This window comes from Paraburkholderia adhaesiva, from assembly GCF_021390575.1.
In the GTDB taxonomy this organism is placed as follows: Bacteria; Pseudomonadota; Gammaproteobacteria; order Burkholderiales; family Burkholderiaceae; genus Paraburkholderia; species Paraburkholderia adhaesiva.
The window spans coordinates 283920-743114 of record NZ_JAJEJQ010000001.1; the positions used below are offsets into that span (position 1 = coordinate 283920).

At 63.4% G+C, this 459195-nt stretch carries 401 protein-coding genes, 1 tRNA gene, 1 other RNA gene and 3 pseudogenes (1 of these 406 cut by a window edge); 220 read left to right on the plus strand and 186 right to left on the minus strand.

What is annotated here, in order from left to right; all coding sequences use genetic code 11:
* Positions 1–36: 36 nt before the first annotated feature.
* Complete coding sequence (locus L0U80_RS01335; RefSeq protein ID WP_233862050.1) at positions 37–771, plus strand: hypothetical protein; 735 nt, start codon at positions 37–39, stop codon at positions 769–771.
* Between the two features lie 220 nt (positions 772–991).
* Entirely contained in the window at positions 992–1570 is a 579-nt protein-coding gene (locus L0U80_RS01340; RefSeq protein ID WP_233865561.1) for a flagellar basal body L-ring protein FlgH, read from the plus strand.
* Positions 1571–1641: 71 nt separating this feature from the next.
* Here L0U80_RS01340 and L0U80_RS01345 read toward each other — a convergent pair whose 3' ends face one another.
* On the minus strand, positions 1642–2394 hold the full coding sequence (locus L0U80_RS01345; RefSeq protein ID WP_233862052.1) for a response regulator: 753 nt from the start codon (positions 2392–2394) through the stop codon (positions 1642–1644).
* 82 nt (positions 2395–2476) lie between these two features.
* Positions 2477–3070, minus strand: coding sequence for a hypothetical protein (locus L0U80_RS01350; RefSeq protein WP_233862054.1), 594 nt, complete (start codon positions 3068–3070; stop codon positions 2477–2479).
* A gap of 397 nt (positions 3071–3467) precedes the next feature.
* Here L0U80_RS01350 and L0U80_RS01355 point away from each other — a divergent pair, with 397 nt between their 5' ends.
* The 3 genes from L0U80_RS01355 (at position 3468) to L0U80_RS01365 (ending at position 6560) form a co-directional block, all read left to right on the plus strand.
* Positions 3468–4457, plus strand: coding sequence for a lysozyme inhibitor LprI family protein (locus L0U80_RS01355; protein WP_233862056.1), 990 nt, complete (start codon positions 3468–3470; stop codon positions 4455–4457).
* Positions 4458–4535: 78 nt separating this feature from the next.
* A complete protein-coding gene (locus L0U80_RS01360) occupies positions 4536–5285 on the plus strand; it encodes a response regulator (RefSeq protein WP_233862058.1) in 750 nt (249 codons plus the stop codon).
* A gap of 12 nt (positions 5286–5297) precedes the next feature.
* The gene (locus L0U80_RS01365; RefSeq protein ID WP_233862059.1) at positions 5298–6560 is read left to right on the plus strand and encodes an ATP-binding protein; all 1263 of its coding nucleotides are present in this window, start codon (positions 5298–5300) and stop codon (positions 6558–6560) included.
* A 30-nt stretch (positions 6561–6590) separates the two neighbouring features.
* Here the strand turns inward: L0U80_RS01365 and L0U80_RS01370 are convergent, their stop codons facing one another.
* A complete protein-coding gene (locus L0U80_RS01370; protein ID WP_233862060.1) occupies positions 6591–7523 on the minus strand; it encodes a tyrosine-protein phosphatase in 933 nt (310 codons plus the stop codon).
* Between the two features lie 495 nt (positions 7524–8018).
* On the opposite strand from L0U80_RS01370, the gene flhC reads away from it, so the two are divergent.
* Positions 8019–8606 (plus strand): flagellar transcriptional regulator FlhC, encoded by a 588-nt coding sequence (gene flhC, locus L0U80_RS01375; RefSeq protein WP_233865563.1) that lies wholly within the window; start codon positions 8019–8021, stop codon positions 8604–8606.
* Between the two features lie 78 nt (positions 8607–8684).
* Here flhC and L0U80_RS01380 read toward each other — a convergent pair whose 3' ends face one another.
* Positions 8685–8984, minus strand: coding sequence for a phiTE_015 family protein (locus L0U80_RS01380; protein ID WP_233862061.1), 300 nt, complete (start codon positions 8982–8984; stop codon positions 8685–8687).
* A 268-nt stretch (positions 8985–9252) separates the two neighbouring features.
* Between L0U80_RS01380 and L0U80_RS01385 the strand changes: the two genes are divergently transcribed.
* Complete coding sequence (locus tag L0U80_RS01385; protein WP_233862062.1) at positions 9253–9897, plus strand: hypothetical protein; 645 nt, start codon at positions 9253–9255, stop codon at positions 9895–9897.
* Between the two features lie 516 nt (positions 9898–10413).
* Here the strand turns inward: L0U80_RS01385 and L0U80_RS01390 are convergent.
* On the minus strand, positions 10414–10959 hold the full coding sequence (locus L0U80_RS01390; RefSeq protein WP_124152311.1) for a redoxin family protein: 546 nt from the start codon (positions 10957–10959) through the stop codon (positions 10414–10416).
* Between the two features lie 139 nt (positions 10960–11098).
* On the opposite strand from L0U80_RS01390, the gene L0U80_RS01395 reads away from it, so the two are divergent.
* Positions 11099–11731, plus strand: coding sequence for a hypothetical protein (locus L0U80_RS01395; protein WP_233862063.1), 633 nt, complete (start codon positions 11099–11101; stop codon positions 11729–11731).
* A gap of 347 nt (positions 11732–12078) precedes the next feature.
* Here the strand turns inward: L0U80_RS01395 and L0U80_RS01400 are convergent, their stop codons facing one another.
* Both L0U80_RS01400 and L0U80_RS01405 read right to left on the minus strand, forming a co-directional pair.
* Positions 12079–13623: a YifB family Mg chelatase-like AAA ATPase gene (locus L0U80_RS01400; RefSeq protein WP_233862064.1), complete on the minus strand. Its 1545-nt coding sequence runs from the start codon at positions 13621–13623 to the stop codon at positions 12079–12081.
* A gap of 141 nt (positions 13624–13764) precedes the next feature.
* Complete coding sequence (locus tag L0U80_RS01405; protein ID WP_028227733.1) at positions 13765–14022, minus strand: accessory factor UbiK family protein; 258 nt, start codon at positions 14020–14022, stop codon at positions 13765–13767.
* A gap of 545 nt (positions 14023–14567) precedes the next feature.
* Between L0U80_RS01405 and L0U80_RS01410 the strand changes: the two genes are divergently transcribed.
* The 7 genes from L0U80_RS01410 (at position 14568) to ptsP (L0U80_RS01440) (ending at position 22369) form a co-directional block, all read left to right on the plus strand.
* Positions 14568–14906, plus strand: a complete 339-nt coding sequence (locus L0U80_RS01410; protein WP_124152309.1) for a P-II family nitrogen regulator — start codon at positions 14568–14570, stop codon at positions 14904–14906.
* Positions 14907–15040: 134 nt separating this feature from the next.
* Positions 15041–16504, plus strand: coding sequence for an ammonium transporter (locus L0U80_RS01415; RefSeq protein ID WP_233862065.1), 1464 nt, complete (start codon positions 15041–15043; stop codon positions 16502–16504).
* Between the two features lie 291 nt (positions 16505–16795).
* Entirely contained in the window at positions 16796–18085 is a 1290-nt protein-coding gene (gene gshA / locus L0U80_RS01420) for a glutamate--cysteine ligase (RefSeq protein WP_233862066.1), read from the plus strand.
* A gap of 109 nt (positions 18086–18194) precedes the next feature.
* On the plus strand, positions 18195–19148 hold the full coding sequence (gene gshB, locus L0U80_RS01425; RefSeq protein ID WP_233862067.1) for a glutathione synthase: 954 nt from the start codon (positions 18195–18197) through the stop codon (positions 19146–19148).
* 436 nt (positions 19149–19584) lie between these two features.
* Positions 19585–20058 (plus strand): PTS sugar transporter subunit IIA, encoded by a 474-nt coding sequence (locus tag L0U80_RS01430; protein WP_233862068.1) that lies wholly within the window; start codon positions 19585–19587, stop codon positions 20056–20058.
* A 78-nt stretch (positions 20059–20136) separates the two neighbouring features.
* Positions 20137–20406 (plus strand): HPr family phosphocarrier protein, encoded by a 270-nt coding sequence (locus tag L0U80_RS01435; protein WP_233862069.1) that lies wholly within the window; start codon positions 20137–20139, stop codon positions 20404–20406.
* Positions 20407–20629: 223 nt separating this feature from the next.
* Positions 20630–22369, plus strand: a complete 1740-nt coding sequence (gene ptsP, locus L0U80_RS01440; RefSeq protein ID WP_233862070.1) for a phosphoenolpyruvate--protein phosphotransferase — start codon at positions 20630–20632, stop codon at positions 22367–22369.
* A 100-nt stretch (positions 22370–22469) separates the two neighbouring features.
* Here the strand turns inward: ptsP (L0U80_RS01440) and L0U80_RS01445 are convergent, their stop codons facing one another.
* The 3 genes from L0U80_RS01445 to gpmA all read right to left on the minus strand — a co-directional run bounded on the left by L0U80_RS01445 (position 22470) and on the right by gpmA (position 26099).
* The gene (locus L0U80_RS01445; protein ID WP_233862071.1) at positions 22470–23225 is read right to left on the minus strand and encodes a HesA/MoeB/ThiF family protein; all 756 of its coding nucleotides are present in this window, start codon (positions 23223–23225) and stop codon (positions 22470–22472) included.
* A 163-nt stretch (positions 23226–23388) separates the two neighbouring features.
* Complete coding sequence (locus L0U80_RS01450; protein ID WP_233862072.1) at positions 23389–24954, minus strand: S41 family peptidase; 1566 nt, start codon at positions 24952–24954, stop codon at positions 23389–23391.
* A 398-nt stretch (positions 24955–25352) separates the two neighbouring features.
* On the minus strand, positions 25353–26099 hold the full coding sequence (gene gpmA / locus L0U80_RS01455; protein ID WP_233862073.1) for a 2,3-diphosphoglycerate-dependent phosphoglycerate mutase: 747 nt from the start codon (positions 26097–26099) through the stop codon (positions 25353–25355).
* 235 nt (positions 26100–26334) lie between these two features.
* Between gpmA and L0U80_RS01460 the strand changes: the two genes are divergently transcribed.
* The 5 genes from L0U80_RS01460 (at position 26335) to L0U80_RS01480 (ending at position 29310) form a co-directional block, all read left to right on the plus strand.
* Entirely contained in the window at positions 26335–26760 is a 426-nt protein-coding gene (locus L0U80_RS01460) for a rhodanese-like domain-containing protein (RefSeq protein ID WP_233862074.1), read from the plus strand.
* A complete protein-coding gene (gene grxC / locus L0U80_RS01465) occupies positions 26757–27020 on the plus strand; it encodes a glutaredoxin 3 (RefSeq protein ID WP_124152298.1) in 264 nt (87 codons plus the stop codon). The genes L0U80_RS01460 and grxC overlap by 4 nt, the downstream gene beginning before the upstream one ends.
* Positions 27021–27220: 200 nt before the next feature.
* Positions 27221–27691 (plus strand): protein-export chaperone SecB, encoded by a 471-nt coding sequence (secB, locus tag L0U80_RS01470; RefSeq protein ID WP_233862075.1) that lies wholly within the window; start codon positions 27221–27223, stop codon positions 27689–27691.
* Positions 27692–27717: 26 nt separating this feature from the next.
* On the plus strand, positions 27718–28719 hold the full coding sequence (locus tag L0U80_RS01475; RefSeq protein ID WP_233862076.1) for an NAD(P)H-dependent glycerol-3-phosphate dehydrogenase: 1002 nt from the start codon (positions 27718–27720) through the stop codon (positions 28717–28719).
* Positions 28720–28773: 54 nt separating this feature from the next.
* A complete protein-coding gene (locus L0U80_RS01480; protein ID WP_233862077.1) occupies positions 28774–29310 on the plus strand; it encodes an O-acetyl-ADP-ribose deacetylase in 537 nt (178 codons plus the stop codon).
* Between the two features lie 18 nt (positions 29311–29328).
* Here L0U80_RS01480 and trmL read toward each other — a convergent pair whose 3' ends face one another.
* Both trmL and L0U80_RS01490 read right to left on the minus strand, forming a co-directional pair.
* Positions 29329–29799, minus strand: a complete 471-nt coding sequence (trmL, locus tag L0U80_RS01485; RefSeq protein ID WP_233862078.1) for a tRNA (uridine(34)/cytosine(34)/5-carboxymethylaminomethyluridine(34)-2'-O)-methyltransferase TrmL — start codon at positions 29797–29799, stop codon at positions 29329–29331.
* 52 nt (positions 29800–29851) lie between these two features.
* Entirely contained in the window at positions 29852–30673 is an 822-nt protein-coding gene (locus L0U80_RS01490) for a ComF family protein (RefSeq protein ID WP_233862079.1), read from the minus strand.
* 85 nt (positions 30674–30758) lie between these two features.
* Here L0U80_RS01490 and L0U80_RS01495 point away from each other — a divergent pair, with 85 nt between their 5' ends.
* The 8 genes from L0U80_RS01495 (at position 30759) to L0U80_RS01530 (ending at position 38224) form a co-directional block, all read left to right on the plus strand.
* Positions 30759–31736, plus strand: coding sequence for a methyltransferase domain-containing protein (locus L0U80_RS01495; RefSeq protein ID WP_233862080.1), 978 nt, complete (start codon positions 30759–30761; stop codon positions 31734–31736).
* 281 nt (positions 31737–32017) lie between these two features.
* Positions 32018–32494: a DUF2244 domain-containing protein gene (locus L0U80_RS01500; RefSeq protein ID WP_233862081.1), complete on the plus strand. Its 477-nt coding sequence runs from the start codon at positions 32018–32020 to the stop codon at positions 32492–32494.
* An 83-nt stretch (positions 32495–32577) separates the two neighbouring features.
* Positions 32578–34173 (plus strand): cytochrome c oxidase subunit II, encoded by a 1596-nt coding sequence (gene coxB, locus L0U80_RS01505; RefSeq protein ID WP_233862082.1) that lies wholly within the window; start codon positions 32578–32580, stop codon positions 34171–34173.
* A gap of 325 nt (positions 34174–34498) precedes the next feature.
* A complete protein-coding gene (gene ctaD / locus L0U80_RS01510; protein WP_233862083.1) occupies positions 34499–36115 on the plus strand; it encodes a cytochrome c oxidase subunit I in 1617 nt (538 codons plus the stop codon).
* A 116-nt stretch (positions 36116–36231) separates the two neighbouring features.
* Positions 36232–36372 carry a cytochrome oxidase small assembly protein gene (locus tag L0U80_RS01515; RefSeq protein ID WP_233862084.1) on the plus strand — a complete coding sequence of 47 codons (141 nt, stop codon included), beginning with the start codon at positions 36232–36234 and terminating at the stop codon, positions 36370–36372.
* A gap of 45 nt (positions 36373–36417) precedes the next feature.
* Positions 36418–37005, plus strand: coding sequence for a cytochrome c oxidase assembly protein (locus L0U80_RS01520; protein ID WP_233862086.1), 588 nt, complete (start codon positions 36418–36420; stop codon positions 37003–37005).
* Positions 37006–37057: 52 nt separating this feature from the next.
* Positions 37058–37285 (plus strand): DUF2970 domain-containing protein, encoded by a 228-nt coding sequence (locus tag L0U80_RS01525; protein ID WP_233862088.1) that lies wholly within the window; start codon positions 37058–37060, stop codon positions 37283–37285.
* A gap of 81 nt (positions 37286–37366) precedes the next feature.
* Positions 37367–38224 (plus strand): cytochrome c oxidase subunit 3, encoded by an 858-nt coding sequence (locus L0U80_RS01530; protein WP_233862089.1) that lies wholly within the window; start codon positions 37367–37369, stop codon positions 38222–38224.
* Between the two features lie 133 nt (positions 38225–38357).
* Here L0U80_RS01530 and L0U80_RS01535 read toward each other — a convergent pair whose 3' ends face one another.
* Complete coding sequence (locus L0U80_RS01535) at positions 38358–38567, minus strand: twin transmembrane helix small protein (protein WP_124152412.1); 210 nt, start codon at positions 38565–38567, stop codon at positions 38358–38360.
* A 105-nt stretch (positions 38568–38672) separates the two neighbouring features.
* On the opposite strand from L0U80_RS01535, the gene L0U80_RS01540 reads away from it, so the two are divergent.
* From L0U80_RS01540 to L0U80_RS01595, 12 genes are all read left to right on the plus strand, one after another.
* Entirely contained in the window at positions 38673–39413 is a 741-nt protein-coding gene (locus L0U80_RS01540; protein ID WP_233862091.1) for an SURF1 family protein, read from the plus strand.
* Positions 39414–39529: 116 nt separating this feature from the next.
* The gene (locus L0U80_RS01545) at positions 39530–40207 is read left to right on the plus strand and encodes an SCO family protein (RefSeq protein ID WP_233862093.1); all 678 of its coding nucleotides are present in this window, start codon (positions 39530–39532) and stop codon (positions 40205–40207) included.
* 37 nt (positions 40208–40244) lie between these two features.
* Positions 40245–41354 carry a COX15/CtaA family protein gene (locus L0U80_RS01550; protein ID WP_233862094.1) on the plus strand — a complete coding sequence of 370 codons (1110 nt, stop codon included), beginning with the start codon at positions 40245–40247 and terminating at the stop codon, positions 41352–41354.
* A 10-nt stretch (positions 41355–41364) separates the two neighbouring features.
* Positions 41365–42270 (plus strand): heme o synthase, encoded by a 906-nt coding sequence (gene cyoE / locus L0U80_RS01555; RefSeq protein ID WP_233862097.1) that lies wholly within the window; start codon positions 41365–41367, stop codon positions 42268–42270.
* Between the two features lie 11 nt (positions 42271–42281).
* Positions 42282–42908, plus strand: a complete 627-nt coding sequence (locus L0U80_RS01560; RefSeq protein ID WP_233862098.1) for an SCO family protein — start codon at positions 42282–42284, stop codon at positions 42906–42908.
* Between the two features lie 143 nt (positions 42909–43051).
* Complete coding sequence (locus L0U80_RS01565; RefSeq protein ID WP_233862099.1) at positions 43052–43864, plus strand: MetQ/NlpA family ABC transporter substrate-binding protein; 813 nt, start codon at positions 43052–43054, stop codon at positions 43862–43864.
* 537 nt (positions 43865–44401) lie between these two features.
* Positions 44402–45136 carry a GntR family transcriptional regulator gene (locus L0U80_RS01570; protein ID WP_233862100.1) on the plus strand — a complete coding sequence of 245 codons (735 nt, stop codon included), beginning with the start codon at positions 44402–44404 and terminating at the stop codon, positions 45134–45136.
* A gap of 96 nt (positions 45137–45232) precedes the next feature.
* Positions 45233–46336: an N-acetylglucosamine-6-phosphate deacetylase gene (gene nagA, locus L0U80_RS01575; RefSeq protein ID WP_233862101.1), complete on the plus strand. Its 1104-nt coding sequence runs from the start codon at positions 45233–45235 to the stop codon at positions 46334–46336.
* A complete protein-coding gene (locus tag L0U80_RS01580) occupies positions 46329–47336 on the plus strand; it encodes an SIS domain-containing protein (RefSeq protein ID WP_233865565.1) in 1008 nt (335 codons plus the stop codon). The genes nagA and L0U80_RS01580 overlap by 8 nt, the downstream gene beginning before the upstream one ends.
* Before the next feature lie 38 nt (positions 47337–47374).
* The gene (gene ptsP / locus L0U80_RS01585; protein ID WP_233862102.1) at positions 47375–49969 is read left to right on the plus strand and encodes a phosphoenolpyruvate--protein phosphotransferase; all 2595 of its coding nucleotides are present in this window, start codon (positions 47375–47377) and stop codon (positions 49967–49969) included.
* A gap of 509 nt (positions 49970–50478) precedes the next feature.
* Positions 50479–51354, plus strand: a complete 876-nt coding sequence (locus tag L0U80_RS01590; RefSeq protein WP_233862103.1) for a sulfite exporter TauE/SafE family protein — start codon at positions 50479–50481, stop codon at positions 51352–51354.
* A gap of 338 nt (positions 51355–51692) precedes the next feature.
* On the plus strand, positions 51693–52910 hold the full coding sequence (locus L0U80_RS01595) for an NAD(P)/FAD-dependent oxidoreductase (RefSeq protein WP_233862104.1): 1218 nt from the start codon (positions 51693–51695) through the stop codon (positions 52908–52910).
* Between the two features lie 272 nt (positions 52911–53182).
* On the opposite strand, the gene rpoH is transcribed toward L0U80_RS01595, so the two are convergent.
* On the minus strand, positions 53183–54112 hold the full coding sequence (rpoH, locus tag L0U80_RS01600; protein ID WP_373322176.1) for an RNA polymerase sigma factor RpoH: 930 nt from the start codon (positions 54110–54112) through the stop codon (positions 53183–53185).
* Positions 54113–54706: 594 nt separating this feature from the next.
* Here rpoH and L0U80_RS01605 point away from each other — a divergent pair.
* Positions 54707–55090, plus strand: coding sequence for a nuclear transport factor 2 family protein (locus tag L0U80_RS01605; RefSeq protein ID WP_233862105.1), 384 nt, complete (start codon positions 54707–54709; stop codon positions 55088–55090).
* A gap of 171 nt (positions 55091–55261) precedes the next feature.
* Here the strand turns inward: L0U80_RS01605 and leuA are convergent, their stop codons facing one another.
* A complete protein-coding gene (leuA, locus tag L0U80_RS01610) occupies positions 55262–56908 on the minus strand; it encodes a 2-isopropylmalate synthase (protein WP_233862107.1) in 1647 nt (548 codons plus the stop codon).
* Positions 56909–57449: 541 nt separating this feature from the next.
* The gene (ybiB, locus tag L0U80_RS01615) at positions 57450–58412 is read right to left on the minus strand and encodes a DNA-binding protein YbiB (RefSeq protein ID WP_233862109.1); all 963 of its coding nucleotides are present in this window, start codon (positions 58410–58412) and stop codon (positions 57450–57452) included.
* Positions 58413–58768: 356 nt separating this feature from the next.
* Here ybiB and L0U80_RS01620 point away from each other — a divergent pair, with 356 nt between their 5' ends.
* Positions 58769–59467 (plus strand): fumarylacetoacetate hydrolase family protein, encoded by a 699-nt coding sequence (locus L0U80_RS01620; RefSeq protein WP_233862110.1) that lies wholly within the window; start codon positions 58769–58771, stop codon positions 59465–59467.
* A 37-nt stretch (positions 59468–59504) separates the two neighbouring features.
* The gene (maiA, locus tag L0U80_RS01625; protein ID WP_233862111.1) at positions 59505–60152 is read left to right on the plus strand and encodes a maleylacetoacetate isomerase; all 648 of its coding nucleotides are present in this window, start codon (positions 59505–59507) and stop codon (positions 60150–60152) included.
* Positions 60153–60238: 86 nt separating this feature from the next.
* Here the strand turns inward: maiA and ftsY are convergent, their stop codons facing one another.
* Positions 60239–61363 carry a signal recognition particle-docking protein FtsY gene (gene ftsY / locus L0U80_RS01630; RefSeq protein WP_233862112.1) on the minus strand — a complete coding sequence of 375 codons (1125 nt, stop codon included), beginning with the start codon at positions 61361–61363 and terminating at the stop codon, positions 60239–60241.
* 226 nt (positions 61364–61589) lie between these two features.
* Between ftsY and rsmD the strand changes: the two genes are divergently transcribed.
* The 3 genes from rsmD to L0U80_RS01645 all read left to right on the plus strand — a co-directional run bounded on the left by rsmD (position 61590) and on the right by L0U80_RS01645 (position 63216).
* Complete coding sequence (gene rsmD, locus L0U80_RS01635; protein ID WP_233862113.1) at positions 61590–62237, plus strand: 16S rRNA (guanine(966)-N(2))-methyltransferase RsmD; 648 nt, start codon at positions 61590–61592, stop codon at positions 62235–62237.
* A 137-nt stretch (positions 62238–62374) separates the two neighbouring features.
* Positions 62375–62869, plus strand: coding sequence for a pantetheine-phosphate adenylyltransferase (gene coaD / locus L0U80_RS01640; protein ID WP_233862114.1), 495 nt, complete (start codon positions 62375–62377; stop codon positions 62867–62869).
* A gap of 89 nt (positions 62870–62958) precedes the next feature.
* Positions 62959–63216: a YfhL family 4Fe-4S dicluster ferredoxin gene (locus tag L0U80_RS01645; protein ID WP_233862115.1), complete on the plus strand. Its 258-nt coding sequence runs from the start codon at positions 62959–62961 to the stop codon at positions 63214–63216.
* 77 nt (positions 63217–63293) lie between these two features.
* Here the strand turns inward: L0U80_RS01645 and hisC are convergent, their stop codons facing one another.
* From hisC to L0U80_RS01685, 8 genes are all read right to left on the minus strand, one after another.
* Positions 63294–64361 (minus strand): histidinol-phosphate transaminase, encoded by a 1068-nt coding sequence (gene hisC / locus L0U80_RS01650; RefSeq protein ID WP_233862116.1) that lies wholly within the window; start codon positions 64359–64361, stop codon positions 63294–63296.
* Positions 64362–64373: 12 nt separating this feature from the next.
* Positions 64374–64976, minus strand: a complete 603-nt coding sequence (gene pth / locus L0U80_RS01655; protein WP_233862117.1) for an aminoacyl-tRNA hydrolase — start codon at positions 64974–64976, stop codon at positions 64374–64376.
* Positions 64977–65133: 157 nt separating this feature from the next.
* The gene (locus L0U80_RS01660; protein ID WP_233862119.1) at positions 65134–65739 is read right to left on the minus strand and encodes a 50S ribosomal protein L25/general stress protein Ctc; all 606 of its coding nucleotides are present in this window, start codon (positions 65737–65739) and stop codon (positions 65134–65136) included.
* Positions 65740–65902: 163 nt separating this feature from the next.
* Positions 65903–66859 (minus strand): ribose-phosphate pyrophosphokinase, encoded by a 957-nt coding sequence (locus L0U80_RS01665; RefSeq protein ID WP_233865566.1) that lies wholly within the window; start codon positions 66857–66859, stop codon positions 65903–65905.
* 95 nt (positions 66860–66954) lie between these two features.
* Positions 66955–67031 (minus strand) — tRNA-Gln (locus tag L0U80_RS01670).
* Positions 67032–67084: 53 nt separating this feature from the next.
* Entirely contained in the window at positions 67085–67978 is an 894-nt protein-coding gene (gene ispE, locus L0U80_RS01675) for a 4-(cytidine 5'-diphospho)-2-C-methyl-D-erythritol kinase (RefSeq protein ID WP_233865572.1), read from the minus strand.
* A gap of 28 nt (positions 67979–68006) precedes the next feature.
* Positions 68007–68663 (minus strand): lipoprotein insertase outer membrane protein LolB, encoded by a 657-nt coding sequence (gene lolB, locus L0U80_RS01680; RefSeq protein WP_233862121.1) that lies wholly within the window; start codon positions 68661–68663, stop codon positions 68007–68009.
* 10 nt (positions 68664–68673) lie between these two features.
* On the minus strand, positions 68674–70518 hold the full coding sequence (locus L0U80_RS01685) for a tetratricopeptide repeat protein (RefSeq protein WP_233862123.1): 1845 nt from the start codon (positions 70516–70518) through the stop codon (positions 68674–68676).
* A 111-nt stretch (positions 70519–70629) separates the two neighbouring features.
* On the opposite strand from L0U80_RS01685, the gene mutM reads away from it, so the two are divergent.
* Both mutM and mutY read left to right on the plus strand, forming a co-directional pair.
* Positions 70630–71460: a bifunctional DNA-formamidopyrimidine glycosylase/DNA-(apurinic or apyrimidinic site) lyase gene (gene mutM / locus L0U80_RS01690; protein WP_233862125.1), complete on the plus strand. Its 831-nt coding sequence runs from the start codon at positions 70630–70632 to the stop codon at positions 71458–71460.
* A gap of 14 nt (positions 71461–71474) precedes the next feature.
* Positions 71475–72602, plus strand: a complete 1128-nt coding sequence (mutY, locus tag L0U80_RS01695) for an A/G-specific adenine glycosylase (RefSeq protein ID WP_233862126.1) — start codon at positions 71475–71477, stop codon at positions 72600–72602.
* Between the two features lie 19 nt (positions 72603–72621).
* Here mutY and L0U80_RS01700 read toward each other — a convergent pair whose 3' ends face one another.
* The 11 genes from L0U80_RS01700 to kdsD form a co-directional block, all read right to left on the minus strand.
* Positions 72622–73257 (minus strand): LON peptidase substrate-binding domain-containing protein, encoded by a 636-nt coding sequence (locus L0U80_RS01700; RefSeq protein ID WP_233862127.1) that lies wholly within the window; start codon positions 73255–73257, stop codon positions 72622–72624.
* 39 nt (positions 73258–73296) lie between these two features.
* Positions 73297–74190 (minus strand): RNase adapter RapZ, encoded by an 894-nt coding sequence (gene rapZ / locus L0U80_RS01705; protein ID WP_233862128.1) that lies wholly within the window; start codon positions 74188–74190, stop codon positions 73297–73299.
* A 167-nt stretch (positions 74191–74357) separates the two neighbouring features.
* Entirely contained in the window at positions 74358–75326 is a 969-nt protein-coding gene (gene hprK, locus L0U80_RS01710; protein WP_233862129.1) for an HPr(Ser) kinase/phosphatase, read from the minus strand.
* Between the two features lie 162 nt (positions 75327–75488).
* Positions 75489–75944 (minus strand): PTS IIA-like nitrogen regulatory protein PtsN, encoded by a 456-nt coding sequence (ptsN, locus tag L0U80_RS01715; RefSeq protein ID WP_233862130.1) that lies wholly within the window; start codon positions 75942–75944, stop codon positions 75489–75491.
* A gap of 344 nt (positions 75945–76288) precedes the next feature.
* Positions 76289–76648, minus strand: coding sequence for a ribosome hibernation-promoting factor, HPF/YfiA family (hpf, locus tag L0U80_RS01720; protein WP_233862131.1), 360 nt, complete (start codon positions 76646–76648; stop codon positions 76289–76291).
* Between the two features lie 175 nt (positions 76649–76823).
* Positions 76824–78344 (minus strand): RNA polymerase factor sigma-54, encoded by a 1521-nt coding sequence (locus L0U80_RS01725; protein WP_233862132.1) that lies wholly within the window; start codon positions 78342–78344, stop codon positions 76824–76826.
* A gap of 342 nt (positions 78345–78686) precedes the next feature.
* Entirely contained in the window at positions 78687–79478 is a 792-nt protein-coding gene (lptB, locus tag L0U80_RS01730) for an LPS export ABC transporter ATP-binding protein (protein WP_233862134.1), read from the minus strand.
* On the minus strand, positions 79475–80194 hold the full coding sequence (lptA, locus tag L0U80_RS01735; protein ID WP_233862136.1) for a lipopolysaccharide transport periplasmic protein LptA: 720 nt from the start codon (positions 80192–80194) through the stop codon (positions 79475–79477). Before lptA ends, lptB begins: the two co-directional genes overlap by 4 nt.
* Positions 80195–80228: 34 nt before the next feature.
* Complete coding sequence (gene lptC / locus L0U80_RS01740; RefSeq protein WP_233862138.1) at positions 80229–80828, minus strand: LPS export ABC transporter periplasmic protein LptC; 600 nt, start codon at positions 80826–80828, stop codon at positions 80229–80231.
* Positions 80828–81379: a KdsC family phosphatase gene (locus L0U80_RS01745; RefSeq protein WP_233862139.1), complete on the minus strand. Its 552-nt coding sequence runs from the start codon at positions 81377–81379 to the stop codon at positions 80828–80830. Before L0U80_RS01745 ends, lptC begins: the two co-directional genes overlap by 1 nt.
* A gap of 2 nt (positions 81380–81381) precedes the next feature.
* Positions 81382–82365, minus strand: coding sequence for an arabinose 5-phosphate isomerase KdsD (kdsD, locus tag L0U80_RS01750; protein ID WP_233862140.1), 984 nt, complete (start codon positions 82363–82365; stop codon positions 81382–81384).
* 275 nt (positions 82366–82640) lie between these two features.
* On the opposite strand from kdsD, the gene L0U80_RS01755 reads away from it, so the two are divergent.
* The 5 genes from L0U80_RS01755 to purU all read left to right on the plus strand — a co-directional run bounded on the left by L0U80_RS01755 (position 82641) and on the right by purU (position 87771).
* Positions 82641–84680, plus strand: coding sequence for a monovalent cation:proton antiporter family protein (locus L0U80_RS01755; protein WP_233862141.1), 2040 nt, complete (start codon positions 82641–82643; stop codon positions 84678–84680).
* Between the two features lie 77 nt (positions 84681–84757).
* A complete protein-coding gene (locus L0U80_RS01760; protein ID WP_233862142.1) occupies positions 84758–85324 on the plus strand; it encodes an adenine phosphoribosyltransferase in 567 nt (188 codons plus the stop codon).
* A 10-nt stretch (positions 85325–85334) separates the two neighbouring features.
* Positions 85335–85949, plus strand: coding sequence for a LysE family translocator (locus tag L0U80_RS01765; RefSeq protein ID WP_233862143.1), 615 nt, complete (start codon positions 85335–85337; stop codon positions 85947–85949).
* Between the two features lie 24 nt (positions 85950–85973).
* Positions 85974–86831 (plus strand): NUDIX hydrolase, encoded by an 858-nt coding sequence (locus L0U80_RS01770; RefSeq protein ID WP_233862144.1) that lies wholly within the window; start codon positions 85974–85976, stop codon positions 86829–86831.
* Positions 86832–86901: 70 nt separating this feature from the next.
* Positions 86902–87771 carry a formyltetrahydrofolate deformylase gene (gene purU / locus L0U80_RS01775; RefSeq protein ID WP_233862145.1) on the plus strand — a complete coding sequence of 290 codons (870 nt, stop codon included), beginning with the start codon at positions 86902–86904 and terminating at the stop codon, positions 87769–87771.
* An 80-nt stretch (positions 87772–87851) separates the two neighbouring features.
* Here purU and L0U80_RS01780 read toward each other — a convergent pair whose 3' ends face one another.
* Together L0U80_RS01780 and uvrA are read right to left on the minus strand one after the other, a co-directional pair.
* A complete protein-coding gene (locus L0U80_RS01780) occupies positions 87852–88937 on the minus strand; it encodes an AI-2E family transporter (protein ID WP_233862146.1) in 1086 nt (361 codons plus the stop codon).
* A 107-nt stretch (positions 88938–89044) separates the two neighbouring features.
* Complete coding sequence (gene uvrA / locus L0U80_RS01785; RefSeq protein ID WP_233862147.1) at positions 89045–91936, minus strand: excinuclease ABC subunit UvrA; 2892 nt, start codon at positions 91934–91936, stop codon at positions 89045–89047.
* A 470-nt stretch (positions 91937–92406) separates the two neighbouring features.
* On the opposite strand from uvrA, the gene L0U80_RS01790 reads away from it, so the two are divergent.
* Entirely contained in the window at positions 92407–93564 is a 1158-nt protein-coding gene (locus L0U80_RS01790) for an MFS transporter (protein ID WP_233865574.1), read from the plus strand.
* A 106-nt stretch (positions 93565–93670) separates the two neighbouring features.
* The gene (locus tag L0U80_RS01795) at positions 93671–94192 is read left to right on the plus strand and encodes a single-stranded DNA-binding protein (protein ID WP_233862148.1); all 522 of its coding nucleotides are present in this window, start codon (positions 93671–93673) and stop codon (positions 94190–94192) included.
* A 142-nt stretch (positions 94193–94334) separates the two neighbouring features.
* On the opposite strand, the gene L0U80_RS01800 is transcribed toward L0U80_RS01795, so the two are convergent.
* Together L0U80_RS01800 and L0U80_RS01805 are read right to left on the minus strand one after the other, a co-directional pair.
* The gene (locus L0U80_RS01800; RefSeq protein ID WP_233862150.1) at positions 94335–95705 is read right to left on the minus strand and encodes a methyl-accepting chemotaxis protein; all 1371 of its coding nucleotides are present in this window, start codon (positions 95703–95705) and stop codon (positions 94335–94337) included.
* A 676-nt stretch (positions 95706–96381) separates the two neighbouring features.
* Complete coding sequence (locus L0U80_RS01805) at positions 96382–96525, minus strand: hypothetical protein (protein ID WP_233862151.1); 144 nt, start codon at positions 96523–96525, stop codon at positions 96382–96384.
* A 24-nt stretch (positions 96526–96549) separates the two neighbouring features.
* Between L0U80_RS01805 and L0U80_RS01810 the strand changes: the two genes are divergently transcribed.
* The 6 genes from L0U80_RS01810 (at position 96550) to L0U80_RS01835 (ending at position 105724) form a co-directional block, all read left to right on the plus strand.
* Complete coding sequence (locus L0U80_RS01810) at positions 96550–97515, plus strand: threo-3-hydroxy-L-aspartate ammonia-lyase (RefSeq protein WP_233862152.1); 966 nt, start codon at positions 96550–96552, stop codon at positions 97513–97515.
* A gap of 517 nt (positions 97516–98032) precedes the next feature.
* The gene (locus L0U80_RS01815; RefSeq protein WP_233862154.1) at positions 98033–98680 is read left to right on the plus strand and encodes a response regulator; all 648 of its coding nucleotides are present in this window, start codon (positions 98033–98035) and stop codon (positions 98678–98680) included.
* A gap of 110 nt (positions 98681–98790) precedes the next feature.
* Entirely contained in the window at positions 98791–99471 is a 681-nt protein-coding gene (locus tag L0U80_RS01820; protein ID WP_233862155.1) for a response regulator, read from the plus strand.
* A 38-nt stretch (positions 99472–99509) separates the two neighbouring features.
* Positions 99510–100202, plus strand: coding sequence for a response regulator (locus tag L0U80_RS01825; protein ID WP_233862157.1), 693 nt, complete (start codon positions 99510–99512; stop codon positions 100200–100202).
* A gap of 243 nt (positions 100203–100445) precedes the next feature.
* Positions 100446–101183, plus strand: coding sequence for an aquaporin (locus L0U80_RS01830; RefSeq protein ID WP_233862159.1), 738 nt, complete (start codon positions 100446–100448; stop codon positions 101181–101183).
* 71 nt (positions 101184–101254) lie between these two features.
* Positions 101255–105724 carry an ATP-binding protein gene (locus L0U80_RS01835; protein WP_233862161.1) on the plus strand — a complete coding sequence of 1490 codons (4470 nt, stop codon included), beginning with the start codon at positions 101255–101257 and terminating at the stop codon, positions 105722–105724.
* Positions 105725–105901: 177 nt separating this feature from the next.
* On the opposite strand, the gene L0U80_RS01840 is transcribed toward L0U80_RS01835, so the two are convergent.
* Positions 105902–106843 (minus strand): LysR family transcriptional regulator, encoded by a 942-nt coding sequence (locus L0U80_RS01840; protein ID WP_233862163.1) that lies wholly within the window; start codon positions 106841–106843, stop codon positions 105902–105904.
* A 479-nt stretch (positions 106844–107322) separates the two neighbouring features.
* Between L0U80_RS01840 and L0U80_RS01845 the strand changes: the two genes are divergently transcribed.
* The 3 genes from L0U80_RS01845 to L0U80_RS01855 all read left to right on the plus strand — a co-directional run bounded on the left by L0U80_RS01845 (position 107323) and on the right by L0U80_RS01855 (position 110086).
* On the plus strand, positions 107323–108441 hold the full coding sequence (locus L0U80_RS01845; RefSeq protein WP_233862164.1) for a porin: 1119 nt from the start codon (positions 107323–107325) through the stop codon (positions 108439–108441).
* A 178-nt stretch (positions 108442–108619) separates the two neighbouring features.
* Complete coding sequence (locus tag L0U80_RS01850; RefSeq protein WP_233862165.1) at positions 108620–109057, plus strand: CHRD domain-containing protein; 438 nt, start codon at positions 108620–108622, stop codon at positions 109055–109057.
* 78 nt (positions 109058–109135) lie between these two features.
* Positions 109136–110086 carry an alpha/beta hydrolase gene (locus L0U80_RS01855; protein ID WP_233862166.1) on the plus strand — a complete coding sequence of 317 codons (951 nt, stop codon included), beginning with the start codon at positions 109136–109138 and terminating at the stop codon, positions 110084–110086.
* Here the strand turns inward: L0U80_RS01855 and L0U80_RS01860 are convergent.
* Complete coding sequence (locus L0U80_RS01860; RefSeq protein WP_233862167.1) at positions 110056–110928, minus strand: EcsC family protein; 873 nt, start codon at positions 110926–110928, stop codon at positions 110056–110058. The genes L0U80_RS01855 and L0U80_RS01860 overlap by 31 nt on opposite strands.
* A gap of 158 nt (positions 110929–111086) precedes the next feature.
* Here L0U80_RS01860 and L0U80_RS01865 point away from each other — a divergent pair, with 158 nt between their 5' ends.
* Together L0U80_RS01865 and L0U80_RS01870 are read left to right on the plus strand one after the other, a co-directional pair.
* Entirely contained in the window at positions 111087–112682 is a 1596-nt protein-coding gene (locus L0U80_RS01865; RefSeq protein WP_233862168.1) for an MDR family MFS transporter, read from the plus strand.
* Positions 112683–112733: 51 nt separating this feature from the next.
* Entirely contained in the window at positions 112734–113198 is a 465-nt protein-coding gene (locus tag L0U80_RS01870; RefSeq protein WP_233862169.1) for a MarR family winged helix-turn-helix transcriptional regulator, read from the plus strand.
* Positions 113199–113259: 61 nt separating this feature from the next.
* Here the strand turns inward: L0U80_RS01870 and L0U80_RS01875 are convergent, their stop codons facing one another.
* A complete protein-coding gene (locus tag L0U80_RS01875) occupies positions 113260–114552 on the minus strand; it encodes an amino acid deaminase (protein ID WP_233862170.1) in 1293 nt (430 codons plus the stop codon).
* Between the two features lie 163 nt (positions 114553–114715).
* Between L0U80_RS01875 and L0U80_RS01880 the strand changes: the two genes are divergently transcribed.
* The 14 genes from L0U80_RS01880 (at position 114716) to pyrF (ending at position 129919) form a co-directional block, all read left to right on the plus strand.
* The gene (locus L0U80_RS01880) at positions 114716–115666 is read left to right on the plus strand and encodes a MurR/RpiR family transcriptional regulator (RefSeq protein ID WP_233862171.1); all 951 of its coding nucleotides are present in this window, start codon (positions 114716–114718) and stop codon (positions 115664–115666) included.
* A 161-nt stretch (positions 115667–115827) separates the two neighbouring features.
* Positions 115828–117312: an N-acyl-D-amino-acid deacylase family protein gene (locus tag L0U80_RS01885; protein WP_233862173.1), complete on the plus strand. Its 1485-nt coding sequence runs from the start codon at positions 115828–115830 to the stop codon at positions 117310–117312.
* Between the two features lie 79 nt (positions 117313–117391).
* Positions 117392–117781, plus strand: a complete 390-nt coding sequence (locus L0U80_RS01890; protein WP_233862175.1) for a RidA family protein — start codon at positions 117392–117394, stop codon at positions 117779–117781.
* Positions 117782–118251: 470 nt separating this feature from the next.
* Positions 118252–119199, plus strand: coding sequence for an IclR family transcriptional regulator (locus L0U80_RS01895; protein WP_373322082.1), 948 nt, complete (start codon positions 118252–118254; stop codon positions 119197–119199).
* The gene (locus tag L0U80_RS01900) at positions 119196–120272 is read left to right on the plus strand and encodes a 2-dehydro-3-deoxygalactonokinase (RefSeq protein WP_233862179.1); all 1077 of its coding nucleotides are present in this window, start codon (positions 119196–119198) and stop codon (positions 120270–120272) included. The genes L0U80_RS01895 and L0U80_RS01900 overlap by 4 nt, the downstream gene beginning before the upstream one ends.
* Before the next feature lie 42 nt (positions 120273–120314).
* A complete protein-coding gene (locus L0U80_RS01905; protein WP_233862180.1) occupies positions 120315–121004 on the plus strand; it encodes a 2-dehydro-3-deoxy-6-phosphogalactonate aldolase in 690 nt (229 codons plus the stop codon).
* A complete protein-coding gene (locus L0U80_RS01910; protein WP_233862181.1) occupies positions 121001–121783 on the plus strand; it encodes an SDR family oxidoreductase in 783 nt (260 codons plus the stop codon). The genes L0U80_RS01905 and L0U80_RS01910 overlap by 4 nt, the downstream gene beginning before the upstream one ends.
* A 106-nt stretch (positions 121784–121889) precedes the next feature.
* On the plus strand, positions 121890–122897 hold the full coding sequence (locus L0U80_RS01915; protein ID WP_233862182.1) for an arabinose ABC transporter substrate-binding protein: 1008 nt from the start codon (positions 121890–121892) through the stop codon (positions 122895–122897).
* Between the two features lie 109 nt (positions 122898–123006).
* Positions 123007–124518 (plus strand): L-arabinose ABC transporter ATP-binding protein AraG, encoded by a 1512-nt coding sequence (araG, locus tag L0U80_RS01920; protein ID WP_233862183.1) that lies wholly within the window; start codon positions 123007–123009, stop codon positions 124516–124518.
* A 23-nt stretch (positions 124519–124541) separates the two neighbouring features.
* Positions 124542–125579: an L-arabinose ABC transporter permease AraH gene (gene araH / locus L0U80_RS01925; protein WP_233862184.1), complete on the plus strand. Its 1038-nt coding sequence runs from the start codon at positions 124542–124544 to the stop codon at positions 125577–125579.
* Positions 125580–125595: 16 nt separating this feature from the next.
* The gene (locus L0U80_RS01930) at positions 125596–126414 is read left to right on the plus strand and encodes an SDR family NAD(P)-dependent oxidoreductase (protein WP_373322083.1); all 819 of its coding nucleotides are present in this window, start codon (positions 125596–125598) and stop codon (positions 126412–126414) included.
* On the plus strand, positions 126411–127316 hold the full coding sequence (locus L0U80_RS01935; RefSeq protein WP_233862185.1) for an SMP-30/gluconolactonase/LRE family protein: 906 nt from the start codon (positions 126411–126413) through the stop codon (positions 127314–127316). Before L0U80_RS01930 ends, L0U80_RS01935 begins: the two co-directional genes overlap by 4 nt.
* A gap of 286 nt (positions 127317–127602) precedes the next feature.
* Positions 127603–128736, plus strand: a complete 1134-nt coding sequence (locus tag L0U80_RS01940) for an aldose 1-epimerase (RefSeq protein WP_233862186.1) — start codon at positions 127603–127605, stop codon at positions 128734–128736.
* A gap of 367 nt (positions 128737–129103) precedes the next feature.
* Complete coding sequence (pyrF, locus tag L0U80_RS01945) at positions 129104–129919, plus strand: orotidine-5'-phosphate decarboxylase (protein WP_233862187.1); 816 nt, start codon at positions 129104–129106, stop codon at positions 129917–129919.
* Between the two features lie 44 nt (positions 129920–129963).
* Here pyrF and L0U80_RS01950 read toward each other — a convergent pair whose 3' ends face one another.
* The 4 genes from L0U80_RS01950 to thiL all read right to left on the minus strand — a co-directional run bounded on the left by L0U80_RS01950 (position 129964) and on the right by thiL (position 132816).
* Positions 129964–130500 carry a cupin domain-containing protein gene (locus L0U80_RS01950; RefSeq protein WP_233862188.1) on the minus strand — a complete coding sequence of 179 codons (537 nt, stop codon included), beginning with the start codon at positions 130498–130500 and terminating at the stop codon, positions 129964–129966.
* Between the two features lie 186 nt (positions 130501–130686).
* Positions 130687–131187, minus strand: coding sequence for a CinA family protein (locus tag L0U80_RS01955; protein ID WP_233862189.1), 501 nt, complete (start codon positions 131185–131187; stop codon positions 130687–130689).
* 44 nt (positions 131188–131231) lie between these two features.
* A complete protein-coding gene (locus L0U80_RS01960) occupies positions 131232–131828 on the minus strand; it encodes a phosphatidylglycerophosphatase A family protein (protein WP_233862191.1) in 597 nt (198 codons plus the stop codon).
* Positions 131818–132816: a thiamine-phosphate kinase gene (gene thiL / locus L0U80_RS01965; protein WP_233862193.1), complete on the minus strand. Its 999-nt coding sequence runs from the start codon at positions 132814–132816 to the stop codon at positions 131818–131820. The genes L0U80_RS01960 and thiL overlap by 11 nt, the downstream gene beginning before the upstream one ends.
* Before the next feature lie 174 nt (positions 132817–132990).
* Here thiL and L0U80_RS01970 point away from each other — a divergent pair, with 174 nt between their 5' ends.
* The 3 genes from L0U80_RS01970 (at position 132991) to L0U80_RS01980 (ending at position 136778) form a co-directional block, all read left to right on the plus strand.
* On the plus strand, positions 132991–135285 hold the full coding sequence (locus tag L0U80_RS01970) for an NADP-dependent malic enzyme (protein ID WP_233862194.1): 2295 nt from the start codon (positions 132991–132993) through the stop codon (positions 135283–135285).
* Between the two features lie 529 nt (positions 135286–135814).
* Positions 135815–136204 (plus strand): ribonuclease, encoded by a 390-nt coding sequence (locus tag L0U80_RS01975; RefSeq protein WP_373322177.1) that lies wholly within the window; start codon positions 135815–135817, stop codon positions 136202–136204.
* Between the two features lie 16 nt (positions 136205–136220).
* Positions 136221–136778 (plus strand): barstar family protein, encoded by a 558-nt coding sequence (locus tag L0U80_RS01980; protein ID WP_233862195.1) that lies wholly within the window; start codon positions 136221–136223, stop codon positions 136776–136778.
* An 84-nt stretch (positions 136779–136862) separates the two neighbouring features.
* Here L0U80_RS01980 and L0U80_RS01985 read toward each other — a convergent pair whose 3' ends face one another.
* The 3 genes from L0U80_RS01985 to speE form a co-directional block, all read right to left on the minus strand.
* A complete protein-coding gene (locus L0U80_RS01985; protein WP_233865578.1) occupies positions 136863–137603 on the minus strand; it encodes a 16S rRNA (uracil(1498)-N(3))-methyltransferase in 741 nt (246 codons plus the stop codon).
* 22 nt (positions 137604–137625) lie between these two features.
* Positions 137626–138036: a VOC family protein gene (locus L0U80_RS01990; protein WP_233862196.1), complete on the minus strand. Its 411-nt coding sequence runs from the start codon at positions 138034–138036 to the stop codon at positions 137626–137628.
* Positions 138037–138141: 105 nt separating this feature from the next.
* Positions 138142–139005, minus strand: a complete 864-nt coding sequence (speE, locus tag L0U80_RS01995) for a polyamine aminopropyltransferase (protein WP_233862197.1) — start codon at positions 139003–139005, stop codon at positions 138142–138144.
* A gap of 524 nt (positions 139006–139529) precedes the next feature.
* Between speE and tkt the strand changes: the two genes are divergently transcribed.
* Both tkt and gap read left to right on the plus strand, forming a co-directional pair.
* Complete coding sequence (tkt, locus tag L0U80_RS02000; RefSeq protein WP_233862198.1) at positions 139530–141563, plus strand: transketolase; 2034 nt, start codon at positions 139530–139532, stop codon at positions 141561–141563.
* Positions 141564–141673: 110 nt separating this feature from the next.
* Positions 141674–142687 carry a type I glyceraldehyde-3-phosphate dehydrogenase gene (gene gap, locus L0U80_RS02005; RefSeq protein WP_233862199.1) on the plus strand — a complete coding sequence of 338 codons (1014 nt, stop codon included), beginning with the start codon at positions 141674–141676 and terminating at the stop codon, positions 142685–142687.
* Positions 142688–142832: 145 nt separating this feature from the next.
* Here the strand turns inward: gap and fur are convergent, their stop codons facing one another.
* Complete coding sequence (gene fur, locus L0U80_RS02010; RefSeq protein ID WP_124153704.1) at positions 142833–143261, minus strand: ferric iron uptake transcriptional regulator; 429 nt, start codon at positions 143259–143261, stop codon at positions 142833–142835.
* A 167-nt stretch (positions 143262–143428) separates the two neighbouring features.
* On the opposite strand from fur, the gene L0U80_RS02015 reads away from it, so the two are divergent.
* The 9 genes from L0U80_RS02015 (at position 143429) to L0U80_RS02055 (ending at position 153230) form a co-directional block, all read left to right on the plus strand.
* The gene (locus L0U80_RS02015; protein ID WP_233862200.1) at positions 143429–144331 is read left to right on the plus strand and encodes an outer membrane protein assembly factor BamE; all 903 of its coding nucleotides are present in this window, start codon (positions 143429–143431) and stop codon (positions 144329–144331) included.
* Between the two features lie 140 nt (positions 144332–144471).
* A complete protein-coding gene (gene dapB / locus L0U80_RS02020) occupies positions 144472–145269 on the plus strand; it encodes a 4-hydroxy-tetrahydrodipicolinate reductase (protein ID WP_233862201.1) in 798 nt (265 codons plus the stop codon).
* 78 nt (positions 145270–145347) lie between these two features.
* Positions 145348–146058 carry a MotA/TolQ/ExbB proton channel family protein gene (locus tag L0U80_RS02025; protein WP_233862203.1) on the plus strand — a complete coding sequence of 237 codons (711 nt, stop codon included), beginning with the start codon at positions 145348–145350 and terminating at the stop codon, positions 146056–146058.
* Between the two features lie 28 nt (positions 146059–146086).
* The gene (locus L0U80_RS02030; protein ID WP_233862204.1) at positions 146087–146521 is read left to right on the plus strand and encodes an ExbD/TolR family protein; all 435 of its coding nucleotides are present in this window, start codon (positions 146087–146089) and stop codon (positions 146519–146521) included.
* 263 nt (positions 146522–146784) lie between these two features.
* Complete coding sequence (gene leuS / locus L0U80_RS02035; protein ID WP_233862205.1) at positions 146785–149379, plus strand: leucine--tRNA ligase; 2595 nt, start codon at positions 146785–146787, stop codon at positions 149377–149379.
* Positions 149380–149461: 82 nt separating this feature from the next.
* A complete protein-coding gene (locus tag L0U80_RS02040; RefSeq protein ID WP_233862206.1) occupies positions 149462–150013 on the plus strand; it encodes an LPS-assembly lipoprotein LptE in 552 nt (183 codons plus the stop codon).
* A gap of 38 nt (positions 150014–150051) precedes the next feature.
* On the plus strand, positions 150052–151227 hold the full coding sequence (holA, locus tag L0U80_RS02045; protein ID WP_233862207.1) for a DNA polymerase III subunit delta: 1176 nt from the start codon (positions 150052–150054) through the stop codon (positions 151225–151227).
* Positions 151228–151424: 197 nt separating this feature from the next.
* Complete coding sequence (locus tag L0U80_RS02050) at positions 151425–152696, plus strand: glutamate-5-semialdehyde dehydrogenase (RefSeq protein WP_233862208.1); 1272 nt, start codon at positions 151425–151427, stop codon at positions 152694–152696.
* A gap of 117 nt (positions 152697–152813) precedes the next feature.
* Positions 152814–153230 (plus strand): CopD family protein, encoded by a 417-nt coding sequence (locus L0U80_RS02055; RefSeq protein ID WP_233862209.1) that lies wholly within the window; start codon positions 152814–152816, stop codon positions 153228–153230.
* 100 nt (positions 153231–153330) lie between these two features.
* Here the strand turns inward: L0U80_RS02055 and L0U80_RS02060 are convergent, their stop codons facing one another.
* Positions 153331–153693 carry a hypothetical protein gene (locus tag L0U80_RS02060; RefSeq protein ID WP_233862210.1) on the minus strand — a complete coding sequence of 121 codons (363 nt, stop codon included), beginning with the start codon at positions 153691–153693 and terminating at the stop codon, positions 153331–153333.
* Positions 153694–154479: 786 nt separating this feature from the next.
* On the opposite strand from L0U80_RS02060, the pseudogene L0U80_RS31775 reads away from it, so the two are divergent.
* Both L0U80_RS31775 and L0U80_RS02065 read left to right on the plus strand, forming a co-directional pair.
* Positions 154480–154608, plus strand: a pseudogene (locus tag L0U80_RS31775) (ESPR domain-containing protein); the annotation flags it as partial.
* Positions 154609–154767: 159 nt separating this feature from the next.
* Complete coding sequence (locus L0U80_RS02065; RefSeq protein WP_233862212.1) at positions 154768–161052, plus strand: YadA-like family protein; 6285 nt, start codon at positions 154768–154770, stop codon at positions 161050–161052.
* 576 nt (positions 161053–161628) lie between these two features.
* Here the strand turns inward: L0U80_RS02065 and L0U80_RS02070 are convergent.
* Together L0U80_RS02070 and L0U80_RS02075 are read right to left on the minus strand one after the other, a co-directional pair.
* Positions 161629–162012 (minus strand): GntR family transcriptional regulator, encoded by a 384-nt coding sequence (locus tag L0U80_RS02070; RefSeq protein ID WP_233862214.1) that lies wholly within the window; start codon positions 162010–162012, stop codon positions 161629–161631.
* Positions 162013–162658: 646 nt separating this feature from the next.
* Complete coding sequence (locus tag L0U80_RS02075; RefSeq protein WP_233862216.1) at positions 162659–163507, minus strand: MurR/RpiR family transcriptional regulator; 849 nt, start codon at positions 163505–163507, stop codon at positions 162659–162661.
* Positions 163508–163782: 275 nt separating this feature from the next.
* Here L0U80_RS02075 and edd point away from each other — a divergent pair, with 275 nt between their 5' ends.
* The 4 genes from edd (at position 163783) to L0U80_RS02095 (ending at position 168535) form a co-directional block, all read left to right on the plus strand.
* The gene (gene edd, locus L0U80_RS02080) at positions 163783–165690 is read left to right on the plus strand and encodes a phosphogluconate dehydratase (RefSeq protein WP_233862217.1); all 1908 of its coding nucleotides are present in this window, start codon (positions 163783–163785) and stop codon (positions 165688–165690) included.
* 2 nt (positions 165691–165692) lie between these two features.
* On the plus strand, positions 165693–166334 hold the full coding sequence (gene eda, locus L0U80_RS02085; protein WP_233862218.1) for a bifunctional 4-hydroxy-2-oxoglutarate aldolase/2-dehydro-3-deoxy-phosphogluconate aldolase: 642 nt from the start codon (positions 165693–165695) through the stop codon (positions 166332–166334).
* A 324-nt stretch (positions 166335–166658) separates the two neighbouring features.
* Complete coding sequence (locus tag L0U80_RS02090) at positions 166659–168017, plus strand: GntT/GntP/DsdX family permease (RefSeq protein WP_233862219.1); 1359 nt, start codon at positions 166659–166661, stop codon at positions 168015–168017.
* A gap of 14 nt (positions 168018–168031) precedes the next feature.
* The gene (locus L0U80_RS02095; RefSeq protein WP_233862220.1) at positions 168032–168535 is read left to right on the plus strand and encodes a gluconokinase; all 504 of its coding nucleotides are present in this window, start codon (positions 168032–168034) and stop codon (positions 168533–168535) included.
* A 182-nt stretch (positions 168536–168717) separates the two neighbouring features.
* Here the strand turns inward: L0U80_RS02095 and purB are convergent, their stop codons facing one another.
* Positions 168718–170106 carry an adenylosuccinate lyase gene (purB, locus tag L0U80_RS02100; RefSeq protein ID WP_233862221.1) on the minus strand — a complete coding sequence of 463 codons (1389 nt, stop codon included), beginning with the start codon at positions 170104–170106 and terminating at the stop codon, positions 168718–168720.
* A gap of 231 nt (positions 170107–170337) precedes the next feature.
* Between purB and L0U80_RS02105 the strand changes: the two genes are divergently transcribed.
* From L0U80_RS02105 to L0U80_RS02135, 7 genes are all read left to right on the plus strand, one after another.
* Entirely contained in the window at positions 170338–172131 is a 1794-nt protein-coding gene (locus L0U80_RS02105; RefSeq protein WP_233862222.1) for a tetratricopeptide repeat protein, read from the plus strand.
* A gap of 93 nt (positions 172132–172224) precedes the next feature.
* A complete protein-coding gene (locus tag L0U80_RS02110) occupies positions 172225–173181 on the plus strand; it encodes a LysR family transcriptional regulator (protein WP_233862223.1) in 957 nt (318 codons plus the stop codon).
* Between the two features lie 328 nt (positions 173182–173509).
* Positions 173510–174811: a Glu/Leu/Phe/Val family dehydrogenase gene (locus L0U80_RS02115; RefSeq protein WP_233862224.1), complete on the plus strand. Its 1302-nt coding sequence runs from the start codon at positions 173510–173512 to the stop codon at positions 174809–174811.
* Between the two features lie 237 nt (positions 174812–175048).
* On the plus strand, positions 175049–175942 hold the full coding sequence (locus L0U80_RS02120) for a glutamate/aspartate ABC transporter substrate-binding protein (protein ID WP_233862225.1): 894 nt from the start codon (positions 175049–175051) through the stop codon (positions 175940–175942).
* Between the two features lie 94 nt (positions 175943–176036).
* Positions 176037–176777 carry an amino acid ABC transporter permease gene (locus L0U80_RS02125; protein ID WP_233862226.1) on the plus strand — a complete coding sequence of 247 codons (741 nt, stop codon included), beginning with the start codon at positions 176037–176039 and terminating at the stop codon, positions 176775–176777.
* On the plus strand, positions 176777–177454 hold the full coding sequence (gltK, locus tag L0U80_RS02130; protein ID WP_233862227.1) for a glutamate/aspartate ABC transporter permease GltK: 678 nt from the start codon (positions 176777–176779) through the stop codon (positions 177452–177454). The genes L0U80_RS02125 and gltK overlap by 1 nt, the downstream gene beginning before the upstream one ends.
* Entirely contained in the window at positions 177451–178176 is a 726-nt protein-coding gene (locus L0U80_RS02135) for an amino acid ABC transporter ATP-binding protein (protein WP_124153681.1), read from the plus strand. The genes gltK and L0U80_RS02135 overlap by 4 nt, the downstream gene beginning before the upstream one ends.
* Positions 178177–178296: 120 nt before the next feature.
* Here the strand turns inward: L0U80_RS02135 and L0U80_RS02140 are convergent, their stop codons facing one another.
* Positions 178297–179208: a class II glutamine amidotransferase gene (locus tag L0U80_RS02140; RefSeq protein WP_233862228.1), complete on the minus strand. Its 912-nt coding sequence runs from the start codon at positions 179206–179208 to the stop codon at positions 178297–178299.
* 404 nt (positions 179209–179612) lie between these two features.
* Here L0U80_RS02140 and pyrC point away from each other — a divergent pair, with 404 nt between their 5' ends.
* The 3 genes from pyrC (at position 179613) to rnpB (ending at position 182072) form a co-directional block, all read left to right on the plus strand.
* Positions 179613–180674 carry a dihydroorotase gene (gene pyrC, locus L0U80_RS02145; protein ID WP_233862230.1) on the plus strand — a complete coding sequence of 354 codons (1062 nt, stop codon included), beginning with the start codon at positions 179613–179615 and terminating at the stop codon, positions 180672–180674.
* Positions 180671–181516 (plus strand): DUF3025 domain-containing protein, encoded by an 846-nt coding sequence (locus L0U80_RS02150; protein WP_233862231.1) that lies wholly within the window; start codon positions 180671–180673, stop codon positions 181514–181516. Before pyrC ends, L0U80_RS02150 begins: the two co-directional genes overlap by 4 nt.
* 143 nt (positions 181517–181659) lie before the next feature.
* An RNA gene (rnpB, locus tag L0U80_RS02155) (RNase P RNA component class A) lies at positions 181660–182072 on the plus strand.
* Between the two features lie 114 nt (positions 182073–182186).
* On the opposite strand, the gene L0U80_RS02160 is transcribed toward rnpB, so the two are convergent.
* Positions 182187–182609, minus strand: a complete 423-nt coding sequence (locus L0U80_RS02160) for an OsmC family protein (RefSeq protein WP_233862232.1) — start codon at positions 182607–182609, stop codon at positions 182187–182189.
* Between the two features lie 717 nt (positions 182610–183326).
* On the opposite strand from L0U80_RS02160, the gene rplM reads away from it, so the two are divergent.
* The 3 genes from rplM (at position 183327) to erpA (ending at position 184725) form a co-directional block, all read left to right on the plus strand.
* Positions 183327–183755: a 50S ribosomal protein L13 gene (gene rplM, locus L0U80_RS02165; protein ID WP_027795838.1), complete on the plus strand. Its 429-nt coding sequence runs from the start codon at positions 183327–183329 to the stop codon at positions 183753–183755.
* An 11-nt stretch (positions 183756–183766) separates the two neighbouring features.
* Positions 183767–184159, plus strand: a complete 393-nt coding sequence (gene rpsI / locus L0U80_RS02170) for a 30S ribosomal protein S9 (RefSeq protein ID WP_124153676.1) — start codon at positions 183767–183769, stop codon at positions 184157–184159.
* A 200-nt stretch (positions 184160–184359) separates the two neighbouring features.
* Positions 184360–184725, plus strand: coding sequence for an iron-sulfur cluster insertion protein ErpA (gene erpA, locus L0U80_RS02175; RefSeq protein ID WP_124153675.1), 366 nt, complete (start codon positions 184360–184362; stop codon positions 184723–184725).
* Positions 184726–184809: 84 nt separating this feature from the next.
* On the opposite strand, the gene L0U80_RS02180 is transcribed toward erpA, so the two are convergent.
* Complete coding sequence (locus tag L0U80_RS02180; protein ID WP_308444837.1) at positions 184810–185964, minus strand: anhydro-N-acetylmuramic acid kinase; 1155 nt, start codon at positions 185962–185964, stop codon at positions 184810–184812.
* A gap of 302 nt (positions 185965–186266) precedes the next feature.
* Here L0U80_RS02180 and L0U80_RS02185 point away from each other — a divergent pair, with 302 nt between their 5' ends.
* The 5 genes from L0U80_RS02185 (at position 186267) to L0U80_RS02205 (ending at position 189485) form a co-directional block, all read left to right on the plus strand.
* Entirely contained in the window at positions 186267–186545 is a 279-nt protein-coding gene (locus L0U80_RS02185) for a type II toxin-antitoxin system RelE/ParE family toxin (protein WP_233862233.1), read from the plus strand.
* Positions 186546–186566: 21 nt separating this feature from the next.
* Positions 186567–186869 carry a HigA family addiction module antitoxin gene (locus L0U80_RS02190; protein ID WP_233865590.1) on the plus strand — a complete coding sequence of 101 codons (303 nt, stop codon included), beginning with the start codon at positions 186567–186569 and terminating at the stop codon, positions 186867–186869.
* Between the two features lie 96 nt (positions 186870–186965).
* Positions 186966–188216 carry a tyrosine--tRNA ligase gene (tyrS, locus tag L0U80_RS02195; protein ID WP_233862234.1) on the plus strand — a complete coding sequence of 417 codons (1251 nt, stop codon included), beginning with the start codon at positions 186966–186968 and terminating at the stop codon, positions 188214–188216.
* Positions 188217–188268: 52 nt separating this feature from the next.
* Entirely contained in the window at positions 188269–188727 is a 459-nt protein-coding gene (dtd, locus tag L0U80_RS02200) for a D-aminoacyl-tRNA deacylase (protein ID WP_233862235.1), read from the plus strand.
* Positions 188728–188816: 89 nt separating this feature from the next.
* Positions 188817–189485: a histidine phosphatase family protein gene (locus tag L0U80_RS02205; RefSeq protein WP_233862236.1), complete on the plus strand. Its 669-nt coding sequence runs from the start codon at positions 188817–188819 to the stop codon at positions 189483–189485.
* A gap of 30 nt (positions 189486–189515) precedes the next feature.
* On the opposite strand, the gene L0U80_RS02210 is transcribed toward L0U80_RS02205, so the two are convergent.
* Positions 189516–189668 (minus strand): hypothetical protein, encoded by a 153-nt coding sequence (locus L0U80_RS02210; protein ID WP_233862237.1) that lies wholly within the window; start codon positions 189666–189668, stop codon positions 189516–189518.
* A gap of 133 nt (positions 189669–189801) precedes the next feature.
* Here L0U80_RS02210 and L0U80_RS02215 point away from each other — a divergent pair, with 133 nt between their 5' ends.
* The gene (locus L0U80_RS02215; RefSeq protein WP_233862238.1) at positions 189802–190947 is read left to right on the plus strand and encodes a branched-chain amino acid ABC transporter substrate-binding protein; all 1146 of its coding nucleotides are present in this window, start codon (positions 189802–189804) and stop codon (positions 190945–190947) included.
* Between the two features lie 97 nt (positions 190948–191044).
* Here the strand turns inward: L0U80_RS02215 and L0U80_RS02220 are convergent, their stop codons facing one another.
* The 9 genes from L0U80_RS02220 to L0U80_RS02260 form a co-directional block, all read right to left on the minus strand.
* Positions 191045–192004: an oxygenase MpaB family protein gene (locus L0U80_RS02220; RefSeq protein ID WP_373322085.1), complete on the minus strand. Its 960-nt coding sequence runs from the start codon at positions 192002–192004 to the stop codon at positions 191045–191047.
* A 28-nt stretch (positions 192005–192032) separates the two neighbouring features.
* A complete protein-coding gene (gene ruvB, locus L0U80_RS02225; protein WP_233862240.1) occupies positions 192033–193115 on the minus strand; it encodes a Holliday junction branch migration DNA helicase RuvB in 1083 nt (360 codons plus the stop codon).
* Between the two features lie 121 nt (positions 193116–193236).
* Positions 193237–193818 (minus strand): Holliday junction branch migration protein RuvA, encoded by a 582-nt coding sequence (ruvA, locus tag L0U80_RS02230; protein ID WP_233862241.1) that lies wholly within the window; start codon positions 193816–193818, stop codon positions 193237–193239.
* Between the two features lie 143 nt (positions 193819–193961).
* Entirely contained in the window at positions 193962–194504 is a 543-nt protein-coding gene (ruvC, locus tag L0U80_RS02235) for a crossover junction endodeoxyribonuclease RuvC (protein ID WP_233862242.1), read from the minus strand.
* A 166-nt stretch (positions 194505–194670) separates the two neighbouring features.
* Entirely contained in the window at positions 194671–196236 is a 1566-nt protein-coding gene (gene purH, locus L0U80_RS02240) for a bifunctional phosphoribosylaminoimidazolecarboxamide formyltransferase/IMP cyclohydrolase (protein WP_233862243.1), read from the minus strand.
* A 46-nt stretch (positions 196237–196282) separates the two neighbouring features.
* Positions 196283–196516: a Fis family transcriptional regulator gene (locus tag L0U80_RS02245; RefSeq protein WP_233862244.1), complete on the minus strand. Its 234-nt coding sequence runs from the start codon at positions 196514–196516 to the stop codon at positions 196283–196285.
* Positions 196513–197586: a tRNA dihydrouridine synthase DusB gene (dusB, locus tag L0U80_RS02250; RefSeq protein ID WP_233862245.1), complete on the minus strand. Its 1074-nt coding sequence runs from the start codon at positions 197584–197586 to the stop codon at positions 196513–196515. Before dusB ends, L0U80_RS02245 begins: the two co-directional genes overlap by 4 nt.
* Before the next feature lie 261 nt (positions 197587–197847).
* The gene (locus L0U80_RS02255) at positions 197848–199131 is read right to left on the minus strand and encodes a UbiH/UbiF/VisC/COQ6 family ubiquinone biosynthesis hydroxylase (RefSeq protein WP_233862246.1); all 1284 of its coding nucleotides are present in this window, start codon (positions 199129–199131) and stop codon (positions 197848–197850) included.
* 81 nt (positions 199132–199212) lie between these two features.
* Complete coding sequence (locus L0U80_RS02260) at positions 199213–200763, minus strand: aminopeptidase P N-terminal domain-containing protein (protein ID WP_373322086.1); 1551 nt, start codon at positions 200761–200763, stop codon at positions 199213–199215.
* 213 nt (positions 200764–200976) lie between these two features.
* Here L0U80_RS02260 and L0U80_RS02265 point away from each other — a divergent pair, with 213 nt between their 5' ends.
* Positions 200977–201588, plus strand: coding sequence for a glutathione S-transferase C-terminal domain-containing protein (locus L0U80_RS02265; RefSeq protein ID WP_233862248.1), 612 nt, complete (start codon positions 200977–200979; stop codon positions 201586–201588).
* A gap of 113 nt (positions 201589–201701) precedes the next feature.
* On the opposite strand, the gene L0U80_RS02270 is transcribed toward L0U80_RS02265, so the two are convergent.
* The 3 genes from L0U80_RS02270 to L0U80_RS02280 form a co-directional block, all read right to left on the minus strand.
* Positions 201702–203300 carry an FMN-binding glutamate synthase family protein gene (locus tag L0U80_RS02270; protein ID WP_233862250.1) on the minus strand — a complete coding sequence of 533 codons (1599 nt, stop codon included), beginning with the start codon at positions 203298–203300 and terminating at the stop codon, positions 201702–201704.
* Positions 203301–203478: 178 nt separating this feature from the next.
* Complete coding sequence (gene mnmA / locus L0U80_RS02275; RefSeq protein ID WP_233862252.1) at positions 203479–204678, minus strand: tRNA 2-thiouridine(34) synthase MnmA; 1200 nt, start codon at positions 204676–204678, stop codon at positions 203479–203481.
* Between the two features lie 13 nt (positions 204679–204691).
* On the minus strand, positions 204692–205195 hold the full coding sequence (locus L0U80_RS02280; protein ID WP_233862254.1) for an NUDIX hydrolase: 504 nt from the start codon (positions 205193–205195) through the stop codon (positions 204692–204694).
* 284 nt (positions 205196–205479) lie between these two features.
* Here L0U80_RS02280 and L0U80_RS02285 point away from each other — a divergent pair, with 284 nt between their 5' ends.
* From L0U80_RS02285 to L0U80_RS02295, 3 genes are read left to right on the plus strand one after another with little or no spacing between them, the layout of a single operon-like run.
* On the plus strand, positions 205480–206631 hold the full coding sequence (locus L0U80_RS02285) for a Re/Si-specific NAD(P)(+) transhydrogenase subunit alpha (protein ID WP_233862256.1): 1152 nt from the start codon (positions 205480–205482) through the stop codon (positions 206629–206631).
* 13 nt (positions 206632–206644) lie between these two features.
* Complete coding sequence (locus tag L0U80_RS02290; RefSeq protein WP_233862258.1) at positions 206645–206977, plus strand: NAD(P) transhydrogenase subunit alpha part 2; 333 nt, start codon at positions 206645–206647, stop codon at positions 206975–206977.
* The gene (locus tag L0U80_RS02295; RefSeq protein WP_233862260.1) at positions 206974–208428 is read left to right on the plus strand and encodes an NAD(P)(+) transhydrogenase (Re/Si-specific) subunit beta; all 1455 of its coding nucleotides are present in this window, start codon (positions 206974–206976) and stop codon (positions 208426–208428) included. Before L0U80_RS02290 ends, L0U80_RS02295 begins: the two co-directional genes overlap by 4 nt.
* 96 nt (positions 208429–208524) lie before the next feature.
* On the opposite strand, the gene L0U80_RS02300 is transcribed toward L0U80_RS02295, so the two are convergent.
* From L0U80_RS02300 to L0U80_RS02330, 7 genes are all read right to left on the minus strand, one after another.
* On the minus strand, positions 208525–209634 hold the full coding sequence (locus L0U80_RS02300) for a porin (protein ID WP_233862262.1): 1110 nt from the start codon (positions 209632–209634) through the stop codon (positions 208525–208527).
* A gap of 179 nt (positions 209635–209813) precedes the next feature.
* Complete coding sequence (gene dmpG / locus L0U80_RS02305) at positions 209814–210842, minus strand: 4-hydroxy-2-oxovalerate aldolase (protein WP_233862263.1); 1029 nt, start codon at positions 210840–210842, stop codon at positions 209814–209816.
* 23 nt (positions 210843–210865) lie between these two features.
* Positions 210866–211807, minus strand: coding sequence for an acetaldehyde dehydrogenase (acetylating) (locus L0U80_RS02310; protein WP_233862264.1), 942 nt, complete (start codon positions 211805–211807; stop codon positions 210866–210868).
* A gap of 13 nt (positions 211808–211820) precedes the next feature.
* Positions 211821–212609 (minus strand): 2-keto-4-pentenoate hydratase, encoded by a 789-nt coding sequence (mhpD, locus tag L0U80_RS02315; RefSeq protein ID WP_233862265.1) that lies wholly within the window; start codon positions 212607–212609, stop codon positions 211821–211823.
* A gap of 83 nt (positions 212610–212692) precedes the next feature.
* Positions 212693–213538 (minus strand): alpha/beta fold hydrolase, encoded by an 846-nt coding sequence (locus tag L0U80_RS02320; protein ID WP_233862266.1) that lies wholly within the window; start codon positions 213536–213538, stop codon positions 212693–212695.
* A 73-nt stretch (positions 213539–213611) separates the two neighbouring features.
* Positions 213612–214514, minus strand: coding sequence for a VOC family protein (locus L0U80_RS02325; protein ID WP_233862267.1), 903 nt, complete (start codon positions 214512–214514; stop codon positions 213612–213614).
* A 43-nt stretch (positions 214515–214557) separates the two neighbouring features.
* Complete coding sequence (locus tag L0U80_RS02330) at positions 214558–216096, minus strand: bifunctional 3-(3-hydroxy-phenyl)propionate/3-hydroxycinnamic acid hydroxylase (protein ID WP_233862268.1); 1539 nt, start codon at positions 216094–216096, stop codon at positions 214558–214560.
* A 175-nt stretch (positions 216097–216271) separates the two neighbouring features.
* On the opposite strand from L0U80_RS02330, the gene L0U80_RS02335 reads away from it, so the two are divergent.
* Positions 216272–216952, plus strand: coding sequence for a TetR/AcrR family transcriptional regulator (locus L0U80_RS02335; protein WP_233862269.1), 681 nt, complete (start codon positions 216272–216274; stop codon positions 216950–216952).
* 498 nt (positions 216953–217450) lie between these two features.
* Here the strand turns inward: L0U80_RS02335 and L0U80_RS02340 are convergent, their stop codons facing one another.
* The 7 genes from L0U80_RS02340 to L0U80_RS02370 all read right to left on the minus strand — a co-directional run bounded on the left by L0U80_RS02340 (position 217451) and on the right by L0U80_RS02370 (position 224521).
* Positions 217451–218137: a helix-turn-helix transcriptional regulator gene (locus tag L0U80_RS02340; RefSeq protein ID WP_124152688.1), complete on the minus strand. Its 687-nt coding sequence runs from the start codon at positions 218135–218137 to the stop codon at positions 217451–217453.
* A gap of 282 nt (positions 218138–218419) precedes the next feature.
* Entirely contained in the window at positions 218420–218809 is a 390-nt protein-coding gene (locus tag L0U80_RS02345; protein WP_233862271.1) for a VOC family protein, read from the minus strand.
* A 310-nt stretch (positions 218810–219119) separates the two neighbouring features.
* On the minus strand, positions 219120–220421 hold the full coding sequence (locus tag L0U80_RS02350; RefSeq protein ID WP_233862272.1) for a THUMP domain-containing class I SAM-dependent RNA methyltransferase: 1302 nt from the start codon (positions 220419–220421) through the stop codon (positions 219120–219122).
* Between the two features lie 140 nt (positions 220422–220561).
* A complete protein-coding gene (locus tag L0U80_RS02355; RefSeq protein ID WP_233862273.1) occupies positions 220562–221350 on the minus strand; it encodes a PqiC family protein in 789 nt (262 codons plus the stop codon).
* Positions 221347–222984 (minus strand): PqiB family protein, encoded by a 1638-nt coding sequence (locus L0U80_RS02360; RefSeq protein WP_233862274.1) that lies wholly within the window; start codon positions 222982–222984, stop codon positions 221347–221349. The genes L0U80_RS02355 and L0U80_RS02360 overlap by 4 nt, the downstream gene beginning before the upstream one ends.
* Entirely contained in the window at positions 222977–223639 is a 663-nt protein-coding gene (locus L0U80_RS02365) for a paraquat-inducible protein A (protein WP_233862275.1), read from the minus strand. Before L0U80_RS02365 ends, L0U80_RS02360 begins: the two co-directional genes overlap by 8 nt.
* Positions 223640–223648: 9 nt before the next feature.
* Positions 223649–224521 (minus strand): paraquat-inducible protein A, encoded by an 873-nt coding sequence (locus L0U80_RS02370; RefSeq protein WP_233862276.1) that lies wholly within the window; start codon positions 224519–224521, stop codon positions 223649–223651.
* Positions 224522–224898: 377 nt separating this feature from the next.
* Between L0U80_RS02370 and L0U80_RS02375 the strand changes: the two genes are divergently transcribed.
* From L0U80_RS02375 to L0U80_RS02390, 4 genes are all read left to right on the plus strand, one after another.
* Complete coding sequence (locus tag L0U80_RS02375; RefSeq protein WP_233862277.1) at positions 224899–225465, plus strand: cytochrome b; 567 nt, start codon at positions 224899–224901, stop codon at positions 225463–225465.
* Positions 225466–225503: 38 nt separating this feature from the next.
* Positions 225504–226049, plus strand: coding sequence for a YceI family protein (locus tag L0U80_RS02380; protein WP_233865600.1), 546 nt, complete (start codon positions 225504–225506; stop codon positions 226047–226049).
* A 78-nt stretch (positions 226050–226127) separates the two neighbouring features.
* A complete protein-coding gene (locus L0U80_RS02385) occupies positions 226128–226694 on the plus strand; it encodes a YceI family protein (protein ID WP_233865602.1) in 567 nt (188 codons plus the stop codon).
* 234 nt (positions 226695–226928) lie between these two features.
* Positions 226929–227096, plus strand: a complete 168-nt coding sequence (locus tag L0U80_RS02390) for a hypothetical protein (RefSeq protein WP_233862279.1) — start codon at positions 226929–226931, stop codon at positions 227094–227096.
* 134 nt (positions 227097–227230) lie between these two features.
* On the opposite strand, the gene secF is transcribed toward L0U80_RS02390, so the two are convergent.
* The 3 genes from secF to yajC form a co-directional block, all read right to left on the minus strand.
* Entirely contained in the window at positions 227231–228181 is a 951-nt protein-coding gene (gene secF / locus L0U80_RS02395) for a protein translocase subunit SecF (protein ID WP_233862280.1), read from the minus strand.
* 15 nt (positions 228182–228196) lie between these two features.
* Complete coding sequence (gene secD, locus L0U80_RS02400) at positions 228197–230263, minus strand: protein translocase subunit SecD (RefSeq protein ID WP_233862282.1); 2067 nt, start codon at positions 230261–230263, stop codon at positions 228197–228199.
* 143 nt (positions 230264–230406) lie between these two features.
* Complete coding sequence (gene yajC, locus L0U80_RS02405) at positions 230407–230736, minus strand: preprotein translocase subunit YajC (RefSeq protein WP_042262488.1); 330 nt, start codon at positions 230734–230736, stop codon at positions 230407–230409.
* 140 nt (positions 230737–230876) lie between these two features.
* On the opposite strand from yajC, the gene L0U80_RS02410 reads away from it, so the two are divergent.
* Positions 230877–231083 carry a hypothetical protein gene (locus tag L0U80_RS02410; protein WP_233862284.1) on the plus strand — a complete coding sequence of 69 codons (207 nt, stop codon included), beginning with the start codon at positions 230877–230879 and terminating at the stop codon, positions 231081–231083.
* 47 nt (positions 231084–231130) lie between these two features.
* On the opposite strand, the gene tgt is transcribed toward L0U80_RS02410, so the two are convergent.
* Together tgt and queA are read right to left on the minus strand one after the other, a co-directional pair.
* Entirely contained in the window at positions 231131–232333 is a 1203-nt protein-coding gene (tgt, locus tag L0U80_RS02415; protein WP_233862286.1) for a tRNA guanosine(34) transglycosylase Tgt, read from the minus strand.
* A 107-nt stretch (positions 232334–232440) separates the two neighbouring features.
* On the minus strand, positions 232441–233511 hold the full coding sequence (gene queA / locus L0U80_RS02420; RefSeq protein WP_233862287.1) for a tRNA preQ1(34) S-adenosylmethionine ribosyltransferase-isomerase QueA: 1071 nt from the start codon (positions 233509–233511) through the stop codon (positions 232441–232443).
* Between the two features lie 299 nt (positions 233512–233810).
* On the opposite strand from queA, the gene recG reads away from it, so the two are divergent.
* From recG to ubiA, 4 genes are all read left to right on the plus strand, one after another.
* Positions 233811–236255, plus strand: a complete 2445-nt coding sequence (recG, locus tag L0U80_RS02425) for an ATP-dependent DNA helicase RecG (RefSeq protein WP_233862288.1) — start codon at positions 233811–233813, stop codon at positions 236253–236255.
* A 155-nt stretch (positions 236256–236410) separates the two neighbouring features.
* Positions 236411–237370: a hydrogen peroxide-inducible genes activator gene (locus L0U80_RS02430; RefSeq protein ID WP_233862289.1), complete on the plus strand. Its 960-nt coding sequence runs from the start codon at positions 236411–236413 to the stop codon at positions 237368–237370.
* A 497-nt stretch (positions 237371–237867) separates the two neighbouring features.
* Complete coding sequence (locus L0U80_RS02435) at positions 237868–238356, plus strand: Dps family protein (RefSeq protein ID WP_124152674.1); 489 nt, start codon at positions 237868–237870, stop codon at positions 238354–238356.
* 198 nt (positions 238357–238554) lie between these two features.
* Positions 238555–239418, plus strand: a complete 864-nt coding sequence (ubiA, locus tag L0U80_RS02440; RefSeq protein ID WP_233862290.1) for a 4-hydroxybenzoate octaprenyltransferase — start codon at positions 238555–238557, stop codon at positions 239416–239418.
* A gap of 104 nt (positions 239419–239522) precedes the next feature.
* On the opposite strand, the gene proC is transcribed toward ubiA, so the two are convergent.
* From proC to L0U80_RS02470, 6 genes are all read right to left on the minus strand, one after another.
* The gene (gene proC / locus L0U80_RS02445; RefSeq protein ID WP_233862291.1) at positions 239523–240338 is read right to left on the minus strand and encodes a pyrroline-5-carboxylate reductase; all 816 of its coding nucleotides are present in this window, start codon (positions 240336–240338) and stop codon (positions 239523–239525) included.
* Between the two features lie 22 nt (positions 240339–240360).
* Positions 240361–241059, minus strand: coding sequence for a YggS family pyridoxal phosphate-dependent enzyme (locus L0U80_RS02450; RefSeq protein ID WP_233862292.1), 699 nt, complete (start codon positions 241057–241059; stop codon positions 240361–240363).
* Between the two features lie 166 nt (positions 241060–241225).
* A complete protein-coding gene (glcF, locus tag L0U80_RS02455; protein WP_233862293.1) occupies positions 241226–242455 on the minus strand; it encodes a glycolate oxidase subunit GlcF in 1230 nt (409 codons plus the stop codon).
* An 18-nt stretch (positions 242456–242473) separates the two neighbouring features.
* Positions 242474–243562: a glycolate oxidase subunit GlcE gene (glcE, locus tag L0U80_RS02460; RefSeq protein WP_233862294.1), complete on the minus strand. Its 1089-nt coding sequence runs from the start codon at positions 243560–243562 to the stop codon at positions 242474–242476.
* Between the two features lie 159 nt (positions 243563–243721).
* Positions 243722–245215 carry an FAD-linked oxidase C-terminal domain-containing protein gene (locus L0U80_RS02465; RefSeq protein ID WP_233862296.1) on the minus strand — a complete coding sequence of 498 codons (1494 nt, stop codon included), beginning with the start codon at positions 245213–245215 and terminating at the stop codon, positions 243722–243724.
* A 75-nt stretch (positions 245216–245290) separates the two neighbouring features.
* The gene (locus L0U80_RS02470) at positions 245291–246706 is read right to left on the minus strand and encodes an FAD-linked oxidase C-terminal domain-containing protein (protein ID WP_233862298.1); all 1416 of its coding nucleotides are present in this window, start codon (positions 246704–246706) and stop codon (positions 245291–245293) included.
* A 179-nt stretch (positions 246707–246885) separates the two neighbouring features.
* On the opposite strand from L0U80_RS02470, the gene L0U80_RS02475 reads away from it, so the two are divergent.
* Positions 246886–247461 carry a cob(I)yrinic acid a,c-diamide adenosyltransferase gene (locus tag L0U80_RS02475; protein WP_233862299.1) on the plus strand — a complete coding sequence of 192 codons (576 nt, stop codon included), beginning with the start codon at positions 246886–246888 and terminating at the stop codon, positions 247459–247461.
* 175 nt (positions 247462–247636) lie between these two features.
* A complete protein-coding gene (gene hmpA / locus L0U80_RS02480) occupies positions 247637–248842 on the plus strand; it encodes an NO-inducible flavohemoprotein (RefSeq protein ID WP_233862300.1) in 1206 nt (401 codons plus the stop codon).
* A 128-nt stretch (positions 248843–248970) separates the two neighbouring features.
* Here the strand turns inward: hmpA and aroG are convergent, their stop codons facing one another.
* The 4 genes from aroG to L0U80_RS02500 all read right to left on the minus strand — a co-directional run bounded on the left by aroG (position 248971) and on the right by L0U80_RS02500 (position 257634).
* On the minus strand, positions 248971–250044 hold the full coding sequence (aroG, locus tag L0U80_RS02485; protein WP_233862301.1) for a 3-deoxy-7-phosphoheptulonate synthase AroG: 1074 nt from the start codon (positions 250042–250044) through the stop codon (positions 248971–248973).
* A 403-nt stretch (positions 250045–250447) separates the two neighbouring features.
* Positions 250448–251914, minus strand: coding sequence for a metalloprotease TldD (tldD, locus tag L0U80_RS02490; RefSeq protein ID WP_233862302.1), 1467 nt, complete (start codon positions 251912–251914; stop codon positions 250448–250450).
* 108 nt (positions 251915–252022) lie between these two features.
* Positions 252023–252862 (minus strand): carbon-nitrogen hydrolase family protein, encoded by an 840-nt coding sequence (locus tag L0U80_RS02495; RefSeq protein WP_233862303.1) that lies wholly within the window; start codon positions 252860–252862, stop codon positions 252023–252025.
* A gap of 236 nt (positions 252863–253098) precedes the next feature.
* Positions 253099–257634, minus strand: a complete 4536-nt coding sequence (locus tag L0U80_RS02500; protein ID WP_233862304.1) for a YhdP family phospholipid transporter — start codon at positions 257632–257634, stop codon at positions 253099–253101.
* 243 nt (positions 257635–257877) lie between these two features.
* Here L0U80_RS02500 and glnE point away from each other — a divergent pair, with 243 nt between their 5' ends.
* Entirely contained in the window at positions 257878–260676 is a 2799-nt protein-coding gene (gene glnE / locus L0U80_RS02505) for a bifunctional [glutamate--ammonia ligase]-adenylyl-L-tyrosine phosphorylase/[glutamate--ammonia-ligase] adenylyltransferase (protein ID WP_233862306.1), read from the plus strand.
* Positions 260677–260719: 43 nt separating this feature from the next.
* On the opposite strand, the gene recN is transcribed toward glnE, so the two are convergent.
* Both recN and L0U80_RS02515 read right to left on the minus strand, forming a co-directional pair.
* Positions 260720–262396, minus strand: coding sequence for a DNA repair protein RecN (gene recN / locus L0U80_RS02510; protein WP_233862307.1), 1677 nt, complete (start codon positions 262394–262396; stop codon positions 260720–260722).
* 55 nt (positions 262397–262451) lie between these two features.
* Positions 262452–263363: an NAD kinase gene (locus L0U80_RS02515; RefSeq protein ID WP_233862308.1), complete on the minus strand. Its 912-nt coding sequence runs from the start codon at positions 263361–263363 to the stop codon at positions 262452–262454.
* Positions 263364–263575: 212 nt separating this feature from the next.
* On the opposite strand from L0U80_RS02515, the gene hrcA reads away from it, so the two are divergent.
* The 7 genes from hrcA to pabB all read left to right on the plus strand — a co-directional run bounded on the left by hrcA (position 263576) and on the right by pabB (position 272847).
* A complete protein-coding gene (gene hrcA, locus L0U80_RS02520) occupies positions 263576–264595 on the plus strand; it encodes a heat-inducible transcriptional repressor HrcA (protein ID WP_233862309.1) in 1020 nt (339 codons plus the stop codon).
* Positions 264596–264731: 136 nt separating this feature from the next.
* Positions 264732–265799: a ferrochelatase gene (hemH, locus tag L0U80_RS02525; RefSeq protein WP_233862310.1), complete on the plus strand. Its 1068-nt coding sequence runs from the start codon at positions 264732–264734 to the stop codon at positions 265797–265799.
* Positions 265800–265829: 30 nt separating this feature from the next.
* A complete protein-coding gene (locus L0U80_RS02530) occupies positions 265830–266237 on the plus strand; it encodes an RNA-binding S4 domain-containing protein (protein ID WP_233862311.1) in 408 nt (135 codons plus the stop codon).
* A gap of 486 nt (positions 266238–266723) precedes the next feature.
* Positions 266724–267308: a nucleotide exchange factor GrpE gene (grpE, locus tag L0U80_RS02535; protein WP_233862312.1), complete on the plus strand. Its 585-nt coding sequence runs from the start codon at positions 266724–266726 to the stop codon at positions 267306–267308.
* A gap of 214 nt (positions 267309–267522) precedes the next feature.
* Positions 267523–269466: a molecular chaperone DnaK gene (gene dnaK / locus L0U80_RS02540; protein WP_233862313.1), complete on the plus strand. Its 1944-nt coding sequence runs from the start codon at positions 267523–267525 to the stop codon at positions 269464–269466.
* Between the two features lie 317 nt (positions 269467–269783).
* The gene (gene dnaJ / locus L0U80_RS02545) at positions 269784–270917 is read left to right on the plus strand and encodes a molecular chaperone DnaJ (protein WP_233862315.1); all 1134 of its coding nucleotides are present in this window, start codon (positions 269784–269786) and stop codon (positions 270915–270917) included.
* A 58-nt stretch (positions 270918–270975) separates the two neighbouring features.
* On the plus strand, positions 270976–272847 hold the full coding sequence (gene pabB / locus L0U80_RS02550) for an aminodeoxychorismate synthase component I (protein ID WP_233862317.1): 1872 nt from the start codon (positions 270976–270978) through the stop codon (positions 272845–272847).
* A gap of 94 nt (positions 272848–272941) precedes the next feature.
* Here pabB and panB read toward each other — a convergent pair whose 3' ends face one another.
* From panB to L0U80_RS02585, 7 genes and pseudogenes are all read right to left on the minus strand, one after another.
* Positions 272942–273760: a 3-methyl-2-oxobutanoate hydroxymethyltransferase gene (gene panB / locus L0U80_RS02555; RefSeq protein ID WP_124152650.1), complete on the minus strand. Its 819-nt coding sequence runs from the start codon at positions 273758–273760 to the stop codon at positions 272942–272944.
* A gap of 49 nt (positions 273761–273809) precedes the next feature.
* On the minus strand, positions 273810–274496 hold the full coding sequence (locus tag L0U80_RS02560; protein ID WP_233862319.1) for a deoxynucleoside kinase: 687 nt from the start codon (positions 274494–274496) through the stop codon (positions 273810–273812).
* Complete coding sequence (folK, locus tag L0U80_RS02565; protein ID WP_233862320.1) at positions 274493–275047, minus strand: 2-amino-4-hydroxy-6-hydroxymethyldihydropteridine diphosphokinase; 555 nt, start codon at positions 275045–275047, stop codon at positions 274493–274495. Before folK ends, L0U80_RS02560 begins: the two co-directional genes overlap by 4 nt.
* Before the next feature lie 75 nt (positions 275048–275122).
* A complete protein-coding gene (gene pcnB, locus L0U80_RS02570) occupies positions 275123–276760 on the minus strand; it encodes a polynucleotide adenylyltransferase PcnB (RefSeq protein ID WP_233862321.1) in 1638 nt (545 codons plus the stop codon).
* Positions 276757–277443 carry a histidinol-phosphatase gene (locus tag L0U80_RS02575; protein WP_233862322.1) on the minus strand — a complete coding sequence of 229 codons (687 nt, stop codon included), beginning with the start codon at positions 277441–277443 and terminating at the stop codon, positions 276757–276759. The genes pcnB and L0U80_RS02575 overlap by 4 nt, the downstream gene beginning before the upstream one ends.
* Positions 277444–278012: 569 nt before the next feature.
* Positions 278013–278693 (minus strand): annotated as a pseudogene (gene hda / locus L0U80_RS02580) (DnaA regulatory inactivator Hda); the annotation flags it as partial.
* Positions 278694–278710: 17 nt separating this feature from the next.
* Complete coding sequence (locus L0U80_RS02585) at positions 278711–279787, minus strand: AI-2E family transporter (protein ID WP_233862323.1); 1077 nt, start codon at positions 279785–279787, stop codon at positions 278711–278713.
* Positions 279788–279968: 181 nt separating this feature from the next.
* On the opposite strand from L0U80_RS02585, the gene purM reads away from it, so the two are divergent.
* Positions 279969–281030 carry a phosphoribosylformylglycinamidine cyclo-ligase gene (gene purM / locus L0U80_RS02590; protein WP_233862324.1) on the plus strand — a complete coding sequence of 354 codons (1062 nt, stop codon included), beginning with the start codon at positions 279969–279971 and terminating at the stop codon, positions 281028–281030.
* Positions 281031–281143: 113 nt separating this feature from the next.
* Here the strand turns inward: purM and kynA are convergent, their stop codons facing one another.
* The 3 genes from kynA to kynB all read right to left on the minus strand — a co-directional run bounded on the left by kynA (position 281144) and on the right by kynB (position 284062).
* A complete protein-coding gene (gene kynA, locus L0U80_RS02595; protein WP_233862325.1) occupies positions 281144–282085 on the minus strand; it encodes a tryptophan 2,3-dioxygenase in 942 nt (313 codons plus the stop codon).
* Between the two features lie 24 nt (positions 282086–282109).
* Positions 282110–283360, minus strand: a complete 1251-nt coding sequence (gene kynU / locus L0U80_RS02600; protein WP_233862327.1) for a kynureninase — start codon at positions 283358–283360, stop codon at positions 282110–282112.
* Positions 283361–283423: 63 nt separating this feature from the next.
* On the minus strand, positions 283424–284062 hold the full coding sequence (gene kynB / locus L0U80_RS02605) for an arylformamidase (protein WP_233862329.1): 639 nt from the start codon (positions 284060–284062) through the stop codon (positions 283424–283426).
* Between the two features lie 132 nt (positions 284063–284194).
* On the opposite strand from kynB, the gene L0U80_RS02610 reads away from it, so the two are divergent.
* Positions 284195–284701, plus strand: coding sequence for an Lrp/AsnC family transcriptional regulator (locus L0U80_RS02610; RefSeq protein ID WP_233862331.1), 507 nt, complete (start codon positions 284195–284197; stop codon positions 284699–284701).
* A gap of 13 nt (positions 284702–284714) precedes the next feature.
* Here the strand turns inward: L0U80_RS02610 and L0U80_RS02615 are convergent, their stop codons facing one another.
* Positions 284715–285227 carry a flavin reductase family protein gene (locus tag L0U80_RS02615; RefSeq protein ID WP_233862333.1) on the minus strand — a complete coding sequence of 171 codons (513 nt, stop codon included), beginning with the start codon at positions 285225–285227 and terminating at the stop codon, positions 284715–284717.
* Between the two features lie 183 nt (positions 285228–285410).
* Here L0U80_RS02615 and msrA point away from each other — a divergent pair, with 183 nt between their 5' ends.
* A complete protein-coding gene (gene msrA / locus L0U80_RS02620) occupies positions 285411–285959 on the plus strand; it encodes a peptide-methionine (S)-S-oxide reductase MsrA (RefSeq protein ID WP_233862334.1) in 549 nt (182 codons plus the stop codon).
* A gap of 90 nt (positions 285960–286049) precedes the next feature.
* Here the strand turns inward: msrA and L0U80_RS02625 are convergent, their stop codons facing one another.
* The 3 genes from L0U80_RS02625 to pdxH form a co-directional block, all read right to left on the minus strand.
* The gene (locus tag L0U80_RS02625) at positions 286050–287345 is read right to left on the minus strand and encodes a DUF72 domain-containing protein (protein ID WP_233862335.1); all 1296 of its coding nucleotides are present in this window, start codon (positions 287343–287345) and stop codon (positions 286050–286052) included.
* A gap of 89 nt (positions 287346–287434) precedes the next feature.
* On the minus strand, positions 287435–288649 hold the full coding sequence (locus tag L0U80_RS02630) for a class I SAM-dependent methyltransferase (protein ID WP_233862336.1): 1215 nt from the start codon (positions 288647–288649) through the stop codon (positions 287435–287437).
* Between the two features lie 310 nt (positions 288650–288959).
* Entirely contained in the window at positions 288960–289595 is a 636-nt protein-coding gene (pdxH, locus tag L0U80_RS02635; RefSeq protein ID WP_233862337.1) for a pyridoxamine 5'-phosphate oxidase, read from the minus strand.
* 227 nt (positions 289596–289822) lie between these two features.
* Between pdxH and tcdA the strand changes: the two genes are divergently transcribed.
* On the plus strand, positions 289823–290698 hold the full coding sequence (tcdA, locus tag L0U80_RS02640; protein WP_233862338.1) for a tRNA cyclic N6-threonylcarbamoyladenosine(37) synthase TcdA: 876 nt from the start codon (positions 289823–289825) through the stop codon (positions 290696–290698).
* Between the two features lie 93 nt (positions 290699–290791).
* On the opposite strand, the gene trxA is transcribed toward tcdA, so the two are convergent.
* The gene (gene trxA / locus L0U80_RS02645) at positions 290792–291640 is read right to left on the minus strand and encodes a thioredoxin (protein WP_233862339.1); all 849 of its coding nucleotides are present in this window, start codon (positions 291638–291640) and stop codon (positions 290792–290794) included.
* Positions 291641–291753: 113 nt separating this feature from the next.
* On the minus strand, positions 291754–292635 hold the full coding sequence (locus L0U80_RS02650) for a pirin family protein (protein ID WP_233862341.1): 882 nt from the start codon (positions 292633–292635) through the stop codon (positions 291754–291756).
* A 231-nt stretch (positions 292636–292866) separates the two neighbouring features.
* On the opposite strand from L0U80_RS02650, the gene L0U80_RS02655 reads away from it, so the two are divergent.
* On the plus strand, positions 292867–293763 hold the full coding sequence (locus tag L0U80_RS02655; RefSeq protein WP_233862343.1) for an EamA family transporter: 897 nt from the start codon (positions 292867–292869) through the stop codon (positions 293761–293763).
* Positions 293764–293889: 126 nt separating this feature from the next.
* Here the strand turns inward: L0U80_RS02655 and L0U80_RS02660 are convergent, their stop codons facing one another.
* A complete protein-coding gene (locus L0U80_RS02660; RefSeq protein ID WP_233862344.1) occupies positions 293890–295458 on the minus strand; it encodes an N-acetylmuramoyl-L-alanine amidase in 1569 nt (522 codons plus the stop codon).
* Positions 295440–296009 carry a tRNA (adenosine(37)-N6)-threonylcarbamoyltransferase complex ATPase subunit type 1 TsaE gene (gene tsaE / locus L0U80_RS02665; protein WP_233865611.1) on the minus strand — a complete coding sequence of 190 codons (570 nt, stop codon included), beginning with the start codon at positions 296007–296009 and terminating at the stop codon, positions 295440–295442. The genes L0U80_RS02660 and tsaE overlap by 19 nt, the downstream gene beginning before the upstream one ends.
* Positions 296010–296062: 53 nt before the next feature.
* On the opposite strand from tsaE, the gene queG reads away from it, so the two are divergent.
* The 7 genes from queG (at position 296063) to L0U80_RS02700 (ending at position 301583) form a co-directional block, all read left to right on the plus strand.
* Positions 296063–297532: a tRNA epoxyqueuosine(34) reductase QueG gene (gene queG, locus L0U80_RS02670; protein ID WP_233862345.1), complete on the plus strand. Its 1470-nt coding sequence runs from the start codon at positions 296063–296065 to the stop codon at positions 297530–297532.
* A gap of 168 nt (positions 297533–297700) precedes the next feature.
* The gene (locus tag L0U80_RS02675; protein WP_233862346.1) at positions 297701–298174 is read left to right on the plus strand and encodes a methylated-DNA--[protein]-cysteine S-methyltransferase; all 474 of its coding nucleotides are present in this window, start codon (positions 297701–297703) and stop codon (positions 298172–298174) included.
* A gap of 74 nt (positions 298175–298248) precedes the next feature.
* Positions 298249–299193: a site-specific tyrosine recombinase XerD gene (xerD, locus tag L0U80_RS02680; protein ID WP_233865614.1), complete on the plus strand. Its 945-nt coding sequence runs from the start codon at positions 298249–298251 to the stop codon at positions 299191–299193.
* A gap of 71 nt (positions 299194–299264) precedes the next feature.
* Positions 299265–299756 carry a Cys-tRNA(Pro) deacylase gene (ybaK, locus tag L0U80_RS02685; protein ID WP_233862348.1) on the plus strand — a complete coding sequence of 164 codons (492 nt, stop codon included), beginning with the start codon at positions 299265–299267 and terminating at the stop codon, positions 299754–299756.
* Positions 299757–299913: 157 nt separating this feature from the next.
* Complete coding sequence (plsY, locus tag L0U80_RS02690; protein WP_233862350.1) at positions 299914–300537, plus strand: glycerol-3-phosphate 1-O-acyltransferase PlsY; 624 nt, start codon at positions 299914–299916, stop codon at positions 300535–300537.
* Between the two features lie 367 nt (positions 300538–300904).
* Positions 300905–301153, plus strand: a complete 249-nt coding sequence (locus L0U80_RS02695; RefSeq protein WP_233862352.1) for a DUF4160 domain-containing protein — start codon at positions 300905–300907, stop codon at positions 301151–301153.
* Entirely contained in the window at positions 301140–301583 is a 444-nt protein-coding gene (locus tag L0U80_RS02700) for a DUF2442 domain-containing protein (protein ID WP_233862354.1), read from the plus strand. Before L0U80_RS02695 ends, L0U80_RS02700 begins: the two co-directional genes overlap by 14 nt.
* Before the next feature lie 60 nt (positions 301584–301643).
* Here L0U80_RS02700 and L0U80_RS02705 read toward each other — a convergent pair whose 3' ends face one another.
* Positions 301644–302129 (minus strand): YajQ family cyclic di-GMP-binding protein, encoded by a 486-nt coding sequence (locus L0U80_RS02705; RefSeq protein WP_233862356.1) that lies wholly within the window; start codon positions 302127–302129, stop codon positions 301644–301646.
* A 348-nt stretch (positions 302130–302477) separates the two neighbouring features.
* Here L0U80_RS02705 and murB point away from each other — a divergent pair, with 348 nt between their 5' ends.
* A complete protein-coding gene (gene murB / locus L0U80_RS02710; RefSeq protein ID WP_233862357.1) occupies positions 302478–303536 on the plus strand; it encodes a UDP-N-acetylmuramate dehydrogenase in 1059 nt (352 codons plus the stop codon).
* Positions 303537–303597: 61 nt separating this feature from the next.
* Here the strand turns inward: murB and L0U80_RS02715 are convergent, their stop codons facing one another.
* Positions 303598–304440: an EAL domain-containing protein gene (locus tag L0U80_RS02715; RefSeq protein WP_233862359.1), complete on the minus strand. Its 843-nt coding sequence runs from the start codon at positions 304438–304440 to the stop codon at positions 303598–303600.
* A 273-nt stretch (positions 304441–304713) separates the two neighbouring features.
* Here L0U80_RS02715 and hmgA point away from each other — a divergent pair, with 273 nt between their 5' ends.
* Positions 304714–306072 (plus strand): homogentisate 1,2-dioxygenase, encoded by a 1359-nt coding sequence (gene hmgA, locus L0U80_RS02720; RefSeq protein ID WP_233862361.1) that lies wholly within the window; start codon positions 304714–304716, stop codon positions 306070–306072.
* Positions 306069–307385, plus strand: coding sequence for a fumarylacetoacetase (gene fahA, locus L0U80_RS02725; protein ID WP_373322090.1), 1317 nt, complete (start codon positions 306069–306071; stop codon positions 307383–307385). Before hmgA ends, fahA begins: the two co-directional genes overlap by 4 nt.
* A 96-nt stretch (positions 307386–307481) precedes the next feature.
* Here the strand turns inward: fahA and L0U80_RS02730 are convergent, their stop codons facing one another.
* Positions 307482–308645, minus strand: a complete 1164-nt coding sequence (locus tag L0U80_RS02730; protein WP_233862363.1) for an MFS transporter — start codon at positions 308643–308645, stop codon at positions 307482–307484.
* Positions 308646–308715: 70 nt separating this feature from the next.
* Positions 308716–309900: an MFS transporter gene (locus tag L0U80_RS02735; RefSeq protein ID WP_233862365.1), complete on the minus strand. Its 1185-nt coding sequence runs from the start codon at positions 309898–309900 to the stop codon at positions 308716–308718.
* 325 nt (positions 309901–310225) lie between these two features.
* On the opposite strand from L0U80_RS02735, the gene L0U80_RS02740 reads away from it, so the two are divergent.
* Positions 310226–310486 (plus strand): hypothetical protein, encoded by a 261-nt coding sequence (locus tag L0U80_RS02740; protein ID WP_233862367.1) that lies wholly within the window; start codon positions 310226–310228, stop codon positions 310484–310486.
* Here the strand turns inward: L0U80_RS02740 and L0U80_RS02745 are convergent, their stop codons facing one another.
* Entirely contained in the window at positions 310487–310789 is a 303-nt protein-coding gene (locus L0U80_RS02745) for a hypothetical protein (protein ID WP_233862369.1), read from the minus strand.
* Between the two features lie 225 nt (positions 310790–311014).
* Between L0U80_RS02745 and L0U80_RS02750 the strand changes: the two genes are divergently transcribed.
* Entirely contained in the window at positions 311015–311338 is a 324-nt protein-coding gene (locus L0U80_RS02750; RefSeq protein ID WP_233862371.1) for a hypothetical protein, read from the plus strand.
* Positions 311339–311397: 59 nt separating this feature from the next.
* Here L0U80_RS02750 and L0U80_RS02755 read toward each other — a convergent pair whose 3' ends face one another.
* Together L0U80_RS02755 and L0U80_RS02760 are read right to left on the minus strand one after the other, a co-directional pair.
* Positions 311398–313182: a winged helix-turn-helix domain-containing protein gene (locus L0U80_RS02755; RefSeq protein ID WP_233862373.1), complete on the minus strand. Its 1785-nt coding sequence runs from the start codon at positions 313180–313182 to the stop codon at positions 311398–311400.
* 156 nt (positions 313183–313338) lie between these two features.
* Entirely contained in the window at positions 313339–314157 is an 819-nt protein-coding gene (locus L0U80_RS02760; protein ID WP_233862375.1) for a crotonase/enoyl-CoA hydratase family protein, read from the minus strand.
* Positions 314158–314274: 117 nt separating this feature from the next.
* Here L0U80_RS02760 and L0U80_RS02765 point away from each other — a divergent pair, with 117 nt between their 5' ends.
* Positions 314275–314796 (plus strand): plasmid fertility inhibition factor family protein, encoded by a 522-nt coding sequence (locus L0U80_RS02765; protein WP_373322091.1) that lies wholly within the window; start codon positions 314275–314277, stop codon positions 314794–314796.
* Between the two features lie 67 nt (positions 314797–314863).
* Here the strand turns inward: L0U80_RS02765 and L0U80_RS02770 are convergent, their stop codons facing one another.
* The gene (locus tag L0U80_RS02770; protein ID WP_233862377.1) at positions 314864–315820 is read right to left on the minus strand and encodes a LysR family transcriptional regulator; all 957 of its coding nucleotides are present in this window, start codon (positions 315818–315820) and stop codon (positions 314864–314866) included.
* A gap of 250 nt (positions 315821–316070) precedes the next feature.
* Here L0U80_RS02770 and L0U80_RS02775 point away from each other — a divergent pair, with 250 nt between their 5' ends.
* A complete protein-coding gene (locus tag L0U80_RS02775; protein ID WP_233862378.1) occupies positions 316071–316310 on the plus strand; it encodes a hypothetical protein in 240 nt (79 codons plus the stop codon).
* A gap of 120 nt (positions 316311–316430) precedes the next feature.
* Here the strand turns inward: L0U80_RS02775 and L0U80_RS02780 are convergent, their stop codons facing one another.
* The 3 genes from L0U80_RS02780 to L0U80_RS02790 form a co-directional block, all read right to left on the minus strand.
* Positions 316431–317672, minus strand: coding sequence for an MFS transporter (locus L0U80_RS02780; RefSeq protein ID WP_233862379.1), 1242 nt, complete (start codon positions 317670–317672; stop codon positions 316431–316433).
* Positions 317673–317902: 230 nt separating this feature from the next.
* Positions 317903–318556, minus strand: a complete 654-nt coding sequence (locus L0U80_RS02785; protein WP_233862380.1) for a 2-hydroxychromene-2-carboxylate isomerase — start codon at positions 318554–318556, stop codon at positions 317903–317905.
* Positions 318557–318696: 140 nt separating this feature from the next.
* Positions 318697–320211 carry a TAXI family TRAP transporter solute-binding subunit gene (locus L0U80_RS02790; protein WP_233862381.1) on the minus strand — a complete coding sequence of 505 codons (1515 nt, stop codon included), beginning with the start codon at positions 320209–320211 and terminating at the stop codon, positions 318697–318699.
* A 555-nt stretch (positions 320212–320766) separates the two neighbouring features.
* Between L0U80_RS02790 and L0U80_RS02795 the strand changes: the two genes are divergently transcribed.
* Together L0U80_RS02795 and L0U80_RS02800 are read left to right on the plus strand one after the other, a co-directional pair.
* Positions 320767–321132: a BON domain-containing protein gene (locus L0U80_RS02795; protein WP_233862382.1), complete on the plus strand. Its 366-nt coding sequence runs from the start codon at positions 320767–320769 to the stop codon at positions 321130–321132.
* Positions 321133–321326: 194 nt separating this feature from the next.
* Complete coding sequence (locus tag L0U80_RS02800; protein WP_233862383.1) at positions 321327–321587, plus strand: hypothetical protein; 261 nt, start codon at positions 321327–321329, stop codon at positions 321585–321587.
* 19 nt (positions 321588–321606) lie between these two features.
* On the opposite strand, the gene L0U80_RS02805 is transcribed toward L0U80_RS02800, so the two are convergent.
* A complete protein-coding gene (locus L0U80_RS02805; RefSeq protein ID WP_233862384.1) occupies positions 321607–322395 on the minus strand; it encodes a sulfite exporter TauE/SafE family protein in 789 nt (262 codons plus the stop codon).
* 317 nt (positions 322396–322712) lie between these two features.
* On the opposite strand from L0U80_RS02805, the gene rarD reads away from it, so the two are divergent.
* Together rarD and L0U80_RS02815 are read left to right on the plus strand one after the other, a co-directional pair.
* Positions 322713–323621, plus strand: coding sequence for an EamA family transporter RarD (rarD, locus tag L0U80_RS02810; RefSeq protein WP_233862386.1), 909 nt, complete (start codon positions 322713–322715; stop codon positions 323619–323621).
* 200 nt (positions 323622–323821) lie between these two features.
* Positions 323822–324202, plus strand: a complete 381-nt coding sequence (locus L0U80_RS02815) for a DUF5594 family protein (protein ID WP_233862388.1) — start codon at positions 323822–323824, stop codon at positions 324200–324202.
* 72 nt (positions 324203–324274) lie between these two features.
* Here the strand turns inward: L0U80_RS02815 and L0U80_RS02820 are convergent, their stop codons facing one another.
* The 5 genes from L0U80_RS02820 to L0U80_RS02840 are packed head-to-tail and all read right to left on the minus strand — an operon-like array spanning position 324275 to position 327958.
* Positions 324275–325111: a sulfite exporter TauE/SafE family protein gene (locus L0U80_RS02820; protein WP_233862390.1), complete on the minus strand. Its 837-nt coding sequence runs from the start codon at positions 325109–325111 to the stop codon at positions 324275–324277.
* A gap of 15 nt (positions 325112–325126) precedes the next feature.
* Positions 325127–326731, minus strand: coding sequence for a bifunctional protein tyrosine phosphatase family protein/NAD(P)/FAD-dependent oxidoreductase (locus L0U80_RS02825; RefSeq protein WP_233862391.1), 1605 nt, complete (start codon positions 326729–326731; stop codon positions 325127–325129).
* Between the two features lie 18 nt (positions 326732–326749).
* Positions 326750–327193, minus strand: a complete 444-nt coding sequence (locus L0U80_RS02830; protein WP_233862393.1) for a YeeE/YedE family protein — start codon at positions 327191–327193, stop codon at positions 326750–326752.
* A 1-nt stretch (position 327194) separates the two neighbouring features.
* The gene (locus tag L0U80_RS02835; RefSeq protein WP_233862395.1) at positions 327195–327629 is read right to left on the minus strand and encodes a YeeE/YedE family protein; all 435 of its coding nucleotides are present in this window, start codon (positions 327627–327629) and stop codon (positions 327195–327197) included.
* Entirely contained in the window at positions 327626–327958 is a 333-nt protein-coding gene (locus tag L0U80_RS02840; protein WP_233862397.1) for an ArsR/SmtB family transcription factor, read from the minus strand. The genes L0U80_RS02835 and L0U80_RS02840 overlap by 4 nt, the downstream gene beginning before the upstream one ends.
* A gap of 120 nt (positions 327959–328078) precedes the next feature.
* On the opposite strand from L0U80_RS02840, the gene L0U80_RS02845 reads away from it, so the two are divergent.
* Both L0U80_RS02845 and L0U80_RS02850 read left to right on the plus strand, forming a co-directional pair.
* Positions 328079–328954, plus strand: coding sequence for an MBL fold metallo-hydrolase (locus L0U80_RS02845; protein WP_233862398.1), 876 nt, complete (start codon positions 328079–328081; stop codon positions 328952–328954).
* Between the two features lie 360 nt (positions 328955–329314).
* Positions 329315–330283, plus strand: a complete 969-nt coding sequence (locus L0U80_RS02850) for a quinone oxidoreductase family protein (protein ID WP_233862399.1) — start codon at positions 329315–329317, stop codon at positions 330281–330283.
* 12 nt (positions 330284–330295) lie between these two features.
* Here L0U80_RS02850 and L0U80_RS02855 read toward each other — a convergent pair whose 3' ends face one another.
* A complete protein-coding gene (locus tag L0U80_RS02855; protein ID WP_233862400.1) occupies positions 330296–330751 on the minus strand; it encodes a host attachment protein in 456 nt (151 codons plus the stop codon).
* Between the two features lie 266 nt (positions 330752–331017).
* Here L0U80_RS02855 and L0U80_RS02860 point away from each other — a divergent pair, with 266 nt between their 5' ends.
* Positions 331018–331683, plus strand: a complete 666-nt coding sequence (locus L0U80_RS02860; protein WP_233862401.1) for a pyridoxamine 5'-phosphate oxidase family protein — start codon at positions 331018–331020, stop codon at positions 331681–331683.
* A 128-nt stretch (positions 331684–331811) separates the two neighbouring features.
* Here the strand turns inward: L0U80_RS02860 and L0U80_RS02865 are convergent, their stop codons facing one another.
* Both L0U80_RS02865 and L0U80_RS02870 read right to left on the minus strand, forming a co-directional pair.
* Complete coding sequence (locus L0U80_RS02865; RefSeq protein WP_233862402.1) at positions 331812–331946, minus strand: entericidin A/B family lipoprotein; 135 nt, start codon at positions 331944–331946, stop codon at positions 331812–331814.
* Positions 331947–332091: 145 nt separating this feature from the next.
* Positions 332092–333210 (minus strand): MraY family glycosyltransferase, encoded by a 1119-nt coding sequence (locus tag L0U80_RS02870; RefSeq protein WP_233862403.1) that lies wholly within the window; start codon positions 333208–333210, stop codon positions 332092–332094.
* A 323-nt stretch (positions 333211–333533) separates the two neighbouring features.
* On the opposite strand from L0U80_RS02870, the gene L0U80_RS02875 reads away from it, so the two are divergent.
* The gene (locus tag L0U80_RS02875; protein ID WP_233862404.1) at positions 333534–334547 is read left to right on the plus strand and encodes a glycosyltransferase family 2 protein; all 1014 of its coding nucleotides are present in this window, start codon (positions 333534–333536) and stop codon (positions 334545–334547) included.
* Positions 334548–334555: 8 nt separating this feature from the next.
* On the opposite strand, the gene L0U80_RS02880 is transcribed toward L0U80_RS02875, so the two are convergent.
* Complete coding sequence (locus tag L0U80_RS02880; RefSeq protein WP_233862405.1) at positions 334556–335956, minus strand: glycoside hydrolase 5 family protein; 1401 nt, start codon at positions 335954–335956, stop codon at positions 334556–334558.
* Positions 335957–336524: 568 nt separating this feature from the next.
* On the opposite strand from L0U80_RS02880, the gene L0U80_RS02885 reads away from it, so the two are divergent.
* The 8 genes from L0U80_RS02885 (at position 336525) to L0U80_RS02920 (ending at position 347550) form a co-directional block, all read left to right on the plus strand.
* Positions 336525–337595 carry a sugar transferase gene (locus L0U80_RS02885; RefSeq protein ID WP_233862406.1) on the plus strand — a complete coding sequence of 357 codons (1071 nt, stop codon included), beginning with the start codon at positions 336525–336527 and terminating at the stop codon, positions 337593–337595.
* A 102-nt stretch (positions 337596–337697) separates the two neighbouring features.
* Complete coding sequence (locus L0U80_RS02890) at positions 337698–338954, plus strand: polysaccharide biosynthesis/export family protein (protein ID WP_233862407.1); 1257 nt, start codon at positions 337698–337700, stop codon at positions 338952–338954.
* A 35-nt stretch (positions 338955–338989) separates the two neighbouring features.
* Entirely contained in the window at positions 338990–341230 is a 2241-nt protein-coding gene (locus tag L0U80_RS02895) for a polysaccharide biosynthesis tyrosine autokinase (protein ID WP_233862408.1), read from the plus strand.
* Positions 341231–341479: 249 nt separating this feature from the next.
* Positions 341480–342589: a glycosyltransferase family 4 protein gene (locus L0U80_RS02900; protein WP_233862409.1), complete on the plus strand. Its 1110-nt coding sequence runs from the start codon at positions 341480–341482 to the stop codon at positions 342587–342589.
* Positions 342577–343794 carry a glycosyltransferase family 4 protein gene (locus tag L0U80_RS02905; RefSeq protein ID WP_233862410.1) on the plus strand — a complete coding sequence of 406 codons (1218 nt, stop codon included), beginning with the start codon at positions 342577–342579 and terminating at the stop codon, positions 343792–343794. The genes L0U80_RS02900 and L0U80_RS02905 overlap by 13 nt, the downstream gene beginning before the upstream one ends.
* A 75-nt stretch (positions 343795–343869) precedes the next feature.
* Positions 343870–345285 carry a hypothetical protein gene (locus L0U80_RS02910; RefSeq protein ID WP_233862411.1) on the plus strand — a complete coding sequence of 472 codons (1416 nt, stop codon included), beginning with the start codon at positions 343870–343872 and terminating at the stop codon, positions 345283–345285.
* A gap of 178 nt (positions 345286–345463) precedes the next feature.
* Entirely contained in the window at positions 345464–346402 is a 939-nt protein-coding gene (locus L0U80_RS02915) for a glycosyltransferase family 2 protein (RefSeq protein ID WP_233862412.1), read from the plus strand.
* Positions 346403–346452: 50 nt separating this feature from the next.
* Complete coding sequence (locus tag L0U80_RS02920; RefSeq protein ID WP_233862413.1) at positions 346453–347550, plus strand: glycosyltransferase family 4 protein; 1098 nt, start codon at positions 346453–346455, stop codon at positions 347548–347550.
* 45 nt (positions 347551–347595) lie between these two features.
* Here L0U80_RS02920 and L0U80_RS02925 read toward each other — a convergent pair whose 3' ends face one another.
* Positions 347596–349365: a GMC oxidoreductase gene (locus L0U80_RS02925; protein WP_233862414.1), complete on the minus strand. Its 1770-nt coding sequence runs from the start codon at positions 349363–349365 to the stop codon at positions 347596–347598.
* Positions 349366–349458: 93 nt separating this feature from the next.
* Entirely contained in the window at positions 349459–350748 is a 1290-nt protein-coding gene (locus L0U80_RS02930) for an oligosaccharide flippase family protein (RefSeq protein WP_233862415.1), read from the minus strand.
* A 655-nt stretch (positions 350749–351403) separates the two neighbouring features.
* On the opposite strand from L0U80_RS02930, the gene L0U80_RS02935 reads away from it, so the two are divergent.
* The 3 genes from L0U80_RS02935 to L0U80_RS02945 all read left to right on the plus strand — a co-directional run bounded on the left by L0U80_RS02935 (position 351404) and on the right by L0U80_RS02945 (position 355648).
* The gene (locus L0U80_RS02935; RefSeq protein WP_233862416.1) at positions 351404–352453 is read left to right on the plus strand and encodes an SGNH/GDSL hydrolase family protein; all 1050 of its coding nucleotides are present in this window, start codon (positions 351404–351406) and stop codon (positions 352451–352453) included.
* 175 nt (positions 352454–352628) lie between these two features.
* Positions 352629–354509 carry an HAD-IIIC family phosphatase gene (locus L0U80_RS02940; RefSeq protein WP_233862418.1) on the plus strand — a complete coding sequence of 627 codons (1881 nt, stop codon included), beginning with the start codon at positions 352629–352631 and terminating at the stop codon, positions 354507–354509.
* Between the two features lie 152 nt (positions 354510–354661).
* A complete protein-coding gene (locus L0U80_RS02945; protein WP_233862420.1) occupies positions 354662–355648 on the plus strand; it encodes a cupin-like domain-containing protein in 987 nt (328 codons plus the stop codon).
* Between the two features lie 48 nt (positions 355649–355696).
* Here L0U80_RS02945 and L0U80_RS02950 read toward each other — a convergent pair whose 3' ends face one another.
* The 3 genes from L0U80_RS02950 to L0U80_RS02960 all read right to left on the minus strand — a co-directional run bounded on the left by L0U80_RS02950 (position 355697) and on the right by L0U80_RS02960 (position 369144).
* The gene (locus L0U80_RS02950; RefSeq protein WP_233862421.1) at positions 355697–358015 is read right to left on the minus strand and encodes a condensation domain-containing protein; all 2319 of its coding nucleotides are present in this window, start codon (positions 358013–358015) and stop codon (positions 355697–355699) included.
* 3 nt (positions 358016–358018) lie between these two features.
* A complete protein-coding gene (locus L0U80_RS02955; RefSeq protein ID WP_233862423.1) occupies positions 358019–367936 on the minus strand; it encodes a non-ribosomal peptide synthetase/type I polyketide synthase in 9918 nt (3305 codons plus the stop codon).
* 497 nt (positions 367937–368433) lie between these two features.
* Positions 368434–369144: a 4'-phosphopantetheinyl transferase family protein gene (locus tag L0U80_RS02960; RefSeq protein ID WP_233862425.1), complete on the minus strand. Its 711-nt coding sequence runs from the start codon at positions 369142–369144 to the stop codon at positions 368434–368436.
* An 811-nt stretch (positions 369145–369955) separates the two neighbouring features.
* On the opposite strand from L0U80_RS02960, the gene L0U80_RS02965 reads away from it, so the two are divergent.
* The gene (locus tag L0U80_RS02965; protein WP_233862426.1) at positions 369956–370894 is read left to right on the plus strand and encodes a glycosyltransferase family 2 protein; all 939 of its coding nucleotides are present in this window, start codon (positions 369956–369958) and stop codon (positions 370892–370894) included.
* Positions 370895–371085: 191 nt separating this feature from the next.
* Here the strand turns inward: L0U80_RS02965 and L0U80_RS02970 are convergent, their stop codons facing one another.
* The 5 genes from L0U80_RS02970 to L0U80_RS02990 form a co-directional block, all read right to left on the minus strand.
* Positions 371086–371526, minus strand: a complete 441-nt coding sequence (locus L0U80_RS02970; RefSeq protein WP_233862428.1) for a putative zinc-binding protein — start codon at positions 371524–371526, stop codon at positions 371086–371088.
* A 64-nt stretch (positions 371527–371590) separates the two neighbouring features.
* The gene (ubiT, locus tag L0U80_RS02975) at positions 371591–372046 is read right to left on the minus strand and encodes a ubiquinone anaerobic biosynthesis accessory factor UbiT (RefSeq protein WP_233862429.1); all 456 of its coding nucleotides are present in this window, start codon (positions 372044–372046) and stop codon (positions 371591–371593) included.
* Positions 372047–372209: 163 nt separating this feature from the next.
* On the minus strand, positions 372210–373097 hold the full coding sequence (ubiV, locus tag L0U80_RS02980) for a ubiquinone anaerobic biosynthesis protein UbiV (protein ID WP_233862430.1): 888 nt from the start codon (positions 373095–373097) through the stop codon (positions 372210–372212).
* 40 nt (positions 373098–373137) lie between these two features.
* Complete coding sequence (gene ubiU, locus L0U80_RS02985) at positions 373138–374172, minus strand: ubiquinone anaerobic biosynthesis protein UbiU (protein WP_233862431.1); 1035 nt, start codon at positions 374170–374172, stop codon at positions 373138–373140.
* A 94-nt stretch (positions 374173–374266) separates the two neighbouring features.
* Positions 374267–374623, minus strand: a complete 357-nt coding sequence (locus L0U80_RS02990; RefSeq protein ID WP_233862432.1) for a hypothetical protein — start codon at positions 374621–374623, stop codon at positions 374267–374269.
* A gap of 525 nt (positions 374624–375148) precedes the next feature.
* Between L0U80_RS02990 and L0U80_RS02995 the strand changes: the two genes are divergently transcribed.
* Positions 375149–375517, plus strand: a complete 369-nt coding sequence (locus L0U80_RS02995; RefSeq protein ID WP_233862433.1) for an immunity protein Imm33 domain-containing protein — start codon at positions 375149–375151, stop codon at positions 375515–375517.
* A 997-nt stretch (positions 375518–376514) separates the two neighbouring features.
* Here the strand turns inward: L0U80_RS02995 and L0U80_RS03000 are convergent.
* Positions 376515–377495, minus strand: a complete 981-nt coding sequence (locus L0U80_RS03000) for a LysR family transcriptional regulator (protein WP_233862434.1) — start codon at positions 377493–377495, stop codon at positions 376515–376517.
* Between the two features lie 109 nt (positions 377496–377604).
* Between L0U80_RS03000 and L0U80_RS03005 the strand changes: the two genes are divergently transcribed.
* On the plus strand, positions 377605–378339 hold the full coding sequence (locus L0U80_RS03005; RefSeq protein ID WP_233862435.1) for an SDR family oxidoreductase: 735 nt from the start codon (positions 377605–377607) through the stop codon (positions 378337–378339).
* 193 nt (positions 378340–378532) lie between these two features.
* Here the strand turns inward: L0U80_RS03005 and L0U80_RS03010 are convergent, their stop codons facing one another.
* On the minus strand, positions 378533–380023 hold the full coding sequence (locus L0U80_RS03010; protein WP_233862436.1) for a Na+/H+ antiporter NhaC family protein: 1491 nt from the start codon (positions 380021–380023) through the stop codon (positions 378533–378535).
* Positions 380024–380734: 711 nt separating this feature from the next.
* On the opposite strand from L0U80_RS03010, the gene L0U80_RS03015 reads away from it, so the two are divergent.
* Complete coding sequence (locus L0U80_RS03015) at positions 380735–381403, plus strand: YqhA family protein (RefSeq protein ID WP_233862438.1); 669 nt, start codon at positions 380735–380737, stop codon at positions 381401–381403.
* An 808-nt stretch (positions 381404–382211) separates the two neighbouring features.
* Positions 382212–383345 carry an amidinotransferase gene (locus tag L0U80_RS03020; protein WP_233862440.1) on the plus strand — a complete coding sequence of 378 codons (1134 nt, stop codon included), beginning with the start codon at positions 382212–382214 and terminating at the stop codon, positions 383343–383345.
* A gap of 357 nt (positions 383346–383702) precedes the next feature.
* On the opposite strand, the gene L0U80_RS03025 is transcribed toward L0U80_RS03020, so the two are convergent.
* A complete protein-coding gene (locus tag L0U80_RS03025) occupies positions 383703–384011 on the minus strand; it encodes a DUF1330 domain-containing protein (RefSeq protein ID WP_233862441.1) in 309 nt (102 codons plus the stop codon).
* Positions 384012–384170: 159 nt separating this feature from the next.
* On the opposite strand from L0U80_RS03025, the gene L0U80_RS03030 reads away from it, so the two are divergent.
* On the plus strand, positions 384171–385070 hold the full coding sequence (locus L0U80_RS03030; RefSeq protein ID WP_233862442.1) for a LysR family transcriptional regulator: 900 nt from the start codon (positions 384171–384173) through the stop codon (positions 385068–385070).
* 526 nt (positions 385071–385596) lie between these two features.
* Here L0U80_RS03030 and L0U80_RS03035 read toward each other — a convergent pair.
* The 3 genes and pseudogenes from L0U80_RS03035 to L0U80_RS03045 all read right to left on the minus strand — a co-directional run bounded on the left by L0U80_RS03035 (position 385597) and on the right by L0U80_RS03045 (position 390603).
* A complete protein-coding gene (locus L0U80_RS03035; protein WP_233862443.1) occupies positions 385597–388599 on the minus strand; it encodes an autotransporter family protein in 3003 nt (1000 codons plus the stop codon).
* Positions 388600–389590: 991 nt separating this feature from the next.
* A complete protein-coding gene (locus L0U80_RS03040) occupies positions 389591–389872 on the minus strand; it encodes a hypothetical protein (RefSeq protein ID WP_233862444.1) in 282 nt (93 codons plus the stop codon).
* 137 nt (positions 389873–390009) lie between these two features.
* Positions 390010–390603, minus strand: a pseudogene (locus L0U80_RS03045) (tyrosine-type recombinase/integrase).
* Between the two features lie 626 nt (positions 390604–391229).
* On the opposite strand from L0U80_RS03045, the gene groES reads away from it, so the two are divergent.
* Positions 391230–391520 (plus strand): co-chaperone GroES, encoded by a 291-nt coding sequence (groES, locus tag L0U80_RS03050; protein WP_091996917.1) that lies wholly within the window; start codon positions 391230–391232, stop codon positions 391518–391520.
* 44 nt (positions 391521–391564) lie between these two features.
* Positions 391565–393211: a chaperonin GroEL gene (gene groL, locus L0U80_RS03055; RefSeq protein ID WP_233862445.1), complete on the plus strand. Its 1647-nt coding sequence runs from the start codon at positions 391565–391567 to the stop codon at positions 393209–393211.
* Between the two features lie 149 nt (positions 393212–393360).
* On the opposite strand, the gene L0U80_RS03060 is transcribed toward groL, so the two are convergent.
* Entirely contained in the window at positions 393361–394224 is an 864-nt protein-coding gene (locus L0U80_RS03060; RefSeq protein ID WP_233865617.1) for a hydroxymethylpyrimidine/phosphomethylpyrimidine kinase, read from the minus strand.
* Between the two features lie 282 nt (positions 394225–394506).
* On the opposite strand from L0U80_RS03060, the gene L0U80_RS03065 reads away from it, so the two are divergent.
* The 8 genes from L0U80_RS03065 (at position 394507) to L0U80_RS03100 (ending at position 401567) form a co-directional block, all read left to right on the plus strand.
* Positions 394507–394677, plus strand: coding sequence for a rubredoxin (locus L0U80_RS03065; protein ID WP_025527884.1), 171 nt, complete (start codon positions 394507–394509; stop codon positions 394675–394677).
* A gap of 260 nt (positions 394678–394937) precedes the next feature.
* Positions 394938–396455, plus strand: coding sequence for a hypothetical protein (locus L0U80_RS03070; protein ID WP_233862446.1), 1518 nt, complete (start codon positions 394938–394940; stop codon positions 396453–396455).
* A gap of 329 nt (positions 396456–396784) precedes the next feature.
* Positions 396785–397363 carry a YqgE/AlgH family protein gene (locus tag L0U80_RS03075; RefSeq protein ID WP_233862447.1) on the plus strand — a complete coding sequence of 193 codons (579 nt, stop codon included), beginning with the start codon at positions 396785–396787 and terminating at the stop codon, positions 397361–397363.
* Positions 397360–397803 (plus strand): Holliday junction resolvase RuvX, encoded by a 444-nt coding sequence (ruvX, locus tag L0U80_RS03080; protein WP_233862448.1) that lies wholly within the window; start codon positions 397360–397362, stop codon positions 397801–397803. The genes L0U80_RS03075 and ruvX overlap by 4 nt, the downstream gene beginning before the upstream one ends.
* Positions 397800–398330, plus strand: a complete 531-nt coding sequence (gene pyrR, locus L0U80_RS03085) for a bifunctional pyr operon transcriptional regulator/uracil phosphoribosyltransferase PyrR (RefSeq protein WP_233862449.1) — start codon at positions 397800–397802, stop codon at positions 398328–398330. The genes ruvX and pyrR overlap by 4 nt, the downstream gene beginning before the upstream one ends.
* A gap of 89 nt (positions 398331–398419) precedes the next feature.
* Positions 398420–399433, plus strand: a complete 1014-nt coding sequence (locus L0U80_RS03090; RefSeq protein ID WP_233862450.1) for an aspartate carbamoyltransferase catalytic subunit — start codon at positions 398420–398422, stop codon at positions 399431–399433.
* A gap of 25 nt (positions 399434–399458) precedes the next feature.
* Entirely contained in the window at positions 399459–400736 is a 1278-nt protein-coding gene (locus tag L0U80_RS03095; RefSeq protein WP_233862451.1) for a dihydroorotase, read from the plus strand.
* Between the two features lie 57 nt (positions 400737–400793).
* Positions 400794–401567, plus strand: a complete 774-nt coding sequence (locus tag L0U80_RS03100; RefSeq protein WP_233862452.1) for a lysophospholipid acyltransferase family protein — start codon at positions 400794–400796, stop codon at positions 401565–401567.
* 81 nt (positions 401568–401648) lie between these two features.
* On the opposite strand, the gene L0U80_RS03105 is transcribed toward L0U80_RS03100, so the two are convergent.
* Positions 401649–402500, minus strand: coding sequence for a symmetrical bis(5'-nucleosyl)-tetraphosphatase (locus L0U80_RS03105; RefSeq protein ID WP_233862453.1), 852 nt, complete (start codon positions 402498–402500; stop codon positions 401649–401651).
* A 343-nt stretch (positions 402501–402843) separates the two neighbouring features.
* On the opposite strand from L0U80_RS03105, the gene rfbB reads away from it, so the two are divergent.
* Genes rfbB through rfbD form a run of 4 tightly spaced genes read left to right on the plus strand, consistent with a single transcriptional unit; the run spans position 402844 to position 406261 of the window.
* Complete coding sequence (rfbB, locus tag L0U80_RS03110) at positions 402844–403905, plus strand: dTDP-glucose 4,6-dehydratase (protein ID WP_233865618.1); 1062 nt, start codon at positions 402844–402846, stop codon at positions 403903–403905.
* An 11-nt stretch (positions 403906–403916) separates the two neighbouring features.
* The gene (gene rfbA / locus L0U80_RS03115) at positions 403917–404798 is read left to right on the plus strand and encodes a glucose-1-phosphate thymidylyltransferase RfbA (protein WP_233862455.1); all 882 of its coding nucleotides are present in this window, start codon (positions 403917–403919) and stop codon (positions 404796–404798) included.
* Positions 404795–405346 carry a dTDP-4-dehydrorhamnose 3,5-epimerase gene (rfbC, locus tag L0U80_RS03120; RefSeq protein ID WP_233862456.1) on the plus strand — a complete coding sequence of 184 codons (552 nt, stop codon included), beginning with the start codon at positions 404795–404797 and terminating at the stop codon, positions 405344–405346. The genes rfbA and rfbC overlap by 4 nt, the downstream gene beginning before the upstream one ends.
* A gap of 21 nt (positions 405347–405367) precedes the next feature.
* The gene (gene rfbD, locus L0U80_RS03125) at positions 405368–406261 is read left to right on the plus strand and encodes a dTDP-4-dehydrorhamnose reductase (protein WP_233862457.1); all 894 of its coding nucleotides are present in this window, start codon (positions 405368–405370) and stop codon (positions 406259–406261) included.
* A gap of 29 nt (positions 406262–406290) precedes the next feature.
* Here the strand turns inward: rfbD and L0U80_RS03130 are convergent, their stop codons facing one another.
* The 17 genes from L0U80_RS03130 to L0U80_RS03210 form a co-directional block, all read right to left on the minus strand.
* Entirely contained in the window at positions 406291–407400 is a 1110-nt protein-coding gene (locus tag L0U80_RS03130; protein ID WP_233862458.1) for a glycosyltransferase family 4 protein, read from the minus strand.
* 1 nt (position 407401) lies between these two features.
* A complete protein-coding gene (locus L0U80_RS03135; RefSeq protein ID WP_233862459.1) occupies positions 407402–408151 on the minus strand; it encodes a glycosyltransferase family 2 protein in 750 nt (249 codons plus the stop codon).
* A gap of 169 nt (positions 408152–408320) precedes the next feature.
* Complete coding sequence (locus tag L0U80_RS03140; protein WP_233862460.1) at positions 408321–409295, minus strand: glycosyltransferase family 2 protein; 975 nt, start codon at positions 409293–409295, stop codon at positions 408321–408323.
* A gap of 4 nt (positions 409296–409299) precedes the next feature.
* Positions 409300–409701, minus strand: coding sequence for a GtrA family protein (locus L0U80_RS03145; protein ID WP_233862461.1), 402 nt, complete (start codon positions 409699–409701; stop codon positions 409300–409302).
* A complete protein-coding gene (locus L0U80_RS03150) occupies positions 409698–410390 on the minus strand; it encodes a class I SAM-dependent methyltransferase (RefSeq protein ID WP_233862462.1) in 693 nt (230 codons plus the stop codon). Before L0U80_RS03150 ends, L0U80_RS03145 begins: the two co-directional genes overlap by 4 nt.
* Before the next feature lie 452 nt (positions 410391–410842).
* Entirely contained in the window at positions 410843–412846 is a 2004-nt protein-coding gene (locus L0U80_RS03155; RefSeq protein WP_233862464.1) for an ArnT family glycosyltransferase, read from the minus strand.
* Positions 412847–413480: 634 nt separating this feature from the next.
* The gene (locus L0U80_RS03160; protein WP_233862466.1) at positions 413481–414368 is read right to left on the minus strand and encodes a glycosyltransferase family 2 protein; all 888 of its coding nucleotides are present in this window, start codon (positions 414366–414368) and stop codon (positions 413481–413483) included.
* Between the two features lie 22 nt (positions 414369–414390).
* Positions 414391–415707, minus strand: coding sequence for a glycosyltransferase family 4 protein (locus tag L0U80_RS03165; RefSeq protein ID WP_233862468.1), 1317 nt, complete (start codon positions 415705–415707; stop codon positions 414391–414393).
* An 8-nt stretch (positions 415708–415715) separates the two neighbouring features.
* Positions 415716–416606 (minus strand): class I SAM-dependent methyltransferase, encoded by an 891-nt coding sequence (locus tag L0U80_RS03170; protein ID WP_233862470.1) that lies wholly within the window; start codon positions 416604–416606, stop codon positions 415716–415718.
* A gap of 69 nt (positions 416607–416675) precedes the next feature.
* The gene (locus L0U80_RS03175; RefSeq protein WP_233862471.1) at positions 416676–418001 is read right to left on the minus strand and encodes a glycosyltransferase family 2 protein; all 1326 of its coding nucleotides are present in this window, start codon (positions 417999–418001) and stop codon (positions 416676–416678) included.
* Between the two features lie 3 nt (positions 418002–418004).
* Positions 418005–420491: a glycosyltransferase gene (locus tag L0U80_RS03180; protein WP_233862473.1), complete on the minus strand. Its 2487-nt coding sequence runs from the start codon at positions 420489–420491 to the stop codon at positions 418005–418007.
* Positions 420492–420493: 2 nt separating this feature from the next.
* Positions 420494–421801: a methyltransferase domain-containing protein gene (locus L0U80_RS03185; RefSeq protein WP_233862475.1), complete on the minus strand. Its 1308-nt coding sequence runs from the start codon at positions 421799–421801 to the stop codon at positions 420494–420496.
* A gap of 5 nt (positions 421802–421806) precedes the next feature.
* On the minus strand, positions 421807–422640 hold the full coding sequence (locus tag L0U80_RS03190) for a class I SAM-dependent methyltransferase (protein ID WP_233862477.1): 834 nt from the start codon (positions 422638–422640) through the stop codon (positions 421807–421809).
* Between the two features lie 273 nt (positions 422641–422913).
* Positions 422914–423615, minus strand: a complete 702-nt coding sequence (locus L0U80_RS03195; protein ID WP_233862478.1) for a sulfotransferase domain-containing protein — start codon at positions 423613–423615, stop codon at positions 422914–422916.
* A 55-nt stretch (positions 423616–423670) separates the two neighbouring features.
* Positions 423671–425146, minus strand: a complete 1476-nt coding sequence (locus L0U80_RS03200; protein WP_233862479.1) for an ABC transporter ATP-binding protein — start codon at positions 425144–425146, stop codon at positions 423671–423673.
* The gene (locus L0U80_RS03205) at positions 425136–425927 is read right to left on the minus strand and encodes an ABC transporter permease (protein ID WP_233862480.1); all 792 of its coding nucleotides are present in this window, start codon (positions 425925–425927) and stop codon (positions 425136–425138) included. Before L0U80_RS03205 ends, L0U80_RS03200 begins: the two co-directional genes overlap by 11 nt.
* Positions 425928–426048: 121 nt before the next feature.
* On the minus strand, positions 426049–427464 hold the full coding sequence (locus tag L0U80_RS03210; RefSeq protein ID WP_233862481.1) for a mannose-1-phosphate guanylyltransferase/mannose-6-phosphate isomerase: 1416 nt from the start codon (positions 427462–427464) through the stop codon (positions 426049–426051).
* A 1030-nt stretch (positions 427465–428494) separates the two neighbouring features.
* Here L0U80_RS03210 and L0U80_RS03215 point away from each other — a divergent pair.
* From L0U80_RS03215 to L0U80_RS03245, 7 genes are all read left to right on the plus strand, one after another.
* Positions 428495–429652 carry a glycosyltransferase family 4 protein gene (locus tag L0U80_RS03215; RefSeq protein ID WP_233865619.1) on the plus strand — a complete coding sequence of 386 codons (1158 nt, stop codon included), beginning with the start codon at positions 428495–428497 and terminating at the stop codon, positions 429650–429652.
* Positions 429649–430665, plus strand: a complete 1017-nt coding sequence (locus tag L0U80_RS03220; RefSeq protein WP_233862482.1) for a GDP-mannose 4,6-dehydratase — start codon at positions 429649–429651, stop codon at positions 430663–430665. Before L0U80_RS03215 ends, L0U80_RS03220 begins: the two co-directional genes overlap by 4 nt.
* 46 nt (positions 430666–430711) lie before the next feature.
* Complete coding sequence (gene gmd, locus L0U80_RS03225; protein WP_233865620.1) at positions 430712–431827, plus strand: GDP-mannose 4,6-dehydratase; 1116 nt, start codon at positions 430712–430714, stop codon at positions 431825–431827.
* Positions 431827–432768 carry a GDP-L-fucose synthase gene (gene fcl, locus L0U80_RS03230; protein ID WP_233865621.1) on the plus strand — a complete coding sequence of 314 codons (942 nt, stop codon included), beginning with the start codon at positions 431827–431829 and terminating at the stop codon, positions 432766–432768. The genes gmd and fcl overlap by 1 nt, the downstream gene beginning before the upstream one ends.
* A gap of 192 nt (positions 432769–432960) precedes the next feature.
* Complete coding sequence (locus L0U80_RS03235; protein ID WP_233862483.1) at positions 432961–433920, plus strand: UDP-glucose 4-epimerase family protein; 960 nt, start codon at positions 432961–432963, stop codon at positions 433918–433920.
* A gap of 7 nt (positions 433921–433927) precedes the next feature.
* Positions 433928–434968: an MraY family glycosyltransferase gene (locus tag L0U80_RS03240; RefSeq protein WP_233862484.1), complete on the plus strand. Its 1041-nt coding sequence runs from the start codon at positions 433928–433930 to the stop codon at positions 434966–434968.
* Complete coding sequence (locus tag L0U80_RS03245) at positions 434968–436851, plus strand: polysaccharide biosynthesis protein (protein ID WP_233862485.1); 1884 nt, start codon at positions 434968–434970, stop codon at positions 436849–436851. The genes L0U80_RS03240 and L0U80_RS03245 overlap by 1 nt, the downstream gene beginning before the upstream one ends.
* 155 nt (positions 436852–437006) lie before the next feature.
* Here L0U80_RS03245 and cysC read toward each other — a convergent pair whose 3' ends face one another.
* The 5 genes from cysC to L0U80_RS03270 form a co-directional block, all read right to left on the minus strand.
* Positions 437007–437621, minus strand: coding sequence for an adenylyl-sulfate kinase (gene cysC, locus L0U80_RS03250; protein ID WP_233862486.1), 615 nt, complete (start codon positions 437619–437621; stop codon positions 437007–437009).
* 191 nt (positions 437622–437812) lie between these two features.
* Positions 437813–438841 (minus strand): UDP-glucose 4-epimerase GalE, encoded by a 1029-nt coding sequence (galE, locus tag L0U80_RS03255; protein ID WP_233862488.1) that lies wholly within the window; start codon positions 438839–438841, stop codon positions 437813–437815.
* A gap of 36 nt (positions 438842–438877) precedes the next feature.
* On the minus strand, positions 438878–440038 hold the full coding sequence (locus tag L0U80_RS03260; RefSeq protein WP_233862490.1) for a glycosyltransferase family 4 protein: 1161 nt from the start codon (positions 440036–440038) through the stop codon (positions 438878–438880).
* A gap of 21 nt (positions 440039–440059) precedes the next feature.
* Positions 440060–440881 carry a glycosyltransferase gene (locus L0U80_RS03265; protein WP_233862492.1) on the minus strand — a complete coding sequence of 274 codons (822 nt, stop codon included), beginning with the start codon at positions 440879–440881 and terminating at the stop codon, positions 440060–440062.
* Positions 440878–442140: an oligosaccharide flippase family protein gene (locus L0U80_RS03270; RefSeq protein WP_233862494.1), complete on the minus strand. Its 1263-nt coding sequence runs from the start codon at positions 442138–442140 to the stop codon at positions 440878–440880. Before L0U80_RS03270 ends, L0U80_RS03265 begins: the two co-directional genes overlap by 4 nt.
* Before the next feature lie 248 nt (positions 442141–442388).
* Between L0U80_RS03270 and L0U80_RS03275 the strand changes: the two genes are divergently transcribed.
* From L0U80_RS03275 to L0U80_RS03285, 3 genes are all read left to right on the plus strand, one after another.
* Complete coding sequence (locus L0U80_RS03275) at positions 442389–443792, plus strand: phosphomannomutase/phosphoglucomutase (protein WP_233862495.1); 1404 nt, start codon at positions 442389–442391, stop codon at positions 443790–443792.
* Positions 443793–444034: 242 nt separating this feature from the next.
* Positions 444035–444394: a GtrA family protein gene (locus L0U80_RS03280; RefSeq protein ID WP_233862496.1), complete on the plus strand. Its 360-nt coding sequence runs from the start codon at positions 444035–444037 to the stop codon at positions 444392–444394.
* A 2-nt stretch (positions 444395–444396) separates the two neighbouring features.
* Complete coding sequence (locus L0U80_RS03285; protein WP_233862497.1) at positions 444397–445677, plus strand: glycosyltransferase family 87 protein; 1281 nt, start codon at positions 444397–444399, stop codon at positions 445675–445677.
* A gap of 20 nt (positions 445678–445697) precedes the next feature.
* On the opposite strand, the gene L0U80_RS03290 is transcribed toward L0U80_RS03285, so the two are convergent.
* The 5 genes from L0U80_RS03290 to L0U80_RS03310 all read right to left on the minus strand — a co-directional run bounded on the left by L0U80_RS03290 (position 445698) and on the right by L0U80_RS03310 (position 451085).
* Positions 445698–446936 (minus strand): glycosyltransferase family 87 protein, encoded by a 1239-nt coding sequence (locus L0U80_RS03290; RefSeq protein WP_233862498.1) that lies wholly within the window; start codon positions 446934–446936, stop codon positions 445698–445700.
* Positions 446937–447056: 120 nt separating this feature from the next.
* Complete coding sequence (locus tag L0U80_RS03295; protein ID WP_233862499.1) at positions 447057–448148, minus strand: glycosyltransferase family 2 protein; 1092 nt, start codon at positions 448146–448148, stop codon at positions 447057–447059.
* A gap of 8 nt (positions 448149–448156) precedes the next feature.
* Positions 448157–449434 (minus strand): glycosyltransferase family 87 protein, encoded by a 1278-nt coding sequence (locus L0U80_RS03300; RefSeq protein WP_233862500.1) that lies wholly within the window; start codon positions 449432–449434, stop codon positions 448157–448159.
* Positions 449431–450672, minus strand: coding sequence for a glycosyltransferase family 87 protein (locus L0U80_RS03305; RefSeq protein WP_233862501.1), 1242 nt, complete (start codon positions 450670–450672; stop codon positions 449431–449433). The genes L0U80_RS03300 and L0U80_RS03305 overlap by 4 nt, the downstream gene beginning before the upstream one ends.
* A 44-nt stretch (positions 450673–450716) precedes the next feature.
* Positions 450717–451085 carry a hypothetical protein gene (locus L0U80_RS03310; RefSeq protein WP_233862503.1) on the minus strand — a complete coding sequence of 123 codons (369 nt, stop codon included), beginning with the start codon at positions 451083–451085 and terminating at the stop codon, positions 450717–450719.
* Between the two features lie 120 nt (positions 451086–451205).
* On the opposite strand from L0U80_RS03310, the gene L0U80_RS03315 reads away from it, so the two are divergent.
* The 9 genes from L0U80_RS03315 to L0U80_RS03355 form a co-directional block, all read left to right on the plus strand.
* Positions 451206–451376, plus strand: a complete 171-nt coding sequence (locus L0U80_RS03315) for a Flp family type IVb pilin (RefSeq protein ID WP_233862504.1) — start codon at positions 451206–451208, stop codon at positions 451374–451376.
* Positions 451377–451566: 190 nt separating this feature from the next.
* A complete protein-coding gene (locus L0U80_RS03320) occupies positions 451567–451737 on the plus strand; it encodes a Flp family type IVb pilin (protein ID WP_233862506.1) in 171 nt (56 codons plus the stop codon).
* A gap of 215 nt (positions 451738–451952) precedes the next feature.
* Positions 451953–452504, plus strand: coding sequence for an A24 family peptidase (locus L0U80_RS03325; RefSeq protein ID WP_233862508.1), 552 nt, complete (start codon positions 451953–451955; stop codon positions 452502–452504).
* A gap of 48 nt (positions 452505–452552) precedes the next feature.
* The gene (gene cpaB / locus L0U80_RS03330) at positions 452553–453383 is read left to right on the plus strand and encodes a Flp pilus assembly protein CpaB (RefSeq protein WP_233862509.1); all 831 of its coding nucleotides are present in this window, start codon (positions 452553–452555) and stop codon (positions 453381–453383) included.
* A gap of 103 nt (positions 453384–453486) precedes the next feature.
* Entirely contained in the window at positions 453487–455595 is a 2109-nt protein-coding gene (locus L0U80_RS03335) for a type II and III secretion system protein family protein (RefSeq protein ID WP_233862510.1), read from the plus strand.
* Positions 455596–455614: 19 nt separating this feature from the next.
* A complete protein-coding gene (locus L0U80_RS03340; RefSeq protein WP_233862511.1) occupies positions 455615–455941 on the plus strand; it encodes a hypothetical protein in 327 nt (108 codons plus the stop codon).
* Positions 455942–456070: 129 nt separating this feature from the next.
* The gene (locus L0U80_RS03345; protein ID WP_233862512.1) at positions 456071–457309 is read left to right on the plus strand and encodes a CpaE/TadZ family protein; all 1239 of its coding nucleotides are present in this window, start codon (positions 456071–456073) and stop codon (positions 457307–457309) included.
* A complete protein-coding gene (locus tag L0U80_RS03350; RefSeq protein WP_233862513.1) occupies positions 457296–458672 on the plus strand; it encodes a TadA family conjugal transfer-associated ATPase in 1377 nt (458 codons plus the stop codon). Before L0U80_RS03345 ends, L0U80_RS03350 begins: the two co-directional genes overlap by 14 nt.
* Before the next feature lie 49 nt (positions 458673–458721).
* Positions 458722–459195 carry the 5' end (the start) of a type II secretion system F family protein gene (locus L0U80_RS03355; protein WP_233862514.1) on the plus strand. It continues 504 nt past the right edge of the window, so only the first 474 of its 978 coding nucleotides appear in the window; it begins with the start codon at positions 458722–458724; its stop codon lies off the right edge, out of view.

A 459195-nucleotide genomic window follows, 5' to 3' on the forward strand; every position in this document is an offset into this window, starting at 1 on the left:
GCTTCCGTTGTCTGTGCAGCGAGCATTGGTGCATCGATGTCGCCCGCGCACGCGGACACGCACTTCGAAGGGCACGTGCTGCCGGTCGCCGCGCCAAAAGTTGCCGCGTCCGTGGAAGGCGCGAGCGCGTCGCACCCGGCATCGTCGAGCAACACAACGCCGCAACAACGCGTGGCGCCCGTTGCATCGGTCACCAGCACGCACAAAGCCACACATGCCGACACACCCTTCGCGTTTCGCGGCATTCCACTTGGTATCACGTTGACTGCGCTGCGCGAGGCGAACATGGTGCGCGCCACGCCACACGAGAGCGAACTGCTCTGTGAAACCGACGTCGCGGGCGGCGACATCGGCATGACGATCAAGAGTGAGACGAGCCTTACGGTTGCGTGCCGCTGGGCACATCGAACCGCGCAGGGCTGGGCGCCATCGCACGCTGTGGTGGACGCGACACCTGCAGCCGATCATGTCCTGCGTTTTACGCACGCTTCTGCCGGCGATCCGCTGCGTCTCTATGAAATGTCGTTCATGGTGGACGACGAAACGGCCGTGGATCTTCGCAACATGCTCGCGGTGCACTATGGGCCGCCGCGCGTGCTCGGTACGCCGTCGCTGCCGTTGCTCGTGTGGGATAACGCGGCGAGCACGATCACGATCTGCATGCAGTCCGAAAGCCACAGCGCCACGCTCACCTATTTGCTCAAGCCTGCTGGCCCGCACGTCAAAGGTACCCAGAGGTCGCTGAAGATCAGCGAGTTCGACGCGGGTTGAACGCGGCACGCGCCAACCGATCCTCTCGAAGAACATCACGCATCCGATGAATCACTCAAGTGCCCGCTATGCCGTGAGATCTCCAGTTCAATCGAATTCCTGGAATTCCAGCATAGGGAGATCGATTCGTTTGAAGGTACTGCCACGCATACTATTTTGCACGTCGATCACAGTGACCGTCACTGCCTGTACGACACCCGATTCGATCGTCAACACGCCCATGACACCGCCGCTCGCGGAACCGCCGCTGAACGTCAACACCGGCGGCTCGATCTATCAGCCGGGCATGGCAATCGCATTCTACGAAACGCCACGCGCGCAGCGTATCGGCGACGTGCTGACGATTCGACTCGCCGAAGCCTATCGCGGCACAGACAGTTCAGGCGCCAACGCGAAGCGCGACAGCGCGATAACGGCCACTGCCGCCGATCAATCGACTGGCGCCGCAGCACGTCTCGCGCGACTCTTCAACATCGGATCGGCGTCTACGACGTTCGACGGTAACGGCAGCCATTCACTCGCAAGCGACATGACCGGCACGCTGGCCGTCACGATCATCAGCAAGACGCCCACCGGCAACCTTGTTGTGTCGGGAGAAAAGATCATTTCGATGAGCGGCGAGCATCAGCGCCTGCGTCTCTCGGGCATCGTCAACCCGAACGACGTGGAGGCGGACAACTACGTGGAATCGGGAAAGATAGCGAATGCCCGCATCGAGCACGTAGGCCACGGCATGCTCAACGATGCGACCACGGTCGGCTGGCTGCAGCGCATGTTTCTCAGCGTGCTGACGTTCTAACCGCGTTCGTTGTGCCCTAACGCACACAGGGTGCGTCAAGGGCCATTATTCGTCGTCACACCAGCTCGCGTTCAGTCTTCGACGCCGGCGGCTTCGCCGAATCGCTCTGCGTAACCCGCTTCGCCTTCCGGTACGAACACGTAGCCCTGTCGCCATACTGTCTGCAAATAGCGCGGCTCGGACGGATCGGTTTCAATCAACCGCCGCAGGCGCCAGATCGCGACGTCGAGGCTGCGATTGCGGCAGCGTCCCGCCTCGCCGTACACGTTGTCGATGATCGCCTCGCGCGAAAGAATCGTCATCGGGTGATTGACGAACAGCTTCAGGAACGCGAATTCACTCGAACGCAGCGCAATGCGTTCGCCATGGCGGCAAAGTTCGCGCGAGCGGAAATCGAGTTCGAAAGGACCAAAGCGAAACGAGGCGCGGCTTTCAGGCGCACCCGTCAAGTGTGTGGCGTTTCGGCGACGCATGACGGTGCGAATGCGCGCCGCAAGCTCACCCGGATCGAACGGCTTGCACACATAATCGTCCGCGCCGAATTCGAGGCCCAGCACGCGGTCGATCACGTCATTGCGCGCCGTAAGCAGAATGACCGGCAGGTCGTCGCCGTTTTCACGCAGCGCGCGCAGCGCACCGATGCCATCCAGCTCCGGCATCATGATATCGAGCACGACGGCTTGCGGCCGCTCGGAGCGAAGCTGCTGCTGCATGGCGCGCGCGGACGACAGCTTCGTGACGGAAAAGCCGCGCATTTCCAGATATTCGGCGGTGACGTCGCGCACGACCGGGTCGTCGTCAACGAGAAAAATATTATTTGCCATGCACAAATCGTAAGGGACAGAAACGCGCCGGCATAGGCTCGTCTCCTTTCCATTCCTTTCCTGAACCGCGGCCGTGCGAAAGTTATTGGGTGTTCAACGCGGATGCGAACCAGCCGCGCGATTGCGTCTGGTCGACCAGCATGTTTTCCACCAACCCTTTGAGTTTCACCTCTGCGCTCGAATAGCGGTCGGTGCCGAGGCCACGCACTTCGTAGCGTCCCGTCACGGCAATATGGTTTTGCTTGAGGATAGTCAGGTTGATCGTCGAGAGGTAGGCGCGGCTGTCGTCGCTGAACGTCGGCTTGCCGAAATCGATCGACGCGTTATAGACGAGACGCCCTTCGCAATTGACCGGCTCGGTGCCGGGACTGTAGACGTCCGAGCGTACGCCACGTCGTGCGAGCACGAGCTGCAGTGAGGGCACGAAATCGGCGGACGGGACCAGTGGATTGTTCTCGATGCAGATCGACGTGAGATTCACCGGCTGCCCCGTCACGAACTTCGGCGACGAGTAATTCGACGCAACCGCGTAACCCGCCTGAATGACGGAGCCGGTCGCGTCAGCCGCCGTGATCAGCGTCCACGCGCAGCCGTTGAGCGCGAGCACAGCGCCTAGCGTTGCGGCGATTTTCGTCGTACGCGCACGGGCGATGAGTGACACGATTTCGTGTTGCATGGAAGCGGATACCTGACGCGTTGATGGGCTGCGCGAAACACGACACGTGGCCGGCAGAACTCGTCATGCATCATCGTTTTAAAGCGCATCGAGCAATGACCGGGACATCGGCCAATGTTGAACACGACTTTCCGCTTCTTCTCAATTCTCTCGATTCGTAAGGTTCTGAACGCCGATAGTGTGCACATGACGTGAGATCGTCGCGCCGCAGGCAACGCGATCTTTATCGCGCACGGTTGCCATGAAATGCTTTGTAAGCGGCGCAGCATTGTGCCCTTTGTGCGCCATATCGTGCGCAAGTCGCTGCGCTATCGTTTTCACCACGACGCTTAGTGCCGTGGCAACGCTCAACAGGCCACCCGTCGCTTACTGCCAATTCAACAACATCGTGCCTGACATGAATCGAGAACAGAAAAAAAGTCGTGCCCATTTTCTCCGTCGCGGCGTGAACGCGGCTGCGATCGTGCTCGTCGCATGGGTCGCCAGTTCGCCGTTCGCCCACGCCGCGAGTTTCCGCTGCCCGCACAACGCGTCAGCGTCGGAGCGCCTCGTGTGCAGTGATCCCACGCTCTCGGCGCTCGACGACAAACTGGCCGCGCTCTATCGCAACGCGTTCAATACGGTCGCCGACGCCGATGCACTCAACGCCGACCGTGTGAGCCAGTGGCAATGGCGTCAGCACAACTGCCAGGAAAAGGAGTGCGTGACGGCCTGGTATAACCGGCGTATCGCCGAACTCGAGGGCGATCTCAAACACGGCAAGGAGACGACCGTTCAGCGCGTGAAGGAGGGTGTCGTGGACCAGCAACTGGCGCCTCCGGCACAAGACGCCGTGCTCGAAATGAATGGCATTGAACCGGCACAGACGGGCCAGAAAGCAGCACCCGCGTCTCCTGCCGACAACGCGAAGGACGCGACGAAAGCAGGCGCGAATGCCGAGTCGACCCGGGAGAACACAACACTGAAGCTCCAGAAAATGCAGAGCGGCGTTACGGCGGACGAGCGACAGAAGCGCCTCACCGAAGCATACGCGCATCACTTGCCAGCCGGCGACGCAGCGGCTTCCGCGCGAACCGACACCTCGGCGATGGCCGCGAAAATGGCAAACGCGAGCGCGGCATTGGCGCTAGCCGTGGGGATGGCGCCTCTCGATTCGCCAGTCGGTCAGTCCGCGAAAAATACCGGAAATGGCACGGCGAGCACCACTGAAAATAATCCTGCGAATAGCGCATCAGAAACGATGCAGGATCGTGCCGCCACGCAACGGTCCGTGCAAGCCAGTGCAAAATCGGGAGCGAACACAATCACGTGCTCTTCCGTGGCATCTCAGGAGCCTGTGCGCGCCGCGGAGGCGTCCAGCGAGTCAGGCGCCGTGGTCGTGAAGTAGGCGCGCGTGTAAGCATCGGCAAGAGTCACGAGCGTTCGCACTGTTCTGCGAGACGTCGCCATAAAATAAAATACGACGATGAGTCCACACGTTCTCATCGTCGACGACGATCCGGTCGTACGCGATTTCCTCTTCTCTTTCTTCCGGGACAACGGCTTCAAAGCCTCGGTTCTGAACGACGGTATGCATCTGGACCAGATGCTTGAACGCGAGCGGCCATCGGTCGTCGTGCTCGACGTCATGATGCCCCGTGCCGATGGCCTTCGCGCGCTCGCGGCGTTGCGAGCGAGGGGCGACGACACGCCGGTGATCTTCGCGTCCGCGCGCGGTGAGGTGGGCGACCGCATTGCGGGGCTCACGCTGGGCGCCGATGACTACGTCGCCAAGCCGTTCGATCCGCAAGAGCTACTGGTGCGTATCCAGACCGTGCTGCGCCGGCGCGGTGTCGTGCCGGTCGGCGTGCCTGAAGCGAGCGGACGCTACCGCTTCGGGCCTTTCGAGCTCGACTTCGACACGCGGCAGCTCATGCGCGACGGCGTGCGCGTACCCTTGCGTGGTGGCGAATTTGTACTGCTGCGAATATTTGCGCGGCATCCGTACCGTGTGCTCTCACGCGTGCTGATTCACGAACTGCTTCAAGCGGACGGCCTCGAATGTCATGAGCGCAGCATCGATGTTCCGATCTGGAGACTGCGCCGGGTGATCGAGGACAATCCATCGCAGCCACGCTTCGTGCAGACCGTCCGCGGCAAGGGCTATGTGTTCGTGCCGCAGCGCGCGGCCGGTGCCGAAAGCCAGGTTGCTGATGACGCGCTGTCCGCAGAATGATCGCCTGAACGCATGAGCAATCCATTGAATACGCTGTTTGGACGCATGGCGCTGATGTCGGCGCTGGTGCTGTTCACGATTCAGACCTGCTGGTTCGTATTGTTCGCGCCGCAGCCGCGCCGCCACGAAGTGGAGGGCTTCGAGCGCGGCCTGCTGCTCATGCTGTACGCGGCCACGAACGCACCGCCGAACGAAGTCGAACTGGCGCCGACGCTGCGCGTCCATCTCGTGCCAGCCTGGAACATGCCCGCTAACGTGCAGCTCGAAGTGCCCCGGCGCGAGCCGCTCGCCGACTTGCGCCAGCAACTCCTGCTCGATCTGCCTCCCGGCACCGAGATCCTCGCCGACACGCACCACGGCGAAGCGCTCTGGGTGCGTTTCGCGGGACGTCCCACGTGGATCGTCGCGCCCATCGATCTGCCTCCAGCGGGTAATCTGCTGCCGCAGTTCGGCTCGATGCTCGCGATCTCGTTGATACTCGCGTTGCTCGCGATGTGGCAAATGCAGCGGCCGCTTGCGCGCGTCGCCCAGGCGGCGCGCGCGTTCGGCACCGGCCATCGCCCCGCGCCCGTCGAAGCGCACGGGCCGCACGAATTGCGGGCATTGATTGGCGCGTTCAACGGCATGATGAAGCGGCTCAACGAAGCCGACGACGATCAGGCCGTTATGCTCGCCGGCGTCGCACACGACCTCCGATCCCCGCTCACGCGGCTCAAGCTGCATGCGAGCATGCTGGCTACGGAGCGCGAGCGTGAGCGGTTCATTCGCGAAGTCGATTCGCTGAATGACATCGTCCAGCAATTTCTGGAATTCGCGCGGCAGAGCCCGGAGGCGGGGCCCGAAGTGAATGTGGACGTGTTACTTCGAGAGCAGTTTTTCTCTGAAACCGCCGGTGGAGAAGACGCGATCTTCAATCTCGATCTGCGCGCGGGCCCGGCGTTTTGCTTGCCGCGCACGCTGCTCGACCGGCTCGTGTCGAATCTCGTCGATAACGCGCTCGAACACGGTGTGCCGCCGGTGGACCTCGCCACGCGCCGCGAAGGCGCGCAGTGGATTATCGAAGTGCGCGATCATGGTCCAGGCATCCCCGCAGAGCGCGTAGCCGCGGCGCTCAAGCCCTTCGTGCGCCTTGACGAGGCGCGTGGTGGCGAAGGCCATTGCGGGCTCGGGCTCGCGATCGTCACGCGACTCGTCCGCAATCAGGGCGGCCTCTGCGAATTGTCGAATCACCCCGAAGGCGGACTGCGCGTGCGTATTGCGTTTCCCGCTGGGTGACGTGCCTGATTTCCGCCCGTTACGTATCGTTCAGACCACGAGCCGGCCGCGCAGACGATCCAGCGTGTTAGACGCGAGTCCGAGTCCGGTGGTGAGATAACGGCTCAGATCGCCGTAATTGGTCTGCAGCGCGTCGAATGCAGCTTGAATGTAGCTCTGCTGCACGGGCGGCGTGGCATTGGCCGGATCCACACCGGTCGAGCGCCACGCATTCGTGAGAAGAAAATCCTGTACGACGATGTCGAGCGGCACGTTGGCGATCAGCAGCAACAGCGCGCTTGCCCAGCCCACGACGTCCACACCCGGCGCGCCGCAGATCAGATGAGGCCCCGGCGCATCCGCGATATGTTGTAGCAGCGCGCCGTATGCCGCGCATTGAGTGCGGCCAGTCACGAACTCGTTCCAGTACGTTTGCATCGCCGCGTCCAGTTCGGCCGCCTGCATGCCCGCAAACGACGGCGGCGCGAGTGTCCCAAGCACGTTGAGCGGGAGATAGTTCGCCGTGCCCGGCAGCGTGCCGGGCGCGATGCCGGCAACGGCTGGCGCGCGCAGATCGTAGACGTACGCGAGCGCCATGCGCTGGAGCGTGGCCACATCGGCAGCGTTCGGCGTGAGCGCATCGCAGCGGTAGACCCATGCGCGTCGTACATGGGCGCCGTCGCTCGTCGCGTAGCCCGGCGAGGCACCTGCCACATCGCGGAAATTCGCTATGGAATTGAGCACTGGCGCTAATTCAGCCGGTGACACACCGACTCCGGTGAAATCGCCGCCACACGCGCTCAGCAGCGTACTGGCGCAGCCTCCCAATGCGAGCACGCTCACGCTGCTTTTGAGCAGCGCGCGGCGTCGCAGGCTGGCGGGCGCAGCACCGCTTTGACGCGCGAAGTCGCTCGTTACGGACGCACGTAAAGGCTTGCCCGCTTGCGCGAGGGAAGATGGGTCGACGGGAAGAAGCGGATTCATCGATTGACAACTAATGTAGGGAGCTCGAACGCCAGGCGAGCCGTTGCGGCGCCGAAGTCTACCGCGCTCGAAAAGAACGAAGTTTAGCGGCAGACACCCCGTGAAAGGTTACAGCGCAATATTCCATAACAATTTGTAGTGGCATCACGATGCGTTGACAGGATCGGATGCGCCGCATTGTATGTTGCCGGGACACAGCAGTGCCATCTTGAACCGCCACAAAAGCGTTCGGTGCTGCGGTTATACAGCAAATCCCTGCCAGACCTTTCCAGTTTGCGAGAACGTGTAAGCATTACTGCAATATTCGATTATCTCGATCGCTCAATAACGAACAGGTGCGCGTAATTCAGTGGCATTTCCTTAATAAATATAACCAAACCTTTCCGAATATTATTCTTGACGCTAATTCCGGCGCCTCTATAATCGCCCGTGAATAGAGGCGATCATGCGTGGAGTTTGTTGGTTTACGCAATTGCCAATGAGGAGTGCTACGTTATGTACAAAGGCAGTGTAATTGACGAGGCTCACGAGATACGGCGCGCAATCGAGCTGATTCAGCTTGGCGCGCGCATGCCGGTGCTCGAAAAGGAACTGACGCTGTCGCGCGGTCGTTTGATTTGTCTCTATCGCGAACTCAAAAACGCTTCGCCACCCAAGGGGATGCTGCCGTTTTCGACGGACTGGTATTTCACGTGGCTGCCGAACATCCACTCATCGCTGTTCTACAACATCTACATGTTTCTCAAGGACGAAGCGAAATGTTCGCGTCTTGATGGACTCACCCGCGCGTATCGCCTCTATCTTGAACATTGTGAGTGCGCCGAAACCGAGCGCGTGCTGAGTTTTACGCGAGCCTGGACGCTGCTACGCTTTTTTGACGGCGGCCTGCTTACGATGACGCGCTGCAACGTCTGCTCCGGGCGTTTCGTGCGGCCCGTGCGCGATGCGAACAGGCCTTTGACCTGCTGCATGTGTGTGCCACCCTCGCGCGCAGGTACAGCGCGTAAAGTTCGCAGCCGTACGGGTGCTGAGTTTGGCGAGCTTCCCGAACCGATATACGGCTCGCTTGCCGACGTCCGTTGATCTGAAGCGCAGCGCGAGCTATACGCCTGTGCCACGCCCGAGTCGCCTGTAAATGACGTCGGGCGGCGTGCATTTTCGTTACTCGTTTTCGCCTGCCGCATCGGACAGCAAAGCACGAATATCGTGAGCGCAGAGACGGCAGATTGCTTTGCTATCCGGACTAATATATTTTCCTTGCCGATGCTCGCAAAGTTGAGCAGCGAGCGCAAGCGCGTGCGCATCAGCGGCCTGCCAGGTTTCCCATGCGATCTGTGTTCCACTCTGTACGTAGTCTCCGCTGTCGTCGCGGGCGAGCATATCGGGTAGGCGCGCATGGGCCTGCAGATATTGCGCGCGATAGTGCGCCTCGAACACTTTGCGCCGCGAGAGGCGCTTCAAGCTTGCCCCTTCGTGAGGTGGCGCGGGTCGGTGAGGCGTAGAAACTTCATCCACATGCGGCGTCGCGCGGGCTTCTTCTTGCAGGTCGAGGGAAATGTGCGGTCACCGTGCCGCGATTTGCGCACGACGTTCCGATGCAAACATTGTGACAGGCGCGACAAAAGGTAGGGTCGCCGAATATCGCGCATTTATTTGCGTTATTCGAGAGCCATTAAATAGCCGAAAGGGGCGAATATCGTAGGGCATTTAAAGTCGCAAGGAGTCGACCATGCAAATCGGGGGAGCGGGAAGTAACGCCTACGGCGACGCCGCTATGCGCACACTCAACGCGCGGATGGCGTCTGGACAGACCGCCCAGGAGGACCCACGCGCGAACGACGGCGTCACGGACCTCGATGCGCCGTCGCAGGACGACGCAGTGCGAATCTCGCCACAGGGCTATGTCACTGCGATGGCCGACAGCGTCGACGCTAACGACGATGTCACCACGATGCCGCTGGACCAGGTGGACCAGACGGACCAGACGGACCAGACGGACCAGACGGACCAGACGGACCAGACGGACCAGACGGACCAGACGGACCAGACGGACCAGACGGACCAGACGGACCAGACGGACCAGACGGACCAGACGGACCAGACGGACCAGACGGACCAGACGGACCAGGCGGACCAGGCGGACCAGGCGGACCAGGCGGACCAGACGGACCAGACGGACGACGCCCGAAGCGATCCCGTCGCGAACGGCGAGACTGCGGCCGAAGCCAACGCGCAGCCATTGAAATCGCTCGTCTGTGGTGCGCTCGGACTTGACCGTCCCGATCGGCCTGCCGACCCGAACGCCGCCTACACGGTGGGTCAATGGATTGCGGCGGGCATTACGCTGGGCGGGATCATTTCCCTTATGGTGTGAGCGCGAGACATCGTGCATTAGCGACAGGGGCCCTCGCGCGTCTACGCTCAGCGCGGTAATTGCGTCGCGTAGTGGTAGTGAGGAACTCGCTCAACACGCTGTTTGGCCGCATGTAGCCGCGCGCGAATCGAATCAATCCGTTCGCTTGCTATGTCGCGTGCCGATTGGCAGTGCCGGGGAGCGCTTGCTGCCGTCGTCAGGCGATTTGCTTTAGCGACGCGCTCGACAATATTTTGGAATCCTATTTGACAAAATAGAGCGCGCTCATAAGGCACAAATTTTTTGCCGCCTCGATCCTGCCGCACGACGCGACGCGGGAACGCGACATCGCCGAGCGCCCGTTCAGCGAGGCGCAGGCCGCCACACAGTTGCATGTGGCGAAGGTCACGCCCTACGAGAAGGTCCGCCGCGACGGCCTGGCGTCGGGCAGCAACCCGAAAACGCGCGACTTAAAACAAAAACGGCAGCGGAGGATCCGCTGCCGTTTGCACGACGTGAACCACTCATAAAGCGCGCTCAGGTAGCGAGCGCCTTCTGCAGCAACTGGTCGAGTTCGGAGAACTGCGGCTCGCCAACGTAGCGCTTGAGGATCTTGCCGTTGCGATCGATGACGAAGGTGGTCGGCGTGAGCTGCACATTGCCGAACTGCTTCGCCGCCGAGCCGTCGTCCATGGCGACCTTGAATGGCAGATTGCGCGTCTGCGCGTAGTTCGCAACGTACACGGGCGCATCGTAGTTCATCGCAACGGCGACGAATTCCAGCCCTTCGCCTTTGAAGCGGTTATAGGTCTGAACCATCTGCGGCATTTCGTGCATGCAGGTTTCGCAGCTCGTCGCCCAGAAGTTGACGAGATAGACCTTGCCCTTCAGGTCGGCGGTGGAAATTTTCTGGCCGGAGAGCAGGGTGAAGGTCGCGTCGGGCACACGCTGCTGGCTGCCGAAGAATGCGAAGTATCCGGCAATAGCGACTGCGCCGACGATCAGCACAGCGGCAATGCGGTAAATCGCGCTCATGCGGCGCGTATTCGGGGCGGACGGGGGAGTCGGGGAGGCAGCAGTCATGATTGGAATCTCGGGCACCGAAATGCAAGCCGAAACATTCTAGCGCCGATTTTCCCGGTATAGGGTTTGCCGGCTTCGATGCGTCGGGCGGGCAACGGATAATGTTCCGTACCTTTCACTGCCATGATCCTGACGCCTCATGTTGCTGACCGTCTTTCGCCGTGCCTGCGGCTTGTCGCTGAGTCCTGTCGGGCGCCGTCTCTACGCTTTTTCATGCGCGCGTCGTGCCTCCGGGGTCCGCGCCGCGGCACTCGCCCTGCGCCTCTGCGTCGCAGCGGGGGTACTGGCGGCCTGTTCACCGACCTACGACTGGCGAACCGTGTCGAACGACGCGAGCGGATACAGCGTGGACCTGCCCGCGAAGCCGAGGTCGGATCAGCGCGACGTCGAGATCGCTGGCACGCCGATGCACATGCGCATGCAGACGGCAGAGGTGAACGACGTGCTCTTCGTCGTTGGTACGGTGGCCCTGCCGGACGCCCGGTCCGAGACGCAGCAGCAGGCCCTCGCGTTCTTGCGGGACGGGCTGGCGCGTAACGTGGGCGTGGCGCCCGACGCTCGCGATGTTGCGGTGCCGGTGGCGACGGGTGGGGCAATCGGGGGCATCGAAATGCGGCTGACTGGCAAAGCGGGGGAGAAGGGAGAAACCCGCACGATCCACGCGCGCCTCGTGGCGAAGGGCACGCGGGTTTACGAGGTTGCCATCGTGGGCCGTGCCGAGCCGTCGGTCGAGCAGGTCGACCAGTTTTTTCGCTCGTTCAGGCTCCATTAATGGCAGACGACCACCGGCGCGAGTGAAAGTTTCATCGTAGCTCTTTGCGCTAGTGCCCGGATTTGATTGGGTGTTTACCGGTTACCCACAGATCTTGTGGATAACTTTGTGGAAAAGGTAAGCGAACTACCCGCAGAGGGCCGTCCTGCGGGCTTTTAGTTACTTTGCCCGGCTTCTCGGCAATTCTCAAAGTTCATTTAATTCAATGGGTTGCGGAGCATGGTTCGAGCGAATGAGCGTATTTCACAAATTAGTGACCGATATGACGCAATGTGCATAAGTCAAGTCTTGACACTGTTTTTTTGACGTTGTGATGACGCTCGTACTTTTTTGATGCCTTGCCCAGGCTAACGGTCGGCAAGGGCGCGGCGATACTGGATTGCTTCCGCGATGTGGACCGCGGTGGGCATCAAGGCGTCTGCAAGATCGGCAATCGTGCGCGACACCTTGAGCACGCGGTAATACGCGCGCGCCGACCAGCCGAACCGTTCGCCGGCCTCCCGCATCAGCAATTCCCCAGCGGCGTCGGGACGGCAGACCTCGTCGGCGTCGCGGCCGCTCAATTCCCGGTTGGTTTTCCCCTGACGCAGCAATTGGCGCTCGCGTGCCGCTTCCACGCGCGCTGCGATGACCGCACTCGGTTCGGCGGGCGTGTTCGCTCGGCCCGCGAGTTCGGCGGGCGGCAGCGCGGGAATTTCAATCTGGATGTCGATGCGGTCGAGAAGCGGCCCCGAGAGCTTGCGCAGGTAGCGCGCCGCACCTTCAGGCGTGCAGCGGCAGCGCCCCGAGGGATCGCCGCGCCAGCCGCACGGGCACGGATTCATCGCCGCGACGAGCTGGCAAGCGGCGGGGAAATCGGTTTGCCACGCGGCGCGCGAGATCGTGATCGAGCCGGCTTCGAGCGGTTCGCGCAGCGTCTCCAGTACGTGACGGTCGAATTCCGGGATTTCGTCGAGGAACAGTACGCCCAGATGGGCGAGCGTGATTTCGCCAGGCTGTGGTGGATTGCGCCCGCCGATCAGGGCGGCCGCACTCGAAGAATGATGCGGCGCGCGAAACGGCCGCCGTCGCCATTGCTGCGGCGAGAAGCCAATCGCGCTTGCCGAGAGCAGCGCGGCCGAGGCGAGCGCTTCGGCATCCGTCATCGGCGGCAGGAGGCCTGGCAAGCGCGCTGCCAGCATCGACTTGCCCGCGCCTGGCGGTCCCACCATCAGCATGTGATGTCCGCCGGCCGCCGCGACTTCCAGTGCGCGCCGCGCGCCACGCTGGCCGATCACATCCGCCATGTCGGGCGCAGCGGCAGACGCGCCTGCGTCGAGTGCGCTTGCGCGCGTGGGTGCGAGCCGTGCTCCCTCGTCGCCGCTGAGATGTGCGCAGAGCGTGCGCAGGTCGGCGGCCCCAAAGACGTCGACGCCCGGCACGAGCGCGGCTTCGTTTGCATTTTCCGCAGGTAGATAGAGCTGGGGCGGCGATATCGAACCAGTCTCGCCAGAAGCCCTCCGCGCCGTCCCGCACGCCATGGCGAAGGCGCCGCGCATCGGCCGCACGGCACCGGTCAATGAGAGTTCGCCTGCGAATTCGCGATGGTCGAGCGCAGCGACGGGGATTTGCCCGCTCGCCGCGAGTATGCCGAGTGCGATCGGCAGATCGAAGCGTCCGGATTCCTTGGGCAGGTCGGCCGGGGCGAGATTGACGGTGATGCGGCGCACGGGAAAATCGAAGCCGCAGTTCTGCAGCGCGGCGCGCACGCGTTCGCGGCTTTCGCGAACTTCGAGATCGGGCAGGCCGACGATGGAAAACGACGGCAGCCCGTTGGCGAGATGGACTTCGACGGTAACTTCCGGCGCGCGACCAGACGCCGGCGCGCGCGAGCGCACCACGGCAAGCGACATGGGATTCTCCGAAGGAAGGCGCCCGGGCATGCGCCCGGCAGTCCGGGCCTGCCACTGGCGTGAACAGGCCGTGACGCGCCTTTACGGTTCCATTGCGATTACGCTACGGCTCGCTTGCCGTGAGTGCGTGGACGCAATTGATCAGGACGACTGGCCAGTTACGGGCAGCTTCTGCTCGAGTTCTGCAACGCGACGCTCGAGTTCTTCGAGGCGCTGGCGCGTGCGCACGAGCACCTGCGTTTGTGCGTCGAATTCCTCGCGCGTCACGAGTTCAAGCTTCGAAAAGCCTTGCGAAAGCATTGCACGCACATTGCGCTCTACATCGCGCGCGGGCGAGTTCTTCAGCAGTTCGCTCACGCGGTTCTGCAGATCATTGAATACATCGTTCGGTTGTTTCATTCGTTTCCCCTTCGCTGCACAAAATATGTGCATGTTTCGTTTCGCCTGTGCGTTGCACCCGCTTGCACCCGTTTGCACCCGCTTTTGACCAATCTTGGTGCGGATCTGCGTTCGCGGCGACGCCCGTAAGTGCATCAGACATGTGTTCCTGTCCGCCGCGAATCAGCGGGCTGCAAGCATGCGCGCCGACGCTTCGCCAAGCCCCGCAACGGGCCTTGCAGTGCGGCCTGCGCGCCCGCACAGCCTGAGGACACTGTATCAACGATCCCCCTGCGATGCCACCGCGCAGACCCTTCACTGGCCGTCCGGCCAGGGCCTGTGCGGCACGCCTCTCCGCCCCGCGGACCCGCATTGTCCACGCCTTGCGCGATTGTTGCAGGCAAGCGCGTCAACGTGCCGCCGTCAGAAGGTGGCACGAGTGTTGCTAATACTGCCGCGCGCACCGAACAGCAGTTGGCTCGCGGTGCGTCGGCGAGGTGTGATCGACCCAACCGGCGCCCGTTGCATATGCAAACAACGGATGAAGCAACCACAGCGAGGACTACATGAAACTCATTACAGCAATCATCAAGCCGTTCAAGCTCGATGAGGCGCGGGAGGCTTTGTCGGCCATTGGCGTCTCGGGGATCACTGTGACCGAAGTGAAAGGTTTCGGCCGCCAGAAGGGGCATACGGAGTTGTACCGCGGCGCGGAGTACGTCGTCGACTTCCTGCCGAAGGTGAAGATCGAGGCTGCCGTCTCGGACGAAATCGTCGAGCAGGCGATCGAGGCGATCGAGCGCGCGGCCCGCACCGGGAAGATCGGCGACGGCAAGATTTTCGTTACGGCAGTCGAACAAGTGATCCGCATCCGCACCGGCGAGACCGGCGCAGACGCCCTGTGACGCAGGACTTCGTTCATGGGACCAGCGTAAGGCGCCATGGCATCTGAGCAAGCGCTGGAACGCCCGCTCAGGTCGACACGCCAACGCTGCTCGACAGCGACAGAGACAGACACAAGAGGAAAGAGGAAACCAAGATGCGTAAATTTTTGATGTCCCTGCTGATGGCCGGCTCGCTGCTGGCCGGCGGCATCGGTGCTGCGCTGGCGGACGACGCCTCGGCACCCGCCGCCACCGCGCCCGCTGCGGCGAGCCCAACCGAACAGGCGGCGGCCCCCGCTGCCGCGCCCGCCGCCAGCGCACCCGCTGACGCGTCGGCTGCGGCTGCGGCCTCCGATGCGGCGCCCGCCGCGCCGACCGCGCCGTTCTCGCTCGATTCGTCGAAGATCAACTCCGGCGATACCGCGTGGATGCTCACCTCCACCGCACTCGTGCTGTTCATGACGATCCCGGGTCTGGCGCTCTTCTACGGTGGCATGGTCCGCAAGAAGAACGTGCTCGCGACGCTCATGCAGAGCTTTGCGATTACCTGTGTCGTCACGGTGGTCTGGACGGTCGTGGGCTACAGCCTCGCGTTCACGCCGGGCAGCTCGTTCCTGGGCGGCTTCTCGCGCCTCATGCTTCACGGCATGAACTACATCAAGGGTGACAAGGCGACGACGCTCACCGTGAGCCACCTCGCGCCGACCATCCCCGAGACCGTGTACTTCGTCTATCAGATGACGTTCGCGATCATCACGCCGGCGCTCATCACGGGTGCATTCGCCGACCGCATGAAGTTCTCGGCGATGCTGGTGTTCATGACGCTGTGGTCGATCATCGTCTACTCGCCGATCGCGCACATGGTCTGGGAACCGTCGGGCTGGCTCGCGTCGGCTGGCATCCTCGACTTCGCAGGCGGCACGGTGGTTCACATCAACGCCGGTATCGCGGGCCTCGTGTGCTGCCTCGTGCTCGGCAAGCGTGTCGGCTATGGCCGCGAAGTGATGGCACCGCACAACCTCACGCTCACGCTGATGGGCGCCGCGATGCTGTGGGTGGGCTGGTTCGGTTTCAACGCCGGGTCGGCAGTCGCAGCTGATGGCCGTGCCGGCTTCGCCATGCTCGTGACGCAAGTCGCCACCGCCTGCGCCGCGCTCGGCTGGATGTTCGCGGAGTGGATCGCCAAGGGCAAGCCGTCGGTACTCGGTATTGCTTCGGGCGCCGTTGCGGGTCTCGTCGCGATCACGCCGGCTTCGGGTTTCGTCGGCGTGACGGGCTCACTCGTGATCGGTGTGGCCGCAGGCGTGATCTGCTTCTGGTCGGCCACCTGGCTCAAGGGCAAGCTCGGCTATGACGACTCGCTCGACGCCTTCGGCGTGCACTGCATCGGCGGCATCATCGGCGCGCTCCTGACCGGCGTGTTCGCGGTCAAGGACATCGGCGGCGCCGACGGCAGCATCGTCCTGCAGGCGAAGGGTGTCCTGACGACGCTGATCTACAGCGGCGTGGTGAGCTACGTCCTTCTGAAGGTCATCGACATGGTGATGGGCCTGCGCGTAACCGAAGAAGAAGAGCGCGAAGGCCTCGACGTGATCCTTCACGGCGAACGTGTCGAATAACGCACTTCCCTCAAGCGTTTACCTGAACAGGTAAGCAGCGCTGCGAGTCTGGCCCGCCTGCACGGCGGGCCTTTTTTCTTTTGGGGCGCCGCGCTCGCGCCCATTGCACACGCGGGCTGGCGCGGTCCAGAATGCAATGACAGGCAGGGCATGTGATCCGGTGCGCGGGGCTGCCTGCAGACCTTGCTGGTTGTAAGGTTGTTCGGTCTTGCATCGCGCGGAATCGTCCCCATATAGGCTCCGGGTTTCCCTGCAATCTTTTCATTGCTCAAAGTCCGCGAGTACGAGTTTATGGTCCCGCACCTGGTTACGGCGTTGAATGGCCCGCTCCTCGAACTGGAGCAGCGCATCCTCGATGCGACGCCCGCCATCGAGCGCTGGTTCCGCCTCGAATGGCAGGAGCACACGCCCCCGTTCTACTGTTCGGTGGATCTGCGCAACGCCGGGTTCAAGCTCGCGCCGGTCGACACCAATCTTTTCCCCGGCGCCTTCAACTGCCTGCCGCAGGAAGTGTTGCCGCTCGCCGTGCAGGCCGCGATGGCCGCGGTCGAGAAAATCTGCCCCGACGCGAAGAACCTGCTCGTGATTCCCGAGCAGCACACGCGCAACGCGTTTTATCTGGAAAACGTCGCACGGCTCGCGACGATCATGCGTCAGGCCGGCCTGAACGTGCGCTTCGGTACGCTCGACGAAACCATCGCCGGTCCGGTGACGATCTCGCTCGACGACGGCCAGAAGATCGTGCTCGAACCGCTCGAACGCACGCCGCGCCGCCTCGGGCTGAAGAATTTCGACCCGTGCTCGATTCTTCTGAACAACGACCTTTCGGGCGGCATTCCGGCCGTGCTGGAGAACCTGCACGAGCAGTACCTGCTGCCGCCGCTGCACGCGGGTTGGGCCGTCCGTCGCAAGTCGACCCACTTCGCGTGCTACGACGACGTGGCCAAGAAGTTCGCCAAGATGGTCGGCGTCGATCCGTGGATGATCAACCCGTATTTCGCGCACGTCGAAGGTGTGGATTTCGAAGCGCGCACGGGCGAGGATGCGCTCGCCACGGCGATCGATGCGGTGCTCAAGAAGATCGCGAAGAAGTATCGCGAGTACGGCATCACCGAGAAGCCTTACGTTGTCGTCAAATCCGATGCGGGCACCGATGGCCGCGGCGTGATGACCGTGCACGACGCCGCCGAGGTCGCCGCGCTCACGAAGCGCGAACGTGCGAAGATGTCCGCTTCCAAGGATGGACTCGAAGTGCGCGACGTGATCGTGCAGGAAGGCGTCTACACGTTCGAGCGCATCGGTGACGAAGTGGCCGAGCCGGTCGTCTACATGATCGACCGCTACGTGGTCGGCGGTTTCTACCGTGCGCACGGCAGCCGCGAGCGCGACCAGAACCTGAACGCGCCCGGCATGCACTTTGTGCCGCTCGGCTTCGAGCACACGGCGCTGCCCGACACGCGTGCAAAGCCCGGCGCCGCGCCGCCCAACCGCTTCTACATGTATGGCGTGGTCGCCCGTCTCGGGCTGCTGGCGGCGTCGGTCGAACTGGAGAAGACCGATCCCGAAGCGATCCAGGTCTGAGAGGCCTGCGCGCGCGGGTGCGTGCCGCTGCTGCACGCATTAAGCCCTTTTCGGGCATTCTTTCGCATTACGGATAAACAGCGCCCGTGACGGGCGCTACAGGGATTACATGGACATTCTTTTCATCGCCGATCCGCTCGAGCGGTTCCGTATCTACAAGGACTCGACCTACGCGATGATGGCCGAGGCCGCGCGGCGCGGCCACAAGCTCTACGCGTGCGAGCCGCAGCACCTCGCATGGGTCGATGGCAAGGTCGAGGCGGACGTGCGGCACTTCGAGATCGTCGGCGACGGGGCAGACCTGCATCGCGAGCGCTGGTATGTCGCGCAGAAGGCGTCGCGCGAACTCACGAGCTTCGACGCGATCCTGATGCGCAAAGATCCGCCGTTTGACATGGAGTACGTGACGTCGACATGGCTGCTCGAAATGGCCGAGCGCGCGGGGGCGAAGATTTTCAACCGTCCGCAGGCGATCCGCGATCACTCGGAGAAGCTCGCCATCGGCGAGTTCGGGCAGTTCGTCGCGCCTACGCTCGTCACGCGCAACGCCGCGCGGTTGCGCGCGTTTCACGAAGAGCATCAGGACGTGATCCTCAAGCCGCTCGACGGCATGGGCGGCATGGGCGTGTTCCGCGTGAAGGCCGACGGGATGAACCTCGGTTCGATCATCGAAATGCTGAGCGCGGACGGCGCGCGCAGCGTGATGGCGCAAAAGTTCATCCCCGAGATCAAGGACGGCGACAAGCGCATCCTGCTGATCGGCGGCGAGCCCGTGCCGTATGCGCTCGCGCGTATTCCGCAGGGCAACGAGGTGCGGGGCAACCTGGCCGCGGGCGGTCTCGGCCGCGCACAGCCGCTCACCGCGCGCGACATGGAGATCGCGAAGACGCTCGGGCCGACGCTCGCGGCGCGCGGTTTGCTGCTCGTCGGCCTCGACGCGATCGGTGACTGGCTCACCGAAGTCAACGTCACGAGTCCGACTTGCTTTCGCGAAATCATGGAGCAGACGGGCTTCGACGTGGCCGCGATGTTCATCGACGCGCTGGAGCGCGCGGCGGCTTGAATCGAGGCGTCGCGCCATCATCTTCGATACAGGAGCGGACGGGGCGGCGAACAACGCTCGTGCTCGCGGCGCCGCGTTCGAGGCAACCCGGATTGCACACGCCGCTCCCTGTTGTGGCGCGAATACTCTGCGAGCAAAACAGTTCGGCTCGCGTCAAAATGACCCTGCTACAATGCCGCGAGCCCGCGTCCCGGGCAGGCCGCCGGGCGTCAGTTACGACGTCCATGGCGCCGCCTCGCGGAGCGTGTTCCGACCCTGTGGGCTTACGGCTGGTCCCAGGTTCGGCGCTGCCGGAAGCGATCGACGGGATCGATCCGGGCCATAATTGAAGCCGTTTTTTGCAGTCAGGCTGAAATGAAACTACCCCCACGCTCCCGCTGGTCGCTACCCCCCGAGTGGGCGTCTGTACTCTTGGGGCAGCCCGGCGAGTACTGACATGGCAGGCATTCTGATCATCGCGCACGCACCGCTCGCTACCGCACTACGCGAGTGCATCGCACACATCTACGGCGGCTGTCCCGCGCGCATCGGCGCGCTCGACGTGCTTCCCGACAGCGATCCGGCTGAGGTCGTCCAGCAGGCCAACGCGGAAGTCGAGCGTCTGCGCGAAGAAAACGGCGCGCTCGTGCTCACCGACATGTTCGGCGCGACGCCATCGAACATCGCCGCGCGGCTCGCGACGCTCCCGCAGGTGCGGGTGCTGGCGGGCGTGAACCTGCCGATGCTCGTGCGCGCCGTCTGCTATCGCGCCACGCCGCTCGACATGCTGGTCGAAAAAGCGCTGACCGGCGCGGGCAACGGTGTCCAGTTGATCGGTCCGGCCGTGCCGCCACCGGCGAACGAGTGCGGCTGCGCGCCGACACCCTGTGGCGAGGCCGTCACCAGCAAGACGAACCCGGCCGGCGCGTGAGCGCCGCCACCGCGACACACTCCCGAACCAGCAAACCGAACCAGCCCAAGACCAACACACTGCGCCCGGACCGAACCTATGCTGCAACAAGAAACGACAATCGTGAACAAACTCGGCCTGCACGCGCGCGCGTCGGCGAAGCTGACCCAGCTGGCAGGCAATTTTCAGTCTGAGATCTGGATGAGCCGCAGCGGCCGCCGGATCAATGCGAAGAGCATCATGGGCGTGATGATGCTGGCGGCGGGGATCGGCAGCACGGTGCTGATCGAAACCGAAGGCCCCGACGAAGTGGACGCCATGAGCGCGATGCTCAAGCTTATCGCCGACAAATTCGGCGAAGGCCAGTGATCCGCGCTTGACGTCGCGCAACGTCGAAACGCCGCGGTTCGTCCGCGGCGTTTTTGTTTGTGCTCACGTAATGGGCTATCAATCGGCTATCGCGCGGCGCTGTGTCCCGGTGATCGGGTGTTTGCCAGGCGGCACGCGAGTCGCGCGGAATTTATAATTGGTGCCGGGGTCTGAGAGAGCGTTGCAGCGGGTTGCCGCGGCATTACATAAAGAGGAGGTGCGCGTGCCGTTCACGCTGCATGGAATTCCCGTGTCACGCGGTATCGCCATCGGGCGAGCGTATCTGATCGCTCCGGCCGCGCTCGACGTCGACCACTATCTGATCGAACACGAAAACATCGATGCCGAGATCGAGCGTTTTCGCGCGGGGCTTGCCTTCGTCGAGAAGGAACTCGACACGCTGCGCGCCGATCTCGCGGCCGACGCCCCGTCTGAAATGGGCGCGTTTATCGGTGTCCACCTGATGATCCTGAGCGATGCGATGCTCGTCCAGGAGACCATCGATCTCATCCGCACCCGGCGCTATAACGTCGAATGGGCGCTTACCGAGCAGCTCGAACGGCTGACGCGCCACTTCGACGAGATCGAGGACGAGTACCTGCGCGAGCGCCGCGCCGACATCGAGCAAGTCGTCGAACGCGTGCTGAAGGCGCTCGCGGGCGCTTCGCCGGCCGCGCTGCATGGCCGCTGCGATGAAATGATCGTGGTCGCTCACGACATCGCACCCGCCGACATGCTCCAGTTCAAGACGCAGAGCTTCAACGGTTTCGTCACGGATCTCGGCGGACGCACCTCGCACACGGCGATCGTGGCGCGCAGCCTCGGCATTCCGGCGGCGGTCGGCGTGCAGCACGCGAGCACGCTGATTCGCCAGGACGATCTGATCATCGTCGACGGAGATCACGGCATCGTGATCGTCGATCCCGCGCCGATCGTGCTCGAGGAATACACGTACCGTCAAAGCGAGATGGTCCTCGAGCGGCGCAAGTTGCAGCGGCTCAAGTTTTCGCCCACGCAAACGTTGTGTGGCACGAAGATCCAGCTCTACGCGAACATCGAGCTGCCCGACGATGCGCAGGCCGCGCTCGATGCCGGCGCGACCGGCGTGGGCCTGTTCCGCACCGAGTTCCTGTTCATGAACCACAAGGACCAGTTGCCGGAAGAGGATGAGCAGTTCTTCGCCTACCGGCGCGCCGTCGAGTTGATGAACGGACTGCCCGTGACGATTCGCACGATCGACGTGGGCGCGGACAAGCCTCTCGACGCAATGACCGCGGGCGATGGCTATGAAACGGCTGCGAATCCGGCGCTGGGCCTGCGCGCGATCCGCTGGAGCCTGTCCGAGCCGCAGATGTTCCTCACGCAACTGCGCGCGATGCTGCGCGCGTCGGCGTTCGGAACGTTGAAGATTCTGATTCCGATGCTCGCGCACGCGCAGCAGATCGACCAGACGCTCGACCTGATCCGCGAAGCGAAGCGCCAGCTCGACGATGCCGGTATCGCCTACGATCCGAACGTCCAGGTGGGCGCGATGATCGAGATTCCTGCGGCGGCGCTGGCCTTGCCGATGTTCCTGCGGCGCCTCGATTTCCTGTCGATCGGCACGAACGATCTGATCCAGTACACGCTCGCGATCGATCGCGCCGATAACGCCGTCGCCGATCTCTACGATCCGCTTCATCCTGCGGTGCTGCAGCTGATTGCGCACACGCTGCGCGAAGCGAAGCGCGCGGGCGTGCCGGTGTCGGTGTGCGGGGAGATGGCGGGCGATCCGGCGTTCACGCGTCTGTTGCTCGGCATGGGGCTCACCGAGTTCTCGATGCATCCGAGCCAGTTGCTTATCGTGAAGCAGGAGGTTTTGCGCTCGCAGTTGAAGGCGCTGGAAAAGCCGGTGGCCGATGTGCTCGCCGCTTATGAGCCCGAGGAACTGCAATCGGCGCTAAAGCGCGTGGTTGAGGCGTAAGCCGCGCGCGGGTGTGGTGTCAGTGCGTACAAATCAGCGCAAACAGATAAGCGCAAACAGATAAGCGCAAACAAAAAGCCCCGGCATGCCGGGGCTTTTTTCATGCGTGACGCTCGCCGCAGACCGGACAGTCCGGCTGCCGCGCGATGCGCATCGTATTCCATTCCATGCGTAGCGAGTCGAGCATCATGAGCCGGCCGACGAGCGTCTCACCGATCCCGCCGATCACGCGCAGCGCCTCGGCGGCCTGCATCGTGCCGATGATGCCCACAGTGGGCGCGAACACACCCATCGTCGAGCACGCAACTTCCTCGAACGGCTGATCTTCCGGAAACACGCACGCGTAGCAGGGCGAGGCGGGATTGCGCGAGTCGAACGTGCTGATCTGCCCGTCGAAGCGCAGCGCCGCGCCCGAGACGAGCGGCACGCGATGCGCGACGCACGCGCGATTGATCGCGTGGCGCGTGGCGAAGTTGTCGGTGCAGTCGAGCACGACCGTCGCAGCGCTCACGTGAGTATCGAGCCACGCGTCGTCGATGCGCGTCTGCACCATGTTCACCTTCACCTCGGGATTAAGCCGTGCAATAGCGTCGCGGCCCGATTCCACCTTGGCTCGACCCACCGATCCCGTCTCGTGCATGATCTGCCGCTGCAGGTTGGTGAGATCGACGGTGTCGTTGTCGACGAGCGTGAGCGTGCCCACGCCCGATGCCGCGAGATACATCGCCGCGGGCGAACCGAGCCCGCCCGCGCCGATGACGAGCGCGTGCGCGTCGAGAAAGCGCTGCTGCGCTTCGATGCCGATTTCGTCGACGAGGATGTGGCGGGAATAGCGGAGGAGTTGATCGTCGTTCATCGCGATGCGCGGGGAGAGAGGCGTCGCGACCGATCGTGAGTCCGTGGGCGCGGCGTGATTCCGGTTTCGCTGGGTTTCGCCGGGTTTCGCTATTGTAGCCGCGCGGGGGGAGTTGCCTCCGGGCCGCCTTGTGACGGCCCGGGGGCGTGTGCTGCGAGAGTGGTTACTTCGACACCGGGGCCGCAGCCGGCGCCGACGCGGGAGCGTCCTTCATGATCAGCGTGGCCGGCTTGACAGCGATCGGCGCGGACGCCGACGAGCCAGGCTTCTCTTGTGCGAGGCGGCGCTCCATCGGCGACTTCGACTGGACGACGGGCTTGCCCTGCAGCTTGTTCACGGCCTGCTGGAGCATGAAGTCGTCCTGCGTGCCGAACTCGACCGGCTTGCGGTCGCGTTCCTTCTGGCGCTGCTCGGGCGTCTTCTTGTCGTTCTCCTCTTCGAGCTGGCGCAGCATGTCCATGCGCTCCTGCTCGCGCAGATCCTGCTCCTTCTTCTCGTTCGGATCCTGCGTGTTCGCGAGGTGGTTCGAGTAGTCGACTTCGCGCGTGACGAGTGCGTCGTCCGGGTCGCCGTCGGCGTACTGGTCGACCGCGAAGTCAGGACGGATGCCCTTGTTCTGGATCGAGCGGCCGGTCGGCGTGTAGTAGTACGCCGTCGTGAGGCGCAGCGCCGTGTCGGCCGTCATCGGGCGGACGGTCTGCACCGAGCCCTTGCCGAACGTCGTCTTGCCGACGATCAGCGCGCGCTTGTGATCCTGCAGCGCACCGGCCACGATTTCCGACGCCGACGCCGAGTACGCGTTCGTCAGCACGACCATCGGCACGGTCCTGAACTCGGCCGCTTCGTTCTTCAGCGGATCGCCGTCGAACGAGGGCAGGCGGTAGTTCTCGTAGGTGTCGCGATAGACCTGCTTCGAGTCCGGGATCTGGCCGTTCGTCGAGACCACCACCGAGTCGCCCGGCAGGAAAGCGCCCGCGACGCCCACGGCGCTCTGCAGCAGGCCGCCACCGTTGTTGCGCAGGTCGAGAATCAGGCCCTTGAGGTTCGGCTCCTGGCGAGCGATGTCCTGCAGCTTCGCGGCGAGGTCGGGGACCGTGCGCTCCTGGAAGCTCGTGATGCGGACGTACGCGTAACCGGGCTGCAGGACCTTCGCCTTCACGCTCTGCACCTTGATGATGGCGCGCGTGACGGTCAGCGGGAACGTGCGGTCGTCGGTCTTGCGGAAGATCGTGAGCGTGACCTTCGTGCCGGGGTCGCCGCGCATCTGCTTGACGGCCTGGTCGAGCGTCATGCCGCGCACGGGCTTGTCGTTGATGCGCGTGATGAGGTCGCCCGGACGGATGCCGGCGCGGAACGCGGGCGTGTCCTCGATCGGCGAAATCACCTTGATCAAGCCGTCTTCCGACGAGATTTCGATGCCAAGGCCGGCGAAGCGGCCCTTGGTCTGTTCCTGCAGCTCCTGGTAGTCGGTCTTGTCGAGATACGAGGAGTGCGGGTCGAGACTTGCCACCATGCCCTTGATCGCGGCGGTGAGCAGCTTCTTGTCGTCGACCGGAGTGACGTACTCATGCTTGATCTGCCCGAACACTTCGGCGAAGAGCCGCAGCTGATCGAGCGGCAGCGGCTCGGTGTTGGTCGTCTGGGCCGAGGCGGAAATCTGCAGGGTTGCAAATACGCCAGTAGCCAGGCCAGCGGCGATCAGGCCGATGTTTTTCAGGTTCTTTCGCATAGAGGTTGTTGCGTGCGGTCGTTAGGTGCCGGGCAGCGTCTATTGGAAAAACGACGGACAAATATGACGGACAAGTATAACTGCACACTTGGCCGTGCAGCGCATATGGAACCCGGGATGCGGGTTCTACACTGACAATGTAGCCGGTTCGACTGAAATCAGACTTAAAGCGCGCACTGGCGCGAAGCTGGCAGTTTTGCCAGCAAGACGAGCGGAAACGGGTGAGTCCCAACGACAGCGTAAGCGCGCGGAGGGCCGCCGGGTCTGGCGTTGAAGCACCGGGCCACACGGCGGGAGAACCGGCCGGGACCCGCCGGCCGCGAAGGTAGGCGGATCGTCCGGTCGGGTGAAAACGGAAAAAGCCTGCAACCGGCAGGCAAATGCCGTCAAACGCTCGATTAACCCGCCTTGCCCTGATTCGCGACGGCGGCCTGCGCCTTCGCGATCGCATCGGCATCGCCCAGATAGTAGTGCTTGAGCGGCTTGAGGTCCTCGTCCAGTTCATACACGAGCGGCACGCCGTTCGGAATGTTCAGGCCGACGATGTCGTCATCCGAAATGTTATCGAGATATTTCACCAGTGCGCGGATCGAGTTGCCGTGCGCGGCGACCACGATCTTCTTGCCCGACTTGATGGCCGGCGCGATCGACTCGTTCCAGAGCGGCAGCACGCGCGCGACCGTGTCCTTCAGGCACTCGGTGAGCGGCAGTTCTTCGCGCGGGACCTTCGCGTAGCGCGGGTCGTTGTACGACGTGCGCGAGTCGGTCGGCTCGAGGGCGGGCGGCGGCGTGTCGTAGGCGCGGCGCCACACGAGAACCTGCGCGTCGCCGAACTTCGCGGCGGTTTCGGCTTTGTTCAGACCCGAAAGCGCGCCGTAGTGGCGCTCGTTCAGGCGCCACGAGTGCACGACCGGCAGGTACATCAGGTCCATCTGGTCCTGGACGTGCCACAGCGTGCGGATCGCGCGCTTGAGCACCGACGTGTATGCGATGTCGAACGTATAGCCGGAATCCTTGAGCAGGCGGCCAGCCTGCTGGGCTTCGAGGTTGCCCTGTTCGGTGAGGTCGACGTCGACCCAGCCGGTGAAGCGGTTTTCCTTGTTCCACGTCGATTCGCCGTGGCGGATGAGTACGAGTTTGTACATGGGGATGCCGGTCGGTAGTGAGGAAGCGGTAATCGGGGACGGGGCGCACCGCGCCGCCGGGGGCGGCTCGGCGCTGGTACCAGGTCGGTCCCGGGGCGGTACCAGGCTGGCATTCTTGCGCCCGTTGGTCCCGGGCAGGGGTGCACCACCCCCGCGACAAACGGTTATTTTATAATGAGCGGATTGCCTGATCTGGATTTCCCTCGCTTTCTCCCTTTTTTCCGGCGGACCTTCCGTGACGTTCTTCACCAATTACATCAACCTTGTTCTTATCGCGATCGTCCTCATCTCAGGAGCGTTGCTCCTGTGGCCGACGCTTCAGCGCGGCGGGCGCGGCGGCGTTTCGGCCGCCGAGGCGACGCAACTGATCAACCGCAGCAATGCCGTGGTGATCGACCTGCGTTCCGCAGAGGACTTCGCGAAGGGGCACCTGCCCTCGGCTCGCCACATCGAATTCGGCGAACTCGAGGCCAAGGTGGCCCAGATTGGGAAGAACAAGAGCAATCCGGTGTTGCTGGTCTGCCAGACGGGCCAGCAGTCGCACAAGGCACAGCGCCTCGTGAAGGACGCCGGTTTTGCCGAGGTCCACGTCCTGGACGGCGGTGTGAACGCCTGGCAACAGGCCGGCATGCCGGTCGTGAAACAAGGAGGCTCGAAGTGAGCAAGGTAGTCATGTACAGCACGCAGGTGTGCCCGTATTGCCAGATGGCCGAGCGTCTTTTAAAGTCGCGCGGCGTCGAGCACATCGAAAAAGTGCTGATCGACCGGGACCCGACCCGTCGCGAGGAAATGATGACTCGCACCGGCCGCAGGACCGTGCCGCAGGTTTTCATCGGCGAGACGCACGTGGGCGGTTACGATGACCTCTCCGCGCTCGATCGCGCCGGTGGCCTGATGCCGCTGCTCGAAAAGGCAGCCTGAGTCCGGCCGCTGCGCCACCAGACTCTGTGCGTTTCAGAGTGTCATGCCCGCGCTAGCCGCAAGGCCGCGCGGGCTTGTTGTCGTACGGGACACCGTGACGCACGTTGTGCGCGCAGTTTCCGCATAGTTTGCAGGTAGTTTGCTAGTCGTTTGCACGCACTTCGATGCGGCAATCCATTTATTCAGGGAAGCCAATCACCATGTCTGACGAGAACAACCAGCCGTTCTTCAACATCCAGCGCATCTACCTCAAGGACATGTCGCTTGAGCAGCCGAATTCGCCGGCCATCTTCCTTGAGCAGGACATGCCCGCGGTTGAAGTCGAAGTCGACGTCAAGGCCGAGCGTCTCGCCGAATCCGTCTTCGAGATTCTCGTTACCGGCACCGTCACCGCAAAGGTGAAGGACAAGGTCGCGTTCCTGATCGAAGCCAAGCAAGCCGGCATTTTCGATATCCGCAACATTCCGGCCGAGCAGCTCGATCCGCTCGTCGGCATTGCTTGCCCGACGATCCTGTTCCCGTACCTGCGCTCGAACATCGCCGACGCGATCACGCGCGCCGGCTTCCCGCCGATCCACCTCGCCGAGATCAACTTCCAGGCGCTCTACGAGCAACGCCTGCAGCAGCTCGCGCAGCAAGACGGCGCGGCGCAAAGCAGCGCCACGCACTAACCCCAGCCACCGGTGCGGAGTACGCAATGAAAGTCGCCGTTCTCGGCGCCGGCGCGTGGGGTACCGCGCTGGCCGGTCATCTGGCCCGCGCGCATGACGATACGGTGCTGTGGGCGCGCGACGCCGCGCTCATCGGCACCCTCGCGAAGTCGCACGAGAATGCCCGCTATCTCGCGGGCGTCTCGCTGCCGCAAACACTTCAGTACGAAACGGATCTCGCCGCTGCGCTCGACCATGCGTCGGGCGAGGCGGCGCTCGTCGTTCTCGCGACACCCGTCGCGGGCCTGCGCGGCATGTTGCGAACGATGCGCGACATGGGCCGTGTGCCCGCGCACTTCGTCTGGCTCTGCAAGGGCTTCGAGTCGGAGTCGCAGTTGTTGCCGCATCAGGTCGTGGCCGCTGAGTTGCCCGATCATGGCAGCAACGGTGTGCTCTCGGGACCGAGCTTTGCGCGCGAAGTGGCCGCGGGTCTGCCCGTGGCGCTGACCATCGCAAGTGCATCGGCGGCGTGCCGCGAGCGCACGCTCGGCGCGTTCCATCACCGTGCGATGCGCATCTACACCGGCGACGATGTAGTCGGCGTCGAGGTGGGCGGTGCGGTCAAGAACGTGCTTGCCATCGCGACCGGCATTTCGGACGGTCTCGGGCTCGGCCTGAACGCGCGCGCTGCGCTCATCACGCGCGGCCTCGCGGAGATGACGCGCCTCGGCGTGACACTTGGCGGTCGTGCGGAAACGTTCATGGGGCTGACTGGCCTCGGCGACCTCATTCTCACCGCTACCGGCGATCTGTCGCGCAACCGCACCGTGGGCATGCAGCTCGCGAGCGGCCGCACGCTCGACGACATTCTCGGCGCGCTCGGTCATGTCGCCGAGGGCGTGCGTTGCGCACAGGCCGTGCTTGCGATCGCTCGCGAACACGGCATCGAGATGCCGATCACGCAGGCGGTATGTGCCGTGCTGTTCGACGGTGTCGCGCCGCGCGACGCCGTGAGCGCGCTTCTCAGGCGCGACGCGAAAGCGGAGTAGGGCGCGCATCCCGCATCTCGGGCGCTCGCTGCTGCTACGCAGATGGAGGTCGATATGCTCACCATCGGAAACTGCAGGATCGAATCGCGCGTGGCGGACATCACCACGCTCGACGTCGATGCGATCGTCAACGCCGCGAATGGCTCACTCCTGGGCGGCGGCGGCGTGGATGGCGCGATTCATCGCGCTGCCGGGCCCGATCTGCTGCGCGAGTGCGAGACGCTCGGTGGCTGTGCTACCGGCGACGCCAAGATCACGCGCGGCTACCGGCTTGCGGCGAAGCACGTAATCCATACGGTCGGACCGGTCTGGTACGGCGGCACTCAGGACGAGGCGCGGCTCCTCGCCTCGTGCTACCGGCGCTCGCTCGAATGCGCGCACGACGCGCTCGTGCGCAGCATCGCGTTTCCGGCAATTAGTTGTGGCGTCTACCGTTTTCCCGCCGATGACGCCGTCGTCATCGCAACGCGAACGGTGATCGACATGTTGCCGGCGCATCCCGAACTCGAATACGTGATCTTCGCCTGCTTCGACGACGCGATGCACGCGCGCTACCAGCGCGAACTCGTAGCGCTCACGCGGCGGCCGTGACGCGGCCCCCGCCGCCCTTCATTCGCCGCCTTCGAACCCCGCCTGTCGCCACGCCTCGAACACGACGACCGCAACCGTATTCGAGAGATTGAGGCTGCGGTTGTCCGGCCGCATGGGCAGGCGCACGCGCTGTTCGTTCGGAAAGTTGCCGAGCACTGCGTCGGGCAGGCCGCGCGTCTCAGCACCGAACACGAACCAGTCGCCAGGCAGGAACGCGTGCGCGTAAAAGCGCCCGGAACCGCGTGTCGTGAACGCGAACATGCGCGACGGATCGGGCGTCTCGGCTGCGAGGAACGCGTTCCAGTCGCGGTGGACGTGCATTTGCGCGTACTCGTGATAGTCGAGGCCGGCGCGGCGCATCTTTGCATCGTCGAGCGGGAAGCCAAGTGGCTCGATCAGATGCAGCCGCGCGCCCGTATTGGCGCACAGGCGGATCACATTGCCGGTATTCGGCGGAATTTCCGGTTCGACAAGAACGACGTTGAACATGGTGATAAAAGTCGATGAAAAGCGGTTGTATTCGTTGTGCCGGTCGGGGGCGTCAGTCTTTCGGCGTGCGCAGCGCGACGAAATTCGTCACGCGCCGCGCGCCTGCGGACTTTAGGGTGTGCGCCAGCGCGTCGAGCGTGGCACCGGACGTCATCACGTCATCGACCACGCCTACGTGCAGGTCGCGCACCGGCCTTGTCAGCGCAAACGCGCGCTCCACGTTGCGGCGGCGCGTATCGCTATCGAGCCGCGACTGCGCCGCCGTGTGGATCACGCGGCGCACGAGTGTGGCGTCGGCGTGTATGCCGAGTGCTTGCGCTAGCGGGCGCGCTATTTCCCATGCCTGGTTGTAGCCGCGCTCGATCAGCCGCTCGCGCGAAAGCGGCACCGGCACGAGCACGTCGGGGCGCCCAGAGGGATCGAGGGCGTCATCGGCTTCCTGCGCGAGCCGTCGCGCGAACGCGGCGCCCATTGCGAGGCGTGCACGGAACTTCAGGCCACGCGCCAGCAGGTCGAGTGGCGCCCGATAATCGCCGAGCGCGAGCGTGGCGTCGAACGCTGGCGGCGCCTCCATGCACGCGCCGCAACAGCAACGCGGCCCGCTTGCACGGCGTCGCGTGCCTGCAAGCGGCATCGCACAGATAGCGCAGCGCACGCGTGGCTCGTTCCAGCAGATCGCATCGCAGTTATTGCAAAGCACCTTGCGCGACAAATTGCCGCATAATGCGCACAGATTGGGCAGTGCGAACTGGGCGAGCCGTTGCCACGGGGTGTACCGCACGCTCCGACAGACGCGCAAACTAGCACTACGGCTTGCGCGACGGATAGCGGACAGCACAAGAGACGACGGTGCGGGCGATGGCGCAGGCGACATTGACGGGCGGCCCGCGCACGAGCGCGCGAACTGAAACGATGGGAGTGAACGAGTATACTTCGCACACTTCGCCAATACGACCGACATGTCCCTGTCTCCAACCAGACCCGGCCGTCCGGCCTACGATTCCCGCTATCTGCGGCGCATTTTCGACCGCCGTGCCGCGACCTTCGATGAGGTCGCTTTCCTGCCCCGCGAAATCGCCCAGCGCATGCGCGAGCGGCTCGACTACATCAAGGTGAGTCCTGCGAGCGTGCTCGACGTGGGCTGCGGAACCGGCGAGGACCTGCCCGCTTTGCGCGAGCGCTTCCCCGAAGCGCCCGTCTTCGGCACGGATCTCTCCTTCGCCATGCTCCAGCGCGCGTTGCATCACGACGCGGGCGACACGAGCTGGCGGCGTTTCCTGCCCACGTCCATCGGCCGGGCGCTCGGCTCGCGTGGCCCGCGTTTCGCGCAGTCTGATTTCGGCGAACTGCCGTTCGCGCACGGCGCCTTCGAACTGCTCTGGTCGAACCTCGCATTGCACTGGCACCCGCGTCCGGACCTCGTGTTCGGCGAATGGCAGCGCGTGCTCAAGGTGAACGGCCTGCTCATGTTCAGCACGCTCGGCCCCGACACTCTCAAGGAACTGCGCGGTGCATGGGCCGAGGTCGAGGCCGCGCACGGTGTACCTACGCGCAAGCATGTGATCGACTTTGTCGATATGCACGATCTCGGCGATATGCTCGTCGAAAACGGGTTCGAGATTCCGGTGATGGACCAGGAGACGATCACCGTCACCTACCGGTCGGCCGAGAAGCTCCTCGCCGATGTGCGTCGCTGGGGCGCCTATCCGTTCGAGCGCGATGACCACACCGGCCACGCCGCGCGCCGCCTGCATCGTGCGCTCGTCGCCGCGCTCGAAGCGCGCAAGCGCAACGACGGACCGGATGCGGGCACGATCCCGCTCACCTTCGAAATCATCTATGGGCACGCCTGGAAGGCCGTGCCGCGCACGACAGCAGAAGGGCATGGCATCGTCCGTATCGAGGACATTGGCCGTGGTCCAGCAAGGAGTCGATGAGACGGTAATGGGGTTTTCGCCAGGTGGTTACTGGCAGCCGGAAGGCGCCCCGAAAAATATATTGAGATCGCGTAAAGCCTTGTCCGATAAGGGTTTTCAGCGGTCTTGACTCGGCTTGTGGGTGCCAGGGTTCGCGCCTATAATGCGTCAGTTTGACACGCAGAAGGGTCCCCAATTCCGGTGCGTGTGGGGCTTATCCCTACAGTGTTGTGCGAGGTTGTGCCACGCGCCGGGCGGCGATAGTCTCAGGTTGTAGCAGTGGTGGGCGGCAGGAGGCAGCGATGCAGACGTCTGATCTGCTGGCGAGTCCGGCGCCGGTCCTCAAGGACTGGACCATGAAGCGCAACTGTTCGGTCTCGCCCAGGCAATTCATGTACTTCTATGCATCGCTGGCAGTCGTATCCATTGCGATCGCGGTCCTGCAGTTGATCAACGGCGCCTGGCTGGTGTTGCCGTTCACAGGCATCGAGCTGTTGGCAGTGGGAGGCGCATTTGCCATTTATGCGCGCCATGCTGTCGATTACGAACGAATCAGGCTGTATCCGAACCGGCTGGTGATCGAACAGGTGAGCGCCGATAAGCTCTCACAGTTCGAATTCGATCCCCGCTGGGTCCGGGTCGAACCGGGCGCGACACCTCGCGATCTGGTGCGTCTCGTGTCCCGCGGCCAGTCGGTTGTCGTCGGGTTGCATTTGCCGCAATACCGGCGTGCGCAGTTCGCGCGGGAACTGCGTGTGTGGCTCGCGTGCGGCGTGTGAGTGCTGCGAATCGTCCGGGGGGCCGGGCGATCGACATGGACCATGCGCACGACGCAAAACCTTCCTGCGGGGTCGAGGGTTGAATGGAAATTATGGGTAAGGAAGCGATGAAAACAATCAAGCGAGCCCTTTCGGGCGTGCTGGCACTTAGCGGACTCTTGTTCGCCGGCGCGGCCCTGGCGGTTGGTGATAGTCCCGGCGGTCCGCGGGTCAACCAGATCAACCTGCAACCGCCCGCGACGAAGATCGCCGAGGAACTCTACCGCCTCCATACGACGATGCTGATCCTGTGCACCGTGATTTTCGTCGGTGTGTTTGGGGTCATGTTCTATTCGATCTTTGCTCACCGAAAATCGAAGGGCCACAAGGCCGCGCACTTCCACGAAAGTACGACCGTCGAAATCATGTGGACGGTTGTGCCGTTCATCATCGTCGTGCTGATGGCGCTGCCCGCCACGCGAGCTGTCGTCGCGATGAAGGACACGTCCAATTCCGATATCACCATCAAGGTCACCGGCTACCAGTGGAAGTGGGGTTACGACTACGTAAAGGGGCCGGGTGAGGGCATCAGCTTCCTGTCGACGCTCAGCACGCCGCGAGCGCAAGTGAACGGCAAGGAGCCGATCACCGAGACCTATCTGCAGGAAGTCGACAACCCGCTCGTGGTGCCGGTCAACAAGAAGATCCGCATCATCACGACCGCGAACGACGTCGTGCATTCCTGGTACGTGCCCAGGTTCGGCGTGAAGCAGGACGCGATTCCAGGCTTCGTGCGCGACACCTGGTTCAAGGCCGAGCAGACCGGCACCTTCCGCGGCTTCTGCACGGAACTGTGCGGCAAGGAGCACGCGTTCATGCCGGTCGTGGTCGAAGTCCTCTCGGACGAAGACTATGCGAAGTGGGTTCAGACGCAGAAAGCGAAGATGGCTTCCGCTGCGGACGATCCCAGCAAGACCTACACGCTCGCCGAACTGAAGGAGCGCGGCGAGAAGGTGTACATGTCGAACTGCGCGGTCTGCCACCAGCCGACGGGCAAGGGCGCGGGCGCGTTCCCGGCGCTCGATGGCAGCAAGATTGCGAATGGTCCGATCGCGGGGCACGTGGACATCGTGCTCCATGGCAAGAACGCGATGCCCTCGTGGGGGCCTACGCTTAACGACGTCGAGATCGCATCCGTGATTACGTTCGAGCGCAATTCGTGGGGCAACCATACGAACGACGTTCTGCAGCCGCGTGAAGTCACGGACGCGCGCAACGGCAAGATGCCCGAAGGCGTCGATCACACTGCCGCCGCCGGCGCGGCGGGTGCCGAAGCGGTGGCGAGCGGTGCCGGTGAGGCGTCGGGTGCAGCGCAGACTAGCGCGTCGTTGCCGGCCACCATCTATTTCGACATCGGCAAAAGCACGCTGCCCGCGGACGCGAAGGACGCGATTACGGCCGCGTCCGACTATGCGAAGACTCACCCGGACGCAAAGTTCACACTCTCGGGCTATACGGACACGAGCGGCAACGCCAGTGCTAACGAGGAACTCGCGAAGCATCGCGCGCAGGCGGTTCGCGACGCGATGAAGGCGGCGGGTATCGCGGAAGACCGGATTATTCTCAAGAAGCCAGAAACGATCACGGGCGGCGGCAACGCCAAAGAAGCACGTCGCGTGGAAATCAGCGCGGCGGGCTGAACTGTCGATCGGGAATAAATGGCAGGAACCGCTGTTGCAGTTGACTTGCAAGGGATCGCAGCAAGCACGATGGGATCACCGTAAGTGCTATGCCTGGGCGCTGAGTCGGCAGTGAAGCACTGACTCGGGTCGACAGACTGGCTGCGATCGAGAGCTTCGCATGGGATGGCACCAAGGGCTACAGGACAAGAATAAGTACCAGGTGCCGTCGATGGCTTGTGCATGGGATGGTGCAAGGCGCTAGAGCGCCAGGCGCCACGGACCGCTTTGCGTGGGATGGCACTAAGCACTAAAGCGCCAAGTGCCAGCGACAGGAGAGAGACACATGTCTAGCATCGGACACGATGTAGCAGGTCACGGCCACGGTCACGTTCATGGCGACCATGCCCACGAGACACCTCACGGCTGGCGGCGCTGGCTCTTCGCCACCAACCACAAGGACATCGGAACGCTATATCTGCTGTTCTCGTTCGTCATGTTCCTCTCGGGCGGCGTGATGGCCCTCGCCATCCGCATGGAGCTGTTCGAGCCGGGCCTGCAGATCATGCGGCCCGAGTTCTTCAATCAGCTCACCACGATGCACGGTCTCATCATGGTGTTCGGCGCGATCATGCCGGCGTTCGTCGGCTTCGCGAACTGGATGGTGCCACTGCAGATCGGCGCGTCGGACATGGCGTTCGCGCGCATGAACAACTTCAGCTTCTGGCTGCTGCCCGCCGCCGCGTGTCTGCTGGTCGGTTCGTTCTTCTCGCCGGGCGGCGCGACCGCCGCGGGCTGGACGCTCTACGCGCCGCTCTCGACGCAGATGGGCCCCGGCATGGACTTCGCGATCTTCGCGGTGCACATCATGGGCGCGTCGTCGATCATGGGCAGCATCAACATCATCGTCACGATCCTGAACCTGCGCGCGCCGGGCATGACGTTCATGAAGATGCCGATGTTCGTGTGGACGTGGCTCATCACCGCGTACCTGCTGATCGCCGTGATGCCGGTGCTCGCGGGTGCAATCACGATGCTGCTGTTCGATCGCCACTTCGGCACGAGCTTTTTCAACGCAGCAGGCGGCGGCGATCCCGTGATGTACCAGCACATCTTCTGGTTCTTCGGGCACCCCGAGGTCTACATCATGATCTTGCCGGCGTTCGGGATCGTCTCGCAGGTCATCCCGGCGTTCTCGCGCAAGCCGCTGTTCGGCTATAGCTCGATGGTCTACGCGACGTCCTCGATCGCGATTCTCTCGTTCATGGTCTGGGCGCACCACATGTTCGTGACCGGCATGCCGGTCACGGGGCAACTCTTCTTCATGTACGCGACGATGCTGATCGCCGTGCCGACTGGCGTGAAGGTGTTCAACTGGATCGCCACGATGTGGCGCGGCTCGCTCAGCTTCGAAACGCCGATGCTGTTCGCAGTCGGCTTTCTGATCGTGTTCACGTTCGGCGGCCTCTCGGGCCTGATGCTCGCGATGGCGCCGCTCGATATCCAGTATCACGGGACGTATTTCGTCGTCGCGCACTTCCACTACGTGCTGGTGGCGGGGTCGTTATTCGCGCTATTTTCGGGGTGGTATTACTGGTCTCCAAAGTGGACCGGATGGATGTACAACGAGACGCGCGGGAAGATCCACTTCTGGTGTTCGCTGATCTTCTTCAACCTGGCATTCCTGCCGATGCACTTCGTCGGGCTCGCTGGCATGCCGCGCCGCTACGCGGACTATCCCGCCCAGTTCACCGACTGGAACCAGGTGATTTCGATCGGCGCGTTCGGCTTTGGACTTTCTCAGGTGTACTTCCTGTTCGCCGTGGCGTTGCCCGCGTATCGCGGCGCTGGCGAACTCGAAAAGGCGCCGGACAAGCCGTGGGACGGTGCGACGGGCCTCGAGTGGACCGTGCCGAGCCCGGCGCCGTTCCACACCTTCGAAAATCCGCCGACGGTCGAGTGATTCGTCGATGGTGATTTACGGCTGCGTGCGTGGCGCACGCAGCCAGAAGTCCGAGGCGAATGAACGTGGCACGATCAGGCAACGCGCCGCGGGCTCCAGTAAAAGGCAACGCACGCATGACCCGGAACTCACAAAAGAGACGAACGCCCGAGCAGATCCGCGCGGGCAATCTACGACTCGGGCTGATCCTGCTCGCGATCGTCGCCGCCTTTTTTGCGAGCGCCATCGTCAAGCAGGTGTACTTCGGCGCGCCGTGAGCCGGTACGTTCTGCGAGAAGACTGTTCAAGGAAGGCCGACGACCATGCAGCAAGGGGATAGCGACCGCGCCATCAACCGTTCGATGCTCATCAAGCTCGTCGTCGTGGCGTGCCTGATGTTCGGTTTTGGCTTCGCGCTGATCCCGATGTATCGCGCGATTTGCCAGATCACCGGCGTCAACAACCTTGTGAAGCGCGACGCCACCGAGCGCGAGGCGCGCAACACGCAGGTCGACATGACACGCACGGTGTCGGTCGAGTTCGACGCGAACTCGCGCGGGCTTCTCGGCTTCAAGCCGGAGCAAACGAGCCTCGACGTGCATCCGGGCGCGGTGATGACGGTGATGTACGAGTTGTCGAATCACGAAGGACGCACGGTGAAAGCGCAGGCGATCCCGAGCTACGCGCCGAAACAGGCGACCGAGTACTTTCACAAGATTGAGTGCTTCTGCTTCACGCAGCAGACGCTGAAGGCGGGCGAGACCCGGCGCATGCCGGTGGTGTTCGTGATCGATCCGAAATTGCCGAAGGACGTGAAGACGATCACGCTGTCGTACACGTTCTTCGAAATGAACACGCCCACCGCGGCAAACACACCGCCGCTGGCGCAGACTGCCGGCGCCGGCACGTAAGGCGGAGCGGTTAAGGGCAGGACGCAACAAGGCGCACGGAGACCTGACGCCCATGAACGGCGGCACGAACGGTGAAGGCGGGGCAGCAAAGAAAACGAAGGGCGGCGTGCTGCAGCTCGCCAAGGCGGTCGCGTGGTCGTTTCTCGGCGTGCGCAAGCGCGCCGACCTCGAGTCCGATGCGGCGCACCTGCATCCCGCGGCACTGATCGTCGCGGGGCTGGTGGGCGCAGCGCTCTTTATCGGCGTGCTGCTTCTGATCGTGCATGCCGTCGTGAGGTAGCACGCAGCAACAACGAACGAGCAATAACGAAGACAGGTAGCCGGAACACAACCGGCGCAACTGGAAACTGGAGAATCAGGCATGAGCGGCCAAAACGACAGCCCGTACTACTTCGTTCCGCACCCGTCGCGGCATCCGATCAGCGCGTCCATTGGATTGCTCGTCATGCTCGGGTCGCTCGCTTCGTGGATCAACGGCCAGTCGTGGGGGCCGATCGGGGTCGCGGCGGGCCTGCTCTGGGTGCTCTTCACGCTCTGGCACTGGTTCGGCGACGCGATCGCCGAATCGGAAGGCGGCATGTACGGCAAGCGTGTCGATACGTCGTATCGCTGGAGCATGAGCTGGTTCATCTTCTCCGAGGTGATGTTCTTCGCCGCGTTCTTCGGCGCGCTCTTCTACGCCCGTGCGATCGCGCTGCATCAGCTCGGTAGCCTCGACTACAAGCTGATCTGGCCGGACTTCTCGGCGGTGTGGCCGAACCAGGGACCGGCCGAACTCGTTCCGCACTTCCGCTCGATGACGCCGTGGCCCGTGCCGACGATCAACACCGCGCTGCTGCTCTCATCGGGCGCGACGCTCACCGTTTCGCACCACGCGCTGCGCGAGAACCATCGCCGGAAGGCCATCGCCTGGCTTGCCGCGACGATCGTGCTGGGATTCACCTTCCTCTGCCTTCAGGCGTTCGAGTACATCCACGCGTACAACGAACTGAACCTCACGCTCGCCTCGGGCGTGTACGGCTCGACGTTCTTCCTGCTGACCGGTTTCCACGGGTTCCACGTGTTCCTCGGCGGTACGATGCTCACTGTGGTGATGGTGCGTTTGATCCGCGGCCACTTCACCCCCGATCATCACTTTGCGTTCGAAGGCGCGGCGTGGTACTGGCACTTCGTCGATGTGGTGTGGCTCGGCCTTTACGTCGTCGTGTACTGGCTGTGAGTGCTGCGCGAAGCAGAAAAAGAGAGGAAAGCTGATTGAAGCGGAAGCGCCTCGGCCGGATTCGCTGGCGAGGCGCTTTGTTCGTGCGCGACGCGCGCCTGTGCTCCGCGCGGCCCTGATGGTCCATACGGCCCTAACGGCCGTATGGAATGCCGGTGGACTGGATCCACCCCATCCAGTGTGCGAACAGGATGAAGAGGAAGAGCGAGATGGAGAGCCCGACGCGGGTCGCAAGCGACCAGACCATGCGTTTGGTTCGGCCACGATCGTGCATCATGAAATACAGCGCGGCGATTAAACTCGCGATGATCAGAGCGAATGCGATGGGAACGAGGATGTGCATGAAGTTCACGGTATCGGGCATGCCTGAAAATGCTTGTCTCATTATGTCACCGTGCGTCGGCGCGCGGGGACCGATCGCGGGTTTGCACTGCATCGGACGTGCCCGATGAAGATCCGTCTGGTTCCGGCCCTGCTGCTTCTCGTCGTGATGGCCGTGACGATTCGGCTCGGCTTCTGGCAGCGCGAGCGTGCGCATCAGAAGGAAGCGCTGCAGGCGCAGATCGAGCGCTTCGAATCGGCGCCGCCACAGGTCGTGGGTGCGGCGACGCTGCCGCTCAAGGACGTCGAATTCCACCGCGTTCGAGCTACCGGCACCTTCATGCCCGATCTCGTCGTGTACCTGGACAATCGGCCGTATAACGACCAGCCGGGCTTTTACGTCGTGATGCCGCTCAGGCTGGACGGCGGAGGCTATGTCCTCGTGAATCGGGGCTGGCTTCCGCGCAATTTCGCCGAGCGCACCGAGATCGCGCCCTACAACACGCCCGACGGCATCGTCACGGTAGAGGGCATCGCGCGCGCAGACGCCACGCGTGTGCTGGAACTGGGTGCGGGCGGCTCTGCACCGCGCGAAAAGATACGGCAGAATGTCGCGGTTGCGTCTTTTGCGACGGAAACCGGACTGCCGCTACAGCCGTTCGTGATCCAGCAGACCGGCCTGCTGCCGGCGGCGAAAGACGGTCTTGTGCGCGACTGGCCCCAGCCAGTAACCGATGTCGACCGCAACTATGGCTACATGTTCCAGTGGTGGGGCATGGCTGCTGCGGCGCTCGGATTCGGACTTTATGCCGCACGCCACGCTGCGACAAAAACGCGCGGCGCTGATCATTCCCCCAAGGACGCCTGATGATCCGTCAGAATGGCGGACGCGCGTAATCCGGAATAAACGGTGCATGAAGTGGGAATCCCTCAGGCATTCGCGCTGCCTGCGTAGCGCATCACGGAGAGAAAGAGGTTCGAGCTGTGTCCACGCAAACACCCCGTTCGACCCATGCCGGACGCGACGCGGCGCCCGCGGGCGCGTCGCCTTCGTCGGCGCAGCCCGGCGGCCGCCCGAAGGGTTCGTGGCAGCGAGGCCGCTGGACGTTGCTCGCGATCGCGCTCATTTGCGCGGCGCCCATCGCGCTGTCGTACTTCACGTATTACGTGATCAAGCCGAAGGGCGGCACGACGAGCTACGGTGAACTCGTTGCGCCGCAGCGCCCGATCCCCGAGTCGCTGATGGTGACCGGCGATGACGGCCATACGGTCCCGCTCGCGTCGCTGAAGGGGCGCTGGTTGATGATTTCGGTGGACGGCGGTGCGTGCGGCGACGCGTGCGCGACGAAGCTCTACTTCATGCGTCAGGTGCGCGCGTCGCAGGGTGTCGAGCGTGAGCGGATCGTGACGGTCTGGTTGCGTACCGATGGCGCGAGCGTTTCAGATGTGCTGAAGACCGTCTACCCGGACACGCGCATGCTGCGTGCCGATCCGGCGGCGCTGGCGCTCTGGTTCCCCGCGACGGACGCAACGAAAGACACCGATCACATTTATCTAGTCGATCCGAACGGCAACCTGATGATGCGTTTCCCTGCACACGCGGACCCGTCGAAGATCAACAGCGATGTGACGAAACTGCTCAAGTGGTCGCGCATCGGTTGATGTGCGACGCAAGAATTCACAAGTAGGAAGGTAAGGGATGTTTGTACTGGAACTGGGCCTGATCGGACTGTGCATCGCGCTGCTGCCGCTGTCCTGGGTGTGGGTGAAGGCCGACGACAACAAGTTCCGCAAGCTCGTCTGGGTAACGACGTTCATGACACTCGACCTCGTGATGTTTGGCGGATTCACGCGGCTCACCGACTCGGGCCTCGGCTGCCCGGACTGGCCGGGCTGCTACGGCACGTCGTCGCCGTTCATCGCGCACGCGCAGATCGCCGCCGCCAATGCGTTGATGCCCACGGGTCCCGTCAGCCTGACGAAGGCGTGGATCGAGATGATCCACCGCTACTTTGCGATGGCGATCGGCGTGCTGATCATCGCGCAGACCGCGATCGCGTGGCGCGCACGCATCAAGCGTCTGCCGTTGCACGTCTCGCCGTGGTGGCCGACCGCACTGCTCGGGCTGATCGTCGTGCAGGGGATCTTCGGCGCGTGGACCGTCACGATGAAGCTGCAGCCGATCATCGTCACGACGCACCTGATGCTCGGGCTTGCGCTGCTTGGCACGCTCGGCTGGCTCGCGGCGCGTATCACGCCGCTACCTGCTTACGAACCGGAGGCGGGGCGCTGGCGCGTGGCCGCGCTCGCGGCGCTCGCGCTGCTGGTGTTCCAGATCGCGCTGGGCGGCTGGGTGAGTACGAACTACGCCGTGCTCGCCTGCACCGACTTCCCGACCTGCAACGGCGCGTGGATTCCGCCGATGGACTTCCGTCACGGTTTCCATCTGTGGCGCGCGCTCGGCATGGATGCCAACGGCGATGTCATCACCCAGGATGCGCTCGTCGCGATCCACTGGACGCACCGCACGTTTGCGCTCGTGGTCATCGCCTATCTGGTATGGTTCGCCCTTAAATTGCGGCGCTTCGAGTCGTTGCGACGTCCCGCAAATGGGGTTCTGATCGTCATTTTGATCCAGTTCCTCACGGGACTTTCGAACATCGTTTTGCAGTGGCCGCTGGCCATTGCCGTCGCGCATAACGGAGGAGCCGCGATCCTGCTGCTTTTCGTCGTCATGCTAAACTTTCGAATTGCCTATAGTCGCCCCGGCCGCGCCGTTATCCCTGCGCGCGACACCGCGCCGGCTTGATCCGCCCCCTATGGAAAGCACAACTCTCCCCCACTCGCCGGGCAGCCGGATTTCCCAGTACGTCGCGCTCACGAAGCCGCGCGTCACCCAGCTGGCCGTGTTCTGTGCCGTGATCGGCATGTTCCTCGCCGTGCCGGGTATGGTGCCCTTGCGGGTGCTGATCGGCGGCACCATCGGCATCTGGCTCACGTCCGGCGCCGCGTTTGCCATCAACTGCCTCGTTGAACAGAAAGTCGATGCAAAGATGCGCCGCACTTCCTGGCGCCCGTCGGCGCGCGGCGAGATCTCCAGCAAGCAGATCCTGCTGTTCTCGGCCGTGATCGGCGGCATCGGCATGTGGACGCTTTACACGTTCACCAATGCGCTCACGATGTGGCTCACCGTCGGCACGTTCATCGGCTACGCGATCATCTATACGCTGCTGCTCAAACCCGCCACGCCGCAGAACATCGTGATCGGCGGCGCTTCGGGCGCCATGCCGCCCGCGCTCGGCTGGGCGGCCGTCACCGGTCACGTGCCCGGCGATGCGTGGATTCTCGTGCTGATCATCTTCGTGTGGACGCCGCCGCACTTCTGGTCGCTCGCGCTCTACCGCCGCAAGGACTACGAAAACGCGGGCCTGCCGATGCTGCCGAACACGCACGGCGAAGCCTATACGCGCCTGCACATCCTGCTCTACACGGTGATCCTGTTCGTGGTCACGCTCATGCCGTTCATCTCGGGCATGAGCGGTGTCCTCTATCTCACCGCTGCGGTGTTGCTCGGTGCAGTGTTCCTCGCCTACGCGTGGAAGATCTACCGTGAGTATTCGGACATGCTCGCACGCAAGACCTTCCGCTACTCGATCGTTTATCTCTCGCTGCTGTTTGCGGCGCTGCTCGTCGATCACTACGTTCACGCCCTGATCGGGGCATAGCAACAAGGCCCATGACCCGTCAATCGCTCGCGCGCTTCGGGCGCACCACGTTCGTTGCGCTCGCCACGGCCTGCGCCCTCGGCGGCGCCGCACTGGTTGCAGGCTGCGGCCAGCAGCCGCCGTCGTTCTCGAATCTCGACATCACCGGCAACACGCAGTTCGGCAAGGACTTCTCGTTGCCGGACTCGAACGGCGCGATGCGCTCGCTCGCCGACTACAAGGGCAAGGTCGTGGTGATGCTCTTCGGCTATACGCATTGCCCGGACGTTTGCCCAACCACGCTGGCCGAGATTTCGCAGGCGCTCCAGCAACTGGGGCCGGACGCCGCGAAGCGCGTCCAGGTGCTGTTCGTGTCCGTCGATCCGCAGCGCGACACACCGCAGATCCTCGGCCAGTACGTAACCGCGTTCAATCCGTCGTTCGCCGCGCTGCGCCCCGACGACGCCCAGCTCAAGCAGGTCGCGAAGGACTTCCGCGTCTACTACGCCAAGGTGCCGGGCAACGCTCCCGACAACTACACGATGGATCACACGGCCGCGAGCTACGTGTTCGACACGACCGGCAAGCTGCGGCTCTTCGCCCGTGACGGGCAGGGCGCGACCCCGTGGGTCCACGACCTGAAGCTGCTGCTCGACTGAGCACGCGCACGCATACCGGTATGCGTTTTTCGTATTTCGCTTAATAGCGGGTCTGTGAGACCATTCATCCCCTCCGGCGGGTGGCACACGATGCCGCCCGATATCCGCGATATCGAAGAAAATCCAGCAGGAACATCACCTCCATGCAACGCAGAAATCTGATTAAAGCCCTCCTCGCCGGCATCGCCGCCACCACGCTCGCAGCCAGCTTCGGCGCCCGCGCCGAAGACCAGGTCATCAAGGTCGGCACCGTTTCCGGTCCGGACGCCAAGGTCTGGTCGGTCGTCCAGAAGGTCGCGAAGCGCGAAGGCCTGAACGTCAAGGTCATCGAGTTCAACGACTACGTTCAGCCGAACGCTGCGCTCGACGCCGGCGACCTCGACGCGAACAGCTTCCAGCATCAGCCCTATCTCGACAGCCAGGTCAAGCAACGCGGGTACAAGCTCGTGACCGCGGGCCTGACCTACATCTCGCCGATGGGCGCGTACTCGAAGAAGCTGAAGTCGCTGAACGACCTGCCGCAAGGCGCGAAGGTTGCCGTGCCGAACGATCCGTCGAACGAGAACCGCGCGCTGCTGCTCCTGCAGAGCAAGGGCGTTATCAAGTTGCGCGCGGGCGCCGGCACGAACGGCAACAACGCGACGCCGCTCGATGTTGCGGAGAATCCGAAGAAGGTGAAGCTGGTCGAACTGGACGCGGCACAACTGCCGCGCGTGCTCGGCGACGTCGATGCCGCCATCGTGAACACCAACTACGCACTTGCCGCTGGCCTGCAGCCGACGAAGGACGCGATCGCGCTGGAAGACATCCGCAGCCCGTACGCGAACGTGATCGCCGTGCGCGCCCAGGACAAGGACAAGCCCTGGGTGAAGAAGCTGGTCGCCGCTTACCAGTCGGAAGATGTGCGCCAGTACATCAAGGACGAATTCAAGGGCGCGATGGTGCCGTCGTTCTGATCGGTACTCGATCTGCAGCGTATCGCTGCATTTAGCCTTGTAGATAAACCGCCGCGATTTGTGTCGCGGCGGTTTTTTTATATCTGCGAGTTTTTGCCTGCGCGGTTTCCGGCAGCGCGCATGTGCGGCGATCGCGAGGCGGATCGACTTTCGGTTCGGCGGTCTTCGCATCTGCGAGTGTGAGGTCGACGCGCTTGATGAGGCGGCTTCGGCGTTTCGCTTGCTGCGATCGGGGTGGTTCTATAGCGGTATCAATCTGGTCTTGGATGAGGGGGCGGAATCCCTCCGATCTGGTCCCATCATGCAGGCCACGTGTGTGCGTTAAGGGAAAATCCTGGTGCATGAAAGTGCCATGAAAAAGGCGATATTGGTTACGTATGTGGTTGATTTGACGGCGTATTTCTGACGGATTGAACCTGCGGCACTCTAATGTGAATTGGTCTTATTGTGGTTATATAATGGGCTCAAATTTGAGCCGAGTCCGGCGCACGCAGCGCCCGGACACCCCACGATCTTGCCACCTCTGGCCGGAGTCCTATGGAAACCCGTTGGTCTGCCCTGATGCCCGACGCGCGCAACGTGACGCCGCTCTATCTGCAGCTTGCGCGCAACCTTGCGACGGCCATTCATTGCGGCGTGTGGTCGGCCGGCGAGGCGCTTCCTTCCGAACGCACGTTGTCGGATGCCATCGGCGTCTCGCGCATCACCGCTCGCAAGGCGATCGAACTGCTCGTGGAGCAGGGCCTGATCCGGCGTGCGCGCGGGGCGGGCAGCTTCATCACGCCGCGCGTCGAAGATCCGCTTTCCCGTCTCACCGGTTTCACGAAGAAGATGCAGCAGCGCGGCTTCACACCGGACTCGGTGTGGCTCGCGCGCGAGGTGCGCCCCGCGCATCGCGACGAGATCGTGCAACTGGGCCTGTCGCCGGGTGCGTCCGTGACGAGCCTGCGACGGTTGCGCCGCGCGGACGGCACGGTGATGGCCGTCGAACATTCGGCGCTACCGGTTTCGATCGTGCCCGACCCGCAGGCCATCGACACCTCGCTCTACACGTATCTGGAACAGCACGGCATGCCGGTGGTGCGCGCGCTGCAGCACTTTCGCGCGGTCAACGCGACAGGCGAGATCGCCGCGCTGATGGGCGTCGAGCCGCGCGCGGCGCTGCTCGTCATTACGCGCGTGGGCTTTAGCGCCGACCAACGTGCGATCGAGCTGACCGACACCTATTGCCGTGACGGCTACTACGACTTCGTCGCGGAACTGCGCCAGTGAGTGCTCGCCACGGGAACGTAACGCCACTGACCGAATCACCTACGCGGGCCTCGACATGACGCCTTACGCTTCGTCGAAAACCATCGGAATACATTCATGCTGAGCGGAAACATACTCACCCCTGAAGGCTGGATCCACGGTGACCTGTCATTCGAGAACGGGCGCATCACGTCGATCGTGGGCAGCGCGGTCGATCCCGAGAGCAATGACGCGCCGTACATCCTGCCAGGCTTCATCGACCTGCACGTTCACGGCGGCGGCGGTGCCGACGTGATGGAGGCTGGCGACGCCATCGAAACCATCGCGCGCACCCATGCGCGCTACGGCACGACGAGTCTCCTCGCCACTACGATGACGGCACCGCGCGACGAGCTGATGAGCGTCGTGGCCGCGCTCGGCGACGTGACGCGTTTGCGCACGCCTGGCGCTGCGCGCGTGCTCGGCGTGCATCTGGAAGGGCCGTACATCAACCCGGGCAAGCTCGGCGCGCAGCCGGATGCGGCGGTGTCGGCGGTGCTCGACGAGGTGCTCAAGTATTTGTCGATCGCGCCAATCCACGTCGTGACCGTTGCGCCGGAGATCGCGGGTCACATCGATATCATCTCGGAGATCGCTGCACGCGGCGTGCGTGTGCAACTCGGCCACTCGCTTGCGACCTACGACGAAGGCGTCGCCGCACTCAAGCATGGCGCGCGCGGCTTCACGCACCTCTTCAATGCGATGTCGCCGCTTCATCACCGCAATCCGGGTCTCGTCGGCGCGGCGCTCGCGCATGCCGAGTACGCTGAGATCATCCCCGATCTGCTGCACGTCCACCCCGGCGCGATCCGTGCGGCGATGCGCGCGATTCCGCGTCTCTACGTGGTCACCGACAGCACGTCGGCGACCGGCATGCCCGATGGCGAATACCGCCTCGGCAGCCAGCACGTCACCAAGTGCCTTGGCGGCGTGCGTCTGTCCGATGGCACTCTCGCCGGCAGTACGCTGACCATGGATCAGGCGCTGCGCAATCTTGTTTCGCTCGGCTTTCCGGTCGCCGACGTTTCGGCGCGACTCTCGCGCTACGCCGCCGACTATCTCGGCATCGAGGACCGTGGCCGTCTCATGCGTGGCGCGTGGGCCGACATCGTCGTGTTCGATCGTGAATTCGCTCTCACCGCGACCTATGTCGAAGGAGAATCGATTGTCGAATATGCTTAGAGAAGCGCTGGCTGCGTCCAGCGTCGTCGCCGCACAACTCGGGGATACTTCGCGCGTCGAAGCGCTCGCGCGAGCGCTCGACGCCGAGCCGCGCCAGGTGGTGCTCACCGTCGCGCGCGGCAGTTCGGACCACGCGGCGAGCTATTTCGCCGCGCTCACGATGAGCCGAACCGGCATACCGGTCGCTTCGCTTCCGATGTCGGTCGCCACGCTCCAGCAGGCACCCTTACGCGTTCGCGGCCAGTTTGCCCTTGCTTTCTCCCAATCGGGCAGGAGTCCTGATCTCGTCGCAACGATGCGCGTGCTGCGCGAAGCCGGCGCGCTCACGGCGGCCGCGGTCAACGTGCCGGGCTCGCCGCTCGCGGATGCCGCCGGTATCGAGCTGCCGCTGCTCGCCGGACCGGAACTGAGCGTCGCGGCAACGAAGAGCTATATCGCGATGCTCGCGCTCTCGGCGCAACTGGTTGCGTTCTGGCAGCGCGACGCTGCGTTCGTCGATGCGCTGCGCGCGCTGCCCGACGCGCTCGACCGTGCGGGCACGCTCGACTGGTCGCGGGCCGTGGACGAACTGCGCGACGTGTCGCAGATGATCGTGATCGGCCGCGGCGCGGGGCTCGCCATCGCGCAGGAAGCGGCGCTCAAGCTCAAGGAAACCTCGGGTATCCAGGCCGAGGCGTTTTCGAGTGCCGAGGTGCGTCACGGGCCGATGGAATTGATCGACCGCGACTACCCCCTGCTCGTGTTCGCGCCACGCGGACCCGAGCAGGCAGGTCTGATCGAGTTCGCCGACGACATGACGAAGCGCGGCGCCCGCGTGCTGCTCGCCGCGCCCGCCGACGTGCCCAACGCGACGCTGCCGCTCGTGAGCACCGCTGATCCGGCACTCGATCCCGTCGCTGCGATTCTGACCTTCTACGTGATGGCGGCGGGTCTTGCCGCCGCGCGCGGCCGCAACCCCGATGTGCCGCGTTACCTGAACAAAATCACCGAAACCCGCTAGATTACGAGGTTGCAGGAACGCTTTGGGAGTTCCGTCTGATGAATCCGGTTCATCAGGTTCAATCGTTTCAATCTGCAGCGGGTGACATCACGCTCGTCTCGCCGCTCACCGGCACAGTCGTGCCGCTCGCCGACGTGCCCGATCCGGTGTTCTCGGAGGGCTTGTTCGGTGACGGAATCGCCGTCGACCCGCTCGTCGGGCGGCTAGTCGCGCCGTGTGACGGCATCGTCATGCACCTCGCGCGAACGGGTCACGCCGTCACGCTGCAGACCGCCGAAGGCGCGCAGGTGCTCGTGCATATCGGCATCGATACGCTCGAGCTGCACGGCAAGGGCTTCCACCCGAAGGTCGCGCAGCGTGCGCAGGTGCGCCGAGGTGATCTGCTGATCGCATTCGATCTCGACGTCATCGCGAGCGAGGCGCCTAGTCTTGTCTCGGTCGTGGCAATCGCGAACTCCGATGCGTTCGAAGTTGTTGCGCGCACGCAAGCGGACAGCGTCGAGGCGGGTGTCTCGCCGCTGCTCGTATTGCGCTTGCGCGAAGGCGCCGAGCCGCCCGCGGGCGACGCGTGTCCCGTCGAGACTGAAGCACGCAGGAATGTCACCCTCACGCACGCAGGCGGCCTGCACGCGAGGCCCGCCGCGAGGGCGCGCGAGGCCATACGCAGTTTCGACGCGCGCGTGGAAGTGCGCTACGGCGAGCGTAAGGCCGCCATCGAGAGTGTGATTGGCCTGCTCGCGCTCGGCGCGGGCGAGGGGGCGACGGTCGAACTGGTCGGCATCGGCCACGACGCGCAGAAGGCCGTCGACGCAGCCGCCAACGAACTGACGCGCGAAGCGCCGGGAGAGGGCGGCGAAACGCCTGCGCGGCGGCTCTCGCCTGCGCCGCGCGCGGCGCTCGCGCCCGCACAGCAGACAGCGGCAGCGAAAGAACCTTCGCGTACGCTCTCGGGCGTGTGTGCTGCGCCTGGTATCGCAGTCGGCACATTCGTGCGCTGGCATGATGCGGCCATCACCCCGCCCGAGCTTGCGAGCGGCGGCCCGGCGTCGGAGAACCAGGCGCTCGACAAGGCCATTGCCACCGTCGATGAAGAACTGAACACCAACGTGCGCGCCGCATCGCAACGCGGTGCGACGGGCGAAGCGGGGATCTTCACGATGCATCGTGCCCTGCTCGAAGACCCGACGCTCTTCGACGCCGCTCGCCACCTCATCAGCCTCGGCAAGAGCGCGGGCTACGCCTTGCACGAAGCTATCCGCGCTCAGATTGAAGTGCTCGGCAAGGTCGACGATCCGCTGCTCGCGGAACGTGCCGCCGACCTGCGCGACATCGAAAAGCGCGTACTGCGCGCGCTCGGCTATGCGAACACGGCGGCGCGCGCACTGTCCGAAGAAACCGTGCTCGCCGCAGACGAATTCACGCCGTCCGATCTCGCGTCACTGGACCGCACGCACGTTATGGCGCTCGTGATGGCGCGCGGCGGTGCGACCTCGCACGCAGCGATCATCGCGCGCCAGGCGGGCATTGCGGCACTCGTCGCGATTGGAGATGGGCTGCACGCGATTCCCGAGGGCACGCAGGTCATCGTGAACGCGGACGAGGGCCGCCTTTTGTGGGCGCCGCGGCCGGCCGACATCGAGCGTGCACGCGCGGCGCGTCAGCGTCTTGCGCGAGTGCGTGAAGCCGACCGCAGTGCGTCACAGCAGCGAGCGGTGACGCGCGATGGCCGCGCGATCGAAGTGGCGGCGAACATCGCGACACTCGAAGACGCACACGCTGCCATCGAAAACGGCGCGGACGCCGTGGGCCTTTTGCGCACCGAATTGATGTTCATCCACCGCAAGACGGCGCCGACGGTCGAAGAGCATCGCGAAAGCTATCAGGCGATCGTCGACGCGCTGGCGGGCCGCACGGCGATCATCCGCACGCTCGACGTGGGCGCCGACAAGGAGGTCGATTACCTGACGCTGCCGCCCGAGCCGAATCCGGCGCTCGGATTGCGCGGCATCCGTCTCGCGCAAGTGCGCCCGGATCTGCTCGACGATCAGTTGCGCGGCCTCGTTGCTGTGCGTCCGGAGGAGGCCGTGCGCATCATGCTGCCGATGGTCACCGATGCTGGCGAAGTTGTGCGAGTGCGCGAGCGCATCGACGCCATCTCGCGCGAGCTGGGTCGCACCGCGCCGATCGAAGTGGGCGTGATGATCGAGGTGCCGTCGGCAGCGTTGCTCGCCGATCAGATCGCGGAGCACGCGGATTTTCTGTCCCTCGGCACAAACGACCTGACGCAGTACACCCTCGCGATGGACCGTGGCCGTCCGGACTTCGCAGCGCAGGCGGACGGGCTGCATCCGGCCGTGTTGCGCCTCATCGCGGCGACGGTGCAAGGGGCCGAAAAGCATGGCAAGTGGGTCGGCGTTTGTGGTGCGCTCGCTGGCGATCTGGTGGCCGTGCCGCTGCTCGTTGGGCTCGGCGTGACAGAGTTGTCCGTTGATCCCGGTGCTGTGCCGGCCGTCAAGGCGCGCGTGCGCACCCTCGACTGGCAACTGTGCCACGAACGCGCGCAGGAGGCGCTCGCACTCGAATCGGCGCAGGCCGTGCGCACCGCGAGTCGCAGCAACTGGCCGCTCGAATAAACGACAGCGCGAAAAACGCCCGTTGTGCAGGCGGGTCTCTGGCCAGTCACGTTTGCCTGGCAAAAAAACGGAGCCGAGGCGCCGTTTTTTTCGGTTCATCGCAGATCTCAGGGGAGACCGCTTGTGGACAAGCTGTGGTCGGCAAGAAGCTGACATTCACCGGTGCCGTTATCCATCGGTACCGACGTCCGCTCTAGATCAGCAAATTGCCGCCCGAAATCCGGCAACCCGGTCGGTGAAGCTCAGCGGCAAAGTTTGTCTGCGCAAACACCTACCAGAAATGTGCGGTACCGCTCATTCTGGAGTTAAGTTGAAAGTTGTGTGATCTATCACGTTGAGGCAGACCTTTCTCAAGGCAGACCTTTCTCAAGGCAGACCTTCCTCAAGACAGACCTTCCTCTCTTCGTGGCCGTACTGCGCATACGGAATCGGCGAGCCTGCCGATGCAGCACCAACGGAGCCGAAAACGCCGGGTTCTTCCGGGAGTGCACCTGACTGGGGGCACAGTGATGGATGTTGATCCACAGGCAGAGCAGGAACGCGTTGCGGCTTCGGCTCTTGCATCGAGCACGGCATCCAGCTGGCGTGCCTGGCAAATCAAGCTTCAATGGTCGGTACTTATAGCTGTCACTGCGCTTTGCCTCGCGTTGTCCAGGCAGGGCGGTGTAAAGCCTGTTGTCATCTGTGCTATTTTTCTGGCGTCCGCCGTTTCCAGCATCGCGGGATTCGCCTTCTCCGCCGTTTGCGGCGCCATGCTTTTCCATATTTCCCTCGACCCCGTGCAGATCGTCCAGATCATGATCGTCTGCAGTATCGCCAACCAGTCAGCGATGGTCTGGTCACTGAGAAGAGAAGTCCGCTGGCGAGAGCTTGCCGTTTTCCTGATTGGCGGCGCTTTCGGTTTGCCAGTTGGCATAACGGTTTTGTTGAAGCTGGATCGTCATGTCTACACGCATGTACTTGGTGTGTTTCTAGTCACTTACGGTGCCTACATGCTTGTCCGCAAGCCTTTGGTGATCCGCAGCCAAAAGATGACCTTCGATGTCCTCGCCGGACTTCTCGGGGGAATCACGGGCGGTGCCGCCGGGTTTCCCGGGGCATTCGTCACCATCTGGTGCGGTTTCAAGGGGTGGAGCAAGGAGCGCCAGCGTGCCATGTTCCAGCCGTTCATTTTGATCATGCAGGTAGCCGCGCTCGCAACGATCAGTCTGTTGCGACATTCTGCCGGCGAGGTTGGGTTCGAGCCTGGGAATCTGCTCGCCATACCCGCTGCCCTTCTCGGAACCGCTGTGGGCATGACGCTCTACAAGCGGCTTTCAGACCATCATTTCGCGCGCGCCGTGAATGTGTTGTTGATCGTCTCGGGGATCAGCTACCTGGCGTAGTTGAACCTTCGCGCGGTGCAATTGCTGCTCAAGCCTTTGACGCTTGAAAGCACAGTCCGATCTCTGCGAGTGGCAAGAGTGCGGCGCGGATTCAACCTGTCGATGCCATTCGCGTGAGATGCTGGCCAAAGACGATCGTCGCACTCGGTCGTGGAACGCAGTTCGGCCAGGAGCGTCATTCGCACGCACCGTCGCTCGAACATTGAAACGTCGGCTCCGCCCGGCAAACGGCCATCCGCTGGCTCGCGGTCGCTGTATTCTTTGTTTCGACGCATGCCATGGGTCAAGCGCCGTTCGCTTGACGGATCGAGCAGCGTGATAGACCGGGAGACGCAGCGATGGAGAAATCCGCCGATGTGATCGTCATTGGCTCTGGCGGCCTCGGAGCGGCGACAGCCTACTACCTGGCAAAGCGCGGCACCCATCGGGTCGCGCTGCTCGAGCGGCTCGAGATCGGCTCACAAACCTCTCCGCGAGCGGCTGGCATGGTCAGTTGCCTGCGCAAGAGCGACTTGATGATCGAGCTGATCAAGGTGGCGGCTGCCAGGATCAGGCAATTCTCTGCGGACACGGGTCAGCCTCTGGATTGGGTGCGCTCGGGCAGCCTGAAGGTCGCTCGGCGACCGGTGGACGCCGAGGTCATTCAGGAGGACATCCTGCGCGGCCGGCGCCACGACCTGGACGTGGAGGAAATCTCTCTCGACGCGGCCCACCGGCTCAACCCGTTTCTTCAAACGACGGGGATCGTTGGAGTGATACGCATCGGCGACGACATGTATTTCAATCCCGCTCAACTGGCCGTCGGCTTCGCTCGTGCCGCGCAGGCAAACGGTGCAGTGTTACTGCCGAACACTGCGGTTACGCGCATCGTGATTGCGGACGGCGAGGTGAGCGGGGTCGACACTACGTGCGGCCGCATACAAGCCCCTATCATCGTCGATGCAGCCGGCGCCTGGACGCGACAAATAGCCGAAGCCAGCGGAATTCGAGTTCCTCTAGTTACAACAGCGCAGCAGTTGTTCGTCACCGAGCCGGTTCCCGATGCCCGCGCCGAATTACCGATGGTCAGAATCATGGATGCTGCGGTGTATATGAGGCCTTGTGACGGGGGACTTCTGTGGGGCGTCTACGAGGAAAATCCGCGATTCTTCGACATGAATGACTTCGAGGCCAACTTCGACATCAAGGATCTGTCGCTCGATGCCGAGGTTCTCTGGCGCTACGCTCGGGACGTGGAGGCCCAGCTACCGGTCCTTCTGAAGGCAGCGGTCCGCGAGCATCGTGGTGGACTGCCAACTATGACGGCCGATGGTCAGCACATCGTCGGCCCCGCGCCTGCGATTCGGGGCTTTTACTTCGCGAGCGGTTGCAATGTCGCGGGACTCTCCATTGCGCCGGCACTGGGGGAAGCGCTTGCCGCGTGGATCATCGACGGTGCACCGCCTATTGATCTGGCGCCTCTTTCGATAGCCAGATTTGGAACCGGCCCGTGGCCGGACGACGAGATGATGAGGCAGGCAGCGTGGCAGTACCGTCATTTCTACGGTGCGCGATGACTTAAGTATCGACGCATTCCAGCCAATATGACCCATTGAATGGCCGTTGTACCCTGAAAGCTGCGGCCAGTGGCGCGGCGGGGCGAGTGGCGGCAACGGGGCGAACAGAGCCCTTCCGCGAAATTTTCGAAGAACCTTTTTTTGGCGCGGCAGGAGCAGGAACAATGAAATCAAGGTGGCCATTGCGGACACCGAAAGAAAAAGCCCCGCCTCAGAAAAGAGACGGGGCTATCGGCTACAGCTTCCCGGCCCAACCGGGCCTTCGAATGCGCTTAGCTGTAGTCAGCAAGCGTAGTGCGCATCTTCTTCATTGCGCTCGCTTCGATCTGGCGAATACGCTCCGCCGAAACGCCGAACTCATCTGCCAGTTCGTGCAGCGTCGAGCCACCCGAGCCGTCGTCGTCGACGTTCAGCCAACGCGCTTCGATAATGCGGCGGCTGCGCGCGTCGAGCGCTTCCAGCGCGCTCGCAATCCCGTCCGACTGCAGACGATCGTTCTGACGCGCGGCCAGAACCGCGGTCGGCTCGCTGTGCGAGTCGGCGAGCCAGGCGATGGGCGCGAACGATTCTTCGCCATCGTCGGACTGGCTTTCCAGCGCGATGTCCGCACCCGACAGACGCGTTTCCATCTCGACCACTTCTTCGCGCTTCACGTTCAGTTCCTGCGCGAGGCCTTCGATTTCCTCGGGCGTGAACGACTGCAGGCCTTGCTTGTGGCTGCGAAGGTTGAAGAACAGCTTGCGCTGCGCCTTGGTCGTGGCGACCTTCACCATGCGCCAGTTGCGCAGAATGTATTCGTGGATCTCGGCCTTGATCCAGTGCATCGCGTAAGACACGAGCCGGACGTTCTGCTCAGGATCGAAGCGCTTCACGGCCTTCATCAGGCCGATGTTGCCTTCCTGGATCAGGTCGGCGTGCGGCAGGCCATAACCGAGATAGTTGCGCGCAATCGAGACCACCAGACGCAGGTGCGACAGCACGAGGCGCCGCGCGCCCTCGAGACTGTTCTGTTCCCGATATTCGGTTGCGAACTGGCGCTCTTCTTGCGGCGTCAACATCGGGATCCGGTTGACGGCCTGAATGTAGGCGTCGATGTTACCCAGCTGGCCGGGCAGCAACGATTGATTCGCGAGCGCCAGCACGCCTGACCCCGCCGCCTTGGCCGGCGTCGGGCTCAGCGTACCAGGAAGGGTCATTGCCATTGCGTTGCTCACGTAGCGATCTCCTCAGTATCTTGCAAAAGTCAGACTGCGACTCCACGGTGGATGTTAGCACTCCGGTCCACCGAGTGCTAATACTTGGAGTCTGTCCGGGTTCATAGGTTCCGTGATTGCTATCGAAATATTGTTTCGATAGATTTATCCGGAGCCTTACTCGGCGGGCCTGACGGCCCTCAGGGGCATCTGCACCCGATGATGGCGAGTAAACCCTCTAGATTCGGGTTCTCGCGTCAGTGGCGAGAACCGAAATAAGGGCCGGTTTGCGGAAAGCGCACCGTTTGTACCGCCGTCAGGCGTCGCGATGTGCCTTACTGCAGAATGTCCCAAGTAGACATCGGAATTGGGCGAAAAGTCCCGTGCTGCGACGTTCGGGCGCGTTCGCAAAACGGGTTTGCTTCACCTCAAACAAGGGGCCAGATTTGCCGGGCATGAACGATTCGCGTTGGCTGTCACGGCTGCTTCATCGCGAATACCCATGCCGCAATTCCTGGTATAAATTTCAGCCAGACGCGTGCGGTACATCATCGACGCGAGTCCGAGGCGCTGGCCCGGATTTGCGCGCAGGGAGTTCGAGCAATGGCGGCGAAAGTGATCGATGCGATTCGCGGGCTGGAACGCGAACGGTTTCGGGCGATGGTGGATGCCGACGGCACGTCGCTGGACGCGTTGCTGTCGGACAACGTGATCTACGTGCATACGAACGGCAAACGCGAGACCAAGCAGCAGTTCATTGACGCGATCACGGCGGGCCGCCGCCGCTACCGCCAGATCGAGATCCAGTCGCAGGACGTGCTGCCGGTGGGGCGCGAGACGTGCGTTGTCTCAGGCCGCGCGCTGATCGAGATGGAGGCCAACAACGGCGCGCTGCTTTTTCCGATCGCCTATACGGCCATCCAGACGCAGGAGGACGGCCACTGGCGTCTGCTCGCCTGGCAGGCGACGCGTTGTGCGCTCGACTGAGGCTGATAAGCCCCATTTCCGGAGCGTCTTCTGAACGCTCCGGGCTCACGCCAGTGACCTGTTTGGCCCCTGGCGCCCAACGATGCCGCCTGCCGCCTCTCCCGCCTGACTTCCTGATTTGAGCCGCCCCGCTGACCTGTGCCGCGGGCGGCGCGCGCCTGTGTTGTCGTGTCAGGCCGCGGCACGCCGATCGACGGGCGGCCACGACGCGCGGTTCACGCCACTCACGACGGCGGCGATCGTCGCGTGTGCGGCGTCGTCGGCGATTCCCACGCCGTGACGGATCGCCTGCGCGCCGACGCGGCATCCGATGAACATCGCCGTAGAGCCCTGCGCCGTACGCGCCGTTTCGAACGACGTGATCTCGATCGTTTCACCCGATGCCGCCGCAATGGCGGCGATGACGTCCTGGGCATGTGCCTCATGGCTCTCGGCCGACGCCGGCACCGCGATGTCGCGGCCCTGCCAGCGCACGCGGCCCGCGCCCACGTGTGCCGCCGGACCTTGTGTCTCGAAGTATTCGCGCGCGAAGAGTGCGCAGACGGCGTCGCCGGTGACTTCTTCGCCCGACGCGTCGGCGGTCGTCTGCACGGCGTGGCTGAACTCGATCTGCACGCGGCGCGGCGGCGTGAACCCCATGCCGCGTTCGAGCAGGTACGTCGCGCCGCCCTTGCCCGACTGGCTGTTCACGCGGATCACCGCGTCGTAGCTGCGTCCGAGGTCGGCGGGATCGATCGGGAGATAGGGCACTTCCCACAGCGCGCCGGGCTGCTGCTGCGCGAAGCCCTTGCGGATTGCGTCCTGATGCGAGCCGGAGAACGCCGTGAACACGAGATCGCCCGCATACGGATGGCGCGGATGCACCGGCAATTGATTGCAGCGTTCGACGACGCGGCGCACGGCGTCGATGTCGGAAAAGTCGAGGCCCGGATCGACGCCCTGCGTGTAGAGGTTCATCGCGAGCGTGACGAGGTCGACGTTGCCGGTGCGCTCGCCGTTGCCGAAGAGACAGCCTTCGATGCGGTCCGCGCCCGCGAGCAGCGCCATCTCGGCGGCGGCGACAGCCGTTCCGCGATCGTTATGCGGATGCACGGAGAGCACAATGCTGTCGCGGTATGCGAGGTTGCGGTCCATCCACTCGATCTGGTCGGCGTAGACGTTCGGCGTCGCGGCTTCGACCGTGGCCGGGAGATTGACGATCATCTTGTGATCGCGGGTCGGGCGCCAGGTTTGTGCGACGGCATCGCAGACTTCGCGCGCGAACGAAAGCTCAGCCATGCTGAACGTTTCGGGCGAGTACTCGTAGGTCCAGTGCGTGCCGGGGCGCGCGTCGGCGTGCTCGCGGACGATGCGCGTGCCTTCGACGGCGAGCGCCTTGACCTCATCCTTCGATTGCCCGAACACGATCTTGCGGAACGACGGGCAGATCGCGTTGTAGAGGTGCACGATCGCGCGCGGTGCGCCTTCGAGTGCCTCGAACGTGCGCGCGATCAGGTCTTCACGCGACTGTACGAGCACTTCGATCGTCACATCATCGGGGATGCGCTTTTCCTCGATCAGCTTGCGCACGAAATCGAAGTCGGTCTGCGACGCAGACGGAAATCCGACTTCGATTTCCTTGAAGCCGATCGCGACCAGCATGTCGAAGAATTCGGTCTTTTGCGCGATGCTCATCGGATCGATGAGCGACTGATTGCCGTCGCGCAGATCGGTGCTCATCCAGACCGGTGCGCGCTCGATGGTGCGGGTCGGCCATCGGCGGCCGTTCAAACGGATGGCGGGGAAGGGACGGTACTTCTCGGCAGGATTACGCAACATGGCGAGCCTCGTTCGTTCTGTCGTAAGCGATGGCGGCCGGCAGCGGGCGGCTGGCCCTCTGGCGGCGGTGCACGGTGCGCGAAACATCGAGCGAACGGGCGACGACGGCGAATGCAAGCGCGGCGGCGGCGGTGGCCGAGCCGGAAGCAAACGTGATCGATGTGGCAAACGCCGCCCATGAAACGTGCATTTTGACCCTCGCGTGTCGTCCGAACGGTAAACGGACGAATGCAGACGACAGACAGGTTGTAAAAGGAACTACGGTTTGGAGGTACTGCGGGAACTGCTTGGGAGGACTGCGCTTCCGAAGAGGTGGACGCGCAGCGCTACGCCTGGCTTACGCTAGACGTAGCGATAGGGCCGCTAGGCGGCCGGAGGTAATTCGGAGGGTGTTCGGGAAGGAACGCATCCGTCCAATTTAAGTCCGGACGGGTGCTTGTGTCAACCGAGAATTTTTCGCCGAGCCATCTCGAAAAGCGTGGGGATCGGCGCGAACAGGGTGATGGTGCGTGCCAATGGCGTTGTTATTGAGCCGCTGTGTTCAGCGCTTCGCGATGCGCATGATCGTCTCGACCTGAAGCGCAATCGCCGCCGGCACCGGCACGTCGCCGCGCAGCACTGCTTCGGTCCAGGCCGCCGTCGTGGACGCATCACGGTCCCCGGGCAGCGCGACTTCGGGGGCATCGGGCGAAGAGCGCTCCGGCTCGATCAGCGTTTCGCAGATACCGTCGTGCAGCCAGTCGACTTGCACCTGGCGGCGCGTGTCCGCGACCGCTTCGCCCTCGGTGCCGCGCGCGAGCAATGCACCGCCCGTGGCGGCGTCGGGGTGTGCCGCGAACAACGCGCTCAGGCTGTCGCGGTATGCCGGGTGCGTGTAGTTCACGAGTCGCAGTCCCGGTTGCGCGAACGGCTGCAGCAGCTTCACGAGCGTGTGCGTCGAGTTGCGCACGCCCATCCGGCGGCGCAACACCAGCAGGCGCGCGAGCTTCGGAGCGAGCGCTTCGATCGGCGAAAAGGCGACGCAGCGCTCGGCGAGCTGGGTTTCGATGTCGTCGTGGTCGCGTGCGGCCGGGTGGTTCAGTTCCGCAAAGATTTCGGCACTCGTGACGCGCCCCGGATCGGTGCTCACACCATGGACCAACACCGGGACGCCCTCGCGCGCGAGCAGCAGCGCCAGAAGCGGCACGAGATTCGGCTGCTTGCGCGCGCCGTTGTAACTGGGGATCGAGACCGCGCGATAGTCCCACGCAGGGGATGCCAGCGGCGCGAACGACGCGTGTGCGGCGGCCAGCATCGCGGCGAGTTCGTCGGCGGTTTCGCCCTTCAGCCGGTACGCGAGCAGCACCGCGCCGAGTTCAAGATCGGCCACGCGGCCATCGAGCATCGCGGTGAAAAGCGCATGCGTGTCTTCGGGCGACAGCGAGCGCGCCCCATTCGGGCCTCGGCCGATCTCCTTGATGAAGCGGGCGCAGGAAAAGGTGTCGGGGGTATCGGGGGCGTTCATGGAAAGCGGGATTCTTTGGCATCCACACGCGGGCAATGCGCGGGCGGCTGCGGTCGTCTTGAAATGGCGGGGATGATCGAAGTATCGCATGAGGCGCGCATGGGGGCAGGACACCTCACGGGACGCAGGTGCGGGCGAATGTCCTGCGGCAGGCCGGCTTTCACGATGGGGTCCACTCTCGCGGTTGCGCACCCGCGCGCGCATCAGCGGTGGCGTGCCTCCTGCGCCGCGCCTCGGCCGGGCGGTCGCCCTTATCCATAAGGCAAGGCCTGTCACGCAGTGCAGGCACCGCGCGTTACACTGCCAATTCGCGCTGCCGATCGGTCCGCGCCGTTTCACGCAGATTGGAGAATCCGATGACCTACGCTTTTGAACCGACGCCTCCTGCAGCGGTGCCGGTCGCGGGTAGCGATCAGCAGTTCCCGGTGCGGCGCATCTATTGCGTCGGACGCAACTACGAAGCGCATGCGCGCGAGATGGGTCACGATCCGGATCGCGAGCCGCCGTTTTTCTTCGCAAAGCCTGCCGATGCGATTCTCTATGTCGCCCCTGGCGCGATCGCTGAATTCCCGTATCCCGCGCGATCGTCGAACGTCCACTTCGAGATGGAACTCGTCGCGGCGATCGGCAAGGGCGGCAAGGATATCCCCGTCGCGAGTGCGCTCGAACACGTCTATGGCTACGCGCTCGGTCTCGACATGACACGCCGCGACCTGCAGACCGAAGCGAAGAAGCTTGGTCGTCCGTGGGACATCGCCAAGGGTTTCGACTATTCGGCACCGATCGGCCCGATTCATCCCGTCACGCAAGTCGGGCAGATCGCGCGCGGCGCAATCTGGCTTTCCGTGAACGGCGAGGACAAGCAGCGCTCAGACGTTTCGCAGATGATCTGGCCGGTCGCCGATACGATCGCGTTTCTTTCGACACTGTTCGAGTTGAAGGCGGGCGACCTGATCTACACCGGCACGCCCGAGGGCGTCGGCGCAGTGGTGAAGGGCGATCTGATGCGTGGCGGTGTCGAGGGGCTGGGCGAGTTCGCCGTGCGTGTGGTGTGAGCGCAGCGCAAGAATTCATAAGGAGAACGAGAGGAGCATGAAGCTTTACAGCTATTTCCGCAGCTCGGCGGCGTACCGTGTGCGTATCGCGCTGAACCTGAAGGGCCTGTCTTACGAGTACGTGCCGGTGCATCTGCTGCGCGATGGTGGTGAGCAACTCAAGCAGGACTATCGGCAGATCAACCCGGACGGCATCGTGCCGACGCTGATCGACGACGAACAGCACGCAATCCAGCAGTCGCTCGCGATCATCGAGTACCTCGAGGAGACGCACCCTGAGCCGCCGCTCTTGCCGAAGGCCCCCGCGGATCGCGCGCACGTGCGCTCGCTGGCGCTGCAGGTGGCGTGCGAGATTCACCCGCTTAACAACCTGCGCGTGCTGAAGTACTTGAAGCACTCGCTGGGCGTCGACGACGCCGCGAAAGACGCGTGGTATCGCCACTGGGTCGAGTCGGGATTCGAGTCGCTCGAGAAGCGACTGGCGAACGATCCGCGCACGGGCAAGCTCTGCTACGGCGACACGCCGACCATCGCCGATCTGTGTCTCGTGCCGCAGGTCTTCAACGCGAATCGCTTCAAGATCGACACGACGCGTTATCCGACGATCCAGCGCATTAGTGACTACGCTTCACAACTCGACGCGTTCGCGAAAGCCGCGCCGGGCGCACAGCCCGACTCGGAGTGATGCGCCGGGTGTGAATCTCACGCATGCATGAAAAAAGGGCGTCGTTTCGTGGAACGACGCCCTTTTTGCTATGACGTTGCAGCAGCTCAGTTGCCGAGCAGCGCGTCGGTGAATTCTTCCGCACTGAACGGCTGCAGGTCCTCGACCTTCTCGCCCACGCCGATGAAGTACACCGGCACCGGTCGCTGACGCGCGATTGCCGCGAGAATGCCGCCCTTTGCGGTGCCGTCGAGCTTCGTGACGATGAGGCCAGTCAGGCCGAGTGCGTCGTCGAATGCCTTCACCTGCGCCAACGCGTTCTGGCCCGTGTTCGCGTCGATTACCAGCAGCACTTCGTGCGGCGCGCCGTCGTATGCCTTGCCGATCACGCGCTTGACCTTCTTCAGCTCGTCCATCAGGTGAAGCTGCGTCGGCAGGCGGCCGGCCGTGTCGGCCATCACCACGTTGATGCCACGCGCGCGCGCCGAGTTCACTGCGTCGAAGATCACGGCGGCCGGGTCGCCGCTTTCCTGCGAGACGACCGTCACGTTGTTGCGCTCGCCCCAGATGGCGAGCTGTTCGCGCGCAGCGGCCCGGAACGTGTCGCCTGCGGCGAGCAGCACCGACTGGTCGAAGCGCTGCAGATGTTTCGCCAGCTTGCCGATGCTCGTCGTCTTGCCTGCGCCGTTCACGCCCGCGATCATCATCACGAGCGGTTGCGCGCGGCCGAGCATGAGCGATTTTTCGAGTGGCGCCAGCAGGTCGATGAGCAACTGGCGCAGCGCATCCTTCACCTGCTGCGCGTCGGTCAGGCGTTCGGCGCGCACTTTCTGGCGCAGCGTTTCCAGCAGGTATTCGGTGGCTTCGACGCCCGCGTCCGACATCAGGAGCGCCGTTTCGAGTTCCTCGTAGAGCTCGTCGTCGATCTTCGCGTTGACGAAGATGCTCGTGAGGTTCGAACTCGTCTTCGCGAGGCCCGATTTCAGGCGCGAGAGCCAGGACTGCTTCGCGGTGGCCTCGGGTGCTGGCGGCGGGACGATTTCAACGGCCTCGACGGCAACGGCAGCAACTGCGACAGCCGCTTGCGGGGGCGTCGCGGCGAGCTGTTCCGCTGGCGAGGGCGTCCCGGATTCGACCCCGGTTGCTTCGTCGGTCGCGGCGGCGTCCGCTGTTTCGGCCTGTGCGTTCTCGTCGGCCTTGGTGCCGCGGAGTCGTTTGAAGAAACTGAACATGATCTGGCGTCGTGGATGCGCGTTGCGGGTCAGACCGCCAGGCGGTCATCGACGTCGTGGAAAAGGCGGCAACGCGCGGAAAACATGGCATTTTATCAGGCGTCCAGGTCCGCGTCGTTGCGGTACCGGTGCGGCGTAAATGCAGGGCTGTGGTAACGTTCGCGCATCAGGGGGGTGGCGCGCGTGTCGTGTCGCCCAGATACTCTAAAGCCGCATAGAAAAACGCATGTCCCGTTCCCCATCTTCGCGCCCGTCCGGCACCCGGTCCGTTTCGCCCGCAGCACCGGGCAAGGCCGCGCGCGGCGGCGGCGCGCACGCGATCCGCATCATCGGCGGCGACTGGAAGCGCACGCCACTGCCGGTGCTCGATCTCGACGGCCTGCGACCCACGCCCGACCGCGTGCGCGAGACGCTCTTCAACTGGCTCGGCCAGCAACTGGACGGCCAGCGCTGTCTCGATCTCTTCGCCGGCAGCGGCGCGCTCGGCTTCGAAGCGGCGTCGCGTGGAGCCGCGCGCGTCGTGATGATCGAGCGCAATGCGCGCGCCGCCGCGCAACTGCGGGCGAATCAGGCGCGCCTTGCGGCGCGAACGATCGAAATCGCCGAAGCCGACGCGTTGCGGCTCGCCGCCAGTCTTGCGCCGGGTTCGTTCGATGTAGTGTTCCTCGATCCGCCGTTCGGCGACGCCGTGCTCCTGACGCGCGCGCTCGAAGTCGCAGCACCACTCGTCGCGCCGGACGGTTGGCTCTACGTCGAGTCCGGCGAGCGCGTCGATCCGGCAGCGCGGCCGGAGCTGGCGGGCTGGAGCGTGGTGCGCGAGGGCAAGGCGGGCGCTGTCTTCTATCATTTGCTGCAGCGCGAAAATGAGGAATAATGCGCGTTCGATAATGAAGCGACGGGCGGACTCATCGCGACGCAAGTCGTTGTGTCTGCACCGTGGCGCGCACGAACGGAGCAATCCGGCAGCGTAACAATGTATTGCGCCCCATTTATGTTGAGAGGAGAAGCCTCATGGTAGTCGCCGTGTACCCCGGTACCTTCGATCCGCTCACGCGCGGTCATGAAGATCTCGTGCGGCGTGCGTCGAGCATTTTCGACACGCTGGTGGTAGGCGTCGCCGACAGCCGCAACAAGAAGCCGTTCTTCTCGCTTGAAGAGCGGCTCGATATTGCCCACGAGGTTCTCGGCCACTACCCGAACGTGCAGGTGATGAGCTTCAAGGGGCTGCTAAAGGATTTCGTGCGCAGCAACAACGCGCGCGTGATCGTGCGGGGCCTGCGCGCAGTATCGGACTTCGAATACGAGTTCCAGATGGCGGGTATGAACCGCTATCTGTTGCCCGACGTCGAGACGATGTTCATGACGCCTTCGGATCAATATCAGTTCATTTCCGGCACGATTGTGCGAGAAATCGCCCAGTTGGGGGGCGACGTGAGCAAGTTCGTGTTCCCGTCGGTGGAAAAGCGTCTGCAGGACAAGGTTTCGGGATTGGCCCCGCGCGCGTAAGGGTCCGACAGCGCGTCGATGCAAACCCGCGTAAACTATAGGGCTCAGCAACGACGCCGGTCCCCGTGCCGGCATGAAGTGAGAAAAGCATGGCCCTGATGATTACCGACGAGTGCATCAATTGCGACGTCTGCGAGCCCGAGTGCCCGAACGACGCGATTTCGATGGGCCCGGAAATCTACGTGATCGATCCGAACAAATGTACTGAGTGTGTCGGCCACTACGGTGAACCGCAGTGCATCCAGGTGTGTCCGGTGGAATGCATTCCGCGCGATCCTGAGCACCTCGAATCGCCCGAGCAGTTGATGCAGAAGTATCACGCGCTTATGGCGGCGAAGAAGGGCTGAATAGCGTCTTCGCGTGCGGTATAAAAAAACGCGCCTACGGGCGCGTTTTTTTTTTGGCCATGCATGCAGCGGGTGCGTTATTTCACGATGCCCTTCAGCGCTGCGACGAGCGCGTCGCATTCGGCGTCGGTACCGATCGAGATGCGCAAATGCTGGTTCACACGCGGCGCGTTGAAGTGCCGCACGAAAATCTCCTGCTCACGCAACTTCGCGCTGATGAGCGCCGCGTCATGCAGCGGATGGCGCGCGAACACGAAGTTCGCCGCCGATGGCACGACCTCGAAGCCCAATTGCACGAGCGCCGCCGTGAGCCTCTCGCGGCTCGCCATCACGCGTGAGCTGGTCGTGCGCAGCCAGTCGACGTCTTCATACGCGGCGGTCGCAGCGGCTTGCGCCAGACGGTCCAGCGGATACGAATTGAAGCTGTCCTTCACGCGGTTGAGGGCGTCGATCAGATCGGCGTGACCGAACGCGAAACCGACACGCATGCCCGCGAGCGAGCGCGACTTCGACGTGGTGTGCACGACGAGCAGGTTCGGATAGCGGTCAATCAGCGCGATCGCCGATTCTGCGCCGAAATCGACATAGGCCTCGTCGATCACGACCACCGATTCCGTATTCGCGGCGACGAGCTTTTCTATCTGGGCGAGCGGCAGCGCGTGGCCGGTCGGCGCGTTCGGGTTCGGGAAGATCACGCCGCCGTTCGGCTGCGCGTAGTCCTCGATGCGGATCGCGAACGCATCGTCGAGCGGCACGGTGCGGTGCTGCACGTCGTAGAGCCGTGCGTAAGTCGGGTAAAAGCTGTAGGTGATGTCGGGAAAGAGGAGCGGCAAGTCGTGCTTGAGCAGCGCCTGGAACGCGTGCGCGAGCACCTCGTCGGAGCCGTTGCCGACGAAGACCTGATCGGCACGCAGCCCATGATGGGCGGCGACGGCTGCACGCAGGCGCTTTGACACCGGATCGGGATAGCGACGCAGCGATTCGCCGTGCTCGCCGAGTTCCGCGCGAATCGCCTCCAGCACGCGCGGCGACGGCGGATATGGATTCTCGTTGGTGTTGAGTTTCACCGGCTTCGCGAGCGCGGGTTGTTCGCCCGGCACATACGGCACGAGACGGTGGACGATGTCACTCCAGTAACGACTCAAGACGCTCTCCCATTAACCATTGCGATGCAGCAGCATCACCGCGCGTTCGTTCTCACCCTTCACGAACGTCGGCATCACGGCGAGCGCACGTTCGATCGATGCATCGATCACATCCTGTTCTTCTTTGCGCGGCGGCTTGAGCACGAAGTTCGCGACGTCGGGCTTTGCGCCCGCGCGCGCGCTTTCGGGAATCAGGTCGCGCGGATGCCCGATGCCGATACGAAGCCGCCAGTACTGCTGCGTCGACAGATGCGCGGAAATGTCCTTCAGACCGTTGTGGCCGCCACTACCGCCGCCGAGCTTGAGCTTGACGGCGCCGGGCGGCAGGTCGAGTTCGTCGTGCGCGACGAGGATCTCGTCGGGCAGGACCTTGAAAAAGTGTGCGAGCGCGACAACCGACTGGCCCGAGCGATTCATGTACGTCTGCGGCTCGAGCAGATGCACTTCCTCGCCGTAGAGCCGCGCCTTCGCGTAATGGCCGTGGAAGCGGCGCTCGTCGCGCAGCGACGTGCCGGCTTCGCGCGCGAGCTGGTCCACGAACCAGAAGCCGGCGTTGTGGCGCGTCGCGGTGTATTCGGCGCCTGGATTGCCGAGTCCGACGATCAACTTGATCATGTGCGGTTGCCCGATATGCAGAAATGCGCGCAGGAATGCGTGCATACCGCACGGAAAGAACACGAAAAAAAACCCGCCGAGGTAGAACCGCGGCGGGTTACGTCGACCGTTTCATTGAAACGGATCGAGAGGATATCGGCTTGTATGCCGCAGCAGCTTACTCGGCTGCTGCTTCTTCGCCTTCGGCTGCCGCCACGGCACCGGCCGGAACCGTCGCCGAAGCGACCACCGGATTTTCCGCTTCAACGTGAGCGACGAGCGTCACGCCGGCGGGCAGTGCGATGTCCTTGGCGTGCAGCGTCTGACCAGCTTCGATCTTCGCGAGGTCAACTTCGACGAATTCGGGCAGCGCGGCCGGCAGGCACACAACTTCGATTTCGTTCAGGACGTGCGAAATGATCGCGCCCGACAGCTTGACGGCCGGGTTCGTTTCCTGGTTCATGAAGTGCAGCGGCACCTTCGTGTGGATCTTCTTGTTCGGATCGACACGCTGGAAGTCCACGTGCAGCACGAGCTGACGGAACGGGTGGTATTGCACGTCGCGCAGCAGCACTTGCTGCGACTTGCCGGCCACTTCGAGGTCGAGGATCGACGAGTGGAAGGCTTCCTTCTTCAGGGCGTGCCAAAGCGCGTTGTGATCGACTTCGATCAGCTGCGGCTCGGCGCCGACACCGTAAACGATGCCAGGGGTCTTGCCAGCATTGCGCAGGCGGCGGCTCGCACCCGTACCTTGCAGGTTACGCTCGAAAGCGATGACTTTCATGTTTTCTCCAATGCACTGCCCGCGACCAGGCAGTAAAACGGGGCCTTTTCGGCAATTATTCGCCTGAAGGCCCCCAGCGATAGAGCGCAAACCTTCGTTCGTTTGCGCTAGTTGCGCCTAGGCGCGGCATCCTTGCGAATGCCGCGCCCGGACGCGAATCTCTTTAGCTTTCCGCGAAGAGCGACATCACCGAGTCGCCGCGACGGATACGCGAGAACGTTTCGGCGAGCAACCCAGCGCTCGTAAGCGAGCGGATCTTCGCGCACGAACGCGCTTCGGAGCCGAGCGGAATGGTGTCGGTGACGACGAGTTCGTCGAGCGCCGAGGCGGCGATACGCTCGCCCGCGCCACCCGAGAGAACCGGGTGCGTGGCGTAAGCGAACACCTTCTTCGCGCCGCGTTCTTTCAGCACTTGCGCGGCCTTGCAAAGCGTGCCGGCGGTGTCGACCATGTCGTCCATGATCACGCAGGTGCGGCCTTCGACTTCACCGATGATGTTCATCACTTCGGCGACGTTCGCCTTCGGACGACGCTTGTCGATGATCGCGAGATCGCAGTTGAGCTGCTTGGCGAGCGCACGTGCGCGCACCACGCCGCCAACGTCCGGCGACACGACCAGCAGGTTCTCGTAGTTCTGCTTGCGCAGATCGCCGAGCAGCACAGGCGTGGCGTAGATGTTGTCGACGGGAATGTCGAAGAAGCCCTGAATCTGGTCGGCGTGCAGATCCATCGTGATGATCCGCTCGACGCCGGCGATTTCCAGCATGTTCGCCACGACCTTCGCCGAGATGGCGACGCGCGCCGAACGCGGGCGGCGGTCCTGACGGGCATAGCCGAAGTAGGGGATGGCTGCGGTGATCCGGCCTGCGGATGCGCGCTTGAGCGCATCGACCATGATCATCAGTTCCATCAGGTTGTCGTTCGTCGGCGCGCAAGTCGATTGCAGGACGAAGACGTCCTTGCCGCGTACGTTTTCCTGGATTTCGACCTGGATTTCACCGTCGGAGAAACGGCTAACCATAGCCTTACCGAGGGGAATACCGAGGATTTTGACGACTTCCTGTGCAAGCGCGGGATTTGCGTTGCCAGTAAAAACCATCAGGCCGTCATGGCTGCTCATCATGCACCTGCTGCGGACTTGGGGACGAGAGGAACTACTAGAGTTACTGCAAGAAAAACTACGAGAATGACTGCAGGCGTTTCTGCAGAAATCTTTGGCAGGGGAGGAAGGACTCGAACCCTCGCATGCCGGAATCAAAATCCGGTGCCTTAACCAACTTGGCGACTCCCCTACACTTAACTTTGTGCTTCACTGATCGGGTAGGGCCGTTCAGCGATGCTAAAACTATGCCGCGAAAGCGAAGAGTGGATGGGTGTCCAGACTCGATGTCACCGCGCTTCGCCAGGACTCCGGCAGTTTGGCTTGCGCCGCTTCTGCTTCGGTCCGACTCGAAAACGCTGCAAAAACACTCGCGCCCGATCCGGTCATCCGCGCTGGCACGACGCATTCGACATTCTGGTCAAACCATCGAAGCACCTGCGCTACTTCCGCGTATTTCTCTGCGACAACCGCTTGCATATCGTTTTGACCGAAGCTTTCCGGCCAACCCTTCTGCGTTGCTTGCTGCGCAAGAAAGACTGCTATTGTGCAGGCCTTTGTGTCCCTTGTCAACGATTTTTCGGAAAAAACCGCAGCGGTTGGGACATGTACCTGCGGCGTCACCACCAGAAAATGACGCGGGGGCAATTGTACAGCCTCGAGCGCTTCTCCGACACCCTCCGCAAACGCATTTTTCCCGAACACGAAGAACGGTACGTCGGCGCCAAGTTTCAGCGCGAGCGACTGCAGTTCGCCGCGCGTGAGGTGAAGTTTCCACAGGCGGTTGAGTGCGAGCAGCGTCGTTGCCGCGTCGGAACTGCCGCCGCCAAGGCCCGCACCCATCGGCAGACGCTTTTCGATGTCGATCTCGACGCCCTCCTGCGTGCCGGTGTGCTGCTTGAGCAGCGTTGCCGCCCGAACGGTGAGGTCCTGTTCCGCGCTGACACCTTCGACCTCGGTCGTGCGCGTGATGCGGCCGTCGTTGCGACGTTTGAAGTGCAGCGTGTCGCCCCAGTCGAGCAGCTGGAATACGGTCTGCAGGTTGTGATAGCCGTCGGCGCGGCGGCCCGTGATGTGCAGGAAAAGATTGAGTTTCGCGGGCGCGAGGCAGCCGCGCAGCGAGTCTTGAGTTTCGGTCATCATGATGCGTGTGACGTACCCGACCCGTTCATTGGTCGAGTACGAGCTTGATCTGGAGCGGCGGGTCTTCGCGCTTGAGGTTCAGCAGCTTGACTCCGGTTGCGGGCGCGTCGGCGTAGGCCATGTAGTCGATGGTCCAGCCATCCTGTTCGATCTGCGCGAGACGCGACGGATTTTGCGGATCGTCCGTCGTGCGCGCGCTGGAAGTGGGCGCAACAGACGGCTGAAGCCAGTAACGCAGACCCTCGACCGGCAACGCGAATCCAAGCGCCTGCTGCATCAGCGTCGAGACGTTGTCGGCGGTGAGCGGCTGGCGGTTCGGCAATTCGAGCGTCGATTGCCCAGGCGATGACGTGACAATCGCAAGCGACTGCCCGAACGGAGTGAGCAGTTGCAGCACCACTGTCGAGTCGGTTTCGCGCCAGTCGAAATTGCCGTATGCATTGCGGTCCTGGCCGTACCGGTCGACGTAGCGCACGGTGAAACGGCCATGATAGGCGCGGGTCGTCTGCGTGGAGAGGGAAGTCGTTGCGTTCGACGTGGACGGTTCGTGCGGCGGTTGCGTCGCGCAACCCGCGAGCGCGAACAGCGCGGCCGCCGCCACGCCGAGCGTCGTGCGCCACGCGAGGCGCTCGCAGCGAGAAGCCGGAGCGGCGGGGCGCAAAATCTGACGGTAATCAGGCATCAACGGGACATCAGAGATCGTTCACCTGGAGGCGCTTGAGCGTCTTCAGGAGCGTGTCATTGTCGGGCTCGAGCTTGCGTGCCTCACGCCACGCCGCGCGTGCGCCGTCCTGATCGCCGTTCTTCCACAGCACCTCGCCGAGGTGCGCGCCAATTTCGGCGTTCGGCTGCATGCTGTACGCCTTGCGCAGCAGCTTGATAGCGTCGGCATTGTTGCCGAGGCGGAACTTCACCCAGCCCACGCTGTCCAGGATGAAAGCGTCGTTGGGTGCGAGCGACGACGCCTTCTCCACCAGCTTGTCCGCTTCCTGAAGGCGCAGATTGCGGTCCGCCAGCGAATAGCCGAGCGCGTTGTAGGCCTGCGGATTGTCGGGCTGCGTCTGGATGAGCTTGCGCAGTTGCGTTTCCATGACGTCGAAGTGGTCGTTCTTTTCGGCCGCCATCGCGTAGTCGTAGGTGAGGTCGGGGTCGTCCGGGAAGTCGCCTACTGCCTTCGCGAGCCGCGTTTCCGCCTCCGGAAAGCGCTTCGCGTCGAACAGGATCGAGGCGTCCGTGCGGGCGATCGCCGCCTGGTCGCGCGGATCGTCGGTCTGGATGCTGGCCAGCAGACGACGCGCGTCGTCGGTCTTACCCGACTTGTCGAGCATCTGCGCGTGTGTGATCTGGGCCGGAACGTACTGCTGGCTGTTCGGGCCGATCTTGTCGAGCCACTTCTGCGCGGCGGCGTTGTCCTTTTGTTCGATGGCGAGCTGCGCGAGGTAGATGTAGCCCTGGCCCGGGTCCGCGCCCGGCGTCTTGTCCGCGAGCTGCGTGTACTGCACCAGATACTTCTGCGCGACGTCGTACTTCTTCTGCTGCACGCCGATGAGCGCGAGCGCCATCAGCGGCATCAGGTCGCCCGGATTATCCTTGTGCAAGACCTCGAATTGCTTCTGTGCGTCGCCGAGGCGTTCGGCCGCGAGGTAAGTCTGCGCGAGCGCGAGTCGCCCTTCGCGCGACTTCGGGTTCTGCTGCACATAGCTTTCGATCGCCGCGATGCCTTCTTTGCGCTCTTCCGGACCCATCTGCGTGAGCATGAGCGCGGCGGGCAGGTAGTCGGGCTTGAGCGAGAGCGCCTTTTCAAACGACTTGCGCGCGCCGGGCAGATCGTCGGCGAGGAGTTGCTGACGGCCGATGGCGAGCTGTGCCTCGGGGCGCTGCATGTCGTCCTTCAGCAGATCCTTCAACACTGTCAGGCCGCCTGCGCGATTCGGGCCGCGCGAGAGCAGCAACTGCAGCGAAACGATTGCTCCGCCGCGGTTATCCGCGGGAACGTGCGCCAGTTCGCGCGCGAGTAGCGGCTGGGCGTCTTCGGGGCGGCCGGACAGGATGAGCAGCGACGCATCGAGTTGCGCCGCGCGCTCCGAATCGGGCGCGAACTGCTGCCAGAGCTGGACGGCGTTCAGGGCGTCAGACGGGCTTTGGGCGGCAAGCGCGATTTCAGTCGCGCGTTGCGCCATGCGAGGGTCGTGCGTGTCGCGCGCCAGTTCGAGATACGTCTGAAATGCGGGCGCCGGCTGGTCGCGCTGCAGCGCGATCTCGGCAGCGAGCACCTGATAGACGATCTGGCTCGACAGCGCGATGTTGGGCACGTCTTTCTTCTCGTCCGCGGTTGCGGGGCCGAATGCATCCGGCATCGAGACGGAAGTGTCGTCCGTATCGAGGGCTGGATCCTGCGCGTACGCGCTCGACGTGGTCAACGCCCACGCCGCGAGCACCGCCGCGCCGACGAGACGACGGGCGCCGACGGCAGCCGGCAGGCGCGGCGCCGTGGCGTGCGGGCGCTTCGCAAAGAGCTTTACGAAAGACAGTTCCATGGAATTCCGTCGAATGTTTCGGTCGATTGTAACGCGCTGGCTACAATACGCGCACAACGAGGACGCAAGTTTCAAACCAACCCCGATTACGCCCCGTTCAAGGCGTCAGACATGCCAGAACTGCCAGAAGTTGAGGTCACCCGCCGGGGTATCGAGCCCTGGGTCGCGGGCCGTCGCGTAGAGCGTGTAGACGTGCGCAACCCCGCATTGCGCTGGCCCGTTCCGGACGCGCTCGCGCGTACGCTGCGCGGCCGGACCATCCGTTCGGTGGGCCGCCGCGGGAAATACCTGCTGTTCGAGGTCGACGAGGGCTGGTTCATCGTGCACCTCGGCATGACCGGGACGTTGCGTGTGCTACGTAACGTTCCGAAGCCGCCTGCCGCCCAGAAGCACGATCACGTCGACTGGCTCTTCGACGACTTCACGCTGCGATTTCGCGATCCACGCCGCTTCGGTGCGGTGCTCTGGCATCCTCGCGAGGCGGGCGACGTGCTCGGCCATCCGTTGCTCGCGAATCTGGGCATCGAGCCGTTCGCACCCGCCTTCGACGGCGCGCTGCTCTACCGCGAGACGCGCGGCCGCAAGGTCTCCGTCAAGCAGGCGCTGCTGGCGGGCGATATCGTGGTGGGCGTGGGCAATATATATGCATCGGAGAGCCTGTTTCGCGCGGGTATTCGTCCGACCACAGCGGCGGGCCGCGTGTCGCTCGCGCGTTACGAACTGCTGGCAGATGCCGTGCGCGCCGTGCTCGCATCGGCGATCGAGAAGGGCGGCAGCACGTTGCGCGACTTCGTCGGCAGCAATGGCGAGAGCGGCTATTTTCAGCTCGAATATTTCGTGTACGACCGTGCGGGTCAGCCGTGCCGCGTGTGCGGTACGCCGATCAGGCAGATCGTCCAGGGCCAACGGTCCACTTATTACTGTCCGCGCTGCCAGCGCTGATTACCGGTATCTTCATGTACGTCTCTTCGCTTACCCTTGGCGCGCTTTCTGGCACCTACCCCGCTGAACTGCTCGCGAGCTTCGCGCCGCGTCTCATCGAGTGGCAACGCGAGCACGGCCGCCATGATCTGCCCTGGCAGAACACGCGCGATGCCTATCGCATCTGGCTCTCGGAAATCATGTTGCAGCAGACGCAGGTCAGCACCGTGATTCCGTATTACGCGCGTTTTCTCGAGCGATTTCCCACTGTCGAGGCACTCGCAGCCGCGCCGCTCGACGACGTGATGGCGCTCTGGGCCGGGCTCGGCTACTACACGCGCGCACGTAATCTGCATCGTTGTGCCCAGGTCGTCGCGAATGAGCACGGTGGGCGCTTCCCGTCGACAGTCGACGGACTTGCGGAACTACCCGGGATCGGCCGTTCGACTGCAGCGGCGATTGCGTCGTTCGCGTTCGGTGCGCGCGCGACGATCCTCGATGGCAACGTCAAGCGCGTGCTTGCGCGAGTGTTCGGCGTGGAGGGCTTTCCGGGTGAGAAGCGCGTGGAGAACGCGATGTGGGCGCTTGCCGGATCGATCGTGCCCAACGCGAGCGCGAGCGACGCGGACGTGAGCAGCTATACGCAAGGACTGATGGATCTCGGCGCGACCTTATGCGTGCGCGGCAAGCCCGATTGCGCGCGCTGTCCGTTCGCGGCGGACTGTGTCGCGAACACGACGGGGCGTCAGCGCGAACTGCCCGCGGCGCGCCCGAAGAAGGCGGTGCCCACACGCCGCACGTGGATGCTCGTGCTGCTCGACGGCGACGCCGTCATGCTGGAAAAGCGCCCGCCCACTGGTATCTGGGGAGGGCTCTGGAGCCTGCCCGAAGCCGCCGACGAAGCGGCAGTCGTGGGCCGGGCGCAGTCATTCGGCGCTAGCGGCGCGGTCTCGTCGCTGACGTCGTTCTCGCATACGTTCACGCATTTCAAGCTCGATATCGAGCCACGCGTGATCGAAGTCGCCCGCGCGGCAAACGTCACGCCTGCACTCGAACTGGCCGACGGAGAAACCGCGTGGGTCGCGCTGCGCGAGATCGACGCTTTTGGCGTGCCTGCCCCGGTGCGCAAGTTGCTCGACGGGTTGCGCGGTTCGCTGATCTGATACGCGCGGGTTGAGCGAATCACAGCAGCTGATGCTGCTGCATGTAGTGATGCACGACGTCGAGGCGCGCGCCCGCGTCGGGCAATTCCATGAGCTTCTGGCGCGCGCGTAGCGCAATCGGCAGGACTTCCGCGAGGCGGTTCGACACCCACGAGGGATCGTCGAAGCGGAACGGCTCCCCGAACGGCACGCTGGCAGGGTCGCGTTCGCGGATCGTCGCGATGATGCGCTCCAGCACCTCCGAACACGCGCCGAATCGCGCGAGCCGCGCGCCACCTTCTAGCGGAATATCGTCGGGCAGCAGCTCGGCCATGCCGACGAGCAGTCCGTCGGCTTCAACGTGATGCGACAGTAACCGGAAGCGCCGCGTACCGTGCGCGCGGATCAGCATCATGCCGAACGCCTCGACGTCGCATTGCTCGATTTCGGCGAGACAGCCGATGGTCTCGGGCACCGCGGGCTCATCGTGTTGTACGACTTCGCCGCCGCTCTTGAGCAGGCACACGCCGAACGGCGTTTTCTCGCGCAAGCATTCGCTTGCCATGTCCAGGTAACGCGCTTCGAAGATCTTCAGCGGCAGGAGGCCGTCCGGAAAGAGCACGGTATGCAGCGGAAAGAGCGGCAAACCGGAGAGCACGGCAGGAGACGAGGACATGGCGCAACGCTTTCGGTTAAGGCCGCGCGATGCGGCCGGTTAGGCGATTAGCCGGGCTGACTCTCCGACATCGAGGGGTGCATCGCGGTGACGCACGATCACGTTCGATTCGCCCGCAAAGCGCGTCGCGAGCGTCTGGGCGATATAGACCGAGCGATGCTGACCGCCGGTGCAGCCGATCGCGACGGTGAGATAGCTGCGGTTGTCCGCACGGAAATGCGGCAGCCACTTGGCCACGAACGTGTAGATGTCGTCGATCATTTCGTGGACGGCCGGCTGCGCGCGAAGGAAGTCGATCACGGGCTGGTCGAGGCCCGTGAGCGGGCGCAGAAGGCTGTCGTAGTGCGGATTGGGCAGCGTACGCACGTCGAACACGAAGTCCGCGTCGAGCGGCACGCCGCGCTTGAAGCCGAACGATTCGAACGTGAGCATGAGCGAGCCGCGCTCGCCTTCGACGAACGCCTTCACCCACGCGCGCAGTGCGTTGGCGCTCAGGCTGCTCGTGTCGACCTGGTGGCCGAACTCGGCGAGATTCGACACGAGTTCGCGTTCGTGTTCGATGGCCTCTTCGAGCGACTTCAGCATGCCAACGTTTGCGTCGTGAACTGCGGAGCCGGAGAGCGGGTGGCGACGGCGCGTCTCCGAGAAACGCTGGATCAGCGCCGGTGTGCTCGCGTTGAGGAACAGCAGGCGCACGTCGTGCTCACGCGCGAGGTCGCGGATCATCTGCGGTATGTCTTCGAAAGACGCGCTCGAGCGCACATCGATCGCGACGGCGAGGCGTTCGTAACCGTCGTCGGTGAGATATTGCGCGAGTTGTGGCAGAAAGCGCGGCGGCAGATTGTCGACGCAGAAGTAGCCGACGTCTTCGAGCGCATTAAGCGCTACGGACTTGCCAGAACCCGAGATGCCGGAGATCAGGATGATTCGCATGGAGAGGCTGAAGAATCCGATTGGGTCATCATAGCATCGGACCCACCTGGCGGTGATGGCACATCGGACGTAGGGTGTGTAACACCATAAGCGCAGCGGATGCGCGCCAGAAACGTGCCGGGCAGCCCGACACGCGAGCCCGACGCGGGACGCGACGGCGTCGCGCGTCAGATCAGCTTGCCGGGGAACTGACTGTCGGGGTCCTGCATTGCGAGGCGCTGGCGGTCCATGAAGTCGCGCAACGTGTCGATGCCGCGCAGTTGCAGGATCGTATTGCGCACAGCGGCTTCGACGAGCACCGCGAGGTTGCGGCCCGCCGCCACCTGGATCGTGACCTTGCTGATCGGCAGTCCGAGCACGTCGACCGTCTGGCTTTCGAGCGGCAGGCGCTGGAATTCACCATCCGGGCGGCGCACGAGTTGCACGATGAGCTTGAGCTTCATCTTCCGCCGCACGGCGGTCTCACCGAAGATCGTCTTGATGTCGAGAAGACCGAGGCCGCGCACTTCGAGCAGGTTTTGCAGCAGCGGCGGGCAGCGGCCCTCGACGAAATCAGGCCCGAGACGCACGAAATCGACGGCGTCGTCCGCGACGAGGCCGTGGCCGCGACTGATGAGCTCAAGGCCCAGTTCGCTCTTGCCGAGACCCGAGTCGCCGGTGAGCAGCACGCCCATGCCGAGGATGTCGAGGAACACGCCGTGAAGCGTCGCGCGGGGCGCGAGGATGCGCGACATGTAGAGGCGCAGGCTGTCGATGATCGTTGCCGCCGACATCGGCGTCGTGAAGAGCGGCGTGGATGAGCGCGTACAGCGCAGGACGAGTTCGGGCGGCGCGGCCATCCCGTCGGCGACGACGAGAAACGGCGGTTCAAGGGCGATCAGCTCGGCCATGTGCCGCGAGCGGTCTTCGTCGGTCTGGCGCTGGTAGTACTGGACTTCGGCTTCGCCCAGCACCTGGATGCGGTTCGGGTGAATCAGGTTCAGGTGGCCGACGAGGTCCGCGCTCGCCGTGGCCGTCGCCACGGTCTCGGCGGAAAAGCCGCGTTCCCAGCCTTCGTGCCCCGTCAGCCAGCTGAGCTTCAGCGTGGTGGCGTTGTCGTCGAAGATGCTTTGGGCGTTGATGCTGGAAGTGTCCATGAGTCGGTGACTCCGCGAGTGACTCCGTTATGGTCCGCGACGGCTCCCGCCGGCGCTGCCGCTGTTCGGGCACGACTGCCGCACGCTTGCCGGCATGGCCTGCGAACTCGCCATTTGGGCGCGTCTCACGCGAGGCCTCGCCGGGAGTTGCGGCGCGTTACATCAAGGTTGCCACTGTGTCAGCAGGCGATGCAACGTTTCGCGGTCCTGTTCCGTGTGCAGACGCTCGCGCGTTTCGCGGTCTGAGAGCAATTGTGCGATCTCGGACAGGATTTCAAGGTGCTGTTGCGTGGCCTGCTCGGGCACGAGCAGAAAGATGAGGAGCGAGACGGGCTGACCGTCGGGCGCTTCGAACGGGATCGGCTCGGCCAGGCGCACGAAGGCGGCCTGCGGGTGCTTCATGCCTTTGATGCGGCCGTGCGGAATTGCGACGCCTTCGCCGAGGCCCGTGGAGCCTAGACGTTCGCGCGCGAAAAGATTGTCGGTGACGGTGCTGCGGGCAATGCCGTTCTGGTTTTCGAAGATCAGGCCGGCTTGTTCGAAGACGCGTTTCTTGCTGGTAACGGACAGGCCGACGACCACGTTCTCGATGGGAAGTATTTTGGCTAAACGATTCATATTGGCAGGCGAAAACGTGGCCTGAATGCTCCTCACCCCGGCAAGTGACGCGAAATCCGACGCCCTGCCGCGTGCCTCTTCTGGCAACTATGTTTCTCGCGACGAAGCCGGCGCCGGGACCGTGGGGGCGTCACGCCCCGAATACGACTGGACCATTATAGAACATGCGTACGGGCCGATGGTGCGATGCGCCATGCATGAATGCACCGATTTGTCGCCCGGATGCACCGGGTTGTCCGATACGACGTTCTTGCGAATCTGAAAAAAGCCGCCCGGAGTGGGGCGGCTTGTTCTGAGGGCCTGATCACCGGTTCTTCATCAGAACCGCGTGAGGACCGCGGACTTCATTGCGGCGGAACTTCTTCAACAATCGGAGTGGGTTGGTGTTTCAGCGCATCGTGCTGATGACCTTGCACCTTGTCCTTGTGGCGGACGACCTGGCGGTCGAGCTTGTCGACGAGGAGGTCGATTGCCGCGTACATGTCGCCGTTCGCGCTTTCCACAAAAATGTCCTTGCCTTTCAGATGAAGGTTCACTTCAACCTTCTGTCTCTTATCCTTTTCCTTGTAGTTGTCGACCGAGAGGACCACATTGCCATCGATTACCTGATCGAAATGTCTTAGCACCCTGTCCAGTTTGGTGATCACGTATTCTCGCAAAGCAGGCGTTACTTCGAGATGGTGTCCACTGATCTTAAGATTCATAGTGCTTCTCCAGGCTATTGGCCGCCTGGCGCGTGAAGCGCGGTGATGCCGGTCGACTGGTGTGACCGCGTGCGGCTTCCCCGAAAGGCCTGCGCGGCGGACTACCTCGGCCGGCCATCGCCGCCAACTGGCGCCGCGGCCGGAAAACGCCCATGCCGGCAAACCCGGCATAAGGCTAAAGAGACTTGCGCAGATTGACTGCCGGAATCTTCAGCGCCTCGCGGTACTTGGCGACGGTACGTCGCGCGACTACGAAACCCTGTTCCGCCAGCAGTTCGGCTATGCGGCTGTCTGAAAGAGGAGTTTTGGGGTTCTCGGCTCCTATCAGTTGTTTGATGAGTGCGCGGATGGCTGTTGATGACGCCGCGCCTCCTGTGTCGGTTGATACGTGCGACCCGAAGAAGTACTTAAATTCAAGTGTCCCGAATGGAGTCAGCATGTATTTACCGGTTGTCACACGCGAGACAGTTGATTCGTGTAGGCCCAGCGTATCAGCAATCTCCCTCAAAACCAAGGGGCGCATGGCGATTTCGCCGTGCACAAAAAAGTTCTTCTGCCGCTCGACAATGGCCTGCGCCACGCGCAGGATCGTTTCGAAACGTTGCTGGATGTTCTTGATCAACCAGCGCGCTTCCTGCAGTTGCTGACGCAGCGAACCACTGCCCGGATCCCCGCGGTTGTTGCGCAGGATGTTCGCGTACAGATGGTTGATACGCAGCTTCGGCACGACCTCGGGGTTGAGTTCCGCGTGCCAGCTCTGTCCCGTCTTCTTGACGATGATGTCCGGCACCACGTAGTCCGCCTCGGCCTTGCCGTAGGCGGCACCCGGAAACGGTTCCAGCGAGCGGATCAGCGCATGTGCTTCCCGCAGTTCGTCGTCACCCGTTTTTAGTTGCTTGCGCAACCGCGTGAAATCGCGTGCTGCGAGCAACTCTAGATGTTTTGACACAATCTCCAGCGCGAGCGTGCGCGTTGGCGACGAATTGACGCGCATCAACTGGAGCTTCAGGCACTCCGACGCCGAGCGCGCACCGACCCCCGCCGGATCGAAGCTGTGCAGGAGCGCGAGCGCGGCGTTCAGTTCGTCGGCGTCGACTTCGAGTTCTTCGGGGATGTCGGCAAGAATTTCGTCGAAGGTCGCGCTCAGGTAGCCGTCGTCGTCGAGCGATTCGATCAGGAACGTGATGAGCGCGCGATCGCGCGGGCTCGCCTGCGTCACGCACAGTTGCGCCATCAGGTGATCGCGCAGCGTGGTGGTGGATTCGTGGATCTGGAGCGGCGGCAGGTCGTCGTCGTCGGAGGCGCTGCCGGGGCGGCCGTAGTCCTCGAGGTTCCACTGGCTCGCGTCGCCGTTCGCTTCGGCGCCGAGGCCGTCGTATTCGTCGGTGCTCTGCGGCTCTCCGTCGCCACCCTCGCTTCCGTTCGACGATGATGTCGACGGCGTGCTCGCGCCCGAACCCGGGATCGTTTCGCTGGAAGGCTGCGGCGGCTGCGCGATCAGCGAGCCATCCGCGGCAACGCGCAGCGGGCTCGCGATCCAGTCGTCTTCGTTCTCGAGCAGCGGATTCTGCGCGATCGCCGTCGCAACCTCCTGCTGCAATTCAAGCGTCGACAACTGCAGCAGCCGGATCGACTGTTGCAGTTGTGGTGTCAGCGCAAGATGCTGCGAGAGGCGGAGTTGGAGGCTGGCTTTCATGGCGGTCTGCGATTCATTGTAAAGAGTTTGCCACGCGCGCGATACCACGCCGCCCAGGCAAAAAATCGCGTGCCCAGTGGTGGTGCGACCCTCAAATTGACGTGCAGATTTGCACTCAAATGGAGCGGCAAGACTGTTCGCCAACAACGGCGTTTTCAGGACGTTTCGCGGCTCTTCGCAGGCATTCGCAATATGCGGCGACAAGCTCGCGACGAACTTGCTACAAGCGGACGCATGGCCGGACCGCTCGGTCTGGGCAGTGAGAAGGCGATAAGGGGAGAAGCAGGAGCGCGCGGCACCAGGCCGCACGGTCCGGGCGCGCGTGACGCGCCCGGGTGCGGATTACATGCGGAAGTGTTCGCCGAGATAAACGCGACGCACGTTTTCGTTTTCGATGATGTCGCCCGGCGCGCCGGCCGCGAGCACGGAGCCGTCGCTGATGATGTACGCGTGGTCGCAGATGCCGAGCGTCTCGCGCACGTTGTGGTCCGTGATCAGCACGCCGATGTTGCGCTGTTTCAGGAACTTCACGATCTTCTGGATTTCCAGCACGGCGATCGGGTCGACGCCCGCGAACGGTTCGTCGAGCAGAATGAAGCTCGGGTCCGTGGCGAGGGCTCGTGCGATTTCGACGCGGCGCCGCTCGCCGCCCGACAGCGAGAGCGCTGCGTTCTCGCGCAGATGCGCGATCTGCAGTTCGTCGAGCAGCGCTTCAGTGCGTTCGGTCATGACGTCTTTCGACAGACGTTTGCCGTCGCCGTCCACTTGCAGCTCCAGCACCGCGCGGATGTTCTCTTCGACCGTGAGCTTGCGGAACACCGACGCTTCCTGCGGCAGATACGAAAGCCCGAGCGATGCGCGCTTGTGGATCGGCAGGAGGCTGATCGACTGGCCGTCGAGGTCAATCTCGCCTGCGTCGAGCGGCACGAGGCCCACGATCATGTAGAACGACGTGGTTTTGCCCGCGCCGTTCGGGCCGAGCAGCCCGACCACTTCGCCGCTCTTCACATCGAGCGAGACGTCCTTGACGACGGTCCGCGAGCCGTAGCGCTTCTTCAGGTTGCGCACGACGAGCGAACTGGTCTTGCCGGCGAGCTGCCGGCCGTGGGTTTGGGGAAGGGTCACGGTGTTCATTGTTGCGGCGCTTCCTGCAGCTTGACCGATGGCGTGAGCGTCGCCGGGGCGCCAGTGAGCGGCTGTCCGCCACCGCTGCGCGGCGAGAGCATCGCGCGCACGCGACCGGCCGGATTGCCGGGGCCCGCGACGTCCATGCCCGACTTCGCCGTATAGAAGTCGTTCTGGCCGTCGTAGGTGATGACGCTGCCGTGGACCTGATCCATCACGGTCGCGAGCCCTTGCAGTCGGCGCACCGTGGCGCGCGTCGTGAGCGTGGTGAGATCCTTTTTGCCGTCGTAGTCGATGCGCTCCGCGGTGCCGTCGATGTATTCATCGAGACCTTCGCGCTTCTGGCGGAAGAAAGCGAGCGTGGTGGCGCCGGGCGACACCGTACCGGTCGCGAACTGGTAGCCCTGCGGGTCCTGGGTGACGACGAGTTTGTCGGCCTTGATCAGGATCGTGCCCTTCGTGGCGACGACGTGGCCGGTGAAGACGGTCTGCTGCTTCAGATCGTCGTAGGTCATGTTGTCCGCTTCAATGTTGAGCGGCTTGTCCTTGTCGGCGCGTTCGGCGTGCGCGGCGGGCGCGAAGCCCGCAAGCGGCAGCGCCGTCACGAGCGCGAACAGTGCGCCGAGCAGGGCACGGCGCACGCGCGTGGCGCGGGGTGCGGCCACGGGTGCGGCTAAATGCGCGCGCAACACGCCGGACAGAGGACGGGAAAGCGATTCGTTCATGCAGTCGAGCCTTGCGTGGGCTGCCCGGGGCTCATTACGAGCCGCCGGATTCAGCCGGGGCAATCGCGCCACGGACATTACCGTGGAGCTGGATGACCCGGCTCACGTTGTTGTAATTCATGCCGTCGGTGGCTGTCATGACCGACTGGCCGCGACGAAGTTTAACCGGCTTTTCGGTCTCGATCACGTCGTCGTTCACGAGCACGCGGAAATGCTCGGAATCGGCCTGCATCTCGGGGGCGCCGTCGCCGGCCGCGCGCAGGATGCGGGCGGTGTCGTAAAGATCGACGATCGAGGCGTCGGCGTTCACCTTGCCGCGCAGGCCGGTGGCCGTCACGATCGGCTTGCCGGGCTGGAATGCTCGCACCGCCGGCATCGTCAGGTCGCTGGTCTCGTCATCTTCGTAGTGGACCATGTGCGTCGCCGTGAGGCGGTACTGTGTCGCACCGGACTGGTCGAGCTCGGTGACCGAAAAGTCGTCCGCGAAGTAGTCGGGCGAGTGCGTGACCTGATGTGGCGCCGCCTCTTTCTCGTGCGGCTGGATCGCCTGCAGGAGCCACCACGTGAAGCCCGCAAGGGCGGCCATGCAGACTAGTGGTACAAGCGACGTGAGACGGAATTTCGGCTCGTTCATCACTGCCCCGCATGCGGCGCGCAGGCCGCCGCGAGCAACGCGTCGTAGCGGCCCTGCGCACGCAGGATCAGATCGGTGACTTCGCGTACGGCGCCGTGGCCGCCGCGCGCGCTGGTGACCCAGTGGGCGCGCTCGAGCACATCGCGATGCGCGTTCGCCGGCGCGGCCGCGAAGCCGCACTGGAGCATCACCGCGAGGTCGGGCCAGTCATCGCCCATGTAGCCGCACTGCTCGGCTGTCGTGCCCGTTTCGGCGAGCAGCTGCGCGAATGCGACGCGCTTGTCTTCCACGCCCTGATAGAGATGCGTGATACGCAGTTCTTTCGCGCGCACGGCGACGATCTCCGAGCGCCGGCCCGTGATGATGGCCGTGTCGATGCCGGCTTCGCGCAGGAGCTTCGCGCCGTGGCCGTCGAGCGAGTTGAACACTTTCATCGTGTCGCCCGAGCCGGTGAACATCAGCCCACCGTCGGTCAGCACGCCGTCGACGTCGAAAATCATCAGTCGCACGCGTGCTGCGCGTGCGGTCGCGTCGGATTGGGGTACCACCATAATCAGATCACCTTCTTCGCAAAGAGGTCGTGCATGTTCAGCGCGCCAATCAACTTGCCCGCTTCATCGACGACCAACATCTGATTGATCCTGTGGCGCTCCATCAGTTCCACGGCTTCGATCGCAAGGTGATCGGGCCCGATCGTGCGCGGACCCTTCGTCATGACCGATCCGATCGGCAGGCCGCGGAAGTCACCGTCGCGTTCCAGCACGCGGCGCAGGTCGCCGTCGGTGAAGATGCCCGCCACGCGGCCCTCTGCGTCGGCGATCGCCGTCATGCCCATGCGCTTCGCGGTGAGCTGGAACAATGCGTCGCGCACGGTTACGTCGTCCTGCACCACCGGGACCTGGTCGCCCGTGCGCATAACGTCGCGGACGTAGGTCAGGAGGCGTCGGCCGAGCGCGCCGCCCGGGTGCGAACGTGCGAAGTCGTCTGCGCCAAAACCGCGCGCATCGAGCACGGCGACCGCGAGGGCGTCGCCGAGCGCGAGCGCCGCCGTCGTGCTGGCGGTGGGCGCAAGGTTCAGCGGGCAGGCTTCCTTCGCGACACCGGAATTCAGGTGCACATCCGCGAGTTGTCCGAGCGTCGACTGCGGGCGGCCCGTCATGGCGACGAGCTTCGCGCCGATGCGCTTCACGAGCGGCAGGATCGCGACCAGTTCCTCCGATTCGCCGGAGTTCGAGAGCGCGATGAACACGTCGTCGGCGGTGACCATGCCGAGGTCGCCGTGGCTGGCTTCGGCGGGGTGGACGAAGAATGCGGGGGTGCCGGTGGAGGCCAGTGTTGCGGCCAGTTTGCGGCCAATGTGGCCCGATTTACCTATGCCGGATACGACCACACGGCCGCGGCATCCGAGGATGAGATCGACCGCGCCGACGAAGCTGTCGTCGAGCCGGTCGCGAAGCCCGCGCACGGCGTCAGCTTCGATGTCGAGCACGTCGCGAGCGAGCTTCAGTGCCCGGTCGCCATTGATTTTCGCTATCATTCGCGGAGTATAGCAAAGGCGTTTGTCCGCCGTGCCGGGGCGCCCAGCCGGGTAGCACCGGGGCGGACCGCTCGTCCGGACGTTTCGCGCGAAGGCCGCCCGGTCTCGCCGTGCTTCCCCGTCATCTCCCATTTGTCTCGCCTCGCGCCGATCATGGACCCGGCTCACGCGACAGACCGGTTCACTCACCGGTTTCACACCCCAGTTTCCGTCAGGTTCAGATGTAGAGACCTCCAGCCACGGATGCAACGCAACACACGAGGACGCTTCACACGATGATCTCCCCGCTGGAAATGACCCTGTTCCTGCTGCTCGCGTCGGTGGTCGGCGTCGTGCTGTTCCGTTCCCTGAATCTGCCGCCGATGCTCGGCTATCTGACCGTCGGCATTCTTGTCGGGCCGCATGCGCTCGGCGTCGTGCCGGACACGCACGGGGCGCAGCATCTGGCCGAGTTCGGCGTTGTATTCCTGATGTTCTCGATCGGCCTCGAGTTTTCGCTCTCGAAGCTGCGCGCCATGCGCCATGCCGTGTTCGGGCTCGGGCTGTCGCAGGTGATCGGGACCATCGCCGTCGCGCTCCTGCTCGGGCTCGCGCTCGAACCGTGGGTGCATATCACCTGGCAGGCGTGCGTTGCGCTCGGCGGGGCGCTCGCCATGTCGTCGACGGCCATCGTCACCAAGATGCTCGCCGAGCGCCTCGAACTCGAATCGGAGCACGGCCGCAACATTCTCGGCGTGCTGCTGTTCCAGGATCTCGCCGTCGTGCCGCTGCTCATCGTGATTGCGGCATTTGGCGGTACTTCGACGTCGCTCGTGGAGTCGCTCGGTTACGCGGGCGTGAAGATCGTGGTCGCGCTCGCATTGCTGCTGATCGTCGGCCAGAAGTTCATGACGCGCTGGCTCAACGTTGTCGCCCGGCGCCGCTCTCAGGAGCTGTTCGTGCTGAACGTGCTGCTCATCACGATCGGCGCCGCGTTCATCACCGATAAATTCGGTCTCTCGCTCGCGCTCGGCGCATTCATCGCGGGCATGCTCATCGCCGAAACGCCGTATAAGCATCAGGTGGAAGAGGACATCAAGCCGTTTCGCGACGTGCTGCTCGGCCTCTTCTTCGTGACGACGGGCATGCTGCTCGATCCGAACGTGATCTGGCAGCACCCGCTCTTCGTGGCCGCGTTCCTGATCGGGCCGGTCGTGCTCAAGGCCGTGATGATCACCGCGCTCACGCGCCTCTTTGGCGCGTCGCCGGGCGTAGCGATGCGCACGGGCCTCGGCCTCGCGCAGGCCGGCGAATTCGGCTTCGTGCTGCTGAACCTCATCCTCAGCGAACATCTCGTCGATCAGACGCTGCTGCAGGTGATCCTCGCCTCAATGCTGCTCTCGATGCTCGCCGCGCCGTTCCTGATCCAGAACGCCGACCGCATCGTGCTGCGCCTGTCGTCGACTGAATGGATGCAGCAGTCGCTGCAAATGACGCGCATTGCTACGCAGAGCCTCAAGCAGAGCGGCCACGTGATCATCTGCGGGTATGGGCGCGCCGGGCAGAACCTCGCGCGCATGCTCGAAAACGAAGGACTCTCTTACGTGGCGCTCGACCTCGACCCGGACCGCGTGGCGGCGGCCGCGGCGGCGGGCGAGTCGGTGGTGTTCGGCGACGCGGCGCGGCGCGAGTCGCTCGTCGCGGCGGGTATCCACCGGGCGGCGGCGGTGGCGGTTACTTACGCGAACACGCCATCGGCTACGCGCGTGCTGCACCACGTCCACGAACTGAAACCGACACTGCCGACGATCGTGCGCACGGTCGACGACGCCGATCTCGACCGCCTGCTGGCGGCGGGCGCGACCGAGGTGATTCCGGAGATCGTCGAAGGCAGCCTGATGCTCGCCTCGCACATGCTGGTGCTGATGGGCGTACCGATGCGGCGCGTCGTGCGGCGCGTGGAGGAGCTGCGCGACGAACGCTACAGCCTGCTGCGCGGCTACTTCCGCGGCACCGACGATGTCGACGAGGACGGCCACGAGCAGGTGCGGCTACAATCCGTACCGGTCGACCCGCGCGCCGACGCCGTGGGCCGCACGCTCGCCGAACTGGGGCTGCACGACCTCGGCGTCGAGGTGACCGCGATCCGCCGGCACGGCATTCGCGGCGTCGAGCCGGATCCGTCGACGAAGCTGCGCGAGGACGACATTCTCGTGTTGCGCGGACTGCCCGAGCAGCTCGCCTCGGCCGAAGAACGGCTTTCGCGGCACCGCAAGGCGGGTAGCGGAGCCGGAGCGGGGGCAGGGCGTCCTGAGCCTGGCGGCCCAGCGACCTGATTCTTTTTCTGCCGCTGTTTGTTCGCTGTTTGTTCGCTTTTGATTGTTAGTCACCCCAGATATCACCCGGAGAAATCATGTCCAACGCACCTGCGAACGCGAGCGCCGAACCTGCGCAGTTCGTGAAGAACCTGATCCGCACGGTGCCCGACTGGCCTCAGCCGGGAGTGCAGTTCCGCGACATCACGCCGCTCATCGGCGACGCGAAAGGACTGCGCGTGTTGATCGACCTGTTCGTGGAGCGTTACGTCGATGCGAAGCTCGACTACATCGCCGGGCTCGATGCGCGCGGCTTCATCATCGGGCCGATCGTTGCGTATGAGCTGAACGTGGGCTTCATTCCGATCCGCAAGATCGGCAAGCTCCCGTACAAGACGGTCTCCGAGACCTACAAGCTCGAGTACGGCGAATCGACCGCCGAGATTCACGAAGACGCCTGCGGCAAGGGCGATCGCGTTGTGATCGTCGATGACCTGATCGCTACGGGTGGCACGATGCTCGCGGGCAAGCTGCTGCTGGAGCGCGTTGGCGCGACGGTGGTCGAGGGCGCGGCGATCATCGACCTGCCGGACCTCGGCGGCTCGAAGCTGCTCACCGATGCGGGCCTGCGGCTTTTCACGATCACGTCGTTCGGCGGCCACTGATACCAGCGCCATGCCGAATTTCGCCCTCTTTCTCGCGACGTCGCTCGCCATCACCTTCGCGCCCGGCCCCGACAATCTCCAGGTGCTCGCGCGCGGAATTTCGCAAGGCCGCGCGGCGGGGCTCGTCTCCGCGCTCGGTTTCGCGGCCGGCGTGACATTCCACACGACGCTCGCCGCGCTCGGCATCGCCGCGCTGCTGCGTTCGTCGCCGGTTGCGTTCCAGATCCTGAAGCTCGCGGGTGCCGCGTACCTCGTCTGGATCGGCATCAAGGCGCTGCGGAGCCAGGGACTCGCCGCGGCGGGCGAACGCGAGCGCCAGCCGCTCTCGACGATTTTCCGCCAGAGCGTGCTCGGCAACATGATGAACCCGAAGGTGACGCTCTTTTTCGTCGTCTTCCTGCCGCAGTTCGTCGATCCGCGCGGCGCCCAGGGCGTGACGCTGCAGATGCTCGAACTCGGGCTGATTTTCATGCTGCAGACCGTTGTGGTGTTCTCGATCTTCGGTCTGTGTGCGGGCACTATCGGCGGCTGGCTCAAGCGCCGTCCGCGCGCGGGCGTATGGCTCGACCGCCTGGCGGGCCTCACGTTCATCGCCATCGGCATTCGTGTCGCGCTGCGCGACTGACCGGATTCGCGGGAGCCTTGCACGATGACCTTGCCTTGCATCAGCGCTGCGCGCCGGTTCGACGTGCGCGCGCATCTGCCGTTCTGGATCGGCGGCGAGCGCGTCGGCTGGATCCGACTGTCCGACGCGGCGCTGCTTGCGCGCTGGCCCGACGTGTTCGAAGTCGGTGCCACGCGCGTCGCCATGTCCGACACGTTCGATAACCTGACCTCGCGCAGCGCGGCGCTTGGCGCCGTGATCGGCGCGTTGGCCGCTGAGGGCCGCATTCCGGGCTGGCGCGACGAGACCTACGCGATCCGCAACGCCTTCGACGCCCCGCCGCTCGCCTATATCGAGCGCGCCGCGTCGCGTTTCTTCGGGACGATGACCTGGGCGGTGCATCTGAACGGTGTCGTAGACTATGCGCGTTCTGCGTCGCCTCGCGCGCCGCAGCTATGGATCGCGCGCCGCAGCGAGACCAAGGCCACCGATCCGGGCATGCTCGACAATGTCGTCGCGGGCGGCATCGGCTGGGGCTTCGGCGTCGAGGCCACGATCGTCAAGGAATGCTGGGAAGAGGCCGGTATCCCGGCCGACATCGCGCAGCACGCCCAGGCCGGCCGCACGGTGCACGTGCTGCAATCGTTGCCCGAGGGCACGCAGGCCGAGCAGGTCTTCGTCTACGATCTCGCGCTGCCCGAGGATTTCGTTCCGCACAATCAGGACGGCGAAGTCGGCGAGCACCGGCTCGCGCGCATCGACGAAGTCGCGCGCTGGATCGAGGAGGGCGCGATGACCGTGGATGCGAGCCTCGCCACACTAGACTGTCTGTTGCGTCGACGCTGGATAGACGAAGATGCGTGCGAGGGCATCGGCGCGATTTTCGAACCACCTGCGCTGTGAAAGGGCGCTGGTTTTGCGCGGCAATGCCACTGACTGAAATACCAGGGATTTGAAGGGAGTTACCAAGGTCATGTCGACCGAACACAGCTTTATTCTCAAACTGTCGTGCGCCGATCGTCCGGGCATCGTGCATGCCGTGTCGGGCTTCCTGTTCGAGCGCGGCGCCAACATTCTCGACTCGGCGCAGTTCGGCGACAGCCATACGGGCGAGTTCTTCATGCGCGTCGACTTCCAGCAGGTGGGCGGCGATCCGGGTCTCGAAGCGCTGCGCGTGGCGTTCGCGCCGCTCGCTCAGGAGTTCGGCATGCGCTGGGAGTTGCACGACGCGAACGTGAAACCGCGCGTCGTCATCATGGTCTCGAAGATCGGGCACTGCCTGAACGATCTGCTGTTCCGCTACCGCACGGGCCAACTGCCGATCGAGATCCCTGCGATCATTTCGAATCACAAGGACTTCTATCAGCTCGCCGCGAGCTACAACATTCCGTTCCACCATTTCCCGCTGCTCGGCGGCACGGAGGCGGACAAGGCCGCGCAGGAAGCGCGCGTACTCGAAGTGGTGAATAACGAGGGCGCCGATCTCGTGGTGCTCGCGCGCTACATGCAGATCCTTTCGCCGCAACTGTGCGACGCGCTCGAAGGTCGGGCGATCAACATCCATCACTCGTTCCTGCCGAGCTTCAAGGGCGCGAAACCCTACTACCAGGCGTTCGACCGTGGCGTGAAGCTGATCGGCGCGACCGCGCACTACGTGACGACGCACCTCGACGAAGGCCCGATCATCGAGCAGGAAGTGGAGCGTGTGGACCACAGCATGACGCCGGAGCAACTGACGGCGATCGGCCGCGACGTCGAGTGCGTGACGCTCGCGCGCGCGGTGAAGTGGCATGTCGAGCATCGCATCGTGCTCAACGGCAGCAAGACGGTGGTGTTCCGCTAGACCGCGCGCCCTGCGTTGAAGTTGACGACGTAAAAAAACCGGCTACCCGCAAGGGTGCCGGTTTTTTGTTGCGTCGGCATTTAAACCAGCCGCAGATAAATCAGTTCCCGCTTGATATACGCGTAGAAGATGGGCGCGGCGATCACGCCTTGAATGCCGAATGCGGCCTCCATCACGATCATTGCGACGAGCAGTTCCCATGTGCGCGCTTCGATCTGGCCGCCGACGATCCGCGCATTCAGGAAGTATTCGAGCTTGTGGATCACGATGAGGAACGCGAGCGCGCTGATCGCGGCGGGCAGGCCCACCGTGAGTGCCACTGCGACGATCAGCGTGTTCGAAATCAGGTTGCCGATCACGGGCAACAAACCCACGATGAACGTCACTGCGACGAGCATTTTCGCAAGCGGCAACGGCGAGTGAAAGATCGGCAGGACGAGCAGGAGGAAGATGCCCGTGAACGTTGTGTTGATGGCCGAAATCTTCACCTGCGCGAAGACGATGCGGCGGAAGGCATCGGCGAACCGCGCCACGCGCGTGACCAACGCGGTGGAAAGCGGCAGACGCAGTGCGTTCTTCTGCGCGCCGATTGCGACGATCGCGCCGATGATCATGCCGATTACGATCTGACCGAAGATGCGCGCGGCGTTCTTGCCGCCCTGGCCCAACTGGTTGGCGTGCTCGTGCATGAGCGCGACCGCTTTCACCTTCAACTGATCGACGTCCACCGGCAGGTAAGCAGCGACGGCTGCGGGAATGTGCCCGCGCGCCTGGTCGACGAACACCATCATCTGGGACATGACTTTCTGGACGCTCGGCACGTCGTCCTCGAAGTGCTCGATGATGCCGACCGTGAGACCCGTCAGCACTCCCACGATCACGATCGACACCAGTACCACCGAAGCCCAGCGCGCACGCTGGCTCGACATGCTCCGTTCGATGAACGGCGCGATCGTATGGACGAGCTGGTAGACGAGCATTCCCGCGAGGAGCGCTCCGAGCAGGTTCAGGTGCAGAACGGCAAACAGCCCGACGACGGCCGCAATATAGCTGCCGATCTCGACGGCCGAGAGTTTCGGCAGACTCATGTCGCTCGTCAGCCGGACCGGCCGCGGCCGGAGGTCGCGCACATCTTTTTCGTCTGTCGCTTCGTTGCGCTTGCCCATAATGGCTGTATTCCGTATTCAGACCCGGGGAAACGTCCGTTCCCCGTAAATTCACTGCATTGCTGATGCTGCCCGCACGCGTTGCCGCGTTCCCCCGGGCGACTGCCTTATTGCCCCGCCGATGCCGCCAGTGCGTCCGACTGCCGTCGGAGTAGCGGCGCCAGATACCGTCCCGTAAAGCTTGCCTTCGATTTCACGACCTGCTCCGGCGTGCCCTGGGCGACGATCTGGCCTCCGCCGGCACCGCCTTCGGGGCCCATGTCCACGATCCAGTCGGCGGTTTTAATTACATCGAGATTATGCTCGATGATCACTACGGTATTGCCCTGATCGCGGAGCCGGTGGATCACCTCCAGCAGGAGCGCAATGTCGTGGAAATGCAGGCCGGTCGTTGGCTCGTCGAGTATATACAGCGTGCGGCCGGTGTCACGCTTGGAAAGCTCAAGCGAGAGCTTCACGCGCTGCGCCTCGCCGCCCGAGAGCGTCGTGGCCGACTGGCCGAGCCGGATATAGCCAAGACCCACGTCCAGCAGCGTCTTCAGTTTGCGTGCCACCACCGGCACCGCCTTGAAGAACTCGTAGGCCTGCTCGACCGTCATGTCGAGCACCTCGCTGATATTTCTGCCCTTGTACTGCACTTCGAGCGTTTCGCGGTTGTAGCGCTTGCCGTGGCAGACGTCGCACGGAACGTACACGTCCGGCAGAAAGTGCATTTCCACCTTCAGTACGCCGTCGCCCTGGCAGGTCTCGCAGCGGCCGCCCTTCACGTTGAACGAGAAGCGACCCGACTCGTAGCCGCGCTCCTTGGCCGCCGGCACGCCCGCGAAAAGCTCGCGGATCGGCGTGAAGAGGCCCGTGTAGGTCGCCGGATTCGAGCGCGGCGTGCGGCCGATCGGCGACTGGTCGACGCTGATGACCTTGTCGAAGTGGTCCAGCCCCTCGATCGCCTCGAACGGCGCGGGCTGAGCCGACGCGCCGTACAGATGTTGCGCAACGGCGTGGTAGAGCGTGTCGTTGATGAGCGTGGACTTGCCCGAGCCCGAGACACCCGTCACACAGGTGAGCAGGCCCACCGGCAGGTCGAGGGTCACGTGCTTGAGGTTGTTGCCGTGGGCTTCGACGATGCGCAGACGCCGCTCGTCGGGTTCCTTGCGCTCGTCCGGGTAGTCGATGCGGCGCGAGCCCGAGAGGTACTGCCCCGTCATCGACGCCGGATCGTGCTCCACTTCTTCCGGTGTCCCCTGGGCGATCACCATGCCGCCGTGCACGCCCGCGCCCGGGCCCATGTCGACGACGTAATCGGCCATGCGGATCATGTCCTCGTCGTGCTCGACGACGATCACCGAATTGCCGAGGTCGCGCAGATGCTTGAGCGTGGAGATGAGCCGGTCGTTGTCGCGCTGATGCAGCCCGATGGACGGCTCGTCGAGCACGTACATCACCCCCGTCAGGCCCGAGCCGATCTGCGACGCGAGCCGAATGCGCTGCGCTTCGCCACCCGAGAGCGTTTCGGCGCTGCGTTCGAGCGAGAGATAGTCGAGGCCCACGTTGTTCAGGAACATCAGGCGCGCGACGATCTCCTTGACCACCTTGTCGGCGATCTCGCGCTTCGAGCCTTCGAGCCGCAGCGTCTGGAAGTAGCCGAGCGTGTCGCGCAGCGGCCAGCCGCTCACCTCGTAGATGGCGCGCGCGTGCTCGTCCGCGCCGATGCGCACGAAACGCGCTTCGCGGCGCAGGCGCGTGCCTTCGCAGTGCGGGCAGGCCTGATTGTTCTGGTACTTCGAGAGCTCCTCGCGCACGGCGACCGAATCGGTTTCGCGGTAGCGGCGCTCGAGGTTCGGGATGATCCCTTCGAATACGTGCTCGCGCACCGAAGTCCGGCCGCGCTCGTTCATGTACGAGAACGGAATCTGCTCCTTGCCCGAGCCGTAAAGCAGGATCTTGCGCACCTTCTCGGGCAGGTCTTCGAATGCAGTGTCGATGTCGAAGTCGTAGAACACCGCCAGGCTCTGCAGCATCTGGAAGTAGAACTGGTTGCGCCGGTCCCAGCCCTTCACCGCACCCGCCGCGAGCGACAGCGACGGGTGCGCGACCACGCGCTTCGGATCGAAGAACGTGATCTGGCCGAGGCCGTCACATTCCGGGCACGCGCCCATCGGGTTGTTGAACGAGAAAAGACGCGGCTCCAGTTCCGGGATCGAGTACGAGCAGATCGGGCACGCGAACTTCGAGCTGAAGAGGTGCTCCTTGCCCGTATCCATTTCGAGCGCGATCGCGCGGCCTTCCGCGAGACGCAACGCCGTTTCGAACGACTCGGCGAGCCGCTGCTTCATGTCGGGGCGCACCTTCAGGCGGTCCACGACCACGTCGATGGTGTGCCGCTCGCTCTTCTTGAGCTTCGGCAGCGATTCGACCTCGTAGATCTTCGCCTCGCCTTCGTTGGCCGTGCCGCCGCCCGAGCGCACCCGGAAGCGCACGAAGCCCTGGGCCTGCATGTCGTCGAAGAGTTCGACGTGCTCGCCCTTGCGGTCGGTGACCACGGGGGCGAGGATCATCAGCTTGGTCTCTTCGGGCAGCGCGAGCGCGGCGTCCACCATCTGCGAGACGCTTTGCGCCGCGAGCGCGATCTCGTGGTCGGGGCAGTACGGCGTACCGACGCGCGCGTACAAAAGACGCAGGTAGTCGTGAATCTCCGTGACCGTGCCGACCGTCGAGCGCGGATTGTGCGACGTCGCCTTTTGCTCGATGGAAATAGCGGGTGACAGACCCTCGATCAGGTCGACGTCCGGCTTTTCCATCAGCTGCAGAAACTGGCGCGCGTAAGCCGACAGGCTCTCCACGTAGCGCCGCTGGCCCTCTGCGTACAGGGTGTCGAACGCAAGCGAGGACTTGCCCGAACCCGACAGCCCGGTGATCACCACGAGCTTGTGGCGCGGCAGGTCCAGATTGACGTTTTTCAGGTTGTGGGTTCGGGCCCCACGGATACGGATTTGTTCCATGAACCTGCGGGAGAAAGGGAGGCTAAACCTGCTACTATAACGACTTTTCCAGACCGCCGTTACGGGTTGCTGACGGTTCGTGAAGGTCCTCGAAAGGCATACCACGGGCAGATTTCAGGCCATTGTGCGGAGCACTACGCGGAGCAATACGCGAATCACCGCGCGAATCACCGCGCGGGACCACTGCGGGGATGAGGCGCCGCCGGCCGGAGCGCGTGCGAAGGCAGGCTGCCCGTTCAGCATCGTAGATGGGGCGTTCGCGCGCCGTTGCAAGACGGTACCGGGGATGCGCCAGCGTTGGCAGGCGCGTTGCGCCGGGGCCGCGGGGGCGCCACAGTCGCAGGATCGTCAAGCACGAAGCCATTACGGCAATAACGAAGTCCGCCTTCATCTGCTTCCACTTCTGCGGACAGCGGCGGCGCAATCAGAACACGTTCCCGATGTCCATTCCGTCTGCCACCTCCTCACGCATGAGCGCGCCCGAATTGCGCGCGACCGTGTCGCTCGCCGCGATCTTCGCGCTGCGCATGCTGGGCCTCTTCATGATCATGCCGGTGTTTTCTGTCTACGCGAAAACGATTCCCGGCGGCGACAACCTGCTGCTCGTCGGCGTCGCGCTCGGCGCCTATGGCGTCACGCAATCGCTCCTCTACATCTTCTACGGCTGGCTTTCCGACAAGGTCGGCCGCAAGCCGGTCATTGCCGCAGGCCTCGTCATTTTTGCCATCGGCAGCTTCGTGGCCGCGTTCGGGCACGACATCACGTGGATCATCATCGGACGGGTGATTCAGGGCATGGGCGCGGTGTCGTCGGCCGTGCTCGCCTTCATCGCCGACCTCACCGCCGAAGAGCACCGCACCAAGGCCATGGCGATGGTCGGCGGCTCGATCGGCATGTCGTTCGCCGTGGCGATCGTGGGCGCGCCGATCGTGTTCCACTGGGTCGGCATGAGCGGACTCTTCACGCTCGTCGGCGTGTTTTCGATCCTCGCTGTGGGCGTCGTGCTCTGGGTAGTGCCCGACGCACCGAAGCCCGTGCACGTGCGCGCGCCATTCGCTGAAGTGCTGCACAACGTCGAACTGCTGCGCCTGAATTTCGGTGTGCTGGTGCTGCACGCGACGCAGACGGCGCTCTTCCTCGTCGTGCCGCGCCTGCTCGTCGATGCGGGCCTCCCGGTCAAGTCGCACTGGATGATCTATCTGCCGGTGATGGGCCTCGCCTTCGTCCTGATGGTTCCGGCCATCATCGCCGCCGAAAAGCGGGGCAAGATGAAGGCGGTGCTGGTCTCTGCGATCGGCCTTATCCTTATTGGCCAGCTTTTGCTCGGCTCGCTGTCGCATACACTTACGATCGTGGCGTCAGTGCTTTTCATCTATTTCCTCGGCTTCAATATTCTGGAAGCGTCGCAGCCGTCGCTGGTGTCGAAGCTCGCGCCGGGTGCGCGCAAGGGCGCTGCGACGGGCGTGTACAACACGACGCAGTCGATCGGCCTGGCCCTCGGCGGTGTGGTCGGCGGCTGGCTGCTCAAGCACGGTGGTGCGAGCACGGTTTTCTATACGTGCTCTGGGCTTGTCTTGTGCTGGCTTATAATCGCGGCCTATATGAAGGCGCCGCCGAAGCGCGCCTGATATCGGTCGAACAGTATTCGCGGAGGCGGTCCGCACGCGAGCGGCGACAGCCGCCACGCATGCGCCGCGAGGCCGCTCCTCGCAACGGAATCAACAGGAGAAATTCATGGCATCCGTGAACAAGGTCATTCTCGTCGGCAACCTCGGTGCTGATCCGGAAGTGCGCTATCTGCCGAGCGGCGATGCGGTGGCGAATATCCGCCTCGCCACGACCGATCGCTACAAGGACAAGGCGTCCGGTGACTTCAAGGAAATGACCGAATGGCACCGCGTGTCGTTCTTCGGCCGCCTGGCCGAGATCGTGTCGGAGTATTTGAAGAAGGGTTCGTCGGTGTACATCGAGGGCCGTATCCGCACGCGCAAGTGGCAGGCGCAGGACGGCACCGACCGTTACTCGACGGAAATCGTCGCGGACCAGATGCAGATGCTGGGCGGCCGCAGCGGCGGCGCGTCGATGGGCGGCGACGACGGCGGCTACAGCCGCGAACCGGCTGAACAGCGCGGCGGCGGCCGTGCGTCGGGCGGTGGCGGTGCGCCGCGCGCGAGCAGCGGCGGCGGCGGTGGCGGCCGTTCGAACGCGCCGGCCGGCGGTGGATTCGACGAAATGGACGACGATATTCCGTTTTGACGCTTAGCGTAGAACAGTCGGAAACAAAAGGCCCGCAACCGGATGGTTGCGGGCCTTTTTCTTCTTCCCGACCGTTGTGACCTTTTCGGTAAGTCGCCTGCTTCCAGACTGCGCAGAACGGCTCACCATGCCGAACCATTCGTCAATGATTCCCGCCGGCACCTTCCGTCGAATAGGCGACGCGAACCGCACCCCAGTGCCTTCCTCGCACCAGAATCGGCGCCGAAGCATCTTTCATCACGATGCGCGTGCCGTTGCCCATCTCGCGGCTATACGTTTGAACAAGAAATGCGCTTCGGCTATTCACCGCGGCCATCGCCGTCCGGTCTTTGAAGAAGCGGCGGTTTCGGCAATTGGCTTCGTTCCAGACGGGATCGTCGGATTGAGGTAACGAGTACTGCGCGTGGTTCGTCGGAAGGTAGCCGTTTCGGTCGAACGCACAGCAGATTCGTATCCGCTTGTCGATCTGAAGCGCCTGATCCTGAATTTGCGGCAAAACCCGGTCGCACAGATTGGTGAAGGGGCTCAAAAACTGAGCCGGCGATGAACGCTGAATGGGCGTGTAGTCGTTCGAAAACAGGTCTGCCTCGCTGATCTGTCCGGCGCCGAGAGCACGCTCGAAAGCGCTCGACACGTCGGCGGCGACGCGTTCCGCCACGCCAATGAACAGTGCATCGGACGTACTGCCGCCAGCGGCGGCGACTTCGCCGAGCAGCCGGTCGGAAACAAGCAGAACGTCGGCGAGACGCTCCCGCGCAGTCGCAACGAGATCATGCGAGGACGTGGCATTTTCGTAAATCGACGAAACGAGCTGAACGACAGACTGGCAATCCGATTCGACGACATCCGACGTGGAGACCGTCGAACTGGCTTGCGCATGGAGCTCTGCGATCGCCTTGTCGGTAGCGGCAATCGTCGAGCCGATTCGCGTCGTCGTTTCATCCACCACGCTTGCCCGTCGCACATTCTCTTTGCTTAGCTCCAGAAGCGCCGAGGTTTCGGAGGCGAGATGGCCGATGGTGCTTTCAATCTCGACAGCTGCGGCATTCGATTGGGCCGCGAGTTGCTTCACCGCCGATGCCACCACGGCGAAGCTTCTTCCAGCGTTACCCGCTTTGGCCGCTTCAATGGCCGCGTTCAGCGAAAGCAGGTTCGTCTGCTTCGACAGCATCGTGATGGTCTCGGCCGCTTTGGCGACTCGCCCCAGCACGTCGTGCAGCACATTGATGCGAGAGCCAATGTCGGCCGTTCCACGGACCAGTTGCTGCACCTCATCCAGCGATGAACCGATATCTTTCGTCGAGTCGCTAATTCGCTCCGCGGCGTCGCGTCCTGTCTGCTCCGCACGAGCAGCGGCTCTGCCCATCTCGCGGTTGTGTTCCGTGAGCTTTTCGGACAACCCGTGCAGTTGCTCGCACGCACGCGATACGTCTCCCGTCGACGATCTCACGCGCTCGACTTCGCCGTCGATCTGGCAAATGCTAACCCCAAGCTTGTCGACGCTGGATGCCATCGACTCCAGCAGCGCACTGCGCGACGCCTTTTGCGTTCGTCGCGAGTGGAATCTCGTCAGTATTGCCATCTAATGGTTATCCGTTCTTGTATGAGACCGGTCGAGAACAGCCGCCAACAAGGCGTCAGACGTGCCTGCCCGTTACATGCGCTGGCATGCCTGACAGCCCCGCACACGCTGAAATCCCGCTGTCGGTCCACGGCTAGGTAACCGACAACGCATATTTCATTCAAAATCATAAGCCGACCGGACGGTCGATTTTAAGACTTTACCTGTGCGGAAATGTCGTCGGGGAAACCCTAATGCGTTTTATGCGTATTGGATTTCGATGGCTGAAGTCTACGGCTGGCGTCGAGGAAAATCGTGAGCCAATGGGGAGGCGCTTGACGTGTCCCAACGGTCGCAAGGTTCGGGATCGAGAGCCCTCGTGGTCTCTGGAACTGTGCCGAAGTGGAATGACGCAAGTGAACTACAAGGCTCATTTTCGGGCGGATTTCTCGTGGCGTGAAAATCGTCTTGTGCGTGCGGACATTTTCAATGGGCAGACTCACTGTCGACTCGAGCGTTCGCACGATGTACCGTTTTCAGTGCCGCGTTTGATAATCCGTCGCAAACCGTCAAAATGTCACCGACCCAGGCACGGTGGCCCGAGCGTCGCCGGGGTGCTGGGCGCGCGTCAGGCCGACGACGTTGACGCGAGCCCCGGACACCAGATCCCGGCACGCAACACAACACAATGCCCGTCGGCCTCACGCTCGCGCAGCGCCGTGAAGCCGCGCCGCGCGATGGCCCAATGGCGTACGCGGTCCACCGTCCACATCTACCTTTCCCCGGAAGACCGATTATGAGCACCCTCCCGATTTCCTTCGATGACGTCGCCGCCGCGCACGAGCGCATCCGTGGCGTCGCGCACCGCACGCCGGTGCTCACGTCGCGTACCGCCAACGAACGGGCGGGCGCGGAACTCTTCTTCAAGTGCGAGAACCTCCAGCGCATGGGCGCGTTCAAGTTCCGTGGCGCGTACAACGCCATCGCCCAGTTCACGCCCGAACAGAAGGCGGGCGGCGTCATCACGTTCTCGTCGGGAAACCATGCGCAGGCGATTGCACTGTCGGCGAAGCTGCTCGGCGTGAAGGCCGTGATCGTGATGCCGCATGACGCGCCCGCGATCAAGGTCGCCGCGACGCAAGGCTACGGCGGCGAAGTCATCTTCTACGACCGTTATACCGAGGACCGCGAGGCACTCGGCAAGCGTCTCGCCGCCGAGCGCGGCCTGACGCTGATTCCACCCTACGACCACCCGCACGTCATGGCCGGGCAGGGCACCGCGGCAAAGGAGCTCTTCGAGGAAACCGGGCCGCTCGACATGCTGTTCGTTCCGCTCGGCGGCGGCGGCTTGCTCTCGGGATGCGCTACGGCGGCACACGCGCTCGCTCCTGCGTGTACGGTGATCGGCGTCGAGCCCGAGGCGGGCAATGACGGCCAGCGCAGCCTGCAGACCGGCTCGATCGTCCATATCGACACGCCGAAGACCATCGCCGACGGCGCGCAGACGCAGCATCTCGGCCAGTACACCTTCGCGGTGATTCGCGAGCGCGTGCGCGAGATCGTCACGGTGAGCGACGCCGAACTCGTCGACACGATGAAATTCTTTGCGAGCCGCATGAAGATCGTCGTCGAGCCGACTGGCTGTCTCGCGGCGGCGGCGGTGCTCGAAGGAAAGGTGGACGTGCGCGGCAAGCGTGTGGGCATCGTATTGTCGGGCGGAAATGTCGACTTGTTGCGCTTTGCGGAGCTGGTTGGCGCGTAACGCTGGCGGCAGGGAACCTCGGCGCGCCAGTTGTCCGCACGGCCAGGCCGTTCGGCGAGCGCAGCGCCAGCGTTCGTGACGTGTGGGTTTGCGCCCGGGCGCGCTGGCTGCGGATGGATCCCGGCAGCGGCGCGATATCGCGCTATCGGCTGAGCTGCCCGCGTGGACGGATAGCGGGGCGCACGCGTGTGAGCGCGCGTGATAGCGAGCGGGGCCGACCAGGCGCTCGCTGCCCTCGGCTGTTGAAAAGGGATCATCGGAATGCGGTCGTATGTTGGTCGTCAGTTAATTGATTTCTACAACTAATCTAATTTCAGATTTAACGGACGCTTGACGTTTCGGAAATCTCCGATTTCGGCAGTCCGGATTGGATGGTCATATACATAACCTTGCTGCCTGGCGTTGCCATCGGCGGCGGGAAGCAAATCAGGCCGCAAAACAGGCAGCACAGCGGACGTTTCTCCGCATCGCTGTGAGTGCGCCTTCCGGATCCATCCATCATCGAGAGATTGCCAACGTGAAGCTACGCGTCGTCTTGGCGGACGATCACCCTTTCGTTCTGCTAGGTGTGCACGCCGTGTTGAGCGAGGCGGACGGGATCGAGGTCGTCGGCGAGGCGTCCAGCCCCGCCGCGCTCTTTCGCATACTGGCCACTGTGCCGTGCGACGTGGTGGTCACCGACCTAACGATGCCTGGCGGCCCGGACGATGCAGAAGATGGACTGTTTCTGGTGCGGCGGTTGCGCCGCGATTATCCGTCGCTGCATGTCGTTGTACTTACCAGCATCACGAATGTCGTCATTCTGCGTGCTGTGATGCATGCAGGTGTCTCAGCAATGCTGAAGAAGAGCGAGCCCATGGACGAGCTGATACGCGCTGTGCGCGGCGCCGGCTGCGGTCCCGCGTACATCGGCAGTTCGATTCAGCGCGACTTCGCGATTGCAGGCTGGGAGAGCGCCGACAGTATGAGAATGCCGCGCCTCTCGCCGCGTGAGTCGGAAGTGGTGCGCTACTTTGCAGGCGGCCACTCGGTTAGTGAAATCGCGAGGATTCTCGGTCGCGACGTTCGCACGGTGAGCCGCCAGAAGCGCGACGCGATGACGAAGCTCGGTGTTAGTAACGACCCGGGACTCATTGCTCTCGTCCGGGTATACGGCCTTTCATGATCGCGCGTTCGACGCTGGCGGGCCGGTCGCTGCCGGCCGCGCTCCCCTTGTTTGCCACGCGACGCGAAGACGCGCTGCGAGGCCCGTCGTGCAGCGAGCCAGTTCATGCCATGACAGATATCACCGAAATCACGGCGCCGGTGCGGGTGATCGTCGCGGACGATCACCCGCTCGTGCTGTTCGCGCTGGAGAGCCTGATCGCCAGCTTTGCCAATCTGCAGGTCGTCGCGCGTGCGCAGACGGCGCCGCAGCTCTTTGAAGAGGCCGCGCGTCACAACTTCGACCTTGTGCTGATGGACCTGCACATGCCAGGGCTTGGCGGCGAGGAAGGGTACGACGTACTCCGGCGCTTCCGGCAGCGTTTCGCGCAGAAGGCGGTCGTGGTCCTGACGATGGAAACCAATGCCGACGCGCTGCGTGGGGCGCTCGAACTGGACGTCGATGCAGTGCTCAGCAAGCGCGACCGCATCGATCTCATTCCGGTTGCAATCGCATCGGCCATCGCGCATGAACACTACGTAGGCCCCGTGGTACGCGACCTGCTGCTGCAAGCGTCGCGCGCGCAGCGTCGCGAGCAGGTGCATCGGATATTGTCGCGACGCGAACTGGAGGTATTCACCCATTACGTCTCCGGCCTCGGCGTGACCGAGATCGCGAGTCTTCTGGGGCGCAGCGTCAAGACGATCAGCGCGCAGAAGTGTGCCGCCATGAAGAAGCTGTCGCTCGACAACGATGTCGAGCTTTACCGTTTCGCGGTGGAGTGCGGCGTTGCACAGGGTGAACCTTCTTGACCTTCGCATCCGCCTGATTGCCAGCGATCCATCCGTTTATGCAAACCGCCATCGGGTCTCAGGACTGTATTCAGAGTGTCGATGAATCGCGCGCCCCGGTGCGCGTGATCATCGCGGACGATCATGAATGCGTGCGTGTCGGCGTGGCGGGGTTGCTGAGCGCGTCGTTACACATAACCGTGGTCGCCGAAGCGCACGACACGCAGACGCTCGCCGAACAACTCGACCTCTATCCCTGCGACGTCGTGGTGTCGGACGTCTGGATGCCGGGTATGCACGGCGAATATAGCTCGCTCGCCATGCTGAGGCGGCTCATACGCTCGCGGAGGGGGCCGGCGGTCGTGGTGCTCACCATGGTGTCGAGCGCGCCAGTCCTCACTGGCCTGCTGCAGTTCGGCTTGACGGTCATCGTTGACAAGCGCGATGTGCCGTTCTCGCTGATTCCCGCCATCGAAGCGGCTAGCCGCGGAATCCCCTATCTTTCCGATTTCGCACGCACGGCACTGCAGCGCGCCGGCACACGGTGTCCGCCGTGCGCAGGTGTGCCGAGCGCACGTGAATGGGAGGTCTTCCAGCTTTACGCGCAAGGCATGCCGATCCGCGAGATTGCGTCGCGGCTCGGGCGCAGCGCCAAGACCATCAGCACTCAGAAGCGCAGCACGATGCGCAAACTCGGTCTCGAAACGGAGGGCGATCTCATGGACTTCGCCAAGCAGATCGGCCTCACGTGAGTGGTCGTACGACGTGATCTGTCGGAATATCTCGCGAGCTCGATCGTAGTTATGCCGCCCGATTTTAAGAACCGTCCTATTCGAGGCGTGCGGCGTACTTCAGATAATGCTTCGCTCGACTCAGATGCGTCCTGGATTCCCGGTGCTACACGCGAATCCTGACGGGCGCGATGGGACGTATCGGTTACCACCTACAGACGAGCAGTGCCTGCACGGCATGAAGCGGGGCACGGAGGCGGATTAATGAAGCTCGGTATTCGGTTGGGGATTGAAGCGGCCGGTTCCGCGTGGCTCGTGTTTGCGGGTTGCGCGAGCGCCGCGATCAACGTGAGCGTTCCCATGCAGGGCAGGAGCGTGTTCGACATGGCGATGGCGTTTGGCCTCGCGTTGTGCGTTGCGACTTTTGCCGCCGGGCGCGTCGCGAGTGCGCATTTCAACCCGGCTGTCACGATCGGCTATACGGTTGCGGGGCGCTTTCCCGTGCGTGACGTCGCACCGTACATCGCCACGCAGACGATCGGCGCAATTGCGGGGGCTGCGCTGCTTGCCTTCGTCGCGGGCGGGCGTCCGGGCTTCGCAATCACGGTTTCTGAGCTCGGCGCCAACGGTTACGGTGAGCATTCACCAGGCGACTACGCGCTTCATGCCGTGTTTGCCGTCGAGTTCGCCCTGTCGTTCGCGTTCGTTGCAATGCATCTGATCATGTCCATCTCGCCAAGGCGCCGCGCATCAGCGCCGGTCGCGCTGGGCGCCTGTCTCACAGTGATCTGCCTGATCGCCATTCCGGTCAGCAATGGCGGAATCAATCCCTCGCGTTCGACCGGTCCTGCGCTTTTCGTCGGCGACTGGGCGCTTGACCAACTGTGGCTCTTCTGGGCGGCGCCGATGGTGGGTGGCATTTCGGCAGGACTGTGCCACCGGTTCGTGTGCCAACGGCGGGCGAACGCGCGCCATTCCGCCAGGTCGTACGGCAACGCCTGAGGCAGGGCGACAACATAGTGTCGATGTCACGGAAGCCATCCCTCGCTGATAGTGTCCTCAGGCGGGTGCGGGTGGTGTTCTTCAGGGTGCTCGTTGTACCCGTGCTCGTGCTGGGGGGCGGACTATTGCCCGACCTCGCGAGCGACGCTGCGCGCGCGGCGACGGGCTTCGGTGCCGCAGCCGAGGCGGGCGTGGTACCGGCCAGGTCGACACCGGCGATGCGACCGGAGCTGATCGTCGGCGTGGTCGCCGGCGGGCGACCACCGCTCGAGGTACTCGACGGCGGGAAGCTGACCGGCTTCAGTGCGGATTACCTGCGCCTGCTCGTCGGAACGGGTGCAACGCTCGTGCCTCGCGTGTTTGCCGACATGCCTGCGTTGCTGAGCGCAGCATGCAGAGGTGAGATCGACATCATCATGAGCCGCTTACGCGCGCCGGAGCATGACCGCTGCCTCGCGGTCACTGCGCCGTACCTGAGCGGCAACAGCGCGTTCGTGACCCGCGCGGGCAATGAAGGCGTGGCCATGTCGGCTGCCAGGCTCGCACGTGCGCGGATCGCTGTGGAAAAGGGCTTCGTCCTCGAAAAGGTGCTGCACGAGCAATTTCCTCAAGCCCGCATCCTCGCCTATACGAGTACGCCGGACGCGCTGCGCGCTGTCGATGCGGGAGCAGCGGACACCTACGCAGGCTTCGCGCCAGCCGTGCGCTACGAGCTTTCCCTCGACACGTTTCGCGACCTGCGCCTCGCTCACGAAGAGCGTAACCGCGTGCAAAAGCTGCGATTCGCTGTGCCGCTATCGAAGGAGGCGTTGCGCGACCGGTTGAACGCGGCGTTCGCAGGCGTGCGGCCTGCCGACGCCGCGGCGGTGCGTGCACGCTGGCTTGCGCAAACCGCCACCTCTGCGGCGCCCACGCTCAAGCTTAGTGACGATGAGCGCTCGTGGCTGAGCGCGCTGCCAGCGCTAAAGGTCGGCGTTGACGACGACTGGCCTCCGTTCAGCAGCGGTCGACTACGACGTCCGGGCGGGATTGCCGGCGACTACCTTGACTATCTGGCGCGCGCGCTAGGCGTGACGTTCCAGCCCGTGCCGTTTTCGGCCTGGCACGATGTGGCCGGTCCGTTCAGCCGCGGCGAACTGGCCTTGCTCGTGACGTCCGCGCACGACGCCACTGTGGATTCGTCCGCGCTCTTCACGCAGCCCATCGAGCACTATCCGCTCGTGCTCGTCGGCCGCAGCGAAGAGCCGATGGCGCGCGGCATCGAAGACTTCGCTGGCCGCCGCATTGCGCTGGGGCCACATATGCCTGCGCTGTCGCAGATCTTCGCCGACGTGCGTGCGGTGCACGTCGCGCGCGCATCGAACGTGCAGGCAGGGCTCCGGATGGTGGCGCAATATCAGGCCGACGTTCTGGTCGGCAACGCGGCGGCACTCGACGTCCGGCTCAGTCGCGGATACGCAGGTACGCTCAAGGTGCTCGGCGTGCTCGACACCAACGAAGCCGTCAGCCTTGCCGCGCGCCCCGACCTTGCTCCGCTCGTGGCGTTGATCGACCGCGCGCTGGCTGCGATGCCACTCGCTGAACGCGAGCGGATCCGCAACCGCTGGGTGACGGGTGGGCCGGGCGTGACCGGCGGCTGGAGCGTGAACGCGTTGCGACTGTTGCCGTTCGTGATCGTGTTTGGCGTGGTGCTGCTCGTGACACTGCGCGCTTATGTGCTGCTGCAGCGCGAGATGCGCCGTCGCCGACGCGCCGAGCACATTCTTGCCCGGCAAGTGGAACTGCAGGACACGGTGATGGAGATGATTCCGTATCCATTGGGTGCGCGGGATCTGGCGGGCCGCTATATCGCCGTCAATCGCGCGTATGAGGAGATAACCGGGCTGCAGCGCGCGCGCGTCATTGGCCGTGACGGCACGTCCGTGCTGGCGTGGGGTGCGGACAATGACGGACCTGTGGAAGAGCTTTTCCAGCGCGCCGTCCGGGAGGGCGGAAACCAGCGCGTCGAACTGGCGTTCGACGGTCCAGGCGGCGAGTCTCGACACGGTATCTTCTGGATGCGGCTGTGTCGCGACGCTCACGGCAAGCCATTGTGCGTGCTCGGCACGATGATCGAGATCACCGAAATTCGTCGCGCCGAAATGCGCGCGCGCGAATCGGAACGGCTGCTCTCGGACGTTACGCGCTCGTTGCCTGTGCTCGTGTTCCGGTTGCGGCGCTCGTCCTTTGGCGCGTATTCATTTCCATATCTGGGCGGCGACTCGCAGCGCCTGCTCGGGGACGACGTCCAGGAACTCATGCGCGCCCGCACGCTTGATGTGGTCCGGGTGCACCGGCATGACCGCAAGCGTCTGCGTGCACAACTCGAGCGCTCGGCGCGGCGGCTCGAACCGGTGAATACCGAGTTTCGCTACTTCGGCGGGGCGGGTCTGGTGTGGGTACGCGCGGAATTCGTGCCGCACCTCGAAGAGGACGGCGCGGTCCTCTGGAGCGGGTATGCGGTCGATGCAAACGTCGAGCACGCGCGCGCCGACGAACTGGCGCGTGCGCGCGATCTGGCCGAGGCGGCGTCGCGCGCGAAGGACGACTTCCTTGCCATGATGAGCCACGAGATCCGCACGCCGATGAACGGCGTGCTGGGCCTCGTCGAAGTCCTCGAGCGCACGCCGCTCAATCCCGACCAGACGCAGATGATCAGCATGGTGCACGAATCGGCGGGAGCGCTGCTGCAGATACTGGACGACCTGCTCGACTATTCGAAGATCCAGGCTGGCCGTCTCGTCATCGTTTCGGAGCCGTTCGACGTTCGCGAACTCGTCGACAATGCGGTCGGCCTGCTGGCAGGGCGTGCACACGAAAAAGGCTTGAAGGTGCGCGTCGACGTCGAGCCGGGCGTCGCGGCCACGCTGCGCGGTGACAGCGTGCGACTTCGGCAAATCCTGTTCAATCTGCTGAGCAACGCGATCAAGTTCACGTCGCGCGGTGAAGTGAGCGTGCTCGTGTCTGCGCAAGACGTGCCAGACACAGGCGCGCCCGCGAGTCAGATCCTGTCGCTTGTCGTGGCGGACACGGGAATCGGCATTGCCCCGGACGCGCAGACCCGGCTTTTCGAGCCGTTCGTGCAGGTCGAGACGACCACGACGCGGCGCTTTGGCGGCACGGGCCTCGGCCTGACCATCTGTCGCAGGCTTGCAGCGCTAATGGACGGTACGCTGGAGTTGCACAGCGCGCCTGGGCGCGGAACGGACCTGACGCTGCGTATCGAATTGCCGGTCGAGGTGCAGTCGGTCGTTTCGCAGGGCTTGCGCGGCAAGCGTGCGCTGGTCGTCTGTGATGACGAGCGCGTGGCCGCTGCATTGATGCATTTCGGCGAGACGCTTGGAATGCACATGACGAGCGCGTCGGACACTAACCTCGATGCGAACACTATGAGTGCCTATGCCGGAATTGATCTCGTGCTTGCCAGCGAATCGTGTGCGGCCGACATGTCCGGCCTCGGCGCAGCCGTCATCGGCTTGACCGACAATCCGAAGCCGACCGGCTATCGGGTGGCGGAGACCGGCGTGCGGCTGAGCGTCAATCCGCTTAGCTGGCGTGGACTGAATGCGGCCTGTGCGATGGCACTCGTGCGGCCGCAAGTCGTGCCCGAGCATTCCTCCGGCGTGCTTGCACCCGCACTCGCCGTGCCCGATCGCGAGAAGGAGCGCGCGGCGGGCCGCCTGATACTGGTGGCAGAGGATCATCCGGTGAACCGCGAGTTGATCAGCCATCAACTTGCGTTGCTTGGTTTCGCCTGCGATGTGGTGAACGACGGCGCAGAGGCGCTCGTAGCCCTGGAGAAGAATCACTACGGCTGCCTGATCACCGACTGCCATATGCCGGACGTATCGGGCTACGATCTCGCGCGGCGCGTGCGGGAAAGCGAGAGCAGGCGGGGCGGCACGCGGCGTCTGCCGATCCTCGCCATCACGGCGAACACCGCGCCGGAGAACCTTCACCTCTGCCGTGAGGCGGGTATGGACGACTGTATTATCAAACCCACGCGCGTCGCGACGTTGCGCGAGCATCTTGCACACTGGTTCGGGGCGCAGGGCGTGAATCGGGCGACGCCGGAACCGGCTCCTGCAATCGGGCCGCAGCCGCCTGCGCCGGTTGCAGCGGGCGCGATCGAGCCGCTCGATCTGGCTCGCATGATCCAGGTGTGGGGAAGCGAGACGTTGGTGAAGGGGCTGCTTGACGCATTCGTGCCAGCATTCCGTGACGATCTGGATGCGTTGCCACCGCTCCTCGAAGCCGTCGACGTCGCGCGTCTGCGCGAATGGCATCATCGCGTGGCTGGCGCGGTGGGCGTGCTGCAGTATCCGGTGCTGTTCGCGTTACTCGATACGTTCCGAAGTCATATCGATGTGTATCGTCGTCATATAAGCACTCACACCGCGGCGCAGCTGCGCGACGCCGGGCGTGAACTGATCAGTACGTGCAACACGATACTCGACGCCATCGCGCAGCAGGCGCGGAGCCTGGCTCAACCCGTGGAGTGACACAGGCGGCGACAGTGGGCAGATTCCGGCGAAATCCGGCCGAGCATGCGCCCGAGCGGCACAAAAAAAACGCGGCCGAAGCCGCGTTCAAGCTTGGAGACCCTTCGATGAAGAGTCACTTCTCGCAATTTCAAGATTAGATGCACTTCCGGAAAAAAGCGAGATAAAAACGCTTAACTAACTATTACAGGAAATTGCAGGAATCGGTCGTGGGGACTCCGTCTGATTCCGGAACCAGTCGACCGTGAAGTCGACGAACGAGCGCGTCTTTGCCGGCACATGCCGGCGGCCGGGATAGACGAGCGAGAGTTCCCTGTCCGCGTCACGGATGGTGTAGTCGCCGAGCACGCGGACCACGGCGCCGCACGCGAGATCTGCCACCACCTGGTCCGAAGGAAGAATTGCGATCCCCATGCCCGCAAGCGCCGCCTGTCGCTGCATCACGGCATCGTTGACCGCATACGCGGGTTCGATGCGCACGCCACTGCGCGTTCCGTCCGGGGCTTCGAATTGCCAGTCGTCGCCGTGGATGTCGGACGACGGCGCGAGTACCGTGTGCTGCGCGAGTTCGGCTGGACAGTGTGGCACGCCCTGGGTTGCCAGGTAGGCGGGCGCGGCTACCAGAACGGGGGCGATCGTGACGAGTGGACGCCGGATAAGCGTTCCACCGCTCACCTGTTGCGGAGCGACGATGCCCGCATCGAAACCCTCTTCAATCAGGTCGACTTGCCGGTGCAGCAGCGTGAGACTCACGCGAACCTGGGGGAACGTGGCGAGAAAACGCTGGAGCAGCGGTGTGAGGCCGTTGATCGAGAACGACGCGTGGGCAACGAGGCGCAGGGTCCCTGACGGCACCGCGACGCCATGCGCAATCTGCGTTTCGATGTGCTCCAGATCGTCGAGCACTTGCCGGCACCCTTGTGCGTAAGTCATTCCCGCTTCGGTCAACGACACGCTGCGCGTATTGCGGTTGACGAGCCGCGTGTTGAGGTGCGCTTCGAGCAGCGCGACATAGCGTGTGACCACCGCGTTGGAGAGGCTGAGGCTGGCGGCAGCGCGACCGAACGAGCCATGTGCGGCGACGCTCAGGAACACGCGCATCGCCTGAAGCTGATTCATCGATCTTGGGGGCGTCGACATCGGAGAGTGATTCTCGTGCAACAGGTGAAGTAAAAGCGGTGGGGGCTACGGGGGAACATCCATGCGGGACGCCGTTGCATGCCGGCCAGATAGTACCGACACGGGTGTGTGTAGGGGAATGGGACGCTTCTGAATCTTCGGCTTGTATCAAATTCGTCGTGTCGCCTTTCGACAACGCTTTAAAGAGATACGACCGAACTCACCGTCGCATCATGAAAGTGAGATAGGGCGCGATCGTTGCGATGCAAGCGATTGCGGCGCTAGCCACTTTATTTTTCGACTTCCTCAAAAGACCTTTTGTGTTTATGCGGGGTGGTTGACGCAAAAGCGTCGCCCATAAACTCAGGGATGCATATCAAAGCAGCGCCGCGTCATAGCGGCATGGAACATGGCGATGCCGGCAGTGAGCCGGTGTCGATGTTCTCTTTCCCCGAAGGGCATAGCATCAAAGGAAGGATATGAAGAAGACTCTGATTCTGGCGGCCGTGTCCGCGACGTTTGCATCGGCATCGTATGCGCAAAGCAGCGTCACGCTGTACGGCGTTGTCGACGCCGGCTTCACGTACACGACCAACATCAACGGCAACAACAATTTCGCGATCACCAGCGGAAACGTCCAGAACAGCCGCTGGGGCTTGCGCGGCATGGAAGATCTCGGTGGCGGCCTGAAGGCGATCTTCAATCTTGAAAGCGGCTTCGACGTATCGAACGGCTCGTTGAACAACAGCAGCTCGATGTTCAACCGCATGGCGTACGTCGGCCTGAGCCATCCGGAGTACGGTACGCTCACGCTGGGCCGCCAGTTCGACTCAGTGGTCGATTACGTCGGTCCGCTCATGGCAGTCGGCACGTGGGGCGGCACCTACACGGCGCACGTCCTCGACAACGACAACGGCAACGCCACGTTCTCGATCAACAACTCGGTCAAGTACGCCAGCCCGAACTATGACGGCTTCGAGTTCGGCGGTCTCTACGGCTTCTCGAACAAAGCGGGCGGCTTCGCGGACAACCGCACGTACAGCTTCGGCGCGAGCTACAAGTACGACGGCCTGCAGATTGGCGCGGCCTGGCTGCAGGCGCAGGGGATGGACTTCAACGGGGCCGGCTCGGTCCAGGGTTCGCCGCTCGCCATGTTCAACCTGAATCACCGTCAGCGCGTGTGGGGTGCCGGCGCGAGCTACACCTATGGTCCGTTGGTCGGCGGTGTCGTGTTCACGCAGACGCGTATCAACGACGTCGGCAGCAACTCGCTGCGCTTCAACAACATTGAAGGTAACCTGCGCTACAACCTGACGCCGGCGCTCGGCATCGGCGCGATGTACACGTACACGAATGCCAACGGTTCGGACACGGTGCTCAACACGAACGGCAGCCGTTCGGCACACTGGCACCAGTTCGCGCTGCAAGCTGACTACTCACTGTCGAAGCGCACGGACGTGTATCTCGAAGGCGTGGGCCTCTGGGGCTCGGGTGAGAACGCGGTCGGTATGACGCAGATTGGTTCCACGTCGTCGGGCGGTCTCTCGTCGTCGAAGAACCAGGGCATCATTACGACGGGTATTCGTCACCGCTTCTAAAGCGGCCTGACTGGTTGAAAAAAGAAGAGCGCCCTTAGCGGCGCTCTTTTTTTGCCTGTTTTTTTACCTGGATTTGCCAGTTTGGGACGCGTCTGACGTTATCTCGAAATTTGCTCTAGCATGTGGGAACGCTGCCGAAGCGGTACGGTGCGGCGCACCACAACAACGGAGAATTCTCATGATTGCGCTTCGTCCATTGCAGTTTGCTCTCGCCTTGTCTTTCCTCGTTGCATCGGGCGCCACGTTCGCCGACACCGTCGCGCTCAAGGCCAATCTCCAGCCGTCCAGCGAAGTCCCGCCGCGTGTGAGCCACGGTCATGGCACGCTCGACGCCACGTTCGACACGTCGACGAAGTCGCTGCAATGGACGGTGACTTACGCTGACCTGTCGGGTCCTGTCGCGGCCGCGCACTTCCACGGTCCGGCGCCCGTTGGCCAGAACGCCAATGTGCAGGTGCCGATTGCGAAGGGCGATACGCCGAGCCCGATCAAGGGAACGGCGACCCTTGACGAAAAGCAGGCAGCCGATCTCATGGCCGGGCAGTGGTACGTCAACGTTCACACGAAGCAGAATCCGTCCGGCGAAATTCGCGGCCAGGTGTTGCCGGCCAACTGACGGTGCGTATTGGCGTCTTGTCCGCGGCGCGCGTGCCATGCCGTGGCGCCGCGGTGCAGCTTACCGGAGCGTGAGCCGATGAGCTGGCAAAGCGCGCTGATTTGCTGGTTTCTGCGCCGACGATTTCTGCCCGCAACACGCGAGCCGATCGACGTCGCTTTTGCACGCGCGCATGCGGCGAAGCGCGTGTGGTCTCCGCGTCCGCCCAACGGCTTTCGACTCCACGAGCAATACGCTGCCGCCGATGCGCCGTTGCGCGGGGAGTGGCTGCTCCGCGTGGCAGGGGCGACGCGCACCATCCTCTATTTCCACGGCGGCGGCTACTACTTCTGCTCGCCGAAATCCCATCGCTCGATTACCTTTGGTCTCGCTCCGCGTGCACAAGCCGACGTGTTCTCGCTCGACTATCGCCTCGCGCCCGAGCATCCGTTCCCCGCTGCACACGACGATGCGCTCGCTGCGTACCGGCAGTTGCTGGCCACTGGCAGGCGCGCCGGGTCGATCGTGATTGCGGGCGACTCCGCGGGCGGTGGGCTTGCGCTCGCGACGCTGGTTGCGCTGCGCGACGCCGGCGATCCGCTGCCGGCCGGCGCGCTGCTCTATTCACCGTGGACCGATCTCGCCTGTACTGGCGCGTCGCTTCGCGAAAACGACGGGCAAGATCCGATGTTCAGTGCCGACGCGTTCGCTCGCGTGGCGCCACTTTATCTCGGCGCGACGCACGCAACGCATCCCTGGGCATCGCCGGTCCACGCCGACCTGCGTGGCTTGCCGCCGCTCTTCATGCTGGCGGGCAGCACAGAGGTGCTACTCGACGACACGTTGCGCGTCGCCGACCGCGCCCGCGCCGCGGGCGTGCGTGTCGAATGCGAGATAGGGCAGGGTTTGCCGCACATCTGGCCGATTTACGCGCCGTTTGCGCCGGAGGCGCGGCGCGCGCTCGACGACTCGGCCCGTTTCGTGCGGCGTGTCACCGCGACGGCGGACGCGCAGGGCCCTCAGTCGAGCGAAACGTCGATCGCTTCGTAGGCCGCCTGGACTGCCGCTTCGCCGTAGCGGCGTTCGAGCCGTCGCACGGTGAAGTGGCCATGCGCGACATGCTGGAAGTGATTCATGAACACGGTGTTGACCATGGCGCCGAGTACGGCACCGATCGCCGGGATCGATTTCGCCGCGACCTGCTCGGTCACCTGCACCGAAAAGCGCGCAGCGATGTTTTGCATGAGCTTGACGAGCGCTGTCGATCCATGGACGGCGAAGCCTTTCGTCGCCATCTCCGAGGACGCCTTCGACACCGCCTGCGCCAGCGCCCCGCGCACGATGAAGTAGCCGAAGTCGGCTTCGTCGTCGGTGGGCGAGCGGCCGCCCATGCCGAACACCGTCAGGCATTGCAGCTGGGTGTCGGGATTCGCGAGGTCCTCGCCCTCGCTGCGCGCGATGTCGCAGATCGAGCGGAACATCAGCGTCGTCGTGACCGGCAGTTCGACCGGCAGCGCGAACAGGCCGAACGCGCCGCCCGCCGCGCCGGTCGTCGCAACCGCGAATTTGTGGAGCAGATTGCCCGGCTTCGCACCCGGCGCGCCGTTCCCGACAGCGCCCTTGCCAAGCGTCTTGAGCGCGATCTGCAGGCATCTGCGCAGCGCGGCCTGGGTCGCCTCGTTCACCTTGTCGCTCGCGAGCCCGGGCAGTTTCGCGATCATCTTTTCAACGGGCGCACCGACGATGGCCGCCAGTTGCATGCCGAGCGGCGGACTTTCGAGCAGGTGCTTGGCGCGCCGCAGCGTCTCGAGGTCGGCTTCGGACAGTGCCACGGTGGTGTCCGGGGTATCGGGCGCATCGGGCACATTGGACGTTTCGGACTGTGGCCCCATAAATCTCCCGCTGGAAGTGGAGTTTGCGTTCAGCGTGCATCGTTCAGAGCGGCGGGCGGCGTGCCCGCGGCTCGCGAACGTCAAGTGTGCCCAGTGTAGGGGATGACGTCGTGATATTATTTTAATCTTTGACGCGTCAAACGTTGCTGGATCAAAAAATGGCTGTCCATACTGCCGCCCACCACACAAGTGGGCAGGTTCTGCCGTTCCGTGAGTCGCTGCTGGCCATGCTCGGTGTTTCCTTCGTGACGATGCTGGTCGCACTCGATCAGACTGTTGTCGGGACCGCGCTGCCTACCATCGTCTCCGAACTGCGCGGCTTCGAGCTGTACGCATGGGTCGCGACGTCGTACCTGCTCACGTCGGTGATTACCGTCCCGATTTTTGGCCGGCTCGGCGATTACTACGGGCGCAAGCCATTCCTGATTGCGTCGATCGTCGTCTTCACCGCCGCCTCGGTACTTTGCGGCGCCGCCAACAGCATGCTGTTCCTTGTGATCGCGCGCGGGCTACAGGGCATCGGCGGCGGCATGCTGGTTGGCACCGCCTTCGCCTGCATTCCCGATCTTTTTCCCGATTCGGTCGTTCGCCTGCGCTGGCAGGTGCTCATGAGTTCGGCGTTTGGTATCGCCAACGCGATCGGACCGTCGCTCGGCGGGTTCCTCACGCAGTACTACGGCTGGCGCTCGGTGTTCTACGTGAACCTGCCGGTCGGGCTCGTTTCGCTCGTCTTCGTCTTGCGCTATCTGCCGCATTTGCGGCACGTCGTACACGAGACGCGCATGCGGCTCGACTGGCCCGGCGCGCTCCTCATCGCGCTCGCGCTCGGTAGCCTGCAACTGTTCGTCGAACGCTTGCCGAGGCACGGCCTGTCGTTCTCCGCCGTGGTGCTGCTCGCCGTCGCCGTCTCCGCCGCGTGGGCGCTGTGGCGCTGGGAGCGCCGCTGTCCTCAGGCGATTCTCCCTGTCGACATGTTCCGCAACCCGAGCCTCACGGCGCTCTTCACCCTTGCGGTTCTGGGCGGATTCACGATGTTCTCGCTGCTGTTCTACGCACCGCTCTTGTTCCAGGGCGGGTTCGGGATGTCGCCGAACGAGGCGGGCCTCGTCATCACGCCGCTCGTCGTGTTCATCACCATCGGAAGCATTGCGAACGGGCGCATCGTTTCGCGCATCCGCAACCCGAACGTCATGCTCTATATCGGCTTTGCGATGATCGCCGTGGCATGTCTCTCCATTTTCGTCGCGACGCATACTACGCCGCGGCCGTTGCTGATGTCGCTGATGATCTTCGGTGGACTCGGGCTCGGTTTCGTCTTGCCGAATCTCACCATATTCACGCAGCAAACCGCCGGGCGTGAGCACCTCGGTATCGCGACGGCGCTCCTGCAGTCGCTGCGGATGATCGGCGGGATGTTCGGCACGGCGCTTACCGGAACGATGGTCACGCATCTGTACGCGAGCGGCGTGCGCAATGCGCTCGATGCCGATCACGCGACGCACTGGATGCCACAGCTCGCCGATCCGCAGATTCTCATCAACCGCGACGCCCAGGCCTCGCTGATCGCCGATCTCACGCACGCAGGGCACAATGGCGCGCTGCTGCTCGAGTCCGCGCGCGAATCGCTCGTTGGCGCGATTCATCTGGGCATCGCTGTGGCGGGCGTGATTGCGCTCGTGTCGCTCTGGCAGACGCGGCGCGTGCCGCCCGTCCGTCTGCAACGCAAGGTCGAGCCCGTCGTCCACGCGGACTGACGTGGCCAGAATTCCAGCCTGAAGCCAGGCCATAACGACAAAAGTCACGACATGGATACACCGGATCGCATCGCCATCGTCCAGCAGTTCGGAAGGACCTATCGCGCGTTCATGGCGGGTTTCGAGGCGCAGGTGGGGCATCCGCTGCCGCGCTGGCGCATCATGCTCGCGCTGTACGAGCAGAACGGGGAATCGTCGCAGAAGCGGCTCGTCGAGAGGTTGCGCGTCGATCCTGGCGCGCTCACGCGGCAGTTGAAGTCGCTCGAATCGCTCGGCTGGATCGAGCGCAGCAGCGACGCACGTGACAATCGCATCACGAACGTCCGTCTTACCGAAGCCGGGCGCTCTGCAACCGAAGCGAGCCTGCCGCGCCGCAACGCGTTTCTGAACCTGACGATGTCGCTACCCGACGACGCGCTGGCAGCGCTCTCGGGCGCGCTTCGCATGATGGAGGCGCGCATCGGCGAGGCGGCGAGCGCTGCGCAAGCGCAGGCCGACGCCGCTGGCGGCACCTGACACCCTGCGTCGCCGGGCCTCGCGCTCTTGCCGCGCAAGGTTGCGCGTCGCGCGAAACGAATCAGAAGTACGTCCCGATCACTTCCGTCACCTGATACGACGGATCCACCATCAGCACCTGACGCCACTTGTCGAACGTGAGGCACGGGTGCGAAATGTCGAAGGCGATCATGTCGCCGACTTCGATATCGGCGTCTGCTGGAATCTGCAGGTAGGCGTGCTGATCCATCATCTGGAAGATTTGCCAGCCTTCGCTCGCGGCGATCTCGCGGGGCGCCGCGCCGCTTGCGCGATCGCGCGACGGACGGAAGTGCCGTGAGGGCTCGGGAAAACCTGCGTCGTACGCGGCATCGCGCTTGCCGAAGCCGATAATCGCGCGACCCGGTTCCGGAATCGACTGCACATAGGCCCAGAGCTGCAGCGCGGGCAGGAGCGCGACGCCCATCTCACGCGCGACCGGATTGCGCGTGAGGATCTGCGACTGCGCTTCCTTGTACACGCCGACGTCGTGCGTCACATAGCAGCCGGGGCGCAGCACGACTTCGACGACATCCGCTTTCGAGGCGCCTGCGAATTCTTCGGCGACCACGTCATACCAGGCCGATCCCGCGCCGGAGAGCAGCGCGGGCGCGCGCGCGAATCGGCCCGCGGCGGCCAGCTCCTTCGTGATGTTGACGGCATCGCGCAGGAACGCGCGGACTTCGCTTTCCTCCTTGAGGATGCCCTCGTAGAGTTCGACGCCCGCGAGCTTGATCGAATCGCGATTGCGCCTGATTGCTTCAACCACCGCATCGCGCGTTTGCGCGTCGCGCACGCCAGTGCGGCCGCCCGGCACGCCAAGTTCGAGCAGCACCTGCAGCTTGCGCCCGGCCGCGCGAAAGAACTCACCCAGTTGCTCGACGCCCTGCACCGAATCGACGAGACAGAAAAACTCGAAGTCGGGATCGCTGAGCAGTTCGCCGATCATCATCATGTTGTGGCGCCCGACCAGCTGATTCGCCATCAGTACGCGCGTGATGCCGCCTCGATACGCGATGCGCGTCTGGTGCGCGGTCGCCAGCGTGATGCCCCACGCACCGGTGTCGATCTGGCGGCGAAAGAGTTGCGGCGCCATCGTCGTCTTGCCGTGCGGGGCGAGCTTCACGCCGTAGCGCGTGACGAAATCCTGCATCCATTTCAGGTTGTGCTCGACGCGGTCCGAATAGAGGACTGCGGCGGGCAGGCTCACATCCTCGTTCAGCAAGTTCCACTCGAGTCGTGATGCGTCGGCGAGCTGCACGCTCGTGCCCGGCACGTTCCCGAGTCCTTTGCTGTTCGGGTCGACTGTCGCGCCCTGATAGTTTGTAACTTTCATTTCCATTCGCTCCATTTCGCCACTGGACAACGTCTGGCGTTGACCCGAAGATGGTACACAAAGTACCATGGCCACGTGAATTGTTATTTGTTAACAGAACGCGTCAAAATTGCACGGGGTTCGCCCGATACTGGCCGTTCACGCCTGCCCAATGTCCGTCCACATGAATTCTGCCGTTGAACCGGGCCGCTTCGATATCGTCGCACGCATCGCAGGGTGCGTGCCCACGTTGCGTCCGGCCGAGCGCGAGGTCGCTGCGCTGATCCTCGATGACCTCGCGAGCGCAGCGCGCGCGAGCATCGGCGAACTGGCGCGGCGCGCCGGCGTGAGCGTCGCGTCCGTGACCCGCTTCGCCAAGACGGTGGGCTGCGAGGACGTGCGCGAACTGAAGCTGCGGCTCGCGCAGGCGGCTGCCGTGGGTGAGCGTTTCCTGCGCAGCGGCGCGATGGCCGAGGCCGGGAAGGGCACGAAGCGGCGCGGCAGCGGCGAACGGGATAAGCGCGGCAAGGACGCCGCGCCCGAACCGCTCGCCACGCGCGTCTTCGACGAAATCCATACGGCGCTCGCGCGCAATCATGATTTGTTGCGCGAGGCGCCGATCGCCGAGGCCGCCGAGGCGTTGCGCGCTGCACGCATGATCTACGTGTTTGGCATGGGCGGAAGCTCCACGGCGCTCGCCGACGAAATGCGCTTTCGCCTCGTGCGACTTGGCCGCCCGGTGGCGTCGTATCAGGACAGCCTGTTGCAGCGCATGGTGGCGAGCACGATGTCACCGGAGTCCGTCGTCGTTGCGCTTTCCGTGACGGGGCGCGTGCCGGAGATGCTCGACAGTTGCCGCATCGCGCGCGACTACGGCGCGAAAATCATTGCGCTTACCGCGCCCGCTTCGCCGCTTGCTGCGATGGCCGACTGGCTCGTTCCGATCGTCGCTGGCGAGACCGATTTCATTTACAAGCCGTCATCGTCGCGCTACGCGATGATGATGGCGCTCGATGTCCTTGTGACCGAACTGGCGCTCTCCCAGCCCGAGCAAACGCGCGAATTGCTGCGCCGCGTGAAGCACACGCTCGATGCGCATCGCGGGGGCGGTGAGCGGCAGCCGCTTGGTGATTGACTGCGTTGCATGGGATGGGAACGCTCTGCGTGGGTCCGGAGTAAGTGCTGAAGCACTAACTCCGGGCCGACATAAGCGCTAAAGCGCCAAGTCCGATCGACAGCTCTGCATGGGATGGGACTAAGTGCTAAAGCGCTAAGTCCCATCGACAGGAGAAACATATGCATTCCCACCCGGAAGCCGCCGATACGCTGATCATCGACGCAATGCTCTACGATGGCACCGGCTCGGCGCCGCTCGAGCGCGACGTGGCGCTTCGCAACGGCCGCATCGTGGCGATCGGCAATCTGTCGAACTGGCTCGCCGACGATGTGATCGAGGCGAACGGCCGCGCGCTCGCGCCTGGTTTCATCGACGTGCATACCCACGACGACACCCACGTGATTCGCGCTCCGCAGATGCTGCCGAAAATCAGCCAGGGCGTGACGACAGTGATCGTCGGCAACTGCGGGATCAGCGCGTCGCCGGTGACGCTCAAGGGCGATCCGCCTGATCCGATGAACCTGCTCGGCGATCGCGATGCATTTCGCTATCCGACCTTTTCCGCCTGGATCGATGCCGTGAATGCGGCGAAACCCGCGGTGAACGTCGGCGCACTGATCGGCCATACGGCGCTGCGCAACAATCACTTGGACGATCTCAAGCGCGCGGCCACGTCCGCCGAGATTGCCGCGATGCGCGCGCAACTCGAAGACGCGCTGGCGCACGGCGCGCTCGGGCTTTCCACGGGGCTCGCTTACGGTTCGGCGTATGAGGCCTCGATCGAGGAAGTCGCCAAGCTCGCCGAGCCGCTCGCGGCGGCGGGCGCGCTCTACACGACGCACATGCGCACCGAGTTCGACGCGATTCTCGACGCGATGGATGAGGCGTATCACATCGGTCGCCATGCGCGCGTGCCGGTCGTCATCTCGCACCTGAAATGCGCCGGACCTTCGAACTGGGGGCGCAGCGCGCAAGTGCTGACTTCGCTCGAAGGCGCGCGCAGGTATCAGCCGGTGGGCTGCGACTGCTATCCGTATAGCCGCAGTTCGTCGACGCTCGATCTCAAGCAGGTGACCGGCGATATCGACATCACGATCACGTGGTCAACGCCGCATCCCGAGCAGGCGGGCAAGCTCATTAAGGCAATCGCGCAGGAGTGGGGCGTCACACAGCAGGAAGCGGCGAGGCGCCTGCAGCCGGCGGGCGCGGTGTACCACAATATGTCCGAGGACGACGTGCGCCGCATTCTCTCGCACCCCGCGACGATGGTCGGCTCGGACGGCCTGCCGAACGATCCATTGCCGCATCCACGGTTGTGGGGCGCGTTTCCGCGCGTGCTCGGCCACTACGTGCGTGACGCGGCGCTGATTCCGCTCGAAGAGGCGGTGCGCAAGATGACGAGCCTGTCCGCGCGGCGTTTCGGGCTGACTGAGCGCGGCGAGGTGCGCGTCGGCTGGCATGCCGACCTCGTGCTGTTCGATCCGGCGACGGTGCGCGACACGGCGACGTTCGACAAGCCGCAGCAGGTGGCGGACGGCATTGACGCGGTGTGGGTGAATGGCGTGCTTTCATACCGCGATGGCCAGCCGACCGGTGAGCGTGCAGGCCATTTCGTCGCGCGCGGCGAGCGCACGACGCAGGCGTTCGCTGCACAGGCATTCTGATCTACGAATCTTGAACCTCGCCGCGTGCTGCCATGACCACCGAGCACGCGTCGAACGATCTGCAAGCAAGGAGCAAACGATGAAACGAATTGGAGCGGAAGGCGGCAAGGGCCAGGGCGGACAGCATCTGCCGTTCGCGCGCGCCGTGGAAGCCGACGGCTGGCTGTACGTCTCGGGCCAGACGCCGATGGAGGGCGGCGAAGTGATCAACGGCGGCATCGTCGAACAGTCGCACAAGGCGATCCAGAATCTGTTCGCGATCCTGAAGGAAGCGGGATACGGTGCCGAGCACGTGGTGCGCTGCGGCGTGTGGCTCGACGACGCGCGCGATTTCCAGTCCTTCAACAAGGTCTTCCGAGAGTATTTCGGCGAGCATCCGCCGGCGCGCGCATGCGTGCAGTCGAGTATGGTGGTCGACTGCAAGGTCGAGATCGACTGCGTCGCTTACAAGGCTCCGGCCGGGAAGTAATCGTGCGGGCACGGCGCGTCGGAGTGTGAATTGCAGAGGCGGTCCTCGGTTCGAGGGCCGCCTTTTGTTTTTTCGGGCGATGCGGCGGGATCGGGCGCCGGGCGGTGTGAAGCCGGTACACGCGTTCGCTCAACTTCATACATAACGAAGTCTGGATGTGAATTTCCCAATATATGAGCAGCACATTCACATATTGGAGATCGCGAAAAAACCGACCTACAATCAAAACCAACCGGCGGGCACTGCCTCGACATCGAGCGCAGCCCGCCGGAGCCCAGACAAAGACCGGTCCGCCGCGCACCTCAGTTCGCACGGCTGGCCGCACAAGATCCGGAGACATTGCCATGTTCCAGCCTGCCACGCACGCTGCATTGCCACGGCTATCCAGAGGCGCTCTCGTGCGCCGTCGCGCCGGCTGAACGCGTCTCCTCCCGTTAGCAACCCTTCTTCGCTCATTCATCGCCAACGCCATGACCAAAGCGATGTCCTCGACGCTTACGGCGAGTCCGCCCGCCGACGCAGCCGACACGGCACCCGATGCCGCGTCCGCCAGGCCCACTACACCGAAGTCCCGCGCCGCCGCGGGCGAAATCGGCACGAGGGGCACGCTGCCTGACGCGATGGCCCAGCAAACCGGCACGCAGACCCTGCTGCGCGGTCTCGCCATTCTCGAAGCCGCTGCGGCAGGCGTGCGCGACCTGCGCTCGTTCGGCGCCGTGCTCGGCACGACACGAAGCACGACGCACCGCCTCGTCTCCAGCCTCGTGCAGGCACGCTATCTTCGTCAGGTACAGGGCGGCTACTTGCTCGGTCCGAAGCTGATCGAACTCGGCACCATCGCGCTCGAACAGATGCCGCTCACTGCGGTCGCGCACGCGCACCTTGTGACGCTCGCCGATGAGACGCTCGACACGATCCACCTCGGCGTGCGCGACGGCGATGATGTGCTGTACATCGACAAAATCCCCGGCCAGCGCGGGCTCGAAATGCGTTCGCGCGTCGGCCACCGGATGCCGCTCGCGTCGACGGGCATTGGCAAGGCGATGATGCTCGACCTGGCGCCCCAGTCTTGGCGCGACCTGTTCGACGCGTCGCGCCGCGCGCTCGCGGGAGTGAGCTTCCGCCCCGACCACAGTCTCGACGATGACACGTTCATGAGGCGCATGGCGAACTACGCGGCTGGCGGCTACACGTTCGATCTTGAGGAAAACGAAATGTCTATCCGATGCGTGGCCGCGCCGGTGCGCGACGCATCGGGTGCGATCGTCGCTGCGCTATCGGTGGCGAGCACGATCCCGTATATGCCGCTCGAACGCATGGACGAGCTGATCCCGGTCGTGCAACGCGAGGCGCGGGCGATCTCGCTGGAACTCGGCTGGCGCGCGCCGCAGCCGGCCACGCGCAGGATCCGCAGATGAAAGCTCACAACAAGAGCAGAGCGGCGCACACGGGGACGCGAACGGAGAAGCGCACGCACGAGCCGCAAGGCGCACCGGGCGCGGACATCGCGAAGCACGCGGCGCTGCTCGCGCTCGACTGGGGCACGACCTCGCTGCGAGCGTATCTGTTCGACGCGGCGGGCGAAGTGCTCGCGACACGCGTTTCGACGGCCGGAATCATGAATCTGCCGGTGCCGGCAGCGGAGGGCGGATTCGAGGCGGCGTTCGACGAAGCCTGCGCCGTCTGGCTCGCGGAGTCGCCCGCGTTGCCGGTGCTCGCAGCAGGCATGGTGGGCAGCGCGCAGGGATGGGTGCAGGCGCCGTATGTCGAGACGCCGGCCAGCGCTGAGGCGCTCGTCGAGGGCATTGTTCGCGTGCGCACGACGAGCGGCGTCACCGTGTGCGTCGTGCCGGGCGTGCTGGAACCGGGTGCGCTGCCGAACGTGATGCGCGGCGAGGAATCTCAGGTGTTTGGCGCACTTTACGGGGCATCGCGTAACGGGGTGGCAGCGCAACCCGACACCGCGCGCTCCGCGCTGATCGGTTTGCCGGGCACCCACGCGAAATGGGTGGTTGTGGAGGGCGGCCAGATCGCGCGCTTCTACACGTTCATGACGGGCGAGGTGTACGCGGCGCTCATGGCGCACACGATTCTCGGCCGCACGATGAAGCGGCCCGCCGAGCCGGACACGCAGGCGTTCCTGCGAGGTGTGTCCGTGGCGCGCGAGCACGGTTGCGCGGGCCTGCTCGCGACCGCGTTCAGCGCACGCACGCTGGGCCTTACGGGGCAGCTCGCACCCGATGAACAGCCCGACTATCTATCGGGCGTCGTGATCGGCCACGAACTCGCCGGGCTCGAAGCAGCGCTGGCGCGGCGCGACGTGGCGCTTGCAGCGTGCGCGCCGCCGCTGATCGGCAACGATGCATTGTGCGAGCGCTATCGGCTCGCGCTCGAACAGTTCGGGTGCAACGGGGCGCGTCTCGTGCATCGGGCAACCGAACGCGGGCTGTGGCACATCGCGGTGCTGGCTGGGCTTGTCGCACCGCGTTGAACGTCAGCCAAAAAAACGCATGGCGAACGACAGGAACACGATATGGATGCCGAACTAAACCTGCCAACTCCCTACACGCCCCACGCGGGCTTCGTCGCCGCGTTCGTCGCGTGCCGGATGATCGCGATCATGCGCGGCATCACGCCTGCCGAAGCCGCCGATCATGGCCGCGCGCTCTACGAGGCGGGCTTTCGTATCATTGAAGTGCCGCTGAATTCGCCCGATCCGCTCGACAGCATCGCGGCGCTGCGCGCGGCGCTGCCCGCCGACGTGATGATCGGCGCGGGCACGGTGCTCACGCCCGAACGCGTGCGCGACGTGAAGGACGCAGGCGGCGCACTGATCGTGATGCCGCACGCCGACACCGACGTCGTGGCTGCTGCGAAGCGCAAGGGCCTGGCGTGCGTGCCCGGCGTCGCCACGCCGACCGAAGCCTTTGCCGCGCTGAAGCACGGTGCCGACGCGCTCAAGATGTTTCCCGCAGAACAACTCGGCCCGGCCGTAACGAAGGCCTGGCGCGCGGTGATTCCGCCTGTCGTGCCGTTGTTGCCGGTGGGCGGTGTGAAGCCCGACAACATGGGGCCTCAGCTTGCGGCGGGCGCGAGTGGGTTCGGGCTCGGCTCAGCGCTTTACAAGCCCGGACAGGACGTCGCTGCGACGCGCGCCAATGCGCTCGCATTCATTGCCGGCTGGCGCGCCGTGCTTGGCGCGGAGAAAGGAGAGCCTGCGTGAATCGCCTCGCGGGCAAGGTCGCCATCGTGACAGGCGCTGGACGCGGTATCGGCGCGGCGATCGCGCGCGCGTTCGCTGCCGAGGGCGCGATGGTCGCGCTCGCGGAACTCGATGGCGAAACTGCGCGCACGACAGCACGCGAAATCGCACAGCAATTCGGCGATGCAGCGAAAGCGCTCGCGCTTCAGGCCGACGTCACGCAGTCCGCCTCGATGCGGGCGGCAGTGGAAGAAACGGAGCGCGTCTTCGGTCCCGTCGACGTGCTCGTGAACAACGCCGGCATCAACGTGTTCGCCGATCCGCTCACGATGACCGACGACGACTGGCGTCGCTGCTTCGCCGTCGATCTCGACGGTGTCTGGAACGGTTGCCGTGCGGTGCTGCCGGGTATGGTCGCGCGCGGCGCGGGCAGCATCGTGAATATCGCCTCGACGCACGCGTTCCAGATCATTCCCGGCTGCTTTCCGTATCCGGTCGCGAAGCACGGTGTGATCGGCCTCACTCGCGCGCTCGGTGTCGAATACGCCGCGAAGAACGTGCGCGTGAACGCCATTGCGCCAGGCTACATCGAGACGCAGTTGACACGCGACTGGTGGGACGCTTATCCGGACCCGGAAGCCGCCCGTGCACACACGCTCGCGCTTTCGCCGATGAAGCGCATCGGTCGACCGGAGGAGGTGGCGATGACGGCGGTGTTCCTCGCCTCGGACGAGGCCCCGTTCATCAACGCGAGCTGCATCACGATCGACGGAGGCCGCACGGCGCTGTATCACGATTGAACGAAAGTACAGGAAACCGCGCGATGCGCTAGCCGCGCGTATCGACGGCAAGAAAAATAATGAGCGGCCGACCCTCCCCGTGAACGAAGAAGACAGGAGACACACCATGCAACGACGCATCTTTCTGACGTTGATGGCCGCAGCGGTGACGGCGAGTGCCGCGCTGGGTGGCGCGTCCATCGCGCAGGCCGCGGATCAGGTGAAGATCGGCTTTCTCGTGAAGCAGCCTGAAGAACCGTGGTTCCAGGACGAGTGGAAATTCGCCGAAATTGCCGCGAAAGAAAAGGGTTTTACGCTGGTGAAGATCGGTGCGCCGTCCGGTGAAAAGGTGATGAGCGCGATCGACAACCTCGCCGCGCAAAAGGCTCAAGGCTTCATTATCTGCACGCCGGACGTGAAGCTCGGGCCGGGCATCGTCGCCAAGGCGAAGGCCGACAACCTCAAGCTCATGACCGTGGACGACCGTCTCGTCGACGGGTCGGGCAAGCCGATCGAGTCGGTGCCGCACATGGGCATTTCGGCGTACAACATCGGCAAGCAGGTGGGTGAAGGCATCGCCGCGGAGATCAAGAAGCGTGGCTGGGACATGAAGGACGTCGGCGCGATCGACGTGACCTACGAGCAACTGCCGACCGCACACGACCGCACGACAGGCGCGACCGATGCGCTTGTCGCCGCGGGCTTCCCGAAGGCGAACATCATCGCCGCGCCGCAAGCGAAGACCGATACGGAAAACGCCTTCAATGCCGCGAACATCGCGCTCACGAAGAACCCGCAGTACAAGCACTGGGTCGCCTATGGCCTGAACGACGAAGCCGTGCTCGGCGCCGTGCGCGCTGCGGAAGGCCGCGGCTTCAAGGCCGACAACATGGTCGGCATCGGCATCGGCGGCGCGGACTCGGCGCTCAACGAGTTCAAGAAGCCCGAGCCGACTGGCTTCTTCGGTACCGTGATCATCAGCCCGAAGCGCCACGGCGAGGAAACCTCGGCGCTGATGTACACGTGGATCACGCAAGGCAAGGAGCCGCCGAAGCTCACGCTGACCTCCGGCATGCTCGCCACGCGCGACAACGTGAGCCAGGTGCGGGAGCAAATGGGCCTCGCGGCGAAGTGAGGGCTTGAATCGGGCAGGTGAGTCGGACGTTTCCCGTCGCTTGTGGCCGACGCGCGTCGAATCAGGCGCGCCGGTCACGAAGCGGCGTATCGAACGAGAGGAAACCGAAGTGCCAGCAACGCTGCGTTTCGAGAATATCGGCAAGGTGTTTCCGGGCGTGCGCGCGCTCGACGGCGTTTCATTGGACGTTCAAACGGGCCGCGTGCATGGCCTGATGGGCGAGAACGGCGCCGGAAAATCGACGTTGCTCAAGATACTCGGCGGCGAGTATCAGCCGGACTCGGGCCGCATCCTGATGGACGGCAACGAGGTGCATTTTCACGATGCTGCGTCGTCGATCGGCGCGGGCATCGCCGTGATTCACCAGGAACTTCAGTACGTGCCGGATCTCACCGTCGCGGAAAATCTGCTGCTCGGTGCGCTGCCGAATTCGTTTGGTTGGGTGCGCGGCAACGCTGCGCGCAGGTTCGTGCGCGAACGGCTCGCCGCGATGGGCGTCGATCTCGATCCGACTGCGAAGCTGCGCAAGCTCTCCATCGCGCAGCGGCAAATGGTGGAAATCTGCAAGGCGCTGTTGCGCAACGCGCGCGTGATCGCGCTCGACGAACCGACCAGCTCGCTTTCGCTGCGCGAAACCGAAGTGCTGTTCAAGCTCGTGCGCGAACTGCGTGCGGACCACCGCGCGCTCATTTACATCTCGCACCGCATGGACGAGGTGTACGAGTTGTGCGACTCGTGCACGATCTTCCGCGACGGCCGCAAGGTGGCGTCGCACGAGACGCTCGGCGGTGTGAGGCGCGAGACCCTCGTCGCCGAAATGGTCGGGCGCGAGATCAGCGACATCTACAACTACACGCCGCGCGAGCATCGCGACGTGCGCCTCTCGGTGCGCGGCGTGCTCGGGCATCCGCTCGCCGAACCCGCGAGCTTCGACGTGAAGGGCGGTGAGATCGTCGGCTTTTTCGGGCTTGTGGGCGCGGGGCGCAGCGAGCTGATGCAGCTCGTCTATGGCGCGCGAAAGCGCCAGGCCGGCGAGATCGTGCTCGACGGCAAAACTGTGCGAGTAAGGAGCGCGGCTGATGCGATTCGCCATGGCATCGTGCTGTGTCCCGAAGACCGCAAGGAGCAGGGCATAGTCGCGATGGCCTCGGTGTCGGAGAACATCAACATCAGCTGCCGGCGCCACTTCCTGCACGCGGGCATGTTCCTCGATCGCAAGAAGGAAGCCGAAACCGCCGACCGCTTCATCAAGCTCCTGAAGATCAGGACGCCGAGCCGCCGGCAGAAAATCCGCTTCCTTTCGGGCGGAAACCAGCAGAAGGCGATCCTGTCGCGCTGGCTCGCGGAGCCGGACCTCACGGTGGTGATTCTCGATGAGCCGACGCGCGGTATCGACGTCGGCGCGAAACACGAAATCTACAACGTGATCTATCAGCTCGCGGCGCGCGGTTGCGCGATCGTGATGGTGTCATCGGAGTTGCCCGAGGTGCTGGGCGTGTCGGACCGCATCGTCGTGATGCGTGAAGGCCGCATCTCGGGTGAATTGTCGCGCAGCGCGGCGAGCGAACACGCGGTGCTCGACCTGGCGCTGCCGCAGCGCACAGCGGCACGGGCCGCATGAGTGGACGGCGAGGAGTGACTGACATGCCCGCAAGAGAAAACCTGGCGGCCGACGCAGCCGACACAACGAAGCGCGTCGCACAAACCGCCGTCGATGCCCTGATCCCGAAGACCAGTGACAGGCAGAAGTGGTGGCAGCAGATCACCGAATACAGCCTGATCGTGATCTTCGTGATCATGTTCATCGTGATGTCGCTCTCGGTCGACCACTTCTTCTCGATCGAGAACATGCTCGGGCTCGCGCTGTCCGTATCGCAGATCGGCATGGTCGCGTGCACGATGATGTTCTGTCTCGCGTCGCGCGATTTCGATCTTTCCGTCGGCTCCATCGTTGCGTTCGCGGGCGTGCTCTGCGCGATGGTGCTCAACGCCACGAACAGCACCGTTATCGCGATCGTCGCCGCGGTGGCGGCGGGTGCCGCGATCGGTTTCGTGAACGGCGCCGTTATCGCTTATCTTCGGATCAACGCGCTGATCACGACGCTCGCCACGATGGAAATCGTGCGCGGACTCGGCTTCATCGTCTCGCATGGGCAGGCCGTGGGTGTGTCGTCGGATACGTTCATCGCGCTTGGCGTGATGTCGATCTTCGGCGTGTCACTGCCGATCTGGATCACGCTGATCTGCTTCATCACGTTCGGCGTGATGCTCAATCACACGGTGTACGGGCGCAATACGCTCGCGATCGGCGGCAATCCGGAGGCGTCGCGCCTTGCCGGTATCCACGTTGAACGCACGCGTGTGTGGATCTTCCTGATCCAGGGCGCGGTGACTGCCCTCGCAGGCGTGATTCTCGCGTCGCGTATCACCTCGGGGCAGCCGAATGCGGCCCAGGGCTTCGAACTGAACGTGATTTCCGCGTGCGTGCTCGGCGGTGTCTCGCTGCTCGGCGGGCGCGCGACGATCTCCGGTGTGGTGATCGGCGTGCTGATCATGGGCACGGTCGAGAACGTGATGAACCTGCTCAACATCGACGCGTTTTATCAATACCTCGTGCGCGGCGCGATCCTGCTCGCAGCGGTGCTGCTCGACCAGTTGAAGAACCGCGGCGCACGCGATTGACCGTCAAGGAGGTGGAATGATGACATCTCAAGACAACGCCCCAACGCAAGAGAATTACGCGCGCTATCCGAGTCTCGTCGATCGCGTCGTGCTGATCACGGGCGGCGCGACCGGCATCGGCGCGTCGTTCGTCGAGCACTTCGTCGCGCAGGGCGCGCGCGTGGGCTTTCTCGACATCGACACGAGCGCGGGCCTTGTGTTGACCGATTCGCTGGCTGATTCGCCAGGCGGGCCTGGTCAGCCCCCGCGCCACAAGCCTATGTTCGTGACCTGCGATCTCACCGACATCGGCGCGCTGCGTGCTGCCGTCGCCGATGTAAAGGCCGCGCTCGGCCCGATCGAGGTGCTCGTAAACAACGCGGCGAACGACCGCCGGCACGGGCTTGCCGACATCACGCCCGAATCGTTCGACGAAGGCATCGCAGTGAACGTGCGGCATCAGTTGTTCGCGGCGCAGGCGGTGATGGCGGACATGAAGGCTGCAGGAGCGGGGTCGATCATCAATCTCGGTTCGGTCAGCTGGATGATCAAGGACAGAAATCTTCAGGTGTACTTGATGAGCAAGTCGGCCGTGCAAGGTCTGACGCGCGGGCTCGCGAAGGAGCTCGGCGCGTATGGCATCCGCGTGAATACGCTCGTGCCGGGCTGGGTGATGACCGACAAGCAGCGCCGCCTGTGGCTCAACGACGAGGGCCGCGAGTCGATCAAGCGTAACCAGTGCATCGACGCGGAACTGCTTCCCGCCGATCTCGCGCGCATGGCACTTTTCCTCGCGGCGGACGACAGCCGCATGATTACTTCAAAGGACATCGTGGTGGACGGAGGCTGGGTATGAATACAAACGACAACACGACAGCCACGCTGCTGATCGATGCGAAGAACCAGCTCGGCGAGGGCGTAACGTGGTGCGCGCGCACCGGCCGCCTCTACTGGACCGACATCGAAGGCGCGAGCCTGTCGCGCTACGACCCGCGCGACGGCTCTCATCGCACGTGGCCGATGCCGGAGCGCCTCGGCTGCTTCTCGCTTTGCGAGGATGAGAACACGCTGGTGCTGGGTCTTGCGAAGCGGCTTGCGTTCTTCGATCTCGCGACGGGCGAAATCGAGCCGATCGTCGATGTCGAGCCCGGTGTGACGACACGCGTGAATGATGGACGCTGCGACCGGCAGGGTCGCTTCGTGTTCGGCACGATGGACGATACCAGGCCGCGACAGCGAGTCGGCGGCTTCTACCGGCTCAATCACGATTTGACTCTGGAGCGTCTTCCGCTACCCGTGCCCGCCATTTCGAACAGCATCGCGTTCAGTCCGGACGGCACGACGATGTACTTCTGCGATACGCCGACGCGCGAGATCCGCGCCTGCGACTACGGCGCCGACGGAAATATTGCGAACGATCGTTTGTTTGTTCGATTCACAGACGCCACCGGCACGCCGGACGGTTCGACCGTCGACGCCGATGGCGGTCTCTGGAACGCGCACTGGGGTGGCGCGTGCGTGGTGCGCTACAGCGCAGACGGCGTCGAGACGATGCGGGTAAACATTCCCACGGCACAACCTAGCTGCGTTACGCTCGGCGGTGCGCATCTCGGCACGCTCTACGTGACGAGCGCACGCGACGAACTCGACGCAGACGCGCTCTCGCGCGACACACACGCTGGAGGCGTGTTTACCGCGCCGGCAGGGCATGCCGGCCTTCCCGAGCCGCTCTTTCTGGGTGGTCGGCGGCGCGGCTGAGAACGGGCGGGGCGTCGTTCTGACGCCCGGCTCGCGCCGCGATTCGAGCGCAATCGACCCAGCGAGCTTCACAGGTAGAAGGATTGGCGTTGCAGTACGGCAACAGTTGCAGTCGGTCAGTCATCCGAAATCGGCATTGCCAGTACGAGTACCAGGCGAGTACGTAAGTAGCGCGAACACAAGAAGCGGTGGCCAGCACGTAGTCCGTGCGCACAGACAGGCCACCTGACTGTATGTGGGCCGCCTTTGACGGCGGCAACAATCCATGCCTCTCGAGGAGCATCTTATGAACGTCGCGAATTCCGCACAGCGTCAACCCGTTCGTCCGGCCGGCGCGCCGGCTGCCGCGCGCCGCGCGCGCCTCGAAGCCGCCACCCATCCGGTTCTGCCCGGGCCCAGCACGTCGGCTGTCGCCATCGGCGCGGCCGCGGCGGACGACGTTGCCTGCGTGACGCTCGCGAACGCATATCTGAGGCTCGACGTCGCGCCCCAGCTGGGCGGCGGCATCACACGTTTCGACTGGCGCAGCGAAGGCGCGCTGGAGCCGGTGTTCCGCCGCTGCGAGCACGTAAGCGCATGCATGGACCCGAACGAACTCGCCTGCTATCCGCTCGTGCCGTATTCGAACCGCATCGCGGAGGGACGCTTCCATTTCGGCGGACGAGATATCGAAGTGCCGTGCAACCGTGAGGGCGAGCCGCTGCCGATCCACGGCGACGGCTGGCTCGCGCCGTGGCAGGTCGAGGAGTCCGGACGTGAGCGTGTGCGGCTCGTGCTCGACCACAGCGACGGAGAACCGTACGCCTACCGTGCGGCGATCACCTACATGCTGGACGGCGCGACGCTCGTGATGGCACTCGAAGTCGAGAACACCGGGCGCGAACCGATGCCGTTCGGGCTCGGCGTGCATCCGTTTCTCGCGCGCGATTCGAGCACCGAACTCTCCGCCCCCGCGAGCGGCCTGTGGCTTTCGGGCGAGGACTGGCTGCCGGTGCGGCACGTGCCTGCCCCGCCCGCGTGGCAGTTCGGCGTGGCGTATCCGCTTCCCGACAAGCTCGTGAATCACGCGTTCAGCGGCTGGAGCGGACGCGCGTCGGTGGCGTCGGAACGTCGGCGGCTGTCGCTGTCGATCTGCGCGGACACGGACTACTACGTGCTCTATACCCCGCCTGGGCAGGACTTCTTTTGTTTCGAGCCCGTCGATCATCCGATCAACGCTGTGAATCTCTCGGGCGGCGGCGGGGCGCATGGTATGACCGTGCTCGCGTGCGGCGAGCGGCTCACCCGACAGTTCAGTTTCTCGGTTGAGCGCCTCGACGTGCGCACGCCGGCCAAGCCGCGTCGCGCGGCCGCACCGCGTGGCCGGACCGGCACGTCGCGAGGCAGCAAGGCCGTGCGTTCGCGTCAGGAAGTGCGGTAAAGCCGCGCTCGAGTGCTGCACGCTCGCTGCTCGCGATGGAGGGCTCGCGGTCGCGCGGTGGGCGGCCGGATTGGACCCGATCGATATCGTAGTTGCGCAGCGCAGCCCGGACGGCTGTCCGGGCGCGGTGCTGCAGCACGACAGAGATGCTGGTTTTCTACGTGGGGCCGCTGTTCGGCCTGCCGTCTCAATCTCCGATGCCGCATCGGCGCTCACTGGACTGTCTCGTGAGGCTCGACCAGCTTGCCGCAGCGCCGCTGCAACGCACTCCGCAAAGTGCCCCGGGTCATCGCTCGCGAGGTGCCGGCCCAAGGCCGGGTAAAATACGCGCCGTTTCAAGTCAACGGCTCGCCTCGAGATATCCATCATGACCACGTTCACCCAAACCCTCGACGCCGCCTGGCAGCGCACCGGTTCGCTGCTATGCGTCGGCCTCGATCCCGAGCCCACGAAATTTCCGGCCGCGCTTGCGGGCCGTAGCGACGCGATCTTCGCGTTCTGCAAAGACATCGTCGATGCAACGGCGCCCTATGCGTGCTCGTTCAAGCCGCAGATCGCCTACTTCGCCGCGCATCGCGCGGAAGACCAGCTCGAAGCGCTGATCGCGCACATTCACGAAAAGCATCCCGGCCTGCCGGTGATCCTCGACGCGAAGCGCGGCGACATCGGCAGCACCGCCGAACAGTACGCGCGCGAAGCATTCGAGCGCTACCAGGCAGACGCCGTGACGGTGAACCCGTACATGGGCTTCGATTCGATCGAACCGTATCTCGCGCACGCGGGCAAGGGCGTGATCGTGCTGTGCCGCACCTCGAACCCCGGCGGTTCGGACCTGCAGTTCCTGACGACCAACGGCAAGCCGCTTTACCAGTTCGTCGCGGGCCTCGCGGCCCAGAAGTGGAACGCGAGCGGCCAGCTTGGTCTCGTGGTCGGCGCGACGTTCCCGAAGGAGATCGAGGTGGTGCGCGCGATCGTCGGCGACATGCCGCTCCTGATTCCGGGCATCGGCGCGCAGGGCGGCGACGTTGAAGCGACCGTGCGTGCGGGCCGCACTGACGCGGGCACTGGCATGCTGATCAACTCGTCGCGTGCGATTCTCTACGCGAGCAAGGGCGACGACTACGCGCAAGCGGCTGCAACGGCCGCGAAGGACACGCGCGACCGGATCAACGCGTACCGGTAACCGCATCGGGCCGTGGCGCCGTTCTGGCGCCGGCCATGGCCCGTTCAGCCCTTTCTCGCTACCGCCGCAGGTTTGCCGAGCAACTCGATGATCGCGCGATGCAGCGGATACTTCTGCGCGAGCGCTTCGGCGTCGGCGATCTCGAACTCGCTGAACTCGAAGCCCGGTGCAACGGTGCACCCCACCAGCGCATAAGTCGACGGATCGCAGCAGCGCGCTGCGAACCAGTGACCCGCGGGCACGACAGCCTGGAACACTGTGCCGGGATGGTCGAGCGCATGGCCGAGCTTGCGCGTGGAGAGGACGCCGCGCTCGTCGATCGAGTGGATCTCGAGCGGCGAGCCCGCGTAGAAGTGCCAGAGTTCGTCGGAGCGGATGCGGTGCCACGCCGAGAAGGCGCCTTCGGCAAGCAGAAAATAGATTGCGGTTGATGACGTGCGTGTGCCGTCGCTTGCCGGGGCGCCGTCGCGGCGCACGAGATCGTCCGCGCGATAGGTTTCGCTGTAATAGCCGCCCTCGGGATGCGGTTCCAGTCCGAAGCGGCGGATCAGTTCGTCGACTGCGGTGTTCGCGGTAGCCATGGTGGCGGTCTCCTGTCGGCCGGATTTAGCGCTTCAGCGCTTAAGCCGGCCCCATCCAGAGCGGCCGACCCGGAGTTAGCGTTTTAGCACTTACGCCGGCTCCATGCTGAGCAGTCGACCCGGAGCTGACACTTCAGCACTCACTCCGGCCCCATGCGGAACAACCTCCCGGCACACCGTGCCGGCTCAGTGTTCCTGTTCGTCGAGCAAGGCGAGCAGCCCGCGCAGCGCGTGCACGGCGGCCTGCACGCGGATCTGTTCGCGGTCGCCCTTGAAGACCAGCGTCTCGACAGTCGTGTGCAGCCGGTTACTCCAGCCGAACGACACCATTCCGACCGGCTTTTCGGGCGACCCGCCGCCAGGCCCTGCCACGCCCGTAATCGACAGCGAAACCTGCGCCCGGCTGTTGCGCAGTGCGCCTTCGGCCATCTCGCGGGCGACCGGTTCGCTGACCGCGCCAAATTTATCGATCATCTCGGGCGGCACGCCGATCATTTCGCTTTTCGCGAGATTCGAATAGGTGACAAAGCCGCGTTCGAACCAGCCGCTGCTGCCGGAGATATCGGTGATGGCGGTGGCGACCATGCCGCCCGTGCAGGATTCGGCGGTGGCGAGCATCAGACGCCCGTCGCGCAGCTTGTTGCCGACGCGAATGGCGAGTTGGTGGACGACGGAATCGGTAGGCATGGCGGAAAGTCCGTTGGGCGTAGGTGCGCGGCGGGTTTCAGGATTCAGACCGACATGCGCCAGAGCGCGATCACGAGCAGCGTGAAGAATGCGGCGACGAGGTCGTCGAGCATGATGCCGAAGCCGCCCTTGAAGCGGCGGTCGAGGTGGCGGATGGGCGGCGGTTTCACGATGTCGAAGAAACGGAACACGATGAAAGCCCCGAGCTGCCCGGTGAAATTGACGGGTGTGACCATCAGCATGACGAGCCAGAATGCGACGATTTCGTCCCAGACGATCGCGGACGGGTCGTCGGCGCGCAGCTTTTTCGCCGTGAAGTCGGTGATCGCGATGCCGGCGAAGTAGCCCACGACGATCAGAAGCCCCCAGCCAGGCACGGTCAGATAGCGGCTCAGCACCTCGAACGACGCCCACGCGAACAACGTGCCGGCAGTGCCTGGCGCGATGCGCGACAGCCCCGAGCCAAAGCCGAGCGAGATGAGGTGGAACGGATGCGTCAGCATGAACTGGGCGTCAACGCGGCGCGGGCCCGCGGCGACGGACGCGCCCGGCGTTGATACACCCGGGGCACTCGACGTGGCCGCTGCAGCAGGGTGCCCGGGCAGGTCGTTGGCAGGCGTCGGCGTGGGGTCAGTCTGCATGGAAATGATCGAAGCCTTGCAACGTCAGGTTGAGCGGCGCGCCGGTTCCGTCATGCCACGCGATGCCCGGCTTCGCGCGCGCCGGATCGGCCGGGTCGAGGGGAGTTATTGTACCGATGCGCGTCGCGCGTACGCCCGCGTGTTGTGCGGCCGCCTCGACGGCGTTGCGGGCGCCGGGCGTCGCGGTAAAGCACAGTTCGTAGTCGTCGCCACCCGCAAGCGAGCACTGACGCTGCACGGCCAACGGCAGGCGCGCGAGCGCCGCCGAGCGCGGTAGCGCATCGACGTCGACGCGCGCGCCCACGTTCGAGCGCTCGAGGATATGCAGCAGATCACCGGCGAGGCCGTCCGACACGTCGAGCGCCGCGCGCGCCACGCCGCGCAGCGCAAGGCCGAGCGCGATGCGCGGCTCGGGCCGCTCCAGCGCGCGGCGGAACACGGCGGCGTCGGCCGCATCGGTCTGCCACTCGCCACGTAACACGCCAAGTCCCGCACGTGCGTCGCCCGGTGTGCCGGACACCCAGATGTCGTCGCCGGGCTGCGCGGCATCGCGCCGGAGCGCGGTTTCCTGCGGCACCGACCCGAACACCGTCACACAGAGATTGAGCGGCCCCGCGGTCGTGTCGCCGCCGATCAGCTCGCAGCCGAAGCGGTCGGCGAGTTCGAAGAGGCCCGCGCTGAACGCCGCGAGCCAGTCCTCGCGCGGTTTCGGCAATGAAAACGCAAGCGTGAAGCCGAGCGGCGCGGCGCCCATTGCCGCGAGGTCGGAGAGATTCACGGCGAGCGTCTTGTGGCCGAGCGCATTCGGATCGACGTCGGGCAAAAAGTGGCGGCCCTCGACGAGCATGTCCGTCGATATGGCCAGCATTTCACCGACAGGCGGCGCGATCAGCGCGCAGTCGTCGCCGATGCCGAGCGCGGCGCGGCGCGTGTTCGCGCGGGCGCGGCTGGCGAAAAAACGGTCGATCAGGGAAAACTCGGAAAGCATGTCGAAAGAACTATGGCAAAGGGCATACGGGCGTCGTGGAGCGCCTGCGCCAGCGTGGGATTTCATCCATTTCTGTCACGGCATCCGTGCCCAAACCGTTAGGAATCGGGCAGAAGAATGGGGCTACAATGGTTTCGACTTGCCATTCTAATCTGCCCTCGACATTCGCCCGCCATGCAAGATTCCGCCACGAACAAGCTCCGCGAAGCCGCACTCGATTACCACGAGTTTCCCACCCCCGGGAAGATTGCGATCGCACCGACCAAGCAGATGATCAACCAGCGCGACCTCTCGCTCGCGTACTCGCCGGGCGTGGCATTCGCGTGCGAGGCGATCGTCGAGGATCCGCTGAATGCTGCGCGTTTCACGGCGCGCAGCAATCTCGTCGGCGTCGTGACGAACGGTACGGCGGTGCTCGGCCTCGGCAACATCGGGCCGCTCGCGTCGAAGCCGGTCATGGAGGGCAAGGCGGTGCTCTTCAAGAAGTTCGCGGGCATCGACGTGTTCGACATCGAACTCAACGAATCGGACCCGCACAAGCTCGTCGAGGTGATTGCGGCGCTCGAACCCACGTTCGGCGGCATTAATCTCGAAGACATCAAGGCGCCGGACTGTTTCATCGTCGAGCGCGAGTGCCGCAAGCGCATGAAGATTCCCGCTTTCCACGACGACCAGCACGGCACCGCCATTGTCGTCGCCGCGGCGGTCACGAACGGGCTGAAGGTTGTCGGCAAGAGCATCAAGGAAGTGAAGCTCGTGGCTTCGGGCGCGGGCGCCGCGGCGCTTGCCTGCCTCGACCTGCTCGTCGATCTGGGCCTGCCGATGGGGAACATCATCGTCACCGACCTCGCGGGCGTGGTCTACAAGGGCCGCACGGAACTGATGGATCCGGACAAGGAACGCTTCGCGCGTGAAACAGATGCGCGCACGCTCGCGGAAGTGATCGACGGCGCGGACATTTTCCTCGGCCTCTCGGCGGGCGGTGTGCTCAAGCAGGACATGGTCAAGCAGATGGCCGCAAAGCCGCTGATCCTCGCGCTTGCGAACCCGACGCCCGAAATCCTGCCCGCACTCGCGCTCGAAGTGCGCCCGGACGCCGTGCTCGCCACCGGCCGCACCGATTATCCGAATCAGGTGAACAACGTGCTGTGCTTCCCGTTCATCTTCCGCGGCGCGCTCGACGTAGGCGCGACGACGGTGACGCGGGAAATGGAAATCGCGGCGGTGAACGCCATCGCCGAACTCGCGCGCCAGGAGCAGAGCGACGTCGTCGCCACCGCTTACGGCATCCAGGACCTGCAGTTCGGCCCGGAGTACCTGATTCCTAAACCCTTCGATCCGCGTCTGATCGTCAAGATCGCACCGGCCGTTGCCAAGGCGGCGATGGATTCGGGCGTCGCGACACGTCCGATCGAGGACATGGACGCCTACGAGCAACACCTGCAGCATTTCGTGTATCACAGCGGCACGACCATGAAGCCGATCTTCCAGATCGCGCGCGCGGTCGAGCCCGAGAAGAAGCGCATCGTTTTTGCCGAGGGCGAAGAGGAGCGCGTCCTGCGCGCCGTGCAGATCGTCGTCGACGAAAAGCTCGCGAAGCCCATCCTGATCGGCCGTCCGAACGTGATCGAGCATCGCATGGCGCGCTTCGGCCTGCGTCTCGTCGCGGGGCAGGATTACACGGTCGTCAATACCGACCACGACGAGCGCTACTGGGACTTCTGGCAGACCTACGCGAAGCTGATGGCGCGCAAGGGCATTACGCCGCAAATGGCGAAGCTCGAAATGCGCCGGCGCACCACGCTGATCGGCTCGATGCTCGTGAGGAAGGGCGAGGCCGACGGCATGATCTGCGGCACGATCAGCACGACGCATCGCCATCTGCACTTCATCGATCAGGTGATCGGCAAGAAGGACGGCTGCAGCGTCTACGGGGCGATGAACGCGCTGGTGCTGCCGAACCGCCAGATCTTTATCGTCGACACGCATGTCAACATCGATCCGACGCCCGCGCAACTCGCCGAGATCACGATCATGGCCGCCGAGGAAGTGCGCCGCTTCGGCATCGAGCCGAAGATCGCGCTTTGCTCGCACTCGAATTTCGGATCGAGCCTCGCGCCGTCCGCGCAGAAGATGCGCGATCTGCTCGAAATCCTGAAGGAACGCGCGCCCGACCTGCAGGTGGATGGCGAAATGCACGGCGATGTTGCGCTCGACGCGACCCTGCGCCGCGAAATCCTGCCGGATTCGACGCTGGAAGGCGAAGCGAACCTGCTCGTCATGCCGAATATCGACGCGGCGAATATCTCGTACAACCTGCTCAAGACCGCGGCGGGCAACAACATCGCGATTGGCCCGATCCTGCTCGGCGCGGCGAAGCCGGTGCATGTGCTGACGGCTTCGGCCACGGTGCGCCGCATCGTCAACATGGCTGCGTTGCTCGTCGCAGATGTGAACGCGTCGCGTTAATAAGCGGCGTGGGGCCAGCAATCGTGCCCCTCGGAAACTGGCGCACCCGCAACAGGTGCGCCAGTTTGCGAATCGAACTGTCGTCTGATGAGGCAATTGCCCTGCCACGGGTGCGCCGGCGCCTGCCTGCGGTCGTTCGCCCGGCACCAATCGCGTGCCATCCAGATCGATGTCGTCCCATCTGTCGTGTGGCGAAGCGGTTGTAATTTTTACCGCTTTACGGCTTGTGCGCGATCAATGAGCCCGTGCCCCAGCCTGGCGAACGTTGCTTCTGGGGTGCTTTAGCGCTACCCTTACAGTTTTCACGGTCGTCGAACGCAGCAACCGATTAGCGGGAATCTGGTAGATGGCACGCATGGGGCTGCTAGTCCTCGAAAATGCGCTGGAATCTGCGCTGGAACCTGATCCGGAATCTGGGCTGAGAACCGGACTGGGGTCAGGGCGAAAAACCGGGCAAAAACCAGGGCATGAACGCAACGCGGTGAGAGTACCCGCTACCCTGAACCTTTGTTTTGGCAGCATTCGCCGGGTGGCGACGGTCGCGGCACTGGTTGTTGCGGCAACGTTTGCGACGGGCGGGCTCGAGTCCGCTCAGGCGCGAAGCACCCCTTCCGACGATGTCCCGGCCAACATCGGCACGATAGCGGTCGGCCAGTTGCCGACCGAAGCGGTCAATACGCTTGGTCTCATTGCGACAGGCGGTCCTTACCCGTTTGAAAAGGATGGCGTCGTGTTCGGCAATTTCGAGCGGGCGCTGCCATACCACCGGCGCGGCTATTACCACGAGTACACGGTGCCGACGCCTCGCGCGCACAACCGCGGCGCACGGCGCATCGTCTGCGGCGGGCCACTGCGACAGACCGACGACTGTTACTACTCCGACGACCATTACGCCAGTTTTAAGCGAATTGTTGAATGACACCGGGAAGAGCGGCATGAGCGATAACATCTACGCGCACGACCCGCGGGTCGCGAGCGATCCGTTCGCGTCCGGAGAGGGCAACCTGTTCCAGCGAGTCATGCAGATGAAGCACGGCGAGCAGAGTGAAGCGGCGCGCGGCGAAGGCGGCGCGCTTTCAGAGAACGAGGGGGGCATGAGCCTGTTCGCGACTGTCCGGCCGAACATCGTCCAGTCGATCCGCGCGTTTCGCGTGCAGGATCTCCATGACGAGGCGCAGGCTCTACAGCAGCATTTCCTTTACGCCTTCTGCGCAAACGCCAAAAGCAAGCAGGAAGTGCTCGAAACCATCGCGTTGTCGTTCCTGTTTCCGAAGCACTTTGGCAAGAACTACGACGGGTTGTACGACTGCCTCACCGATCTGGTGCAGAAAGCGGGCGAGCAGCCGGGTTTTGTTGTCGTCCTCGAAGGCTTGCCGATCGCACAGAAGTTCGACAAGGACGGGCGCGAGACGCTGCTCGACGTGTTCCGCGAAGCCTCCGAATACTGGGCCGAGCGCAAAGTACCGTTCCGCGTCTTTTATTCGTTCGCCTGACGCGCGTCCTCAGTAGTCCGTCGGAACAGTCGCTTTCACGCGACAGATCCGCACAGGCCCGCCCAATGGCGGGCCTTGTCATTTTTACCAGCCGCGCCAGCGCGCAGCCAGTGCTGCAAGGACCGCAATGCCGGCCGTTTCGGTCCGCAGGACGCGCGGTCCGAGTCCCACCGGAATGAAGCCGTGGCTTTCGGCGGCCGCTTCTTCCGCCGAGGAAAATCCGCCTTCCGGCCCCACCAGCACGGTCACCTCGCCTTTGGGCGGATCGCCCGGCAGTGTCGCGAACGAGGCGTTCGCGCGCGGCGAAAGGATCACGCGCAGTTCACCTTCCGCGGGCGTTTTCGGCATGGCGCCGAGCCAGGTTCCGATCTCGCGCGACGGCGCGACGTCCGGCAGACGGTTGCGCCCGCATTGTTCGCACGCCGATTGAACGATGCGCTGCCAGTGTGTCTGGCGCCGCTGGGCGCGTTCGCCCGAAAGGCGCACGACGCTGCGCGACGTGGTGAGCGGCACGAAGCTCGTCGCGCCCAGCTCGACAGCCTTTTCGATCAGCCAGTCCATCTTGTCGCTGCCGGCAATGCCCTGCGCGAGCGTGAGCCGGTATGGCGGCTCGGCTTCGACGTCGCGGAACGAGTCGATGCGCACTGTCGTGTCGCGGCGTTCCATTTCGACGATTTCGGCGCTGTATTCGCCGCCGGTGCCGTTGAAGAGAACGATCGTGTCGCCGGGCTGCAGGCGCAATACCTGGACGTGTCGCGTGACCTGGTCGGGCAGTGGGACGACATCGCCGGGTTGTAGAGGATTACCGACAAAAAAGCGGGGCATAAGACAGGTTTTCATTGCTTCATTACAGGTTGCGAGCAAGCGCCCAGCGGTAGCCGTCGAGGTCTTCGACCTGTGCGAAACGGTCTCCCCAGAACTGGTCTTGTGGCTCGCTCAGCGATTTCGCGCCGGCTTCGAGCGCCCGCGCATAGACCGAATCGACATTGTCGACGTAAAGGTAAAAGGACTGTGGGGCCGTTGTCCCCGCGCTCTTCGGCGTGTGTGCCGTCGAGCCAAATGCACCTTCCGGCGCAAACATCACGATCAACTGATCGTGATAAGTCATCTCCACGTGCATCACCGCCCCGTCGTCTTCCACGCAATCTCGCACGACAAATCCGAACGCCGCCTCGAAGAAGGCCATCGTGGCGCGAGCGTCGCGTACCGTCAGATACGGCGTGAGCCACGGCACACCGGCGGGGCGGGATGGGGACATCAGGTCTCTCCAGTGTTCGCAGTTTTGATGGAGGGGGCGAGACGGTGGAAGCAGAAAAATTCGCTCAACACGCCAATAGTGCAACGCGGTGCCATGTTGTGCGCGCTACGGATCCACGAATCGACCCGGTTTGTTGCGTATCGACAGTGCCGTTGCGAAGAGCGCTGCGTGCAGGTCGGCGTCGTAAAGGCGCAACCCGCCAATCCCGCGTTCGTCGAGCCTTGCGCGCAGTGTGGCCGCATCGATCGCAACAGGGTCTAGCCGGTCGCTCGCGATCGCCATCAACCATAACGACCCGTAAAGCGGTACGTAGGCGGCAAGCGGCCGCACCACGGCAAACGAGGCACGCAGGCCATCGAGCAGCGCACCGACGCGCGACGCGTGGTGCCACGGCGAGCCGAGATGCAGCGAGATCAGCGCATCGTCGGTCATGACGCGCTTGAGTCGGGCATAGAAGTCCGGCGTGTAGAGGCCTGCTGCGGGTGAATCAGGCGGGGTCAAATCGAATACGACGAGGTCGAAGCGTTCCTGCGCACGCGCGACGAACGCCGCGGCGTCGCCGATCACCAGTTGCACGCGCGGATCGTCGAATGCCGAACCTCGCACCTGCGGCAGGTAGTCGCCGGTCAGTCGCACGACGTCGGGATCCAGCTCGGCGACGACAATGCGCTCGATCCCACGATGTCCGAGCAGCTGGCGCGCCGCACCCCCGTCGCCGCCGCCCAGCACAAGTGCCGCGCGCGGGGCCGGATGCGTAAGCGCGGCCGGGTGCGTCATGCACTCGTGGTAGATGAATTCGTCGCCGGCGGATGTCATCGGGCGGCCGTCGAGCGTGAACAGGCAACCAAGCTGCGGCGTGTTCCAGACCTCAATGCGCTGCCATGCCGAATCGACACAGGCAAGGCGGTGCGCGCCGGGGAAGCCGTATACGGCGTCGGCGGCGGGGTGGAAAAGCAGCGGGGTATTCACGGATTCGGGCGCGCCGGATTGTGCGGCGGCGCTGTCTGAAAAATAGGCAACGGCCGCATTATACGGGGATGTACACGGCGGTTGGGTCACGCTGTTTCGGGGTTTACGCGCGAAAAAACGCGGCGTGCGACGCGCGTAGGGCTGCGCATTTTGAGGGCGCATACGCGATGGTCTCGCGCAGCCGAAATCCGCGATGTGGTGCCACATCCACTTACCGGCTGACGCCGCCGGGCGGGGACCGCGTGATGCGCTGCGCGCGGGTAGCGGGGCCATGACGCTGCGGTCCTGCGGTGAGGCTTCTGCGTCCCGAAAACGCGTGGGCCGTCCCTCTGTCAGCCAGGGATAATCCGCACGATCTGCTAGAATGTTACGCTTTGCAGCCCATTCCGTTTGCTCTGGCCTCTCGCGTCTCCCGGCGCCCGCCTCGTGCGCCGGAGCAGTTGTTGGCAGACCTTCCGGATCCCCGCGCTGTGGTGCGCGAACGTCGCGCACGCCGCTATTTGCCCTCGTTCCCCGGACTCGACATGACGACCCCGTCCTCCGCCTCCCCCGCTACCATCAAGTTGATGGCCAACGCGATCCGCGCACTGTCCATGGACGCCGTCCAGCAAGCGAATTCCGGCCACCCCGGCATGCCGATGGGCATGGCCGAGATCGCCGTCGCGCTGTGGTCGCGCCATCTGCGCCACAACCCGTCGAATCCGCACTGGAGTGACCGCGATCGCTTCGTGCTGTCGAACGGCCATGGCTCGATGCTGCTGTACTCGCTGCTGCATCTGACCGGCTACGACCTGCCGATCGAAGAGCTGAAGAACTTCCGTCAACTGCACTCGAAGACGCCGGGCCACCCGGAATACGGCATCACGGCCGGCGTCGAGACGACCACGGGCCCGCTCGGCCAAGGTCTGGCGAACGCGGTTGGCATGGCGCTCGCCGAAGCGCTTCTCGCCGCCGAGTTCAACAAGGCTGACGCCAAGATCGTCGATCACCACACCTACGTGTTCCTCGGCGACGGCTGCCTGATGGAAGGCATCTCGCACGAAGCCTGCTCGCTGGCCGGCACGCTCAAGCTGAACAAGCTGATCGCGCTCTACGACGACAACGGCATCTCGATCGACGGCGATGTCGTGAACTGGTTCCACGACGACACGCCCAAGCGCTTCGAAGCGTACGGCTGGAATGTGGTCCCGCATGTCGACGGCCATGACGTCGATGCGGTCGACGCCGCTATCCAGAAGGCGAAGGCTTCGGACAAGCCGACGCTGATCTGCTGCAAGACGATCATCGGCAAGGGCGCGCCCACGAAGCAGGGCGGCCACGACGTGCACGGCGCGGCGCTCGGCGCGGATGAAATCGCGAAGTGGCGCGCTGCGTCGGACTGGAAGTGGGAGCCGTTCGTGGTGCCCCAGGAAGTCTACGCAGACTGGAGCGGCAAAGCTGCCGGTGCGAAGTTCGAAGCGGCCTGGAACGAGTCGTTCGCGGCGTACAAGTCGAAATATCCGGCTGAAGCGGTCGAATTCGAACGTCGTATGGCTGGCAAGCTGCCCGCCGACTGGGCGCAGAAGGCCGCCGAAATCATCGCCGGCGCCGACGCGCGCAAGGAAACCGTCGCGACCCGCAAGGCTTCGCAACAGGCCATCGAAGGTCTCGCTGCCGTGCTGCCCGAACTGCTCGGCGGCTCGGCCGACCTGACCGGTTCGAACCTCACCAACTGGAAGGCTTCGAAGCCCGTCCGCGCGGGCGAGCACGGCATCCAGTGGGGCAACCACGTCAACTACGGCGTGCGCGAGTTCGGCATGAGCGCTGCGCTCAACGGCATCACGCTGCACGGCGGCTACAAGGCGTTCGGCGGCACGTTCCTCACGTTCTCGGACTACAGCCGCAACGCGCTGCGCGTCGCCGCGCTGATGAAGTGCCCGTCGATCTTCGTGTTCACGCACGACTCGATCGGCCTCGGCGAAGATGGCCCCACGCACCAGTCGATCGAACACGTATCGAGCCTGCGCCTGATCCCGAACATGACGCTCTGGCGTCCGGCCGACACCGTCGAAACGGCGGTGGCCTGGACCCAGTCGATCGAGCATCACGGCCCGTCGACTCTTGTGTTCAGCCGTCAGAATCTGGCGTACAGCGAGCGCACGGACGCGCAGATCGCGAACATCGCGAAGGGCGGCTACGTGCTGCGCGACTGGAACGACGACATCCCCGGCCGCAAGATCATCCTGATCGCGACGGGCTCGGAAGTCGAACTGGCGCTCAAGGCCGTCGAGCCGCTGCAGCGCGAGGGTATTGGCGCTCGCGTGGTTTCGATGCCGTCGACCAACGTGTTCGACAAGCAGGACGCCGACTATCGCGAACGCGTGCTGCCGAAGGGCGTGCGCCGCGTTGCGATCGAAGCGGGCGTGACCGACTTCTGGCGCAAGTACGTCGGCCTTGAAGGCGGCGTGGTCGGCATCGACACGTTCGGCGAATCGGCGCCGGCCGGCGTGCTGTTCAAGCACTTCGGCTTCACGGTCGAGCACATCGTCGCGACGGTGAAGGCCGCACTCGACAACTAAGCATGCTCGACGGGTTCGCCACGCGCGAACCCGTTGCCGTGTGCGCAGCGTGAAATGCCCCAGCGCAGACGCACCGGTACAAGATCTTTTCAGCCACCAGGAGATAAATCATGACCATTCGCGTCGCCATCAACGGCTATGGCCGCATCGGCCGTAACACGCTGCGCGCGTTCTACGAGAACGGCAAGAAGCACGACATCCAGATCGTTGCGATCAACGACCTGGGTGATGCGAAGACCAACGCACATCTGACGCAATACGACACGGCTCACGGCAAGTTCCCGGGCGAAGTCTCGGTGGACGGTGACTACCTCGTCGTCAACGGCGACCGTATTCGCGTGCTGGCGAACCGCAACCCGGCCGAACTGCCGTGGGGTGAGCTGGGCGTCGACGTCGTGTTCGAATGCACGGGCTTCTTCACGACCAAGGAAAAGGCGAGCGCGCACCTGAAGGGTGGCGCGAAGAAGGTCATCATCTCGGCGCCGGGCGGTAAGGACGTCGACGCGACGATCGTCTACGGCGTGAACCACAACGTTCTGAAGGCATCGGACACGGTCATCTCGAACGCATCGTGCACGACGAACTGCCTGGCACCGATGGTCAAGCCGCTGAACGACAAGATCGGTCTGGAAACGGGTCTGATGACCACGATCCACGCGTACACGAACGACCAGGTTCTGACCGACGTGTACCACGAAGACCTGCGCCGCGCGCGCTCGGCCACGATGAGCCAGATCCCGACGAAGACGGGCGCTGCTGCCGCAGTCGGCCTCGTGCTGCCGGAACTGAATGGCAAGCTCGACGGCTACGCCATGCGCGTCCCGACGATCAACGTGTCGGTCGTCGACCTGTCGTTCATCGCCAAGCGCGACACGACGGTTGAAGAAGTCAACGCGATCATGAAGGAAGCGTCGGAAAGCGCAGAGCTCAAGGGCATCCTCGGCTACAACACGGCGCCGCTGGTTTCGATCGACTTCAACCACAACCCGGCTTCGTCGACGTTCGACGCCACGCTGACCAAGGTTTCGGGCCGTCTCGTCAAGGTGTCGAGCTGGTACGACAACGAGTGGGGCTTCTCGAACCGTATGCTGGACACGGCTGTCGCGCTCGCGAACGCCAAGTAAGCACGCGCAGTTCCGCACAAAAAACCGCCCCTAGGGGCGGTTTTTTTTCGGCTGATTCGAGTCACAGCACCCGGCACACAGCAAAACGCCACGGCGTTTCAGGCCGTGGCGTTTGCATGCTGGTACGGCGCGCCGCGCGCTGACGTCAGTGCTTGCGGTGCGGGCAGTTTTCCTTCGTGCACCCGCCGTAGAGCGCGAGCGCGTGTTCCTGCAGCTTGAAGCCGCGCTCCGCGGCGATCGCCTGCTGGCGTTTTTCGATTTCGGGGTCGAAGAACTCCTCGACGCGCCCGCAGTCGAGGCAGACGAGGTGGTCGTGATGGCTGCCCTCGTTCAGTTCGAAGACTGCCTTGCCCGATTCGAAGTTGCTGCGCGTGAGCAGTCCGGCTTGCTCGAACTGCGTGAGCACGCGGTAGACGGTTGCAAGCCCGATGTCGAGTTCCTCATTGAGCAGGTTGCGATAGACGTCTTCAGCGGTGAGGTGACGCACCGGGCTGTGTTGGAAAATTTCCAGGATCTTGAGTCTAGGCAGAGTTGCCTTGAGCCCGATATTCTTGAGATCGGCTGGATTGGTCATGACGAGTAGTCCCTGGAGTACAATGCTGGGTTCTAATGTTAATGCGGTTTGCTGTTCCGGTCATCTTTGGCACAAATTTGGCAGATTCGTCGGCAGTTTCGATAGTCAATAGACATAGTTATTCGACAGTAGGCGCGGCTTCGCGACAAGCCCGCACGGTGAGGCAAATGATTCCAGAATCCAAAACGATCGGTCGGGGCGGCCGTCTTTCGAGCGCCCTGGCATGCGCCCTGCTGGCCGCAGCAGCACTTTCGGGGCTTTCCGGCTGCTCGACTTACGACAGCCTCACGCAGCGCGTCGCACAGAAGATTACGCCGTACCGGATCACGATCGTCCAGGGCAACTTCGTGTCCAAGGAGGCCGCGGCCCAGATGCATGTGGGCATGTCGCGCGCCGAGGTGCGCCAGCTGCTCGGCACGCCGCTCCTGACGGACATGTTCCACGACAACCGCTGGGACTACGTCTTCTATTTCAAGCGCGGCTCGACCGCGGTGGTCCAGCAGCGTGACTTCATCGTGATGTTCGAAGGCGACCGTGTCGCGAGCTGGTCCGGCGGCGACGACCTGCCTTCGAACCTGGAACTGCTTGCCGAAATCGACGGTGACCGCTCAGGCAAGAAGCACGCCACCGCGCCCGCGTCGCCGGCCGTTGCCGCGGCGGCTGCCTCGGAGGCCGCTGCAGCTGCCGTCGGTCCGACTGTCCCCGATACCGCGCGCACGCCGTCGTCGGATCTCGGCACCGCCACGTCCGCACTGCCGCTCGACGCCAACGCGCAAGCCGCTGCCGCTGCGAACCGCGCCACGGACGCGGTGCAGATGCCGGCCAGGGTGACGCCGTCGGTGCGTGCGAACGCGCCGCTGTCGAATGCGCTGCCGCCGAACGGGGGCACGATGCCGTCGCAGGTTCAGCTCCAGCGCAAGCCGCAGCCGCAGGTCCAGGGCTTCGAGTCGAACCCCGTCGGTCCGACCACGGGCGCGCAGGGCACCGGCAACACGAATACGCAGCCGCCGGCACCGAGCGAACCGCTCACGGCGCCGCCTGCTATGCCGGCCTCCGGAACGGGCGACTGATCGGGTTGTCCGTTAGCGATACAAGGTGAAGCGCGCCGGTTGGGCTGCGCTTACCTTCTTGTCGGCGGCTTCGGGCCGCCGTGTTTTTTTCGCAGTGCCGGTTTCAGTGCCGGCGCCGCGCCAACGTTGCGGGAATGAACATGAGAATCGCAATTGCCGGGGCGTCGGGCCGCATGGGCCGGATGCTCATCGAAACCGTCCTGAATTCGCCCGATGTGACCCTGTCGGGTGCGCTGGACCGCAAGGGCTCAGCGGCCATTGGTCAGGACGCTGGCGCGCTCCTTGGCAAGGACACTGGCGTGCGCATCACGGACGACATCGACGCCGTGTTCGCAGCGAGCGATTGCCTGATCGACTTCACTCGCCCGGAAGGCACGCTCGTGCATCTGGAGGCCGCGCAGCGCCACAACGTCAAAATGGTGATCGGCACGACCGGATTCGACGCGCAGCAGAAGGCGCAGCTCACGGCCGCCGCCGAAAAGGTTGCCATCATGTTCGCGGCGAATATGAGCGTCGGCGTCAACGTCACGCTCAAGCTGCTCGAGTACGCGGCGCGTTTCTTCGCGACCGGCTATGACATCGAGGTCATCGAGGCGCACCACCGCCACAAGGTCGACGCGCCCTCGGGCACGGCACTCGCGATGGGCGAAGCGGTTGCGCATGCGCTCGGCCGCAGTCTGGACGACTGCGCCGTCTACGGGCGCCATGGCGTGACCGGCGAGCGCGATCCGTCGACCATCGGGTTTTCGGCGATTCGCGGCGGCGACATTGTCGGCGACCATACCGTTCTGTTTGCAGGTATTGGCGAGCGCATCGAGATCACGCACAAGTCGTCGAGTCGCCAGTCTTACGCGCAGGGCAGCGTGCGCGCGGCGCGCTTTCTCGAAGACAAATCGCGCGGGCTGTACGATATGCAGGACGTGCTCGGCCTGCGCTGAGCGCATCGTCCCAAATCGACCCCGGCGCGCGGGTCGGACAATTGGCTGAATAGCCGGATTACCGGATAGCGAGGTCAGATGGCAACGGGTACCGGAGTCATTCACTATCTGCAGACGAGCGATGCCGTCACGCACGCGGTGGCGTGGGTGTTGCTCGCGATGTCGGTTGCGAGCTGGTGCTTTCTGATCGTCAAGGCTTCGCTGCTCGTGCGCGCGAAGCGCCAGGGGCCGCGTGCGATCGCGCAGTTCTGGCAGGCGCGCACGCTTTCCGAAGGCGTCGCACTCATGCGGCGCGCCGACCGGGAGCGTATCTTTGCCCCGCTGGCCGAAGCGGCGCTCGCAGCCGCCGAGGCCGACACATCCGGCGTGCTGCTCGCCAGAGTCGATCGCAGCGAACGCGTGCTGCGGGCGCTACGCACCGCATTGCTGGCGTCGCAGCGGCGGCTTGAATTTGGGCACGTGCTGCTCGCGTCGGTGGGCAGTACGGCGCCCTTCGTCGGCCTGCTCGGCACCGTGTGGGGCATCTATCACGCGCTCGGCAGCATTGCTGCGAGCGGTCAGGCCATGATCGAGAACGTCGCCGGCCCCGTGGGCGAGGCGCTCATCATGACGGCCTTCGGTCTCGTCGTCGCCATTCCGGCTGTGCTCGCCTATAACGTGCTCGGGCGGCTCGCGCGCCAGCTCGGCGACGATCTCGACGGCTTCGCGCACGATCTGCACGCCTACGTCTGCCCGCCCGCAGGCACAGCGCCGCGGCGCCAGGCGGCGCTCGAATCGGACCCCGACTGACACCGTTCGCGCGACGAAGGAGCATCTGATGGCATTCGGCGGACTCGAAAGAAAGCGCGACTCGGCGCCGATGGCGGACATCAACATGACGCCGCTCATCGACGTCATGCTCGTGCTGCTCGTCATCTTCATCATCACCGCGCCACTTTTCACGCACGCAATCCGGCTCGATCTGCCGCAGGTCGCAGCCGAGCCCGCGCGGCAGACGCCGCAGACCGTCGCGCTGTCCATCGACGCCGCCGGCAAGCTCTACTGGAATGGCCAGCCGATCTCCCTCGACGAGATGCGCGCGCGCTTCACCGCCGCCGGCAAGGCGGCCGAGGACGCCCAGCCCGATCTGCAGTTGCGGGCTGCACGCGACACGCGCTATGAGGTGATCGCGCAGGTCATGGGCGCAGCGCAGCAGGCGGGGATTGCGCGCATCGGCTTTGTGACCGAGCCGCCGCACGACGGCAAACAGTGAGCTCGGCGCCGGTGCGGCGCGCTTCTCGCATCGGATGGCGGTCCTGGTGCGCTTTGCGCGCAGTCCCTCGAGCGCCTACTTCGCAGCCGCGAATCCCATAAGGCGGAAAACGCGGCCAGCTCAACGGTATAATCAGCGTTTCCCTGTAAAAAGGGCCCAGAAAAGCCACCGTTACCAGCCGGTTCGACGAACCGCCGGCTTCGGTGCCGGGGTGTCCTAAGCCGGCACCGAATCAGCCAGAATCTGCGTCCCCCATCCACACCATGCTCGAAAAATACGTTCCCTCCGACGTCGAATCCGCCGCCCAAGGCGAATGGCGCGACAGCGACGCTTACCGGACGGCCGAAAAGGCCGACAAGCCCAAGTTCTATTGCGTCTCGATGCTGCCGTATCCGTCGGGCAAGCTGCACATGGGTCACGTGCGGAACTACACGATCAACGACGTGATGTACCGCTATCTGCGGATGAACGGCTACAACACGCTGATGCCGATGGGCTGGGACGCGTTCGGCATGCCCGCCGAGAACGCGGCGATGGCCAACGGCGTGCCGCCCGCGAAGTGGACGTACGACAACATCGCGTACATGAAGGGCCAGATGCAGTCGATGGGTCTTGCCATCGACTGGTCGCGTGAGCTCGCCACCTGCAATCCCGACTACTACAAGTGGAACCAGTGGTTCTTCCTGAAGATGCTCGAGAAGGGCATCGCGTACAAGAAGACCGGCACGGTGAACTGGGACCCGGTCGATCAGACCGTGCTCGCGAACGAGCAGGTGATCGACGGCCGCGGTTGGCGTTCGGGCGCGCTCGTCGAAAAGCGCGAAATCCCGATGTACTACCTGCGCATCACGCAGTACGCCGATGAACTGCTGAACGATCTCGACGGCCTCGGCTGGCCCGAGCGCGTGAAGATCATGCAGCAGAACTGGATCGGCAAGAGCTTCGGCGTGAACTTCGGCTTCCCGTACGAACTCGACGGCGAAAAGAAGCTGCTGCGCGTGTTCACCACGCGCGCCGACACGATCATGGGCGTGACCTTCTGTGCGGTCGCGGCTGAACACCCGCTCGCCGCGCGTCTCGCGCAAGGCAAGCCGGAGCTGCAGGCGTTCATCGAAGAATGCAAGAGCGGCAGCGTCGCGGAAGCCGACGTCGCGACGATGGAAAAGAAGGGCGTCGCGACGGGCTTCACCGTCGCGCACCCGATCACGCGCGAAGAGGTGCCGGTGTGGATCGGCAACTACGTGCTGATGTCGTATGGCGAAGGCGCGGTGATGGGCGTGCCGGGCCACGACGAGCGCGATTTCGCGTTCGCGAAGAAGTATGACCTGCCGATCCAGCAAGTGATCGCAGTGGAAGGCGAGACCTATTCGCTCGACGGCTGGCAGGAGTGGTACGGCGACAAGGAGCGCGCGGTCTGCATCAACAGCGGCAAGTTCGACGGCCTGAACTACACGGCGGCAGTCGATGCCGTCGCGGCAGATCTCAATGCGCACGGCTTCGGCGACAAGCAGGTCACGTGGCGACTGCGCGACTGGGGCATCTCGCGCCAGCGCTACTGGGGCACGCCGATCCCGATCATCCATTGCCCGAGCTGCGGCGATGTGCCGGTGCCGGAGCAGGACCTGCCCGTCGTGCTGCCGGAAGACCTCGTGCCGGACGGCACGGGCAACCCGCTCGCGAAGTTCGAAGCGTTCCTGAACTGCAAGTGCCCGAAGTGCGGCGCAGACGCGAAGCGTGAAACCGACACGATGGACACGTTCGTCGACTCGTCGTGGTACTTCTACCGCTACGCGGCGCCGAATGCTGCGACCATGGTCGACGAACGCACCGACTACTGGATGCCGATGGACCAGTACATCGGCGGCATCGAGCACGCAATTCTTCACCTCTTGTACTCGCGCTTCTGGGCGAAGGTTTCGCGCGATCTCGGTCTCGTGAAGTTCGCCGAGCCGGCGAAGAACCTGCTCACGCAGGGCATGGTGCTCAACGAGACGTTCTATCGCGAGGATGCATCGGGCAAGAAGACCTGGTACAACCCGGCCGACGTCACGGTCACGCACGACGACAAGGGCCGCCCGACCGGTGCGACGCTCAACGCTGACGGCCAGCCCGTGGTGCTGGGCGGCATCGAGAAGATGTCGAAGTCGAAGAACAACGGTGTCGATCCGCAGGTGCTGATCGACCTGTACGGCGCGGATACCGCGCGTCTCTTTACGATGTTCGCGGCACCGCCCGAGCAGCAGCTCGAATGGTCGGGCGCGGGCGTGGAAGGTGCGAGCCGCTACCTGCGCCGCGTGTGGGCGTTCGGTTTTGCGAACGCGCAAGCGATCAAGGCACGTGAGTCGTTCGACGCCGCCGCGCTGACGGACGTCGAAAAGACGCTGCGCCGCGAAGTCTACGGCGTGCTCAAGCAGGCCGATTTCGACTACCAGCGTCTGCAGTACAACACGGTCGTGTCGGCCGCGATGAAGATGCTCAACGCGATCGAAAGCGCCAAGGGCGCCGGCGCGGGCGTGCAGCGCGAAACGTTCGGCGTGCTGCTGCGTGTGCTGTATCCGGTCGTACCGCACCTCACGTATCGTCTGTGGCAAGAACTCGGTTATGCCGACGAATTCGGCACGCTGCTTGACGCGCCCTGGCCGAAGGTCGATGAAAAGGCGCTGGAGCAGGCCGAAATTGAACTCGTGCTGCAGGTGAACGGCAAGGTGCGCGGTGCGGTGACGGTTGCGAAGGACGCGGGCAAGGACGCGATCGAAGCTGCGGCACTCGCGCACGAAGCGTTCGTGAAGTTCGCGGAAGGCCGTGCGCCGAAGAAGGTCATCGTCGTGCCGGGCCGTCTCGTGAACGTGGTGGTCTGATTTAGCCTCATCCGATGCGTCGAGGGTGGCACGCGTGGCGTGCCGCCCACGCTCCGAACCTGTCGCGAACCCGGGAGCTCATGTGATTCGCAGATCGTTTCTGTTACTGGCATGCAGCGCGCTGATGCTTTCGGCGTGCGGATTCCAGCTGCGCGGGCAGCAGGACTTTGCGTTCAAGCGCCTCGCCGTCGTCGGCGCGACGCCGCCCGTCGCGGCGCGCATCACGCGCCTCGTCGAAGGGGGGAGCGATTCGGTGGTGGTCCAGTCGGTGTCCAACGCCGACGCGGTCCTGCACATTACCGAAGGGCGCAGCTTCAATACGCTCACGCTCAACCAGCTGGGCGTGGTCCAGGAATACCAGGTCAACTTGACGCTCAACTACACGTTGACGTCACCCGACGGCTCAGTGCTGATCCGGCCGAGTGCGATCGCATTGAACCGCGCGATGACGTATAGCGACCAGTTCTCCACGGCGAAGGTGACGGAATCCGACCTGCTGTTCGCGGACATGCAAAAGGACGCCGTCGATCAGCTCATGCGCCGGCTGGGTGTCCTGAGAACACTGCACCCGACGCCGGAGCAGGTCGTGCCGGGCGTGGCGCCTGGTGCGCCGCTGCCGCCGCCGCCGCTCTGATGCTTTCTTTTCGTCCCGATCAGACGTAAGCGCTATCCATGCAACTGCGACTCGACGCACTCGAACCGCACCTCACGAAAGGGCTTGCCGGGCTCTACGTCGTCTATGGCGACGAGCATCTGCTGGCCCAGGAGGCGTGCGACCGCATTCGCGCGGCCGCACGCGCGGCGGGCTACACCGACCGGTCGGTGTTCACCGTCGAGCGCGGTTTCGACTGGAGTTCGCTGCTCGGAGCCAGCCAGTCGATGTCGCTTTTCGGCGATCGCCAACTGGTCGAGTTGCGCATTCCCTCGGGCAAGCCGGGCAAGGAAGGCGCGGACGCGCTGAAGACGCTCGCTGGATCGGCAAATCCCGACGTGCTCATGCTTGTCACGCTGCCGCGCCTGGACGCAGCGACACAGAAGTCGGCGTGGTTCACGGCGCTGGCCGACAGCGGCGTCGCGCTGAAGGTCGATCCCGTCGAACGCGCGCAATTGCCGAACTGGATCGGCCAGCGTCTCGCACAGCAGGGCCAGCGCGTAGCGCCCGGCGAGGACGGGCGGCGCGCACTGCAATTTGTCGCGGAGCGTGTCGAGGGCAACCTTCTCGCGGCCCATCAGGAGATCCAGAAACTCGGCCTGCTTTATCCCCAGGGGGTGCTGAGCTTCGAACAGATTCACGACGCCGTCCTCAACGTGGCGCGCTACGACGTCTTCAAGCTCAATGAAGCGATGCTGACCGGCGACGCGGGGCGGCTCGCGCGCATGCTCGACGGTTTGCGCGGCGAGGGTGAGGCTTCCGTGCTGGTGCTTTGGGCGGTCGTCGAGGAGATCCGCACGCTATTGCGCGTCAAGCGCGGCATCGCAGCGGGTAAGCCACTCGCGATGTTGTTGCGCGAGAACCGTGTCTGGGGGCCGCGCGAGCGGCTGATCGGCCCGGCGCTGTCGCGCCTTACCGAGCCGGCGCTGGAGCGTGCGCTCGTGCTGGCGGCGCGGCTGGACCGTCAAGTGAAGGGGCTTGCGGCGCAGGCGCGCGGCGAGTGGCGCAATGCGCTGCCGCCGGACGCGTGGGACGGTCTCTTTGAACTCGCGATGACGGTCGCTTCGCCACGCGATTCGATCCCCTCTGCGCGGCCGTCTGCTGCTGTGGCCGCGCGCGGCGTCGCTGGGCCAGCGGGCCGCACCGCGTCGGGCGGCCGACCGCCGTCCGCAGGGCCGGTGCGCCGGCCAGGCTGAGCCGCCACGGCTCGCCCGGCCAGCCGACCGGCACCTGCTTCCAGCCATCCTGCGGGGCGATATCGCCACGCGGCCGGCGCTTCGCAACGCTGTTCCGCCTGCCGGGCAGGCCAGGCAGACCACCCGCGCTGGCCTTACAATCAATTTTTCCTGAATACGGCTGCGCACGCACTACGCGCCGCATCACGACAGACATCATGGATATCGACCAGTACATGACCGACCTCGGCCGCCGCGCCCGACAGGCCTCGCGAGCGATGGCCCGGGCGTCGACCGCGGCGAAGAACGCCGCGCTCGAAGCGGTGGCCCAGGCCATCGAGCGCGAGGCGCAGCAACTGAAGGACGCAAACGCACGCGACCTCGCGCGCGCAAAGGAGAAGGGCCACGACTCCGCTTTCATCGACCGGCTGACGCTCTCGGACAAGGCGCTGCGGACAATGGTCGAAGGCCTGCGCCAGGTTGCGGCACTGGCCGATCCGATCGGTGAGATCAACAACCTCAAGTACCGCCCGAGCGGCATCCAGGTGGGTCAGATGCGCGTGCCGCTCGGTGTGATCGGCATCATCTACGAATCGCGGCCGAACGTGACGATCGACGCCGCGGCGCTGTGCCTGAAGTCGGGTAACGCGACAATCCTGCGCGGCGGTTCCGAAGCGCTCGAGTGCAACACGGCGCTTGCGAAGCTGATCGGCGAAGGGCTCGCGGCTGCGGGGCTGCCGCAGGACGCGGTGCAGGTGGTCGAGACCGCCGATCGCGCGGCGGTGGGCAAGCTCATCACGATGACCGAATACGTCGACGTGATCGTGCCGCGCGGCGGCAAGAGCCTGATCGAGCGCCTGATGGCCGAGGCTCGTGTGCCGATGATCAAGCATCTCGACGGCATCTGCCACGTCTACGTGGACGACCGCGCCGATATCGCGAAGGCACTCACCGTCTGTGATAACGCGAAGACGCACCGCTACGGCACCTGCAACACGATGGAGACGTTGCTCGTCGCACGCGGCATCGCGAACGAGGTGCTGCCGCCGCTCGGCCGTCTCTATCGCGCCAAGGACGTCGAATTGCGCGTCGATCCGACTGCACGCGCGATTCTCGCCGATGCGGGTGTCGGCCCGCTCGTGGATGCCGTCGAAGAAGACTGGCGCACCGAATACCTCGCCCCCGTGCTGGCGATCAAGGTGGTGGACCACCTCGACGACGCCATCGAGCACATCAACACATACGGCTCGGCGCACACCGATGCGATCGTCACCGAAGACCACGACCGCGCGATGCGCTTCTTGCGCGAAGTGGATTCGGCGAGCGTGATGGTGAACGCCTCGACGCGATTCGCGGACGGCTTCGAATTCGGCCTGGGCGCAGAGATCGGCATTTCGAACGACAAGCTGCATGCGCGAGGCCCGGTCGGGCTCGACGGTTTGACGTCGCTCAAGTACGTGGTGCTCGGCCACGGCGAAGGGCGGCAATAATCATCAGCGGCGCACGCCCCGGCGTGCGCCGCTTTCTCTTTCGCACGACCGCTTGAGCGCACTGATGCCGCTGGCGTTTTTCACTGTCGTGCTCTCGTCAAACAAGAAGGCACACCGATGCTCTGGGTAAAGACGTTTCACATCGTACTGATCGCATCCTGGTTCGCAGGCCTGTTCTACCTGCCGCGCATCTTCGTGAATCTGGCGATGGAAACCGAGCCCGCCGCAGTGAAGCGCCTCCTCCTCATGGCGCGCAAGCTGTACCGTTTCATGACGTTGATCGCCGTGCCCGCGCTGCTGTGCGGACTGTGGCTATGGCTCGTGGTGGGCATCGGGCAAGGGCAGGGATGGATTCACGCGAAGGTCGGCGTGGTCGTGCTGCTCATCATCTATCACGCGTACTGCGGCCGCTTGCTGAGGACGTTCGAGCGCGGCGAGAATCGCCGGTCCGACAAGTGGTATCGATTCTTCAACGAACTCCCGGTGCTCGGCATGCTGGCGGCCGTGGCGCTTGTCGTGATCAAACCCTTCTGATTTGCCTTTCCCTTCCACGCGGGCGGCTCAGATGCCGTCCGACGCCTTGTGGCGCTTGTGTGTCGACACCACGCGCCATCCTCTCGCGCTTTGCGCGCAGTCATCCGTAACCGAAACCTGAGCGGCTCGCGGGCGGGCCCGAGCGTATAGCGGCCCGTCCCGCTTCGATGGTCACGTCACCCGCGAACACTATGCGCAGGTCGTCGAGCGCATGCGGGATGCCCTCGTGCAGCTCCGCTGTGGACAGCATTTCGCATTTGCTGTGTCGTGCATCGTTGGACCTCACTTCGACAAACGCATTGACGGGCAGGTCGTTGGGTAACGGCCGATTGTCGGTGGTGGCTGTCTGCATCCGCTGAAACACGATCTGCGGGATATTCGGACTGTCGCCGGCTGTTGGCATGCCGGTGAGCGACGTTGTCGCGGAAACGCTGGCAGGGCCGAATTGATAAATGGGGCCCATGATTTTTATTTCGCATTACATATAAATTTGACTAGTCCCCTAGGACTATCGGCCCGTAACTGTTTTCCGAACGGGATAGGACCACGACCGTCGCAATGGTGCTCAGTTAGCGGGGTGTCACAACGAATTGTCGGACGACGCGACGTCGTTGGCGACGGACAGATGCTGTATGGGCCACTGCGATTGCGAGTCGTAAAAGATGCTCGGGTTTTTTTGAAAAAAGATTTGGCTGAGATACGGGGATATTTCCTTTTAAAAGTAAATTTATGAGATTCAAGGTTCAGGAGGTAAATGTGGGGGCGTCTTTTTTGATTTTAAGGAAATGAAGGGATTAGGTATTTGTGTTTGATATTTAAAAAGATCCATTTTCGGTTTGTACAGTCGATCATCCATCAAGACCACATTGATCCACTTCGCATAGAGCCAACATCGTGATTGCCTGAAATGCTTTGGCCTTGCACGACGCTTCTGTGCCTTGCGCCCAATCCCGGCTTATAGCGCGCAATCGTTTCGGAGTTCTCTTATGTTCGCGCGAATTGCAGATACCTAAGATCGCGTGTGGCATAGAGGGTCGATTTACGGCAATGCGTCGGTGCTTCTTCTGAATCTGTCAGCGTTGTTTATCCGCGTTGTGGTTGATTTAAGTCGCCGAGCGTAAGCAGCCCATGAATGCTCCTTTAAACGAAGTAGCGGTCGGGCTCGCTTGCCGGGCCCGGCCGCTTTGCGACTGCGTGTCCCCACGCAGGCGTCATCTGGTTGGTATCCGGTCTTTAATCAGGGCAAAAGATGAATAAGGCATATAGGTCAGTCTGGAACGAGGTTACAGGTACATGGGTCGCGGTGCAGGAGAACGCGGCGGCACGGGGAAAGAGATCGTCGTCGCGGGCAGCGAAGGTCCTGAATGCGGCTGTGATACTTGGGGCCGGTTCGCTTGCTGCGAGTGCCGCGTACGCGGATACTACGTGCGACGCAGAAAGTGCTTCGTTGACAGGTTGTGACACGTCGTCGTCGGTGGCTCCGGTGGCGTCGAACGGTTCTGGCGTAGATACCAGTGGCCGGACATGGAATTTCGCCATGCTTAACACTTACCAAAAGGTGAATGGTCTAAACGACGGCGTGGGCTCGACGCCGGTCTCCGATCCGGCGCAGGCGGCCGCGGCCGGAGCGATTGCGATCGGCTCGCAGGCGTATACAACCGGCACGGGTGGGGTAGCGTTGGGCGTACAGGCGTACGCCCAGGCGAAGGATTCTGTGGCGCTGGGTATGGGATCGGTCGCGAACCAGGAAAACACGGTGTCCGTGGGTACTGACGGCACGGGTTCCTATGTCGCGAGGGACGACAACGGCACCGCCATCGCCACCATCCAGAATCAGGCGAACACGCGCCGCATTGTGAATATGGCGGCCGGTCAGGGCGACACCGATGCGGTGAACGTCAGCCAGCTCAAAGGCGCGACAGATGCGCTCGGTGGTGGCGCTGGCGTGAACGCGGACGGCTCAATCAAGGCGCCGTCATATTCCGTCAGCGGTGGCACGTATAGCGACGTTGGCTCAGCGCTGCAAGCGGTTGACGGTGCCGCGCAAGCCGGTTTGGCGGAGGCAGTCAAGTACGACTCGTCGGCACACGACAAGGTGACGCTGGGCGGCGAGGGTTCGGGCACGCCGGTGAAGCTTCTGAACGTGGCGGTGGGCACGCTCTCGGCGTCGAGCACGGATGCGGTGAACGGTTCGCAGCTCTATGCGACGAACCAGAAGCTCGATCAGACGACGGGTGATGTCACGAACATCCAGTCGCAACTGGCGGACGCGGTCGCGTACGATTCGTCGGCACACGACAAGGTGACGCTGGGCGGCGTGGGTTCGAGTACGCCGGTGAAGCTTCTGAACGTGGCGGTGGGCACGCTCTCGGCGTCGAGCACGGACGCGGTGAACGGCTCGCAACTCTACGCGACGAACCAGAAGCTCGATCAGACGACGGGCGATGTCACGAACATCCAGTCGCAACTGGCGGACGCGGTGGCGTACGATTCGTCGGCACACGACAAGGTGACGCTGGGCGGCGTGGGTTCGAGTACGCCGGTGAAGCTTCTGAACGTGGCGGTGGGCACGCTCTCGGCGTCGAGCACGGACGCGGTGAACGGCTCGCAACTCTACGCGACGAACCAGAAGCTCGATCAGACGACGGGCGATGTCACGAACATCCAGTCGCAACTGGCGGACGCGGTGGCGTACGACTCGTCGGCACACGACAAGGTGACGCTGGGCGGCGTGGGTTCGAGTACGCCGGTGAAGCTGCTGAACGTGGCGGTGGGGACGCTCTCGGCGTCGAGCACGGATGCGGTGAACGGTTCGCAGCTCTATGCGACGAACCAGAAGCTCGATCAGACGACGGGTGATGTCACGAACATCCAGTCGCAACTGGCGGACGCGGTCGCGTACGATTCGTCGGCACACGACAAGGTGACGCTGGGCGGCGTGGGTTCGAATACGCCGGTGAAGTTGCTGAACGTGGAGGACGGTACGCTTTCGGCGACGAGCACGGACGCGGTGAACGGCTCGCAACTCTATGCGACCAACCAGAAGCTTGATCAGACGACGGGTGACGTCACAAACATCCAGTCGCAACTGGCGGACGCGGTAGTGTACGACTCGTCGGCACACGACAAGCTGACGCTGGGTGGGGTGGGTTCGGCCACGCCGGTGACGCTGCACAATGTGGCACCGGGCAATCTCTCGGCGACGAGCACGGACGCGGTGAACGGTTCGCAGCTCTACGCGACGAACCAGAAGCTCGACACGACGGCGGGTGACGTAACGGACATCCAGTCGCAGCTCGCGGACGCGGTGTTATATGACTCGTCAGCACACGACTCGGTGACGCTCGGTAGTTCGGGTGTGTCTCCGGTGGTGTTGCGCAACGTGGCGGCAGGTATCTCTTCAAACGATGCGGTCAACGTAGGTCAGTTGACCTCGGCGGGCTTCCAGCTCGACAACTCAGGCGCGGTCCTCAACCAGGCCGCGACCTACGACGTCGGTTCGATCACGGCTGGCAACCCCACGATTACATTGAATCCTGGCACCGGTAACAGCGTGTATTACCGGAACGGCAATCGCAATGACGGCCTGCTGCCGACAGGTACGCGCATCAGTAACGTCGCCACCGGCATCCTGGATACGGACGCGGCGAACGTCGGCCAAGTCCACGACATCGTGAACGCGTCCTCAAACAGCCAAGGCCAAACCGGCGCGACGCTGATGAGTGCGACGATGCTGGCCCCGCAGTCGGATGGTTCCGGTGTTGATGTCAGCGGTCGGACATGGAGTTTCGACATGCTTAACACATACCAAAAGGTGAACGGTCTAAACGACGGCGTGGGCTCGACACCGGTCTCCGATCCGGCGCGGGCGACCGCGGCCGGAGCGATTGCGATCGGCTCGCAGGCGTATACAACCGGCACGGGTGGGGTAGCGTTGGGCGTACAGGCGTACGCCCAAGGGAATGATTCTGTGGCGCTGGGTGCGGGATCGGTCGCGAACCAGGCAAACACGGTGTCCGTGGGTACTGACGGCACGGGTTCCTATCAAGCGTTGGACGGCAACGGCGCCCTCATCGCCACCATCCAGAACCAGCCGAACACGCGCCGCATCGTGAATATGGCGGCCGGTCAGGGCGACACCGATGCAGTGAACGTCAGCCAGCTCAAAGGCGTGACAGATGCGCTCGGCGGCGGCGCTGGCGTGAACGCGGACGGATCAATCAAGGCGCCGTCATATTCCTTCGGCGGCAAGACCTATGGCGACGTTGGTTCGGCGCTGCAGGCGGTTGACGACGCCGCGCAAGCCGGTTTGGCGGACGCGGTGGCGTACGACTCGTCGGCACACGACAAGGTGACGCTGGGCGGCGTGGGTTGGGGTACGCCGGTGAAGCTGCTGAACGTGGCGGCGGGCACGGTTTCGGCGTCGAGCACGGACGCGGTGAACGGCTCGCAGCTCTACGGCCAGGCAGCAAGTACGGCCAGTGCGTTGGGTGGCGGGACGAAGGTCAACTCGGACGGCACGCTGAGTGCACCGAGCTATGACCTGGGTTCCGGTACAGGTACGTACAGCGATGTCGGCTCCGCGCTCACTGCCGTGGCCGCGCTCGCCAGGGGCGGTTCGGTAGATGCAGTCGTCTACGACACGTCGGCACACGACAAGCTGACGCTCGGCGGTACAAGCTCCGCGGTTCCCGTGCAGCTCACGAACGTGGCGAAGGCGACGACTGCCAGTGACGCTGTAAACCTCGAACAGTTGCAGGAGGCGGGTCTGAGCGTCGACTCGTCGGGTAACGTGACGAATGCGTTCGTGGCCTATGACGACTCCACGAAGAAGTCGGTGACGTTCGGCGGTACGAATCCGAGTGCGCCGGTGGCGCTGCACAACGTGGCAGCGGGTGCGCAAGGCACGGACGCGGTGAATGTGTCGCAACTCGAAGCCGCAGGCCTGGCGATCGACTCGTCTGGCAACGTGACGAACGCGTTTGTCGCCTATGACGACACGAACAAGGATTCGGTGACGCTCGGCGGTAAGGGCTCGAACTTGCCGGTGGGGTTGCACAACGTGGCGAATGCGACGAGCGCCAGTGACGCCGTGAACCTTGCCCAGTTGCAGCAGGCCGGTCTTGATGTCGATGCTTCGGGCAATGTGACGAACGCATTCGTTGCCTATGACAGCACGGACAAGAAGTCGGTGACGTTCGGCGGCCTGAATCCGAGCGCGCCGGTAGAGTTGCACAACGTGGCGGCGGGGGCGGTCAGCGCGTCGAGTTCCGACGCGGTGAACGGCTCGCAGCTCTACGGCCTGGCGGCGAGTACGGCCACCGCGTTGGGTGGCGCGACGAAGGTCAATGCGGATGGCTCACTCAGTGCACCGAGCTACGACGTGCAGGGTGCCGGTACGTACAGCGATGTCGGTTCGGCTCTTGATGCTGTGGCCGCGCTCGCCAGGGGAGGCTCGGCGGACGCTGTCCTCTACGACACATCGGCGCACGACAAGCTGACACTCGGCGGCGAGAAACCCGGGGCTCCCGCAGTGCAGCTCACGAACGTGGCGAACGCGACGGGAGCCAGCGATGCTGTGAACCTTCGCCAGTTGCAGCAGGCTGGTCTGGACGTCGACTCGTCGGGCAACGTGACGAACGCGTTTGTCGCCTATGACGACACGAACAAGGATTCGGTGACGCTCGGCGGTAAGGGCACGAACGTGCTGGTGGGGTTGCACAACGTGGCAAATGCGACGAGCGCCGGTGATGCCGTGAACCTTGCCCAGTTGCAGCAGGCGGGGCTGGACGTCGATTCGTCGGGCAACGTGACGAACGCATTTGTCGCCTATGACAACACGGACAAGAAGTCGGTGACGTTCGGCGGCCCGAATTCGACCGTGCCGGTGGGCCTGCACAACGTGGCGGCAGGGGCGGTCAGCGCGTCGAGCTTCGACGGGGTGAACGGCTCGCAGCTCTACGGCCTGGCGGCGAGTACGGCCAGCGCGTTGGGCGGCGCGACGAAGGTCAATTCGGATGGCACGCTCAGTGCACCGAGCTACAACCTGCAGGGTGCCGGAACGTACAGCGATGTCGGCTCGGCTCTTGATGCTGTGGCCGCGCTCGCCAGGGGAGGCTCGGCCGACGCTGTCCTCTACGACACATCGGCGCACGACAAGCTGACGCTCGGCGGCGAGAAACCCGGGGCTCCGGCCGTGCAGCTCACGAACGTGGCGAACGCGACGGAAGCCAGCGACGCTGTGAACCTTCGACAGTTGCAGCAGGCCGGTCTGACCGTCGACTCGTCGGGCAACGTGACGAATTCGTTCGTTGCCTACGACGACTCATCCAAGGACATGGTGACATTCGGCGGTAAGGGTTCGACCACGCCGGTCACCCTGCGAAACGTCGCGAACGCGACTCAGGCGAGCGACGCGGTCAACCTCGCGCAGTTCGAAGCAGCTGGTCTGACCGTTGACTCGTCGGGTAACGTGACGAACGCCTTCGTCACCTACGACGACGCGTCGAAGGCGCAGATTACGCTTGGCGGCTCGGGCGGCACGGTGATCACGAACGTCAAGGACGGCTCCGTGAACGCAAGCAGTACCGACGCCGTGAACGGTTCGCAACTGTACGCGATCAAACAGCAGTTGGACTCATCGGGTCTCGGCCTCGTGATGCAGAACGACGAAGGGACGATCACGGTCGGCGCCAACACCAACGGCAATCTGGTGGACTTCTCCGGCACGTCAGGCCCGCGCACGCTGACCGGCGTCGCAGGTGGCTCGGTGAATGCCACGAGCAACGATGCGGTCAATGGCGCTCAGCTCTACGGCGCGGCACAGAGCACCGCATCGGCGCTCGGTGGAGGCTCGACGGTCAATCCGGATGGCACGGTGACGGCGCCAACCTATAAGCTGGGCGACACGACGGTCAACAACGTTGGTGACGCGCTCACCAATCTCGACGGCCGTGTGACGAACCTGCAGAACACGGTGACCAACATCGCCGGGGCAGTGGCCAACGCGGTGCAGTACGACTCGTCGGCACATGATCTGGTGACGCTCGGTGGCGCGGGCTCCGCGTCCACGGTGAAGCTGACCAACCTGACCGACGCGGATCTGAGCGCGACCAGCACCGACGCAGTAACGGGCGCTCAGCTGTACGCCACGAACCAGGAGCTTGCGAACCTGGGGAACGCAATCCAGAACATCGGTGACACGGGTTCGCAGTACCTTTCGACCAACTCGAATAGCGGACCGGCCGATGCAACGGGCGACAGCTCCATCGCGGCGGGTGGCGGTGCGACCGCTTCGGGTTCCAACTCGACCGCGCTCGGCGACAAGGCGGCTGCCTCGGCCGATAACTCGGTCGCGCTGGGTGGCGGTGCGACCGGTTCGGGTTCCAACTCGACGGCGCTCGGCGCCAATGCGGCTGCCTCGGCGGACAACTCTGTCGCGCTGGGTGCAAACTCAGTGGCGGATCGGGCGAATACCGTGTCGGTGGGTTCGGCGGGCAACGAACGCCAGATCACCAACGTTGCCGACGGTAAGGCTCCGACCGACGCGGTCAACATGCGTCAGTTCCAGAGCGGCATGACCAGCGTCCAACGTGGGGCATACGGTGGCGTGGCGGCGGCCACTGCGCTCACGATGATCCCGGACGTCGATCCGGGCAAGACGATCGCAGTCGGTATCGGTACGGCCAACTACAAGGGCTATCAGGCGACCGCGCTCGGTGCATCGGCACGCATCACCCAGAACATCAAGGTCAAGATGGGGGCGGGCTACAGCGCGGGGGGCGGCACCACGGTCGGCGGCGGTATGTCGTACCAGTGGTAAGCGTCTGAACGGCGCAACGGGCGCAGCGCCTTTCGGCCGTGCCCGTAGATGCCGGTCACTTGCTCGAAAGCACGGCGGACTTCTTCGGAAGTCCGCTTTATTTTGTTCGTCGCGGATTGCTGGGGAGCGTTGTGCGACTGATGAGGGGTATTTGTTACTAGTCTCGGCGTGCGGAAACGCTGCGCTCGATGACCATGATGGTGCTTTGGGTCCCTATGACAGCGCAGGTGTTGAGTGGATGTTCGCAGAGGGCCAGAATTGCGTGCGAGTCTTTCCGATATCGGGTGTACGACTGCGGGGCAAGGGTGCCGTTTCGCAGGCCGTGTCGCATTCCGATTCTCATGCGAGGCATGTACTCGGAGCGTGTGTACGATTTCTCTACGCCCATCTGTGCGCTTGCGTGCTTCGTTGTTCGCCGCTGCAGCGCGATGGTTTTCCTCTCGTGTTTGCTCGCCATATCTGTGTGCTGCGGGAGAGCAAAATCCCACGTTCTGAAAAACGTTGGGTTGGTCAGTAATCTGAAGCCTGCCGTAGTGAACCGATCACAATGCGCCTGCAAAAAATCCGATTTCGGCATCAAAAGGGGATTTCATGAACACTCCTGCCGCTTGAGGGAGACGGATTTTCGACAGAACCCTGATGTGCCGGACTGACCGACACAATGGAGCCGCGGCGCGTGCGGCTTTCAATGAGTCCCCGCCGCGCCGCCTCGCGAAAGGCTGCATTGACGGTATTCAGGTGGAATCCGAGATCATCTGCAATGTCGCGTTGCGTCGGTAGTCTGTCGCCGGGGCGCAGAACTCCGAGTCGAATCGCGTCCTCTATGTGGTCTGCGATCGCGAGATATACCGGCCAACGTATTCTCGCGAACTCGGGGCGCCACACAGCTGCAGGTGATATGCGAGCGTCGCGAGCGCTCCCGGTCGACGGATCCTCTGACTGCAATTCACGAAGCCTCATGGTGTCTTTGCATCGCGCAAGTGGTTGCCGGTACTGCGTGCCAGATCCAACACCCGCAGTCCACGCTTTCACGGAAAACGAACGTCGCCAGTGAATAGCGGGCACTCGCCACCACGTTCCATTTGTCGACTAGTGCGAACGCGGCCCGGGTATCACGGTTGAAGTCCCCGACTTAGGCGGAATTCCAAGGCGACTTATTGATTCGCCTCCATGCAGGTCGCATCTATCTATTTGGTCTGCGCTTCTTGAAAACTCGATTAATGGATGCTGCGCCAACTCATCTGGAATTGGCTAGGCGAAAAATCCTAATTTTGGCAGGCATCTAAGTTTAGTTCGCATAACAAAATAAATTGCACAATGAAGTTTGATGTGAATGTGTGCAACGCACACGGGGTCGTGTACCCGTTACTCCGCTGTCTCGCGCGGTGTGCTGTGCTACGCCGTCGGGCTTGGCAGTATCTCTTCGCGTGGTGTGCGGTGCCGGGGCATATCGCCTTGGCCCGCGCTCGAGGTGTCCGAGGGGCGCCTGCTCTGCGGCGCGTCAAGCGTCCCGCGTACGCTGCTTACCATCACCTATACAGAGGGCATTCGCCGAATGCTCCAGGTTTTCCCCGGCGAAGTATTCCATGCCCGCAAACGCCATGCCCTAACCGTTAGGATCGAGGCGGCGGCGCGCGATGATCTCCTTCGCATCGGCCAGTTTTTCGGTGAGTTCCGGGCCGCACTGCAGTGCAACGCCTACCGCAAGAATGTCGCCGATCGCGAGATGCGAAGTGCGTGAGGTCATCGGCGAGAAAACGTCGGTGTCTTCGTCGACGTTCGCGTGCAGGCCGACTGTCGCAAGACGCGCGAGTGGCGACGTAGCGTGCGTGATGGCGATCACCTTCGCGCCGCGTTCGAGCGCCGTGTGTGCGGCATCGACGATATCGCGCGTGCGGCCGGTGTTCGAGATCGCGACGACAACATCCCCGGCGCCGAGCAGCGCCGCGGACATCAGGAATGTTTGTGGATCGGCGTAAGCGACACTCGGCATGCCGAGACGGAAGAACTTGTGCTGCATGTCCTGTGCCGCGATGCCGGATCCGCCAGCGCCGTAGAACTCGATACGCCTTGCGTGCGAGAGCAGCTTGATGGCTTCGGCGAGTGCATCGGCGGACAGGTTGTTGCGCACCTGCAGCAACGCCCCGATGGTACGGTCGAGCACCTTGGCCGCTACGCCCGGCACAGGCTCGTCGGGACGCACATCGCGGTAGACGGCGGGCGGCAGGTCGGCGGCTACAGCCTGCGCGAGCCGGATCTTGAACTCCCGGAATCCTGAGAAGCCGAGTGCGTGACAGAACCGCGCGATCGTTGGCTGGCTGACGCCAGCGCGCTGCGCGACGTCGGTCATCGAGAGGTCGAGCACTTCGCGTGGGGCGTCGACGATGTAATCCGCGAGCTTGCGCTCGGACGGGCGCAACTGCTCGCGCATGGCTTTCACCTGGGACAGCAGCATCGGGAAACTCGCACTATGCTGAAAGATCCGTGGACTATAGCGGATCGTTGGATATGTACAAAAACTACAGCAATACGACTGGCGATGCAACCCTTGAAACGTCGATTTACAGCAGGGCCGGAAAATAAGGAGGATGAAGCGCTTGCATTACACCAGCGACCAGGGATCCGCCGGGATTGCGCGCTTGTAGTTTTTCTACTAATATCGCGCCATCGCTGACCGCGGCGTGCAACCCGGTCCCATGCGTTCCGCCGAGACGAAAGCAAGGAGATTCGATGGTTTCCCCGCATTCACAGTTGATGAAGGTCACGCAGCGCGTGATCGAGCGCAGCAAGCCGACGCGTGAGGCCTATCTCGCGCGCATCGCCGCCGCGCAGGACCACTTTCCGGCGCGTGGCGTGTTGTCGTGTGCCAACCTCGCGCATGGCTTCGCGGGTCTCGAGGGCCGCGACAAGATCGCGATCAAGTCCATTCGCGAGCCGAATATCGGCATCGTCTCGGCCTACAACGAGATGCTCTCGGCGCACGCACCCTACAAGAACTATCCGGATCTCATCAAGGAAGCGGCTCGCGAAAACGGCGGCGTCGCGCAGTTCGCGGGCGGCGTGCCCGCGATGTGTGATGGCGTGACACAGGGCAACGCGGGCATGGAGCTGTCGCTCTTTTCGCGCGAAGTGATCGCGATGAGCACGGCGGTCGCGCTCACGCACAATATGTTCGATGCGGCGCTGTGCCTTGGCATTTGCGACAAGATCGTGCCTGGCCTCCTGATCGGCGCGCTGCAGTTCGGCCATCTGCCGACGATTTTCGTTCCTGCCGGTCCCATGACGAGCGGACTGTCCAACGACGACAAGGCCAAGGTGCGCCAGCAGTTCGCGACCGGCCAGTGCGGCCGCGACGCGTTGCTCGAATCCGAGGCAGCGGCGTATCACAGCCAGGGCACCTGCACGTTCTACGGCACCGCCAACAGTAACCAGATGCTGATGGAAGTGATGGGCCTGCATCTGCCGGGCTCGGCTTTCATTCATCCGTACACGCCGTTGCGCGACGCGCTTACGGCCGCTGCGGCGCGCCGCGTGCTCGATCTCACCGTCGAGCGCGGCCACTACACGCCGATCGGTCACGTGATCGACGAGCGCGCCATCATCAACGGCATCGTCGCGCTGCTCGCAACGGGCGGCTCGACCAACCACACCATGCACCTCGTGGCGATGGCGCGTGCGGCGGGTATCGTCATCGACTGGGATGATTTCGACGTACTTTCGGACGCCGTGCCGCTACTTGCGCGCGTCTATCCGAACGGCAAGGCCGACGTGAACCATTTCCACGCGGCGGGCGGTATTGCGTTCCTCGTGCGCGAACTGCTCGACGGCGGGTTGCTGCACGAAGACGTCAAGACCGTCGCGGGCGAAGGGCTGCGCCACTATACGAAGGAGCCGAAGCTGCTCGACGGCAAGCTGACGTGGGTCGATGCGGTCGAAAAGAGCGCCGACACCGCTGTGCTGCGCGGCATTGCCGAGCCGTTCCAGCCGGACGGCGGCTTGCGTCTTATGCAAGGGCGTCTCGGGCGCGGCGTCATCAAGGTTTCGGCGGTCGCGCCGGAGCGCCGCAAGGTGCGCGCTCCCGCGATTGTGTTCGATTCGCAGGAAGCCGTGCAGGAAGCGTTCGATCGCGGCGAGCTCGAGCGTGACTTCGTGGCCGTCGTGCGCTTTCAGGGCGCACGCGCCAATGGCATGCCGGAGCTGCACCGTCTCACGCCGCTGCTCGGCGTGATGCAGGACAAGGGCTTCCACGTCGCGCTGGTCACCGACGGTCGCATGTCGGGTGCGTCGGGCAAGGTGCCCGCCGTGATCCACGTGTCGCCGGAGACGCTGTTGCATGGCCCGATCGGCAAGGTGCGCGATGGTGACATCGTCGTGATCGATGCGGTCGAAGGCGTGCTCGACGTCGAAGTCGACGCCACCGAATGGGACGCGCGCCCGGTCGCGCAGCCCGCCCATCAGGAAAGCAACGAAGTTGGCTTCGGCCGCGAGCTGTTTGGCGTGTTTCGTGCCGCGGCAGCGCCGGCCGAACTCGGCGCATCGGTCTTCGGGCCGCTCGTCGGCGAAACGGTCGGCCACGCGTTGCCAGCGACGACGGTCGCCGCGAACGCGGTTGACGCGAACCAATATCAAGGAGCATGAACATGGCAACAACGTCGGTAGCCGACATCGTCCGTCTCGGCCCGGTGATTCCGGTGCTTGCCTTCGATAGCGCCGCACAGGGCGAGAACGTTTCGCGCGCGCTGCACGCGGGCGGCGTCAAGGTGCTCGAAATCACGCTGCGCACGGCGGCCGGGCTCGAGGCGATCAAGCGCGCGGCGCAGATCGCGCCGGATATCGTCGTCGGCGTCGGCACGATCACGAAGCCCGAGCACTGCGCGCTCGCGAAGAACGCCGGCGCGAAGTTCGGTGTCTCGCCGGGTCTCACGCGCGAGATCCACGACGCTTCGCTCGACGCGGGGTTGCCGCTTCTGCCGGGCGTCATGACGCCGTCCGACATCATCGCGGCGATGGAACTCGGCTACGAGATCGTGAAGTTTTTCCCGGCGGTGCCGGCCGGCGGCATCGCGATGCTCAATGCCTTCCACGGCCCGTTCCCGACGCTCAAGTTCTGCCCGACGGGCGGCATCACCCCCGAAACCGCGCCGAACTTCCTCGCGCTGCCGAACGTGGTGTGTGTGGGTGGCTCGTGGCTTACGCCGAAGGCTGCGCTCGCCGCCGAGGACTGGGCCGAGGTCACGCGGCTCGCCCACGCGGCAAGCGAACTGGCGCGTCCGGTGCGCTGACGCTGGATTCGCGCGCGGGTTCTGGCGTCGGCTCTGCCGCGCGCCGAACCGGAATGCTGCGAGCGGCGCTGCGGCGCGATTACGAATGATGCGGCGTTGCACCATCGCCAGGTGCGATGTTGGAAGACGCGGCACATGCGAACCCGCCTGGCTGGTGCAGGCGCGACGAACCGCGCGAGGTTGATGCCTCGCGCGGTTCGTCTTTTGTGCACGCAATGGCGAAAGCCGTTAACCTCTGCAGTCGCGGCCCTGCCGACGGCCGGCGCGTAACGCCAGGCCGCGGGCCCTGCTAACACATATCAAAACTAACTGGAGAGGACCCCCATGGGAGCGGACCACGGCAGCATGCTGCTGGTTTATGCGGTCATCGCGATCGCCGCGCTGATTCTGCTAATCACGCGCTACAAGGTTTATCCGTTTCTCGTCCTGATCATCGTTTCGCTGGTACTCGGCCTCGTCGCCGGGTTGCCGATGGATCAGATCGTCAAGTCGTTCGAGACCGGCAACGGCAACACGCTCGGCCACATTGCGATCGTGGTCGGCCTCGGCACCATGCTCGGCAAGATGATGGCCGAGTCCGGCGGCGCCGAGCGGGTCGCCACGACGCTCATCGGCTGGTTCGGCGAGAAGAACATTCACTGGGCGATGATGTTCGTTGCGGTCATCGTCGGCTTGCCGGTGTTCTTCGAAGTCGGCTTCGTGCTCCTGATTCCGATCGCGTTCAACGTCGCCAAACGCACCGGCAAGTCGCTGCTACTCGTCGGTCTGCCGATGGTGGCCGGTCTTTCCGTCGTGCATGGCCTGATTCCGCCGCACCCGGCCGCGCTGCTCGCGGTGCAGGCGTTTCACGCCGACATCGGCAGGACCATCGCGTACGGTCTGATCGTCGGCGTGCCGACCGCGATCGTCGCTGGTCCGCTCTTCGCGCTGCTCATTCACCGCACGATCAAGTTGCCCGACGAAAATCCGCTCGCCGCGCAGTTCATCGCCGTCAAACCCAAGGCGGACAGCGAACTGCCCAGCTTCGGTATCACGGTTTTCACGATCCTGCTGCCCGTGATTCTCATGCTCATCGGTAGTTGGGCCGATCTCGTCTTTGCGCCGAAGACGCTGCCCAACAGCCTGTTGCACTTCTTCGGCACGACCGACGTCGCGCTCCTCGTCGCCGTGCTCGTGAGCTTCTGGACCTTCGGCGCGCAACGCGGATTTACGCGCGAGCAGATCCAGAAGTTCTGCGGCGACTGCCTCGCGCCGATCGCAGGCATTACGCTGATCGTTGGCGCAGGTGGCGGGTTCGGTCGCGTGCTGATGGACAGCGGTATTTCGAAGGAGATCGTTGGTGTCGCGCAGTCGGCGCACCTCTCGCCGCTCCTGTTCGGCTGGTTCGTCGCCGCGCTGATCCGCCTCGCGACCGGATCCGCCACTGTCGCGATGACGACGGCCTGCGGCATCGTCGCGCCGATCGCCGCCGCGAGCGGAACGACGGTGAGCCCCGAACTGCTCGTGCTTGCGACGGGCTCGGGTTCGCTGATCTTCTCGCACGTCAACGACGGGGGCTTCTGGCTGATCAAGGAGTACTTCGGCATGACCGTCGTTCAGACGTTCAAGACCTGGTCTCTCTGTGAGACCATTATTTCCTTGCTGGGGCTCGGGCTGACGTTTGCCCTTGCTACGGTGGTATGAATCTGGAGTAGTCGATGATTCTGATCGCAATGGGTGTGTCGGGGGCGGGCAAGACGCGCATCGGTGAATTGCTGGCCGAGCGCCTGCACTGTAGCTTCACGGATGGCGATGTCTTCCATAGCGAAGCCAACAAGAAGAAGATGCACGACGGCATCCCGCTCACCGACGACGACCGCTGGCCGTGGTTGCGCACGATTCGCGCGGCCATCGAAGACAAGCAGCGCGCGCACGAGACGGCTGTGTTCACGTGTTCGTCGCTGAAGCGTTCGTACCGCGATCTCCTGCGCGGCACCGATCGCGACGTGTGTTTCGTCTATCTGAAGGGCAGCTTTGAGGTGTTGCACGAGCGGCTCGCGTCGCGGACCGGGCATTTCTTCGATCCGTCTCTGCTGCAAAGCCAGCTCGATACGCTCGAAGAGCCGGGTCCGGACGAAGCGATCGCGGTGAGCATTGAACTCACGCCCGAGCAGATCGTCGATGAAGTCATGAAGCAGATGGCGACGCGTCGGACGAGTTGAGGGCCGAGTGCCGAATGCGTTGTGTGCGCATCGGGAACGGCGGATGACGCGATTCTCGCCGCTCGATGCGATTGCGCAGCGGCTGAACCCACGCGAGACGCAAAAAAAGCGCTTCGTTCATTGCGAACGAAGCGCTTTTTATTTGGCTACTATGCCGGCGCCCAAGGCGCGCCGCGACGCGCTTACGAAATGCGCTTCGCGAGTTCCACGGCCTTGCCGATATACGACGCAGGCGTCATTTCCAGCAGGAGCTTCTTCGCGTCATCAGGAATCGCGAGACCGGACACGAACGTTTGCAGCGCTTCGCGCGTGATGCCCTTGCCGCGCGTGAGTTCCTTCAATTGCTCGTACGGGTTCTCGATGCCATAGCGGCGCATCACGGTCTGCACCGGCTCGGCGAGCACTTCCCACGTCGCGTCGAGGTCGTCGTTCAGGCGCTGCGGGTTCACTTCGAGCTTGTCGAGGCCGCGGATCAGCGCGTCATACGAGAGCAGCGAGTAGCCGAACGCGACGCCGATGTTGCGCAGCACGGTCGAGTCGGTCAGGTCGCGCTGCCAGCGCGAGATCGGCAGCTTGTCGGCGAGGTGGCGCAGCGTGGCGTTCGCGAGGCCGAGGTTGCCTTCCGAGTTTTCGAAGTCGATCGGGTTGACCTTGTGCGGCATCGTCGACGAACCGATTTCGCCGGCCTTCGTCTTCTGCTTGAAGTAGCCGAGCGAGATATAGCCCCACACGTCGCGGTCGAGGTCGAGCAGGATCGTGTTCGCGCGCGCGATGGCGTCGAACAGTTCGGCCATGTAGTCGTGCGGCTCGATCTGGATCGTGTACGGGTTGAACGTGAGCTTCAGGCGCTGTTCGACGACGTTCTTCGAGAACGCTTCCCAGTCGAATTCCGGATACGCGGAGAGATGCGCGTTGAAGTTGCCGACCGCGCCGTTCATCTTGCCGAGCAGTTCGACCTTCTCGATGCGCTGGATCGCGCGCGCGAGACGCGCTGCGACGTTGGCGATTTCCTTGCCGAGCGTGGTCGGGCTCGCGGGCTGACCGTGCGTGCGCGAGAGCATCGGCTGTTCTGCGTGCGTGTGGGCGAGCTTGACGAGGCGCTGATACACCGAGCGCAGCGCCGGCAGGATCACGTGCTCGCGCGCACCGGCGAGCATCATGCCGTGCGACGTGTTGTTGATGTCTTCCGAGGTGCAGGCGAAGTGGATGAATTCGCTTGCGCGCTCCAGCTCCGGCTGGCCCTTCACCGATTCCTTGAGCCAGTACTCGACGGCCTTCACGTCGTGGTTCGTCACGCGCTCGATGTCCTTGATGCGCGCGGCGTCGTGCGCCGTGAAGTTTTCGGCGAGCTTGAGCAGGAACTGCTCCGACGCTTCCGAGAAACGCGGCACTTCCGCGAAACCGGCGTGCGACAGCGCGATCAGCCAGTGGATCTCGACCGTCACGCGATGGCGCATGAACGCGGCTTCCGAGAGCCAGTCGCGCAGGGCTTCGGTTTTCGAGGCGTAGCGGCCGTCGAGCGGGGAGAGCGCGGTGAGCGCGAAGAGGGTATCGGGACGGGTGTCGGACATGATGGGGACGTAACGGCGGGGGTTACGCTCGCGGGGTTACGGTCGCGCGGTTGCGACCGGTTAAGTTCAGCCGGGAAGACGGCGGGAGCCGCGTATTTTATCACCTGCGGGTAATGCCCCGTGCCTGCCGGGCGATGCGTTGCGCCGGCTGGTTTGCAAGATGGCCGGCTGGGAGGCGGCTTTACAGTGGGCGATTGCGCCGCGCCAGCGCTTCGTTTTGTCCCATCACGCATGAACCCTAATTTCCCGCTCCCGTCTCGCGATAGCGCCGACGCCTTGATCGAAGAAGGCCTCGCTCACCACCGGGCGGGACGGCTCGTCGACGCTCAGGCCATTTACGAGCGCGTAACTGCGCAGTGGCCAGACCATGCTGCAGCGTTGCACTACCTTGGGCTGATTGCGCTCGATCGGGGCGAGTCGGCGCACGCGGTGGCGTTGATCGACCGTGCACTTGCGCTCGCACCGGACAACGCCGAATACCTCGGCAATCGCGGTGTCGTTGCGGCAAGGCTGGGTGACCACGCCGGCGCTGCCGTCTGGCAGCGCAAGGCGCTGGCCAATGCACCCGAATTTGCGAATGCCCACAACAACCTGGGCAATGCGCTGCTGTCGCTCGGTGAGACCGACTGCGCGATTGAGCACCACCGGAACGCACGCGCGCTTGTTCCTGAGTCCGCGCACTTCGCCTTCAATCTCGGGCGCGCGCTCGAAGCGGCAGGCCGCAACGACGCCGCGCTAGCCGAATTTCGAGCCGCCGCTGTGCTCGATCCCCACGACATGCACGCGCTCTTGCACGCCGGCAGGCTGTTGCTCGCCGCGGGTGCCCACGCCGAAGCTGTGAGCTGCTTCGAACCTGTCGTCGCGCGCGAGCCGCGCAACGTTTTTGCGCTCTTCGAACTCGCTTACGCGTACGACGCACTGCATCGTTACGCCGACGCGATTCCACTGTATGAACGGGCGATTGCAGTCAATCCCGACGCTGCCGGCGTCGTCAACAATCTCGCTTTCGCTTTGACGGCGCTCGCGCGTTATGACGAAGCCGAGGTTCACTACCGCCGCGCACTGGAACTCAATCGCGACCTGCCCGAGTCGAAATTCCAGCTTGGCATGCTGCTGCTTCGGCGCGGAGATCTCGCCGATGGCTGGCCGCTCTTCGAGAACCGCAAGACGACTACGCGCGCCAGATCGAATTACCGCAAGCTGCCCTGTGCCGAATGGCAAGGCGAGCCGTTGGCGGGCAAGCGCTTCCTGATCGTGCGCGAGCAGGGCGTGGGTGACCAGATCCAGTTCCTGCGCTACGCGGGCTTGCTTGCCGCGATGGGTGCGCGCGTCGATGCATGGGTTGCACCCGAACTGGCGTCACTCGCCGCGACCGTGCCGGGCGTTGCGCGTGTGATCGACGCTGCGCCGGACGACGAAGCCATCGCGCGGCAATACGACTACTGGTGCGACGTGATGAGCCTGCCGCTGCATTTTCGCGGCAGGCCGATCGAGGCGGCCACACCGTACCTGCACGTCGATCCTCGTGAGGCCGATGCCTGGCGCTTGCGCGTGAATACGCTCGCGCACGGTGCGCGTCGGCGCATCGGGCTGGTCTGGGCCGGCAATCCACGTCATCACTTCGACGCGTTCCGCTCGGTGCCGCTCGAAGCGCTGCTGCCGCTCGCGGCGCTCGACGGCAACGCGTGGTTCGCGATCCAGAAAGGCGAGGCCGCCGCGCAGCTCGCCGACGTCGCCGACCGCTGGCCGATGCACGCGATCGGCGACGAACTCCATGACTTCGCGAGTACGGCGGCGCTCGTCGATAGCCTCGATCTCGTGATTACCGTCGATACATCGGTGGCGCACCTGGCGGGCGCGCTCGGCAAGCCGGTCTGGGTGCTGCTTGCCGCGCAGCCCGACTGGCGCTGGGGCATGGGGCGCCACGATTCGGTCTGGTATCCATCGGCGCGGCTTTTCCGGCAGGACGAGCTCGGTGACTGGCGTGGGGTCATGTCCGCGCTCCGATCCACGCTTCTGGCTTGATGCAACACCGGACAGTCGTGTCCCAGACTTGCGGCGGCGGGCCTAGAATGCGGACTTCACATCACCAGGCACGTCACTGGACGCGCGATTCGCATGGAACTCAAATGGCTCGAAGACTTCGTTTCGCTTGCGGAGACGCATAGTTTCAGCCGCTCCGCCGAATTGCGGCACGTGACCCAGCCGGCGTTTTCGCGCCGCATCCAGGCACTCGAAGCGTGGCTCGGCACGGAACTGATCGATCGATCGGTTTATCCGACGCGCCTCACCGCCGCGGGTCAGGTGTTCTACGAGCAGGCGCTCGCGATGCTTTCGCAGTTTCACGAAGCGCGCACGCTGCTGCGCGGCCACACTGCGACGCCCGAGGCAACGATCGAATTCGCCGTGCCGCACACGCTCTCGCTCACGTACTTTCCGCGCTGGCTACAGCGCATCGAGGCCAAGCTCGGCCGCATCAACACACGTCTACGCGCGCTCAATGTGCACGACGCGGTGCTCTCGCTCGTGGAGGGAGGCTGCGATCTCGTGATGGGCTATCACCATCCGAGTCATCCCGTGACGCTCGACCCCGCGCGCTACGACACGCTCACGCTCGGCATCGAGTCGATCAGTCCGTATTCCGCGCCGCAGCGCGTGGGCCGACCGCGCTACACGCTGCCCGGCACGCCCGACGCACCCACGCCTTACCTTTCGTATACGCCGAACGCGTATCTCGGGCGCATGACGGAGGTGATCGTCGGCAATGCGCCGACGCGGCTCTATCTGGACCGCGTCTACGAAACCGACATGGCGGAGGGTCTCAAGGCGATGACGCTCGCGGGTCACGGCATCGCGTTTCTGCCGCACAGCGCGGTAGAGGACGCGGTGGCCGCCGGCGATCTCATCCGGCTCGACCGCGCGACTCGCGGCACACCCGCGGGACAATTCACGCTCGACATGGAAATTCGCCTCTATCGCGACAAGTTCGCAGCGCAGGGCGATGACGCGCGCCGCGCGCTCGTCGGCCGGGTGTGGGATGCGGTGAGTGAGGAGCTCGCGCAGGGCGGCGCGTAAAGGGCACGGAAGCGTCAGTCAAGCTGACGAGGTTGCAAGCAATACCCGCACTCACGAAAGCGGCCGCCCGTGATAGCCATCGCAATGCACTGCGTTGCAGACGCGGGCGACGGCCGGCTCACATCTTCTTCCATTGAGGACCGTTCGCCGACACAACGGCGGCAAGCGTTGGCAAACGGTGATAAACGCCATCGATACCCGCATGCACATGCTTTGTCGGCTTCGGGGATGTTATGCAAGAAAAACATAACGGGATAATCAAACGGCATTGGATTTCATTTTGGGCTTTTCTGACAATGGCACCACTTGTTCGATCGCCGGAGCGTTCATGTCATCCCAACTGCAGTCTGCAGCAATGTCGTCGGTTCCTTCCTATCTCCACGCCGATGATCTCGGCCCCTGGGGCAACTATCTTCGTCAGGTCGATCGCGTCGCGCCGTATCTCGGCCCGCTCTCGCGCTGGCTCGAAACGCTCAAGCGCCCGAAGCGCATCCTGATCGTCGACGTGCCCATCGAACTCGATAACGGCACCGTGGCGCACTTCGAAGGCTATCGCGTTCAGCACAACGTGTCGCGCGGTCCCGGTAAAGGCGGCGTCCGTTATCACCAGGATGTTACGTTGTCCGAAGTGATGGCGTTGTCCGCGTGGATGTCGGTGAAGAACGCAGCGGTGAACGTGCCGTACGGCGGCGCGAAGGGTGGCATTCGCGTTGATCCGCGAACCCTCTCGCGCGGCGAACTCGAACGCGTGACGCGCCGCTACACGAGCGAAATCGGCATCATCATCGGGCCGAACACCGACATTCCCGCGCCGGACGTCAACACGAACGAGCAGATCATGGCGTGGATGATGGACACCTACTCGATGAACCAGGGCCAGACGGCCACGGGCGTCGTTACCGGCAAGCCCATCTCGCTCGGCGGCTCGCTCGGCCGCCGCGAAGCGACGGGGCGCGGCGTGTTCGTCGTCGGCTGCGAAGCGGCCCGGCGCACGGGTCTTAGCATCGAAGGCGCGCGGATCGCCGTGCAAGGCTTCGGCAACGTGGGCGGCATCGCTGCGCGCCTCTTCCAGGAAGCCGGTTCGCGGCTCGTCGCGGTGCAGGACCATACCGGCTCGCTGTACAAGTCGGGCGGCATCGACGCCGTGGCGCTGCTCGAACACGTTGCGAAGACCGGTGGCGTGGCGGGTTTTGCTGGCGCCGATGTCCTCTCTAACGACGAGTTCTGGACCATCGAGACCGACATCCTGATCCCGGCCGCGCTGGAAAACCAGATCACCGAAAAGAACGCGTCGAAGATCCGCACGAAGATCATCGTGGAAGGCGCGAACGGCCCGACCACGACGGCAGCGGACGACATTCTTCACGACAAGGGCATCCTCGTGATCCCCGACGTGGTGGCGAACGCGGGCGGCGTGACCGTCTCTTACTTCGAATGGGTGCAGGACTTCTCGAGCTTCTTCTGGACCGAAGCGGAAATCAACGAGCGTCTCGAGCGCGTCATGCGCGAAGCGTTCGCCGCGGTCTGGCAAGTGGCGAGCGAGCAAAAGGTGTCGATGCGCACGGCAGCGTTCATCGTGGCGTGCAAGCGCATCCTGATGGCGCGCGAAATGCGCGGTCTGTATCCCTGAGATCGATCGACGTCTGATCGACGCTTGATCGACGCAACACGGCGGGGGCACGTTTGCACCCGCCACGGAGCAGTAGCCAGGAGCGGACGGGACCTTGGCGGGGCCGTCCGCTTTTGCACATCCTGATGCAGCGCAGCAACCCGTGATGTGCGGGGGAATGCTTTCGCGCGGCCTTATTCTTTCAAAACTATTACTTTGCTACACTGCAAAGGTCGTTTTCTGCTCAGGAGTTAAAAGATGAAGATCAAAATCGCCGCACTCGCTCTCGCCACCCTCGGACTCGTTTCAGCGAGCGCATATGCGCAGGACAGTGGCACGCTCAAGAAGATCAAGGACACGGGCGTCATCTCGCTGGGTCACCGGGAATCGTCGATTCCGTTTTCCTACTACGATGACAAGCAGAATGTGGTCGGCTACTCGCAGGATTACGCGCTGAAGATCGTCGACGCTGTGAAGCAGAAGCTGAACATGCCGAACCTGAAGGTCAAGCTCGTGCCGATCACGTCACAGAACCGCATCCCGCTCGTGCAGAACGGCACGATCGACATCGAATGCGGCTCGACCACGAACAACGCAGAGCGTCAGCAACAGGCCGCGTTCTCGAACACGATTTTCGTGATCGGCACGCGTCTCATGACGAAGAAGGATTCGGGCATCAAGGATTTCCCGGACCTGAAGGGCAAGACCGTCGTCACGACGGCGGGTACGACGTCCGAGCGTATTCTGCGCAAGATGAACCAGGACAAGAACATGGGCATGAACATCATCAGCGCGAAGGACCACGGCGATTCGTTCCTGACGCTGTCGACGGGCCGCGCAGTGGCGTTCATGATGGACGATGCTCTGCTGGCGGGCGAGCGTGCGAAGTCGAACAATCCGGGCGATTTCGTGATTGTCGGCACGCCGCAATCGCGTGAAGCTTACGGCTGCATGATGCGCAAGAACGACCCCGAGTTCAAGAAGGTAGCCGACGACGCCGTCGCGAAGGTTCAGACCTCCGGCGAAGGCGAGGTGATCTACAAGCGCTGGTTCGAGTCGCCGATTCCGCCCAAGGGCCTCAACCTGAACTTCCCCATGAGTGACGACATGCGGGCGCTTTTCAAGAACCCGAACGACAAGGCGATCGACTAAGCGTCGACCCCCCTCGCTAGTCGCACTATGGTCAGGAACGGAAGAAGCGCGGGAGTAGCGCCGCTTCTTCCGTTCTTTTTGTTGGAGACACAATATGTCCTACCACTGGAACTGGGGCATTCTCTTTAGCCCGGTCTCGACCGGCGAACCCACTACCTATCTCGGCTGGCTGATTTCCGGCCTCTGGGTGACGGTCACGGTGTCGCTCGCCGCGTGGGTGATCGCGCTCATCGTCGGGTCGTTCTTCGGCGTGCTGCGCACGGTGCCGAACAAGTGGGCCTCGGGCGCGGGCACCGTGTACGTCGCGGTGTTCCGCAACATACCGCTGATCGTGCAGTTCTTCATCTGGTATCTCGTGATCCCGGAATTGCTGCCGCCATCGCTCGGCAACTGGTTCAAGCAGTTGCCGCCGAACGTGCAGTTCTTCTCGTCGTCGATTCTCTGTCTCGGCCTCTTCACCGGCGCGCGCGTGTGCGAGCAGGTGCGCTCGGGGATCAATGCGCTGCCGCGGGGCCAGCGCGCAGCGGGTCTTGCGGTGGGCTTCACGCAATGGCAGACGTATCGCTATGTGCTGTTGCCGGTCGCGTTTCGCATCATCGTGCCGCCGCTCACGTCCGAGTTTCTCAACATCTTCAAGAACTCGGCGGTTGCGTCGACGATCGGCCTGCTCGATCTTTCCGCGCAGGCTCGCCAGCTCGTCGACTACACGGCGCAGGCCTATGAGTCGTTCATCGCGGTCACGCTCGCCTATGTCCTCATCAATCTCGTCGTCATGGGGCTGATGCGCTGGATCGAGGCGAGGACCCGGCTACCCGGCTATATCGGAGGCAAGTGATGCATCATTTCGACTGGAGTGGTATTCCGGGCGCACTGCCGACCTTGTGGACCGGCGCGATCGTCACGTTCCAGATCACGGTGTGCGCGATCGTCGTGGGCATTGTGTGGGGCACGGTGCTCGCGCTCTTGCGGCTTTCGGGCGTCAAGCCGCTCCAATGGTTCGCGCAGGGCTACGTGACGGTTTTCCGTTCGATCCCGCTCGTGATGGTCCTGCTGTGGTTTTTCCTGATCGTGCCGCAGGTGCTGCAGAGCGTGCTCAATCTGTCGCCGAACATCGACATCCGGCTCGCCTCGGCGATGGTTGCGTTCTCGCTCTTCGAGGCGGCGTACTATTCGGAGATCATCCGCGCGGGTATTCAGGCCGTGCCGCGCGGACAGGTGAACGCGTCGTTCGCGCTCGGCATGCGCTACAGCCAGGCGATGCGCCACGTCGTCCTGCCGCAGGCGTTTCGCGCGATGGTTCCGCTTCTGCTCACGCAGGCCATCGTGCTCTTTCAGGATACGGCGCTCGTCTACGTGATCAGCCTCGCGGACTTCTTCCGCACCGCGACGAATATCGGCGACCGTGATGGGACCACGGTCGAGATGGTACTGTTCGCGGGCGCGTGCTATTTCGTCGTCTGTGTGATCGCTTCGAGCATCGTGAAAAGTCTTCAGAAAAAGGTCGCGACATGATTTCGATAAAGAACGTTTCGAAGTGGTACGGTCACTTCCAGGTGCTGACCGATTGCACGACGGAAGTGAAAAAGGGTGAGGTCGTGGTGGTGTGCGGGCCTTCGGGCTCGGGCAAATCCACGCTCATCAAGACCGTCAACGGGCTTGAGCCGTTCCAGCAGGGCGAGATCCTCGTGAACGGTCAGAGCGTCAGCGACAAGAAGACCAACCTCTCGAAGCTGCGTTCGAAAGTGGGCATGGTGTTCCAGCACTTCGAGCTGTTTCCGCACCTCTCGATCACCGAGAACCTGACGCTCGCGCAGATCAAGGTGCTCGGCCGCAGCAAGGACGAGGCGACCGAGAAGGGGCTGAAACTGCTCGATCGCGTGGGCCTGCGTGCGCACGCGGAGAAGTTTCCGGGCCAGCTTTCAGGTGGTCAGCAGCAGCGCGTCGCGATTGCGAGAGCGCTGTCGATGGACCCGATCGCGATGCTGTTCGACGAGCCGACCTCGGCGCTCGATCCGGAGATGATCAACGAGGTGCTCGACGTGATGGTCGAACTCGCGCAGGAAGGCATGACGATGATGTGCGTGACTCACGAGATGGGCTTTGCGAAGAAGGTTGCGCATCGCGTGATCTTCATGGACAAGGGGCTCATCGTCGAGGACGACCGCAAGGAAGACTTCTTCGCGAATCCGAAGTCGGATCGCGCGAAGGATTTTCTCGCGAAGATCCTGCATTAAGGGGTTCGTCGAACCTGACGCGTCGGGCTTTGCAGCCGGGCGTTGAAACAAAAAACGCCGCGCGGCTTTCGGGCCTGCGCGGCGTTTTGCTTTGAGCGTTTGCGTGAGTAGAGAGGGGCGCTATTCGCCCCAGGTCTGCATCGCGGTGGCGGCTTCGATGCCCACGGTTTGGGTGCCCGGTGGCGGACACGGTGCGCTCGCTGAGGCATCCGTCGACGGATTGCTCAGCTTGTCGAGCACCTTCTGCGGGACAGGAACGCTGGCGTGTGCAACCACGTCGCCGTGCTGGAACATCAGCAGATCGCCTGGCGCGAAGCGCGTCCAGACTTCGTTGTCGGTGAGCGGCGCAGTCGCGATCACCGCGACGCGGTCTTCAGGCGTCGTGTAGTTTGCGAAGTTGACGGTGACGTCGGCGTCGACGAGATGCGCAGTCGAAAACGGCCAGCGGCGCACGAGGTAGTAGAGGTGAGTCGAGCAGTGCGCGAAAAGTGCCTGGCCGTTCGACATCAGAAAGTTGAATACGCCGAACTGCGTGATCTCGCGCGTGAGCGATTCGAGTGCCGCGAAGAGTTCTTCAAGCGGCGGCTGCGAACCTGGAAACGCCTTGCGCAATCCCTCCAGCAGCGCGCAGAAAGCGCGTTCGCTGTCGGTCGTGCCGACCGGCTGATAAACACCCGACATCGCGGGATTGAAGTCCTGCAGGTCGCCGTTGTGCGCGAAGATCCAGTGGCGGCCCCACAGTTCGCGCAAGAACGGGTGGCTGTTTTCGAGCAGGATGCGTCCTTGCGTGGCCTTGCGGATATGCGCGATGGTGTTGCGCGACTTGATCGGGTAGCGCTTGACCATCTCGGCGATAGGCGAGCGCGCGGACGCCTCGTGGTCGACGAAGAGACGGCAGGCCTTGTCTTCGAAGAACGCGATGCCCCAGCCGTCGGCGTGGTGGTCGGTGGCGCCGCCGCGCGCCGCGAATCCGGTGAAGGAGAACGTGACGTCCGTCGGCGTGGCGCAGTTCATTCCGAGTAGTTGGCACATGATGAATGCGTGATGCGGCGCGGCGTTGCAGCCTGACGACCCGGTACAATGATGATTTTCCAAGCATATCACCGGGCTGCGCGTTGCCAGCGCGAATTTTGTCGGATGGTTTTCGCGCGGCGTGCGAAGGGCGGTGGCTGTCGCCTGGGCGCGACGCCGACGGTGTCGGGTGCTGCATCCGGTTTCGCTAGCGAAACTTGTCGATAGTGCCGGATGGCTCTGGATAGCGCCGGCGGTTCGCGACGGGCGGGGCGCTACAAGCCCCAAGGTCGCGCAGCGCATGCCGTCGGCCGGTGTGTTTGACTGTGCTTCGCCCGGCGCTGGCCTGCCCGATGTACCCGGCCGCTGTGTGTTTTGCCCGTTTTTGCCTTGCTTTAGTCCGTTATCCGCTGCATTCGATCGCCATGAACGCTTCTTCCCCGACGACTCTCACGCTCACCCGCCCCGACGACTGGCACTTGCACGTCCGCGACGGCGCCATGCTCGCGGCGGTGCTGCCGCATACGGCGCGCCAGTTCGGCCGCGCGATCATCATGCCGAACCTGAAGCCGCCGGTCACGACGACCGGGCAGGCCGCCGCGTACCGTGAGCGCATTCTCGCGGCGTTGCCCGCGGGGCTGCGCTTCGAGCCGCTGATGACGCTTTATCTCACCGACAACACGCCGCCCGACGAAATCCGCCGCGCGCGCGAAAGCGGCTTTGTGCATGGCGTGAAGCTCTATCCGGCGGGCGCAACGACGAACTCGGATGCAGGCGTGACCGACATCCTCAAGTGCGCGAAGACGCTGGAAGCGATGCAGGAAGCGGGCATGCCGCTGCTCATGCATGGCGAAGTGACGAACGCCGACATCGACCTCTTCGACCGCGAAAAGGTCTTCATCGACCGTGTGCTGGCGCCGCTGCGCCGCGAATTCCCGGCGCTCAAAGTGGTGTTCGAGCACATCACGACGAAGGATGCCGTCGACTACATCCGCGCCGATAACGCTGCACCGGGCCTGCTTGGGGCGACGATCACCGCGCATCACCTGCTGTACAACCGCAACGCCATCTTCCAGGGCGGCATCCGTCCGCACTACTACTGCCTGCCGGTGCTCAAGCGCGAGACCCATCGCGTCGCGCTCGTCGAGGCAGCGACTTCGGGCGACCCGCGCTTCTTCCTCGGCACGGACAGCGCGCCGCATGCGAAGGGGCTGAAGGAACACGCATGCGGCTGCGCGGGCTGCTACACGGCGTTGCACGCGCTCGAACTGTACGCTGAGGCGTTCGACAATGCGGGCGCGCTCGACAAGCTCGAAGGTTTCGCGAGCTTCTTCGGTGCCGACTTCTACGGCCTGCCGCGCAGCGCCGAGAAGGTGACGCTGCGCCGCGAGACCTGGACGCTGCCCGCCGAAGTGACGGCCGGTGACACGCCGGTCGTGCCGCTGCGTGGCGGCGAGACGATCGGCTGGAAACTGGCCGCTTCGTGACCGCCGAGGCCGGCGCGGTGCGCCGCAGTCTTCCCGCCGCTGGTTTCGCGGATATCGACTGGGCGCGCCCGTGGTTCGCCCAGCATGAGACGCGCGGCCGGCGCTGGCAGCAGGCTGCACTGGCGGGCTATGGCCGCTATCTCGACGAGCTGAACGCAGACGCGCGCGCGTCTGCGCAGCGCACGGGGCGCGGGCAGCCGCTCGCTTTCATCGCACAGGACGATCTGCCTGAGGGCTCGGCGTACGAGGCGCATATTGCCGCGACGGGCTGCGTACCCACGCGCCACAATCTCCACGATTTTTTCAACGCGCTCACCTGGTTCGCATTCCCGCGTATCAAGGCGACGCTGAACGCGCGCCAGTCGGCGGCGATCGATGTGCTGGGCGTTGGCGCCACGCGCGGGGATGTGCGCGATGCGCTTACGCTCTTCGACGAAAACGCGGTGCTGTACGTCTGCGCCGACCCGGCGCTGTCGGCGGCGCTGCGCGGTTTCGAATGGGACAAGCTGTTCGTTGCAGGGCGCGCGCGTTGGGGCACGCGCTGCGAAGTGCGCGTATTCGGCCATGCGCTGCTCGATAAGCTGATTGCACCGTATGTGGCGTGTACGGCGCACGCGTGGGTGGTCGAGGCGCCGGCTGAATACTTCGTCTGGCCGCGAGCGCAGCGCGACGCATGGCTCGACGAGGTGGTGAGCACGAAGCTCGCCGCTGATGCGGACCTCAACGGCCGCAGTTTCTCGCCGCTGCCAGTGCTCGGCATTCCGGGCTGGTGGCCGCAGAACGAAGACAAGGCGTTTTACGACGACACCTCGGTGTTTCGGCCTGGCCGTCGCGCGCGCTAGTGCTATCGTGCCGCGGCGTTCGGTTGCCGCGGGTGTTGGCATGACTGCGGGCCTGACCGAGCCAGCCGCCGCCACACACGGCGCTCACGCCGCCTCGGAACCCGACGCGCCACGCGCCTCACCGTGCTAAGATCGGCCCTCGCAAAGCAGGCCAGGCAGTCGCGGCTCCGGCGGTTTCGACCAAAGGAGGCGAGGAAAGTCCGGACTCCACAGGGCAGGGTGATGGCTAACGGCCATCCGTGGCGACACGCGGAACAGGGCAACAGAGAACAGACCGCCGATGGCCCGGCTTCGGCCGGGATCAGGTAAGGGTGAAACGGTGCGGTAAGAGCGCACCGCGGCTACGGTGACGTAGACGGCACGGCAACCTCCACCCGGAGCAATTCCAAGTAGGCAGGCGCGCATCTTCGAGATGCAGGACGGGGCCCCCGTCTCGTCTGCGGGTAGGAAGCTTGAGCGCGTCAGCAATGGCGCGCCTAGAGGAATGGCTGCCACGCGCACGGCGCCGCAAGGCGCCGCGTGTGCACAGAATCCGGCTTATCGGCCTGCTTTGCCAATCTCATTACGCTCGAAAACCGGCGCGGCGGAGTTCATAGTTGAACTCGACCGCGCCGGCTTTTTTGTTTCGCACGGCACCGGTGCGTGCCGCGGCGCGGGACCAACGCCCGGCTCAGGCCGCGACGATCTCGAACGAGTGCGTGATCTCGGCGGTCTTGGCCATCATGATCGACGCCGAGCAGTACTTGTCGTGCGACAGGTTGATAGCCCGCTCGACCGTGGCCGGGTTCAGGTTCTTGCCGGTCACGGTGAAGTGGAAGTGGATCTTCGTGAAGACCTTCGGGTCCTCGCTCGCGCGCTCGGCCTTGAGCGTTACGCTGCAGCCGCTGACATCCTGACGGCTCTTCTTCAGGATCAGGACCATGTCGTAGGCCGTGCAACCGCCCGTGCCGAGCAGCAGCATCTCCATCGGGCGCGGCGCGAGGTTACGGCCGCCGCCTTCCGGTGCGCCGTCCATGTTAACGAGGTGACCGCTCCCCGTTTCGGCGGCAAATGCCATGCCATCCTGCCCCATCCAGCTAACTTTGCATTCCATGCGTGTGCCTCTGCCGGTTTTTCAATTCAGATGGCATTGTAGCCCGCGCCTTACAAGTATGTCCGAGGGCGACGTGGTGATGGAGGTTGGCGTAGCGCGCTTCAATGTTGCGTCGCAGCATAATGGGGGCAGAATGAATTCCCCGCGATTATTTAGGGGTTTTGCTCTAGTTGCGGAGCGTTATGCATCGAAGATCAATTCATAAGCCATTGATTTTAAAATTAATTGATGTTCTCCTGCAGCCTCTGTGAGATTTCACATTATGGTTTTAAATTTCGCAATGTAGTTTATCTTGCGCTGCACAAAGCAAATCCGTAGAATGCCTCTTATTGGTTGTCGTGTTTGTCGACACCTCAGCATGTCTCCTCCACCCTCCTCAACCAGGTGGATTAAGCCCGAGCGATTGCGTTCGGGCTTTTTTTCGTCTTTAAGCCCGAGCGATTGCGTTCGGGCTTTTTTTCGTCTGCGTGTTTTTCAACCAGCGTTTCACCCGGCGCTTTCGACCCGCTTTCCGGGCAACCAGCCCGCGCCTTGGCCGGCGCCTTCCTCGCGGCCCGCAGAAATTTTGACGCCCCGGGAATTTTCCTTTTATAATCCTAGGTTTCCTGCATCCATGCCCGCGGGAAGAAATAAACAGGGAGAGCCTGCGCCGGCGCCAACGAGCGTCACCACACAAGCAGGACCAAATAAGGGCACAGCATTTTTTTTGGATCGATCATGAAGACTTTTTCCGCCAAGGCACATGAAGTGCAGCGCGAATGGTACGTGATTGACGCGACGGATAAGGTTCTCGGCCGTGTCGCCAGCGAAGTGGCACGCCGTCTTCGCGGCAAGCACAAGCCTGAGTTCACCCCGCACGTCGACACTGGTGATTTCATCATCATCATCAACGCCGGCAAGCTGAAGGTCACGGGCAACAAGACCACCGACAAGAAGTACTACCGTCACTCGGGCTACCCGGGCGGTATCTACGAAACGACGTTCGGCAAGATGCAAGAACGCTTCCCGGGCCGTGCGCTCGAGAAGGCGGTCAAGGGCATGCTGCCGAAGGGCCCGCTCGGTTACGCGATGATCAAGAAGCTGAAGGTCTACGCAGACGCAACGCATCCGCACTCGGCCCAACAGCCGAAGGCGCTCGAGATCTAAGGGGAGCCCACATGATCGGTAACTGGAATTACGGTACGGGCCGCCGCAAGAGCGCCGTCGCTCGTGTCTTCATCAAGTCGGGCAAGGGCGACATCGTCGTCAACGGCAAGCCCATCGCCGACTACTTCTCGCGCGAAACGTCGCTGATGATCGTGCGTCAACCGCTGGAACTCACGAACCACGGCCAGACGTTCGACATCAAGGTGAACGTGACCGGCGGCGGCGAAACCGGCCAGGCCGGCGCAGTCCGCCACGGCATCACCCGTGCGCTGATGGACTACGACGCAACGCTCAAGCCGGCACTGTCGCAAGCAGGCTTCGTGACGCGTGACGCACGTGAAGTCGAGCGTAAGAAGGTCGGCTTCCACAAGGCACGTCGCCGCAAGCAGTTCTCGAAGCGTTAATCGCTTTGGGTTGCGCCCCGAATGGTGCGCAACTGCAAAAGCCGCCCGCGCGGAATGCGCCGGGCGGCTTTTTCGTTTTATCAGGACCGCTGTGCGTCGTGCTCACCGGTATATGCAAAGCACCCCTTGATTTTGTGGGCATAAGCACGATCTTGGGAACAGCCCTACAATAGCGGCTAAAGCTTTTTTGGAGAATTCGCATGAGCGCTGTCACCGAGACCCCCGTGACCGAAATGCCCAGCCCCTTCGTTTTCACCGAAGCCGCGGCTGACAAAGTCAAGCAACTGATCGACGAGGAAGGCAACCCGGACCTGAAACTGCGCGTATTCGTGCAGGGTGGCGGCTGCTCGGGCTTCCAGTACGGATTCACGTTCGACGAGACGATCAACGAAGACGACACGGTGATGGACAAGAACGGTGTTCAACTGCTCGTTGATTCGATGAGCTATCAGTATCTGCTCGGCGCGGAGATCGACTACAAGGACGATCTGAACGGTGCGCAGTTCGTCATCAAGAACCCGAACGCCAGCACCACGTGCGGTTGCGGTTCGTCGTTCTCGGTTTAAACGGGCGCGCTACGGTATGAAAAAACGGGGCATCGTGCCCCGTTTTGTTTATCTGGGGCACCTGTTTACCCGCCCTCCGCGCATTCAGCGAGGATACATCGCGCCCAGCACGCGATCGCCTGCCGCGCCGGTCACGGCCGCGAGACTTCCTGGCTCACGCGCAACACAGCGCATTGCCAGCCAGGCAAACGCCAACGGTTCCACGTGATGCGGCGGTACGCCGAGCGCATCGGTCGTCACGACCGGCACGCCGCTCTTGCCGACCATCTCCAGTGCCTTTTGCAGTTCCACCATTAGGTGCGGGTTGCGTGCACCGCCGCCGCAGATATAAACCGCGCGGCAATCCGGCGCGTGACGTTCGATCTCATGCGCTACGCTCACGGCCGTGAGGGCGACGAGCGTCGCTTGCACGTCGGCGGGCGCGAGCGTTTCAAAGCCTTTCAGTGCCGAATCGAGCCACTGCGCGTGGAAGAGATCGCGTCCCGTGCTTTTGGGCGGTTGCTGGGCGAAGAACGGTTCGGCGAGCAGCGTATTCAGGAGCGGCTCGTGCACTGTGCCACTCGCTGCGAAATGGCCGTTCTCGTCGTAGGGTTTGCCGAGGTGCCGCTCGGCCCAGAGGTCGAGCAGCGCATTGGCCGGGCCGCAGTCGAATCCGCGCACCTCGCCCGTGTTCCGGAGAATCGTGATGTTGCTGATTCCCCCCAGATTGCAGACGACGCGCGTTTCCTCTCTGGACCCGAACACTGTTGCGTGAAAGGCCGGCACGAGCGGCGCGCCTTGGCCGCCCGAGGCGACATCGCGGCTGCGGAAATCCGCGATTACGTCGATACGCGTCAGTTCGGCGAGCAGTGCCGGGTTCTGGATCTGCACGGTGTAGCCCTTTTCGGGGTTATGCCGCACGGTTTGCCCATGCGCGCCGATCGCACGCACCTCTTTGGCGGAAAGATTGCCCGAGCGCAGCAGTTCGTGGCAGCAAACCGCGTAGCGTGCCGCTAGCGCGTTGCCGGCAAGTGCTTCGCGCTCGATTTCGTTGTCACCGGCCTGCTGCAGCGAAAAGAGCGCCTCGCGCAGAGTCTTCGTGAAGCCGACGAACGCCTCGGCCAGCACAACGGGCCGTCTGCCCTTTTCGAACCGCACCGCGACGCCGTCCACGCCGTCCATGCTCGTGCCCGACATCAGGCCGAAATACACGCCGTCTGCTGCGTTGTCGCTGTTCTTTCGTTCGTCGCGTGGCGCCACGTCGTGCTCCTCCTTGAATGCGATCTTCGTTTCCCGTTGTGGATTATCGACGCAATGGCGCGTGCACGTAAGCCGAACGGTCTAGTTGAGGCGTTCGCGCGTCTCGTGTGACGCTTGGGACTGGCCGCTTTTGCGCGAGCGGCGCCGGGACGTGTGCGAGCTCAACTTGCAGATGGAAGACGCATTGACTGCGATGCCGATGGTGCGTATAGTGTAACTGCGCGATATACGACACGATCGTTACGCCTGCCACGCCCCGGAAAAGGACCAACCAATGTTCGATTCACTTCGTCTGGGGAACCATGATCAAGTCGTGGAAGCACAAAGGGCTTAAGGAATTCTTTTTCACGGGAAGCAAGGCAGGCATCTGTCCCGATCACGTATCGCGCCTAGCCCGTCAACTGGCGCGGCTCGACGTGGCGGAATCGCCGCAGGACATGAACGTACCGGGCTGGAGATGCCACGCCCTGGAGGGCGGGCTTGGCGGCCACCACGCGGTCAAGGTGAGCGGCAACTGGCGGCTCACTTTCGCGTTCGAAGGGGCTGACGTCATCCTGGTCGACTACCATGACTACCATTGAGGTGCTCTGAAGATGAGCGACATGATTCGCATGCACAATCCGCCCCATCCGGGCGCGACACTACGAGACGACATCCTGCCGGAACTGGGTCTGACCGTGACCGAAGCCGCGGCGCAACTTGGGGTCACGCGCGCGGCGCTTTCGCGCGTGCTCAACGGGCGCGCCGGCATTTCCCCGGAAATGGCGTTGCGGATCGAAGCCTGGCTAGGCGAGGAAAACGGCGGCCGCGCGGACCTCTGGCTTGCCCAGCAGGTTGCCTGGGACCTGTGGCAGGCGCGCTCGAAAGGTGTGCCGCGCGTGGCTCGTGCCGTCGCCCGTTCCTGAAACAGCGCGTTTGTGACGGGCCGACGCCTCCAAACGTCGGTGATGCTGCTCGAATCACGTAAAATCGCGGTCTAAACCTGACTTTACGATCGACGCATGAGCACCGAGTCCTCCCAATCCAGTGGCACCCCAGCCTTTCCGGTCACCGACGAGGTTCGTCACGCGCTCGCCGTCACGAAGCGCGGCGTGGACGAACTGCTGATCGAAGAAGAATTCCAGCAAAAACTCGCGCGCAGCGCGGCCACGGGCAAGCCCCTGCGTATCAAGCTCGGCCTCGATCCAACGGCGCCCGACATCCACATCGGTCACACGGTGGTGCTCAATAAAATGCGCCAGTTGCAGGACCTCGGCCACACCGTGATTTTCCTGATCGGCGACTTTACGTCGCTGATCGGCGACCCGTCCGGCCGTAATGCAACGCGTCCTCCGCTCACGCGCGAGCAGATCGAATCGAACGCGAAGACGTACTTTGATCAGGCCGCGCTCGTGCTCGACCGCGAAAAGACCGAGATCCGCTACAACAGCGAATGGTCGATGCCGCTCGGCGCCGACGGCATGATCAAGCTCGCTTCGCGTTACACGGTTGCGCGAATCCTCGAACGTGAGGATTTCACCAAGCGCTTCCAGGGCGGCGTGCCGATTTCGATTCACGAATTCCTCTATCCGCTGATGCAGGGTTACGACTCGGTTGCGCTGAACGCCGACCTCGAACTCGGCGGTACCGACCAGAAGTTCAATCTGCTGGTTGGTCGCGAACTGCAGAAGCAGTACGGCCAGGAACAGCAGTGCATTCTCACGATGCCGCTGCTGGAGGGGCTCGATGGCGTCGAGAAGATGTCGAAGTCGAAGAACAACTACGTCGGCATCAGCGAGAAGCCGAACGACATGTTCGGCAAGCTCATGAGCATCTCCGACGTGCTCATGTGGCGCTATTTCGAGCTGCTGTCGTTCCGTCCGATGGGCGAAATCGAGGGCTTCAAGCGCGAAGCCGAATCGGGCCGCAATCCGCGTGACTTCAAGGTGCTGCTCGCACAGGAGGTCGTCGCGCGCTTTCACTCGCAAGCCGATGCCGAGCGTGCGCTCGAGGACTTCAATCACCGTGCGAAGGGCGGCGTGCCCGACGACATCCCCTCGGTGACGATCGCGGGCGCGCCGCTCGCGATCGGCCAGTTGCTCAAACAGGCTGGCCTTGTGCCGTCGACGAGCGAGGCACTGCGCAACATCGAGCAGGGCGGCGTGAAGATCGACGGTACGAGCGTCTCCGACAAGGGTCTGAAGGTCGAGGCAGGCGAGTTCGTCGTGCAGGTGGGCAAGCGCCGCTTCGCGCGCGTGACGCTGACCGCGTGATGACGTTGCACCCGCAGCGATCGCGCCACGCGCAGCAGCTGGAGCGCGCGCGATGATCGCATTGATTCAGCGCGTGCGTCGCGCCGAAGTGCGCGTGGATGATCGCGCGACTGGCGCGATCGGCCAGGGGCTGCTTGTGCTCGTCTGTGCCGAGCGCGGCGATACCGAGGCCAACGCCGACAAGCTGCTCGCGAAGCTGCTCGGCTACCGCGTGTTCAGCGATGCGGCTGGGAAGATGAACCTGCCGGTGCAGAACATCGACGGCAACGGCACGCCGGGCGGTCTCCTGCTCGTGTCACAGTTCACGCTCGCCGCCGATACCAACAGCGGCCTGCGTCCGAGCTTCACGCCCGCTGCACCACCCGACGAAGGCCGCCGGCTCTTCGACTACTTCGTCGCTGCTGCGCGGGCCAGGCACCCGGTGGTCGAAACGGGCGAATTTGGCGCCGACATGCAGGTGTCGCTCATCAACGACGGCCCTGTGACTTTCTGGCTCCAGGTCCGCAATTGATTCTTCCGCGGGCATCGTGCCCGCGCGACTTTTTCCGACAATGGCATTTGCTTTACTGAGGATGCCTTCGAAAACCCACGCGCCGCCCCATGACCACGCAAATCATCTTCATCCGACACGGTGAGACCGACTGGAACCGCATCAAGCGCATTCAGGGCCATATCGACATTCCGCTTGCACAGAGCGGCATCGACCAGGCGCAGCAACTGGGCAGTCGCATCGCCTGCGAGGCGCAATCGGGCGCGCGGCTCGACGCGGTGTGGTCCAGTGACTTGATGCGCGCGCAACAAACCGCCCAGCCAGTCGCGCAGGCGCTGCAAGTGCCGGTGCAACTCGCCCCGGGGCTGCGCGAGCGGAACTACGGCGCATTTCAGGGCCACGACAGCGACGAGATCGCCGCGCGCTTTCCCGACGAATACGCACACTGGCAGACGCGCGACCCCGGTTTCGCGCCGCCCGAGGGCGAATCGCATCGCGTGTTCTACCATCGCGTGCTGCACGCGCTCGAGCCGCTGATCGCGGCGCATCAGGGCGGGCGTATTGCGGTCGTCACGCACGGCGGCGTGCTCGATTGCGTTTATCGCTTTGCGCGCGGCCTGCCGCTCGACGCGCCGCGCAACTGGCCGCTGTTCAATACGAGCGTGAACATCGTCGATTTCGAGAGCGATGGCGCTGTCACGCAGGCGAGTGTCGTCGCCTGGGGCGACGTCACACATCTGGACGGTGCAAGCGCCGATGACGGCTTCAGGCGCGTGTGAGAACCGGAACGCTGACGCGTCCGCCGTCCTTCACGTCTCGCAGCCACGGCCGTAGTTGCGATGACGTTTTTTTGCGATAGCTTCAACTTCCATCACCAACGTCTTACGGCCCCTTTCCAATTGCCAACCTGAAACGAGGTCTGGCTGATAACATTCTTCTGAGCTTTGCTCCGCTTCGGCCATCGGTCGCTCCGACGTCGTTTCCCATGCGGCGGCGGGCGCCGGCCGCGCGTTGTAGAGGACGCGCGCGTGCCGCGCCGCGGCGTGCAAAGGCTCATTTGCCAGATAGTTTCCGAAAAAGACGCAGGAGATTCAAATGACGTTCAAGCTTCACAAGCTGCTGCCGCTCAGCGCCGCAGTCGTTGCGCTCGCAGCGATGTCCGCCAACGCATCCGCCGACCAGGTCGTCAAGATCGGTCACGTCGGTCCGCTCACCGGCGGTTCGGCGCACCTCGGCAAGGACAATGAGAACGGCGCCCGCCTCGCCATCGAGGAAATCAACGCGAAGGGCCTCACGATCGGCGGCCAGAAGATCACGCTGCAACTCGACGGACAGGACGATGGCGCCGACCCGCGTCAGGCCACCCAGGTTGCGCAGAAGCTCGTCGACGACAAGGTCGTCGCGGTGATCGGCCACCTGAACTCGGGCGCCTCGATTCCGGCTTCGAAGATCTATAGCGATGCGGGCATCGTGCAGATTTCGCCGTCGTCGACGAACCCGGCCTACACGCAGCAAGGCTTCAAGACGACCTACCGTGTCGTCGCGACCGATGCGCAGCAAGGCCCGGCACTCGCCAACTACGCAGCGAAGACGCTGAACGTGAAGAGCGTCGCAATCGTCGACGATTCGACCGCTTACGGCCAGGGCCTCGCGAACGAGTTCGAGAAGACCGCGAAGTCGCTCGGCCTGAAGGTGCTGTCGCATGACGCGACGAACGACAAGGCCGTGGACTTCCGCGCGATTCTCACGAAGATCAAGGGCGAAAACCCCGACGCGATCATGTACGGCGGCATGGACGCCACGGGCGGCCCGTTCGCGAAGCAGTCGAAGCAGCTCGGCCTGCGCGCGAAGGTGCTTTCGGGTGACGGCGTCTGCACGGAAAGCCTCGCGCAGCTCGCAGGCGCGGCAGCCGACAACGTCGTGTGCTCGCAAGCCGGTATGGCGCTCGAGCGCATGGACGGCGGTGCAGCGTTCGCAGCGAAGTACGAGAAGCACTTCGGCCACGCAATCGAATTCGATGCGCCGTTCACGTATGACGCGGTGTATATCGTTGTCGACGCGATGAAGCGTGCGAACTCGACCGATCCGGCGAAGATTCTCGCCGCGATTCCGGGCACCGACTACAAGGGTGTGATCGGCGAGACGACGTTCGACTCGAAGGGCGACCTCAAGCACGGCGTGATCTCGCTCTACGACTACAAGGCGGGCAAGAAGACGCTGCTCGACGTGGTGAAGATGTAAGACGGTGTGCGCCGCAAGGCGCACGGTGTCACGCGAACGCGTGACCGACGCGTGACGAAAGCGGCCAACCGGCATTTGCGGGTTGGTCGTTTTGCTTTCAGGGCTGCGGGTCCTGGTGCGGCTTGGCCGCTGCTCGCCGACGCGCGCGCTTCGATACGCCGTTGACGAGCGCCCAGCGCAGCACGGGCGCGACCGTACGCATGCCCGGCCGTACGAGCGCGTGGCGCATGAATGCCAGGCGGTCGAAGCCGAGCAATTGCTGTGCGAACGGCGGCAGCAAGTCGATGCCGGCGTGCCGCATCAGCATGCCCGCCGGACGCATGGCTGGCCGCGGCGCGGGCGCGTTCATCAGCACGCGCACGACTTCGCGTGTGCGCTCGCTCGCCACCAGCTCGGGCTGCATCGAGCGCAGGTAAGCTGCGATCTCGGCGCGTGAAGAGGGCACGTCGGTCGCGCCAAGGAACCGTGCGATGCGCGAAGTCTCCGCGTAATACTGGTCCTGCAGCGCCTCCGGCAGTGAAGGGTTCACGTAGCGCAAATGCGCCGCGAGAAAACTCGACACCTCGGCTACATGGACCCAGGTCAACAACGCGGGGTCGCTGGCACGATACGGGCGGCCGTCCGGCGCCGTGCCGGTCACGCCCTCGTGGATCGTCTTGACTCGCTCGATCAGCGCGAGGGCATCGGCGCGGCTGCCGTAGGTCGTGCCTGCGATGAACGTCGCGGTGCGGCGCAGCCGGCCGAGAATGTCGCTGCGGAACGTCGAGTGATCCCAGACGCCCGCGAGTGCGAGCGGATGCAACGACTGCAGCAGGAGTGCGCTGATGCCACCCGCCATCATCGATGCGAAATCGGCGTGCACCTTCCAGCACACGGCGTCGGGGCCGAAGAGGCCTGGATCGCCAGGTGGTGCGGAGTAGTCGAGTCTTGGGCCGCTGCCCGTGGTGAGGTGGGTCACGCTCTCGGCGAGCACCATGCGCACGCGGTGCGCAAGCTGTGCTGCGAGCCCGGTGGGTTCGGGGGCGTCGTGGCGGCGGCCGGCGTGTTGTTCGGACATCGCGTGTTCGCTCAGGCCCGGTCGCGCATCAGGACGCGTTCGGGTCCCAGAAGCCGCCCGATGCTGCCGAATCCGGCGCGGCGAGCCCGAAATGGCGATACGTGAGCTGCGTCGCGACGCGCCCGCGCGGCGTGCGTTGCAGATAGCCCTGCTGGATCAGGTACGGCTCGAGCACGTCTTCGATCGTGTCGCGTTCCTCACCGATCGCCGCAGCCAGGTTGTCGATGCCGACCGGCCCGCCGTCGAACTTGTGCAGGATCGCTTCGAGCAGCTTGCGGTCCATGAGGTCGAAGCCGACCGGATCCACGTCGAGCATCTTGAGCGCGGCGTCGGCAACGCTTGCCGTGATCGAGCCGTCGGCCTTCACTTCGGCATAGTCGCGCACGCGGCGCAGCAGACGGTTCGCGATACGCGGCGTACCGCGCGAGCGGCGCGCGATTTCGAGCGCGCCGTCGGGATGGATGTGCGCGCCGAGCAGCGCTGCAGAACGCTGCACGATGCGGCTCAACTCGCTCGCGTTGTAGAACTCCAGCCGCGAGACGATACCGAAACGGTCGCGCAGCGGGTTCGTGAGCATGCCCGCGCGCGTGGTCGCGCCGACCAGCGTGAACGGCTGCAGGTCGAGCTTTACGCTGCGCGCAGCGGGCCCTTCGCCGATCATGATGTCGATCTGGTAGTCCTCGAGCGCCGGGTAGAGGATTTCCTCGACGACCGGCGAAAGCCGGTGAATTTCGTCGATGAAGAGCACGTCGTTGGCTTCGAGGTTCGTGAGCAGGGCGGCAAGATCGCCTGCACGCTCCAGCACCGGCCCCGACGTTTGCCGCAGATTGACCCCCATTTCGCGCGCGATGATGTGAGCGAGCGTGGTCTTGCCGAGGCCCGGTGGCCCGAACAGCAGCACGTGATCGAGCGGCTCTGAGCGGCGCTTCGCGGCCTCGATGAAGATCTCGAGCTGGCCGCGCACCTTTTCCTGGCCAACGTATTCGTCGAGCTGGCGCGGTCGCAGCGCGCGTTCGAACGCCTCCTCGTTGCGCGAGGCCGGCGCTGCGTCGATCATGCGCGCGCCTTCGGTGTCAGCGCGGTTTGCGGCGAGTTTGTCGGTTTCGATCATGGAGCGATTGTACCGCGCGAGGGAGCGCGGGCGGATCGCCCGGGAGGTTGTGCCGCAAGCCGCTGTTCACGGTCCGGACGCCACGCACAACGTGGCCGTTGCGCGTTTGCGAGCGTGGGCGTCAGGCCTTCGAGAGCACCTTCAGCGAGAGCTTGATCCCCTCGGACACGCCCGTGCCCGCCGGCACGTTCTTGATCGCGGCAAGCGCTTCTTTCTCCGAATAGCCGAGTGCGAGCAGCGCGTTGAGGATGTCGTTGGCGTGATCGGACGGCGAAGCGGCTGCGGCCATGGCGCCGAGGTCGGCGCCGAGCTTACCCTTCAGTTCGAGCAAGAGACGCTCGGCGGTCTTCTTGCCGATGCCGGGCACGCGCGTGAGCCGCGCCGCATCCTGCAGCGTCACGGCCTGCGAAAGCTCGTGCACGCTCATGCCCGAGAGCACCGCGAGCGCCATACGCGCGCCGATGCCCGTGATCTTGAGCAGTTCGCGAAACGTCGCGCGTTCCTGTTGCGTGCCGAAGCCGTAGAGCAGATGCGCATCCTCCCGCACGATCATGTGCGTGAGCAGCACGAGTTTCTCGCCGGTGCCGGGCAGGTTGTAGAACGTGCTCATGGGCACGTCGATTTCGTAGCCGACACCGTTGCAGTCGACGAGCAGGTGCGGCGGATTTTTTTCCAGCAGGACGCCGGCAATGCGACCGATCATGGCGGATTCAGTGGTGGGAGAAAGCGTGAGTGTAGCGGAGCGCGTGGCGCCTGGGCGCGGCGAAAAGGAGCGTTAGCCGTCCGGCCTGGGTATACCCAAGCGAGCGCCGCCACTTGCCGTCGATGAACCCTGGCGGAGGAACTTCAGCCGATGAGCCGCCCACGCCGCACGCGTATGCCCTTTTTCGCAAGCGCGGGCGCGAGTTCGCCGAGCGTCGCGAGCGTATCGCCGCCGTGCGCGTGGCAGATGGCCATGCCGAGCGCGTCGGCGGCGTCGGTGCCCGGCGTGCCCGAGAGGTTCAGGAGGCGCACGACCATCTGTTGCATCTGCTCTTTGGTCGCGCGGCCGTAGCCCACCACGGCCTGCTTGAGCTGCAGCGCGGTGTATTCGGCGACGGGCACGCCGCCCGACACGAGCCCGCAGATCGCTGCGCCACGCGCCTGGCCGAGCAGCAGCGTCGATTGCGGATTGACGTTGACGAACACTTTTTCGATCGCGGCCGTATCGGGCGCATGCTGGCGGATCAGCGTAGAAACGCCTTCGAAGATGATGCCGAGGCGCGTGGGCAGGTCGGCGTCGCCGGTGCGGATCACGCCGCTCGCGACATACGTCAGTTGATGGCCGTGACGCTCGATCACGCCGAAGCCAGTGACGCGCAAGCCGGGGTCGATGCCGATGATTCTCATGAAGGCCGGGAAAAACGAATGTGCCTGCGATGGTACAACGAACGGCAACCGTACCGCGAGCGTTGAAGGTGCGTAAAAAAACCCGCGGGACGCGAAGTCCAGCGGGTTTTCGGGGCTTTCCGGGGCAATACGGCGCGCGTTACAGCGCGCGCCAAAGGTCTGCCGCTTAGTGACGGAAATGGCGGATGCCCGTCATGACCATTGCGATGTTGTGCTCGTCGGCGGCGGCGATCACTTCGTCGTCGCGCATCGAGCCGCCCGGCTGGATCACGCAGGTCGCGCCGGCGTTCACCACCACGTCGAGACCGTCGCGGAACGGGAAGAACGCGTCCGACGCCACGGCCGAACCCGCGAGCTTGAGACCCGCGTTTTCAGCCTTGATGCTCGCGATGCGCGCCGAATCCACACGGCTCATCTGGCCCGCGCCGACGCCCATCGTCATGCCGTTCGCGCAGAACACGATCGCGTTCGACTTCACGAACTTCGCGACGCGCCAGGCGAAGAGCAGATCGTCCATTTCCTTCGGCGTCGGGTGGCGCTTCGTCACGACACGCAGTTCGTGCGGCTGCACGTTCTTCGAGTCGAGCGACTGCACGAGCAGGCCACCGCCGACGCGCTTCAGATCGAACGCGTTGTGACCGTTGCCGAGGGCGATCTCGAGCAGACGCACGTTCTGCTTCGCGGCAAAAACGGCCTTCGCGGCGTCCGAGAACGACGGCGCGATCAGCACTTCGACGAATTGCTTGCTGACGGCCTGCGCCGCCGCTTCATCGACTTCGCGGTTGAACGCGATGATGCCGCCGAACGCCGAGGTCGGATCGGTCTGGAACGCCTTCGAGTACGCTTCGTGCGCATCGGCGCCAACGGCCACGCCGCACGGATTCGCGTGCTTGACGATCACGCAGGCGGGCACGTCGAACGTCTTCACGCATTCCCACGCCGCGTCCGAGTCGGCGATGTTGTTGTACGACAGTTCCTTGCCCTGCAACTGCTTGTAGTTCGCGAGCGCGCCGGCAGGCGCGCTGATGTCGCGGAAGAACGCTGCGTTCTGGTGCGGGTTTTCGCCGTAGCGCAGGTCCTGCACCTTGTCGAACGCGAGGTTCAGCACGGCCGGATACGTGTTGCGCGACTTGTGGTCGAGTTCGGACGTGAGGCTCGTCAGGTAGTTCGTGATCGCGCCGTCATACTGCGCGGTGTGCGCGAACACCTTGGTCGCGAGGCGGAAGTTCGTCGCGTAGCTCACGTTGTTGCCGTTAGCACGCATTTCGTCGAGGACCGCAGCGTAATCGACGGGATCGACCACGACGGTCACGTCGCGATGATTCTTCGCTGCCGAGCGCAGCATCGTCGGGCCGCCGATGTCGATGTTCTCGATCGCGTCTTCCAGCGTGCACTCGTCTTTCGAGACGGTCTGGACGAACGGATACAGGTTCACCACCAGCAGGTCGATGGTGGGGATGTCGTGCTTTTTCAGCGCGGCCATGTGCTCGGGCAGGTCGCGGCGGGCGAGGATGCCGCCGTGCACCTTCGGGTGCAGCGTCTTCACGCGCCCATCGAGCATTTCCGGGAAGCCGGTGTAATCGGCGACTTCGGTGACGGGGAGGCCCGCGTCCGCGAGCAGTTTTGCGGTGCCGCCGGTCGACAGGATCTTGACGCCGAGCGAGGACAGCGACTTGGCGAAGTCGACGATGCCCGACTTGTCGGAAACGGAGATGAGCGCTTGCTTGATCATGATGGAGGAGGGGAGCCGGAAGGATCGAGGGGGCTGCGCCGAAGCGCTACAGCAGGCCGTGCTGCTGGAGCTTCTTGCGCAGCGTGTTGCGGTTGATGCCGAGATACTCGGCGGCCAGCGACTGGTTGCCGCCGGCCTGCTCGAGCACCACCTCGAGCATCGGTTTTTCGACGATCGAAATCACCATTTCATACACGTCGTGCGGGTTGGAGCCGTCGAGATCCTGGAAGTACACGCCGAGGCTCTCGCGGACGCATTGTTCGATGTTGTGCTTGCTCATGCTGCCAGTCGATCGGTTGATTCGATTTCGTCACCGCGGCTTGCGTCCGTTTCGTCCTCGTCCTCGTAGACGAGACGATCCGAGCGTGCCTTTTGTTCGTCGAAGAACTGGTTAACGGCGAGAAGTTGCTCTCGTGTAGTGTCCAGCGTGTTCATACGGTGCCGGAACAGGTTGGCGCCGCAAAGGCCGCGAGTGTACCAGCCGATATGCTTGCGCGCAGTACGCACCCCGGTAAATTCGCCGTAGAACGCGTAGTGATCTTCGAGATGCTCATTCATGATCGACTGGATTTCGTCGACGCGCGGCGGCGGCAGCAGCTCACCGGTGGCGAGGAAATGGTCGATCTCGCGAAAGAGCCATGGGCGGCCCTGCGCCGCGCGACCGATCATGATGGCGTCGGCGCCGGTAGCCGCGAGCACGTCGCGCGCCCGCTGCGGCGTGGTGATGTCGCCGTTGGCGACCACCGGAATGCGTGCAGCGGCCTTCACCGCGGCGATCGTTTCGTACTCGGCTTCGCCGTGATAGAGGTCGGCGCGCGTGCGGCCGTGCACGGTCAGCATCGCGATGCCGCAATCCTCGGCGATGCGCGCGATCGTCAGCGCGTTCCGGTTCTGGCGATCCCAGCCCGTGCGGATCTTGAGCGTGACGGGCACCGCGTCGGGGCCGACGCCCACGGCGTCCACCACGGCCTTCACGATGCGCGCGACGAGCGGCTCGTTCTGCAGCAGCGCCGAACCCGCGGCGACGTTGCACACCTTCTTGGCCGGACAACCCATGTTGATGTCGATGATCTGCGCGCCGTTCGCGACGTTGTAGCGCGCGGCTTCGGCCATCATCTCGGGATCGGCGCCGGCGATCTGAACGGCGATGGGCTCGACCTCGCCCGCGTGATTGGCGCGGCGCATGGTCTTCTCGCTCTTCCAGAGCTGCGCGTTCGACGCGACCATCTCCGATACGGCGTAGCCCGCGCCAAGGCGCTTGCACAGCTGGCGGAACGGCCGGTCCGTGACGCCCGCCATGGGGGCGACGAACAGGTTGTTGCGCAGGGTGTGATGGCCGATCGTGAGCATGACGCGCGGAAGTGACCGCCGCCGCGCCCGTTTCGCAACGATCGGGAAGATCGGAAACGTTGGTGCGGCCACGGCCGGAAAAATGGGGGAAACCGCTATTTTAGCGTAAGCGAGACCACCGGTCGCTCCGGGCGAACCGGAACATTGTTCTTACGCTGTGTCGCGAACACTATCGTCCGCGCCTTTGAAAAACGACTCGACCCTCGAATTGCCCCGGTTCGCCGGATGTCGATGCGTGCGTTGCGCACGCACCGGCTTTCGTCAGATCCGTTGCCCGAACATCATTTGATGCGCCAGCGCCGACTTGACGGGCGGCGCGAATTCGAGCGCGGTGAGCGCGAGGCCGCGCAGCGTCGCGAGCGGCCCGAAATCGATCGTGAAGAGGCGTGCGAGCGTATCCGTCGCGCCGATCGTCATGCGGCGATCGAGTGCGCGCTGGCTTGCGAAGTGGCCGAGCGCGAGCGGCGTAGCGCCGTGATGCGCCAGGGCCTCGGCCAGCGCGTGCGCGTCGCGCAGGCCCAGATTCAGCCCCTGGCCTGCAACGGGATGCAGGGTTTGCGCCGCGTTGCCCACTGCCGCAATCCGGCCATGGCCCGTGACGAGCGTATCGAGCGCCGAGAGGCCGAGCGCGAACGCCGCACGGCCATGGATCTGCGTGAAGCGGCCCATGCGCGAGCCGAACGCGCCGCCGAGTTCAGCGAGGAAATCCGCGTCCGACAACTGCGCACGCCGTTCGGCTTCTTCGGGCGAGCAGCACCAGACGAGCGCATAGTCCGCGCCGCGCACGCCGCCCATCGGCAGGAGTGCGATCGGGCCTTCGTTCGTGAAGCGCTCCCACGCCACGTGCGGTTGCGGTGCCGACAGCGTCACTACGCCTACCAGCGCTGTCTGGCGGTAGTCGCGCGTTCGCTTCGTCTCCCCCTTTGCCTGCGCGGCGGCTTCCTTCGCCGCGTTCGCGCTTGCGTCCGGATCGCCGTGCGCGGCTCGGTCCGATTGCGGCCTGAAGAGTCCGCCTTCCGCGTTCACGAGGATGCGCGTGCGCAGCCAGCGCTCGACGCCCGCGCTCACGACGGGCAATGTCACGCCGTCGTGGTCGACGATGGGATCGAGCGCCTGGGTCTGATGCAGCCAGTGCACCGGCGTGGCGCGCACCGCGTGCGCAAGCGACTGCACGATCGTCCCGTAGCGCGCGACATAGCCGAGTGCGGGAAGGTCGTAGTCGTCGCGGTCGATCAGCGTGCGGCCGAAGTGACCGCGCTGCGAGACGTGGATGCGCTCGATGGCGGTTGCCTCGTGCGGCCACGCGAGCGCCTCGAGCAGCGTGCGGCTGCCCTGCGAGACGGCGATGGCGCGCGGGTCGCCGCTGCTGTTCTCGGGATCGCGCGCGTCGATCAATGCGATTCGCAGCGAGGCCGTCGCGCTGCGGCGCGTGAGCCAGCCCGCGAGCGCCATGCCTACCGGCCCGGCGCCGACGATCGTTACGTCGTAGTCGAACGGGGCGGTGGCCGGGGGCGTGATGTCGGGCGTCGCGGAGGCTGCGTTCATGGCGGTTCTTTGGGTCTGTTCTCGTCGATGGCCTTGCGGTTGGCCTGCGGTTTTTGGCCTGGTTCCTGGCCGATAGGAGCCTCAGGCGTGCTTATGCGCGTCCAGCATCAATGCTTCGATTTCGTCCGCTTCGACCGGCACGTCGCGCGTGATCAGTTCGCAGCCTGTTTCGGTGACGACCGCATCGTCCTCGATCCGGATGCCGATGTCCCAGTAGCGCTCGGGCACGTCCTCGGCCGCACGAACGTACAGGCCGGGCTCGATCGTGAGCGTCATGCCTTGTGAAAGCGTACGCCATGGCGGCGGAGCGTCGGTTTTCGCTGCGCCTTCCAGCGCGCTTCGCTGGCCGCCTCGTTCCCGATAATCGCCCGCATCATGCACGTCCATGCCGAGCCAGTGTCCCGTGCGATGCATGTAAAAGCGCGCGTAGGCGCGCTCGGCGATCACGTCGTCGATACTCGCAAAGCGCTGGCGATCGACGATGCCGGTGTCCAGCAGCCCTTGCGCGAGCACGCGCACGGCCGCATCGTGTGGCGCCTCGAAGTTCACGCCGGCGCGCGTTGCATCGATAGCCGCCTGCTGCGCGGCGAGCACGATGTCATAAAGCTCGCGCTGCGCGCTCGTGTAGCGCCCACTCGCCGGGAACGTGCGCGTGATGTCCGAAGCGTATCCGTTCAGTTCGCACGCCGCATCGATGAGGATCAGGTCGCCCTCGCGGATGACCGCGTTGCCCGCCGGATAGTGCAGCACGCACGCGTTCGCACCCGCCGCGACGATCGAGCCGTAAGCCGGGCCCTGCGCGCCGTGTTTGCGGAAGGTGTAGAGCAGTTCGGCTTCGAGTTCGTACTCGCGCATGCCTGGGCGGCACGTGGCCATCGCGCGGCGGTGTGCAATGGCCGATATCTTCGCGGCGCGCCGCATCGTATCGAGCTCATGCGCGTCCTTGATGACGCGCATGTCGTCGAGCAACGGTAGCAGGTCGTGCGCGGCGGACGGCGCCGTGACGCCGCTGCGCCCTTGCGCGCGCACGGCGTCGATCCAGCGCTTCACCTGCGCGTCGAAGTGCTCCGACGCCGCGAGCGCATAGTGCAGCGCCGGCCGGTTGGCGATGAGTTGCGGCACGCGCGCGTCGAGTTCATCGAAGGCGAACGCGGCGTCGACGGCGAACGCCTCGCGCGCGCCATCCGGGCCGAAGCGGAATCCTTCCCACGTCTCGCGTTCCGCATTCTTTGCGCGGCAGAACAGGATCGAAGCGGGCTGGTTTTCCTGAGCGTCGGCATCGAGCACAAGCAGCGCTTCGGGCTCCGTGAAGCCGGTCAGGTAGTAGAAGTAGCTGTCGTGCCGGTAGGGATAGTCGGCGTCGCGGTTTCGCATGACCTCGGGCGCCGTCGGGACGAGCGCGACGCCGCCGCCTCGCGCACGCATCGCCGCAAGCACGCGCTCGCGGCGCTCGCGATAGAGCGCGGTGCCGCCATCGGGGCCGCGCGGTACGTCGGCGTCTCGCGGTTGGACGGGCAGCGTGGCGGCCAGGGCGGGCGTGGAGGTCGAGTTCATCGTGCGATTGTAGCGCCCGTAGCGCCCCATCCGCTGAGGGCGCCGCGCCGCTCGCGACTGGCGTAATGCGCATGGCATGGGGCGCAAGGTGGGACCTGAAACGTGCGCGGGACGCCAATTCGAGCACACGCCAGCACAGGCACCGGCGCGTAAAGTGCCCACGCGGGCCGCGCCGGTGTTGCATTCAGCCCACAGCCGTCGCCGGGGAATTTTGATTGAGGCGCGCGCGGGGCGTCAGAGCAACGTCAATCCAACGTATACTTTCGCCGGATTCCAGAAAAGGCAGTTGCGATGAAACTTATCGGTTCGCTCGGTAGCCCGTACGTCCGCAAGACGCGGATCATGCTCGCCGAGAAGAAAATTGAATACAAACTGGTGCTCGAAGACGTATGGGCCGCTGACACGACGATCTACGAATCGAACCCGCTCGGCAAGGTTCCGTGTCTCGTGATGGAGGACGGCGAGGCGGTGTTCGACTCGCGCGTGATCTGCGAATACGTCGATATGCTGTCGCCGGTCGGCAAGCTGATTCCGCCGTCGGGACGCGAGCGCGTTGAAGTGCGCTGCTGGGAGGCGCTCGCCGACGGCATTCTCGATGCGACCATCGCGATTCGTCTGGAAGGCCTGCAACGCACGCCCGAGCAGCGCAGCGACACGTGGATTGCGCGCCAGCAGCACAAAATCGACGAGGGCCTGAAAGCTATGGCGAAGGGACTCGCGAGCAACGCGTGGTGCGCGGGCAATCGCTATACGCTCGCCGATATCGCGGTGGGCTGCACGCTCGGCTATCTCGACTTCCGCATGCCCAACCTCAACTGGCGCGAAGCGCATCCGGACCTCGCGCGCCACTTCGAGAAACTCTCGCAGCGTCCCTCGTTCGCGGATACCTTTCCGCAGGGCTGACGCCAGATGGCTGAACGGCGGCTCGCGGCCGCCGTTTGAGTTCATCATGCCCTTCATACGCCATCGCACGCGCCGGAGCCTTTCCCCCGGCGAGACGATTCAGCCTGCTGCCTTCAACCCTCTGCAGGCGCAAACGAATCGCTGCGCGCGACCGGCCACCACTTCTCGTACAACTGATAGCGATAGCGATCTTCCAGCAGATCGCCCGGCTTCAGGTACTTGAGCAGATCCGACATCAGCTTGACCTCATAGGACGACACGCGCCGCACGATGTGATGGGCGCGCAGATCGTCGGGGCTCGCGAGACCGGCGGCCTGGATGATTTCCTGCAAGGCGTGCAGCGTGTTGTGGTGGAAGTTGAACACGCGTTCGCCCTTGACGGGCACGTTCAGCGCGCGCTGGCGCACCGGGTCCTGGGTCGCGACGCCGGTCGGACAGCGGTCCGAATGACACTTCTGCGCCTGGATGCAGCCGACCGCGAACATGAAGCCGCGCGCGGAGTTCACCCAGTCGGCGCCGATCGCGAGCGTCTTCGCGATGTCGAAGGCCGTGACGATCTTGCCGCTCGCACCGATCTTGATCCTCTCGCGCAACCCAATGCCGACGAGCGTGTTATGCACGAGCAGGAGTCCTTCCTGCAGCGGCGTGCCGATGTGATCGGTGAATTCGAGGGGCGCGGCGCCCGTGCCACCCTCGGCGCCGTCCACGACGATGAAGTCGGGCAGGATGCCTGTTTCGAGCATCGCCTTCGCAATGCCGAAGAATTCCCACGGATGCCCGATGCACAGCTTGAAGCCAGTGGGCTTGCCGCCCGAGAGCTTGCGCAGGCGCTCGACGAATTCGAGCAGGCCGCGCGGCGTCGAGAACTCCGAATGGCGCGCGGGCGAGATGCAGTCCTGACCCATCGGAACGCCGCGCGTCTCGGCGATTTCCGGTGTCACCTTGGCCGCGAGCAGCACGCCGCCGTGACCGGGCTTCGCGCCCTGCGAGAGCTTCACCTCGATCATCTTCACCTGCGGCTCGGCCGCCTGGCGCTGGAATTTATCGGCGTTGAACGTGCCGTCGTCGTTGCGGCAGCCGAAGTAGCCTGACGCGACTTCCCAGATGATGTCGCCGCCGTGCTCGCGGTGATACTTCGACATCGAGCCTTCGCCGGTGTCGTGAGCGAAGCCGCCTTTCTTCGCGCCGAGGTTCAGCGCGCGGATCGCATTCGCGGAGAGGGCGCCGAAGCTCATCGCGGAGACGTTGAAGATCGACATCGAGTAGGGCTGTGCACGGTCCGCGCCGACGAGCACGCGGAAGTCGCAACCGGAGAGCTTCGTCGGGGCGAGCGAATGGCTGATCCATTCGTGACCGACTGCCTTCACGTCGAGCTCGGTGCCGTAGGGGCGGCTGTCGACGGCGTTTTTCGCGCGCTGATAGACGAGGCTGCGTTGTGCGAGGGAGAACGGTTTTTCGTCGGTGTCGTCTTCGACGAAGTACTGGCGGATTTCGGGCCGCACGAACTCGAAGAAAAAGCGCAGATGGCCCCAGATCGGATAGTTGCGCAGGATTGCGTGGCGGTCCTGGCTCATGTCGTAGAGACCGAGCGCGACCAGCAGCGCCGGCACGATGGCGCACAGCCAGGACAGATGATGTAGTGCCGCTGCGGTGAACGTGGCCAAAGTGACCAATACGGCGGCCCACATGGCGAGATAACGTCGGGAAAACATGGCGCAACTCCTCGAACTTGACCGGATGCGCAGGCCCGCATGGGCTGCGCGTTGGCGAGGATGATGCCGGAAGTTCGTGAATCTGGCCTTGACGCGGGCAGGCGGGGAACGGGAAGCGAGGGGAAGCGGGAAGCCGGGCGTGCGCGGCGCATTGCACGCCGCGCACGCAAGAGCGGGCTTAGGCCTCGCTCGCCGCGCCGCCGAGCAGCGCGGGTTTTTTCTGCGGTGCGCGCTTCGCGCGGACCGGCTCGGGCGGCAGAACGGCGGGCACGTGGGGCGCGAGCGTTTGAACCGCTTCGATGATCCCGCCGCCGAGGCACACGTCACCGTCATAAAGCACGGCCGACTGGCCGGGTGTGACGGCCCATTGCGCGTCGGGGAAGTGCAGCGAGAACCCGCCCGCGCCGGATGACGCCGACGCGCCGAACGTGCAGCGCGCGTCCGCTTGGCGATAGCGCGTCTTGGCTCCGCACGTGTGGCCGTCGACGGGCGCCTCACCCGCGACCCAGCTAACGTTGCCCGCGCTCAGGTCGTGCGCGAGCAGCCACGGATGATCGTGACCCTGCACGACGTAGAGCGTGTTCGACGCCATGTCCTTGCCCGCGACGAACCACGGTTCGCCGCTGCCGTCCTTGCTGCCGCCAAGGCCGATGCCCTTGCGCTGCCCGAACGTATAGAACGCGAGGCCGATGTGCTCGCCCACGATCTTGCCGTCGGGCGTCATCATCGGGCCGGGCTTCGTCGGCAGATAGCGGTTCAGGAAGTCGCGGAACGGCCGCTCACCGATGAAGCAGATGCCCGTCGAGTCCTTCTTCTTCGCGTTCGGCAGACCGATCTTTTCGGCGATCTCGCGCACCTTCGTCTTGGGGATCTCGCCGAGCGGGAACATCGTCTTCGACAATTGCGCCTGGTTCAGCCGGTGCAGGAAGTACGACTGATCTTTCGTGTGATCGAAGGCCTTCAGCAGCTCGAAACGTCCATCGTTCTCACGCACGCGCGCGTAATGACCCGTCGCGATGGTTTCCGCGCCGAGCGACATCGCGTGGTCGAGGAATGCCTTGAACTTGATTTCGGCGTTGCAGAGCACGTCCGGGTTCGGCGTGCGGCCCGCCGAGTACTCGCGCAGGAACTCCGCGAACACGCGGTCCTTGTATTCGGCGGCGAAGTTCACCGCTTCGACGTCAATGCCGATCAGGTCCGCCACCGACACCACGTCGATCCAGTCCTGGCGCGTCGAGCAGTACTCGCCGTCGTCGTCGTCTTCCCAGTTCTTCATGAAAAGACCGACGACGTCGAATCCCTGCTCCTTGAGCAGCCATGCCGTCACCGACGAATCGACGCCGCCCGACATACCCACCACGACCTTACGTTTGCTCATCTCTTAGCTGCCTTCAACCTTGGGGACCGCCGCTGGGGCCCGTTCTGGGTCCAACCGCATGCACATGCACGAATTCGAGCGGCACGCGCACACCCGCGAGGTAATCGTCGATGCACTTCATCACGAGCGGCGTGCGATGACGCTCGCTCGCGGCGCGCAGTTCGTCGGCGCTCATCCACAGCGTGCGGAGGATATCGGGATCGAGCGCGCGCTCTTCCGGAAGATCCGCGACCGAGCCGCAATACGTGAAGCGCAGATACGTCGCGCCGCTCTCGCCCGGTTTGCCGAAGTGGGTCATATAGACGCCGACGAGCGCCTCGGGCGTGAACGCGTGCGCCGTTTCCTCGAGCGTTTCGCGCACGACGGCCTCGGCGAGCGTTTCGCCCGTCTCCAGATGGCCGGCGGGCTGGTTCAGCCGCAGGCCGGCCGGCGTGTGCTCCTCGACGAGGAGAAAACGGCCGTTGCGCTCGATGATTGCCGCCACGGTGACGTGCGGAGCCCAGGTGTCCTCATTCATGGACCGCCATTTTACCGGCGATTTTGCCAGGACGCCGTGGGCTGCTGGCGGCGGGCTCGACCGGCCATCCGCCCCCCGATGCTTTGACCGGCCGCTGGTTTGTCCGCCTGCCTGCCAGAACGCGCGACATCGCGCAACCGGCGCTTTTCGCGGGGTCGATCCGCCCCCGGCTTTCGGTTAAAGTGGTGCGTCGTTATGCCGTTGCACTAAAAAAATTACTCGCCGGCGAACCTCGTCGGCCCCCCGAATCTTTAAAGCGCTGGAAGGTCGAGGAGGATTCAACGATGCATATCGGAGTGCCCGCAGAGACGCGGGCGAACGAAAGTCGCGTGGCCGCGACGCCGGAGACGGTCAAAAAGTACGTCGCACAGGGCCACAGCGTGACCGTCCAGAGCGGCGCGGGCGTGCCCGCCAGCTTTCCCGACGAGGCCTATGCGGTCGTCGGCGCCCAGATCGCCGACGCGGCTGCCGCCTTCGGTGCCGACCTCGTGCTCAAGGTCCAGTCGCCTTCCGTGAGCGAACTGGCCTTCATGAAGCGTGGCGCCGTGGTGGTCGGCATGCTCGATCCCTTCAACGCCGAAAACGCGGCGCAGCTCGCCGGGGCGGGCGTGACGGCCTTCGCCCTCGAAGCCGCGCCGCGCACCACGCGGGCGCAGAGTCTCGACGTGCTGTCGTCGCAGGCCAACATCGCGGGCTACAAGGCCGTGCTCGTCGCCGCGAACCTCTATCCGCGCTTCATGCCGATGCTCATGACCGCCGCCGGCACTGTGAAGGCCGCGCGCGTGCTCGTGCTCGGCGCGGGCGTGGCGGGTCTGCAGGCGATTGCCACGGCGCGGCGCCTCGGCGCCGTGATCGAAGCCTCCGATGTCCGTCCGGCCGTGAAGGAGCAGATCGAGTCGCTCGGTGCGAAGTTTCTCGACGTGCCGTTCGAAACCGACGAGGAGCGCGAAGCCGCGCAGGGCGTGGGCGGTTACGCCCGTCCGATGCCGCCATCGTGGCTCGCGCGCCAGTCCGCGCTGGTGCACGAACGCGCGAAGCAGGCGGACATCGTCATCTCGACGGCGCTGATCCCGGGCCGCGACGCGCCCACGTTGCTGCCCGCCGAAACCGTGCAGGCGATGAAGCCGGGCTCGGTGGTGATCGACCTCGCGGCGGGGCGCGGCCCGGTCGCCGATCCGGCGACCGGAAGGCGCGGCGGCAACTGCCCGCTCACCGTGGCGGACCAGGTGGTCACGCAGCACGGCGTGCAGGTTTGCGGCTACACGAACCTCGCGTCGATGGTGGCCGCCGACGCCTCCGCGCTCTACGCGCGCAACCTGCTCGACTTCCTGAAGCTGATCGTCACGAAGGAAGGCACGCTCAACATCGATCTCGCGGACGACATCGTCGCGGCCACGCTGCTGGCCCGCGACGGCGCCGTCACGAAGAAGACGTAAACGGAGACCGGCGATGGAAATCATCAACCACACCGTCATCAACCTGATCATCTTCGTGCTGGCCGTGTACGTCGGCTATCACGTGGTCTGGAATGTCACGCCCGCGCTGCATACGCCGCTCATGGCCGTGACGAATGCCATTTCGGCGATCGTGATCGTCGGCGCGATGCTTGCCACCGGACTCACCGTGGGCGGCGCGGGCAAGTTTTTCGGCACCTTCGCCGTGCTGCTCGCGGCGGTCAACGTGTTCGGCGGATTCCTCGTCACGCGGCGCATGCTAGAAATGTTCCGCAAGAAGGAGCCGAAAAAGCTGGCTGCGGCCGGAAGCAAGGAGGGCGCGCAATGAGCATGAACGTCGTTACGCTGCTCTATCTGGTGGCGTCGGTCTGCTTCATCCAGGCGCTCAAGGGGCTCTCGAATCCGAAGAGCGCACGCGCCGGCAACGTGTTCGGCATGACCGGTATGGCCATCGCGATTCTCACGACGCTCGCGCTGATCGTGAAGGAATCCGCACAATTCGGCTCGAATCTCGGGCTCGGACTCACGCTGCTGTTCGGGGCGCTCGTGGTGGGCGGGGGCCTGGGTGCGTATGTCGCCGCGCGCGTCGAGATGACGAAGATGCCCGAACTCGTCGCCGCCATGCACTCGCTGATCGGTCTCGCGGCGGTGTGCATCGCGTATGCCGTCGTTTCCGAGCCTTCCGCGTTCGGGCTGGTTGCCGAAGATGCGCCGTATCCGGACTTTCTGCCCTACGGTAACCGCATCGAGCTGTTCATTGGCACGTTCGTCGGGGCCATCACGTTCAGCGGCTCGGTCATCGCGTTCGGCAAGCTGTCGGGCAAGTACAAATTCCGGCTCTTCCAGGGCGCGCCCGTGGTCTACGCGGGCCAGCATCTGATCAACCTGATGCTCGCGCTCGGCATGATCGGCTTCGGGATTCTGTTCTTCCTCACGCAGTCGTGGCTGCCGTTCATCATCATGACGTTGATCGCTTTCGCGCTCGGCGTGCTCATCATCATTCCGATCGGCGGTGCGGACATGCCCGTCGTCGTGTCGATGCTGAACTCGTACTCGGGCTGGGCGGCGGCGGGCATCGGCTTCTCGCTGAACAACGCGATGCTGATCATTGCGGGGTCGCTCGTCGGTTCGTCAGGCGCGATTCTCTCGTACATCATGTGTCACGCGATGAACCGCTCGTTTTTCAACGTGCTGCTGGGCGGATTCGGTGCGGAGGCGGGCAGTGCGGCGGCAGGCGGCGCGCAGGAGCAACGTCCGGTCAAGTCGGGTTCCGCCGACGATGCCGCGTTCATGCTCGGCAACGCAGAATCGGTCGTGATCGTGCCGGGCTATGGTCTTGCCGTCGCGCGGGCGCAGCATGCCTTGAAAGAACTGACCGACAAGCTCGTGGAAAAGGGCGTCGATGTCCGCTACGCGATCCATCCGGTCGCGGGGCGCATGCCGGGGCACATGAACGTGTTGCTCGCCGAAGCCGAAGTGCCGTACGACCTCGTGTTCGAGATGGAGGACATCAACAACGAGTTCGGCCAGACCGATGTCGTGCTCGTGCTCGGCGCGAACGACGTGGTGAATCCGGCGGCCAAGAACGATCCGAAATCGCCGATCGCGGGCATGCCGATCATCGAGGCCTACAAGGCGCGCACGATCATCGTGAACAAGCGGTCGATGGCGGCGGGTTATGCCGGGCTCGACAACGAATTGTTCTACATGGACAAGACGATGATGGTGTTCGGCGATGCCAAGAAGGTCATCGAGGAGATGGTGAAGTCGGTGGAGTGACCGAACCGCGAAGTCATTGCGGTCCGGTCACGTCGATGGTCGCGGCACGATCGCGCGACCATCGGCCTACAAGCGAGGAAGCGAAGCTTCGAACGCTTAGAATCGCGTTTCGATTCCCACGCGGGTGAGGAACTGGCTCGGACCGCTCGACGTCCCGTTCGGGTCGAGAATACCGCTGATCAGCGCCTGCGCACCGGAGTTCGCGCGTTGATACACCGCCTGCGTATAGACCATCGTACGCTTGGACAGGAAGTAATCGACCGACGCCGAGATCTGGTGCGCGTGGTTGTTGTCGAGAAACCCGTTGCCCTTCATGTACATGTAGTCGGCGCCGAACTGCAGGGCCGGCGTCAGCATATACGTCGCGCCGACTTCACCCTGGGCGATTGCGCCGCCATTGGCCATGTTGCGCACCGTCGTGATGAGCGCGGTCGTGGTGAGCTTGCCGAAGTCGTAATGCGCGCCGACGCCCCAGTTGCGCACGGTAACCTGCGGGCCGCCCGTTTGCAGGTACTTCACTTCCGTATAGGCCGCTGCGGCGCCGAACGGACCGTGATCGTAGTTGATCCCCGCGCTGACCGAGCTTCCGCTGCCGAACGATCCCGGCACGCCGCCGAAACCATAGAGCGCACCGAAGCGGAAACCTTCGATCGCAGGCGACTGATACTTGATCGAATTCGTCACCGTCTGGCCCGACATCCGGTCCCAGTCGAACTGGCCGGCATAGGGCGGGTTGTACGGAAGCGCGAGTTTCGGGAACGGACCGGCGCGGAAGTTGTACAGGCCGCCGACCATCATCGCGGCGTCTGTGCGCGCGAAGAACAGCGAATCGACCATGAAGTCGTACTGGTTGCCGAGCTTGATCGAGCCGTAGCGATCGTTCGTCAGGCCCACCCACGCGTTGCGGCCGAAGAGGCCCTTGCCCGGCGGCTGGATCGCGCCACTGCCGACCGCGAACTGGTTCACGAGATCGAAGACGGCGTGCGTGCCGCCGCCGATATCCTCGTCGCCCTTGAAGCCCAGCATATTCGGCGACATGATGCCGTCGTCGAACTTCAGATTGCTGTGTCCGCCGGAATTGCTCACATACGTGATACCGGCGTCCATCACGCCGTATAGCGTCACGCTGCCGCTCGATTGCGCGTACGCCTGCGCGGCGGCGGCGGAAAGCGTCAACGCGATTCCCAATTGTGTGGAAATTTTCATTTGTCTCCTCCGTGTTTCCTGATATCTATCTACGTATTTAGGAATACGAATTTTGATGATGTGGTTGATTTGATCGGGTGACGCGTCCTTGTTCGCTTATGAAGAATGCTCGTCGCGGAAATTCAGGCGTCTTCCGCGACGGCCGCGATGCGGCGGCAATTCATCACCGGTGGTGTGGGTCAATGCGGCTGCGAATCCGTTGCACGCTTCTTCAAATCAAGCGCCACGTCAACAATCATGTCCTCCTGACCACCCACCATGCGGCGCTTGCCCAGTTCAACCAGAATGTCGACGGTCTTCAGACCGTACTTCTTCGCAGCGACCTCTGAATGGCGCAGGAAGCTCGAATACACCCCCGCATAGCCCAGCGCGAGCGTCTCGCGATCGACACGCACCGGACGGTCCTGCAGCGGACGCACGATGTCGTCGGCTGCGTCCATCAGCGTGTACAGATCCGTGCCGTGATTCCAGCCCATGCGCTCGGCCGCCCCGATGAACACTTCGAGCGGCGCATTGCCCGCGCCCGCGCCCATCCCCGCGAGCGACGCGTCGATACGGTCACAGCCCTCTTCCACCGCGACCATCGAGTTCGCCACGCCCAGCGACAGGTTGTGGTGCGCGTGCATGCCCGTCGTCGTTTCGGGCTTGAGTACACCCTTGAGCGCACGGAACCGGTCGCGCACATCGTTCATCGTCAGCGCACCACCCGAATCGACCACGTAAATGCAGGTCGCGCCGTAGCTTTCCATCTTCTTCGCTTCGATGGCGAGATTCTCCGGCGTGGTCATGTGGCTCATCATCAGGAAGCCCACCGTGTCCATGCCGAGTTCGCGTGCATACTCGATGTGCTGCTTCGAGATGTCCGCTTCCGTGCAGTGCGTGGCCACACGCACCACGCGCGCGCCCGCGTTGTACGCGGCCTTCAGGTCGTGAATCGTGCCGATGCCCGGCAGCAGCAGCGTCGCGATCTGCGCGTGCGTAACGACGTCGGCTACCGCCTCGATCCATTCGAGGTCGCTGTGCGCGCCAAAACCGTAGTTGAAGCTCGAGCCCTGCAGGCCGTCGCCGTGTGCCACCTCGATGCTGTCGACCTTCGCGCGGTCCAGCGCACGCGCGATGTCCTGCACGTTCTGGATCGAGTACTGGTGGCGGATTGCGTGGCTGCCGTCGCGCAGCGTCACGTCGGAGATATAGAGTTTCTTGCTCATGTTCGTGGTTCTCGCGTTGTCGTTCAGGCCGCCACAGCGGCGCTGGCGATGCGCTCCGCGGTGGCCAGCGCCGCCGAGGTCATGATGTCGAGGTTGCCCGCGTAGGCCGGCAGATAGTGCGCTGCGCCTTCGACTTCGAGAAACACCGAGGTCTTCAGGCCGCTGAATTTGCCACGGCCCGGGATGTTCAGCGGTGCGCTCTCGGGGATCACATCGAACTGCACCTTCTGCTTGAGGCGGTAGCCCGGCACGTAGGCGTGCACGGCCTTCGCCATTTCCTCGACCGACGCTTCCACCCGTGCCTGGTCCGCAAGTTCGGACAGCACGTACACGGTGTCGCGCATCATCACCGGCGGCTCGGCCGGATTGAGCACGATGATCGCCTTGCCCTTCGCCGCGCCGCCCACCACTTCGATGGCCTTCGACGTCGTTTCGGTGAATTCGTCGATGTTCGCGCGCGTGCCGGGGCCCGCCGACTTGCTGCTGATCGACGCCACGATTTCCGCGTAATGCACCTTCGCCACGCGCGAGACCGCGGCCACCATCGGGATCGTCGCCTGGCCGCCGCAGGTGACCATGTTCACGTTCGGCGCGTCGATGTGCGCGTCGAGATTCACGACCGGCACGCAGTACGGGCCGATCGCCGCGGGCGTGAGGTCGATCACGCGGATGCCAGGCTTGTGCTGGCGCAGGAACGCGTCGTTCTTCACGTGCGCGCCGGCCGAGGTGGCGTCGAACACCACGTCGATGTCCTTGAAGACCGGCAGGTTCACGAGGCCCTGCACGCCTTCGTGCGTGGTCGCGACGCCCAGGCGCGCGGCGCGCGCGAGGCCGTCCGACGCCGGGTCGATGCCGACCATCGCACCCATCTCCAGATGCTTGCCGTGCCGCATGATCTTGATCATGAGGTCGGTGCCGATGTTGCCCGATCCGATGATCGCGGCCTTGAGTTTTTGCGTTGCCATTTACATCCTCTGATCAGGCGGTGAAAGTCGCGCGGACGCTGCCGAGCCCTTCGATCTGCGCGGTATAGATGCCCGCTTCCTTGACGGCCACCATCGGGCCGAGCGCGCCGGTGAGCACGACGTCGCCCGCGCGCAGCGGTGTGCCGAGTTGCGCCATGCGGTCAGCGAGCCACACGGCTGCGTTCAGCGGATTGCCGAGGCACGCCGCACCGTTGCCGCGCGAGAGCACTTCGCCGTCACGCGAGAGTTCCATCGCGCAGGCGGTGAGGTCGATCTGCGAGAGCGGCACCGGGCGGCTGCCCACCACGAAGCGCGCGCTCGAGGCGTTGTCGGCCACGGTGTCGACGAAGCGGATGTCCCAGTTCGCGATGCGGCTGTCTACCACCTCGATCGCGGCGAGCGCGTAGGCGCTGGCGTTGATGATGTCGACGAAGGTGTGTTTTTCGTGCGTGAGATCGCGCTCGAGCACGAGCGCGATTTCCGCTTCGACCTTCGGCTGGATCAGCTGCGAGAGCGGGATCGGTTCGCCGTCGCCATAGGCCATCGACGCGAACAGCGCGCCGAAGTCGGGCTGGTCGACGCCGAGCTGCTTTTGCACCGCCAGCGAGGTGAGGCCGATCTTGCGGCCCACGATACGCTCGCCGTTCGCCACGCGCAGGTCCACGTTGGCCTGCTGCACGGCGTAGGCGGTGGCCATGTCGTCGAGGGCGATTTCGCCGCGTACGGGGGCGATCGTGTCACGCGAGGCTTCTGCAGCGCGCAGGCGCGCGGCGAGGGTACTTACCAATTTGTTATCGGGCATGACCTGTTTTCTCCTGGGGTTCAGCTTTGCGCGTCGTCCATTCGAATAGCGGGTCGCGGAAAGCCGATAACGTGTCTGGTCTGTTACGCGTTGGCGATGAAATCGCCGACCACACGGTTGAACTCTTCGGGGTGCTCGATCATCGCCCAGTGCCCGCAGCGATTGAGCAGCACTAGACGCGAGTTGGGAATGTTCGCGAGCAGAAACAGCGACGTTTCGAACGACACCACGCGGTCGTCACGGCCGTGAATCAACAGCGTCGGCACCTTGATCGAGGACAGCAGTTCCGGTTTCACCCACTTCGGCAACGGCGCGCCCTTCGGCAGTCCGGCGACGTAGTTGCTCAGGTGCTCCGGTCGCGCAAGGGCGGCGTCCGATCGCGCCTTGCACAGTTCCGGCGTCGCGAAGCGCGCCTTGTCGAACACCATGATTTCCACGAGACGCCGCATGTTCTCCGGCGATGGATCCTGGTACGCGTGAATCAGCGTCTTCAGCCCTTCGGAGGGGCCGTCGCCCGCGCCGAACAGCGTCGGCATGCGGCCGACCGGCGGCCCCATCGTGATCAGATGGGAAATGCGGTTGGGGTGCTCCGTCGCGAGTCGCAGCGACGTCTGTCCGCCCATCGAATTGCCGACGAACGCGGCGCGCTCGATGCCGAGCGCGTCCATAAACTGGATCGCCGCTTCAACGTGATCCAGTTGTTCGACGGTGGCGGCGTCCGATTGTCCCCAGCCGGGCATGTCGACGGCGTACACGTGGAACTGCTTCGCGAGCGCTTCGATGTTGCCGGAGAAGTTGCTCCAGCCGGTGGCGCCCGGGCCGCTGCCGTGCAGCAGGATCACCGGGTGTCCCTGGCCCGCTTCCTGGTAATGGAGCGTCCAGTCCTTCGTTTTGACGGTGCGGCTGGTTTCGGCTTGATTAAGTGGCATGGTGTCTGTCCTTGCGAGAGGTGTCGGGAGGGTAACTGCCAGCAGTCCTTACGATCTGCGGCAGTAACCGGAATCACGCTTGCAGCAGGTCCGCAACGACGTGCGGCGGGCGGTGGCCCCAGGTGCTGAGCCGGTCGAGACGCTGGACCTGCCAGGTGGCTTCGTCGATGACCAGGCCGCCCCAGCCGAACTCGACGTTGAAGCCCGATGGCGTCCGGACGTAAAAGCTGAACATCCTGTCGTTCGGGTGCATGCCGAGGGTCATTTCGAACGGCTGCTTCGCATCCATGCAGCGGTCGTACGCGAGGCCGACGTCGCTCATCTCGGCGGCCTCGATCATGAAGTGATGCATCCGCTTCGGGAACGGCATGTTGGCCAGCGCCAGCGTGTGATGGCGTCCGTTGCAGTGCAGGAACGCTACGCTCGCGACGATGCCGGGCGCCATCTCCTGATTGATGATGTCGGTCATCCTGAATCCGAGCATCCCGTACCAGTCGACGATAGTCTGCCGATCCATGCCGCGCTCGATCAGCACCTGATGGCCCGCGCCGCCTGCACCGGTCACGAAATTCGAAGCCAGTTGCGAGGAGGCAAACGGCGTGTCGCCGTCGGCCAGTCCGACGTAGAGTTCGACGCGGTTGCCGAGCGGATCCGCCGTGACGGCGATGCGACGGACCCCCCGCTGTGCGGCGAGATGTGCGTCCCCGTCGGTGACCTCGGTGCCAGCGGCGCGCAGCTTCGCGACGACTGCATCGAGGTCCGCATCGGTTGCGCAACCGTAACCGGTGAATGCGAGGTCGTCGGCGCTGCCGGCGACGACGATCCAGCGATGCGCTTTCTCGTCCATGCGCAAGGTGAGCTGGTCATCGCGGCGGCTGCCGAGCTGCATACCCAGCAGATCGACGCCGAAGCGCTCCCACGCGGCGAGATCGCTCGCCTCGATGCCGATGTAACCGAGTTCCGTCACGGTACTCATCGTGTTTTCTCCTTCGTTGTTCGATGCGATGTCGTGTGGCGGATCAGCCGGGCACGGCGAGGCCGCTCACGTCGGCAGCAGCGACGAAACGGTCGGGGCGCAGCGCGACGGCGCGCGCGCCGTATTTACGCAACCACGGGCGCAGCACGCCGTCGAGGTCGATGAATTCGTCGCGTCCCTGTGTGTGCTGGTCCTGCTGGCGCAGCGCGATGTAGCGCGTGCCGAGCTTGTCCCACTCGCGTTTTTCGTCGGGCGTGAGCAGCGTGGCGGGATCGACGTCGTCGCCGAGCAGCACGAAGCTGTCGCCGAGCAGATCGTCGAGTCGCGCCATCACACCGCGCGTATCGCCGACGATCGGCTGCGGCACCATGCGCCCGACGATGCTGTCGTCCGCGAGCGGGCCGCGCAGCCATCCGCCTGCGAGCACCGGCGGCGCGATCAGCGGAGGCTCAGGCGCGTCTGCCGGCGGCGGCGCGTTGAGCGCGGCCTGTTCTTCTTCCGACAGTTCCTGCTTGATGATGCGGCCGAGCTGGACGGCGAGCTGCGTGTAGAACGCCGCGTTGGGACGCCGTTCCGTTTCGTAGGTGTCGAGGAAATGCTCGGGCAGCGTGCCATTGAGCACCCCCGCGAGCTTCCAGCCGAGGTCGAACGCGTCGCGCATGCCGGTCTGCATCCCTGCGCCTGCCCATGGCGGCATCAGGTGAGCCGCGTCGCCGGCGAGGAACACGCGCCCGACGCGCCACTTGTCCGCCATGCGGGTGTGGTGCCGGTAGAACGCATGCTGGTGAATTTCTACGTCATCCTCACTAACGCCGAGCGCCTTCAGCAGCGGCCAGACCTGCTCGGTCGTCGCGAAGTCGGCTTCCGTTTCGTTGGGCTTGAGCGGCAGTTCCCAGCGATGGTTGCCGCCGGACAGCGCGATATCGACGACGGGTCGCTCCTTGTCGGACCAGAACGTCAGCAGGTTGCGATCCGGCCACCAGCGCTTCACGCGGCAGTCGATCACGATCCACATCACGTCCAGCGTATCGCCGAGCAGCTTCACGTCGATCATGCTGCGCGTGGCGCTGCTGCCGCCGTCGGCGCCGATGACGTAGCGCACGCGCTTCGTCATCGTTTCACCCGTTGCGGTGTCTTTCGCGGTGACCGTGACGCCCGTTTCGTCCTGCTCAAGCGATACGACCTCGAAGCCATAGCGCACGTCGATGCGTTCGGCGCGCTGTTCTGCGCATTCGCGCAACGCGGCTTCCATCGTTGGTTGATAGATGTTGAAGAAGCGCGGCTTGATGCCAAGCGTTGAAGGCGGATGCTCGATGCGCATGATCTCGGTGCCGTCGTAGCGCATCCAGCGCAGCGCGCGCTGCGGGTCGATCTGCTTCAGCACGTGCTCGTCGACGCCAAGGTTCTGGAAGATTCGCATCGTCCAGTCGTTGACGGTAACGGCGCGGGCGCGCGGGTAGATGTCGCGATGCCGCTCGAAAGCGACCGTCGATATGCCGTGTTTCGCCAGGGTGAGCGCGGCGATGATGCCGCTCGGCCCGTAGCCGACGATGGCTACGTCGGCGTCGTACTGGTCGGTCATGGATGTCTCCTCTCGTTCCTCTGTCGCCTGGCGGACCAGGCACTTATTTCGGATGCGGCGCAATGCCGCCTTTGACTTCGGTCAACGAATTGTACCGATGGGTCCAAAACCAGACATTGGGGAAAACGAGTAATGGACCGATCGGTCCATAAATCCGAGGACGTATACTTACGAGATGGAAAACACCCAACAAACTGGTAATCGGCGCGGTCAGCGATCGCGTCAGGAGATCCTCGACGCGGCATCGCGCGTGATGTCGGCCTACGGGTACGCGGGCACCTCAATGTCTGCGCTCGTCGAGGCGACCGGTATCCCGAAGAGCGCGATTTATCACCACTTCGGATCGAAGGCGGGACTGCTCGCGGAAGTGATGGCCGAGGGCGCCCACGGCTTTTTCGCCGCGATGCGCGAAGCGCACCGGAATCCGCCGGACGACGGCACGCCGCGCGAGCGGCTCGGCTGGTATCTGCAGAAGACGGGCGAGGTGTTCGCGCACCGCGAGAACTTTCTGCGCCTGCTACTCGTGATGGTGATGAGCGACGAGGCGGCTGAGGCGCCCGAGGCGATGCAGATGGTCGTCGACGTGCGCAACGAAGGCCGCGACTACATGTGCGAGATGATCCGCAGCGCGTTCAGCAGCGAGGGCGAGGCCGTGGCGGCGGCGATCGCGGACGACCTTGCGTATTTCGGCATGGTCGGGTTCGATGGCGCGTTCATTTCGTTTCAGGCGGGGGACCACCGGTCAATGGCGACGCACATGGCGCAATTGACGGACGCGATGACCGCGCTCGGCGAGGCGCGTGCGGCTGAGATTCGGAACAAGGCCGCTAAAAAATCGCGCAAAGCGAAGAGTTGACTGGCACTGGGTCTGGCCTTGACGCTTTACGCGTTTGGGCTGGAGGCAACGTGTGCGATAGAGATGATGCGGGCCTCGGCAGCGTATTCATCCGTCGCAGATAGTTCGCGAGCCGCCGTCCGCAGACATTCGGAAATGACTCCGGTACATCGAGGCATTCGATCCGCGATTTTCCCGCGGATCGCGAAGGAATTCGCACAAATCGGCTCGAATTTCCGGCTCGGTGTCGCTGTTCGCGGTCTCGTGGCGCACGGAGCATGTTGTTTCGGAATGCGAATCAGGTGATCGAAGGGGGCGGAGGAGTGATTTCATCACCCTGTTGACCCATTGAATCCTCAGGCTGCAACGGCCATTCAGGTCGGCAGCGGTCCAGAAAAAGCCGCGCCGTCGCGTTCGTCTTTTGAAGTGCAACGCGCTTCACGGCGGGCGACGCATGACATCGCGCCATACGCGCCATCGAATTGCGGAATCCGGCACGCCTCGGCGAGCGCCTCTGCGCTACTGCGAAGGCGCATTCACTCGCCGCAAATAATCGGCCAGCCTGCGTCCGCTCACATCGGGAAACGGTTCAAGCACCTGAACGCCGGTCATGCGCGCGATGTCGAAATTGCGGAAGTCCTCGCGCAGTTCGCACCACGCGCCGACCGTCCAGCGCGCGCCCCAATAGACGAGCCCGAGCGGCCACACGCGCCGCTCGGTGTGCGCGCCGAGCCGGTCGCAGTAAGCGAAACGCACGACGAGCCGCGTATCGACGGCGCGGTGTAGCGCATCCACTTTCTCCGAGAACCCCCGGTCGACGTGATACGAAGGCGCGAACACCGCGAGGCGTTCAAGGACCACGCGCTTGTCCGCAGGCATGGCAGCGGCAATTTTCGCGAGCGCGCCACGTGCGCCGCCTGCGAGTGCCGCGCCGCCCCACGACTCGGCCATGCGCGCGCCGACGGCAAGGGCAGTGAGTTCGTCGGCGGTGAAGGTGAGCGGCGGCAGGCTCGCGGTGCGCGCAAGACGATAGCCGATGCCCGCTTCGCCCTCGATCGGCACACCCGACAACTGCAGGTCCCGCACGTCGCGATAGACGGTGCGCGGCGAGACTTCGAGCCACTCGGCGAGTTGCTGCGCGGTGGTGAGACGCCGTCCGCGCAATAGCTCGGCGATGCGGAACAGGCGGTCGGCGCGACGGGACATGTATGGGCGCGGAGAGTCGACGGTGAAGGGGCCGGAGGGCTGTCCGGCGGCGAGTCAAAGGGACGATGAGGGTCGATGAAGGTCGATGCCGCGATCATAGCGCCGCTCGCGCACGCTCGTACGGGCGCACGCGTGCGGCATTGGGCACGACGACGCACCATGCTTCGCTGCGATGAGGCCGTGCAGCGGGCGTCGCCTCGAACGCAGTCGGCCGGGCCGCCCGCTCGCTCAAGCGACCGCCGACAACCCGACGCCTGAGCGAGCGCGATGCCCTTGTGTGTCTTACCCGAGCTTCGGCGCGTGCAGCCCGACGCGGTTGCCTTCGGTATCGATGAAGAAGCCGATATAACCGTAATTATTCGGCAGTTCCTGCGCCGGCCCCTGCCTTTTGCCGCCGGCCTTTTCGACGCGCTCCAGCACCGCTGACACCGATGGCTGCGCGTTCAGATAGACGAGCACGCCTTTCGGATCGGGCTTCACGTCCACGGGATTGAACACGATGCAACCGCCCGTGTCGGCGTCGGTGTGGGCGAACAGCGCCATCTGCACGCCGCCGATCACATCGCGCTGCAGTGACGTCCCAAGGGCCGTTTCGTAAAAGCGGGCGGCGCGATCCAGGTCGTGCGCGGGGATTTCGAACCAGGAGATGACGCGGGACATTTCGGCCGACATGATGCGCTCCTCGAGTACGGGCTGCTGACAGTGGATACTGCGGCAACGCCAGATGGCGTAACTCGAGTGTGCTGGGGGGCTGCTGACAACGTATTGTCAGTACAGGCGGCATGGTGCGCCGTCGCGAGGCGACGGCTAACGGCCCAAGCCCCGAAATGCGCTCCGGCCCCGAATCGGCAGATGCGCCGGTGCGGCCTGGATCAGGTGTGAAGTACGACGGTTATCCGCGGCCGCATCGCGATGCGTGCCGCGGTCTTCCGCGTTATGCAGTGAGTCTTGCAGCACGTTGGGCGCGTGCCGCAACGCTTGCTCAGGCGCCGCTGCCCGTATCGGCGGTGCCCTGTGCGGGACGCTGACGCACGCTGCCCGCGATCAGGTCGAAGCGGAACAGGCGGCATTCGAGCGCGCCGTTGAAAAGCGGCGTCTTCGCCGATTCGCGCAGGCGCAACTGCCCAGGCAGCTTGCGGTCCGAGGTGAGCACGAAGGCGCGCCAGCCCGTGAAGCGCTGCTTGAGCGCGTCGCCGAGCGCGTTGAAGAACTCGGCGTCGGGTGCTTCGGTATCGGCGCGGCGAAAGCCCTCGCCGTCCTCGTCACGGTCGCGCGCCGTCGGCCGCGCTTCGCCGCGCGCGTTGCGTCCGCGCACTTCGATCCGCTCGCCATACGGCGGATTCGCGACGAGGATGCCCGGTGCATCTTCGGGCGGCGTCATGTTGCGCGCGTCGAGCTGCTTGAGCGGCACGTTGCCAAGGCCCGCGCGTGTGAAGTTGGCGCGCGCCTTTTCGAGCATCACGTCGGAAATGTCGCTGCCGTAGATGTGCAGATCGCGCACCTTGCTTTGTGCTGTGTTGCGCGCCGTGTTCGCCTCGCTTTTCAGATGGCGCCACGCGGCCGAGTCGAACTGCTTGAGACGCTCGAAGCCAAAGCTGCGCGTGAGTCCCGGCGCGATGTCGAGCGCGACCTGCGCGGCTTCCGCCAGAAACGTGCCGCTGCCGCACATCGGATCGAATAGCGGCGTGCCCGGCGTCCAGCCGGTGATGCGCAGAATGCCGGCCGCGAGGTTCTCGCGCAGCGGCGCCGCGCCCTTGTCGAGACGCCAGCCGCGCTTGAAGAGCGGCTCGCCCGAGGTGTCCAGGTAGAGCGTGCAGTCGCCCGCCGTGAGGAACGCGAAGACGCGCACGTCCGGATACGCGGTGTCGATGCTCGGACGCGCGCCCGACTTCTCGCGCATGCGATCGCAGATGGCGTCCTTCACGCGCAGCGTGGCGAATTCGAGGCTGCGCAGCGGCGACTTGATCGCCGTGATGTCGATGCGCAACGTCTCGTTCGCCGAGAACCACTGTTCCCAGCGTTGTTCGCGCGCGAGCGCGTAGATGTCCTGCTCGTTGCGATAGGGCCGCTGGGCGATTTTCAGCAGAACGCGGCTCGCGATGCGCGAATGCAGGTTCGCGGCCATGCCGCCGGCCCAGTTGCCGCGGAAATGCACGCCGCCGGGCACTTCGGCACCGACGTCGAGAGCACCGGGCGGCAGGCGCCGTTGCGCCGTTTCGGCCAGTTCGGCGGCGAGCGCGGTTTCGAGGCCACGCGGGCAGGGGGCGAAAAATTCGAAGGACATGAACGAGGAAGGGACGCTGCGAGGAAGGCGCTATTGTACGCGGGTTGCCGAGCCGGTCCGCGCACCGTGACGCGGGCGGCGGCCGATAGTCGAAAAGCCTGAGCTACCGCGAGCCGCGCCGCGCTGCCTGTGGGCTGGAACTAGCCCGCCGCCGCGCCCGGCGCCGCTGCAGCAGCAGGTGCCGCCGACGGGCAGGCGATCGCGCTCACCGGCTTCTGATGGCCGGCGGCCTTCGCATCTTCCGGCTGCGTCATCGGCTGCGGCTGCGCTGCTAGCGAGCGCACGCCGCTCGCGATCGCCGTCGAAAGCGCCTCGACTGCGCGCCGGTGTCCGGCGACGAGCGCGTCATAGCCGTCGCCAACGGGTTCGTTGAGCACGCTGCGGCACGTCATGACCGATTGCGATGCGAGCGATCGCACGCTCCATACGGCGTCGATGAGCGCGTGCGAGCCGGGCCACGACTCGAAGCGCTGCACGTTGACGCTCACGCGGTAAACCGGGACGCCCTCGGCATGCGGCGAGCCGTAGACGTCGATCGTGTCGAGCCGCTGCGTGAGGTCGACGGACAGCGCGCGGCGGATCTCGTCGCCTGGCATGGACGCCCAGCGCTGCTGCTCGAGCACATCCACCTGCGTGGCGCCGGTCTGCACGACGATCTGCGGTTTCGCGACCTGCGGCGGCACCTCGACCGGCGCGAGTTCGATGAGCCACCCGGGGTTGGCGCCTCGCGTCGATGCGCTCGCGTGCGCCGCGTCGTCGGGTGGGCTTAGCGTGTAGAAGTGACTCGCGGGCGACGCACAGCCGGTCAGCACGGCAATCGCCGCTGCAAGGGGCAGCGCCGCGTGTCGGACCGCGAGGGAAATGAGAGCCGCGCCGCGCGGCTCTTCAGCGGTTCCGGCGCGGCGCGCGGGGAGCCGGTCGAACATCATGGTCTATCTCCTGATTTGCCGCGCAGCAGCGATTCCGGATGGCGTTCCAGATAGTCGGACAGCGAATTCAGCGACTGGAGCGTGCGCGTCAGTTCCTGCATCGCCTGATGCACGTCGGACTGCAGTGGCGAGTCCTGTTGCAGCGTCGCCTGGGCCGCGCCGAAGGTCTTCTGGGCTTCACTGAGCGTGCCGCGCAACTGCGGCAGCACCTCGTTGTTCACCTGGCCGAAGAGCTGGTTGGCGTTCTTGAGCGACTCGTTCAGGTTCGTGCCGATCTGGTCGAACGGAATCTTGTCGAGCTTCTTCGCGATGTCGGCCACCTGCAGCTGCAACTCTTCCAGCGAGTTCGGAACGGTCGGCAGCTCGATCGGGTCGCGATCGAGATTGGTCTTCGCCGGGCCCACCTTCGGGAAGATGTCGAGCGCGATGTAGAGCTGGCCCGTGAGCAGGTTGCCCGTGCGCAACTGGCCGCGCAGCCCGCGCTCGACCAGGCGCTTGAGCAGATCGCGCCCCTGCGGCGTGCCCGGCGCGGGCGTTTCGCCGCGCGTGCGGCGCGAAAGGCGCAGCGGATAGAGATCGATCGTGACCGGCATCGTGAAGTTGTGCTCCTTCGGGTCGTACTCGACGCCGATTTCGGTGACCTGGCCGAGCGCGATGCCGCGGAAGTCCACCGGCGCGCCCACCGAAAGCCCGCGCAGCGACTGGTTGAAGGACATGACCACGCGCACCGGCGCGCCGTCCGGTTCGCGCATCGCCTCGGTTTCGTCGGACGCCAGCGAGAAGGTGGCGCTGTCGGGCGCCTGCGGGCCCGCGGACTGGCCGGGCGGCGCCTGGAACGCGAGGCCGCCCACGACGATGGTCGCGAGCGACTGCGTGTTCAACTTGATGCCGTTCGAGTCGAGCCGCACGTCCACGCCGCTCGCGTGCCACCAGCGCGTGTTGGTGCCTACGTACTGGTCGTATGGCGCGCTCACGAATACGCCGACGGTGACGCCGGTACCGTCCTTGTCGAGCGAATAGCCGGTCACCTGGCCTACCTGGATGCGCCGGTAGAAGATCGGCGTGCCGATGTCGAGCGAGCCGAGCGTTTCACTGCGCAGCGTGTAGCGGTGGCCCTTCGCGTCGATAGTGACCGGAGGTGGCGCATCGAGTCCGACGAAGTCCGTAGCGGTTTCGCTCGAATGGCCCGCGTCGGCGCCGATGTACGAGCCCGACAGCAGCGTGTTGAGTCCCGAGACGCCGCTTGCGCCGATGCGCGCGCGCACGACCCAGAAGCGGCTGTCCTTCACGGCGAAGGCTTCCGCGTCCTTGGTCAGTTCGATGGTGGCGAGCACGCGCGAGCGATTCGGCGAGAGCTTGACCGTGCGCACCGAGCCGATGTCGACGTCCTTGTACTTCACCTTCGTCTTGCCGGGCTCGAGGCCTTCGGCGCTCCCGAAGCTGATCGTGATGGTCGGCCCGCGCGTGGAGACCGACTTCACGACGAGCGCCACGCCTATCAGCGCCGCAACAAGTGGCACGATCCAGACGAGCGAAGGCAGCCAGCGTCGTGGCTTGGCGATCTCCGGTTCCGGAAGATCGGGCGGGAGCGGGCCGCCCGCGGAAGGCGGGGTCGGCCCATTCGGATTATTCATGAGGGCGATCCTGAGAGTGTTGCTCGGACTTTTGTGTGTCGTCGTCGAAGGGATCCCAGATGAGGCGCGGATCGAACTGCATGGACGCCAGCATGGTCAGGATCACGACCGAGCCGAACGCAATCGCGCCCGGACGCGCCGTGATCACCGCGAGCGACTGGAAGCGTACCAGCGCAACGGTCAGCGTGACGACGAAGATATCGAGCATCGACCAGCGGCCGATGAATTCCACGAGCCGATAAAGTTTCGCGCGCTCGACGGGGCGCCACTTCGAGCGGCGTCCCGCGGTGATCGAGAGGAGCGCGAGGACGAAGATCTTGAGCATCGGCACGAGAATGCTCGCGATGAACACGATGATCGCGAGCGGCCACGAACCTGAGGTCCAGAAGTACACGATGCCGCTCATGATCGTGTCGTCTTCGTCGCCGGTCAGCGAAGCCGTGTGCATGACCGGTAGCAGATTCGCCGGGATGTAGAGCAGCGCCGCCGCGATGAGCAGCGCCCAGGTGCGCGTGAGGCTGTCGGGGTTGCGCTCGTGCAGCGTCGAGCCGCAGCGCGCGCAGCGCGACGGCGCGCCTCGGCGCGCGTGCGGCTGCACGCGTCCGCATGCGTGGCACGAGACGAGTCCGGCGGCGGTGGCGGTCACGTATTTCATCGGGCGGCCTCAGTGCGGTGACGGGCCCGAAGGCTTCGGGATGGTGTGCGGCGGCTTCGCCTCCGAGCGGTCCCGGATTTCGGGTTCGGCGAGCGGGTGGGGCTGTTCGGTGTGGGTCGCAGGCGAAGCGCCAGCCGTGGACGTGGACGGCGTGCCATGTCCGGCCGGACTGGCGGGAGCAGCGGGGGCAGTGGGTGCAGCAGGGCCGCGGGGGCCTCCTGTGCCGGGCAGTCCGCTCCCGGGCGCGCTGCCACCCGCGCGCCTTGCCTGCTCGCGCTCGCGCAGGTCGTCGACGATATCCCAGAGTGTGCGGGCATCGAATGTGACAACCACGGTGAACATGAGCGTGAGCGCGGCGAATGCGAAGAGCGCCGTCTCCGGAATCACGCGCGCAAGGCTTGCCATCTTCACGATCGTGATCAGCACGCCGAGCATGAACACTTCGAGCATGCCCCAGGGCCGTACGAATTCGATCGCACGCAGCACGCGGTTGAAGCCCGGTGGAACGACGCCGCGCCGCACGGGCAACAGCACATAAAGCAGCGCGACGAGTTCGGTGAGCGGAAAGAGGATGGTGGCGCAGAACACCATCAGCGCGATGATCTGCATGTCCTCGCCCCACAGGACGATGAGCGCGCCGAAGAGACTCGCTGCCGACGTGATGCCATTGGCGTCGAGTTCGATGATCGGAAACGACTGGGCGATGACGAACGTGACGAGTGCGGCGACGGTCATCGCGCAGATGCGGTCGAGTTGCGCGGACCCGCTGCTATAGAGCGTCGCGCCGCAGCGCGAGCAGCGCGCGGCCTGCCGGCCAAGGAGACGCGGCTTGCGAAAGAGCGCGTCGCATTCGTGACACGCGATGAGTTGCTCCTGGGCCATGCGGGCAGATACGCAAAACGACGTGAACGGGACGAACAGCGATGGCGCACGCGACACAGGTTCGCAGCGGCTCGGCGCCATGTTACCAAACAGGGAACCCCGGCGTGACTCGAGGCAACAGGGGGCGAGAGCGGCAAGTGCGGCCAGTCTTTCGCCACCCTTTCGCCAAGCCGACGCCGCGCGCAGCACTGGAGTAGCATGACGGGCCAGGAGTGTGCCACGTTTGCTCAATCGGCGGGTGCCAGCCAGGTCTGATGTTTGACGCGAGGCACTCGTGGATGGGATCGGCCTGCGCTGTGGCGCTGGCGTTTGCGTCGCACGACGCGATGCTGCAACGCACGACCGCCGCGCGGGAGCACCAGAACGGATTTCGATCGATGTCGCACGATTTCGCCCCATCCGACGACTACACCCGCACCGCGATCGCACTGCACTGGTTGATCGCGCTCCTCATCGTGTGCGCGTTCGCGCTCGGCTGGGTGATGACGGGGATCCACGGAATAACGCCCACCAAGCTCCGTTATTACTCGTGGCACAAGTGGCTGGGCGTCACGGTGTTCGGACTCGCCGTGCTGCGCGTCGCGTGGACCGCGACGCACCGCTCGCCCGCGCTTCCACAGGGCATGCCCCGGTGGCAGCGCACGGCGGCGCGCGGCACGCATGTGTTGCTGTACATCCTGATGTTTGTCGTGCCGCTGACGGGGTATCTTTTCAGTTGCGCGGCCAACGTGCCCGTCGTCTATCTCGGGCTCGTGCGCCTGCCGATGCTGATCGGCCCCGACCCGGTCCTGAAGCCGATCCTGCGCGGACTGCACGTTGTGCTGAACTACGCGCTCGCTGCGCTTGTCGTGACGCATGTGCTGGCTGCGATCAAGCATCAATGGCTGGACCGCGACGGACTGCTTGCGCGGATGATTCCTTTGCTCAGACGAGGACGATCATGAAGGCATGTTTCGGGTGGACGCGATGCCGTCCCGCGGCCATGCTGGCGCTCGTGACGGGTTGTGCCGTCGCGCTCGCGTCCGGCGCCGACGCACAGGCGCAGATCGATGCGGCAAAGAGCACGCTCGTTGCCATCTCGCGGCAGATGAGTGTGCCGGTCGAAGGGCGCTTTACGAAATTCGACGCCCAGATCGCCTTCGATCCCGCGAAACCGCAGGCCGGCACCGCGCGCATCACGGTGGATACCGGCAGCTACGATCTCGGCGATGCGAGCTATAACGACTCCGTGCGTGGTCCCGAATGGTTCGACGCGAAGGCGTATCCGCAGGCCACTTTCGTTTCGACGGCGCTCACGCCGACCGGTCCGAACCAGTTCCGCGTGAATGGCAAACTCACGATCAAGGGGCACACCGAGGCCGTGGTCGTACCCATCGTCGTCACGCAGCAAGGCACGACGCAGACCTTCGACGGCACGCTGCCGGTTCATCGCCTCGCTTTTAATGTGGGCACGGGCGAATGGAAAGATACGTCCACGGTCGCTGACGAAGTGCTCATCAAGTTTCACATCGTCGTCGCGCACCCGTAGCGCGGCGCTCTGCTGGACTTTCATCTTTCTCCCTGGGAGGCGCTTTTGAAGACCTTGTCCCGCGTTACCGTAGAGGCGATTGCTGCTGCGTCCGTTGCGTGCATCGTTTCGTACTCCATTCCAGCGCTCGCCGCCGACACGTACCAGCTCGATCCGAACCACACCTACCCGAGCTTCGAAGCCGATCACATGGCCGGACTCTCGGTCTGGCGCGGGAAGTTCACGAAGACCATGGGCACGGTCACGCTCGATCGCAACGCGAAGACGGGGACCGTGGACGTCACGATCGATCCGGCGTCGGTGCAGACGGGGAACGCAGAGCTGGACAAGCACGTCGCCGGGCCGGAATTTCTCGATTCAGCGAAGTACCCCACGGCCACCTTCAAGGGCACGCAGATCGTCTTCGACGGCGATACGCCGAAGCAGGTGATCGGCACTTTCACGCTGCATGGTGTGTCGCGGCCGCTCAATCTCGACATCGTGTCGTTCAAATGCATGCAGCATCCGATGCTCAAGCGCGAGGTGTGCGGCGTCGAAGCCTCGGGCACGTTCAATCGTGAGGATTTTGGCGTCGATATGGGCAAGAAGTACGGCTTCAATATGGAAACCAGGCTGCACATTCAAGCCGAAGGGATCAAGCAGTAGGGGCGGGTGGTGAGGACGTCCGCGGCCGCATGCGGTAACGCGCTTCTCCCGCGTTTTCTGCGGGATGATGCGGCTGCCGGGGCGTGAGCGAAGGGCGTGAACCGGTCGACGACCTTTGCCCCGCATCGGGCGTACCTTCGCGCTTGCCCCTGTCGACAATTCAACGGATGCTTTGCAGCAAATCCGGCGACGCGATCGGCAGGTGGCATCCGATGTCTTTGAGCGGGTGATTGAATGACAAGGAATGCGGTTGTCGTGCTTTACGTGTTGGCGTTGATAGCCGTTATCGTCGGTGTCGATCTGGTGTTCTTCAGGGATCGGCTCCTGGCACGGCTGTTCGTGAACATCGGTATTGTTGCGGTGTTTGCAGCCCTCTATGTTCTGTTCGTAAGGCGCCATTAGGCCTGGCGCTGCCTCGCGGCTCGCAAATGCCAGACAACGACTCGCTTCTCCGAATGCGTTGTGGGCTCGATGCAGGCAAAAAAAATGGCTCACGTAAGTGAGCCATTTTTTCATTCGCAAATCCGAACGAGCGCTTAAACCTGCGCCCCCGCATTCGGATCGTTCGGATCGTGCCGTTCCTTCTTGTCCTTGATGAGGTCTTCGCGCTTCACGCCGAGCCACATCGCGATCGCCGCTGCCACGAACACCGACGAGTAGATGCCGAAGAGAATACCGACCGTCAGTGCGAGTGCGAAGTAGTGCAGCGTCGGGCCGCCGAAGAAGAACATCGACAGCACCATCAGCTGCGTACTGCCGTGCGTGATGATGGTACGCGAGATCGTGCTCGTGATCGCGTGGTTGATGACTTCGGAGACGGCCATCTTGCGTTCGCGTTTGAAGGTCTCGCGGATCCGGTCGAAGATAACGACCGACTCGTTCACCGAGTAGCCGAGCACCGCGAGCACTGCCGCGAGCACGGAAAGCGAGAACTCCCACTGGAAGAACGCGAAGAAGCCGAGAATGATCACGACGTCGTGCAAGTTCGCGATCACGCCGGCCACGGCGTACTTCCATTCGAAGCGGAACGACAGGTAGATGATGATGCCTGCGACCACGCACGCCAGCGCGAGCAGGCCGTCGGTCGCCAGTTCCTTGCCGACCTGCGGACCGACGAATTCCACGCGCTGCAACTGCACCTGCGGATTCGTGGCCTTGAGCGCGCCCATGACCTGATCGCTCTGCTGCGCCGAGCTGAGGCCCGGTTTGAGCGGCAGGCGAATCAGGACGTCGCGCGAGGTGCCGAAGTTCTGCACCTGGGCGTCGCCGTAGCCGATCTTCGCGAGCGTGTTGCGCACAGGCTCAAGTTCGAGCGCTTGCGGATACTGCACTTCGATGACCGTGCCGCCAGTGAATTCGATCGACAGATGCAGCCCGCGGTGGAACAGGAAGAACACCGCGAGGATGAACGTGATCAGCGAAACCGCGTTGAAGACCAACGCGTGCTTCATGAACGGGATGTCTTTGCGGATGCGGAAAAATTCCATGATCTTGACTCCGTATCAGCGGGACGAGCCCGGGTTGCCTGGGCCACTCTGCCCGTTCCTGCGGCGCACGACCGGCTTGGCGCGTGCTGCGCCGGTCGGGGCCTTCGCCGCGCTCGTCGTTTCGCGACGCTTCGCTGCGCCGGCAAGGGCGCGGCCCGTGTCGGTGTCGGCATCGTTCACGCCGAGTGCACCTGCACTTGCAGCACCAGCCGCGCCTGCCATCTCCGGCGCCGGACGCCACACCTGGCCGATGGCCAGCGACTTGAGCTTCTTCTTGCCGCCGTACCAGAGATTTACGAGTCCGCGCGAGAAGAACACGGCCGAGAACATCGACGTGAGAATGCCGATACAGTGCACGATCGCGAAGCCGCGCACCGGACCGGAGCCGAATGCGAGCAGCGCGAGGCCGGCGATGAGCGTGGTCACGTTCGAGTCGAGAATCGTCGCCCAGGCGTGCGCGTAGCCGTTCTGGATCGCGAGCTGCGGCGGCGCGCCGTTGCGCAGTTCTTCGCGGATACGCTCGTTGATCAGCACGTTCGAGTCGATCGCCATACCGAGCGCGAGCGCAATAGCGGCGATACCCGGCAGCGTGAGCGTGGCCTGCAGGATCGAGAGCACAGCGATGAGCAGGAGCAGGTTCACCGAGAGGCCGATCACCGAGACCACACCGAACAGCATGTAGTAGGCGATCATGAACACGGAGATCGCAGCGAAGCCGTAGATCACCGAGTCGAAGCCCTTCTTGATGTTATCGGCGCCGAGGCTCGGGCCGACCGTGCGTTCTTCGATGATGTCCATCGGCGCCGCGAGCGAGCCGGCGCGCAGCAGCAGCGCGAGGTCGGCGGCGGCCTGCGGCGTGGGCTGGCCCGTGATCTGGAAGCGGTCGCCCAGTTCCGACTGGATCGTCGCGACCGTCAGCACCTGGCCCTTGCCGCGCTCGAACAGCACCATCGCCATCGGCTTGCCGATGTTGTCGCGCGAGACGCTGCGCACTGCGCGGCCACCCGCCGAGTCGAGACGGATGTTGACCGACGGACGCTGATGCTCGTCGAAGCCCGCCGACGCGTCGATGATGCGGTCGCCGGTGAAGATCACCTGCTTCTTGAGCCACACAGGCACCTGATTGCCCTGCGTGAAGAGTTCGCTGCCCGGCGGGACCGGCGCGTTCGGGTCCGGATGCAGGCCCATCGGGTCTGCCAGACGTGCTTCGAGCGTCGCCGTGCGGCCGATGATGTCCTTCGCCTTCGCGGTGTCCTGCACGCCCGGCAGTTCGACCACGATGCGGTCGCCGCCCTGCTGCTGGATCACGGGCTCGGCCACGCCGAGTTCGTTCACCCGGTTATGCAGCGTCTGGATGTTCTGCTTCAGTGCCGCCTGCTGAACTGCTGTTTTCACGGCCGGCGTGAACGTGCCGACAAGCTGCACGCCGCCTTCCGGCTTGTTCTGCGTCGCCCACTGGAGTTCGGTGACGCCGGACGTGAGCACCTTGCGCGCTTCTTCGGCGACAGCCGGATCGGCGAAATCGATCACCACCGACTGGTCCACGCGGTTCACACCGCCGTCACGGATGTTCTTGTCGCGCAGCATCGTGCGCGCATCGGCGGCGTCCGAATCGAGCTTCTTGTTCAGCGCGCCGTTCATGTCGACCTGCAACAGGAAGTGCACGCCGCCGCGCAGATCGAGGCCAAGGTACATCGGCAGCGCGCGCATGGACGTCAGCCAGCGCGGCGAGGCGCTCTGCAGGTTCAGCGCGACGATGTACTGCGGATCGGTCGGGTCGGCGTTCAGCGCCTTCGAGAGCGCGTCTTTCAGACGCAGCTGCGTGTCCGTGTCGGCGACGCGAACGCGGATGTTCGGGTTCAGCGCCGAGTTGTCGAACGTGACGTCGTCGGCGCGGATGCTGTTCGCGGCGAGAGCGGCTTCAACACGCTCGAGCGTGGTCTGGTCGAGCCTGACGGTGGCCTTGCCGCTCGACACCTGGACCGCGGGTGCTTCGCCGAAGAAATTGGGCAATGTGTACACGAGGCCAATGGCGAGCGCCACGACCATCACGACATATTTCCAGAGGGGATAACGGTTCATTGGTTGACCCAACGGGGGAGGAGAACTGCCTGCTCGATGTGCGCGCGTCCGGCAGGGTCCTTGCTGTGATCAGCTCGGACGTTGCCGGACGCGTGAGTCCGCCTGATCAAACGCAGCGGCCTGTGAACTTTGCGAGCGAGGGCTTACAGCGACTTGATCGTGCCCTTCGGCAGGATCGTCGAAACCGACGACTTCTGCACGGTGATTTCGGTGCCGTCAGCAATTTCGACGCCGACATACGCTTCGCTAACCTTGGTCACCTTGCCGACGATGCCGCCGCTCGTGATGACTTCGTCGCCCTTGGCCATGGCCGCGAGCATGTTGCGGTGTTCCTTCTGACGCTTCATCTGCGGACGGATCATGATGAAGTAGAGCACAGCGAACATCAGGATCAGCGGCAGGAAGCTCATCAGGCTGGACTCTGCGCCACCTGCTGCGGAACCTTGTGCGAAGGCGTTGGAAATGAACGACACGTTGGTCTCTCCAGTTATACGATCATGATCAAAAATCAAGCCGGTTATTCTACCACCGGCGGCGGGTGTCACAAGGACGCGAAATTGGCTTTCCGATCAAGCGGTTAAACGCGGGTTAAACGCAGGTTAGATTCGGGTCAATGCTGATTGAGGCGATCAAGGCCGCGATGGTGGCTGCAACGAGGGTCATAGCGGAGACCAAAGCGCAGGGACCCAAAGCTGCGATAAAGCGGAAGCCAGCAAAAGCGCATTTCGGTCGGCGGTTGAAGTGGTTCGTCGGCACTACGCTGGCGCTGCGTTGGACCGACGTGCCGGATCGTCCGGCCGTCGTCGTCAGTGAAAGTTGATTGTAATGCATGGCGATGCCGCAAACGGATCGCCACCGAAGCCGCCGCTACTGCTCCACGCCCCGGGCACGGTTCTCGTTGAAGCGTTGGCGGAACGCCGCGAACGTCTTCGTTTCGATCGCCTCGCGCATCTCGCCCATCAGCTCAAGGTAGTAGTGCAGATTGTGGATCGTGTTGAGCTGCGCGCCGAGAATCTCGCCGACGCGATGCAGGTGGTGCAGATAGCCGCGCGTGAAATTGCGACAGGTGTAGCAGCCGCATTGCTCGTCGAGCGGGCGCAGCGAGTTGCGGTGAATCGCGTTGCGGATCTTGATGTCGCCGAAGCGCGTGAAGATCCAGCCGTTGCGCGCGTTGCGCGTCGGCATGACGCAGTCGAACATGTCGACGCCCGAAGCCACGCCCGCCACGAGATCCTCCGGCGTTCCGACCCCCATCAGGTAGTGCGGTTTGTCGGCGGGGAGTTTCGGTGCGATGTGCTCCAGCACGCGCATCATGTCTTCCTTCGGTTCGCCGACCGACAGTCCGCCGATCGCAAAACCATGGAACGGCATCTGCGAGAGGCCGGCCAGCGATTCTTCGCGCAGGTCCTCGAACATGCCGCCCTGCACGATGCCGAAGAGCGCATTCGGATTTCCGAGGCGGTTGAACTCGTCGATCGAGCGCTTCGCCCAGCGCATCGACATGCGCATGGAGTCGGCCGCTTCCTGGTGCGTCGTCGGCACGCCGTTCGTCGCGTAGGGCGTGCATTCGTCGAACTGCATGACGATGTCCGAATTCAGCACCTTCTGGATTTGCATCGACACTTCGGGCGAGAGGAACAGCTTGTCGCCGTTGACCGGTGATGCGAAGCGCACGCCGTCTTCGGAGATCTTGCGCAGCTCGCCGAGCGAGAAGACCTGGAAGCCGCCCGAGTCGGTGAGGATGGGCCGGTTCCAGCCCATGAAGCGGTGCAGGCCGCCGTGCGCCTCGATCGTCTCCAGCCCCGGGCGCAGCCAGAGGTGGAACGTGTTGCCGAGGATGATCTGCGCGCGCATTTCTTCCAGTTCGCGCGGCTGCGTCGCCTTGACGGTGCCGTATGTGCCCACGGGCATGAAGATCGGCGTTTCGACGACCCCGTGATTCAGCGTGACGCGGCCTCGTCGCGCGAGACCATCGGTGCCGAGCAGCTCGAATTTCAGGCCGTTTTGCGGACGTTCGCCGAGGTAGGTGCCGTGCTCGGCGCGTGCGTTGTTTTGATGACCGTCGGTCATGCGTTGACTCCTGTGCCACCGGAAGACAGTCCGGCGCAGATTGGTGATTTCCGCAGCGTTTTACACGTTTGTGCGCGGCGGTTTGGAAAAACTCGTGTGGCTGCTTCTTACGCGTTGAGTGCGTCGGCCGTTCTGGTCAGCAGCATCGCGTCGCCGTAGCTGAAGAAGCGATAGCGCTCCTCGATCGCGTGACGGTACGCCGCGCGAATGGTCTCGATCCCCGCGAATGCCGACACCAGCATCAGCAGCGTCGACTTCGGCAGGTGGAAGTTCGTCACGAGCCGGTCCACCACGCGGAACTTGTACCCCGGCGTGATGAAGATGTCGGTTTCTGCCGATGTCGCCGCAAGCGCGCGTCCTTCGCGCTCGGCATCGCGTGCGGCGGCTTCGAGTGCGCGCATCGACGTCGTGCCGACCGCGATCACACGTGAGCCGCGAGCACGCGCGGCCGCGATCTTGTCGACGAGCGACTGCGGCAGCTGATACCACTCGCTGTGCATCTTGTGCTCGTCGATGTTTTCCACGCGCACCGGCTGGAACGTGCCCGCGCCCACGTGCAGTGTGAGCGTTGCGCGCTCGACGCCCATCGCGTCGAGTTTCGCGAGCATCGCGTCGTCGAAGTGCAGTCCTGCAGTAGGCGCGGCCACGGCGCCTGGAGTCTGCGCGAACACGGTCTGGTAGCGCGTCTCGTCGGTGGAGTCGGCGTCATGCGTGATGTAGGGCGGCAACGGCAGGCGGCCGTACTGCTCGATCAGCGTGAGGCAGTCGTCGGGGAAATGCAGCGTGTAGAACGGCTCGACACGTTCGCCGACCGTCACGTCGAATGCATCGGCAAGGCGTAGCGTCGTGCCGGGCGAGGGGCTCTTGCTCGCGCGGATCTGCGCGAGCGCCGTGCGCGCGCCGGTCAGGCGCTCGACGAGCACCTCAATCTTGCCGCCGCTGGCCTTCTGGCCGAAGAAACGCGCCTTGAGCACCTTGGTATCGTTAAAGACGAGCAGGTCGCCCGGCGCGATGCACTCGGGTAGTTCGGAGAACCTGCGGTCGACGAATTGCGCGAGCTGTGCGCGGTCGCGGGAGTTTGTGACCTCCAGCAGACGGCTCGCGCTGCGCTCAGGGAGAGCCGTCTGCGCAATCAACTCGGCGGGGAGGTCGAAATCGAAATCGGAAAGCTTGAACATGCTGCCTGACGAAACGGGAATGCAAGTGAAATCCGGCGGGCGGCGCTGTCGCGAGAGACGCCTCGCGTGTGGCGATCGGGGCCGGAACGCCCGCCGCAGCGCGGCGAGCGGCTATGATGGCGGGACTGCCCACGCTCAACGCGGCAAGCTATGCGTGCAACGCTTGCCGCGTGGTTGACGTTGGACGCCGTTGACATACGGATCGACGGCTAGACTCGCGTCCGCTGCCTGCCGCGCCACGCCGGAAAGCCGATATTGTACTTGCGAAGCTGCTTATGCCCTCATCTGTGAGCCGTCTGATGCCCGAACCCGACTCGTCCGGCGATCCGCGCGAGGGCGCCGGTGCGCGCGAAGCGGCGGCAGGCGGCGAGCGAGCGAATGCGCAGCGCACTTCGAAGCGCGGGACGCAGTCGCCGCGTGATGCGGATGTTGCGGATAACGCAGTGAGCGGTGACCCGACCGCTCCGGAGACCACAGGCGGCCACGATGCGTCCGCCGCACCGTTGCCGCCCGCCGCGAAGCGCGGCAAACGAGTGACGAGCGCGGCAAGCGCGCCGCCCGCCGACGGCGAGAACGGCGGCGCAGGCGACGCGCCGAAGGGCAAGAAGAAAACGCCAAGCGCGAAAGAGAAGCCAGCGGTCACGAAAACCGCCGATCGTCTCGCCAAACTCGGCCTCACGCGCGACATCGACCTCGTGCTGCATCTGCCGATGCGCTACGAGGACGAAACCACGTTGACGCCGATTGGCGAGCTGCTGCCGGGCGGCATCGCCCAGACCGAAGGCGTTGTTTTCGACAACGAGATCGCATACCGTCCGCGCCGCCAGTTGCTCGTGAAGCTGCGCGATGACCACGGCGACGAACTCGTCCTGCGCTTTCTGAACTTCTACGGCTCGCAGGTCACGCAGATGGCGATGGGCCGACGCCTGCGCGTGCGCGGCGACGTGCGCGGCGGGTTCTTCGGCATGGAGATGGTGCATCCGGCGGTGCGCGTCGTCGAGGACGACACGCCGTTGCCGCAGGTGCTCACGCCGGTCTATCCGTCGACGGCGGGCGTGAGTCAGGCGTATCTGCGCAAGGCGATCGACAATGCGCTGTCGCGTGCGTCGCTGCCCGAACTGCTGCCGGAGGCTGTCGCGCGCGAGTTCATGGAACCGCTTCACTTGCCGCCGCTGATGGAGTCGGTGAAGACGCTGCACCATCCGGGCATCGGCGCCGACGAAACCTCGCTGATGGACGGCACGCATCCGGCATGGACACGCATCAAGTTCGAGGAACTGCTCGCGCAGCAGCTCTCGCTCAAACGCGCCCACGAAGAGCGCCGCACGCGAGCGGCACCGGTCATGCCGTCGCGCGAGGTTGCTACGAACGCCAGCGCAAGCGGCGCCGCTGATGACGCAACCGCGCCCCTCGTCGCGCGCCTTCTCGCGTCGTTGCCGTTCCAGCTGACGAACGCGCAGCAGCGTGTCGTCGCGCAGATCGCGCGCGACCTCGAAGAGCCGCATCCGATGCAGCGTCTCTTGCAGGGCGATGTCGGCAGCGGCAAGACCGTGGTTGCAGCGCTCGCTGCCGCGCAAGCCATCGACGCGGGTTATCAGGCGGCGCTCATGGCGCCCACCGAAATCCTCGCCGAGCAGCACGCACGCAAGCTGCGCGGCTGGCTCGAACCGCTCGGCGTGCAGGTGGCGTGGCTCGCGGGCAGCCTGAAAGCGAAAGAGAAGCGCGCGGCAATCGAAGCAGCCGCGCTCGGCACGGCGAAGCTCGTGATCGGCACGCACGCGATCATTCAGGACGCCGTCGAATTCGCGCGCCTCGGCCTCGTGATCGTCGACGAACAGCACCGCTTCGGTGTGGAGCAGCGGCTCGCGCTGCGTGCGAAGGCGCAGAACGCCAAGTCCGCCGATCATGGCGCGCGCGAATTCCAGCCGCATCAGCTGATGATGTCGGCGACACCGATCCCGCGCACACTCGCGATGACCTACTACGCGGACCTCGACGTCTCCACGATCGACGAACTGCCGCCCGGCCGCACGCCGATCCTCACGAAACTCGTCTCCGATGCGCGCCGTGAAGAAGTGATAGCGCGCGTGCGCGCGGCGGCGCTGACGGGGCGCCAGGTTTACTGGGTTTGTCCGCTGATCGAGGAGAGCGAGACGCTGCAACTGCAGACCGCCGTCGAGACTTACGAGACGCTCGTTGCCGCGCTGCCGGAACTGACCGTCGGGCTCGTGCACGGGCGACTCTCGTCGACGGAGAAGGCTGCCGTGATGGATGCCTTTTCGCGCAACGAAGTGCAGTTGCTCGTTGCGACGACCGTGATCGAAGTCGGCGTGGACGTGCCCAATGCCTCGCTGATGGTGATCGAGCACGCCGAGCGTTTCGGCCTCGCGCAGTTGCATCAGTTGCGCGGACGCGTGGGGCGGGGCAGCACGGCGTCGGTGTGCGTGCTGCTCTACAGCGGGCCGTTGTCGCTCACGGGCCGTGCGCGTCTGCAGACGATGCGCGAAACCACCGATGGCTTCGAAATTGCGCGCCGCGATCTGGAGATCCGTGGCCCTGGCGAATTCCTTGGCGCGCGCCAGTCGGGTGCAGCGATGCTGCGTTTCGCGAACCTCGAAACGGATGCCTGGCTCATCGAACCGGCGCGCGGCGCGGCCGACCGGCTGCTGCACGACTGGCCGCACGTCGTCACACAGCACCTGAACCGCTGGCTAGGTGCGCGCGAGCAATATCTGAAGGCCTGACGGACGGCGCCGACGGATATTCGTACTGACGTCTGGGCATTGCTGCTCAATCGCGTGTTCCCGCCCGAATATGGACGTTGAATATTGGCGAATCGACGCCATAGGTGTATAAGTACAAACTATCGAATTACCTTTCCTGATTGGTCCCTAAAGAAATGACGCTCACTGAACTGAAATATATCGTCGCGGTTGCCCGCGAGCGCCACTTCGGACGGGCCGCCGAAGCCTGTTTCGTCAGCCAGCCGACTTTATCGGTTGCCATCAAGAAGCTCGAAGACGAACTCAACGTGCAGATTTTCGAGCGCGGCACGAGCGAGGTGAGCGTGACGCCGATCGGCGAACAGATCGTCACCCAGGCGCAGCGCGTTCTCGAACAGACACTCGCCATCAAGGAAATCGCCAAGCAGGGCAAGGATCCGCTCGTCGGGCCGCTGCGGCTTGGCGTGATCTACACGATCGGGCCCTATCTGCTGCCGACGCTGGTCAAGCAGATGATCAAGCGCGTCCCGCAGATGCCGCTCATGCTGCAGGAGAACTACACGCTCAAGCTGATCGAACTGCTCAAGCAGGGCGAAATCGACGTGGCGATCATGGCGCTTCCGTTTCCCGAAACCGGCCTAACGCTGCGTGCGCTGTACGATGAACCGTTCGTCGTCGCGCTGCCGTCCGGCCACGCGTGGGAAAAGCGCGAGAAGATCGACCCCGACGATCTCAAGCAGGAAACGATGCTGCTGCTCGGCAGCGGCCACTGCTTCCGCGATCACGTGCTGGGTGTGTGTCCCGAGTTGATGCGCTTCTCGCAGAACGCGGACGGCATCCAAAAGACCTTCGAGGGTTCGTCGCTCGAAACGATTCGCCACATGGTCGCGAGCGGCGTCGGGATCACGGTGCTGCCGCGCATGTCGGTGCAGGAAGTGAAGCCGCATGCGGGCGGTGCCGACTCGGGGCTCCTTTCGTACGTGCCGTTCGACGAGCCGGTGCCGGATCGGCGCGTCGTGCTTGCATGGCGCAAGAGCTTTACGCGCATGCCCGCGATCGAGGCGATCGTCGATGCCATCCAGGCCTGCGACCTGCCCGGCGTCAAGAGGATCGAGGCGCCCGCCGAGGTGGCCTGACGTTTCGGCTCCTTAAAACGCCGCCAGCGTTCGCTGGCGGCGTTTTCAATTTCTCTTTCCGCTTCGCGTGGCGACTGGCTGTGCGCTGCGCCGTTAAATGCTATTTGATAGATTAAATAAATCAAAAACAAACTATAAATAGTCAATGTAGAATTCTTCCAACTGATCCCTACCTGAAATCAACTGGAGGAAGTGATGCACGCTCTTAACCGTCTCCCGCTGCATACTGGGTCGTTGCGCCGCGCAAGCGGCTTCGCGATTTTCGCGAGTGGGATGCTCGTGCTCGCTGTACACGCTGCGGTGCGTCTGCACGGCGGTTGAATCCGGGGAACTCGCAACGAGGTGACTTTGTCCGGTAGACAGGGACAGATGGTGGTTTCTGTCCTTAATCTTGCGATAAGCTTTCATTCATTCGGTCGTTCACGGATCGCCACCGAGGCGACGCAACCGGATCGACACCGATGGTTCGTCTATCTCTCTGCAAACAAGGAGTTGTCATGGCCAAAAAAGCAACCGTGCAGCATGTGAATATCGGCATTAGCGACAAGGATCGCAAGAAGATCGCGGAGGGCCTTTCGCGCCTGCTCGCCGACACGTACACGCTTTACCTGAAGACACACAATTTCCACTGGAACGTCACGGGGCCGATGTTCAACACGCTGCATCTGATGTTCGAGACGCAGTACACGGAGCTGGCGTTGGCCGTCGATTTGATCGCCGAGCGTATTCGCGCACTGGGCGTGCACGCGCCGGGAACCTACAAGGAGTTTGCGAAGCTTTCGTCGATTCCGGAAGCGGACGGCGTGCCGGCAGCGGAAGAGATGATCCGCCAGCTCGTGGAAGGCCAGGAAGCCGTGGTGCGCACCGCGCGCGCGATTTTCCCGGCGACGGAAGCGGCCTCCGATGAGCCGACCGCCGATCTGCTCACGCAGCGCATGCAGACGCACGAAAAGACAGCGTGGATGCTGCGCGCGATGTTGGCATAACAGGTATTTCGCGGTGCAGGGCGCCGCGACTCATTGCTGCGCGGGCCTGCTGGAATGTCCAGCAGGCCTTTATTTTGATGGCGCGTACCCGATGCGCTATCAACCGCGCCCGATTCTCATGCACGGCGGCCTGTGCGTGAGGCGGCGGTTGCCACGCACGCTGGCCTACAATAGCGGCATCTTTTTTTCGCTCCGACCATGTTCGCCCGACTCCCGCTCTATCTGCGGCTCGTCCGCATGGACAAGCCGATCGGCAGCCTTCTGCTGCTGTGGCCGACGCTCAACGCCCTGTGGATTGCCTCGAACGGCCGCCCGTCGTTGGCGTTGCTCGTGATTTTCACCGTCGGTACCGTGCTGATGCGCTCCGCGGGCTGCGCGATCAACGACTACGCGGACCGCGATTTTGACCGCTACGTGAAGCGGACAGCCGAACGGCCCATCACATCGGGCCGGATCCGCGCGTGGGAGGCGGTGGCGATCGCAGCGGGGCTCGCGCTCGTTTCGTTCCTCCTGATCTTGCCACTGAACACGCTCACGAAGCAGCTTTCGGTGGTGGCGCTGTTCGTGGCCGCGTCGTATCCGTTCACGAAGCGATTCTTCGCGATTCCGCAGGCGTATCTGGGCATTGCGTTCGGTTTTGGCATTCCGATGGCGTTTGCCGCCGTGCAGGATCACGTGCCGCTCATGGGCTGGATCATGCTGGCCGCGAATGTGTTCTGGTCGGTTGCCTATGACACCGAATACGCCATGGTCGATCGCGACGACGACATCAAGATCGGTATCCGCACCTCTGCACTGACGTTCGGCCGCTTCGACGTGCTTGCGATCATGCTGTGCTACGCGGCGACGCTTGGCGTTTACGTCTGGGTTGGTATCGAGCTTGGCTTTGGGCTGCTGTACTGGATTGGCTGGGCAGCGGCGGCAGGCTGCGCGGTGTACCACTACACGCTCATCAAAGACCGCGAACGCATGCCGTGCTTCGCCGCCTTCCGCCACAATAACTGGCTCGGCGGCGCGCTGTTTGCGGGCATTGCAGCGCATTACGCTTTCACGTCGATGTAACGGTGTAGCGGCGCGGCGCAGCGCGTTCGCCGCTTCGCGCAAGCGCCACGGCGGCAGACGCGTGCTGGGCCAGAAGCACGCGTACCGCAGCGAATCCGGCTCGCTTACTGCTTGCCGAACTCCTCGCCCATTTCCTTCGCACGCGCGTCGGCGGCCAATGCGCCGCGCACGATGGCATCCTTCACGCCCGACGCCGCGAATGACGCGAGCGCCGCGGCCGTCGTTCCGCCCTTCGACGTCACGCGCTCGCGTAGCACCGAAGGCGATTCCTCCGACTGCAACGCCAATTGCGCTGCGCCCGTGAACGTGGCGATGGCGAGTGCGCGACCTTGCTGCTCGTCCATGCCAAGCTGGCGCGCCGCTTCTTCCAGTGCCTCGATGAAATAGAACACGTACGCTGGACCGCTGCCCGAGATCGCCGTGACTGCGTCGATCTTTGCTTCGTCGTCGAACCACACGGTCTGACCGACCGCGCCCAGCGCATCCGAAGCGAGCTGGCGGCCCGCCGCGTCCACACCGCGGCTCGCGACGAGACCCGTCGCACCCATACCGATCAGCGCGGGCGTATTCGGCATCGTGCGAACGATGCGTGGGTGGCCATTGAGCCAGCGCGACAGGTCGTCGATCCGGATGCCGGCCATGATGCTGATCACGATCTGGTGTGCCCCGAGATGAGGCGCGATCCCTTCGGCCACGCCCTTTGCGATCTGCGGCTTGACCGCGAGCAGCACGGCGTCGTAATCGGCGAGTGCCGCGTCGGCGCTCGCGGCGGTGCGCACGCCGAACGTGTCGGCGTTGCGCTTGCGGACGTCCTCGTTCGGATCGATCGCGTACAGATGGCCGGCGGGCACGCCTTTGCGGATCAGGCCGCCGATGAGTGCGGTGGCCATATTGCCGCCGCCGATGAATGCAATTTTCATGGTGATGGAGAGCGTCAGTGAATCAGTGAGCGTAGTCGCGCGCGCCGAAGATTGCGGTGCCGATCCGCACGATCGTCGCGCCTTCGAGCACGGCCGCCTCGAGGTCGGCCGACATGCCCATCGACAGTGTGTCCAGCGCGAGCCCGTCGGCGCGAAGCGCGTCGAACAACTCGCGCAGTTGCCGGTGCGGCGTGCGCTGGCCCGCGAGGGTGGACTCCGGTTCGGGAATCGACATCAGTCCCCGCAGCCGCAGATTGGGCAACGCCGCGATCGCACGTGCAATCTGCGCTGCTTCCTGCGGTGCGACGCCGCTTTTGCTGGCCTCGCCGCTGACGTTGACCTGCAGGCACACGTTGAGCGGCGCCATGCCGGCGGGCCGCTGTTCCGAGAGACGCTGTGCGATCTTGAGGCGATCGACCGAATGCACCCAGTCGAAGCGTTCAGCCACAGGCCGAGTCTTGTTCGACTGAAGCGGTCCGATGAAATGCCATTCGAGGTCGGCGCGCAGATCGACGAGCGCCTCGATCTTGTCCACGGCTTCCTGCACGTAGTTCTCGCCGAAGGCACGCTGTCCGGCCGCGTGCGCGGCGCGCACGTCCTGCGCGGGCATTGTCTTGGAAACTGCGAGCAGCGCGACCGAATGCGGATCGCGGCCGGCGTTGCGGGCGGCGGCGGCGATGCGTTGCTGGACGGCTTCGAGATTGCGGGCGAAATCGGTCATGGGACTTGAGATCGGCCGCCTCACGTTACAGGTGGCCGTTTAAACGAACCGGAACGAACGAAGGGAATTATACGGACTGCGCCGGACGCGAAACATAGGCCGAACGGCCAGCTTTTTTCGCGTCCGGCGCTCCGTTACGCTGATTCGACTTTTCGACTTCGTGCGTTCAGTTCGCCGCCAGCATATGTTCGACCAGCTCGATCCAGTGTGTGACCGGTATCGCCGTGCCACTCTGCAGGTGCGCGATGCAGCCGATATTCGCCGACACGATCAGTTGCGGCTCAAGCGCCTTGAGGTGCTCGATCTTCTGGTTGCGCAGTGTGTAGGAAAGGCGCGGTTGCAAGATCGAATACGTGCCGGCCGAGCCGCAGCACAGGTGGCTATCGGTTGGCAGACGCACATCAAGACCGAGCGCGCCCAGCACCTTTTCCACGCCGCCACGCAATTGCTGGCCATGCTGCAGCGTGCAGGGCGGATGCCACGCCACGGTGTGGATGCCGCGCCGGCGCGTCGCCGCGATGAGCTGATCCTGGAACGCAGGCAGGATTTCGGAAAGGTCGCGTGTCAACTCGACAATACGACGTGCTTTCTCCGCATAGGCCGGATCATTGCGCAAGAGGTGCGCGTATTCCTTGACCGTCGCGCCGCAGCCCGAGGCGTTCATCACGATCGCCTCCACGCCTTGCTCGACGTAGGGCCACCAGGCATCGACGTTCGCGCGCACGTCGGCGAGGGCCTCGTCCACGTAACCCAGATGCAGGCGGATCGCGCCGCAGCAGCCGGCCTGCGGCGCCACGACTGTCTCAATGCCGAGTGCATCCAGCACGCGCGCGGTCGCGATGTTGATGTTCGGCATCATCGAAGGCTGCACGCAGCCCGCGAGCATCAGCATCTTGCGCGCGTGCTTCGCCGTGGGCCACGCGAGCGGGCGCTGGCGTACGGGCACCTTGTCGCGCAGACGCCGTGGCAGGAGCGGACGGAGTTGCTGTCCAAGCCGCATCGCAGGCGAGAACAGCGCACGGCGCGGCACGAAGCTCGCAAGCACGCGGCGCAGAATGCGCTGGCGGAGCGGCCGCGGCACCATCTGTTCGGCGTGCTTGCGGCCGATCTCGACGAGCCTGCCGTACTGCACGCCCGAGGGACAGGTGGTCTCGCAACTGCGGCACGTGAGACAGCGGTCGAGGTGCGTCAGCGTGCTCTTCGTCACGTTGGCACCTTCAACCATTTGCTTCATCAGATAGATGCGGCCGCGCGGACCGTCGAGCTCGTCGCCGAGCAGTTGATAGGTCGGGCACGTTGCCGTGCAAAAACCGCAATGAACACATTTGCGCAGGATGGCGTCCGCTTCGTCGCCGTCGGGCGTGTTCCGGATGAAGTCCGCGAGGTTTGTCTGCATTGCGGGCGGTCGTTGGGTTCAGAAGTCGGAGTACAGCCGGCCGCGATTGAAGATGCGGGCCGGATCGAAGGCGGCCTTCAGGCCACGGTGGATCTTCATGAGCGGCGCGGGCAGCGGCGTGAACACCCCTGCGCTGCGGTCGTAGTCCCGGCCGGTGCGGAACATCGTCGCGTGGCCGCCCGCCTGCTTGGCTGTGATGCGCACGGTTTGGGCGTCGGTTTCCGTGATCCACCAGCGCTGCGCGCCGCCCCATTCCATCAACTGGGCGCCGGGCAATTGCAGCGGCTCGGCGATCGAAGGCAGTGCGAGACGCCAGAGCGCCGCGTCCGGGGCAATGGCCGCGAAGAACGGATCGGTCTGCTCGCGCAGGCCAGCCCAGAAGCGTTCCGCTTCCACTGCGTCCACCACCTCGCCGCCGAGCGACGCACGCGCGGACTTCACAGCTGCATCCGCGCCCGCCAACCTGATGGCGAGCGTGCCGTTGCGCCAGGCGCTCGCCGTGATCGGCAACGGGTGTCCGCCCCATTCGTTGAGCTTGCGCACTGCGTCGCTTCCGCTCATGTCGAACTTGAGCGTCGCCTCGGCCTGCGGCATGGGCAGCACTTTTACCGACAGTTCGAGCATCAACCCCAGTGTTCCAAGCGAGCCGGCGAGCAGGCGCGATACGTCGTAGCCTGCTACGTTCTTCACGACCTGACCGCCGAAGTGCAGTACGTCGCCGTGGCCGTTCATGATCACAGCGCCCAGCACGAAGTCGCGAGCCGCGCCCGCCGCCGTGCGGCGCGGTCCGGCGATCCCGGCCCCAATGCACCCGCCAAAGGTGGCCTGCGCGCCGAAGTGCGGCGGTTCGAACGCGAGCATCTGGCCTTGCGCGGCGAGCGTCGATTCGATTTCGGCGAGCGGTGTGCCCGCGCGCGCGGTGATCACGAGTTCAGCCGGATCGTAGGCGATGACGCCACGATGCGCGCGCGTGTCGAGAATCTCGCCCTCGAGTGCCTGGCCGTACCAGTCCTTCGTGCCGCCGCCGCGTATGCGCAATGGGCGGCCATCGGCGGTGGCCGCGCGAACGCGGTCCGACCAGACGGCTACGATGTCGTCGTCTTCCATGGCGTCATTGTCGTTGTCGTTCGTTCGATTGTAGCCACAGGCCCCGCCCTGGCAACCCGGAGCCGACCCGTATTGCCGGGTGCGCCGGTCAGTCGCGGCAGCGGCGGTAGTGCAGCGCCGCAAACGCGGCCGGCGCGCGCGGCGCCGGCTGTCCTGCCGTCAGAACCTCGGCAGTTCGGGATGCGGCAGCAAGTTGCCGCGCACGTGCATCTTGCCGTACTCGGCACAGCGCGCGCGGGTGGGAATACCCTTGTCCGGGTTGAGCAGGCCGGCGGGGTCGAATGCGTGCTTCACGGCGTGGAACGCATCGCGTTCCTGAGGCGAGAACTGCACGCACATCGAATTGATCTTTTCGATACCCACGCCATGTTCGCCAGTCACCGTTCCGCCCAGTTCGACGCAGGTTTCGAGGATGTCCGAACCGAACGCCTCGGCGCGGTGCCACTCGTCCTGGTCGTTGCCGTTGAAGAGAATGAGCGGGTGCATATTGCCGTCGCCCGCGTGGAATACGTTGATGCAACGCAATCCGTATTGCTGTTCCATCTCGTGGATGCGCGCGAGCAGCGACCCAATGCTGCGGCGTGGCACGGTGCCGTCCATGCAGTAGTAGTCGGGCGAGATGCGGCCTGCCGCCGGGAATGCGTTCTTGCGGCCGGACCAGAAGCGCAGCCGTTCTTCCTCGGTGCGCGAGATCTGGATGCGCGTTGCGCCGTGTTCGCGCAGCACGAGCGTCGTGCGCGCTACTTCGTCGGCGACTTCCTCGGGAGTGCCGTCCGACTCGCACAGCAGGATCGCCTCGGCTTCGAGGTCGTAGCCCGCGTTCACGAATTCTTCGACTGCGCGTGTGGCCGGCTTGTCCATCATTTCGAGGCCGGCTGGAATGATGCCCGCTGCGATGATGGCCGCGACGGCGTCGCCGCCTTTCACGACATCGTCGAAGCTCGCCATGATGACCTGGGCCGTCTGCGGGCGCGGGATCAGCTTCACAGTCACTTCGGTCACGATCGCGAACATGCCCTCGCTGCCGACCATCACGGCGAGCAGGTCGAGGCCTGGTGCGTCGGGAGCGAGCGAGCCGAACTCGACGATCTCGCCGTCCATCGTCACGGCACGCACGCGCAGCACGTTATGCACGGTGAGGCCGTATTTCAGGCAATGGACGCCGCCCGAATTCTCGGACACATTGCCGCCGATTGTGCAGGCGATCTGCGACGACGGATCGGGCGCGTAGTAGAGCCCGAATGGAGCGGCCGCTTCGGACACCGCAAGGTTGCGCACACCGGGTTGAACCGTCGCGGTGCGCGCGTATGGATCGACTTCGAGAATGCGACGAAAGCGTGCGAGCGAGAGGACGATGCCGTGGCGGATCGGCATGGCGCCGCCGGAGAGACCGGTGCCCGCGCCTCGCGGCACGACCGGGACGTCGAGGCGGCGGCAGATCTGCACGACGCGCTGGACCTGCGATTCCGTTTCCGGCAATGCGACCGCCAGCGGCAGGCGCCGGTACGCGGCGAGGCCATCGCACTCGTAGGCGACCGTGTCCTCTTCCCGATGCAACAGGCAGTGCGCAGGCAGCACCGCCATCAAGGCCTGGACCACTTCGCGCTGTCGTTGCGCGAGTACTTCCGGCGACATTTCGCCCGGTGCATTCATGTGTCCTCCCGCAGTTCTGCGCAGTTTTGTCCTGCCGCCGGACGATGGGCCATGGCCCGGATGTCGTTCAGTCGCTCAGACAGCCCACGAAAAAATCTTTCCAGGATTCATCAGATTGTGCGGATCGAGTGCATGCTTGATCGCGCGCATCGTGTCCACGGTGTCGACGCCATGTTCTTCCACGAGGAAGCCCATCTTGTGCAGCCCGACACCGTGCTCGCCCGTGCAGGTGCCGTCCATCGCGAGCGCGCGCTTCACGATGCGATGGTTCAGCCGTTCGGCTTCCTCGATCTCTTCCGGTTTGGCCGGGTCGATCAGCATGCAAACGTGGAAGTTGCCATCGCCGACATGGCCGACGATCGGGCAGGGCAGCGGCGACGTTTTCAGGTCCGCTTCCGTTTCGACGACGCATTCCGCGAGGCGCGAGATCGGCACGCAGACGTCGGTCGACAAGGCGCGGCTGCCCGGCCGCAATTGCAGCATTGCGAAGAGCGCGTTGTGACGGGCATTCCAGAGGCGGGTGCGGTCTTCGGGGCGAGTCGCCCATTCGAAACCGTCGCCGCCGTTCTGCGCGGCGATCTCCTGCACGAGTTGCGCCTGTTCTTCGACGCCCGCCGCCGTGCCATGGAATTCGAAAAAAAGCGTGGGCGCTTCGCGCAGCGTCAGATTCGAGTGGCGATTGAGTGCACGCACGGCGAGCGAGTCGATGAACTCCACGCGCGCGACCGGCACTCCGATCTGGATCGTCTCGATCACGGTACGCACCGCGTCGGCCATCGAATGGAACGTGCAGACGGCAGCCGACACCGCCTCGGGCTGGGGATACAGCCGCAAGGTGATTCCGGTGATGACGCCGAGCGTACCCTCGGAGCCAACGAAGAGGCGCGTGAGGTCATATCCCGCCGACGACTTTCGCGCGCGCGAGCCGGTCTTGATGACGCGGCCGTCGGCGAGGACCGCGGTGAGGCCGAGCACGTTCTCGCGCATCGTGCCGTAGCGCACGGCATTGGTGCCGGAGGCGCGCGTCGCGGACATGCCGCCGATGCTTGCGTCCGCGCCGGGATCGATCGGGAAGAAGAGGCCCGTATCGCGCAGCGCTTCGTTCAGCTGCTTGCGCGAGATGCCGGGCTCGACGGTCACTGTGAGATCTTCTGCGTTGATCGACAGCACGCGGTTCATCCCCGAGAGGTCGATCGACACGCCGCCTTGTACGGCCAGCAGGTGGCCTTCGAGCGACGATCCGTTGCCGTAGGGGATGATGGGCACGCCATATTGCGCACACAGCTTCACGGCTGCCTGGACGTCTTCGGTGCTGTGCGCGAACACAACGGCGTCGGGCAGTTGCGGATCGAACATGGATTCGTCGCGGCCATGGTGGGCGCGCACCGCTTCAGACGTGGAGACACGGTCGCCGAACGTGGCGCGGAGTGTGTCGAGGAGTTCGGCGGGGAACGGGCGGCGTGCGACAGCCGGCGGCGCGGGGTGATTCACGCGGGGTCTCCTTCGTATAGTTGCGGTTTTCTGTGCGGTTCATTTTACGCTGAACAATCGCGCCCGCGAGGGCCGCAGCGCGCGCAAGGCCAATCGTGCGACGCACAAAAACTATAATGTCCGGCCGCACGCGCAGCGGCGCACAAATACACGATTCACACTATTTCGGAGGACACATCATGGGCAATCGGCTGAGCAAGATCGTCACGCGCACAGGCGATGACGGCACCACCGGACTCGGCGACGGCAGCCGCGTGCGCAAGGACGACGCGCGGATCGCGGCGATCGGAGACGTCGACGAACTCAATTCGCAGATCGGCGTGCTGCTGTGCGAGACGTTGCCCGACGACGTGCGCGCCGCCCTCACGGCGATCCAGCACGATCTCTTCGACCTGGGCGGCGAGCTTTGCATGCCGGGCCATACGATGGTGACCGACGCGCATCTCGCGCGGCTCGACGGCTGGCTCGCCGAGTACAACGCCGCACTTCCCCCGCTCAAGGAGTTCATCCTCCCGGGCGGTTCGCGCGCAGCGGCGCTCGCGCATGTGTGCCGCACTGTATGCCGGCGTGCCGAACGTGCTGTGGTGGCACTCGGGGCGGCATCGGCAGAGCAGGGGGCGCCGCTTGCCGATACGCCGCGTCGGTATGTGAACCGACTCTCCGACCTGTTGTTCGTGCTGTCACGTGTGCTCAATCGCGTGAACGGCGGCGATGACGTGTACTGGCGCAGCGACCGCGGCGCATCGACGGGCTGATGAGCGGCGCCGGAACGCCGGCAATTCAAGGGTAAAAAACAGGGCAATAAGGGCGCTCTTCGCGAGGCAAATTAAGGGCCAAAAGCAGATTGCTGCACCTGCGACAAAATGCCCGAACTTTGCGCTGCATCAAAGATGTATCGTGTGCGCATCTTTACCGCGGAGAACCTGAAGAATGACTGCGCTTACCGCCGATCAAATGGCCCTCGTCAAGGCCACTGCTCCTGTCTTTGCCGAGCACGGCGCCACGATCACCAAGCATTTCTACAAGCGGATGTTCAATGCGCATCCTGAACTGAAGAATCTCTTCAACCAGGCGCACCAGCAAAGCGGCAGCCAGCCGGAGACGCTTGCTCGCGCCGTTTATGCGTATGCAGCAAACATCGACAATCTGGGCGCGCTCGGCGGCGCGGTCACGCACATTGCTCACAAGCACGCGAGCCTGAACATTCGTCCGGAACACTATCCGATCGTCGGGCGCCATCTGCTGGGTGCAGTCGTCGATGTGCTCGGCGACGCCGTGGATCAACCCACGCTCGATGCCTGGACCGTCGCCTACGAGCAGCTCGCGCAGATCATGATCGGCGTCGAGGCAAAGCTGTACGACGGTGCATCGTGGAGCGGCTTCCGTCCGTTCAAGGTCATCAAGAAGCACGTCGAAAGCGACGAGATCACCTCGTTCTATCTCGCGCCGGCCGATGGTTCGCCCGCAGGTGGTTTTGAACCCGGCCAGTACGTGAGCGTGGTGCGTTACGTGGACAAGCTTGGCGTTGATCAGCCGCGTCAATACAGCCTCTCGGATGCACCGCACGGCAACTGGCTGCGCATCTCGGTCAAGCGCGAATCGGGTCGCGGCGACGCGCACCCGGGCCACGTGTCGAACCTGATGCACGACGGCGTGACGGAAGGCACCGTCGTTCACGTCAGCGCGCCGATGGGCGAATTCACGCTCGACCGCTCGACGGACACGCCGGTCGTGCTGATGAGTGGTGGCGTCGGCATCACGCCGATGGCGTCGATGCTCGCCACGCTCATGGCCGAAAAGAGCGCGCGCCCGGTCACGTTCGTGCACGCCTGCCGCAATGCGAGCGTTCACGCTTTCCGCGACTGGCTGCATGAAGTTGCCGATGGTCATCCCAACTTCCGCCGTGCGGTGTTCTACGAAACCGTAGGCGCAAGCGACCGCGCGGGCGTCGATTATGACTTCGAGGGCCGGCTCGATATCGGCCGCATCGAGGAGGCCGCGCTGCAGCCTGACGCCGACTATTATCTGTGCGGCCCCGTCGCGTTCATGCGCGAGCAACTCGCAGCGCTCGTTGCGCGCGGTGTCGATCCGCAGCGCATTCACACGGAGATCTTCGGCTCGGGCATGCTCAGCTGAGCGTCGCTGCCTGTACCCCGAAAAGTAGAAAGCCCGGCAACAAAGCCGGGCGATCTTCAGAAAAAAACCCCAGCGTGAGCCGGGGTTTTTGCGTATGTGACTCAGCGTGCGAGGCCGCTTCGTTGCCCTCAGTTGCCGCTGCCGCTCGCGACGCGGCGCAGCTTGACGCTTTCCGCGAGTCCTTCGAGCACGGCCACGCTTTCGTCCCAGCCGATGCAAGCATCGGTGATGCTCTGGCCATACGTGAGCGCGCAACCCTCCTTCAGGTCCTGGCGGCCCGCTACCAGGTGCGATTCGACCATCACGCCGACGATGCGCTCGTCGCCCGCCGCGATCTGGCGGCCCATATCGGCGCAAACGGGAATCTGGTTCTCGTGCTTCTTCGAGCTGTTCGCGTGGCTCGCGTCGATCATCAGGCGCGCGGCGAGGCCGGCCTTGCCGATGTCGGTGCAAGCGGCGTTCACGCTGTCGGCGTCGTAATTCGGTGTTTTGCCGCCGCGCAGGATAACGTGGCAGTCCTCATTACCTGCCGTCGAGACGATGGCCGAATGCCCACCCTTCGTCACCGAGAGGAAATGGTGCGGCTGCGAAGCGGCCTTGATCGCATCGACGGCGATTTTCACGTTGCCGTCCGTGCCGTTCTTGAAGCCGACCGGGCACGACAACCCCGACGCCAGTTCGCGGTGCACCTGCGATTCGGTCGTGCGCGCACCGATCGCGCCCCACGAGATCAGGTCGGCGATGTACTGCGGGCTGATCATGTCGAGATACTCGGTGCCGGCGGGCAGGCCCAGCTCGTTGATGCTCACGAGCAGTTCGCGCGCGGTGCGCAGGCCGTCGTTGATCTTGAAGCTGTTGTCGAGATACGGGTCGTTGATGAGGCCCTTCCAGCCCACCGTCGTGCGCGGCTTTTCGAAGTACACGCGCATCACGATTTCCAGTTCCCCCGCGAAACGCTTACGCAGCGGCAGCAGCTTTTCAGCGTATTCGACCGCTGCCTTCGTGTCGTGGATCGAGCACGGACCAATCACGACGATCAGACGGTCGTCCATGCCGTGCAGGATGCGGTGCAGCGACTGGCGCGCCTCGTAGATCAGGGTCGACGCGGCCTCGGAGCACGGGAATTCGCGGATCAGGTGCGCGGGCGGCGTGAGCTCTTTCAATTCCCGGATGCGGACGTCGTCGGTATTGTGCGGGGGCATGGCTGGTTCTCCTGATCCTGTTTGTAGCGTGCGAGGCTGCGAAAATCGGTTAGATGAAAATTGCTGCTCGGTTACGTAGATGGGGCGAAAAAAAACCGCCAGTTTTGCTGGCGGTTTCTCGTGTATTCGGGTCTTGCGCGTACTATCAACCCTCTCGATCCGCCAGCGGTCTGAGATACCAGAAGAAATAAAAATAAAACTTCGTGGCGGTCATGGCAAAAGCGATGTCGAAAGTGACTCTGGAACGTGAAGTTCGTCGAAAAGGTTGATTGCCTTTATAACCCGATCAAGCTGGCGCTGGCAAGCGCTGCGGTGCAAAAACGCGGGTTTCGCGCGGATATGTCGCGTAATGTGCAGAATAATTGCACGGCGATGCGGATTTTCCGCATCGCCGTGCATGAAATCAGACGGTGCCGCCCACGGTCATGCGATCGATACGCAAAGTCGGCTGGCCGACGCCGACCGGCACGCTCTGACCTTCCTTGCCGCACACGCCGACGCCGGAGTCCAGCTTCATGTCGTTGCCGATCATGCTCACGTACTTGAGCGACTCGGGCCCGCTGCCGATCAGCGTCGCGCCCTTCACCGGATACGTGATCTTGCCGTCCTCGATCATGTAGGCCTCGGAGGCCGAAAACACGAACTTGCCGTTCGTGATGTCGACCTGGCCGCCGCCGAAATTCACCGCGTAGAGGCCGTTCTTCACCGAAGCGATGATCTCCCGCGGGTCCTTGTCACCGTTCAGCATGTAGGTGTTCGTCATGCGCGGCATCGGCAGCGCGGCGTACGACTCGCGGCGCGCGTTGCCGGTCACCGGCATGTTCATGAGGCGCGCGTTGAGCGAGTCCTGGATGTAGCCCTTCAGGATGCCGTCCTCGATCAGCGTCGTGCACTGCGTCGGGTTGCCTTCGTCGTCGATGTTGAGCGAGCCGCGGCGGTTCGGCAGCGTGCCGTCGTCTACGACCGTCACGCCCTTCGCGGCGACCCGTTCGCCGATGCGTCCCGCGAACGCCGACGAGCCCTTGCGGTTGAAGTCGCCTTCGAGCCCATGGCCGATCGCTTCGTGCAGCAGTACGCCGGGCCAGCCCGGGCCGAGCACGACGGTCATCGCGCCAGCCGGGGCGGGGCGCGCTTCCAGATTGACGAGTGCCGCGTGAACCGCGTCGTCGACGTACTTCGCGAGCACGTCGTCGGTGAAGTAGCTGTAGTCGAAGCGACCGCCGCCGCCGCCGTTGCCGATTTCGCGGCGGCCGTTCTGCTCTGCGATCACCGTGACCGACACGCGCACGAGCGGGCGGATGTCCGCCGCGAGCGCGCCGTCGCTGCGCGCGACGAGCACGACGTCGTATTCGCCCGCGAGCGCGGCCATCACCTGCGTGATGCGCGGGTCACGCCCGCGCGCCATCTGCTCGATGCGCTCGAGCAGCTTGACCTTTTCGGTGGCGTCGAGCGAGGCGAGCGGATCGGACGGTAGATACAGATCGCGGCCGCCGATGCCCTTGAGCGACGTCGCCACCTTGATCTTCTGCTTGCCGCCGCCTGCTTTCGCGATCGAACGCGTGGCGATGGCGGCCTGGCGGATCGCTTCGGGCGAGAGGTCGTCCGAGTAGGCGAACGCCGTGCGCTCGCCGGACACGGCGCGCACGCCGACGCCCTGGTCGATGCTGAAGCTGCCCGACTTGACGATGCCTTCTTCAAGGCTCCACGCTTCACTGCGCGTGGCCTGGAAGTAGAGGTCGGCGTAGTCGACGCGATGCGTGAAGATCTCGCCGAGCGTGCGCGTCAGCACTGCCTCGTCGAGGCCGTAGGGCGCGAGGAGCACATCCTTCGCGGTCGCCAGATTGCGAATGCTGGGTTCGATGATGTTCATGCGTTCGGTATGGAAAGTCCGATAAGTAGATTCGGGCGGGGTGCCGCTTTTCAAGTTGGGCTGCTGCTCGATTGCCGGGTGTGTGGTCGCTGTGCCGTTTCAGTGCGCTCAGTTGCAGTCGAGCACGCGATGTCGCCACGCGGGCAGACTCGCGCGTACGGCGGCGATGCGTTCAAGGTCGACGTCACCTGCCACCACGCCGGGGCCTTCGTCGAGTACGTCGATAACGTCGCCCCAGGGGTCGATCAGCATGGTGTGGCCCCAGGTGCGGCGGCCGTTTTCGTGTTCGCCGCCTTGCGCCGCCGCGAGCACGTAGCACTGGTTTTCGACGGCGCGGGCGCGCAGCAGCGTCTCCCAGTGGGCACGGCCCGTTGTGTACGTGAACGCGGACGGCACCACGATCAGCGCGCAATCGCCCATGCGGCGGTACAGCTCCGGAAAGCGCAGATCGTAGCAGACCGACAGGCCGACACGGCCGAACGGCGCGTCGAACGTGCGGACTTCGGTGCCGGGGCGGATCGTGCGGGCTTCGTCGAACGATTCCTTGCCTTTCTCGAAGCTGAACAGGTGGATCTTGTCGTAGCGCGCCACTTCCTCGCCGCGCGGATTGAAGACTAGCGTCGTGTTCAGCACGCGGTTTTCTTCCGGAGCCGGATCGGGCACGAGCAGGGGCAGCGTGCCGCCGATCACCCATACGTCGTGCTTCGACGCCATATCCGCGAGAAAACGCTGTATCGGCCCGTCGCCGTATGGTTCGCGGACCTTCAGCTTGTCGCTGTCCTTGTGCCCCATGAAGCAGAAGTATTCGGGCAGCAACACGAGACGCGCGCCCTTCGCGGCGGCCTCGGCGATCAGGCGTGAAGCTTCGGCCAGATTGCGCTCAGGGTCGGGCGTGCTGACCATCTGCAATGCGGCAACGCGAAACGGCGAGGTGGGGGAAGGGCTCATCAATGGATCTTGACCTGGCTCTGAAACGAGGCCGCGCATTCACGCAATGCGGCGGCGGGGTGGCCGGCGGTGCCGGGGCGCCGTTTCGGCCGGGACGACTGGCGTTACGTGCAATCCGGCCGTGTGGTTTCTGTGCTGCGGGACGCTACATGTTGTACTAACCGTGATCGCTCGCTGCGCGCATCCACCGGGGAAACACCGCGCAAGCGCCGCGCCCGCCCGATGCCGTATTGCCATCAGTGCGCGGCGGCTGCGGGCTTTTGCGCGTCAATCTTACCCTGATCGCCGCGCAGCCGCTCGATGTGCGGGTGGGACCACGAGCCGGTGATCGCGTAGTCGATCGTGAAGGCCGATTCGAGCGTATGCGAGAGCGCAAAGTCGGCCACGAGGGCGCCGAGGCCGATCAGCGGATTGATGATCGCCGCTGCGATGACGCCTGCTCCGACGCTGAGGGTCGGGGCGACGCGAACGTGCAGATCCTGGGTCTCGTGCACGAGATCCACGGTGCCGGTCATCTGGGCCCGGCCCGGTGCCGTGATGAGCCTGAAGTCGTTGGTGTGGCCGACACCGTCCTCGATCTGGCCCGTGCCGGTGACGCTGGTGAAAGGCAGGCCTTCACCGATCACGTCGCGGAAATCAGTGGTCGCGAAGCGCGCGAGGCTCTGCAGGCTCAGCACGCCAAGCAGTCTCGCCACGCCCGGATCGACCTTGAGGATCTGGCCGTGGCGCAGATCGACGGCCAGGTTGCCGTCGAGCGTCGGGTAATCGATCTGCGACGGGCCGCCGTGCCAGCTCACGTCGCCTGTGAGCGTGCCTCTGCCGCCCTTGAGCGTGCGCGGCATGCCCGCGCGTTCGAGCAGCGCGCCCGCGTCGAGGATGTCGAGATGGAACTCGAGCGCGGTGCGGCGCGGCGTCGGTATGTCCTCGCCGGCGACTTCGCTGGACGTGCGCCAGTTCCCCGTGGCGCTGAGGTGGGCGTCCGGGTTGCTGATGTCGAGCGCGTCTAGCTGCCAGACCGGTTCGCCGTTGTCGTCGAAATTGTGCGCGTTGACCTGCAGGCGGCCCAGGTCGCGGCCGCGCACGATCAGCTGGTTCACGACGAGGTCGATGGCCGGCATGTTCTGCATCGGCGCCGAGATCGCCCGGCCGATCAGGTCGTTTTCCGTGGCGGCCGGCACGACGAGGCGCGCGAGGCGCGCTTCCAGAGTGCCGGGCGTGCCGGGGACGGGACCGGGCTTCCACGAGAGGTGGCCGGAAACCTGGTTTGACGCGAGGTTCGCCTGCCAGTCCCTGCCGCTGCGCGTGGCGCCGACGACAACGTTTTCCCAATGGCGCTTGAGAAGCGTGAGCGTGCCGACGTGAACGGCAAAGCGCGACGGCACGTATTGCGCGAATGCGCCGCCGGGCATGAACTGGGCTACGGGGGACGAAGCGGCGTCTGCGGAGGCGGCGGACGAAGCGGCTTCGCTGGCCGGAGTGGTCGGGGCAGCCGTGGTGGTCGCGGCGGTGGTGGCGCTGGCCGTTGCGGTCCGGCCTCGGTCGGCGGTGGACGTCGGCAACGCGCCGCGTTCACGCGATGTGGCGAGCGCAGCAGCATCGGCAGACGAAGCGCGGCCCGGACTCGGCGGCGTGACTACCGGCGCTGCGTCAGCCGCGGACTGGCGTGCAGGCGCGGAGCTTGCCGCTGCGGAGTTTGTCGCCGGTATCGCGCCGGTGCCTGTGCCGCTGGCGGCAGCAGCACCCGCGCTCGCACCCGTCGCCGTGCCACGAATCTCCTGCACGACGCGACGCCATGCGTCGGCGTCGAATGTCGGGATGTCGATGGTTGCCATCACGCCTTCCGATGGCAGATCCGCGGGACGGTTCATCGCGATCACGCCACGCACGACGTCCGGCACGTGCCCCGGCACGCGACGCATCACGTAGCGCGCCACCAGCGGCCCGAGCGTCACGTCCGCGTGCTGGAATGCCGCCGGATTCCCGGCGTCGGTGCCGTCGCCCGTGCCCGGCTGCAGTTCGGCGCGCAGTGGCATCGGTTGTCCGGCGGGCTTGCCGAACGGCGCGGGCAGGTCGAGTGCGAGATCAGTCAGATCCGAACTCGCCTTCACGTCCGGGAGATGCCCCTGCCTGCCGCTCACGCTCAACGCGTAAGGCGCCGCGCCGCTCATGCGCCCGAGCGCGGCCGCTGCCGCGCCGCGCAGGTTCAACCCGCGCGCCGCATCGACGGCGACATCGCCCGAGACGTCGAACGCATAGCTGCCATCCGGGCGCAGTGCGCCGCTGGCGCGCAGCGCACCGCCGAGAAAGCGGGCCGTCAGGTGCTCGACCTGCGCGCTGTGGTTGGCGAAGCGGACCTTGCCGGTGAGATTCGAGACTGGCGGCACGTTGTCGGCGGCAAGCTCGTTGTTCTCGAATCCGATCGTGCCTTCCGCGCGCACCTTGGGCATGGGGATGCGCGGGATGTCCAGTGTGAGCGCAAGCGATGCGGGCCCTTGCGCGCGCACCTTTTCCCCGACGTGCTTCGACATGTAGCCGATCGAGCTGTTGTTCGCGTAGTCGAGCAGATCCGCGAGCGGTCCGCGGCCGGCGCCCGTGATGACGAGATCCGACGCTTTCGTGCCGAGGTCGTCGATGCGGCCATTTACGTCGCGCAGGACGAAGTTGCGATAGCGGCCGCGCGCGACGTCGAAGCGCAGCTTGTTTTCGTGGAGCGTGAACACGCCGTCGATATCGTCGAATGCGGGCCACACGTTCGGCGCGCCGTTCCTGAGCGTGCGCGGCGGGAACGGTGTCGGGTCGAAGCGTCCGCGCGTGAACGGCGCGACGATGCGGAACTGCCCCGCATCGGGTGCACGCGAGTACGGGAACAGGGTGAGGTCGCCGTGGACCTCGATCGTGGCGCCCTTCGAGACGCCCCCCTGCAGGCTGTGCCCAAGATAGTTGCGGGTCTTTTCGGTCAAGCCTGTCGGCAGGTAGCGCGGGATCGCCCGGACCTGCGCCGTCTCGAAGTCGGCCTTCAGGTCGAGCGCGCCGCGGCCGTGGCCCGGGTTCGAGTAGTGAGCCGTCATCGTCGCGCGAGCGTCTTCGTTCTGGACACCGAACGTCGAGACATCGACCACGAAGGCCTTGTGCAGTTCGCCCGGTTCGCGCTTGTCCGCGACCGTCCATTTGCCCGCGCCGTAGAGCCGGTCGAACATGAGGCGCGGATTGTCGAATACACCTGGCAGCGTCACGGCGGCTTTCGCCGTGTCGAGCTGGAACGTGCCGCGCTTTTCATCGGCGTCGATATGGCCCCAAAAATTTTCGAAGCCAGGTAGACCCGCACGCGGGTGGCCGCGCGGTGTGAGGCCCGGCCCCGGTTCCTGAGCCGCCAGACTGATGCCCTGAAGGTCGCCCTTGAAGCGGTAGTGGGTCACCGGCTCGACAATGGGCGCGCGCTGCTCCGAGGCAGCCTCGCCCGATTCGGGCGTCGCGCGTTCGAGCGCCAGGTCGTAGTTCGCGACGAGGCCCTGTGGGTTGTATCGCAGCAGCGCATTGAGCACGCGTCCCGGCAGCGGCAGCGCGCGCATGAATTCCGCGAGGATGCCGAGGTCGATGCGATCGCCCGCCACGCTGATCAACTGGCCATGCTGGAGCGTTTGCTGCCGGAAGCGGCCGTCGAGCGTGGTGAGCGCAAGCGTTCGTATGAGCGGCGTGCCGTCGTCGAGCGGCGGCTGGCCGAGTTCGGCGTGGAAGTCGCGCAGTTGCAGCGTGTAGTCGTCGGGCTGCACGCCCACACGCCAGTCGAAGTGCGCGATGGGCAGGTTGAGGCGCGGCTGCGTCGGACGGACTTGCAGCGAGACGTCCCTGCCGTCGAGCACGCCGGTCGCCGAGAGCAGGTGGCCAGACGCGAAGTGCGCCCAGATCGCGTTGTCGATGCGGCCTGCATAAGTTGCGATCGGTATCTTGATGTAGCCGGCGAGCGTCGGTAAATCGACGGGGCCCGTCGAGAGATACGCGTTGCCGCTCCAGTCGGCGGGCTTGCCGGCCTGGGTATCGCGTGCATGCTTGAAGTGCGCGCGGAAGTCGAGCGGTCCGTGGAGCACGGTGCCCTCGCTCGGCGCCTGTAGCGCGACGCGGTGGTCGTAGCCGTCGTTGAGGATCGCGAGGCGGATGTCGTGGAGCGCGAGATCGGGCACGTCGCGCGTCGCGTCGTGCCAGCGCAGTGTGCCGCCGCGTAGCACGATGGCCTGCTGGCGCATGAGCCAGGTGGTGAACGTCGCGTTGCCCGTGTGGGTGGTCGGCACCGGCACGCCCGCTATGGTGAGCGTGCCGTCGTCCTCGCGTGCGATCAGCACGTCGGGTTTCTCCACCGTCATGCTCGACAGCAGCGGATCGAAAGTGACGACCGAGCGCCACGAGACCGTCGCCGTGGCGTGTGGCACGCGCAGCGCGACGGCGCCGTTGCGATCGCGGATCGTGAGGTCGGTGACGTCGATGCCGGGCTGGAAGCCGAGCCAGTGCGGCCCGAGCTTGCCAATGCGGAACTCGGCGTGGATCCGGTCCGAGACGACGGCTTCGATGCGAGGCCGGAAATGGTCGATGTGCGGCAGGACGACGTAACGCAGTCCGAGCAGCAGCGCCGCGACGATGAAATAAAGGACGAGCGCAATGGCGGCCAGCACGCGCAGCGTGTGGCGCAGCACCGGATGGTGGTGCTCGGCCGCATCCGGGGTCTCCCGGGTGGCATGTCCGGTTTGATGCGGGCCGGCGGGATCGTTTCGCTCGGACATGCTGCTGCGGGTACGGTGTGATAGCGTTGCGTTCTGACCACGAAATGTATCACATGGGGCCGTGGTGACGGACATCCGGAGATCACTGGGTGGCTGCGCCGCGCGTCTTGCGCACCTGCAGTTTGCATGTGTTTGCACGCGTTTGCGCTGTACTGTTGCGTGATTTTGCAGTGACCCCGGCCAACAGGCCGGTCCGCCAGCAAACGCGCGCGCCGCCGCCGTGCCCCAGCGAGCCACGCTTTCATGACCGACCTGCCTCTTCTCAGTGCCACCTATTCCCGCTACGCGACGCGCGCGTATGCGGCCCGTCCCGATCTCGCAGAGCAGGTCAGGTCGCTGGCCGCCGAGCCGATTACGCGCGAGCGTCTCGTTGCGCGCCTCGACGCGTTGTGCGCGCAGGCGGGCGGCATGCCTGGCGTGCCGCTCACCGACGAGCAGTTGAAGAAAGCGCTGCGCCAGCTGCGCGTCGAGACGATCTGCGCCGTCATGGAGCGCGACCTCGGGCGCGTGGCCGACGTCGGTGAAGTCACCGGAACGATGACCGACCTGGCCGAAGTCGCGATCCAGCGCGCGCTGGCGGTCCTCAGCGCCGACCTCGAAGCGCTTTTTGGCGAGCCGCGCGGGCCGAACGGCGAGCGTCTTACGCTCGGCGTCGTCGGCATGGGCAAGCTGGGCGGGCGTGAGCTGAACGTTTCGTCGGATATCGACCTCATCTTCGTCTACGAGGACGACGGCGAAACGACGGGCGGCCAGCGCTCGCCCATCGCGGCGCAGGACTTTTTCACGCGCATGGGCAAGCGCCTGATCGGCGCGCTCTCCGATGTGACCGCAGATGGCTTCGTGTTCCGCGTCGACATGCGGTTGCGGCCGAACGGCGACTCGGGGCCGCTCGTGTGCAGCCTCGGCATGCTCGAAGAATATTTTTACGTGCAGGGCCGCGAGTGGGAGCGCTATGCGTGGATAAAGGGGCGCCTCGTTTCGGAGGAGGAGAGCGAGAGCGGGCTGCGCCTCGCCTCGCAGCTCGATGCGCTCGTGAAGCCGTTCGTGTACCGGCGCTACCTGGACTTCGGCGTGATCAGCGCGATCCGGTCGCTGCACGTCCAGATCCGCCACGAAGCGCAGCGCCGCGCCCACATGCGCCCTGACAAGGCAGACGACATCAAGCTCGGGCGCGGCGGCATCCGCGAGATCGAGTTCAGCGCCCAGGTGTTCCAGCTGATCCGCGGCGGCCAGGACGCGGGTTTTCGCGTGCGGCCGACGCTCGCCGTGCTCGGGTACGCCGCGGCGCGTGGACTGATCGCCCATGAGGTCTGCACGGACCTCTCGCGCGCATACAACTTCTTGCGCGAACTGGAACACCGTCTGCAATACCGCGACGATGCGCAGACGCATGCCATGCCGGTCGATCCGGCTGAGCGCGCGCTGCTGGCGGGCTCGATGGGCTTTGACGACTATGCCTCACTGATGACTGTACTCGACGCCCATCGCGACGTAGTGGAGCGCCAGTTCGACCAGATCTTCGCCGACAAGGCCAACGGCGACGGCAGCGCTGCGTCCGATGACGCAGTGGGCGCGGCCGTGTGGAGCGAGGTACTCGCGGAAGACGGCACCGACGATGAGCTGCTCGAACTCCTTGGCGGGCTTGGCATCGACGATCCGGCGCCGCTGCTTTCGAGGCTGCGCGGGATGTGGCGTTCGTCGCGTTACGCTGGGCTGCCTGAGAAGAGCCGCCAGCGTTTTGACAGCGTGGCGCAGCGCGCGCTCGAAGCCGCGCGGACGCTGGAGCCCCGCGAGCGGCGCGGCGACACGCTCGTGCGCATGTTCGACCTGCTCGACGCGGTGGGCCGGCGCGGGGCCTACCTCGCGCTGCTCACCGAATACCCGGACGCGCTCAACCGTGTGCTGAAGGTGCTGGGCGCGACGCGCTGGGGAGCGGGCTATCTGATCCGCCATCCTCAGCTGCTCGACGAACTGCTCGACGACGAAGCCATCGCCACACCGTTCGACTGGCCCGAGTTCTCGCGCCACTTGCGTCTGCGGCTCGCCGCGGCTGCGGACGTCGAGCAGCAGATGGACCTGCTGCGCCACGCGCACCAGGCCGAAGTGTTTCGCATCCTGCTGAACGATCTGGGAGGGCTGCTCTCCGTCGAGCATGTGAGCGACCAGCTCTCGGCGCTCGCGGATGCGGTGCTCGACGTGACCATCGAAGCGGTCTGGCAGCAGTTTCCGAAACGTCACCGCGAAGTGCCGCGTTTCGCTGCGATTGCGTATGGCAAGCTGGGCGGCAAGGAACTCGGTTACGCATCGGATCTCGACCTGATCTTCCTCTACGACGACGATGACGAGCGTGCTTCGGAAATCTACGCATTGTTCGCGCGCCGCCTCATTACGTGGCTGACCACGGCAACGGGCGCGGGCACGCTGTTCGATATCGATCTGCGGCTGCGGCCGAACGGCGAATCGGGGATGCTCGTCACCGATCTCGACGCGTTCCGCCGCTATCAGCTACGCGAGGGCGACGCGGCGAACACGGCGTGGGTGTGGGAGCATCAGGCGCTGACGCGTGCGCGGTTTTCGGCTGGTGACGAAGCGATCGGCAACGCGTTCGAGGCGATCCGCGTCCAGGTGCTCACGACATCGCGCGATGCAGCGCCGCTCGCGAAGGAAATCGTCGAGATGCGTCAGCGCGTGGAGGACGGCCATCCCAATCACACCGAGCTTTTCGATCTGAAGCACGACCGCGGTGGCATGGTCGATATCGAGTTCCTGGTGCAGTACTGGGTGCTGCTGCACGCTGCACAGGACCCCGAACTGATCCGCAACACGGGCAACATCGCGCTGTTGCGCGAGGTGTCGCGCTTCGGACTGATGGGTGAAGAAGAGGCAGAAACGATCGGTTCGGCGTACCGGCTATATCGTAAGCTGCAGCACCGTGTGCGGCTCGACGGCATGGAAGTCGCGCGCGTCGAGCCGGAGCGCGTCGAGGCGCAGCGCGACGCGGTGCTGGCGTTGTGGAAGCGGGTGTTCGGCGATCGGGGTTGATGCCGCGGGCGCGCGGACGTGGCCGCCGCGCCGCGGATCGCGCTTACGCCGCCAGCATTTCCTTGGCGTGACGCCTCGTCGTGGCGGTGATTTCGAGTCCGCCCAGCATACGCGCCACTTCCTCGACGCGCCCGGGTTTGTCGAGCGTCGTGACGAGCGAGAGTGTGCCGCCGTTTCCGTCGCTCGCCTTCGAGACCTGGAAGTGATGCTCGCCGCGCGCGGCGACCTGCGGCAAGTGCGTGACGCATAGCACCTGACGCTCGCGCCCGAGTTGATGGAGCAGCCTGCCGACCACTTCCGCGACGCCGCCTCCAATGCCGGTGTCGACTTCGTCGAAGATCAGCGTCGGCGTGGGGCTCGCGGCGCTTGCGATCACGGCGAGGGCGAGACTGATCCGCGCGAGTTCGCCACCTGAGGCGATCTTCGCGAGCGGCCGCAACGGCACGCCCGCGTGGCCCGCCACGCGAAATTCGATCTGCTCAAGACCATGCGCGCCGCCGCCTTCGCCGCCGGCACCGTTCGCGAGCGGCACCAGCGCGACTTCGAAACTGCCGCCCTTCATCGAGAGTTCCTGCATGCCTTGCGTCACCGCCGCGCCAAGCGCTTTCGCGGCCTTCTCGCGCGCCTTCGAGAGCTGCTTCGCTTCGACGAGATACGCCTCGTGGGCGCGATCCGCTGCGGCGCGCAGGCCGTCGAGATCGGCGGCGGCGTCGAGCGTCGCGAGTTGCGCGCGCCGCGCCGCGTGTTCTTCCGGCAGCGACTCGGCCTGAAGACGGAACTTGCGCGCTGCCGAATGCAGCGCGTCGAGGCGCTTCTCCACCTGCGCGAGCCGCTCGGGATCAAGCTCGAGCCGTTGCGCGTAGTGCGAGAGCGAGTACGAGGCTTCCTGCAACTGGATCGCAGCCGGTTCGAGCGCAGCGAGTGCATCGCCGAGCGCCGGGTCGATCTCCGCGAGATCGCGAAGCTTCGAAACGATCGAGTTCAGATGCGAGATCATTGCCTCGTCCGACTCGGACAGGGCGGCAAGCGCACCTTGCACGCCATCGATCAGATTCGCCGAATGCGAGAGCCGCCGATGCTCGGCGTTCACTTCCTCCCACTCGCCCGGCTGTGGCGCGAGCTTGTCGAGTTCGGCTAGCTGCCATGCGAGCCGTTCGCGTTCTAGCTGCAGCTCGCGGTCGCGCGAGAGCGCGTGTTCGACGGCTTGGCGCGCGTCTCGCGCGGTGCGCCATGTGCGCGTGACGGCGGCAGCGAGGTCCGTGAGGCCCGCGTGGGTGTCGAAGAGTTCGCGCTGCGCGTCGGGCCGCATCAGCAACTGGTGCGCGTGCTGGCCGTGGATGTCCACGAGCATTTCGCCCACTTCGCGCAATTGCGCAAGCGTGGCGGGCGTTCCGTTGATGAACGCGCGCGAGCGTCCGCCGCTGTCCACGACGCGGCGCAGCATGACGACACCGTCGCCGTCGGGGCTCGCGAGCGCCTGCTCGTCGAGCCATGCGGCGACGTGCGGCGGCGCCTCGAATTCGGCCGTGATGTCGGCGCGCGTCTCGCCCGTGCGCACGACGCCGGCATCTGCGCGCACGCCGAGCGTCAGCGCCAGCGCATCGATCAGAATGGATTTGCCCGCGCCGGTTTCGCCGGAGAAGACGGAAAAGCCGCTGTCGAATTCGAGGTCGAGCGCCGCGACGATCACGAAGTCGCGAATCGAGAGATGACGGAGCATGGGTCCTGGCGTCTGGCTGCTGGCGTGTTGGATGGGCGTGTGGGTTGGGACGGCGTCAGTCTTCCGGGTCGTCGAGCAGCGACGGGTGTTCGTTCCAGTGGAGCTTCTTGCGCAGCGTCGCGTAATAGCTGTAGCCGACCGGGTGCAGGACCGTCACGGTATGGCGCGAGCGGCGCACCTCGATCACGTCGCCGAGTTCGAGCGACGTGAACGACTGCATGTCGAAGTTCACGTTGACGTCGCGGCCCGAAACGATCTGGATGCTCACCTTGCAGTCGTCCGGCAGCACGATCGGGCGATTCGAGAGCGCGTGCGGCGCGATCGGCACGAGCACGATGCCCTTGAGCTGCGGATGCAGGATCGGCCCGTTCGACGAGAGCGCGTAGGCGGTCGATCCTGTGGGCGTCGAAACGATCAGTCCGTCCGAGCGCTGGTTGTACATGAAACGGCCATCGACGTTCACGCGTAGCTCCGCCATGCCGGAGAAGCCGCTGCGGTTCACGACGACGTCGTTGAACGCGACCGCGTGATAGATCGGCTCGCCGTCGCGTGTGATGCGCGACTCCAGCAGCATGCGCTCCTCCCGCTCGAACGAGCCGGCGAGCAGTTGCGGCACGACCTCCTGCATATCCTTGAACGGGATGTCGGTGATGAAGCCGAGCCGCCCATGGTTGATGCCGATGAGCGGTGTACCGTAGGGCGCGAGCTGGCGGCCGATGCCGAGCATCGTACCGTCGCCGCCGAGCACGACGGCGACATCCGCGCGCGTGCCGATTTCGTCGGGCTGGAGCGCGGGATAGCCGCTTGCGCCGATTTCCTGGGCTGTTTGCGCCTCGAACACCACCGCGAAACCGAGCTTCGAGATGGTCTGAGCGAGCGCGATCAACGGCTCGCCGATGCCCGGCGTCTGGCTGCGTCCGACAAGCGCAACGGTCTTGAACTGGCTGTGAATCTTCTGGGTCTGCATGCCGGCATTACACCATAGTCAGGTCATGAAAAGAACCTGGCGGCCCCCGCGGGCGGGCGGCGGCGCCTCGCGCATTTCCCGTTAAAATCGGTGACGTGGTGATGACAGCTTCGCGCGTCACAGTCGCTTCCGGGCAATGATGCTCCGGCGGCGCCCGGCGCGGCCGGGCGTGCACTCGCCGCCGTCGCGCCATTAGGCTAAAATTTTCCCTCATGCTAGATCCCCGCGCACAAACCCTCCTCAAGACGCTGATCGAGCGCTACATCGCCGAAGGTCAGCCGGTCGGGTCGCGCACGCTTTCGCGCTATTCCGGCCTTGAATTGAGCCCGGCGACGATCCGCAATGTCATGTCGGATCTGGAGGAGCTGGGGCTGGTGTCCAGCCCGCACACGTCGGCGGGGCGCATACCTACGCCGCGCGGCTACCGTTTGTTCGTCGATACGATGCTCACCGTCGAGCACACGGCCGATGACGAAGCCGTCACGCGTGCCGTCAAGACGACGCTGCGCCCGGGTGAGCCGCAAAAAGTGGTGGCGGCCGCGGCGAGCGTGCTCTCGAATCTCTCGCAGTTCGCGGGCGTGGTGATGACGCCGCGACGCAGTCACGTGTTCAAGCAGATCGAGTTCATGCGTCTGTCGGACAAGCGCATCCTGCTCATCATCGTGACGCCTGAAGGCGACGTGCAAAACCGCATCATGGCGACGCAGCGCGATTTCGCGCCGTCGGAACTGATCGAAGCCTCGAACTACATCAACGCGCATTTCGCGGGCCTCTCGTTCGACGAAGTACGCCAGCGCCTGCGCGACGAAATCGACGCGCTGCGCGGCGACATGACCACGCTCATGCACGCGGCGGTGACCGCGAGCACCGACGAAACCGATACCGGCGAGACCGTGCTCATCTCGGGCGAGCGCAATCTGCTGGAAGTAGCCGATCTTTCCTCGGACATGGCGCGGCTTCGCCGGCTCTTCGACGTGTTCGACCAGAAAACGAGCCTGCTGCAGTTGCTCGACGTATCGAGCCACGCGCAGGGCGTCCAGATTTTCATTGGCGGCGAGTCGAATCTCGTGCCGATCGAGGAAATGAGCGTTGTCACGGCGCCGTATGAAGTCAACGGCAAGATCGTGGGCACGCTTGGCGTTATCGGCCCGACGCGCATGGCGTACAACCGTGTGATTCCCATCGTCGACATTACGGCGCGCCTCCTTTCGCTCACGCTCAGCCAGAACTGAGCACGTGATCATCATCGGGCAGTCGCGTGCGTCGCGCCATCGGCCGGACGGCCAGGTAGGCGCGTGTGACCCGGCCGCTATAATGTTTGCCTTGTGCAACTGTTGCCGCGTGCTCGCGCGGCGCAACTGACCGCCTATGCGTTTCGATCTGGAGCGGCCGCTGCAGTCGGCCGTCGCGCATCGCGTCGCGGTGCTGCTCATCAATCTGGGCACACCGGACGCACCCACGCCGCGTGCGGTGCGCCGCTATCTGGCCCAATTCCTTTCCGATCGTCGTGTGGTCGAGATTCCCGCGCCCGTCTGGCAGGTCATCCTGCGCGGGCTGATCCTGCCCATGCGCGGGCGCTCGTCGGCGAAAAAGTACGCGGCCGTCTGGACGCCCGAAGGCTCGCCGTTGCGCGTTCACACGCAGAAGCAGGCCGACGGCCTGCGCCAGCTGCTGCATGCGAACGACTACACGGTGATCGTCGATTACGCGATGCGCTATGGCACGCCCGACATCCCGGCGATGCTCAACCAGCTCAAGCTCGCGGGCGCGGAGCGCATCCTGCTCGTGCCGATGTATCCGCAGTACTCGGCCTCGACCACGGCCACCGCGTTCGACGCCGCGTTCGACGCGCTGCGGCGCATGCGCAACCAGCCGGAAATCCGCACCGTGCGCGCGTATCACGACCACCCGGCCTATATCGCGGCGCTCGCCGCGCAGGTCCACCAGTACTGGCACGCGCATGGACGGCCTGATTTCGCGGCGGGTGAGCGCCTCGTCTTGAGCTTCCACGGCGTGCCGAGCCGCACGCTCGACCTCGGCGACCCGTATCACGACCAGTGCCAGCAGACCGCGTCGCTGCTCATGCAAGCGCTCGGACTCACGCCCATCGAGTGCCGCGTCACGTTCCAGTCCCGTTTTGGCCGCGCGCAGTGGCTTCAGCCGGACACAGCGCCTACGTTGCGCGAGCTTGGCCAGGGCGGCGTGCGCCGTGTGGACGTCTTCTGCCCCGGGTTCACCGCCGACTGCCTCGAAACCATCGAGGAAATCGGCATGGAAGTGCGCGACGAATTCCTCAAGGCCGGCGGCAAGGAGTTCCACCGTATTCCTTGCCTGAACGCATCGACGGCGTGGATCGCCGCGCTCGGCGAAATCGTCGCGCAGAATCTGCAGGGATGGCCGGTGCAGGCCGCGTCGCCCGCACGCGCCGTTGCCTGAGCGGGCGCGTTCTTACTGCCAATTCATCGTATGAATTACAAGATCTCGACTGAACCGTCCGCTCGTCTGCGCATCGACAAGTGGTTGTGGGCGGCCCGTTTCTTCAAGACCCGCTCGCTTGCCTCGGATGCGATCGGCAAGGGGCGCGTGCGGATCGGCGGCGATCCGGTGAAGGCGTCGAGGGACGTGCGCGTGGGCGACCTCGTTGAAATCGAGATCGATCACGTGGTCTGGGAGGTCGAGGTGCTAGGCCTGTGCGACGTGCGCGGCCCGGCCAGCATCGCGCAGACACTTTATGCCGAGACGGAAACCGGGCGCGCGCGGCGCGCCGCGGAGCAGGAGCGGCGGCGGCTGTTTCGCGAACCCGCGTCGGCGCTGCAGGGCAGGCCGACTAAACGCGACCGCCGCACTATCGACAAACTTGGGCGTGAGGGTTGAATAACGCTTCCATCGTGGCGTGAACGCCACCGTATTCCGTCGTGTTTTCGTTGACGGCACCCGACATGCAGATCGTGGTGGTTCCGGCGATGAGTACCAACGCGACCACCGCTGTTGCAAAGGTCAGTTTCACGGTACTCCCCCGGGAGATTGCACTGCGAAACGGCTAGCTTGCGGCCAGTTCGGTTTGATGCTTGTGTCAGGGTATACGCGCTGAGAGCAGCATCTATTCCCGAGTTTAGGTCAGCGACGCGGCGCACTCAATTTCATTCTTGCGGCGCTGCGGTAATGGTTGTAACGCACGATTTCCTCCGTCTGTCAGCGCTGGAAAAAACGCGCGGAAAGCCCTTGAAATCGGCGATCTGGCACCCATGTGAGGTGTCGATGCGCAAAGCGGATGTCGCGCGTGAACAACACAGCGCGAACCGCCGGGCAGGTTTCCCGGCGCTTTGCTCCCTTTTTTTCTATCCAACCACGTTTAGCGACATGGAAAACACGCAAGAGAACCCGACGAGCCAGAACCCCCAGCCCGCGGACGATCCGTCGCAAGCCGGCGCAAGCGCACAACCTGCAACGGCAGGCGAGTCGGCTGAAGCCGCCGAAGCAGCGGCGCTGGGCGGCGTGGAGGCCGCGCTCGCCGAAGCGCAGGCGAAGATCGCCGAGCTGCATGACGCATTCGTCCGTGCGAAGGCGGAAACCGAAAATGTGCGCCGCCGTGCGCAGGAAGACGTCCAGAAGGCTCACAAGTTCGCCATCGAGAACTTCGCCGAGCACCTGCTGCCGGTCATGGACAGCCTCGAAGCCGCCATCGCCCACGAGTCGGACGATCTGGCGAAGGTGCGCGAGGGCGTCGAGCTGACGTTCAAGCAACTCACCGGCGCGCTGGAGAAGGGGCGCGTCGTCGCCATCAACCCGGTCGGCGAGAAATTCGATCCGCATCGCCATCAGGCCATTTCGATGGTGCCGTCCGAGCAGGAAGCGAACACCGTCGTCAACGTGCTGCAGAAGGGTTACGTGATCGCCGACCGCGTGCTGCGCCCGGCGCTCGTCACCGTTTCCCAGCCGAAGTAAGCGCAATGAAAGCCGCCGCGGGTGGATGCGGTATCCGCGCGGCGGGTGATTGAAAAAAATTAATGACCAGATAGTGTCCAGGGTCTTGAAAACGCCGCAGTGGCACTTATTTGGACAGCAGTTCCGGATTGAAGCGGACGCCAGCGCGGCAAGGCATTAGCCAGAGCGCGAGCGGCGGTCCGCACAGCGACCAAACATTGGAGAATTGATAAACATGGGCAAAATCATCGGTATTGACCTCGGCACCACGAACTCGTGTGTCGCGATCATGGAAGGCAATCAGGTCAAGGTGATCGAGAACCAGGAAGGCGCACGCACGACGCCGTCCATCATCGCCTACATGGACGACAACGAAGTGCTGGTCGGCGCGCCGGCCAAGCGCCAGTCGGTCACGAACCCGAAGAACACGCTTTACGCAGTCAAGCGCCTGATCGGCCGCCGCTTCGACGAGAAGGAAGTGCAGAAGGACATCGGCCTGATGCCCTACAAGATCGTCAAGCACGACAACGGCGACGCGTGGGTCGAAGCGCACGGCTCGAAGCTCGCGCCGTCGCAGGTTTCGGCCGAAGTCCTGCGCAAGATGAAGAAGACCGCTGAAGACTACCTCGGCGAGCCGGTCACCGAAGCCGTGATCACGGTTCCCGCGTACTTCAACGACAGCCAGCGTCAGGCCACGAAGGACGCCGGCCGCATCGCGGGCCTGGAAGTCAAGCGCATCATCAACGAGCCGACGGCAGCCGCGCTCGCGTTCGGTCTCGACAAGGCCGAAAAGGGCGACCGCAAGATCGCCGTGTTCGACCTGGGCGGCGGCACGTTCGACATCTCGATCATCGAAATCGCCGACGTTGACGGCGAAATGCAGTTCGAAGTGCTCTCGACGAACGGCGACACGTTCCTCGGCGGTGAAGACTTCGACCAGCGCATCATCGATTACATCATCGGGGAGTTCAAGAAGGAGCAGGGCGTCGACCTCTCGAAGGACGTGCTCGCGCTGCAACGCCTGAAGGAAGCCGCTGAAAAGGCCAAGATCGAACTGTCGGCGGGCCAGCAGACCGAAATCAACCTGCCGTACATCACGGCCGATGCCTCGGGTCCGAAGCACTTGAACCTGAAGATCACGCGCGCCAAGCTCGAAGCACTGGTTGAAGACCTGATCGAGCGCACGATGGAGCCGTGCCGTGTCGCGATCAAGGATGCAGGCGTGAAGGTCAGCGACATCAACGACGTGATTCTCGTCGGCGGCCAGACGCGTATGCCGAAGGTCCTGGAGAAGGTGAAGGAGTTCTTCGGCAAGGACCCGCGCCGTGACGTGAACCCGGACGAAGCCGTCGCAGTCGGCGCCGCGATTCAGGGCCAGGTGCTCTCGGGCGACCGTAAGGACGTGCTGCTGCTCGACGTGACCCCGCTCTCGCTCGGTATCGAGACGCTCGGCGGCGTGATGACGAAGATGATCAACAAGAACACGACGATCCCGACGAAGCACGCGCAGGTGTACTCGACGGCGGACGACAACCAGGGCGCCGTGACGATCAAGGTGTTCCAGGGCGAACGCGAAATGGCAGCCGGCAACAAGCTGCTCGGCGAGTTCAACCTCGAAGGCATTCCGCCCGCACCACGTGGCGTGCCGCAGATCGAAGTGAGCTTCGACATCGACGCGAACGGCATCCTGCACGTCGGCGCGAAGGACAAGGCGACCGGCAAGGAAAACCGCATCACGATCAAGGCGAACTCGGGTCTCTCGGACGCCGAGATCGAGAAGATGGTGAAGGACGCCGAAGCGAACGCGGAAGAAGATCACCGCCTGCGTGAGCTGGCCGACGCGCGCAACCAGGGCGACGCGCTGGTTCACAGCACGAAGAAGGCCGTGGCCGAGTACGGCGACAAGATCGACGCCAGCGAGAAGGAGAAGATCGAAGCCGCGCTGAAGGATCTCGAAGAGACGCTGAAGAGCTCGTCGGCTGACAAGGCGACGATCGATGCGAAGGTCGAGGCGCTGTCGACGGCGTCGCAGAAGCTTGGCGAGAAGATGTACGCCGACATACAGGCGCAGCAGGCAGGCGCCGCCGGTGCCGCAGGGGCAGCCGGCGGTGCGCAGGAAAGCGCGCAGCAGGCCGACGACGTGGTCGACGCCGACTTCAAGGAAGTCAAGAAGGACTAAGGCCAGGTACTCGCCGGACAGTCTGGTCGCGGTGGCAAGCGGGGCTTCGAAGGAGGCCTCGCCGGCTGCAGCGACGTGGGACACTGCGGCGGGAACCGGCCGCATCGGTTACGATGCGTGCAGTTTGCTTAACGCCTGGCGAGCCTTCACGGCTCTCCGGGCACATTTGTTTTTTGGAGGCCGCTCGCGACAGGGGGGCCGGATGCGCCGCAGCAAGGCGCGACGGCGTTCGACGAGGGCGGCATACGGGTCGCGAGATCCAGCATTCATGAGGAGCCGGCACGCGCACGCGCGCGCATGACCGGCGTTGAACCGATATGGCGAAACGGGATTACTACGAGGTTCTGGGCGTCGCGAAGAACGCTAGCGATGACGAAATCAAGAAGGCGTATCGCAAGCTGGCGATGAAGTACCACCCTGACCGCAATCCGGACAACAAGGACGCGGAAGAGCATTTCAAGGAGGTGAAGGAAGCCTATGAAATGCTGTCGGACTCGCAAAAGCGTGCGGCCTACGACCAGTACGGGCACGCGGGCGTCGATCCGAACATGGGCGGCGCGGGTGCACAGGGCTTCGGCGGTTTCGCGGATGCGTTCGGCGACATCTTCGGCGACATCTTCGGCCAGGCCGCTGGCGGCCGCGCCGGTGCACGCAGCGGTCCGCAGGTGTATCGCGGCGCGGACCTGCGCTACAGCATGGAGATCACGCTCGAGCAGGCCGCGCACGGCTACGAAACGCAGATCCGCGTTCCGGGCTGGAGCGGTTGTGAGGTCTGTCACGGCTCGGGCGCGAAGCCCGGCACCAAGCCGGAAAGCTGCCCGACCTGTCACGGCTCGGGTTCGGTGCGCATGTCGCAGGGTTTCTTCAGCATTCAGCAGACCTGCCCGAAGTGCCACGGCACCGGTTCGTATATTCCCGATCCCTGCACGAACTGCCACGGCGCGGGCAAGGTGAAGGAAACCAAGACGCTCGAAGTGAAGATTCCGGCGGGCATCGACGACGGCATGCGCATCCGCTCGGCCGGCAATGGCGAGCCGGGCATCAACGGCGGGCCGGCTGGCGATCTCTACGTCGAGATCCACATCAAGTCGCATTCGGTGTTCGAGCGCGACGGCGACGACCTGCATTGCCAGATGCCGATTCCGTTCACGACGGCGGCACTTGGCGGCGAGATCGAAGTGCCGACGCTCGCGGGCCGCGCAAGCTTCACGGTGCCCGAGGGTACGCAGTCGGGAAAGACGTTCCGTCTGCGTGGCAAGGGCATCAAGGGTCTGCGTTCGAGCATCGCCGGTGATCTGTACGTGCATGTTCAGGTCGAAACGCCGGTCAAGCTCACCGAGCAGCAACGCGACCTGCTCCAGCAGTTCGAGAAGTCGCTCGTGGAAGGCGGCGCGCGGCACAGCCCGCAGAGCAAGAGCTGGTTCGATCGCGTGAAGAGCTTCTTCGACTGAGCGGGTTCTATACCGGCGGCACATTGCAGTGCCGCCGGCATTGCAGCAGGTAGTGTCTATGGCAGCGAATGACGGCGGCGCAGTGTTCGCGCTGCTCGATGATGGCAATTCGACTGCGGCGCAGCGCACGAGTCGTCTCTACACAGGATTCGTGCGCGAGCGTGTCTGCAGCCGGCCGCAGGATCTCGAGGCGGTGTGCCGCGATGTCGATGACGATCTGCGTGCGGGGCTGCATTCCGTCTTGCTCGGCGATTACGCCTTCGGGCGTGATCTGCAGTTCGCGAGGCACGATGCCCGGGAGTCCAACGAAACGCAGTGCGGCGACGCCGCGCTGCGTTTTTTATTGTTCGAACGGTGTGAGCGATTGTCGCGCGAGGAAGCCGATGCCTGGCTCGCCGCGCGCGAAGGCGCCGACGCGCCCGCGCCGGCCGGTGTTGCGGGCATCGTGCCCGACGTCGATCGTACGCAGTTCGAAGCGGATATCGAGGCCGTGCATGCGGCGCTGCGCGCGGGCGAGTCGTATCAGATCAATTACACCTATCGGCTGCAATTCGAGTCGTTCGGGGCACCCGTTGCGCTTTACCGGCGACTGCGTGAGCGCCAGCGCGTGCCGTATGGCGCGCTGATCGCGCTGCCGGGCGACCGCTGGGTGCTCTCGTGCTCGCCTGAACTGTTCGTCGAAAAACATGGCGACACGTTGCGCGCAAAACCGATGAAAGGCACCGTCGCGCGCGCGGCCGATCCGGAGGCCGATCGTGCCGCTGCACGATTCCTCGCGAGCGATCCCAAGAACCGCGCCGAAAACGTGATGATCGTCGATCTGCTGCGCAACGATCTCTCGCGCGTGGCGCAAACGGGCTCGGTGCACGTCCCCGCGCTCTTCAGCGTGGAAGCGTATGCGTCGGTGTGGCAGATGACGTCGACGGTCGAGGCGCGCTTGCGAGCGCGCACGTCGTTCGCCGATGTCATGCGCGCGCTCTTTCCCTGCGGGTCGATCACAGGGGCGCCGAAGCACCGCACGATGGAGTTGATCGACGCGATCGAGCATGGTCCGCGCGGTCTGTACACGGGGACGATAGGCTGGCTCGACGCGCCCACTGACGACGCATGCGGCGACTTCTGCCTCTCGGTCGTGATCCGCACGCTGACGCTCGATGCACCCGTGGCGCCGGGCAGTGTGCGGCGAGGCGAAATGGGCGTGGGCGCGGGCATCGTGCTCGACAGCGTCGCCGCCGACGAATACGAGGAGACCCGTTTGAAAGCACGATTCCTGACTGGGGCCGATCCCGGCATCGAGTTGTTCGAAACGATGTACGCGACGCGTGCCGACGGTGTGCGTCACATCGAGCGGCATCTCGCGCGGCTCGCGGCGGGTGCCGCGTGGCTCGGCTTCGCATGCGACGTCGATGCACTGCGTGCGCGTCTTGCGACGACCTGCGCCGGGCTGCCCGATGGCGTGCCGCATCGCGTGCGTGTCGCGCTCGGCAAGGACGGTGCGGTGCAACTGAGCTTCGCGGCACTCGCGCCGTTGGCGGCGGAACCGGTCGGCGTGATGCTCGCGTCCGATCACGGTTTTGCGCCGGTGGCCTCGGCCGACGCGCTGCTGCTGCGCAAGACGACCCGCCGTGCCGATTTCGACCGTGCGTGGCGCGAGGCCGAAGCACAGGGCGCCTTCGACATGCTGTTCTTCAACGAGCGCGGTGAGCTGACCGAAGGCGGGCGGGCGAACGTATTCGTCAAGCTGGGCGGGAAGTGGTGGACGCCGCCGCTTTCGTCGGGCGTGCTTCCGGGTGTGATGCGAGCCGTGCTGCTCGAAGACGTGACGCTGAATGCGCATGAGCGCGTGCTCACGCGGGAGGATGTGCTGAATGCACAGGCGCTCATGGTCTCCAACGCGCTGCGTGGAGCGGTGGCTGCGCGGCTGGTCTGACGGTTTGAGGAGGGCGTTGTGCCGGTCGGCAGCGCCACAGAGAAAATAGAAAAGGGCGCGGCGCATTCAACGCCGCGCCCTTTTTCACGGGCTTTTACTGAAACGCGTGCTCAGGCCCAGGGAACGAACCGTCCTTCACGGCCTTCACATAAGCGGCGACGGCCGACTCGATATTCGGCTGCCCCTGCATGAAATCCTTCACGAAGCGCGGACGCTTGCCGGGAAAAATGCCGAGCATGTCGTGCAGCACGAGCACTTGACCCGAGCAGTCCACACCGGCACCGATCCCGATCGTCGGGACGCGCAGTTGCTTGGTGACCATCGCGCCGAGCGACGACGGCACCGCCTCGATCAGCACCATCTGGGCGCCTGCGTCCTGCAGCGACTGCGCGTCGCGCAGCATCTGCGCCGCGCCGCTCTCGGTCTTGCCCTGCACCTTGAAGCCGCCGAACGCATGCACTGACTGGGGCGTGAGGCCGATATGCGCGCACACGGGCACCGCGCGCTCGATCAGCATCTTCACCGTGGGCGCGAGCCATTCGCCGCCCTCGATCTTCACCATCTGCGCGCCCGCGCGCATCAGCTTCACCGAACTCGCGAACGCCTCTTCGGGCGTGCCGAACGTGCCGAACGGCAGATCGGCCATGATCAGCGCCGACGGCTGCGCGCGCGCGACGCACGCGGTGTGGTACGCGACGTCGTCGAGCGAGACAGGCAGCGTCGTCGTGTGGCCCTGGAGCACATTGCCGAGCGAATCGCCGATCAGCAGCACGTCGACGCCCGCGCGGTCGCACAGCGACGAGAAGCTCGCGTCGTAACAGGTCAGCATCGCGATGCGTTCGCCGGCGTCGCGCATGGCCTGGAGTTTGGGCACGGTGACGGCGCTGCGGCTCGTTTCCTGCAGGTAAGTCATGGGGGGCAGTCCGTTGTAAAGCAACTCAAAAGTGAAAGGGCACCGCCGCTTACGATGATGCGAGCGACGTGCCCATGACGAAGGTCTCCTTGCGGCCGCGCATCGCTCCGATCCGGTCGGCGATCAGCGCAAGGTCCGCGTCGGAGTCGAGCGGGTTCAGGTGTTCGGCGCCGACGGTCAGCACCGGCGCATGGTCGTAATGATAGAAAAATTCGTTGTAGCTGTCGCAGAGGGCACGCAGGAAGGCGTCGGTGATCGGCAGCTCGGCAGGATTCGCGCGCTTCTGGATGCGTGCGTAGAGCGCCTCGGGGCTCGCCTGCAGGTACACGACGAGGTCCGGCGCCGGCGCACGCGTGACGATCCGCGCGGCGAGCGCCTCGTACAACGGCAGTTCTTCGTCGGTCAGCGTCAGGCGCGCGAACAGGTCATTGCGCTCGGCGAGGAAGTTCGTCACGAGCGGCGTACCCGCCGCGCGCAGCGCCGCGACTTCCTGCGAGAGGTGCTCGCGCTGGAGTGCGAAATGGAGCTGCGCGGCGAGGCCGTGACGCGACGTGTCGCGGTAGTAGCGGGCGAGAAATGGATTGGACGCGTTCGAATCGAAGAGCGTTCGCATCCCCCAGCGGTCGGCGAGGCGCGTGGCGAGCGTCGTCTTGCCCGCGCCGATCGGCCCTTCGATCGCGATGTGGCGTAACGGTGGACGCGTCGTGCGCGTGGCGGTAGTAAGCGGTGTGTTCATCGGCACGGACCGTCCGGCGTCGGCGCTTCCGACGCTCCATCGATGGCAGGCGCAGCGCCAAAGCATTGGCACGGTGGCTTCACTTTCTCGATGCGCTGGTCCGCGACGGCAGGCAAGAGCGCGTTTGCCGGACCATGGCCGGGAATCACGAGGCCGGGCTCGATCTCGACGGCCGGTACGAGCACGAAGGCGCGCATCGTCATGCGTGGATGCGGCACGATCAGGTCGGGCGTGTCGATCACGGCGTCGCCGAACAGCAGGATGTCGATGTCGAGCGTTCGCGGCGCGTTGCGAAAGGGACGCTCCCGGCCGAAGTGATGCTCGACGCGCTGGCAGAGCGCGAGCAGATCCCGCACGCCGAGCGGGGTGTCGAGCTTCACGACGCAGTTGAAATAGTCGTCGCCGCCCGCGTCGATGGGCGCGGTGCGGTAGACACTCGACTTGGCGAGCACGGTCAGGGTGTGCTGCTGTGCGAGGCACACCACCGCGTCTTTGAGGGTCTGGCGCGCATCCCCCAGATTCGCGCCGATTCCCAGCCAGGCAACTGTCATGGCTTCACTTCCTGCGACTGTCGTTTCCGGTTCGCCAGTTGCCCGCGGACTGCTTCGTCCACGGCAACTGACGCGTCAGTCCTCGTACGGACCGTCGTGGCCTGCGCGCTCCGATGCGTCCGTGTCTGCACCGGTTGCGCCGCCGTCGGCACCCACGGCACCTTCGGCTGATTTGCGGTTTTTCGCGCCTCCGCGGCGGCGGCGCTTGCGCGCCGGACGTTCTTTGCCGCCCTGGGCGAGAAGCGTTTCGCGCGCGGCGGGGTCGCCGTCGATGAAATCCGTCCACCATTCGCCGACCGTTGCATCGAGTTCACCCGACTCGCAACGCAACAGGAGGAAATCATACCCTGCTCTGAAACGCGGGTGTTCCAGCAGCTTGAGCGCGCCGCGGCCGCGTTTTTCGAGGCGCTGCTGCAGGCCCCAGATCTCGCGCATGTCCGACGAATAGCGGCGATGGATCGCGAGTTTCTCCGTCTGCGCGTCGAGCACGTCGTCCATCGCGTGATTGAGCGCGGGCACCGGATATTCGCCGGCCGCTGCGAATTGCTGGCAGCGTTGCTGGACGTCGTGCCAGAGCAGTGTCGCGAACAGGAAGCCCGGCGAGACCGGCTTGCCCGCGCGCACGCGCGCGTCGGTGCTCGAGAGCGCGAGCGAGATGAAGCGCTCGCCCTGCGGTTGCTCGAGGATCACGTCGAGCAGCGGCAAGAGGCCATGATGCAGGCCTTCCTTGCGCAGCCATTTCACGCACTCGAGCGCGTGGCCCGACAACAGCAGCTTGAGCATCTCGTCGAAGAGACGCGCGGCCGGGACGTTGTTGATGAGGTCGGCGAGTTCCTTGATCGGCTCACGCGTGCGGTCCTCGATCTCGAAGCCGAGCTTCGCCGCGAAACGCACCACGCGCATCATGCGCACCGGATCTTCGCGAAAGCGCGTCGCCGGGTCGCCGATCATGCGCAGCAGGTGCGCGCGCATGTCGGCCATGCCGTTGTGATAGTCGAGCACCGTCTGCGTCGACGGATCGTAGTACATCGCGTTGATCGTGAAGTCGCGGCGCGTGGCGTCTTCGTGCTGCTCGCCCCACACGTTGTCGCGCAGCACGCGGCCGCTCGCGTCCACCGCGTGCGTGCGGCGGTCGAGTTCCTCGCGGCGCAGACGCTTCGCAGGCGCGGCTTCGGCCGACGGCGCCGGCGGATCGACGAGCGCACGGAACGTCGAGACTTCGATGATTTCCTGCCCGAACTGCACATGCACGATCTGGAAGCGCCGGCCGATGATGCGTGCGCGCCGGAAGAGCTTCTGCACCTGGTCGGGCGTGGCGTCGGTGGCGACGTCGAAGTCCTTGGGCGCCACGCCGAGCAGCAGGTCGCGTACCGCGCCGCCAACGATGAACGCACGGAAGCCCGCTTGCTGGAGACCGTCGGTTACGCGGACCGCGTTCTTCGAGATCAGTGCAGGATCGATGCCGTGGATGTCGCGCGAGAGGATGACCGGCTCGGCGTTTTTCGCAGATCCGTTCGTAGACCCTTTAGCGCCGGCGCGGGACCTCGGCCCCTTGAGCGTCTTTTCGCCCGACGTAGCGGCCGGCTTGCGGCGCGTGCGGTGCGAGGTGTCGTCGTGTGCCGGCGCGGATGACGCATCGGCGGAGGCGGCTTCTGCGGCCGCTTCGGAAGTGCTGTCCTGACCGAACAGCTTGCGGATGAGTTTCTTGATCACGATGCCTGGAACAAATCGAGGATGCGCCAGCCTGCCGATTGCGCGTGTGTGCGTAGCGTGGCGTCGGGGTTGGTCGCGATCGGGTCGGTGACCTTTTCCAGCAGCGGGATGTCGTTGTGCGAATCGCTGTAGAAGTAGCTGTGCTCGAAGTCCGACAACTTCTTGCCGAGCGATGCGAGCCACGCTTCGGTGCGCACGATCTTGCCTTCGCGGTAGCTTGGTGTGCCGGTCGGGCGGCCGGTATAGGGCGAATCGGGATGGCCGTCCACGGTTTCGGCTTCGCAGGCGATCAGCTTGTCGACGCCGAACACTTCGGCGATCGGACTGGTGATGAATTCGTTCGTCGCCGTCACCATGCAGCAGAGGTCGCCCGCGTCCTTGTGCTTGCGCACGAGCTCCATGGCCGCCGGCACGATCGCCGGTTTGATGACTTCGTGCATGTACTGGTCATGCCATGCCTTCAGCTGCGAGCGCGAATACTTCGCAAGCGGCGTGAGCATGGCGACGAGGTACGCGTGGATGTCCAGCACGCCGGCCTTGTAGTCGGCGTAGAAGCGGTCGTTCTGCTTCGCGAAGCCTTCGGCATCGACGATGCCGAGCTTCACCATGAAACGTCCCCATTCGTGGTCGCTGTCGGTAGGGATCAGCGTGTGATCGAGGTCGAAGAGTGCGAGATTAGCCATGGGCGCTCATTTTACTTGAAGCGGGTAAAGCCGTTGCCGGCGTCGGCGTTTGGGGCGGTTTGGCCCTGTGGGCTGTCGATTTCGGGTTCGCCCGGGGTGCTGTCCGGGGCTGCGGGTGTTTCGGGCGCAGCAGAGGGCCCGGGGGCTGCGTCAGCGTTGTCGCCGGCTTCGTCCCCCAGTTCGCCATTCATTTCGCCGCTCACGTCAGCTTCGACTTCGCCAGTCAGCGCGCCGCCCAGCTCACGGTCGACGACTTCGCTGAAGCCGGCGCCGAGTTCGCCGTCGACGTTGTCGGTGGGTGTCGCGAACGGCGCGGGCTGTGCAGCGCGCGCGCTTTCGCTTGGCTCCGCGAGGCTCGCCCGGAATCCGGAACCGGTGGGTTGTGCGTGCTGTCCGGTTGTGTCGGCGTCTTGCGTCGCGACCGGGCCGTCGCGTCCCGCAGATGCGTCCGATGCCGGGGCGGCGAGAAGCAGGTCGAGCTCGCCTTCGATTCCGGTCGTCGATGCCGTATCGTCGGCGACCCCGGCACCCGTTGCCGCCTCGTCCCCGCTAACGTCCGCGGGCAAGCCCGCCGCGAGCATCGTGCGCAACAGCGGCAGCGTCACCGCGCGCTTCTGTTCGAGCGAAAAGCGGTCGAGCGCGTCGAGCAGCGCCATGAGGCTCGGCATGTCGCGCCGGAAGTGCGTGAGCAGATAGGCAGGCACGTCGTCGGCGAGCGCGATGCCGCGCTCGCGCGCCGCCTGCTTGAGCACGGCGGCCTTGCCGTCGTCGGCGAGCGGTGCGAGATGGAACACGAGCCCCCAGCCGAGTCGCGTGCGCAGGTCCTCGCGCACCGCGAGGCCCATCGGGGCGGCGTCGCCGGTCGCGACGAGCGCGCAGGTCGGATGCGCCCGCACCTCGTTGAACAGGTTGAAAAGCGCGATCTGCTGCGCGCCCGAGAGCGCGTCGCAGTCGTCCACGGCGTAGATCGCCACGCGCGGATCGAAGCCGAACGCCGCGAGCGCGCTCTGCGGCCCGAGATAGCGCGCGTGGCCCGGCGCCGCCGCGTGGACGAGCGCATGCAGCAGATGGCTGCGCCCGTTGCCGGGCTCGCCCCAGATGTAGAACGTGCGGTCGGCGACGGGGCCGGCCGCGAGCGCGGCGTCGAGCCCCGAGAGGCGCGCAACCAGCTCGGCGTTGGCGCCGGTGTGGAAGTTGTCGAAGGTCGATGGCGGCGGGGTGCCGAGATCGAGCGTTAGCTGTCGCTGCACGGTGTTTCAGCCGGAAATCAGTTCTTGTAGAGCGCGCTGTCGAGGTAACTGCGCCGCAGTTCGCGCAGTGCGATCGAGAGGATCGCGCTGGCGGGCAGCGCGAGCAGCACGCCGAAGAACCCAAACAGTTGCCCGAACGCGAGCAACGCGAAGATCACCGCGAGCGGGTGCAGCCCGATGCGCTCGCCGACGAGGCGCGGCGTCAGGAAGAACCCTTCGAGGACCTGGCCGATGCCATACACCACCGCGACCGCGCCGAAGCCATACCAGTTGCCGAACTGCAGGAGCGCGGCGATGAGCGCGAGCACGAGGCCCGTCGCGTAGCCGAGATAGGGGATCAGCACCGCGAGGCCCGTAAATATGCCGACCGGCAGCGCGACCTCGAAGCCCGCGATCGAAAGCGCAGTCGCGTACCAGGCGGCGAGGATCGCCATCACGAGCAACTGGCCGCGCAGGTATTGCGCGAGCATGCGGTCCATCTCGCCCGCGAGTTCCATCGTGCGCGCGAACCAGCGGCGCGGGATGATGTTCTGCACGCGCGCGACCATCGCGTTCCAGTCATAGAGCAGATAGAACAGCACGAGCGGCACCAGCACGACGTTGCTGACGACCGAAATCATCACGTTGCTGCTCGTGCGCACCGAAGCCCACGCGTAGAGCGCGATCGACTGCGCGCTGCCTTCGAGCTTGCTTGTCGCCATGTCGCGCAGGCTCTGGAAGTCGAGCATGTTCTCCATGTTGAGGAGGGCAAGTTTGGGCGTCAGCCACTCGTGCAGATGGGTGAGCATCACCGGCACCTGCTGCTTGAGTTGCGGCCCTTCTTTCTGGATCACGGCGAGCAGCAGCACGACCAGCATCGTCACGACGAGGGCGAACAGCACGATCATGACGAGCGCGGCGAGGCCGCGTGGCACGCGGCGGCGCACGAGCCACGCGACGCCGGGCTGCAGGATATAGGCGATGATCGCGCCGAGCAGAAAGGGCGTGAGGACCGGACCCAGCAGCCAGAGCACGATGCCGAAGGCGAGCGCGAGCGCCGCCCAGATGGCGGCCTGGCGCTGGTAAGGCGTGAAAATCGGTGTATTCGGCGACAAAACTTGGTTTTCCGCGTGGTTTTCCGGTCGTTGGGCGGGCCAATAAGGCCGGTTTTGGGCAATTCGGGCCGCTTAAGGCCGCGCGGGACGCCGCGGTGGGAGCATTTTGCAGCCCAGCGGCGGCGGCGGGGTGCCGTCAATCGGTTAAAATCGCATTTTACCGACCTTCTGGCACTTCCCCATGAATCAACCGAAATCCGACCAGGCCGCCGGCGCCCAGGGCCTCTCGTACCGCGACGCCGGCGTGGACATCGACGCGGGCGACGCGCTCGTCGAGCGCATCAAGCCCTTCGCCAAGAAGACGATGCGCGAAGGCGTGATGGGCGGCATCGGCGGATTCGGCGCGCTCTTCGAGGTGTCGAAGAAGTACAAGGAACCCGTGCTCGTGTCGGGCACCGATGGCGTCGGCACCAAGCTGCGCCTCGCCTTTGATCTGAACAAACACGACACGGTCGGCCAGGATCTCGTCGCGATGAGCGTGAACGACATCCTCGTGCAGGGCGCCGAGCCGCTGTTCTTCCTCGACTACTTCGCGTGCGGCAAGCTCAACGTCGACACGGCAGCGACGGTCGTGAAGGGCATCGCGCAAGGTTGCGAACTGGCGGGCTGCGCGCTGATCGGCGGCGAAACGGCCGAAATGCCGGGCATGTACCCCGACGGTGAATACGACCTCGCCGGTTTCGCGGTCGGCGCCGTTGAAAAGAGCAAGATCATCGACGGCAGCACGATCGCCCCGGGCGACGTGGTGCTGGGTCTCGCTTCCAGCGGCATCCACTCGAACGGTTTCTCGCTCGTGCGCAAGATCATCGAGCGCGTGAATCCGGATCTGAACGCCGATTTCCACGGCCGCTCGCTCGCCGACGCGCTGATGGCGCCCACGCGCATCTACGTGAAGCCGCTGCTCGCGCTGATGGAAAAGATGACCGTGAAGGGCATGGCGCACATCACGGGCGGCGGGCTGGTCGAGAACATTCCGCGCGTGCTGCGCGACGGTCTCACTGCAGAACTCGATCACAACACCTGGGGGCTGCCGCCGCTCTTCTCGTGGCTCCAGAAGCACGGCGGTGTCGCCGATGCGGAGATGCATCGCGTGTTCAACTGCGGCATCGGCATGGCCGTGATCGTTTCGGCTGATCAGGCGGATGAGGCCGTTCGACTGCTCACCGCCGCGGGCGAGCAGGCGTGGAAGATCGGCGTCGTGCGCGCAAGCAAGGAAGGTGAAGCGCAGACGGTGGTGATCTAAGTCACCAGCCTTCGGGCTCAATCGATTAATTCGCGCCGGTCAGGCAAACCCATCAGGGTTTGTCTGCCGGCGCGAAGTCATTTGTGGTCCGCTTGATGCGTGCGTTACGCGCCTTATAGCACCGTGCGCACGTGCCAAAGCTCCGGGAACAGCACGACGTCGAGCATCTTGCGCAGATAAGGCGCCCCGGTGGTACCGCCGGTGCCCTGCTTGAAGCCGATGATCCGCTCGACGGTGGTGACGTGTCGGAAGCGCCACTGCCGGAAGGCGTCTTCGAGATCGACGAGTTCCTCGGCCATTTCGTACAAATCCCAGTACTGCGAAGGATTGCGATAGACCTCGAGCCAGGCGTCTTCGACGGTTTGATCGTGTTCGGTCGGCAGCGTCCAGTCACGCGCAAGCCGTTCCGGTGCAATCGCGAAGCCGCGCCGCGCGAGCAGGCGGATCACTTCGTCATAGAACGACGGCGCTTCCAGTGACGCCTTCACCTGCTCGAGAATCTCGGCGCGGTGTTCGTGCGGCTTGAGCATCTGCACGTTCTTGTTGCCGAGCAGGAATTCGATCTGCCGGTACTGGTACGACTGAAAGCCCGAAGAGCTGCCGAGGTAAGGGCGCATTGCCGTGTACTCGGATGGCGTGAGCGTCGACAACACATTCCACGCCTGCACGAGCTGTTCCATGATGCGCGAGACGCGCGCGAGCTGCTTGAACGCCGGTTGCAGTTCGTCGCGATGCACGTTCGCGAGCGCCGCGCGCAGCTCGTACAGCGCGAGCTTCATCCACAACTCGCTCGTCTGATGCTGGACGATGAACAGCATCTCGTTGTGATCGGGCGAGAGCGGGTGCTGCGCATTGAGCACCGTGTCGAGCCCGAGATAGTCGCCGTAGCTCATCGACTTCGAGAAGTCGAGTTGAGCGTTGTGCCAGCCATCGTCGCGTGTTGCGTCCGGTGCTGCGGGTGCGCTCGAAAAGGGGCATCCACTTGCTGGTGCGGTCGGCGCGGTCGCGGTTTCTCCCGTGTTCGGCATGCCGGGAATCTGCATGTGGTCGGTCATGTCTGGGTCTCCCATCCGGTGTAATCAGGTCACCGCGCCACGCGCGGCGAATTCCGGCTTGCGCCAGCTTTCGGTTGTGAGTATGTCGCGCAGCGTTTCCACGGTGTCCCACACGTCCACGAAGCGCACGTAAAGCGGCGTGAAGCCGAAGCGCAACACGTGCGGCTCGCGATAATCGCCGATCACGCCACGCGCAATCAGCGCCTGCATCACCTCGTAGCCATGCGGGTGCTCGAAGCTCACATGCGAGCCGCGCCACGCGTGCTCGCGCGGCGTGACGAGCGTGAGATTCAGACCGGCGCAGCGCGTCTCGACGAGTTCGATGAAGAGATCGGTGAGCGCGAGCGATTTGCGGCGCACGGCCTGCATGTCGGTTTTCAGGAATACGTCGAGTCCGCATTCGACGAGCGCCATCGAAATGATCGGCTGCGTACCGCAAAGGAAACGCCCGATGCCGTCGTCGGGGCGGTAGTCCGGGCTCATGTCGAACGGTTTTTTGTGACCCCACCAGCCGGAGAGCGGCTGCGAGAACGCGTTCTGGTGGCGCTTCGGCACCCAGACGAATGCGGGCGAGCCCGGGCCGCCGTTGAGGTACTTGTACGTGCAGCCGACGGCGTAGTCGGCGTTGGCACCGTTCAGATCGACGCCCACCGCACCCGCCGAGTGCGCGAGGTCCCACAGCGCGAGTGCGCCGCGTGCGTGAGCGAGTTCGGTGAGCGCGCGCATGTCGTGCATGTAGCCCGTGCGGTAGTTCACGTGCGTGACCATCGTGACGGCGACGTCGTCGGTGATCGCGGCGGGCAGTTCGGCGGGGTCGTCCACGAGGCGCAATTCGTAGCCGCGGTCGAGCTGTTCGATGAGGCCCTGCGCGATGTAGAGATCGGTCGGGAAATTCGAGCGTTCGGAGACGATCACGCGACGCTTCGGATCGCGCGCGTTCTGCACGCGCAGCGCCGCCGAGAGCGCCTTGAAGAGATTCACCGAAATCGTGTCGGTGACGACGACTTCGTCTTCGGCCGCGCCGATCAACGCGCCGAGCTTGTTGCCGAGCCGGCGCGGCAGTGCGAACCAGCCGGCGGTGTTCCAGCTGCGGATTAAACCGTCGCCCCATTCGGCGCCGATCACGGCCTGCGCGCGCGCGGCGGCGGTTTTCGGCGGCACGCCGAGCGAGTTGCCGTCGAGGTAGATCGTGGCAGGCGCGAGCGCGAACTCGTCGCGCAACGCGGCAAGCGGGTCTGCGCGGTCTAGCGCTTCAGCTTCTTTGCGGTCGTTCATGGATATCTGCGGTTGGGCGGGTTTTGATCGGTTTGAAAAATCAGGTGCTTTTCAGTTTGTGCTTCACGCCTTGCGCGGCAGCGCGCGCAGCACGGCGCGCACCGGGCTTGCATCAAGTGTGGCGAACTTGAGCGGGAGGGCAATCAGTTCGTAGTCGCCGGGCGCGACACTGTCGAGCACGATGCCTTCGAGTATCGCCATGCGATGCGCGCGGATGCGGTGGTGTGCGTCCATCGTCTTCGATTCCTGCGGATCGAGCGAAGGTGTGTCGATGCCAATAAGGCGCACGCCGCGCGCGGCCAGGAGGTCGATCGTTTCGGGTGCGACCGCGCAGAACGCGCTGTCCCAGCGGTCGATCGGCGCTTGAGCGTAGGTGCGCAGCAGCACGCGCGGCGGCAGATCGTCGAGCGCGTGTTCGACGTCCTGGGGCCGCACGAGCGGCGCAGCACCGATGCAATGGATCACGCGGCACGCGCCGAGGTAGGCGTCGAGCGGCACCGCGCCGATCGGCGCGCCGTGCGCGTCGTAGTGCAGCGGGGCGTCGGTGTGCGCGCCAGTGTGCGGCGAGAGCGTCACGCGTGCGACGTTCACAGGCGAGCCGGCTTCCATTCGCCAGACGCGCTCCACGCCGACCGGCGTGTCACCGGGCCAGACGGGCGTGTCAGATTGGATAGGCGGGGAAATGTCCCAGATGTCGTTCATCACATTGATCTGCATTCTCTACTTGTGTTTCGAATGATAGACAAGCTAGAGTGAAATGTGATTGCGAAAAAATCGCCGCTAACTGCAACTGTTGGCACATAATTCAAGCCAAGCCGGGAATGGGGACCAAATATGAATGCAATCTCGCTCGACGCCACCGATTGCCGTATTCTCGCCGTGCTTCAGAACGAGGGGAGGATCAGCAACCTCGATCTCGCCGAACGTATTTCGTTGTCGCCATCGGCGTGTTTGCGCCGTCTGCGGCTACTGGAAGAGCAGGGCGTGGTGGAGCGTTATCGCGCGTGCCTGAACCGGGAGGTTCTCGGTTTCGAGATGGAGGCGTTCGTTCAGGTGTCGATGCGCAACGACCAGGAAAGCTGGCACGAGCGCTTCGTGAGCGCGCTGCGCGACTGGCCCGAGGTGGTGGGTGCGTACGTTGTGACGGGCGAGACGCACTATCTGCTGCGCGTGCTCGCGCACAATCTCAAGCACTATTCGGATTTCGTGCTCAACAAGCTGTATAAGGCGCCGGGCGTGATGGACATCCGTTCGAACATCGTCCTCACGACGCTCAAGGTCGAGGCGGGCGTGCCGGTCGACCTGATCCAGCAGAAGGAGCCGAAGAGCGCCGTCGTGTGAAGCCGGGGCGGCCTCAGAGCGGCTGGAGCTGATGGAAGTCGCCGCCGTGGAATACGAGCGGCGACGCCTTCGCGATGTCCTCGCGCACGCCGCACCGCTCGACCTCGCCGACGAAGATCACATGATCACCTTCGTCGTAGCGGCTACGGTTGTGGCATTCGAACCAGGCGAGCGCACCGTCGAGCACGGGCATGCCGCTGTCGCCAGCCGCGTGCGAGACACCTTCGAAGCGGTCGCCCTTCACGGTCGCGAAACGCTTGCAGAGGTCGAGCTGCGACGCGGCGAGCACATTCACCACATAATGGCTGTTCGACCGGAACACCGGCATCGATGCCGATCGCGTGGCGAGGCTCCAAAGCACGAGCGGCGGACTCAGCGACACCGAGTTGAACGAGCTGGCGGTGATGCCGATCAGCGAGCCATCGGGCGCTTTCGTTGTGATCACCGTCACCCCGGTCGCGAACTGGCCGAGCGCGCGGCGGAAGGCGGCGTCGTCGAAATTGGGCGGGTTGGCGTGGCGGGTCATCGGAGTGCGGGTCCGTTTGCGGGGCGCACACCGTGTGCGAAAAAAGTGAGAGTCGAGATCAACGTCATCTGGAAAAGCGGCAAAGTGTCGCAATTTTAACGGATGCGGCGGATAACCGCCTTCCGGTCCGGTGCGGACCGCGGAATCGCGGACGTCGGGTCACATTCTCAAGGAGTCGGCAGCATGAGTCAGACAATCGAAGTCGCCACGCTGGGCGGCGGGTGCTTCTGGTGCCTCGAAGCCGTGTATTTGCGCGTCGATGGCGTGAATTCGGTCGAATCGGGCTACGCGGGCGGCCAGGTCACCAACCCGAGCTATGAGCAGGTCTGCGACGGCAATACGGGACACGCCGAAGTCGTCAAAGTGGCTTTCGATACGGCGAAGATCAGCTATCGCGAGATCCTCGATATCTTCTTCGCGATCCACGATCCCACCCAGCTCAACCGGCAGGGTAACGATGTTGGCACGCAGTACCGGTCGGTGATCTTCACGCACTCCGAGGCGCAGCGCGAGGCTGCTCTGCAGGCGATCCGCGAACTGGCTGCTGAAGACGTCTACAGCGGGCAGATCGTCACGCAGGTGGTGCCGCTCGAAGGCAACTATTTCCCCGCTGAGGTGTATCACCAGAACTACTTCGCACAGCATCCGGAACAGGGATATTGCGCGTTCGTCGTCGCGCCGAAGGTCGCGAAGTTTCGCCAGAAGTTCGCGCACCGGCTCAAGGCGGAGTGAGTGGGCGGCGCCCACCCGCTTTCACGCGGGCGGGGCGTCGCACGACCAGGGCCTCTATCGCACGGACACCGTTCCGCGCAGATACAGAACTCAACCGGCCGCGGCACCCGGGGAATCGTCGCTCGCGGGTGCCCCTTCTGAACGCAGCCGCACAAACTCATCCGCGATCGCGCGTGCCAGCTTCGCGCACGACAGCGGTGCCGAGCCCTCCGCCTTATTGTTTGTCGTGATGAGCACGCTCTGGCCCGCGAGCGCGTAGCGCGCAGCCAGTTCCGCGAGCGCGTCTCGGGTGTGCGGGTCTTCGTCGATGAGCTTGTCGAACGGTTCGTAACGCGCCTTCGCCTGCTCGTAGCGATAACCGCTGTGCAGGCTCCAGCGCACGATCAGCGGACCCGCCGGGGTCTCGCCGTCCATCAGCGCGAGCGCCGTGGCCTGGCGAAGCGGGTCCGGCATGCGCGCATGCAGCCCCACGCAATAACGCACACCGGCCGCGCGCAGTGTCCTGACGAAGCGCGGCGTGAGCAGGCTCGCATCGCGAATTTCGACTGCGTAGCAGGGGCCGTCGGGCGTTTGCGGTAGTGGAGGCAGGGCCGCGAGGAATACGGACAAGCGCTCGATGAAAGCGGCCGGGTCGGCGAGCAGTTGATCGGGCAGCGGCGGAAACTGGAACACGAGCGCGCCGGCTTTCACGCCGAGCCCCGTGAGACACGGCTCGACGAATTCGCTCGCCGCCAGTTGCGCGTTCAGGAAGCACGGATTCGCAGCGACCGGTTCGCCGCGCTCGCCGCGCACGCTGGCGTCGGTGATCGAGGCGGGCGCCTTCACGATGAACCGGAAGTGGTCGGGCACCTGCTGCGCGTAGCGCAAGTAATCGGCGACGGAGAGCGGCGCGTAGAACGAGCGGTCGATGCTCACGGAGCGCAGCAACGGATGCGCGCCGTATGCAGCAAGACCGTCCCGCGAAAGTTTGCTGTTGCTGTAGTCGTCGCCGTAGACAATGCCGCGCCAGCCCGGAAACGACCACGACGATGTGCCGAGGCGCACTTGCGCCGGCATCTCGGCGGCAAGGTCGAGCGTCGCCTGATCCGCCATCGCGGGGAGCACGCCGCGGGCGCGGCGCTTCGGGGCGGGCGGTGCGGACGCGGCGGCGCGCGCGGGCGCTTGCGCTTCGGAAAAGCCTGCGAATTCCGCGTTCGCAGGGACGGCCTCGGCCCGGGCCGGCGCGGGATTCGGGCGCGGCGGCCGCGGCGCGGTGGCCTTGGGCGCCGGTTCAGGCGCGACGAAGCCGAACAGGTCGGTTTGGGCGTTATCGACCCCGGCCACGGCGTGCGCTTCGTCTGTTACGTCGATGGCGACTCCTTGCTCCGGGGCGTTTCGGTCATTCATACGTATGCGGTCGTGCTGTTCGGGCCGGCTGCGTCGCAAGCCCCGGCGGGGTCGCAGGTCGACCACCCTGCGCCGCGCCATGGATCACATCACAGCGGCCGTTCGTACATGTACCGGCGCGACCATGGCAGCGTCGCTGCGCTGCGGCCGGCCTTGCGGCAGACGATCTGGTAGATCGACACGTCGTCATGCTCGAACGCGTAGGCGCAACCCGCCAGATACACGCGCCAGATGCGGAATTTCTCGTCCTCGACGAGCTTTTTCGCCTCTTGCGCGCGCGCTTCGAAGTTCGCTGCCCACATATCGAGCGTGTGCGCATAGTGACGGCGCAGGCTCTCGACGTCAACCGCTTCCAGCCCGCCGCGCTGCGCTGCCTGGAGCGCGAGGCTGATGTGCGGGAGTTCGCCGTCCGGGAACACGTAGCGGTCGATGAATTCCCCGCCGCCGAGCGCCGTTTCGCCACTGTCCGCATCCGACGACGTAATGCCGTGATTCATCGCGACGCCATCGTCGACGAGCAGGTCGTGCACCTTCTGGAAGTACTCGGGCAGCTTCTTGCGCCCGACGTGCTCGAACATGCCGACGCTCGTGATGCGGTCGAACTGGCCATCGACGTCGCGATAGTCCTGCAGACGGATCTCGATGCGATCTTCGAGCCCCGCAGCCTTCACGCGTGCAGTGGCGAGGTCGAACTGGTTCTGAGAGAGCGTGACGCCGACGCACCGCGCGCCGAACTTCTGTGCCGCACGCAGCACGAGCGCGCCCCAGCCGCAGCCGATGTCGAGCAGACGGTGGCCCGGCTGCAGTCCGATCTTGGTGAGAATGTGGTCGATCTTCTTCAGCTGCGCGGTGGCGAGGTCTTCGTCGCCCTGCTCGAAGTACGCGCACGAATAGACCATGTTCTCGTCGAGCCACAGCTTGTAGAACTCGTTCGAGACGTCGTAGTGGTACTGGATCGCCTTTTTGTCGGTGTTCTTCGAGTGCGTGAAATAGCGGCGCGCGCGCGTGAGCTTGCTCGCTTTCGTGACGGTGCTGCGCGCGAGCGAATAGCTGATGTCGATGATATCGGCGAGCCTGCCTTCGATGTCGATCTTGCCTTTGATGTACGCCTCGCCGAGATTGTCGAGGCTCGGATCGAGCAAGAGCGGCAGCGCCGACGCGCTGTTCACCTTGAGCGTGACGTCAGGTGCAGCGAAGTGGCCGAAATCGTACTGCTGGCCGCTCCAGAGCACGAGACGAGCGGGCAGGTTGGCCTTGTTGCGTACTTCATCGACCCACCGTGCGATCTTCTTCTCCCAGAACATGCGTTTCCCTCCGTGTCGATGCGGAGTTAGCGCTCAAGCACCTACTCCGGTCCCATGCGAGATGGGGGTGGTTCAATCAACGACTGAAGCCCAAAGACAAAAGACAAAAACGAATTGCAGGGTGAACTACAGGGCGAACTACGCGGTAAAGCGGATGGACTGCTGTCGGTGCGCCGCGCCTGTCGATCACCGACTTGAGGCGCCGCGACGGTGTGACGTTACATCAGATCAAGGCAACAACGAGTGAAACGTGACGCAGTAAAGTGCGGGCGGCCACGCTCCGGCGCCGCCACCCGCGGGTGTCAGCGCCTTACGGCGCGAGTCGCTCGATGCGCCATCCGGCGCCCTCGCGTGCATAACGGATGCGGTCGTGCAGGCGCGACGGGCGGCCTTGCCAGAACTCGACGGCATCCGGCACGAGGCGGTAGCCGCCCCAGTGCGGCGGACGCGGCGGGTTCTCGCCGTACTTCGCGATGATTTCACGCTCGCGCGCTTCGAGTTCCGTGCGGCTGCCGATCACGGCGCTCTGCTCGGACACCCATGCACCGATGCGCGAGCCGAGCGGGCGCGAGTGGAAATACGCGTCGCTTTCCTCGTCGCTGGTTTTCTCGACCAGGCCTTCGATGCGCACCTGACGCTCGAGTTCGATCCAGTAGAAGAGCAGGCTCGCGTGCGGATTGACGGCAAGCTCGTGGCCCTTGCGGCTCTCGTAGTTCGTGAAGAAGACGAAACCGCGCTCGTCGACGCCCTTGATGAGCAGGATGCGGGAAGCCGGCCGGCCGTCGGCGTCGACGGTGGCGACCGTCATGGAATTCGGCTCGGGCAGCTTCGCGTCGATCGCCTGGTTGAACCAGGTCTGGAACTGGCGGATGGGATCCGCGTCGACGTCGGCGGCGTCGAGCGAACCAAGTGTGTAGTTCTTGCGGAGGTCGGCGATGGTTGTCATGTTTTATGCAGGCACTTCAGTGCAAACAAGTATAGGTCGAAGGACAAGAAACGCCAGGCGCGCGATCCCGAAGTGACGAGCGGGGCTGCGGGCGCGGAACGATTGTGTCCGATCAGGCAAAATACGGGTCACGCCTTTGTCGCGGACGCATGCGCTTGATACTTACTTGATACGCGCTTGATTCACTCTCCGGTCCGCGGTCAGGCTCGTTTTGGAACTCCATCGTTATGTCCAGTACCCCGATTTCGCCGCAGACCGATCTTACCGCGCTCCCCGCAGCCGATGAAGCCGATAGAGCCCGCCGGTTCGGCGGCGTGGCGCGACTTTACGGCGCGCCCGCGCTCGCCGCTTTCGAGCGCGCACACGTCGCGGTGATCGGCATCGGCGGGGTCGGATCGTGGGTGGCCGAGGCGCTCGCGCGTAGCGCGATCGGCACGCTCACGCTGATCGACCTCGACAACGTCGCCGAAAGCAATACCAACCGCCAGATTCATGCGCTCGACGGCAACTACGGCAAGCCGAAGGTCGAGGCCATGGCCGAGCGCATCAGGTTGATCGACCCGGCGTGCGATGTGCGGCTCGTCGAGGATTTCGTCGAACCGTCGAACTTCGATGCGCTTCTCGGCGGCGGCTTCGACTACGTGATCGACGCCATCGACAGCGTGCGCACGAAAACGGCGTTGATCGCATGGTGCGTGGAGCACCGGCAGCCGCTCATCACCGTGGGTGGCGCGGGCGGACAGCTCGATCCGACGCGCATCCGTATCGACGATCTAGCGTTCACGATCCAGGACCCGCTGCTCTCGAAGGTGCGCGGCCAGTTGCGCAAGCACCACGGCTTTCCGCGCGGGCCGAAGGCGAAGTTCAAGGTGAGCGCCGTGTATTCCGACGAGCCGCTCATCTATCCCGAGGCCGCGGTGTGCGACGTCGATCCCGAGGCCGAGCACGTCACCACGTCGCCGGGGCATCATGCGCCGGTTGGGCTGAACTGCGCGGGGTTCGGGTCGAGCGTGTGTGTGACGGCGAGTTTTGGTTTTGCTGCGGCGGCACATGTGCTGCGGGCGATTGCTGTCGGGGCCACTGCGGGAGCCACGTCGCGTTAAACCTCGGCGCGGTGTTGTTTCGCGCATAAAAAACGCACGGTCCGTGAGAATCGTGCGTTTTTCGTTTCGGCTTGCGTGTCGTCCGGCGTCGTTTCAGTTCAGCGCCATGCTCAACTTGCGCCGCCACTCGCTCACGAGCTGCGGCTGATGCGCGGCGAGATCGAACACCGTAAGCATCGTCTTGCGGCCGATATCGTCGCGGAACGTGCGGTCGCGCTTCACGATATCCAATAGCTGCTCGAGCGCCTCCGCATACTTGCGACGCGCGATCAGGGCGTTCGCCAGGTCGAAACGCGCCTCGAGATCCTGGGGATGCGCGGCCACCTGCGCCTCGAGCGCATCAGTGGGTGGCAGGTCCGCGGCGGCGTCGAGCGCATCGAGGCGTGTCTTGATCGCGTTGAAGCTCGGATCGACGCCCTGCGTGGTCTTCGGCGAGAGCAGGTCGACTTCGTTGCGCGCTTCGTCGGCACGGTTGTCGGCGAGCAGCAGCTCGATCAGATCCATGCGTGCGTCGTCGAAACCTGGATCGTACGCGAGCGCGGCCTGCAGCGCCTCGTAAGCCTCATCGCGGCGGCCCTCTGCGAGCGCTTCTTGGGCCGCGCGCCGCTCGGTCTGGGCGACGTCCGGAATCAGGCCGTCGATGAACTGGCGCAACTGGCCTTCAGGCAATACCCCGATGAACTGGTCGACGGGCTGTCCATCGACGAACGCGACGACGTGCGGAATGCTGCGCACCTGGAAGTGCGCGGCGAGTTCCTGGTTTTCGTCGACGTTCACCTTCGCGAGCTTCCACTTGCCCGCGTATTCGGCTTCGAGCTTTTCGAGCATCGGCCCGAGCGTCTTGCACGGGCCGCACCACGGCGCCCAGAAGTCGATCAGCACGGGCGCGAGCGTCGACGCTTCGATCACGTCCTTTTCAAAAGTGGCCAGATTGGTGTCCATTGCGTCCTCGTTGGGTTTGGTCTGTTGCCGCATGATCTGGGGACGAAACTCACGAGTTCAATCGTTCAATCCGGTGGCCGGCGTGTGCCAGTCCCACCGGGTTGTGCGTTGATTCATTGCGGTTTCTTCTCCGGCAGCGGAATCCATTCTGTTTCGCCGGGGACTTTCCCCATTTCCTGGCGCGTCCACGTGGCCTTCGCGGCTTCGATCTTCTCGCGCGAACTCGACACGAAGTTCCACTCGATGAAGCGGTCGCCCTCCAGTTTCTCGCCGCCGAGCAGCATCACGCGTGCTCCATTGCTGCTGGCGAGCGTGACGGTTTCGCCGGGCACGAGGACGGCCATCGTCGCGGCGTCGAGCGGTGTGCCGTCGATCGACAGATCACCATCCACGAGATACACGCCGCGTTCCTCGTGCTCCGCGTCGAGCGCGATGGCGCTGCCCGGCGCGAACGCGGCGGCAACGTAGAGCGTGCCCGAAAAGGTCTCGACGGGCGAGGTCTTGCCGAACGCCGTACCCGCGATGACGCGCATCGTCACGCCATTGCGCTCGATTTGCGGAAGCGTTTCGGCCGCGTGATGGAAGAACGACGGGGCCGCGTCCTCATGATCGAGCGGAAGTGCCACCCAGGTCTGGATGCCGTGCATGGTCAAGCTCTTCGGAAGATCTTCCTCGGGCGTGCGCTCGGAGTGGACGATACCGCGGCCCGCGGTCATCCAGTTCACGTCGCCGGGGACGATCTTCTGCTTCGAGCCGAGGCTGTCGCGGTGCATGAGCGAGCCGTCGAAGAGATATGTGACGGTGGCAAGGCCGATGTGCGGGTGCGGGCGCACGTTGACACCCGAGCCCGGTTCGAGCGTGGCGGGGCCCATGTGGTCGAAAAAGATAAACGGGCCGACGAGGCGCGCGGCGAGCGCAGGCAGCACACGCCGCACGAGCAGGTTACCGATGTCGCGCGTATGGGGCTTGAGGACCGCTTTGATCGCTGAGGACATGAACGCTCACTTGAGGGTCGAACGGCACGGAAACGGTCCGAACGCGCGGCGGTGTGGCTGCTCTATGCGCGGACGGCGCGGGCGAATACGGCTCGCCCAGTGCGGCCGCGCAACCAGTCGCGGCGGCCTTGCAGGCGAGCCCTCATTCTAGCGCCCGCCCGGGCGAGGCGCTGCACGAGCGCGCGGCTGCCGGTACACTCGTAGACTCAAAAAAACGACGTGGAGTGGACGATGTCGCCGAAGGATCTGTTGCTGGCGCTGGTAGTCGTGCTGGCGTGGGGCGTGAACTTCGTGGTGATCAAGGTGGGGCTGCACGGCGTGCCGCCGATGCTGCTCGGCGCGCTGCGCTTTTTGCTGGCGGCTTTTCCGGCCGTGCTGTTCGTCAAGCGCCCGAAAATCCCGTTGAAATGGTTGCTCGCCTACGGCGTGACGATCTCGTTCGGACAGTTCGTCTTTCTTTTTTACGCGATGTCCGTGGGCATGCCGGCCGGACTCGCCTCGGTCGTGCTCCAGGCGCAGGCGTTCTTCACGCTCGGCTTCGCGGCGCTCTTCCTGCACGAGCGCTTTCACGCGCCGAACGTGATCGGCCTCTTGATCGCGGCGCTCGGCCTCGCGCTGATCGGCATGCAGTCGACGGCGGGTGGCGGCGCACAGGCCATGACACTCATCGGTTTCGCGCTCACGCTCTGCGCCTCCGCCATGTGGGCGCTCGGCAATATCGCCATGAAGAAGGTGGGGCGGGTCGATCTGGTGGGGCTCGTCGTGTGGGCGAGCCTGATTCCGCCGGTACCGTTTCTCGTCCTGTCGTACTTCGTCGAGGGGCCGCAGCGCATCGCTGGCGCGTTGGAAGGGATTGGCGTGCAGTCAGTGCTCGCGATCGTTTATCTCTCGTTCGTTGCGACGATCCTTGGCTACAGCCTCTGGGGCCGCCTGCTCTCCAGGTATCCCGCGAGCCAGGTCGCGCCGTTCTCGCTGCTCGTGCCGATCATCGGGCTCGCCACGGCCTCGCTCACGCTCGGCGAGCGTCTCACTGTGGCCGAGATCGGCGGTGCCGCGCTGGTGATGGGCGGGCTCGTCGTGAATGTGTTCGGTGGCTGGGTGCGGCAGCGCTTCGTGGTCGCGCGATGAGGGCGTTCATGCATGCACGTTGACGTGAGCGGGGCGGCCTCGCACCAGAAAAAACGCCGCGCACCATCGAGGCCGCGCGGCATGCTTGCTGCATGACGCGGCGCGCTCTGAAGCGCGCCTCACCCCTCACGTCATGCGATTCTTCGCAAGCGGCGGATTCGCCGCGAAATAGCGCTTGATGCCCTTGAGAATCGCGTTCGCCATCTTGTCGCGATAGGCATCGTCGTTGAGCTTCTGCTCTTCTTCCGGGTTGCTGATGAACGCGGTCTCGACAAGGATCGACGGAATGTCGGGCGCCTTGAGCACCGCAAATCCCGCCTGCTCGACCGAGCCCTTGTGCAGCTTGTTGATCCCACCCACTTCGTTGAGCACGAAGTTGCCGTAGCGCAGCGAGTCGCGGATTTGTGCCGTCGTCGACATGTCGAAGAGCGCGCGGTTCACGGCGGCGTCGGCGGTCTTGATGTTGATGCCGCCGATCAGGTCCGACGAGTTTTCCTTGTTCGCCATCCAGCGCGCCGCGGCGCTCGACGCGCCGTGGTCGGACAACGCGAACACCGACGAGCCGCGTGCTTCCGGCGTCGTGAACGCGTCGGCGTGGATCGACACGAAGAGGTCCGCGCCCACGCGCCGCGACTTCTGCACACGCACGTTGAGCGGGACGAAGAAATCGGCGTCGCGCGTCATCATCGCGCGCATGTTGGGTTGCGCGTCGATTTTCGCGCGCAGTCTCTTCGCGATGTCGAGTGCGACGTGCTTTTCATACGTGCCCGCGCTGCCGATCGCGCCCGGATCTTCGCCGCCGTGGCCGGGGTCGATAGCGACCGTCAACAGTCGCAGCGTGCCGCCCTTATCCTGCTTTGGCGCGACGAAGCCGTAATTGTCGTCGCTGCTGCCGCTGTCGTCCTGCGCGAGCCCCGGCGCCTTCGGTGCAGACTTCGGCGCGCGTTGTGCGATGACCGGAGGCGCAGCCGGCGCGGGACGCTGCCCGGCCGGACTTGCGGCTGCGCCGGACGGAGCGGGTGTGTTCTGATCGTCGTTCTGCGCGTAGCGCTGGAAGAAGGCGTCGCTGTTGTCGGCGCCCGGCGCATTGGGCACGGCCGTTGGGCCCGCGAGCGTCGAGGGCGGCACGTCGTGGTGCAACGCCTGGCTCGCTTCGAGTTGCTGCTGCTTCTTCTCGGTCTGCGCGATCAGGTCCATCAGCGGGTCGGGCGCGACGGCAGGGTACAGGTCGAACACGAGCCGGTACCGATACGAGCCCACCGGCTGCAGCGCGAACACCTGCGGTTTCACCGAGCCCTTGAGGTCGAACACCATGCGCACGACGTGCGGCTGGTTCTGGCCGACGCGCACGGCCTGGATCTGCGGATCGTTCGGCGTGATCTTCGAAACGAGGTTTTTGAGGGCGTCGTCGAGGTCGAGACCGTTGAGGTCCACGACGAGACGGTCCGGACCCTTGAGCATCTGCTGCGTGGTAGCAAGCGGCTGGTCCGATTCGATCGTGACGCGCGTGTAATCGCGCGCGGGCCACACGCGCACGCCGATCACCGAAGTCGCCCACGCGAGGCGCGGCGCCGCGAGGCCGAGCACCAGCGTGGATGCGCCCGCCTTCAGGATCTGCCGGCGCCGCCAGTTGTGCGTGGCTGAGGCGGCAGATTCGATCGAGCGGAACGGTTTGATTAACATCTTTCTAGACATGCCTTTCCTGATGCGCTGTATGCGTAGGCGGTGAGCACGCGGCCCTCGCCTTGTTCCCCGGGTTCGAGCGAGAACACGAGGTCCGGCACGCCGAGCAGGCCGCCCGCGCGTTGCGGCCATTCGACGAGACACACCGCGCCGGCCGCGAAGTATTCGCGAAAGCCGGCGTCGGCCCATTCAGCCGGATCGCTGAACCGGTACAGATCGAAGTGATAGAGCTGGAGTTCCCCGTTCGGCGTCTCGACGGTGTACGGCTCGACGAGTGTATAGGTCGGGCTGCGCACGCGTCCCGCGTGGCCGAGTGCGCGCAGCGTCGCGCGCACGAGCGAGGTCTTGCCCGCGCCGAGGTCGCCCAGCAGCTGGACGTGCAGGCCGTGAAAGGGCGTTGTCTGGGGCGTTTGCGCGGCTAGCATGCATCGCGCCCGGCAGGCTTCGAGCGCGCGGGCAAAGCGCGCGCCGAACGCGTCCGTGGCCGCCTCGTCGGGCAGTTCGAAGCTGCGTTCGAGCAGGATCGCGGCAAGCGGATGCGACTCTTGTTCGTGACCGGGCATGACGGGCTTGACGGACGTATCGGGCGTAAGGGGCATTCTCGTAAAATAACGCAATGAACCGCAGTCCCTCGCCTTCCTCCTCAAGCCCTGCGCACGCCCTGACGGACGCCGCAGGCCCTGCATCCGATGCGGCACAGGCCGCAACGTCGCCGTGCGAGCCGCACGCGAGCGATCCGTCGCATTCGTCGTCTTCGGTACCGCTCGATGCGGCTGCGCTCGCCGCGCTTGCGACGCGCATCCGGACATGGGGGCGCGAACTGGGGTTTGGTGCAATCGGCATCAGTGACACCGACCTGTCGCATGCCGAAGCGGGCCTCGCCGCGTGGCTCGAAGCGGGCTGCCACGGCGAAATGGATTATATGGCCAAACATGGGATGAAACGCGCGCGGCCCCCCGAGCTTGTGGCCGGTACGCGACGCGTGATTACCGTGCGCATGGCCTATTTACCGGCAGCGGTACTCTCGCCTGGTGCGGCTGCGGTGCAGGGTTTGCCGCCCGAAAACGCGCCGCAGGACGCCGTCGATGCGGCCTCGCGCGACGCCGACACGCCGCGCGAAAGCACCCATGGCGACTGGCGCGCTCGCGAGCGCGCGCGTCTCGCGGACCCGCAGGCCGCGATCGTCTCGATCTATGCGCGCGGTCGCGATTATCACAAGGTGCTGCGAGCACGTTTGCAGCAGCTCGCGGAGCGCATCGAGGGTGAGATCGGCGCTTACGGATATCGCGTGTTCACCGATTCGGCGCCGGTGCTCGAAGTGGAACTGGCGCAGAAAGCGGGCGTCGGCTGGCGTGGCAAGCACACGTTGCTTTTGCAGCGCGACGCGGGCTCGCTTTTCTTCCTCGGCGAGATCTACGTCGATCTGCCGCTTCCCACCGATGCCGACGCCGACGAACAGGCCGAGGCGGCCAACGTGCCCGAAACCGCAGGGGCGCACTGCGGCAGCTGCACACGTTGCATCGCTGCGTGCCCGACGGGCGCGATTACTGCGCCGTATCGCGTGGATGCGCGCCGCTGCATCTCGTATCTGACGATCGAATTGAAGGGCAGCATTCCCCTCGAATTGCGCGAGCTGATCGGCAATCGTGTGTATGGCTGCGACGACTGCCAGCTCGTGTGCCCGTGGAACAAGTTTGCGCAGGCGGCGCCGGTCGCCGACTTCGATGCGCGCCACGGGCTCGATCGCGCAACGCTCGTCGAGCTGTTCGGCTGGAGCGCAAAGGAGTTCGACGAGCGTATGCAGGGCAGCGCGATCCGGCGCATCGGCTATGAGTGCTGGTCGCGCAACATCGCGGTCGCGATGGGCAATGCATTGCGTGCGCCGCGCTCCGACGCCGCCGCGCAAGGTCGCGCAATACACGAAAATGCTACGCAGGATAGTGCATCGCACAATCGTGCTTTGCGCGCGGACCGTGCGCTCGACGAAACGGCCCGCGCGGCCATCGTCGCGGCGCTGCGTTCGCGTGAGCATGACGAATCGGCGCTCGTCCGTGAGCATGTGCAATGGGCGCTCGAGGCAGCGTAAAGTAGCGAACGCGAGAGCCGCGCCGCGGCGCGGACAGATTTGCACGGGATCAGCGTGCGTGCGCTGCATGGGACCGGAGTAAGTGCTCTGCATGGGACTGGAGTAAGCGCTAAAGCGCTAACTCCTGTCGATAGCTAGAGCGCCAACTCTGATCGACAGGAGGCAACAATGTTCAACGCAGTAATCGACGCGCCGTTCGGCAAGGTCGGGATCCGTACCGGCGGCGAGGCGGTGCGCGAGATCGTCTATCTGCCCGAATCGACTGCGAGCCTGCAGCCCGATTGCGCACTCGCGGCGCGCGCGGCACAGCAGATCGAGCGATATTTCGAGAACGCGTCCGCGGAATTCGACCTCCCGCTCGCCGCGCTCGGCACGCCGTTCCAGCGGCGTGTGTGGCAGGGTATCTGCGACATCGAAACGGGTGACGTGCTCACCTATGGCGAACTGGCGAGGCGCATCGGCAGCGAGTCGGCACGCGCGGTCGGCCAGGCGTGCGGCTCGAACCGCTTTCCGCTAGTGATTCCGTGTCACCGCGTGGTGTCCGCGAGAGGCATCGGCGGCTTCGCGCATCATGGCGGCGATGGTTTTTTCCGCGACGTGAAGCGCTGGCTGCTCGCGCACGAAGGTGTGCCCATCCGATGACAACGCTCGCGACCCCACAGGCCGGGCCGACCGGCGACGACGGCGCGCTTGCTGAGCGCGAGTCCGATACACCGATGCTCCCTGCCGGCGATGAAGCCGAAGCGTTAACCCCCGAAGCCTCAGGCGCGCTTTCCGCGAGCCTGCTGTCGATCGACACATTCTGCGACGCGATGTGGCTCGAACATGGCCTCTCGCGCAACACGCTCGACGCTTACCGGCGCGACCTTCGTCTCTTCGCGGCCTGGCTCGCGCGCGAGCGCACGCTCGCGCTCGACGCCACGCGCGAAGACGATTTCCATGCCTACAGCGCGTGCCGCAAGCAGGACAAGTCGACCTCGGCGAACCGGCGGCTTTCGGTGTTTCGCCGCTACTATGGCTGGGCTCTGCGCGAGCAGCGCGTGCATGCGGATCCGACCGTGCGCATCCGCTCGGCGAAACAGGCGCCGCGTTTTCCGACGACGCTGAGCGAAGCGCAGGTCGAGGCGCTGCTCGGCGCGCCCGACGTCGCCACACCGCTCGGCCTGCGCGACCGCACGATGCTCGAACTGATGTACGCGAGCGGGCTGCGCGTCACCGAGCTCGTGACGCTCAAGACCGTCGAGGTCGGCCTCAACGAAGGCGTCGTGCGCGTGATCGGCAAGGGGTCAAAGGAGCGCCTGATTCCGTTCGGCGAGGAGGCGCACGCGTGGATCGAACGCTATCTGCGCGAGTCGCGGCCCGCGCTGCTAGGCGCGCGCACCACCGATGCGCTTTTCGTGACCGCGCGCGCCGAAGGCATGACGCGCCAGCAGTTCTGGCACATCATCAAGCGCCACGCGGCGGCGGCGGGCGTGCATGCGCCGCTCTCACCGCACACGCTGCGCCATGCGTTTGCGACGCACCTGCTCAATCACGGCGCGGACCTTCGCGTGGTGCAACTTCTGCTCGGCCACAGCGACATCTCGACGACGCAGATCTACACGCACGTCGCCCGTGAACGCCTGAAGTCGCTGCATGCGCGGCACCATCCGCGCGGATAGGGAACAGGCGGGCGTCGTGGGTGCTTCATGAAGGCGCTGCGCCGCGCGCCTGCGCCCATTACAATGCGCCGATGAGCAAATCGAAACACGTCTCCGAAACGCCTGCCACGCAGATGCTGCGCCGCGCGGGCGTCACTTTCGGCGAGCATCCCTATGAGTACGTCGAGCATGGCGGCACGTCCGAATCGGCGCGTCAGCTTGGCGTGGATGAGCATTGCGTCGTCAAGACGCTCGTGATGGAGGACGAGCACGCAAAGCCGCTGATCGTGCTGATGCACGGCGATCGCAAGGTCTCGACGAAGAACCTCGCGCGCCAGATCGGCGCAAAGCGCGTCGAGCCGTGCAAGCCCGAAGTCGCTAACCGGCATTCTGGGTATCTCGTGGGCGGCACGTCGCCGTTCGGCACGAAGAAAACCATGCCGGTCTACGTCGAGTCGACGATCCTCGAACTCGACGAAATCTGGCTCAACGGCGGACGCCGCGGCTATCTGGTCAGCCTCGCGCCCGCGACGCTGGTCTCGCTGCTCGGGGCAACGCCGGTGCAGTGCGCGAGCGTCGAGTGACGGCTGCGGTTAGCGCGAGCGCCTCCGTCTTTGCCTCAGTACGTTCCCTGATTCTTCCCCGGTTCGCGCGCACCCCGCGTGCGCGCTTCGGTAGAATGGGCGCGCCTCGCCTGGCCATGAAGGCCACGTCCTACTTAACCTCTACCGGGTTTCCTGCATGTATAACCTGTTCGTCGCCGTTCTCGCCTATCTGATCGGTTCGGTTTCGTTTGCCGTGGTCGTGAGCGCCTTGATGGGCCTCGACGACCCGCGCTCCTACGGCTCCGGCAATCCCGGTGCGACCAATGTCCTTCGCAGCGGTAACAAGAAGGCCGCCGTGCTCACGCTGCTCGGTGATGCCTTCAAGGGCTGGCTGGCCGTGTGGCTCGTCGCGCACTTCGGTCCGGGCTTCGGCGTCGGCGACGATGCGATCGCGCTCGCCGCCATCGCCGTGTTTCTTGGCCACCTCTATCCGGTGTTTTTCCGCTTCAAGGGCGGCAAGGGCGTTGCGACCGCCGCGGGCGTGCTGCTCGCCATCCATCCGGTGCTCGGCGCTGCGACGCTGCTCACCTGGCTCATCATCGCGTTCTTCTTTCGCTATTCGTCGCTTGCGGCGCTTGCCGCCGCCGTGTTCGCTCCGCTTTTCGACGTCTTTCTGTTCGGCCCGAACGTTATCGCGCTCGCGATTCTCGCGATGAGCGCGCTGCTGTTCTGGCGTCACCGCTCGAATATATCCAAGCTGATCGCGGGCACTGAAAGCCGCATCGGCGACAAGAAGAAGGCTGCGGGAGCTGGTGAGTAGCCCACATCTGCGGCGAACGCGGGGTCGATCCGTCATTCGCGACGGCGCGCCCGGCGGCAAATCCCGCCAACGCGGTCGAGCAGTTCGGGCTCGATTGGGGTGATGTCCGGGGATGGGATGCTTCGTGAAGGGGCGGCGCTGCGGCGCCGCTTTTTTTTGCCCGCGCAAATCTGATATGCCGATGGCACCTCGCGAGGCGCCCAGATTCGGCCTAGCCGTATTGGACGACCTTACAGCTAGATGGGGGGGCGTTATGCTGTTTTTGCGCGGACTCTGAAGCTTGTCCTGAAGCAAGAGTAGCGGACGTTTGGGCAACAGGCGCGCACGCAATCACCCAAAAACCCAACGATAGGTTATTATCCAATTCATGCCCACTGTTCTTCGCGTGCCCGGCTATCGCGTGGTGATCTATCCGAACGACCATCGCCCCGCACATATCCATGTCGAAAGCCCGCAAGGCTCATGTGTGTTCAACCTGAATTGCCCGGACGGTCCGTTCGAATTGCGTGAGTTATATGCGCTCGCGGCGCAGCACGTCGCGCACCTCGTACGTGTGCTCGAGCCGGAAATATTCCTGCTATGCAGGTCTTGGTGGAGGATCCATGGTCAGCATTGATCACGAGCAGATTACCCGCGCACGCGCGGCCGGCGCGCTAAGCCCGGTCGTCGTGTCCGCCCGCTACAGTCGCGCCCACGCGCGGCTGGAAATCGAGTTTGCCAACGGCGTGTGCCTGGCCGTACCGGTCACACTCATTCAGGACCTGCAGATGCTCGAGCCGCGGCCAACCGCATCGCAACTCGCTGAGGTCGAGGTCTGGGGTGGTGGTCAGTCGGTATATTTTCCGCGGCTCGACCTTTCGGTGTGGGCGCCGGGTTTGCTGCAAGGCGTTTTCGGCACGCGCGGATGGATGCGCGAACTTGCGCGCGGCATGGGGTCGGCCACGTCGCCCGCGAAAGCGGCCGCCGCGCGCGCCAACGGGCGCAAGGGCGGCCGCCCGCGCAAGCAGCCAGTGGCGATAATTCAGGAAGCCGAGAAGACGGCGTAATCCGTCAATGCAGGCAAGGCGTCTGGAAGTGCGCGACCGGATGGGCCGCGCATGGCACGATCAGTCGCGGAAGTTGTTGAAGTCGAGCGGGGTATCGGTCACGTCCTTGCGCAGCATGGCGATCACACTCTGCAGGTCGTCGCGCTTCGTGCCGGTCACGCGCACGGCGTCGCCCTGGATGCTCGCCTGGACCTTGATCTTGCTGTCCTTGATGAGCTTGACGATCTTTTTTGCGAGATCGCCCGAGACACCTTTCTTCACGGTGATGACCTGCTTTACCTTGTCGCCGCCGATCTTCTCGATCTTGCCGTAGTCGAGGAATCGCACGTCGACACTGCGCTTGGCCATCTTGGCGATCAGCACGTCCTTGACCTGACCGAGCTTGAAGTCGTCGTCGGCGAACGCGGTCAGTTCGCGTTCCTTCTGCTCGACGCGCGCATCCGAGCCCTTGAAGTCGAAACGCGTCGAGATCTCCTTGTTGGATTGCTCGATGGCGTTCTTCACTTCGATCATGTTGGCTTCGCAGACGACGTCAAACGATGGCATTGCTTTCTCCCAATAGTGCGGGTGGTTTGGACACCCGACGCAGCCCCGCAAAACGGTACTGCGCCGCGCAGTCGCTATAATCACAGACCGACGCCATTCTACCGGCGCCGTTGCGTTTGCCCAAGGCCGTGCGTCCGCGCGCCATAGGACACCGGCGGGACACCGGCGGGGCACCGGTAAGCCGCTTCGCACAAAATCTGACTGGCCCTGACCGGGGGCAGCCGGTACCGCAGTGCATGTGGCGCATCAAGGACGGGTCGCCGGGTGTTTGCCAGATCCGACCTGCTGGTCCAGTTCGCGTTTTGTTCGCTTTTCCGTTTGGTTCGCTTTGCCTTTTCGTTGGCTCTGATGCCCGCCCTTGACCCGATCATCGTTGATCCGTCCCCCGTCTGGTTTGCCGACGGCTATGCGCTGCGCGCACACAACACGTTTGGCTTCGACGTGCGCGCGCGCTATGCATGCCGGATCGATAGCGAGTCCGCCCTGACCGACGCCGTGCGCGACCCGCGCGCGGCGGGTCTGCCGATGCTCGTGCTGGGCGGCGGCAGCAACGTGGTGCTCACGCGCGACTACGACGGCCTCGTGCTGCTCGTGGCGCTGCGCGGCCGCCGCAAGGTGCGCGAGGACGCCGATGCCTGGTATGTCGAGGCCGCCGCTGGCGAGAACTGGCACGAATTTGTGGCGTGGACGCTCGACGCGGGCATGCCAGGCCTTGAAAACCTCGCGCTAATCCCGGGCACGGTGGGCGCGGCGCCGATCCAGAACATCGGCGCCTACGGGCTGGAGATGGCCGAGCGATGCGCGTCGGTGCGGGCGGTCGAGATGGCGACGGGCGCGGTCACGGAGTTCGATGCCGCCGAATGCGCTTTCGGCTACCGCGATAGCTTCTTCAAGCGCGAAGGGCGTGACCGCTACCTGATTACATCGGTGACTTTCCGGCTGCCGAAGGTGTGGCAGCCGAATGCCGGCTACGCAGATCTTTCGCGCGCGCTGGGTGACCACCGCCTGACCAGTGCACCCGACGCGCGCGCCATCTTCGATGCAGTCGTGGCCGTGCGGCGCGCGAAGCTTCCGGACCCGTTGCTACTCGGCAACGCGGGCAGTTTCTTCAAGAATCCGGTGATCGAGGCGCCGCAGTTCGATGCGCTGCTAGCGCGCGAGCCGCAGATCGTCTCGTACCGTCAGGGCGACGGGCGCGTGAAGCTCGCAGCGGGCTGGCTCATCGACCAGTGCGGCTGGAAGGGCCGCGCGCTGCGCTCGGCGGCCGTGCACGATCGCCAGGCGCTGGTGCTCGTGAACCGCGGCGGCGCGACGGGTGCCGACATCCTCGAACTTGCGCAGGCGATCCGGCGCGATGTCGAGGCGCGTTTCGGCGTGGCGCTCGAGCAAGAGCCGATTTGCCTCTAGGCGCGGCTGACTCCAGACACTGGAGCGGCAGCGGCGCGCAAGGCCCCCTCACATTACCCCTTCACGCCACCTTGTCCTGGGCCGCGAACAACGGCCCTTGCACGAACCGCACATCATATTGCTGCAGCTGCTCGAACTGGGCGGCATCGACGACGCGGTTGAAAATAAGCGGAATCTTGAGCCGCGCGGCATAGGTCACGAGCGGCTTGACCATTGAGTCGCGCAGTGCCGAGCTCGCGTCCATCTTCACGAAATCGAGCCGTGCCGAGTCGGATACCGCCATATCGGACACCGAAATGATCTGGCCGGCGTTCGCCAGATTGCCCGCCACTTTGAACCCATGCCGCTGATAGCTCTTCGTCAGATAGCTGACGAAGGTCCGGTGTGCAACTGCCGCCGAGGGCAGCTCGATCACGATGCGTCCGGGATTGAGCCCGAACGACACCAGGATGTTCGAGAAATGGCGTCCGTGGTCGTATTTCACACTCTTCAGCAACCGTTCATGGACGCGCAGGAACAGTAGCCCATGCTGCTGTGAACCCAGGAAATTGATCGCGTGCATCGCGCGCACCATGCGGTCGAGCGCGACCAGTTCGGGGTCGTCGAGCGAGTCCTGAAACGGGTCGCACGGCACCGTGCGACCGTCTTGCGCACGCAGCGTCTCTGCCTGGAATCCCAGTTCGTCGCCGAAGCGCGCGGCACTCGCGAGGTCTGCCGTCAGCGACTGCACGCCGCTGTGGACAGTGATGTCGTAGATTGGCTCGTAGGCCGAGAGCAGCTCCACGTCACGCCGTCTTGCGACGGCCTGGCCTGCGAACGCGCCTGTTCCCATTGCGAGGTGCTCGCCTAGAAACGGGTGAAGGGCTGCGCGAGCAACAAGCTCGGGAATTGTCGGAGCAATCATGGTGGTGTGAGTGGCGGCGCTGGCACGACGTGCAAGCCCTGGACCGCATGATGCGATGGTAGCAGCGCGCACGCCTGTCGATTCGACTTCTTGGTCATAACCTTAGTGCTTCGCGGGCCAGATCGGCCAGGGTTTACACCATATTTCACTAATCGGAATCCGTTTTACTATTCGTAAAACTGCGCGACGCTTTGCCGCCGTGCGCCGTCGAATTCAAACCAGATCACCCTCCACCGGCGTGCGAGCCGGCACGGAGCACGTGGAGACACAGCCATGAACGCACCCTCGCGACACCCTGCCAGGACCGCCGACGCCCAGCGCGGCTACATGACCGGCTTTGCCAATGAATTCGCGACCGAAGCGCTGCCCGGCGCGCTGCCCGAGGGCCGGAATTCGCCGCAGCGCGTGGCGTATGGCCTGTACGCCGAGCAGCTCTCTGGCACCGCGTTTACCGCGCCGCGCTCGCACAACCGCCGCACGTGGCTCTACCGCATCCGTCCGGGCGCGGTGCATCAGCCGTTCACGCCAGTTGCCAAGCATGCGTCGTTCATTGGCGCGCCGCGCCTCGTCGCCGACTTCGGCGCCGTGCCGCCCACGCCGCCCAACCCGTTGCGTTGGGATCCGCTGCCGATGCCGGACGTGCCCACGGATTTCATCGACGGCTGGGTGACGATGGCGGGCAACGGCTCGGCGGCGTCGATGAGCGGCTGCGCGATTCACCTCTACGCGGCGAACCGTCCAATGGTCGACCGCTTCTTTTACAACTCGGACGGCGAACTGCTGATCGTTCCGCAGCAAGGCCGCCTCGCGATCGCCACCGAGATGGGCAAGCTTGACGTCGAGCCGTTCGAGATCGTCGTGATTCCGCGCGGTGTGCGCTTCACGGTCGAACTGCCGGACGGCGAAGCGCGCGGCTATATCTGCGAGAACTTCGGCGCGCTGCTGCGTCTGCCGGATCTGGGTGTGATCGGCTCGAACGGTCTCGCGAATCCGCGCGACTTCCTCACGCCGCATGCCGCCTATGAGGACCGCGAAGGCCAGTTCGAACTCGTCACGAAGCTGAATGGCGAGCTCTGGCGCGCGGACATCGGCCATTCGCCGCTCGATGTGGTCGCATGGCATGGGAACTACGCGCCGTACAAGTACGACCTGCGCCGCTACAACACGATCGGTTCGATCAGCTACGACCATCCGGATCCGTCGATCTTCCTCGTGCTGCAATCGCCGACCGACACGCCGGGCGTCGATTCGATTGACTTCGTGATTTTCCCGCCGCGCTGGCTCGCCGCCGAGAACACGTTCCGTCCGCCCTGGTATCACCGCAACGTCGCGAGCGAATTCATGGGCCTGGTGCACGGCGTCTACGATGCGAAGGCCGAAGGCTTCGTGCCGGGCGGTGCGAGCCTGCACAACTGCATGGTGGGCCACGGCCCCGACGAGCAGACTTTCGAAAAGGCGTCGAGCGTGGATACGACGAAGCCGCACAAGGTCGACGACACGATGGCCTTCATGTTCGAAACGCGCAACCTGATCCGTCCGACGCGTTACGCGCTCGAATCGCAGCAACTGCAGGCTAACTACTACCAGTGCTGGCAGAGCCTCGCAAAGCATTTCAATCCGGAGCAGCAATGAGTAGTCAATTGATGGACGAACTTCAGGCGACGCGCGACCCCGCGCGCAAGAGCTGGCTCGACAGCGCCAACGATCCGCAATGCGATTTTCCGATTCAGAACCTGCCGTTCGGCGTGTTCAGCAACGCAACGAATCATGCGCCGCGCGTGGGCGTGGCGATCGGCGATCTCGTCGTCGACCTTTCCGTGCTCCACACGGTGGGATTGCTGCGACTTCCCGCGAATGCGCCGCAGGATGTGTTCGCCCGCGGCGCACTGAACGGCTTTATCGCGCTCGGCCGCGAGACGTGGCGCAGCGTGCGCGTTCAGCTTTCGTCGCTGCTCGCGCGTGAGACCGCATCGTTGCGCGACGACGCTGCGTTGCGTGCGCGCGCGTTCGTGCGTCAAGCCGACGCGACGCTGCACCTGCCGGTGGAAATCCCCGGCTATACCGACTTTTATTCGTCGAAAGAACATGCGACGAACGTCGGCTCGATGTTTCGGGATCCGAAGAATGCGCTGCTGCCGAACTGGTCCGAGATGCCGATCGGTTACAACGGCCGTGCGTCGTCGGTGGTGGTGAGCGGCACGGCAGTGCGCCGCCCGAATGGCCAGTTGAAGCTGCCTGATCAGGAGCGGCCGGTGTTCGGCGCGTGCCGCAAGCTCGACATCGAACTGGAGACGGGTTTCATCATCGGACGCGGCAACGCGCTCGGCGAGCCGATTGCGTGCGAGGACGCGGAGGATCACATCTTCGGGATGGTGCTGCTCAACGACTGGAGCGCGCGTGACATCCAGCAGTGGGAGTACGTGCCGCTCGGGCCGTTCAACGCGAAGACCTTCGCGACGTCGATCTCGCCGTGGGTCGTGACGCTCGACGCACTCGAACCGTTCCGCGTCGCGCAGCCGCAGCAGGAGCCGCAGCCGCTCGAATACCTGCGCCACAAGGGCAATCACGCGTTCGATATCGCGCTCGAAGTGCTGCTGCGCCCCGAAGGTGCCGCTGAAGCCTCGACCATCGCGCGCACCAATTTCCGCCATATGTACTGGTCGATGGCGCAGCAGCTTGCGCATCACACGGTTGCGGGCTGCAACACGCGTGTCGGCGATCTGATGGGTTCGGGCACGATCTCCGGTCCGACTCCGGACTCGTTCGGCAGTCTGCTCGAACTCACCTGGAACGCAAAGAACCCGCTCGCACTGAACGGCGGCGGAACGCGCGGCTTCATCGAAGACGGCGACGAACTCACGCTTGCGGGCTGGTGCCAGGGCGATGGTTATCGCGTCGGCTTTGGCATCTGTGTCGGCAAGATTCTGCCGGCAAACAAGGCGTAAAGAAACGCAAAGCGCGTCTTTATTCGGCGCATGCAAAAACGGCCGGCACGCGATGAAGCGTGCCCGCCGTTTTCGTTTGCAATCCGGGATATCGATTCACGACTGCACGCGCGACTGCGCCACACCGCGTATGCGTTCCCAACGCAGCGCGCCGAGAAACACGAGTGCGCCCACGAAAAGCACCCACGGCATCGCGTCGTGTCCGGCGTGCTCCATCAGTGCACCCGTGACGATCGGGCCCGCGAAGCTCGCCGCGCTCCACGATGTGTTCACGATCGCGCTGGCGGACACGAGCGCTGCACCCTCGAAACGTTCGCCGCACGCGACGATCGCCAGCGTATAGATCGATCCGGCCGCCGCGCCAAGCACGAAGAGGAGCGGCCAACGCAGCCACGGCATGTCCATCACGAGCGTGAGGAGCGGCAGTAGCGCCGCCACGACGACACCCGCCAGCGCATGCACGCGTTCGCGTCCGAGTTTGTCGGCGAGCCATCCGATGGGGAACTGCATCGTCGTGTCGCCGAGCAGAACCACCGAGGCAAACAGCACGGCCACTTCACTTGTGATGCCGTGGCCGATCGCGAAGAGCGGCAAAAGCGAGAGCGCGAGCGTGTCGAAGAGCGCGAAGAAACCGGTGGCGACCACGAGCGCGGGCATCGCCGGCAGCACGTTGCGCCAGCTTCCGTGCGGCTCGTGCTGACCGGTGCCTTGCGGGTTCGAGCGCATCGCGGCGAGCATCGGCAGCGCGACGAGAAAGATCGCGCCGCACAATACGAAGCGCCATGCCGTGTAAGCGGCGATCTGGCTCACCAGCACCGGCCCGGCCATCTGGAACAACGTGAACGTGGTCGCGTAGATTGCGACGACGCGGCCGCGGGTCGCGTCGTTTGCGAGCTGATTGACCCACGCTTCGCCGATCGTGAACAGCAGCATTAGCGCCGCGCCGCAGATCACGCGCAGCGCAGCCCATATCCACAGGTCCGCGCTCAGTTGCATGAGCGCGGTTGCAGCGGCGACGGCGCTCACCGCGCCGACGATCACCGCGCGATGACCGAAGCGCGTCGAGATCCATGCGGTGAGCGGCACGATCGCAAGGCCGCCGAGCGCCTGTGCGGCGGTCAGGAGTCCGACGATGGAGGTGCCGTGGCCGGCCTCGGCGAGCGCGAGCGCCGTGAGCGGAATCGTGGCGCCGGAGCCGAGGCCGACCACGGCGACGCTCAGGATAAGCGCAAGAAAATCGCGCGAGAGGACGGTTTTCATCGGGTGCGATGCTAAAACGAGGCGCGGCTTACGCGGTAGCGTAGTCCGCGCACGATTTCCCGCATGCGATTCAAGCGCAGGAAATCGGCTCCGGCGCACTCACGCGGCGACGCGCACGGCGGTCGATCTGCGCGGAGACGAACGTGAGCGCGAGCGCCGCGATGGCCATCGCCACGCCGAGCCACGGCAGCGAGGTGAGCGGCGCACCCGCGCTGATCGCGACGCCACCGAGCCACGCGCCTCCCGCATTGCCGAGGTTGAACGCGCCCTGGTTGAGCGTCGAGGCGAGGTTCGGCGCGTGGCTCGCGCGATCGACGATGAGCATCTGCAGCGGCGGCACAATCGCGAACGCCAGCACGCCCCATACGAAGACGGTCGCCATCGCGGCGATCTGGTCGTGCATGGTGGCCGCGAACACGGCGAGCACGAGCCCGATCGAGGCGAGGAATCCGAGCAGCGAACGCATCAGCTTCCAGTCGGCGAGCTTGCCGCCGAGTGTGCTGCCAACGGTCAGGCCGAGGCCGAACAGCAGCAGCACGAAGGTCACTTCGTGCGGACTGAAGCCGGTCACGTCTTCGAGGATCGGCGTGATGTAGGTGAACACGGAGAAGAGGCTCGCCGATGCCAGCACGCTCATGCCGAGGACCATCAACACCTGTGGGTCCTTCAAGACGCTGAATTCGTGAACGAGACTTGCGCGCTGCATTTCGATCTTCGCGGGCAGGCACACCCGCAGCGCGAGCGCCGCGAGCACGCCGATGCCGGTCACGGCCCAGAACGTCGCGCGCCACCCGGCGATCTGCCCGAGCGCGGTGCCGAGCGGCACGCCGAGCACGTTTGCAAGCGTGAGCCCGGTGAACATGAGCGCGATGGCCTGGGCACGGCGGTTCGGTGCGACGAGGCCAGCCGCGACCACCGAGCCGATGCCGAAGAACGCGCCGTGGCAGAACGCGGTGACGATGCGCGCGGCCATCAGGATTGCGTAGTTCGGCGCGAGCGCGCAGAGCAGGTTGCCGACGATGAAGATGCCGATGAGCCGCATGAGCGCGGCCTTGCGCGGCACGTTGGCGATCGCGATGGCAACGATCGGCGCGCCGATCGTGACGCCCAGCGCGTAGGCGGAGACCAGCATGCCGGCGGCGGGGATCGAGACGGCGAGGTCACGCGCCACGTCGGGCAGGAGGCCCATGATGACGAATTCCGTGGTGCCGATGCCGAAAGCGGCGACGGCAAGGGCAAGGAGGGGCAGCGGCATGGATGATGTGGTCGGAAGGCGCGGCGGACGTCGCGGGTGAGCCGCCGCTATTAAGTCAACGCGGAATTGTACTGAATCCTGACACATCGCATACGGCCCGCTTTTAAACGTGCTTTTTTCACCGACTCTGCCTGGCAAGGTGGCCTAACGGCAGGCTGGACGGCCATCCTTTACGATTTCTTCAGGTTGCCTCCATGGTCGGAAGAACCGGCCCGTCGCACGATGCTTGTGCGATGGGGTTCGCGCCTGCCGGGCGTGGCGCAGCCCGATCGTCCGCGAGGCGCATGGCGGCACGACAGATGCGCACCCCTTCCGGAGCGATGAAATGAACATGTTGAGCGCAATGCGTCTGGCGGTGGCCTGCGCGGCCGCCTGTTTCGCAGGATTCGCCTGGGCCGATTCGCAGCCCGATGCGTCGCCTGGTAGCCCGCAGGCGTCACAGGATGTGGGCGGCATGCCGTCGACGATGGGTGCCTCGGGTGGGCCGACGGCTATCACACACGAGCAGATTTATCAGGATCTCATCCGCTCCGAGCAGAACGGCACGCTCGAAAAACTGCAGAAGACGCTGTACAACGGCGGCTGATCAGCGCCGCGCAGGGGGCCGCAGCGCTGTTTTGACGGGGGCACAGCGCGAACAGGCCTTATGTCGGGCCCATGCCGACATGCTTTCGATCAGGTGCATGCGGCCCGTCAGCCGACAAGGCTGGAACCACGTATTCGTGCGCAGCTCGCCGAGTCGCGAGCTGCGCTCGGCGAGCGCCGGATCGAGCCAGTGAAATATCGCGTCGGGCTGAGCGAGGCGCACGCGGGTTTCGGCGATCACGAACGGTTGCGCGTGGCGGCTACACCGCAGCGCGAGCGGGTCGTCCGCATACCAGCGCAGCATGGCGTCATAGCTACCCCATTCCCACTTCCCACTATGCGCGGAGCGTAGCCGCCCGCGCTTGCTGTCCGCAGGATCCCAACGCGTCGATTTTCACCGCCCGACATCGCCAAAACGGCCGGGTCACGATCCTTGACGATTTCTTCAGGCGAAATCCATGGCAGGACGAACCGGTCCGTCGCACGATGGTTCTGCGATCGGGGCCCCGCCTGCCGGGCGCGGCGCCGTGTGATCGTCCGCGACGCGCATGGCGGCAAGGTGCATGCGCACGCCTTCGGGAGCGATGAAATGGACACGTTGAGCACAATGCGTCTAGCGGTGGCCTGCGCGGCCGCCTGCTTCGCGGGATTCGCCTGGGCTGATTCGCAGCCCAATCCGTCGACTGGTAGCCCGCAGGCGTCACAGGACGTGGGCGGTATGCCGTCGACGATGAGCGCCTCCGGCAAGCCAACGGCCATGACACACGAGCAGGTGTATCAGGACCTCATCCACTCCGAGCAGAACGGCGACCTGGATCGACTGAAAAAGACCGTGTATCGCGGCGATCATTGAGCGCCGCCGCGCCTCGCGCCGGCACGCTGCTTCGCGGAGGACTGCAGCGTGAACCGGCTCTACGTGCGGCCCGTGCCAATATGCTTTTCGATCAGGCGCATGCGGCCCGTCAACCGGTAAGGCTGAAACCATGGATTCGTGCGCAGTTCGCACAGTCGCGAACTGCGCTCGGCGAGCGCCGCTTCGAGCCAGTGAAACATCTCGTCGGGTTGCGCGAGGCGTGCGTAGATCTCGGCGATCACAAGCGGTGACGTATAGCGGCTTTGCCGCCGCGTTAGCAGGTCGTCCAGATACCAGCGCAGTACGGCGTCGTAGCCGCCCGCTTCCCACTGCGCGCGGATCGTCGCCGCCCGCACCGGCAGTCCGCAGGACACCAGTGCTTCGATGGTGGCATCCACGGCTTGTGCAAAGAGCCTTTTCACTTCGAACGCCGTCGCGAGCAGTTGATAGACGAGCGGCGGGTGCTCCACATGCCCCGGCGCCAGATATTCGCTAACGACTTCCGCGTGCTTGCCCGATAGCACCATGCCGAACGCGCGAGAGCCCTGAAACGCGAGTGGGTCGATGCGCTCGGCGCGCTCCATGGCGGCCTCGCTTTCCGCGCGGCGCCCTGCGGCGGCAAGCAGGCGCGCATAAAGGCGCTGCGCCTCCGGGTAACCGGGATTGCGCTGCAGCGCCGCCTTGAAGCCCGCTTCGGCCTTGCCCCAGTCCCACTCGAAAAAGTACTGGACGGCCGCTAGCGCGTGATGTGCCTCGGGCAGGTCCGGGTCGAGTTCCAGCGCGTTTTCGGCTAGCTCTCGCGCGAGCGGCCAGCCTTCGATCGGCGGGAAGAAACCGTGCACGACCGTCGATCCGTAGTAGTTCGAAAGACCTGTGTAACCGAGCGCGTAATTCGGGTCGCGTTCGACGGCCGTTTCGAAGTACGTACGGCTGCGGAAAAAATCCTCGCCGTCGACGGCGTGATGGGCGCAGAAGCCCGCGTCGAAGTGAACGCGCCGGTACCAGTAGTAGCGCCCGCGCACATAGGCATCGTGCGCAGCCGGATCGACTGGCAGGCGGCGCGCCAGCGCGGCGGGCCGCGGTTCACCGAGTGTTGGCGTGAGGTCACGCGCGAGCGCCGCGGCTACTTCTTTGAGAACGTCGAGTGCGCCCTGTGCGACGCACTCATGTGCGCAGCTCCAGATCTGTACCTCGTCGGCGCAGCGGATCAGGCGCGTGAGGACGCGCAGACGGCTTCCTTCCCGCGTGATCGAGCCTTCGAGCACGTAGTCCACTTTCAGTTCGCGCGCAATTTCGCTGATGCGCTTTGGCGCGTCGCGGTAGTGTGTCGCCGTGGTGCGTGCAATCATCAGGAGCCGCTCGGGGTCGAGGGCGCCCAACGTTGCCGAGATCTCGTCGGCGAGCGCGCTGCACAGGCTCTCATTCGCTGCGTCGCCGGTCAGGTTTGCAAACGGCAGCACGAGCGCACGCGCGGGCGCTGGCGCGATCGTTGCGGGTTCGTTGACGGCGGCCTCCCGTGACGCGTTCAGCACGCCGTCGAGCCGGTAGCCCTTGCCCTTCACGGTGACGAGATGGCAAGGCTTCGCGGGATCTTCTTCGAGTGCGATGCGGATCTTCCGGATCGCCGTATTGATGCCGTTTTCGGTGTCGCGAAACGGGCTGCCGCCCCAGATCCGGTCGACGATATCCGCGCGTGCGACGAGTTCGCCGCGGCGCGTTGCGAGCAGGATCAACAGATCCATCGGCAGCCGCTCGATCCGGATCGCGTGACCCGCGCGTCGCAACTGGTAGCGTTCGACGTCGAGTTCGAAATCAGCGAACCGGAGTAGTCGATCCGTCGACATGGCCTCTCCCGTGATGCGGCATCAGGAGCGTGGGGCGTCGCGGATTACACAAGAGTAAGGCCGCGTGCTGCGTGGGCCACAGAAGAGCAGGTCGGCGGGGGCGCGACGCCATTCAAGTTTCAATTTAGTGAATTGCGAGCGCGCCTTCAACCCGAATCAACTGTCCATTGGTGCGCCGTGACGGCCTGCACCCGACGCGAATCGCGCCGCGCCCTCAAATCCCTCATCGATCATCGCGCGATAGCCTGCCGCGCCTTCGCGGCGCAACGCTTCGGCCATGTCGTCGAGCGGACTGTTGTCGAGTGCCGAGCGGCGATCGGCGAGCATGGCCGCTTGCGGAAACGCCGCGATCTGCGCGGCGAGTTGTTCGGCTTGCGCGCGCGCCTCGCCGCGCGCGACGACGCGGTTCGCGAGACCGATTGCAAACGCCTCATTCGCGTCGACGGGACGGCCCGTGAGAATCAGATCGAGTGCACGGGAAAGCCCGATGAGACGGGGCAGCCGCACCGTGCCACCGTCGATCAGCGGGACGCCCACGCGCCGGCAGAACACGCCGAGCACGGCGTCTTCTTCCATCACGCGCAGATCGCAAAGCAGCGCCAGTTCGAGCCCGCCCGCAACGGCGTATCCTGTGATAGCGGCAATCACGGGTTTGTCGAGCGCCATGCGCGTCGGGCCGAGCGGGCCTGCGCCGCTGCCGTCGGCGTGCAGTTCATTGCGCCGGTCGTCGTCGTTGAGCGCGCTCAGATCCGCACCTGCGCAGAACGTTCCGCCGGCACCGAACAGCACGCCCGTGCACCACTGCGGATTCGTTTCGAAACGAGCGAAGGCGTCCTTTAGTGCGTTTGCCGTTGGGCGGTCGATAGCATTGCGCTTTGGCGGGCGGTCAAGCACGATAGTCGCTACGTGCCCATTCGCTTCAATGCGAACGTCGGTGCCGAATGTTTCGGTTTGCGTTACGGTTTGTGGGGTCATCGGTCGTATCCTTTGAGAGCAGGCAGCGAGCATTGGACACACGAAAGTCACGAATCCTCCGTAGCGTATGCCACTTTTGAATTCTGAAAAGCCTCTTCTCGCACGCAGCCGCCGTCCATGCTTACCCCTGACTCCAGCTCCTCGCCGTTCATGCCCTGCGGTCCATTCTGGATCGTGCAGTTGCCGGGTCATCGTGCCTACGATCACGTGCGACTCAAACGCGTCTTCACGACCGATGGCACGCGCCACGAAGTGGTGCTCGTCGATCTTCACAGGCTGCTCGAATGCGCCGACCGCGACGACACCGATTACGTACTGCGTCCCGTTGATGACTGGCATGCGGGCAAGGTGCGCGGTATCCGCGAGTTTCTCGACCCGGAAAACGAGCGTGTGCCGCAGATGCCGTATGTGACGATCTCGACGCGCCGGGCGGCAGGTGTCGCGGGCTGGCTCGGGCTCGCGCACGTGGGTGTCGTGGCGTTTCGCAACGGACAGCATCGGGCGCGGTATCTGGCGTGGGCGGGTGCTACGGTCCTGCCCGTCGAGGTGCACGAGCGTGAAGCGCCACTACTGCGTGAACTGTGCGGTGTGGGCGGCGTCACCGAAAGTGCTGCCGTGCCGGTCGTAGTCGGCGCGTGAGTGCTGGGGGGCGCGCCACGCTCCGTATTGCTCAGATGCTCGCGCAGCGCCGATTGAAACGCGCGTCTCAAACGTCCGTCGCTGACTGCCGCGCCGCGCCGCCCGATGTGGGCGCGAGTGCGCGGTGCGCATGTTCGAAGTGTTCGACGGTGTAGTCGATAAAGCGGCGCGTTTTGGCCGGCAGGTATTGCCGGCTCGGATAGACGATCGACACGCGCGCGTCGGGATCGTCGATTTCGTAGTCGGGCAGGAGGCGGAGCAGCGTACCGGCCGCGAGGTCGTCTGCGACGAGCGGTGCCGGTATGATCGCGATCCCCATTCCCGCGAGCGCTGCACGACGCACCATGAGAATACTGTTGACTTCATAGGCGCTCTGCAGCGTCACCTGCTGCGCGCGCTCGCCCGTCCGCGCGAATTGCCACGTCGTGCTGCGTTCCTCCGGCGGCAAAGTCACCGCGGCGTAGCGCGCGAGCTGGTCGGGCTCGAGCGGCTCGCCGTGCTCCGCGATCCACGCAGGCGCTGCGCACGGCACGAACGTCGTGGTGCCGAGCAAACGCTCGACGAGATCTCTGCCGCGCGCGGGCGTTGCCGCAACGATGCCGCAATCGAAGCCATCCTCGATCAGATCGATCGCGTGTTCGGCCAGCGTCAGGCGCACGTTCACGCGAGGATATCGCCGCCGGTATCCGTCGATGAGCGGCGTGAGCGGCGCAAGCGAGAGCGCGCCCGCGGTGACCACGCGCAGCGTGCCACTCGGTTCGTGTTCAGTGTGGGTGACGGTCTGTTCGAGATGATCGAGTTCTTCGAGCACGCTGCGGCAGCCTTCCAGATAACGCAGCCCGGCATCGGTGAGCGAGAGATTGCGCGTGGTGCGGTTGATGAGGCGCGTGTGCAGATGCGCTTCGAGCATCGCGACCGATCGGGTGACGAGTGCATTCGATACGTCGAGTTGCTCCGCAGCGCGCCGGAAACTCTGCGCTTGTGCAACCCTGACGAAGACGCGCATCGCATGTATCTGGTTCATGGTTTTCGCCTCGTATGCTGATTGCATGGACCGGGTGAGGGTACGTCGCAACGACGTGGCAGACGCATCGGCATCTCTATCGTCAGGGGTTGCGGTGGCCTCGCGAGGGAAGTACAGGAACGAAAATCAGATTGACGGCTCGTGAGGATTATCGACGCATTGATGAAATTACGGTACTAGCTTGCGCTGTTTATCCGTTTTTTTCGCCCGGCTCTACGACGTTTTGTCGATCCTTGAAATCGTTTTCGTCATGACAATCGTGAACGAGTTCAATGTCGCGCACATCGATGGGAGCGTCGAAAACGATTTGCAGTACTGGACGAGTGAGTTCGACAAGCTATGTGCCCGGAGGATCAAGGCGTGCCTCCTCGTGAACCGGAGCCATTCGCTGCGGGTGAAAATCGACGAACCGGGCCTCGAATTCATGGCCGGACTCGTCAAGGCGCGTCTGAACACCGTGATCCTGACCGATGATGTGTACTGCGCGTAGCCCCCAACTCCGGCCGCAAACTTGCCAGGCCCATGGCGATAGTGTAGGCAGACCAGGCGGCTGCTGCGTGGCTACAAATGCGCTCGTTACACGGTAACGCACAAGCGTTTTCGTGCAGCGTTATTCCTGTCTGGCCGTTGACGACGCGGAGCCTTTTGCAGCAGCAGTCGCCGCTGCCCGCAAGCTTCGCCGGTGCAGCGACACCGAAAGCGCAACGGCAGCCGCGGCTGCGATAGCCGCGAAAAGGTACACCGAACCGAAGCCGAACAGATGGGCGACATAGCCCGCGAGCGGGCCGGTGATGCCGAGCGAGAGATCGAGGAACACCGAATACGCCGAGAGCGCGGCGCCGCGGCTCGCGGCGGGTACGAGCCCCACGGCTTCGACGCCGAGCGCCGGGAACACGAGCGCGAAGCCGAGGCCCGTGAGCGCCGCGCCCGCGAGCGCGATTTGCGGCGCGGTTGCGAGCCACAGCAGCAGCAGGCCGGCACACTCGACAGAAAACGAAATGATCGCGACGCGAAAACCGCCGAAGCGTTTGATCGCGTTTGAGAACACGAAGCGCGTGCCGATGAATACGGCACCGAACACGGTTAGCGTGAACGCCGCGTTGGACCACTGGTGTGCGGCGTAGAAGAGCGTGATGAACGTGGCGATCGAGCCGAAGCCCGCCGAACCGAGCGCGAGTCCGAGTCCGTACGGCAGCACGCGCGTGAACACGCTGCGGTACGACATGCGCTCGCCGTGGACGACGGGGACGGCCGCAATGGGCCGGGCGAGCCAGTACCCGAGTGCGGCGAGTGCGATGACGGCGACGCCGAGCGTCCAGAAGCCGATGTAATGCGCGAACTCGACGCCCAGCGGCGCGCCGATGGCGAGCGCGCCGTAGCTCGCAACACCGTTCCACGAAATCACGCGCGCGTTGTTTGCTGCGCCGACGCGTCCGATTCCCCACAGGATCGCACCGGTGCCACAGAGGCTCTCACCACAACCGAGCACGAGGCGGCTCACGACGAGCAGTGTGAGCGACAGCGCGGGCCAGTGGCCGACGAGCGTCGCGAGCGTGAGCAGCACGCCGCTCGCGCCGCAGCCGATCAGTCCGAGGCTGACGGTGCGCTTGGGGCCGATCGTATCGGCACAGCGGCCCGCGAGTGCGCGAGAGGCGAGTGTGGCGAGGTACTGCACGCTGATTGCAGCACCCGCGACGACGGTGCTGAAACCGAGATCGTTGTGGACGTAACCCGGCAGAACCGCGAGCGGAATGCCGATGGTGAGGTAGCAGAGGAACGTGAAGAAAACGACCGAAACGATCTGCAGGGTCGTGGCGAACGCGCTGCGCTCGGGCGCTGAATCAGCGGACATGGGGGAAATACGGATAGAACACGGCAAAGGACCGGCGATTGTCCCATGGAACCGGTTTTTATGCAGACGCGGAAGAAGGGTGTCGTGCTGTGCACGGATCGAGTCGTACGGAGCCCCCGGACGCTCGCGTTCTTGCCCGTGAAAGCCAGATGGCGGCCCGGTTCGCCTTAGCCGGACCGGGCCATCGAGACGTCAAGACGCGTCGAAACGCGTCGAGAAGCGTCAACTCATCAGGACGCGTCAGCCTTCACGAGCCCCGAAGGCAGCGAACTGATGCGCTTCACTTCGCGCGAGTCGAGCCAGGCCGGCGAACGGGCGCAGTAGAGCACCATCGGCAGCGCATCCTCGCCCCAGAACAGTTGCTTGTTCATCCAGAAGGTCGGCACGCCGAACACGCCGAGCGCGATTGCGTCGTTGGTATTGCGGCGCAACTGGGCGCGCACACGCTCCTGTTCGATCAGCGCGTCGCCATGCGTGACGCCTACACGCTCGCACAACTGCTCGAAACCTTCATCGGTCGACGGGTCGCGGCCCTCCCGCCAGATGAAGCGGAAGATCTCGCGCACGCACGCGAAGTCGCCGCCCGCTGCAATGGCGAGCAGCATCGGCTTGAGCGAATCGAACGGATGCGCGGGCGGCATCTTGAACGGAATGCCGAGCTGTTCCGCGCGAAAGAGCGCGTGACGGTACGTGAAGACGCGCTTGCCGGAAACCGAATAGGATGGTGCCTGGCCCCAGTGGCGGTGCAGGTCGTTCAGCAGCACAGGCCGTGGCACGAAGTCGATGTCCGGCCACTTGTTGTGCTGCTCCAGCAGCAGATACGAAAAGGGCGACACGAAGTCGTAAAACCACGTTGCCTCGTTGGCGTCGATCCCGCTGATCATGCTGTTCCTCCCGCTATGCGGTTCATGCCGGTCGCCCGGTGAGCGTCCCGCTGTTCACGTTTAGTTGTGTCCTGCAATCCCATCTGCGGCCGCGCGCGCCAACACTCTATCTTGCGCGCCTGCTGCGCGTGCAATCGGTGTCATGCCGGGCGGCCCGCATCGCTGCTCCCGCCAGTGGGTTTCGCCGTCGCGCCGCCGCCTTCGTCGTGCGTTGCGTCTTCCGGCTTGCCGCGCACCGCTTCGTCATCCCGTTCGTTCGCTTCGCCAGATGCATCGTCGTCATCGCTGGCTTCATCGCGGTCGCGTGTGTGCGCGAACCGCTGGCGCACGAAGCCGATGTGCTCACGCAGCACGTAGAACTGGTCAGCATAGGCGAGCGGCATCTTCATGCCGTTCACCGAGTCTTCGATGGTGTCGAGCTCATGCAGGAGCTTGTGACGTTCGGCGGGCGATGGATCGGCCATCGCGGCCCGCTCCAGCGCGATCAACGACCCGTACCAGCGATAGATTCGCGATTTTACCCGCCACGCGTACAGCGAAGGAACGAGCCGCATGCCGGGAATCAGCACGACGATGATCGGCACGAGCAGCACGACGAGACGGTCGGCGAGACTCGCAACCCAGAACGGCAGCAAGCGGTAGAGGAAGCCCTTGCCTGACTTGTAGTAGCGCGCGGCGTCGTCGCTGATCGGGAAATCCTGTGTGCGCGGCGCCGGGAATTCGCCCGCGCGTTGCAGGAGCGTCGAGTGACCGTGCACCTCCTTGGCCGCCTCGATCAGCAGGTCGGAGAGCGCCGGATGCAGCGAATCGCGCGCGACCAGTTCGACAGTGGGCGCAATCATGTGCATCGGCGCGGGGGGCAGGTTGTTGCGCAGGTCGAATGCGCCCATCGGGATCGTGAGCGCGGTGAGGAACGGGTAGCGCCGCGCAAAGGCGTCGGCCTGCTTGAAGTCGAAAAAGCGCACGCCGCGCACGTGCATGAGACGCGCCATCACGGGCGGCTGCGCCGAGTCGCCCGCGAGAAATGCCGCGTCGATAGTGCCGTCGCTGAGCGCGTTCGCTGCGTCCTCGCCGGAGAGCGGCAGGAGCGTCGTCGTGCCGCCCGGCTCGATGCCGTTCGCTTTCAGGAGCGTGAGCGCGAGTTCGCGGGCGCCACTGCCTTCCGCGCCGATCGCGAGGCGTTGCCCCTCGAACTGCGAAAGCCGCGTGAGCAACGGCCCCTTGTAGAAGATGGCGAGCGGCACATAAGACACACTGCCGAGCGACACGAGATTGCCCGGTGCCTTGCTTGCCAGCCCGTCCTGCACGAACGCGACGTCGACGTTCGATTTCGGATCGGCGAGGCGGTGAAGGTTCTGCACCGATCCCTCCGATTCGAGCACGTTCAGCGTGATGCGGTTGCGCGCGAGGATCGTCTTGTACTGCTGCGCAGCGTTCCAGAAGGTGCTGCCTTTTGGACCCGCGCTCATCGTGAGCGTGCTGGGCGGTGCGGGCTGAATGAGCCGCACCGCGAGCCAGATGGCCGCGATGCTGATGAGCAGGATCGGACCGAAGGACACCGCCAGGTCGCGCCACGAAATCGCCACGAAACGCGCGACGAGATGGCGAGGAGGAGGTATGCGGCCTTGGGGTGAATTCCCTTTGGGTGACTTCATCGGTGGCGTGCGGGGCTCGGAGGTTCCGTAGGTGTGCGGCGGGCGCGCCGGGTCTGCCCGCCGATAGTACATGAGATTCGCTGTCGCCTGCCTTACTTCGGATCGCCGCGCGCAATTTCGCCAACCCCGTACGACACTCCGGTTAAACCCTGCGTTAAAGCCTTTGCGCTTGGCGCCCGACCAGGCTAAATTGACCATCGCCGCTGAGATAAACGCGCCGTATCCTCACGCGAAGCTCCTGCCAGGCGCCGGTCGGATTCCGACCAGGCTCGCGCCAGACGTCCGGGACTCGCACAGATCAACGATGGAGCGGCCGCGTGACACTGGGCCAGTGGGCCGATCGTCGTGTCGCCAGTGGGCGCGGCGTTCCATGCGTCTTTCCATCCTTGCCTCTCGCACATCGTGCCCATACCAGGGCGGTCCGCTAGCGTTACGTGCGCGCCGGACGTGCTGGCCATTGTCGTAACGAAGCCGCCACACCGTGGCTGACCGGTGACGCTCGAGTCGTCCGGCGGCGCAGGGAGGCGGTCCTGTCCAGAGCAACAAGGAGAAAGCATGAAATCGGTCGATTTTGTGAAGGCGCTTGGTGCAGCGGTTTGCGTCACGGTGGCATTGAGCGCGTATGCGCAGGACAACTCGGCGCAGAATGCGGCGCCCGCCGCCGCCGCGGCGTCGCCGGCGCAGGCACCGGCCCAGTCGGCGAGGAGAGCGGATCGCAGGCTCGGCTACCAGGTGCGAAGGGCGCTCTCCAGAACGCAGGGGCTCAACGTATCGAACATTTCGGTGCGTGCGCGTGGCGGTTCCGTCCTGCTGACCGGTACGGTGCCGAATGCGGGTCAGATTGATCAGGCGGGCCAGGTTGCAAAAGGCGTGGCGGGCGTGACGTCGGTAACGAACCACCTGACCGTGGCGCAGCAATAGGCGTGGCGCCCCGTTTCGTGGGGCGCAGCGGCAGGACGAACGGGCTCCGGCGCACGGCCGCAGCCCGTTTTTTTACGTCCGTCGTGTGTCGTGGGTGCGGATTGACACGCAGGTTTCCCGGTAAACGGCGTATACCTTGAAGCGTAACGCGCAAGAATCCGGGATCGCGTGGGTCTCACTGCCGAACAACTATCATGCCCATCCATACCTACACCGACTTGCCGCTTGGCGATCGCGCCGCCTTCGAGCTTGCATGTGCCCGGCACGGCTTCGCGCCCATCCACTTCGAGATCAGTGGCCAGATCGATCCCGACGATCCCGCGCACGGCGAACTCCTCGTCGTGCGACGCGGCGCGTGGGCCCAGGCATACCGCATCGATTCGCGCGGACAGTGGCTGCGCCAGTTCGAGGTCGATCTGAACAGCCACTTGTTCCGTTTTGCGCCGCACACATAGGCTGCGCCGGCGCGGACGTTCAGGCCAGCACGAGACGCACGCCGACGAGCGACAGCGTCGCCGCGAGCAGCAAGCGCAAGAGCCGCTCGGGCGCGCGTGAGGAGAGCACGCTGCCGATGACGATGCCCGGCAGCGAGCCGCATAAGAGCGAGAGCAGCATCGACCAGTCGATCGAACCGAGCAGCCAGTGGCCGGCTCCGGCGAGCAGCGTGAGCGGCACGGCGTGGGCAACGTCGGAGCCGACGATACGCAAGGTCGGCAGCGTCGGATAGAGCAGCAGCAGCACCGTCACGCCGATAGCGCCTGCCCCCACCGAAGTGAGCGACACCAGCGCGCCCAGCACGGCACCCGTCAGCATGGTCAGAAACAGCGTGCGTGCCTCGCTGGGCCCATGGCGGTGACGCATCGCGAACGCCGCGAGCTGCGGCCGGAACATCAACGCGACGGCGGTGATCAGCAGCGCGACGCCCAATACCGCCTGAATCAGGTGAGCGGCGCGCGGTGTGTGCATGCCGTAGCGATGCAGCAGGATCAGCGTAACCGTGGCGGCGGGAACGCTGCCGGCCGCGAGGCGCAGCGTGATGCGCCAGTCCACCGATCCCTTGAGCCCGTGCACGAACGTGCCTGCCGACTTGGTCGCAGCTGCGTACAGCAGGTCGGTGCCGACCGCGGTCGCGGGATGGACATGGAACAGCAGAACGAGGATCGGCGTCATCAGCGAGCCGCCGCCCACGCCGGTCAGTCCGACAAGGAAGCCGACGAACAGGCCGGACAGCGAATACAGCGGATCGATATGCGGAAGTACCATCGCGCTCGGGCAGAACCAGGTCAGGGGTGCAGTGCGCCACGGCGGATGCCTGACGATCCGGCGAGCGTCGCGAGCGACACGTCAGGCTGGACGGCGGCAAAGCCGGGCGGCGAAAATCCGGTATTGTCTCAAAACCAGTGAATCGGCGCAGAGCGGATCGAATCCGGGCACGGTCGACGTCAAGTCCGGGTCACGTTGCAGATCATCGACCTACACCGCTCGCTCGCGCGAGACAGTGCAACCCCGGGTGGACCCGGGCACACCCGACGGTCACGGCACGATGTGCGAACGACCGCCCACGCCGTCCAACGAAAATCATGAATTCCGGCATCCTCTACGCCTTTCTCGCCTTCGTCATCTGGGGCCTCTTTCCGGTCTACTTCAAGACGCTGCATCAGATTCCCGCCCTCGAGATGCTCGCGCATCGCATGGCGTGGTCGCTGGTCTTCGTGTTCGTTGTGCTGCTCGTGCGCCGTCACTGGAGCTGGCTCGGGCCCGTGCTGCGCGACAGGCGCCTCGTCGGCCGATTCGCCGCGAGCGCCGTGCTGCTGTCGGCGAACTGGGGCACCTATATCTGGGCCGTCAATGCCGGACACATCGTCGAAGCGAGCCTCGGCTACTTCATCAATCCGCTCATCAACGTGCTGTTTGGCTATGCGTTCCTCCACGAACGCTTGCGTCCAGTGCAGTGGACCGCCGTGGGCGTCGCTACGGCCGGCGTGGCGTGGCTCACCTGGCAGAGCGGCTCGCTGCCCTGGATAAGCCTCGCGCTCGCCATCACCTTCGGCGGCTATGGCCTGCTGCGCAAGACCGCGCAACTGGGCACGCTCGAAGGTCTTGCGCTGGAGACCCTGCTGCTTTTTCCCGTCGCGGCGATCTATTTGTCGATTCTCGGGGTGAGCGGTGCAAGTCACTTCGGACACGCCTCGCGGCCCCTTCAGCTGCTGCTGGCCGCCGCCGGCCCGGTGACCGCCGTTCCGCTGCTGCTGTTCGGCGCAGCCGCCCGGCGCATCCCGCTGTCGACGCTCGGACTCATCCAGTACGTCACGCCCACGTTGCAGCTACTCACTGGTGTGCTCGTCTATCAGGAGCCGTTCGGTGCGGTCCGCGCGGTCGGCTACGGTGCGATCTGGATCGCGCTTGCGCTTTATTCGGCCGAAGGACTGCGCGCGACGATGCTGGCGCGTGAGGCGCGCAGGGAGCGCGAGGCGCACCGGGACGGTTGATTCCGGACTCCTGCTCGATGGTGGCTGACCCGTCCATCGCGCGGTAGCATGTCTGGGCAACCCGCGCCGGGGATCGCGAGTCATGGCTCGCGCGCGGAGCTCATCTGCGGTTGCGGCTGACGACGCGTGTCGCTTCACCGCCGTGCCGGTGAGCTGGCCGCACCTGGCCCATACAAAACGATTCGTGGAGTGAGAGACGCATGAGCATCGAGGCCGCCCATCGATTCGAGGAGGAGTTTGCACCGCGCATCGCGGCGAAGCTCGCGAGCCAGTTCGGCCCGGCGGTGCGCGTGGAAGTTGTGCCGCGCGAAGGGCCTGGGCATCCCACGCGAGTTCACATCGCTGGCGAGGCGAGCGCGTACCGGCATCCGTACGGGTTTGCGCTCAATGTCTCGCTGACCTGGGATGTCGATGAAATCGAAAGTCTCATCGAACCCGGCGGCGAGAAGCGCTTCGAGCACTATCTGGAGGCGATGGCGCGCAAGTTGGCGTCGTGGGAGACGGCGCGTCCCATCGACTTCGCCACGCGCACTCAGGGCGAGCCCGACGTGCTGCTCGGCGGGCTCGATTTCGAAGGCTGAGTCTGGCCGAGTGCGGCGGCGTGTGGCCGAGTGCGGCTGGGTGTGGCTGATTGCGGGTAAGAGCGCGCCGGTTCAGAACCAGCCGGACGTATGCATCGCGAGTACGGCCTTGACGGCCATCCCGACGGCGACGCAGCCCGCGAACGCCGCAAACGACTGCTGGAGGCGCTTGCCGCTCACGTGTTTGGCGGCGCGGCGGCCGCCGAGCATGCCGGCGAGCGCCCCGGCCGCAAACGGCAGCCCCTGGAACCAGAGCATGTGTCCAGACGCCGCCGACGCCACAACACCCGCCGTAGAGACAAGCGCGATCACCGCGAGCGACGTAGCGACGATGCCTTGCATCGGAATATCGGACGCGCGCCGGAGCGCGGGCACGATGACGAAGCCGCCGCCCACACCGAGCAATCCCGAGAGAAAGCCCGACATCACGCCTGAGAGCGCGAGTGCGCGCGCGCAGGGCGCGGTCCAGTCGAGCTTGCCGCGGTCGGCGTTGAGACGGCACGGCAGATCGGACGGCTCTAATTCAGGCCCGCCGTGCGTCGCACCGCTCTTCTGCCGGAACATCCGCACGGCCACCATGCCGAGCACGCAGGCAAACACGAGCGTGAGCGGCGCATCGGGCAAGCGATGCGCGACCCACAGTCCGATCGGCGAGATGAGCGCGCCGGCCGTGGCCATCAGCGCGGCCGCCTTGTAGCGCACCTTGCCTTCGCGCAGCGCGAGCAGCGCGCCCAGCCCCGCCGACAACCCGACCGCGAGCAGCCCGATCGGCGCGGCCTGGGCGACACCAAGCCCCAGGCCAAACACGAGCAGCGGCACCGCGATGATTGCGCCACCCGCGCCGGTCAGGGCGAGGATCAAGCCGACGAGTGAGCCGAGCGCGGCGCTGATGAGCAAGGTGGCGTCCATGGTGCTTTGCGTACTTTAGTGGCGCGAGGCGCCGGTAAACCACTCGCGGCCCCTGAGCATGCCCCACCAGTAAAAGCGCGGAAGCAAGCTGGCTTTGAGGAACCACATGAGGCGGCGCGGACGCGTCGGATCGAGCGGGAACGTGGGCAACAGCTTTCCGCCGTAGCCGAACTCGGCGAGCACGACCTTGCCGCGCTCGACGGTGAGCGGGCACGATCCGTAGCCGTCGTAACGGTAGGCGAGCGGCTGGCCCGCGCGCGCGGCGAGCAGGTTTTCGGCGACGATCACGGCCTGCTTGCGGGCCGCCGCGCCGGTCTTCGCGTTCGGCGCGGAGCACACGTCGCCGAGCGAGAACACATTCGGATATCGCGGGTGCTGCAGGGTCGCGTGATCGACTTCGCACCAGCCGGCTTCGTCGGCGAGCTGGCTGTCGCGGATGAAGTCGGGCGGCAACTGCGGCGGCACGACGTGGATCATGTCGAAGTGCTTCTCGACGCGCGTGACGGTGCCGTCCGCGCCCTTCGTCTCGAACGTGGCGATACGCGCCGGGCCGTCGATCGCGACCAGATTCGACGTGAACACGAGGTTCGCGTTATAGCGCTTCACGTACTCCATGAGCGGCGGCACGAACGTCGCGACGCCGAAGAGCACCGGACCCGCGAGATCGAATTCGACCTTCACTTTCGAGAGCACGCCGGTGCGCCGCCAGTGGTCGCACGCGAGGTACATGGCCTTCTGCGGCGCGCCTGCGCACTTGATCGGCATGGGGGGCTGCGTGAAGAGTGCGGTGCCGCCCTTCATCTGCTGCACGAGCTTCCACGTATAGGGCGCGAGGTCGTATCGGTAGTTCGACGTGACGCCGTTCATGCCGAGCGTGTCCGTGAGGCCCGCGATGCGTTCCCACGCGAGCCGTAGCCCGGGCGTGACGATCAGGTCGCGGTACGCGATGGTCTCGCCGTTGTCGAGACGCACGAGGTTGTTGTGCGGCTCGACGCGCGTAACCGACGCGCGAATCCACTTGGCGCCTTCCGGGATCACGCTCGCCATCGGCCGGCGGGTCTTCTTCACGTCGAACGCGCCACCGCCGACGAGCGTCCACGCGGGTTGATAGTCGTGGTGGTCGTTCGGCTCGACGATCGCGATGTTCAGGTTGGACTGGCGGCGCAGCAGGCTCGACGCGACCGTGATGCCCGCAAGTCCGCCGCCGATCACGATGATGTCGTAGGGCGAACCTTCCCAGTCGCAGGCGGGCACGACGGTCGTGGCCTTTGCAGCCTGCGCGATCGCCGGCGAGTTGGCGAGCTGGTACAGGCTCGTCGCGCGGTTGCCGCTGCGGCAGTACGCGAGGACGGGGCCCGGAAGATCTTCGAGCAGTTGTGCGAAGCGCGTGGCGGCGTCGGCTGTGATCTGGCCGGGCTTGACCGGCAGATAGGCGAACTGCAGGCCGAGCTTCTGCGCAGCGGCGCGCACGTCATGCGACGTCGGCTGGTCCGGGCCGCCTTCGCCGTCCGGGCGGTTGCAGATGATCGAGCGGTAGCCGGCACCGGCGATGGCGATGAGGTCATCAACGGTGATTTGATCGGCGCTCGCGAAGCGGTCGTCTTGCGGAACGAGTTGCATGCGTGGGGTGTCTCCTGGTCAGGGCAATACAGAGGACGGCGAGGGTCGTTGACGACGACGTTCTATGGCCGTGTAAAGCGCCATTCCGGCAAGCATGGCCGCGACGAATATCCATGCGCGGGGTTCGCCGCTGCCGGCGTTGACGAGCGCGGGACCGGGGCAGATGCCGGCGAGTCCCCAGCCCGCACCGAAGAGCAGGCTGCCGCCAACGAGGCGGAAATCGATGCGCGTGGCCGTGGGCAGTTGCATCGGCGCGCCGAGCACGCTGACGCGGCGCGCGCGCGCAAGACGAAAGCCCACGAAGCCCACCGCGATGGCACCGGCCATCACGAACGCGAGCGAGGGGTCCCAATGGCCGGCCAGATCGAGAAAGCCCAGCACTTTGGCCGGATTCGCCATACCGGAGAGGATCAGGCCGAGCCCGAATACGAGACCGCAGAGGAATGCATTGGCGATGCGCAATTTAGCCTCCGATGAGGTGGCGCGTCACGAAGACCGTGACGAAGCCGGCTGCCATGAAGGTGCCGGTCGCGACGAGGGAGCGCAGCGAGCCGCGCGAGAGACCACACACCCCGTGACCGCTCGTGCAGCCCGACGCGTAGCGCGTGCCAAGGCCCACGAGCAGGCCAGCGACGATGAGCCTGGCCGGCGTTGCCTCGAAGACCGCTGTGGGCAGCGGCGCGGCGAGTTGCCAGAGCCAGGGCGCCGCAACGATGCCTGCGATGAAGGCTGCGCGCCACGCGCGCTCGCCGCGCACGGCGTTGATGAGGCCGCCGACGATGCCGCTGATGCCCGCGATGCGTCCGTTGCCGAGCACCAGCATGGCGGCGGCGACGCCGATCAGCAGGCCGCCCGCGAGCGAAGCGAGCGGGGTGAAGTGGGTGAGATCGAGATTCATGGGCGCACCTTTAGACGACCGCAATAGAGACTCGAGAGCGTTTGCATCACCTGGATGACTTCGGGGCTGGCGAGACTGTAGTAGACGTACTTGCCTTCGCGGCGCGTCGACACGAGGCCTTCCTCGCGAAGCACGCCGAGGTGCTGCGAGAGACTCGGCTGGTGGACGCCGACGAGCGCCTCCAGTTCACCGACATTGCGTTCGCCTTCGGTGAGCTGGCAGAGAAGGAGCAGACGGTCCTCGTGCGCGAGGGCTTTCAGGAGTGCGCAGCATTTCTCCGCGGATTCGCGCAGGGCAGCGAGGGCTTCGGGAGTGAGGGGTGAGTTCATTTGTCGCAATCAGTCGGAAGACTTTTTATCTGTCACTTTGTTGACAAGTATTATATAGATTAATAATATATCTTTCAATATATTGTTCGCCGAGCCACCAGAGTTTAACGGAGCCCTCCAATGTTTGATCTCGCTCAGTCCCCGATAGTCATTCCGTTCTTTGACCCAGTCACGGCTACGGTTACCTACGTCGTGCACGCGGGCCCCGGCTCGGCATGCGCAATCGTCGATCCGGTGCTCGACTACGACCCGAAGTCAGGTCGCACATCCACCGAATCGGCCGACCGCGTGATCGCCTACGTGCGCGAAAACGGTCTCACCGTGCAGTGGCTGCTCGAAACGCACGCGCACGCGGACCACATGTCGTCGGCGCCGTATCTGAAGTCGCAACTGGGCGGGAAGATCGCCATCGGCGAGCACATTCGCACGGTGCAGGGTGTGTTCGGCAAGGTCTTCAACCTCGGTGACGCGCTCGCCGCCGATGGCAGCGAATTCGACCATCTGTTCAAGGACAACGAGTCTTTCGAAGTCGGCGCGATCGGTGCTCACGCGATGCACGTGCCGGGCCACACACCCGCCGATGTCGCCTACCAGATCGGCGATGCGGTGTTCGTCGGCGACACGATGTTCATGCCTGACGTCGGTTCCGCGCGCTGCGACTTTCCCGGTGGCGAAGCACACACGCTCTATCGTTCGGCGCGCAAGTTGCTGTCGCTGCCCGGCAAGACACGTCTTTTCATGTGTCACGACTATCCGCCCGCGTCGCGCGAACCGCGCTTCGAAACCACGGTGGAAGAAGAGCGGCGCGACAACATCCATCTGAACGACAACGTGAGCGAGGAATCCTTCGTCGCCATGCGGACCGCGCGCGACCGCACGCTGGCCATGCCCAATCTGATCCTGCCGTCCATTCAGGTGAATATCCGCGCGGGCCGTATGCCCGAGCCTGAGGACAATGGCACGCGCTATCTGAAGATTCCGGTCAACGCCCTCTGACGCCTTTTGCCTGGACGCCACGCCCCGGCGTCCAGTTCCGTCTGCCCGCGGCGCGCATTAGCGCAGGTCGGGCGGCCGGCTTTTCGCGCTGCATTGCGCGCCCGTTCCAGCATCGCCTCTCGCAGCGTTTCTCAGGCTGCTTTCTGCAAGGCCTCGCAGGCCGCCTCTCGCACTATCGCGCACGGCACTTCTTACGTTGCTTGTCCGAAACGCGAAACTGTTTCCCACCCAACTGGCCGACGGCCATTTAGACTTCGATTCAGTTCGACGTCGCGCGCGACGCCCGTCGCCCATCACCGCAGCATGTAACCCGATCCCGGACCTGTTATTCACGCGAGCAGGCCGACGAGGAGTCGTGTCATGAAAGCCATCCAGTTCAAATCGTTCGGCAAGCCGGACGTGCTCGAATACGTCGATCTGCCGACGCCTGTTCCCGCGCCGGGCAACGCGCTCGTGCAGGTGTTCGCGGCGTCGGTGAACCCGAGCGACGTGAAGAACGTCGCCGGTCATTTCGAGCACACCGTCTTGCCGCGCGTGCCGGGCCGCGATTTCAGCGGTGTTGTCGTGACGGGCCCCGACGCATGGATCGGTGCCGAGGTGTGGGGCACCGGTGGCGACATCGGCTTCACGCGCGACGGTACCCACGCCGGGTTCATCGAGATCCCCGTGGCCGCGCTCGCGCGTAAGCCCGCTTCGTTGAGTCACGCGCAAGCCGCGTCGATCGGCGTGAATTTCGTCGTGGCATGGCTCGGCACGGTCGATTACGCGCGTGTTGCCGAGGGTGAGACGATCGCTGTGATCGGCGTTTCGGGCGGCGTGGGCGGCACCGTGACGCAAATCGCGAAGGCACGTGGCGCGCGCGTGATCGGCGTCGCGCGCGAAGCGCCACGCGCCGATTCGCCCGCGGCGCGCCTGATCGACGCATTCGTGCCGATGGACGAGCACACCGCGCAACACGTGCGCGAGTTGACCGCCGGCGCGGGCGCGGAGGTGGTCTACGACACGGTCGGCGGCGTCGCGTTCGAACTCGCGCTTTCGCTCGCGAAGCGACGCGGACGCGTGGTCGAAATCAGCGCCACGGGCAAGCGCCGCGTGGAGTTCGATCTGATCGACTTCTATCACAACGAAACGCAGCTATTCGGCGCGGACAGCGCGAAGCTCGGCGTCGCGGAATCGGCGCCGATGATGACGGCGATTGCCGAAGCGTTCGACGCCGGTCACTTCGAAGCGCCGGTCATCGCCATGCGGTTTCCGCTCGAACGCGCGCGCGAGGCGTACGAAGCGGTGGCGGGCGGCACGCCTGGGCGCGTCGTGATCGAGATGCCCTGACGTACAAACCATTCAGGCTGCGCTGCGCACGAGACGCTCGGGCAGACGCGCGCGCAGTGCGCGCGCATCGAGGTGCGCGAGATCCTTATCGAGTTCGAGCGCCACGACGTTTTGCGTCTGCGAATCGAGCGCCTTGCGCAGCACGCCGAGGAATGCAGGCGCCGCTGCAATCACCAGTGTTCCGTAGCGCGCTTCTGCGCGCGCCTTTGCGAGCGTCGTCGCGATCTGGGCGGCGAATGCCGTGGCTTCGCGTTCGTGTTGCGTGGTGTCGGGATCGGACGCCTGGCGGCCAGGGCCTGCGCTGTCGAAGGTGCGGCCTGGCCTGTCGCTCACGAGGCTCTGCTTGAGCACGCGGCTCTCGGGGTGCAGGAGCGTTTCGACTTCGTCTATCGCGCCAAGCGGGTTGTCCGTCGCGAAGATGCGCGCCGTCACGCGGTTGGCGACAACGATCCAGATCGTTTTCGACATGTTTTCTCTCCGGCCTGGGCTCCGGCGACGCGTCTCGGCGAGCGGCATACGCCTCGCCGGAGCGATGAGGGGATGCGCGGCAGAGCGCGAATTCCAAGGTTAGCGCGATCGGGTCACACGTGCGATGGGGCGGGCGGCGCGTCGTAAGGCTTCGGTGCGATCCTCCCGAGAATCGGGAGGATGATTCCAGATTGCAGGTGATTATATTTTTCGATGGAAGGGGATAGTCTGCAGACTTCGGTCAACCCGATCAGAAGGAGCTCGACATGACTTCCGCCGACCGTCGCTATTCGAGCGATGTCGCTTTCACGCCCACCGTGAAGGCCATGCAGCAGCGTCTGGGCTCGCGCGGGATGTATGCACGCGTCGAGTCGGAGCATGGCTGGGAGGCTGCGATCCCGCCCAATATTAAAAGCTTCATCGAAGCGCAAACGAGCGTGTTCCTCGCCACCGCGAACGCCGAGGGCCAACCGTATATCCAGCATCGCGGCGGTCCCGCAGGATTTCTGCGCGTGCTCGACGAGCGCACCATCGCATTCGCTGATTTCAAGGGGAATCGCCAGTACATCACGCTCGGTAACCTGGCAGACAACCCGCGGGCGCATTTGTTTCTGATCGACTATGCGCGCACTCGCCGTCTGAAGATCTGGGGTACGGCGCGCGCCGTCGATGATCCCGAACTGATCGCGAAGCTGATGCCCGAAGGCTACGACGCGGTGCCGGAGCGCGCGATTGTGTTTACCGTCGAGGCGTGGGATCGCAACTGTCCGCAGCATATCCCGCAACGTTTCGATGCGGCGGACGTGGAAGCGGCGCTCACGGCGCGCGATACGCGCATCGAGGCACTTGAGGCGGAAGCGGCGCAGCGTGAGGCCCACGTGCGCAAGCTGGAGGAAGAAGTCGCGCGGCTGCGTAAGCAGAACGCGGCGTAGCACAGTGTTGCTGGCGGCTGCCGCGTGGCAGGCCGCCGGGCGTGGTCGCCCGCGTATATCGCAAACGCGGGTAACGCAGTTGACGAGGCCAGAGCGATCGAAGAAACCAGGGCGGCAGAAATGCCGCCTTACTTCATCTTCTCTGCCTCGTTCGTGATGGCCTGACCACCCTTCGAGAGATCCTGGCCCGCGCCGGCGACGGTATTGCATGCCGCAAGCGTGACGGTGAAGAGTGCAAGCACGAACGCAATATAACGGTACATGTCGGCTCTCCTTATGCGTGTAATCGCGAGCGGTGCCGCGAAGCGACTCCCGGCCGCGACCGGGGCGTACTGACCAGGGCCGCGGGGACGCAGACCCATGCGAGGAATTGTACGCGCGGACCGGGAGGGGGGCGCCCGGTGTGCCTCAGGTGCGCCGATGCGACTTGTGCGCAGCTTTGCGCACCACCAGCCACTTCGGCGAGCGAAAGCGCACGATGCTTACGTAGAGCCACACGTAGGTCAGCGCGAACACCACCACGAAGCAGAAGAGATGGACCGTGTGGCGCCAGAAGAGCGTTGCCGGGATCACCGCGATCAGGCACAGCAGCCACAGGTAAGGCGACGTGAGCGAGTTGCGTCGCGTGAGTTCGCGCGCCGTGCGTGCGCCCACGGCCCAGCGCATCAGCCGCTTGTAGACGAGCATGTGCAGGTGCACGCCGTCGGGAATGCCAGGCGACATGCCGCGCACGAACTTCTTCCGGTAGATCGAGAAACACGTCTCGAAGATCGGGTACATGAAGAGCAGCACCGGATACCATGCCGAGACGTCGCGGTTGCGCATGACGAGCAGGATCGACAGCTCGGCGAGCATGAAGCCGATGAAGTACGCGCCGCCGTCGCCGAGGAAGATCAGCCCCGCCGGGAAGTTCCAGATGAAGAAGCCCATCACCGCGCCCATCATGATGAGCGATGCGGAGAGCACGACCGCGTCGTGCACCTGGAACGCGACGTAGCCGAGCGACGCGAACATCATGAACGCGACCATCGAGGCGAGGCCGTTGAAGCCGTCGATGATGTTGACCGCATTGGCGAGCGCGGCAACCGCGAGCACCGTGATCACGAACGAAATCGGGGTGTAAGAGAGCAGAAAGTCGAGCGGCGGAACGCTGATGCGCGTGACCGCAATGTCGAGCAGGAAAAACGCGAGCGCCGCGGCGGCCATGGTGCAGATGAGGCGTGCGAGCGGTGAGACCCGCTTGGTGAGGTCTTCTGCGAGTCCCGACGCGAAAGCGGGCAAGCCGCACGCGGCGATGCCGAGGATGCCGCCCGAAACCGCCGGGTACGCACCGCGCAGTTGCAGGGCGGCGACGATGAGACCGGCGAGAATGCCGGTTCCGCCGATACGCGGCACCGGCCGCGCGTGGAATTTCTGGACACCCGCGAGATCCGAATCGACGGAAAACTTTTCATGCAGATGCGCATACCGCACGATCAGCAGCGTGACCACCAGGGAAACGATAAAACCGAGCGCAAAACTGAGCATGAAATCGGGACGCGAGGAATGGATGCGCGATTATACAAAGCCGGTGAGGTGATGCCCGTTTCGAGCCCGTGGGAACGATGCCGGCGGGCAGGTGAGGGCGGCGTGCCGGTTGCGTGTCGGAGGGGACGTTTGGGCGTCGGAATGGCGTCGGATAGGCGTCGGATAGGCGTCGGATAGGCGTCGGTTGCGCCGCATTCGCGTGCTAGTATGGCCCACCACGCTGCCCCGGAGAGGCCGCAAGGCCGATTGCGCGGACTGTCCCGGCTGGTGTCGGTGTCGGGCGGCAAAACCTGATTGCCCGCATGTACGGGCTGCCAAGACCGATGAATCTGGAAGAAGAACGCGCACCCGTTGCCGTGAGCAACGTGGAGCGCCCACTCGTTTCGATTCTGCTCATCGCCTATAACCAGGTCAGCGTGGTCGCCGACGCCGTGGCCGGTGTCTTGGCACAGACGTATTCGCCGCTGGAAATCCTGATCTCCGACGATTGCTCCCAGGACGACACCTTCTCTGCGATCGAAGCGGCCGTGCGCGACTATCGCGGCCCGCATCGCCTTGTGCTCAACCGCAACGAGCGCAACCTCGGCATTTCCGGACACCTTTCGCAACTCGCGCGCATGAGCCACGGCGAACTGCTGGTGGTCGCCGCGGGCGACGATGTTTCGGTGCCCGAGCGCTGCGATCGTCTCGTCACGTGCTGGAATGCGCTGGGCCGGCGCGTCGATCTGATTGCCTCGGATCTCGTCGAGTTCGATAACGCCGATCCGCAGGCCGGCCGCATTGCGCCGACCGATCTCGGCAGCTACGCGGGCTTCGACGACTGGGCACGCGGGCGGCCGTGGCTCGTCGGCGCGGCGCATGCTTGGTCCCGGCGGCTCTTCGACCGCTTCGGCGACATGCTGCCGGGCGCGATGGCCGAAGACCAGATCATGACGTTTCGCGCCGTGATGACGGGCGGCGCGTACAGCCTGCGCGAGCCGCTGGTGCGCTACCGGCGCGGCGGACTTTCGGGCAAGCGCCGCTGGCGCACTGTCGAGCAGTTCATCGCGCGCGTGCAGCTAACCACGCGTTTTGGGCTCGTCGAATCGGACCAGTTTCAGCGCGACGCGGAAATTGCCGGGGTCGGCGAGGGCATGCGCGCGCTGCTCGTGCCGAAGCTCGCGCGCGAGCGCTACGTGCGCGACGTTTTCGCAGCGCACGGATTCCGGGCGAAGCTCGGTTTGCTCGCGCGCACGAAGGGCGTGAAGCGCGGGTTCCGCGTGCGGATGTTTCTCTACGCGGCGTGTCCGGGCGTTTATCGGCCGTTCTTCGCACTGCGGGCGCTGTTGCGGCGCTAATCGCGGTTTCAGGCAGGCTCGCGATGCGCGAGCGTCACTTCAATCAATACCGGATGGTCGGGCACGCTTACGTCGAGGCGGCGCACGTCTCGATGGCTTTCACGTGGCTTGTCCGAAACGAGCGGGTCGTACACGTTGACACGGCTCGCGCTCGCGCCCAGGTCGAGCCCGACGCTGGCGGGCGGATTGGCGACCGGCGTGCCCGTCGCACGATCCCAGATCTGCGTTTCGTTCCATAGCACCAGCACGAAGCGGCCATCGTTCTTCTGCAGCAGCAGGCTGCTCGCCAGCGGCGGCATGCCTGAGAGCGTGTACGCAAGCGTGCCGCCCGCCGCGCCGTTCGTGCTGTGCTTCGTATCGTCCTTCAGTATCGACGTGAGATTGCGGATCGCCGAGGCGACCGGCTTGGGGCTGTTGTCGATCCGAAAGAGGCCGAAGTGCATCTCGGCGTTTTTGTTCTGCGGATCGGGCTTCTGGTCCAGCAGTTCGTAGACGTAGGTGCGCTTCACGCCTGCCGCTGCCGCGTCCATGTAGCCGTTGAGCACGCCTTTGGCCTGAGCCGGTTCGTCGACGCCGATCATGTACCAGCCCGACTGCGGCATCGAGAAGTAGCCGAATTCGGTGATCACCATCGGCAAATGAAACTTCCTGAAGAGCCGGACGGCCGAGCCCATCCACGAATCGCCGTTCGCGTTGCGCATCGGCTGCTCGCCGTTTTGCGGGTAGACGTGTCCGTTCGCGTAGTCGGCGGCGTTCGTGCGGGTGTCGACCGGCTTGATGTCGTAGCCGGTGAGGTCGTAGACGGGCACGCCAGCGAGCGCGGGCGTGCCGCGTACGCGCGTGTAGATCTCGCGCTGCACGGCGAGCCCCGCGTCGGCGCCCTTGAGGTCGCCGTAAGTGACCGGCCAGTTGTCGATCTCGTTGAGGCCCTCGATGGCCACGACGCTGCCGGGCACTTCGGCGTTCAGCCGCAGCGCGCGGTCGAGGTGATCCGCGATGTCCAGATGCATCAAGACGTTGAACTTGATGCCGTGCTGCGCGAGATAGACGTAGCTCGCGAGCGGCGCTGCGCCACTGGCCGGCGGCGCGTCGCGAACGTGATGGATGCCGAGCCATGCGAGATCGTCGGCGATGTTGCGCACGTTCGCATAGGCGCCGTCCGTGTAGTTGACGTGCGTGTTGACGGCGAGCGTTTCGAGGAAGGCGTCGGCGCGCATCACGCGCACCACGTCAGCCTCCTGCGCCACCGACGTGCCGGTGAGCGCATAGAGGTACAAAAGTGCGGCAAAACTCGCGACGGTCCGCGCGCCCAACCGCCTGCACGGATGCGCGGCGCGCGCGTGCCGCGAACCGTGTGCTACGACTATGCGGGCTAGCGGGGCAACGACAGCTGCGAAGGGATGTCTCACGGCGTCTTCCTCGCGTGGGGCGATCCCGGTAACGCGCGCCTTGCCCCATGCCAGCGTCGCGGAAGTTGTGCCTCTGCGGCGAGACCATTTTGGAGCGCCGTGTCGCGCCGCGTATGTGCGACAACGAACATAGCGGGACTAGTCACAATAATAAGGGTTCCTGAAGTACTGAATCGTGCGTGAGATTCGGGCGAAACACGCGCATGCAACGCGCACGTCGAACCGCACGCTCACACGGACCACCCGGTTTTCCAGGGGGGAAAACGAAATTCGGTGTTGGTCGGTGCGTCAGCGCACGGATTAAACGCATCGCGATGTCGTAATCCCTTCCTTGTAAAACGGCCGTCCCTCTGGTGCTCAAGCGTGTCGAAGACGAACACGCGAGGTCTGTGGGATTGCGCACGGTGCCCTCCGGGCCCACTCCGTAATGTGATGACGTACGCCGTGATGGGGGCGGTGCGAACACATGGGGATCGCCAGATGCAAGTCGATCGCCGCGCTCGCACGTAACAGACGACCGCTCCAGACCACGAACGATTGACGAACGCGATACGCACGGGATAGGGCCATGTCTGACTTAACGCAGCGCGCGGTCGATATCGCGCTGATTGTGGCCGGCGCTGAAGGCGCCGTTCACCTGCACCTGAATTTCCTGGCGTCGGGCGGCGTGCATCACCCCGATCCGACGCTGGTCGCATTCTGCGCGGCGCTCGCCTTGTCGGTGTTTCCCGCGTGCGGCACGTACGGCTCGCGATCGCGCGGCGGCAAGACACTCTTTAGCGTGGCCTGGCGCACGGCACTCGCGTGGCTCGCGGTGCAGCTTTGCGGACTCGTGCTGCTTTACGCGATTCATCACGATCATCTGCTTGCGCTGCCGTGGTTCATCTACTGGACGCTGACCACGGGGATATTGCTGCTGACGTCGCACACGCTGTTTTTTGCCGAGTTCAGTGTGCTGCGTCTTACGCGTGCGTGGTGGCATCACGAGCCGCTCAAAGGCGAGTTGCGCGAAGCGGGTTCCGCCGCCGTGTTCGGGCATGCCGTGAAGCGCGTCTTCGACATCGTCGCGGCGGTGAGCGCCCTCGTCGTGCTCTCGCCGCTGCTCGTCGTCGTCGCGCTGATGGTGCGGCGCGATGGCGGGCCGATGCTGTATGGACATGTCCGCGTTGGGCGTCATGGAAAAAAATTCCGCTGCCTGAAGTTCAGAACGATGGTGGTGAATTCGGAGCAGGTGCTGAGGGATCTGCTTGCGTGCGATCCCGATGCGCGTGCCGAATGGGAGCGCGAATTCAAGCTCAAGAACGATGTGCGCGTTACGCGGCTCGGTCGCTTCCTGCGGAAGTCGAGCCTCGACGAACTGCCGCAGATCTGGAACGTGCTGCGCGGCGATATGAGCTTCGTTGGTCCACGTCCGATCATCGATCAGGAACTGGAGCGCTACGGTGACGCCGGCAAGTACTACCTGATGGTGACGCCCGGTATCACCGGTCTGTGGCAGGTGAGCGGGCGCAATGACGTCGACTACGCAACGCGCGTATCGCTCGATGTTTCCTATGTGACGACATGGACCTTCTGGAAGGACATGGGAATCCTGTTCAGGACGTTCTCCGTGGTGGTTCGCCGTAGCGGCGCCTATTGAGTCGTTCGAACGGGATGGATCAGACGAATTGCTTGTCGGGCTGAGTATCCGCGCCAAGGGGAATGGCGCGGAGCGCATGCACGGGGGACCGGGAGTAGGGCAATGAAAATGAACGCGAAGGACTCGTTCGACGCAGCCGCCGCGCGAATTGCGCGGGCTTTCGGCGCGTCGGGGACGCTGCGTTGCAGAGCCACGCGTGCTGCGTGGCTCGTGCTCGCGGGATTGGGTGGCTGCGCCTTGTCGCCGGGCATGTCGTTCGCTCCGGCAGGTGGCGGCGCGAGCTCGAATGCCGCCGCCAGTGCGGCGGTGAATACGGCCTCGGGCGCGTCGGTGCCCGATAGCATGGTCAAGAAGGGGATCGTGGGCGCACCGTCTGGTCAGGTTGTCGAGATCACGGGCGATCTCGTGGAAAACGAGGCGGCGGCGCGGCCCACAGGCATTCCAGATGATGTGCAGAAGCTGTTCGGCACGCCCACGCCCTATGCGATCGGCCCCGGCGACGTGCTCAGCATCGTGGTCTGGGATCACCCCGAACTCAATCTGCCCGCGACGAATGGCAACGGAGGCGACAGCCCATCGGGGGCCACGTCGGTTGCCGCGGGCTACACGGTCGACAACGACGGATTCATTCAGTATGCCTATATAGGTCCGCTGAAAGTCGATGGCCTCTCGGAAATGGGCGTGCGCGATACCCTCGCGGCCAGGCTCGCGCGATACGTGCGTCAGCCGCAGGTCACGGTCCGCATCGAGACCTATCGCAGCAAGCGCTTGTATCTGGACGGCGAGGTCAAGACGCCGGGCGTGGAAGTGCTCAATGACCGGCCCATGACCCTGCCCGAGGCCGTCAATCGCGCGGGCGGCTTCACGAGCAACGCCGACCGTTCGCGCGTCGCGATCACGCGCGGCGACAGCACCGTGCTCATCGATATGCCGGACATGATTCGCAAGGGCTTCAATCCCGATCGCATCATCCTGCGCGACGGCGACCTCGTGCGTGTCTTTGCGCAGACGGACAGCAAGGTATTCGTGGTCGGCGAGGTGCAGCGTCCCGGCGGCGTGATGTTCAACAACGGCCGCATGACGCTCAACGAAGCGCTCGGCAACGCGGGCGGGGTCAATCAGGCGTCGGCCGACGCGTCGCAGATCTACGTCGTGCGCGGTCGCGATACCGGCAAGCCGGTCGTGTTTCATCTCGACGCGAGCAATGCCTCCGCGATGGCCACCGCCGATTCGTTCGAACTGAAGCCCAATGATGTCGTGTTCGTGGACACGTCGGCTCTCGTGAAGTGGAGCCGTGTCATCAGCCTGATCCTGCCGACGACCCAGGCCGCTGCGGCGAGTCGCGCGATCGGTTACTGATGCCTGCGTGAACGCACGCCTGTAGTGAGGACAAGATGAACCAGCGCGAATACCTGCTTGAGGGTCCGGCGGAACCGGTGACACCGATGGCTCCCCAGAGCACCCACATGGGCGATCTGCTCGATACGCTCTATGCAGGCCGCAAGACGATCCTGATCGCCACGACGATCTTCACGCTCGTCGGCGTGACGTACGCGATGCTCGCGCATCCGGTCTACGAATCGGACATGCTCATTCAGGTGGAGGAGTCGCCGAATCCCGCGAAAACGGCGCTCGCCGATCTTTCGCCCAATTTTGTGCTCAAGACCGGCGCGTCCGCGGAAATGGAGGTGCTGCGTTCGCGGCTCGTCGTGTCGTCGGCCGTGAATTCGACGCGGCTCTTTATCCGCGCGATGCCCCGCTATTTTCCGGTAATCGGCTACTGGGCGGCGCGGCATCTGAACCTTGGCCAGTGGTTGCGATGGGGCGGGTACGCGTGGGGCAGCGAAGCGATCGACGTGGCCCAGTTCGACGTGCCGAACCGCATGTACGGCAAGCCGTTCGTCGTGACTTATCACGGCAACGGCGCCTATACGCTGGAGTCAGAGGGCGTCGAGCTCAAAGGGCAGGTGGGCCAGCTGCTGCACGAACCGGTCGTGGGCGGTGCGATCGACCTGCTCGTGAAAGGCATCGACGCGCGAGCGGGCACGCGCTTCGATCTGGCTCGCGAATCCGAATTGAGCGCGATTCAAACCTTGCAGGCCGGGCTGATGATTTCGGAGAAGGGTAAGGAATCTGATGTTATCGGCGTGGCGCTCGACGGCGACGACCCTCTGCTGACGAGCAACATTCTCAATGCGATCGGCAACGAATACGTGAGGCAGAACGCGCAGCGTACGCAGGAAGAAGCGCAGAAGTCGATTGCGTTCCTCGACCAGCAGCTGCCGCTACTCAAGACGCAGCTCGAAACGGCCGAGAACGAATACAACAAGTTTCGCTCGGAACATGGCGCCGTGAACCTCGGTGCCGAAGCGGCAGCGCTGTTGCAGAGTTCGGCGACGGCGCAGCAGCGTATCGCGGAGTTGCGTCAGCAGCGCGCGCAGTTGATGGCGCGCTTCACGCCGGACAATCCCGCGCTCGTCGCGGTCAACGGAGAACTGGACGAAGCGCAGAGGTCGCTCGGCGAGCTTTCCGCGCAGACGCGCGCGCTGCCGCCCGTCGAGCAGGGGCTCGTGCGCCTGCAGCGTGAAGTGACGGTCGATACGAACATCTATACGAATCTGCTCAACAACCGCGAGCAGATGCGCCTGCTCAAAGCGGGCCGCGTGTCGAACGTGCACATGATTGACGCTGCGGTGCCCGTGGATACGCCGGTTCGGCCCAAGCGCGCCGTTCTCGTCGTCGCGGCGATGTTCACGGGGCTGTTCGTCGGCATCGCGCTCGTGCTGCTGCGCCAGCGGCTGAGTCGCGGCGTGACGCTCGTGGACGAGATCGAAGTGGGCACGGGCCTCGCCGTCTTCGCCGCTCTGCCGCGCAGCCGCGTGCAGCAGACGCTCACGCGCCGCCTGCCGAACAATGCACCGGGCGAGAACACGGTGCTCGCGCACACGGCAGTCTTCGACGCGGCCGTCGAGCGATTGCGCGGTTTTCGCAGCGCGCTCGAATATTCGCTGAGAACGGCGGCCAATCGCATCGTGCTGCTGGCAGGGCCGACGCCGATGGTGGGCAAGTCGTTCGTCTCGGTCAATCTGGCCGCGGTGTTCGGCGCGGCGGGCAAGCGTGTGCTGTTGATCGACGCGGATCTGCGTCGCGGCACGCTGAACCGGCACGTGGGCGTACCGAGCACGCCCGGCGTCGCGGACATCGTTGAAGGCAACCGGCCCTATGACGAAGTGGTGTACCGCGATGTGATGCCGGGCGTCGACTTCGTCGCGACCGGCGGCTACGTGACCAACGCGAGCGAGCTGCTGCGCCAGGAGCGCTTCAAGGAATTCACGGACTGGGCCAATGCGACGTACGACCTCGTGCTGATCGACGCGCCGCCGATCTTGCCGGTGGCGGATGCGGGGATCATCGGCAAGCTCGCGGACACGGTGTTCGTCGTCGCGCGCCAGGGGGCTACGAGTCTCGCCGATCTGCGCGAGTCCGTGCGCCGCTTCGAGCAGGTCGGCGTACCGATTCGCGGCGTGATCTTCAACGACATCACATCGCGTCCGGGCCGATACGGCAACGACTATGCCGCGTATGGCTATTCGAGCTACGGATTCGCCAAGGACGTCGGAACGCCGGAGCGGTGATGTGTGGCGAATGCGGCGGGGGCGCGGTGCCTCCGCCCTGTGGTGGCACTGTTCGTCCAGTTGTTCAGGATAACTTCGCATACAAAGTCGGGTTCGGCATGAGCGACGCCGAACATTCTCCGCGCAAAAGATCGGCGACACTCAAGACGATATCTATTGCGTGGCGTGGCTTGCCGAGTCCGGTCGTGTGTCGCAGTTATTTCGCACGCGGATGACGTCCAGTCATGAACGATGCCCTGAACTTTGTCGATGAAGCCCGTGCAAGCCCCCAACCTGCTGATCAATGGCCGCTTTCTCGGCCGCCGTGCGACGGGTGTCGATCGCTTCGCGTTCGAGACGATCCGCGCGCTCGATCAATTGATCGAACTGGGTGATCCGCTCGTCGCTGGATTGCGCACTGAGATCGTCGTGCCCGAAGCGCTGGCCAGTGTGCCGAATCCGTTTCGGCACGTCGGATTGCGCGCGAGCGGAAAAGGCGGCGGTCTGCGCTGGGAGCAGTTCGCGTTGCCCCAGGCGGCGCGTGGCCGGTTGCTGCTCAATCTCTGCAATTCGGGTCCGCTGTTGTATCGCCGTCAGGTGACGGTGCTGCACGACGCAGCGCCCGCGCGCGTGCCCGATAGTTACAGCAGGTCCTTCGTCGCGTGGTATCGGCTGATGGCGCCGTGCATTGGCCGCGTATCGCAGCGCGTGATTACCGTGTCGGAATTCTCGCGGCGCGAACTCTGCGATGCGTACCGGATTCCGCCAGGCAAGATCGGCGTCGTGTCCGAGAGCGGCGAGCACATGCTGCGCGTGCAAGAGGACGAAGAGGGTGTGGCGCCGAGGCTGAACGGGCGTCCCTTCGTGCTCGCGGTCGGAAGCCTCAACCGGCACAAGAATTTTCGGCTCATCGCCGAGGCGGCGCGCCATATCGTCGATGCGCAATTCGACATCGTGGTGGTGGGTGGTGGCGATGCGCGCGTGTATGGCGCGGAAGCGGGCGAGAGCGCGTTGCCTGCGTTCGTGAAGCACCTCGGTTACGTGAGTGACGGCGAACTGGCCGCGCTCTATCGGCGTGCTGCGTGTTTTGTCTATCCGTCGCGCTATGAAGGTTTCGGGCTGCCGCCTGTCGAGGCATTGGCATTGGGCTGTCCGGTCATCGCGTCGAGGCTTCCGGCTGTGCAGGAGGCGTGCGGCGACGCGGCGCTCTATACATCGCCGGACGATCCAGCAGAACTCGCGTGCCTGCTCGAACGGATCACCGCCGACGCCGCGTTGCGCGCGAGCCTGCGCGAGCGCGGCCGCGCACGCACGAGTGAACTGACCTGGCGCGCCACCGCGGCCAGGTTGATCGAGGAGATTTCGCCGTGGCTAATGTGATACTCGCCACAAGCCCTGTCAACGACGTCAATCGCTTTGGCCGCGTCGCGCTCGTGCACGACTGGCTCGCTGCGTACGCGGGATCGGAGAAGGTCGTCGAGCAGATTCTGCAGATCTTTCCGGACGCCGATCTGTACAGCCTCGTTGATTTCTTCCCCGAGTCGCTGCGTGGCGTGCTCGGCGGAAAACACGCGCATACGTCCTTCATTCAGAATCTGCCGCGAGCGCGCAAATCGTTTCGCAAATATCTTCCGCTGATGCCGCTCGCGATCGAGCAGTTCGACCTGTCCAGTTACGATCTCGTGATTTCGTCGAGCCATGCCGTGGCCAAGGGTGTATTGACTGGGCCGAATCAGGTCCATGTGAGCTACGTACATTCGCCGATTCGCTACGCGTGGGATCTGCAGCATCAATATCTCAACGAGGCCGGACTGCGGCGCGGAATGAAGAGCTGGCTCGCGCGCCTACTGCTGCACTACATGCGGATCTGGGATCATCGCACCGCGTTTGGCGTCGATGCGTTCGTCGCCAATTCGGCCTTCGTGGGGCGACGCATTCACAAGGTCTATGGATGCGATGCCGCCGTGGTCTATCCACCGGTCGATGTCGAACGGTTCGCACTGAGCACGCAGCGCGAGGACTTCTACCTGATCGCGTCTCGCATGGTGCCGTACAAGCGCATTCCGCTCGTCGTCGAGGCGTTTGCGGCGATGCCTTCGCGTCGCCTCGTGGTGATCGGCGACGGTCCCGATATGCCGCGCGCGAAGGCGTTCGCGGGTCCAAATGTGACGCTGCTCGGCTATCAGTCCGACGAACGGCTGGTGGATTTCATGCAACGCGCGCGCGCATTCGTTTTCGCTGCGGAAGAAGACTTCGGTATTTCGGTCGTCGAAGCGCAGGCATGCGGTACGCCCGTTATTGCTTTGCGTCGTGGCGGCGTGCGGGAGATCGTCGTCGAATCGTCGGATTCGGAACGGGCGACGGGGCTCTTTTTCAACGAGCAGAGCGTGGCTTCTATCGTCGATGCCGTGGAGCGCTTCGAACAGTACCCGCCGTTTAACGCGGAAGTTTGCCGCCGCAATGCCCTGCGTTTTACGAGGGAGCGCTTCAAGCGCGAATTCCTCGCGGTGGTCGAGCGGACGATGGCCGCGAACAGAGTGAGCGCCGATCCGGTGCCGGAGATCCGTCGCCGTCGCTCAGCCTGAAACATTGCGATAACGAGTCCGATCACGCACGAGCAAGCACGAGCAAGCACGCGCACGCGGTGACCGGATGTGGGGGTGAAGCAAGTGGGATTGACGATATTCGGCCTGGTGGTATTCGTCACCGGACTCGCCGTACTGTATACGTCGTTTCGCGGCGCGATCTACTGGATGGCAGTGTATTCGCTGTTCGGATGCACGCTTGCGCTGGGACTACCCGGCGGGATCGGTATTCTGCCCGCGCAGCTATTTCTCCTTTTTTTCGTCGTCAGAGCTTTCAATCTTGCGGGCGGCAAGCAGATCGCCAATGCGTTTGCGATCGACAAGCCCGGATTCTGGCTGCTTTGCACCAGCCTGTGGGGCGTATTCGGCGCCATTGTGCTGCCGCGTCTCCTTCGCGGTTCGACGCTGGTTTTTCCGGTTGATCGCACGATGTCCGGTGCTGTCATGCTGCAGCGGCTCGGCCCCGTTTCCGGCAATCTTTCGCAGGCGACCTATTGCCTTGGCGATGTCGTCCTGTACGGCTGCATGTATGCGCTTCTGAAATATCGCGGCGCGTATCGCGCGCTTGCGACCGGCATTTTTCTGCTTGCGTTTCTCGATGTGCTCGCGGGCGTGATCGATGTCGGCACGCATGCGGTCGGCCTCGATGTGATGTCGGTCATCAAGACGGCTCAGTACGCCGATCTGAGCGGCGAGGTCATGGGTGGGCTGATTCGCATCTCTGGGACGTTCAGCGAAGCATCCGCGTTTGCGAGCTTCACGCTGCCGCTCTTTGCTTTTTGCCTCAATCTCTGGCTGGTCGGTTATCGCCGGAAAGTGGCCGGCGCGCTCGCTTTCGGGACGGGCATGCTCTTGCTGCTGTCCACATCGGGGACGGCCTATGCGGGGCTAGGGACGTACTTACTCGTGCAGTTGTTCAGCCGGCCGGGCCGCATCGCGCGCAGCGCCGTCGCGCGCAAGCAGCGCCTCTGGATCCTCTGCGCCTGCGCGGGCGTGCTGGCCGCGCTCTACGCCGTGCTCTTCCTGCCGGGCGTGGTGAAGGTGCTCGGCGATTTCGTCAATCTCGCCGTACTGGGCAAGGCCGCTAGCGATTCGGGCGTCGAGCGGATGAGCTGGAACGCGCAGGGTGTGAAAAATTTCTTCGATACATACGGAATCGGTGTGGGCCTCGGCAGTATTCGCTCGTCGAGCTTTCTCGTGGTGGTGCTCGCGAACCTCGGCGTCGTGGGCGTGGTCTGCTACGGGTTGTTCGTTGGCAAGTCGCTCCTGGCGCCTCTGCCTGCCCAGTACCCGCCAACCGAGCGCGCAGTCTCCTACGCGGCACGGCACGGCATGATCGCGACGTTGATCGCGGCTTCACTGGCGGCCGGGGTGTTCGAACTCGGCTCGTGTTTCTACCTGTTTGCAGCCGCCGCGGGCGCGCTTCCATTGAGTGCGTCGCGACGCGTGCCCGAGCGTCAGGGATGGCTTGCGCAGCAAGTTCATGAATGATTGGCCGCGTCGCTTCCGGTTGCCTGGTACGTAAGCGCTCTATATGCACGCGTTTGCGTGGGGTAAGCAGCAGTGCGACGGATTGCGTATCGATATCGTCGTAGGGATGCTTTACGGATTCGGGAGAAGTACCCATTCGAGCATGATTTCGGGCACGCATTGACCTACGAGGTGAAGATTGAAATCGAATGTCTGTCCGTGGGAGATCCTGTCGGGGGAAACGAGCGAGCCATCGCTCGCCAAGGAAGCGAAGATCTGTCTGATCTTTCCCACTCGCGGCCGGGCGGCAGTGCTTGAACGCGTCGTTGCGCTGGTCGATTTGCAGACGGTAAAGCCGGATCTGATCATCGTCTCCTGCGTAACGGATGAGGACGCAGGTGATCTCGCAAACCGGCCCGGAATACTCGTGATCAAAGGGCCGCCCGGCAGTTCCGTGCAACGTAATCATGCATTGAGTTATGTGCCGGCTGACTTCGACGTTGTGATCATCCTTGACGACGATTTCCTCATGCATGGCCGATGGACTGCAGAAGCGCTAAAGGCCTTCGATAGTGATCCCGCCATTGCGTGCGTCACCGGAACGGTATTCGCCGATGGCGCTCGCGGACCCGGTTACTCCGTTGAAGAAGGACTGGCGATACTCGAAAAGACCAGCGACCCTCCGCAAAGCATGAACGTCGTTTCGACCGGTGGCCCTTACGGCTGCAACATGGCGTTTCGGGCAAGCAGCATTGCGGGACTGCGTTTTGATGAACGCCTCGTTCTCTATGGCTGGCAGGAGGACCGCGATTTTGGCGGCCAGATCTGGAATCTGGGCTATCGCGTCGTTCGCATCAACACGGCGCTCGGTGTGCATCTGGGCGTCAAGGCGGGCAGGGTTTCAGGCCGCAAGCTCGGCTATTCACAGGTCATCAATCCGCTCTATCTGGTGCGCAAGAAAACCATGCCGTTGCGCGATGCGGTCGATCACATTCTGCGTAACGTCGCGAGCAATGTCGTGCGAAGCATTTCGCCGGAACCGTGGATCGATCGCCGGGGAAGGCTGGGCGGCAATTTGATCGGATTATGGGATTTCGTACGAGGCAGGCTGACACCCGAGCGGGCGGCAAAGCTATAAAAGCCGGCTAAGCGGCCCGGCCTGACCCTCTGCCAATGAGACGGTGCTGTATGTACAAGACGATTGCGTTCAACGGCAAGTTCTTCGGGGCGGCGCCAACCGGCGTGCATCGGGTTGCCGAACAACTCATTGCGGCAACCGATGCGTTGATTGCCGAGCATTCCGTGAGCGGCGCCGACTATGCGGTGGTAATCAGGACGGGCGTCAACGTTCCGTCTTACCGCAATATTCTGTGCGTTCACGAGAGTTCGCTGGCTCGCGGGATGCACAGAATCGCCTGGGAGCAATGCTATCTCCCGGTGGCTCGCAGAAAGGATTTCATTCTCAATCTCTGCAATCTCGGGCCGCTCTATCATCGCGATTGCGCGACGTTGATACACGACGCTCAGGTGTATTCAGCACCCGATTCGTATTCGCGGTCGTTCAGGCTCTGGTACAAGTTTCTTTTCTTTTTTATCGGCAGACGGCACAAGCTCATTGTTACCGTCTCGGAGTTCTCGAAGAAGGAGCTCGTCCATTATGGCGTTGCCAGTGCGGACAAAATCGTCGTCGTCCATAACGGCTGCGATCATGTTCTGCGGATACCGCCGGACGACGGACAGCTCGCAACGTTGAATCTCACGCCGGGGCGCTATGTCCTCGCGCTCGCCACTACGCAGAAGCACAAGAACATCGCGATCGTTCTAAAGGCGTTCGCGAAGCCTCAACTGAAGGACGTGCAGCTCGTGCTTTTCGGCGGGGCACGTCGAGCCGATTTCGAAAACCTCGGACATGCCGTGCCGCCCAATGTGCAATTTGCCGGCCGCGTCACCGATCCTGAACTCGTGGGGTTGATGATGCACGCCGGCGCGCTTGCGTTCCCATCGCTGACCGAAGGATTTGGCTTGCCGCCACTGGAAGCCATGGCGCTGGGATGTCCTGTTGTGGCTGCGCCGTATGGGGCGCTTCCGGAGGTCTGCGGCGACGCCGCGCTTTATGCAGACCCTTTCGATCCGGACGCGTGGAGCCAGAACATTCGAACACTGCTCGACGTTGAAACGGTACGGCAATCGATGATATCGGAGGGCCGGCGGCAGGCCGGCAACTTCACGTGGAAACAGGCGGCGCGAAAGCTGTTTGAGGCGGTTAATGCCGTGACGCCCACGTAGGGGGAATAGAGCTCCTTCCAACACCGTCCAACCGTCTCAAGCGTGCTAGCGGCGGTGCGCCACCAGTCGCGACTTCAGATGGTCAGCCAACCGGATCGCGAGCGCCATGATAACCATCGTCGGATTGGCGTGACCGCTGGTCGGGAAAACGGAGGCGCCTGCCACGTAAAGGCCGCGTATGCCGTGTACCTGACATGTGTCATCCACGACGCTCGTCGCGGGGTTCAGCCCCATTCGCGTGGTCCCGGCAGTATGGGCCATGTCATGCAATACGATCTTCGCCGTGTCACCCGCTGCGATTTCCGGCGAAAGTTCGAACCCCGGGATACCCGCGGCGTTTAGATCCTGTTTCAAAAGCTGCGCGAACGTCAGGACCGCCCGCTTCATGAAATCACCCGCCTCCCATGTAATACGGGCGAGCGGGAGCCCGAGGCGGTCGCGTCGGTCGGACAGCGTGATACGGTTATCGGGCGACGGTGGTTGCTCGCAAATCAGACTTAGCGTAAGCGCTTCAATTTTTCGCGCAGTGCCTTTAGCCGCGTAGTTTCGAGCAACAAAATTGGCATTCAGCAGAACTGCGGCGTCAGCAATCAGGCGGCGCAGCCGGTAAGGCATTTTCGGGCTGCCCAGGATTCTGCGACCGACGAAACTCAGGACCATCCCGGGGCTTTTAACGACCAGCAGCATATCCGACATCGGACGCTCGCTCTGCCTCGTTGCCAACCGCTTCAGCGCGAGCATGGGGTCATCATTCGAAATATGCATATCCGCAAAAACGGCCATGTTGGGCAGACCTTCGCCTTTCTGGACTTCTTTGCGAAGAGCGAGTCCGTGAGAATAGATAAAGACTCGATAGTTCTTCTGCAGCGGGAAAAACCCCAGCAACGTGGCGGCATGTGTCTGGCTGTCCGGCGAAACAGTGCCCAGCGATATGCACGGATGATCGGTCAGGTAGCGCCCGACTACATCATGAGTATTTCCGAGCGCGCCGCCCGCGAGATCTTTCGACATGAGCAGCAAGCGGGCATTTTCTATCGCGCCGGCGGCGAGCACCACGTGGGCCGATTGAACGGTACTCGTCCTGCTACCAGAGAGCGATGAAATGATCTCCACCCCCGTTATCCCATCTGCGTCGAGCGTCACCGCAGAGACCGTCGCGTTGAACACGACCGTCACGTCGTGATGTGTCTCTCGCCTGAATTCGGGTCCGAATCGCATGACGTCCAGTGTGTCGTGACGATCGCGGGAGAATTGCCAGAAGAACGACGTCAAGCTTTGCATTCGCGTAATTTCGGCCGGTTCCTTCAGTTTCGCGGCGTCCCAGAACGCGCGATCGTGGATGATCGGTCCCAGGTCGAGCCGTTCGGCGGCCCGATTGATATAAGGTGCGATGGCCGCGGAATCGATTGGCCATCCGGAGTTCGGTATCCACTCGCGCTGAACAAAATCCACCGTGTCGAAGGGCGCCACCTTGCCTGCCCAGCGGGTTGTCGATCCCCCCAGGACACGGCACCGGACACCGAATTTCTGGGTCTCGCCGCTCCAGAACTTCAATTGGTGGCTATGGAATTTTTGACGCGCCTGCTGAATGTCAACGTTGTTAAGCGACCCCTGCACTTCCACCCGGTTCAGTGCCTCGTGGCCGGAGGATTCCTGGAGTCCGCCGCTTTCCAGAAGCAGAATCTTTAGCCCAAGGCCGGACAGTTCACGCACGATGGTCAATCCAGCGGCACCGCCGCCAACAACGATGAGATCAAATGGCTCGCTACCGATGGGCGACGCGGCGTCTTCTTCGAAATCGATAAAGTGCGTCATCTTTCAATGGCCTCAATTTCGCGTTGAAGATAGATTCTGGTGCCCAAAAAGGGAATAACGAGTGCGACCGGGTTCATTCGCATCAATCGCGCGTTATTCTTCGCGCGGGCGCAAGGCGATCACGGTGTCGCCGGTCGAAAAGACTTGCCGGATCAGACCGGAGCGAAACAGGCAGAAGAGCAGCGCCGTCAACAACGTAAGTTCTCCAGTCAGCCGCGCAGCCACCATACCCATCGCCCCCCAATGGATCGCGAGCGGAATGGCGACAAGCAGGTTGACAATCGCGTTCGCCACGCCGACGCGGGCGAGCAGGCTTTCGCGATGACGGGGAATCAGGAAATAGAGGGCGAGCCACTGATTCGACACGCTCAACGGCAAGACCAGCACGAAAACCTTAAGCACGGGAACGGATTGCTGAAAATCTTTGCCGAGCACGAACGGCACGGCCCAATCCGCGAGGAGCATCGTGCAGGCGACTGCGCCGATCGCGCCAATCAGGGTGAACGCCAATATTCGCCGCGCGAGTCGGTTGGCTTTGGCGGGGTCTACGGTAACCAGATACTGGACCTTCGGAACGAGCACCTGCGCTGCGGGCATCGTGAGGCTGAGACCGACCGAGATGAGACGCTCGGCCACGCCGAACGCGCCGACCTCGGTTACCGGCGCAAAAATGGACAGGATGTACGTCGAGGCGTTGATCATCAGAACGGACGTGCTGGCGAAGATAAAAATGACTTTCGAGCGATGGATCAAATCGATGCCGTCGCGTATCGACGAGAACCAGTTGGAAAACTCCCGGCGGATCGATCCGAAGGCCAGCGCCAACTGGCCTAAGCACGAAGCCAACAGCAAAGGGAAGACCCACACAAGGTCGGAAGGTTGATGCACGAACGTGAAGATGAGGGCGAGCGAAATGACGAATCCGGCGACCTCAATCAGGACGCTTCGCCTGGCTCGCCCCGTGCTCGTGAAATACCAGCCTACGTTGAATGAACCGAGCAGGCCGAGAAGTACTGCCGCGCCGCTGAGCAGGGGGTGTTCGGAAAGCACGGGCGAAAGCGCGATGGCCCCGATTCCGAAAATCCCGGTCGGGATACACAGCAGCAGCCGGCCGGTCATCTGGCTCGACAGGATTGTCGCGCGTTCGGCGTCGCTCGTGGAGTGGACCGTGTCACGTCCGCCGACGGTAGGGAATCCGAAGCTTGTGAATCGCATGAGCGAATTCGACAGCGACATGCCGGCCAGTACGACGCCGTATCCTGTCGCCCCTAGCGTTCTCGCATAGAAGGGCAGGAGCAGGATGGGGTAGACGTAACGCAGGATGTACGCGATATACGTCGACGCCAGCTCTGCACGAGCTCTTGAGGACTTCACTGGATTCATGAATTTCCCGTGTACCGGAATCTGATTGTTGTTCGCACGAGGCGATGCAAATGCGGGGGAGTGACTTCACAAAGGTCACGTCTCAGCATTCAGGCTGTGCCCAGTTGACCGGCCGAACGGATCAACGGCTCGCTCTCGTAGTGCGTGCGGCGCGTCTTTCGCGCAGCGGGGCTCGACATTTCGGTCCAGGTCGATCCGCGACGTTGCGTGGTGTTGCGTGGGATCGCGCGCACACACGGTCCTGGCGCTTATTGTGAACAACGGAAGGTGACACGTTAGTGCGAGGGCGTACGCAGGACAGGCTATTTGCCGTCGACGACGATCGTTTGTGAGGCCGTGCCGCACCGCGTCATGCGTGGTGCGCAAGATCGCAAACAATGCGGCCCACACCACGTTCTGGGGCAGTTAATTCGCATGCATTGGCCGGGCATTTCTATAATTTCGCGGGATATGCCCGGCCTGTTGCGGGGCGCACTGCGTTTTGCCTGGCATTGCACGAACGTGTGCAGCTCGGGCGTGGAGCCGGCTATGCGCGCCGTGCATGTCGGGTCAGACTGGAGAAGGCGGTTGGACTATGCGTCGTTTGCCTCTAGCGTTGCTGGTCGCGTTTTGCTGCGCATTGACCGTGGCTGGCGTAACTTTTGCGACACTGGCCGTGGCTGAACTGTTCCATCGGCCACCCGCCGCGGTGTCGTCGGTGTCCGCCAGGATACGGCTGGCAGTGCTCGGCGATTCGGACAGCCAGTCCTACCATGACACGCTGATGCTCGGCGATCCCGGCCAGCGAGGCGGCCCCTGGCGCGCGACCACGTGGCAGTGGACCGAGGTGCTGGCCCGGCTGCGCGGCGATCAGATCGACCTCGGCGAATGGGGTGCCTGGGGCGCCGGCAAATATCGCGCCGCGCTCAACGAAGTCCTCGGTTTTTCCGCCCGCATGCCGCCCAAAGAGGACTACCGCTACGATTTCGCGGTCAGCGGCGCCTGGTGCGGCCAATTGATGGGACAGTCGCAGCGTCAGGCGATCCGTCTTGTCGATCTGATGAACACGGAGCCGCAAGCCTGGCGAGGCGGCATTGTGCTGATCCGGATCGGCGTCAACGATATCGGCGGGCATGATGTGCTTGATGCACTGTCCCGCGATCCGACTGCATCGCGTCCCATCGCCCTGATCGACGGCTGCATCGACGCAATTGGTCAGGCCGTCGCCCTGATCCGCAAGCGGCATCCACAGACCTATGTCGTGCTTGTGGGTGTGCTCAGCAATGCGGATTGGTCGGACGAGTTCGACAATTGGCAATCGGCGAGAGAGATCGCCAATATCGATGCGGGGATGGATCGTTTCGACAATGGCTTGCGCAAGCTGGCCGCGGCGGATCGCCATGTCTACTTTCTCGACGATCGCGCCTGGTTCAGAAACGTGTGGGGCGCACGCGACGACCATGGCCGGCCGGCATACAAGACGGTGCATCTGTCACCAGGCTGGGCGATCACCAATACGATTGGCGACGATCCGCACAATGCCCTCGTGTCCGACGGTCATGCGGGCGTGGTCTTGAACACGCTGTGGACGCAGCACCTCGTCACCTCGCTGAACACTGCATTCGGTTTGCACCTCAAACCGGTTACCGATGCCGAGGTCATCGGCTTTCTGCAGCCGAGCTTTGCAGCAGGCATGCGGCCATTGTCCGCGGCCTCGTCGAAGTAGCGCGCCATGAGTGACGGCGAACATTCGCCGGCACGCAGATCGACCACACTCGACATCATATTAATTGCGTGAAGTGATCGGCTCGCACGACGAGTTTGTATTTCGAGCGATTTTCGACCGCTACAAGGCCGCGGCGCGTTTCGCTTTGCATGCGCTGTCGACTATGGGAACTGCAATGTCTCAAGTTATCCGCGATTTTCTGTACACGTCCGTCGCCGATAAACTCGTCAATCTGCCGCTTGCGCCCACCTCGCTCGCGATCGGTTCGCGCAAGCTCGACATACTTCTGATCGGCACGTGCGGCGTCGACATTCTCGCGAGCCGCAGCGTGAATAGCGGACATACGATCCGGCACATTCTGATGGGATCGAAACAATACAATCCCGTGCCGGACGCCAGCCCGACCGACGACGTGGCCGTCGCGAGCCTGACGCTGCGTCACATTCTGAGCGACGCGACGCAAATGCCCGAGCCCGTGGTGGACATGGTCTTTGCCCGGCTCCAGTCGGAAGACGAGGCGCGCGCTCTTCTCGAGCGGGTGGCGGAACTGATTGCGCAAAAGGTCGCGCAGATCGTAGAGAAGATCACGACGGTTCCGGTTTTGTTCATGTCGTTTTTCGAGCCGAGCTTTAATTACATGGGCGATCTCATCGACCCATTCGGCCCGACGTCGCCCGCCCGTCTGGTTCGCGAGATGAACCGGCTGTTGTCCGATACGGTCCGGAAAACGAGTAACGGCTATTTTCTCGACGCCAATGAGATTTTGAATTTCGTCGGTCGCCGACATCTGCAGGACGATGTACTCGCGAGCAGTTCGCATGCCTCGTTCATCAACGACTGGGATTTCAAGCGCGATGCCAATCGGCTGAACGCGCCAAAAGCGCTCGTCAATGTCGTCACCCATGAAGTCGCCACGCGCGAATTTTCGCTTGCGATCCTGTCGCGGATCGAGGCGATCGTGAAGATCGTCGCGCAGCAAAACCCGGTGAAGCTGATCATCGTCGATCTCGACGATACGATGTGGCGGGGCGTGGCGGCGGAAGGCGACGGCGTGAGTCTGGATGAGCGCATCGAAGGCTGGCCGGTAGGACTTGCCGAAGCGCTGATGTTCTTCAAGAAGCGCGGCGGCCTGCTGGCGATCTGCAGCAAGAACGACGAAGCGCCCACCATCGAACGGTTCAACGCGATCTGGCGCGGCGCCATCACCCTCGACGACTTTGCCAGTGTCCGCATCAACTGGCGGCCGAAGTCGCAGAACATCCTCGAAATCCTGAAGGAAGTCAATCTGCTTCCCGGCAACTGCGTTTTCATCGACGACAACGACCGCGAGCTATCCGAGGTGAAGGCGGCGATTCCAGACATTCGGTGCCTCGGCGGAAATCATTACGACTGGCGGCGCATCATCCTGCGATCGGCCGAAACTCAGGTTCCGCTCGTCACTGCGGAATCCTCGCAGCGCACGGATCTCGTGCGCGCCCTCGCGCAGCGCGAAGCCGGCTTCACTGCGACGAGCGGCGTATCGCGCGAGGCGTGGCTGACGTCGCTGGAGCTTCGCCAGTCGTTCTTCCTGATCAGGACGCCAAAATCCCGGCACTTCGATCGTGCGTTCGAGCTGCTCAACAAGACCAATCAATTCAATACAACCGGCAAGCGCTGGGAGAAAGCCGAGTTCGAGAAGTTCATCAGCAAAGGCGGCTATTGCGTCGTGTCGTCGCTGCGTGACAGGTTGATCGATAACGGCATCGTCTCGGTTTGTCTGATCAACAACGAGACTATCGTGCAGGTCGTGTTGTCGTGCCGTGTATTTGGACTGGGCGCGGAGCTGGTTGTCGGCGCGATTGCGACACGGCTGGCGCTCAAATCGCACCCGGAGATCCGGGCCGAGTTGATCGATACCGGAAAGAACGCGACGTGCCACGATTATTTTCAGCGCATCGGCTTTACCCAGACGCAGGCGGGATTGCGCGCGAACGCCGTGCATGAGCCGCCGCCGTACATCGAAATCGAGAATCTCGGTGCGTCGGATTTTCCTCCTGTACAGATTCAGGGGCGCTAGACCGGCACTGGAAAAAGTAAACAAAAGAAAAGAAAAAAATAGAAAATTGGTGGGGAAATGTAAGCATCCGCACAGATGTTCGTCGACGCACATTGGGGCGGTGGGCACGCTGGTAGGCTAGGGACAGTGTTCTCCAAGCTGCGAGGTGCACCATGTCCCATGACGGCGCCAATGAGGCTTTAGCCGACACTTCAAGCACACTGTCCTCAGACGGCAAGATTCTTCAGGCCTGCAAGGACGAATTCAAAAGCAATTTCAATCTGAATTCGTTCAAATTCACTCATACGTTGCATCAGAGCGGTTTGTTCGAGATTCCCCGAATCGCGCAGGTCGCGAGGCGGATGATCGACAGGCCGGGCAGTTTCACTGCGCTTAATTTCAGTCAGGGTACGGTCGCCTCGAAGTTCAGCGCCAGTCCAAAGGACGCGCGGCTGGACGATACGATTGCGCGTCTTGGCGAAAGCGGAACATGGGTCAAGCTCACATGCGCGCAGAATTACGACGCCGAGTATGCGCAGGTCCTCGACACGGTGACGTCCGAACTTGAAAGTCTGTCCGGCTGGCCATTGCACCGGGACATTACCTGGGTCTCGATGACGCTGTTGCTCTCGTCGCCGAAGATCGCAACGCCATTTCATATCGATCACGAAACCAACTTCCTTTTCCAGTTGCAGGGATCGAAGGACGTATGTCTCTTCCCGCCGAACGATCGCGAGTTGCTGACGGATAAGGAGATCGAAACTTACTACAGCGGTAATTTCGAAGCGGCGCTGTATCGGCGGGAATTGCAGGATCGCGGCACGGTTTATCGACTCGCTCCGGGCGAAGTCGTCCATAACCCGTCACTCGCGCCGCATTGGGTCAAGAACGACGACAACATTTCGGTGAGCATCAGCATCAACTATTGCCTGAAGCCACTCGATGCGCGCGCCAGGGTTTATCAGGCAAATTACATTCTTCGCAGCATGGGCATGCATCCGTTGCCGCCTGGGCTTTCGCCCATGCGCGACCGCGTGAAGAGAACGGTCCTCTCGACGCTGGAACACCGCAATCCGAAGAGTTTTTCCGATGTCATCCACACGCCGATTAACCGGTTGCGTTCGCCGTTGAAGGCGGTCCGCCGGCTGGTTCGGCACTGACCCAAGCCCGCTTCGCTGGAGCACGCTCGAGCGTGCTCCAGCGAACACTCACGCATTGGCGCGGTTCGGCAATGCGGCGGGTGCATCCTGCTGGTCGACACCGGTTTCATTGCCGCTGTCCGTTTCGATCGTGGACAGCCGATCGCGCAATTGCTGGCCGATGATCGCCGCGCCCGCCGGACGGAAGATTTCGTCGTGCATGCCCGGAATCTCCGTGACGACCATCTTGCCGGTCAACACCTCCCGCCATCCGAGAGACCAGTCGAACAGACGCCCCCTCAGCACCTGATCGCTGCGAAAGACCTGCACTTCGCCGTCATAGGGCGCCGGACGATAACGCGCCTGCTGGGCGAGCAGATATTCGATGTACCAGCGCTTATCGGCGAGTACATGCTCTGTCGTTTCGCCCTTGATCAGGCCGAGCCTGAGCGCGAGGTCCGCGATGCCCAGCCGCCGGATGATCCGGTATTGCTTGAGGAACGAGTACATCGAGGCTTCGCCGCGCAGGGCTTTGCGAAAGTCGCGCGGGATGTTGTCCGCGCGCACCTGCAGCTTGCGCAATTGCCGGTCGTACCAGGGCATCATCTCGCGATAGCCGGGGCACCACGAGTCGTTGAGGATCACCAACTCGACCGTCTCGCCGTCGCGCCGCAATTGATGCGCTGCTTCCAGCGACATGGCGCCGAGCACGCAGTGTCCCATGAGGATATAAGGCCCCTGTGGCTGGGCCAGCCGGATCAGCCGCACGGCGTCCGCGGCGAGGTCCTGGAACGCGCGCGGCGGGAACGCGCGCGGGCTTCCTTCCGGCACCATCGGGATGTCGATGAGCGGCCGCTCGGCGCCGATCTGCTGCGCCAGTCCATAGAGCACGGCCATGTTGTTGAGCGCGATGACGGGCGTCCCCGGCGCATCCTCGTTGTATCGCACGATATTGCGCGCTTTCTCTGCCAGCTCGGCCTGACTCATGAAGCCGCTCGGGCCGACGCCTTGCACGATGCTCGCCGCCGCTTTCCTCGGCGCATGTGCCGCGATTTCAGCAGTTTCCAGCACCTCCCGCCAATTCGCCAGATGCCGGTCGATCGTCGCAACATCGTAGAGATCCGTGTCGCCTTCACACGAAATACGCCAGCCCTCCGGGCGCCGCACCATGAAGAAGTTGAGATCGTAGAGCGCGCCCGCGTTGAAGGAGGGCGAAGTCGTCGCGGCGAAATCCTGACGTCGAACCTCGTCGCCGACGCCGACGAAGCTCTGCTGCAACGCGAAATTGACCGAGCAGAGTGGCGGCTGATTCATGTCGGCGGCCTCGCCGGCCATTTCCCTCATCTCTTCGAACGGCACGTGGAGATGTTCGATGGCGTCACTGAGCTTCGCGCCGCATTGCGCCGTGACCGACGCGAGGGTGCTGCCCGGCGCGACGTCGAGGCGAAGGATCACCGTATTGATGAGCGGCCCGACCACGCCTTCGAGTTCTTGCTGATCGCGCACGGACATCTGCGTGCTGATGGCGACGCGCGTGCGGCGGGCCGCCGGTTGCAGCGCCATCGCGAGGCCTGCGGCCGCAACGCTGAACAGCGTCACGCCCTGCGCTTTGGCGGCGGCGATGAGGCGCTCGCTCAGCGCGCCCGGCAACAGAGTCGAGCGAATGATGCCCTGGAAGCGCCGCTCCTGTGGACGCGGACGATCGCCGGGCACGTCGAAGCGGCTGAAATCGTGTAGCTCGCCGCGCCAATGCGCGCGAGCGCGATCGAGGGCGCCGCTCGCGAGGAACTCCTCTTTCCAGAGCGCGTAGTCGCCGTGGTGCAGATCGACATCGGGAAGTCCGGCATCGTGGCCAACATGAAGCGCGGCCAGTCCTTCCACGAGTTCGCGCGTGAGGATCGCGAAGGACCAGCCGTCCATCACGAGCGAATGGAAAGTCAGCTGCAATTCTCCCTGTGTGGACGACCTCGGCAACCACACGGCCCGGAAGAACGACGGCGACGACAAGTCGAACGGCGTGCGCGCCTGCTTTCCGCCGACGCGCTCGGCCTCGGCAAGCGCGTCCTTTTCGTCCAGGTCGGTGAGGTCGATCACGTCGAGCACAAACGGTGCGTGACTCCAGACTTGCTGGCGCAAGCCCGCACCCGTCATCAGGAAGCCGGTGCGCAGGATCTCGTGGCGCGCGACGAGCTCGGCCAGCACCTGTTCGATGCTCGCGGCATCGAGCGGCCCCGACAATTGCAGCCGGAACGCGATATTCAGCGCGGAGGCCTTCGGCGATGCCTTCTGCTCATGCCAGAACCGCACCTGGCACGCGGTCGCGGGAAACAGCGCGTGGCCGGTTTCGGTCTGCTGGGCAGGGGCGAAATTCGCGGCTATGCCATTCATCGGTCAGGCTCCCTCCGCAATCCGGCGCTTGAAGTTGAGGATCGACGGCCTCGCCACGGCGGGCGTTTCGATCGGCTCATGCGTCGGTGAGCCGTCAAGGCTCGCCGCCAATTCGGCGATCGTCACGTTCTTCATGAGCTGCCGGGCGTCGACGCCGAGCCCGCGTTCGTTCATCCGCGCGACGATTCGGAACAGCTGGAGGCTGTCCGCGCCGAGGCTGAAGAAGCGCTGGTCGATATCGATATACTCGAGGCCGAGTACTTCTCCCCAGATCGCAGCGATGGTGGACTGTGTTGGCGTCATGACCGCCGGTTCGGTCGGTGCCGATTCCGTTGCCACGGGTTCCGCCGGATCCTGTTCGGGCGCTGCGGGTTCAATCGGCATCGGGGCCTGCGGAACCACCTTGAGCGCAGCATGCGGCTGGCGCACGGGTGTGGCCACCATGTCCGGTGTCGGCACGGGCAGGGCTTTGCGGTCGAGCTTGCCATTGCTGGTTTGAGGCAGTGCGTCGAGCGTCATCCAGAGGCTCGGCACCATGTAGGCTGGCAATTGCGCGGCAACATGCGCCGCGACCGCGCTCTGGTCGGGTTTGTCGAACGCAGGCCCGACGATGTAGCCGACAAGGCGAGGACTGCCGCTCACGGTATGCAATGCGACGGCGGCCGCGGCAACGCCGGGTGCCTGGCGCAATGCGACCTCGATATCCTCGATCTCAATGCGGAAACCGCGCAGTTTGATCTGCTGGTCGCGACGGCCGAGGTGCTGGAGCGAGCCGTCGGCGAGGCGCTTCGCAAGATCGCCGGTGCGATATAGGCGACGCGGCGCGGCGCCCTCGATGGCGATCGAACGGAACGCGGCCTCGGTGAGGTCGGGACGGTTGAAATAGCCCTTCGCGAGTCCTTCACCGCCGATCCACAGTTCGCCGCTCACGCCCTCCGGCGCCAGGTGCAGGTCGTCGGTCAGCACATGCAGGTCCGTATTGGCGATTGGCGCGCCGATCACCACAGGTTCATTCGCGACTACACGCGAGGCAGACGACCAGATCGTCGTCTCGGTCGGGCCATAGAGGTTCCATACCTGCGCGCCGGTCGCCAGCAGATCGTCGGCGAGATCGCGCGGCAACGGCTCGCCGCCGCAAAGGATCTTGAAACCCTTCGGCGGCTTGAAGCCAGCCTCCAGCAGCATGCGCCAGAGCGACGGCGTCGCCTGGACGATGGTGGCGGCCTCTTCGTTCAGCCGGGCCACCAGCTCGTAGCCGGTGCGCACCTCGGTATGGCCCGCGATGAAAGTCTGCCCACCGGCGATGAGCGGCAGGAACAGTTCGAGACCCGAGATATCGAAGGAGAACGTGGTGACCGCGACAATGCGATCCCTGACCGTAAAGCCCGGCTCCTGCGCCATCGACAACAGGAAGTTGGTCAGCGCGCGATGGGGAATTTCCACGCCCTTGGGCTGGCCCGTCGAGCCGGACGTGAAGATCACATAGGCGGAATCCGCATCCGTCACCATCGGCAACGTCACGGCCTCGTCGTCGCTTTCCTCGAGGAGCGCCTCCACTTCCAGCACGCGATGTTCGCCCGGCTCCAGCACCGCTCGGCTTCCATCATCGCTGAGGATGGCAGCGATGTCGGCCGCATCGAGGATCTGGCGCAGGCGCGCCGGCGGCATCGTCATGTCGAGCGGCACATACGCGCAACCGGCTCTCCACACGCCGATCATCGCGGCCAAGGTCATCGCAGTCCGCTCCATCGCGATGGCAACGCGTGAGTGCGGCGCGATACCGGCAGCCACGAGCCTTCCCGCGATATGGCTGGCGTATGTATCGACATCGCCATAGGTGAGGCTCGTTGTTTCGTCCGACACGGCCGTCGTATCGGCGCTTCGCGCAGCCTGCGCGGCAATCATCGCCGGGGTCGTCTGCGAAAGAGCAAAGTTGCGCTGCGAGGCGTTCAGTTCGTCGCGAAGGTACTGGATTTCGGTTTCGTTCAGGAGCGGCAGTGCGGCGACCGGTGTTTCGGCGTTGCGTGCGATCGCGGTCAGCAACGTTTCGTAGTAGCCGAGCCAGCGCTGGATCGTCGTCTCGTCGTACACGTCGGTGTTGAAGTCGCAATCGAGACGCAGGCCCTGCGCCGATTCGATCACGTTCAGGAACAGATCGAAGTTGCTATAGGCCTTCGCGTTCGGCGTGAAGTGCGTGGTCACGCCCGCCATGTCGAGTTCGCCGTCCACCTTCTCCAGGTTGAACTGAAGATCGGTCAGCGGAAGCCGGTTCAGATCGCGCTTGATGCCGAGATCGCGCACCAGCGCGCCATACGTGTAGTTCTGCCGGTCGCCTGCATCGTAGAGGTGATCGCGTACCGCCTTCATGTGCGCGGCGAACGGCTTGTCGCGGTCGAACCTGACGCGCAGGGGCAGGAAGTTGACGCAGTGGCCGACCAGCAGCGCGTCTCCTGCTTGCGACTGGCCCGCCATCGGCGCGGCGATAACGACATCGTCATTGCCCGAGAGGCGGCCGAACAGCACTTGGGCCGCACCAAGCAGGGTGGCGAAAAGCGAGCAGCCTTGCTTCGAGGAAGCGGTTTTCACCTGCTTCAGAAGCGCGGCTCCGAGATGGCGAGTCGTCGAAGCGCCGTTGAAGCTCTTGCGCTCCGGGCGTGGACGGTCGCCGGGCAAGTCGGGCTGCGGCGCGGGGGTGCGATGCAGGTTCATCCAGAAGTCGCGCGTTTTCTCATCGACGCCGATCTTGTCCTGTGCCTTCGCGTAGGCGAGGAAGCTTTGAACCTCGTCGAGTTCGGGCTGCGTGCCCCAGACTTCTGTCGCGTAAAGGGCAGCCAGATCGCGCAGGATGACGTTGATCGACCATCCGTCACAGACGATGTGATGGGCCGTGAACACGAACGCCCACTTCTGCGCGGCGAGGCGCACCAGCGCGGCGCGCGCCAGCGGAGCGCTGGTGAGATCGAAGACCTCGCGCGCTTCCGCGTCGACGATGGCCTTGAGTTCGCCGGCCGGATCGGCGTGGGCCGAAAGGTCGATCGGCACCAGCGGAACGGTCGTCGATGCATCCGCGTACATCGTGTCGCCGACGCGTGAGAAGTGGACGCGCAACGCATCGTGGCGGGCGACCGTCGCGGCGAATGCGCGCTCGAAGGCGGCTTCGTTCAGCTTGCCGTTGAGTTCGAGCGTGAACGACTCGTTGAACGCGAGCGATGCTTCGTGGCCCTGCTGAGCCGACATCCAGATTTCCTTCTGGGGCTCGGTGAGCGCGGACTCCGTGAGTTGCGGTTCAGCTTGCGGCACGGCTACGGCGGTGTCCTGCGTGCCGCCGAGAACGCCTGCGCGCTGGAGCGCGTCGATGCTCGCGATGAAGGCATCGCCGATCTTGCGGATGTCCTCGTCCGAGTGGCTGGTCGTCAGGAAGCAAGGGAAGCCTTCCATGATATGAACGCCGAGGTAGCGCATATACGGATAGAACAGGCTGCCGAGGCGATCTTCGCTCGCGAGATTGACGTAGAACCAGCTCGAAAAGGATTCGGCGCGCGCGGCGATGCCGACCTTCTCCAGATGGGCATTGACTCGCTGCACGAGGCCGTCCATGCGTGCGCCGAGCGATTCCTGCAGCGCCGGGCCGGCTTCCTTGAGATGCAGGAGGACGGCTTTCATTGCGGCCAGCACGAGCGGATGGCGCACGAACGTGCCGGCGAAGAAGGTCGGTGGGACTTCGGGAACCGACGCGTCGCCGAATTGCCACTGGCCGCCGTCGAGCGCATCCATGAACTGGGTGCTGCCCGCGAGCACGCCGATGGGCAAGCCGCCGCCGACCACCTTGCCGTAGGTCGCCATGTCGCCCTTGATGCCCCACAAGCCTTGCATGCCGGCCGGATGGACGCGAAAGCCCGTCACGACCTCGTCGAAGATGAGGGCCGACTCATTGGCCGCCGTGACTTCGCGCAGTTGCTGCACGAACTCCTTCGGGCGCAGATTGGGATGACGCGATTGCACGGGCTCGATCAGCACCGCGGCGATATCGTCGATATTGGCCTTGATCCACTCGAGGCTTTCGGGCCGGGCGTAGGGCAGCACGACCATGTTGCCCACGGAGGTCTGCGGAATGCCCGGGGCGATCGGGAATGCGCGCGGCTGGCCCGCCTCGCTTCCCGGCTTGACGAGGACTTCGTCGAACTGGCCGTGATAGTCGCCGTCGAAGCAGACCACCTTGTCTTTGCCGGTTACCGTGCGCGCGAGGCGCATCGCTGCCATCACGGCTTCCGAGCCGGTGTTGCAGAAAGTGACGCGCTGATGCCCGGTCATCTCGGCGAACATCTCGGCAACTTCGCCCGCAAGCGGGGTCTGCGGTCCGATTGCGAAGCCTTCGGCCAGTTGCGCGTTGACCGCCTCGACCACGAAATCAGGCGTGTGGCCGAACGCGGTCTGACCGTAGCCGTTGACCATGTCGATATATTCATTGCCGTCGACGTCCCAGATTTTCGAGCCTTTCGAGCGCTGGGCGACGATGGGATAGACGAGCTCCTTCCATTCCTCGCGGAAACCGCTGGCGGTGCGCGGATCGGCAAGCACGGATCTATAGGACTGCGTGCGAGCCTTGGAGGTGGGAGTCCTGGCCGAGTAACGCGCCGCCAGATCCGCGATGAACGCCTTCTGGACATCGGTCATCTGCGCCGAATTCGTCGCGCCGGGCTTGTACGCGGTGAAGCGCGTAGGCCGGTTTTCGTCGAACTTGATCACGGGGCCGGTGGGCTGCGCCGCGGGCGCAGCCGGGATGGGCGTGACGATCGGAGCCGGGGCTGGGGCCTGGACTGCCGCTGCGGGTTGCTGAACCGCCTGCGGCGAGCCCTGAAGCACATCGAGCTGACGCGCCATCAGACTCTGCATCGCAGCGAGCTGTTCGCGGATGACCGCGTGGATGTCGCCCGTGATCGGGGCAGCGGCCCCGTTGGACACCGACGATGCCGGCACGGCGACCGGCGCCGCGACGACGGAAGCTACCGACGCGACCGGAGCAGCCGGAGTGACGGAAGCGGCTTCGGCTGCGGCCGGCTGTTGCGCATCGGGCGGCAGCGTGTCATCGAGGAACGCGGCCAAAGCGGGCAGCGTCGGATAGTCGCTCATGATCTGCCGGAAGCTGATCGTGACGTCATAGCGGCGGCGAAGCTGCCGGGACACTTGTCCCATGAACAGCGAGTCGTAGCCGAGATCCCAGAACGTCACGTCGGGATTGGACGTATCGGGCACCTCACCGGACATCTCGCCGAGAAGCGACGCCAATTCGGCAATAAGACGCGGTTTGCGGTCGATCTGAACGGTTTGGGCCATGGCGGTCTGAGCTACGTTGGTTATGGCTTCGGACGGGCTTTGCGCGGCAATCGCCACGGCAACCGTCGTCGGCTGGCTTGAGGAGGCTGGTGCAGGAGCGTCGATCCAGTGCCGTTCCGGTTCGAACGGATAAGTCGGCAACGAAACGCGGCGGCCGGCTTGCGGCTGGACGGTTTTCCAGTCCGGCGTGACGCCGTTGAGCCACAGCCGCCCGGTCGCCTCGGCGAGGATGGCGAGTTCCCGGTCGCGTGTTGCGAAATCAGGCAGAGAGGCAATCGCTCCCTGATGCCGGTCCTTGGGCAGTCCCTGCATGACAAAGGTCGAGAGCGTCCGGCCCGGGCCGATTTCCAGCAGAAGGGGCTTACCCTCTGCCGTCACGGTGTTCAGCGCGTCGCTGAAGCGCACCACATTGCGGCAATGCGTGGCCCAGTAATGTCCCGTCACCGGTTGATCCATCGCGGCCCACTGTCCGGTCACCGAGGACACGTACGGGATTTTCGGCCGCGCGAAAGAAAGGGTATCGGCAACGCCGGCAAGCGCATCCACGACGCCGGACATCATGCGCGAGTGGAAGGCATGTGAAGTGTGCAGCCGTCGATGCTCGATATCGCGCGTCTTCAGCGTGGCCTCGAAAGCCTCGATGGCCGCGAAAGGGCCTGCCACGACGCTGAGCGTCGGCGCATTGAGCGCGGCGAGGTCGACATCGTTGGGCAGAATGGCCGCGAGCTCGGCCTCCGGCAGGCGTACGACCAGCATCGCGCCCGGTTCGGCCGACTGCATGAGCGCACCACGCCTCGCGATCAGGTACAGCGCATCTTCGAAGGCGATCGCCTCGGCTACGCACGCTGCGACCAGTTCGCCGACGCTGTGGCCGATCATGGCAGCGGGCTTGATACCGCGCGACATCCACAGTTGTGCCAGCGCATATTCGACCAGGAACAGTGCGGGCTGCGCGTAGATCGTCGAACGGATGGGGTGCGGGGTGTCGTCGCCCTCCGGGGACTCACTGAACAACAGGGTCCGGATGTCCAGCCCGAGATGGGGCGCCAGCGCTTCGGCGCCCTTGTCGATCCACTCGCGATAGACCGGCTCGGTGCGATAGAGCGCTGCCCCCATGCCCGGAAACTGGGCACCTTGTCCGGGGAACATGAACACGACCGCGGGCGTGGCCTGGGGCGCCTGGCCATCAATGGCGCCCTTGTTGAGCTTCGCCGCGGCCTGCTCGACGCTATCGGCGATGACGACGGTGCGGTGCGTGAACGCACGGCGACCCGTTTGCAGCGTCGCGGCCACGTCGGCGAGCGAGAGGTCCGGATTGGCAGCGAGATGTCCGGCGAACGCGGCCTTCGCGCGTTCGAGTGCTGGAGCGCTTCGTGCCGAGAGCGGCAGTATCTGCAGCGACTCTACCTGCTCACGCGCGTCGTCCCCGCGAGGTGCTTCCTCCAGCACCACGTGGACGTTCGTGCCGCCGACACCGAAGGAACTCACACCGGCGCGGCGAGGCGCCGGGCCATCGGCCCACGGAGTGGCAGCGACGTTGAAGAAGAACGGGCTACTGGCAACGTCGATAGCAGGATTGGGCGAATGGAAATGCGTGAGCGGCGGCAGGACGCGGTTGCGCAGGGCGAGCGTCGCCGCGATGAAACCCGTCACGCCAGCGGCCGCATCGAGGTGCCCGACATTGGCCTTCGCCGAGCCGAGGGCGCAGAACTGGCCGCCGTTGACACCGCCGAGGCGAAACGCCTGCACGAGTCCGGCGAATTCAATGGGATCGCCAAGCGGCGTCGCCGTGCCGTGGGTTTCGACATAGCCAATGGAGGCCGGATCGATGCCGGCCTCGGCATGCGCGATGGCAATGGCGCGAGCCTGCGCATCGACGCTGGGGGCTGTGAAGCCGACCTTGTCGGAACCGTCGTTGTTCATGCCGACACCGCGAATCACGGCATAGATCGGGTCCTCATCGGCGATGGCGTCCTCGAGGCGCTTCAGCAAGACAACGCCGGCGCCGCTGCCGAACACCGTGCCTTTGGCGTTCGCATCGAACGGGCGGCAAACCCCATCGGATGCGCCCATGCCGCCTTCTTCGTAGAAATAGCCGCGCTTCTGCGGGAAGGTGATCGACACGCCGCCGGCCAGCGCCATATCGCAGCGCCCTGCCCGAATGTTCTCGACGGCAAGAGCAATCGCCGTCGCCGAGGTGGAGCAGGCCGTTTGCACCGATATGGCAGGCCCGGTGAGGCCGAGCTTGTACGCGGTGCGGGTGGCGACGAAATCGCCGGCCCCGACCAGCTTTTGATACTCGCCGATCTGGAACTGGCTCGTGAATTCGTCGATGACCCCACGGTCGGACAGGACGTGTTTGAGGAAGTAGGTATTCATCGAGGTGCCGGCGAACACTCCGACGGCACCGGTGATCGTTGCCGGATCGTATCCGGCGTCCTCGAACGCCTCCCACGCGATCTGGAGAAACAGACGCTGTTGCGGGTCGGTCAATGCGGCCTCACGCGCCAGCATGCCGAAAAAGCCCGCATCGAAGCGGTCGACGTCCGGGAGAATCGGACGCGCTTTTACATAGCTATCGTCGCGGCGAGCGCCTTCGTCGAAACTGTCTTCCAGTTCGGCCACATCGAAGTGCGTGATGCAGTCACGTTCCGCGAGGAGGTTGGCCCAGAACTCGGACACATTGCGCGCACCCGGAAACCGCCCGGACATGCCGATGACGGCGATCGCCCCGCTTTCCGTATCGCGGCGGCTCCGCATTGCTTCCACGTTTGCAGCCCCGGAACTGGCCCGAAGATGCGCGGCGAGCGCGTCGACATTGGGATGGCGGAACAGGTCCACCAGCGCAACCGCGGGCGCCACGTCGCGTGCGATGACGGCGTGTGCACGCATCAGATCGAGCGAGCGCAACCCAAGGTCGAAGAAGTTCGCGCGGCGATCGACAGCATGCCCGAGGAGGCCCTCGAACATGGTCGCCAGCTTCCCGGCGATATCGTCGGGCACGGGCTGGGCCGCGTCAGATACTTCGGTATGCGTATCAAGTTCCGCAAGCAGCGCTTTGCGGTCGATCTTGCCATTGTGCGTCAGCGGAAAGGCCGGCAGGACGCGCAGTTCCGTCGGCACCATGTAGTCGGGCAGTGCAGCCTTGAGATGAGCGCGTAACCCGTCCAGGAAGACGGCGGCCGAAGTCACATCGGCCTTCACGAAGCCGGCGATGCTCTTCCCGTTTCGCCCATCGACGGCAGCCACGGCCGCATCGGCGACCCCGGGCGCCACACGCAGCGCATGTTCGATTTCGTCGAGCTCGATCCGTTTGCCAGCAATCTTGATCTGCCGGTCGTTGCGACCCAAAAAATCGATGGCCCCGTCCGCGCGCCGGCGCACGAGGTCACCGGTGCGGTAGAGCAGGCCACCGGGGCAAAAGATGTCGTCGATGAACTTCTCAGCCGTCAGTTCGGGACGATTGAGGTAGCCGAGCGCAACGCCGTCGCCACCCGTGACTAGCTCGCCGACTTCACCATCGCCCACGGGAACTAGTTTGTCGTCCACGATGTAGACGCGCGTGCCTGCGATGGCGTCGCCGACAGGTATCGCTTCGCCATTTGCGAGGGCCTCGCCGCCGCGCGGAATACGGTAGCAGCAGGTGAAGGTCGTGTTCTCGGTGGGGCCGTAACCATTGATGATCTGCAGCTCGGGATGCGCCTCCATGACCTTGCGCACATGGATGGGCGACAGCACGTCCCCGCCCGTCAATACTTCCTTTAGCGGACTAAAGGCTTCCGGCCGATAGTCGGCGAGTGCATTGAAGAGGCCGGTCGTGAGCCAGGCGCTCGTGACGCCGAGTCGCGCAATTCCGGCTGCGATCGTGTCGAGCGAAGGCTGAATTTCGTTGATGATTGCAGCGCAGCCGCCGTTCAGGAGCGGACCCCAGATCTCCAGCGTGCTCGCATCGAAGGCGAGCGGCGCGAGGTTGAGAAAGCGTGTGCGCGGCGATAGCTCGGTGAAGGTCTGGCCCTGTACGAGGCGGAGAATCGCGCGGTGCGGCACGATTACGCCCTTGGGTTTGCCGGTCGAGCCGGACGTGTACATGATGTACGCGGGGTCGTCGCCACCGCACGCCTGCAGCGGAGCCGGACCGGCGGCCACCGCCGCTGCCACGATCTCCGCCAGATCGATCAGGACTCCGTTCAGGTCGCCGACACTGGCGAGCGCGGCCCGGTCGGCGATGATGAGGCTAGGCGCGCAATCGGCAACGATGAAATCGAGCTGCGAGCGCGGATAGGCCGGGTCCAGCGGCACATAGACGGCACCGAGGCGCAGGATCGCGAGCATCAAAGCCAGCGTGTCGCGACTGCGCGGAACCATGATGGCGCAACGCTCACCCTGTTTCAGGCCCATGCCGGACAAGATGGTCGCGAGACGGGCCGAACTGTCGCCGAGGTCGGCATAACGTTCTTCGCCCGTTGTGTCGATCACGGCAAGATGATCGGCATATTCCGCACAAACGGCATCGAAGCGCGCTATCACGCCGGGTATATGACGGGTTTCGCCCCGCGAGTCGTCTGAGTGTCCGTCGATGAGTGACATTTGCCCCTCTCAAACAATTCTTTGAGAATTATTTTTATAAAGGCTCAGTACTGAGCCACGCCACGCGATGTGTGCGCGCAACAGGCGTACACATGGCGCGGCCGGTTCCCGGGGGCAGCCAGCACGCGGTTTGCCGTGCCTGAAACATCTCCCAAGCGGGTCATACGTTGTAAGTGGAAGGTAAACGTCAGGGCGGAATAAATCCGTTCGGCGTCGCACACACGGTGCGACGCAACAACACATCATGTTGAGGCGCTGAGGCGCGCGGAGATTAGCAGACGTGTGTGCCCGAACCTGGAAGCGGGCGATATAAAACGTGCCGGCAAGTGCATCGCAGGACTGGCCCAGCACCTGCTTTTTGTCGTGAATGCGTGCCTGCCGGAAAACGCAACGTTGGCTACCGACCGGCTACGCGGCCACTGAATGTCGCGATGGCGGCAATCGTGAGTGGAACGTCCGGGGCGATTGCGCTGCCCGGCCGATGCGGGCGCCGCCGGTTAATGCATTTCGACGATCGACCAGCCTGTGCGCCTCGCCGCCACCGCTCCGGCGCAGTCCGGACCGGCGGATAACTCGCGAACTCGCCATTGCGCCGCTTCCTGCGCCGTGCCGCCGACGATCAGAGGCGTTGTGTCGCCGTGGCTAGAAAGATCGAATTCGAAATGAGTCGGCGGCAGCATAAAGCCGGTGCCGAGCGCCTTCAAGCAGGCCTCTTTGCGTGCCCAGGATTCAAAGAATACGGCTTGCTGTTCTGCATCCGGCAACGCCGCGAACTGCGCGTGCTCCCGGGCAGAGAATATTTCGAGCGGCACACACGCCTCGATCGGGCGGACACGCTCGATGTCGATGCCGACTTCGAAACCGTTTGCGATTGCGAGCGCCGCTGAATTTTCGCAGTGGCTGAGATTGAAGCAGATCGACCATCCAGAGGGCTCGTTGGTGCAGAAGGGTTTGCCTTCCTGACCCACGCCAAGCGCGAGAGCCTGCGGCGATAGTGCGAGATAGCGACCAAGGATCCGCCTGAGTTCGCCGCGCCCTGTCACGTAGCGACGGCGATGCCGTTCGAAGCGGAATTTGTTGGCGCGCTCGCGCTCCTGCGCCGACAACATCTCCCAGTACCCGTCAAAACCGCTGCTGCCGGCATCGAGATCCCACTGCCAGACATGCACTTCCTGCGCAGAGGGCGGCGAAAGGGGGGAAGAGGACATTAATATCCTGGATTCAACCGGCGGTGAGATGGGTTGATTCTACAGGGACAGCATCCGGGTGCCCCGTGCCACCGGTGCGATTCTCTCGCAGAAGCCTGGGTGCCGCCTGGATAGTCAATACGCGCTCGGGTCGAGCCGCTCGACCCACGCATCAGGAACCGGACGTGCCCCGGTCCCTCATGGCCCTGCCGTCAAAAGCGGATGAGTCGCGAGAAACTGCAGCGATATCACTCACGTGGAATTGTTGGGCACCTAACTGAGCAGGGGTAGGGCGCCGCGCTACGATCCATCAAGGCGTTTCGCGCCTGTTGATGCGATGGCACAGGACGGCGTACGTGTACCGCACAAGTGTAAGTGTGTGTCCACAACGAACTCGATGCGTCGCGCATGGCATGGAGTCTGGCGCCGATGCGAAGCGGGCGTGATTGTGCGTGGCGTCCGCGTAGTAGCCGGTATCTCAGTGAGCTGATCCAGACACACCCAAGGCGGATGCCGTGCATTTGCCGATGAGACGGTGCGATGATATTTGAAAAACCCTATCGACCTTCAACCTGTGGCGCTCCCGCAAAGGAGCGAGGCCACATGGTTCCTTGCGACGCGATGCGCCGTTTTGTACAACTACGTCAATCCGATGATGCTCGAAAAACAATGAGTCGCAAGCTGGCAACGCATGCCGATGGAAATGTAATAAATGGCGATGCTGATAGAAATGCGACTGAAGGTGTTTCGAAAGTAAATCCCCGCCGGATCAGACTGGACGGTTTTGCTCGGCATACGAGTCAGTTGCCGAACTCACGATTCGAGGTGCGGGATGCTGTGTGATCTGGATCATGCCTATGATGTCAGTGTGATAATTCCGCACTACGAGACTCTCGACTTGCTTCGGTTGGCGATAGATTCCATCTCTAGCCAAACCATTGTTCCGCGGGAAATTATCGTCATAGACGATGCATCGGAGTTGCAGTTCGAACTGCCGGGTCACTGCGGCGACAACATTGCATTGCGCCTGATTCGCGAAACCGAGAATCGGGGGGCGGCGTGGTGCCGGAACAAAGGCATTGAGGAGGCTACCGGAGATATCGTTGCTTTTCTGGACGCAGATGACCGATGGCTCCCTGACAAACTCGAACGATGCGTCACCGCATTCGGGCCTAAACCTGACGAGCATGAAGCAAGGGTGTTGTTCAGCAACGTCCTGCTTAACGACGGAACTCGACGCATCCTCGGTAACCGCTCTCCCTATGATGGTCAATCGATGCTTGATTTCATCTTATTGGAGGGTGGCTACATTCAAACCTCATCGATCATGATGTGGCGCCATCAGTATCCGATGATCAGCTTCGATGAGTCTTTGCGTCGCCATCAGGACTGGGACTTTGCTATCAAAGCGGAGATGGCTGGGTGTGAATTCGTCTATCTGCACGATGCTCTGGTTGAGTACTATTTGACTTCGGGGGGCTCCAGAATATCGATGGTTCTAAATTGTGAGCCAAGTCTCGATTTTTTTGAAAAGCATCACGGCTCGATGTCGAAAAAACATGTCTCCGCATTTGTCTTCAATGTACTGATCTATAAGAAGATGAGTATTGCCGTGAGGCTTGCCATTGTCGAAAAAATAATATTGAAGGAGATCGAAATTCCGAGCAAAGGTTGGATGCTGTTGTTCGTGAGACTGGTTATAGGACGAGGTGTCGTGGATTGGATCAAACAGTTGAGGCGGATAGTCCAGATTGGTGATTATTCGACTTGATCGTCGGGGTGCGCGTTACGCATTCCTTACCCTGCAAGCATCTCGGGCAGTCGTGCCCGGCTTCGCCCCCCGCCGGCACGATCTGTCCAGACAAAAAAATCAGCAATGAGATCGCGCTGCACAGGAAAAACCGTCGCGTGGCCGGGCTGGAGTTGACCCCGCATGTCCGGACGGCGCCACACTCCTGATCTCTACAGACCCGGCTGAACCCTTTCGCTGTAGCTGCGCTCGGACGGTGCCCTCGTGCTGCTCTTTTCGCCGCGCTCAAGGCTCGCAGCGGCTTCTTTCGCCATCGCCAGGACCTGCTCGGCCTCGACCGGATCGAAATCCGCATGCAGTCGTTTCTTTACGCCGCACTCGGCAAGTTGCATGTGTTTGTCGGGAGTAATGCTGTGTCGTTCGAGCGACCGTTTTGCACAGACGAGCGGGCAACCATCGATCACCAGAATGGGTCGGCCCGCGCGAGCGACTTTCAACAAGGCAGGAACATCACCACCCACACCGGCGATGCACGACATTTCCGCCGTGCCCTGGCGGTCGAGCCGCACAGCGACGTGGTTGGCCAGCTGAGCCGCGCTCGAGCATCCGGAACAAGCGTAGACAAGCGGCAACGACTTATATTCACTGTTCATTCTGGAACCTCCGACTTTTGCGGCTTTCCTGCGAGCTTATCGAACGGACCGGACCTCGCTGCTCCTATTCGCCACGTCGAAACATGCGGGGCGGTTCGAAGCGGTCGAGCGAAAAGACCGAGAAGTCGATGGCATCCAGCGAGTTCTTCACCAGCAAGCCCAGTTCCGTATCGCCTTCCATCGTCAGTCGACGACTAAAAAACAGCGTATCCGGATCCTCCGCCCTTCGTGCGAGCAAAAAGAAATCATAGGCATCAGCGCTGATCGTCAGCGCGATCTCGCCCTGATGACGCGCTGCTGCGAACGTGCCATTGCGGCACACAAAATCGAAAGCGATGCGGGCATCTTTCACTTGAATGCGCAGCGGCCGGCCGTTCAGCAGGTCGAGCGCATCGGCGGGCAGATGCCGGGTCAGCGCAATATTGAGGCCACGGACGAACAGTACGGACCCCGGCCACGCGGGCAATATCGACAGTGCTTTCCCAACCAGCGAAGGGAGCTTGTACGAAGCGGTGCTCATCGGAAACAACTCCTCAATAAACCATGCTATGGAAAGTCAGCATGGAGACTTCCCCTGGGGCGCCTGATTCGGTAATCAGGCAGGGTCGAGCGTGTGACGTGTCACGAACAAACGCGCCGGCGATGCGAATCGCACGCGTCCCGGATTGCCGGGTCGGCCGCCGTCAACCAGCTCGACGCGAAAGGCCGGGCATACCGTGCCAGAATCCATCGCAGTGCGCTTCCGGCATCAGGGCATGCATTTGCGACAGCGCTTGCGCACCGTCCAGCCGTCCATCGATGACGTCGTCATAAAGCTTGACGATCTCGGCCATGTGTTGCGACTGGGGGCTCAGACGCAGCACATCGACTTTCAATGCCTTCAGTGAATCGATTTCGCCGATCAGGTTGTACACGCGCGCCGATTGAGTCGAGATTCCGTTCAGAACCAGAAATGGCTCACCATCGCGCGTATTGAGCATCAAACCATCGGGATGATCGATGCAAACGTACTGGCAATTGTCGCGCGGAAGATTCCGGTTACGCGCAGTAAAACATCGCGCGGAAAACGCCAGCGGCATGCGTCCGTACGCAAACACTTCGGTTTGCATTTCAGGCGGTCGCTCTGCCTGCATTTGCGCAAGCGCGTCTCTTCCCAATTCCAGCGGCATCACCCATCGCTTCGCGCCCACGCCCGCGAGCATGTTAAGCGTCGGCGAGTTGTAGACGTTCAACCATGGCCCGGCAACAAACGGAGTATTTTCGACGCAATGCACCGCGCCCATATCGTTGGCTTCGACCATATAGCGGCCGTTGCCCGTGACCTGCCGGAGCGTCGTCATGTCTTTGCCCGATTCGAGCAGCACTTGCGTGGACAACACGACTTCCTTGCCGGCCTGCGCGAGCATATCGGCGATTTCCAGCCAGTCGGGCAGGCGCAATTCATGGCGCCTCGAACAAACCGTCTCGCCCAGATAGACAATGTCCACCGGCGCGTCACTCATGGCCTCATAGAATTGCATCGTCGCGACGCGCGACCAGTAATACTGAAGGGGACCTAATGCGATTTTCATAGTTGCGGTTCCTGCATGCGGCACGAAGGCGTCGCGCACATCATTTCCATGGCCGATGGTAGGCGCCCAGCGTGTGCTGCTGCCCCTCGGCAACCTTGTGGAGTTCGTCCATCCACGCGGGTTTGACGGCATATCGCGGCAAATTTGCGCGGCACTGATCGATGGCTTCTCGCCAGACTCGTGTGACCTGTGCCACGTACGCCGGGCTGCGCTGCCGTCCTTCGATCTTCACTGCGCGCACGCCGATTTGCATCAGTCGCGGCAGGAGTTCCAGTGTGTTCAGGCTGGTCGGTTCCTCGATCGCATAGTAGTCTTCGCCTCCAACGTCGAAGCGCCCTTTACACAGCGTCGGATAACCCGCGTTTTCATCGTCGGCGTAACGATCGATGAGCACGCCGTTCAGCCGCGACTCCATGCCTTGCGGCGTTTGCTGCCAGCGGACCGACTTCGCCGGTGAACACACCCCATAGGTATTCGGCGACTGGCCGGTGACATAGGACGACAGCGCGCAGCGCCCTTCGACCATGACGCACAGGCTGCCGAAGCCGAACACCTCGATCTCGATGGGCGTTTTCTCGATGACCTGTTCGACTTGCGTGATGGAAAGCACGCGCGGCAAAACGGCGCGTACGACACCGAAGTGCTCGCGATAGAAATTGAGCGCCTCGTAGTTGGTTGCCGATCCCTGAACGGACAAATGCAGGCGAAGGTCCGGATAGCGCTCGCTGGCGTACTGAATCAGTCCCGCATCGGCGACGATGACGGCATCGACGCCGGACTGAGCCGCGCGGTCGACAGCCTCGCGCCAGGTCTTCCACGCCGTTGGCTGCGGGTAGGTATTCAGGGCGAGGAAGACCTTGCGTTTCCTGTCGTGGGCGTACTGAATGCCGGTGCGGATGGCGGCTTCGTCAAAATTGAGGCCGGCAAAATTTCTGGCGTTGGTCGCATCGCGAAAGCCGAGATAGACGCAATCAGCGCCATTATCCACCGCGGCCTTGAGCGCAGGCAGACTCCCTGCTGGACACACCAGCTCCATCTGTGGCGAACCATCGTTTCCTGTACTGCCTTGTGTCATAGAAGATGACCGCTCCAAGAGATTTGAGAGAAATTGCTCGCGTTCAATCGCAAAAGCACTGTGACGAGTACCGCGACATATTCCCTGAGTGAAGTCATTGAGAATGTCGGTATCGAGCCCAATGCCAGCTGCGCGACGCAGATCCGGGCAGGACGGGCGTCAGGGGGAGAGCACCAGGAAAAAGGGGAACATTGCAAGTGACGGAATAGAACGTCTGCGTCTGCGCCGATGTCGATGAGCGGATGCGGAAGCCGTCGCCGACGGTCAATGGAAATTTGCCGCGGATGCCGGCGCGTTCGCCGGTGGTCTTCGACAAAAAGTGCGGTTGAACCATCGCGACGATGGCGGTGAGGCGTGCGCCAAAGTCGACAGTCTGCAACGTCGGTGCACGCTTGACATTAATATGCGTCAATTTTTTAAATTCGTATGCCTGTTCGTAAGGACTAGGCAATCGGGATTATTGCGGGGGGGATCGACGCGGACTATTGTCTTTGAACGTCGTGTTGCCGCTCGTGCGTTACCTGCGAATCATCACGAATCCACCAGGTTGCGAAATAACCCTCTACGTACGAGGGATTTTGAAAATCTGGATTGTTCTGCGAGGAATGCCGTCTTGCGCGACTCGCTTCGCGACTGGTGCCTGGACGTGGTCTGTCTGGACGATTGGGGAGGTCTGCGCGAGGGCGCCGCGAGTAGTGCGGGGCAACTTTCGACTAGAGATTTCCGGTGCGGACCTGGCGAAGGTTGATGACTTGACAAGCGCTTTCTCCAGCATGGTCTTTCACTGATGATCGCCAACGTAAGCGGATGAGATGTGATTGTCTCGACACTAAACAGTCCAGATCGGACTTCTAAACGTATAGCGCTACTAAATCAGACCTCGGTAGTCGATCCGACATCGGTAATCGGCAATCGGGAAAAGGGTTGCTCCGTGTGGAGCGTCGGTGCCTTTTGATTTTTTGAATAGAGTTCAGTGATGAAAGATATATCGTCCACATTGGAAGATCTGCAGAAGGAAACGTGCAGCAAGTATGATCTGTCGATGGTCGAGCCGGAAGGAATGGTGGCGATTGCGCTCGACTCGATCGGCAAGTTCCCGATCTATGGTGAGCGCGTTGCGCTGAAGAATGGGGAAGAGGTTAGTTGGTTCTTCCACTGCAAGAATTTCTTCAGCAAGGTTGACTCTTACAAGCCCGTGCAGACGGCACAACTGAAGGATCTTCTTCCCGGTGCTTCAAAATTTCTCGGACTGCCTTACGGATCCGGTTTTATTGTGGATGCCGAAGGAAATGAACAGGTTTGGGCGATTAAAGATGGCGTGATGGGGGTGAGGGTGGCTGTATAGGGTTGGGGGACATCGATCGGCGCATTGTTCCCTCTCTCGCCGACGGCTCGAATGTGGATCGCGCGTGGATTGTGACATGCGACTTTGTGGGACAGAGACTCGCGCACGTTACAGACGACTATAAACTTGACGACCTGGACGCAACGCCAATGCTCAGGCGCACGTGCAAAACCGTTCCGCAGTTGCTATCGAGCACATTCTTCGACGTCGCCAACACGCCGGCGACGAGCGCGTCGCACCCCTAGACGCTCGCCCACGGCTCGCATATTGGGACGCCGATTAGGTACGCGTGATCGTGTCATATGGCGTCCACCCAACACGGGCAGCGAATTCTCCCTGGGCTAGGGCGCAGTTTGCCCTTGTGGCTCGGACCAGAAGTGCCAACAGTGTCATCGCGCCCGCGACAAAGAATTTATGCGAGACTTTGCGATGAATTGCCAAAAGTCAAGTGAATTGGAGTTGTTTATTCTTCAAACAAGGGCAATAAAAGGATTTGCAATCTATGAGGGCAGGGTGCATGAACCATAAGGATCTTTCACCAGATGGGGCCGGAGGTGACCGGAGCGAACGTCGCCGCAATCACGAGAAGCACCGGGCACGGTCACCAGCTCGCGGCTGTTTCAGGGGGAGCGTGCGGCGAGAAAAGCAATAACGGTCGGCTTTGGGCCTGTGCCGATCGCTGACGATTCTTCCGCGTTCGGCCATGACGCGTCGTTGACCAGCTGTTCTCCCGGTCGCCCAGATGTCCGCTCCAGCCAGCAAACGGCCGATCCATTGAGGAAGTCGAATGTCACTTCATCGACCAGACCCACCATTCAAGCTATCAAAGAAACGTGGTCTTTCGAGTGGCGACGTTTGCGAAGACCAAACGGTAGAGATCGTTAGGAACATGTGCCTGTGCGAGTCACAGCGCACTCACGGTCCGATTAATGCTCTACCTGCATCGAATATCCCTCAATGGCGTAGGGCGCCTCAAGTCGCACGGCAAAACTGTCCTTTACGCAGCGTGCGAAGCAGCTTTTTCCCGATACCTACGGGTTGATACAGGCCGTTCTCTCCTGACAAGGCTGGTCCGTGGCTCGCTGCCGTGCCCCAACGTATCCTGCAGAAAGGCGATAAAACTCTCTAGCTTCGGTGGCATGTTCGCATCGGACAAATGCACCACGTGGACGGGCCAGGTTGGAGCCGGCCAGTCGGGAAAAAGACGAATGAGCCGACCCGCATCCAGATCGTCCTGCAGCATCACCTGAGGCTGCAAAATGATGCCCAGTCCCGCGAGCGCGGCTTCACGAAGCGCGAGACCGCCGTTGACATCGAGACGGCCGCGCACTTCGACGCGCTCGACACCATCGCCGTCGGGACGTGGAAAGAGCCATTCACGTTCGGGGCCAGCCGCGACCATAAAAGCCAGACAATTGTGTTGGGCCAGATCCGCAGGCGTCTGCGGATGCCCATGATGAGCCAGGTAAGCCGGTGACGCGCATGCAATACGCGGAGAATGGGTCAATGGCCGCGCAATCAGGCCTGAGTCCGGTAGCACACCGGCCCGGATGGCGGCATCAAAACCTTCCTCCGCTAGATCGATGAAGCGGTCATTCAGAGACAGCTCAATCTGGACTTCGGGATATCTATCGAGGTAGCCCGCAAGCGCCGGTACGAGTACACGTGTGCCATAGATAACCGGGCAACTCACCTTCAGTCGACCACGCGGGCTGCTCTGCATCTCGCGCGCATCCAGTTCCGCGGAGTCCACTAGCGCCAGGATTTCGAGGCATCGCGCGTGATAGCGCTTGCCGAGTTCGGTCAGGCTCTGGCGTCGCGTGGTGCGATTCAGCAGCCGGCCTTTGAGGCGTCGCTCCAACTCACGAATATGGTTGCCAACCATTGTCGGCGTCATACCACTGCCGTCGGCCGCGGCGGTAAAGCTGCCGCGTTCGACCACGCGTGCAAATATCGCCATGCTGCTGAATCGATCCATTCGCAAGCCCTATTAAGGAGTGTTCGAAGAGATACTGGGTTTATCAAGTCACGCTAAAGAATAATACTCGGGTCATGGCTTCACTCACAATCCACAGCGAGGACTCACCATGACCATTGCGAGCACGAACCTTCAGCATCAACACGTCGTTCTGCTGGGCGGCACCTCGGGAATCGGCCTTGCCACGGCCCACGCCGCGCTGGCAGCCGGCGCGTCCGTGAGCGTTGCTTCATCGCGCCGTGAGCGAGTCGCCGAAGCCGTCGCGAGACTCGGCGATCGGGTCAAGGGATACACGGTCGATCTGAGTAATGAGTCCGCCGTGCGCGCGCTGTTCGGGCAAGTCGGCGCTTTCGACCATCTGGTGTACAGCGCGGGGGATTCGTTGCGAACCGGTGTGCTCGCCGACATGGACCTCGCTACGGTCCGTCAGGTTTTCGAAGTGCGAGTCTTCGGCGCCATTGCCGCCGTCAAACATGCGGCGCCGTATCTCCGTCCCGGCGGCTCCGTGGCATTGACCAGCGGTATTGCGAGCTCGCGGCCACAAAAGGGTTGGGCGGCGCTGGCCAGCGTCTGCAGCGCGATGGAAGGTCTCACACGCGCACTCGCGGTGGAGTTGGCGCCCATTCGCGTCAACCTCGTGAGTCCCGGTTTGGTGCGCACGCCGCTGTGGGATGACCTGCCCGAATTCGAGCGCGAAGCGCTCTACGCCGCGAGTAGCGCGGCCTTGCCAGTCGGTCGTGTCGGCGAGGCCGAGGATCTCGCGCAGACGTACGTCTATTTGATGACCAATCGCTATGCTACGGGACAGACCATAGTTGTGGACGGCGGTGGCGTGCTGGTCTGATTAGTCACTGGCTCGAAGAAAACGAGTACCGCTACGCCCTGAAAGCTGCCGATGACGTCACGCTTTGTCGATCGTCGGCAGTGGGTCGGGTAGCGCCCATTGCAGAAGTACAGACTAGTCGTCCTGGCGTATCGCGCACGCTACAGCGTCATCCCCATGTTCCCCCGGGATCGATCCAGATGTTTGCGTATATTCAGTTATGGGAAGGTTTCTGGTCATCGCCCGTCGGAGTCTCCCCCAAAGTTTTTTCGAGCCGCAGCATACGGATACCGGCGTATGCAATCGCCACTGTCAGGAGTGGGCTCACCATGCAAAATACGGCGAAGGGCGCGTAGCTGAGCGTAGGCACGCCAAGGGTCACCGCCATGAATGCGCCGCAGCTGTTCCATGGGATCAGCGAGCCTGTGGTGGTGGCCGAATCACCAACGGAGCGCGATAACACGATGGGTGCGTAGCCGCGTGCGGCGAATGCATTCCTGAACATCCGGGCCGGCAGCACGACGGCTATGAACTGGTCCGCCGTCACGATGTTCGTCGCGATGGTCGCGAGAACCAGGGAGCCGACCAACGCACCGCCGCTCTTTGCCCTTTCGACGATCGGGGTGACGAGGCGTTCGATCACGCCGCACTTTTCGACCACGCCGCCGAACGCCAGTGCCGCGATGATCAGCCAGATCGTACTCAACATGCTTTCCATGCCGCCGCGCGTGAGCAGTGTGTCAAGTGCGGGATTGCCAGTCGTAGACCTGTAGCCGCTTGCGAGCGCGAGCCATACACCTTTGAGCATCGCTACCCAGGTGGGCACACCCTCTCGCGCCGCAGCAAACGCAACGACGCGCCCCGGCTCGACGAAAACGGCAACCATGCCGCCCGCCAACGCGCCAAGAAAGATAGTGGTGAACGGCGGAACCCGGAATAGCGTCAACACCACCACGAGAACGAGCGGAGCGAATAACACGGGCGAAATGAGGAATGCGTCGCGCATTACAGCCACTTCCTCGCTCGCATCGAAATTAACCGGACGGCTGAGCAGATAAAACACGCCCAGCGTGATGACGATCGCGACGAGAGAAGTCAGCAGCGTCTCGCGCACATGCTGATACAGATCGACGCCTGCGGCAGCGGCTGCAAGATTCGCGGTGTCCGATAGCGGCGAAGACTTGTCACCGAAATAGGCACCGGAAATTACTGCACCGGCTGTGATGGCCGGGTTGAGATCCATGCTCTGCGCAATACCCATCAAACCAACGCCGATCGTGCCGGCGACCGTCCATGATGTGCCTATGCTGAACGAGATCACTGCACAGATCGCAGCCGCGGTCATATAGAAGTAGTCCGGATTCAGCAACTGCAGCCCGTAATAGACCATCGCGACGATCGTGCCGCCAAGTGCCCACGTGCCGATGAGTGCACCCACCGCGAACAGGATGAAAATCGCACCAATACCGGCGCTGACGCTTGCTCTCGCTGCCTCGCCCAGCGACGCAAGCGAATGACCACGCCGCCAACCGACGAATACGGCCAGCATGGCCGCCACTGCGAGCGCCACCTGGTTCGGCCCGTTCGCGCCGGCGTCGCCGAACAGGTAGAAGGACAACCCGACCAGAAAGACGAGGCCTGCGATCGGAATCATCGCTTCGACCATCGTAAGCGGTTGGGGTGACTTCGCCCGCCTCATCGCCATGCTCCCTTGCCTTTTCGGCGCTCGCACCATTGCCGTCCGGAGCGTGTGATCCGTCTGTCAACCCTTGAATAATGGCACGAAACGCCGTTGCTGCTTCGACGTGGCGGCCAACGCGCGGAGCAATCGCACCGGCCTCGGGCCGATGATCCGCACCGCGCGAGCGGCCTGGAAATGGTGGCTGCGATCGTCAGCACCGCGATCGATGCGCTAAAGCGATGGCAGTCCAATAATCCCGCCCTCGCGTGCAGCCATTTTTGCTTCGCAGTCGACCGGAGACGCGCGAGCAGCTCGGCGTCAGCGTCTGCAAGTCCGTGATCGGCCGCAGGTCGTCTGCAAACGGCGAGCAGTCTACTTGTCTGCCTACGGTACCGACTTCACTTCGTCGTCTTCGATGTGCTTATGCTTGTTAATTTCGCAAACCTGAACAATAGTTTCTGCTAAAACGCTCTAAGCGCGGAGGCATGATAGGGCCCTGCCGTTTGCGTGGTCTGCGGCTAGGCCGAACTGACAAGTCAGCAGGCCGATTATCGGCGCGGGCTTAATGTAAGCAGCAAGAGTCGCGAAGCTATGTCGGCCGCTTCACACGCAATATGGTCGAAGTATTGGGGTCTAAAGGTTGTGCAAGCGCGCAGTTGCACTTTATTCGACGTACCACCCCGGCCTCGACCTGTTGCTGAATACATACAACTATCTCGACCTGACACCGCTCGGATGCAAGACGACAACGGGCCGAATCCGCAAACCTGGATTCGCCACCAGGACCTCTACACTGCGCAGCCATGGCAGCGATGCTTATGGCAGGCTGACCGCGTTTCTCTTCGAGTATCGCCGGGTAGCGGGGTGGCCGAAGCCCGTGCCCCTGCCATGGCACTCGAACGATCACCCTTACCCGGAGAGGTTCCTTCGATGCTACGACGTATCCTGGCTTCGAGCCGTTACATCATGATCCTGCCCGTCATCGCAACGTTTCTAGGTTCTCTGGCGCTGATCGTGTATGAGACAGTCGTCCTGTTCGTGACTGCCCTCAGCATCCAGGATCGCTCACTGACACCCAAATCGGTAAAGATATTTGCGGTGGGGGTAGTCGAGGCCGTCGATGTATTTCTGATCGCGATCGCCGTCTACATAATCAGCATCGGCGTCTATTCACTGTTCGTCGATGACAAATTACCGTTGCCGGCATGGCTGGAAATCGACAATCTCGAAGATCTGAAGGGAAATCTGGTCAGCGTTGTCATCGCCGTGCTCGCCGTGCTGTTCCTGCGCGAGGCCGTCGCCTGGGACGGCACGAGCGACATCGCGGCATTTGGCGTCGCGCTCGCGCTCGTCGTCGCCGCCCTTGCATTCTTTCTAACGAAGATCAACGCACGCAGGAAGTGAGGGGCTCGTGGAAACAACACCTCACGACGCGAGTTGATCGATGGCCGGCTGCCCACGGACAATCGCCATGCCGGTGGCACGCCCCCGGGTGCCGATGCGATCGACTGGAATCGTTGCCAATCCCGCAGATGAATCACCCTGGTCAACAGCATCGCGTTGCGAGACATGCTGACTTCCTCTTCTTGAAGTGGCGGCGTCATCCGCGGTCGACGTGTGAGTGACGACGTGCTATCGAGCACGGAATTGGCGGCGCAAACTGCGGCCCAGCCAACGTCCCTGCTAACGATTCCGCTGAAGTGTCGGCAGTCTTCGTCGGGTCCGGCTACGGAAATTCGGGGCGCGTCGGAAGCATCATTCGTTATCGGACGGCGAACTTCCGCGTTCGGCCAAACCTCGGACATTGGCCTGAGCCTTTGTGGTGACTCCGGAACTTCCTTTCGAATACGACAAGCGGTCGCCATACATCAGTTCAGGAGTACGCTGATCGCTTGTGTCGCCAGACAGCGTCGTGCGACGGCAACCGGACGGCTGTGTCGACTAGTTGATTAACACGGCCGAAGCAGAGTCCGGGAAAACGCCGTGGCCCGATGTTGGCCGTCGAATTTTCTTTATTCGGAATTGCCATGAGTTTCGGAAGTTCGCGCAAACGCAGGCTGAAATGCTTCGCTGCACCGGGCGACCCGCGTTTCCACAAGCGCCATCGCCGAGTGGAGTTGGGCCTGCCCATCGGTGTTATCTAGCCACCAGCGCCGTTCTGTTTTCGGAGCATCCGTGACGTTTCGCTGACAAACGGACAACAGGATCTTTGATGGACATCCAGGTCAAGCCAGCCGTCACCGTTTCGCTGCCGCCCGATCGGACCTTCGAAAGCGGTCACCGTGTCAACTCGTGGAACGAGTGGGACCCACTCGAGGAGGTGATCGTCGGACGGCTGGACGGAGCGGTCATCCCTCCATCCCACGTCAGCGTCACCGCCAACGTGCCGAGGTTCACGGCGAAGCTGCATCGTCTTTTCGCCGGCCGACACTACCCTAAGTGGATGATCAATCGGGCGCAGAAGGAACTCGACGCGTTCATCCGCCTTTTGGAAGGAGAAGGTGTGATCGTTCGCCGGCCCGACATCGTCAACCATCGCGCCCGTTTCCGTACGCTTTCGTGGTCCAGCCGTGGCTTCTGCGTATCCTGCCCGCGTGACGGATACCTGGTGATCGGCGACGAGATCATTGAAACGCCGATGTGCTGGCGTTCGCGCTATTTCGAGGGCGACGCGTACCGTACGCTGTTCAAGGAGTATTTTCGCAATGGGGCCCGGTGGAGTTCGGCGCCGCGGCCGCAATTGACCGACGAACTGTTCGACTACGACTACCAGATCCCGGGCACGGACGAACCGTTGCGCTACATCGTCACCGAGTTCGAGCCGGTGTTCGACGCAGCCGATTTTGCCCGCTGCGGTCGCGAACTGTTCGTCACCCGCTCCAACGTCACGAACCGGGCCGGAATCGAATGGCTCCGGCGTCATCTGGGCGACGGCTTTCGCATTCACGAGATCGAAACCCGCTGCCGCCAGCCGATGCATATCGACGCCAGCTTCAACCCGTTGTGCCCGGGCAAGGTGCTCGTCAACCCGGACCATATCGACGTATCCCGCCTCCCGCCGATACTCAAGAACTGGGACGTGCTGATCGCCCCGCGTCCCGATCCCGTCGAGGGAGTCATGTCAAAGCTCTCGATGTGCAGTCCATGGACCAGTATCAACACGCTGATGCTCGACGAAAAGCGGGTGATCGTCGACACCTCTCAGGTTTCGCTGATCAAGGCGTTCAAGGACTGGGGGTTTCAGCCGATCCCGTGTGCATTTCTCGGCTATGGGCCGTTTGGTGGCGCGTTCCACTGTGCGACGCTCGACGTCCGTCGGCTCGGCATACTGCAGTCATACTTCTAGTTTGAGGCAGGACTTACCGGGCGTTGTACGCGACCTCTCGCGGTGTCCGGTAAGTGCCTCATTGCGGCCGTTTGCGACGTCGACTGCTGAATGGCGCGTCAGGGTCGCACTCAGTCAGTCGCGGTGTTACACGGAGGCTTTGGCTCATGCAAATTGCATGGGTCGGCCTGCGGCCAGCTGGAGCCTTACAAGTCAACGCCACAACGGTCCGTTCACGAAGGGGTATGAGTCAGTCGCGATCGTCGCGACACCGCAATGGATCTGCGTTTGAGAGGGCGGCGAAGTGAACGCGCCGGCAAACATCGTCGTGCGCCCAATTACGGGCCTGCGGGTGGCGATAGCGGGGCATCCAGCTTTCTATAAGGCGACTTGCGGTCCGCCGTATCCCTCAATGATTACGAGGTCTAGTATCGCAGCCTGCAGTCTATGCAGAAGGGCAGCTTGATACTCATTCGAGTGCCAACAATCGACAGCAGCCTGGTATGACGGGAACTCCACCACCGTGTTGCGTGACCGACTGGTCCCCTCGGGATTCTCGAAGGTACCGGCGCGAACCAGAAAACGCGCCCCATACTTCTCCAATGCCGCGACGTTGGCGCTGGCGTAAGCATTGAATTTATCCTGATCTGTAACGTCAACGCTGACGATCCAGTAACCCTTGTTCATATCGTTTCCCCGAATTTATTGTCGTATTTCGATAGTTCGACGGTCTCTAAACCGCATGCACTGCCGCGCAGTGCTGTAGCTTACGAGACTGGACGATCGCAATGTATAATTTCGGCAGCGCAATGTAAACGCGCAATCTCGAAAGCTATCGTTGCAGTTGTGCAATACAAAATTAGCCCAACCGATTTATCTATCCTGCTTGCGCTGGTACGCGCTCGGACCTTGGCCGACGCCGGTGCGTTGTTGGGTATGAATGCCTCAACGGTGTTTCGCGCGGTGCAGCGGCTGGAACGCGGCGCGGGAGAGCGACTTTTTGAGCGAACGCGTGCCGGTTATCGTCCGACCGATTTAGCTACTCAGCTTTCCCTTCAGGCGGAAATCATCGAGACCGCGTTGGCGAGGGCACAGAGTGCTTTCGCCTCGCCCGATCATCAGTTGACCGGCACAGTTCGTATCAGTGCTGTAGACGCTGTGCTGCAAGCGTTTGTCGTTCCCGCATTGGTGGCGGTTCGAGCGGAGCATCCCCGGCTCAACATTGAGCTATTAGCGTCAAATGATCCCTTTAGCCTTACTCACCGCGAAGTAGATATCGCATTACGCTCGACTAATCGTCCGCCGCAACACGTCATTGGCAAGCAACTCGGCTCAATCCGGTTTGGCGTCTTTGGTGGGCGAGCTTTGGCGCGCAACTTCGAGCGTGATCCATCAGTTTTTGCGAGGGGGATGGCGGAACTACCTTGGATAACCGTGGACGACGCCATGCCTGAGCATCCCGGGGTCAGTTGGCGGAAACGAGCCTTTCCTGATGTGAAGCCCGCGCTACAGGCCAATACGATGCAGATGGTGGCGCACATGATCGAGCAGGGGCTGGGCGTCGGAATCCTTGCCCTCTTTCATGCCCAGGGAAACAGAGATCTGGTTCCCCTCAAGCTTCCGCTAGAGGACTGCAAGATTGACCTCTGGTTGCTAACACATCCTGAGTCGAGGCATTTACGGCGCATTGCGGAAGTTGCCGCTCGTATCGAAGCTCATGTAATGCGTGATGGTGGGCTTCCGTGAAACAGCAAAAGCACCACAAGCAAAGTAATGGTCAGACGTTCCGACCGCAATCTGTGAGAGTTTCCGCCATGAAGCACTGCACAGGTCGCACGAGTGAATGACCAATTCTCGGCAAGAATCAGACGTTCGGAGCAGATCGATGAACGGCAGCCACGGGTCGGTTTCGGCCGACCGCGTCGGCAGTAGTCGACCCATCGGTGACGCTGGGCGGCGCACCACAAACGTCTAAGGCGTGGCCATCTTCAGACGTTCGTTGCCAGTGCCCGTGCTCCGACCCGCACCAGAAGTGCTAGCTGCTCGCGCACCTGGCACGCGGGTCCTTTCCATGGCGTTGAACCGAAACCGCGGTTGTCGCGTGCACCAACTTATTGGCGACTCTCCGACCACGGAGAACGCCAGCGCCGCTGCGCTAAGGGACGGGGAATTTTGCCCGGGCGCGCGTCTGTAGCCGACCGATTGACACACGTAATCTCGCGTGGCGGAAAGCGAAAACTGGCGCGAGACGATCGATGGAACCTCGGGACAATCACCAGACATAGCGTAACCCGACGTCGCCCCAGACCCCCTTTTGGGTTCCGCTCTCCGAATCGTTGATCGAGAACTGGTAGCCGAACTGTCCGTACAGGCTCAAGCGGCTGGCGAGCTTCGCGGTCACACCTGCGGCGAAATCCATACGCGTGAATTGCTGTCTTATCGGGACCTGGTCGGCCCCCGAGTACACCGTCGTCGCCTCCCCGCCCCAATCGCGCCAGATATTGGCGCGCAGGTACGGCTGCCACACCTGACCGTTGGCGCGCTCGAGCGTCCACTCGCCCAGCACGCCTAGCCGCCCGACGGCACCCGATGTCGACCCCTGATCGACCGAACCCAGTCCGTCATTTTCCTGACTCAGCCCGACGTGTTGCCAGATGATCTGCGCCTGAGGTTCGAGCACAAAGCCGGGGCCGAGCGGCAGGGGGAACGGATAGCCCATTTCGAGCGACGTCGCAATCCCGGTACCCGAGATGGGCAACCGGGCAAACTGGGTCGTCGCATCGCCATCATAGTGGGTGCCCTGCAGTATCGCGTCGATATACCAGCCGCCCGGACCGTAATGCGTCCAGTACGCACCGCCGGAGTACGCGTTGAGGTTCACCGACCCGGTGTGGCTCAACACATACCCGGTCGCCTGTGCATTGGTGATGAGACCGTCCACGTCGACATTGCTGTTGCCGTAGGCGAAATAGACACCGGCGGCGTCGTGATGGCCGGGCAGGGAACTGCCGCGCCAAAGATCAACGCCGGTCTGGACGCCGATTTCCTGGCCGTTCGCGCGCGCATCGGTGAAGGTGCGGTAGTGATTGTCGATCTGCTCGCCGAAGACGCGCGCCCAGGCCGACTTGGCTACACCGCTGCCGCTGGTCCCGCTTTCGGCATTGGAGAGCGTGTCTCCGATGCGCTCGTGCATAGTGCCGAGCATCGTGAGGCCCAGTTGCCTTGCGAGCGGTTGCACCACCGAGTAGGTTGCAATTTCGGGCCCGATGTCCGGGTACTCCGCGGGGGGCAGCACGTCTGGCGGCGGATCGACAGGAAGATCTTCGTCGTGAGGGAGGAACGGTAATCCCGGTGTTACTCCAACGACGAAACTCGAGCGCAGGAACCAGTCATCGGGAAAGGTGCCGGCCACGCCGCCCCGAAAAAGACGGTAGCTGAAAAGGCCGCCGCGCACCTCGCCCGCGAGCGAGAACGCGCCAGCGTTCGTGGTGCCGTTGTTGCTCACCACGACAACCGGAATGCCGTTGGTCAGCGTTATCCCTCCAGGTCCGCCGGCATTGGTGATCGACAGCCTGGACGTGCCCGTGGCCGTGCCGCCGTCGATGACGAGCTTGTCCGACGGCGAGTTGTCTCCGCCGAGAAAGGTGTCGAGCGCAATCGTGCCGTTCTGGCCAACATAGTTCGTGGTGGTGAGTTCGGTACCCGGATCGCCGGCGGTATGAATCAGGCCCGCATTGACGACACTCGCGACGATCTGGTCATGGCCGCGCAAATCCATCGTTCCGGCAGACGCGATGTCATAGTTCGAATTCGCACTGAACACGTTGGCGGCGCCTGCCGCCAGGGTGCCTCCCTCGATCGTGGTCGTACCGGCATACGTGCTGGCTCCGGTCATCACCGTCTCGCCACTCAGGACGTCGACCGTGCCCTTGCCCGCCATGGCCGCAGGGAACACGTAGTTGCCACTGTTGTCGTTATGGTTGAACACGACGTCGCCCGTGCCGGCGCCGAACGTCAGCGTGCTGACTTCAAGCGTACCCGGAGCGACCGCTGCCGCGTTGGCAGCGGCGCCGATGTTCAGCGTCCCGATAGAGCCCGCATTCGTCGCAATGGAGACGGTGTTCGCGACGACCTTTGCGCCTTTCTCAATGGTCAGGGTCCCGGGGCCGAACTGACCGATGCTGAGCGATGTGCCTGCATTCAGCACCGAACCGGAGTCCGTGACCGTGACCGTGCCGGCACCGCCCGCTACGGGTGTCGAGCCACAGTAGGTCGGTCCGGCGCCGCACTGGCCCGCGATGAACGTGCCGCCGGAGCCTGTCACGTTGACGGTGCCTCCGTTGGAAACGGACATCGCCCCATTACCCTGGCCGCCCACGACCAGGTCGCCGTTCTGCACGTTGAGGGTCGCGCCCGTTCCGCTCACCTCCATCGAGCTAGCCCCCGCGAAGGCGCCGACGATGGCCATCCCGCTGATCGTCGCAGTGCCGTTGGACTGGATCTGCATATCCCCCGTGCCGCTGATACCGACCACCAGGAGCGGCGCGGTGAGCATGCCGCCATTCGACACGATGACTGTTCCTCTCGTACCGGCGCCGAACGCAAGGTAGATCGCGTTGCCACTCCTGACGGTGTCACTCGTGGCCGTGCCGCCGTCGGTAATCGTCAACATGCCGTCACCGAACACGCCGACACCGAGAGAGGTTCCGGCGGAGAGGGTGCTGCCGGCTCCGCTGACAAGCGCGGTAGCCGGGATGCTCCCCCCGATCTGGATACTGCCAGTCAGAGTGGAGACCTCGCCGCCATCCAGCACGTTCATTTGTGCCGAGGTGCCGCCGTTCCCAACGATAAACTGGCCCGCATTTGTATACGTCGAACCTCGCCCTTCGACTGTGAGCACACCGGTGGAGCCAGCCCCTTCTGCCACGCGGCTTATAAACTGGCTGAAAACGCTCCCCCCGTTACTCACTGTGAGCGTTCCAGAGCCGTTAAATCCGATGAAGTACTGTGACTGGGGGTTCGTCGTGCCGATCGTCCCGCCATTCACCTGCACCAACCCGGTACTGGCGGTTGCCTGGCCAATATGGAGACCGCTTAGTACGACGTCCGCGCCGGTCGGGACGACGAATGTGCCGCCTGGATCCCCGTGAACCGTCCCGCTATTGACTCCTGCGACGACCGTGCCAAGCGTCGACATTCCAGTGGCAGCGGTCACGGTCGTGTTGTTGTCGATGTTAAGGGCTGCTTGAGCGAATCCGGTTTCCGGGGACAGCATCACCCTGCAGACAAGCACCGCGATTGCGGCCCCGACTACTTTCGGGCGATTCGCTTCATGCCTGAGGGATTTTTCAGCTCGAGAAGGTTTGGAAGGCGCCTTGATCATGACGGACAGCTCCATTGTCAGTCGTCACCGAGGTAACCAGTGATCCGGCCAAATATTCGGATGTGTCGATTGGGTCGAACACGCGGACGGCCTCTTCGCAGCCTCATCGAATCGTCGGATCGCGATGCGCGAGGATTTTCTTTCGCGCCAATATCGATCGTGCCGTCGGAACCAGGACGCAGTGCGATCACACACACATTCGAAGACACACGCGCACCGGACTGTACGCGCAGCTTCGTCACGCATGCCTCGAACCGCGCGACGGACACAGGCACTTATCGAGTTAGTGGTTTTATGGGGGGGCGATGAAACGCTGGCGTCGCTCCAGAAGTTGTTATTCGCAAACGCGTGCGCTGCGCGTCCAGCCATCGCCGGTGCACTGATAAGCATGCAGAGCGTCAACGCGTGGTGGCCTGAATGTCCTGGACAACGCTTCATCTGCCATCTCCAGACGTTATTTCTATTGGCAACTATGAAATTCCACACGCCAAAAATGTTTGCGAATATTGAATCGATACTTTGCAATTTCTGGCAAATAAAATCTGGCAGCGAAGAATGTAAATTAATGTTTCGTTATCCTTTTAAATTTAATCGCGGAGTCTTGGGGTCGTTCCGTCTACGAAGATTACTCGATCTTTCCTTGCACTGCCATTTTGGATGAAAGCGAGATTTTATAGAAAGTACAATGCAAGAAATTCTCCGGCGAATCGGCTGCTTAAAGTCGAATTGAGAGGGTGTGGCTATTTTGGGGGCTTTGTTTGATAACGCATCGCTCAAGGCCATTAATGACCATCCACAGTCCGGTTCGGAAAAATGAATCCAGGATGTAGTTAAGAAAAACCTCAAAGCTGAAAAGGAAGGAAAAACAATTAACTTCGACACGTTAGTCCACAATGCTGCGCAAGCAGCAGAATTGCATTGTGCGAGAAAAGTGCTTGAACAAGGGGGCAATTAAGCCGTCTTCGGTGAAGATCTCTGCGCGGGTCTGCGCGACGGGGCGCGGCCGCCAAGGCTTGCCATGCCAATAGGGTGACAACACCGCCTGCGCGCCAGACATGGCCACCAAATCCGCGACCAGCGAACGGGTGCGAGTGCCGTCACAATCACGAACAGCACGTCGACGCTCCACGAGATCCATAACGAACTCAAAGGAAATACTCGTCATCGACGCTGAGCGGATCCCTAACAGAGTGTGAGGGCAAATCCAATGTCACCTTTGCGTCAGACTACGGTCGTACGATTCGACCGCACGAATGGCGTCATGTGGCCGGTCAGCGACCAATTGCTAACCGGCCCGACAACCTACACCTCTGTCTGTTCCGCCAATTCAAGTGCGACATCCACCTCTATGCCGAGGTATCGGACTGTACTTTCAAGTTTTCCGTGACTGAGCAACGACTGAACAGCCCTGAAGTTCTTCGTGCGACGATAGATGAGAGACGCCGTGGTCCGGCGCATGGTGTGGGTGCCGTAGGCTGTATCGTCAAGGGCGATTGACGCGATCCACCGATGAACCAGTCGGGCATATTGCCGTGTCGACTAGTGCGGAGAGTCGTGAATTCTGCTCGGAAACAGGAAGTCGCTTGCGTGCAGCTCCGCATGCCTTATCCATGCCGTCACGCTCTCACGAGTTGGTTCGGTAATTTCGAACTGTACAGGCCGTTGTGTCTTCTGCTGCATGATCGTCGCACGGCTGGCGACGTGTTCCCCGTGACAAATGTCGCGTACGCGCAGCTTCGTCAGGTCGCATGCCCGAAGCTTGCTGTCGATGGCGAGATTGAACATTGCCAGATCCCGCGCGCGGGACGATAGCTGCAGGCGCACGCGTATCGACCAAACTTCCTTCAGCTTTAACGGCAACTTCTGGCCGGTCAACCTTCCTTTGTTCCACAGTATCCGGCGACGGTCCCGTGCCGTTTGATGCGCTCATGGCAATCCCCTTTCAACTGAGGGGGATCTAGTCTGAGTCGGGAGCGATATCTGTCGGCGCTCGCAGTCGCAAATTTGACGTCGTCAGCCAATGTGGTCCGGACCCTGATGGAATAAATGGGGTTCGATAAATGTGGCGTTGCTAGCCTCATGTGCGCACGCCCTAGTTGCGGCAATGAAGGCAGGTCAGGAGTGGAGATTGGGAATTTCCCTAGGCGATCCGAGCTTACGTCGTGACACGACCTGTGCCCGCACGGTGAGGCAAACGCCCGCGTGCCCTTGTCGATCTGCTGTTCGAGGTAGCGGCCCGCCGTGCCTATCGCGTTGTTTTAATTGAGAAAATTTAACGTCCACGTCTGTCGCGTAGTAATCGCGAGTTCCAAGTTAAGTGAACAAAGTTCCAACTTAAGTGAATCTCGACACCAAGTGAATCGCGACACTGGCCCCGTTCTTGTATTTGTCATCCCCCGTCCATATAATTAGCACTCACTGCACGAGAGTGCTAACAATTCGCTGGCGAGCCGGCTTCGGCTTGAGGCCCGCCAGGTTTTCTCGAGTATCTCCAAGTCTCAATCAAGAGAGAGGATCTATCCATGAACCTTCGTCCTTTGCACGATCGCGTGATCGTCAAGCGCCTCGATCAAGAAACCAAGACCGCTTCGGGCATCGTGATCCCGGACGCAGCGGCAGAAAAGCCGGATCAGGGTGAAGTCCTGGCCATCGGCCCGGGCAAGCGCGATGACAAGGGCGCGCTGATCGCGCTCGACGTGAAGGTCGGCGATCGCGTCCTGTTCGGCAAGTACGCTGGTCAGACCGTCAAGGTCGACGGCCAGGAACTGCTGGTGATGCGTGAAGAAGACATCATGGCCGTGGTGAACAAGTAAGTTCATTCCACCGCTAATTCTTAGAGAATTCAAGGAGTTAAAAGATGGCAGCTAAAGACGTCGTGTTCGGCGATTCCGCCCGTTCCAAGATGGTTGAAGGCGTGAATATCCTCGCCAACGCAGTGAAGGTCACGCTGGGTCCGAAGGGCCGCAACGTGGTCCTCGAGCGCTCGTTCGGCGGCCCGACGGTCACCAAGGACGGTGTCTCGGTCGCGAAGGAAATCGAGCTGAAGGACAAGCTCCAGAACATGGGCGCGCAAATGGTCAAGGAAGTCGCTTCCAAGACCAGCGACAACGCCGGTGACGGCACCACGACCGCTACGGTCCTGGCCCAGTCGATCGTCCGCGAAGGCATGAAGTACGTCGCATCGGGCATGAACCCGATGGACCTGAAGCGCGGCATCGACAAGGCCGTCGCAGCAGCAATCGAAGAACTGCGCAAGATCAGCAAGCCCTGCACGACCAACAAGGAAATCGCGCAAGTCGGCTCGATCTCGGCGAACAGCGATACGTCGATCGGCGATCGCATCGCTGAAGCGATGGACAAGGTCGGCAAGGAAGGCGTCATCACCGTCGAAGACGGCAAGTCGCTGCAAGACGAGCTGGAAGTCGTCGAAGGTATGCAATTCGACCGCGGCTACCTGTCGCCGTACTTCATCAACAACCCGGACAAGCAAGTCGCCGTTCTGGACAACCCGTTCGTGCTGCTGCACGACAAGAAGGTTTCGAACATTCGTGACCTCCTCCCGGTTCTGGAACAAGTCGCGAAGGCTGGCCGTCCGCTCCTGATCATCGCCGAAGACATCGAAGGCGAAGCGCTCGCAACGCTCGTGGTCAACAACATCCGCGGCATCCTGAAGACCGTCGCTGTCAAGGCTCCGGGCTTCGGCGACCGTCGCAAGGCGATGCTGGAAGACATCGCGATCCTGACCGGTGGTCAGGTCGTCGCGGAAGAAACCGGCCTCACGCTCGAAAAGGCAACCCTGCAAGAGCTGGGTCAAGCCAAGCGCATCGAAGTGGGCAAGGAAAACACCACGATCATCGACGGCGCTGGCGTTGCTACCAACATCGAAGCGCGCGTCAAGCAGATCCGCGCCCAGATCGAAGAAGCGACCTCGGACTACGACCGTGAAAAGCTGCAAGAGCGCGTGGCCAAGCTGGCCGGCGGCGTGGCAGTGATCAAGGTCGGCGCTGCGACCGAAGTCGAAATGAAGGAAAAGAAGGCACGCGTTGAAGACGCGCTGCACGCAACCCGCGCTGCCGTTGAAGAAGGCATCGTCCCGGGCGGCGGCGTCGCACTGATCCGTGCTCGTGTTGCGGTTTCGGGCCTGAAGGGCGTCAACGCCGATCAGGACGCCGGTATCAAGATCGTTCTGCGCGCAATGGAAGAGCCGCTGCGCCAGATCGTTACGAACGGCGGCGAAGAAGCCAGCGTGGTCGTGGCAGCTGTTGCAGCTGGCCAGGGCAACTATGGCTACAACGCAGCGACCGGCGAGTACGGCGACCTGGTTGAAGCCGGCGTCGTCGACCCGACGAAGGTCACGCGCACCGCGCTGCAAAACGCAGCTTCGGTTGCTGGCCTGCTGCTGACGACGGATGCAGCCGTTGCTGAAGTGCCGAAGGAAGATGCTCCGATGCCCGGCGGTATGGGTGGCATGGGCGGCATGGGCGGCATGGGCATGGACATGTAATACCGGTTCGATCCGGCGTTACATCGAAGTGCAGGGAATGCGCCTCACGGCGCGTTCCCGCCCAAAAGAAAAAACCCGCAGCGATGCGGGTTTTTTTATGCGCGCACGGTTTTGCCGGGCTTAGGCGACTGTTGCGTTCGATTGCGTCGTCAGTGGTGCGCTTCGTCGGACGGAGGTGCATCACTGGCGCCGCCCTCGGACGTCTCGCTGTCGTTGCTCCGTGCCCAGAAAAAACGGTCCGGCAACCAGGCGCCCATCCCGGGTCGAAACGCGCTCTGCACCGCCTGATACAGATATTCCTGCGCTTCGCGCACCGCTTCGGGCGGCTCCTGGCCGTTCGCGAGCAGTGCCGCGATCGCGGCGCCGAGCGTGTCGGTCAGGCCCATCATCGGCTGCGTGGCGCGCTCCCACAGGTCCTGGCGCAGCTGGCCATCCTCCGAAAATAGCGTGTTGACCATCCGATGCGTGCCCGTCTCCATCGAAAGGATGTACTCGCAACCGGTCGACAGCAGATGCGCGATCGCCGCGTCGATGCTCGGCGCTTCCGCATCGCCATCGGGCTGCGCGAGCGCGAGCAGCGTCGTGGCGTCCGCGATGAGCAGCGTGGTCTGCGGCGCCAGCAGATCGGCGATCGCTTCGCGCAATTCGTCGGCGGCCAGCACGTGCTCGTCGTCGAGCGTGAAGTCGGGCGCGAGGATGAGGGGGATGTCGTCGTAGTCGGCGACCACTTCGGCAATCGCGCTCACCACTTCGGCGCGCGTCGCCGCGCCGATCTTGAAGGCCGCCACGGGCATGTCTTCCAGCAGCATCCGGGCCTGGGTCGCGACGACTTCGGGATCGAGCCCGGTGACTTCGTCGCAGCCCGCCGAATCGCGCACGGTGTAGCCAGTCAGCACGCTGACGCCGTGGCAGCCCATGCTGGCGAGCGTCAGCAGGTCGGCCTGGAGGCCGCTGCCGCCGGTCGGATCGGAAAGGCCGAAGGTGAGGACGATGGGAGGCGTATCGCTGGGCATGGATGTGGCGAATGTGGAGCGCGTGGCGCGGTTGGCGGCGCAGGGCGGCGCCGCGGCTCCAATTATGCGGCTTATCGGCGCGCCCGGGGACGGATGACGATGGCGGCTCGCGGATTTACGTGCGACGCGGCGCCGCGCGTCCGATCTCATCCGCTCTCCTGGCCGGATCTGATGCCAGGCGCCTCCATGTTTACAGTTGCTAGGCACAAAATCGGCAACACGGTACCATCATGGCTCTTGTTTCCCGACTGTTTTTTCTGGACTTTTCGACGCGGTATAAGAATGGAATATAGAAGCTGGATGTGCCTGATCTGCGGCTGGATCTACGACGAGGAAGCCGGTTTGCCAGAGGAAGGCATCGCGCCCGGTACGCGCTGGGAAGATGTCCCGATCAACTGGACCTGTCCTGAGTGCGGCGCACGCAAGGAAGACTTCGAGATGGTCCAGATCTGACGCCGTGTGCAGGCGAGGTGCGCTATTTGCCCGCTTTTTGCCTGCTGTGTGCTTTCCTCATGCGCGGGGTTCGTGCGCATGGTTCGCGTCCGCTGAGGCGGCTGGCAGGCCGGCCCTCGCGACGTCGTGAAATCCGCCTTCATTGGGTTGCGCGCCGTACTGCGTGGCAGTGACGGTGTGCCGGGCTGGAGCCCGGCACACAGGCCGCCTGCGCCGCAGCCTGGCTCTGCAATCGTTTTCGGCGCTGTCTCATCTAACTCATGAGTCTTCGTTCAACGTCCGTGGCCCGTTTCGAAGCCTTGCCCAATCCGCGCGGCGGCCGCGTGCCGCATGCCCGTGACGCGCTCGCAGAGGCGCTGTATGCGCTCGACGCGGACGGCGGGTACGTCGCTACGCCGCTGCGCCATGCGGCGAACGCGTTGCGTGAGGCGGGCTGGCTCGGTGCGGCGCGGTTCGCCGACACGCTGTTGCTCGCGTCGTCGCTCGCGCTATCTGTGAGCGGGAGTGCGGCTGTACACAGCGCGCAGTCGTCACGCCACGCGCTTGAGGGTGACGGGGATCACGCCGTGCGCGCGCTCCTTCGCGACGCGCTCGCCGATCTCGCCGCCGCGCTCGATCGGCACAATCTGCGCGAGCTCTCGTGTTCGCCGGCGCTTTACGCGCGGCAGCATTCGCTGGTCGTTGTGCTCGGACGGCACGCGCCGGGCATTTCGCTGGCCTACGAGGATGTTGCGCTGCAGGGCCGGCCCATCGCGCCCGCGACTCTGCGGGCGCTACCCGCGCACAAACTCGCGCAGATTCGCGCGCGTTTCGAGTCGGCGCTGCTGCCAGCGCTCAAGGCGCGAAACGCCGCGGGCAGCCGCGCGGCGGAGGCATTGGCGGACGCGGCATTCGACGAGATGGACGTCTGCCTCGCCGAACTCGCGAGCCCCGACCCTTACGATTACTGGCGCCTTGCCGCGGCATGCGGCCGTACGTTGCGGCGCGGTGCGGCGTCGTGGGGCGACGAGGACGTGCGGCGTTTCTACGCCCGCTGCAATCTGCTGCTCGCTGATCACTCGCACGGGCTGCGCGTCGCGCCGCAATCGCTGGTGCGCGCGACGCTCGCGCTGTTGTGGCGCGACTACGCACTTTTCGGCGCGGCGGCTGAAGATACCGATGACGTCGAGCTGTTGCGCGACTACGGCCTGACTGTGGACTGGCACATCGCGGGCACACAGGCGTCCGAGGCGCTCTGGGAGGCGGGGGCCGCGCAGGCCGACGCCACGGCGTTGGGCGTCGCGCCCACGCGCGAACTCGGCGCGCTCGCGGTCAACGCTAATGCGTATGAGGATTTCCTGCAGACCGCCGATGCGTCGATGGCCGCACTCTCCGCGCACGCTGAGGCGTGGTCCGCTCGCTCGCAACGCGACGCCGCGCAGGCCCTGCTCGCGGCCGATGCGTCATACGGGCTGGGCGCGGCGGCGTGGGCCATTGGCCTCGGCCACGTCGGGCTGCTTGCCGATGCGCTTGGGCTCGCGTGGCGGCGCACCGCTCATGCAGTGGGGCAGTTCGAGTCGCTCGACCCGCCGCTGGCGGCCAACGTGATTCCCGCACCGGACGCTGCCGCAGTCGAGCGCGCCAGCGAATCGCTGCGCGCCATGCTGCACAAGATCGCGGCAGGCATAGCGCAGCCCGATGCGGCGAGCGCCGTGCGTGCGCTCGGCGTGTCGATCGCGGGCGCGACCGCGCTGCCCGAGCGTCCGGATGGCGGCGCGCAGTCCAGTTCACCCCGTTAGGACCCACCGGCGAGTGTTTCCGGGCATCGTGCTTGCAGGCGCTTCAGGCGCTCGTCCGTGTTTTTCCATACGCAGCTTCGCTGGCCGAGTCATGGCACAACGTTCGACGTCGAGCCAAAAGACTTCGCCGACCGGCACCGTTACCGCGTTGTGCATTGCAGAAGAGGCGCGCACGCGTGTTAGAGTGACTCCTTCCCGTTTGTAAGCATCGCGGCGAGAGGGCGCCACGATGCGCGCGCCTTCGCGGCGCGCCGCGGCCCCGAAGACGGCGGCGCCGGCGTACCGGCGCGAAGCCGCCATTCCGCATCGTCTTTGCTAGAATTCAAACCATGTCCAAGAGTAACGATCGCATCAATCTGACCAACCAGTTCCTGATTGCCATGCCCAACATGGCAGACCCCACGTTTTCAGGAACTGTGGTCTACCTTTGCGATCATTCCGAGCGCGGCGCGCTCGGCCTCGTCATCAATCGTCCCACCGACATCGACCTGCAGGCTCTCTTTTCCCGCATCGACCTCAAGCTCGAAATCGAACCGCTCCTGCACGTGCCTGTCTACTTCGGCGGCCCCGTGCAGACCGAGCGGGGCTTTGTGTTGCATGCGCCCGAAGAGGGCACGAGCTATACGTCGTCGATGTCCGTGCCGGGCGGCCTCGAAATGACCACGTCGAAGGACGTGCTCGAAGCCGTCGCGAACGGCAAGGGCCCCGAGCGCTTCCTGCTCACGCTCGGTCATGCCGGCTGGGGTGCGGGTCAGCTCGAAGACGAAATCTCGCGCAACGGCTGGCTCACGGTCGAAGCCGATCCGAAGATCGTCTTCGACGTGCCCGCCGAAGGGCGCTTCGAAGCGGCGCTCGCGCTGCTCGGCATCTCGTCGTCGATGCTTTCGGGCGAGGCGGGTCACGCATGAGCGTGGCGCCCGGGCGGGGCGCGAGCGAGGCCACCCTGCTTGCGTTCGACTACGGCGAAAAGCGCATCGGCGTCGCGCTCGGCAACGTGCTTACGCGCAGCGCCCGCCCGCTCACCGTGATCCAGAACCGCAGCACCGGCTATCGTTTTGAAGCCATCGGCGCACTGCTGCGCGAGTGGCAGCCCGATCTGCTCGTGGTCGGCCTGCCGACGCATCCGGACGGCACGCCGCATATCATGACGCAGTTGGCGAAGCGCTTCGGCAACCAGCTTAACGGGCGCTTCAATCTGCCGGTGGTGTGGGTGGACGAGCGCTATTCGTCCGTCGATGCAGAAGCGCGCATGCGCGAACGCGGCGACGACAAGGCTCAGCTCGACGCCGAAGCGGCCTGCGTGATCCTCCAGCAATACCTCGACGAACGCTCCGCGCCCACGCCATGAGTCCCAGCGACACGCTTGACGCCGAGGCGCTGTATCGCGCCGTTCTCGATCAGATCCGAGCTGCGTATTCCGTGGATGCGTTCAGCGCGCCCGATGGCATCGCGATCGCCGGTATCTACAGCGGCGGCGCATGGATTGCCGAGCGGCTTGCTCACGATCTCGGCGCGAGTGGATGGGGCGTCATCAACGTCGCGCTCCATCGCGACGACTACGCGAAAAAAGGCCTGCACAGCGAAGCGAGTCCGACCTCGTTGCCGTTCGACGTGGCGGGCCGCCGCATCGTGCTGGTCGACGACGTGCTGTACACGGGCCGCACGGTACGCGCGGCCATCAATGAGTTGTACGACTTTGGCCGCCCTGCGTCGGTGGAGCTGGCGGTGCTCGTCGATCGCGGCGGCCGTGAGCTGCCGATGGCGGCGCGTTTTACCGGCGGTACTGCGGCCGTGCCCGCCGATGCGTCGCTCGTGCTCGAACGCGATGCCGACGGACATTTCGCGTTTCACGTCGAGCCGCGCGGCGGCAACTGACTGACCCGCATGCAACGTGTGCCTCGCGACAGAACCGGCTTTGTGCGCGTTCTGTTCGAACCGGGCCCTGCGTGCAAAGGAACCTTGCAATGAACACACAGCCCACTGCGGCACCCGCCGATAACGGACGATTTCGTTACGGCTTCCTGAAGGGCAATCCGCAACTCACGAAGAACGGCGAACTCAAGCACCTGCTGACGATCGAGGGCCTGCCGCGTGCGATCGTCACGCACATTCTCGACACCGCTGCGCAATTCGTGAGCGTGACCGATCGCGATGTGAAGAAGGTACCGCTCCTGCGCGGCAAGTCGGTATTCAATCTGTTCTTCGAGAACTCGACGCGCACGCGCACGACCTTCGAAATCGCGGCCACGCGTCTTTCGGCGGACGTGCTCAACCTGAACATCAACGCGTCCTCGACGAGCAAAGGCGAAACGCTCCTCGACACGATCGGCAATCTGTCCGCAATGCACGCCGACATGTTCGTCGTGCGCCATGCGTCGAGTGGCGCGCCGTACCTGATCGCCGAGCATTGCGCGCCGCACGTCCACGTGATCAACGCAGGCGACGGACGTCACGCGCATCCCACGCAGGGGCTGCTCGACATGTACACGATCCGCCACTACAAGCGCGACTTCACGAATCTGCGCGTAGCGATCGTCGGCGATATTCTGCATTCGCGTGTCGCACGCTCGGACATTCACGCGCTCACCACGCTCGGCGTGCCCGAAGTGCGCGCGATCGGGCCGCGCACGCTCTTGCCGGGCGGGCTCGAACAGATGGGCGTGCGCGTCTTCCACAACCTCGACGAAGGCTTGAAGGACGTTGACGTCATCATCATGCTGCGTCTGCAGAACGAGCGCATGAGCGGCGCGTTGCTGCCTTCGGCGCAGGAATACTTCAAGAGCTGGGGCCTCACGCCCGAGCGTCTCGCGCTCGCAAAACCCGATGCGATCGTGATGCATCCGGGGCCGATGAACCGTGGCGTCGAAATCGACTCGCAGGTCGCGGACGGCCCGCAGTCGGTGATTCTCAACCAGGTGAGTTTCGGCATCGCGGTGCGTATGGCGGTGATGGGCATCGTCGCGGGAAATAACGAGTGAACCCGAGGAAATAACAGGGCAGCGCATGAAGATCCATATTCAAGGCGGCACGCTGATCGACCCGGCGGCCGGCACTGAACAGCAGCAGGATGTGTACATCGCGGACGGCACGATCATCGCGCTGGGCGCGGCGCCTGCCGGCTTCCAGGCAGATAAAACGATCGACGCGAAGGGGCTTTACGTGGCGCCCGGTCTCGTCGACCTGAGCGCACGGCTGCGCGAGCCGGGCTATGAGCATAAGGCCACGCTCGATTCGGAAATGGCCGCGGCACTTGCGGGCGGCGTGACGAGCCTTGTGTGCCCGCCCGACACCGATCCCGTGCTCGATGAAGCGGGCCTGATCGAGATGCTCAACTACCGCGTGGGCAAACTCGCTCGCGCACGCGTCTATCCACTCGGCGCGCTCACGGTGGGCCTGAAGGGTGAGGTGATCACGGAGATGGTGTCGTTGACGGAAGCCGGTTGCATCGGCTTCACGCAGGTCGATAAGCCGATCGCCGATACCCAGGTTCTGCTGCGTGCGTTGCAGTACGCGAGCACGTATGGCTATGCCGCGTGGCTGCGTCCCCAGGATGCGTTCCTTTCGAAGGGCGGCGTGGCGGCGAGCGGCGCGGTGGCGTCGCGGCTCGGCCTGTCCGGCGTGCCGGTGAGCGCGGAGACGATCGCGCTGCATACGCTCTTCGAACTGATGCGCGTGACGGGTGCGCGTGTGCACGTGATGCATCTTTCGTCGGCTGCGGGAGTCGCGCTCATGCGCGCGGCAAAGGCCGAAGGCTTGCCGGTGACGTGCGACGTGAGCGCGAACCATGTGCATCTGATCGACATGGACATCGGCTATTTCGATGCGCAGTTCCGTCTCGATCCGCCGCTGCGCCAGCAGCGCGATCGCGACGCGATCCGCGCAGGTCTCGCGGACGGCACGATCGACGCGATCTGTTCGGACCACACGCCCGTGGACGACGACGAAAAGCTCCTGCCGTTCGCCGAGGCGAGCCCGGGCGCGACCGGACTAGAACTCCTTCTTTCGCTCACGGTGAAGTGGGCGGACGAGGCAGGTGTGCCGCTCGCAAAGGCGCTTGCACGCGTCACGTCGGCGCCGGCAGGCATTGTGACGCTCGACGCGGGCCGCATTGCGCTTGGCGCGAACGCGGACCTCTGCGTGTTCGACGCGCACGCGCACTGGTACGTGGAGCCTCGCGCACTGAAGAGCCAGGGGCACAACACACCGTTTCTCGGCTATGAGTTGCCTGGCGTCGTGCGTGCGACGCTCGTCGCGGGGCGCGTCGGCTTCGAGCGCGGCTGAGTCAGCCCGCACGACATCCGCATCGCATCGATCGCTATCGTTTTCGACTGGTTCGCCATGAGTCTATTTGTTCGCAAGACCCGTTTGCTTATCCACCTGCTGCGCGGTGCGCTGACCGTCGCGTTGCGCTTTCCGCGCGCGAGCGCTGATCAGCGCCATGCCATGAACCGTGCGTGGTCGCTCAAGATGCTCGAGCTGTGCGGCATGAAGCTCGTCGTCCACAACGACGCGGCTCGCCTCGATGCCGGTGCGCTCGTCGTCTGCAATCACATCTCGTGGATCGACATTTATGTGATCAACGCGTGGCGGCCGACGCCGTTCGTCTCGAAGGCCGAGATCCGGGGCTGGCCGCTGATCGGCTGGTTCGCGCAGAATCTGGATACGGTGTTCGTCGAGCGGGAGAAGCGCAGCGACGCGCGGCGCATCATGCACGAACTCGCGGCGCGGCTGGACCGCGGCGAGCTGATGTGCGTGTTCCCCGAGGGCACGACGTCGGACGGGCGCGCGCTCAAGCCGTTTCACGCGAACATGTTCCAGGCGGCAGTGTCGGCGGGCAAGCCCGTGCAACCGCTGTGCATTCTCTACGAGGACGCAGAGGGGCGGCAGTCCACGGCACCCGCTTATATCGACGATGTCTCGCTCAAGCAGTCGCTCGATGCGATGCTCAAGGCTGGGCCGCTGACCGCGCACGTCTACGTGGGTGAGCCGATCCAGCCCGAGGCCGACCGGCGCAAGCTGGCGGCGCAGGCCGAGGCCGCAGTGGGCGCAGCGCTCGAAGAGATGCGGGGGGTACCGCTGCCAGGCGGTGAGGGTGTGATGCAGGCGTCCTGACTGGGTGTCCTGCCGGTCACGCGGCGCTCTGCGGCCGCTCGCGTATGCCCGCCCGGACGGGTATCACGCAGGCATCAAGAATCAAGCACTGATCGCGCGGCAGTCCGTGCACTCGACCTGCGTGAGTGTGCGGCGCGCGGGATCGGCGTCGAGACGCACCGCCGAAAGCTGGTTGCCCCAGACGCAGCCGGAATCGAGCCCGATTACGTTGTCGCGCAGCGTGAGTCCGAGCGCCGCCCAATGGCCGAACACGACGATGTCGTCGGCTGTCTTGCGTCCGGGAACGTCAAACCAGGGCATATAGCCCGCGGGTGCGGACGCGAGCCCGCCGCTCGAACTGAAATCCATCGCGCCGTCACTGTTGCAGAAGCGCATGCGGGTGAGTGCGCTGCACGTAATGCGCAGACGCTCGATGCCCTTCAGGTCTTTCGACCAGCGGCTCGGCTCGTTTCCGTAGAGGCCCGCCAGGGTCTCCTTCCAGTTGTCGCGACGCAGGGCCTGTTCGAGCTCGTGCGCGAGTTCGAGCGTGAGATCGACATCCCACTGCGGCAGCACGCCCGCATGCACCATCAGCATGCCGTTCTCATAGTGCGCGATGGGGCGATGGCGGACCCAGTGCAGCAGATCCGCAGCGTCCTTCGCCTTCAGGATATCGTCGATCGTGTCGCCATTCTTCGCTCTGCGAATCCCTGCCGAGACGGACAGCAGATGCAGGTCGTGGTTACCGAGAACGGCCACGCCGCGATCGCCGAGCGCGATCACGTCGCGCAGTGTCGCGAGCGAATCGGGGCCGCGATTGATCAGATCGCCTGCAAACCACAGCGGCGTTTCGGTGGTGGGCGCGGCCTTGGCAAGGAGTTCGCGGAACGAATTGCGGCACCCCTGAAGGTCGCCGAAGGCGAGGGGGGCCGGGTGCGGCTTGAACGTAGTCATCGAGACGGAAACGGTGGCGGGCGTTACATGGATCAGCGCAGACGGTAACACAGGAAGGCACGTCTCGTATCGAAGCGAAATCGCAGGCTGGAAATTGCGCGGGCCGCGCTCGCGAAGGCTCGGCATCCAGGGGCGGATTGTCTCAGGTTGATCAATAATGGCGATGCTGCGGTTGCCCTGGCGGCAGTCTTATAATCAGGGCCGCGACGTCGTCCGCCGACCTTGCGGCCCGGAAAATTCCGGGCCAATCGCCTGAATTGAAACCTTTTTTTTCAGCAGTCTTTCGAATCGCCGTGGTTCGTCATACGGCAGACTTCTGCTGTAATGAATGCAAGGGATTTCCATGATTCTCGTGACGGGCGGTGCCGGATTTATCGGTGCAAACTTTGTGCTTGACTGGTTCCGTCAATCGGACGAGCCCGTCGTCAACGTCGACAAGCTGACCTACGCGGGCAATTACGGCACGCTGAAGTCGCTGCACGACGATCGCAGGCATGTTTTCGCGCGCGTCGATATCTGCGACCGCGCAGCACTCGATACGCTCTTCGCCGAACATCGGCCGCGTGCCGTGCTGCATTTTGCGGCAGAGAGTCACGTCGATCGTTCCATTCATGGTCCCGCAGATTTTGTTCAGACCAATGTGATTGGCACGTTCACGTTGCTCGAGGCCGCTCGTCAGCATTGGAGCACCCTGGACGCCGACGGCAAGGCCGCGTTTCGCTTCCTGCACGTCTCTACAGATGAAGTGTTCGGCTCGCTTTCGGCTGCAGACGAGCCTTTCTCCGAGACCACGCCGTACGCGCCGAACAGTCCTTATTCGGCCAGCAAAGCCGGTTCCGATCACCTGGTGCGCGCGTGGCATCACACCTATGGCATGCCGACGCTCACGACAAATTGCTCGAATAACTACGGCCCGTACCAGTTCCCCGAAAAACTCATCCCGCTGATGATTGCGAATGCGCTCGCCGGCGAGCCGCTTCCGGTGTACGGCGATGGGCAAAACGTGCGTGACTGGTTGTACGTGGGCGACCATTGCAGCGCGATCCGCGAGGTACTCGCGCGCGGGCGCGTCGGCGAGACGTATAACGTCGGTGGCTGGAACGAGAAAAAGAACCTCGAAGTCGTGCATACTCTATGCGACCTGCTGGACCAGTCGCGGCCTAAGGCGGCGGGTTCCTATCGCGACCAGATCACCTATGTGAAGGACCGCCCCGGCCACGATCGGCGTTACGCCATCGACGCACGCAAGCTGGAGCGCGAACTGGGCTGGAAGCCCGCGGAAACGTTCGAAACGGGTCTTGCGAAGACGGTGCGCTGGTACCTCGACAACCAGCACTGGGTTGACGAAGTCGTTTCGGGCGACTATCGCAAGTGGGTTGAAACGAATTACGCGCAGCGCGCGTAAGGGCAAAATCGATGGCACGCAAAGGCATCATCCTGGCCGGCGGTTCGGGCACGCGACTCTATCCGATCACTCATGTGGTGTCGAAGCAGCTACTGCCCGTCTACGACAAGCCAATGATCTATTACCCGCTGTCGACGCTGATGGTGGCGGGCATTCGGGATGTGATGATCATCTCCACTCCGCAGGACACGCCGCGTTTTCAAGCGATGCTGGGCGACGGCAGTCAGTGGGGCATGAATATCCAGTACGCGGTCCAGCCTTCACCGGATGGGCTCGCCCAGGCGTTCATCATCGGGCGGGATTTTGTCGCTAATGATCCTTCCGCGTTGATTCTGGGCGACAACATCTTCTACGGGCACGATTTCGCCAAGCAGCTCGCGGGCGCTAACGAGCAAACACAAGGCGCGACCGTTTTTGCGTACCATGTTCAAGATCCCGAGCGCTATGGCGTAGTGGAGTTCGACAAGCAATACCGCGCCCTGTCGATCGAAGAAAAGCCTGCCGTTCCGCGTTCGAACTACGCTGTAACCGGTCTGTACTTCTACGACAACCAGGTGTGCGATATCGCGGCCGACATAAAGCCTTCGGCTCGCGGCGAACTCGAGATCACGGATGTCAATTCGCGTTATCTCGCCAGCGGCGAACTGAACGTGGAGATACTGGGGCGTGGATACGCGTGGCTGGATACGGGCACACACGATTCGCTCATCGATGCCGCCACGTTCATCGCAACATTGCAGAAGCGCCAGGGCCTGGTCGTGGCCTGCCCCGAGGAGATCGCATTCCGATCGAACTGGATCGATGCCGTACAACTCGAGCGTTTAGCGATGCCGCTCGCGAAGAATAGCTACGGCAAATACCTCCTCAAGATACTCTCGGACCCCGTCGCGTGAAGATCACTGTTATTCCGACGTCACTGCCCGAAGTGAAGATCGTCGAACCAAAAGTTTTTGCCGACTCGCGCGGTTTCTTCTTTGAGAGCTTCAACGCGAGGGAATTCGCCGAGGCAATCGGCGAGCCCGTGGAGTTTGTACAAGACAATCACTCGCTTTCGTCAAAAGGCGTGCTGCGTGGGCTGCACTACCAGATCGAACATGCGCAGGGCAAGCTGGTGCGTGTCATCGCTGGTGAAGTGTTCGACGTTGCAGTGGACATCCGGGCGAGCTCGCCGAACTTCGGGAAGTGGGTTGGTGTGCGGCTGAGCGCTGAAAACAAGCGGCAGCTCTGGATTCCGGGCGGTTTCGCACACGGGTTTGTGGTGTTGTCCGAGACGGCGGAATTCTTGTACAAGACGACCGACTATTGGTATTCGCAGCATGAGCGAACGCTATTGTGGAACGACCCGGCAATCGGAATTCAATGGCCGATCGACGCCGAGCCGAGCCTGGCCGAAAAAGACGCCGCGGGGAAAAGGCTGGCTGAAGCCGAGACATTCGCGTGAGGAAGCCAATTGAGTAATGCGATGCAGGCGAGAATTCTTGTTACCGGCAAGAGCGGGCAAGTTGGATTCGAACTGGAAAGAGCGCTTCAGGGTCTCGGGACTATTGTTGCGCTTGACCGTGCTGCCCTCGATCTCGCGGATCTCGATCAGATCCGGAAAGTTGTAAGGGAAATCAAGCCCGCACTCATTATCAATCCAGCGGCCTATACCGCTGTTGACAGGGTAGAGACTGAACCCGCGTTAGCGCAGCGTATCAACGGTGAGGCACCGGGTGTGCTTGCTGAGGAAGCGCAGCGGCTAGGCGTGCCGATCATCCACTATTCGACCGACTATGTGTTTGATGGAACGAAAGAGGGCGCCTACGACGAGACCGACAGGGCGAATCCGCAAAACGCCTATGGTCTCAGCAAACTTGCCGGTGAGCGTGCTATTGCCGAGGTCGACTGCGCGCACGTGATACTGCGGACGAGTTGGGTCTATGGTCAGCGAGGCAAGAATTTCCTTCTGACCATGCTGCGTCTGGCTGCGGAGCGGCCGGAGTTGCGAATCGTTGCGGACCAGCGCGGGGCGCCGACCTGGGCCGCGACTATTGCGGCGATGACTTCGCACATCGTTGCTCAGGGCCTGGTGGCAAACACGGACGGTGCGGACTGGTGGCGTCAGAAGTCAGGCGTTTATCATCTGACTGCATCCGGCTGGACCACATGGTTCGACTTCGCTAACGCGATTTTCGAATTGTCCTCACTGGAGAACAAACCGGTGGTGACGCCCATTGCTTCGTCCGAATATCCCTTGCCTGCAAAGCGCCCAGGGAACTCGTGTTTATCCAATGACAAACTGGCTGCGAGCTTTGGCCTGCGCGCTCCTGACTGGCGCGACGCGCTGCGGCTTTGTCTTGCGGGCTTGAGCGCCTGACTTTCTTGCTTCGAGCGGGAGAGGGTGTCTCAGGGTTTTGAAGCAATGCGCCGATACAGGTCGGCGTACGCGTCGGCCATTTTGTCAGCGGTAAATAGCTTCGTGAATCGCTCGCGGGCACCTGCGCCAAGTTCCGACGCCAACTGATCATCGTTCCAGATGCGATCGATCGCGCCACGAAGGGCTGGCGCATCGCTGGATGGCACCACCAGTCCGGTTTTGCCCGCGACATTCACGTAGCTTGTCCCGGTACCGATCTCACACGAGATAAGCGGCTTTCCGTACATGGCGCCTTCCAGCAACGAAATGCCGAAGGCTTCCGAGCGAAGGTGTGATGGAAATACAAGTCCGCGGCAAAGTGTTAGAAGCGCCACTTTGTCTTCGTCCGGGAGAGCCCCCACGAAGTGCACGTGACGCAATCCAAGACTTTCCGCTTGCGTTTTCAGTTCACCCTCCAGAGGACCGCCGCCCAGAATCACAACGTCATAGTCCGAGCCCTTGAGCGCATCGAGCAGGACGTGGAGCCCTTTGTAGTATCTGAGCATTCCAACAAAAAGCAGGAAGCGCGGTCCAATCCGCTCGCGCCATTCCGCAATTTTTGCATCGGTGGCCCGGGGGTAGGCGTGCTCGTTCAATCCGATCGGGATAACTTCGACTTTGCTTGCAAACCGACGGAGCACGGGGCTTGTCTGCGCATAATTCGGCGATGTCGCGACGATCTTCGTCACGCTGCCGAGAAAGGCCAGCATTAATGGCCGATACAACTGCAGAAGCGCCTTTTGTCTGATGATGTCCGAGTGATAGGTCACCACCGTTGGCTTGTTCAGCCGGGTAAGAAAATGCGCCACGTCCATGAATGGCCATGGGAAGTGGTAGTGAATGACGTCGGCCGTTTTCGCAAGCTCCTTGAGCCGCGCCAATGAGGATAGCGAGAAATAGGACGACGCGAGCTTGAAGTCGAGCCGCGCACGATAGTGCTTGTGGTCACCCAGGTCGACGGTCGACGTATCCTTGCTCAGGGTCAGCACGTCACTGGGTATCCCGCGGCTTGCCGCCCCGCTGCAGATCTCACCAATCAGTTGTTCGACCCCGCCCATCGAATCGGGCTTGTACGTTTTGTAAAAGTGAAGAACGCGCATGCTATCGAATCAGGGTCTTCCACCAAACAGCATATGGTTGGGCAAGCCACCATTTTAAAGGGACGTGGCCGTGATGGCGTCGTACCGTTTCCATCGCCTCCTTGTAGTGGAGGCGGCGGTGAATGCGTGTTTTGGTGGCGTCGTGGTTGCGGTTGATGGCGATATCCTCGTCTACGAAACCGAGTGGGCCGCCGTATCGGTACAGTCGCCACCAGAGGTCGTAGTCGAGGGCCATTTTGAGGGTGGAATCGAGACCTCCTAACGCTGTCCACGCCGTTCTGCGAATTAGCGATGCCGGCTGTGTTATCACGCAACGAACCGCCAACCGCCGCTCACTGAAAGGCTCCACCCAGGCCGGCGTTCTGCGTCCACTTGAGTCGTCCAGGTGCAGCGCTTTGCCGTAGGCTGCCGGCCACGCGGGGTGGTGTTCCATTGCCGCGACGAGCTTGTCGAGGCCGCCGGGCAAGAGAAGATCGTCACTATTTAGCCAGCAGACATAAGGCGCAGTTCCACGCGCGATGCCTTCGTTGATAGCCGCGGCCTGACCACCGTCCTTATGACTGCGCCAGCCCGCCAGCTTCGACTCCCAATTGCGGATAATGCCAACGGATCCGTCGGTCGAACCGCCGTCCATCACAAATATCTCGGTCGCCACTTTCTGTGCTTCGATTGAGCGCAGAGCGTCTTCGAGGAACTTTGCCTGGTTGTACGATGGCACGACCACCGTGACGAGAGGGGAGCTTGTTTTCATACGGTCGGCATCTTTGGCCGGAAAGCGATGTGCGTTAGGCGGAGCAACTGTCCATTCATTTACCCAGGTTCATGGCCGCCCCCGGGCATCCATGCTGCCATAAAACAAGGTCGATAGTGAGGGTCACCGTTGCGCGAATCTGTTATAGCCGTAAATTAATGTAAAGCGTCTAGCCTTGCTCTACAGGCAGCGCTAGCTCCGAGCGACTCGTTACCGCTTCCACAATGAATCGAGGGCGAGCTTTGGTTTCGATATAGATCTTTCCGATATATTCGCCGAGCACCCCTAAAGATAAAAGCTGGAGGCCACCCAAAAAGTAGATCGGCAACGCGGTAGATGCCCAACCTGGTACGGCTCTATCTGTAAACAGCCGCACGCAAAGAACCCAGAAAGTAACCGTGAAGCTCATCGATGACAGGAGAAAACCGACGCAGCTAATGGCACGTAATGGCGCGATGGAAAATGATGTAATAGCCTCAATCGCCAACCCAAGCATCTTGCGCAGAGGATATTTACTTTCGCCTGCGAATCGCTTTGCACGATCGTATTCCACCGTTGATGATTTAAAGCCAATCAACGGAACTATGCCGCGAAGATATAGATTCACTTCGCGGAATTGCTTGATCGTGTCCATCGCGCGCCGGCTTAGCAGCCGGTAGTCGGCGTGATCGTAGACTGTCTCGACGCCGCATAGGGCAAGTAGCCGATAGAAGCTGCGAGCGGTAACGCGCTTGAAGTACGTGTCCGTCTCCCGGCTGCTGCGGATTCCATAGACAACGTCCGAACCACGGTCAAATTCGTCAATCATCCGACCAATCGCGGTGACATCATCCTGAAGATCCGCATCGATGCTGATAATCGCATCACCTTCAGCAAGCCACATCCCGGCAAGCAACGCATTCTGATGACCACGGTTTCTCGACAGCTTGATGCCAATGGCCGGCCCGCCTCGCTGTACGATGGCATCGATCACCTGCCACGTACGGTCGCGGCTACCGTCATCGACGAAATATATGCGGCTGTCGCTACTGATCTTTTCTGCCTCGATCAAACGGTTCAGTTCGTTCTGAAGAACGCGCATCGTTTCCTCCAGCACGGCTTCCTCGTTGTAGCAAGGGACCACGATCGCGATTCGCTTGGTCATATTGTCAGAGGATTTGATGGGGGTTTTGCTTCAAATTGAACGCAAAGAAACGCGCACCGACAAAGCCAATCATCGTATAGGCAGCGACGCCGACAAGTTGTGCAAGTCGATGATCGAAATGAAGGTCATCTCGAGCAACGAGCATGGCGAAAAGGTTGCCGGCGTAGGCAACGCCAGTCACGATCATGAAACGGGCAAAGACTGCAGGGGTTGTACGAGCTTGCCTGAAAGTCCATTTACTATTGGCCGCGAAACTCACACCAAACCCGACTAGATACCCAATCGCGTTCGCGCTTACGTCTGACAACCCGAGCGCCATTCCCAGGTAGATAAAGACGAGTCCTACGGCACTGTTTAGAAGCCCAACAAGCAGATACTTTGCAAACTGAAAGGAAATTTCTCTCATGCTCGAGCGATTACGGCGTGTTGTGCGCCGAGAGGGAGCCATCGCAAATAGTTTTCCAGTGGTCGCAGGAACGCGAGGCTCTTTGGGAAGAATATTCGGTATTCGTGCCGGACGCCGCTCCAGCCGGCATGCTTCATGGAAGTGCCCAGCGCGAACGGCGTGATGAGGTGAGCGTTTTCGTCAAACTCGCACGTGTTTACGGCGTGTACCGTCAAGGGATTCCAGGGGTTGTGTTCAAAAATCACAAGCATGGCGTTGGGGCGTGCAATGCGACGCAGTTCTTTTAGCCAGTGTATATGTTCGTCGTGTGAAATATGATGAAACACGCATGCGGAAAACAACAGGTCGAACGTCCCGTCGGGGATATCGATGGAATTTCCGTTGAGCGCGAAATACTCGGCCTCGCCACCGAAGCGTTTTTCCGCCAGAGCCAGGCTCTTTGTGGAAACGTCAGCCGCTGCGAGGCTGGATGCCGGGAAATACTTTCGGAAGTAGGGTATGGAATTGCCCACGCCGCTGCCGAAATCAATGATTTTAGTCGGGAAGAGATTGGCTTCCCGCGAATAACGAGCAGTATCCGCTATCTTATATTCAGCGAAAAACTCCGGAGCTTCCCCTGACGCGGAAATATTGGCGGCATGCGTCGCGCGATATTCATCGGCAAACCTGTCGAATTCGGTTTCTTTCATCGGATGTTTCCCGTTGATCCCCAATTCTGAGTGTCTAAGCTTAGCATATCGACGGAGTGAAGTTATCGGACAGTTGCTAGCATTCGGTCGGAAGCGAGGGCGGAACCGCTGCGGCATCGCGTATTAAGGGTCGCATCTAAAAGGGCACGCACGAACTCGATGCGGATGATGTTACGGGCGCGATATCCAAGGCGTATTCCCCACATCCACTAACTATTGACGGTCGCCAGCGGAAGGGCTATCCGGTGTAAGCGCTCACCGTGCACCGACTCGACGACTTCGGTGGAAACGGCCAACGTAGCCGTAAGACCGAAACAAGCCGGTGTCTGTGCTGGTGCCTTGCTTATGGACGTGGTACCGAGCGGTGCGCTTCTCCATTCGGTCTGAAATCGCCATGCCTGAACAGGTCTATTTTGAAAAAATCTCACCGGTCGATTTCGCAGCATTAACTTTTACTTTGCCAGCTGAGTACTGTCCCTTGTGCTTGTGAACCGAAATCGGGAGAAAAGCAATACGTTTTCTGGCGCCGGAGGGGTAGTCAAGACCGGCTTCAGCAATATGCAAAGATCGTCCTGGCTAAAATAATGCGCGAACGCCATATCGACGAACATTCTCGGCTCGAAGCGGCCAACTGCCTGGGATCCAGCGTGGCTGTCCACGATGTTGAGTACGCCATCCGAATCCGCCCGGACTCGAATCTCCGCGGAGTAGTGGCCCGGTTCTTTTACACAGAGTTTCGCTGAAGGTGCCGACATCCATTGCACACGAGGTAAATTCCATTGAGGGTACGGTCCTTCCTCAGGATTGAACCCATCGAGGGAGCTGACGTCGTGCAAATCCAGAACTGGCGTACCCGTGCCGACGAGCTCGACGTTTTTGAACACCACGTAATGCACCGCGGAATCGTCCCTGGGCCCAAGTGCCACAAAGCGCGGATCCTGACGGAGGCTTCGGATTAGTTCCGGCTGCATTGCGTCCGCGGGAAATCCACGATAGTACTCAGCCTCGTGCACGTTCGGTATCACGACGAAATCGGAATTTCGAGCGCCGGCTATAAAATCAGATAACGTCTGCGACCGATCGAGATCAGAGGCGCGCGTAACGATTCCTTGTTTTAGGGCTAGCCATTTGATTGTGTAGGCATTCACAGGACCTGGAACAGTCACGAGCACCATAACTGGGTTGCTGTAGGTGCCTCTTCCAGTATTCTCCAGAGAGTTGGCGATCAATGTAACGACGCGATCGTTCCAACTATTATGAATCTGGTCCTCGGATAGGGTGGGTGGATGTCCGTGGGCCAGGTTTTTATGAATTGCTGCTCCAAGCGCTATCCACGAGGCAACTAACAAGACAGCTCGCTTTTTTGCATTAAAGCTGGAACACAATTCGGCCAGGCAATAGATTCCGGCTAGCAAAAATGTAACCTGAAAGGTCGCAAAGAAAAAATCGTTCTTGTGCCTGCCAACCAGGAGAATCAAAAAGGAAAGCGTCGCGAATCCTGCAAGTGAGCAGGTTATGGCAAGATTCACGTACATTTTTCGGAGTGTAAAATATACTATTCCGAAAACCAATAGTAAGCCTGCGAGTATAAGATGAAACCCGATAGCGTGCTGATAGCCGCCGACCAGGTATTCTTTTCCGACTTCAAGCCATGTAATCGTCTCTGGGAACGACCACAGATATGAATCTTTTCCCCGCGTGTTAGTCCAGAAATAATTAAATATATCATGGCCAGCGATCAGATAGTATGGGAGTGCAATCAAACAAGCTATTCCCGAAAAAACGGCTAGTGGGCGCCACTGTGTCGTCGCGCCCTCATTATTGCAGTATTTTCTCCAGAACTGCACGACGGTAAAAAGCCCCATTAATGAAACGGCTAGCGCCAACGTATGCGGGAAAAATGTAGGCTTAATAAGCAGGGCCGCTGCAAACGCGATCCCAGACAATTTGAAATATTCACGGCGTTCACGAAAAGTGCCAATAATGAACCACCATGCCATCGCCGCCGTGGAAAAGCCCAGTGCGTAGTCCGGCCGAAAATTCTCTATGGTGTTATATGCCAGGGGTGAAGATAAAAAAGTGACGACAATCCAGGCAAGTGCCGCGGGGCGCGTGTCCTTGAATTCTAAAATAAGGAATACAACCGCTGAAATAATGATGAGAAAATTTGCAATATAAAATACAACGTCATGGTACCCGCCGACCAGAATTGCGATTACTGCCAGAACTGTGGAAAATGGGCTGTGAGGTGGATTCGTCAAAAGATCGCGAAGGAAAGCGAGTGCGCCGTGGTTAAACAGCAGTGCCAGTCTGTCCGTCGCGTCATCGACGTATCCAATATCATCGTAAGTGATGTCATGCGCGAGACGCCCCGTATTGTTGCTTGCGTGAATATAAGCAAGCGAAACAAGAATTGCTGCCAGGATTCCTAATCCGAGTCGTCTCTGAGTTTTCATGAGCTATTGGTTTGTGGCGAGGAGGCTGCACGTGAACTGTCAGATTAAATTGGAATTGGTTCTGATTTAATCGGTCCCGCGTCAGATTACATGAAGGTGAGATCGAATACAAACTGAATCAATTTTCAGCCAGGCAGATGCAACGTCTTTATTTAACAGGACCGAAAAGTAGGCGCTACGCAGTCGTGGTCAACCGCCGCTTCGCCGTAACAGCCATTCGCTGCCCACGACACCGTTGAGGCGTGTGATGTCGGTGTTCTCCAGCGGCTTGCCGAACTGAGTGTAATCGAGCTTTATGCCGTCTTGCCGCGCACAACTGGCAGTCGCCACAGGCAGATGTCCGGGGGCCAATGCCACACCTGATCGCTGTCAGTTTGCCGGCATCTGCATACTGCGCATTCGCTTTGAGCACCATCTCGTCATTCATTTTTCCTTGCTCTCCTTTACTACTGCCGTTATCCGCTCACGCTTCGTTGAGGGCTTGTTTCAGGGAGTCCAACTCACGAATGGTGTACGCGGCGGGCTAAGGTCGATCAGAATCGATCCGGTGCAAGCTCCCACTGCTATGCTCAATATATGCACTAGTACCATCTACGATTTATTTTGAGCTAGTCGCGAGCACCAAAAAATTCCGTCATTGTTCTCGTTGTGGTTCGCCAGCCTTCGGGTAACTCCGCGGCCACGAACAAATGGTCCTCAGCATATGTCCAGATATCCTGTGGTTCCATTTCAATGCAGCTCGAACAGCGGTGACTCCGACTCGAATCGGAAATGAGTATGGATAGTTCTCGCGAGAATGATCCTTCTCCGTTACAGCATGAGCATAGTTAAATAACCAACGATCCGGCACTTCCCCAAAAATATTCAAAAACATGCTGTTTATTTCAGCATGTACCTTAACACGCGCGCCCAGCGTCTTGTTGTCGGCGTAGAGTCGCGAACCAGCCAGTTTTTTATTGAGTAGCGAAAATTTAACGCCAGCCTTCCCGAGTCGAAGCCAATAGTCATAGTCCATGCAATAGCTCAGTGATTCATCAAGCAGTCCCCACTGGCTAACCACCCGCCGCCGGAAAAAGAGCGCCGGCTGACATATAAAACACGTCTCTTTCAGGTTTTCGAAATTCCAGGGTTGCGTCGGATATGTCTCAAACGGATGATCATTCACGTCGATGTGATCTGCCAATCCATACGCTACGTCGATGTCAGGATTCGCTTCGAAGAAAGACACAACTTCAGCAATCGCACCGGGATAGTAAACGTCATCGGAGTTAAGCCAGCCGATAATGTCGCCGTCGGTCGCACGGATGCCCTGGTTCACGGCATCCGCCTGTCCCCGGTCTCTTTTTGATACCCAGCGAACCGGTGGTTCAAACTGTTCAAGAATTGCGACCGTTGTGTCCGTGCTACCGCCATCAAATACCACGTGCTCGATTGTTGCACCGGTTTGAATGGCTACGCTCTTCAGCGTTCGCTCAATGAATTGCCCCTGATTGTAGGAGGGTGTGATGATGCTAACCTTCATGGATGGCCCTGTCGCGTACAAGTTAGGTCGCGTGCGCAGTTGTGTTGGCGGTAGCGTATTGGAAAAGCTCCCAATACTGATTAGCCATTAATTCCGTGTCGGAGAATTCGTCGACGCGCCGTGCTCCAGCTTCAATCAATCGCGCCCGCAAGGGTTCGTCGTTGACTAGCGAGACAATCGCGTCAGAAATTTGACCCGGAACTCGTGGGTCAAACAAGAGGGTTGCGTCGCCCGCCACTTCGGGTAGCGAAGTCGTGTTGCTACATGCTACTGGAATCCCGGCAGCCATTGCCTCGATCACAGGCAGGCCGAATCCCTCGTATAGGGATGGGAAGATCACTCCGCTGGACTCAGCCAGCAGTCCTCCCAGTTCGCCATCCGGTATGTATCCCGGGAAGAGAACCCGTTCTTCGAGATTCATCGCTCGTGCTGCGGCGATGAGCCATTCCTGTCGTGGACCGGGCGCGCCTGTGCAGACAAGTTTTATATCGTGCCCGAGCTTTCCGGTCGAACACGCCATGCCGAATGCGGTGATCAGCATTTCGTGATTTTTGTGCTTCCAGAAATTAGCGGGGTAGACCAAATACCTCTTTGACGAGAGGTCTAGACGGTCCAGTACGTGTAAGTTCGGTGCGGTGCGAGATGCAAATCTTCGCGCAATGCGCAGGTGAATCGTGCGTATCCGCGAAGGTTGTAGATGACCATGACGAATTGCGGACTGACGCGAATAATCAGAAATCGCTGCGAGAACAGTGGATCGAGCGCATGCGTCGACGAAGACTTGATCGCGATGGGCCACGTCCGCGGGCGTAAAAAAATCTGGGTAAGTCTTGAACTGGAGATCGTAGATTGTGCACACGGTGGCAATGCCGCGCTCGAAGTACGTAGGTGCAGTGAATGGGCAAAAAAGTAGATCGACCTCCAGGTCCCGAAGCAGACGATTGGAACCTCTGCGTTTTAGGGCCGCGTTTGCTCTGTAACCGAGTCGGCTCACAAGCTTGATCAATCTCGCAGGAATCTGGGGTGCGACACGCGTTGCCAATGCCGCGAAGCGCAATCGGCTTGCAGGCGCGTCGGCGGAACCAACAATCATTCGCCGCTTCATATTCCGCCGATCGAGCGATGCCAATTCGTCGTGGGTTGCCGCATGCGTGAGCAATATGAATTGTGTCGCTGGTGCGATATCTGCCAGGTATCGCAGCAACTCGAGCACGAAGATTTTCGCGCCACCGTTGTCGCCGCCCGGCAGAACGGGCGTCAAGTCAACGGCGACGCTACGGGGATATTCGATTGTCCCGGCGATCGCTGGTTCAACGTCTGCGGTGGATTGATAAGACACGTTGGAATTTAATGCTTGTAAATTAGTACGGATAATCCCTTGGTCATAAGGTCTTCGCGAGATAGCCCTGTTTTCTCCCTCGCCAAAGCTAGCTGTTCCTCACTTCTGCTCTCGTCAAGCATTGGAATGATCCACTCGATGTGCATCTGGCAGTCGGAAAGAATCTGTCGCATCTCTACAATGCCCTTCCGGTTCAATGCATCCCCGTCGTAGATCCACGTGCACGCGTCCTCCACACTGATCGGGGCATTGTCAGGCCAGCACGAGTGAAGGTGTTCATACATTTCAGTTTTTGACCACATCAGGTGCGCCCAGTCGGGTACTAGCCTGGATATCTCGCCCAAATGATGGAGATGGTGACCATAGGAACAAGTCCATAGCGGCTCGAACGAAATAAGAATGCAACCGCCCGGCTTCAGGACCCGACGAAATTCCGATAGCGCTTTGCCGACGTTACCGATATGTTCAAACGTCGACATCGTAACGATCGACTCAAACTCGTTGTCGCTGAATTCCAGCGACTCAGCGTTCATGTACGTTAGACGCGCGTTGCCTGACGTCGTTACAAGGTCGAACTCGTCATGAATATCCAGGCCGATTCCCACATATTCTGCTGCCCCGAGCGTTAGGCATCGCTCCAATGCATATCCGTGAGGCGATGCGCCGATATCAAGAATGCGACGACCTTTCAATGGCTGTATCGTGTTGAGCGAATCAACTATCGTGTGGTTGTATCGCCGTATTGCATCGAGCATCTCAACATTTGGCTGAGACGCGTTGTACGAATTGATGCTTTTTATGTAAGCCTCGAGCGTTGCATCAATTGGGCTGCCTTTTCGTGAAAGAAGTTTCGATAGCGTTGAGGCCCACAAATTCTTGCCGGTGACTGTGCTAAACATCTCTTACTCCGTGAAGGAACAGCATGGCACGAGGCGAATAAGAAATACTGCTGGTCGCGTTCAACGAATTTACGGAGCGAGACTGCTAGCGCTGGTCAAGCTGATATCATTGAGCTGCAACGAAAGCTGTCGGTTGTCTTGTCCTTCAGAAAGTTTCGATGGCACGAAATAGGAGTCTGTTCGAATTTCTAGCATCACCGTGGTGCCCTGATAGGGTGCTGCATCCGTGCCCAAGGAGAAGGTTGTACTACTTTGGACTTTCTTCGAATCCACCAACGCGCCATTAATAAATAGTCGGGTTGCGATCTTCCGATGTCCTGGCTGGCAACTGTGCGTTGCAGTGATGACAATCTGGGAGCTGTTTTCCGGAACCTCGACGTAGCGGCGATACACTGGCCCAATCCAGCCATCCGGGTACCGCTCGGTATAGCCCTCGCTGATGACGGCGAGCTGACGAAACAGTCGCCCGCCTTTCGCTGCCAGCCAGCCGTAGACGAGGCGATCGCGCGCCATCTTCGGAGAGGTAGTCAGCGTTCTCAAGAATTCCATGAGTGCGGTGGCGTACCGGCGTTCGCTGAAGGCGTCTTCAGCTCGCCGCGCGTGGTGGCGAGCACGCTCATGCAGATGCCGGTTATGCCACCAGTGCGAGAACGTACAGCGCCAGCGCATCGGATCCCACCAAGCACCCCAGTGCTTGCGGCTGACGCCGATTGAGAGATCAAGCACCTCTGCCTCAGTTCGTTGGGACGACTTCGAACTGTCGTGCATGCGATACGTACTGAACAGCTCGTCGATCTTGTGAAAGCGATAGTACTTGCTGAAGCGGCAGAACAGATCATAGTCGAGCGCATGATGTTCGTTGACGTCGAGTCTGCCGCAGCGCTGCCACACGGCGCGGTGCCAGAAAACGGATGGCTGAGGAATCGTGTTGAAACCGCGCTTCCAGATCGCAAGGTGTTCGAAGTGGCTCACGTACTCGGCCGGGTGCTCAATGCCGACATACCGGGATCCCGCGCCGGTAAAGATGCTTCGTCCCATGACGACATACCGTTCGCGAGCGGGGTCCACCTCGGCTGCTACGCGGTGCAATGTCCCCGGAAAATAGGTATCGTCGGAGTTCAGGAACGCCATGATCTCGCCGGTAGTTCGCGCGAAACCGCGATTCAACGCATCGGCCTGGCCGTCGTCTTTTTCAACGTACAGCTGGAAGATCTCCGGGTACCGGCGCACGAAATCCTCGGCAATTTCCACGGACCCGTCGCGGGACTGTCCCTCCTGAATGATGACCTGGAGATTCGGATAGTTCTGGTCGACCAGACTCTGCAACGTCTCAGGCAGGTATTGCGCCTGATTGAACGAGGGGACGACAATAGAAATAGTGGGTAGTGGCTTCATCGCTTAGCTGCCGTAGATCTCATCGTGCACGCGTTGATAGATCGACATGGTCTGGATTGCACTTCGATGGGCGGAAAAGAGGGGGCGACGACGCTGCGCCGCTTCGGCCAACGTCATTCGCAGATCTGACTGAGTAGCGACGGTCAGCAGACTCTTCGCGATCTCGTCAACGTTAGATGGGTCGAACGTGAGTGCGGCGTCGCCGGCCAGTTCGGGAAGCGAGGTGACGTTGGAGCACAGCACCGGCTTACCGGCGATGATGGCTTCGGCCACAGGCATCCCATAACCTTCAAACAGGGAAGGAAACACCAGTGCCTGACACCCCTGAAACAGCGCCCGCACTTCAAGCGGCGAGCGGAATCCCAGGTGCATTACGCGCGAGGCAAGGTTGTTCTCGCGAATGAACACTGCGGCAGGATGTTCCTCGGGAAACGGGCGACCTGTCATGACCAGTTTCACATTGGCCGGCAATTCCGAAGCAACACGCTGAAACGCTTCAACGAGCTTGATATGATTCTTGTGCGGCCAACAATGGGCAGGGAAGAAGAAAAACGGAGCCGTCGTTAGCCGCATCCCAGCGAGCAACGCCGTTTTGGAGGATTCGCTTAGCGGTTGCCACACGTTCCGGCTCGGAATAATCCATACGGTGCTCATTTTTTCGAGCGGGATACCGTACTGGCGATGCACATCCTGTCGCGTAAATTCGGAAATGCAGATGATATGTTGTGCGCGCTCGGCGGATTCTCTGTACAGGCGCTCTCGCTCCTCAAACTCAGATTCCGAGAAGAACTGAGGATAGTGCAAGTGCTGGAGATCGTTGATCGTCAGCACCCCGGGAAAGCCAATCAGGTCAGGATGCGTGTACCCGGCGACCGAATGGACCAGGTCAAAATCCATCTTGCGATAGGCAGACAATGATCGCATGTGCGGTGTGAGAACCGGGTACATGCGGAAGCTTTCTGCGAACTTGTTGGTCAAGAACGATCGCGCGATTTCAAATTGTCTGGAAACCGGATCAGAATAGTGTTGCTTGACCTGAAAACCCTTTGGGAAATTCCACTCGGTACTCGCGCTTCTAGGTGCGAAGATTCGATAGGCATTCGTCCGATCGAGTTGACTCACAGCCGAAACGAGCTCATAAGTCGCTTGCTCAATTCCGCCCGCTTTGCCGAGTTCCATCCAGCGCAGATCGTAAAGCAGTTTGAATGGATGCCGCTTTCTGGCGCGCACGGCCTGTTCGACTAAGGCCTGGAATCTGGGTGCAGCGCTGCCGATCGAGTTACATTTCTCAACCTTGATTTTCGCGGCTCGCACGATTGCGGGTTCTTCCGTAGAGCGCAGCACCGTCGCAACACGGCGAGCGAATGCTGCCGGCGCATCCTCGAGCCAGCATTCCGTTTCGTCTGCCGCATCGGCGCCCTCGGCCGCCATGGTGGTGCATACCACGGGTACGCGCATCGACCACGCTTCAAACAATTTTTGCCTCACGCCGCCGCCGTAGCGCATCGGTACAACGTAAAGGCTGGCGTTCCAGAAGTAAGGGCGGATATCCGGAACGTCGGCGTGGAGTTCACAGTTGCGACTGTTCGCAACTTCCTCGGCGACAGCAGGTGCCGGCGCCATGCCGACTACCTGGAATATGGCATCGGGTTTTTCGACCAGTACCAGGGGCCATATCTCGCGCAGGAAATACAGCACGGCGTCTACGTTAGGCGGGTGTGAAAGATGGCCGGTAAAGAGCACGATCGGCCGCGGGTCCTTCACATAGCCGTCAGGGCGCGGCACATAATAGGAAGTATCCACGGGGATTGGCGCAACGCCCGGTTCAGCCTTCATGCGAAACAATCGCTGCGCACGCTGGAGATCGAGTTCCGAGACGAAAGCAACGACATCCGCGCGCTCGGTAACGCGTTGTTCTTGCCGGCATATCGCGTCGATTTCGGTGGGTGCCTTAGGGGGTACTCCGGGCAACGTAATCGCTCGCGTCAAATAGTCCGACCGCACGTCATGAAAATATACGAGTTTTGCCCCAGCAGCGGGCAGGTAATCTAGCCATGGCTCAATGTTCGTCTGAATCAGAACCATCGCGTTCCACGGCCCCTGATTGAGCGCCTTGATCAATTGCGGGGCACAGTTGGCCAGAATCGCGAGTTTGTCAAAGGCATCATGTGGCTGGTTCTTGATATTCAGGAGACGCCTGAGCGCCCACCAGCGCACGCGTCGTGGGAGACGCGCGAGCCACGGCCTCAGTTGTCCATGAAACGACTCGGAAATCAGGAGGGGCGCATCATCGGCCGGGCGCGGCCAGAAATAGGAACCGGCAAGAAACGCTTCCAGATTCGCAATTCCCTGCTCTGGAAAACTCTCGTAGCAGGGCGCAAGTACTGCGACGCTGTGGTGGCGAGCCAGATTGCGAAGGTTGAAAAAATCTACCCCCATCTTTCCAGGGAAATACGGGAGATCGGTGGTGAGAGTCAGAATTCTTGCCACTATCACCCTCGCTTGGGCGACACGATGCCCAGCTTTCGTCCCACCCGGACCCACCAGTTCGCGTCGAGTTCGGCGCGCGCTGCCTCGCTGGCCTTCAATTGAGTGCCTACATCGACACGCGCTGCCTCGCTGGCCTCCAATTGAGTGCCTACATTGACACGCGCTACCTCACTGGCTTTCCACTTTGCGGCAAGGCTATCGTTCTCGTTGCCTCGTGCCTCGATAACCTTCAGTCGGGCCGCGCGGTCGGCCTCACTGGCCTCCAGTTGAGTGGCTACATTGGCACGCGCTGCCTCGCTGGCTTCCCACTTGGCAGCAAGGTTCACGTTTTCGTTGCCTTGTGCCTCGATAACCCTCAGTCGGGCCGCGCGGTCGGCCTCGCTGGACTCCAGCAGCGCAATGAGATGCGCCTTGTCGGCCATGAGTTGCGCCGTCGCGGCCGTTTCGCGCGAGTAAATATCAAGTAACGCCAAGGCCATCCTTGCTTGTGGTTTGGTTTCCAGCGCTGCGTAACCTGTATCAGCCGTGTCGGACGGGAGTGGTACCCTGCTGACGGCGAAAAACATGTCGTAGTGACCAAAAATCGCAGGTTCAAATCGAATGTGTTCTGCGCCAAGCTGCTGGAACAGGCGGGTTGCGGAGCTATCGGTGAACAGGTAAAGATGTTCATCCGACTTGAGTTGCTGGAGAAACACGCCCTGCGTTTCAACCAGTTGCCGGTAATTCATGCCCTGCTTGAACTGTGGGGTCTGAATCAGAAGGAGTCCGTCCGGTTTCAGCAGTTTGAGACAGTGAGCCATCGTGGCGACTGGATCAGGTAGATGCTCCAGTACGTCCATCAGCGCGATGACATCAAGGCTTCCGGCCGGAATGTCGAGGTTTTCCACTGGCCCCTGGAAAATGGGCACGCCAAAGGTTTTCTTGCCGAACTCGACGACCCACGGACTCATTTCCACACCGGATGCGTCATATCCAGCCAACCGCATCAAGGCGACGAAACTACCGTGCGAGCATCCGAGTTCCAGTATCTTCGCTCCCGGCAGGCGGTACTTCAGGAGGACCTTTAGCCAGTACAAGTTACGTTCCGTCAGGTCTGCACGCGCGCGTTTGTAGATGTCGGGATAACCGAAATCGTCGCTCTGGTGATCCAGCCAGTACGCTTTCCCGTAGAAATCCGTATCGTCGTCCTCCACGATCAACTTTGCCGGTGGCATACCGACAAGCAGGACTAGAGTGCCGCAATTACAGCACTCCGCGTACTCATCGCTGAAAGGAAGGAATTCAGTGCTTCCGCACCAGCACGTGGTCATGTTCGTTATCGAGGTTTGCGCACAAGGAATACGGCACCGCAACCGTCTTTCGAGTCCGTTTCCATTTCGAGCAGCCCAGCGAATACTTTACGGAATGCCACCGGGAATTTTGCATTGGCTGAAAGGAACGGGAAAATCAGATCGCCCATTTCGCCGCCTTCGGCGTGTTTGACATGCCACAAAGTATCCATCAGCAGGAATATCCCTCCGTTATGCTTAGGTAGAAGCGGGATATGTTCCTCGACAACGAGGTCGGCGCGCCTGAAGCTATCGACCCATTCACCTACGGCTAGCGGGTTGGCGAGGTTGTGGTAGTTAGAAAAATCCGTTTGCAACGCAGCAGCGGCATCGCTGAACCCCGCCATAGCGACAAATTTAGGCAGGATCGACCATTCGATCAGGCGATCCGTCACTACGCTGCACAATAAGGTGCCACCCGGCTTGAGGCATCGATGAATTTCACGCAATACAGCATCCAGGTGGTCCATATGTTCAAGCGAGCAGTTCGCGAAAACATGATCGAAGCTGGCGTCTGGTTCGGGTACCCGGTGAGCGGCAACAGCGTGTACCTGCCGATACACGCCACTCTGCCTGCCTGATTCCGCCACGCCTGGATTCATATCGACACCGACTACGTTGCTGGCCTGTGGCCAAATCAGGCGAAAATATTGCCCGTCGCCGCAGCCCAGATCGAGAATTCGGCCATCAACACGATAGTGTTGATAGGCAGCGTACTCCCATGCACGCCAGTGACTCAGCGGAGGGATGTGAGCGTAAAGCGTGACGACGCGATCGTAACCAGCGAGTACGTCTTCATCAGATAAGATTTTACTTTGCATCAAGCAGCTCCATTGCCTGTCAACTCATAGCCCGCGTCGATAAGGAGGTTGCCGCGTTGTACGTTAGACTTCTCGACAACTAGAGGCGTGAAATAATTCTCCCGATACTCGGTTTTGAACGAGGTGTTCACCATGCACTTATCTTGTGGCGCATAAGCATGGGTGCACGGGTTCACGACGACAGACTCGATTGCTATCTCGCGCGAACGACGTGGCGGTGATGCAACCACGCGGGGGGCATCTAATGTTCGCGACGTAAACACGTCCACAGGGTCAAAGCGCATAGCCTAACAAGGACATAGCGTCGTGAGCGATCGACGCAAAGGAATCACTATTTCGCCGGGAAAAATGATTCTTCCAGTCTCCTGAAATGCCTTTTCGCACAAAAGTATTATGTTTAAACGTATTACTTAAAGATCTTGCGAATTTTTCCTTCGTGTGCATTCCTACCACGTCCGCAAGCAAGCCAGGCGACAAAGTAGTACCAGATATCTTCTGGACTACCGAACCAAGGGCCGTTTCGGGATCGGCCAGGAAGTCTTCGTATCGAATAGTCAAAGTGCTTGTGCTTGCCCACGCCAATACATAACGCGACCACTCAATCGCCTTTTCCTCTACATAGTCATCAAAGTTTTTATCGAAAGAAGCAGTGATGCCGTTTTTGACGAGGAAGTCCTTGTCAAAGAACCAGCGCGATACTATGACGTCCCGTCCATCACGAACCAGATGTAGATATTTCGCCTCGAAGTCAATCAACTTGGAGTCGGGGAGTTCGTGGCTCTTAACGACGGATTGAGTCGGAAAATCGTGCGCTGCGCCGTTCTTGTACCACGGGTGGTCACTCGTATCGAATAAATCAAAACCCGGGCGCACATAGATGTCGCGCTTAGGAACGTTCAGCGCATCGCCAATCAGAGAGGTGATCCAGGATCCTCCCGATTTCGGGTATTCGGTCAATACAATAGGCATTTCCATATCTATCGATTGCTTCTATATCGTTTTCGGTTGCGAAATTTGTCTAAGTTATTGGCTAGTGTCCCTCAACCTGATTTAGATCCAGGGGTGCCAGTGCGGTCATTGTCATGTCGCCACGCAAGTTGGCCATACCGTGGTGCGTCAGTATGGAAACTCCGTTCTTCATTGCAAACCCGACAGAAAATGAGCCGGAATCCGGAATGTGGCAGTGCCGTCGGATTTCCGACGACATTCTCTCGTAAGAAATATTCTCGCGATTGGTCCATGTTCTATGCGAAATGGAAGCGAGGCCAACCTCAAAAATATACTCGCCGAGACCAATGTCGAGTCTAACTTCGTGTCTGCACAATACGCGTGAACCCGAACCGGATACCGACGGAACGTCTTTGTCAAATTGCCAGCTGTTCTTGCCGTGAACGATGACGCCACGTTCACTTTTGATGACCATGCCACAGATTGGCACGTCAATGTCCCCAGTCAGTTCGAATTCGTAATAGAAAACTGCGAGATCACCCTGCCGAAAACTAATACAGGGTTCGCCGGCCTCATTGCAGATTGCGACGCCAACGCACCGAACCTTGCCGTCGCTGACCTGTGCTTTGCCCGTCAGATCGATATATGCGGCCGAGGGCGCGCGGTCCGCTGCGTGCATCCCGGTATCGTCCTGCATGTCGACCTCGTCGGCCTTCGGGACCGACTGCATATTCTTCACGCGATCTCCGTCCTGCTGGGGAGGCGCTTGATGCAGCAAATAGTAGCGCTTCGCTGCTTCAGACGATGGCCCAATGAACCGAGGTATGCCGTGGTCAAGCAGAATGGCGCGCTCACAATATTGCTCGATGTCAGGCATCGAATGCGATACAAGCAAGATGGCCGTACCGCTTTCACGCAACTGTTGAAGACGGGTATAGCATTTATTCCTGAAAAACACGTCGCCGACCGCTAGTGCCTCGTCGATTATTACAATCGAGGCATCGATGTGCGCTTGCACCGCGAATGCAAGACGCACGAACATTCCGCTGGAATAGGTCATGACCGGCTGCTCGATGAACTCGCCAATGTCCGCGAATTCGACAATCTGGTCGTAGCGCTCCTCGATCTCTCGCTGGCTCAGCCCTAAAATTCGACCGTTCAGGAAGACGTTTTCACGACCGGTGAACTCGGGATTGAATCCACTGCCAAGTTCCAGCAAGGCGGCAACGCGACCGTACACGTTGACTTCGCCGTGCGTCGGCGTCAGCGTGCCGGCCAGGATCTGCAGTAATGTGCTCTTGCCACTGCCGTTGCGGCCAATGATCCCAAGCGTCTCACCGCGACGGACTTGAAAGGAGACGTCCCGTAGAGCCCAGAACTCGCGAAAATAATGAGGTGACGGACGAGGGTGCGATAGATGCATCGCTACGCCCGCGCGGTTTACTGTCTGATGCAGGCGCGGCAGGACGAGTTGCTTCAACCTATCGCGTGGCGTCTGATAGATTTCGTAACGCTTGCTGAGGTTACGGACATCGATGACGGTTTCTTCAGACAACATCAGCAAAACCTCGGCGTGATTTCTGAAACCACCAATAGCCAATCTGGCAGATGGATGCGCCAATCACGAGACTGACCGCCCATTCGCCCCATTCAAACGGTTTGGCCCACAGCATCAGGTTACGGAGTTGAATGACTGGAAGCGTGATGGGATTCCACGAGAGGAAGATCCTGTAAGCCCCAGGCAGGTTTTCGATCGGGTAAAAGATCGGGGCCAGGAACAGCGAAATTGTCACCAACATGCCAATGACCTGAGAGAGGTCGCGCAAGTACACACCGAGCGAAGCGAGGACCCAGGACATTCCCATAATCATCAGGACTAGCGGCAAGAGCGCAACGGGAATCAGCAACGCTCCGGCGTGGATCGTCACACCGGACAGCACGCAAAACACCAGAAGCGCACCGAAGCTGACCAGAAAATGCAAAAGGGCCGATAGCAGCACCATCCACGGCAATATCTCGAGTGGAAATACGACTTTCTTGACGTAATTGGCATGGCCAACGATCAGCGTCGGTGCTCGATTGAGGCACTCTGCGTAAAACGTGTGAACAATGATCCCCGAAAAGAGCACGATGGCGAATGCGACCTTGCTCTCGTCGCTGTGCCCACCCCAGCGAGCCTTGAAGGCCACGCTGAACACGAATGTATAGATGGCCAGCATCAGCAAGGGGTTGAAGAGCGACCAGACCACGCCGAGCATCGACCCCTTGTATCGCCCGATAAAATCTCGCTTGACGAGCTCCCACAACAACTCACGGTGCTGCAAAAAGCCTTGGAGCATTGATCGCGGAGTCGATGGGTGGTAGTGACTCTGACTCATTGACTGAATGGCCTGTCTAATTGGGGGCGCAAAAACGCAAGGGAGATGGGGTTATGCCCGTGCGTGCACGGGCGCGTTCATCTCAAGCACGCCCGTAGATATCGTCGAAGCGAACGATGTCGTCTTCACCAAGATATGCGCCGCTTTGAACTTCAATCATGACGAGGTTCAGGATCCCGGGATTCTCCAGGCGGTGCTTGTGTCCGGCAGGAATGTACGTGGACTCGTTGGTATTCACGAACAGCTCACGCTCACCGTTGACGACCTTGGCCATGCCGCACACTACGATCCAGTGCTCGCTTCTGTGATGATGCAACTGAAGGCTCAGGCTCGCACCCGGCTTGACCTCGATCCGCTTGATCTTGAAGCGGTCGCCTTCCTCCAGCACCGTATAGGTGCCCCAGGGGCGATGTACAGTACGGTGTAGCTTGTATGCCGCGTGGCCCGCGGCCTTCAATCTGGCGTAGATGTGTTTGACGTCCTGCGCGCTGGATTTATCGGAGACGAGGACGGCATCGGGCGTGTCGACAATAATGAGGTCGTCGACGCCGACAGCTCCCACCAAACGTCTATCGCTACGGATAAAGCAGTTGTGCGTGTTGTGCACCATTGCTTCGCCCTGAATCCGGTTGCCGCTCTCGTCTGCCTCGACGAGTTCGCCCAGAGCCGTCCACGAACCAATATCGCTCCAACCAATGTTGCACTGTACGACTGCGATTCGATCGGACTTTTCCATCACTGCATAGTCAACGGAGAGATCCGGGACGCGTTTGAACGAGTCCGCGTCGAGTTCCAGTTGAGTGTAGCCTTTGCCGTCTGCAGATCGGGACTGCTCCGCGCACGCCCGTGCGGTTGCGAGGATTTGCGGGCAGTGCTCCTCCATCTGCTGGAGCATGGTGCCAGTTGCAAAGCAGAATATCCCCGAGTTCCACAGGAAGCGCCCTGACGCAAGATATTCCTGCGCCTTCTCAAGGGAGGGCTTTTCGACAAAGCGCAGGACGTTGTCACCATCTGCCTCGATATATCCGTAGCCTGTCTCGGGGCGGTCTGGCTGAATGCCGAACGTCACAATCTTTCCGTCCGCAGCCATCCTTGTTGCCTTCGATACAGCCTGTTCGAAGGCCTCCTGATCTGAGATCAGGTGGTCAGCGGCAAGCACTAGCATTAAGGAGTCCGGGCCGTATTTTCTCGCAACTTGCAGCGCGGCAACAGCGATGGCCGCTGCTGTATTGCGTCCGCAAGGCTCGAGCACGAACGACGTTGCGAGTCCGGTGGTGTTGATTTCCCGAAACTCATCTTGAGTTTTGAAGAGAAGTTCACGGTTGGTGACCGTGAGCATCTCTGTGACACCGGGAATCTGGGCACCGCGTAGAAACGCCTTCTGCAACAGGCTTTGTCCGTCTGCCAGGCGAATGAACGGCTTGGGTTCGAGTTCTCGGGAAACCGGCCACAGCCTCGAGCCAGCGCCGCCACAGAGAATGGTCGTAATCAACGGCATAGGCTTTCTTCCATTAGTTGGATCTCGGCCCTTTGATCGCCGCGGTGCTGTCGCTTGAACTCAAGCTCAGCACAAACACGCGAGGGTCTCGACGTAGCGTCAGGAATTGGGTGCGGACGATGTCAATAAATTTGACAGGCCGCATGGGTGTTTGTGTCAGCCCGGTCGTTGCGCTCCTGTATTTGCCCACATAGGACACCTTGGCAGCGAATTTCGAGTTGCGACGCATGGGGTGAGGTGATGCACCGTATGCACAGCAACTATGATGCCTGCACCTTGCCACATATGTAGAGTGCCGTTTTTCTACGTGGCGTCTCGTTCCCGAGAGACTACTACGCGCGCTAACCAACCCTACGCGCCGATGTGCCAACCCAGTATAACAATCGTGCTGAGCAGGGGCAATTTGGATCTGCCCCTCGGTCGGGTCGTTATAGTCGGTAGAAAGTGACAGGAGACGGTGTGGGGTCGAGGCGTTTCGATTGCTCTTTTCGCCGTAATTGCATAAATACAAACGAAAGGTATGTTGAAATAATGTAAAAAAAACTCGCGCAGATAGCAGCCATACACGACACGCGTATGAATTGAATTGCGGTTGACGATCTTTAACGTATGGTGACATATGAACAGTCATACAAATCATCGATTGGCAATAGCAATTGAATTGTGCACATAGTATCGTGTCGCAGAAAGTTGTGCGCCGCAATATGGTGATATTTACAATCAGCAACACATCAGTAGCACTAGCGAGGCGGCGGCATGTCATGATTTCCCGTCGAATCGCGATGATTAATGGGGAACGATTCTGCTCGCCGAGTGCGTCTGCAGTTTGCTGCCTTTTTGTTTTTGGTGAGCCATTCCTATGGCGCAGGCGCATTGGTAGCGTCTGGTGAAATGCTAATCGTGGTGCCGTGAGCGGGATGCCGCCTGATTTTTTTGGGGGGCGCTATCTTTCTGGATAGGAAACAATTAGGGCGTGCCGGTGAGACCGTCATGTTTTTGACACGACGAGCCATGCAGAATCTTGCGCGATATGCACATTGGGTTTGATATTTCCCAAACCGGAACAGGGAAGGCCGGTTGCGGTTACTTCGCTCACTCGATGGTGCGGGCGATGATCGATATCGCGCCGCAGCACCGCTACGCGCTGTACCCGAGCTTTGGTGATTTCTACTTTGACACCTTGATGCCCATCCGGAATCCGTACAGCGCTCAGAACACGAGGTATGGTCCGAGGCACTTGTTGCGCAGAACGGCGCGCAAGTTCTGGAGCGGGGACGGCGTTGATGCATCGCTCGGATACCCCGATGTCATCCACTCCAACAATTTCTGGTCGCCAGTGCGGATCGCATCAAGTCGCTTTATCTACACCTTTTACGACATGGGGTTCGCGATCGATCCGTCATGGACAACAGAGGTGAACAGGCTCGGATGTTTCGAGGGTGTATTTCGATCCGCGATTGCAGCGGACTGGATTGTGGCGATTTCAGATGCCTCACGAACGTCCTATCTGAACACGTTTCCGCATTTCCCCGGCGATCGTGTGCGTGTGATTTACCCGTGCTCGCGTTTTGCCGATTCCTCGGCGCCAGGTAAGCGTCCGAAGGCACTACACGAGGTGCCTTCCGGGGGGTTCTGGCTGAGCGTTGGCACAGTGGAGCCAAGGAAAAACCAGCGCAGGCTTGTGCAAGCCTACGCGCGATATCTGGCTTCCGGCGGTGCGCCAATGCCGCTCGTTCTGGCGGGCGGCAAAGGATGGCTTATGGACGACTTTCAGACACACCTCGCCGAGCTTGGGATTCAGGATCAGGTCGTGATGACGGGGTACGTGTCGGATGCAGAACTGATCTGGTTGTATCGGAACTGCTATGCGAATCTGTATCCGTCGCTGTTCGAAGGGTTTGGTTTACCTGTGCTAGAGGGAATGCAGTTCGGTGCGCCGACGATCACGACAACATCGAGTTCGGTTCCCGAAGTCGCCGGCGATGCGGCCATTCTCGTTGATCCGAAGGATATAGAGGGTTGGGCACAGACGATGCTGCACTTGGCTGCGAATCGAAATGAGCGAGACGCACTGGGTGTGGCGTCAGTAAAACAGGCAAAGCGTTTTGACTGGCAACGGAGCGCGGCGGAATTGCTGCAGCTGTATGAAGTTGCAGTTGCCTCACCAAAACGGCAGGTAACGGCATGAAGAGAGCGTTAATCACCGGAATAACGGGGCAGGACGGATCCTTGCTTGCGGAGTTTCTGCTCGAACGTGACTACAAGGTGTTCGGCTTCGCCAGGCGCGAAAGCTGGATTCGCCCGAACAACGCGAGTCATCTTGCAGACAAGGTGACCGTTCTGTTTGGCGATATGTCCGAAGGCGTCGACATCGTCACGGCACTGCAGGATTCGAAACCCCACGAGATCTACAACCTTGCGTCGCAGTCACGTCCTGGCGAATCCTGGGATCGGGCTCCTGAGACGCTGATGATCAACGGGATGGGTGCAATCCGGTTGTTCGAGGCGGTCCGCCACACGTGCCCTGACGCGCGCGTTTATCACGCTTCATCGTCGGAAATGTTTGGCAGCGCGAAGACGATCCCGCAGAACGAGGACACGGCATTTAATCCCGCGAATCCTTACGCGGCCGCAAAGGTCTACGCACACCAGATGGTCCGTATCTGCCGTGAAAGCTACGGGCTATTTATTTCCAGCGGCATTCTGTTCAATCATGAGAGTGAACGTCGCCCCCTTCATTTCGTCACGCAAAAGATTGCCTATGGCGCCGCATGCGCCGCGCTGGGGATCAAGGATTCCCAGGATCTGAACGAGCGCGGGCATCCGATTGTCGAGCAGGGGCGTCTCGCGCTGGGTAACCTCGATGTCGCGCGCGACTGGGGCCATGCCAGCGACTTTGTCCGCGCGATGTGGCTGATGTTGCAGCAGGACAAACCAGATGACTTCGTGGTCGGTACGGGAAAGCTTCACACGTTGCGCGACCTGTGCAAGGTGGCCTATGAAGGTGTCGGGCTGAACTGGGCGGATCACGTGGTGAGCGATCCTGAGCTGGTTCGTCCGCTCGAGACCGGACAGACTCTTGCGGATGCCTCAAAGGCACGCCGGATTCTCCATTGGGAACCCACCATCAGCTTCGAGGATATGGTGAAGACGATGGTGGAAGCGCAGGTCGAGAGACTCAATTCGCGACCGCGTTGCTGAAGATTTGAACCCATTTCAATAATCTGATTTCTACGGGATGTCCGACATGAAAAAGGCGTTGATTACCGGGATCACGGGGCAGGATGGTTCATATCTGGCGGAGTTTCTGCTCGAGAAGGGCTACGAAGTCCACGGCATCAAGCGGCGCGCGTCGCAGTTCAATACAGGCCGCATTGATCATATCTATGAAGATCCGCACGTGGAGCACCAGCGACTCAAGTTGCATTACGGTGACCTGTCCGACACGTCAAACCTGATCCGCATTCTTCGGGAAGTTCAGCCGGACGAAGTCTACAATCTCGGCGCGCAGTCGCACGTCGCGGTGAGTTTTGAGGCGCCCGAGTACACGGCGGATGTCGACGCGATCGGCGCGCTGCGTCTGCTCGAGGGCATCCGCTTCCTTGGCCTCGAGAAAAAGACCCGCTTCTACCAGGCCAGCACCTCAGAGCTCTACGGCCTCGTGCAGGAAACGCCCCAGAAGGAGACGACCCCCTTCTACCCCCGTTCACCCTACGCGGTCGCCAAGCTGTACGCGTACTGGATCACCGTGAACTACCGGGAGGCCTACGGTCTTTACGCGTGTAACGGCGTCCTCTTCAACCATGAATCTGCGCGCCGCGGTGAAACGTTTGTCACGCGCAAGATCACGCGCGGTTTGGCCAACATTGCGCAGGGCCTCGAAAATTGCCTGTTCATGGGCAACCTCGATGCTTTGCGCGATTGGGGACACGCAAAAGACTACGTTGAAATGCAGTGGCTTATGTTGCAGCAGGACAAGCCCGAGGACTTCGTGATTGCCACAGGCGTTCAATACAGCGTGCGGACCTTTATCAGCAAGGCTGCCGCACAGCTTGGCATTGTGCTGGCGTGGGAGGGCGATGGAGTCAACGAGCAAGGGCGGGTGAGTGCGATCACAGGAGAAAAGGCGCCGGCGGTCGAGATCGGCGACGTCGTGGTCAAAATCGATCCGCGATATTTCCGGCCGTCGGAAGTTGAAACCCTGCTTGGCGACCCGAGCAAGGCGAAGAACAAGCTTGGCTGGGTGCCCCGGATCACCCTGGACGAGATGGTCGCGGAAATGGTCGCTCATGACCTCGACAAGGCCAGGCAGCATGCCTTGTTGAAGAGCGTCGGATTCGCCGTTTCAGTTGGGCACGAATGATGGATAGTCTTGCGAAAAACGCGAAAATCTATGTGGCTGGCCATCGCGGGATGGTTGGCTCGGCATTGGTGCGCAACCTCCTGTCGAAGGGTTACACAAATCTTCTGACTCGTACCCGCGCAGAACTGGATCTTCTCGATCAAGCGGCCGTTCGTGATTTCCTCGAGTCGGAGCGGCCCGAATATATCTTCGTCGCCGCAGCCAAGGTGGGTGGCATCTACGCCAACAACACCTATGGCGCAGATTTCATCTATGAAAACCTCGCGGTCGAGACCAATGTCATTAACGGGGCGCACCGGGCGGGTGTCGAGCGATTGTGTTTTCTCGGCTCGAGCTGCATCTACCCGCGCGACTGTCCGCAGCCTATCAAGGAGGAGTATCTCCTGACGGGGCCGCTCGAGCCTACAAACGAGCCCTATGCGATTGCCAAGATTGCCGGGGTGAAAATGTGCGAGAGCTACAACCGCCAGTATGGGCGGCGTTATATCTCGGTGATGCCGACCAATCTCTACGGCGCCAACGACAACTATGACCTGAATAACAGTCACGTGTTACCCGCGTTGATCCGCAAAACGCATGAAGCAAAGATACGTGGGGAGCATGAACTGAATGTATGGGGTTCGGGTCGGCCGATGCGTGAATTCCTGTTCGTCGACGACCTCGCAGATGCCTGCGTATTTCTGATGGAGGCCGGCGTCAACGAGGGGCTCTTCAACGTTGGTACGGGCGAAGATGTGACGATTCGCGAACTGGCCGAGACGATCATGAGCGTGGTGGGCTTCGAAGGCAGGATCGTATTTGATGCGAGCAAGCCCGACGGTACGCCGCGCAAGCTGCTGAACGTAGCCCGGATGCGCGATCTCGGCTGGCAGGCCAGGACCGCACTGCGCGATGGAATTGCGCAGGCTTACGCGGACTTTCTGAGCAGGCCCGAAAGCTGACTGCGCTGTCGATGTGCGCTACTGTGCGTCGCCCCGACGAGGCGGCGACGTCAGCATTTGCCAGTTGCCTCGCGTCGCGCGTCAATGGACGAATGGTGTCCGTTCGTCGGTCTGCGGTAGCACGACGCCCGCGCCCGGAAAAATGCATCGTGCATTCCTGATCCGTGCTGTCCAACTCGCTAACTCACAGTCATGACCTTGTCCGTTGTCGTCTCTGGTGCGAGCGGTTTCGTGGGCCGCGCCGTCTCAACTGCTGTCATTGAACGCGGCGGCAGCGTCATTGGGCTGGTGAGGCGTCCTCAAACTGCCGGTCAGGGCGTGCACGAACGGGTCATTGCCGGCGACGATTTTGTCGACGTGGAGGCTGCCTTGCGGCGAGATCAGAAATGCGATGCAGTAATCCATCTCGCCGCGCGCGTACATCTGATGCACGACACGGAGGTCGACCCGTTGGCGGCATACCGCAAGACCAACGTTGATGGTTCACTGCGCGTCGCGAGTGCTGCGCACGCGGCGGGCGTTCGTCGTTTCGTCTTCGTGAGCAGCATCAAGGCGCTGGGCGACAGCGACCCCGGCCGGCCGTTGCGTGAGTCCGACGAGCCAGGTCCGACCGATCCGTATGGTATTTCCAAGCTCGAAGCGGAAAGTGCGCTTTTGAGTTTCGGCGAGGAAACGGGCATGGAGATCGTGATCGTCCGTCCGCCGCTTGTGTATGGGCCGGGCGTTCGTGCGAACTTCCTTCAACTCATGCGCGCAATCGCGAGAGGGATTCCGTTACCGCTAGGTGCGATCGCCGCTCGTCGCAGCCTGATTTACGTGGAGAACCTTTCATCCGTGCTGATCGAGTGCGCAACGAACCCATCTGCCCCGGGCAAGATCTTTCACGTCGCCGATAGTCTTGATCTGTCCGTTACGGAGCTCGCGCGAACGTTGGCTGCGCAATTGGGTGCGCCGCAACGTCTCGTCCCTGTCCCGGCTTCGTGGCTTCGCCTGGCAGGTGGTTTGACCGGACGTTCGGCACAGGTCGAGCGCTTGATCGGGAATCTGCGGCTGGATTGCACACGCGCGCGTGAGGTGCTGGGCTGGAATCCGCCATATCCGGTTGAGCAAGGACTGTCGAAGACGGCCGCCTGGTACCGCTCGGCATACTGAGCTCGCCATGCAATACGCGCTTTCGTCCCTCGGCCCAGTGAATGGCGTGCTTTTGTGCGCGGTCCTTTCGCTATGCATTAGCGCCGTGGTTCTGTGGACCCTGCTTCGGACCGGTATGGCCTGGCGCCTTGCAACCGATATTCCGAACGACCGCTCGCTTCACACTCGTCCGACTCCACGCGTTGGCGGTTGGGGTGTCGTGCCGGTTTCGGCCCTGCTGATCTGGTGTTTCGCACCGGCGCTATGGCTGCCTGCGCTGGCCGCTGTCCTGCTCGCAATTCTGTCGCTGATCGACGACCGTAGCGGTCTTCCGGCTCGCGTGCGTTTCGGTTGCCATGTCGCAGCGGCGGTAGCGCTTCTAGCGGTTTATCCGGGCGGCATGAGTTGGTGGGCTTTGGCACCTGTGGCGTTTTTGCTTGTCTGGCTTGTCAATTTGTACAACTTTATGGACGGCTCTGATGGCCTTGCGGGCGGCATGGCGCTGTTCGGATTTTCCGGGTACGCCATCGCCGCGCTGACGGGTGCACAGCCCGATGTGCCGTTGGCCTATGCGTGTGCCGCTGTGGCGGGTGCCGCCGCTGGTTTTCTGCTGTTCAACGTGCATCCAGCGAGGATCTTTCTCGGCGACGCGGGTTCGATTCCACTAGGCTTTCTCGCAGGCGCCTTCGGCTATTGGGGGTGGATTGGACACGTCTGGCCCATCTGGTTTCCGGCAGTAGTATTTTCTCCTTTTATAGCTGATGCCTCGATTACGTTGCTCAAGCGACTCGTTCGCGGCGAGAAGTTCTGGCAGGCACATAGGGAACACTATTACCAGCGTATGGTGCGCTCCGGTCTGGGGCACACCGGAACCGCGTGGATAGGGTATGCGGTGATGGCGGCGGGCATAGCGCTTGCCTATACCGCACGTGGGCTTTCTCCGGCAGTCCAGTGGTGGGTCGTGATTGGGTGGACTATCGTTCTTTGCCTCATCGGTGTTGCCGTCGATCTTCGGTGGCGGCATTTTCAAGCAAGACCAATCGAACAGTCCTCTGAGGTGCGACGCTGATGACAAGAAACAAAGGCAACTGGCTATCGTTCAGCGCTTTCCTGTTTGATTTGTGTGCAGTTGCTGCCTCGTGGCTCGCCGCATACGTCGTTCGGTTCAACGGCTCGGTCCCGCTCGACTTCAGACAAAGCGCCTTGCATTCCCTTGTCTGGGTCTTGCCGGTCTATGGCGTGATGTTCCGCATCTTTGGCCTCTACCGGGGCATGTGGGTATTCGCCAGTCTGCCCGACATGATGCGTATTTCGAAGGCGGTCATCACCGGTGCGATCGTCGCCATGGTGGCGTCCGTGATGATTCAGCCCGCGCCGATTACGCCACGCTCGGTTCTCGTGGTTTCTCCGCTGCTGCTGTTTCTCATGATGGGTGGCGCGCGTGCGCTGTATCGGGCGTCCAAGGAGTTCTACCTGTACGGCGGTCTCGTCGGGCAGGGCAAGCCGGTACTAGTGATCGGCGCAGGTACGGCCGGCGCGAACCTCGCACGCGAACTGTCGCACTCGGGAGAATGGCGTCTCGTTGGCCTGCTGGATGACGACGTCATGAAGCACGGTCGCGAAGTTTACGGCTACAAAGTGCTCGGTTCGCTCGACGACCTCGCGCAGTGGGCCGATACGCTGAAGGTCGAGTACGCGATCATCGCGTTGCCGACAGCGTCGGTTGAGGTGCAGCGCCGGGCCGCGACCCTCTGCGTGCGCGCTGGTATGAAGGCGATGGTGTTGCCGTCGCTGACCGCGCTGATGCCGGGCCAGGGTTTCTTGTCCCAGGTCCGGCAGATCGATCTCGAGGACTTGCTCGGCCGCGACGAAGTGACGATCGACACGCCTCATGTCGAAGCGCTCCTCGGCGGACGCGTCGTCATGGTGACCGGCGCGGGCGGCTCGATCGGCTCCGAACTGTGTCGGCAGATCCTGCGATTCTCGCCGGTGCAACTGGTTGCGCTCGACGTGTCCGAATACGCGATGTACCGGCTGACCGAGGAGATCCGCGAGCGCTTTCCGGATCTTGCGGTTGTGCCGATCGTCGGCGATGCAAAGGACGCGCTGCTGCTCGATCAGATCATGGCGCGCTACACGCCGCACATCGTATTCCATGCGGCGGCATACAAGCATGTGCCGCTGATGGAACAAGTGAATGCCTGGCAGGCGATTCGCAACAACGTGCTTGGCACGTATCGCGTGGCGCAGGCGGCGATCAAGCACCAGGTCGGCCACTTCGTGTTGATCTCGACCGACAAGGCCGTTAATCCGACGAATGTGATGGGCGCGAGCAAGCGCCTCGCAGAAATGGCTTGCCAGGCGCTGCAGCAGACGAGCGAACGCACGCAGTTCGAGACCGTGCGCTTTGGCAACGTGCTCGGCAGCGCGGGCAGCGTGATTCCGAAGTTCCAGCAGCAGATTGCGAAGGGCGGACCGGTCACGGTCACTCACCCGGAAATCACGCGTTTTTTCATGACGATTCCAGAGGCGTCACAACTCGTGCTGCAGGCGTCGAGCATGGGGAATGGCGGCGAAATTTTTATTCTCGACATGGGCCAGCCGGTCAAAATCGTCGATCTCGCGCGCGACCTGATCCGTCTGTATGGTTTCACCCAGGAGCAGATCCGCATCGAATTCACGGGGTTGCGCCCCGGCGAGAAACTCTACGAAGAACTGCTCACCGACGCCGAAACGACCACACATACGCCGCATCCGAAGCTGCGGATCGCGCGCGCGCGCGAGGTGCCGGAAAACCTGATCGACGAGTTGCTGCCGTGGCTCATGCAGCATCGCGTGCCGGGAGACGACGAGGTGCGCCGCGATCTGCGGCGTTGGGTACCCGAGTATCAACCGGCGATTGTGCCGACGCTCAAGGACGTAAGCGCGCCCCAGGTACGTGTGGTCAGGTGAAGCTGCGGGAATCGCGAAGCGCGCTTCGTTGCGGCGCTTGCGCTTCGACGACGTCTGGGCTGCAGTACAGGCTCCATTGCCGCGTGTTTCCGGCAGATGGCGTGTTGCTGGATCAGCGGCAGAAACCGGTCGTTCGTGGGGCGTGCCGACGCGTCCTAGTGGCGACCGGCGACTGACCGCGCGTGTTGCATTCCGCTTGGCAGGCTATCGCGTAGCTTCTGTTTCGATTCGAACTGTCGAGCAACGATCAGGTAATCGATGATTTGCTGCGCGCATTCATCGGCACTGGCGTTCTGTGTCCGGAGGACAAGATCGGGGTCGACCGGCGGATGGTACGCCGCGCCAACGCCGGTGAACGCTGGTATCTCTCCGCGGCGAGCCCGCTTGTACAGGCCCTTCGGATCGCGCATCTCACAGAGGTGAAGGGGCGTGTCGACGAACACTTCGACGAACGACTCGGCACCTACGATGCGCCGTGCAACTGCGCGATGCTCGGGCTCCGGCGAGATCGTCGCCGTGACGGCGATAAACCCCTCGTTTCTGAAGAGCGCCGCCACATGCGCGACGCGTCGCAGGTTTTCCGTTCGGTCCTCGTTGCTGAAGCCGAGGTCGGCGTTGAGTCCCGTGCGGAGGACATCGCCGTCCAGCAGGGTCGAACGGATATCCAAGGTTTGCATTCTTGCAACGAGGGCGCGGGCAATTGTCGATTTTCCAGCCCCCGACATGCCCGTGAGCCAGATAACGATTCCAGCCGATTTGTCCGATTCCACGCTTCCGTTTCCCCGTGGTGAAGGCTACCCAACCGAAAGCCCATTCTAGCTTTGCAGCACACGGCTGTAACTCCGACGTAATAATCAGAAACAATCTTTGTAGGCTTTTAAAGCGGCGGCCTACGGGGCCGGAATCGCAGGCGAGGGGACTTCGCAGCGAGTCGTTATGCGCTACGCTTTACGCAAGCCAGTCACGCAAACCCGCGCGGATTTTTTTCCTGCCATCGCCAGTGATCCTGGCACATGCGTTCGATTCCAAACTGCGCTTCCCAGCCAAGCAGGCTTTGAGCCAGCGCGGCGTTGGCATAGCATTCGCCGATGTCGCCGGGCCGTCGCGCGACGATCTCGTAAGGCACGGGCCGGCCCGACGCCTGCTCGAAAGCCTTCACGACTTCGAGCACGCTATATCCGCGCCCGGTGCCGAGATTCACGACAAATCCCGAATCGCGCTTCACGAGGGCATCGAGTGCCGCCAGATGCCCGCGCGCCAGATCGACCACGTGGATATAGTCCCGCACGCCTGTGCCGTCCGGCGTCGGGTAGTCGTTGCCGAACACGCGCAGCTTCGCGAGCTTGCCAACGGCCACTTGCGCCACGTACGGCATCAGGTTGTTCGGAACGCCCGCGGGGTCTTCGCCGATCAGCCCGCTTTCGTGCGCGCCGACGGGGTTGAAATAGCGCAGCACCGCAATACGCCACGACGGATCCGCCAGGGTGACATCGCGCAGGATCTGCTCGGCGATGACCTTGGACTGGCCGTAGGGGTTCGTGGCCGAGAGCGGAAATGTTTCGTCGATAGGCGAGCGCTCAGGCACGCCGTACACGGTCGCCGATGAACTGAACACGAATTGCTTCACGCCGTGCCTGCGCATGACGTCGAGCACGACGAGCAAGCCATCGACATTGTTGCGGTAGTACTCGATCGGCTTCGCGACCGACTCGCCCACGGCCTTGAGCGCTGCAAAGTGAATCACGCCCGTGATCGCATGCGCTTCGAAGATGCGGTCCAGCGCGGTCTCGTTGCACACGTCGATTTCGTAGAACGTAATCGGCTTGCCGGTGATCTGTTTTACGCGCTCGAGCGATTCGCGATGACTGTTGGTGAGGTTATCCGCTGCGATGACCTCGTAGCCGCTGTTCAGCAGTTCAAGACACGTATGCGAGCCAATGTAGCCCGCGCCGCCCGTGACCAGGATGGTGCCTCGCGAAGTCGTCGTCATACTGTATTTCCAGATTCAGAACAGGGTGTTGTTCACTCAGAACGTTACGCCAGTGAGCTGGCGAACGAGTGTCCGGTAGCGTTGTACCACAACACGCTCATCGAATTCTTTCTCGATTTTTTTCCGGCCGCGCTCGGCCATCGCCTGACGCTCGCCCTGATCGAGTTCGAGCATCCGCGTGAGTTGTTGCGCGAGCGACGTCGCGCTGCGCGCATCGCAGAGCAGCCCGTTGACCCCGTTTTCGACGACCTCGCGGCAACCCGGCACGTCCGTCGCGACAATGGGGCGGCCCATCGCACTCGCTTCCATCAGCGTGCGCGGCACGCCCTCGCGGTAAGAAGGCAGCACGACGCAGTCAGCATCGGCAATGAACGGACGCACGTCGGCGGTTTCACCGAGATATTCGATCACGCCTTCGCGCTCCCATGCGGCCACTTCTTCGCGAGAGATCGCGCTCGGATTATCGACGCCTACCGGCCCGAGCAACTGAAAGCGCGCATGCGGGTACTTCGCACGTAGTGTGCGAGCGGCTTCGACATATTCGCCGACGCCCTTGTCCCACAGCAGCCGACCGATCAGCACGAACGAAAAGCTGTCGCGTTCGGGCAGCGCCGTGAAGGCGAACTGTTCGAGGTCTACACCTTCACCGTGCAACAACCGCGCGCGGTCGGGATGGGCGAGCAGATTTCGCTCCCTGAATGCCGCTTCGTCGTCGTGATTGAGAAACCAGACTTCGCGCGGGAAGCGGAACGCGAAACGATAGAGCAGCTTCGCGACCTGCGCGGCGCGGCTCTTCTGGATGAACACATAGCCGAGCCCGGTCGTCACCGCGACCGACGGCACGCGCGCAAGCCATGCAGCGATCGATCCATAGATGTTCGGCTTGATCGTGTAATGGAACACGACATCCGGCTTGAGCGCCCGATAGTGGCGATGGAGCGCGCGTAGCGTGCCAAGATCATCGACGGGATTCGTGCCCTTCGATGCGACCGGGAGTTCGACGCAGCGGCAGCCCATCTCGGCGAGTGGCTCGAAGGTGCGGTCGCGCGGTGCGATAACCGTGACCTGCGCGCCGGCGTCGGTCAGTGCGCGCAGCAAGCCTTGCCGATAGGTGTAGATCGCCCAGGCGGTGTTGCAGACGAGGGCGACGTGCAGCGATGATGCGGGTCGGGCGGCCAAAGCGGCAGAGGTTTTCACAGTGGTGCAGTCGGGGTTGGTTCAGGCGAGCAGCACGCGCTTTACGCGCTGCAACGCGCGATACGGCGTAATGAAGTGCAGGAGGCTTTTGGCGACCCCGGCCCAGTCGCGCCAGTTGAGCACGTTGAAGTGCACCAGTTGCAGGCGCAGCGTGGAGACGATCTGCCGCCGCCGCTTCGTTGCACTGATGCCGCCTTCGTTCAGTTCGTAATAGAGGCCGGGTTCCGGCAGATTGGCGCAGTCGTAGTGCTTCATCAGCCGCAGAAACAGGTCGAGGTCCTCGGCTGCGGGATACTTCGCCCGATAGTTGCCCACCGCCTTGACGGCATCCACGCGCAGCATCACCGATGGATGGGCCATGGGCGAGCGCAACAGCCGCTCGCGCCGCAGTCGCGCCGGTTCCGCAGCCGGCCTGAGCATGAAGAGCGGCTCCCCCGCGCGATTCACAACCTGCGTCCACATGCCGAGTGCCGCGAGCTTTGGCGACACCTCCATGCGCGCGCGCTGTGTCGCAAGCCGATGCGCGAAGGCGAGATCCCCCGCATCGATGCGTGCGGCGTAACGAAAACCCCGTTCGGCGAGCGCGTCGATGCCCGCTTCGAGCGCGCGCTCGATGCCGCCGTTCTTCGGCATGCGCAGGATCTCGATGTGCATGCCCGGCACGTCGGGTGCGACGATCGGCGGCGTGCTGCCGTCATCGACGATGAGCGTGTAGACCGGCGCGTCCTCCTTGAACGAAGCCAGCGTGCGTTCGACGTCGGCCTGGCCGTTATACGCGGGCATCAGTACGGCGACGTCGGCGAGCGCACCCTCACGCGCGGCGCATTCGATGGAATTCGTCATGAAGCGAGCTTGAAGCGGATGTAATAGAAGTTCACGCACGCGGCGGCGACATAGCCTGCCGCGAGTCCTGCGAGCGCACCATACGCGCCGTAGCGTCCAATGGCGACGAGATTCACGACGAAGGCCACCGCGAGCGCGAGCAGCCACTTGGTGAGCAGCACGAATTTCGCCTGGTACTTGAGCAAGACAAGGTTGCCGATCGCCTCGATTCCCGCAGGCACGGAAAGCCATACGGCCCAACGGAAGATGCCCGTCGCCTCCTCAAAATCCGGCCCGAAGACGTGGCCGATGATAAAGCCCGCGAGCGCGTCGAGTACGGCGGCGCCCGACACCATCAGCACGGCGGTCATGGCGAAGAGCCGCAGCAGATTGCGGCGGAGTTGCGCGGTCTGTTGCACGCGATAGACGAACGCGGGCGCGATCGTCTGCGCGAGCATCAACGCGAGGGTGATCCAGTTTTCGTTGAGCTGCTGCGCGGCCGAATAGCGGCCGAGATCCGCGAACGAGATGGCGCGTTCGAGCATCAGGCGGTCGAGCTTCAGGAACAGGTACATGCAGATCAGACCGAGCCAGAACACCGTGCCCGCGGTGGCGAAGTGCTTGAACAGCGCATGGTCGACGCGCCAGCCGAGCTTGCCGTCGTGACGGCGCCGGAAGTAGAGCACGAGGACCGCGCCGATCACCGCCGATTCAAGCGCCCACAGCCAGCCGAAGCTCGCGGGCCCGAACGCCGCGCGTGCGAGCAGCCAGACGAGGATCGCCTTGACGATGGCCGTCATCATGCTCGTCAGCAACTGCGGCTTGCTGTAGGTCATGCTCTGCAGCCAGGCATTGATGACGCCGACGAAAGGCTCGCGAAACAGCATCGTGACCGCGAGCCCGGCGAGCATGGCGCCGACGAGCGGGTCGGTTGCGCCCATTGCGATGCCGGCCCAGGTGACGAGGAGCGCCGCCACGGACACGCCGATGCGCAACGCGAACGCGCTGCCGAGCACTGTGCCCAGATCCTGCGGCGGCCGGTTGACGATGGTCGGGACGAGGATTTCCGCGCCGCAGACCCAGGTGATGGGCGCGAGGACGAGTAGCAGCGTGTTGGCGTACTGCCACTTGCCGAATACATCTGGGCCGAAATAGCGCGCCAGCACGCCGCTGATCGCAATGGCGACCGCGATCTGCGTGACCCGTTCGAGGCCGAGCCACATGATGTTCGCAAATGCGCGGGCGACGTCGGGGTTGGCGTAGCGCTTGAGGCTCAGCATGGGCGGGCGGCGCAAGTCCCGGCCGGGCGGGCAGGCGCCGCGCACGGCAGGCGCCGCGCAGGCATCATTGATTTTCCCGACGGTAGAAAATGGCCAGGCATTAAAATAAGCGCCTGACGTTCAGGCAGCACGGAAGAAAGCAGCAATTATAGTTTGTAAAGGATTCGACTTTTCGTAACAGTCTGCAGAATAATGCAGCCCGGTTGTGTTACGAATAGGCACGGTATTAACGGACTGTGAGCCCCATCATGATTTCTCAATCGATTTTCAAGGCCTACGACATTCGCGGCGTGGTCGGCAAGACGCTCGACGCAGAGACGGCGCGCGCCATCGGCCGGGCATTCGGCAGCGAAGTGCGTGCGCAGGGCGGCGACGCGGTCGTGATCGCGCGCGACGGCCGGCTCTCCGGACCGGAACTGATTCGCGCGCTTGCAGATGGCCTGTGCGAAGCGGGCGTCGATGTCGTCGACGTGGGTATGGTGCCGACGCCGGTCGGCTATTTCGCGGCCAGCGTGCCGCTGAAGCTCGCCACGGCGGCTGGTGGCGAGCGCAGCGTGGATTCGTGCATCGTCGTGACCGGCAGCCATAACCCGCCCGACTACAACGGTTTCAAGATGGTCCTGCGCGGCAAGGCGATCTACGGCGAGCAGATCACCGCGCTGTACGAGCGCATCGTCGCGGGCCGCTTCGACGCGGGCAAGGGCAGCTACACGCAATACGACATCGCCGACGAATATCTGCAACGAATCGTGAGCGACGTGAAGATCGCGCGCCCGATGAAGATCGTCGTCGACACGGGCAACGGCGTGGCCGGCAATCTCGCGCCGCGCCTGTTCAAGGCGATGGGCTGCGAACTGGTCGAACTGTTCACCGAAGTGGACGGCACGTTCCCGAATCACCACCCGGACCCGGCGCATCCCGAGAATCTGCAGGACGTGATTCGCGCGCTCAAGGAAACGGATGCCGAGATCGGCTTCGCATTCGACGGCGACGGCGACCGCCTCGGCGTCGTGACGAAGGACGGCCAGATCATCTACCCGGACCGTCAGTTGATGCTGTTCGCGCAAGATGTGCTGACGCGCCATCCGGGCGAGCAGATCATCTATGACGTGAAGTGCACACGCAATCTCGCGAAGTGGGTGAAGGACCACGGCGGTGTGCCGCTCATGTGGAAGACCGGACACTCGCTCGTGAAGGCGAAGTTGCGCGAAACGGGCGCGCCGCTGGCGGGCGAGATGAGCGGCCACGTGTTCTTCAAGGACCGCTGGTACGGCTTCGACGACGGCCTTTATACGGGCGCGCGCCTGCTCGAACTGCTGTCGCGCGTCGTGGACCCCAGCAAGGTGCTCAACGACCTGCCGAACTCGCACGCCACGCCGGAACTGCAGTTGAAGCTCGAAGAAGGCGAGAACTTCGCGTTGATCGCGAAGCTGCAGAAGAACGCGAAGTTCACGGGCGAGGACGAGGTCATCACGATCGACGGCCTGCGCGTGGAGTATCCCGATGGCTTCGGGCTTGCGCGTTCGTCGAACACGACGCCGGTGGTCGTGATGCGCTTCGAAGCGGACAACGACACGGCGCTCGCGCGTATCCAGGCCGATTTCAAGCGCGTGATTCTCGCCGAGAAGCCGGACGCGAAACTGCCGTTCTGATCATGCAGCAGGCGGCCCGGCGCCCGCCGGGCCGTGCGCAAACGGCGCGAGCATAACGCCGCTTGAACGTCCCTGTGTGGACTCCCGAACAAACGCGCACACTTTCAGGCTGACGCGTACCTTACTGTTCCTTCATACTCCGCGAAACAATTGATCGCGAGGCATGGTCGGCATAAGATGCGCGCTACCGCGTATCCCGGCTTCCCGGCCCGAGCCTCGCATACCTTCTGGAGTGTCGGGGGATGCCGCGGATCATCAGGTTTGCACTCGCCGGGGGCGTGGCTACGCTCGTTCATGTCTCGGTTGCCTGGTTAGTTTTTAACTGGCTCGTTCGCGATTCGACCGTCGCGAACGTGGCGGCGTTCGTCGTCGCCAACGTTGTTTCGTTTCTTTTGCAGACGCTGTGGAGCTTTTCCTCGCGTCCGACCGTCACGCGCTTTCTGCGCTTCGGCACGGTTTCGATCGGTGGATTTCTGATTGCCGCGCTCGTTCCTCTCGTGTGCGGGCGGCAGAGTCTCTGGCTGCCGACCATCGCGGTCGTCGTCTGCATTCCCGCGCTTTCTTATGTCATGCATGCCCGTTGGACCTTCCGGGAGGCCTGACTGTGCGCGATGAATCCGTTCAGTCCGCTTCCCGGACGCTGGCGGGACCGCCACGCTGGCTCACTGCGGGACGCATCCGGTTTTACACGATTCTCCTGCTGCTGGTGAGCATCGGCCACTTCTCGCTGAGGATATGGTTCGGGTACCTCCACCGGAGAATCGGCGTCATTCCGCTGGGCTGGGATTTCGCCGTGTTCTGGAGCGCCTCGTGGCTCGCGCTGCACGGCCCCGCCGTCAATGCCTTCGACACCGCCCTCATCGAGGCGATTGCGTTACCGCTGCAGAATCGGCTACCGAGCCCGTTCGTCACCCCGTGGGCTTATCCACCGACGTTTCTGCTGGCGGTGCTTCCGGCAGCGTTGTTGCCGTTCGTGGTCTCGTATCTGCTGTCTCTCTTGATGGGCATGGCCTTCGCGTTTCAGGTGTGCGCACGCATCATGCGACCGATACGGAACTCTGCATACTGGTTGTCGATCGTGGTTTTTCCCGCGGTATGGTGGGCGGCGGCCGCTGGGCAAAACTCATTTCTGACGTTCGGACTCCTGGGGATGGGACTGCTCTGTCTCGACAGGCGCCCATGGCTCGCGGGAATTTTCTTTGGCGTGCTTATCATCAAGCCGCAACTTGGGTTGGTGATTCCAGTTGCGCTGCTGTTCGGCAGGCAGTGGCGCGCGATAGCGTCGGCCGCGCTGACGGTCGGCGTGTTTTGCGCGCTCGCGGGACTGGCGCTCGGATTCGAAACGTACTCGCGATTCGTGCAGGCGTTGCCTGCCTTCCACAATCTCGTTGTCCAGCACTCGACCGACTGGCCAGGCGGAATTTCGACCGTGTTCGGTGCTGCGCGCAACTTCGGCGCTTCAGTCCCGACCGCCTTGCTGGTCCATTACATCGTGGCGGCACTTGCCATGACCGTCGTTGCGTGGCTTTGGGGCACACACGCGCGTTTCGCCTTGCGTGCTTCGGCGCTCGTGCTCGCGACGATGCTCGTGCCTTATTACCTGCTTTATTACGACCTCCTGTTATTGGGCCTGCCCATTTTGTGGCTGCTGCAGGACGGCGCCCGCAACGGCTGGATTCGGGGCGATGGTGTCGTCATGGCGAGTGCCTGGTTTTCGCCCGCGTTCGCTTACGCACCACGTGACTGGGCCGCGACTGCTTACGCGCCCATTTTCGTTTTCGCACTGCTTCTGGTCGTTGTACGGCGTGGGCTCGCTCAACGTGACACGCCTGCTTGCGACTGTGTATCTTCGCTTACGGTCTGCGGACCTGGCGGATCACGCTGAACCCGATTCGCTACGTCGCCTCAGGTTTGCGCACGCGCCGGATGCCCGGCGTCGTGCATGCAGGCTTTGTGACCCGCGTAGCGAGTCGTCGCGAGATGCCGTCGCATGACGATGACGAGCAAAGCGATCATCACGGCGGGAAGGATGTTCAGGTAGTGGCGACTGTACGCTGAGAGGAGCGCCTGGGCTGGCGCCAGCCATGCGGCTGCAACAACGACCCATTCCATTCGCCCGCGCGCTGCTGTTCTGTTATCGCGTATGAGCAGAACAAGCGGCAAAATGAGCCAGGCCAGGTCGTAGAACATGACATAGGGTTGCACCAGCAGCGTGGCGATAATCAGCGAGGCAGCCCGCAGTTCGAATCTGGCGCGCTGCACCCACAGGAACGCCATCGCAAGAACCGCCGGTACTGCGACCAAACCGTGCAACAGGTAAGCGGCATTAACGGACAAACCGGCGCTTCGGGCCAGCGCGAACATTGTCGGCATGCCTGGCCACATCATGCTGCCACCTTGCGTTACCGCCATCGTGTGGAATTGCGGCAGAAACGTCGCAAATGCGCTCCACGCATCCTGTCCGAACACCACGACGCTGATTGCGACAAAGGCGACTGCACAAAGCGCGGAAACGCCAAATACCTTCCAATGCCTGCCGCAAACAAGTGCGAGGGGAAACAGCACGCCGAATTGCGGTTTGATCGCGAGCATGGCGATGCACACCCCCGCAAGTCCCGAATCAATCTCGATCAGTGCCAGCGCCGCACCGGCAGCCGCGACCGTGAACAATGAGTTCTGGCCAAGCCCGATGGCAATCGCGATACCGGGAAATGCCAGCAGTTGCGGCAGCCAGGTACGATCGAGCCCGCGAACGAATTGCGCCAGAACGGCGCCGTAGAGCAGCATGCCGAGAAGCGAATACAGCGTTAGCGCGACGCCAAAAGGCAGCAGTCCAAATGGCAAGACCGCTAACAGGAATGTGGGGGGATACGGCCATATCGAATAGTGGTCGATCCCGAGCGCAACTTCGGTCGGCAGCATCCACTGCGGCGAGAATACGGCCGCTGCCCCATGCTGCATGGCCACCCGTGCCGCAGACCAGAATATCGCGAAGTCGAAGCCCACCATCGGGGATGAGTGGTCTTCCAGGAAGTAGAAACGGACGATCCAGATCGCGAGGGACAAGATCTGGACTGCGAGCGCCGCCAGGGCGTAGACCGTCAGGCGGGACACGCCCGCGTGTTTCTCATACAGCGATTTCATGGGCGCGATCCTGAATGGCCTAATCGCAGAGTTTGATTCGTCAAGTACTCCCCTCTAGCGGCGCGCTGACCGGCAAAGTGGTCTCGCAGGCCAGCAGCCGTTGCAGGGAAGGATGCACAATCACCTGGCGGTTGCCCGCAACCGCGACGTTACCCGCTTGCGAACCAGTTCCAGCGCAGGGCCATCGCTGCGGGCGTCCGCACGCTCGACCGGCAGCGTGCTGACCTTTGCACGCGCTTCGTAGCGTCGGCGCACGAGATAAACGGGCCGTTCTTTCGACTCGTCATAGATGCGCCCGACGTATTCGCCGATCACGCCGATTCCCGCCAACTGCATGCCGCCGATGAACAGCACAACCGAAATCAGCGAAGCGTATCCAGGGACCGGATTACCGAACAGCACCGTACGGCCGACGATCACTCCGCCATAGCAAAACGCCAGCAATGCAATGGCGCCGCCGATATAAGTCCAGCTGCGTAGCGGAACCGTGCTGAAGCTCGTAATCCCTTCGAGCGCAAAATTCCACAGGCGCCAGCCCGAGAATTTGGTTTTCCCGGCACTGCGCGGCGTACGTTCGTAGTCGATCGTCACCGCGTTAAAACCGACCCACGCAAACAGGCCCTTCATGAACCGGTGCCGCTCCGGCAGGCTGCGTAGCGCGTTGACGACCTGGCGATCCATGAGCCTGAAGTCCCCGACGTTTTCGGGAATCTTCACTTCGGACAGCGCGTTGTGAACGCGATAGAACAGCGCCGCGGTAGTGCGCTTCAGAACGGAATCGCAAGCGCGATTCGCTCGCCGGGCGAGCACGACTTCGGCGCCCGCCTGCCAGCGTTCGATCATCTCAGGGATCAGTGACGGCGGATCCTGAAGGTCAGCGTCTATCGCAATGACGGCATCGCCGTTGGCCTCGTCGAGCCCAGCCGTGAGCGCCGCCTCTTTGCCGAAATTGCGCGTGAAGTCGATCACCTTGATGCGCCGGTCGCGCTCGCTCATGGCGACCAGCTTCTCGAGCGTGCCATCGCGGCTTCCGTCGTTGATGCAGACAATCTCGTAGCGAATCGCGTCGACGGAGTCGAGCACATGCTGGACCTCCTCGAAGAACCGGTCGACCGCCTCGCACTCGTTGTAGAACGGTGCGATCAGCGAAATCAGCGGTTTCTTCGCAGCGGGCGTACCCGCAGCCGTATCCCCGATGGGTGCGTTTTTCATGGTGTCTCCTACGCGGCGAGGAGGGTGACGGAATGGGCGGCGTCGCGTCGTTCGGCGGCGATGCGTCTGAGCACCATCGCGAGCGTTGCAGCCGTTACAAACGGAAGAAACTGAAAATGCAGGTGCGTGATGATCGCTATGCCAGCGAACGGCGCGACCCACAGCAGGACCAGCCATTCACGCTCGCCGCGATTAAAACCGTTCGCCATCGCATAACGAACGAACCATACGATGACGAGGCCATACCACGTGAGGTCGTAGTCGAACAGGTAGGGGCTCACGAGCAGGCTTGCGCAGACGAGCGTGGCGGCGCGCAGCTCGAACGCGCATGGGCGTTTCCACGCATACACGACGGCGAGTGCGGCGGCGCAGGCAGCCATGATCTGCAGCGCGTAACCGATCGTTGTGGGGACGTGGAGCATTCTCGCCATGGCGAAGAACGTGGGAATGCGTGCGAGCGCGGCCTGACCGCTGTCCACGTAACCTGATATCAGGCCCATGTTGTGAACCCATGCCATGAGCGTCGCGGTTCCGAAGGCCCAGATGGACGCCGCGAGCATCGCGAGTGCCGTGACGGCTGTCGACGCGAGCGCGCGCCAGGACCGCGAGCACAGCAGCGCGAGCGGAATCAGAACTGCAAGATGCGGCTTCACGCAGAGCAGGCCGAAGCTGATACCCGACAACACAGGATGCCGGCGCAGCAGCACGAGCCCCGACCCGATGAGGGTTGCTGTCAACAAGCCGTTCTGTCCTGCCGCGAGCACGAGAGCGGAACAGGGAGCAGCGAACGCGATGAGCGCAACGCGGCGGCTGGGCAGCGTTGCGTAGCAGACTCCTGTGAACCCAATAAGCGTCAGGCCGAGAAAGAGAGTCGCCGATAGACGGTAGGACACCAGGGCGAGGGGGAGGACAGCGAGCAGATAGGTTGGCGGATAGAGCCACGGAAGGATGCCAACCGGGCGCGCAAGCGCGGCCGTTTCCACGGCCGTGATCTTGACGACGTCATAGGCGTCGATCGCATGTCCTTGCAGGGCGAGATGCGAGCCACTCCAGAACGCGACGTAATCGAGCGCGATGGGCCCGAGTTCTTCGCCGGTGTGCAGCCAGTTGACGCGCACCAGATACGACAGTACTGCCAGCACGTAGCACGCCAGCGCCACACAAGGGTAGAGCCACAGCCGCTGTTTGTTGAGCCAGTGGCGCTTGCGGTCCGCACTCCGCGCGTTCTGCAGGCTGCTGGAAGTGTCGATGCCGGCGGGTGGCGACGTCGATGCGGGCGTGTTCATACGCGATCTCCCGGTGAGACACGCTGGCGGCGCAGCACCGCGAGCAGCAGAAAGAGAAGGACGAGTGCACCGGCTTGCGGCATGTGAGCAAAGCCGTTGAACAATTCATAGAGGGGAAGCAGCCAGCCGATGACGATCGCTTCCTGTTCGCCCGCCATCCAGCCGTCACGAAGACCGATCGCGAGGAGGCAAGCCAGTGCGAGTCCGAGCCAGGCGAGCTCGTAATGCCAGACGTAGGGGTTGGCCAGCAACGTTGCGATTGCCAGCGCGGCGGTGCGCAAGCGGACATCGTGTGTCCCGCGCCACACCACGCAAGCTGAGCCGATCACGACGAGCGCCACGAATGCCTGTGCGGAATACGCGGTAAGCAGCGCGTACCCTGCGCCGCGCAGCGCGGCAAACGCAGTCGGCGAGGACTGCCAGAAGTGCTGGTTGTGCTCGAGTATCGCTTCGCGCACGAACCGCGTGTTCGTGAAGAACATCGTCAGCGTTCGCGTGCCGCAGATCAGCGTGCTGATCAACGTGAATGCGCACGCGCTCACAGCTGCCGCGAAGAACGTGCGCCAGTTCCGCGTGGCAATGAGCACGAACGGAAACACCAGCGCCAGTTGCGGTTTGATGGCAAGCAGCCCGATGCAGATGCCTGCAACAAGCGGTTTCCTGTCGGCCCAATAGATTGCCAGCGCGGCAAGCGCGGCGGTGAGCAGCGCGTTCTGTCCATACATCACAGTGACGAAAACGCCGGGGCTCGCGATCAGCGCAAGCACACCCACGTCGCGCCGGACCGTCGTCTGGCCGAGCCCAGATACGCGCATCGCGGCGAAGGCATACGCGACCAGGCCGCCAAGCGCCGTCAAGGCATACGCGAGCGTAAGCGGGAGCAACGAAAGCGGTGTCACGAGGAGCAGGAACGTGGGCGGATACAGCCACGGCAGCAGCGTGAATTCGGGGCGATTGTCGAACAATGCTCGTTCGATGGCGGAGAACGAGGCGTAGTCGTAGGCCTGCCAGCTTTCGCCGTGCAGCATGACGTGGGACGCGGCCCAGAAAACGGCGAAGTCGCTGCCGGGGCGAGCGACCGTGGTCGATGTGAATCCGTTGGTGTGCTGGGCCCAAACGGCCATGAAAACCGCGTAGAGCGCCAGCATCGTGACGCTGTACAGTCCGATTCTCGACCGCGTGATCCAGTGGCGAACGGGTCGATCCACCCCCGTCAGGTCGTTCGTCAACAGGTCCATTTCCCCGCCTTTGGTCATTGCCCGAAGTCGCCGGAACATCGGCATCACGACGCATCGGGCGTCTTGTATATACCGCTTTTATTGCCGTCCTGAAGCTGGAGCGCCAGCATCGGCGGCTTGGTTGGGGAATTATGTTCGACGAAAAATGCGTCGTTCAACGGCGTTTCGCGTGCGAACGTGTCCGATCCAACATAGCGGGCGAAAAGCCGTCGCGAAGTTATGCGCCTGCATAAAGCCGTTGCCGGGTGAGCGATACGAAAGGCGCCGTGGTAGGCGCGGACGCTGATCGGTAAAGGCTCAAAGGCAAACGTTTGACTTGTCCAGTGATCCACGCACAGAGAGCAATCCGGCGCACAAAACTGATCAGGCCGTTGCAGCGATGTGGATGGATACGTGTCCCATCCAACAAACATTTGGTTTTTCGTCACCTAAAACCTAAGCGCCTGACCGGCATCGCAGCTACATCGATCGTCGTTCCGTCAACTTCAGGCCATCAAGCGTCAACGATCTAATTTCGTTAAAGGGGGTTAGCCATGACATTTCTCGTCGCAGCCTTACATAAATTTTCGAAGGACGATGCGGGAGTAACAGCCATCGAATACGGGTTGATCGCGGCGCTCATTGCGTTGGCAATCATCGCTGGTGTGACTACCGTGGGTTCCAACCTCAGTGGGCTGTTTTCGGAAGTTGCAGCATCGGTCTAATGCCGTCGATGAAGTAAGTGATCGTTCGGTATGCTCAATGAAGGTGTGCGTGCACAAACGAACACACAAACCGCGAGACATCGCCTAAAAATCAGGTGCCTGTCATGTTGTTGGCGGTGGGTGTCGAAGAGAACTCTGGACTTCAGGCCGTTCAGGGAAATGGGGTAAAACGATCCATAAGGGGTTAGTCATGAATCAGTTTATTTCCGGTGTAAAGCGCTTCATCAAGGACGAAGACGGTGTGACCGCGATCGAATACGGCCTCATCGCCGCTTTGATTGCGATCGCGATCATCGCGGGCGTGACGAAGGTCGGTTCGAACCTCAGCGATGTTTTTAACGACATCGCGCAGGACACCTAAAGCGACGGCCGGGCGACCGTGACCGCGTGTCGCCCGGCAGTTCGACGTCACAGGCTGTAGCAGTTCGTTGAATCGCAGAACAGAAGTGCTTAACCGTCTTGCCGGGGCAGGCTCGAAATGAGCGTTGCCAGTGGTGCGCGAATCACGACACGAATCACGGCGCGCCCGAGCAGACGAGGAGCGCCGAAATATAAAAGCTTTCGGGGGATTCATCGATGCATCTCACCCAACTCCCGCCGTATCCCGTGCCGCTGTGCGTTAGCGCATGGGTGCTCATTGCCGCGAGCATGGATATCGTCTCGCGCCGCATTCCGAACTGGCTCGTCGGCTCAGGACTCGTTGTCGCGCTTGCCGTGCAGATCTGGCTGCACGGCGCGGCGGCCGGCAGCCTGACATGGCTTGCGGGCGCCGCCACGGGTTTCGCCGCCTTTCTGCCGTTTTATCTCCTGCGCGGCATGGCCGCCGGCGACGTCAAGCTGATGGCGATGGTAGGCGCATGGCTCGGTGCCAGCGCCGCCTGCAACGTCGTACTCGCGACATTCATCGTGGGCGGGATCGGATCTGTGCTGCTGGTCGCGGGCCGCGGTCATCTTGTGCGGTTGCTGCGCAACGTGCGCACGCTGGTGCTCCGGACACTATTTCAGCTGGCCCCTCGCGGCATGCCAGCGTGGTCCGGTAAGGCGGACCAGGAGTCCGTCGGTTCGATTCCATATGGCGTCGCGATCGCGGCTGGAACGCTCGGTGTGCTGTCCGCCATGGCGGGCTGAATCGCCCACGTCGGTCATCAAGAAGTTGGTGTCTTTCAGGAGGGGGTCATGAACAACGGTCGTGCTGTGATCATGTTTGTCGTCGCGCTGCTTGCGGGGCTTGCGGCGGTAGTGTCCGTGTCGCATTGGCTGATACAGACTTCTTCGGATGCAGTGACGCAGGTGTCTGTCGCCGCCGCCGATATCGGGCCCGGACAGCCGATCTCCGTCCCGATGGTCAAGATGGTGAACTGGCCAAAGGACAGCTTGCCGCCCGGTACGTTTGCCGATCCAAAGGCGCTCGAAGGCCGCGTCGTACGCACGAGCCTCTCGCGCGGCGAACCGGTGCTCGAATCGAAGCTCGCGCCGGCCGGAACGAAGGGCGGGCTTTCGGCGATGATCGACGCAGGTCACCGCGCCATCACCGTTCGCGTGAACGATGTCGTTGGCGTCGCCGGATTCGCGCTGCCCGGCAACTACGTCGATGTGATCGTCAATACTCAGACGCCCGAATCGAAGAACACTAACAATCAAAGCATCTCGAAGATCGTGCTCGAGCGAATTCTCGTGCTCGCCGTCGCGCAGGAAGTCAGCCGCGACGAGACGCAGCCGAAAGTGGTCAATGCGGTGACGCTAGAGGTCACGCCCGACCAGGCCGAGAAGCTCGATCTCGCACGCAGCGTCGGCACCCTGTCGCTCGTGCTGCGAAACCAGATCGACAACGACAAGCTCTCGACGGATGGCGCGACCAAACTGACGTTGCTCGGCGCGCCTCCCACTCCCGCATCGGCGCCGGCCGCGCCGCGCCCGGTACCGGTCAAGTACGTGGCCAGGCCGGTGGAAAAGCGCGATTGTATCGGCGTGCTGTCCGGAGTGAAGGGTAGTCAGGAATGCTTTTGATCGACAAAGAAAAGAATTTACCGTGGGGGCGCGTCTGAATATACGAATCTGACCGGACGCACAAAACCAAAACCAGATGGATCGAACGGCGGGGTATAACGACATGAAATCCAGAATATGGACTTTGCGGGGTAGCGGGCGAGACACCGTGCGCCCGGTGCGGTCGGCACTGGCCGCCGCGACCTGTGTGGGGCTCCTCGTGGCCGTGCAGGCGATGGCTCAGGAGGCGGTGGAAAGCGGTGCGGCGGCGCGTGCCGCCACGGTGCCGATGCCGAATGGTCCGATGCAGATGACCATCAGCATGGGGCCACAGGCGGCTGCGGGGGCGCATGCAGCGCCTCCCTCCGGTTCGCTGCACGGACCGAACTGTGCCGGGCCAGTGCGCGGCGAGAAGACCGTCGTCGTGCCGCTCGGGAAGTCGTTGCTTGTCCCGCTGGACGAACCGGTGCGCAATCGCACGCTCGGCAATCCGGCCATCGCGCAGGCGACGATGGTGTCGCCGCAGACGCTCTATGTGCTCGGCGAGGCGGTGGGGACGACCAACATGATCGTTCAGGGCCGCAGCGGCGCGTGTCAGGTCATCGACGTGGTCGTCAATGCCGACGCGGGCGGACTTCAGTCCTCGCTCCAGCAGCTCTTGCCAGGCGAGCACGATATCCACGTCTCGACGGCGGCGGACAATCTCGTGCTGATGGGCCACGTGAGCACGCCGCAAGCCGCACAGCAGGCCGCGCAGATCGCGTCGGTCTACAGCGTCTCGCACGGTGCGGGCGGTGGCGGCGGTAAAGGCGGCGTGCTCAACATGCTGACGGTCGATTCGCCCGAGCAGGTGATGCTCGAAGTGAAGGTCGCCGAAGTCGACAAGACACTGATCGACCAGCTCGGCGCGGCCGTCAACATCCAGGGTGGCTTCGGATCGTGGTCGGGCGCACTCGTGAGCAACCTGCTGGCGGGCGTGTCGAGTGCGTTTGCGCTCAGCAAGGCCAACAACAAGCCGCTTTCGTTCGCCGTGGATGCGCAGAAGACCGACAACCTGGTCAAGATCCTCGCTGAGCCGAACCTCGTCACGATCAGCGGCCAGGAAGCCACGTTCCTCGCTGGCGGCGAGATCTTCATTCCGGTGCCGCAAAGCAGCGGCAACGGTACGACGACCATCACGCTGCAGGCGCAGGAGTTCGGTGTCGGGCTCAAGTTCACGCCGACCGTGCTCGGCAACGGGCGGATCAACCTGAGGGTCGCGCCGGAGGTGTCCGAGCTGTCGCCGACCGGTGTCACGCTCACCGCGACGAACGTGAGCGGGACGTCGATCCTGCCGCTCATCACGACGCGGCGCGCCTCGACAACCGTGCAAATGCGCGATGGAGAGTCGTTCGCGATCGGCGGCCTCATCACCAACAACGTGACGGGCTCGCTCAAAGCGCTGCCGGGCATCGGCGAACTTCCGGTACTGGGTGCGCTGTTCCGCAGCACGTCGTTCCAGCAGGACCGCTCCGAACTCGTGTTCATCGTGACGCCGCACCTCGTGCATCCGATGACGGGCCCGCAATACCGCATGCCGACCGACAGCTTCACGCAGCCGAACGAAGTCGACGTCTATGCGACCGGCAACATGGAAGGCCGCGGCGCTGCCAAGGCGCAGCAGGCACAACCCGCAGGCGCGGCACCCGCTTCGCCCGCAGCGCCTGGATCGCCCGCAGCACCGGCCGCACCGGCCGCGCCCCAGGGCCAGCCGGTTAGCGGTCCGGCCGCGCCCGCAGCACCCGCCGCGCCTGCGACGCCGGTTACATCGCGCACCGTGCCTGCGAGCGAGCAGGACGTGGTGATGGCATCGGCCGCGCCGGCACCGGTCGTGACGAGCGCGCCGCTTCCGTCCACGCAAAGCGACGCTGAACGGATAGAGCGCACCGCGCGTCGGATCGCAGCGAACGACGCTCCGGCCGCACCGGCAGCGCCAGCGGCACCGGTCGTCGCGAGTGCGCCGCCGAGGCCAAAGGAAAGCGACGCCGAACGGATCGAGCGCACGGCGCGCCGCATTGCGGCGGAAAGCGGCCAGACCGGCCAGACCAGCCCGACGGACGCGGCACAGGCAACGCCACCGGCGGCAGCGACAGCGACGACCGATCAGGCGCACGTGGCGTATGTCGCGCGCGTGAACCTGCCGGGCAAGCCGGGCGCCGCGGCGCAAGCACCCGGCGCGAGTGCCGATCACTGATGCGAGGCGAGGAGGAAACATGAAACCTGAAACCATTGTTCTGGCCCGCCGCGCGGCACTCATTGCCGCCGCGTGCGCGGCGCTCGGCGGCTGCATGACCAGTTCGCCGATCTGGGATGCGCACTTCGGTGAAGCGGCGCGCACGACGGCGCAGGTGCAGATCATCAATCCGCATGCGGGCGAGGACGCGCCTTCGCATCAGAGCATCGACGGGAACGCGGCGGTGGCGGCGATGGATCTTTACGACAAGTCGTACAAGTCGCCGCCGGCCCAGTCGAATCCGTTCGCGATTGGCGTGAGCAGCGGCTCGGGCGGAGGCGGCGGAGGCGGTGGGGCATCGCAGTGAAGACCGGCGCGCTGCCGCGGCCCTGGAAGACACGGACCGCGGCACGTGCCGGAGAAATGGAGCAAGGCGGGAGCAGGCCGGCGTCGCGGCGCCGTTCGGCCGATGCAATGACTAGTGGCGCATACCATCATGATCGATATCCTCAGCATTTCTAACGACCAGCATCGGCTCGACCACGTCGCGCGCCTGATTGCTGCGAGCGGAAACTACCGGATCACGCGCGCGGCCGGCGGCCCCGCGCTGCTGCTCGATCGAGGCGACATGCTCGGCGCGTTCGACGTGCTGATCGTCGATGCGCCGTCGATTACGGACGGCGATATCGCCACGATCACCGAGCTGTGCCGCCGCCACAAACGCCTCACGTGCATCCTGATCACCGCGGACACGACGTCGTCCACCTTGATCGCCGCGATGCGCGCGGGCGTTCGCGACGTGCTCAACTGGCCGCTCGATCCCGCGTCCCTCAGCGACGCGCTGAAACGCGCAGCGGGGCAGCGCGCGGCCGACGCGGTCCGCGCGACGCCGGTCGCCTCGTTCATGGCGAGCCGGGGCGGCGTGGGGACGACCTTCATCGCCGCGAATGTTGCGTACGCGATGGCGAAGTTCGAGAAGAAGCGCGTGCTGCTCGTCGACCTGAACCAGCAGTTCGCGGACGCCGCTTTTCTCATCACGTCCGCTGCAGCGCCGTCCACGCTGCAGCAGATGAGCACGCAGATCGACCGCATGGACGCCGCCTTCTTCGAAGCGAGCGTCATTCACGCCGCCGAGAATTTCGACATCCTCGCGGGCGCGGGCGACCCGATCAAGGCCGCCGACATTCGCGCGGACCGGCTCGAATGGATACTCGGCGCGGCGACGCCGCGTTACGACTTCGTCATCGTCGAACTGGGGCAGACCATCAACCAGCTTTCGATGCTCGCACTCGATCGCAGCGACCACATTTACGTCGTGCTGCAGGCGACCATGCCGCAACTGCAGGCGTGCCGGCGGCTCTTCGATATTCTCGGTTCGCTCAACTATTCGAACGAGCGCCTGAGCCTCGTCCTGAACCGCTACAACCGTGAGGGCGCGCGAGCACGCGACGCGATCGCCCGCACGCTCGGCCAGCAGCCGTATCACGTCATTCCCGACGATCCGCGCGCGGCGCTGGCGGCCATCAACCAGGGCTTGCCGGTTGAAGAGGCCGCGCGCAAGAGCGCCGTCGCGCGCAGCCTGCGCGCGCTTGCCGGAAAACTCGCAAGCGGTGTGGGTGAGGGAGCCGGTAAGGCTGCGTCGCATGAATCGCTGCTCGGCCGGCTGGTTGGGCGTCGTGCAGCAGCATCGAACGGAAACGAACTGAGACAGGAGCATTGCCATGTCGCTACGTGAGCAGATTGCCGCACAACGTGTCCATCTCGTCGGCGACCTGTCCGACGCAGCATCGGCCCCGTCCTCGACCTCGCGCGTGAAGCTGGAGGCCTATCAGAAGCTCAAGTACGAGATCCATCAGAACGTGCTCGATCGCGTGGAGCTTGAGCGCCTCGCGCGGATGCAGGAGGAACAGATCCGCAGCGAGATCGGCGCGCTCGTCGCGCGAATCCTCGAGGAGCGCAAGGAGCCGGCAAACGACCTCGAGCGGCGCCAGCTGACCATTGACGTCTACGACGAAATGTTCGGTTTCGGCCCGCTGGAGGCGCTGCTGCGCGATCCGACCGTGTCCGACATTCTCGTGAACACGGCGAAGCAGACTTATGTCGAGCGCCGCGGAAAGCTCGAAATCACGGACGTCACCTTCTACGACGACGCGCACCTCATGAAGGTGATCGAGAAGATCGTCTCGCGGGTGGGACGGCGTATCGACGAATCGAGTCCGATGGTCGACGCGCGCCTTCCCGACGGCTCGCGCGTGAACGCCATCATCCCGCCTTCGGCCGTGGATGGCCCGCTCGTGTCGATCCGGCGTTTCGCGGTGAATCCGCTCCAGGTGCCGGATCTCATTTCGCTGCAGACCCTCACGCCGCCGATGGCCGAACTGCTCGACGCCCTGGCGCGCGCGAAGGTGAACATCCTGATCTCGGGCGGCACCGGCAGCGGCAAGACGACAATGCTTAACGTGCTCTCGGGCTTTATTCCGAACGATGAGCGCATCGTGACGATCGAAGACGCCGCCGAACTGCAACTGCGCCAGGAACACGTGCTGCGCCTCGAAACGCGGCCGCCGAACATCGAAGGCCGTGGCGAGATCACACAGCGTGCGCTGGTGCGCAACGCGCTGCGGATGCGGCCGGACCGCATCATCCTCGGCGAAGTGCGCGGCGCCGAAGCGCTCGACATGCTCAACGCGATGAACACGGGCCACGAGGGCTCGTTCGCGACGATCCACGCGAATACGCCGCGCGACGCGCTCACGCGCCTCGAGAACATGATCAGCATGGGTGGCCTCGCGCTGCCGCCGAAGACGATGCGCCACCAGATCGCCTCGGCGATCACGGTCGTCGTTCAGGCCGCGCGCCTCACCGATGGCCGCCGCAAGATCGTCAGCATCTCTGAGCTGACGGGGCTCGAAGGCGACATGATCAACATGCAGGAAATCTTCACGTTCCGCCGCACCGGTCTCGATTCGGACGGCAACGTCCGCGGGTACTTCTGCGCGACGGGCGTGCGGCCCAGGTTCTCGGAGCGCCTGGAGGCCTTCGGCGTCAAGTTGCCGGAGAACATCTACGAACCGAACCGGCGCTTCGAGACGAACTGAGCGACCCGGGCGCACGCACGGCCCGATATCGGTGTGACTGGAGACACGCATGAGTTCGATCTTCTACGCTTCGATCGTCCTCGTATTCGTCGCCGTAGTGATGGCGATCGAGGGTGCCTGGGAATTCTGGAACAGCCGTCATGGTCCTGCTGCGCGTCGTCTCGAGTCGCGTATCCGGTCCGTGTCGATGGCTAATGGCGCACCGCGCGAAACGCTCTCGATGCTCAAGCGGGGCGCGGGCGAGCACGCCTCGCCGCTTCGCCGCAAACTCGCGAAGCTCGCGCTGGTCGAGGCGGCCGCGCGGCAGTTGCAGCAAGCGGGCTTGACCTGGACGGCGGGGCAACTGTTCGGCTTTAGCGCCGCGATTCCCCTCGTCGTCGTGGCCGTGGGTGCGCTGTCGCCCGTGCGGTTCGACTATGTGATCCTGGTAGCGGCAGTGTCCGCGATGCTGCCCGCGCTCTACATGCGGCGGTGCCGGGCGAAACGCCTCCTTCAGTTCGAGCGCCAGTTGCCGGATGCGTGC

What these genes read in the sequence shown, in the direction of transcription:
- L0U80_RS01335 (WP_233862050.1), top strand. Translation starts at nt 37, where the DNA reads ATGTCGCCCGCGCACGCGGACACGCACTTCGAAGGGCACGTGCTGCCG.
- L0U80_RS01340 (WP_233865561.1), top strand. Translation starts at nt 992, where the DNA reads ATGACACCGCCGCTCGCGGAACCGCCGCTGAACGTCAACACCGGCGGC.
- L0U80_RS01345 (WP_233862052.1), bottom strand. Translation starts at nt 2,394, where the DNA reads ATGGCAAATAATATTTTTCTCGTTGACGACGACCCGGTCGTGCGCGAC.
- L0U80_RS01350 (WP_233862054.1), bottom strand. Translation starts at nt 3,070, where the DNA reads ATGCAACACGAAATCGTGTCACTCATCGCCCGTGCGCGTACGACGAAA.
- L0U80_RS01355 (WP_233862056.1), top strand. Translation starts at nt 3,468, where the DNA reads ATGAATCGAGAACAGAAAAAAAGTCGTGCCCATTTTCTCCGTCGCGGC.
- L0U80_RS01360 (WP_233862058.1), top strand. Translation starts at nt 4,536, where the DNA reads ATGAGTCCACACGTTCTCATCGTCGACGACGATCCGGTCGTACGCGAT.
- L0U80_RS01365 (WP_233862059.1), top strand. Translation starts at nt 5,298, where the DNA reads ATGAGCAATCCATTGAATACGCTGTTTGGACGCATGGCGCTGATGTCG.
- L0U80_RS01370 (WP_233862060.1), bottom strand. Translation starts at nt 7,523, where the DNA reads ATGAATCCGCTTCTTCCCGTCGACCCATCTTCCCTCGCGCAAGCGGGC.
- flhC (WP_233865563.1), top strand. Translation starts at nt 8,019, where the DNA reads ATGTACAAAGGCAGTGTAATTGACGAGGCTCACGAGATACGGCGCGCA.
- L0U80_RS01385 (WP_233862062.1), top strand. Translation starts at nt 9,253, where the DNA reads ATGCAAATCGGGGGAGCGGGAAGTAACGCCTACGGCGACGCCGCTATG.
- L0U80_RS01390 (WP_124152311.1), bottom strand. Translation starts at nt 10,959, where the DNA reads ATGACTGCTGCCTCCCCGACTCCCCCGTCCGCCCCGAATACGCGCCGC.
- L0U80_RS01395 (WP_233862063.1), top strand. Translation starts at nt 11,099, where the DNA reads ATGTTGCTGACCGTCTTTCGCCGTGCCTGCGGCTTGTCGCTGAGTCCT.
- L0U80_RS01400 (WP_233862064.1), bottom strand. Translation starts at nt 13,623, where the DNA reads ATGTCGCTTGCCGTGGTGCGCTCGCGCGCGCCGGCGTCTGGTCGCGCG.
- L0U80_RS01405 (WP_028227733.1), bottom strand. Translation starts at nt 14,022, where the DNA reads ATGAAACAACCGAACGATGTATTCAATGATCTGCAGAACCGCGTGAGC.
- L0U80_RS01410 (WP_124152309.1), top strand. Translation starts at nt 14,568, where the DNA reads ATGAAACTCATTACAGCAATCATCAAGCCGTTCAAGCTCGATGAGGCG.
- L0U80_RS01415 (WP_233862065.1), top strand. Translation starts at nt 15,041, where the DNA reads ATGCGTAAATTTTTGATGTCCCTGCTGATGGCCGGCTCGCTGCTGGCC.
- gshA (WP_233862066.1), top strand. Translation starts at nt 16,796, where the DNA reads ATGGTCCCGCACCTGGTTACGGCGTTGAATGGCCCGCTCCTCGAACTG.
- gshB (WP_233862067.1), top strand. Translation starts at nt 18,195, where the DNA reads ATGGACATTCTTTTCATCGCCGATCCGCTCGAGCGGTTCCGTATCTAC.
- L0U80_RS01430 (WP_233862068.1), top strand. Translation starts at nt 19,585, where the DNA reads ATGGCAGGCATTCTGATCATCGCGCACGCACCGCTCGCTACCGCACTA.
- L0U80_RS01435 (WP_233862069.1), top strand. Translation starts at nt 20,137, where the DNA reads ATGCTGCAACAAGAAACGACAATCGTGAACAAACTCGGCCTGCACGCG.
- L0U80_RS01445 (WP_233862071.1), bottom strand. Translation starts at nt 23,225, where the DNA reads ATGAACGACGATCAACTCCTCCGCTATTCCCGCCACATCCTCGTCGAC.
- L0U80_RS01450 (WP_233862072.1), bottom strand. Translation starts at nt 24,954, where the DNA reads ATGCGAAAGAACCTGAAAAACATCGGCCTGATCGCCGCTGGCCTGGCT.
- gpmA (WP_233862073.1), bottom strand. Translation starts at nt 26,099, where the DNA reads ATGTACAAACTCGTACTCATCCGCCACGGCGAATCGACGTGGAACAAG.
- secB (WP_233862075.1), top strand. Translation starts at nt 27,221, where the DNA reads ATGTCTGACGAGAACAACCAGCCGTTCTTCAACATCCAGCGCATCTAC.
- L0U80_RS01475 (WP_233862076.1), top strand. Translation starts at nt 27,718, where the DNA reads ATGAAAGTCGCCGTTCTCGGCGCCGGCGCGTGGGGTACCGCGCTGGCC.
- L0U80_RS01480 (WP_233862077.1), top strand. Translation starts at nt 28,774, where the DNA reads ATGCTCACCATCGGAAACTGCAGGATCGAATCGCGCGTGGCGGACATC.
- trmL (WP_233862078.1), bottom strand. Translation starts at nt 29,799, where the DNA reads ATGTTCAACGTCGTTCTTGTCGAACCGGAAATTCCGCCGAATACCGGC.
- L0U80_RS01490 (WP_233862079.1), bottom strand. Translation starts at nt 30,673, where the DNA reads ATGTCGCCTGCGCCATCGCCCGCACCGTCGTCTCTTGTGCTGTCCGCT.
- L0U80_RS01495 (WP_233862080.1), top strand. Translation starts at nt 30,759, where the DNA reads ATGTCCCTGTCTCCAACCAGACCCGGCCGTCCGGCCTACGATTCCCGC.
- L0U80_RS01500 (WP_233862081.1), top strand. Translation starts at nt 32,018, where the DNA reads ATGCAGACGTCTGATCTGCTGGCGAGTCCGGCGCCGGTCCTCAAGGAC.
- coxB (WP_233862082.1), top strand. Translation starts at nt 32,578, where the DNA reads ATGGAAATTATGGGTAAGGAAGCGATGAAAACAATCAAGCGAGCCCTT.
- ctaD (WP_233862083.1), top strand. Translation starts at nt 34,499, where the DNA reads ATGTCTAGCATCGGACACGATGTAGCAGGTCACGGCCACGGTCACGTT.
- L0U80_RS01515 (WP_233862084.1), top strand. Translation starts at nt 36,232, where the DNA reads ATGACCCGGAACTCACAAAAGAGACGAACGCCCGAGCAGATCCGCGCG.
- L0U80_RS01520 (WP_233862086.1), top strand. Translation starts at nt 36,418, where the DNA reads ATGCAGCAAGGGGATAGCGACCGCGCCATCAACCGTTCGATGCTCATC.
- L0U80_RS01525 (WP_233862088.1), top strand. Translation starts at nt 37,058, where the DNA reads ATGAACGGCGGCACGAACGGTGAAGGCGGGGCAGCAAAGAAAACGAAG.
- L0U80_RS01530 (WP_233862089.1), top strand. Translation starts at nt 37,367, where the DNA reads ATGAGCGGCCAAAACGACAGCCCGTACTACTTCGTTCCGCACCCGTCG.
- L0U80_RS01535 (WP_124152412.1), bottom strand. Translation starts at nt 38,567, where the DNA reads ATGCACATCCTCGTTCCCATCGCATTCGCTCTGATCATCGCGAGTTTA.
- L0U80_RS01540 (WP_233862091.1), top strand. Translation starts at nt 38,673, where the DNA reads ATGAAGATCCGTCTGGTTCCGGCCCTGCTGCTTCTCGTCGTGATGGCC.
- L0U80_RS01550 (WP_233862094.1), top strand. Translation starts at nt 40,245, where the DNA reads ATGTTTGTACTGGAACTGGGCCTGATCGGACTGTGCATCGCGCTGCTG.
- cyoE (WP_233862097.1), top strand. Translation starts at nt 41,365, where the DNA reads ATGGAAAGCACAACTCTCCCCCACTCGCCGGGCAGCCGGATTTCCCAG.
- L0U80_RS01560 (WP_233862098.1), top strand. Translation starts at nt 42,282, where the DNA reads ATGACCCGTCAATCGCTCGCGCGCTTCGGGCGCACCACGTTCGTTGCG.
- L0U80_RS01565 (WP_233862099.1), top strand. Translation starts at nt 43,052, where the DNA reads ATGCAACGCAGAAATCTGATTAAAGCCCTCCTCGCCGGCATCGCCGCC.
- L0U80_RS01570 (WP_233862100.1), top strand. Translation starts at nt 44,402, where the DNA reads ATGGAAACCCGTTGGTCTGCCCTGATGCCCGACGCGCGCAACGTGACG.
- nagA (WP_233862101.1), top strand. Translation starts at nt 45,233, where the DNA reads ATGCTGAGCGGAAACATACTCACCCCTGAAGGCTGGATCCACGGTGAC.
- L0U80_RS01580 (WP_233865565.1), top strand. Translation starts at nt 46,329, where the DNA reads ATGCTTAGAGAAGCGCTGGCTGCGTCCAGCGTCGTCGCCGCACAACTC.
- ptsP (WP_233862102.1), top strand. Translation starts at nt 47,375, where the DNA reads ATGAATCCGGTTCATCAGGTTCAATCGTTTCAATCTGCAGCGGGTGAC.
- L0U80_RS01590 (WP_233862103.1), top strand. Translation starts at nt 50,479, where the DNA reads ATGGATGTTGATCCACAGGCAGAGCAGGAACGCGTTGCGGCTTCGGCT.
- L0U80_RS01595 (WP_233862104.1), top strand. Translation starts at nt 51,693, where the DNA reads ATGGAGAAATCCGCCGATGTGATCGTCATTGGCTCTGGCGGCCTCGGA.
- rpoH (WP_373322176.1), bottom strand. Translation starts at nt 54,112, where the DNA reads ATGGCAATGACCCTTCCTGGTACGCTGAGCCCGACGCCGGCCAAGGCG.
- L0U80_RS01605 (WP_233862105.1), top strand. Translation starts at nt 54,707, where the DNA reads ATGGCGGCGAAAGTGATCGATGCGATTCGCGGGCTGGAACGCGAACGG.
- leuA (WP_233862107.1), bottom strand. Translation starts at nt 56,908, where the DNA reads ATGTTGCGTAATCCTGCCGAGAAGTACCGTCCCTTCCCCGCCATCCGT.
- ybiB (WP_233862109.1), bottom strand. Translation starts at nt 58,412, where the DNA reads ATGAACGCCCCCGATACCCCCGACACCTTTTCCTGCGCCCGCTTCATC.
- L0U80_RS01620 (WP_233862110.1), top strand. Translation starts at nt 58,769, where the DNA reads ATGACCTACGCTTTTGAACCGACGCCTCCTGCAGCGGTGCCGGTCGCG.
- maiA (WP_233862111.1), top strand. Translation starts at nt 59,505, where the DNA reads ATGAAGCTTTACAGCTATTTCCGCAGCTCGGCGGCGTACCGTGTGCGT.
- ftsY (WP_233862112.1), bottom strand. Translation starts at nt 61,363, where the DNA reads ATGTTCAGTTTCTTCAAACGACTCCGCGGCACCAAGGCCGACGAGAAC.
- rsmD (WP_233862113.1), top strand. Translation starts at nt 61,590, where the DNA reads ATGTCCCGTTCCCCATCTTCGCGCCCGTCCGGCACCCGGTCCGTTTCG.
- coaD (WP_233862114.1), top strand. Translation starts at nt 62,375, where the DNA reads ATGGTAGTCGCCGTGTACCCCGGTACCTTCGATCCGCTCACGCGCGGT.
- L0U80_RS01645 (WP_233862115.1), top strand. Translation starts at nt 62,959, where the DNA reads ATGGCCCTGATGATTACCGACGAGTGCATCAATTGCGACGTCTGCGAG.
- pth (WP_233862117.1), bottom strand. Translation starts at nt 64,976, where the DNA reads ATGATCAAGTTGATCGTCGGACTCGGCAATCCAGGCGCCGAATACACC.
- L0U80_RS01660 (WP_233862119.1), bottom strand. Translation starts at nt 65,739, where the DNA reads ATGAAAGTCATCGCTTTCGAGCGTAACCTGCAAGGTACGGGTGCGAGC.
- L0U80_RS01665 (WP_233865566.1), bottom strand. Translation starts at nt 66,859, where the DNA reads ATGAGCAGCCATGACGGCCTGATGGTTTTTACTGGCAACGCAAATCCC.
- ispE (WP_233865572.1), bottom strand. Translation starts at nt 67,978, where the DNA reads ATGACCGAAACTCAAGACTCGCTGCGCGGCTGCCTCGCGCCCGCGAAA.
- lolB (WP_233862121.1), bottom strand. Translation starts at nt 68,663, where the DNA reads ATGCCTGATTACCGTCAGATTTTGCGCCCCGCCGCTCCGGCTTCTCGC.
- L0U80_RS01685 (WP_233862123.1), bottom strand. Translation starts at nt 70,518, where the DNA reads ATGGAACTGTCTTTCGTAAAGCTCTTTGCGAAGCGCCCGCACGCCACG.
- mutM (WP_233862125.1), top strand. Translation starts at nt 70,630, where the DNA reads ATGCCAGAACTGCCAGAAGTTGAGGTCACCCGCCGGGGTATCGAGCCC.
- mutY (WP_233862126.1), top strand. Translation starts at nt 71,475, where the DNA reads ATGTACGTCTCTTCGCTTACCCTTGGCGCGCTTTCTGGCACCTACCCC.
- L0U80_RS01700 (WP_233862127.1), bottom strand. Translation starts at nt 73,257, where the DNA reads ATGTCCTCGTCTCCTGCCGTGCTCTCCGGTTTGCCGCTCTTTCCGCTG.
- rapZ (WP_233862128.1), bottom strand. Translation starts at nt 74,190, where the DNA reads ATGCGAATCATCCTGATCTCCGGCATCTCGGGTTCTGGCAAGTCCGTA.
- hprK (WP_233862129.1), bottom strand. Translation starts at nt 75,326, where the DNA reads ATGGACACTTCCAGCATCAACGCCCAAAGCATCTTCGACGACAACGCC.
- ptsN (WP_233862130.1), bottom strand. Translation starts at nt 75,944, where the DNA reads ATGAATCGTTTAGCCAAAATACTTCCCATCGAGAACGTGGTCGTCGGC.
- hpf (WP_233862131.1), bottom strand. Translation starts at nt 76,648, where the DNA reads ATGAATCTTAAGATCAGTGGACACCATCTCGAAGTAACGCCTGCTTTG.
- L0U80_RS01725 (WP_233862132.1), bottom strand. Translation starts at nt 78,344, where the DNA reads ATGAAAGCCAGCCTCCAACTCCGCCTCTCGCAGCATCTTGCGCTGACA.
- lptB (WP_233862134.1), bottom strand. Translation starts at nt 79,478, where the DNA reads ATGAACACCGTGACCCTTCCCCAAACCCACGGCCGGCAGCTCGCCGGC.
- lptA (WP_233862136.1), bottom strand. Translation starts at nt 80,194, where the DNA reads ATGAACGAATCGCTTTCCCGTCCTCTGTCCGGCGTGTTGCGCGCGCAT.
- lptC (WP_233862138.1), bottom strand. Translation starts at nt 80,828, where the DNA reads ATGAACGAGCCGAAATTCCGTCTCACGTCGCTTGTACCACTAGTCTGC.
- L0U80_RS01745 (WP_233862139.1), bottom strand. Translation starts at nt 81,379, where the DNA reads ATGGTGGTACCCCAATCCGACGCGACCGCACGCGCAGCACGCGTGCGA.
- kdsD (WP_233862140.1), bottom strand. Translation starts at nt 82,365, where the DNA reads ATGATAGCGAAAATCAATGGCGACCGGGCACTGAAGCTCGCTCGCGAC.
- L0U80_RS01755 (WP_233862141.1), top strand. Translation starts at nt 82,641, where the DNA reads ATGATCTCCCCGCTGGAAATGACCCTGTTCCTGCTGCTCGCGTCGGTG.
- L0U80_RS01760 (WP_233862142.1), top strand. Translation starts at nt 84,758, where the DNA reads ATGTCCAACGCACCTGCGAACGCGAGCGCCGAACCTGCGCAGTTCGTG.
- L0U80_RS01765 (WP_233862143.1), top strand. Translation starts at nt 85,335, where the DNA reads ATGCCGAATTTCGCCCTCTTTCTCGCGACGTCGCTCGCCATCACCTTC.
- L0U80_RS01770 (WP_233862144.1), top strand. Translation starts at nt 85,974, where the DNA reads ATGACCTTGCCTTGCATCAGCGCTGCGCGCCGGTTCGACGTGCGCGCG.
- purU (WP_233862145.1), top strand. Translation starts at nt 86,902, where the DNA reads ATGTCGACCGAACACAGCTTTATTCTCAAACTGTCGTGCGCCGATCGT.
- L0U80_RS01780 (WP_233862146.1), bottom strand. Translation starts at nt 88,937, where the DNA reads ATGGGCAAGCGCAACGAAGCGACAGACGAAAAAGATGTGCGCGACCTC.
- uvrA (WP_233862147.1), bottom strand. Translation starts at nt 91,936, where the DNA reads ATGGAACAAATCCGTATCCGTGGGGCCCGAACCCACAACCTGAAAAAC.
- L0U80_RS01790 (WP_233865574.1), top strand. Translation starts at nt 92,407, where the DNA reads ATGAGCGCGCCCGAATTGCGCGCGACCGTGTCGCTCGCCGCGATCTTC.
- L0U80_RS01795 (WP_233862148.1), top strand. Translation starts at nt 93,671, where the DNA reads ATGGCATCCGTGAACAAGGTCATTCTCGTCGGCAACCTCGGTGCTGAT.
- L0U80_RS01800 (WP_233862150.1), bottom strand. Translation starts at nt 95,705, where the DNA reads ATGGCATCCAGCGTCGACAAGCTTGGGGTTAGCATTTGCCAGATCGAC.
- L0U80_RS01805 (WP_233862151.1), bottom strand. Translation starts at nt 96,525, where the DNA reads ATGTGGACGGTGGACCGCGTACGCCATTGGGCCATCGCGCGGCGCGGC.
- L0U80_RS01810 (WP_233862152.1), top strand. Translation starts at nt 96,550, where the DNA reads ATGAGCACCCTCCCGATTTCCTTCGATGACGTCGCCGCCGCGCACGAG.
- L0U80_RS01820 (WP_233862155.1), top strand. Translation starts at nt 98,791, where the DNA reads ATGACAGATATCACCGAAATCACGGCGCCGGTGCGGGTGATCGTCGCG.
- L0U80_RS01825 (WP_233862157.1), top strand. Translation starts at nt 99,510, where the DNA reads ATGCAAACCGCCATCGGGTCTCAGGACTGTATTCAGAGTGTCGATGAA.
- L0U80_RS01830 (WP_233862159.1), top strand. Translation starts at nt 100,446, where the DNA reads ATGAAGCTCGGTATTCGGTTGGGGATTGAAGCGGCCGGTTCCGCGTGG.
- L0U80_RS01840 (WP_233862163.1), bottom strand. Translation starts at nt 106,843, where the DNA reads ATGAATCAGCTTCAGGCGATGCGCGTGTTCCTGAGCGTCGCCGCACAT.
- L0U80_RS01845 (WP_233862164.1), top strand. Translation starts at nt 107,323, where the DNA reads ATGAAGAAGACTCTGATTCTGGCGGCCGTGTCCGCGACGTTTGCATCG.
- L0U80_RS01850 (WP_233862165.1), top strand. Translation starts at nt 108,620, where the DNA reads ATGATTGCGCTTCGTCCATTGCAGTTTGCTCTCGCCTTGTCTTTCCTC.
- L0U80_RS01855 (WP_233862166.1), top strand. Translation starts at nt 109,136, where the DNA reads ATGAGCTGGCAAAGCGCGCTGATTTGCTGGTTTCTGCGCCGACGATTT.
- L0U80_RS01860 (WP_233862167.1), bottom strand. Translation starts at nt 110,928, where the DNA reads ATGGGGCCACAGTCCGAAACGTCCAATGTGCCCGATGCGCCCGATACC.
- L0U80_RS01865 (WP_233862168.1), top strand. Translation starts at nt 111,087, where the DNA reads ATGGCTGTCCATACTGCCGCCCACCACACAAGTGGGCAGGTTCTGCCG.
- L0U80_RS01870 (WP_233862169.1), top strand. Translation starts at nt 112,734, where the DNA reads ATGGATACACCGGATCGCATCGCCATCGTCCAGCAGTTCGGAAGGACC.
- L0U80_RS01875 (WP_233862170.1), bottom strand. Translation starts at nt 114,552, where the DNA reads ATGAAAGTTACAAACTATCAGGGCGCGACAGTCGACCCGAACAGCAAA.
- L0U80_RS01880 (WP_233862171.1), top strand. Translation starts at nt 114,716, where the DNA reads ATGAATTCTGCCGTTGAACCGGGCCGCTTCGATATCGTCGCACGCATC.
- L0U80_RS01885 (WP_233862173.1), top strand. Translation starts at nt 115,828, where the DNA reads ATGCATTCCCACCCGGAAGCCGCCGATACGCTGATCATCGACGCAATG.
- L0U80_RS01890 (WP_233862175.1), top strand. Translation starts at nt 117,392, where the DNA reads ATGAAACGAATTGGAGCGGAAGGCGGCAAGGGCCAGGGCGGACAGCAT.
- L0U80_RS01895 (WP_373322082.1), top strand. Translation starts at nt 118,252, where the DNA reads ATGACCAAAGCGATGTCCTCGACGCTTACGGCGAGTCCGCCCGCCGAC.
- L0U80_RS01900 (WP_233862179.1), top strand. Translation starts at nt 119,196, where the DNA reads ATGAAAGCTCACAACAAGAGCAGAGCGGCGCACACGGGGACGCGAACG.
- L0U80_RS01905 (WP_233862180.1), top strand. Translation starts at nt 120,315, where the DNA reads ATGGATGCCGAACTAAACCTGCCAACTCCCTACACGCCCCACGCGGGC.
- L0U80_RS01915 (WP_233862182.1), top strand. Translation starts at nt 121,890, where the DNA reads ATGCAACGACGCATCTTTCTGACGTTGATGGCCGCAGCGGTGACGGCG.
- araH (WP_233862184.1), top strand. Translation starts at nt 124,542, where the DNA reads ATGCCCGCAAGAGAAAACCTGGCGGCCGACGCAGCCGACACAACGAAG.
- L0U80_RS01930 (WP_373322083.1), top strand. Translation starts at nt 125,596, where the DNA reads ATGATGACATCTCAAGACAACGCCCCAACGCAAGAGAATTACGCGCGC.
- L0U80_RS01935 (WP_233862185.1), top strand. Translation starts at nt 126,411, where the DNA reads ATGAATACAAACGACAACACGACAGCCACGCTGCTGATCGATGCGAAG.
- L0U80_RS01940 (WP_233862186.1), top strand. Translation starts at nt 127,603, where the DNA reads ATGAACGTCGCGAATTCCGCACAGCGTCAACCCGTTCGTCCGGCCGGC.
- pyrF (WP_233862187.1), top strand. Translation starts at nt 129,104, where the DNA reads ATGACCACGTTCACCCAAACCCTCGACGCCGCCTGGCAGCGCACCGGT.
- L0U80_RS01950 (WP_233862188.1), bottom strand. Translation starts at nt 130,500, where the DNA reads ATGGCTACCGCGAACACCGCAGTCGACGAACTGATCCGCCGCTTCGGA.
- L0U80_RS01955 (WP_233862189.1), bottom strand. Translation starts at nt 131,187, where the DNA reads ATGCCTACCGATTCCGTCGTCCACCAACTCGCCATTCGCGTCGGCAAC.
- L0U80_RS01960 (WP_233862191.1), bottom strand. Translation starts at nt 131,828, where the DNA reads ATGCAGACTGACCCCACGCCGACGCCTGCCAACGACCTGCCCGGGCAC.
- thiL (WP_233862193.1), bottom strand. Translation starts at nt 132,816, where the DNA reads ATGCTTTCCGAGTTTTCCCTGATCGACCGTTTTTTCGCCAGCCGCGCC.
- L0U80_RS01970 (WP_233862194.1), top strand. Translation starts at nt 132,991, where the DNA reads ATGCAAGATTCCGCCACGAACAAGCTCCGCGAAGCCGCACTCGATTAC.
- L0U80_RS01980 (WP_233862195.1), top strand. Translation starts at nt 136,221, where the DNA reads ATGAGCGATAACATCTACGCGCACGACCCGCGGGTCGCGAGCGATCCG.
- L0U80_RS01985 (WP_233865578.1), bottom strand. Translation starts at nt 137,603, where the DNA reads ATGCCCCGCTTTTTTGTCGGTAATCCTCTACAACCCGGCGATGTCGTC.
- L0U80_RS01990 (WP_233862196.1), bottom strand. Translation starts at nt 138,036, where the DNA reads ATGTCCCCATCCCGCCCCGCCGGTGTGCCGTGGCTCACGCCGTATCTG.
- tkt (WP_233862198.1), top strand. Translation starts at nt 139,530, where the DNA reads ATGACGACCCCGTCCTCCGCCTCCCCCGCTACCATCAAGTTGATGGCC.
- gap (WP_233862199.1), top strand. Translation starts at nt 141,674, where the DNA reads ATGACCATTCGCGTCGCCATCAACGGCTATGGCCGCATCGGCCGTAAC.
- fur (WP_124153704.1), bottom strand. Translation starts at nt 143,261, where the DNA reads ATGACCAATCCAGCCGATCTCAAGAATATCGGGCTCAAGGCAACTCTG.
- L0U80_RS02015 (WP_233862200.1), top strand. Translation starts at nt 143,429, where the DNA reads ATGATTCCAGAATCCAAAACGATCGGTCGGGGCGGCCGTCTTTCGAGC.
- dapB (WP_233862201.1), top strand. Translation starts at nt 144,472, where the DNA reads ATGAGAATCGCAATTGCCGGGGCGTCGGGCCGCATGGGCCGGATGCTC.
- L0U80_RS02025 (WP_233862203.1), top strand. Translation starts at nt 145,348, where the DNA reads ATGGCAACGGGTACCGGAGTCATTCACTATCTGCAGACGAGCGATGCC.
- L0U80_RS02030 (WP_233862204.1), top strand. Translation starts at nt 146,087, where the DNA reads ATGGCATTCGGCGGACTCGAAAGAAAGCGCGACTCGGCGCCGATGGCG.
- leuS (WP_233862205.1), top strand. Translation starts at nt 146,785, where the DNA reads ATGCTCGAAAAATACGTTCCCTCCGACGTCGAATCCGCCGCCCAAGGC.
- holA (WP_233862207.1), top strand. Translation starts at nt 150,052, where the DNA reads ATGCAACTGCGACTCGACGCACTCGAACCGCACCTCACGAAAGGGCTT.
- L0U80_RS02050 (WP_233862208.1), top strand. Translation starts at nt 151,425, where the DNA reads ATGGATATCGACCAGTACATGACCGACCTCGGCCGCCGCGCCCGACAG.
- L0U80_RS02055 (WP_233862209.1), top strand. Translation starts at nt 152,814, where the DNA reads ATGCTCTGGGTAAAGACGTTTCACATCGTACTGATCGCATCCTGGTTC.
- L0U80_RS02060 (WP_233862210.1), bottom strand. Translation starts at nt 153,693, where the DNA reads ATGGGCCCCATTTATCAATTCGGCCCTGCCAGCGTTTCCGCGACAACG.
- L0U80_RS02065 (WP_233862212.1), top strand. Translation starts at nt 154,768, where the DNA reads ATGCTTAACACTTACCAAAAGGTGAATGGTCTAAACGACGGCGTGGGC.
- L0U80_RS02070 (WP_233862214.1), bottom strand. Translation starts at nt 162,012, where the DNA reads ATGAGGCTTCGTGAATTGCAGTCAGAGGATCCGTCGACCGGGAGCGCT.
- L0U80_RS02075 (WP_233862216.1), bottom strand. Translation starts at nt 163,507, where the DNA reads ATGCTGCTGTCCCAGGTGAAAGCCATGCGCGAGCAGTTGCGCCCGTCC.
- edd (WP_233862217.1), top strand. Translation starts at nt 163,783, where the DNA reads ATGGTTTCCCCGCATTCACAGTTGATGAAGGTCACGCAGCGCGTGATC.
- eda (WP_233862218.1), top strand. Translation starts at nt 165,693, where the DNA reads ATGGCAACAACGTCGGTAGCCGACATCGTCCGTCTCGGCCCGGTGATT.
- L0U80_RS02090 (WP_233862219.1), top strand. Translation starts at nt 166,659, where the DNA reads ATGGGAGCGGACCACGGCAGCATGCTGCTGGTTTATGCGGTCATCGCG.
- L0U80_RS02095 (WP_233862220.1), top strand. Translation starts at nt 168,032, where the DNA reads ATGATTCTGATCGCAATGGGTGTGTCGGGGGCGGGCAAGACGCGCATC.
- purB (WP_233862221.1), bottom strand. Translation starts at nt 170,106, where the DNA reads ATGTCCGACACCCGTCCCGATACCCTCTTCGCGCTCACCGCGCTCTCC.
- L0U80_RS02105 (WP_233862222.1), top strand. Translation starts at nt 170,338, where the DNA reads ATGAACCCTAATTTCCCGCTCCCGTCTCGCGATAGCGCCGACGCCTTG.
- L0U80_RS02110 (WP_233862223.1), top strand. Translation starts at nt 172,225, where the DNA reads ATGGAACTCAAATGGCTCGAAGACTTCGTTTCGCTTGCGGAGACGCAT.
- L0U80_RS02115 (WP_233862224.1), top strand. Translation starts at nt 173,510, where the DNA reads ATGTCATCCCAACTGCAGTCTGCAGCAATGTCGTCGGTTCCTTCCTAT.
- L0U80_RS02120 (WP_233862225.1), top strand. Translation starts at nt 175,049, where the DNA reads ATGAAGATCAAAATCGCCGCACTCGCTCTCGCCACCCTCGGACTCGTT.
- L0U80_RS02125 (WP_233862226.1), top strand. Translation starts at nt 176,037, where the DNA reads ATGTCCTACCACTGGAACTGGGGCATTCTCTTTAGCCCGGTCTCGACC.
- gltK (WP_233862227.1), top strand. Translation starts at nt 176,777, where the DNA reads ATGCATCATTTCGACTGGAGTGGTATTCCGGGCGCACTGCCGACCTTG.
- L0U80_RS02135 (WP_124153681.1), top strand. Translation starts at nt 177,451, where the DNA reads ATGATTTCGATAAAGAACGTTTCGAAGTGGTACGGTCACTTCCAGGTG.
- L0U80_RS02140 (WP_233862228.1), bottom strand. Translation starts at nt 179,208, where the DNA reads ATGTGCCAACTACTCGGAATGAACTGCGCCACGCCGACGGACGTCACG.
- pyrC (WP_233862230.1), top strand. Translation starts at nt 179,613, where the DNA reads ATGAACGCTTCTTCCCCGACGACTCTCACGCTCACCCGCCCCGACGAC.
- L0U80_RS02160 (WP_233862232.1), bottom strand. Translation starts at nt 182,609, where the DNA reads ATGGAATGCAAAGTTAGCTGGATGGGGCAGGATGGCATGGCATTTGCC.
- rplM (WP_027795838.1), top strand. Translation starts at nt 183,327, where the DNA reads ATGAAGACTTTTTCCGCCAAGGCACATGAAGTGCAGCGCGAATGGTAC.
- rpsI (WP_124153676.1), top strand. Translation starts at nt 183,767, where the DNA reads ATGATCGGTAACTGGAATTACGGTACGGGCCGCCGCAAGAGCGCCGTC.
- erpA (WP_124153675.1), top strand. Translation starts at nt 184,360, where the DNA reads ATGAGCGCTGTCACCGAGACCCCCGTGACCGAAATGCCCAGCCCCTTC.
- L0U80_RS02185 (WP_233862233.1), top strand. Translation starts at nt 186,267, where the DNA reads ATGATCAAGTCGTGGAAGCACAAAGGGCTTAAGGAATTCTTTTTCACG.
- L0U80_RS02190 (WP_233865590.1), top strand. Translation starts at nt 186,567, where the DNA reads ATGATTCGCATGCACAATCCGCCCCATCCGGGCGCGACACTACGAGAC.
- tyrS (WP_233862234.1), top strand. Translation starts at nt 186,966, where the DNA reads ATGAGCACCGAGTCCTCCCAATCCAGTGGCACCCCAGCCTTTCCGGTC.
- dtd (WP_233862235.1), top strand. Translation starts at nt 188,269, where the DNA reads ATGATCGCATTGATTCAGCGCGTGCGTCGCGCCGAAGTGCGCGTGGAT.
- L0U80_RS02205 (WP_233862236.1), top strand. Translation starts at nt 188,817, where the DNA reads ATGACCACGCAAATCATCTTCATCCGACACGGTGAGACCGACTGGAAC.
- L0U80_RS02210 (WP_233862237.1), bottom strand. Translation starts at nt 189,668, where the DNA reads ATGGCCGAAGCGGAGCAAAGCTCAGAAGAATGTTATCAGCCAGACCTC.
- L0U80_RS02215 (WP_233862238.1), top strand. Translation starts at nt 189,802, where the DNA reads ATGACGTTCAAGCTTCACAAGCTGCTGCCGCTCAGCGCCGCAGTCGTT.
- L0U80_RS02220 (WP_373322085.1), bottom strand. Translation starts at nt 192,004, where the DNA reads ATGTCCGAACAACACGCCGGCCGCCGCCACGACGCCCCCGAACCCACC.
- ruvB (WP_233862240.1), bottom strand. Translation starts at nt 193,115, where the DNA reads ATGATCGAAACCGACAAACTCGCCGCAAACCGCGCTGACACCGAAGGC.
- ruvA (WP_233862241.1), bottom strand. Translation starts at nt 193,818, where the DNA reads ATGATCGGTCGCATTGCCGGCGTCCTGCTGGAAAAAAATCCGCCGCAC.
- ruvC (WP_233862242.1), bottom strand. Translation starts at nt 194,504, where the DNA reads ATGAGAATCATCGGCATCGACCCCGGCTTGCGCGTCACTGGCTTCGGC.
- purH (WP_233862243.1), bottom strand. Translation starts at nt 196,236, where the DNA reads ATGATCAAGCAAGCGCTCATCTCCGTTTCCGACAAGTCGGGCATCGTC.
- L0U80_RS02245 (WP_233862244.1), bottom strand. Translation starts at nt 196,516, where the DNA reads ATGAGCAAGCACAACATCGAACAATGCGTCCGCGAGAGCCTCGGCGTG.
- dusB (WP_233862245.1), bottom strand. Translation starts at nt 197,586, where the DNA reads ATGCTCACGATCGGCCATCACACCCTGCGCAACAACCTGTTCGTCGCC.
- L0U80_RS02255 (WP_233862246.1), bottom strand. Translation starts at nt 199,131, where the DNA reads ATGAACGCAGCCTCCGCGACGCCCGACATCACGCCCCCGGCCACCGCC.
- L0U80_RS02260 (WP_373322086.1), bottom strand. Translation starts at nt 200,763, where the DNA reads ATGCCATGCGCATTACGCCAGTCGCGAGCGGCGCGGCGCCCTCAGCGG.
- L0U80_RS02265 (WP_233862248.1), top strand. Translation starts at nt 200,977, where the DNA reads ATGAAACTTATCGGTTCGCTCGGTAGCCCGTACGTCCGCAAGACGCGG.
- L0U80_RS02270 (WP_233862250.1), bottom strand. Translation starts at nt 203,300, where the DNA reads ATGTTTTCCCGACGTTATCTCGCCATGTGGGCCGCCGTATTGGTCACT.
- mnmA (WP_233862252.1), bottom strand. Translation starts at nt 204,678, where the DNA reads ATGAGCAAACGTAAGGTCGTGGTGGGTATGTCGGGCGGCGTCGATTCG.
- L0U80_RS02280 (WP_233862254.1), bottom strand. Translation starts at nt 205,195, where the DNA reads ATGAATGAGGACACCTGGGCTCCGCACGTCACCGTGGCGGCAATCATC.
- L0U80_RS02285 (WP_233862256.1), top strand. Translation starts at nt 205,480, where the DNA reads ATGCATATCGGAGTGCCCGCAGAGACGCGGGCGAACGAAAGTCGCGTG.
- L0U80_RS02290 (WP_233862258.1), top strand. Translation starts at nt 206,645, where the DNA reads ATGGAAATCATCAACCACACCGTCATCAACCTGATCATCTTCGTGCTG.
- L0U80_RS02295 (WP_233862260.1), top strand. Translation starts at nt 206,974, where the DNA reads ATGAGCATGAACGTCGTTACGCTGCTCTATCTGGTGGCGTCGGTCTGC.
- L0U80_RS02300 (WP_233862262.1), bottom strand. Translation starts at nt 209,634, where the DNA reads ATGAAAATTTCCACACAATTGGGAATCGCGTTGACGCTTTCCGCCGCC.
- dmpG (WP_233862263.1), bottom strand. Translation starts at nt 210,842, where the DNA reads ATGAGCAAGAAACTCTATATCTCCGACGTGACGCTGCGCGACGGCAGC.
- L0U80_RS02310 (WP_233862264.1), bottom strand. Translation starts at nt 211,807, where the DNA reads ATGGCAACGCAAAAACTCAAGGCCGCGATCATCGGATCGGGCAACATC.
- mhpD (WP_233862265.1), bottom strand. Translation starts at nt 212,609, where the DNA reads ATGCCCGATAACAAATTGGTAAGTACCCTCGCCGCGCGCCTGCGCGCT.
- L0U80_RS02320 (WP_233862266.1), bottom strand. Translation starts at nt 213,538, where the DNA reads ATGCCACTTAATCAAGCCGAAACCAGCCGCACCGTCAAAACGAAGGAC.
- L0U80_RS02325 (WP_233862267.1), bottom strand. Translation starts at nt 214,514, where the DNA reads ATGAGTACCGTGACGGAACTCGGTTACATCGGCATCGAGGCGAGCGAT.
- L0U80_RS02330 (WP_233862268.1), bottom strand. Translation starts at nt 216,096, where the DNA reads ATGACCGACCAGTACGACGCCGACGTAGCCATCGTCGGCTACGGGCCG.
- L0U80_RS02335 (WP_233862269.1), top strand. Translation starts at nt 216,272, where the DNA reads ATGGAAAACACCCAACAAACTGGTAATCGGCGCGGTCAGCGATCGCGT.
- L0U80_RS02340 (WP_124152688.1), bottom strand. Translation starts at nt 218,137, where the DNA reads ATGTCCCGTCGCGCCGACCGCCTGTTCCGCATCGCCGAGCTATTGCGC.
- L0U80_RS02345 (WP_233862271.1), bottom strand. Translation starts at nt 218,809, where the DNA reads ATGTCGGCCGAAATGTCCCGCGTCATCTCCTGGTTCGAAATCCCCGCG.
- L0U80_RS02350 (WP_233862272.1), bottom strand. Translation starts at nt 220,421, where the DNA reads ATGTCCTTCGAATTTTTCGCCCCCTGCCCGCGTGGCCTCGAAACCGCG.
- L0U80_RS02355 (WP_233862273.1), bottom strand. Translation starts at nt 221,350, where the DNA reads ATGATGTTCGACCGGCTCCCCGCGCGCCGCGCCGGAACCGCTGAAGAG.
- L0U80_RS02360 (WP_233862274.1), bottom strand. Translation starts at nt 222,984, where the DNA reads ATGAATAATCCGAATGGGCCGACCCCGCCTTCCGCGGGCGGCCCGCTC.
- L0U80_RS02365 (WP_233862275.1), bottom strand. Translation starts at nt 223,639, where the DNA reads ATGAAATACGTGACCGCCACCGCCGCCGGACTCGTCTCGTGCCACGCA.
- L0U80_RS02370 (WP_233862276.1), bottom strand. Translation starts at nt 224,521, where the DNA reads ATGGCCCAGGAGCAACTCATCGCGTGTCACGAATGCGACGCGCTCTTT.
- L0U80_RS02375 (WP_233862277.1), top strand. Translation starts at nt 224,899, where the DNA reads ATGTCGCACGATTTCGCCCCATCCGACGACTACACCCGCACCGCGATC.
- L0U80_RS02380 (WP_233865600.1), top strand. Translation starts at nt 225,504, where the DNA reads ATGCTGGCGCTCGTGACGGGTTGTGCCGTCGCGCTCGCGTCCGGCGCC.
- L0U80_RS02390 (WP_233862279.1), top strand. Translation starts at nt 226,929, where the DNA reads ATGACAAGGAATGCGGTTGTCGTGCTTTACGTGTTGGCGTTGATAGCC.
- secF (WP_233862280.1), bottom strand. Translation starts at nt 228,181, where the DNA reads ATGGAATTTTTCCGCATCCGCAAAGACATCCCGTTCATGAAGCACGCG.
- secD (WP_233862282.1), bottom strand. Translation starts at nt 230,263, where the DNA reads ATGAACCGTTATCCCCTCTGGAAATATGTCGTGATGGTCGTGGCGCTC.
- L0U80_RS02410 (WP_233862284.1), top strand. Translation starts at nt 230,877, where the DNA reads ATGCTGATTGAGGCGATCAAGGCCGCGATGGTGGCTGCAACGAGGGTC.
- tgt (WP_233862286.1), bottom strand. Translation starts at nt 232,333, where the DNA reads ATGACCGACGGTCATCAAAACAACGCACGCGCCGAGCACGGCACCTAC.
- queA (WP_233862287.1), bottom strand. Translation starts at nt 233,511, where the DNA reads ATGTTCAAGCTTTCCGATTTCGATTTCGACCTCCCCGCCGAGTTGATT.
- recG (WP_233862288.1), top strand. Translation starts at nt 233,811, where the DNA reads ATGCCCGAACCCGACTCGTCCGGCGATCCGCGCGAGGGCGCCGGTGCG.
- L0U80_RS02430 (WP_233862289.1), top strand. Translation starts at nt 236,411, where the DNA reads ATGACGCTCACTGAACTGAAATATATCGTCGCGGTTGCCCGCGAGCGC.
- L0U80_RS02435 (WP_124152674.1), top strand. Translation starts at nt 237,868, where the DNA reads ATGGCCAAAAAAGCAACCGTGCAGCATGTGAATATCGGCATTAGCGAC.
- ubiA (WP_233862290.1), top strand. Translation starts at nt 238,555, where the DNA reads ATGTTCGCCCGACTCCCGCTCTATCTGCGGCTCGTCCGCATGGACAAG.
- proC (WP_233862291.1), bottom strand. Translation starts at nt 240,338, where the DNA reads ATGAAAATTGCATTCATCGGCGGCGGCAATATGGCCACCGCACTCATC.
- L0U80_RS02450 (WP_233862292.1), bottom strand. Translation starts at nt 241,059, where the DNA reads ATGACCGATTTCGCCCGCAATCTCGAAGCCGTCCAGCAACGCATCGCC.
- glcF (WP_233862293.1), bottom strand. Translation starts at nt 242,455, where the DNA reads ATGCAGACAAACCTCGCGGACTTCATCCGGAACACGCCCGACGGCGAC.
- glcE (WP_233862294.1), bottom strand. Translation starts at nt 243,562, where the DNA reads ATGGAAGACGACGACATCGTAGCCGTCTGGTCGGACCGCGTTCGCGCG.
- L0U80_RS02465 (WP_233862296.1), bottom strand. Translation starts at nt 245,215, where the DNA reads ATGAATGCACCGGGCGAAATGTCGCCGGAAGTACTCGCGCAACGACAG.
- L0U80_RS02475 (WP_233862299.1), top strand. Translation starts at nt 246,886, where the DNA reads ATGGGCAATCGGCTGAGCAAGATCGTCACGCGCACAGGCGATGACGGC.
- hmpA (WP_233862300.1), top strand. Translation starts at nt 247,637, where the DNA reads ATGACTGCGCTTACCGCCGATCAAATGGCCCTCGTCAAGGCCACTGCT.
- aroG (WP_233862301.1), bottom strand. Translation starts at nt 250,044, where the DNA reads ATGCCCCCGCACAATACCGACGACGTCCGCATCCGGGAATTGAAAGAG.
- tldD (WP_233862302.1), bottom strand. Translation starts at nt 251,914, where the DNA reads ATGAACATCATCGAACCCAGCATTCGCAATCTGGCGACCGCGAAGGAT.
- L0U80_RS02495 (WP_233862303.1), bottom strand. Translation starts at nt 252,862, where the DNA reads ATGAGCCCTTCCCCCACCTCGCCGTTTCGCGTTGCCGCATTGCAGATG.
- L0U80_RS02500 (WP_233862304.1), bottom strand. Translation starts at nt 257,634, where the DNA reads ATGTCCGAGCGAAACGATCCCGCCGGCCCGCATCAAACCGGACATGCC.
- glnE (WP_233862306.1), top strand. Translation starts at nt 257,878, where the DNA reads ATGACCGACCTGCCTCTTCTCAGTGCCACCTATTCCCGCTACGCGACG.
- recN (WP_233862307.1), bottom strand. Translation starts at nt 262,396, where the DNA reads ATGCTCCGTCATCTCTCGATTCGCGACTTCGTGATCGTCGCGGCGCTC.
- L0U80_RS02515 (WP_233862308.1), bottom strand. Translation starts at nt 263,363, where the DNA reads ATGCAGACCCAGAAGATTCACAGCCAGTTCAAGACCGTTGCGCTTGTC.
- hrcA (WP_233862309.1), top strand. Translation starts at nt 263,576, where the DNA reads ATGCTAGATCCCCGCGCACAAACCCTCCTCAAGACGCTGATCGAGCGC.
- hemH (WP_233862310.1), top strand. Translation starts at nt 264,732, where the DNA reads ATGCGTTTCGATCTGGAGCGGCCGCTGCAGTCGGCCGTCGCGCATCGC.
- L0U80_RS02530 (WP_233862311.1), top strand. Translation starts at nt 265,830, where the DNA reads ATGAATTACAAGATCTCGACTGAACCGTCCGCTCGTCTGCGCATCGAC.
- grpE (WP_233862312.1), top strand. Translation starts at nt 266,724, where the DNA reads ATGGAAAACACGCAAGAGAACCCGACGAGCCAGAACCCCCAGCCCGCG.
- dnaK (WP_233862313.1), top strand. Translation starts at nt 267,523, where the DNA reads ATGGGCAAAATCATCGGTATTGACCTCGGCACCACGAACTCGTGTGTC.
- dnaJ (WP_233862315.1), top strand. Translation starts at nt 269,784, where the DNA reads ATGGCGAAACGGGATTACTACGAGGTTCTGGGCGTCGCGAAGAACGCT.
- pabB (WP_233862317.1), top strand. Translation starts at nt 270,976, where the DNA reads ATGGCAGCGAATGACGGCGGCGCAGTGTTCGCGCTGCTCGATGATGGC.
- panB (WP_124152650.1), bottom strand. Translation starts at nt 273,760, where the DNA reads ATGACTTACCTGCAGGAAACGAGCCGCAGCGCCGTCACCGTGCCCAAA.
- L0U80_RS02560 (WP_233862319.1), bottom strand. Translation starts at nt 274,496, where the DNA reads ATGAACACACCGCTTACTACCGCCACGCGCACGACGCGTCCACCGTTA.
- folK (WP_233862320.1), bottom strand. Translation starts at nt 275,047, where the DNA reads ATGACAGTTGCCTGGCTGGGAATCGGCGCGAATCTGGGGGATGCGCGC.
- L0U80_RS02575 (WP_233862322.1), bottom strand. Translation starts at nt 277,443, where the DNA reads ATGGCTAATCTCGCACTCTTCGACCTCGATCACACGCTGATCCCTACC.
- purM (WP_233862324.1), top strand. Translation starts at nt 279,969, where the DNA reads ATGAATCAACCGAAATCCGACCAGGCCGCCGGCGCCCAGGGCCTCTCG.
- kynA (WP_233862325.1), bottom strand. Translation starts at nt 282,085, where the DNA reads ATGACCGACCACATGCAGATTCCCGGCATGCCGAACACGGGAGAAACC.
- kynU (WP_233862327.1), bottom strand. Translation starts at nt 283,360, where the DNA reads ATGAACGACCGCAAAGAAGCTGAAGCGCTAGACCGCGCAGACCCGCTT.
- kynB (WP_233862329.1), bottom strand. Translation starts at nt 284,062, where the DNA reads ATGAACGACATCTGGGACATTTCCCCGCCTATCCAATCTGACACGCCC.
- L0U80_RS02610 (WP_233862331.1), top strand. Translation starts at nt 284,195, where the DNA reads ATGAATGCAATCTCGCTCGACGCCACCGATTGCCGTATTCTCGCCGTG.
- L0U80_RS02615 (WP_233862333.1), bottom strand. Translation starts at nt 285,227, where the DNA reads ATGACCCGCCACGCCAACCCGCCCAATTTCGACGACGCCGCCTTCCGC.
- msrA (WP_233862334.1), top strand. Translation starts at nt 285,411, where the DNA reads ATGAGTCAGACAATCGAAGTCGCCACGCTGGGCGGCGGGTGCTTCTGG.
- L0U80_RS02625 (WP_233862335.1), bottom strand. Translation starts at nt 287,345, where the DNA reads ATGAATGACCGAAACGCCCCGGAGCAAGGAGTCGCCATCGACGTAACA.
- L0U80_RS02630 (WP_233862336.1), bottom strand. Translation starts at nt 288,649, where the DNA reads ATGTTCTGGGAGAAGAAGATCGCACGGTGGGTCGATGAAGTACGCAAC.
- pdxH (WP_233862337.1), bottom strand. Translation starts at nt 289,595, where the DNA reads ATGACAACCATCGCCGACCTCCGCAAGAACTACACACTTGGTTCGCTC.
- tcdA (WP_233862338.1), top strand. Translation starts at nt 289,823, where the DNA reads ATGTCCAGTACCCCGATTTCGCCGCAGACCGATCTTACCGCGCTCCCC.
- trxA (WP_233862339.1), bottom strand. Translation starts at nt 291,640, where the DNA reads ATGGACACCAATCTGGCCACTTTTGAAAAGGACGTGATCGAAGCGTCG.
- L0U80_RS02650 (WP_233862341.1), bottom strand. Translation starts at nt 292,635, where the DNA reads ATGTCCTCAGCGATCAAAGCGGTCCTCAAGCCCCATACGCGCGACATC.
- L0U80_RS02655 (WP_233862343.1), top strand. Translation starts at nt 292,867, where the DNA reads ATGTCGCCGAAGGATCTGTTGCTGGCGCTGGTAGTCGTGCTGGCGTGG.
- L0U80_RS02660 (WP_233862344.1), bottom strand. Translation starts at nt 295,458, where the DNA reads ATGTCTAGAAAGATGTTAATCAAACCGTTCCGCTCGATCGAATCTGCC.
- tsaE (WP_233865611.1), bottom strand. Translation starts at nt 296,009, where the DNA reads ATGCCCGGTCACGAACAAGAGTCGCATCCGCTTGCCGCGATCCTGCTC.
- queG (WP_233862345.1), top strand. Translation starts at nt 296,063, where the DNA reads ATGAACCGCAGTCCCTCGCCTTCCTCCTCAAGCCCTGCGCACGCCCTG.
- L0U80_RS02675 (WP_233862346.1), top strand. Translation starts at nt 297,701, where the DNA reads ATGTTCAACGCAGTAATCGACGCGCCGTTCGGCAAGGTCGGGATCCGT.
- xerD (WP_233865614.1), top strand. Translation starts at nt 298,249, where the DNA reads ATGCTCCCTGCCGGCGATGAAGCCGAAGCGTTAACCCCCGAAGCCTCA.
- ybaK (WP_233862348.1), top strand. Translation starts at nt 299,265, where the DNA reads ATGAGCAAATCGAAACACGTCTCCGAAACGCCTGCCACGCAGATGCTG.
- plsY (WP_233862350.1), top strand. Translation starts at nt 299,914, where the DNA reads ATGTATAACCTGTTCGTCGCCGTTCTCGCCTATCTGATCGGTTCGGTT.
- L0U80_RS02695 (WP_233862352.1), top strand. Translation starts at nt 300,905, where the DNA reads ATGCCCACTGTTCTTCGCGTGCCCGGCTATCGCGTGGTGATCTATCCG.
- L0U80_RS02700 (WP_233862354.1), top strand. Translation starts at nt 301,140, where the DNA reads ATGGTCAGCATTGATCACGAGCAGATTACCCGCGCACGCGCGGCCGGC.
- L0U80_RS02705 (WP_233862356.1), bottom strand. Translation starts at nt 302,129, where the DNA reads ATGCCATCGTTTGACGTCGTCTGCGAAGCCAACATGATCGAAGTGAAG.
- murB (WP_233862357.1), top strand. Translation starts at nt 302,478, where the DNA reads ATGCCCGCCCTTGACCCGATCATCGTTGATCCGTCCCCCGTCTGGTTT.
- L0U80_RS02715 (WP_233862359.1), bottom strand. Translation starts at nt 304,440, where the DNA reads ATGATTGCTCCGACAATTCCCGAGCTTGTTGCTCGCGCAGCCCTTCAC.
- hmgA (WP_233862361.1), top strand. Translation starts at nt 304,714, where the DNA reads ATGAACGCACCCTCGCGACACCCTGCCAGGACCGCCGACGCCCAGCGC.
- fahA (WP_373322090.1), top strand. Translation starts at nt 306,069, where the DNA reads ATGAGTAGTCAATTGATGGACGAACTTCAGGCGACGCGCGACCCCGCG.
- L0U80_RS02730 (WP_233862363.1), bottom strand. Translation starts at nt 308,645, where the DNA reads ATGAAAACCGTCCTCTCGCGCGATTTTCTTGCGCTTATCCTGAGCGTC.
- L0U80_RS02735 (WP_233862365.1), bottom strand. Translation starts at nt 309,900, where the DNA reads ATGCCGCTGCCCCTCCTTGCCCTTGCCGTCGCCGCTTTCGGCATCGGC.
- L0U80_RS02740 (WP_233862367.1), top strand. Translation starts at nt 310,226, where the DNA reads ATGAACATGTTGAGCGCAATGCGTCTGGCGGTGGCCTGCGCGGCCGCC.
- L0U80_RS02745 (WP_233862369.1), bottom strand. Translation starts at nt 310,789, where the DNA reads ATGCTGCGCTGGTATGCGGACGACCCGCTCGCGCTGCGGTGTAGCCGC.
- L0U80_RS02755 (WP_233862373.1), bottom strand. Translation starts at nt 313,182, where the DNA reads ATGTCGACGGATCGACTACTCCGGTTCGCTGATTTCGAACTCGACGTC.
- L0U80_RS02760 (WP_233862375.1), bottom strand. Translation starts at nt 314,157, where the DNA reads ATGACCCCACAAACCGTAACGCAAACCGAAACATTCGGCACCGACGTT.
- L0U80_RS02765 (WP_373322091.1), top strand. Translation starts at nt 314,275, where the DNA reads ATGCTTACCCCTGACTCCAGCTCCTCGCCGTTCATGCCCTGCGGTCCA.
- L0U80_RS02770 (WP_233862377.1), bottom strand. Translation starts at nt 315,820, where the DNA reads ATGAACCAGATACATGCGATGCGCGTCTTCGTCAGGGTTGCACAAGCG.
- L0U80_RS02775 (WP_233862378.1), top strand. Translation starts at nt 316,071, where the DNA reads ATGACAATCGTGAACGAGTTCAATGTCGCGCACATCGATGGGAGCGTC.
- L0U80_RS02780 (WP_233862379.1), bottom strand. Translation starts at nt 317,672, where the DNA reads ATGTCCGCTGATTCAGCGCCCGAGCGCAGCGCGTTCGCCACGACCCTG.
- L0U80_RS02785 (WP_233862380.1), bottom strand. Translation starts at nt 318,556, where the DNA reads ATGATCAGCGGGATCGACGCCAACGAGGCAACGTGGTTTTACGACTTC.
- L0U80_RS02790 (WP_233862381.1), bottom strand. Translation starts at nt 320,211, where the DNA reads ATGAAGTCACCCAAAGGGAATTCACCCCAAGGCCGCATACCTCCTCCT.
- L0U80_RS02795 (WP_233862382.1), top strand. Translation starts at nt 320,767, where the DNA reads ATGAAATCGGTCGATTTTGTGAAGGCGCTTGGTGCAGCGGTTTGCGTC.
- L0U80_RS02800 (WP_233862383.1), top strand. Translation starts at nt 321,327, where the DNA reads ATGCCCATCCATACCTACACCGACTTGCCGCTTGGCGATCGCGCCGCC.
- L0U80_RS02805 (WP_233862384.1), bottom strand. Translation starts at nt 322,395, where the DNA reads ATGGTACTTCCGCATATCGATCCGCTGTATTCGCTGTCCGGCCTGTTC.
- rarD (WP_233862386.1), top strand. Translation starts at nt 322,713, where the DNA reads ATGAATTCCGGCATCCTCTACGCCTTTCTCGCCTTCGTCATCTGGGGC.
- L0U80_RS02815 (WP_233862388.1), top strand. Translation starts at nt 323,822, where the DNA reads ATGAGCATCGAGGCCGCCCATCGATTCGAGGAGGAGTTTGCACCGCGC.
- L0U80_RS02820 (WP_233862390.1), bottom strand. Translation starts at nt 325,111, where the DNA reads ATGGACGCCACCTTGCTCATCAGCGCCGCGCTCGGCTCACTCGTCGGC.
- L0U80_RS02825 (WP_233862391.1), bottom strand. Translation starts at nt 326,731, where the DNA reads ATGCAACTCGTTCCGCAAGACGACCGCTTCGCGAGCGCCGATCAAATC.
- L0U80_RS02835 (WP_233862395.1), bottom strand. Translation starts at nt 327,629, where the DNA reads ATGAATCTCGATCTCACCCACTTCACCCCGCTCGCTTCGCTCGCGGGC.
- L0U80_RS02840 (WP_233862397.1), bottom strand. Translation starts at nt 327,958, where the DNA reads ATGAACTCACCCCTCACTCCCGAAGCCCTCGCTGCCCTGCGCGAATCC.
- L0U80_RS02845 (WP_233862398.1), top strand. Translation starts at nt 328,079, where the DNA reads ATGTTTGATCTCGCTCAGTCCCCGATAGTCATTCCGTTCTTTGACCCA.
- L0U80_RS02850 (WP_233862399.1), top strand. Translation starts at nt 329,315, where the DNA reads ATGAAAGCCATCCAGTTCAAATCGTTCGGCAAGCCGGACGTGCTCGAA.
- L0U80_RS02855 (WP_233862400.1), bottom strand. Translation starts at nt 330,751, where the DNA reads ATGTCGAAAACGATCTGGATCGTTGTCGCCAACCGCGTGACGGCGCGC.
- L0U80_RS02860 (WP_233862401.1), top strand. Translation starts at nt 331,018, where the DNA reads ATGACTTCCGCCGACCGTCGCTATTCGAGCGATGTCGCTTTCACGCCC.
- L0U80_RS02865 (WP_233862402.1), bottom strand. Translation starts at nt 331,946, where the DNA reads ATGTACCGTTATATTGCGTTCGTGCTTGCACTCTTCACCGTCACGCTT.
- L0U80_RS02870 (WP_233862403.1), bottom strand. Translation starts at nt 333,210, where the DNA reads ATGCTCAGTTTTGCGCTCGGTTTTATCGTTTCCCTGGTGGTCACGCTG.
- L0U80_RS02875 (WP_233862404.1), top strand. Translation starts at nt 333,534, where the DNA reads ATGAATCTGGAAGAAGAACGCGCACCCGTTGCCGTGAGCAACGTGGAG.
- L0U80_RS02885 (WP_233862406.1), top strand. Translation starts at nt 336,525, where the DNA reads ATGTCTGACTTAACGCAGCGCGCGGTCGATATCGCGCTGATTGTGGCC.
- L0U80_RS02890 (WP_233862407.1), top strand. Translation starts at nt 337,698, where the DNA reads ATGAAAATGAACGCGAAGGACTCGTTCGACGCAGCCGCCGCGCGAATT.
- L0U80_RS02895 (WP_233862408.1), top strand. Translation starts at nt 338,990, where the DNA reads ATGAACCAGCGCGAATACCTGCTTGAGGGTCCGGCGGAACCGGTGACA.
- L0U80_RS02900 (WP_233862409.1), top strand. Translation starts at nt 341,480, where the DNA reads ATGAAGCCCGTGCAAGCCCCCAACCTGCTGATCAATGGCCGCTTTCTC.
- L0U80_RS02920 (WP_233862413.1), top strand. Translation starts at nt 346,453, where the DNA reads ATGTACAAGACGATTGCGTTCAACGGCAAGTTCTTCGGGGCGGCGCCA.
- L0U80_RS02925 (WP_233862414.1), bottom strand. Translation starts at nt 349,365, where the DNA reads ATGACGCACTTTATCGATTTCGAAGAAGACGCCGCGTCGCCCATCGGT.
- L0U80_RS02930 (WP_233862415.1), bottom strand. Translation starts at nt 350,748, where the DNA reads ATGAATCCAGTGAAGTCCTCAAGAGCTCGTGCAGAGCTGGCGTCGACG.
- L0U80_RS02940 (WP_233862418.1), top strand. Translation starts at nt 352,629, where the DNA reads ATGTCTCAAGTTATCCGCGATTTTCTGTACACGTCCGTCGCCGATAAA.
- L0U80_RS02945 (WP_233862420.1), top strand. Translation starts at nt 354,662, where the DNA reads ATGTCCCATGACGGCGCCAATGAGGCTTTAGCCGACACTTCAAGCACA.
- L0U80_RS02950 (WP_233862421.1), bottom strand. Translation starts at nt 358,015, where the DNA reads ATGAATGGCATAGCCGCGAATTTCGCCCCTGCCCAGCAGACCGAAACC.
- L0U80_RS02955 (WP_233862423.1), bottom strand. Translation starts at nt 367,936, where the DNA reads ATGTCACTCATCGACGGACACTCAGACGACTCGCGGGGCGAAACCCGT.
- L0U80_RS02960 (WP_233862425.1), bottom strand. Translation starts at nt 369,144, where the DNA reads ATGTCCTCTTCCCCCCTTTCGCCGCCCTCTGCGCAGGAAGTGCATGTC.
- L0U80_RS02965 (WP_233862426.1), top strand. Translation starts at nt 369,956, where the DNA reads ATGCTGTGTGATCTGGATCATGCCTATGATGTCAGTGTGATAATTCCG.
- L0U80_RS02970 (WP_233862428.1), bottom strand. Translation starts at nt 371,526, where the DNA reads ATGAACAGTGAATATAAGTCGTTGCCGCTTGTCTACGCTTGTTCCGGA.
- ubiT (WP_233862429.1), bottom strand. Translation starts at nt 372,046, where the DNA reads ATGAGCACCGCTTCGTACAAGCTCCCTTCGCTGGTTGGGAAAGCACTG.
- ubiV (WP_233862430.1), bottom strand. Translation starts at nt 373,097, where the DNA reads ATGAAAATCGCATTAGGTCCCCTTCAGTATTACTGGTCGCGCGTCGCG.
- ubiU (WP_233862431.1), bottom strand. Translation starts at nt 374,172, where the DNA reads ATGACACAAGGCAGTACAGGAAACGATGGTTCGCCACAGATGGAGCTG.
- L0U80_RS02995 (WP_233862433.1), top strand. Translation starts at nt 375,149, where the DNA reads ATGAAAGATATATCGTCCACATTGGAAGATCTGCAGAAGGAAACGTGC.
- L0U80_RS03000 (WP_233862434.1), bottom strand. Translation starts at nt 377,495, where the DNA reads ATGGATCGATTCAGCAGCATGGCGATATTTGCACGCGTGGTCGAACGC.
- L0U80_RS03005 (WP_233862435.1), top strand. Translation starts at nt 377,605, where the DNA reads ATGACCATTGCGAGCACGAACCTTCAGCATCAACACGTCGTTCTGCTG.
- L0U80_RS03010 (WP_233862436.1), bottom strand. Translation starts at nt 380,023, where the DNA reads ATGGCGATGAGGCGGGCGAAGTCACCCCAACCGCTTACGATGGTCGAA.
- L0U80_RS03015 (WP_233862438.1), top strand. Translation starts at nt 380,735, where the DNA reads ATGCAAGACGACAACGGGCCGAATCCGCAAACCTGGATTCGCCACCAG.
- L0U80_RS03020 (WP_233862440.1), top strand. Translation starts at nt 382,212, where the DNA reads ATGGACATCCAGGTCAAGCCAGCCGTCACCGTTTCGCTGCCGCCCGAT.
- L0U80_RS03025 (WP_233862441.1), bottom strand. Translation starts at nt 384,011, where the DNA reads ATGAACAAGGGTTACTGGATCGTCAGCGTTGACGTTACAGATCAGGAT.
- L0U80_RS03035 (WP_233862443.1), bottom strand. Translation starts at nt 388,599, where the DNA reads ATGCTGTCCCCGGAAACCGGATTCGCTCAAGCAGCCCTTAACATCGAC.
- L0U80_RS03040 (WP_233862444.1), bottom strand. Translation starts at nt 389,872, where the DNA reads ATGACGAGTATTTCCTTTGAGTTCGTTATGGATCTCGTGGAGCGTCGA.
- groES (WP_091996917.1), top strand. Translation starts at nt 391,230, where the DNA reads ATGAACCTTCGTCCTTTGCACGATCGCGTGATCGTCAAGCGCCTCGAT.
- groL (WP_233862445.1), top strand. Translation starts at nt 391,565, where the DNA reads ATGGCAGCTAAAGACGTCGTGTTCGGCGATTCCGCCCGTTCCAAGATG.
- L0U80_RS03060 (WP_233865617.1), bottom strand. Translation starts at nt 394,224, where the DNA reads ATGCCCAGCGATACGCCTCCCATCGTCCTCACCTTCGGCCTTTCCGAT.
- L0U80_RS03065 (WP_025527884.1), top strand. Translation starts at nt 394,507, where the DNA reads ATGGAATATAGAAGCTGGATGTGCCTGATCTGCGGCTGGATCTACGAC.
- L0U80_RS03070 (WP_233862446.1), top strand. Translation starts at nt 394,938, where the DNA reads ATGAGTCTTCGTTCAACGTCCGTGGCCCGTTTCGAAGCCTTGCCCAAT.
- L0U80_RS03075 (WP_233862447.1), top strand. Translation starts at nt 396,785, where the DNA reads ATGTCCAAGAGTAACGATCGCATCAATCTGACCAACCAGTTCCTGATT.
- ruvX (WP_233862448.1), top strand. Translation starts at nt 397,360, where the DNA reads ATGAGCGTGGCGCCCGGGCGGGGCGCGAGCGAGGCCACCCTGCTTGCG.
- pyrR (WP_233862449.1), top strand. Translation starts at nt 397,800, where the DNA reads ATGAGTCCCAGCGACACGCTTGACGCCGAGGCGCTGTATCGCGCCGTT.
- L0U80_RS03090 (WP_233862450.1), top strand. Translation starts at nt 398,420, where the DNA reads ATGAACACACAGCCCACTGCGGCACCCGCCGATAACGGACGATTTCGT.
- L0U80_RS03095 (WP_233862451.1), top strand. Translation starts at nt 399,459, where the DNA reads ATGAAGATCCATATTCAAGGCGGCACGCTGATCGACCCGGCGGCCGGC.
- L0U80_RS03100 (WP_233862452.1), top strand. Translation starts at nt 400,794, where the DNA reads ATGAGTCTATTTGTTCGCAAGACCCGTTTGCTTATCCACCTGCTGCGC.
- L0U80_RS03105 (WP_233862453.1), bottom strand. Translation starts at nt 402,500, where the DNA reads ATGACTACGTTCAAGCCGCACCCGGCCCCCCTCGCCTTCGGCGACCTT.
- rfbB (WP_233865618.1), top strand. Translation starts at nt 402,844, where the DNA reads ATGATTCTCGTGACGGGCGGTGCCGGATTTATCGGTGCAAACTTTGTG.
- rfbA (WP_233862455.1), top strand. Translation starts at nt 403,917, where the DNA reads ATGGCACGCAAAGGCATCATCCTGGCCGGCGGTTCGGGCACGCGACTC.
- rfbD (WP_233862457.1), top strand. Translation starts at nt 405,368, where the DNA reads ATGCAGGCGAGAATTCTTGTTACCGGCAAGAGCGGGCAAGTTGGATTC.
- L0U80_RS03130 (WP_233862458.1), bottom strand. Translation starts at nt 407,400, where the DNA reads ATGCGCGTTCTTCACTTTTACAAAACGTACAAGCCCGATTCGATGGGC.
- L0U80_RS03135 (WP_233862459.1), bottom strand. Translation starts at nt 408,151, where the DNA reads ATGAAAACAAGCTCCCCTCTCGTCACGGTGGTCGTGCCATCGTACAAC.
- L0U80_RS03140 (WP_233862460.1), bottom strand. Translation starts at nt 409,295, where the DNA reads ATGACCAAGCGAATCGCGATCGTGGTCCCTTGCTACAACGAGGAAGCC.
- L0U80_RS03145 (WP_233862461.1), bottom strand. Translation starts at nt 409,701, where the DNA reads ATGAGAGAAATTTCCTTTCAGTTTGCAAAGTATCTGCTTGTTGGGCTT.
- L0U80_RS03150 (WP_233862462.1), bottom strand. Translation starts at nt 410,390, where the DNA reads ATGAAAGAAACCGAATTCGACAGGTTTGCCGATGAATATCGCGCGACG.
- L0U80_RS03155 (WP_233862464.1), bottom strand. Translation starts at nt 412,846, where the DNA reads ATGAAAACTCAGAGACGACTCGGATTAGGAATCCTGGCAGCAATTCTT.
- L0U80_RS03160 (WP_233862466.1), bottom strand. Translation starts at nt 414,368, where the DNA reads ATGAAGGTTAGCATCATCACACCCTCCTACAATCAGGGGCAATTCATT.
- L0U80_RS03170 (WP_233862470.1), bottom strand. Translation starts at nt 416,606, where the DNA reads ATGTTTAGCACAGTCACCGGCAAGAATTTGTGGGCCTCAACGCTATCG.
- L0U80_RS03175 (WP_233862471.1), bottom strand. Translation starts at nt 418,001, where the DNA reads ATGAAGCCACTACCCACTATTTCTATTGTCGTCCCCTCGTTCAATCAG.
- L0U80_RS03185 (WP_233862475.1), bottom strand. Translation starts at nt 421,801, where the DNA reads ATGACCACGTGCTGGTGCGGAAGCACTGAATTCCTTCCTTTCAGCGAT.
- L0U80_RS03190 (WP_233862477.1), bottom strand. Translation starts at nt 422,640, where the DNA reads ATGCAAAGTAAAATCTTATCTGATGAAGACGTACTCGCTGGTTACGAT.
- L0U80_RS03195 (WP_233862478.1), bottom strand. Translation starts at nt 423,615, where the DNA reads ATGGAAATGCCTATTGTATTGACCGAATACCCGAAATCGGGAGGATCC.
- L0U80_RS03200 (WP_233862479.1), bottom strand. Translation starts at nt 425,146, where the DNA reads ATGTTGTCTGAAGAAACCGTCATCGATGTCCGTAACCTCAGCAAGCGT.
- L0U80_RS03205 (WP_233862480.1), bottom strand. Translation starts at nt 425,927, where the DNA reads ATGCTCCAAGGCTTTTTGCAGCACCGTGAGTTGTTGTGGGAGCTCGTC.
- L0U80_RS03210 (WP_233862481.1), bottom strand. Translation starts at nt 427,464, where the DNA reads ATGCCGTTGATTACGACCATTCTCTGTGGCGGCGCTGGCTCGAGGCTG.
- L0U80_RS03215 (WP_233865619.1), top strand. Translation starts at nt 428,495, where the DNA reads ATGCACATTGGGTTTGATATTTCCCAAACCGGAACAGGGAAGGCCGGT.
- L0U80_RS03220 (WP_233862482.1), top strand. Translation starts at nt 429,649, where the DNA reads ATGAAGAGAGCGTTAATCACCGGAATAACGGGGCAGGACGGATCCTTG.
- gmd (WP_233865620.1), top strand. Translation starts at nt 430,712, where the DNA reads ATGAAAAAGGCGTTGATTACCGGGATCACGGGGCAGGATGGTTCATAT.
- fcl (WP_233865621.1), top strand. Translation starts at nt 431,827, where the DNA reads ATGGATAGTCTTGCGAAAAACGCGAAAATCTATGTGGCTGGCCATCGC.
- L0U80_RS03235 (WP_233862483.1), top strand. Translation starts at nt 432,961, where the DNA reads ATGACCTTGTCCGTTGTCGTCTCTGGTGCGAGCGGTTTCGTGGGCCGC.
- L0U80_RS03240 (WP_233862484.1), top strand. Translation starts at nt 433,928, where the DNA reads ATGCAATACGCGCTTTCGTCCCTCGGCCCAGTGAATGGCGTGCTTTTG.
- L0U80_RS03245 (WP_233862485.1), top strand. Translation starts at nt 434,968, where the DNA reads ATGACAAGAAACAAAGGCAACTGGCTATCGTTCAGCGCTTTCCTGTTT.
- galE (WP_233862488.1), bottom strand. Translation starts at nt 438,841, where the DNA reads ATGACGACGACTTCGCGAGGCACCATCCTGGTCACGGGCGGCGCGGGC.
- L0U80_RS03265 (WP_233862492.1), bottom strand. Translation starts at nt 440,881, where the DNA reads ATGACGAATTCCATCGAATGCGCCGCGCGTGAGGGTGCGCTCGCCGAC.
- L0U80_RS03270 (WP_233862494.1), bottom strand. Translation starts at nt 442,140, where the DNA reads ATGCTGAGCCTCAAGCGCTACGCCAACCCCGACGTCGCCCGCGCATTT.
- L0U80_RS03275 (WP_233862495.1), top strand. Translation starts at nt 442,389, where the DNA reads ATGATTTCTCAATCGATTTTCAAGGCCTACGACATTCGCGGCGTGGTC.
- L0U80_RS03280 (WP_233862496.1), top strand. Translation starts at nt 444,035, where the DNA reads ATGCCGCGGATCATCAGGTTTGCACTCGCCGGGGGCGTGGCTACGCTC.
- L0U80_RS03290 (WP_233862498.1), bottom strand. Translation starts at nt 446,936, where the DNA reads ATGAAATCGCTGTATGAGAAACACGCGGGCGTGTCCCGCCTGACGGTC.
- L0U80_RS03295 (WP_233862499.1), bottom strand. Translation starts at nt 448,148, where the DNA reads ATGAAAAACGCACCCATCGGGGATACGGCTGCGGGTACGCCCGCTGCG.
- L0U80_RS03300 (WP_233862500.1), bottom strand. Translation starts at nt 449,434, where the DNA reads ATGAACACGCCCGCATCGACGTCGCCACCCGCCGGCATCGACACTTCC.
- L0U80_RS03305 (WP_233862501.1), bottom strand. Translation starts at nt 450,672, where the DNA reads ATGGACCTGTTGACGAACGACCTGACGGGGGTGGATCGACCCGTTCGC.
- L0U80_RS03310 (WP_233862503.1), bottom strand. Translation starts at nt 451,085, where the DNA reads ATGTTTGTTGGATGGGACACGTATCCATCCACATCGCTGCAACGGCCT.
- L0U80_RS03315 (WP_233862504.1), top strand. Translation starts at nt 451,206, where the DNA reads ATGACATTTCTCGTCGCAGCCTTACATAAATTTTCGAAGGACGATGCG.
- L0U80_RS03320 (WP_233862506.1), top strand. Translation starts at nt 451,567, where the DNA reads ATGAATCAGTTTATTTCCGGTGTAAAGCGCTTCATCAAGGACGAAGAC.
- L0U80_RS03325 (WP_233862508.1), top strand. Translation starts at nt 451,953, where the DNA reads ATGCATCTCACCCAACTCCCGCCGTATCCCGTGCCGCTGTGCGTTAGC.
- cpaB (WP_233862509.1), top strand. Translation starts at nt 452,553, where the DNA reads ATGAACAACGGTCGTGCTGTGATCATGTTTGTCGTCGCGCTGCTTGCG.
- L0U80_RS03335 (WP_233862510.1), top strand. Translation starts at nt 453,487, where the DNA reads ATGAAATCCAGAATATGGACTTTGCGGGGTAGCGGGCGAGACACCGTG.
- L0U80_RS03340 (WP_233862511.1), top strand. Translation starts at nt 455,615, where the DNA reads ATGAAACCTGAAACCATTGTTCTGGCCCGCCGCGCGGCACTCATTGCC.
- L0U80_RS03345 (WP_233862512.1), top strand. Translation starts at nt 456,071, where the DNA reads ATGATCGATATCCTCAGCATTTCTAACGACCAGCATCGGCTCGACCAC.
- L0U80_RS03350 (WP_233862513.1), top strand. Translation starts at nt 457,296, where the DNA reads ATGTCGCTACGTGAGCAGATTGCCGCACAACGTGTCCATCTCGTCGGC.